At 61.1% G+C, this 327,357-nt stretch carries 253 protein-coding genes, 7 tRNA genes and 5 pseudogenes (1 of these 265 running past the window's edge); 139 read left to right on the forward strand and 126 right to left on the reverse strand.

What is annotated here, in order from left to right; all coding sequences use genetic code 11:
* The 3 genes in view from ACQZAB_RS12590 to pstB are tightly spaced (at most 47 nt apart) and all read left to right on the forward strand, a layout consistent with a single transcriptional unit that may run on beyond the window.
* Positions 1-1,351: the 3' portion of an ABC transporter permease subunit gene (locus tag ACQZAB_RS12590; RefSeq protein WP_428389875.1), read on the forward strand. 1,238 nt of this gene lie to the left of the window's left edge; the window shows 1,351 of its 2,589 coding nt (coding positions 1,239-2,589); its start codon lies off the left edge, out of view; it ends in the stop codon at positions 1,349-1,351.
* A 47-nt stretch (positions 1,352-1,398) separates the two neighbouring features.
* A complete protein-coding gene (gene pstA, locus ACQZAB_RS12595; RefSeq protein ID WP_428389876.1) occupies positions 1,399-3,090 on the forward strand; it encodes a phosphate ABC transporter permease PstA in 1,692 nt (563 codons plus the stop codon).
* Between the two features lie 33 nt (positions 3,091-3,123).
* Positions 3,124-4,020 carry a phosphate ABC transporter ATP-binding protein PstB gene (gene pstB, locus ACQZAB_RS12600; protein WP_428389877.1) on the forward strand — a complete coding sequence of 299 codons (897 nt, stop codon included), beginning with the start codon at positions 3,124-3,126 and terminating at the stop codon, positions 4,018-4,020.
* Between the two features lie 12 nt (positions 4,021-4,032).
* Here the strand turns inward: pstB and ACQZAB_RS12605 are convergent, their stop codons facing one another.
* The gene (locus ACQZAB_RS12605; RefSeq protein ID WP_428389878.1) at positions 4,033-4,278 is read right to left on the reverse strand and encodes a hypothetical protein; all 246 of its coding nucleotides are present in this window, start codon (positions 4,276-4,278) and stop codon (positions 4,033-4,035) included.
* Between the two features lie 247 nt (positions 4,279-4,525).
* Positions 4,526-5,059: a hypothetical protein gene (locus tag ACQZAB_RS12610; RefSeq protein ID WP_428389879.1), complete on the reverse strand. Its 534-nt coding sequence runs from the start codon at positions 5,057-5,059 to the stop codon at positions 4,526-4,528.
* A 482-nt stretch (positions 5,060-5,541) separates the two neighbouring features.
* On the opposite strand from ACQZAB_RS12610, the gene ACQZAB_RS12615 reads away from it, so the two are divergent.
* Entirely contained in the window at positions 5,542-6,663 is a 1,122-nt protein-coding gene (locus ACQZAB_RS12615) for a serine hydrolase domain-containing protein (protein WP_428390162.1), read from the forward strand.
* A gap of 74 nt (positions 6,664-6,737) precedes the next feature.
* Positions 6,738-8,108 carry an SLC13 family permease gene (locus ACQZAB_RS12620; protein WP_428389880.1) on the forward strand — a complete coding sequence of 457 codons (1,371 nt, stop codon included), beginning with the start codon at positions 6,738-6,740 and terminating at the stop codon, positions 8,106-8,108.
* Between the two features lie 8 nt (positions 8,109-8,116).
* On the opposite strand, the gene ACQZAB_RS12625 is transcribed toward ACQZAB_RS12620, so the two are convergent.
* Entirely contained in the window at positions 8,117-8,524 is a 408-nt protein-coding gene (locus tag ACQZAB_RS12625; protein WP_428389881.1) for an NADH-quinone oxidoreductase subunit A, read from the reverse strand.
* A 69-nt stretch (positions 8,525-8,593) separates the two neighbouring features.
* On the opposite strand from ACQZAB_RS12625, the gene ACQZAB_RS12630 reads away from it, so the two are divergent.
* The 3 genes from ACQZAB_RS12630 to ACQZAB_RS12640 all read left to right on the forward strand — a co-directional run bounded on the left by ACQZAB_RS12630 (position 8,594) and on the right by ACQZAB_RS12640 (position 10,714).
* Positions 8,594-9,388, forward strand: coding sequence for a thymidylate synthase (locus tag ACQZAB_RS12630; protein WP_428389882.1), 795 nt, complete (start codon positions 8,594-8,596; stop codon positions 9,386-9,388).
* A gap of 38 nt (positions 9,389-9,426) precedes the next feature.
* On the forward strand, positions 9,427-9,915 hold the full coding sequence (locus tag ACQZAB_RS12635; RefSeq protein WP_428389883.1) for a dihydrofolate reductase: 489 nt from the start codon (positions 9,427-9,429) through the stop codon (positions 9,913-9,915).
* Positions 9,916-10,072: 157 nt separating this feature from the next.
* Complete coding sequence (locus tag ACQZAB_RS12640) at positions 10,073-10,714, forward strand: FkbM family methyltransferase (RefSeq protein WP_428389884.1); 642 nt, start codon at positions 10,073-10,075, stop codon at positions 10,712-10,714.
* Between the two features lie 36 nt (positions 10,715-10,750).
* On the opposite strand, the gene ACQZAB_RS12645 is transcribed toward ACQZAB_RS12640, so the two are convergent.
* The gene (locus ACQZAB_RS12645; RefSeq protein ID WP_428389885.1) at positions 10,751-11,179 is read right to left on the reverse strand and encodes a peptidylprolyl isomerase; all 429 of its coding nucleotides are present in this window, start codon (positions 11,177-11,179) and stop codon (positions 10,751-10,753) included.
* Positions 11,180-11,296: 117 nt separating this feature from the next.
* Between ACQZAB_RS12645 and ACQZAB_RS12650 the strand changes: the two genes are divergently transcribed.
* Together ACQZAB_RS12650 and ACQZAB_RS12655 are read left to right on the forward strand one after the other, a co-directional pair.
* Positions 11,297-11,370, forward strand: a tRNA-Val gene (locus ACQZAB_RS12650).
* Between the two features lie 91 nt (positions 11,371-11,461).
* The gene (locus tag ACQZAB_RS12655; protein WP_428389886.1) at positions 11,462-11,998 is read left to right on the forward strand and encodes a DUF4920 domain-containing protein; all 537 of its coding nucleotides are present in this window, start codon (positions 11,462-11,464) and stop codon (positions 11,996-11,998) included.
* Positions 11,999-12,042: 44 nt separating this feature from the next.
* Here ACQZAB_RS12655 and glpK read toward each other — a convergent pair whose 3' ends face one another.
* Positions 12,043-13,533, reverse strand: coding sequence for a glycerol kinase GlpK (gene glpK, locus ACQZAB_RS12660; RefSeq protein ID WP_428389887.1), 1,491 nt, complete (start codon positions 13,531-13,533; stop codon positions 12,043-12,045).
* Between the two features lie 31 nt (positions 13,534-13,564).
* Positions 13,565-14,998 (reverse strand): MFS transporter, encoded by a 1,434-nt coding sequence (locus ACQZAB_RS12665; protein WP_428389888.1) that lies wholly within the window; start codon positions 14,996-14,998, stop codon positions 13,565-13,567.
* 258 nt (positions 14,999-15,256) lie between these two features.
* Between ACQZAB_RS12665 and ACQZAB_RS12670 the strand changes: the two genes are divergently transcribed.
* Positions 15,257-16,774, forward strand: coding sequence for a serine hydrolase (locus ACQZAB_RS12670; protein ID WP_428389889.1), 1,518 nt, complete (start codon positions 15,257-15,259; stop codon positions 16,772-16,774).
* Here the strand turns inward: ACQZAB_RS12670 and ACQZAB_RS12675 are convergent.
* Genes ACQZAB_RS12675 through ACQZAB_RS12690 form a run of 4 tightly spaced genes read right to left on the reverse strand, consistent with a single transcriptional unit; the run spans position 16,735 to position 20,070 of the window.
* Complete coding sequence (locus tag ACQZAB_RS12675) at positions 16,735-17,532, reverse strand: heme-binding protein (protein ID WP_428389890.1); 798 nt, start codon at positions 17,530-17,532, stop codon at positions 16,735-16,737. The genes ACQZAB_RS12670 and ACQZAB_RS12675 overlap by 40 nt on opposite strands.
* Positions 17,533-17,560: 28 nt before the next feature.
* Positions 17,561-18,031 (reverse strand): ion channel, encoded by a 471-nt coding sequence (locus ACQZAB_RS12680; RefSeq protein ID WP_428389891.1) that lies wholly within the window; start codon positions 18,029-18,031, stop codon positions 17,561-17,563.
* 43 nt (positions 18,032-18,074) lie between these two features.
* Positions 18,075-19,208: a bifunctional methionine sulfoxide reductase B/A protein gene (locus ACQZAB_RS12685; RefSeq protein WP_428389892.1), complete on the reverse strand. Its 1,134-nt coding sequence runs from the start codon at positions 19,206-19,208 to the stop codon at positions 18,075-18,077.
* A gap of 40 nt (positions 19,209-19,248) precedes the next feature.
* Positions 19,249-20,070, reverse strand: coding sequence for a type II secretion system protein (locus ACQZAB_RS12690; protein ID WP_428389893.1), 822 nt, complete (start codon positions 20,068-20,070; stop codon positions 19,249-19,251).
* Here ACQZAB_RS12690 and ACQZAB_RS12695 point away from each other — a divergent pair.
* From ACQZAB_RS12695 to ACQZAB_RS12750, 12 genes are all read left to right on the forward strand, one after another.
* Positions 19,970-20,443, forward strand: coding sequence for a hypothetical protein (locus ACQZAB_RS12695; RefSeq protein WP_428390172.1), 474 nt, complete (start codon positions 19,970-19,972; stop codon positions 20,441-20,443). The two genes, ACQZAB_RS12690 and ACQZAB_RS12695, sit on opposite strands and share 101 nt — an antisense overlap.
* Positions 20,444-20,540: 97 nt before the next feature.
* A complete protein-coding gene (locus ACQZAB_RS12700; RefSeq protein ID WP_428389894.1) occupies positions 20,541-20,858 on the forward strand; it encodes a DUF4212 domain-containing protein in 318 nt (105 codons plus the stop codon).
* Positions 20,855-22,885: a sodium:solute symporter family protein gene (locus tag ACQZAB_RS12705; RefSeq protein WP_428389895.1), complete on the forward strand. Its 2,031-nt coding sequence runs from the start codon at positions 20,855-20,857 to the stop codon at positions 22,883-22,885. Before ACQZAB_RS12700 ends, ACQZAB_RS12705 begins: the two co-directional genes overlap by 4 nt.
* A 264-nt stretch (positions 22,886-23,149) precedes the next feature.
* Positions 23,150-23,338: a 50S ribosomal protein L32 gene (gene rpmF / locus ACQZAB_RS12710; RefSeq protein WP_428389896.1), complete on the forward strand. Its 189-nt coding sequence runs from the start codon at positions 23,150-23,152 to the stop codon at positions 23,336-23,338.
* Positions 23,338-24,366 (forward strand): phosphate acyltransferase PlsX, encoded by a 1,029-nt coding sequence (gene plsX / locus ACQZAB_RS12715; protein ID WP_428389897.1) that lies wholly within the window; start codon positions 23,338-23,340, stop codon positions 24,364-24,366. The genes rpmF and plsX overlap by 1 nt, the downstream gene beginning before the upstream one ends.
* On the forward strand, positions 24,363-25,373 hold the full coding sequence (locus tag ACQZAB_RS12720) for a beta-ketoacyl-ACP synthase III (RefSeq protein ID WP_428389898.1): 1,011 nt from the start codon (positions 24,363-24,365) through the stop codon (positions 25,371-25,373). The genes plsX and ACQZAB_RS12720 overlap by 4 nt, the downstream gene beginning before the upstream one ends.
* A 45-nt stretch (positions 25,374-25,418) precedes the next feature.
* On the forward strand, positions 25,419-26,369 hold the full coding sequence (fabD, locus tag ACQZAB_RS12725) for an ACP S-malonyltransferase (RefSeq protein WP_428389899.1): 951 nt from the start codon (positions 25,419-25,421) through the stop codon (positions 26,367-26,369).
* Between the two features lie 54 nt (positions 26,370-26,423).
* The gene (gene fabG, locus ACQZAB_RS12730) at positions 26,424-27,173 is read left to right on the forward strand and encodes a 3-oxoacyl-[acyl-carrier-protein] reductase (protein WP_428389900.1); all 750 of its coding nucleotides are present in this window, start codon (positions 26,424-26,426) and stop codon (positions 27,171-27,173) included.
* Between the two features lie 186 nt (positions 27,174-27,359).
* The gene (gene acpP / locus ACQZAB_RS12735; RefSeq protein ID WP_428389901.1) at positions 27,360-27,608 is read left to right on the forward strand and encodes an acyl carrier protein; all 249 of its coding nucleotides are present in this window, start codon (positions 27,360-27,362) and stop codon (positions 27,606-27,608) included.
* Positions 27,609-27,734: 126 nt separating this feature from the next.
* On the forward strand, positions 27,735-28,976 hold the full coding sequence (gene fabF, locus ACQZAB_RS12740) for a beta-ketoacyl-ACP synthase II (RefSeq protein WP_428389902.1): 1,242 nt from the start codon (positions 27,735-27,737) through the stop codon (positions 28,974-28,976).
* A 108-nt stretch (positions 28,977-29,084) separates the two neighbouring features.
* Positions 29,085-29,342, forward strand: a complete 258-nt coding sequence (locus ACQZAB_RS12745; RefSeq protein ID WP_428389903.1) for a Sec-independent protein translocase subunit TatA/TatB — start codon at positions 29,085-29,087, stop codon at positions 29,340-29,342.
* A 56-nt stretch (positions 29,343-29,398) separates the two neighbouring features.
* Positions 29,399-29,472 (forward strand) — tRNA-Val (locus tag ACQZAB_RS12750).
* On the opposite strand, the gene ACQZAB_RS12755 is transcribed toward ACQZAB_RS12750, so the two are convergent.
* The 7 genes from ACQZAB_RS12755 to ACQZAB_RS12785 all read right to left on the reverse strand — a co-directional run bounded on the left by ACQZAB_RS12755 (position 29,432) and on the right by ACQZAB_RS12785 (position 36,113).
* Positions 29,432-30,724: a tyrosine-type recombinase/integrase gene (locus tag ACQZAB_RS12755; RefSeq protein ID WP_428390163.1), complete on the reverse strand. Its 1,293-nt coding sequence runs from the start codon at positions 30,722-30,724 to the stop codon at positions 29,432-29,434. The two genes, ACQZAB_RS12750 and ACQZAB_RS12755, sit on opposite strands and share 41 nt — an antisense overlap.
* 3 nt (positions 30,725-30,727) lie before the next feature.
* Positions 30,728-30,949, reverse strand: coding sequence for a hypothetical protein (locus tag ACQZAB_RS12760; RefSeq protein WP_428389904.1), 222 nt, complete (start codon positions 30,947-30,949; stop codon positions 30,728-30,730).
* A gap of 37 nt (positions 30,950-30,986) precedes the next feature.
* A complete protein-coding gene (locus ACQZAB_RS12765; RefSeq protein WP_428389905.1) occupies positions 30,987-31,376 on the reverse strand; it encodes a hypothetical protein in 390 nt (129 codons plus the stop codon).
* Positions 31,366-32,796 (reverse strand): DUF3987 domain-containing protein, encoded by a 1,431-nt coding sequence (locus ACQZAB_RS12770; RefSeq protein WP_428389906.1) that lies wholly within the window; start codon positions 32,794-32,796, stop codon positions 31,366-31,368. Before ACQZAB_RS12770 ends, ACQZAB_RS12765 begins: the two co-directional genes overlap by 11 nt.
* A 146-nt stretch (positions 32,797-32,942) precedes the next feature.
* On the reverse strand, positions 32,943-33,161 hold the full coding sequence (locus ACQZAB_RS12775) for a helix-turn-helix domain-containing protein (RefSeq protein WP_428389907.1): 219 nt from the start codon (positions 33,159-33,161) through the stop codon (positions 32,943-32,945).
* Between the two features lie 1,336 nt (positions 33,162-34,497).
* Positions 34,498-35,787, reverse strand: a complete 1,290-nt coding sequence (locus tag ACQZAB_RS12780; RefSeq protein ID WP_428389908.1) for a Y-family DNA polymerase — start codon at positions 35,785-35,787, stop codon at positions 34,498-34,500.
* Entirely contained in the window at positions 35,787-36,113 is a 327-nt protein-coding gene (locus tag ACQZAB_RS12785; RefSeq protein ID WP_428389909.1) for a LexA family protein, read from the reverse strand. The genes ACQZAB_RS12780 and ACQZAB_RS12785 overlap by 1 nt, the downstream gene beginning before the upstream one ends.
* Before the next feature lie 291 nt (positions 36,114-36,404).
* Between ACQZAB_RS12785 and ACQZAB_RS12790 the strand changes: the two genes are divergently transcribed.
* The 6 genes from ACQZAB_RS12790 to ACQZAB_RS12815 all read left to right on the forward strand — a co-directional run bounded on the left by ACQZAB_RS12790 (position 36,405) and on the right by ACQZAB_RS12815 (position 41,216).
* Entirely contained in the window at positions 36,405-37,097 is a 693-nt protein-coding gene (locus ACQZAB_RS12790) for a PEP-CTERM sorting domain-containing protein (protein ID WP_428389910.1), read from the forward strand.
* Positions 37,098-37,429: 332 nt separating this feature from the next.
* Positions 37,430-37,822 (forward strand): Fur family transcriptional regulator, encoded by a 393-nt coding sequence (locus tag ACQZAB_RS12795; protein ID WP_428389911.1) that lies wholly within the window; start codon positions 37,430-37,432, stop codon positions 37,820-37,822.
* Between the two features lie 288 nt (positions 37,823-38,110).
* Positions 38,111-39,322 carry a zinc metallochaperone GTPase ZigA gene (zigA, locus tag ACQZAB_RS12800; RefSeq protein WP_428390164.1) on the forward strand — a complete coding sequence of 404 codons (1,212 nt, stop codon included), beginning with the start codon at positions 38,111-38,113 and terminating at the stop codon, positions 39,320-39,322.
* 25 nt (positions 39,323-39,347) lie between these two features.
* Positions 39,348-39,653: an FmdB family zinc ribbon protein gene (locus ACQZAB_RS12805; protein WP_428389912.1), complete on the forward strand. Its 306-nt coding sequence runs from the start codon at positions 39,348-39,350 to the stop codon at positions 39,651-39,653.
* A gap of 50 nt (positions 39,654-39,703) precedes the next feature.
* Positions 39,704-40,174 carry a phosphoribosyl-AMP cyclohydrolase gene (gene hisI, locus ACQZAB_RS12810; RefSeq protein WP_428389913.1) on the forward strand — a complete coding sequence of 157 codons (471 nt, stop codon included), beginning with the start codon at positions 39,704-39,706 and terminating at the stop codon, positions 40,172-40,174.
* Positions 40,175-40,193: 19 nt separating this feature from the next.
* Positions 40,194-41,216, forward strand: a complete 1,023-nt coding sequence (locus tag ACQZAB_RS12815) for a CobW family GTP-binding protein (protein WP_428389914.1) — start codon at positions 40,194-40,196, stop codon at positions 41,214-41,216.
* A gap of 505 nt (positions 41,217-41,721) precedes the next feature.
* On the opposite strand, the gene ACQZAB_RS12820 is transcribed toward ACQZAB_RS12815, so the two are convergent.
* Together ACQZAB_RS12820 and ACQZAB_RS12825 are read right to left on the reverse strand one after the other, a co-directional pair.
* Positions 41,722-43,143, reverse strand: coding sequence for a tyrosine-type recombinase/integrase (locus tag ACQZAB_RS12820; RefSeq protein ID WP_428389915.1), 1,422 nt, complete (start codon positions 43,141-43,143; stop codon positions 41,722-41,724).
* Positions 43,143-43,370 (reverse strand): helix-turn-helix domain-containing protein, encoded by a 228-nt coding sequence (locus tag ACQZAB_RS12825; protein ID WP_428389916.1) that lies wholly within the window; start codon positions 43,368-43,370, stop codon positions 43,143-43,145. Before ACQZAB_RS12825 ends, ACQZAB_RS12820 begins: the two co-directional genes overlap by 1 nt.
* A gap of 637 nt (positions 43,371-44,007) precedes the next feature.
* Here ACQZAB_RS12825 and ACQZAB_RS12830 point away from each other — a divergent pair.
* Both ACQZAB_RS12830 and ACQZAB_RS12835 read left to right on the forward strand, forming a co-directional pair.
* Positions 44,008-44,844, forward strand: coding sequence for a PEP-CTERM sorting domain-containing protein (locus tag ACQZAB_RS12830; RefSeq protein ID WP_428389917.1), 837 nt, complete (start codon positions 44,008-44,010; stop codon positions 44,842-44,844).
* 14 nt (positions 44,845-44,858) lie between these two features.
* Entirely contained in the window at positions 44,859-45,647 is a 789-nt protein-coding gene (locus ACQZAB_RS12835) for an SOS response-associated peptidase (RefSeq protein WP_428389918.1), read from the forward strand.
* A gap of 196 nt (positions 45,648-45,843) precedes the next feature.
* Here ACQZAB_RS12835 and ACQZAB_RS12840 read toward each other — a convergent pair whose 3' ends face one another.
* The gene (locus ACQZAB_RS12840) at positions 45,844-45,990 is read right to left on the reverse strand and encodes a hypothetical protein (RefSeq protein ID WP_428389919.1); all 147 of its coding nucleotides are present in this window, start codon (positions 45,988-45,990) and stop codon (positions 45,844-45,846) included.
* A gap of 200 nt (positions 45,991-46,190) precedes the next feature.
* Positions 46,191-49,265, reverse strand: a complete 3,075-nt coding sequence (locus tag ACQZAB_RS12845) for a pentapeptide repeat-containing protein (RefSeq protein WP_428389920.1) — start codon at positions 49,263-49,265, stop codon at positions 46,191-46,193.
* Between the two features lie 457 nt (positions 49,266-49,722).
* Here ACQZAB_RS12845 and ACQZAB_RS12850 point away from each other — a divergent pair.
* A protein-coding gene (locus ACQZAB_RS12850) for an IS3 family transposase (protein WP_428389921.1) occupies positions 49,723-50,882 on the forward strand; the annotation gives its coding sequence in 2 pieces (ribosomal slippage) (positions 49,723-49,987 and positions 49,987-50,882; 1,161 coding nt in all).
* A gap of 60 nt (positions 50,883-50,942) precedes the next feature.
* Positions 50,943-51,305: a hypothetical protein gene (locus ACQZAB_RS12855; protein WP_428389922.1), complete on the forward strand. Its 363-nt coding sequence runs from the start codon at positions 50,943-50,945 to the stop codon at positions 51,303-51,305.
* Positions 51,306-51,549: 244 nt separating this feature from the next.
* Here the strand turns inward: ACQZAB_RS12855 and ACQZAB_RS12860 are convergent, their stop codons facing one another.
* The 3 genes from ACQZAB_RS12860 to ACQZAB_RS12870 all read right to left on the reverse strand — a co-directional run bounded on the left by ACQZAB_RS12860 (position 51,550) and on the right by ACQZAB_RS12870 (position 55,187).
* Positions 51,550-52,860 carry a M20/M25/M40 family metallo-hydrolase gene (locus ACQZAB_RS12860; RefSeq protein ID WP_428389923.1) on the reverse strand — a complete coding sequence of 437 codons (1,311 nt, stop codon included), beginning with the start codon at positions 52,858-52,860 and terminating at the stop codon, positions 51,550-51,552.
* 23 nt (positions 52,861-52,883) lie between these two features.
* Positions 52,884-53,879 carry a prepilin-type N-terminal cleavage/methylation domain-containing protein gene (locus ACQZAB_RS12865; protein ID WP_428389924.1) on the reverse strand — a complete coding sequence of 332 codons (996 nt, stop codon included), beginning with the start codon at positions 53,877-53,879 and terminating at the stop codon, positions 52,884-52,886.
* A 75-nt stretch (positions 53,880-53,954) separates the two neighbouring features.
* Positions 53,955-55,187: a cyanophycinase gene (locus ACQZAB_RS12870; RefSeq protein WP_428389925.1), complete on the reverse strand. Its 1,233-nt coding sequence runs from the start codon at positions 55,185-55,187 to the stop codon at positions 53,955-53,957.
* A 546-nt stretch (positions 55,188-55,733) separates the two neighbouring features.
* Here ACQZAB_RS12870 and ACQZAB_RS12875 point away from each other — a divergent pair.
* The 6 genes from ACQZAB_RS12875 (at position 55,734) to ACQZAB_RS12900 (ending at position 64,051) form a co-directional block, all read left to right on the forward strand.
* Positions 55,734-56,942, forward strand: a complete 1,209-nt coding sequence (locus ACQZAB_RS12875) for a hypothetical protein (protein WP_428389926.1) — start codon at positions 55,734-55,736, stop codon at positions 56,940-56,942.
* A gap of 101 nt (positions 56,943-57,043) precedes the next feature.
* Positions 57,044-58,450, forward strand: coding sequence for a Type 1 glutamine amidotransferase-like domain-containing protein (locus ACQZAB_RS12880; protein WP_428389927.1), 1,407 nt, complete (start codon positions 57,044-57,046; stop codon positions 58,448-58,450).
* A 13-nt stretch (positions 58,451-58,463) separates the two neighbouring features.
* Positions 58,464-59,729 carry a M20/M25/M40 family metallo-hydrolase gene (locus ACQZAB_RS12885; protein ID WP_428389928.1) on the forward strand — a complete coding sequence of 422 codons (1,266 nt, stop codon included), beginning with the start codon at positions 58,464-58,466 and terminating at the stop codon, positions 59,727-59,729.
* Positions 59,726-61,348 carry a YfcC family protein gene (locus ACQZAB_RS12890; protein WP_428389929.1) on the forward strand — a complete coding sequence of 541 codons (1,623 nt, stop codon included), beginning with the start codon at positions 59,726-59,728 and terminating at the stop codon, positions 61,346-61,348. The genes ACQZAB_RS12885 and ACQZAB_RS12890 overlap by 4 nt, the downstream gene beginning before the upstream one ends.
* A gap of 253 nt (positions 61,349-61,601) precedes the next feature.
* Positions 61,602-62,378 carry a hypothetical protein gene (locus ACQZAB_RS12895; RefSeq protein WP_428389930.1) on the forward strand — a complete coding sequence of 259 codons (777 nt, stop codon included), beginning with the start codon at positions 61,602-61,604 and terminating at the stop codon, positions 62,376-62,378.
* A gap of 989 nt (positions 62,379-63,367) precedes the next feature.
* Positions 63,368-64,051, forward strand: a complete 684-nt coding sequence (locus ACQZAB_RS12900; protein WP_428389931.1) for a hypothetical protein — start codon at positions 63,368-63,370, stop codon at positions 64,049-64,051.
* Positions 64,052-64,123: 72 nt separating this feature from the next.
* On the opposite strand, the gene ACQZAB_RS12905 is transcribed toward ACQZAB_RS12900, so the two are convergent.
* Entirely contained in the window at positions 64,124-64,450 is a 327-nt protein-coding gene (locus tag ACQZAB_RS12905; RefSeq protein WP_428389932.1) for a response regulator transcription factor, read from the reverse strand.
* A gap of 312 nt (positions 64,451-64,762) precedes the next feature.
* On the opposite strand from ACQZAB_RS12905, the gene ACQZAB_RS12910 reads away from it, so the two are divergent.
* Positions 64,763-65,527, forward strand: coding sequence for a PEP-CTERM sorting domain-containing protein (locus ACQZAB_RS12910; RefSeq protein WP_428389933.1), 765 nt, complete (start codon positions 64,763-64,765; stop codon positions 65,525-65,527).
* A 257-nt stretch (positions 65,528-65,784) separates the two neighbouring features.
* Entirely contained in the window at positions 65,785-66,639 is an 855-nt protein-coding gene (locus ACQZAB_RS12915) for an alpha/beta hydrolase (protein WP_428389934.1), read from the forward strand.
* 3 nt (positions 66,640-66,642) lie between these two features.
* Here ACQZAB_RS12915 and ACQZAB_RS12920 read toward each other — a convergent pair whose 3' ends face one another.
* Positions 66,643-67,800, reverse strand: coding sequence for a YcjF family protein (locus ACQZAB_RS12920; protein WP_428389935.1), 1,158 nt, complete (start codon positions 67,798-67,800; stop codon positions 66,643-66,645).
* A 99-nt stretch (positions 67,801-67,899) separates the two neighbouring features.
* Between ACQZAB_RS12920 and ACQZAB_RS12925 the strand changes: the two genes are divergently transcribed.
* The 3 genes from ACQZAB_RS12925 (at position 67,900) to ACQZAB_RS12935 (ending at position 72,530) form a co-directional block, all read left to right on the forward strand.
* Positions 67,900-68,448 (forward strand): YSC84-related protein, encoded by a 549-nt coding sequence (locus ACQZAB_RS12925; protein ID WP_428389936.1) that lies wholly within the window; start codon positions 67,900-67,902, stop codon positions 68,446-68,448.
* A 325-nt stretch (positions 68,449-68,773) separates the two neighbouring features.
* Positions 68,774-72,358 (forward strand): pyruvate:ferredoxin (flavodoxin) oxidoreductase, encoded by a 3,585-nt coding sequence (nifJ, locus tag ACQZAB_RS12930; RefSeq protein WP_428390165.1) that lies wholly within the window; start codon positions 68,774-68,776, stop codon positions 72,356-72,358.
* Between the two features lie 98 nt (positions 72,359-72,456).
* A tRNA-Met gene (locus ACQZAB_RS12935) sits at positions 72,457-72,530 on the forward strand.
* Here the strand turns inward: ACQZAB_RS12935 and ACQZAB_RS12940 are convergent.
* The 10 genes from ACQZAB_RS12940 to ACQZAB_RS12985 form a co-directional block, all read right to left on the reverse strand.
* Positions 72,490-74,244: a recombinase family protein gene (locus ACQZAB_RS12940; protein ID WP_428390166.1), complete on the reverse strand. Its 1,755-nt coding sequence runs from the start codon at positions 74,242-74,244 to the stop codon at positions 72,490-72,492. The two genes, ACQZAB_RS12935 and ACQZAB_RS12940, sit on opposite strands and share 41 nt — an antisense overlap.
* Complete coding sequence (locus ACQZAB_RS12945; RefSeq protein ID WP_428389937.1) at positions 74,241-75,437, reverse strand: hypothetical protein; 1,197 nt, start codon at positions 75,435-75,437, stop codon at positions 74,241-74,243. The genes ACQZAB_RS12940 and ACQZAB_RS12945 overlap by 4 nt, the downstream gene beginning before the upstream one ends.
* A gap of 432 nt (positions 75,438-75,869) precedes the next feature.
* The gene (locus tag ACQZAB_RS12950) at positions 75,870-76,715 is read right to left on the reverse strand and encodes a hypothetical protein (protein ID WP_428389938.1); all 846 of its coding nucleotides are present in this window, start codon (positions 76,713-76,715) and stop codon (positions 75,870-75,872) included.
* A gap of 33 nt (positions 76,716-76,748) precedes the next feature.
* On the reverse strand, positions 76,749-80,843 hold the full coding sequence (locus ACQZAB_RS12955) for a beta strand repeat-containing protein (protein ID WP_428389939.1): 4,095 nt from the start codon (positions 80,841-80,843) through the stop codon (positions 76,749-76,751).
* Between the two features lie 341 nt (positions 80,844-81,184).
* Positions 81,185-83,401 carry a catalase/peroxidase HPI gene (katG, locus tag ACQZAB_RS12960; protein WP_428389940.1) on the reverse strand — a complete coding sequence of 739 codons (2,217 nt, stop codon included), beginning with the start codon at positions 83,399-83,401 and terminating at the stop codon, positions 81,185-81,187.
* Between the two features lie 257 nt (positions 83,402-83,658).
* Complete coding sequence (locus ACQZAB_RS12965) at positions 83,659-85,674, reverse strand: aldo/keto reductase (RefSeq protein WP_428389941.1); 2,016 nt, start codon at positions 85,672-85,674, stop codon at positions 83,659-83,661.
* A 79-nt stretch (positions 85,675-85,753) separates the two neighbouring features.
* Complete coding sequence (locus ACQZAB_RS12970) at positions 85,754-87,049, reverse strand: glucuronate isomerase (protein ID WP_428389942.1); 1,296 nt, start codon at positions 87,047-87,049, stop codon at positions 85,754-85,756.
* Between the two features lie 102 nt (positions 87,050-87,151).
* A complete protein-coding gene (locus tag ACQZAB_RS12975; RefSeq protein ID WP_428389943.1) occupies positions 87,152-88,243 on the reverse strand; it encodes a D-alanyl-D-alanine carboxypeptidase family protein in 1,092 nt (363 codons plus the stop codon).
* 103 nt (positions 88,244-88,346) lie between these two features.
* Positions 88,347-90,254 carry a DUF2264 domain-containing protein gene (locus ACQZAB_RS12980; protein ID WP_428389944.1) on the reverse strand — a complete coding sequence of 636 codons (1,908 nt, stop codon included), beginning with the start codon at positions 90,252-90,254 and terminating at the stop codon, positions 88,347-88,349.
* 101 nt (positions 90,255-90,355) lie between these two features.
* Positions 90,356-92,770, reverse strand: a complete 2,415-nt coding sequence (locus ACQZAB_RS12985) for a hypothetical protein (protein WP_428389945.1) — start codon at positions 92,768-92,770, stop codon at positions 90,356-90,358.
* A 329-nt stretch (positions 92,771-93,099) separates the two neighbouring features.
* Between ACQZAB_RS12985 and ACQZAB_RS12990 the strand changes: the two genes are divergently transcribed.
* On the forward strand, positions 93,100-93,981 hold the full coding sequence (locus tag ACQZAB_RS12990) for a hypothetical protein (RefSeq protein WP_428389946.1): 882 nt from the start codon (positions 93,100-93,102) through the stop codon (positions 93,979-93,981).
* Positions 93,982-94,086: 105 nt separating this feature from the next.
* On the opposite strand, the gene ACQZAB_RS12995 is transcribed toward ACQZAB_RS12990, so the two are convergent.
* From ACQZAB_RS12995 to ACQZAB_RS13020, 6 genes are all read right to left on the reverse strand, one after another.
* Entirely contained in the window at positions 94,087-96,420 is a 2,334-nt protein-coding gene (locus ACQZAB_RS12995; RefSeq protein WP_428389947.1) for a chondroitinase-B domain-containing protein, read from the reverse strand.
* 28 nt (positions 96,421-96,448) lie between these two features.
* A complete protein-coding gene (locus ACQZAB_RS13000; RefSeq protein WP_428389948.1) occupies positions 96,449-97,942 on the reverse strand; it encodes a sialate O-acetylesterase in 1,494 nt (497 codons plus the stop codon).
* Positions 97,939-99,765 (reverse strand): sodium:solute symporter family transporter, encoded by a 1,827-nt coding sequence (locus tag ACQZAB_RS13005; protein ID WP_428389949.1) that lies wholly within the window; start codon positions 99,763-99,765, stop codon positions 97,939-97,941. The genes ACQZAB_RS13000 and ACQZAB_RS13005 overlap by 4 nt, the downstream gene beginning before the upstream one ends.
* A gap of 107 nt (positions 99,766-99,872) precedes the next feature.
* A complete protein-coding gene (locus ACQZAB_RS13010) occupies positions 99,873-100,694 on the reverse strand; it encodes a type II secretion system protein (RefSeq protein WP_428389950.1) in 822 nt (273 codons plus the stop codon).
* A 112-nt stretch (positions 100,695-100,806) separates the two neighbouring features.
* The gene (locus ACQZAB_RS13015; protein ID WP_428389951.1) at positions 100,807-102,213 is read right to left on the reverse strand and encodes a hypothetical protein; all 1,407 of its coding nucleotides are present in this window, start codon (positions 102,211-102,213) and stop codon (positions 100,807-100,809) included.
* 89 nt (positions 102,214-102,302) lie between these two features.
* Positions 102,303-103,379: a LacI family DNA-binding transcriptional regulator gene (locus tag ACQZAB_RS13020; protein WP_428389952.1), complete on the reverse strand. Its 1,077-nt coding sequence runs from the start codon at positions 103,377-103,379 to the stop codon at positions 102,303-102,305.
* 247 nt (positions 103,380-103,626) lie between these two features.
* On the opposite strand from ACQZAB_RS13020, the gene ACQZAB_RS13025 reads away from it, so the two are divergent.
* From ACQZAB_RS13025 to ACQZAB_RS13045, 5 genes are all read left to right on the forward strand, one after another.
* Positions 103,627-104,862, forward strand: a complete 1,236-nt coding sequence (locus ACQZAB_RS13025; RefSeq protein WP_428389953.1) for an alginate lyase family protein — start codon at positions 103,627-103,629, stop codon at positions 104,860-104,862.
* A 37-nt stretch (positions 104,863-104,899) separates the two neighbouring features.
* Positions 104,900-105,892: an aldo/keto reductase gene (locus ACQZAB_RS13030; RefSeq protein WP_428389954.1), complete on the forward strand. Its 993-nt coding sequence runs from the start codon at positions 104,900-104,902 to the stop codon at positions 105,890-105,892.
* 19 nt (positions 105,893-105,911) lie between these two features.
* On the forward strand, positions 105,912-106,970 hold the full coding sequence (locus ACQZAB_RS13035) for a Gfo/Idh/MocA family protein (protein ID WP_428389955.1): 1,059 nt from the start codon (positions 105,912-105,914) through the stop codon (positions 106,968-106,970).
* Between the two features lie 75 nt (positions 106,971-107,045).
* A complete protein-coding gene (locus ACQZAB_RS13040) occupies positions 107,046-107,909 on the forward strand; it encodes a sugar phosphate isomerase/epimerase family protein (protein WP_428389956.1) in 864 nt (287 codons plus the stop codon).
* Positions 107,906-109,150, forward strand: a complete 1,245-nt coding sequence (locus ACQZAB_RS13045) for an enolase C-terminal domain-like protein (RefSeq protein WP_428389957.1) — start codon at positions 107,906-107,908, stop codon at positions 109,148-109,150. The genes ACQZAB_RS13040 and ACQZAB_RS13045 overlap by 4 nt, the downstream gene beginning before the upstream one ends.
* 495 nt (positions 109,151-109,645) lie before the next feature.
* Here the strand turns inward: ACQZAB_RS13045 and ACQZAB_RS13050 are convergent, their stop codons facing one another.
* Both ACQZAB_RS13050 and ACQZAB_RS13055 read right to left on the reverse strand, forming a co-directional pair.
* Complete coding sequence (locus ACQZAB_RS13050; RefSeq protein ID WP_428390167.1) at positions 109,646-110,521, reverse strand: DUF4113 domain-containing protein; 876 nt, start codon at positions 110,519-110,521, stop codon at positions 109,646-109,648.
* 42 nt (positions 110,522-110,563) lie between these two features.
* A pseudogene (locus ACQZAB_RS13055) lies at positions 110,564-110,896 on the reverse strand (hypothetical protein); the annotation flags it as partial.
* A 26-nt stretch (positions 110,897-110,922) separates the two neighbouring features.
* Between ACQZAB_RS13055 and ACQZAB_RS13060 the strand changes: the two are divergent.
* Positions 110,923-111,045, forward strand: coding sequence for a hypothetical protein (locus ACQZAB_RS13060; RefSeq protein WP_428389958.1), 123 nt, complete (start codon positions 110,923-110,925; stop codon positions 111,043-111,045).
* Positions 111,036-111,923 (forward strand): annotated as a pseudogene (locus ACQZAB_RS13065) (IS3 family transposase); the annotation flags it as partial. The gene ACQZAB_RS13060 and the pseudogene ACQZAB_RS13065, both read left to right, overlap by 10 nt.
* Positions 111,924-112,158: 235 nt before the next feature.
* On the opposite strand, the gene ACQZAB_RS13070 reads toward ACQZAB_RS13065, so the two are convergent.
* Together ACQZAB_RS13070 and ACQZAB_RS13075 are read right to left on the reverse strand one after the other, a co-directional pair.
* Positions 112,159-112,560 (reverse strand): hypothetical protein, encoded by a 402-nt coding sequence (locus ACQZAB_RS13070; protein ID WP_428389959.1) that lies wholly within the window; start codon positions 112,558-112,560, stop codon positions 112,159-112,161.
* Between the two features lie 316 nt (positions 112,561-112,876).
* Positions 112,877-114,211: an L-lactate MFS transporter gene (locus ACQZAB_RS13075; RefSeq protein ID WP_428390168.1), complete on the reverse strand. Its 1,335-nt coding sequence runs from the start codon at positions 114,209-114,211 to the stop codon at positions 112,877-112,879.
* A gap of 293 nt (positions 114,212-114,504) precedes the next feature.
* Between ACQZAB_RS13075 and pflB the strand changes: the two genes are divergently transcribed.
* From pflB to ACQZAB_RS13105, 6 genes are all read left to right on the forward strand, one after another.
* Complete coding sequence (gene pflB / locus ACQZAB_RS13080) at positions 114,505-116,787, forward strand: formate C-acetyltransferase (RefSeq protein WP_428389960.1); 2,283 nt, start codon at positions 114,505-114,507, stop codon at positions 116,785-116,787.
* Between the two features lie 37 nt (positions 116,788-116,824).
* A complete protein-coding gene (pflA, locus tag ACQZAB_RS13085) occupies positions 116,825-117,682 on the forward strand; it encodes a pyruvate formate-lyase-activating protein (protein ID WP_428389961.1) in 858 nt (285 codons plus the stop codon).
* A gap of 136 nt (positions 117,683-117,818) precedes the next feature.
* Complete coding sequence (locus tag ACQZAB_RS13090) at positions 117,819-119,396, forward strand: hypothetical protein (RefSeq protein WP_428389962.1); 1,578 nt, start codon at positions 117,819-117,821, stop codon at positions 119,394-119,396.
* 410 nt (positions 119,397-119,806) lie between these two features.
* Positions 119,807-120,115, forward strand: coding sequence for an HPF/RaiA family ribosome-associated protein (locus ACQZAB_RS13095; protein WP_428389963.1), 309 nt, complete (start codon positions 119,807-119,809; stop codon positions 120,113-120,115).
* 341 nt (positions 120,116-120,456) lie between these two features.
* Complete coding sequence (locus ACQZAB_RS13100) at positions 120,457-121,263, forward strand: polyphosphate kinase 2 family protein (RefSeq protein ID WP_428389964.1); 807 nt, start codon at positions 120,457-120,459, stop codon at positions 121,261-121,263.
* Positions 121,264-121,286: 23 nt separating this feature from the next.
* A complete protein-coding gene (locus ACQZAB_RS13105; RefSeq protein WP_428389965.1) occupies positions 121,287-121,499 on the forward strand; it encodes a hypothetical protein in 213 nt (70 codons plus the stop codon).
* Between the two features lie 950 nt (positions 121,500-122,449).
* On the opposite strand, the gene ACQZAB_RS13110 is transcribed toward ACQZAB_RS13105, so the two are convergent.
* Complete coding sequence (locus ACQZAB_RS13110) at positions 122,450-125,410, reverse strand: hypothetical protein (RefSeq protein WP_428389966.1); 2,961 nt, start codon at positions 125,408-125,410, stop codon at positions 122,450-122,452.
* A 930-nt stretch (positions 125,411-126,340) separates the two neighbouring features.
* Here ACQZAB_RS13110 and ACQZAB_RS13115 point away from each other — a divergent pair.
* Positions 126,341-132,766 carry a LamG-like jellyroll fold domain-containing protein gene (locus tag ACQZAB_RS13115; protein WP_428389967.1) on the forward strand — a complete coding sequence of 2,142 codons (6,426 nt, stop codon included), beginning with the start codon at positions 126,341-126,343 and terminating at the stop codon, positions 132,764-132,766.
* 343 nt (positions 132,767-133,109) lie between these two features.
* Here the strand turns inward: ACQZAB_RS13115 and ACQZAB_RS13120 are convergent.
* The 6 genes from ACQZAB_RS13120 to cobA all read right to left on the reverse strand — a co-directional run bounded on the left by ACQZAB_RS13120 (position 133,110) and on the right by cobA (position 137,552).
* A tRNA-Asp gene (locus ACQZAB_RS13120) sits at positions 133,110-133,183 on the reverse strand.
* Positions 133,184-133,324: 141 nt separating this feature from the next.
* Positions 133,325-134,551, reverse strand: coding sequence for a Gfo/Idh/MocA family protein (locus ACQZAB_RS13125; protein WP_428389968.1), 1,227 nt, complete (start codon positions 134,549-134,551; stop codon positions 133,325-133,327).
* A 129-nt stretch (positions 134,552-134,680) separates the two neighbouring features.
* Entirely contained in the window at positions 134,681-135,103 is a 423-nt protein-coding gene (locus ACQZAB_RS13130) for a hypothetical protein (protein ID WP_428389969.1), read from the reverse strand.
* Between the two features lie 171 nt (positions 135,104-135,274).
* A complete protein-coding gene (locus tag ACQZAB_RS13135; RefSeq protein ID WP_428389970.1) occupies positions 135,275-135,748 on the reverse strand; it encodes a 3-hydroxyacyl-ACP dehydratase FabZ family protein in 474 nt (157 codons plus the stop codon).
* 12 nt (positions 135,749-135,760) lie between these two features.
* A complete protein-coding gene (locus ACQZAB_RS13140; RefSeq protein WP_428389971.1) occupies positions 135,761-135,940 on the reverse strand; it encodes a histone H1 in 180 nt (59 codons plus the stop codon).
* Positions 135,941-136,025: 85 nt separating this feature from the next.
* Positions 136,026-137,552, reverse strand: coding sequence for a uroporphyrinogen-III C-methyltransferase (gene cobA / locus ACQZAB_RS13145; protein ID WP_428389972.1), 1,527 nt, complete (start codon positions 137,550-137,552; stop codon positions 136,026-136,028).
* A 133-nt stretch (positions 137,553-137,685) separates the two neighbouring features.
* Here cobA and ACQZAB_RS13150 point away from each other — a divergent pair, with 133 nt between their 5' ends.
* The gene (locus ACQZAB_RS13150) at positions 137,686-138,060 is read left to right on the forward strand and encodes a PilZ domain-containing protein (protein WP_428389973.1); all 375 of its coding nucleotides are present in this window, start codon (positions 137,686-137,688) and stop codon (positions 138,058-138,060) included.
* 24 nt (positions 138,061-138,084) lie between these two features.
* Here ACQZAB_RS13150 and ACQZAB_RS13155 read toward each other — a convergent pair whose 3' ends face one another.
* Positions 138,085-138,618: an HIT family protein gene (locus tag ACQZAB_RS13155; protein WP_428389974.1), complete on the reverse strand. Its 534-nt coding sequence runs from the start codon at positions 138,616-138,618 to the stop codon at positions 138,085-138,087.
* 188 nt (positions 138,619-138,806) lie between these two features.
* Between ACQZAB_RS13155 and mbhE the strand changes: the two genes are divergently transcribed.
* Genes mbhE through mnhG form a run of 7 tightly spaced genes read left to right on the forward strand, consistent with a single transcriptional unit; the run spans position 138,807 to position 145,124 of the window.
* Positions 138,807-141,371 carry a hydrogen gas-evolving membrane-bound hydrogenase subunit E gene (mbhE, locus tag ACQZAB_RS13160; RefSeq protein WP_428389975.1) on the forward strand — a complete coding sequence of 855 codons (2,565 nt, stop codon included), beginning with the start codon at positions 138,807-138,809 and terminating at the stop codon, positions 141,369-141,371.
* Positions 141,368-141,790 (forward strand): MnhB domain-containing protein, encoded by a 423-nt coding sequence (locus tag ACQZAB_RS13165; RefSeq protein ID WP_428389976.1) that lies wholly within the window; start codon positions 141,368-141,370, stop codon positions 141,788-141,790. Before mbhE ends, ACQZAB_RS13165 begins: the two co-directional genes overlap by 4 nt.
* The gene (locus tag ACQZAB_RS13170; protein WP_428389977.1) at positions 141,787-142,230 is read left to right on the forward strand and encodes a sodium:proton antiporter; all 444 of its coding nucleotides are present in this window, start codon (positions 141,787-141,789) and stop codon (positions 142,228-142,230) included. Before ACQZAB_RS13165 ends, ACQZAB_RS13170 begins: the two co-directional genes overlap by 4 nt.
* Positions 142,230-143,906, forward strand: coding sequence for a proton-conducting transporter membrane subunit (locus ACQZAB_RS13175; RefSeq protein ID WP_428389978.1), 1,677 nt, complete (start codon positions 142,230-142,232; stop codon positions 143,904-143,906). Before ACQZAB_RS13170 ends, ACQZAB_RS13175 begins: the two co-directional genes overlap by 1 nt.
* The gene (locus tag ACQZAB_RS13180) at positions 143,903-144,382 is read left to right on the forward strand and encodes a Na+/H+ antiporter subunit E (RefSeq protein ID WP_428389979.1); all 480 of its coding nucleotides are present in this window, start codon (positions 143,903-143,905) and stop codon (positions 144,380-144,382) included. The genes ACQZAB_RS13175 and ACQZAB_RS13180 overlap by 4 nt, the downstream gene beginning before the upstream one ends.
* Positions 144,379-144,771 carry a monovalent cation/H+ antiporter complex subunit F gene (locus tag ACQZAB_RS13185; RefSeq protein WP_428389980.1) on the forward strand — a complete coding sequence of 131 codons (393 nt, stop codon included), beginning with the start codon at positions 144,379-144,381 and terminating at the stop codon, positions 144,769-144,771. Before ACQZAB_RS13180 ends, ACQZAB_RS13185 begins: the two co-directional genes overlap by 4 nt.
* The gene (mnhG, locus tag ACQZAB_RS13190; protein WP_428389981.1) at positions 144,768-145,124 is read left to right on the forward strand and encodes a monovalent cation/H(+) antiporter subunit G; all 357 of its coding nucleotides are present in this window, start codon (positions 144,768-144,770) and stop codon (positions 145,122-145,124) included. Before ACQZAB_RS13185 ends, mnhG begins: the two co-directional genes overlap by 4 nt.
* A gap of 1 nt (position 145,125) precedes the next feature.
* Here mnhG and ACQZAB_RS13195 read toward each other — a convergent pair whose 3' ends face one another.
* Together ACQZAB_RS13195 and ACQZAB_RS13200 are read right to left on the reverse strand one after the other, a co-directional pair.
* Positions 145,126-145,692 (reverse strand): NADH-quinone oxidoreductase subunit C, encoded by a 567-nt coding sequence (locus ACQZAB_RS13195; protein ID WP_428389982.1) that lies wholly within the window; start codon positions 145,690-145,692, stop codon positions 145,126-145,128.
* 56 nt (positions 145,693-145,748) lie between these two features.
* Positions 145,749-146,354 (reverse strand): hypothetical protein, encoded by a 606-nt coding sequence (locus ACQZAB_RS13200; protein WP_428389983.1) that lies wholly within the window; start codon positions 146,352-146,354, stop codon positions 145,749-145,751.
* 62 nt (positions 146,355-146,416) lie between these two features.
* On the opposite strand from ACQZAB_RS13200, the gene ACQZAB_RS13205 reads away from it, so the two are divergent.
* Positions 146,417-147,082, forward strand: coding sequence for a hypothetical protein (locus tag ACQZAB_RS13205; protein ID WP_428389984.1), 666 nt, complete (start codon positions 146,417-146,419; stop codon positions 147,080-147,082).
* An 11-nt stretch (positions 147,083-147,093) separates the two neighbouring features.
* Positions 147,094-147,708, forward strand: coding sequence for a nicotinate (nicotinamide) nucleotide adenylyltransferase (nadD, locus tag ACQZAB_RS13210; protein ID WP_428389985.1), 615 nt, complete (start codon positions 147,094-147,096; stop codon positions 147,706-147,708).
* An 8-nt stretch (positions 147,709-147,716) separates the two neighbouring features.
* Here nadD and ACQZAB_RS13215 read toward each other — a convergent pair whose 3' ends face one another.
* On the reverse strand, positions 147,717-149,048 hold the full coding sequence (locus tag ACQZAB_RS13215; RefSeq protein WP_428389986.1) for a Glu/Leu/Phe/Val family dehydrogenase: 1,332 nt from the start codon (positions 149,046-149,048) through the stop codon (positions 147,717-147,719).
* Between the two features lie 86 nt (positions 149,049-149,134).
* On the opposite strand from ACQZAB_RS13215, the gene ACQZAB_RS13220 reads away from it, so the two are divergent.
* Positions 149,135-149,515: a hypothetical protein gene (locus tag ACQZAB_RS13220; protein ID WP_428389987.1), complete on the forward strand. Its 381-nt coding sequence runs from the start codon at positions 149,135-149,137 to the stop codon at positions 149,513-149,515.
* Positions 149,516-149,532: 17 nt separating this feature from the next.
* Here the strand turns inward: ACQZAB_RS13220 and ACQZAB_RS13225 are convergent, their stop codons facing one another.
* Complete coding sequence (locus ACQZAB_RS13225; RefSeq protein WP_428389988.1) at positions 149,533-150,714, reverse strand: homoserine dehydrogenase; 1,182 nt, start codon at positions 150,712-150,714, stop codon at positions 149,533-149,535.
* Positions 150,715-150,797: 83 nt separating this feature from the next.
* Between ACQZAB_RS13225 and ACQZAB_RS13230 the strand changes: the two genes are divergently transcribed.
* Positions 150,798-151,334, forward strand: a complete 537-nt coding sequence (locus ACQZAB_RS13230; RefSeq protein ID WP_428389989.1) for a Fur family transcriptional regulator — start codon at positions 150,798-150,800, stop codon at positions 151,332-151,334.
* A gap of 3 nt (positions 151,335-151,337) precedes the next feature.
* Here the strand turns inward: ACQZAB_RS13230 and yacG are convergent, their stop codons facing one another.
* The 9 genes from yacG to ACQZAB_RS13275 all read right to left on the reverse strand — a co-directional run bounded on the left by yacG (position 151,338) and on the right by ACQZAB_RS13275 (position 161,055).
* Positions 151,338-151,541: a DNA gyrase inhibitor YacG gene (yacG, locus tag ACQZAB_RS13235; RefSeq protein WP_428389990.1), complete on the reverse strand. Its 204-nt coding sequence runs from the start codon at positions 151,539-151,541 to the stop codon at positions 151,338-151,340.
* Complete coding sequence (tsaE, locus tag ACQZAB_RS13240) at positions 151,534-152,055, reverse strand: tRNA (adenosine(37)-N6)-threonylcarbamoyltransferase complex ATPase subunit type 1 TsaE (protein WP_428389991.1); 522 nt, start codon at positions 152,053-152,055, stop codon at positions 151,534-151,536. Before tsaE ends, yacG begins: the two co-directional genes overlap by 8 nt.
* Positions 152,048-152,995 (reverse strand): thiamine-phosphate kinase, encoded by a 948-nt coding sequence (gene thiL, locus ACQZAB_RS13245; protein WP_428389992.1) that lies wholly within the window; start codon positions 152,993-152,995, stop codon positions 152,048-152,050. Before thiL ends, tsaE begins: the two co-directional genes overlap by 8 nt.
* A 10-nt stretch (positions 152,996-153,005) precedes the next feature.
* A complete protein-coding gene (locus ACQZAB_RS13250; RefSeq protein WP_428389993.1) occupies positions 153,006-153,440 on the reverse strand; it encodes a hypothetical protein in 435 nt (144 codons plus the stop codon).
* Between the two features lie 55 nt (positions 153,441-153,495).
* On the reverse strand, positions 153,496-156,138 hold the full coding sequence (glgP, locus tag ACQZAB_RS13255) for an alpha-glucan family phosphorylase (RefSeq protein ID WP_428389994.1): 2,643 nt from the start codon (positions 156,136-156,138) through the stop codon (positions 153,496-153,498).
* A 155-nt stretch (positions 156,139-156,293) separates the two neighbouring features.
* Positions 156,294-156,860: a MotA/TolQ/ExbB proton channel family protein gene (locus ACQZAB_RS13260; RefSeq protein WP_428389995.1), complete on the reverse strand. Its 567-nt coding sequence runs from the start codon at positions 156,858-156,860 to the stop codon at positions 156,294-156,296.
* A 185-nt stretch (positions 156,861-157,045) separates the two neighbouring features.
* Positions 157,046-159,016, reverse strand: coding sequence for a transketolase (locus tag ACQZAB_RS13265; protein WP_428389996.1), 1,971 nt, complete (start codon positions 159,014-159,016; stop codon positions 157,046-157,048).
* A gap of 171 nt (positions 159,017-159,187) precedes the next feature.
* Complete coding sequence (locus ACQZAB_RS13270; protein ID WP_428389997.1) at positions 159,188-160,384, reverse strand: GGDEF domain-containing protein; 1,197 nt, start codon at positions 160,382-160,384, stop codon at positions 159,188-159,190.
* A gap of 113 nt (positions 160,385-160,497) precedes the next feature.
* A complete protein-coding gene (locus ACQZAB_RS13275) occupies positions 160,498-161,055 on the reverse strand; it encodes a hypothetical protein (protein WP_428389998.1) in 558 nt (185 codons plus the stop codon).
* 151 nt (positions 161,056-161,206) lie between these two features.
* On the opposite strand from ACQZAB_RS13275, the gene ACQZAB_RS13280 reads away from it, so the two are divergent.
* On the forward strand, positions 161,207-162,943 hold the full coding sequence (locus ACQZAB_RS13280; RefSeq protein WP_428389999.1) for a cation:proton antiporter: 1,737 nt from the start codon (positions 161,207-161,209) through the stop codon (positions 162,941-162,943).
* Positions 162,940-163,728: a hypothetical protein gene (locus ACQZAB_RS13285; protein ID WP_428390000.1), complete on the forward strand. Its 789-nt coding sequence runs from the start codon at positions 162,940-162,942 to the stop codon at positions 163,726-163,728. Before ACQZAB_RS13280 ends, ACQZAB_RS13285 begins: the two co-directional genes overlap by 4 nt.
* 33 nt (positions 163,729-163,761) lie before the next feature.
* Here the strand turns inward: ACQZAB_RS13285 and ACQZAB_RS13290 are convergent, their stop codons facing one another.
* Positions 163,762-164,028, reverse strand: a complete 267-nt coding sequence (locus ACQZAB_RS13290; RefSeq protein ID WP_428390001.1) for a GNAT family N-acetyltransferase — start codon at positions 164,026-164,028, stop codon at positions 163,762-163,764.
* The gene (locus ACQZAB_RS13295) at positions 163,937-164,386 is read right to left on the reverse strand and encodes a hypothetical protein (RefSeq protein ID WP_428390002.1); all 450 of its coding nucleotides are present in this window, start codon (positions 164,384-164,386) and stop codon (positions 163,937-163,939) included. The genes ACQZAB_RS13290 and ACQZAB_RS13295 overlap by 92 nt, the downstream gene beginning before the upstream one ends.
* 374 nt (positions 164,387-164,760) lie before the next feature.
* On the opposite strand from ACQZAB_RS13295, the gene ACQZAB_RS13300 reads away from it, so the two are divergent.
* Positions 164,761-165,684, forward strand: coding sequence for a YHYH protein (locus tag ACQZAB_RS13300; protein ID WP_428390003.1), 924 nt, complete (start codon positions 164,761-164,763; stop codon positions 165,682-165,684).
* Positions 165,685-165,695: 11 nt separating this feature from the next.
* On the opposite strand, the gene ACQZAB_RS13305 is transcribed toward ACQZAB_RS13300, so the two are convergent.
* Both ACQZAB_RS13305 and recA read right to left on the reverse strand, forming a co-directional pair.
* Positions 165,696-165,944 (reverse strand): hypothetical protein, encoded by a 249-nt coding sequence (locus ACQZAB_RS13305; RefSeq protein WP_428390004.1) that lies wholly within the window; start codon positions 165,942-165,944, stop codon positions 165,696-165,698.
* A 399-nt stretch (positions 165,945-166,343) separates the two neighbouring features.
* Positions 166,344-167,402: a recombinase RecA gene (gene recA / locus ACQZAB_RS13310; RefSeq protein WP_428390169.1), complete on the reverse strand. Its 1,059-nt coding sequence runs from the start codon at positions 167,400-167,402 to the stop codon at positions 166,344-166,346.
* Between the two features lie 396 nt (positions 167,403-167,798).
* Between recA and ACQZAB_RS13315 the strand changes: the two genes are divergently transcribed.
* From ACQZAB_RS13315 to ACQZAB_RS13325, 3 genes are all read left to right on the forward strand, one after another.
* Entirely contained in the window at positions 167,799-168,521 is a 723-nt protein-coding gene (locus tag ACQZAB_RS13315) for a pirin family protein (RefSeq protein ID WP_428390005.1), read from the forward strand.
* Positions 168,522-168,674: 153 nt separating this feature from the next.
* Entirely contained in the window at positions 168,675-171,383 is a 2,709-nt protein-coding gene (locus ACQZAB_RS13320) for a zinc-dependent metalloprotease (protein WP_428390006.1), read from the forward strand.
* A gap of 352 nt (positions 171,384-171,735) precedes the next feature.
* Positions 171,736-172,035, forward strand: coding sequence for a hypothetical protein (locus tag ACQZAB_RS13325; protein ID WP_428390007.1), 300 nt, complete (start codon positions 171,736-171,738; stop codon positions 172,033-172,035).
* 134 nt (positions 172,036-172,169) lie between these two features.
* Here the strand turns inward: ACQZAB_RS13325 and ACQZAB_RS13330 are convergent, their stop codons facing one another.
* The 3 genes from ACQZAB_RS13330 to ACQZAB_RS13340 all read right to left on the reverse strand — a co-directional run bounded on the left by ACQZAB_RS13330 (position 172,170) and on the right by ACQZAB_RS13340 (position 179,705).
* On the reverse strand, positions 172,170-173,177 hold the full coding sequence (locus tag ACQZAB_RS13330; RefSeq protein ID WP_428390008.1) for an NAD-dependent epimerase/dehydratase family protein: 1,008 nt from the start codon (positions 173,175-173,177) through the stop codon (positions 172,170-172,172).
* A 412-nt stretch (positions 173,178-173,589) separates the two neighbouring features.
* The gene (locus ACQZAB_RS13335; RefSeq protein ID WP_428390009.1) at positions 173,590-178,065 is read right to left on the reverse strand and encodes a hypothetical protein; all 4,476 of its coding nucleotides are present in this window, start codon (positions 178,063-178,065) and stop codon (positions 173,590-173,592) included.
* A 287-nt stretch (positions 178,066-178,352) separates the two neighbouring features.
* Positions 178,353-179,705: a dockerin type I domain-containing protein gene (locus tag ACQZAB_RS13340; protein WP_428390010.1), complete on the reverse strand. Its 1,353-nt coding sequence runs from the start codon at positions 179,703-179,705 to the stop codon at positions 178,353-178,355.
* A gap of 465 nt (positions 179,706-180,170) precedes the next feature.
* Here ACQZAB_RS13340 and ACQZAB_RS13345 point away from each other — a divergent pair, with 465 nt between their 5' ends.
* The gene (locus ACQZAB_RS13345) at positions 180,171-181,199 is read left to right on the forward strand and encodes a type II secretion system protein (protein ID WP_428390011.1); all 1,029 of its coding nucleotides are present in this window, start codon (positions 180,171-180,173) and stop codon (positions 181,197-181,199) included.
* Positions 181,200-181,573: 374 nt separating this feature from the next.
* Here the strand turns inward: ACQZAB_RS13345 and ACQZAB_RS13350 are convergent, their stop codons facing one another.
* From ACQZAB_RS13350 to ACQZAB_RS13365, 4 genes are all read right to left on the reverse strand, one after another.
* Entirely contained in the window at positions 181,574-182,494 is a 921-nt protein-coding gene (locus ACQZAB_RS13350; RefSeq protein ID WP_428390012.1) for a carbohydrate ABC transporter permease, read from the reverse strand.
* Positions 182,491-184,902, reverse strand: coding sequence for an extracellular solute-binding protein (locus tag ACQZAB_RS13355; protein WP_428390013.1), 2,412 nt, complete (start codon positions 184,900-184,902; stop codon positions 182,491-182,493). The genes ACQZAB_RS13350 and ACQZAB_RS13355 overlap by 4 nt, the downstream gene beginning before the upstream one ends.
* Positions 184,899-187,745, reverse strand: a complete 2,847-nt coding sequence (locus ACQZAB_RS13360) for an alpha-amylase family glycosyl hydrolase (RefSeq protein ID WP_428390014.1) — start codon at positions 187,743-187,745, stop codon at positions 184,899-184,901. The genes ACQZAB_RS13355 and ACQZAB_RS13360 overlap by 4 nt, the downstream gene beginning before the upstream one ends.
* 175 nt (positions 187,746-187,920) lie before the next feature.
* The gene (locus ACQZAB_RS13365) at positions 187,921-189,018 is read right to left on the reverse strand and encodes a LacI family DNA-binding transcriptional regulator (protein WP_428390015.1); all 1,098 of its coding nucleotides are present in this window, start codon (positions 189,016-189,018) and stop codon (positions 187,921-187,923) included.
* 401 nt (positions 189,019-189,419) lie between these two features.
* On the opposite strand from ACQZAB_RS13365, the gene ACQZAB_RS13370 reads away from it, so the two are divergent.
* The gene (locus ACQZAB_RS13370; RefSeq protein WP_428390016.1) at positions 189,420-190,358 is read left to right on the forward strand and encodes a PEP-CTERM sorting domain-containing protein; all 939 of its coding nucleotides are present in this window, start codon (positions 189,420-189,422) and stop codon (positions 190,356-190,358) included.
* A gap of 123 nt (positions 190,359-190,481) precedes the next feature.
* A complete protein-coding gene (locus ACQZAB_RS13375; protein WP_428390017.1) occupies positions 190,482-193,691 on the forward strand; it encodes an alpha-amylase family glycosyl hydrolase in 3,210 nt (1,069 codons plus the stop codon).
* A gap of 165 nt (positions 193,692-193,856) precedes the next feature.
* Here the strand turns inward: ACQZAB_RS13375 and ACQZAB_RS13380 are convergent.
* From ACQZAB_RS13380 to ACQZAB_RS13395, 4 genes and pseudogenes are all read right to left on the reverse strand, one after another.
* Positions 193,857-194,087: pseudogene (locus ACQZAB_RS13380) on the reverse strand (MafI family immunity protein); the annotation flags it as partial.
* A gap of 231 nt (positions 194,088-194,318) precedes the next feature.
* Positions 194,319-195,071 (reverse strand): anti-sigma factor domain-containing protein, encoded by a 753-nt coding sequence (locus ACQZAB_RS13385; RefSeq protein ID WP_428390018.1) that lies wholly within the window; start codon positions 195,069-195,071, stop codon positions 194,319-194,321.
* A complete protein-coding gene (locus tag ACQZAB_RS13390; protein WP_428390019.1) occupies positions 195,058-195,627 on the reverse strand; it encodes an RNA polymerase sigma factor in 570 nt (189 codons plus the stop codon). Before ACQZAB_RS13390 ends, ACQZAB_RS13385 begins: the two co-directional genes overlap by 14 nt.
* A 152-nt stretch (positions 195,628-195,779) precedes the next feature.
* The gene (locus tag ACQZAB_RS13395; RefSeq protein ID WP_428390020.1) at positions 195,780-196,976 is read right to left on the reverse strand and encodes a fasciclin domain-containing protein; all 1,197 of its coding nucleotides are present in this window, start codon (positions 196,974-196,976) and stop codon (positions 195,780-195,782) included.
* 307 nt (positions 196,977-197,283) lie between these two features.
* Between ACQZAB_RS13395 and ACQZAB_RS13400 the strand changes: the two genes are divergently transcribed.
* The 10 genes from ACQZAB_RS13400 to ACQZAB_RS13445 all read left to right on the forward strand — a co-directional run bounded on the left by ACQZAB_RS13400 (position 197,284) and on the right by ACQZAB_RS13445 (position 205,597).
* Complete coding sequence (locus ACQZAB_RS13400) at positions 197,284-198,615, forward strand: alpha/beta hydrolase-fold protein (RefSeq protein WP_428390021.1); 1,332 nt, start codon at positions 197,284-197,286, stop codon at positions 198,613-198,615.
* 44 nt (positions 198,616-198,659) lie between these two features.
* Positions 198,660-199,076 (forward strand): hypothetical protein, encoded by a 417-nt coding sequence (locus ACQZAB_RS13405; RefSeq protein ID WP_428390022.1) that lies wholly within the window; start codon positions 198,660-198,662, stop codon positions 199,074-199,076.
* Positions 199,073-200,125, forward strand: a complete 1,053-nt coding sequence (locus tag ACQZAB_RS13410) for a hypothetical protein (RefSeq protein WP_428390023.1) — start codon at positions 199,073-199,075, stop codon at positions 200,123-200,125. Before ACQZAB_RS13405 ends, ACQZAB_RS13410 begins: the two co-directional genes overlap by 4 nt.
* Before the next feature lie 172 nt (positions 200,126-200,297).
* Entirely contained in the window at positions 200,298-200,696 is a 399-nt protein-coding gene (locus ACQZAB_RS13415; protein WP_428390024.1) for a hypothetical protein, read from the forward strand.
* The gene (locus tag ACQZAB_RS13420) at positions 200,689-201,207 is read left to right on the forward strand and encodes a hypothetical protein (protein WP_428390025.1); all 519 of its coding nucleotides are present in this window, start codon (positions 200,689-200,691) and stop codon (positions 201,205-201,207) included. The genes ACQZAB_RS13415 and ACQZAB_RS13420 overlap by 8 nt, the downstream gene beginning before the upstream one ends.
* A 211-nt stretch (positions 201,208-201,418) precedes the next feature.
* Positions 201,419-202,348 carry a DNA-directed RNA polymerase subunit alpha C-terminal domain-containing protein gene (locus ACQZAB_RS13425; RefSeq protein WP_428390026.1) on the forward strand — a complete coding sequence of 310 codons (930 nt, stop codon included), beginning with the start codon at positions 201,419-201,421 and terminating at the stop codon, positions 202,346-202,348.
* Positions 202,349-202,380: 32 nt separating this feature from the next.
* On the forward strand, positions 202,381-202,863 hold the full coding sequence (locus tag ACQZAB_RS13430) for an NUDIX hydrolase (protein ID WP_428390027.1): 483 nt from the start codon (positions 202,381-202,383) through the stop codon (positions 202,861-202,863).
* Between the two features lie 66 nt (positions 202,864-202,929).
* Positions 202,930-203,355, forward strand: coding sequence for a universal stress protein (locus ACQZAB_RS13435; RefSeq protein ID WP_428390028.1), 426 nt, complete (start codon positions 202,930-202,932; stop codon positions 203,353-203,355).
* A gap of 45 nt (positions 203,356-203,400) precedes the next feature.
* Positions 203,401-204,579 carry a hypothetical protein gene (locus ACQZAB_RS13440; RefSeq protein ID WP_428390029.1) on the forward strand — a complete coding sequence of 393 codons (1,179 nt, stop codon included), beginning with the start codon at positions 203,401-203,403 and terminating at the stop codon, positions 204,577-204,579.
* A complete protein-coding gene (locus ACQZAB_RS13445) occupies positions 204,572-205,597 on the forward strand; it encodes an SGNH/GDSL hydrolase family protein (protein ID WP_428390030.1) in 1,026 nt (341 codons plus the stop codon). The genes ACQZAB_RS13440 and ACQZAB_RS13445 overlap by 8 nt, the downstream gene beginning before the upstream one ends.
* 6 nt (positions 205,598-205,603) lie before the next feature.
* On the opposite strand, the gene pdxA is transcribed toward ACQZAB_RS13445, so the two are convergent.
* Complete coding sequence (gene pdxA, locus ACQZAB_RS13450; protein ID WP_428390031.1) at positions 205,604-206,668, reverse strand: 4-hydroxythreonine-4-phosphate dehydrogenase PdxA; 1,065 nt, start codon at positions 206,666-206,668, stop codon at positions 205,604-205,606.
* Between the two features lie 86 nt (positions 206,669-206,754).
* Here pdxA and ACQZAB_RS13455 point away from each other — a divergent pair, with 86 nt between their 5' ends.
* From ACQZAB_RS13455 to ACQZAB_RS13470, 4 genes are read left to right on the forward strand one after another with little or no spacing between them, the layout of a single operon-like run.
* A complete protein-coding gene (locus tag ACQZAB_RS13455; protein ID WP_428390032.1) occupies positions 206,755-207,804 on the forward strand; it encodes a Gfo/Idh/MocA family oxidoreductase in 1,050 nt (349 codons plus the stop codon).
* 18 nt (positions 207,805-207,822) lie between these two features.
* The gene (locus tag ACQZAB_RS13460; RefSeq protein ID WP_428390033.1) at positions 207,823-209,142 is read left to right on the forward strand and encodes a hemolysin family protein; all 1,320 of its coding nucleotides are present in this window, start codon (positions 207,823-207,825) and stop codon (positions 209,140-209,142) included.
* Positions 209,139-210,119, forward strand: coding sequence for a CNNM domain-containing protein (locus tag ACQZAB_RS13465; RefSeq protein ID WP_428390034.1), 981 nt, complete (start codon positions 209,139-209,141; stop codon positions 210,117-210,119). Before ACQZAB_RS13460 ends, ACQZAB_RS13465 begins: the two co-directional genes overlap by 4 nt.
* A 13-nt stretch (positions 210,120-210,132) precedes the next feature.
* Entirely contained in the window at positions 210,133-210,774 is a 642-nt protein-coding gene (locus ACQZAB_RS13470) for a hypothetical protein (protein ID WP_428390035.1), read from the forward strand.
* A gap of 39 nt (positions 210,775-210,813) precedes the next feature.
* On the opposite strand, the gene ACQZAB_RS13475 is transcribed toward ACQZAB_RS13470, so the two are convergent.
* From ACQZAB_RS13475 to ACQZAB_RS13490, 4 genes are all read right to left on the reverse strand, one after another.
* A complete protein-coding gene (locus ACQZAB_RS13475; RefSeq protein ID WP_428390036.1) occupies positions 210,814-212,847 on the reverse strand; it encodes a hypothetical protein in 2,034 nt (677 codons plus the stop codon).
* 50 nt (positions 212,848-212,897) lie between these two features.
* Positions 212,898-214,298 carry a hypothetical protein gene (locus ACQZAB_RS13480; protein WP_428390037.1) on the reverse strand — a complete coding sequence of 467 codons (1,401 nt, stop codon included), beginning with the start codon at positions 214,296-214,298 and terminating at the stop codon, positions 212,898-212,900.
* Entirely contained in the window at positions 214,295-216,541 is a 2,247-nt protein-coding gene (pilM, locus tag ACQZAB_RS13485) for a type IV pilus assembly protein PilM (protein WP_428390038.1), read from the reverse strand. The genes ACQZAB_RS13480 and pilM overlap by 4 nt, the downstream gene beginning before the upstream one ends.
* 150 nt (positions 216,542-216,691) lie before the next feature.
* Positions 216,692-217,714 (reverse strand): PEP-CTERM sorting domain-containing protein, encoded by a 1,023-nt coding sequence (locus ACQZAB_RS13490; protein WP_428390039.1) that lies wholly within the window; start codon positions 217,712-217,714, stop codon positions 216,692-216,694.
* Between the two features lie 172 nt (positions 217,715-217,886).
* Between ACQZAB_RS13490 and ACQZAB_RS13495 the strand changes: the two genes are divergently transcribed.
* Positions 217,887-217,959 (forward strand) — tRNA-Ala (locus ACQZAB_RS13495).
* 87 nt (positions 217,960-218,046) lie between these two features.
* Positions 218,047-219,429 carry a radical SAM protein gene (locus ACQZAB_RS13500; protein WP_428390040.1) on the forward strand — a complete coding sequence of 461 codons (1,383 nt, stop codon included), beginning with the start codon at positions 218,047-218,049 and terminating at the stop codon, positions 219,427-219,429.
* 36 nt (positions 219,430-219,465) lie between these two features.
* Here ACQZAB_RS13500 and ACQZAB_RS13505 read toward each other — a convergent pair whose 3' ends face one another.
* From ACQZAB_RS13505 to ACQZAB_RS13515, 3 genes are all read right to left on the reverse strand, one after another.
* On the reverse strand, positions 219,466-220,515 hold the full coding sequence (locus ACQZAB_RS13505) for a nitroreductase family protein (protein WP_428390041.1): 1,050 nt from the start codon (positions 220,513-220,515) through the stop codon (positions 219,466-219,468).
* Positions 220,516-220,641: 126 nt separating this feature from the next.
* A complete protein-coding gene (locus ACQZAB_RS13510; RefSeq protein ID WP_428390042.1) occupies positions 220,642-221,673 on the reverse strand; it encodes an acyltransferase family protein in 1,032 nt (343 codons plus the stop codon).
* A gap of 46 nt (positions 221,674-221,719) precedes the next feature.
* Complete coding sequence (locus ACQZAB_RS13515) at positions 221,720-222,772, reverse strand: polysaccharide pyruvyl transferase family protein (RefSeq protein ID WP_428390043.1); 1,053 nt, start codon at positions 222,770-222,772, stop codon at positions 221,720-221,722.
* Positions 222,773-222,957: 185 nt separating this feature from the next.
* Here ACQZAB_RS13515 and ACQZAB_RS13520 point away from each other — a divergent pair, with 185 nt between their 5' ends.
* The 6 genes from ACQZAB_RS13520 (at position 222,958) to ACQZAB_RS13545 (ending at position 239,804) form a co-directional block, all read left to right on the forward strand.
* Positions 222,958-224,406 carry an oligosaccharide flippase family protein gene (locus ACQZAB_RS13520; protein WP_428390044.1) on the forward strand — a complete coding sequence of 483 codons (1,449 nt, stop codon included), beginning with the start codon at positions 222,958-222,960 and terminating at the stop codon, positions 224,404-224,406.
* 51 nt (positions 224,407-224,457) lie between these two features.
* Positions 224,458-225,396 (forward strand): glycosyltransferase family 2 protein, encoded by a 939-nt coding sequence (locus ACQZAB_RS13525; RefSeq protein WP_428390045.1) that lies wholly within the window; start codon positions 224,458-224,460, stop codon positions 225,394-225,396.
* A gap of 3 nt (positions 225,397-225,399) precedes the next feature.
* On the forward strand, positions 225,400-226,584 hold the full coding sequence (locus ACQZAB_RS13530; RefSeq protein WP_428390046.1) for a glycosyltransferase: 1,185 nt from the start codon (positions 225,400-225,402) through the stop codon (positions 226,582-226,584).
* A 389-nt stretch (positions 226,585-226,973) separates the two neighbouring features.
* Positions 226,974-228,995 (forward strand): hypothetical protein, encoded by a 2,022-nt coding sequence (locus ACQZAB_RS13535; RefSeq protein WP_428390047.1) that lies wholly within the window; start codon positions 226,974-226,976, stop codon positions 228,993-228,995.
* A gap of 105 nt (positions 228,996-229,100) precedes the next feature.
* Positions 229,101-239,213, forward strand: a complete 10,113-nt coding sequence (locus tag ACQZAB_RS13540; RefSeq protein ID WP_428390048.1) for a filamentous hemagglutinin N-terminal domain-containing protein — start codon at positions 229,101-229,103, stop codon at positions 239,211-239,213.
* 291 nt (positions 239,214-239,504) lie between these two features.
* Positions 239,505-239,804 (forward strand): hypothetical protein, encoded by a 300-nt coding sequence (locus ACQZAB_RS13545; RefSeq protein WP_428390049.1) that lies wholly within the window; start codon positions 239,505-239,507, stop codon positions 239,802-239,804.
* 91 nt (positions 239,805-239,895) lie between these two features.
* Here ACQZAB_RS13545 and ACQZAB_RS13550 read toward each other — a convergent pair whose 3' ends face one another.
* From ACQZAB_RS13550 to ACQZAB_RS13570, 5 genes are read right to left on the reverse strand one after another with little or no spacing between them, the layout of a single operon-like run.
* Positions 239,896-241,641 (reverse strand): VWA domain-containing protein, encoded by a 1,746-nt coding sequence (locus ACQZAB_RS13550; RefSeq protein ID WP_428390050.1) that lies wholly within the window; start codon positions 241,639-241,641, stop codon positions 239,896-239,898.
* Between the two features lie 6 nt (positions 241,642-241,647).
* Positions 241,648-243,069, reverse strand: a complete 1,422-nt coding sequence (locus ACQZAB_RS13555; protein WP_428390051.1) for a magnesium chelatase — start codon at positions 243,067-243,069, stop codon at positions 241,648-241,650.
* A 36-nt stretch (positions 243,070-243,105) separates the two neighbouring features.
* On the reverse strand, positions 243,106-244,317 hold the full coding sequence (locus ACQZAB_RS13560; RefSeq protein ID WP_428390052.1) for a type III polyketide synthase: 1,212 nt from the start codon (positions 244,315-244,317) through the stop codon (positions 243,106-243,108).
* Positions 244,310-245,455, reverse strand: coding sequence for an NAD(P)/FAD-dependent oxidoreductase (locus ACQZAB_RS13565; protein WP_428390053.1), 1,146 nt, complete (start codon positions 245,453-245,455; stop codon positions 244,310-244,312). Before ACQZAB_RS13565 ends, ACQZAB_RS13560 begins: the two co-directional genes overlap by 8 nt.
* A complete protein-coding gene (locus tag ACQZAB_RS13570) occupies positions 245,452-246,156 on the reverse strand; it encodes a methyltransferase domain-containing protein (protein ID WP_428390054.1) in 705 nt (234 codons plus the stop codon). Before ACQZAB_RS13570 ends, ACQZAB_RS13565 begins: the two co-directional genes overlap by 4 nt.
* 100 nt (positions 246,157-246,256) lie before the next feature.
* Between ACQZAB_RS13570 and ACQZAB_RS13575 the strand changes: the two genes are divergently transcribed.
* The 7 genes from ACQZAB_RS13575 (at position 246,257) to ACQZAB_RS13605 (ending at position 254,157) form a co-directional block, all read left to right on the forward strand.
* Positions 246,257-247,111 (forward strand): aldo/keto reductase, encoded by an 855-nt coding sequence (locus ACQZAB_RS13575; RefSeq protein WP_428390055.1) that lies wholly within the window; start codon positions 246,257-246,259, stop codon positions 247,109-247,111.
* A gap of 60 nt (positions 247,112-247,171) precedes the next feature.
* The gene (locus tag ACQZAB_RS13580) at positions 247,172-248,362 is read left to right on the forward strand and encodes a PQQ-dependent sugar dehydrogenase (RefSeq protein WP_428390056.1); all 1,191 of its coding nucleotides are present in this window, start codon (positions 247,172-247,174) and stop codon (positions 248,360-248,362) included.
* Positions 248,362-249,060 (forward strand): type II secretion system protein, encoded by a 699-nt coding sequence (locus ACQZAB_RS13585; RefSeq protein ID WP_428390057.1) that lies wholly within the window; start codon positions 248,362-248,364, stop codon positions 249,058-249,060. The genes ACQZAB_RS13580 and ACQZAB_RS13585 overlap by 1 nt, the downstream gene beginning before the upstream one ends.
* A gap of 186 nt (positions 249,061-249,246) precedes the next feature.
* The gene (locus tag ACQZAB_RS13590; RefSeq protein ID WP_428390058.1) at positions 249,247-250,713 is read left to right on the forward strand and encodes an ABC transporter substrate-binding protein; all 1,467 of its coding nucleotides are present in this window, start codon (positions 249,247-249,249) and stop codon (positions 250,711-250,713) included.
* Positions 250,700-251,587 carry a carbohydrate ABC transporter permease gene (locus ACQZAB_RS13595; protein WP_428390059.1) on the forward strand — a complete coding sequence of 296 codons (888 nt, stop codon included), beginning with the start codon at positions 250,700-250,702 and terminating at the stop codon, positions 251,585-251,587. Before ACQZAB_RS13590 ends, ACQZAB_RS13595 begins: the two co-directional genes overlap by 14 nt.
* Positions 251,588-251,593: 6 nt before the next feature.
* Positions 251,594-252,955, forward strand: a complete 1,362-nt coding sequence (locus ACQZAB_RS13600) for a carbohydrate ABC transporter permease (protein ID WP_428390060.1) — start codon at positions 251,594-251,596, stop codon at positions 252,953-252,955.
* A 47-nt stretch (positions 252,956-253,002) separates the two neighbouring features.
* Complete coding sequence (locus tag ACQZAB_RS13605) at positions 253,003-254,157, forward strand: ADP-ribosylglycohydrolase family protein (RefSeq protein WP_428390061.1); 1,155 nt, start codon at positions 253,003-253,005, stop codon at positions 254,155-254,157.
* Between the two features lie 9 nt (positions 254,158-254,166).
* Here ACQZAB_RS13605 and ACQZAB_RS13610 read toward each other — a convergent pair whose 3' ends face one another.
* A complete protein-coding gene (locus tag ACQZAB_RS13610; protein ID WP_428390062.1) occupies positions 254,167-255,369 on the reverse strand; it encodes a M20/M25/M40 family metallo-hydrolase in 1,203 nt (400 codons plus the stop codon).
* Positions 255,370-255,425: 56 nt separating this feature from the next.
* On the opposite strand from ACQZAB_RS13610, the gene ACQZAB_RS13615 reads away from it, so the two are divergent.
* Positions 255,426-256,661, forward strand: coding sequence for an NAD(P)/FAD-dependent oxidoreductase (locus ACQZAB_RS13615; RefSeq protein WP_428390063.1), 1,236 nt, complete (start codon positions 255,426-255,428; stop codon positions 256,659-256,661).
* Between the two features lie 54 nt (positions 256,662-256,715).
* Here ACQZAB_RS13615 and ACQZAB_RS13620 read toward each other — a convergent pair.
* Positions 256,716-256,801, reverse strand: a tRNA-Leu gene (locus ACQZAB_RS13620).
* A 137-nt stretch (positions 256,802-256,938) separates the two neighbouring features.
* Here ACQZAB_RS13620 and ACQZAB_RS13625 point away from each other — a divergent pair.
* The 6 genes from ACQZAB_RS13625 (at position 256,939) to ACQZAB_RS13650 (ending at position 262,601) form a co-directional block, all read left to right on the forward strand.
* Positions 256,939-258,291 carry an aspartate kinase gene (locus tag ACQZAB_RS13625; RefSeq protein ID WP_428390064.1) on the forward strand — a complete coding sequence of 451 codons (1,353 nt, stop codon included), beginning with the start codon at positions 256,939-256,941 and terminating at the stop codon, positions 258,289-258,291.
* Entirely contained in the window at positions 258,291-259,325 is a 1,035-nt protein-coding gene (locus ACQZAB_RS13630; RefSeq protein WP_428390065.1) for an AEC family transporter, read from the forward strand. The genes ACQZAB_RS13625 and ACQZAB_RS13630 overlap by 1 nt, the downstream gene beginning before the upstream one ends.
* A gap of 10 nt (positions 259,326-259,335) precedes the next feature.
* Positions 259,336-260,106 (forward strand): hypothetical protein, encoded by a 771-nt coding sequence (locus ACQZAB_RS13635; protein WP_428390066.1) that lies wholly within the window; start codon positions 259,336-259,338, stop codon positions 260,104-260,106.
* Between the two features lie 29 nt (positions 260,107-260,135).
* On the forward strand, positions 260,136-260,942 hold the full coding sequence (locus ACQZAB_RS13640; protein ID WP_428390067.1) for a hypothetical protein: 807 nt from the start codon (positions 260,136-260,138) through the stop codon (positions 260,940-260,942).
* A gap of 65 nt (positions 260,943-261,007) precedes the next feature.
* Positions 261,008-261,685: a UbiX family flavin prenyltransferase gene (locus ACQZAB_RS13645; RefSeq protein WP_428390068.1), complete on the forward strand. Its 678-nt coding sequence runs from the start codon at positions 261,008-261,010 to the stop codon at positions 261,683-261,685.
* On the forward strand, positions 261,672-262,601 hold the full coding sequence (locus ACQZAB_RS13650) for a UbiA-like polyprenyltransferase (protein WP_428390069.1): 930 nt from the start codon (positions 261,672-261,674) through the stop codon (positions 262,599-262,601). The genes ACQZAB_RS13645 and ACQZAB_RS13650 overlap by 14 nt, the downstream gene beginning before the upstream one ends.
* Positions 262,602-262,922: 321 nt before the next feature.
* Here the strand turns inward: ACQZAB_RS13650 and aroF are convergent, their stop codons facing one another.
* From aroF to ACQZAB_RS13670, 4 genes are all read right to left on the reverse strand, one after another.
* Positions 262,923-263,963, reverse strand: a complete 1,041-nt coding sequence (gene aroF / locus ACQZAB_RS13655) for a 3-deoxy-7-phosphoheptulonate synthase (protein ID WP_428390070.1) — start codon at positions 263,961-263,963, stop codon at positions 262,923-262,925.
* A 268-nt stretch (positions 263,964-264,231) separates the two neighbouring features.
* Entirely contained in the window at positions 264,232-265,119 is an 888-nt protein-coding gene (locus ACQZAB_RS13660; protein ID WP_428390071.1) for a hypothetical protein, read from the reverse strand.
* A gap of 18 nt (positions 265,120-265,137) precedes the next feature.
* The gene (locus ACQZAB_RS13665) at positions 265,138-266,958 is read right to left on the reverse strand and encodes an FG-GAP-like repeat-containing protein (protein WP_428390072.1); all 1,821 of its coding nucleotides are present in this window, start codon (positions 266,956-266,958) and stop codon (positions 265,138-265,140) included.
* 148 nt (positions 266,959-267,106) lie between these two features.
* Positions 267,107-267,190 (reverse strand) — tRNA-Leu (locus ACQZAB_RS13670).
* Between the two features lie 61 nt (positions 267,191-267,251).
* Between ACQZAB_RS13670 and coaD the strand changes: the two genes are divergently transcribed.
* The 5 genes from coaD to ispE all read left to right on the forward strand — a co-directional run bounded on the left by coaD (position 267,252) and on the right by ispE (position 272,084).
* On the forward strand, positions 267,252-267,818 hold the full coding sequence (coaD, locus tag ACQZAB_RS13675; protein ID WP_428390073.1) for a pantetheine-phosphate adenylyltransferase: 567 nt from the start codon (positions 267,252-267,254) through the stop codon (positions 267,816-267,818).
* An 8-nt stretch (positions 267,819-267,826) separates the two neighbouring features.
* Positions 267,827-268,507 carry an MBL fold metallo-hydrolase gene (locus tag ACQZAB_RS13680; RefSeq protein ID WP_428390074.1) on the forward strand — a complete coding sequence of 227 codons (681 nt, stop codon included), beginning with the start codon at positions 267,827-267,829 and terminating at the stop codon, positions 268,505-268,507.
* An 88-nt stretch (positions 268,508-268,595) separates the two neighbouring features.
* Positions 268,596-270,296 (forward strand): dihydroxy-acid dehydratase, encoded by a 1,701-nt coding sequence (gene ilvD, locus ACQZAB_RS13685; protein ID WP_428390075.1) that lies wholly within the window; start codon positions 268,596-268,598, stop codon positions 270,294-270,296.
* Positions 270,297-270,555: 259 nt separating this feature from the next.
* Positions 270,556-271,185, forward strand: coding sequence for a TetR/AcrR family transcriptional regulator (locus ACQZAB_RS13690; protein ID WP_428390076.1), 630 nt, complete (start codon positions 270,556-270,558; stop codon positions 271,183-271,185).
* 5 nt (positions 271,186-271,190) lie between these two features.
* On the forward strand, positions 271,191-272,084 hold the full coding sequence (gene ispE / locus ACQZAB_RS13695) for a 4-(cytidine 5'-diphospho)-2-C-methyl-D-erythritol kinase (RefSeq protein ID WP_428390077.1): 894 nt from the start codon (positions 271,191-271,193) through the stop codon (positions 272,082-272,084).
* A 22-nt stretch (positions 272,085-272,106) separates the two neighbouring features.
* On the opposite strand, the gene glyA is transcribed toward ispE, so the two are convergent.
* Positions 272,107-273,351 (reverse strand): serine hydroxymethyltransferase, encoded by a 1,245-nt coding sequence (gene glyA / locus ACQZAB_RS13700; protein ID WP_428390170.1) that lies wholly within the window; start codon positions 273,349-273,351, stop codon positions 272,107-272,109.
* Positions 273,352-273,411: 60 nt separating this feature from the next.
* Positions 273,412-277,638: a PQQ-binding-like beta-propeller repeat protein gene (locus tag ACQZAB_RS13705; protein WP_428390078.1), complete on the reverse strand. Its 4,227-nt coding sequence runs from the start codon at positions 277,636-277,638 to the stop codon at positions 273,412-273,414.
* Positions 277,639-277,724: 86 nt separating this feature from the next.
* Here ACQZAB_RS13705 and ACQZAB_RS13710 point away from each other — a divergent pair, with 86 nt between their 5' ends.
* Positions 277,725-278,804 carry an aspartate-semialdehyde dehydrogenase gene (locus ACQZAB_RS13710; RefSeq protein ID WP_428390079.1) on the forward strand — a complete coding sequence of 360 codons (1,080 nt, stop codon included), beginning with the start codon at positions 277,725-277,727 and terminating at the stop codon, positions 278,802-278,804.
* Here the strand turns inward: ACQZAB_RS13710 and ACQZAB_RS13715 are convergent, their stop codons facing one another.
* On the reverse strand, positions 278,805-280,295 hold the full coding sequence (locus ACQZAB_RS13715) for a sensor domain-containing diguanylate cyclase (protein WP_428390080.1): 1,491 nt from the start codon (positions 280,293-280,295) through the stop codon (positions 278,805-278,807).
* Positions 280,296-280,491: 196 nt separating this feature from the next.
* Positions 280,492-283,017, reverse strand: a complete 2,526-nt coding sequence (locus ACQZAB_RS13720; protein WP_428390081.1) for an ATP-dependent Clp protease ATP-binding subunit — start codon at positions 283,015-283,017, stop codon at positions 280,492-280,494.
* Positions 283,018-283,284: 267 nt separating this feature from the next.
* On the opposite strand from ACQZAB_RS13720, the gene ACQZAB_RS13725 reads away from it, so the two are divergent.
* The 3 genes from ACQZAB_RS13725 (at position 283,285) to ACQZAB_RS13735 (ending at position 287,383) form a co-directional block, all read left to right on the forward strand.
* Complete coding sequence (locus ACQZAB_RS13725; RefSeq protein WP_428390082.1) at positions 283,285-284,616, forward strand: APC family permease; 1,332 nt, start codon at positions 283,285-283,287, stop codon at positions 284,614-284,616.
* 112 nt (positions 284,617-284,728) lie between these two features.
* A complete protein-coding gene (locus ACQZAB_RS13730; RefSeq protein ID WP_428390083.1) occupies positions 284,729-285,955 on the forward strand; it encodes a glycosyltransferase family 4 protein in 1,227 nt (408 codons plus the stop codon).
* 153 nt (positions 285,956-286,108) lie between these two features.
* The gene (locus tag ACQZAB_RS13735; RefSeq protein WP_428390084.1) at positions 286,109-287,383 is read left to right on the forward strand and encodes a glycosyltransferase family 4 protein; all 1,275 of its coding nucleotides are present in this window, start codon (positions 286,109-286,111) and stop codon (positions 287,381-287,383) included.
* Here ACQZAB_RS13735 and ACQZAB_RS13740 read toward each other — a convergent pair.
* A complete protein-coding gene (locus tag ACQZAB_RS13740; RefSeq protein ID WP_428390085.1) occupies positions 287,380-289,074 on the reverse strand; it encodes a glutamine--tRNA ligase/YqeY domain fusion protein in 1,695 nt (564 codons plus the stop codon). The genes ACQZAB_RS13735 and ACQZAB_RS13740 overlap by 4 nt on opposite strands.
* Positions 289,075-289,169: 95 nt before the next feature.
* On the opposite strand from ACQZAB_RS13740, the gene ACQZAB_RS13745 reads away from it, so the two are divergent.
* The 3 genes from ACQZAB_RS13745 to ACQZAB_RS13755 are packed head-to-tail and all read left to right on the forward strand — an operon-like array spanning position 289,170 to position 292,137.
* Positions 289,170-290,750 (forward strand): glutamate--tRNA ligase, encoded by a 1,581-nt coding sequence (locus tag ACQZAB_RS13745; RefSeq protein WP_428390086.1) that lies wholly within the window; start codon positions 289,170-289,172, stop codon positions 290,748-290,750.
* Between the two features lie 8 nt (positions 290,751-290,758).
* Entirely contained in the window at positions 290,759-291,178 is a 420-nt protein-coding gene (locus ACQZAB_RS13750) for an EVE domain-containing protein (protein WP_428390087.1), read from the forward strand.
* Between the two features lie 56 nt (positions 291,179-291,234).
* Entirely contained in the window at positions 291,235-292,137 is a 903-nt protein-coding gene (locus ACQZAB_RS13755) for a PfkB family carbohydrate kinase (RefSeq protein ID WP_428390088.1), read from the forward strand.
* 81 nt (positions 292,138-292,218) lie between these two features.
* Here ACQZAB_RS13755 and ACQZAB_RS13760 read toward each other — a convergent pair whose 3' ends face one another.
* Positions 292,219-293,586 (reverse strand): UDP-glucose dehydrogenase family protein, encoded by a 1,368-nt coding sequence (locus tag ACQZAB_RS13760; protein ID WP_428390089.1) that lies wholly within the window; start codon positions 293,584-293,586, stop codon positions 292,219-292,221.
* A 186-nt stretch (positions 293,587-293,772) separates the two neighbouring features.
* Here ACQZAB_RS13760 and ACQZAB_RS13765 point away from each other — a divergent pair, with 186 nt between their 5' ends.
* A complete protein-coding gene (locus ACQZAB_RS13765; protein WP_428390090.1) occupies positions 293,773-295,407 on the forward strand; it encodes a nitrite/sulfite reductase in 1,635 nt (544 codons plus the stop codon).
* 87 nt (positions 295,408-295,494) lie between these two features.
* Here ACQZAB_RS13765 and ACQZAB_RS13770 read toward each other — a convergent pair whose 3' ends face one another.
* Positions 295,495-295,908: a DUF5658 family protein gene (locus ACQZAB_RS13770; protein ID WP_428390091.1), complete on the reverse strand. Its 414-nt coding sequence runs from the start codon at positions 295,906-295,908 to the stop codon at positions 295,495-295,497.
* Between the two features lie 15 nt (positions 295,909-295,923).
* Complete coding sequence (locus ACQZAB_RS13775) at positions 295,924-297,165, reverse strand: amidohydrolase family protein (protein WP_428390092.1); 1,242 nt, start codon at positions 297,163-297,165, stop codon at positions 295,924-295,926.
* Positions 297,166-297,279: 114 nt separating this feature from the next.
* Here ACQZAB_RS13775 and ACQZAB_RS13780 point away from each other — a divergent pair, with 114 nt between their 5' ends.
* The 3 genes from ACQZAB_RS13780 (at position 297,280) to ACQZAB_RS13790 (ending at position 301,749) form a co-directional block, all read left to right on the forward strand.
* Positions 297,280-298,158 carry an OmpA/MotB family protein gene (locus ACQZAB_RS13780; RefSeq protein ID WP_428390093.1) on the forward strand — a complete coding sequence of 293 codons (879 nt, stop codon included), beginning with the start codon at positions 297,280-297,282 and terminating at the stop codon, positions 298,156-298,158.
* Positions 298,159-298,533: 375 nt separating this feature from the next.
* Entirely contained in the window at positions 298,534-300,879 is a 2,346-nt protein-coding gene (locus ACQZAB_RS13785; protein WP_428390094.1) for an extracellular solute-binding protein, read from the forward strand.
* A gap of 3 nt (positions 300,880-300,882) precedes the next feature.
* Positions 300,883-301,749 (forward strand): carbohydrate ABC transporter permease, encoded by an 867-nt coding sequence (locus ACQZAB_RS13790; protein ID WP_428390095.1) that lies wholly within the window; start codon positions 300,883-300,885, stop codon positions 301,747-301,749.
* On the opposite strand, the gene ACQZAB_RS13795 is transcribed toward ACQZAB_RS13790, so the two are convergent.
* A complete protein-coding gene (locus ACQZAB_RS13795) occupies positions 301,746-302,579 on the reverse strand; it encodes a hypothetical protein (protein WP_428390096.1) in 834 nt (277 codons plus the stop codon). The two genes, ACQZAB_RS13790 and ACQZAB_RS13795, sit on opposite strands and share 4 nt — an antisense overlap.
* Positions 302,580-304,244, reverse strand: a complete 1,665-nt coding sequence (cimA, locus tag ACQZAB_RS13800; protein ID WP_428390097.1) for a citramalate synthase — start codon at positions 304,242-304,244, stop codon at positions 302,580-302,582.
* Between the two features lie 145 nt (positions 304,245-304,389).
* On the opposite strand from cimA, the gene ACQZAB_RS13805 reads away from it, so the two are divergent.
* From ACQZAB_RS13805 to ACQZAB_RS13815, 3 genes are read left to right on the forward strand one after another with little or no spacing between them, the layout of a single operon-like run.
* Entirely contained in the window at positions 304,390-305,550 is a 1,161-nt protein-coding gene (locus ACQZAB_RS13805) for a COX15/CtaA family protein (protein ID WP_428390098.1), read from the forward strand.
* Entirely contained in the window at positions 305,547-306,473 is a 927-nt protein-coding gene (gene cyoE / locus ACQZAB_RS13810) for a heme o synthase (RefSeq protein WP_428390099.1), read from the forward strand. The genes ACQZAB_RS13805 and cyoE overlap by 4 nt, the downstream gene beginning before the upstream one ends.
* A complete protein-coding gene (locus tag ACQZAB_RS13815) occupies positions 306,470-307,489 on the forward strand; it encodes an ABC transporter ATP-binding protein (protein WP_428390100.1) in 1,020 nt (339 codons plus the stop codon). Before cyoE ends, ACQZAB_RS13815 begins: the two co-directional genes overlap by 4 nt.
* A 458-nt stretch (positions 307,490-307,947) precedes the next feature.
* Here ACQZAB_RS13815 and ACQZAB_RS13820 read toward each other — a convergent pair whose 3' ends face one another.
* The 12 genes from ACQZAB_RS13820 to gmd all read right to left on the reverse strand — a co-directional run bounded on the left by ACQZAB_RS13820 (position 307,948) and on the right by gmd (position 324,166).
* The gene (locus ACQZAB_RS13820; protein WP_428390101.1) at positions 307,948-310,266 is read right to left on the reverse strand and encodes an O-antigen ligase family protein; all 2,319 of its coding nucleotides are present in this window, start codon (positions 310,264-310,266) and stop codon (positions 307,948-307,950) included.
* 150 nt (positions 310,267-310,416) lie between these two features.
* Positions 310,417-314,010 (reverse strand): adenosylcobalamin-dependent ribonucleoside-diphosphate reductase, encoded by a 3,594-nt coding sequence (locus ACQZAB_RS13825; RefSeq protein WP_428390102.1) that lies wholly within the window; start codon positions 314,008-314,010, stop codon positions 310,417-310,419.
* Positions 314,011-314,065: 55 nt separating this feature from the next.
* Positions 314,066-314,383 carry a hypothetical protein gene (locus ACQZAB_RS13830; protein ID WP_428390103.1) on the reverse strand — a complete coding sequence of 106 codons (318 nt, stop codon included), beginning with the start codon at positions 314,381-314,383 and terminating at the stop codon, positions 314,066-314,068.
* Between the two features lie 145 nt (positions 314,384-314,528).
* On the reverse strand, positions 314,529-315,101 hold the full coding sequence (gene dcd / locus ACQZAB_RS13835) for a dCTP deaminase (RefSeq protein ID WP_428390104.1): 573 nt from the start codon (positions 315,099-315,101) through the stop codon (positions 314,529-314,531).
* A gap of 961 nt (positions 315,102-316,062) precedes the next feature.
* Positions 316,063-317,160 (reverse strand): DHH family phosphoesterase, encoded by a 1,098-nt coding sequence (locus tag ACQZAB_RS13840; protein ID WP_428390105.1) that lies wholly within the window; start codon positions 317,158-317,160, stop codon positions 316,063-316,065.
* 12 nt (positions 317,161-317,172) lie between these two features.
* On the reverse strand, positions 317,173-318,162 hold the full coding sequence (ribF, locus tag ACQZAB_RS13845) for a riboflavin biosynthesis protein RibF (RefSeq protein ID WP_428390106.1): 990 nt from the start codon (positions 318,160-318,162) through the stop codon (positions 317,173-317,175).
* A gap of 3 nt (positions 318,163-318,165) precedes the next feature.
* Positions 318,166-319,128 (reverse strand): GDP-L-fucose synthase family protein, encoded by a 963-nt coding sequence (locus tag ACQZAB_RS13850; protein WP_428390107.1) that lies wholly within the window; start codon positions 319,126-319,128, stop codon positions 318,166-318,168.
* A gap of 334 nt (positions 319,129-319,462) precedes the next feature.
* Complete coding sequence (locus ACQZAB_RS13855) at positions 319,463-320,212, reverse strand: 2,3,4,5-tetrahydropyridine-2,6-dicarboxylate N-succinyltransferase (protein WP_428390108.1); 750 nt, start codon at positions 320,210-320,212, stop codon at positions 319,463-319,465.
* On the reverse strand, positions 320,202-321,083 hold the full coding sequence (dapA, locus tag ACQZAB_RS13860) for a 4-hydroxy-tetrahydrodipicolinate synthase (protein WP_428390109.1): 882 nt from the start codon (positions 321,081-321,083) through the stop codon (positions 320,202-320,204). The genes ACQZAB_RS13855 and dapA overlap by 11 nt, the downstream gene beginning before the upstream one ends.
* Before the next feature lie 18 nt (positions 321,084-321,101).
* Positions 321,102-321,809 carry a dihydrodipicolinate reductase C-terminal domain-containing protein gene (locus ACQZAB_RS13865; RefSeq protein ID WP_428390110.1) on the reverse strand — a complete coding sequence of 236 codons (708 nt, stop codon included), beginning with the start codon at positions 321,807-321,809 and terminating at the stop codon, positions 321,102-321,104.
* A gap of 266 nt (positions 321,810-322,075) precedes the next feature.
* Entirely contained in the window at positions 322,076-323,089 is a 1,014-nt protein-coding gene (locus tag ACQZAB_RS13870) for a sulfotransferase (RefSeq protein WP_428390111.1), read from the reverse strand.
* 12 nt (positions 323,090-323,101) lie between these two features.
* Complete coding sequence (gene gmd, locus ACQZAB_RS13875) at positions 323,102-324,166, reverse strand: GDP-mannose 4,6-dehydratase (RefSeq protein ID WP_428390112.1); 1,065 nt, start codon at positions 324,164-324,166, stop codon at positions 323,102-323,104.
* A gap of 238 nt (positions 324,167-324,404) precedes the next feature.
* Here gmd and bcp point away from each other — a divergent pair, with 238 nt between their 5' ends.
* Positions 324,405-324,914, forward strand: a complete 510-nt coding sequence (gene bcp / locus ACQZAB_RS13880) for a thioredoxin-dependent thiol peroxidase (RefSeq protein WP_428390113.1) — start codon at positions 324,405-324,407, stop codon at positions 324,912-324,914.
* A gap of 255 nt (positions 324,915-325,169) precedes the next feature.
* Complete coding sequence (locus ACQZAB_RS13885; protein WP_428390114.1) at positions 325,170-325,445, forward strand: DUF2934 domain-containing protein; 276 nt, start codon at positions 325,170-325,172, stop codon at positions 325,443-325,445.
* 10 nt (positions 325,446-325,455) lie between these two features.
* On the opposite strand, the gene ACQZAB_RS13890 is transcribed toward ACQZAB_RS13885, so the two are convergent.
* From ACQZAB_RS13890 to ACQZAB_RS13900, 3 genes and pseudogenes are all read right to left on the reverse strand, one after another.
* Positions 325,456-325,683, reverse strand: coding sequence for a putative dsRNA-binding protein (locus ACQZAB_RS13890; protein WP_428390171.1), 228 nt, complete (start codon positions 325,681-325,683; stop codon positions 325,456-325,458).
* 163 nt (positions 325,684-325,846) lie between these two features.
* A pseudogene (locus ACQZAB_RS13895) lies at positions 325,847-326,095 on the reverse strand (hypothetical protein); the annotation flags it as partial.
* Positions 326,022-326,213: pseudogene (locus tag ACQZAB_RS13900) on the reverse strand (ribonuclease III); the annotation flags it as partial. The pseudogenes ACQZAB_RS13895 and ACQZAB_RS13900, both read right to left, overlap by 74 nt.
* A gap of 263 nt (positions 326,214-326,476) precedes the next feature.
* Here ACQZAB_RS13900 and ACQZAB_RS13905 point away from each other — a divergent pair.
* A complete protein-coding gene (locus tag ACQZAB_RS13905) occupies positions 326,477-326,881 on the forward strand; it encodes a SpoIVB peptidase S55 domain-containing protein (protein WP_428390115.1) in 405 nt (134 codons plus the stop codon).
* Positions 326,882-327,120: 239 nt separating this feature from the next.
* Positions 327,121-327,354 (forward strand): hypothetical protein, encoded by a 234-nt coding sequence (locus ACQZAB_RS13910; RefSeq protein WP_428390116.1) that lies wholly within the window; start codon positions 327,121-327,123, stop codon positions 327,352-327,354.
* Positions 327,355-327,357: the final 3 nt, after the last annotated feature.

The following is a 327,357-nucleotide window of genomic DNA, read 5'->3' on the forward strand; positions in this document are numbered from 1 at the left end:
CGCGTTTGCGCCGAAGGAAGACGGCATCATCGCCTGGAGCGAGGGCGGTCTGGTTCGGTGGACGTTCGACACGCGGCACCCGGAGGCGACGTTCAAGTCGCTGTTTTTGCCGGTGTGGTACGAGGGGTATCCGGAGGCGCAGCATGTCTGGCAGTCGTCGGGGGCGACGGATGCGCATGAACCCAAGTTCGGGCTGATGCCGCTTATCTTTGGGACGTTGAAGGCGACCTTCTTTGCGATGCTGTTTGCGACGCCTTTGGCGTTGCTGGCGGCGGTTTACAGCAGCGAGTATCTGACGCCGGCCTGGCGGGGTCGGATCAAGCCGACGCTGGAGACGATGGCAAGTCTGCCTTCGGTGGTGCTGGGGTTCATGGGTGGGCTGGTGGTGGCGCCGTTTGTGGAGCAGCATCTGGCGGCGGTGCTGGGAGCGGTTGTGGTGCTGCCTATCGCGTTGGTAACGGGGGCTTACCTGTGGCCGCTGCTGCCCGAGAAGCACGGAGGGGCGGCGAGGCGGTTCCGGATGGTCGGCGTGTGGTCGGCGATTGTGATCGGTTTGGGACTGGGGTGGCTGTCGGGCGGGGTGATCGAGTCGCTGCTGTTCTCGGGTGATGTCCGGCGTTGGCTGGATGGTCAGATCGGCAGTGCCTTTGGTGGTCTGTTCCTGCTGGCGCTGCCGGTTTGCTGTCTGGCGTCGGCTTACTGGATGGGCGGGTTGCTGACCGATCGGATGCGCAGCTCGAAGATCGAGAGCAGCAGCGGCGCGGCCTCGGCGAATCTGCTGAAGTGGGGAGCGATTCTGCTCGTAGGGTTTGGTCTGGCGGCGGTGACGGGCTGGCTGATGACCCTAGCCGGTCTGGACCCTCGGCCGGGGGTGCTCGATACGTATGTGCAACGAAACGCGACGATCGTGGGTTTTGTGATGGGCTTTGCGGTCATCCCGATCATCTACACGATTGCTGATGATGCGTTGACGGCGGTGCCGAACCATCTGCGCTCGGCATCGCTCGGTGCAGGGGCGACGCCCTGGCAGACGGCGACCCGGGTGGTGATTCCGATTGCGGCGAGTGGCTTGTTCAGTGCGCTGATGATCGGTCTCGGGCGTGCGGTTGGGGAGACGATGATCGTGCTGATGGCGGCGGGCAACACGCCGGTGATGGACCTCAATCCGTTCAATGGTTTCCGGACGATGAGTGCGAACATCGCCGTCGAGTTGCCCGAGGCGGTGCGTGACTCGACGCATTACCGAACGCTCTTCCTTGCGGCTTTGTTGCTGTTTCTGATGACCTTCGTGCTCAACACGGTCGCTGAGATCGTGCGGGCGCGTTTCCGGAAGCGAGCGCAGGTGCTGTGAGTAGCCCGAAGGCTAAATCGGCGCGTCGGAAGCGGACACATCATGCGGTGAGCAGTCTGCTGTCGCGTGGCGAGCCGATGATCTGGCTGACGGCGGGTGGGCTGGCACTGTCGCTGGCGATGGTGGCGTGGCTGCTGGGGTTGGTGCTGTATCAGGGAATGATCACGTTCTGGCCGCGGGCGGTGGCTGAGTTTGATCTTCACAACGAGACGGTCGTTCTGGGGCAGGTCTCTCGGAGCGAGTTGCTGGAGGCCGATGAGGCGTTCTTTGCCTCGCTGCCTGAAGATGAGCGCGAGCGGGCTCGGGTGGAGGCCGAGCAGTCCGGTGGCATGCTCAAGCGGTCGCTGGTGCGGACGGGAAATTTCGATCTGACGCGAAGTCATTTCACGTGGGTCTACGATTTTCAGGTGGCGGACCGGGCGACGCCTGAGGCGGCGGTGCTGATCGAGCGGTTGGAGTGGGGGCGTTTCTACGGTTACATCGATCGGCTGGTGGATGGGGAGAGCGAGCTGGCGTCGGGTGCCAGCGGGGATGTGCTGGCTGAGCTTGACCGGGTACTCCCCGATGTGATCGATGCGCGAGAGGCGATCCGAGAGATCGAGCGCGAGCAGATCGCGGACCAGACCCGGCGACAGGAGCGGGCAAGGCTGGACCTTCGGACCGCGACGCGTGAAGCGGGGAGTGATCTGGCGGCGATCGAAGCGGCGCAGGCCGAGCACGACGCGGTACTCAGTGATGTCGCGGATGAGGTCAATCGGCTGCGAGCCGAGGTGGCGAATCTGCGAGCGGCGGTCGATGACTATGCGCTGGTGCTGACGACCTCGGATGGCACGAGCAAGGCGATCCGGCTGCTGGACATCGTGCGCGTGGTCCCGAGCAATGAGCTGACGACCGGCGGGAAGCTAGGCGTTTATCTGTCGCGGTGGTGGGAGTTTCTGGTGGAGGACCCGCGGGAGGCGAACAGCGAGGGCGGGGTGTTTCCAGCGATTTTCGGCACGGTGCTGATGACGCTGATCATGTGTGTGCTGGTGGTGCCGTTCGGGGTGATGGCGGCGTTATATCTGCGGGAGTACGCCAAGGCGGGGCTGGTCGTGAGCGCGGTGCGGATCTCGATCAACAACCTCGCGGGCGTGCCGAGCATTGTGTTTGGCGTGTTTGGTTTGGGGTTCTTCTGCTACATCGTCGGCGCGCAGATAGATGAGCTGTTCTACGCCGAGCGGCTGCCGAATCCGACGTTTGGCAAGGGGGCGCTGATCTGGGCGTCGTTCACGCTGGCGTTGTTGACGCTTCCGGTGGTGATCGTGGCGACCGAGGAGGCGATCGCGGCGGTGCCCAACTCGATGCGGCAGGGGTCGTATGCCTGCGGGGCGAGCAAGTGGCAGACGATTCAGCGGATCGTGCTGCCGCGGGCGATGCCCGGCATCCTGACGGGGACGATCCTGGCGATGGCGCGTGGGGCGGGTGAGGTCGCGCCGCTGATGATCGTCGGTGCGGTGAAGCTGGCGCCGGAGCTGCCGCTGAGTTTTTCGGCGGACGAGCAGTTCGGAATCAACCGGAGCTTCATGCACCTTGGTTTCCATATTTACGACCTCGGGTTCCAGAGCCAGAACTCCGAGGCGGCACGGCCGATGGTGTACACGACGACGCTGCTGCTGATCCTGATTGTGGCGGGTCTGAACCTGGCCGCGATCGCGCTGCGGAGTCGGTTGCGTAAGCGGTTTAAGAATGCCGCCTTCTAATATGGCTGCTTTGGCGGTGCCGGGCGGAAAGGAATGAATCGGATGAACACTGCGACTTCGACATCTACCGTTCGCAACGGCTGGGAAGCTCATCAGGGCAAGGAGTTGTCTCGGCTGGAGTCGATCGCCGCGGGGCAGGACGTTCCGAGCGAGGTGCATGAGAGCCTAGCCAGAGTCGAGGGTGTGCTGCAGATCAAGGATTTCAATCTGTGGTACGGCGACAGCCAGGCGTTGTATGACATTCAGATGCAGGTCCCGCATGGGGAGGTGACGGCTCTGGTCGGGCCGTCGGGGTGCGGGAAGTCGACGCTCCTGCGGTCGGTGAACCGGCTGAATGACCTGATCGACGGGGTTCGGATCGAGGGGGACATGCTGCTTAATGGCGACACGATCTATCACTCGCGGGTGGATGTGATCGAGCTGCGCAAGCGGATGGGCATGGTGTTTCAGAAGTCGAATCCGTTCCCGATGAGCATTTACGAGAACGTGGTGTATCCGCTTCGGATCGATGGTGAGCGGGATCGGGACGTGCTGGATGAGGTCTGCCAGAAATCGCTGGAGGGGGCGGCGCTCTGGGATGAGGTGAAGGACCGGCTCAAGGACAGTGCGCTGAGTCTGTCGGGTGGTCAGCAGCAGCGGCTCTGTATTGCCCGGGCGATCGCGGCCGAGCCGGAGGTGCTGCTGATGGACGAGCCCTGCTCGGCGCTCGACCCGATTGCGACCGGGAAGATCGAGGACCTGATTCAGGAGCTCAAGGGGAACTACACGATTCTGATCGTGACGCACAACATGCAGCAGGCGTCGCGGGCGAGTGACAACACGGCGTTCATGTACCTCGGTCGGCTGGTGGAGTATGGCAAGACCGAGGACATTTTCACGAAACCGCATCTGACGGAGACGGAGTCCTACATCAGCGGTCGGTTTGGTTGAGTGTTGGGATGCTTAGCGGCCGAAGCGGACCTGGCCGCCTAAGCGTTGGGCGGCGGTGTAGAGGCAGTAGCGGATCGACCAGTTTTCGGGTTCGTCGGGGGATTCTGCTTCGAGCGGGCAGAGTTCGGTGAGGAGGATTTCGATCTCGGGGTCGTCGCAGTGCCAGTGGCGGTCTTCATCGAGGTGGGCGGCGAGTCGGCTGCTGCCTTTGGGAAACTCGATGGAGCCGAGAACGGCGGGCGGAGAGGTGAGCTGCATGCTGAGGTGTCCTGGACCCTGTGGGTGGGTGGGTCACGTCCCAAAGCGATGGTTGCGAACGACTCACGCAACGCTCACAGAATAGGGTTTCTGCTGAAGCCGGCCAAGTCACCCGAACCGGGCCTGAACCCGTTTAGGCGCACGGATGTTTAAGGATCTGCGCATTCGGGGTTTACATCCATTCACCATCACCTGGCGTGGTGGATGAGCGGGGGATAACGGGATTGCGATGGTTGGTGAGCGTCGGCTACCAGAGGCGGTTGATGTCTGGCTCGATGGGGGCTGCGACGGAGAGGTCGAGGGCTTCTTCGGTGATGCCTTCGTCGGCGTAGATCCGGGCGACGCAGTGGGCGAAGCCCTGGTTGTCGAGCCAGCGGTGCATGTCGGCGACGGCGTCGAGGAGTTTGGGGGAGTGGGCTTCGCCTAGCGGGGAGACGGCGACGCCTTCGGTGAGGAAGGGGACGACGAGGGCGAGGTCGCACGGGGTCGGGGTGACCATGCGTTCGTGGTACCAGTCGGCGAGGTCGACGGGGATACGGACGGCGACGCGTTGCGGGCGGCGGAGTTCGTCGTTGAGTTCGCAGGCTCGGCGGCGGGCCCAGGCTTCGGCTCGGAGTTGTTCTTGGTGCCGGGCTTCGAGGCTGAGGCTAGCTCGGCGGTGCATGGCGCCGGCGTAGGCTTCCCAGAGGGGGAGCGGCCCGCGAGCGCGCTCGAACGCCTGGGCCAGGAAGACCGACAGGCGGAAGCGGCAGGCTGAAACCGGTCCGGGATGCTCGTTCACGTGGCCTCTCCTTCAGGGAGAGCTATCGGGAGCTGCGCGTGCTGGATCGATGCGAGAGCCTGCCGGAGATGGCCAAAGGGTGGGGGTTGTGCGCGGGGTAGGGAGCGCAGCGGTCGGGGTGGCTGAGGGAATGAGGCAGGCAGGTGGGGTTGTGCGGTTAGTAGAGGTGATAGTGCCCAATAAACATGAATGCTCTGAAGTGTCAATCTTGTAACCTGCAGCAAGGTGACAGTCCTGCTTACTGGAGGCCGATCTCGTGCTAGCTGGTCGGGATGGAGAGATGGAACAGGTTGCATTCTGTATTGAGCATTTGAATCTACTGATTATCGGGTCCTCGCGTTCACCGATGATGCACAATGCAAGTACCATCTCGCTTTCTACTGTGGCTTAGTAGATTGACCATGAATGCAACCCTCATAGCCGCGTCCATGAGTTCGAAGTGCTAGGCAAAAATGTAAGCGATGGTTATGAACTATCTGACCATGGGTCCCCTGATCTTCCTTGTTGGCTGCGCTACCGTGCAATCCGAGCGGCCAAGTCACTCCGACTGTGTCTCGGCGTCCGAGTATGCCGGGCCGGCACTTAGAGCACCCATCGAGGCTTCAGTCGCTGCTTTGAGGCCAGATTCCATAAGTGGGTTATCGCCTGCCGAACAGGCGAGATTACGGGATGCCGTTGAGAGGTCCGTGGCAGAGACCGGTGCTATCAGCATGGATGTTGCCGTTTGGCAGGCGGGTGGTGAGTCTTTCCGCGCGTCGCACGGCACACCCGATGGTCACAGGCATTATTGGGCGAGCGTGGGGAAGATCATCACTGCGGCGGCGGTGCTGCGATTGGAAGCTGACGGCCTGTTGTCGCTGAATGACCCGATTTCCGAGTACGTCGATCAGGTCCCGAATGGTGACATCATCACCATTCGGATGTTGATGAACCATACCTCCGGCTTGTTTAGTGCCAGTGAAGACCCGGGCCTGCAACAGAACCATGGCGTGGTCGATCTCCAGGGCGTGCTTGAGATTGTTCAGCGGCAGCGGCCTTATGCCTGCCCGGGTGCGGCTTGGCGGTACTCGAACACCGGCTACACGCTGCTGGGTGCTGTGATCGAGGGGGTTACCGGGCGGCCGTATCACGAGGCGGCTTACGACCTAATCCTGCGAGAGAGTGCGGCGAGCGAGGTACATCTGCTAGGACCTAAGGAGCCTTTGAGGGACATCGTGTTACCAGCGGCTGAGCCGGGCATGGATGTGCGTGGCCCGCAGGCAGCGGGCGGTGCTCTGTCCGATGCTGGGAGTATGGTTTTGCTTCTGAGGGACCTCATGGCGTGTCGGATCCTGCCGCAGGAAACCTTGGAGTTGATGCTTTCTGAATTATTCCCGATGCATCAGCAGGGGCTTTGGTACGGACTGGGTGTGATGGTCTACGACTTGCCGAGCCCCGGAGGCGAGACCGTATGGATCGGGCACTCGGGTGGTGTGCCGGGTGCACGTGCCATCATCGCCTTTGCTCCGGATCTCGATGCCATCGTTGCAGTCGCCCTGACCGGGGAGGGGTCAGCCGAGGCAGTCGCTAACCTGTTGTTCAGCCAGTTGGAGCCGTTGCCATAAGGTCTCGATGGGCTGCATCGACCCCATAGATGCTGCTAACTGGTGTTGGCTTGTGATGTCATGAGGTTGTCTCCATGAAACAGATCATGTTGTGGGTTGGACCGCTGCTGGCGGTGGTTGTGGGGTTGCTGCTTGCGTGGAACGGTCATGCTGAAGCGGTGGCGTGGACGGCGGCGATTACGACTTTGACAGCGATCTGGTGGATCTTTGAGCCGGTGCCGATTCCGGTGACCTCGTTGATCCCGCTGGCGTTGTTGCCGACGGTGGGTGTGCTGGACTATTCGCAGATCGGAGCGGCCTATGGGGACAAGCTGATTCTGCTTATGCTCGGCGGGTTCATGCTCTCGACGGCGATGGAGCGGAGCGGAGCGCACCGGCGGATCGCGTTGGCGATGGTTCGGCGGTTGGGTGGGGGCAGTCCCAGGCGGCTGGTGCTGGGCTTCATGCTGGCTTCGGCCGGGCTTAGTATGTGGATCTCTAACTCGGCGACGGCTCTGATGCTGCTTCCGATTGCGCTGGCGGTGGTGAAGACCATCGAGAGCGACCGGCTCAAGACGGCCCTGCTGCTGGGGGTGGCTTATGCGGCGAGCATTGGCGGGATTGGCACGCCGATCGGCACGCCTCCCAATCTGGTCTTCATGGACCAGTACAGCGCGATCGATGGGTCTGAGCCGCCAACGTTCCTGGAGTGGATGTCCTGGGCTGCGCCGATCCTGCTGGTCATGCTGCCGATCGCCTGGTGGTGGCTGACGCGTGGGATGCGCTCGGATGTCACGGTAGTTCTGCCCGACCTGGGAGGCTGGCGGACCGAGGAGATTCGTACGCTAGCCGTGTTCGCGGTGACGGCCTTGCTGTGGATCAGTCGGAAAGAACCGTTTGGCGGCTGGAGCGAGTGGACGGGGTTAACGGGCGTCCATGACAGCAGTGTGGCCTTGTTCGCGGTGATCGCGATGTTTCTGATTCCCAATGGCAAGGGCGAGAGGCTGCTGGATTGGGAATCTGCGTCGAAAATTCCGTGGGGGATCCTGCTGCTTTATGCGGCGGGGATCTCGATTGCGCGTGCCTTTACGAGTTCGGGTCTGAGTCAGACGCTCGGCGAAGCGCTGCAGGGTTTCACAGTCATTCACATTGTGTTGATGATGGCCTTGCTTTGCACGGCGGTCACTTTCCTTACGGAGATCACAAGCAACACGGCCACGGCGACCGTGCTGATGCCTGTGCTGGTGGCGATGGCCCTCGCCGGTGCGATTGAGCCAAGACTGCTGATGATCCCCGCAACGATCAGTTGCAGTTTTGCGTTCATGCTCCCGGTCGCAACCCCGCCCAATGCCGTGGTGTTCAGTTCCGGTCACCTGACGATCGCGAAGATGGCCCGGGAAGGTTTAGCACTGAATCTGATTGGCGTCGTGGTGGTGACAACGATCTGCTACGTGATGTTTGGGTAGCGAGTGCGTCAGTCGTACCGGAAGACGCCCTTGCGCCAGGCGTAGATGAAGGCCAGGACGGAGGTGAGCAGGAAGAAGAGGAGGCGGCCGAGGGAGACATCCCGCATGGGGTCGTCGGGCATGAGGGCGGGGAAGGTGACGGCCCAGGGGTAGAGGAACATGATCTCGACGTCGAAGAGCAGGAAGGTCATGGCGACCATGTAGAAGCGGACGTTGAACCGGCGACGGGCGGAGCCGATGGGGTTCATGCCGGACTCGTAGACCGAGCCCTTGACGGCGCCCTCGCGGCTTGGGCCGAGGACGGTCGTGGCGACGACGGCTCCGATACCGAAGGCGATCGCGATCAGCAGGAGGACGCCCAGGGCGGCGTACTGGTTGAAATCCGTGGCCATAGCGAGGGATAGCGTTCCGTGCATGGCCGGAGTATAGCGGGGGTGGCCTTACCGGGGGACGATCTGCCCGGCCGGCTCGGGTAGACTCTGGTCATGCAGCAGTATCACGATCTCATGCAGCGGGTGCTCGATGAGGGGGCGGTCAAGACCGACCGGACCGGGACGGGCACGCGGTCGGTCTTCGGGCACCAGATGCGGTTTGATCTGGGCGAGGGCTTCCCGCTGGTGACGACGAAGAAGCTGCATTTGAGGTCGATCATCCACGAGCTGCTCTGGTTTCTGAAGGGCGACTCGAACATCGGGTATCTCAAGGAGAACGGCGTCTCGATCTGGGACGAGTGGGCCGACGAGCACGGCGAGCTCGGGCCGGTGTATGGCGTGCAGTGGCGGAGCTGGCCGACGCCTGGCGGCGAGACGATCGATCAGATCGGGCAGCTGGTTCATCAGATCCGGCACACGCCCGACTCTCGGCGGATGATCGTGACGGCCTGGAACCCGGGTCAGATCGAGCAGATGGCGCTGCCCCCCTGCCACTGCCTGTTCCAGTTTTATGTGGCGGACGGGAAGCTGAGTTGCCAGCTGTATCAGCGGTCGGCAGATATTTTTCTGGGGGTACCGTTTAACATCGCCAGCTACGCCTTGCTGACGCTGATGCTTGCGCAGGTGACGGACCTGGAGCCGGGTGAGTTCATCCATACGCTCGGGGATGCGCACCTCTACAGCAACCATCTGGAGCAGGCGCGGGAGCAGTTGACGCGGATGCCCCGGCCGTTGCCGACGATGAAGCTCGATCCGGGCATTCGATCGCTGGAGGGTTTCCGGTTCGAGCACTTCACGCTGCTGAATTACGACCCGCATCCGCACATCAGGGCGCCAGTGGCGGTTTGAAACCAACCGCATCGATGGTGCCTGCGTAGGATGCCTGCATGATCCTGTCTCTCATCTATGCGCGTTCGGAGAACCGTGTCATCGGCAAGGATGGCGGGCTGCCCTGGCACCTGCCCGATGACTTCAGGCACTTCAAGCAGACGACACTGGGCTGCCCGATCATCATGGGCCGGCGGACGTTCGAGGATCACGAGTCGGTCCTGCCCGGCCGGGAGAACATCGTGCTGACGCGGAGGCCGGATTTCAGCTTCGAGGGGATCACGGTTCGGCGGTCGCTCGACGAGGCGTTAGAGCCGTATCGGGAGACGGAGCAGGAGGTGTTCGTCATCGGCGGCGCGGGGCTGTTCGCCGAGGCGTTTGCGATCGCCGATCGGCTGTACGAGACCGTGGTTCATGCCGAGGTGGAGGGGGATGTGGTGCTGCCTGACTTTGATTTCAGCGGGTGGGAGCGGGAGGTGCTGATGGAACACGATGTCGATAGGCAGCATTGCTTTCGATTTAGCGTTGCGCGACTCATACGAGTGTAAATACCCCCATATATCTACTTTGTGAGGCTTTATGTCATTTATATCTAGGATACGCTGCCGTTGTGACCTAATTGCTGGCGCATCGCCTCGTCTTCTTCTGGCTCTTGATTCCGTAAGACTTTATAAAGGATGCTATACAGCCACCACGCGTGACGGCATGAAGCTGAACCTGAAGGGTGGACAGGGTGATTGGTATACATTTCTCGAAAACATGCTGAGAAACGACTATCTCGATGGCCACGATTATCTAAGCGAGGGCGATACGGTTTTGGATGTGGGTGCAAATATAGGTGCATTCACGATCGTTGCTTCAAGGCTCGTAGGTGACACAGGAAAGGTCTTCTCTTATGAACCCGACCCCGTGATCTTTAAACGTCTATTGAGAAACTTGGAAATTAATAATATCAACAATGTGAACGCAATCAACGGTGCGGTTGGCGCTGTATCGACTAAAGCTGCTTTCTATTCGAGTAATAAGTCGGCCTACTCATCTCTTGCAAAACAGGTTGATGGCCGAAATACCGAAAAGCCGTCGTTCGAGGTGGATGTTATTGCCATTGATGAAGCATTATCAATGGGTGGTGATAGCATTAAACTCATGAAGATTGACTGCGAGGGTGGCGAGTACGAGATTTTCGATGCCTTAAATAAAAACAAAGCCTCATCGATCAAATATATTGTTAGAGAGAGCCATATCGTTCCCGGTCGAGATGTAGAGGATATGTATCGAAGAATCGAAGATCTTGGGTTTGCCGTTACTCGGGGGTATCCAATGCGAGCAGTTAGGGCAGAACCCTAACTACCTGCTCGCAGAAGAAAACAACGCTGTATGGACCTACGGGCTGACCGTCACCTTCGTCATCACATCGCCCTGCTGGATCTTGTTGACGACGTCCTGTCCGTCGGTGACTTTGCCGAAGACGGAGTGCTTGCCATCGAGCCAGGAGGTTTCGACGTGTGTGATGAAGAACTGCGAGCCGTTGGTGCCTGGGCCGGCGTTGGCCATGGAGAGGACGCCGGGGCCGTCGTGCTTGAGGTCGGGGTGGAACTCGTCCTCAAAGGTATAGCCCGGTCCGCCGGTGCCGTCGCCTTTGGGGCAGCCGCCCTGGATCATGAAGTCCTCGATGACGCGGTGGAACTTCAGGCCGTCGTAATAGCCGTCGGCGGCGAGTTTCTCGAAGTTGGCGACGGTCTTAGGGGTCTTGTCGTCGTAGAGCTCGAGGGTGATGGTGCCCTTGCTGGTCTCGATGGTGGCGGTCTTCATGGGAAACGGGTCCTTCGATCGGATCGGCGATCCGTGGTTCAGGCGATAAAAAGGTCACATATCGGCGTTCTGCCGAAGGGGCGATCTTAAGCGATCTGCGGGTATACTTCAGCCGTCGGGCGATTAGCTCAGCTGGCTAGAGCGCTTCGTTTACACCGAAGATGTCGCGGGTTCGAGTCCTGCATCGCCCATTCCGGGAGCTGATATGCACCGGCATGTGATCCGGGGGCAGCTAAAATGCGTTTGTCTAAACATCATCCAACCACACGAGGGTCCTTCCTTATGACTCAGAGATATCTCAGCCATCGTTGTTCCCAGATACTCGCGCTCGCTCTGGTGCTCGTCTTCAGCGTCGGCTGCGGCATGATGCCCAGCAAGGTCTACACGTCAGACGTCTACATGGATTACGGCACGGCCCTGCCGGCGTCGCCGCCCAAGGCCGTTTCGATCGAGGCCGTCATGGATGATCCCGATGCTTATCTCGGCCGGGAGATCGCGCTTGGCGGGACCGTTCGCGAAGTCTGCCAGAGCAAGGGCTGCTGGATGACCATGGGCTCGGATGAGATGAATGAAGCCGTCATGATCAAGTTCACCTGTCCGATCGATGGGCGTCTGATTCCTATGGCCGCAGAAGGGCATCACGCCATGGCTTATGGCGTGCTCGAACGCCGTGAAGTCGATGAGGAGTACGCTCGGCACCTCGCCGAAGACAACGGCGCGACGGCTGAGGAGTTGGCGGCGATCGTCGGGCCGCAGGAAATCCTGTGGTTCGGTGCTCCCTCGGCGCGAATCTACGATCTGGAACTCCAAACGCCCTAAACGCGGCAACGCGAGGCGAAGCCAATAATCCGGCGGTCCCGGGCCTATTCAGACTCCCAGGACAGCGAACGGCCAAGGGCACGCCGCCACTGCCTGCGCTCGGACGCTCTCCGATCAGAGGGCAGCGATGGCTTGAAGCGATCGGCGGCTCCGGTCAGAGCTGTGAGCTGCTCGCGAGAATCCCAGAGGCCAATGCCCAGACCGGCCAAACAGGCTGTGCCCCAGGCGGTGGTTTCGGTTTGCACTGGGCGAATCAGGTCGGTGCCCAGCAGGTCGGCTTGGAGCTGCATCAGCAGATCGTTCTTGGATGCCCCGCCATCGACGCGGAGGTCTTTGAGCTGGATCCCCGAATCGTCGACCATCAACTCCAGCACGTCGGCGACCTGATGGGCCATGCCTTCTAGCGTGGCGCGGGCGAGGTTGGCGGCGGTGCTGCTGCGGGTGAGGCCCACGATCGCTCCACGGGCGTGCGGGTCCCAGGAGGGGGCGCCGAGGCCGGTGAGAGCCGGGACGAAGTAGACCCCGCCATTGTCTTTGGCCGAGCGTGCGAGCGCTTCGATGTCGGAGGACTTTCGGATCAGGCCGAGCCCGTCGCGGAGCCACTGCACGGCCGCTCCGGCGACAAACACGCTTCCTTCGAGGGCGTAGGTCGTCTCGTCCGCTAGCTGCCAGCCGATCGTGGTGAGCAGGCCGCTTCTTGAAGGGACGGGAGACGCGCCGGTGTTCATCAGCATGAAGCAGCCGGTGCCGTAGGTACATTTGGTCACGCCCGGTTCGAAGCAGGCCTGTCCGAAGAGCGCGGCCTGCTGGTCGCCGGCGATGCCCGTCACCGGTATCGGATGGCCAAGCAGGTCGGGGTCGATGGTCGCGACCACCCCGCTGCTGGGATGGACCTCCGGCAGCATGCCAGCGGGAATCTCGAAGCGGCCGAGTAGGTCGGGGTCCCATCGGCCCTCGTGGATGTTGTAGAGCATCGTGCGGGAGGCGTTGCTGGCATCGGTGGCGTGGGTGCGTCCGGAGGTCAGTTTCCAGAGCAGCCAGGTGTCGACGGTTCCGAAGGCGAGGTTGCCCTTCTCAGCGGCGGCCCTCGCGCCATCGTGGTGATCGAGGAGCCACTGGATCTTGGTCGCCGAGAAGTAGGGGTCGATCACCAGCCCGGTGCGCTGGCGGATGTCGTCGGCCTGACCCGAGGCATGGATGGCCTCGCATTTGTCTGCGGTTCGGCGATCCTGCCAGACGATCGCCCGGCCGAGGGTTTTGCCCGTGCGTCGGTCCCAGAGCAGGCTGGTCTCGCGTTGGTTCGTGATGCCGATGGCCGCCACGTCAGAGGCCGGGATATCGGCCTGCTGCAGGACGGCACGGGCCGTCTGGAGCTGGGTCCGCCAGATCTCATCGGGGTCGTGCTCGACCCAGCCGGGCTGGGGGTAGTGCTGATTGATCTCCTGCTGCGCGGATGCGACCGCGCTCCCGGTCTGGTCAAAGAGAATCGCTCGCGAACTGGTCGTGCCCTGGTCGAGGGCGAGGATGTGAGGCATGGGCGGTCTCGGGCAGATACGGTCGGTGGCGTTATCGCTGCTGGGCTTTACGCTGCTGAATCTGCTCGCGGATCTCGTGGGCCCGCTGCTCGTCGAGGTCGTAGCCGAGCATTACGACGATCGCGATCAGCGTGCCGGTGCAGGGCACGAGGATGTAGGCCAGACGCAAGCCGGTGATGGCTTCCGTCGTTTGCTCGGGCAGCGCCGGGTCGTAGCCGACGAAGCTGAAAATGACGCCTGTCAGCAGACCGGCGAGGGCGAAGCCGAACTTGGTCATCCACCAGTAGACGGCACCGAACAGGCCCTCGCTCCGTGTGCCGGTGTTGAGTTCGTCGAGGTCGCAGATGTCGGCGGTCATGGACATCATGATGGTGAAGAGCCCGCCAATCCCGAAGCAGAAAAGCGGCAGCGGGAGAAACAGCAGCCAGGGATTACTCGGATCGAAACACCACCAGTACGCCACGTAACCGAGCAGCGAGACACTCTGGGAGATCAGAAAAGCGACGCGCTTGCCGAATCTGATCGAGAGCCAGGTCACCACCGGGATAGCCAGGAACGTCGTCACCAGCGCCGTGATCGAGCCGTGCAGGGCTGGCCAGCGCCCGGCCGCACCGGGATCACCGCCAAACATGTGGTGGACGATGATGTAGAAAGCGAAGGCGGCCACGGTGTTGAAGCTGCCGAAGATCAGAAACGTCGCGGCGCAGATGCGGATGAAGGGGCCGTTCTGCAGGGTCGTGAGCATGCCACGCAGCAGGCTGCCGACGCTGTCGAACATGCCCCGAAACGAGAGCTCATCTTGCGTGGAAGGGTCAACCGGCTGGGTCCGACAAAAGATCGCCGGCGTCGCCGCCAGCAGAATACAGGCGATGCCCACCCAGACCGCCAGCTTGCGGGCCCCCTCGGTCCCGTCGCTGGCGAAGCCTTCGTAGTAGATGATGATCCAGAACCAGGGGCCGATCACCCAGGCCCACTGCCCGATCCACTGCGCGATCGCCATGATGCGCGTGCGCTCGTGGTAGTCGTCACTCATTTCGTAGCCCATCGCGACGTAGGGTGTCGCGAAGATCGTCAGCCCGAGATAGAAGACCAGCGACAGCAACAGAAAATACCAGAAGTTGTACATCTCGCTGTTGTTGGCATCGAGCTGCCACATGAGCGCGAAAGAGATGCCGGCGATGATCGCACCGATGAGGATGTAGGGCCGCCGCCGTCCCCATCGGGATTTGGTGTTGTCGGAGATGTAACCCATGATCGGGTCGGTGATCGCATCAAAGATGCGCGGAGCGAAGGCCAGCAGACCGGCCAGCAGCACGTCCATCTTCAGACTCTGCACCAGCACCACCATGAAGACACCCAGGGCCGCAGGGAACATCTGATTGCCCAGCATGCCGATGCCGAAGGCGATTTTCTGGCCGAGTGGGACGCGTGAAACCTGCGGGGACGAAAGGGTTGAGGTCGACAAGGCAGACTCCTGACGGGCGGTGAATCCTGCAAGAAGGCCCGATGCTAGCGACAACCGTGAGAGTCTGTCACAAGCCGTGGCGTAACAGTTACTTGGAGGCGACTAAAAACCGAGGCCCAGCCCCATCGCAAGGCCCGTTGGAGATCCGCTAAACCGATCGTGGGAAACAAACAGCCAAAAGTCGCACGCAATAAGCCAGGCCCGCTGGCGTTGTCTCGCAGACGTGACACCCTCTGATAACGAAAGGCCGGAAGGATCATGCGAAGCATCGGACACTGCCTCTGCCTGGGATGGCTGCTGAGTGCCTCTGCCGGCGGTCTGACGACGCAAGCCGACAGCCTGCCGACACTGACCGCCCTCTCGAACGGCTCGCTTGCTGGCCTGAACGTGGACGTCGAGGTGCCGGGCTTCGAGGTGCGGGTGCTCCGGGCCGGCGAGCCGATCTACCACCGGGCCTTCGGCGACTGGGAGATCGGCCGGGTCGCGGCCACCGACAGCAGCACCAAGACCGTCAGCGGCGCGCTGATGATGAGCGTCGCAGAGACCAGCCTGCTGCCCTTCGATCTCGACAGCCGGCTCGGCGAATTCCTGCCCGAGTACGACACGCCCGAGAAGCAGGCCATGACCATCCGCCAGGCCTTCTCGCACACCTCGGGACTCGATGGCCAGGGAAGCTCCTCGCCGATTCTGGCCAACCCCGACCTCACGCTTCGGCAGGCGGCTTTTCTAATCGGACAGCAACCGCTGGTGAACGGCCCGCCCGGCAGCACGTTTGCCTATGGCGGGCTCTCGATGCACTCGGCCGGGGCGGCCGCTCAGATCGCGACCGGTGTCGACTACGCCAGCCTCTTCGAGCAGCGACTGGCCGGACCCCTCGGCATGACCGACAGCTTCTTCGCTCTGGCCAGCGAGACCCACCCGCGCGTGGCCGGCGGGCTTGCCTCCACCGCCACCGATTACGCCCGTTTCATGGACATGCTGCTCAACGACGGCGTCGATCGCGTGACCGGGACAAGGGTGCTGGAGACCGCTTCCGTTGAAGAGATGCTGACGCTGCAGACCTCACCCGACCAGCCGATCGCCAACTCGCCGGTCGATAACAATCGGTACGGCATCGGCGTCTGGCTCGACCAGCTCCAGACCGGCGGTCCCGGCGTCGATGCACTGGCCGCAGGGGCCAGGGGGTTTCACAGCTGGATCGATGAATCCGAAGAGCTGGTCTTTACCTTCGCGACCGACCGAAGCTTTTTCGGAAACCTGCGCGACCTCAGCTCGCTGATGCACGCCGCGATCCTCCACGACCTCTCAGGCGAGCGTGCCGGCGATCTGGATGGCGACGGGCTGGTCGACGCCATCGATATCAACCTGATCTCCGCCGCCCTGCGCAGCGGGTCCACCGGCCCGGCGTTCGACCTGAATGGATCGGGTCGGGTCGATGAACTGGACCGGGCGTTCCTGGTCACCGGCCTGCTGGCCACGGCCCCCGGCGACAGCAACCTCGATGGCATCGTCGATCTGATCGATCTCTCAAACCTCGCGAGCAACTTCGCCACGATCGGTCGCGGCTGGGAGCAGGGCGACTTCGACGGCAATAGCATCGTCAATCTCGTTGACCTGTCGCTGCTGGCCACGAGTTTCGGGTTCGGAGAGACGATCACCGCCCTGCCGGAACCGAAGAGCATCATGGCGATCCTGGCTGGCTCGGTCCTGCTGATGAGGCGGGTGACAGCAGTCGATCACTCGGTCTCGGCCGGCTCCCAGGTGACCGGGATCTGAACCTCCCACCACTGGAAACGGCGTGGTGTATCAGGACCGTTGTAACCGAGGAGTTGCACCTCGCCGGCGGCAACCCAGCTGCCATGCTCGTCTTCCTGATTCGCCAGCCAGCCTTCGAGTTGCTCGCGGGCTGTGTCGATCTCGCTCCAGGCGCGTCGGCCCATGAATCCGGCAGCAAGGACCGTCATCGGTTCGATGTCTTCGACCATGACGCCTCGCTCGGCGGGACCTGTCGGGCCGAGATCAGGGGATCGGTAAAGAAAAGCCATGGTCGAGGTGGCTTGCTCTTCCCCCGCGACACGCCCTGTCATGACGACGGGGGCCGTCATCGCGATCTCCCGGCTGGAGATGTGCTGGAACAGCGGCCAGAAGCCCGAGTCGGTCCCGGGTGTTTCGATCATCGCCTGCCGATAGCCCTTGTAGTGCTTGATCTCCATCGCACCGGGCACCGTCGGCCGGGCATAACCCTCGGCGAGCGATGCAGAGATGCGAGCTTTGCCGGCGCGGTAGTAGTCGGCTTCGTCACCCTTGTTGGTTCTGCCTTCCATGACGCTGAGTTCGTGCTCGGGCTCACCGGCGACGCGGAGCACCTCCCAGTCCGCGGGTGCTGCGGTTTCGAGGTCATTGATGTGCACGGGCTGAACCACCTCGGGCTCGGCCTCGGCGACCGGTTCGATCTCGGCCTGCACACAACCAACAAGCAAGACGCCGACTGCAAGTAGTGGAGCGAAGGCACTGAGGCACAGTTTAAGTTTCACATCAAGCCATGGCATGTGAGTCGCTCCACTATTTTTTGGATTCAGTTGGGCCTAGGACACTCTTGAAATGCTCCTGCAGTTGATGGTAAGTCAGCGAAGCGGACCAGGCGATCAAAACGAGCCCGCAAAGGGCTTGCACGGCGTAGAGGATGCGTAGCGGTCCTAAGGGTCGGATGTCGCCGAAGCCAAGCGTCGAGAACACGACGGCGGAGAAGTAGTACCGATCAAACATCGAGCCATTCGTATCCCCCGCCAGCTCGCCGATCCGATCCCGGCCAACGAACTCGGCCAGATAATGGCAGGAGGTGAACACGCCGATCTGAAACAGGTGCGCCGTGATCAGCACCAGCACGGTGGTCGACAGGATCGCGACCGGCGACCAGGAGGTGTCGTCGCCCCACATCTTCAGCTTCACCACGACGGCGGCGTGAAGAATCACGCTCAGAACCACCGCAAGGGCAGAAGCCAGCAGCACCGGCCAAAGGGTTGAATCTTCCATGCAGGCAACGTAACCCCGACGATGACGCTGGCCAAGCCCTGTCTTACTTGAGGCTGTCGGCGTAGGTATCGCGAAGCTTCTCCAGCTTGGGCATGGCTTGCTGGCGGATGTAGGGATTCCCGGGATTATGAAGGACGTAATCCTGGTGGTAGGCCTCGGCCTCGTGGAACGCCTCCAGCGGTTCGAGCGTGGTCACAATCGGCTTGTCGAACTTCCCACTGGCCTGCAGCTGATCGATATAGGCTTGGGCCTGCGCTTTCTCTGCTTCGCTGGCATAGAAGATCGCCGAGCGATAATGCCTGCCGACATCGGGTCCCTGCCGGTTGAGTTGTGTCGGATCGTGCGCGATCGTGAAGAAGACTTCCAGCAGCTTGTCGTAGCCGATGACCTCGGGGTCGTAGGTGATCTTGATGACCTCGGCATGATCGGTCAGCCCCGCCGAGACCTGGCTGTACTTCGCGGTCTCGGGTCGGCCGCCGGCGTACCCGGAGACGACCGTGTAGACCCCTTCGAGTTGCTCGAAGACGGCTTCGGTGCACCAGAAGCAGCCACCAGCGAACACGGCCTCGGCCGCGGGGCCGGCTTCCGCAGCCGGATCGGCCAGCGACGCCAGTTCAGCACTCGGGGTGAAGGCCAGCGAGGCCGAGTTCATGCAGTACCGCAGCCCTGTCGGAGCCGGACCGTCCGGGAAGACATGCCCCAGATGCGCATGACACCGAGCGCACTCGTTCTCGGTGCGCACCATGCCGTGCGATTCATCGCGGACGTTGCGGATGTTCTCTTCGGCGATCGGTGCATAGAAACTCGGCCAGCCGGTGCCGCTGTCGAACTTGGTCTTCGACTCGAACAGCGGCAGCCCGCAGCAGACACAGCTGTAGACGCCCTCTTCCTTGTTGTGCAGCAGCTCGCCGGTGCCAGCGCGTTCGGTCCCGTCGGACCGGGTCACGTGGTAGACATGATCCCCCAGTTGCTCACGCCACTCGGCTTCGGTCTTGCTGACTGTCGGCGAAGGGACCGGGCCAACCAACTGGCCTTCGGCGTCGAACACTTTCACAAACACGGTCGATGGCATGGATGAGTCCTTCTCTGCCTGCCGGGCTTTTGCGTCGTTTTCGACGCAACCCTGCAGCGCGAATAAACAGGTCAACAGCACAGCGATGGGGGTGAATAACCTCATGCCGTAACCATAGGTGGCAGCAGGTATTTATTCCGCGGGATCAACCGGGATCTTCCACGGTGCCCTCACGATAGGCACGGATGGTGGCCCACTGATTGACCGGCTCGAGCGCCTCGGGAAAAGGGATAAACCGGGCCGAGCCGTCGCCATAGGCGTAATAAGACCCCCCACGGTTGCGATCCGGGTCGCCATGACGGGTGTGATTCACGACCTGAAAGTCGTTGCCGATCCCCTCGAAGAGGTCCATGTACCAGTCGCCTCGATCACCCGGCTCTCCCTCGAAGGTGATCTTCTCGCCGAAGTGGATCACCGTCCCCGGCGATGGGACCTCGGGTTGGCGAATCGCTATGCCCGGCCGGCGCCAGGCGTCAGCGTCGTTCTCTCGCTCGACGACGATGTCATTGAAGCCATTAATGAGATAGCTCCGGGGCCGGCGGTCCTCGGGGGTGTCGTTGGCATTGCCTTGCTCGGCAGGCTCATCGCTCGGGCAAATAAGAATGTCAGGAACGCCGTAGTACTCCGACATCACTGTCGTCCAGCGGGGAGCGATCCTCGCCGGATAGAAACTGCGGTTGTCCTGCGCATAGAGCTCCAGAGACAGAGCTAGCGTCCGGATCCGTGTGCCGCAGTTGAGTTGCCGGGCGATCTCCCTTGCGCTCGACAGGCTCGGCAGTAAGATGCCTATGAGGATCGCAATGATCGAAATCACCACCAGCAACTCGATCAAGGTAAACCCGTAGCGGGAAGGAGTGGCAGCACCCATGACCACACGCACAGGATGGTTGCTCGGGTTTCTCGTCGTGCTTTTGCTCAGCTGGCTCATCTGGGCGGCTCCCTGGCAATCATCCGAGATCCAGGTCATTGCGAGTCATCGTGACGGACGCGGAGGCCCGCCTGTGGTGATGATTGCCTTTAATCAAGCCTACGACATCAGCGAGCTCGTCGTCCACAGGATGGAGCAAAATGACGAAGGCGAATGGCAGGTCCCCAGGTTCGGCCTCGAATCCGACCCTGTCTGGAAGATCATCCCGCGCGGCGCGGAAACCCGACAGGCCCAGGCCGTGATGTATGGCGACCGGCCGCGTGGTTTCCGACACGAGGTCAGGCCCAGACCCCTCGAACCCGATGGCAGATACCGGGCCACCATCACCACCACGAGGGGCACGGCCAGCGTCGACTTCTCGGGCTCACCCCGCCAGGAAGAACCGCCCGACGACGAAGCCGCTGAGAACTGACAGGCCTCCATCCCCTTGATCGACCCCACCGTCTGCGGTTAGCTTGCTCCCCGACTCACGGACGCAGTTTCACACCACGACAGGCGTTGGGATAGACATGACAACCAAACCGCACGGACTCGCCGCCGCTCGGAGAGCGTACTGGCGCTGGAACCTCCTTCTGATGAGCGTCCTGCTGCTGCTCTGGGCCTTTGTCAGTTTCGGCCTCGGCATCCTCTGGGCCGAACCGCTCAACAACTACGCCCCCTTCGGCGTGCCCCTGGGATTCTGGTTTGCCCAGCAGGGCAGCATCGTGGTCTTTGTCTTCATCGTCCTGACCTACGCCATCGTCATGAACCGTCTCGACCGCTGGCACCACGAGGACATCACCCGCGAGCACCTCAAGCCGCAGGACGAATCTGGGGAGCAGGCATGAGCACCTTCGACCCGGTCAAACTCTGGACCATCTTGCTCGTTGGGATCAGTTTCACGCTCTACCTCGGCATCGCCTGGCTGAGCCGTGTCCGTGATACCAAGGGCTTCTACGTCGCCGGACAAGGCGTGCCCGCCGCCGCCAACGGTATGGCGACAGCCGCCGACTGGATGTCGGCCGCCTCCTTTATTTCGATGGCCGGCATCATCTCGACGCTCGGCTACGCCGGCGGGGTTTACCTCATGGGCTGGACCGGCGGCTACGTGCTGCTCGCCCTGATGCTCGCGCCCTACCTCCGCAAGTTCGGCCGGTACACCGTGCCCGACTTCATCGGCGACCGCTACGTCTCCTCGACCGCCCGGCTGGTCGCCGTCATCTGTGCGCTCTTCGTCTGCTTCACCTACGTCGCCGGCCAGATGCGTGGCGTCGGTGTCGTGTTTTCACGCTTCCTCGAAGTCGATGTCTCCGTTGGTGTCTACATCGGCATGACCATCGTGCTCTTCTACGCGATCCTTGGCGGGATGAAGGGCATCACCTGGACGCAGGTGGCCCAATACTGGGTGCTCATCACCGCCTTCCTGATCCCGGCCATCGCCATCTCGATCCAGCTCACCGGCGAGCCGATCCCGCAGGTCGGCCTCGGCAGCGATCTTGTGGTCGAAGGCGTCGGTGCCGGCGTCACCCTTCTCGATCGCCTCAATCAGCTCCACGCCGACCTCGGCTTCGCCAGCTACACCGAGCCCTTCGTCGAGGGCTCGCCTTGGAACATGCTCAACGTCGCCTGCGTCGCTCTCGCCCTGATGTGCGGGACCGCCGGACTGCCGCACGTGATCGTACGCTTCTACACGGTCAAGAATGTCGCCGCTGCCCGCTGGTCCGGCTTCTGGGCGCTGCTGTTTATCGCGATGCTCTACCTGACGGCGCCCTCCGTGGCGGCCTTTGCCCGCTACTACATGATCGAATCGATCAACGGCCGGGCCGCCGTGGTCCCGCCCGATCAGGTGGTCGGCGATGTCGAGATGCTCCTGAGCGAAGGCTCACGCAACGCCGACACCGTCGATGGCGGGGTGGCCTACCTCTACAAGACGGCGTCGGGACGCGCCATCGCCTCGCAGATCCCGCACTGGTTCCGCAACTGGCAGCAGACCGGGCTCATCCTCTGGCTCGACGACGGCGACGGCCTCGTTCACTACTCCGGCCGCGAGGACAACGAGATCTTCCGACGCGGGGCCATGAGCGAGAACGACCTCACCGAACTCCGCCTCGAACACCAGCAGTGGCTCGACACCAACGGTGCCGAAGGCGCCGACGGCCGCGTTCTCCTCCGCGAGCGCGGCTTCACCGGACCCGACCGTGACATCATCGTCCTGGCCACCCCCGAGATGGCCGAACTGGCCGACTGGATCATCGCCCTCATCGCTGCAGGCGGGCTCGCCGCAGCGCTCTCCACGGCCAGCGGGCTGCTCCTCGTCATCTCGTCCAGCGTCGCACACGACCTCTACTACCGGATGCTCAACCCGCAGGCCTCCGAGAAGCAGCGCCTGCTCGTCGGCCGCATCACCATCGCCGTCGCCGTCGTCATCGCCGGCTACTTCGGCATCTACCCGCCCGGTTTCGTGAGCGAGGTGGTGGCCTTCGCCTTCGGACTGGCCGCGGCGAGCTTCTTCCCGGTGCTCGTTCTTGGCATCTTCAGCCAGCGAGTAGGCGCAATCCCCGCCATCGCCGGCATGATCTGCGGGATCGGCTTCACGGCCTTCTACATCTTCTGCAACAAGGCCAACGTCATCCTCGGACCGGAACTGGCCGACGCGCTGCTCGGTGCCGAATCCGTCCTGCGCACGCCCTGGCTCTGGGGGATCAACCCGCAGGGCATCGGCGTCGTCGGGATGGCCATCAACTTCATCGTGACCCTCGCCCTGACCCCGCTGACCAAGGCCCCGAATGAGGCCACCCAGGAACTCGTCGCCAGCCTCCGCGAACCCGAAGGCGTCGGCCCGGCCGTCGAAATCGAGGCCGCTCAGGACCACTGAACCATGATCCGACCAGCTTCCCAGGCCCGCCCAGACCACCAGGCAGGGTCCTGTGTGACGGGCCAGCCGAGCCGCGCTCCCTATCCAGGCCACCAGACGCAGCAACCCCTTGACGAAACGACAGATAAGCCACCTTGACGCTCAGCGGGCCGGTTTCTAAGGTATGTCGCTTCGCTCGATCCAGTGATCGGGCAGATCGCCCGGCGATCAATCAGCAATTAGCTGCCAAAAACACCGCCAGGCTGGCCAGCGAGGATACCTCTTATGCTCCCCGTCCAACGACAGACCCGAACCCAGGGACGCAAGCGTCGCTCCCATGATGCCCTGCGTGCCTCCCAGTGGGTGAACTGCCCCAACTGTGGCAACGCCAAGACCCCGCACGCCGCCTGTAACAACTGCGGCTACGTGCGACCGGGACTGACCCTCAAGCTCAAGACCAACAGGGACAGCTAGTGCGCATCGCGATCGATGTCATGGGTGGGGATCACGCGCCCGATGCGATCCTCACAGGCTGCCTCGACGCCATCCCGCAGCTGGGTGATACCCACACGATGGTGCTCGTCGGCGATGAATCCGTCATCAACCACGGGCTCGATCAGCGTGGGCTCAAAGGCCACGCCCAGATCGAAGTGGTGCCCACCACCGAGGTCATCGGCATGGGTGACAGCCCCGTCGCTGCCCTCCGCGGCAAGCAGGACAGCTCCATCGTCCGGTTGATGGACCTCGGCGGCCGCAAGGCCGGCGACAGCTTCTGCGATGTCGTCCTCAGCGCCGGCAACACCGGCGCCTGCGTCGCCGCCGCCCAGATGTCCATGCGACGCCTCCCCGGCGTCCACCGCCCCGGCATCGCCGTGACCATGCCCACTTTTGGCGGGCCCGTCACCGTCTGCGACGTCGGCGCCAACCCCGAACCACGCCCCAGCCACCTCTACCAGTACGGACGCATGGCCGGCATCTATGCCGAGCAGGTCCTGGGCATCGAAAACCCCAAGATCGCCCTGCTCTCCATCGGCGGCGAGGAATCCAAGGGCAGCGCCCTGGTTAAGGAAACAGCCCAGCTCTTCAAGGCCGACAAGCAGGCCAACTACGTCGGCTACATCGAAGGACGCGACCTGTTCTTCGGCAAGGCCCACGTCATCGTCACCGAAGGTTTCACGGGGAACGTCGTCCTCAAGCTCTCCGAGGGTCTCGCCGCTGGTCTGTTCAAGACCATCGGAGCCGAGATCGCCGAAACCTCCCCCGAACTCGCCATGAAGTTTGGGCCGCTCGTCAAGAGCATCTACAAGAAACACGACTACCACGAGTTTGGCGGGGCCCCCCTGCTCGGGGCCAATGGCATCTGCATGATCCTCCACGGCTCCAGCGAAGCCCGCACCGTCGTCGCCGCCATCCGAGCCGCCATCAGCCACGTCGAGCACCGCGTCAACGAACGGCTTATCGAAGCGCTCAGCGACCAGCAGATTCCCGAGGGTGCGGCATGATTCAGCGGCCCGGCCACAGCCGGGGCGTGCGCCTGGCCGGCACTGGGCTGGCCGTGCCCGACCGCGTGCTGAACAACAAAGACCTCAGCGAGATCGTCGACACCTCCGACGACTGGATCACCAAGCGCACCGGCATCTCCGAACGCCGGATCGCCAGCGATGACCAGACCGTCATCGACCTCGGCGAGCAGGCCCTTCGCCAGGCCCTTGAAGAGGCCAGCACAGACCCGAGTGATCTCGATCTGGTCATCCTCGCCACCATGACCCCAGAAATGGCCTGCCCCTCGAGTGCCGCACAGATGGCCGCTCAGGTCGGCGCGGTACCAGCCGGAGCCATGGACCTCTCCGCCGCCTGCTCGGGCTTCGTCTACGCCCTCAATGTAGCTGCAGGACTCATCCAGGCCGGCCACTACAAGAACATCGGCGTCGTCGGGGCCGAGACGATGAGCCGCGTGCTCGATTTCACCGACCGCAGGACCTGCGTGCTCTTCGGCGACGGAGCAGGAGCCGCCGTCGTCACCGCCGACGACAACCCCGAAACAGGCTGTCTCTTCCAGACCATGCGGAGCGACGGCAGCCGATGGGGTGAGCTCTATCTGCCCAGGCACGAAGGCCACCTGCCGACAGACGCCCCTGACGACGTCTTCTCCGGCAACTACGGCAAACTCCAGATGAACGGCCGCGAGGTCTTCAAGTTCGCCGTAACGACCACCGAAGCCATCATCGACGAGACCCTGGCCACGACCGGCGTCGATCCCGCCGACCTCGCGATGGTCATCCCCCACCAGTCCAACCGCAGAATCCTCGAGGCCGCCCGGCATCGGCTCGACCTCCCGCCCGAGAAGTTCTGCATCAACATCGACCGCTACGGCAACACCTCCGCCGCCAGCGTCCCCATCGCCCTGCACGAGCAGCGCAGCGAAGGACGCATCAAGTCAGGCGACCTGGTCCTCTTCCTCGCCATCGGAGGCGGGCTCACCTGGACCACCAGCCTCTGGCGCGTGTAAGCCACTATCCACCCAGCTAAACCCGTTCGCTAACGAGACCCGCTTATGGCCCCCGAATCCCAGACAGACGCCAGCCCCAGCCTCATCGCGCTGCTGTGCCCCGGCCAGGGCGCCCAGCACGTCGGCATGGCCAAGGCCTGGTGCGAAAAATCCCAGGCCGCCCGCGACACTTTCGAACGTGCCAACGACCTGCTCGGCTACGACCTGACCACCCTCTGCTTCGACGGGCCTGAAGACCAGCTCGCCAGGACCGACCGGGCCCAGCCGGCCATCTACACCGCTTCAGTCGCCAGCTACCGCGGGCTCCTCGAAGCCGGTGAGATCAACCCGGATCACATCGCCATGACCGCCGGCCTGAGCCTCGGGGAGTTCACCGCCCTGCACCTCGCCGGAGCCCTCTCTTTCGAAGACGGGCTACGCCTGGTCGATCTCCGCGGCAAAGCGATGCAGGACGCCGCCGAAGCCGCCGACTCCAGCATGGTCGCCATCACCGGCGACGCCGACGAAGCAACCATCAACGAGCTCTGTGACAAAGCCCGAGGGGACGGCGTGCTCGTGCCCGCCAACTTCAACTCGCCCATGCAGGTCGTCATCAGCGGCAGCCGCGACGCCTGCGACCGAGCCGTCTCCGTCGCCAGCGAGATGGGCCTCAAGCCGACCCCACTCGTCGTCGCAGGGGCCTTTCACTCGCCGCTCATGGCACCCGCCGCCGAACGGCTCAGCGAAGCCCTGGAGCAGGTCAGCTGGTCCATGCCGACCCGCCCGGTCCTCTCCAACGTCACCGGCAAACCCCACGACGCCGACGCCGCGAGCATCCGCCAGAAACTGGTCGACCAGCTCACCTCACCGGTCCGCTGGTCACAGTCGATGCAACTCGCCGCCGAACGCTACAGCAGCAGTCAGTTCATCGAGCTCGCTCCGGGCAAGGTGCTCTCCGGCCTCATGAAGCGCATCGACCGCTCGATCAAAGTCCAGAACCACGCCCAGCCCGCCTGATCCACCACGACACGCCACCCAGGCCAATCAGGCCCAGACCGAAAGCCAGAAAGCATGAGTCAGGAACAACCCCAACGCGTCGCCATCGTCACCGGTGCCTCTCGCGGCATCGGCGCCGAGGCCGCCAAGGCTCTCGCCAGACAAGGTCGGCATGTCGTCTGTGTCGCCCGCAGCGCCCCCAAGCTCGAGGAGATCAAGGCCGCCATCGAAGCCGAAGGCGGGTCCGCCTCAACCGCCACCTGCGATATCAGTGAAAAAGGTTCACTTGCCGCCGTGGTCGAAGCCACCGTCGAAGCCCATGGCCGCCTGGACATCCTCGTCAACAACGCCGGGATCACCCGCGACAACCTCTTCCTCCGCATGAGCGACGAGGAATTCGACGACGTCATCGCTACCAACCTCCGATCCGTGTTCGAGTCCTGCAAAGCCGCCGCCCGCCCGATGATGCGCGGCAAATGGGGCCGGATCATCAATATCGGCTCGGTCTCGGGCATCGTCGGCAACGCCGGACAAGCCAACTACGCCGCCGCCAAAGCCGGCGTCGTCGGCCTCACCAAGTCCATCGCCAAGGAACTCGCCCCCAAGCAGATCACGGCCAACGTGATCGCCCCGGGCTTCATCCAGACAGACATGACCGACGTTCTGCCCGATGCGATCAAAGACAACGTCAAGCAGGTCACGCCCCTCCGACGCTTCGGCCAGGTCGCCGAGATCGCCCACGCCGTCGCCTTCCTCGCCGCCGAAGATGGCGGTTACGTGACCGGTCAGGTCATCACCGTCGATGGTGGGATGACCATGGTATAAACCCGAAAACTCCGGAGGATCGACCCAAAACGGGTTGTTTCATCCGAAAAAGACGGGCCAGAGAGGCCCGCAGCATCGCCCCAGCGGGTCGGCCGATGCTTGGCAATCCGTATACCCCGCGATATAGTCCCGCGTTACCACGCCGGAGCACGGACAGCAGGGCGTGAGCCCGTTTAGGAGAGCATGATGAACGAATCCGAGATCCAGGAAAAAGTCGTCGCCATCGTCGCCGAACAGATGGGCGTCGATAAAGGCGAGATTAACCGCGACACCAATTTCGTGAACGACCTCAACGCCGACAGCCTCGACACCGTCGAACTGGTTATGGAATTCGAAGACGAATTCGAAACCTCCATCCCGGACGAAGAAGCCGAGAAGATCCAGACCGTGGGTCAGGCCATCGACTTCATCAAGAGCCAGACCGCCGACAAGTGATCCCTACGGACGCCTACCGCTCCGACTCACGCGTCGCCACCCCCGAGAAAGCCAACAGCCTCCCCGCTGCAGCCTTTATCCTGAACGTGGCCGCGCATCACCCCGAAACGGAACCTATTTATCACGATGGCTGACCGTCGCGTCGCGATCACCGGCCTGGGCTGGGTCACCAGCCTTGGGACATCCCTCGATGACGTCTGGCAGAAACTGCTCGACGGCACGAGCTTTATCCATGACATCACCACCTTCGATGCCTCCGAGTACACCACCCGCTTCGCCGGCGAGGTGAACAACTGGCCCGGCATCCCTAGCGTCGATAAACGCGAACTCAAGCGCATGGACCGCTTCGCCCAGTTCGCCCTCGGTGCCAGCATCGACGCCGTCGCCGATTCCGGCATCGACTTCTCCAAGGAAGACCCCTGGCGCTGTGGCGTCAACATCGGCTCGGGTGTCGGCGGCATCGGCGAGTTCGCCGACGGCCACCAGAAGCTCATCGAGAAGGGCCCGGCCCGTGTCAGCCCCTTCATGGTCCCGAAGATGATGTGTAACGCCGGAGCCGGTAACGTCTCCATCCACTTCGGCATCAAGGGCCCCAACTCCGCCATCGCCACCGCCTGCGCCAGCGCCGGCCACTCCATCGGCGAGGCCGCTCAGTCCATCCGACACAACGTCTCCGACGTCATGATCGCCGGCGGCTCCGAAGCCGCCGTCACCGCCATGGGACTCGCCTGCTTCACGGCCATCAAGGCCCTCTCCAAGCGAAACGACGACCCCCAGAAGGCCTCCCGCCCCTTCGATAAGGATCGCGACGGCTTCATCCTCGCCGAGGGAGCCGGCATCCTCATCCTCGAAGAGATGGAACACGCCAAGGCACGCGGGGCGAAGATCTACGCCGAGTTCACCGGCTACGGCCAGTCCGCCGACGGCTACCACATCACCGCTCCCGATGAGAACGGCACCGGTGCCGCGCACGCCATGAAACGAGCCTTGGCCGACGGCAAGCTCAACGCCACCGATGTCGACTACATCAACGCCCACGGCACCAGCACACCCCTTGGCGACCTCGCCGAGACCCGGGCCATCAAGAGCGTCTTCGACAACGGCGAGGTCACAAAGATCCCTGTCAGCTCAACCAAGAGCATGACCGGCCACCTCCTCGGAGCCTCGGGCGGGGTCGAGGCCATCATCGCCTGCAAGGCCCTCCACACAGGCATGGTCCCCCCGACGATCAACCACAACGAGCCCAGCGAAGGCTGCGACCTCGACTACGTGCCCAACACCGCGCGCCAGGTCGATCCCAAAGTTGCCATCAGCAACTCCTTTGGCTTCGGCGGGCACAACGTCTGTCTCGCCTTCAACAAGGTCTAGGCAAAGCCTCACAGGGTTTCTGACGCCAGCCAAGCAATGGGCGTCCCCTGTTCCGCGTTGACCGCTAAACTGTAATATGAGTGCAACCCGCTTTAGAAGGCAGACGCGATGGTCAACCTGATTTCCACCCTCGGCTTCATCGGCCCCCTGGGCTGGACCGAAACCATCGTCATCGCCGTCATCGGCCTCCTCTTCTTCGGCAAACGCCTCCCCGAAGTCGGCCGCAGCCTCGGCAAGGGCATCGTCGAATTCAAGAAGGGCCTCTCAGGCATCGAGTCCGAGGTCTCCAAATCGCCAGACCCGCCCAGAATCGAAAATAACGAGCCCACCTCGACCGACACCCAGAGCCAGAAGGAAACCACCTAACCCCGCCTTGACCCTCCCCTGCCAAGGTTAGAAACTACACAACACGTGTCCCACAAGGGCGGTTAGCTCAGTTGGCTAGAGCGCATCGTTCACACCGATGAGGTCGCTGGTTCGAGTCCAGTACCGCCCACTTGACCGATATTTTCAAGAGTGCACACAACTGCATCACGATGCACAACTACGTTCCTGGGGTCGTCAGCGGTGTTTAGCGATTCGCTGTTCTGAGATGTGCCACGCTGTGCAGAGACCTGCTGCATGGGATTTTGCAGCGCGCTGCATCCGCTCACAGCAGCCTCGTAATGTGCGTCTGTGACTTGAGCGTAGTGTTTCACCGCAACCGCCACCGTGTTACCCAGCCACTGAGCGACTACGTGAACCGGGTGAACTTGCATGAGTTCGGTCTGCCGAGTGCTCCGCAGGTTGTGCCAGAGTTTGGGCCAAGGCGTGAGCCCCGCTCTGCGCACGATCCGCCGAAGGTGCGTGCTGGGATTCTTGTTATCACCGATCTGGGTTGGGATGAGGAACTCAGCACCCTCAGGAGCAGCTTCAAAAGCCTCCCGTAAATGAGTTTCAAGCTGCGGGAAGATCGGCAAGTCACGGGCTCCCTTGCCCTGCTTACGGGTCTTGGGGCTGGTGATCCGTATCCGCTTTCGCTCCCAGTCCACATCACTCCACCGTAGATTCTGGATCTCAGAGGGGATCCTCAGGCCCCCGTAACGCCCGAGGGCGAACAGCAGCCGCCACTCGGGGCCTGGGCAAGCGTCTAGAACCCTCTGGGCATCAGCCTGGGTGATGAACCGCTGACGCTCCGGGTTGCCCTGTACGGTGGCCTTGAGCCCCTCGAAAGGGTTCTCATCGATCAGCTTCCGTTTGCAAGCAGCGCTAAAGAACTGACGAGCACGTCCCACCATCCGACACGCCGTATTCTCGGCGAGCCCCTGCTTCACCTTCAGGGCGATAGAGAAAGCCTCCGCCTCAGCAGGCGTAATGGATCTCAGCGAGCGCTGGGAGCCGAAGAAGGCGAGCAGATGCTTCTCAGCCCGCCTGTAGGTCGCTTGCGTGGCCTCCTCTACGTCCTGACGCTCGGAGCAGTAGGTCTGGATGAACTCGCCAAGCTTAGCGGTGCCTACCGGCTCACACAGCCCCACGGCCGCGATGCGGTTGCGCAGCTGGACCGACAGTTCACTCAACCTACGCAGCGTCAGAGGCTTGGGAGAGCCTCCACTGGCCTTGGCGTTGATCAGATCTTCAACAAGCAGCTTGATGCCGGTCGCCTGCTTGTCGGTGATCTTCCCCAGCGTGATGGTTCTGCGAATCCCTTCGGAATCCGCGAATTGGATACTCCACGAGTCGGTCTTCTTTGAGGCATAAAGTGTTGCCATGCTTTAGTTCCGTTTCTTTCTCAGGGCCGAACGCTTCACCAGCACCAGGCCGAGTTCGTTGATTAGTAGATCGAGGTTTTCGCGGGACAATCCAATTCGGCCCTGCATGAACTTGCTCATACTCGCCTGCGGAATGCCCGTTGCCTTACAAATGGCGTAGCGGGTGCGAGAATCAGCGTCTACGGCTCGTCTTAACTGCTCACTAAACGGTAATCGGTCAGCCATAAACTCGATTATACTTGTTGTCTCTTCGACTACTAGCTCATTGTTCACATAATTTCTCCAGTTCGGCCAAGGCGATCTCTTCCGCCTGCTCTAATGCCATATCTCCGAGCTCCAGACAGATTGCCACTCGCTCTTCGAAGGCGTCTCGCAGCGCAATCCGACGTGATTGACTTTTCTGGCTCTCTATGAGCCGCCATACCTGCTCGACGGCGTCACCAGTGTCAGCGTCGACAGGGGGAGTACATACGTACAGACCCGATTCAATCCTGAGCTGCACTTGGTATTTGAGGCGGCTAAGTCGTCCCAGATCGCGCTTCGATGTGGTCGGTCCGCAGCGGACATGTAGCCTGTCGGCATCCACCCAGATCTTCGCGCCTGAACGAAGTAAAGCATCGAGTAGCCGGCCAACCTTGTCTTCACTCGCCATAATTCACCCCGCGATTACCACCCGCGTCGACGCCGACACCGTCGACGCTATCCTCAATGATCAAGCCCTTAGACATGCGCGGTGATATCCGTAAGACTTCGACCGAACGGCCATTGTCGGCTGTCTCAGATTCAATGACGCCCAAGCCTCGCTCTACGATCTGTGCCATCACCTGTTTGGCCTGCTGAACATCCTCACTGAAGGCCCGCATATGCCGCTGTAGGTCTCGTGCAGAGGTCGTACCCGGCTCACGATCTCCGATCCCCTGAGTCACGCGCTGGACGACTTGCTGCAGGAGTTGCTCCTGCTGGGAGGCAGCAAGGCTGCCGTAGCAGTACCTGGCCTGATCGATCAGCCAAGTGGCTACCTCAATCGCACGCTGCATCACATCACCCCGCAAGACAACTCCGGGCTCTGCGAAGAGTTCGAAGGCCTCTGGACTGATTCCGTTAAGGACCAATGCGATTCTCGCGGTGTAACCGTCCATCTTTGCCAGCGCGCCGCGTATGGCCTCGTCGTCCTCGCCCTCCAGTTCCTCCTGGTGACCGTCATAGAAGCCAGCCCAAAGTTCAGCCGCATCACGATCCAGCCGCACCACAAGCGGTTCTGGCCAGGCGTTATCTCTCTCGTCCATGCCGAGATGGATCAAACCTTCAAAAGTTGACAGCACGGTTTCCTCGATCTGAGCGTCAACCGTGATCTCGTGCCATCTGCGTTTGGGGTTCTGCGTGCGGAAGACAAGGAAGCGAGACGCCAAGCCGTTCTCCAGGTTGGCCCCACTAAAGCACTCGTTGAAGACCTTGGGTTGGATCGTCCCCACAACGGCGACTCGCGCGTGGGGCACGTAAATCGGCTCGTGGCCCTTACGGTGAACACGCAGGGCATTACCGTCGAAGATCTGGAGCCACTGCTCGGTGTCGCTGCCCGGCCGGTAGGCGTTGTGGGACTTGACCCAACCCGCTAACTCGTCGTTATAACTAAGCACGCCACGCGGGTTGTCTCGTAGCAGCGGAGGTAGTGATTCAATCGTTGCATCACCGATGATGAATGTACGGCCCCTTGGTGAGTCCTCCGGAGGACCGTCCGGATTAGCCTGTTGCCAGGCTTGGATCTCTTCCTGATGATCCCTCCATAGTCGCTTCTCAAGACTTATGAGCGGCTTAAGACCTGCGTTAACGGCAGGTGTCTTGACGGTTCCAGTCGGACTGATCAGGGCGACCCAGAGCATGGGATGGACCTGCCAGCCCTTCTTGAGCTCAAGCACGCGTGAACCGCCCATGGCTGCGCCAGCAGCCGCTATGAGAGGCATGGCCACGCTCGCGGGATCGCACTGAATCGCCTCTGCCGACTGCTCGACATAGGCCCTAAAGTGCGGCGGAAAGACATGGATCGGAAAAGGGCCGGGGTGCTGCAGTGTCATGAGATAGAAATCCTCAAATGTCCCCCCGGGATTTGCGCAGGACACCGCGCAGGCCACACGGCCGCTCTTCGGATCCCGGTTAAACCCCGAACTCAGGGGACAAGGGCAGACGCAGCCGGTAAGCCCCATCTGCCTGTGGCAGAGGGCTAGCTGCTGTTAGGGCCGGAGGAGCGTTTGTCTACCCAGGCTTTCAGCTGATCACGCGAGTACAGCCTGCGACGGCCAAGCTTGACTGAAGGGATCTCACCGCTGTTGGCCAACTCCCACAAGTAGCGGGTGCTGATCGAGAGAGACCTGGCGGCTTCGCGGTCGTTGAGGAGGAGGGAAGGATAAGGTCCGTTTGGTTCGGGCATGTGCTTGTTCATGCCCCCATCATTCAGCCAGTGTTGGGCTCAAGCCACTGCATTTACTTTGGTTTTGATGAATTTTGATCTCCGTTGATCATCGTAGATCGCTTTCTATCATTCGAAAGAGTTCGGCCATATCCGTCTCGCGTCATCAACGTTGTACATGAGATCAGAGCCAGTCCCGACACTCCTTACGCGCTTCGTATCCCGTTTGGAGGCCGCGTTTAGAGTCGCGTTCTCGATATCCGTATGTGCTTTGAACCAGGACCATGGCTTGTAATCGTCGCTCGTTTCTGAGCCAGTCATGTCTGGTAGATGTTTTGTCTTTGAGTAATGGGCTGCACAAGCTAGCAGCCGCTGAAAGATGAGATCAGCCTCGTAATCGAACCATGGAGCATGTGGGACCTCCTCCCAGGTCACATTTATTTCACGATGCAGGGCTCTAGCCAGACGGTCTAGTTTTTTATACTCCTCATCGAGACTGTGGCATAGATCAGGACCATAAAGAAGTTTGACTAAGCTGTGCAAACTATCTTCCTCATTGATTGATGATGACAGCTCACCAGCGCAGATCATCAAGGATACCTGTGGACGTATTCTTTGAGATAAATCTGTGCTTTGATTAGGTACTCGCGTTGGATAGCGCCTCCACACGTCTAGCTGCTTGAGGATGGCAACCATTCGGTTCGCAAATAGATCCTCTGACCACTCAATATCCTGCTTGGTGAGCGACGTGCACCGAGGCTCACACACTGGATACGCAGGACTAGCCCACCCTACGGCTGTATTAGGGGCTGAATCTAGGTGGTCAAAATCAGGGTTATCCTGCTCGAAGTAATCCTTCACACAGTTCTCCTATGGCTTCTGATGGAAACACGCCATACCGCCTCGCATCCGGGTACCATTCGCCGTAGGTTCGATGCCGGTGCCACACCCGCCAGCGGACGTAGTGCTCACCTCGCCAGACCCGCTTGTATACCGCACAGGCCATGTTCTCGCCCAAGGGCACCCAGCCCCGCAGTTCCTCAACCGCGCATCTGCCGTCCAATTTATGCGTATCCCCTGCCCGTGGCTGTGGGGGCAGCACTTCCGGAGGGGCGTTCTGCACCCCTGCCTTGATTGGCTCCATTCTTGTCCTGCCCATCTCTCGCTTGGCACGCTCTCTGAGCAAGCGGCAGATGAGCTTGTCGGCGTCTGTTCCCGTGAGTGGGCTGGTATAAGGCATAGTGGTTCCCTTCAGAATAACGCTTAACTGGGAAATGGTGACCCGTAAACAGATGCAAGGGCAGTCCTTCGGCCGGGTCGCAGCCCCCCCCGGCCGGAGGGCTGGAAGATGCATTCTTGGTGAGATTTTCTAAGCAGATACGGTTGCTTCTGGAAGCTCATCCCAGCGCGTGGTATAGCGTGGGCTGCGGTTGTCACTCCGCAGATGCCAAGTACGACATGGCCGAAGCTCAAAGGGTGAAGAAGCCCCGATCCTCAGGGATCCACGCCCATGACGGTCGTTGATCGCATCGAGGGTCTTCATTAACCCACGGGTCTTGGTTCGGTCGACTTGGTCATACAGGCCCAGCTGACGCTCTTCTCGCCTGCCCAGGTTACTCAGTAGCACTCCTGCTTTTTTGTAGTGATGCTGCCCGCGAAACACTCTCGACAGACACCACTTCGCAGCCTTGATTAGCTCGCACGTGTCTTCAGTCGCTGTAGTCAGGCGCATACTTCGACTGTTGGCGTACTGCTCGACATCGGCATGGCGATCGGTCTGAACAAAGACCGACACCGTTGATGCTACTAGGTTCTGCCGACGGAGTTTCACGGCCGCTGCAGAGCAGAAGGTGGCGATGGCCTCGGTGAGATCATCGAAGCGGTTGGTGACCTTGCCGAATGATCTGGAACAGCAGATGTTCTTTCGATCTGGCTTGATCAGCTCAAGTGGCAGGCATGACTTGCCGCGAAGCTCATAGACCTGTCTCTGGCCGACCACGCCCAGTTCCTGGCGGACAAGATTCGGGTCTGCATCTCTAAATTGCCTCGGCGTTTGAACCCCCAGCTTGTTCAGCCGTCGGATGCTGCCCCGGCTAATGCCCCAGAGATCCTTGAGATCCACCCTGCCCAAGGCCTCATCAACACGCTCAGGCGAATCCAACACACAAACGCCCTCACGCATGCCATCCAGAGCAACACGTTTCGCGCAATGATTGGCGAGCTTGGCTAGTAGCTTGGAAGATCCGACACCGATGCCGGTTGTGATGCCTGTCCACTGTCTGGCTGTACCGCGCAGCTCGACAGCCCACTGGCTCAAGCGATCATGCCCCAGATCGGCAATCTTGAGGAACGCTTCATCGATGGAGTAGATCTCGACCGCCTCGCTGTGCTGGCGGTAGATGCTCACGAGGCGCGACTGAAAATCGTGATAGAGCGTGTAGTTGGAGCTGAAGACCCTGGTGTTGTGCTGAGATAAGACATTCTTGATCTGAAAGTAAGGCTTGAACATCTCGCAGCCGAGTTCTTTGGCGTCCTTAGATGCAGCCACGATGCAGCCATCGTTGTTGCTGAGGACCACGGTGGGTCTTCGAGCGGCATCAAGATCGAACACCTGCTCGCAGGACGCATAGAAGCTGTTGCCGTCAACGTGAGCGAACATCAGAACTTGACCACTGAGGCGACGATGACACCAAAGACCGTTGACGGTGCTCTCGTCAATCTCGCGATCTGGAAACCGCCATCCCCCTCGACGACAGCGAGACGGCCCGGCTTGGGCGTGACAGATCGATCCACAACGACCACTGCTCCGTCTGGAATGCCTTCATCCTTCATGCTGTGTCCAGCGGCTCGGAAGAAGTAGGTCGCCTCACGACGAGTGACGAGATAGTCATGAAGGTCCAGCTCGGGGTCTTCGAAGCCCTCCGCAGGTGAGGGGAAACCGGCGCTAACCACCCCGACAACTTTCCATCCCTCAAGTGCATCCATGTCTATATGTTAGGATATTGTTTGGTAAATGCAACGGGAGTGACTCGCCATCCCCTGCAACCGAGTCCAAGGTGAATCTCGGAAGGTTCACTCGATGCCTGTGGCATGACAGGTCAACATCCACCTCGATCCTAAATAGGTCCTGGTGCTGCAGGATGCCTGCTACTTGACAATGATAAATCATTATCGATAGTAGCGATTCAGAGGCTACTGAGCCTTAGAGATGGCAGGCAGCCTGCGTTCATGAGATCTGTAGCTCCGGCCTGCCACATATTCAGAGGAGGAACACCGATGAACACCGTGCGTCAATCAACCATTTGCAGTGCTGCTTTGGCCACCATGCTGGCAGCTGTCCCGGCCGCGTCCGCAGGGATCCTCTTCGACTTTGAAGACCAGGACCAAACCGGCTTTAACGCAGGAGCCCTAAGCAGCCTCATCATGGAGTCTGGCGGCCTGACGGTCACCATCACCCGTCCGGGTTCACCTAATCAGTTCGATATCTACGACCTAAACGATCTGGAGAATGACACGCTCCCCGCCTCTTGGGGCAGCCGATCGATAAGTCCGTGGTTCAGTAATGAGGGCACGGCGCTGGTCGCCAACTTCGATCAGCCCGTGCGATCCGTCTCCATCGATATGGGTGACGTCGGAGGTGACAACGACAACTTGCTGATCCAAGCATTTACTGGCAGCGACGCTTCTGGGAGCCTCATCGATCTGGCAGAGCTTACCCTTCCCGGTGGTGACGACCTGAACGATCCCTTCACCTTCACACACGCCACACTCTCAGTCGAAGCCAGCACCGCGCAGATCCGTTCTGTCCGATTTATTGGTGGCACCGACAGCTTCGAAACACCCTTTGGCACCTTCTCGGTACCCAACTCGGTCTATTACGACAACATAGCCGTGGTGGTGCCTGAGCCCGCATCACTAGCCCTGATGGCTCTCGCAGGACTAGGCCTGCTCCGCCGCAAGACAGCCTGACCATGACGACGACAACACTTACAGCCCGCCGATTTTTGACGGGCTTCTTCATGCCTGCCAACCCCTGCACGGATCCGCGAGGCAGACTCGATCTCATCAGCTCCTCAGCTATAACCGAGTCCAGCCCGAATTTCTGATGGCCTTCACTGACGCTAATTGGCAAGCCTAGGTGTGTGGACAGAAAGCTGCATGGTCCGCAGCAGGCGCTCGTAGAGCTCAAGCAGCAAGCGGTGGATGCCCATTGCTTCCCTAACTAGGCTCGCTCTACATTGATAATGTATTATCATTATGAATCACAGGTAAACGTAACGTTGACCCATGCGGAGTGAGGCATGACCGCTAGGTACACCCATCAGCGAAGTGCGATTGTCGATGCTCTTCACAACGCCGGTGGTCCGCTGCGCCCGTTAGACATTCTGAGAATAGCGTCGAAACAAGTGCCCTCTCTCGGACTGGCGACGGTCTATCGGCACCTAAAGCAGCTACAGGCATCCGGCGAGATTCATGCTGTTGAGTTTTGTGGCAGGGAAGTCCGTTATGAGTCAACAGATCGCGGCCATCACCACCATTTTCTGTGTCGTGCGTGCGGGGAAGCCTTCGATCTGAATGGTTGTCCGGAAGGGATTTCAAAATTAGTGCCCCCGGGCTTTGAAGTCAGTGATCATGAGCTGACGCTCTTGGGGCGATGCCCCGACTGTGTCGCATCCAACCAAGATGAGAGCTGAGTATGCCGACCTATGAATACCGCTGCTCTGAGAATGGTCGCGAGGTTGCGGTCTTCCACGGCATGAGTGATCGCCTGAGCACCTGGGGTGAACTCTGCGACCACGCTTCGATCGACCCCGGCCAGACGCCTCGGGATACACCCGTGCAACGACAGTTTGGTACGGGGATCGTCATGGTGCGAAGACCAGACCAGTTATCTGGCGTCGGGTCTAGTTGCTGTGGTACAGATGGCTGCGGGGATTGATCAAGAGATTGCTTTCATCGGAGACGATATGGCTGCAAATCAAATGAAACGCTTGCCGGTAACGGTTCTCTCCGGATTCCTCGGAGCCGGCAAAACGACGCTGCTTAACCATGTCCTCAGCAATCGAGAGGGCCTGCGGGTAGCCGTGATTGTCAATGACATGTCTGAGATCAACATCGATGCATCACTTGTACGCGATGGTGGTGCCACGCTATCGAGAACCGAAGAGAAGATGGTCGAGATGACCAATGGCTGTATCTGCTGCACGCTGCGTGAAGACCTCATGGTCGAGGTTCGTCAGCTCGCGGAAGAAGGCCGTTTCGACCACTTGTTGATCGAGTCGACCGGGATCGGCGAGCCCATGCCCGTCGCAGCGACCTTCTCGTTCCGGGATGAGAATGACCAGAGTCTCAGTGATGTTGCCGAAGTCGACACCATGGTGACCGTCGTTGACGCCGCCAACTTCATCAAAGATTTCGACAGCAAGCAGCACCTTAAAGACCGCTCAATGGAAATGGGCGATGAAGACGAGCGCACCATTGTCGATCTGCTGACGGACCAGATTGAGTTTGCCAACGTGATCGTCATCAATAAATGTGATCTGGTTGCCAGTGATGAGATCGATCGACTCGAAGGCATCCTTCATCACATGAATCCAGATGCTCAACTTATCCGCACGCATCGCGGTAACATCGACATCAAGACAGTGATCGGAACGGGGATGTACGATGAGCACAAGGCATCAAAGATGCCCGGCTGGTTCAAGGAGCTCAACGGCGAGCACATTCCTGAAACCGAGGAGTACGGGATCGGCAGCTTTGTGTATCGACGCCGCAGGCCGTTCCATCCGAAACGCTTGATTGAGTTGATGCGGTCGAAACTACGAGGGGTTGTGCGATCCAAGGGTTACTCATGGATTGCGACACGCCCGCATTACTGCGTGATGTGGTCGCAGGCCGGCTCCTCAATACAGTTAGAACCCTCTGGGGGCTGGTTCGCGATGGTGCCCAAGGATCAGTGGCCGGATGATCCAGAAACCCGTCGCTGGATTGATTCGATTTGGGATGACGTGGCAGGTGATTGCCGCCAGGAGATTGTCTTCATCGGCATCGAGATGAATCGTGAGCAATTGGTGGCAGATCTGGATGAAGCCCTCATCACGGACGAGGAGTTGAAGGCAGGCCCCGAGGCTTGGAGACAGTTCGAAGACCCGATTCCCAGCTGGGAGCCGCAACAGAATGCACTCGCGAACTAATCGCGTTTCATCCAGGAGCAGATGAATGCCTATCTACGTCTATGAGGTCCTGCTGCCCGATGGCGAAGAGGGACAGGTGTTTGAGGTCATGCAGAGCATGTCAGATGAACCACTCACGGAGCACCCAACGACCGGCCAGCCTGTGCGTCGCGTGCTACAGCCAGCCCATATCGCGGGGAAATGGTCAGAGTCAGGCAGCAAGCAGCAGCTATCCGACAAGAACCTAGAAGCTCACGGCTTTACCAAGTACGTAAAAGCTGGGGGCGGCTACTACGAGAAGCGTGCGGGTCAGGGGCCGGATGTTATCAGTGCTGGTGACGAGCCCGGCTGAAGCCTAAATATGACCTCTTCACAGTTACTCGAGAGCAGGAAAGATCGATAATGGAAGACGTATTGTTTGCAAGCAGAGAGAGTGTGGAGCAGGTGGAGGAGGGAGCCGAGCTCGCTCCAAGGTTCGATGAACATGGATTAATTCCCGTGGTGACCACGGACATCGACTCTGGCGAACTGCTCATGCATGCCTACATGAATGAGGAGGCGCTGAAGAAGACCATCGAGCTGGGTGAAGCTGTTTATTGGAGCCGCAGCCGGAAATGTCTTTGGCACAAGGGAGCAACCAGCGGACTGGTCCAGCGTGTCCGAGAGATCCGGATCGACGATGATCAGGATTGTGTTTGGATCCGTGTAGATGTCCAAGGCGGAGCGAGCTGCCACGTCGGGTATCGCTCTTGTTTCTACCGGGCGGTGCCCCACGGAAGTCAAGCTGGCCAGCCTCTTACCTTCACCGAGACCGAGAAGGTCTTCGATCCCAAGGCCGTCTACGGCGATGCTCCCAACCCAACCCGTCTTTGATAGTTAGTGATACGCCTACATGACCACTGAATCCGCCGTCCCCTGTCATATCGTCGCCGGTCCTTTGGGTGTGGGAAAGACCACCGCGATTCTCAACTATCTGCGCCGTTACGCATCCCATCAACGGGTTGGCGTGTTGGTCAACGATTTTGGTCCGGTTGGACTAGATGGGGCGACGCTTGCCGCAGAAGCACCCAAAACCAAAGTGCTGAATGTGCCTGGTGGTTGCATCTGCTGCACCATGCTGGCTGAGCTTCCTGATTGTGTTAGACGGCTTGTTTCTGATCAGTCTCTGGATCGGTTGATCATCGAACCCAGTGGCATGGCTTCACCTGCACAAGTCATTGATCTGCTACGGAGCAGTCAGCAAGACTTGGACATCCGACTACAACCGTCTGTCGTCATGCTGAATACTGGCGATTTTGATGAGGAGACCTTCGAAACCCGCGCCTACTACCACATGTTTTGCGAGGCGGCGGATATTCTTGTTTTCAACTGGTGCGATCGAGCCAGCGAGTCAAAGATCAACCGGGCACGGCAGTGGGGTAGCAAGCTCAACCCGCCAAAGCTACGGGTGTTGACCACCTCTCAGGGAGAATTGCCCGCTGATGTATTCAAGGACTGGCCAACCAAGCTCGAGGAGGGCCAGCAAGTTTGCCAGCACGAACATCATCACGACCACAGCCATGAGCATAATCACAGCCATGGACACGACCCCAAAGTCCACCCTGGTGGGTTCGTGCTGGAAGCCGGCCGCTGTTTTGATGAGCAACAGCTATTGATCAACCTCATGCGTGTTTGCCACGAAGGCATCGCTGAGAATGAGGTGCTTCGGTTAAAGGGGGTCTTCCACACGAACGGTGGCTGGCAGTCTATCGAGATCGCCAATCGTGAGGTGACCTTCCGGCCTTCGGCTCATCGACGCGATAACCGCATGGAATGGCTGACTCAGCCCGGCATCATTAATCAGGAGCAGATGCTGCTAGAAATGGAAAAGCCGTTGGATTGGCGAGGGCTGGCGGAGTCGTTGAATATTAGTTGATCTAAGAGTCAGATCCTGCGCGGTGTCGCTTACGGTCATGGGGCTTGTGTCAAGACTTCCAAGCTGAAAGTTGAAGGTTCGAGTCCCTTCGCCCGCTTCCCCATTTACAGCCTTGGCCTGCCCCCTCAACCTGATCCACTTAAAGCTCAGGATCAGAATTAGAAGAGGACTATGAATGATCTCCTGTCCGCTGTGAGCATTGGTCGTTCTGTGCAGTCACAGAAGTTCTTAACCCCGGAACTCAAAGGCTAGGCCATACATACAGTCAATACCTGCCCCCTCCCCGGTATGGGGGCTCTGGGTGAATCCTTCATTGAACGTGTGGTGCCTCTTGAGCAGCACGTTAGAACATCGCCTCTAACCCTCCCTCTCCAGCCCAGCCTCAACCATCACTAGGACCGCCTTCCGCACACCCTCAGGCAGCTTCAGCCAAGCGTCCACTACCCGCCTGAGATCCTCCTGCTGCTCTATGCACGGCTGTTCTGCATGGGATTTCGCAACGTCATCACACTGATGCGATGTTAAGCGTATGTCTAAACCATGACTTACAACTACTGGTTCGAGTCCAGTGCCGCCCATCAGCCCCCCTGCATGGGGGGCTTTTCTTTGATTCTGGCTCCTCAGGCGGGGTGCATGCTTGCTGATTACCCTCATGCACCCCCCTCTGCGTCGATGCAGCGCTCCTATTTGCGCTCCGCTTTTTCGGGGCCTCGTTGACGTTGATCTGTGCCGCTTTCCGGATGGCTTCCGTCTCGTCGCAGCTCATCACGTAGTGGCTTGCCATGGTCTTGATGGTGTGCCCCATCCATCTGGCGGCATCGGCCATGGCGTGACCTTCCTGGGTGAGCTCGGTAGCGCGGCTGGCTCGGAGGTTGTGCCAGACGCGCGGCCATGGCGTGAGGCCCGCTCGCTGGATGGTTTCGGCCATGCGCTTCTGGAAGTTCCTGAAGCTCTGTTCGGGCAGAAGCATCACCGCCCCCTCAGGCGCGATCTCTAGCAGGTCCTCGATGTACGGACGGAGCTGGGGATAGATCGGTACGCGGCGGGTGTGAGTCTTGGCGTCTTTCTTCCGCTTCTGATCGTGAACCAGGATGAAGCCCTGATCGAGCTTAACATCCATAATCCGGATAGCCCTTGGCTCGCTGGGCGTCCTTAGCCCCCCGTAGCGGGCCAGTGCAATCAAACCCCGCTCATAGGCGTCCTGGGCCGCACCGATAAGCTGCTCGGTTTCAGCCTCGCTGATGTAGACCTGTCGCTCAGGGTTCTCCTGTGCTCCACCCTTTACGTACTCAAAGGGTGAGCGGTCGATGAGGCCCCATTGCTGAGCCAGCCTGAAACAAGCCTTGGCGTGGGTCATGCGTCGGTTGACGGTGGCTTTCGAGAGTCCGCCAAGGCTGCCTGCCTGCTTGTCTCGGCTCGCTTTGGTCTGTTCCATCGTCGGGATGTTGCCACTCTGGCGTCGGGCATTGGTCGCGAGCCATGACCTGAAGGCTTCGGCATCTTCCGGCGTGATGATTTGGATGAGCCTGTCTCGGCCAAAGTACGTGTCCAGGTTGGCCATGGCTTGCCGGTGGTTGGCCTGGCTGCTTGGCTCATTGCGTTTCTGATACTCCCTAGCCTTGTCGGTGAGGTCGCCTACGGCCAGGCGGCGTTTCCCTGCCTCGGCAACCAGACCGCTCTCGGACAGCCAAGCCAGTAGGTCTGCATCAATCGTGTTGAGCCATGCTTCGGTTTCTGCCGTGTGCCGTCTCCCCGCCTTCTTGTCATCCTCCAGATTGCATACGTGCCGGCGGATGGTCTCTGCCGCCTCTTTCCTCATGCGGCCCAGACGCACCCCTCGCCGTTTGTTCTTCGCATAGGTAACGTCCAGTCTCCATGCGCGTCTGCCGCGTGCATCTGGTTTCCCGATCTGGCTCAGACTGGCCATCAGGCATCCTCCTTGCGTTTGATGGTTTTACGTGTGCGGGTGACCTTGAGGCCGTAGCGGTCGGCTAGGGCATCAGCAACCTTGATGGTGATATTTGACTCCCCCCGTCGAAGCCGGCTCAGTGTGGCATGACCACAGCCAATGTCCCGCGCGATAGACCTAAGGCTATGAGGATCCGTGCTGAGTGCTGCTCTTAGCTGCCGAGTGATCTCACCTTGCTGAGTCATGGTTCATATATGATCCGATATATCATTCATTCTGTCAAGGGGCTTAGAACTAGAGTTGGCACTCATCAACATGTTTCTGATGAGGAATAATGAAGAAGCTGTTACGTACTCTTGGGCATCCCTACTGAAGTCATGATTCCACTTCTCGCCGCAGTAGCTGGTGCTGCCGGGCGTGAGTGACGTACCTGCACGCGGTCGAGCGTGTCGTCGCCAGCAGGCAGGCAGCCGAGCAGGACGAAGCAGGCAGTAGCGATTCATCAAGGAACAGATTGAAGCGGTAACTGTTCAGCTTGGTGAGATCAACGGGCCCCCCACTAAGGCCCCTTGCCATTACGAATCTGCTCCGCGATACTGCGGATCCAAGGTCAAGCTATGTGAGGAGAGAAGCATGCTTAAGACACGGTGGATCGCGTCTACGCTTTGCGCGTTGTTTATACCAACGACCGCTTTGGCAACTAAACCCTTCTTCACAGGCGTGGGTGATCTGCCTGGGGGGTCTCTAAGTAGCGTCATCGCCGGGGTGAGTGGTGACGGCTCAACGGCTGTCGGAGCTAGTCAAACTGCGTCTGGTTGGGCAGCGATTAAGTGGACGATGGAAGGTGGATTAGAAGCGCTCCCTACACCAGAGAATGCGACGATGAGGTTCGCGTGGGACGCCAGCTTTGACGGCTCAGTGATTGTTGGCGAGACAGGCGGCCCCATCGGACAAAGCGCGTTTCGTTACAGCGATGCCGAAGGATTCATGAATCTGGGACGCTTCGAATCTCGCAGCACTGCGACCGCGTTCCGCGTCTCGGGGGATGGAAGCACCGTCGTTGGAAGATCGGGAACCAAAGCGTTCCGATGGACGGCAGAGACGGGCATGGTTGCCCTTACCGACAATGATGGCAACGATCTCGAAGCAATCGCTTTTGCTGTGAATTCAGACGGCAGCGTTGTGGGGGGCGGTGTCACTTCCGGACCGCTGATCGGGCCAACTGTCTGGGATGATAGCCTTGGCCTAATCAGTCTTGACCTGGAACCAGGTGAGGTTCGCGGGCGTGTCATCGACATGACCCCGGATGCATCTATCTTTGTCGGCACAACTGACAGAAACTTCGGCAGTGTGTTCACGTCTTCGATCGGTGAAGGCTTGACCACTCTTCAGCAGGGGCCATTTCTCAATGACATCGTGAGCTCGGTTTCGGCTGATGGCTCAGTCTTGGTTGGCGCAGATGGCTTCGGTCCGAGCATTTGGGAGGATGGAAGGATTCTGCCGTTCGATCTCTGGATGAGGGATCAATACGGCGTCGATTTTGGGCGTTGGCAGATCATTGAGGTCACCGGGGTCTCTGACGATGGTCTCGTGTTTACAGGTCGGGGGAGAGACGGCCCTGGCGGCTACGCTCAAGGCTGGTACTTAGTCATCCCAGAACCTTCCTCAGCAGCGCTCTTCTCGTTTGCCCTAGGTCTCGGTCTAGCAAGGCGAAGCTGATAGCCTAAACTGCCATGTGCGGGAGATACGCTCAAGACCTGACGCCCCGAGAGATTGCTGAGGCTTTCCGCGCGACACTTGCCGAGCTTGATGCCGAGTTCATGGCGACTCATCCTCGCTACAACCGCCCTCAGCCCCCCGTCTACAACATCGCCCCTACTGACCCCATCACCATTGTTGATCGGGACGATCATGGCGAACGAAGGGTGAGGCCTGCTTGGTGGGATTTCGTGCCCTCGACCTCCGGCGGGCCTCGTGATCGCCCCTGGTTCAACGCCCGCGACGACAAAGTGGGCAGCAGCCATGGCGTCGGCAGTATCTACCGATCTGCCCTCAAGCGAAACCGCTGCCTGATCCCGTTTCGGGCCTTCTACGAGTGGCAAGCGATTGAGGGCAGGCCACGTAAGCAGCCCTGGGCGATCCGACCGGTTGCCGGTGAGCCCCCATATGCGTTTGCCGGTATTTCGAGCAGTTGGATCCAGCCCGATGGCAAGGTGCTCGATGGCGTTGCGATCTTCACCACTTCGGCCAACCAGCTGATGGCGTGGATTCACAACTCGAAGGCACGCCAGCCTGTGATCCTCCACCGCGAGCAGCAGGATGCCTGGCTCGATCCCAGCCTGGAGGACCCCACTGAAGCGGCAAAGTTCCTCACCCCCCTACCGGATGGCGAGGTTGAGGCATGGCCTGTAAGGCCTGCTGTTGGGAGGTGGCAGGAGGATTCAGAAGCCCTGCTGGCCGCGACCGGCGAAACGATCCGCGAACCTCGATCGGATGAGGGGCGGACAGGCCTTTTTGGGTAAGAATCCTTGATCTGAACTAGCCCCAAGATTACCGTACATCCGCCAAACTAACGGAGGGCGTATGGAGCTGCAGGACTGGAGGATCAATGGCGCGTGGGTTCTGTTTCGGACACCCCGCGACTACTACGGTATAGCCCGCGCGAGGCTTGTTGCAGACTGGATTCCGTGGGAGACGGAAACCAACCAGGCATGGCGTCTACCCGATCGGGTCCGGCAATGGGGTGGCGTGGTCATAGGCGTAGCTGGAAGCCAGGGCGATGCCGAGCGGCAGCTGAAACACCTGGAGGATGAAGGCCAGGTTGTAATCAGCTGGTATGAGAGGTGATGCAGGGGTTTGCTGCATCCGCAAAGCGTTTTTTTTGAGGGTCGGGAGACACTCAGAGCTGGCAGTTCCATATTGACGACGAATGCGGGTGTCAGGTAAGCCAGACTGATCAGATTTTGAATGGAGTGCTACAGCGAACTTCGGGATCGCATCTCGGTCAGTGCCAGCAACCAAGGGACGTTGTAGCTTTGAGTGCACACTGGAGACTAAGGATCGCCTCAACCACACCTGATGCTTCGTGGTCGAGGCTGCAGCAAGCCGAACACAATCCCCATCATCGTCAGCCCTAACGGTTCGGGAATGAGAGTGGTTTGTGTGTTTCGACCGAAGTTCGTGGCCAGTATGGAGAAGTCCCCCAGATCAACCACACGGTTACCGTTGAAATTGCCTTGTGAATAGCGAGCAGGTGAGACACCCAGATTCGTGGCAAGAATCGAGAGGTCGATGAGATCCACCCATCCATCCCCGTTGGCGTCGCCTGGGATACGGACCTCGTTGTAAGACCGGATGCGCAGAAGGCCGTCGGTATAGAGAGCGCTGGTATCCAGAATCTCGGTCATATCACTAGAGCTTCCAAGTAACTGGACGGCGTCAAACTCGCCTTCGATCGGCCAGTTCACCTCCCAGTCAATCAGATCGATGGACTCGCCAATGAGCGCAAACTCAGGAACGCCTCCATCGAGCAGAATTGTCAAGGTCCCCGCAAGGCTTGTCGGTCCATCGATACGGAACGGTGCCTCCAGCCCGAGCGATGACAACGCAATGATGAGTTCGGATCCCGCCGTCATCGCCAGCCCGGACGCCTGCACCTGACCGTCGATCTCGTTGTAGGTGTTCCGGTCACGAATCGTCAAGGATTCGCCGGGAAACAGGCGGATGCCATCGGGAATCTGACCATTCGGCAAGGTCGTATTCCGTATATCAGTTGTTTCATGGAGTGTGATGGTCGTATGCCCGCGAAGATCGAGACCCCGTAGATTCGTCTCGATGAGCGATGCACCCGTAAAATCAGCAAAGGTGAGTCGAGCACCACGCAGGTCTGCTGCGTGCAAATTAGCGTTTTCCAAGTCAGTTCGATCCAGATTAGCACCGCGCATGTCTGCATGGCTCAGGTTAACGCGACCAAACTCCGCGCGAGATAGATTAGCGTTCCTGAAATCAGAGTTAGCGAGCGACGAGTGGTTGAAAATGCCCTGCGTAAGATTTTTACCCGCAAAGGACCAGCCGTTGAGATCACTAACCGCCATGTTGATCCGCCGTAAATCATCCAACTTGTAGGTGGCGGTGCTGTAGAACTGCTCGGCGGTGATACCCGTTTCGCTCGGAATCCGGAAAAGGACATCCTTGAGGATGGCATCCGTGAAATCTGCTCCTCGCAGGTCGGCTCCGACCAGATGGACTCCGGTCAGATCTGCCCCTCTCAGATCGGCATCCCTGAGATCGGCGTTCCCGAAATCAACACCATAGAGATTCGCGTTCTTGAACCTCGCCCCGCGTAGATCACTTCTTGCGAAAGAAGCTGAGCGTGCCTGAAAGAAGCTCAGTCCCTCAAAGTCCCAGCCCGCAAGATTGTTGTCCGACAGATTGATGTTCGCAAAGCCTGTTTGCAGCTGATAGTTGGCGGTGCTGTAGAAGTGCTCTTCAGTGAATCCATGACCGGTTGTACCACTTAGATTAGCTCGATAGATATCTGCATTCCTCAGGTCAGCCAGAGCCAGCCGCGTGCCAGTGAGGTTAGCTGAGAGTAGGTCCGCTCCCCGAAGATCGGCCCCCTCCAGATCGGCGTTCGCCAGATTTGCTCTTCTCAGGAAGGCACTGGTGAGTCGAGCCCCTTTGAGGTTGGCATCACGAAGATCTGCTGATTCGAGACCCTGAGATTCGAGGTTCCAGCCGGAGAGATTGAGCCCAGACAGACCTATACCGGTAAGATCGCGATCCCGATAGCTTCGGGTCGAGTAGAGTTGATCCGTCGTCAGGCCCTGACCCTGAGTCTGATCAAATCTAACTTCAGCCACGATTGCATCTTCAAGCTTGAGACCCGTGATGTCAGACCCGCTTAGGTCAACGCCGCGCAGGTCTTTGCCCCTGAGATCCCAGCCTCTGAGGTCGTTGTTTGAAAGCACAACTCCATGCATCGTGTCGGCCGCGCTCGAGAGTTGGGTCTCTGTCAGGCCACGCGAGGTTGCCCCGGAGAGGTCCGCGCCTGCCAACAGTGCGTCTTTGAGGACTGTCCCGTCGAGTTTCGCGCCTCTCAGCACGGATCGCTCCAGAACTGCACCGCGGAAATCCGCTCCCGTTAAATCAGTGTTCTCAAAGCTTGAATCCGACAGATTCTGCTCGGCAAAACTCCATCCCGCTGCGTCGTTGTTCACGAACCGGATGCCTTCAAGCTGCCTGCTCTGGTAGCTGCCTGTTGCGTATAGCTGCGCAGCCGTGAACCCCTGGGCCGTGACCCCGGACCACTGCCCTTGTGAGATCAACGCTCCTTCCATCGAAACCCCGTGCAAGTAAGCATTGCCCAGATTGGCCTCACGCAGATCGGCATTGTTCAGATTGGCATCGGTGAGTGTGGCATTTTCAAGGTTCACCCCTTGCATCGCCGCCCCACCAAAATCGGTCCCAACCAAGCTGGTCCATCGAAGGTCTGCCCCCTGAAGATCGGACATGCGAACATCAGCATTATCCAGCGTAGAGCCACGAAACCGCACATCACGAAGATTCAGGCCCTGGAGGTTCCACCCGGTCAAGTCGTTGTTTCTAAACCACAGGCCAGAAAGCGTGCCCTCCTGGTAGCTCCTTGTGCTGTAGAACTGCTCGGGTGTTAATCCGCCGTCCGTTGCCCAATTTAAGACTCCTCCCTCGATGATAGCGCCTGTCAGATCAGCACCCGTGAATGTCGCACGAGACATACCCATGTCAGATAAGGTTGCGCCTGCAAGCGATGCCCCCGTCAGGTTAACCCCGTCAAACGTACTGCCTTCTAATGAGCCATGACTCAAATTGGCTCCGCTCAGATCCGCGGAGCTGACATCCGCGTATCGCCAGACAGCAGAAGTCAGGTCCGTCCCTTGGAGACTCGCACCGCTCAGATCGAAAAAGGTGAGATCTGCGAACTGGAGAGATAGTCCGTCCCAAACCGCCTCCGGCCCTCGTTCAACCAGGTTCTCTGTACCGGGAATCAGCTCTCCGGTGTCCCACCGATAGACCTGCGCTTCCAGAGCCGAGCCAGCTACGCCCAGAGCCAGCAGTATGAGACAACCATATTGACTTTGCCTTGGAATCACATACCCCATCACACTGGACCTCCGGACTTTGGAGCGCAACCGAAATCAATACGACCTTGCTAGCACATAGCATCGCAGCAAAAGACAGCGAAGCTTGAATGTTTGGGACACCCCGGAACCACAATGGCATTGCCCGCGCGAGGCCTCTGGAAGACGAGATTCCGTGGGGAACGGAAACCGACTAAGCATGGCGTCTGCCCGATCGGGTCCGGAAATGTGTCGGTGTAGTCATAGCCGTAGCTGGAAGCCAGGGTGATACCAAGCGCGAGCTGAAACACCTGGAGGATGAGGATCAGGTCGTAATCAGCCGGTATGCAAGGTGATGCAGAGGGTTTGCTGCATCCGCTACGGCTTTTTTTTGAGTGTCGGGAGACACTACTTTTTGGCAAAACTACTTGACCTGCCCCCCTCAAACCGGTCCGTTTCTTAGACTTAGTTCTGAGGCATGGATCAAGGAGGATCAGGCATGGGACGCAAGCGTCATTCGGCGGAGGAGATCGTCAACAAGCTTCGTGAGGCGGAGGTGTTTCTGGGCCAGGGAGCCTCGGTGGCTTCGGTCTGCAAGCAGCTTGGGGTTCACGAACAGACGTACTACAAGTGGCGTCGGGAGTACGGCGGGCTCAAGACGGACCAGGCCAAGCGGTTCAAGGAGCTTGAGCAGGAGAACGCCCGGCTCAAGCGTCTGCTGGCGGATGCGGAGTTGGATAAGGCGATCCTTCGGGAAGCCGCCTCGGGAAACTTCTAAGCCCGCGGAGGACGCGTCAGGCGGTCGTGGCGATTCGTGACCGTCTTGGTGTGTCGGAGAGGCGGGCGTGCAAGACACTGGAACAGCCTCGTTCAACGCAGCGTTACGCGCCGAGCGAGCGTGACGACGAGAAGCCGCTGACCAGACGAATCATCAACCTGGCGGCATCCTTCGGCCGTTACGGTTATCGCAGGATCACGGCGTTGCTCAGACGTGAAGGCTGGTCTGTGAATCACAAGCGTGTGGAGCGAATCTGGCGTCAGCAGGGCCTCAAGGTGCCCAAAAGACAGCCTAAACGTGGTCGGTTGTGGCTCAACGATGGTTCGTGCGTACGGCTGCGGCCGACGCACAAGGACCACATCTGGGCGTATGACTTCGTGCAGGACCGGACAACTGACGGGCGGCTGATCCGTATGCTAGTGATTTTCGACGTGTTCACTCGGGAGTGTTTATGCATCGATGTAGCCAGGAAGCTGCGGCACGACGATGTGCTCGAACGGCTGGCCTGGCTGATGAGCACGCGAGGTGTTCCTGATCACATCCGGTCGGATAACGGCAGCGAATTCACCGCGAAGCGTGTTCGGGAATGGTTAGCGAAGGTGGGCGTCAAGACGCTCTTCATCGAGCCGGGATCGCCTTGGGAAAACGGCTACGTCGAGAGCTTCAACGGGAAGTTGAGAGACGAGCTGCTGGCTCGCGAGCGGTTCGACACGCTCAAGGAGGCCAAGGTGCTGATCGAAAGTTGGCGGGTTCATTACAACAGGGTGCGTCCGCATTCGTCACTAGGCTACCGGCCGCCTGCACCAGAAACCTTCCATCCAGAGCCGTCCTCCGCTACGCTACGGACAGCTCTGGAGCACACAGAGATCAGTCAGAAGTAAGGGTTACAACTGGCACACAACCCGGGGGCAGGTCACCCCCATCGAGAGCCGCTTAGCCCCATGAACGTGCCCTCGCAGCAGAATGCCGCCCTCTATGCGTTGGGCAAACGCCAAGGCCTTTTCAATCGTGAATCCCTCGCTATCCTTCAGCGATATCGCGACTTCCTGCAATCTCTATTTGCCTGTTACTTAGCAGCCTGCGATATCGCTCATGGCACCAACCCAAGCGGCGATCCTATTGCTTCCGAAGCCTACCCCGAACTCAGCCCCACACTGTCTATCGATGATATGCAGCGCATCCATAGCACTTGGATCCTAAGGTCTACCAAGGGCATTATCGAAGGCGAGAATGGCGCAGCTAAGCATGTTGGCATGAAAGCCGGCATGTTACGCTACCGTTTGCGTAACTTGGGGATTAAGTAGGCCGACTATCTCAAGCCTTCGTAGAGCCAGAAGCATCTCAACCGCATAGTCATGGCCGTACTCTGCGCACAACCGCTTCTAGCGCCCCATCCGATGTCTTGCCGAGATATACGGGGCCACCATCCAGCTTGGAATCGTTGGTTGAATCTATCATTCGAGGATCGGACGTCTGTCGTTCGTGTCGCTGATGGGTGCATAATCTCTATCGACCAGAGCATTCATGAACCACGGCATGGATTTGTGCTCACCCGATCGGGCCCGGCTGGTCGGATTGGTTGTACATGGCTCGGTGCTTGTTTTCCCAGTCGATGCACCATTCGCGGAATTCGTCGTCGGTGTCGCCCATCTGTTCGATCTTTTCGGTCATCGCGATCATCAGACGGACAAGGTTGCCCCAGTCGCTGACGTCGACGACCTCCTGCTCCATGCGGTCGGTTTCACGGCTGTAGTTGTGATAGTTGTCGAGGGGGATGCAGACCGCTCCGGCTTTGCCGGTCCAGGCCTGGAAGACGCTGGATTCGCAGGTGCCGCCATCCATCAGCCTGCGTTGATAGCTGAAGTCGTTGTTGGCCTTGGCGAGTTCCTCGGCGCACTGCTGAGCCCATGCGACGATGCCGGGATGGAAGACGCTCGATCGGTCGCCGACGCGCACGATCGGGCCCGATCCTAACGGTGCGAGGGGTAGCGCCTTGCTCGTCTCGACGCTGACCAGCCGGTGGCCGGTGGTTTGTTCTTCTATCCGGTCGTCGAAGTTCTCACGGCAGTAGCGGATCGCGCCGAAGAAGCCGCCTTCCTCGCAGCGCGTGAACAAGCAGGTCACAGGCCGTTGGAGGTTCTCGCGATTGAGGCTGTCCATCAGGCAGACCAGCGCTGCGACGCCTGCGAGATCGTCCACAGCGGTCGCGCTCATGCGGCCGTTGAAGGTGATGGGCTCGCCGAGGTCCCACATGCCGATCGATCCGGGCTCGACGCGTTCATCGGTTTTCAGGTCGACTTCCGCGACGTCGCCGGCTTCGTTGAAGCTGACGACGCGCTCGACGACAGCGGAGACGCGCTTGCCACCAATCCGCAGCTGACCCGAGACGCTGTTCGCCTGGGTCAGCCCGGGTTCGATCTGATCCAGGGGTTTGCCGCCTGTCCAGAAGACAACGCGTGACCCGACAAACAGGTCCTCGGGATACCGGCCCATCCAGTGCGCACGCAGCAGGTTGTGTGAGGTGTGCTGGACGGCCCAGAAACCGATGTGGTCCATGTGCGCCGTGAACATGAGGCGTTTTTGTTCACCGGCCGGCTCGTCGGGGATGAATTCGACGATGACATTGCCTGCATCATCGATGCGAACAGGGAGTCCGCGGTTCTTGGCAAACTGCCAGACCCACAGCATCACGTTCTGCTCGTGAAACGGGGCTGTCGGTAGCCTTAAGAGTTCCTGGGCGAACCGAAGCCATCTGGTTGGCGGGTGAAAACGCTGCCTGAGCCGCTGACTCGGAGACGTAGCGCGCTTATGCGTGCTGAAGTCCTGGGTCCGCAACTGGTTCAGCTTGTGTCGGTCCATGACGCGACATCATATGCGATGGCTTAGTAGTCATACTCCCGTATGGAGACGCCGTTCGAGATGATGTTGGTCGCTGTGATGCCGACGTGGCTGAGGCCCGCGCGTGCCCTGCCGCCGGCCGAGGGGGACAGAAAATCAACCATCGCGTCGAGAAGCACCTCGACCTGCTCGCGATCGCCACTGACAAAAGACACGTGGCCGTCCATGAAGCCGAAGTTCTGACCGCGGCCTGCGTGGTTATCGATCTTCTTGGCATTGCCGCCTAAGGCGATTTGATCCTCATCGGCCATGCCATACCGCCCGGCGGCGTCGTTCTCGGCAATGATGGCTACATTTGAAGTCTGGCGCACCCAGATGTCCGTCTTCAAGCGAGCGCCGGAGACAGAGTCGCCGCTATTCCAGGGCGTGTAGTAGTCGTTATCTGTCATGGCAACCTCGTTCACGGTGCCGGTGCGGTACTTGCCAAACTCTGCCCAGGCATGGATGTCGTAGCTGTGACCGCCGGTTTCGTCGTCAGCACCTTCGTGAGCGTTGGTATAGAGATCACGCAACGGCAGATAGTTCAGGCCGGATCGCCCCACAACCGGGGTAGAAGCTACAAACGGTCCGGTACGGCCATCTGAACGGGTGAAGGGCTGGTTCGGATCGGTGTGGATGATGTTCTGTGTGCTCGGGCAGATGGCGGCATCAAAGGTGTTACCAAAGATGCCGTCGATGAAATCCATCTTGCTCTCGATGTAGAGCGGAAACAGGTGGGAGATATTGTCACCCTGAATGGTGTCCGCATTCGGGAACATGATTCGGTGCTGTTCGTCCTCGGCGATGATCACCGAAGCCTGAATCATCGACCGCACATTACTGGTGCAGATGAGGGTTCGAGCGGTCTCTCTGGCGCTACCGAGGGCCGGCAGCAGGATGCCTATCAGCAGGGCGATGATCGAGATCACAACAAGCAGCTCGATGAGCGTGAAGCCGCGCATGACCGCATAGAGCGTAGTCTGGGTTGTCTGTCGTTTCATCGCGAGAGTCTCCGACTGTGGCTCGCTGGAATCAACGAGCCGGTTAGGTCTGCTGTTGACGCAGGCTCAAGGCCATCACTCAGCGGTATCGCGTTCGATTTCGGCACGCCGCTGAGCGATGCGGTATTCAATATCTGGCATGGGTTCGATATCAAGACGGACGTCCAACGAGGTCAGGGTGTGATCCTCGCCGATACCGGCTTCAAAGAAACGCGTGGTTTCATCGGCGGTCATGCGGTAGGTAAAGTTGTCATCTCTGGCTATGACCACACGCCCACGGTCTTCTGCCAGTGCCTGCACCATGCTGAGCACCGTGTAGCGGTCCCACATGTCCGAGTCCGCAAGGTGCTTGGAAGCAACCACCTGCGCTTGCTGGCGTTCGCTGCGACCCGAGGCAACCTGTCTCTCGCCGGTGTTGAGTTGGATGCTGTCGCCCTGGCTCAGGATGCTCAGGCGTACGTTGGACCAGGCATGCCCCTGCCGCTGGACGGCTCCGAGGTCGAACATGGTCAGGCCGTGTGTGCCGATGATTTCGGCTCGATCATTTTCGAGATCAACGACCATCGCGCTGTTCTCGCTGACACCAAAGCCAAAGCGATAGTCGAGTTGATGCATCGCGTTCAGGAGACGACCGGTGCGTCCGCGCCTGAGAAAATGCTGGTCGATAAGGCCGTAGCCGAAGAGCGCCATCCCCTGGACGTAGCCGACGCCGGGCACGTCATATCCTTCGTTTGCGCCGAGGAGCATGGCCTCGGAACTGCTGCCGCCGGTGATCATCCATCTGCTCATCATCGCAGCGCCAGCGGATGTTCCCCCCACCGTCCCGCCGGCCTCGAGCACCTGCAGAACCGAGCGGTAGCTATCCGTATCGCCCTGCTGCGGGCGCATGGCACGGAGGATCCGGATCTGATCGCCACCCGTGAACCAGAGGGCCGAGCAGCCCGCGAGTTCGCTGGCGACCTCAGGCGTCTGAACCCTTTCGGGTTGGTCATGACGCAAGCCGGTGTCGTAGATCATCTCCGGCTGATCGGCATAGGCCTGGATGTCCTGCACGGTCAGCGGACCCGATCGCTCGGGCACCCCACTGGCCAGGGGGATCACCGCGACACGGGACTCAGGCGGGACCTCTTTAAGGAAGGCTTGGTAGATCGTAGGATGTTCGGGCTTGAGCGCGCCGCCAACGATGACGAGACGGCCGCGATCGGGAAACGCATCGGCATGAGCACCCGCGGCAAGCAAACCAACGGCTATGACCAGCATGGTCAGGTATCCGTGGCTAAGGCTGGCTATGAGAGTCTTCACAAGCATAGGGTCGTGCTCCTCAGAGACGGTTCTGAGATCTTGGAAGCAAACAGACCACGCGGAGCCCATGGCTACCAACGGGCATCCCTCGAATTTCGAATAAGGGTTTGTGGTCGCCAGCCAGCGTGAACCACAGGCCTACCACAGGGCTATCCGGCTCTGGTGAGAGAGCCTTCTTGTTCGGGTCATCGGCTCCGCCGACGTCTTGGTTCGTGCTTCCCAAGCAAAGTCAAATCTACTGCCTGCATGGGTAATGGTCAATGCTTTTTGGGTTTATAGGCGGTGAATCGACCGGTTCTGGCCAATTTCGGCCAGAGAATCATTGACACAAGTGCGTTCTGAGGACAAACTTGCCCTTGTACAAGACCCCGTGTTCTTCGGGCGACCACCCCACTCCATCGCGAATACGTCGTGCCTTCGGGCTGCGTCTCCACGCCTCGACCGAATCTGGCCAGATGCGGTCTTCGTAATGGGCTGTGATCTTGGAATGAACCGCGACCCCGCTTGGCCTGCTCCGATTTGAATGAACCCACTCAAAGGAGGGATTGACCCATGAAGAACCCAACCAGCACCCTGCTCACCGCCGCGCTCTTGGCATCCGGCCTGTCAGCGGCCCAGACGGCCATGGCCGCCAACACCCTGCCGTTCACCGAGACCTTTTCAGATGCCGGCGGCGACGGCTTCGACCTGACCCCGTTCACCGACAGCTCCGATTATCCGTTCTTCGTCAACAACACCGATGGCACCTTCGATGTAGACATGACCACCGGGTTCCGCTCCTACTCCACCGTCGAGGTCGCCGGCCTCAACCCTGTCCTTGGCACGACCGTCACCATGTCCATGGATTTCGACATGCTCGACGACACCGTCTCGACGACACGCATCGGGTTCGTCCTCTTTGGTGGCATCGCTGACACGCAGAACGACCCCGACGCCTTCCTCGCATTTATCTCCGAGCCCTCGGGCTTCAACCTGCCGTCCTTCGGCACCCCGGAGATGGTGCTGGAGAACCGTCCCGCGATCTCGCCGAATCCGCGTCAGATCGTCTCCGACTTCTGGACCGTGTTTAACACCCGGCCCCTGAATTACACGACTTTCACGCTTTCGGTCACCGCAGCCATCACGGATAGCAACCCCGAGAACCTCGGCGTGCCCGTGATGGAACTCGATTATTCATTGTTCGAAACCGACAACCCGGGTTTTGGTACCGAAACCGGCACGCTTGTTTCGGTTCTCGAAGGTGGCGTGATCCCGGCCGGCGACTTCTTCGGTTTCGCCGTGGATAGGAACTCCGCGGGCCCCGAAGCCAGCCTCAAGTTCGACAACTTCTCGATGTCGGTTACCGGCAATGGTGCCACCAGCACGCCCGGCGATTTCAACGCAGATACCGTCGTGGACGCCGCGGACATCGATTTGCTGACCGCTGCGATCCGCGCCGGCTCGTCCGACAGCACCTTCGACCTCGACGGCCTCAACGGTGTTGACGCCGGCGACCTCGCCGAGATCCTCGCCCTGATCGGGACCGTCCCCGGCGACGCCAACCTGGACTTCGAAGTCGACCTCATCGATCTCTCCGCTCTGGCTACCAGCTTCGGTTCGACCGGCGGCTGGGGCGAGGGCAACTTCAACAGCGATGACGTCGTCGATCTGATCGACCTCTCGTTGCTAGCAACCAACTTCGGCACCAGTGCCGCAGCGCCCGAGCCCGGCAGCCTCGCCATCCTTGCGCTCGCTGGGTTGGCCATGATTAAGCGTCGCTAAAGAAAAGTAGGCCATGAGTGCTTCCGCATCAGACGCCGCGCCCCTGATCGGGCGCGACGTCTTTCCCGCCGATCAGAGGTAGCAGCCAGCTAGGTACGCCGATGAGAAGCCTTGCTTTTTCCATCCTGGCTTTCGTTTCCCTCGGTTCACCGGCCCTGGCGATCGAGTACTACCTCACGGGCTCGTCCGGCGACAGCAACGCCATCCCCGAGCCCGGCCTGCTACTGGCAGGCGGCGGTGGCGATGTCGATTCCGCGATGACTTGGTTTCTCAACCGGGCCAACGGTGGCGACGTTGTTGTCATACGCGCTTCGGGGTCAGATGGTTACAACGACTATCTCTATAGCGATCTACCCGGCACCCAACCAGACTCCGTTGAAACGCTCGTTTTTGAATCCCGGAGCGATGCCTTCAACAGCTTCGCGATCGATCGCCTGCAGAAGGCCGATGCGATCTTTATCGCCGGCGGTGATCAGTCGCGCTACGACGATTACTGGCGAGATTCTCCCATCGAAGCCATTCTCAACGCCAAAGCAGCCGACGGCGCCCCGATTGGCGGCACCAGTGCCGGCCTGGCCATCCTGGGATCCACCGCTTACGTCGCTCAGCGAAGGTCGGTGAGCTCGACCGAGGCACTCTCAGACCCGTTCCACCGCAATGTCACCCTCCGGCACGACTTTTTGACCATCCCCTACCTCGACGATCTCGTAACCGATTCGCATTTCAGCCAACGCAATCGCGAGGGCCGGCTCGCAGCCTTTGTGGCGCGCATCCTCTCGGATACCAACGCCGAAACAGCTCACGGCATTGGCGTCGACGAAGGCACGGCCCTTACCATCGACGCCACGGGTTACGCGACTTACCACGGGCCCTCCGCCAGGTCCGCGACGTTGCTCAGCGTCTACGCCCCCGACATCAACCTCCCGCAGGGGCAGGCCCTGAACCTCGGGCCGATCGAGTCCTACACCCTCACGACCAACGGCGCGTTCCGGCTCCCGTCCTGGTCGCCGGTCGGCCCGACCACCGCCACCCGATCCTGGTCCGCCTACCAAAACGGCCAACTCGTCGACCTTGGAAACCTGGGCGATCTCAATCTCGACACCCGTGTCAACATCGCCGACATCGATCTGCTGCTAGACGACCCATCCGACCCCGCGGCCGACATCAATCTCGATGGAACGGTCGATCTGGCCGACCTCGAATTCCTCGTCAAGATCGTTCTCGGCTCCAGCATCGGCGACTCCGATCTGGATGGGAATGTTGATCTCGTCGATCTCTCGGTGCTCGCCAGCAACTTCGGCCAGACCAACGAATCGCCCGAGGTCGACGGCACACTGAGCTGGGGTGATGGCGACTTCGATGGCTCCGGCACCATCGATCTGATCGACCTTTCATTGCTTGCCACAGACTTTGGATTCAGTGCAGGGGTCCCCGAACCCGCCTGCTCCAGCCTGCTGCTGATCACTCTTGCTTCGTTCCGCCGCCAGCACGCCGGCCCATCTACCTGAAGGCTGACCCACGATGACACAGTTAGAAGGCACATCTTTACGAACCCGGGGTAAGCATCCAGCGCCCTTTGAGATCGACTTGCTGAAGGAAATCCTTGCCCAGCCGACCAGCCCTTTTCACGAACAGAACGTCGCGACCATCGCCTGCGATACGGCCTGCGACATCGGATGGGATGCCCGAGCCGACCACGTCGGCAACCTGCTCATCACGCCAACACCCGACACACAACCCGAGCTGATACTGACCGCTCACATGGACCACCCCGGTTTCTGGGCTCTCGAAACCCCGTCGCCCGGACGACTGCTGGCCCAGTGGATGGGGCGGGTGCCAGGCGAAGCCATGATCGATCAGCCCGTGCGTTTCTGGACCTCCGGGCAGGCCATCACCCGTCTACCGGGCGACTGGTCGAACCCCGATACCTCGGCCCGCTTAGGCGGGGTCACCGTGGATGGCTATGTCAGAAACCTTATCGACAGCAATGAACTGGATAACCCCAGCCTGGTCGAGATCGAGATCGAAGGCGAGGTCGCTCCGGGCTCCATCGGCATGTGGCGGCTCGACGAACCCCGGGTTCGCGACGGCATCATCTACGCCCGAGCCATCGACGATCTGGCGGCCGTCGCCGCCTTGTTGATCGTTGCCCAACGCCTAAGCGCGGCCAACGAAAAAACCAATCTCGGAATCCTCCTCACACGCGCCGAAGAAGGGGGATTCTTTGGAGCGATCGACTACTGCCGCAACTTCACCAACCCCAAGGATGCCCCGCTTCACGTCGGCCTGGAGATGTCGATGGCGCGAGGCGACGTCGCTGTCGGCACGGGAGTCGTCCTGCGGGTTGGCGACCGACGCACCACCTTCAATCCCGCTGTGACCGATTGGGAAAACCGAGTCGCCTCGACGCTTGATCAAAGCGATCCAGACTTTGGCTATCAGCGGCAGCTCATGCCCGGTGGTTCTTGCGAATCGACCATCTTCGAGGCCTTCTTCGGTCGTGCAGGCGCCCTCTGCCTGCCCCTTGGCAACTATCACAACGTCACCGAAGACGGCCAGATCGCCCCCGAATACATCGACCTATCCGATTTTCGTGACCTCGTTGAACTCTGCATCGCGTTGGCGCGAACCCCTTTTGGCGGACAGTCGGAATTGCCTGCGTTTGCAGCCAGGTGGTCCGAGTACGCCGATCGCCATCAGCACCTCTACACCGAGTCGCACGCTTTTGCCGACCCGCAGCGTCAGGTCGTCGAGCCATCCAACGCCGACATCAGGGGCACGGCATGACCGAGTCAGCAACGGCCAAGGCATGGGCCATGCCGCCAGCGCTCGTCATCCTCTCCGGCGTCTTGCTCCTTGCCGCTGTCGCCTGCATGGTGGTCCCGCGTGGCAGCTTCGAGCGCGAGCAGCGATTCTTCCCGACCCTCCATACCGTCACGGTCACCTCGGCAGAGGCTTCACCCGCTGACCTAGCCCAAGCCAACGGCCTTCCTAACGATCAAGCTTGGACGGCGATCGACAGCCAGACCCGCGAACCGATTCAGGACCTCTCTGCCTATACCGGCCAACAGGTACTGCTTTCAGGAACCGACGGCTGGAACCGGACCGTCGTCGTTCCCGGGTCCTACGAGCGGCTCTCCAGCGAGGAACAATCCAGCTTGTCGGAACTGCCGACCATCGGGGGGCGAATCCTGCTCGCACCGATTCTCGGCATTCAGGACAAGGCCCAGATCATCGGTTTCGTGCTCTTAATCGGCGGGGGCTTTGGCATCATGCTCGGCACCGGAGCGATCGACCGCGGACTCCGTGACGCCGTCCTCGGCCTGGAAGCCGCAAGGCTGCGCCTGCTGGTCATCCCGGTCAGCTTCGGGCTTTTTAGCCTTGGCGGGTCCGTCTTCGGCCTGGGCGAGTCCACCATCGCTTTCGTGCTCATCACGATCCCTCTCGCCATCCGCCTCGGCTACGACACCGTCACCGGCGTAGCCATGTGCTACTTCGCATCACAGATCGGTTTTGCCTCGGCCTTTATGAACCCCTTCACCCTCGGCATCGGCCAGTCCATCGCCGAACTACCCTACCTCTCGGGCTTTGGACTCCGTGTCACCATCTGGTTCATGATGACCGGCCTGGGTATCGCTTTTGTTCTCTGGCACGCCGAGCGCGTCAGGCGTGACCCCTCCCGCTCGCCCACCCCTCTGCTCGACCAGCAGCGACGCGAGAAAGCCCAGACCGATCAGTCCTACCACGGCGAGCTCACGACCAGAGACGGACTGGTCCTGATGGTGACGCTCGGCTCAATGGTTGGTGCGGCCTGGGGCGTCTCGTCCTGGGGCTGGTACATCAACGAGATGGCCGCCCTGTTTGTCGGCTGCGGGGTGCTCGCCGGGATCTTCGCCGGCCTCAGCCCCAAAGCCATGGCCCAGCGGTTTATCGATGGCAGCGCCATGATGGTGGAAGCCTGCCTGATCATCGCCCTGTCCGCGGGAGTCGTCATCGTGCTCCAGCAGGGCCAGGTACTCGACACCATCCTGCAGGCCCTGGCCAATCCCCTCGAAACCCTCCCCGGATGGCTCGCCCCGGTCGTGGTCATGCTCGTCCAAGCCGTAGTCAACTTCTTCGTGCCCTCGGGTTCGGGCCAGGCGGCCATGACCATGCCCATCGTCGCTCCGCTCTGCGATCTGATCGGCGTTGAGCGCCAAATCGGCGTGCTCTCCTTCCAATTCGGCGATGGCCTTAGCAACACGCTCATCCCCACCTCCGCCGTCCTGATGGGCGTGCTCGGAGCAGCCCGCGTCGATTGGGCCGTCTGGGTCCGCTGGGTCCTGCCCTTCGTGATCGGCCTGCACATCGTCGCCGCCATCATCCTGATCCTCGTCACCCAAGGCCCGACATCCTGGCTGACGTAAGCATGTAAATATAGGCAAGGCCTGAAAATATAATGCTTGCGATTATCACAATTCGAGGTACCTTGTAGTTACTGAAGCTGTTGCTTTGGCAAACAAGAAGGACCCGCTTCGCGGGCTGCCCGACCGCCCATTGATCCATCGCCGCTGCGTCAGCCCGACGCTCGGCGGTCATCGACCTACGAACCCGGGACCCTAGAAACACACCGGCCTGTGTTCCTTAGTCATCTTGTTTATCCAGAAGAGGAGAAGAACGATGCATCAAACTGATCTGACTCGCTTGCTTTGGACCGCTGGCTTTGCCGCCACACTCACCACGGGCACCGCCGCACAGGCGTTGGTCCTCAACGAAGTCCGCCACGACGATCCAGGCGCCGACACCGAGGAGTACGTCGAACTGCTCGGCGCTCCCGGTCAATCGCTCGAGGGGCTCACCTTCGTCGTCATCGGCGACGACGCCAGCGACTCCAAGAGTGGCGTCATCGAATCGGTCGTCTCGCTCGACGGCCTGAGCCTCGGTGCTAACGGCCTGTTCCTCCTGACAAGCGATGTGCTCGGCCAGGAAACCGGCTTCGATCCATACATCGCCAGTGGCCCCACCGACCTCACGACCGATGACCTTGTTCTCGAGAACGGCGACAATGTCACCTACCTGCTCGTCAGCGGTTTCACCGGCGCTCTGGGCGATGACCTCGACGCCGTCGACGAACTGTCCGAGCCGACCCTCGACGTCAAGCCATGGGCCTCCATCATCGATGTGGTCTCGCTTTTCGATGGCGACAACCTCGGCGATTTCGGCAGCTCAGAAATCAACTACGGCCCCGGCGAAGGGTTCATCACCCTCGGCCCGACAGGCACCTTCCCGCCCGCGCATATCTACCGCCTGGCCGGCGGCGGTGCCTGGCAGATCGGTGAGTTCGCCGGCGCCGTGCTCGACACCCCGGGCGCTCAAAACGTGCCCACACCAGCGACAGCCGCCCTGCTCGCACTCGGCGCCGCCAAGCTACTCGGCCGTCGCTCATCGACGCGCTAACAACCTTCTGTAGCTACATCACATGCCATCTAGCTTAAGGCAGACGCCCCCTACGGGCGTCTGCCAAAGGCCGGATGGATCATCAGATCAAAGCTCATCAAGCAGCTGCCAAGAGCGCATCTGCCCTCACCCTCTCTCAGCCGTTGCCTACTCCTGTAAATCAGACAGAAACAGCGTCTGCCTTGTGAGCACCTCGCTCTGATCGTTATGCGCGACCAGGTGGATCTGTGTCAGTTCGTCTCCCGCCTCACCGGGCCGACACGAAAGCGATTCGGATCATCAACCACCGACGGCCGCTGAGTCATCCCCGAAGACGTAGAGTCCCAGATCGGGTTGCGATCGATAGCATCCCTTTGGTAGCGCGTATCCAGCGTGATGATCTGTGGAATACAGCAGCCAGCGTCCTCTCGCAGGCCGAAGTGACCTGCCGCCCTCAACCTGATCCACTTAAAGCTCAGGATCAGAATTGGAAGAGGACTATGAATGATCTCCTGTCCGCTGTGAGCATTGGTCGTTCTGTGCAGTCACAGAAGTTCTTAACCCCGGAACTCAAAGGCTGGGCCATACATACAGTCAATACCTGCCCCCTCCCCGGTATGGGGGCTCTGGGTGAATCCTTCATTGAACGTGTGGTGCCTCTTGAGCAGCACGTTAGAACATCGCCTCTAACCCTCCCTCTCCAGCCCAGCCTCAACCATCACTAGGACCGCCTTCCGCACACCCTCAGGCAGCTTCAGCCAAGCGTCCACTACCCGCCTGAGATCCTCCTGCTGCTCTATGCACGGCTGTTCTGCATGGGATTTCGCAACGTCATCACACTGATGCGATGTTAAGCGTATGTCTAAACCATGACTTACAACTACTGGTTCGAGTCCAGTACCGCCCATTTTCACACCCCGCATCCAATCATCTCATTTTCCTTGACCCTTGAAAGCTGCCCCAGTACGGTCACGCCTATCCCTGCAACCAGCCATCGATGGGCAGAAAGCATGCGCAAGCCATCCGCGATCACCGGGCTCATCCTGTCTCTGGCTGTCTCAATGACAGCCGCCTCCAGCCAGGCCGACATCATCACCGTCTCCGCCGATGCCACCGGCAACTACACCGTCAACGGCAGCGGCTTCGGAGCCGGCGGCCTCGCCACCTTCAACATCGAAAGCACCGACTTCGAAACCGGGCCGTTCGGCCGCAACGCCCTGCTGCTCTTCGATACCGCCAGTATGCTCCCCGCCGACGCCACCATCAACAGCATCGACTTCGCCTACACAATCCTCAGAGTCACCCCTGGCTCGGCAGCCATCGAACTCGAAAGCCTCCTCGGTCCCTTCAGCCTGGGCGGAGCCACGGTGGCTGCCCAATCACACACCCCACAGGGCACCCTGCCTTCTGTTCAGGGCTCAGGTACCGTCTCGCTCGATGTCGCCCTTGCCGCCAGCAACCTGCTCGACCCCAGCGGCAAGTTCGCCCTGCGCCTGACCGCCGCTGAGCCCTCCATCACCAGCGTCGAGTTCGCCGGCTCCGGCAACAGCGTCGGCTCCCAACGCAACCCGGTCCGTCCCCGCCTCATCATCGACTACACGCCGATCCCGGAGCCCTCATCGGGAGTGCTCGCACTCACAACGCTCGTATTACTCGCAAGAAGAACAGAAGCCCGGCAAGTTACAAGCGTCTAGGTCAGTGCGCTGTTAGTCAAGATCTGAGCCGCAGCAGACCCCGGTAAACAGGTCTCATTCTCAGACTAGTGCTCAGTCCCTGACCGGACACCGCCCCTCCGCGTGCCTGGCACACACGGGCTTGAGCGCACTGCCCGGTTCGGCGATGAGCTCGTTCTGACAACGCATCAGCCGCACGGCCAGACCCAGTCGGCTGTCGACGCCCAGCTTCCGGTACAGACGCTCCAGATGCGTGTGCACCGTGTGTGGCGAGATGCCCAGGTCCATCGCGATCGCCAACTCCTTCCGATCCTCCAGCACGGCTTGAGCAATCTGCACCTCCCGCTCGGACAGCTGCAACCTCGCCCGTAGCGCGGCCCAATTCTCTTCCGAAATCAATTCATTGGCTGACCAAGGCAAGCCCGGACCCTCCATGCCTGACGAATCTAACAAACCACACTAACCCGACTACCAACGAGCTTCGATTGGGGGATTCGGCTAAGGCAAACACGCAGGGCCCATCAAGGGTTGAGCCTTAGCCAGAACCCCCGACGGCTCAATAGCCGACTGGTTGATCCCACACACGTATCTAATCTGAAGCATCCAGCCGAGGAAGCACTCCAGACGCCTGGTGGATCAACTTTTCGCAGCCATCACAGGTCTTGGAGAAGAGAGCCGGTCCTCACTGGATCACACAACGATGACGCGCTCAGCGTCACCAAGGAGGCATCCATGAAACGCACCGCACTACTGCTGACCGCCGCCCTGGCTACCTGGTCTGTCACTGACCGCGTCCAGGCCGACTGGATCCCCGAGATGGGCCACAAGATGCACCACGCCCAACTGCCCGATGCTAACGGCTGGGACGTCGACATCACCACCGACACGGTCTACGAAGATTTCGAATGCAGCGCGACCGGACCGATCCACGACGTGCACTTCTGGGCCTCCTGGCAGGGCGATCAGGTCGGCCAGATCACCTGGATCGATGTCAGCCTGCATGCCGACGTGCCCGCAGGTGCCGACCCGAATCCGTTGATCACCTACAGCCACCCCGATTCGGTGATGTACGACGAAGCGAACCGTCTCTGGTACCGACGTTTCCTGCCCGATGAGTTCGTGATCCGAACGGCCGGCCAGGGTAATCAGGGCTGGCTCGCCCCGAGCTTCTCCCAGCCGGTCTGGAATAGATCCGATCACGACCTGTACTACCAGGTCAACATACCGCTCATCACCGAGCCTTATGTCCAGAAGAAGGGCACCATCTACTGGCTCGGTCTCCACGTCGGCGTCGCCGAGACAAACACACAACTGGGCTGGAAGACCACGCTGAATCCCTGGAACGACGACGCAGCCTACTGGTACGCCGGCCAGTGGAACGAGCTGATCGACCCGACCGACGGCTCCTCACTCGACCTGGCCTTCGTTATCACCCCCGAACCCGCCACCCTTTCACTGCTGCTACTAGGCGTTGGCACGATTCTCCGTCGCAGATAGAACCCCGAGCGTTCCTCGCGAACCAGCGCGAGGAACGCTCGCGTCGGATCACACCAAACCACGCCATAGACGCAATACTAGTAGATACCCCATCGCGAGTCTGCTGGCGTGATCCTGTGCACAAATACTGAGAACAGTCACACGCGTACGACGGTACCTTCAACAGGACTCTGGCTGTACCTGCGCGTTAAGGTAACTCTTGATTCATCTGGAATGAGGCTGCCGAATCCTCACAAAACCAAGTCGACAGGGCTTTTATGAAACATTGGCACCTGATGCTCGCCGCATCACTCTCTTTAGCAGCCTTCGGCCTCGTAGCTACCGGACAGTCGAACTCAACACGACTGTCAGAGGTAGCGAGCAAGACCACAAACGCCATCCCCTACCGCACGGGGCCGGAGACAACGGAGTACATGCGCGAGCGCTGCCTCCTGGATATCTACCTGCCCGAGCAGACCGATGAGTTCTTCGCGACCATCGTCTGGTTCCATGGCGGGGGACTCCAGGGCGGCGAGCGATTCATCCCGGGCGAGCTCAAGGGCAAGCAGGTCGCCGTGGTCGCGCCGAGCTACCGGCTGCATCCCAGGGTTCAGGCACCTGCCTATATCGAAGACGCCGCGGCGGCCGTGGCCTGGGTGTTTGAGAACATCGAGGCGTACGGCGGCGACCCGGATCGGATCTACGTCAGCGGGCACTCGGCCGGAGGGTACCTGGCCTCCATGATCGGGCTCGACAAACGCTGGCTCGCCGAACACGGTATCGACGCCGATCGCATCGCTGGACTCATGCCCCTCAGCGGCCACACGATCACGCACTTCACGCCCCGCAAGGAACGCGGCATCCCCGGAACCCAGGCGATCATCGACGACCTCGCCCCGCTCTACCACGTCCGGGCCGACGCCCCGCCCATGCTGCTCATCACCGGCGGCCGTGAGCTCGAACTGCTCGGACGCTACGAGGAAACCGCCTACTTCTGGCGCATGATGCAGCTCGTCGGCCACCCCAACACCCAGCTGCTCGAACTCGACGGCCACAACCATGGCGAGATGGTCCCGCCCTCGTTCCCGATGATGCTCAAGTTCATCCGTGAGCTCGAAGCCGCCGAAGAGTAGCGGCTACCCGCCACGGACCATTGCGAGGATCTGCTGAGTATCGACCTGGGTCGCCTGCTGCTCGACCTGCGGGCGGTACTCCGCATACATCGACTGCCCCTGCCCGACCAGTTCGGCGCACTTGCTCTTGAGGTCGGTCAGGCTCAGCTTCCGGCCCGAAGCGTAGTACAGTTTGGCGGTCTGCCCGATGCCGTAGGTGCTGCCGAAGCTAAAGGCCGCACCGGTCGCAGCGGACGTGGCCTTCTTGGCCATCCCGCCACCGATCTTCTTGGCCCACTTGCCGAGGAATTTTCTCGCGACGTTCTCCAGCATCTGCGAGGTCGCGCCCATGCCCAGGGTCGCGATGAACTCGCCGATCGACCGACGGTCGAGGCTGTGCCCGTACCGCTGACCGATCCGGTAGACCATCTTGGTCTGGAGCGGGAGGATCGCGAGCGTTGCCAGGTTCTGCGGCAGCAGCTCGAGCGCGCCGTTGAGGATGGCGTACTTCAGGATCATCGCATCGACCTCTTTGTCGATCGCCTGCCTGGCCAGCTGGTCATCGGACGGGCCGTCCCCAGCCGGGATCGGCGTGGTGTCGGCCAGCGGGTCGGTCGCCGGATCAAAGGTCCCGGCCAGCCCCCCTGCCGCTGCCGCGCCTGTCAGCGGATCCGCGGGATCGACGCCGGCATCGGGCTCGACTTCGGCCACCTCTTCGGCCTGATAGAGCACTTCGTCGGTTTCGGAGACATCGAGCCCGAGCGCCCGGCGTAGTTCGGCCAGGAAGGTGGCTTCCGCCTCGTTGGTCTTGCCGTCGGCGTCACAGACCACCACGGCCATCTCGTAGGCCAGCGACTTCTCGGCCGGCTCCTGAAGCTGAGCCGCGGTGGTCGCCAGATCGACCTTGCCAAGCAGGACGTCCTGCATGATCTTCGGCAGCTCACCGGCGTCGGCGCTCAGGTTCTCGGCCACGGCCTTGACCTGGGCACGTTCCTCATCGGACTTACGGCCATCGGCAAAGGCGGCGAGCACGGTCAGCGTCAGGATCGCGGTCCGGCGGTCATCGGCGAGGGCCATATCAGCGGTCTCCGGGTATCGGTCTTTGGTGTTGCAGAAAGAACCCGTCGGTTTTTCCAAACGGCGGAACGGGACGATTTCGACCATTTTGAACGTCACCGTCATGCCATCGGGTTACAGTAGCACGCCTTGCGTGTCTCGTTGTGAGCGCGTGGGTTTCATGCGATGGCCGGTGACACGCCACCTATTTCTGGAGAATTGGATATGACACGCCTGCTTGCTTCTCTCATCCTTCTGGCTTCATTGGTTACTTTTACGGGTTGCGCCGCTCCGCCGGCCACGGACGCGAAGATTGATTCGCTGACAGCGCTCGCTGACGAGGCGAAGGACGAGATGATCGCCGAGGACCTCTCGCTGGCTTCCCGTTTTGACGATGCACGCGGCTACGTGATTTTCCCGGGTGTCACCAAGGGCGTCGGCCTGGGATTCGGCGGTGCTCGGGGTGAGGGCGTGGTCTACGACAGCGGTCGGCCCGTCGCGTTGACGACGCTCGGCCAGGGTAACATCGGCTTCGGCATCGGCGGGATGACGTACAAGCTGGTGATTTTCTTCGATACGGACGAGGCGTTGGAGCTCTTTCTCAACGGCAAGTTCGGTCTGAATGCTCAGGCGGCGGCGGTCGCGGGCAACGCCGGGGCGAGCGTGGATGCGGATTTCTACAAGAACTCGGCGGTGATTTCGAACGAAAACGTCGGTCTGGTGCTTGAGGCGATGGTTGGGCTCCAGAATTTCAATGTTCGGCCGATCGACTGATCGCGGTTTTTGCGTCATTTTGAACCCGAAGCGGCCGGATCCGTGCGGATTCGGCCGCTTTTGATGGCTCAAAGAAGGGGTTTTGGGGGTGTTCCGGGGCTCTGCGGGGGCATTTGGCTTACCCAGCTTGCCGGGATGACCAGATTCGCCAGCCGGTTCGGCTCAAATAAGATACCACCTGATCCGATGATCTGCTATAGTCGAAGATAGCAGGGCTCCGACTCTCGTGAGCTCTGCGTCCAGCCCTTCCTTGTGCCTGGGCTGGCCTGCGATCTATCAGGAGACCATCATGATCCAGTCTGCACATCCATCAGCCAGCGTCGATATGCCGGGGACGGCTTTGCCGCGGAAGCGCGAGGTGGTTCGTAAGACGCTCGACGGGAACGAAGCGGTGGCGGCGATTGCTCACAAGCTGACGGAGTTGTCGGTGATCTATCCGATCACGCCTTCGTCGCCGATGGGCGAGTTTGCGGAGGAGTGGTCGAGTCGGGGCCAGACCAATCTGTGGGGGGCGGTGCCTCAGGTGGTTGAGATGCAGTCGGAGGCGGGAGCGGCGGGCGCGTGTCATGGTGCTCTGCAGGCCGGGACGCTGGCGACGACGTATACGGCGTCGCAGGGTCTGCTGCTGATGATCCCGAACATGTACAAGATTGCGGGTGAGCTGCAGCCGTTTGTGATGCATGTCGCAGCGCGGACGGTGGCGACGCATGCGTTGTCGATTTTCGGGGATCACTCGGACGTGATGGCCTGTCGGCAGACGGGCTTCGCGATGCTGGCTTCTTCTTCGGTGCAGGAAGCGCATGACATGGCGGCGATCGCGCATGCTGCGACGCTTGACAGTCGGATTCCCTTTATCCATTTCATGGATGGGTTCCGGACGTCGCATGAGATTGCGAAGATCGAGTTGCTGCCTGACGAGACGCTTCGGGCGTTGGTGAATGAGGCATCGATCCTGAGTTTCCGGCAGCGCCGGCTTGATCCTGACAGCCCGGCGATTCGCGGGACGGCGCAGAATCCGGATGTGTTCTTCCAGTGCCGTGAGGCGGCGAACCTTTATCACGAGGCGGTGTCCGAGATCGTCGAGCGGTTGCTGGTGCGGCTGGGCGACGAGACGGGTCGCGACTATCGGCTGTTTGAGTATGCGGGTGCTGCGGACGCTGAAGAAGTGGTCGTGGTGATGGGGTCGGCGCGTGAGACGCTTGAGGAGACGGCGAAGAAGCTGAATGGGCTTGGGCGGAAGGTTGGCGTGCTCAATGTTCGGCTGTATCGGCCGTGGAGTGGTCAGCACTTCCTGGCGGCGTTGCCGGCGAGCGTGAAGCGGATCGCTGTGCTGGATCGGACCAAGGAGCCGGGTGCTCTTGGGGACCCGCTTTATCTGGACGTGGTGGCGGCCCTGGATCAGGCGGATCGCGAGGGCAAGCTCGAGCGTCGTCCTGAGGTGGTCGGTGGCCGGTACGGGTTGTCGTCAAAGGAGTTCACGCCTGGGATGGCGAAGGCGGTGTTCGATCATCTTCGTGAGCGACGGCCGCGGCATGGTTTCACGGTGGGCATCTTTGATGATGTCACGCGGACTTCGCTGCCCTGGGATGATGGTTTTACGGTTGAGACGGATGATGTGTTCCGGGCGGTGTTCTACGGCCTGGGTGCCGATGGCACGGTGGGGGCGAACAAGAACACGATCAAGATCATCGGTCAGGAGACGGACAACTACGCGCAGGGTTACTTCGTTTATGACTCGAAGAAGTCGGGCGCGATGACGGTGTCACACCTGCGGTTTGGGCCTGATCCGATTCGTAGTCCGTATCTCGTCACGGAGTCGGACTTTGTGGGTTGTCATCAGCAGATCTTCCTAGATCGTGTGGATGTTCTGGCGACTGTTCGGGAGCGGGGCGTGTTCCTGCTGAACTCTCCTTACACGGCGAATGAGGTTTGGGATCACCTGCCGGCTTCGGTTCAGAAGACGATTCGCGAGAAGCATCTGAAGTTCTATGTGATCGATGCTCTATCGGTGGCGCGAGATTCTGGGATGGGTCAGCGGATCAACACGATTATGCAGACGTGTTTCTTTGCGATCTCGGGCGTGCTGCCTCGGGAAGAGGCGATTGAGCGGATCAAGCACGCTATCGAGACGACCTATTCGCGCAAGGGTCGCGAGGTTGTTGAGAAGAACTTTGCTGCGGTGGACGCGGCGGTGGCGAATCTGCACGAGGTGCTGATCCCGGAAGCGGGTTCTGACCATGAGGGTTATGAGCTGCCGCCTGTGGTTTCGGGCAGTGCGCCGGAGTTTGTGCAGCGGATCACGGCGAAGATTCTGGCCGGTGAGGGCGATCAGCTGCCGGTGTCTGCTTTCCCGGTGGACGGCACCTGGCCGACGGGGACGGCGCAGTGGGAGAAACGTGGGATCGCCGCGGAGACACCGACTTGGGACGCGGATCTTTGTATTCAGTGCAACAAGTGTGCGCTGGTGTGCCCGCATGCGGCGATTCGTGCGAAGCTCGTGCACAACGGCGATGCGGATGATGCTCCCGAGGGCTTCCGTGTGGTGGAGGCCAAGGGTGGGAAGGACTTCAAGGGTCTGAAGTACACGCTGTCGGTGGCTCCCGATGATTGCACGGGTTGTGAGTTGTGCGTGGCGGTGTGCCCGGCGACGGACAAAGCGAATCCGGATCACAAGGCTCTGGACATGACGCCTCGGTCGGAGGATCTGGATGGTCAGCGTGAGCGGTTCAGTTACTTCCTGGGTCTGCCGGATACCCCCCGCGAGAAGATTGTGCGTCTTGATGCCAAGGGAACGCAGTTGCTCGAGCCGTTGTTCGAGTTCAGCGGGGCGTGTGCGGGTTGTGGCGAGACGCCTTACATCAAGGTGCTGACGCAGCTGTTTGGTGATCGTCTGATGGTGGCGAATGCGACGGGTTGTTCGTCGATCTTCGGTGGGAACCTGCCGACGACGCCTTACACAACGGATGCGTGTGGCCGTGGTCCTGCGTGGTCGAACTCGCTGTTTGAGGACAACGCGGAGTATGGCTTCGGGCTGCGTCTCGGGCATGAGGTCCATGCGAATGAGGCGAAGGCTCTGGCCAGTCAACTGGCGGAGCAGATGCCGGATGTTGATCTGACTGCGATTCGTGAGGCGGGGGCTTCGATTCCAGATCAACGAGAGGCCTTGGATGCGATGCGGCATCGGCTGCTGGAGCTGGACACGGCTGAGGCTAGGCGGCTGGCGTCGGTGCTGGTGAATCTGGTTGATCGTTCGGTGTGGATCATCGGCGGTGATGGCTGGGCTTATGACATCGGCTTTGGCGGTCTGGATCACGTGCTGGCTCAGGACCGGAATATCAACATTCTGGTTCTGGATACGGAGGTCTACTCGAATACGGGTGGTCAGGCATCGAAGGCGACGCCTTTGGGTGCTTCGGCGAAGTTTGCGACGACGGGCAAGATGCTCGGCAAGAAGGATCTTGGCACGATCGCGATGAGCTATGGGCATGCGTATGTGGGTTCAATCTCGCTGGGTGCGAATGACAACCATGCGGTGAAGGTGCTGCAGGAGGCGGAGTCGTATGACGGGCCGTCGCTGGTGATTGCTTATGCTCACTGCATCGCGCATGGGTATGACCTGAAGGATGGTCTGAATCATCAGAAGCTGGCGGTGAGTTCGGGTGTTTGGCCGCTATACCGGTTCGATCCGAGGCTGGCGGAGCAGGGCAAGTCGCCTTTGCAGCTGGACTCTCCGAAGCTGAAGACGACGGTGGCTGAGTACATGGCGAGCGAGACGCGATTCCGGGTGGTGCAGAAGAGCGATCCGGCTCGTTATGAGGCGATGGTGGCGGCGACGCAGGCTCATGTGGAGCAGCGGCGGCTGACATTACAGAAGCTGGCGGAGGCGGCGACGCCTGTGGCGGCTGAGTAAGTTGGCGGTTGGATGACTCCGAAGGGCCCTGCGATGGCGGGGCCCTTTTGTTAGTGTTTGACGAGCGGGTCAGATCGCTTATAATCCTAGAATCAGGATGCGGGGTAGAGCAGCCTGGTAGCTCGTCGGGCTCATAACCCGGAGGTCACTGGTTCGAATCCAGTCCCCGCTATTAACGGTCTGAACAAGGCCGGGTAAAGGCTGATCATGACACTTTTTGTGTCGGGATCAGCCTTTATCTTTTGGACATAGACAGCGATTAGCTCTCGCTTCTGCTCGATGGTGCCATTGGCTAGAACGTCTCGTAGATTGCTCAAAGCCTTCTGTGCCTTTTCCCGGATGAACCCGGCATCGGGCAGGTTGGGCAGGTACTCGGTCAGTTGAGCCAGCTTCCGCTCGATCTCAGCTCGCTTGGAAGCCAGTGACTCAGCCTGCTCATAGAGACCGAGTGACTTGGCCGCAGCTGGATCCAGAGCCAACAGGTGATCCCGGAGCTTCGCGGCTTGCTGATCGAGTTCGGCGAGTCGCTTCTGGAGTTCACTGCTCGCATCCTGCCGACCGCCTAGTGCCTCATTGATCTGCTCGCGGATGAGTTCGTGCAGGCGGTCATCCTCTGCAAGATGACGTAGGTCATCGACGATAGTGTCCAGGACGTGCCGCTCGATGGGATCGGCAGGGACCTCGTACCGCTTTGGGCAGCGGTCTTTGTGGCCGTTGTGATTCGTGCTACAGACGTACCGGCGATTCTTGACCCCTCCAGCGGCTCGCCGTGAGGCCCCGGTCATGCTTCCGCCGCAGACGCCGCAGCGGAACAGGCCAGTAAGTAAGAAGGTGGAGTGAACCACCTGCCCCATGACCTTCTGATGCTTGTCTTTGGACGCCTTGCGGCGTTGCTGAACCTGCTCGAATAGATCGCGATCGATCAGGGCTTCCCATGCATCCTCAGCGACGATCCAGTCTTCTTCGGGCCGTTTCTCGATGCCTTCTTGCTTACGTTCGACACTTTGACCGTCGGCGTAGGTGTGCCACTTGCTCAGCGTCCGGCGGTTGTAGACACAAGAACCGATATAAGCCTGATTCTCGAACATCGGATTGAGCGTTGGGATCGAGAACATGTTGCCGCGAGAGGTTCGGAACCCGGCATCATTGAGGGCTTCGCGGAGCTGACGAGTCGGGACGCCTGCCGCGTAGTCCTTGAATAGCCGCTGAACCGCTCGAACCCGCTCAGGCTCAGAGGGGATCAAGGTACAGATTTCATGTTCCTGCTTCTTGTACTTACGGTCCTTGGGCAGTCGTTCGATCTCATCTCGTGAGATCGGATCAAGAATCGCTTGCGAGCCGTCGCCGATATCGCGGATGATTCGCAGGGGCTTACCACCCTCCCCAAGAATCAGGCGATCGAAGCCAAAGGGAATCGGTCCACCGGGCCACTGGCCTTTGCGGGCTCGATCGACGGTTCCTCGCATCGTGTCGCGGGAGAGCTTGCGGAGGTAGTCGCCATTCTGGTGGTGCTCAACAAAGCCAATGAGATCGGAGGTAAAGGTCCGCTCAGTAGTCAGCCCGGTTGCGGCGTAGACCACTTTCTTCCCAGCATCGGCCAGCTTCCGTTCCAGCAACATGCCATCCACTGGGTCTTTGGGGCGGGCCAGGCGGTTCCGATCCCAAGCCAGAACGATCTCGACTTCATCATTGGTTTCGGCATCGTGAATCATCCGGCGAAGCCCCGGACGCTTCATATCGCTGCCGCTGATTGCGTCGTCCTGGTACAGCCCAACAATCTGCCAACCATGACGCTCAGCAAAAGCCTCCAGCTGCTGCCGCTGCTGTTCCAGGCTTTCCTCCTGCCGATCGGTCGAACGCCGGACGTAACCGTAAGCCTTAGTCATGCCGATTCCCTGCTTTGGGTCTGGGTTTTCGGCAAGGATAGAGCGGCGGGCGGACGATGGGAAGGAGATTCGGCAAAACCCGTTTCAAAGGTTTCGTAACGTGCGATCTTTTCGTCTACCCGATCGCGGAAGTTATCGATCGGCATCGGGTGTCGATCTAGAAGCCTTTTGAGTTCGAGAATTGCGGTTGAGGGATCGATCTGGCGTTGCCTTTGGGTTTGATCACCCTGCCGGTTCAAGGCAATCGCGGAGGTTACGACTCCCCAAGCCTGTTCGGCCATCTGCTTTTCCGATATCCGATGGGTTTTGGTTCGGAGTATGGGTTGAGGTTTGGATTGACCCATAAACCCGGTTTGAACCGTTTCCCACCACGGCAGAAAGGCTTCGATGTTGTGGTGGACCTTATCCCTAACCATTCGCAACCACTTCTGAGTTAGGTAACCCCAAACCTCTCGCAACCCTTCGATGAAGGTTGGGTAATCGCCGACACCCAACTGCTTAAGGGTTTCGCGTCGCAGCTGAAACTCAATTCGGATGACCCGAAACCCTTTGGTCACCTGTTCCAATTCCCAGATATCGAAGAACCAACCCTTATCCCCCTTGCTCTTAATCTCAAGGGGTTTGTCATAGAAACGGGCTTGCAAGTCACCTGAACCGATGCTCAACCCGCTAAAGGTTGGGCCTTCATGGTAAGCCGCATACTTGCGTGATCGAGTGACTTTATGGTCTGCCAATCGATCGTGCCATTGGTCTTCGGGAAGCAGGATATCGATGCAGAGATCGGCTCGACTGACTTTGGTTTCAAGGATTTCGCCCCCATTGGACTCGATGAGGTTCCGAGCCCGATCGACGATCTCCTGCGGGGTGTGGTGCCAAAGGGCTTCCGACCCTATCTCGATGACGACACTTGGACGGGAGCCTGGCTCGATCCATCCGCCCACCTTCAACACTAGACTTCGGCTTCTGAGCAGGTAGGCGTAGCCGCTGACGCCGTTCTCACTCAGATCGAAGGTGGCCTTGGCCTGATCATCTGCGGGCATCACTACGGGGATCGATCGATGCTCGGCTCTGGCCTGCTTTTTGAGATCGTCCAGGCGTTCGAGGAAGGTCTGATCGATCCAGCGGACCTGTAGTGAGAGGTAGAGCGTATCGAGACCGCTGGCGAGTACGCGGGCGGGCTCGTCAGGGGCCATGATTACGTTAGCGGGGGGGCTGTTAGTCACAAGCCCCCCTTCTGGCCCTGAGACGGCTAGTGAGGCCTTGAACTGACTGGGTTCCCTAGCGTTATCGTCCCCGGTCGAACCCCCTCCCGTCCCCCGGTTCCCGGGGGAGCCCCCACGGAAGGGCTCAGGGGCCAGATCCCCCATGATCTCTTTGACGATGAGCCGTGCCAGCTGCCGACAGGCCAAGTCTCTAGCGGACTCCTCGGCCCAAGCATCACGCGGGTTGATAGCAGGCTGGAGGTTCCAGCGAGTTCGGTCGCCGTGTTGTCCTGCTTGACACTTCACCCTTGCAAGGATGACTGTTCAGCTTGCGAAAGACCGTGACAATTCGGAGACGGATCTTTGTCCTGTGGGACAAATATCCGCCTGGAAAATGTCCCAGTAAATACTGATGGAACTGATCTAGCTCTGCGACTTGGCTTGCCAGGGAGCCGTCAGCATTTCCTGCTGACGCTGTATAGCTTTTCGCCACGCATCGGGCGTATCTTGAAGATCAGTGTCCATAAGGTTGCCGGTCCGATCCTTTTCGAGGGCATCGAACATCTTCTGCAAGCTTGTAGCAGTGAGATCATGTCCCTTTTTAGCAGCGATTAGCTTAAGTATTGCTGCAATCGTCGCCTTCATACGTTTTCGGTCGTACTTGCGTCCTGGCGGACGCTGGATAGCTTGAAGTAGCAGCTCGCGTTGCACCTCAGGTCCGTGAATCATGATCCGATACCAGTGCTGAGAGACAAACCGGTCGCCGACCATTGACGGATCTAGGCTCAACAAGTCTTGCATGGCCTGTAGATCGCCCTTCTGTGCTGATCGCAAGAGAAAGATTGGAAGGCACTCAAAGAAGACCAGACAGGGAACTAATACTCGACTGGTAAACATAAATCGTAGGTAGATGATGTCTGCTAGTGATTTATGAGTTTGCGAGCCTTTCTCCCACTGAGTGATCAAATACTCCTGAAAGAATCTCTCTGCATGAGATGGGTTGAGCTGATCACCATAGCGCTGTTGGAGAAAATCAACAACAGCATCTATGAATACCTCTATCTGCTTCTGGGTCGCTTGGCTGACAATTCGCCAATACTGCTGACGCCAGGCCCAGAAGTAATAATCTCGAGGCGATTCCAAAGGGGCACGAGTACGAACCGATTGAAATGCGTCTGTAAGCTCATCCGCCATTGGAGCAATCCACTGGGCGGCTCTAGCTATTAGTTCGGGTTGTTCTGCTTGCCAGTTGCTGAAATGCTCACCCATAGATAGCTATTGAGTCAGAACTCCTCAGCTTGGTCAAGCCGAGTGCCGGCGTCGGGATTTCAGTCCTAACCCCAGCAAAATGATAAGGCCTGCTGCGGGCTCTGGCACACTCGCTGTAGAGCCGAAGTTCGAGGCCAGCAGCGATAGGTCGATCAGGTCCACCGTCCTGCTTCCGTTGAAGTCGCCACCGGCCCAGCCAGCAGGACCGTCGAAGTTCGAAGCCAGCAGAGACAGGTCGATCAGGTCGACAGCGCCATCGAGGTTGGCGTCGCCGTAGAAGGTGTTGAGGATACCTTCGATGAGCAGATCGCCGTCGGCCGCTGAGACGGCGGAATCCATATCGAGGTCAAAGATTTCCTGATCCGACGCCTCGGAGACTGCCAAGAGCAGCAGATCGATGTCGTCGGCGTCGATGTCGCCGTCGAGATCGATATCGCCTAGCAAAGAGCTGTCACTAACAAGCTTGAGTGTTCCGCCGCCGAATGCAATTTCGTTGACTCCAGCAGGAAAGAGTCCATTGAGATGCGTCATGATGCCTGCAACGCGAGCATAAACTTCAAGACCGTTGAGCAAGAGTGTCGCGTTATCCTCGATGATCAGACCATCAGACCCGCCGAGTCCATCGAGATAGAGCGCTTCTAGGGGTTGCGTACGGTTTCCGCTGTCAAAGATATCAACGAGTTGGATCACTGGGCCGGGACCCGCTGTTGAACCCTCGACCACCAACTGGCCTATACCGAAGTTTCCAGCACCTGAGCCAACTAATTGCAGATCTTCGCTAGCAACCTCAAGTAACCGGCTGTTCTCTCCAGTCAGTGTCAAGCGAGCGTTGTCCAAACCCCAGCGGGCTTCATCTGTTGCTTGAATCTCTACCGATCCTCCCACTGACAGAGTGGTGCCGGGATTGACATCGATCAATGAGGTCGGCTCTAACCTGAGATCACCAAGCACATTCACGTTAGCTGTTGAATCAGTCACTCTCAGTTCAGATCGCGATCCTCTGAAAGTCCCCAAGATCAGAGAGCTCTCTGCTTCGACAATAAACTCAAACTTTGCGTTGCCATTGGTCGACCCCTCGATCAGGTCGAGACTGGAAAGATATATCGCACCGCCACCCTGAGAACGGAATGTCAGTCGGTCATCCTGATTACCGCCTGTGAATCGCAGCAGTGTCAGGCCCGACAGATCGATCACACCACCGCCGGTCGCCGACACCGTCTGGTTACGACCACCGAACTGATAACCGTGCGTGAACAACTCCACACTCGACAGATCAAGCAACGAACCTGGACCGTCAGAAGACAGAATGACATCGTTCACGTTCAGGTCATCGGTGGTATACGACGTGGCTGTGACCTGATCGATCACCGCCCCGTCTTCCACGAAGAAGCGACTGTTATCGATCGAACCCAGACCAGCAGGCGACACCGTCAGCGAAGAGCCGTCATCCACGTAGAAGTCCGTGTGTTGCGTGCCAGCGAGTTGTGGGGCCAAGAGCGTGCCGCCTCCGCGAAGATCCACGATACCAGCGTCACCGGTCATCTGCGTCAGCATCGGGGCATTGATCACGCCATCCGTACCGGCTACCAGCTGCGTGTCACCCGCCGTCGTCAACGCGGGCAGATCCTGCGTGCTGTTGTTGGCGATGAACTGAACCAATGCCCTGCCATTGGTCGACGCCTCGATCGTCGCCAATGAAGACAGATCGATCTGTCCGCCACCCTGGGCCTGGAAGAACAGCCAATCATCATCGTTACCGCCTCTGAATCGCAGCAGCGTCAGGCCCGACAGATCGATCACACCACCGCCGGTCGCCGACACCGTCTGGTTACGACCACCGAACTGATAACCGTGCGTGAACAACTCCACACTCGACAGATCAAGCAACGAACCTGGACCGTCAGAAGACAGAATGACATCGTTCACGTTCAGGTCATCGGTGGTATACGACGTGGCTGTGACCTGATCGATCACCGCCCCGTCTTCCACGAAGAAGCGACTGTTATCGATCGAACCCAGACCAGCAGGCGACACCGTCAGCGAAGAGCCGTCATCCACGTAGAAGTCCGTGTGTTGCGTGCCAGCGAGTTGTGGGGCCAAGAGCGTGCCGCCTCCGCGAAGATCCACGATACCAGCGTCACCGGTCATCTGCGTCAGCATCGGGGCATTGATCACGCCATCCGTACCGGCTACCAGCTGCGTGTCACCCGCCGTCGTCAACGCGGGCAGATCCTGCGTGCTGTTGTTGGCGATGAACTGAACCAATGCCCTGCCATTGGTCGACGCCTCGATCGTCGCCAATGAAGACAGATCGATCTGTCCGCCACCCTGGGCCTGGAAGAACAGCCAATCATCATCGTTACCGCCTCTGAATCGCAGCAGCGTCAGGCCCGACAGATCGATCACACCACCGCCGGTCGCCGACACCGTCTGGTTACGACCACCGAACTGATAACCGTGCGTGAACAACTCCACACTCGACAGATCAAGCAACGAACCTGGACCGTCAGAAGACAGAATGACATCGTTCACGTTCAGGTCATCGGTGGTATACGACGTGGCTGTGACCTGATCGATCACCGCCCCGTCTTCCACGAAGAAGCGACTGTTATCGATCGAACCCAGACCAGCAGGCGACACCGTCAGCGAAGAGCCGTCATCCACGTAGAAGTCCGTGTGTTGCGTGCCAGCGAGTTGTGGGGCCAAGAGCGTGCCGCCTCCGCGAAGATCCACGACACCAGCGTCACCGGTCATCTGCGTCAGCATCGGGGCATTGATCACGCCATCCGTACCGGCTACCAGCTGCGTGTCACCCGCCGTCGTCAACGCGGGCAGATCCTGCGTGCTGTTGTTGGCGATGAACTGAACCAATGCCCTGCCATTGGTCGACGCCTCGATCGTCGCCAATGAAGACAGATCGATCTGTCCGCCACCCTGGGCCTGGAAGAACAGCCAATCATCATCGTTACCGCCTGTGAACCGCAGAAGCGTCAGGCCCGACAGATCGATCACACCGCCACCGGTGGCCGACACCGTCTGGTTACGAGCACCGAACTGATAACCGTGCGTGAACAACTCAACACTTGACAGATCAAGCAGAGAACCTGGACCATCAGATGACAGAATCACATCGTTGCGGTTGTTGCTGCTTGTCAGGATCTCGACGTCTGCGACCTGTACCTCGGCTCCGAGGCTGGCATTGAGGACACCATTACCGATGAACGAATTGCTTAAGACGCTGTAGGAACCTGAGCCAGATGCTGAGAGGCTACCCGAGAGTTCCAGCGAATCGACTTCGAGTGTTTGACCCGTCAGATCCAACGCAACCGATGCAGATGCAGGTATCACGGCCGCGTAACGATCACTTGCTGTGTTGATCGGCACGATGCCGACATCCCAGTTGGTTGCTTCGCTGTAGACATTGCTTCCACCAGACCCGGTCCATGTTGCCGTGATCACCGTTTGGTTGACGACAATCGGATCAATGATGACTAGTGATGCGTCGGGCAGAGCCGAGGTCGTTCCGGGCGTCGATAGTTCGGTAGAGGTGAGGGGGGCGTCGCCGGTGCCAAAGAAGATGTCCGCATAGGTGCCGTCAAAGGCGGGTTCACTTAACAGCGACGGACCTCGGGTAGTCAAGTAGAGATCCAAGGTTCCGGCACTTGTCGGTGTGAACGACCAGTCCGCGATGCGGAAATAGGACTTGCCGCTGTCGGTGTCCGTGTAACGGTTGAACAGCGGGTCAAAAGCGGAGGCGTCGGCCGGGTCCAAGCCGGCACCGAAGGTTTCCGCATGACCGGCGAAGGAGAACTCGATCACGTTCTGGCTGCTGGAGCTCCAGCGGTTGATCGTAACGGGGTCGTCCCACAACTGGGTGCTGACCGTCGCCAACGGGCCAGCGGAGCCGGATTCGGTCAGCTCCAGTGCGAAGTCGGTGAGCAGTTCGCCGACATTCAACTCGGCCCAGAGGAACAGTGTCGTGGTGGTGCCGACTGCCGCGGTGATCGACGCGTTGCCGGAGGGGACGGGGTCGAGATCTTCTGAAAGGTAAAAAGTGAGGCCGTCAGCTGTACCCGCGAACGAAATTGATAGCGAAGCGGCAAGGGCCGTGGCAGTGCGAAGTCTCATGATCTCCCTTTCCCATGTCGAGATAGATTCTTCCTAAGCTTACAGAAACTGGCCTTTACAAGCAATTGATTGCTCTAAGACTAGATCTAGAATTCACTTATGTTCCTGCAAATAGCATTTTGACTAGTAGGATTGATAGTGCCAGACCTCGATTCGAATCTGTTCAGACAGATAAGAATCCTTCCCCGCTATTGCTTGATTGACAGGGACTTGCGACATCGCGGGTCCCTGTTTTTCTGCGCGTTCCGGTATGACGCTATGGGGCTTGTGTTCAAAAGAAAACGGCAGGACTTAGGGTCCTGCCGTTTGTCGATGAGTGTGTCTGCAGCCTTGGTATGGGCTTAGAGGTCGAAGCGGTCGAGGTTCATCACTTTGTGCCAGGCGGCGACGAAGTCCTGGACGAAGGTTTGTTTGGCGTCTTCGCAGCCGTAGACTTCGGCGATGGCTCGCAGTTGGGAGTTGGAGCCGAAGACGAGGTCGACGGCGCTGGCGGTCCACTTGATTTCGCCTGTCTTGATGTCGCGGCCTTCGTAGAAGTGCTCGCAGCGGGGTGACTGCTTCCACTCGATGGTCATGTCGAGGAGGTTGACGAAGAAGTCGTTAGTAAGGGTGCCTGGGGTTTTGGTGAAGACGCCTAGCTGGGACTGGCCGGTGTTGGCGTTGAGGGCACGCATGCCGGCGACGAGGACGGTCATCTCGGGGGCCGTGAGGTTGAGGAGGTGGGCCTTGTCGATGAGCAGTTCGGCGGCGGGACGTTTGTGGTCCTGGTGCATGTAGTTGCGGAAGCCGTCGGCGGTGGTTTCGAGGACGGCCATGGCTTCGGCGTCGGTTGTTTCCTGGGTGGCGTCGGTGCGGCCTGGCGAGAAGGGGACGGTGATGTCGAAGCCGGCTTCCTTAGCGGCTTTCTCGATGGCTGCGCAGCCGCCTAGGACGACGGTGTCGGCGAAGGAGATCTTTTTGTTGCCGGCCTGGGCGTTGTTGAACTCGCTCTGGACCTTCTCGATGGCGGGGATGGTCCTGGAGAGCATCTCGGGGTCGTTGACCTGCCAGTTCTTCTGCGGTTCGAGCCGGAGGCGTCCGCCGTTTGCGCCGCCACGCTTATCGGTGTTGCGGAAGCTGGATGCGGCGGCCCATGCGGTGGCGACGAGCTGCGAGACCGTCAGGCCGGACGCCAGCAGCTCGGCTTTGAGGTGCTTGATGTCGGCGTCGTTGACGAGTTCGTGATCGACCTCGGGGACGGGGTCCTGCCAGAGCTGGGGTTCGGGGACCAGCGGGCCGATGAAGCGGGACTGGGGGCCCATGTCGCGGTGGAGGAGCTTGTACCAGGCTTTGGCGTAGGCGTCGGCGAACTTGTCGGGGTTTTCGTAGAAGCTTCGGGAGATGCCTTCGTAGACGGGGTCGAAGCGGAGGGAGAGGTCGGTGGTGAACATCATCGGTGCGTGCTTGACTTCGGGGTCGTGGGCATCGGGGATGGTGGCAGCGCCGCCGCCGTCTTTGGGCGCCCACTGGGTAGCGCCAGCGGGGCTCTTGACCTGTTCCCATTCGTAGGCGAAGAGGTTCTCGAAGTAGTTGTTGTCCCACTTGGTGGGCTCGGTGGTCCAGGCGCCTTCGAGTTCGCTGGTGATGGTATTTTTACCGTTGCCGGTGCCGAGGGAGTTCTTCCAGCCGAGGCCCTGTTCTTCGAGGCCTGCGGCTTCGGGCTCTGGGCCGATGGTGGTGTGCTCGCCGGCGGCGTGGGCTTTGCCGAAGGTGTGGCCGCCAGCGATGAGAGCGACGGTTTCCTCATCGTTCATGGCCATGCGGCCGAAGGTTTCGCGGATGTCACGGGCGGCGGCGACGGGGTCGGGGTTGCCGTCGGGGCCCTGGGGGTTGACGTAGATGAGGCCCATCTGGACGGCGCCGAGTGGCGTTTCGAGTTCGCGGTCGCCTGAGTAGCGCTCATTGCCGAGCATTTCGGCTTCGGGTCCCCAGTAGATGTCTTCTTCGGGTCCCCATACGTCTTCGCGGCCGAAGGCGAAGCCGAAGGTCTTGAACCCCATGGACTCCATGGCCTGGTTGCCTGCGAAGACGATGAGGTCGGCCCAGGAGAGCTTACGGCCGTATTTTTGTTTGATGGGCCAGAGGAGTCGGCGGGCTTTGTCGAGGTTGGCGTTGTCGGGCCAGCTGTTGAGGGGGGCGAAGCGGGTGGTGCCGGAGGCGGATCCGCCTCGGCCGTCGTGGATGCGGTAGGTGCCGGCGCTGTGCCAGGCGAGGCGGATGAAGAGCGGGCCGTAGTGGCCGTAGTCGGCTGGCCACCAGTCCTGGGAGGTGGTCATCAGCTCGTTCATGTCTTTCTTGAGGGCTTCGACGTCGAGGGTTTTGACTTCCTCCGCGTAGTTGAAGTTGTCGCCCATCGGATCGGCTTTGGGGTTGTTCTGTTCGAGGATGCGGAGGTTGAGCTGGTTGGGCCACCAGTTGTTTTTTGAGGCGTCGGCCAGGTTGGTCAGGCTGGAGCCGGCGTTGAGGATGGGGCAGCGTGAGCCGGTGGACTCGGGGAGCGGGGTTTCGGGGTGTGCCATTTGCTAGCCTTTTTGAATGGGTATGGGGTAAAACAGGATGGATACTGGTTGACGTTACGCAAGCGTGTTAGCGAGTCAACACCTCGCGGGTACAGATTAAGAATGATTCAAGACAAGCACCAGTGGGTGGGGGCGGCCGGTTCAGGTTGATTGTTCAGGCGTCATGTTGCGGTTGCTTGTGTTCTGAAGCGAACGTCATTCATGTGCTTTCACGGCTGAGTTGGTCGGTCCTGTCTGCGGGTCCTGCGCTTCGTTCTTCAGAGCGGAGAGGTGTCTGTGGCGAGGTCGAGCCAGGCTCTCTCTTCGGGGGTCAGATTGATGTTGAGGGCGGGCAGGGTGGTGTCAAGTTCGGTGAGATTACGGGGGCCGACGAGGGCGAAGCTGGGGAAGGGTTGGCTGAGGACGTAGGCGGCGGCGATGTTGACGGCGGTGACGCCGTGGTGCCTGGCGAGTTTGAGAGCGCGTTCTCGTCGCTGCTGGTTCTCGGTGTTGTCGAAGCAATCGTCGGTGGTGTCGATGCCGAGGTCGGTTTTTTCATCGGCGCGGGCGAAGTAGCCGCGGGCCTGGCTGGACCAGGCGAGGAGTGCGGTCTGGGTTTTTTCGAGATAGGCACGGGATTCGGGATCGGAGGCGCTGACGCAGCCTTCCCAGACGGGTTTGAGCATGCGGGCGAGGGAGAGATTGTTGCTGAGGACGGACATTTGCTGGCGGTTGTTGGCGGCGGCGTATTCCTGGGCGGCCTGGAAGCGTTGGATGGACCAGTTGCTGCCGCCGAAGGTTTTGACGCGGCCTTCTTGGCGGAGTTCGTCGAGGACATCGACGAGTTCGCCGACGGGGAGGTCGGGGTTGTCGCGGTGGAGGATGTAGACATCGACCTGATCGAGGCCGAGTCGATCGAGGGATTCGTTGAACTGCTTGCGGATGGCTTCGGGGTGACAGTCGGGCGTGATGCCGCCTTTGCTGATGATGACGCAGTCGTCGCGGACGCCTCGGGAGCGGAGCCAGTGGCCGAGTAGTTTTTCCTGGCGGCCGCCACCATAGATCCATGCGGTGTCGAAGGTGTTGCCGCCGGCCTGGAAGAAGGCGTCGAACATGACGGCGGCGTGGGCGAAGTCCTGCTGGTTGTCGCAGCCCATGATGAGTCGAGAGACGGGTCGGTCGAGGTGTGGGATGTCGCCATAGGTCATGGCGGGTTGGGTGGGTTTGGTCAGCTTTTCGGCATTGAGCGGAAGGGGAAAGCCCTCGGGGGTAGAACTCGGGTAGCTAATGCCGACCTGCTTGAGCCAGCGGTCGAGGGTGTTGGCCTGGCCGATGGAATCGGCCCAGGTCATGGCGGGAGCTGGCGCCTCGGACTGACCGGCACGGATTGCCTGGCAGGCAACCTCGATTTCGTAGGCGAACATGGGCTTGTCGGCCTTGACCTCGATGGTTTGGGTTTGGTCGTTGGCGTGGATGAGGAAGGAGCAGGTTCCGCTTTCGAAGGCGGGGTGCCAGCTCATGCCGGGGATTTCGATCCAGCCGTCCTCGCCATGGACGCGGATCCAGATCTGTTTCACGTCGATGGAGGTTGAGACGGTTGCGAGGACGTTACCTTCGAACCTGAGGATGGCTGAGGCGCCGCGATCGACGCCGGTTGTGGTATCCGGATAGCCGGAGGCCTTGACTTCGAGCGGGTCGGCGAAGGTCTGGCCGTTGGCGAGTCCTGCGATTTTTCGGGCGAAGGCGACGGGGTAGCAGCCGACGTCGAGGATGGCGCCGCCGCCCAGAGCGGGATCGAGGATGCGGGAGGTTGGGTCGTGGTCGCCACCGAAGCCGAATGCGGCGTCGATGAGTCGGACTTTGCCGATGGTGCCATCGGTGATGGTGTCGAAGAGTTTTTTGAAGAGCGGGTGGACGCGGTCCTTGAAGGCTTCCATGAAAAAGACGTTGTGTTGGCGGGCGGCACGGACCATCGCCTGGACCTGCCAGATATTCATCCCGGCGGGTTTTTCACAGAGGACGTGCTTGCCGGCCTGCATGGCGCGGATGGCCCAGGTGGCGTGAGCGGGGTGCGGCGTGGCGATGTAGATGACGTGGACATTGGGGTCTGCGATGAGTTCATCGGCATCGGTGTAGAAGGTATCAATGCCGTATTCGCTGGCGAAGGCCTGGGCTTTCTCGGTGCTTCGGCGGGTGATGGCGACCACGGAAGCGTCTGCGACCTCTGCGATTCCACGTATGAAGGGGTGTGCGATGTTGCCGGCCCCGATGATGCCCCAGTTGATGTGTTTCATGGCGGCGAGTGTAGAGAATCGAGCCGGCTGCTGCCGCCCTGTCTGGGGGGCTTAGGGTGAGTCCTGATGTGGCAGGTATTCAGTGCTGAGCCAGGGTTTGGAGGAAGTTTCCGCTGAGTAGTCGGCGGGCTTCGGCATGGATCATTTCGTCGGTGATCTGGTAGCCGGTGTGCTCGATGGCCTGAAGTTGTTTGGTGAGGGCCTCGGCGATGAGGGTGCGGCTGTGGGACCACTTGTAGATGAGCTGATCGAGTACGCGGGCGTCGCTGTGCTGGGGGATGAAGGTGGTGCCCAGCAGTTCGAGTCGCTGGGTGGTGATCTCGGTGATGATGGAGGGATTATTGAGGAACCACCAGCAGCCGAAGGGAGTGAGTTTGCCGATTTTTCGGGCGGTGACACAGAGTTCGTGCTGGCTTTCACGGCTGAGCAGGGTCGCGAGGAAACGGTTCTGAGGATTGTCTGCACAGAGATTGGCGATGGCGAGGGCGTTGGCTTTGCCGAGGGTGTCGCCAGCGGAGTGGAGAGAGGGATTGATCTGGCGGATGGTTCCGATCATCATAGCAAAGGGCAGGTCGTGTTCGCGGCAGAGGGGCAGGACGGCCTTGTCCAGCATGCGTCTGGTGACGGCGCTGGGGTCGTCGTAGGTAAAGGTGGGCGGGAGGCTGGCGGCGAGGTAGATGGGCCTGATGCGTTGGATCCAGTCACTGAGGAAGCGTCTGGCTTCGTTGAGGCTGGTTTCGGGGAGCGAGGGGTCGAAGTTGTAGCCGAGGGGATTCAGGGTTTCGGCGGCGAGGTCCGGGCGGGTGAGGAGCTCATCGATGCGGAGGACCGGTGAGAATCTCGGATCGTCGGCGACGGATGGGTTGTCCAGCCATCGCTGGCGCTCGTTGGGGTCGAAGGGGTTGTTGGTCATCGTGATGCTTTTGACGTTTGCTTTTTGCATCACGAGGTCAGTGTAGTCGTTGGGTGACTGCTCGGCGAACCACTGGCGGTGCTTGTTGAGGTCTTGCTCGTTGGGATCGAGTCCGAGGCTGGCGAGCGTGGTGAGGACGCCTCGGCAGGCCTCGCTGACGGGTAGTCGGTCGGTGAAGAGGTGTTTCCAGATGTGGTCGGCCTGCTGGGCGATGGTCATGGACCAGAAGGCGTCGTAAGAAAGGATGGTGGCGGGGACAACGCGGAATACCTCGGCGATGAGGTAGTGATAGGTCAGGAGTGCGTCGATGCCCCAGAGCATGAGGCCGTTGGGATCGGGCGTGTCTGCTTTGCCCGTGAAGGGTGTGCCGAAGGCTGGCGGGTAGAGATGGGTGTGCATATCGACGACGGGTTCGTCGGCGATGACCCGGTGGATACGGCTGCGGAGGCTGCTGTCAGTCATGCGGGCATGTTATCTGAGGGTGCTGTGGGAGCGCGGTGATTGCTCAAGGCTGTCGGGTGTGGCGAGCCATGCCGGCGTGGTGTTCTGCGTGTTATCTGTCGGTCAGGGGTTGATGGCCGGTGGGCCGCCCGGGAAGTCGGCGAAGAAGACATCTCGGAAGCCGGGCGGGTTGTATTCCCAGTGCCAGGGCTCGTGCTGGAACGGATACCAGCCGTGGCGGTAGCCGTAGAGGTGAAGCCATTTGTGGACGGGCGAGCGCCGCATGTCGACGACTTCCTTCATGGGGCGTGTCGTCAAGCGGAAGGGTTCTTCGGCATCGGCTCTTGGGAGCACAAAATCGATGGCGAGTCCGAGTGAGTGCGAGGAGAAGCTGGCGACGGCGAAGCTGTTGCCGACTCTGGCGGCGTTCTGGCGTGCTCTTTCGGGGTCGCGGTGGCCGGAGAGGATGGTGAGGTCGACGCCATCGGCGGCTGCGGCATCGCGCATCTGGAGGTAGGCGTTTTTGGCGTATCGGTTGAGTTTCCAATCGCCTTCGCCTGGCACGGGCTCCCACTGATCGAGGATGTATTCCCAGAGTTCCTGGGTCATGGCGTTTCTGACGATCACGGCGGTCCGGGATCGATTGGCCCTGCGTTCGGGGGTGACGATGTCGAAGGCATCGGTGAGGATGTCGGCGAGTTGCTCATCGGGTCCTTCGGGCCCGCCCGGGTAGTCGTTTTCCTGCCAGTCGAATTCCTGGAAATGAGCGCTGAGTTCGGGGTTCAGGAGGTCGAGTGCCGAGGTGTTGGGGTCGTGGATGAAGTCGAGTTCGATGGTCTTGATGAGTTTCTGCCGGGCGTAGGTGGTGTTGCCGAGCAGGAACTGGTCGAAGGCGGCGGCGATATCGGGTTTATCGGCGCGATTGCGCAGCTGCAGGTAGATGTAATCGGGCGCGAGCTTCGTGATGTCGCGGGATTGATCGGCGAGGTAGCGGATGGCGGCGTCTTCGTTGGTGGGGTGGCTCAGCCCCGCTGGGATGGTGGCGCTGGTGACTGGGAGTACTGTGGCTGGCTGGTGATCGTTTGATGTGGTCGGCGCTGTTGAGCAGGCGGCAAGCGAGAGTGTGAGACTGAGAAGGATGCTTCGGCTGGGGAGGCGTATGGGCATGGTGTTCCATTCGGCAAGCAGAAAGGGTCGGAGAGCTGCAGGCATCATCGGTGCTGGGCCTCGGGCGTCAAGCGTGGTGAGAGGCCATGGCAGGAGGTTGTCGATGAGAATTGGTGAAAATGTGCGTGCTAAAGCAAATCTAGAGTACCCGTCAGTTGGCGGATAACCAATCACTGCTTCGTAGCACGCATTGCTGGCCCTTGACCTGAATCTTGATGCCTCTCGAGTCTTTATCCAAAACTTCGAAGGGACAGGGTTGTTCTTTCAGTTCCAGCGACCAGGCGTAGGCGAGGCCGAAACGTCCTTCTACGACATCGGTCTCCAGGTATGGCAGTGCGTGGTCGCTGGCGTAGAGGTGTTGCCGTTGCGTCGGGGTCTGGATGGCGGCTTTTGTGAAACCCGAGACGTTCTGGATGCGAGTGGCCCATCTATCTGTCGCGGCGATTGCGTTGGTGGCCGATGCGTTGGCTTGTTTTGGGTCGGCCAGTGCGAAGGCACCGGCACGCAGAACGGTGGGTTGGTAGGCGACACCGGTGTGCAGGGCGATGAACCAGTCTTCCCGCCACCAGAGGTGGGTACGAACCGTGGTGTTCATGTCGCCATAGGGATCGCCGAGTTGGTACTGGCAGACGATGCGATCGTGTGTGACTTCGATGGGCAGGGTGTTCTGGCGGCCGATGCATCGGTCGCTGGTGATGGCACGGGCCAGGAGTCCAGCGTCGGCTGGATCGCCTTCTGGTCCGGCGCAGATCAGTCCGCCGATGCCGGTGTGGTAGACGAGCTTGCCCCACTTCCAGGTGCCGAGCCGGCTGCCGACGGAGAGTGAGGATGACCCGCCTGCATTGATGAGCATGGTTTCGCCTCGGCGGTGGCGGACCACCCAGCCGGGTGTGTTGACGAGGGTGGTATCACCTTGCTGATCCGAAGGTGTGCTCGATTCAGAAGCGAGTTTTTCAACGGCTCGCAGCTCTTCTTCTGCCTGAAAGAAGGGGTGCTCGGGATCGAGGGTGAGCATCAGCAATCCTTTGGCGGCCCAGTAGGGAGATGCGGCGCAGGAGTAGCTGTCGGCCATGGTCTCGAAGTGGTCGGTCCAGCCGAGCGACAGGCAGCCCTGGGCCTGGCCGATGGGGTGCTTGAGGAAGTAAGCGATGGTCTGTCGGCAGAGCCGTCTCGCAACACCCAAGGGGACTGTATCTATGCCGTTGCATGCGGCAAGCGGGAATACACCGGACCCGTTGAATCGATAGGTGAGGCTGCGACCGATCGGAACGGGTTCGCCGGAGGCGGCATAAAGCTCAAGGTAGTCGGACAGGAACTGTGCGGCGAGGTCGATCCAGCGGCGAGCGCGCTTTGGATCGCGTTTACCGAAGTGGTGCGCCCACCAGAGCCCGTAGATGTGGAAGGCATAGGCGTTGTAATGGTCGTAGGACTCGTTGCCGCCATCGATGAACCAGCCGCCGCCGCGGTGCATGCACTCTAGTTCGTCGAGATGGTGGGTGATCGCGCGGTCGTCGCCGAGCTCTCCGGCACCTTCCTTGATGAGAAATTCGAGTGTGAGTACGTCGAAGAAGAGGTGGTTGTTTCGATGGCCGCCATGCCCTCGAATCTGGGCGAGAAAAGCGAGCACCTGCTGGCGGCTGGGCTCGTCCATCGTGTCCCAGTCACTCTTTCGTGAGATATCGAGGGCCATGGTGAAGATGGCAAACTCGACGGCGTGCTGGTGGTAGTTGGTGAGGGTGCCCCAGTAGGCAGGGCTGTTCGGGTTGCTGCCGAGAGCCATGGCCTGTTGGGTCCAGGTGATGACTTTTTGGTCGGACTCATCGGAGATGCCCAGGACGCTGCGTCCGTGCAGCCAGAGGCTGAGCAGCAGGAATGGACGGGCGAAGGCTTCGAGGCGGTCGGCGTCGTCGCCATGGTTGCTGGGGCTGCCTTCGATCGGTAGGGATGACTGGCCTTCGGCCATGAGCTTGATGAGTGGTTGTACCAATCGATCGGCAAAGTCGAGGAATTGGCGGTAAGCGGCCGGGCCGGTTTCGGTGTGCGAATCGGGATGTTGCATATGGTCTGATACCGAGTATGTCATTCTGAGCGTGACATAGAACCCAAGTCTTGAAGGACGTCGGGTTCAACAACCTGCTGAGCGGCGTAGCAGAGGAACGATCAACGTAAGCGAGCCGTCAAACCAAGAAGCACCAGCAGTGCGGCAGTTGGTTCTGGGACTGAGAAGGACTGGCCGAAGTTAGTGGCGAGCAGGGACAGGTCTACGAGGTTCACGGTGCCATCGAGATTGGCATCGCCCAGGGCCCAGCCGCCCAGGCTCTGGAAATTGGAGGCCAGTAACGAGAGATCGATGAGATCGACGGTGCCGTCGAGGTTGGCGTCGCCCGGTAGGGTACCTGCGAGTTCCAGCATGACGGCGATATCACCGGCATCGAGGCCGAGCGAGCCGTCGAGTTCGTAGACGGGATCGGTGCTGGCCTCACGAATGGCAAGGCCCAATAGATCGATGTCGGTGTCATCGATCAGGGCGTCGTTATTGAAATCTCCCAAAAGACCTGGAACAACGACCAGGTCGAGCCGAGCCCAGTCGACAGCGAGACCGGCACCTACCACGGCGTTTAGGAGACCATCCTGCAGGCCGGCTACGTGAGTCGCTGAGAGCGGGAAGACCAAGATCTCGCTAGCGGTGCTGCTGAGTGACGCGGGCAGCCCCAGGGCGGTCAGAGGTTGGGCGTGCTCGAGTCGTTCGATTGCGAGGAACGGGTTGAGTGTGCTGCTGGAGGCTTCACGCAGAGCCACCGTCAGCGTGGCGGCGGCGACGCGTTCATCCGGCGCCAGGTCGAATGCAAAGCTAAAGGGCACGAGGCCGGTGGCCGCTGTGTCGTCGAAGCTCTGCAGCCCCAGTGACAGGTCCGAGGCAAATGAAGCGACTTCGAGTTCCCAGGTGGCATCGACGTAGGCGGTGTCGCGGCTGCCTGGGCCGTCGATGACATAGCCGTCGTAATCGCCTTCGTGGTATTCGCGGAAGGAGGCATCCTCGAAGCGGTCCCGATCGTCGACCTGGGCTTCGTAGAGACTGCGGGTATCGACGTGCGTGCCGTGCTGATCGACGATCCCTGGCGGCTGGGGGCCGAAGCGGTTGTCTGAGCGAACGGCGCCGACGCTGCCGATGAGCCAGTTCTGCGCGGTTGGCGGGTTCTCGATGATGAAGCCGTTGGCGGTGCTGTTCCAGACAACGCTGTTGCCGGCGGTCCATCCGTGGCCGGTGCCGAAGTAGCCGCGGTTGCGGATGTTGATCTCGTCGCCATCGATGGTGATGTTGTCGTAGAGACCGCCGGTGCTCCATCGCTGGTGGGGGCCGGTGTCGTTGAGTGCGTTCACTGCGACACCATCCAGAAAGACATTGGGTCCGGTGTTGGGTGAGTTGCGGATAAAGTCGTGCCTGCCGTTTTCCGAGTACATGTTGCGGAACAGGGACAGCTGGCTGTTGTTCTGGAAAGCGTAGCGACGGCCACCAGTGACTCGGGAGATGGGATCGAGGTTGGTGGCCCCGTCGACCGTGATGTTCTTGGCTCGGGTATCGGCTTCGATCAGGGAGTACCAGAAGTGTTCTGCGGTGATGTCGCGGATGAAGCCGTGCTCGACGCGGTCCATATAGATCAGGCTGCGTGCATGGTCTTCGTCTTCCGGGTCGTTGGTGTCGTAGTCGGAGATGCCGCGGAGGTTCTCGATGCCGACGTTGCTGAGTCTGCCCGACCAAGTGTACTTGTAGACGGTGCCGCCGCCGTATTGGGCATCGAGTGACTGGGTGAGTGGGGCATCGAAGAAGACGCGATCGCCTTCAACGCGGGTGACGATACGGTCGTGCCGACGATCATAGTTGCCAGCTTCCCATTGCACGATCTCGCCGCCATCCGGACGGGGCGGGATCTGGTCCATTCCAAGGGCTTCGATCCAGTTCTGGGTGCTGGGACGATGGACGATGACCCGATCGCCGGGTGAGAAACTGGCAGCATCAGCAACGCGGAAACTGGTGGCACCGACGGGCACGTATTTGTCGAGGACGACTCGTTCGGAGCCGTTGACGTCGTTCCATGAGCCTCCGCCCTGAACCATGATGATGTCGCGGCTGAGGGTGCCGGTAGCGCGGAGGACTGTTCCGTTGGTAGCTGACTGGCCGGACCCTCGGAGGACGATGCCGCTGCTGGTGATCCAGACAGAGTTGGCGATCTCGAACTCCCCGGCGGCGAGTTGGACGGCTCCGCGATAGCCATCGGGTCCAAGGGGTAGTGCGGCGACCTGATCGATGGCGGCCTGGATTCTTGCGGCATCGTCGCCTGGGCCCGGGCCGACGGTCACGACGGTCACGACGGTCGGGATGGTGGGCAGGGGCTCGCGGCCGTGGCGGTAGCCAACGGCTGAGTAGTCGACGATGCGGTCGCCATTGGGCTGGGTGTGGTAGAGGAGCCGGCCGTCGGGGCCCGGATAGACCCAGGTGCTCTCGGCGGCCTGGAGGCCACTGGGCAGGCTCAGCAGGCCGGCCGTGAGCGCGATTGAGAGGGCTGGCTTGATCAACGAGAGATTCCTAAGGGAAGCTTGAGCATTGACGCTCGGAGACTTTGTAACTGTACCGCGTATCTCTTAGCCGCCAAGCCGCCCGGGAAGTGTTCATTTCAATGTTAATTAATCCGTATGTCTTGACTGCGACCGCTAGCTTGCCTCGTTTTCCTGATTGCGAGTGCGGCGTTGGGAGGAAAGTTTGCCGCGAGCTGCCACATGCTGGCAGCAAGTGAATTAACATTGAAATTAACAGTGGGCGGGGCCTGCTATTGCGGGCATGCTCGTGTTAGACTCAATGCGATTCGTCATTTCGTCTCATTCCCGAAGAAGAGGAGAACTGCATCATGAAGGCTATGACCACAACCCCCCTGCTGGCTGGTGCGGCGGTGGCCCTGTTAGCGGGTCACGCATCTGCGGCGATTATTCCGCTGTATACCGAGGCCGGCATCGGCGACCTCGGTGACGTCTGGAATGCCAACGTTGACACAGGCGACGCGAGTAAATTCTTCGCCGGTGAGTACGGCATCGAGCTACTAAACGCTGGCACATCGCCCGTTTCGCCTTTCGGCAGCGGTAACGCTATCCGCATGTACGACTTCAATACATTGGACAAGCCTGAGCTTCAGCTCGACCTGGCCGAGCCGCTGACCGGTGCTTTCCGTGTTGACTTCACGACGTTTAATGCATCAACGAATGCTTCCAGCAGTGCGATCCGCTTCCGGATGGCCAACACGGGCGACAGCATCAGCTCGGAATCGCGGTCGGCGTTCTCGCTTTCCTGGCAGGCCGATCGCGAATTCACGGCCAAGTCGGAGGGTGGTTTTGGATCGGTGGCGACCAAGAGCACGCAGCCACTCGATGGTGTGCAGATGATGACGATGGTTGGCAACGCCGCCACGGCGGGCACGTACACCTACAACCTGTACGGCGTCGAACGCACGCTTAACCCGCAGAGCTACGACGTGTACATCAATGGCGTGCTGTTCAACGATGATACGGACGCGGACGAGATCAACGGTCTTGAATTCCATCTGACCAAATCGGCTGGCAACTACGATCCCGCGCTCGGGCTGGGTCGGATCGGCCTGATCGGTTCGTCAAACTCGAACGTGGACCCCGATGTTTACTTCGACAACATCATTCTTCGCACGGGTGCCGATGTGGTGCCGGAGCCGGCTTCGGCGCTGCTGCTGAGCCTAGGTGTTCTCGCGCTGCGTCGCCGTTAGGACCTACTGTTTACGTTTAGCTGTGTAGCTATGCGAGCAAGCCCGGCCTCCGGTGAGGCCGGGTTTTTTATGCCCTGAACACGGCCTGTCTGGCGCTGCAGACCATCAACGACGTTGAAGCAGGAGTGTGAGCGTCAGTAGCGAAGACGCCACCGGTTCGGGGATGGTGGCTTGCTGACCGAAGCCTGTTGCGAGGATCGACAAGTCGATGAGGTTGACCGTGCCGTCGAGGTTCAGGTCGCCATCGGTGTAGTCGATGAGGATCGCTTCACCGAAGTGGCTGGCCAGCGTGGAGAGATCGATGAGGTCCACGGTGAGGTCGAGGTTGACGTCGCCTAGGACTGTGCCGAAGAGCTCGGTCAGCCAGAGGTTCAGATCGTCGACATCGACCTGGCCTGAGTCATCCATGTCGTAGTTGGTGTCGGACGAGAACATGGCGTTGGCGAGGAGGATGAGGTCCTGGGCGTCGAGTGCGCCGCTGCCATCGAAATCGCCTGGTGCCAGTTGGAAGAGTGACTGCAACTGACCGGGATCCAGGTCTGAATCGGTGTGGAACACGAGGGCATCGAGTTCGGTCAGGCCTTCACGTCGGCCGATCCTGAGTTCGAGCGGGACACCGACCATGCCGGGCGTGACTGTGAAGGCTTGTCCGGTCTCCCACTGCCAGACCCCTGACGAGGTGGTGCTGGCCGTGAGGTCGGGATCGGTCCCGAAGGTGTCTGGCTGGAAGATGCTGTCGGCCGAGGTGTTGAACCCTCGTGCCCGGTAGTAGGCGGTGTAGGTGCCGGGCTGAGCAAAGACCAGCTCGTATCCCACGATAGCTTCGTGGTTGGAGGCGTCCGAGCGGCTGCCTGCTGGGGCTTTGATGGCTGACCCGCTTAGTGCGTAGGGATCGCTGACTGTCTGCCATGTCTCGCCGTCGTTGTCCGGATCGAGGAGCAGGGTGTAGGCCTCGGCTTCGATCGTAATGAACGAGCCTGAGGGCAGCGGATCGGGGATCGGTTGGCTGAATGTCTGGGCGTCGGGGCCGACGTCTGTTGCGGTCAGGGGCTTGCGGACGATCGCGGCGGGCAGGACTTCATCGGCCCCGATATCGATCAAGCCGATGCGTGCCTGACCGTCCATGTCGTCGGGTACGAGCGATGTGCCGGCGATCGCATCGATCGCGGGGCTGCCCGGGCCGGGCCTGTAGAGGCCATCGCCAGCGAGCACGAGCATCGGATCGGCCTCGGTGACGCCCGGGCGTGGGGAGATGCCAAGGGGTGCGCCGTTGACCAGATTGCTGGCCCAGGTCCAGCCGGTGCCCTCCTGGCCTTCGAAGACGGAATCAGAGATGCCGGTGATGAGGTTGCCGATGATGGAGACATCCTCAGCTAGCAGTGTGCGGTCGCGAGTGCCGAAGCCGGCGTCGAAAGAGATGCCAGGCATGTCTGCACTTACGATCGTGTTGTGAGCGATCAGTGCGTTCTTGACCTGCTGGTAGCCGGATGGCTCGGTGTTTGGAATCCCGGCACTGATGGAGATCACGCCATCGGCTCGATCGTCGAGATCGGCGAAGTAGTTGTTGGTGATGACGTGGTCTTCCCCGATGACACGCACCCCGCCTGAGCCGTTCTTATTGTTGCCCAGGAAGAAGTTGCCATCGACCGTTGCGCGGTGGCCGTGCCGGAGAGTCAGGGTGCCCTTCGAGTCTCGAAAGGTGTTGTAGCGGAAGGTGTTCTCGTTGGATTTGTTAGAGATAATCTCGATCTCGCCGTCGACGCGCTCGAAGAGATTGTTCTCCACGATGATTCTGGCGTTGGTATCGCTGACGCTGGATGTGCCGAGCCGGATCGTCTCGAAGCCATTGTCGTTGCCCTCGGGCCGATCGAGAAAGTGGTTGTTGTCGATGCGGTGCCGGGCTTCGTTGCCGTCCAGCCAGGCGACGAGGGTGACGCCGGAGTGATCCTGCCCCTCGAAGCGGGAATGATCGACCCGGTTGTCCTGGCCGTAGAGTGAGACCCAGAAGTAGCGTTCGTTGATGTCGTCGGGGTTGTAGTCGCGGATGGTGGTGTTGGTGAGTCTGGAATGAGAGGCGTGACCCAGCGGGCCGTTGAAAGCGATCACGTGGTCATCGGCTGGCCTTCCATCTTCGAAGGTCAGCCCATCGACGACAAGGTGCTGTCCGGAGATTTTAAGCTGTGATGATCCGGTCAGAACGACCCCGCCCAGCGACTGGGCTTTTAGTGTGATGGGTGCCTGGGCCGTTCCGAAGCCCGCGAAGGCGATCTGTTGATCCTGCCAGACGCCATCGGTCATGACTAGCGTATCACCCGGTTGCGCGACGGACATGGCGGCACTGATCTCTGCGGCGGAAGAGACGTAGTGTATCTCGGCGAGAGCTGATGCGACCGAAGCAGTCATCGCCAGGAAGGTCATCAACAGGCTTCGGCTCGACATCTTTCACACCTCTGAAAGCCGATGCGTCCTAGCGTGCATCGTCGGTGACGCCGGGCCAGGCATCGGTTCTGAATGGCGAGACCGGCAGGCCGTCGCCTGAGACCAGATTGGCCCAGGACGGGTTCTCGTCCCAGGCGTAACGCACGGCCTTGGGGTCGGCGACCCTTGCTTCTGAAACATACACCACGTCGCCTTCGATGCGAGCTTTTGCCCAGCGAAAACGCATGCTTTCGTCGGCGATCACGAACCCTCTGACCGGCCCGCCATCGGAGGTGGTCAGGCCTGATCCGGCGTTGGCAAACTTGAGTTCGACCTCGTTCGAGCCGGTGTCGAAATTGACTTCCCAGAACACCGGTGCCTGGCCGTTGATCTCTTCTCCGTAGACCTCGTCAAAGGCCCAGAGCGCCAGGCGTTCGCCAACCGTCCACTTGTTGACGGGGTGGATGTCGGTGGGATCGCCGATGTCGATGGTCACGATCAGACCGGTGTTTGGCAGTGATTCAGCGACTCGGAGTTGTGACTCTCTCAGCTCGACCAGGCTCCCCTCCCCGGGGGGCACGCGGGGCGGATCGACGTAATTCGGTAACTGGACGACGCCGAAGGGCAGCTGCATGTCGCCCCACTGTGTACGCCAGTCGATGATCATCTCGGAGAGCAGCGTGTAGTACTGCCGAGCGCGCCAGACGTTTGACTCGCCTTGATACCAGGCGAATCCGCGGATGGTGTAGGGGACGATCGGCGCGACCATCGCGTTCCAGAGACCGCTGACAATCCGGCGTTCCTGAGGTTCTGTTGGCTTGCGGGTCGATGGATCGGCCTGCCATCTGGCGAGGGCATCGTGGTAGGCCGACCAGCTGCGCTCGTGGCGTTCGACCAAGGGCATGAGGATCGGATTGGCTTCGAGCACTTCGCGGCGGGTCCAGACCTCCGCGGTTGTCCCGCCATAGGCCGTGTGGATGAGTCCGACAGGTCTACCCAGGTGTTCGTGGACGTCGTGGCCCATGTAGTAGGCGGCGGCGGAGAAGTCCTCGACGGACTCGGGCGTGCAGATCTCCCATTGCCCCTCGACATCCTCGACGGGCTCGAAGGAGGCGTTGCGTTCGACGCGGAAGAGCCGTATCTGCGGGTGGTCTGCGGCTTCGACCTCGCCTTCGGGCATGCGGTGCATGCGCCAGTCCATGTTGGACTGGCCCGAGCAGAGCCAGACTTCGCCGATGAGGACGTCTTCAAATTCACGGCGATCGCTGCCGGCCTGGATGGTTAGCGTGTGCGGGCCGTGGCGATCGATGACCGGAAGGCGAGCAAACCATCGGCCGTCATCGTCTGTTGCTGCGGCCACGCGCTGACCGGCGATCGAGAGCACCACGGTCTGACCGGGGTCGGCTTTGCCCCAGACCGCGGCTTCCTTCTCGGCCTGCAGGACCATGTGGTCGCCGAAGATCGCGGGCATCCAGAGATCGGCCATCGCCTGTGTGGGTAACGCGAGCAGACAGAGCCATGTCAGCAGGAGTCTGAGTTTCATGTGGTTTCAGCTTTTGCGACAGTAGGCGGCGTATCGGTGGCGGGGGCTCGCCGTGATGACCAGAGCAGGAGCAGGCCGGCCCCGAGCACGAAACCGCCTACGAAGAGGATGCCGAGTCGGCCGCCCAGGTCATTCGGGATCAGGATGAGTGAGCAGATAAAGCTGCCCATGATGGATGCGAACGTGCCTAGCACACGGCGTTGCAGGTCGTCGTTGGCCTCGCCGACCTCTTCGCTGAATCTCACCGGCGTGTGCATCTGCTTGTAGAAGTCCTCAACGCGCTGCTTGTACTCGGCGGTGGCGAAGCGCCAGAAGGGCATGGTCAGGAAGAAGGCCACGCAGCCGACGCTCGTGTTGGTGAAGATCTTCTGGGCGTAGCTCCATTCAGAGGTCATCCATTGAAGATTTGCGGGGAGGTAGGCACCCAGCCAGGCGATCTTGTCCGGCTGGCTGCCGGCGAGGAAGGCGATCAGTGAGGGCACGAAGGCGCAGCAGATCGCGAAGATGGCCGACCACCAGGGCACGTACTTGAAGAAGATGGCCAGCAGCATCGGAATGAACATGGGCAAGGCTAGGAGCCCGCCGATATCGAGCATGGTCTGGAAGATGCCTCGTCCGCCCGAGTTCGCGAAGTAGTAGGCCAGCCCGATAATGGCCAGTCCGAACCCGAGGGAGAAGGCTTGCCCCAGCCGGAGCATGGACTGGCCCTCGACGGGTTTCATATTGAGGAGCTTACAGCAGAACGGGTAGATGTCGCGGGTGAAGATGGCGGCGTTTCGGTTGAGCCCCGAGTCCATGGAACTCATGGTGGCTGAGAACATCGCGACAACCATGACACCGGTCAGGCCGGCGGGAAGGAGGGCCATGGAGATGACGCCATACGATCCTTCGCGGGCGTTGTCGATGGGCAGGGCTGCGACCTCATCGGCCATGATGATCCGAGCGGTCATGGGCGGGATGAACCAGATGAAGACGCCGATGAGCGAGAGGACCGCAGCGAGCAACGCGGCCTTGCGGGCTTCTCTGCCATCCTTGACGGCGAAGTACTTCTGGGAACTCTCCAGGGCCGAATGGTTGATGAGCTTGTAGATGATCGTGGCGATAACCCAGGGCCAGGCGTATTCCGCGAGCGGGAAGCGGTTGGGATCGTTGACCATGGCGTAATCGGAGGCGAGACCGGCGTCCTGAATGCCCTGGATGAGTCCGGAGACGCCGCCGACTTCGTTCAGGCAGAGGACGGCGATCAGAATGGTGATCGGGATCAGGATGAGTGTCTGCAGGAAGTCGGTGGCGAGAACCGCCCATGACCCGCCGATGAGCGAGTAGAGGAGCACGACGCTACCCGTGACAAGAATCACGGTATCGATGTCGTAGCGGAACACGCCGGAGACGAACGTCCCGAGGCCCCAGAGCCAGACGGCTGCGTAGCAGAGCTGGATGGGTACTGTGATCAGGGCGTAGAACTGCTGGGTCAGTGCGCCGAAACGCTTGAGAAGCACTTCGGGGAAGGTGACAGCGCGGAGCTGACGAAACCAGCCGGCGAGGAAGGCGGCCTGGATCAGAAAGCCGGCGACGTTGGTCAGGAAGATGACGGTGATGGAGAGACCGGCGACGTAGGCCGCCCCTGCGGCACCGGTGAAGGTGAAGGCCGAGAAGGCGGTCATGAAGGCGGAGGCCCCGACCATCCACCACTTGGCACGGCATCCCGAGCGGAAGTAATCCGAGCTATCGCTGTTGAGCCGTTGGAGAACGAAGCCGATCGCGACCAGCATGAGGAGGTACACACCGATGATCACATGCTCGATCGTCAAGGCCTGGAACATGAGCGTGGGTACCCCAAGTCAGGGAGAGCTTGATGGGTTCTTTAAGTGGCGGGCGTACCCGGAATCTAGAGGACGCCCGCAACGGTTAGAGTCGCAGTGGTTTTGAATCAGTTGCCGCCAAAGATCACCGAGCCGTCCAGGTAGTCCTTGACGCCAAGCGGATCACGTATGGCGTTGGCAGCGTCGACCATACCGACCGTCGAGGCATGGCCATCGACGAAGACATAGTTGGCCCGTTCGTTGCCCTCGCCCTGAGAGTGACGGTCCGGCTCGCCTGATGTCCATCTCTGTACTTCGTCAGAAGATCGTTCGAAGAAGACATAGCCTGCTGCCAGGCGCGAGCGGAGGTGCTGCTCGAAGCTGTCTCCGTTGAGGATGTAACCCGTGGGGTTAGGCAGATTCTCGTATTTCTGCCAGAAACCGTTCGTGAAGCCACCATCGGTGAGTGTGGGCACGGGCGCATAAGTTGTTCGCAGTGTTCCGGACGGATAATCATCGAGACCGGGTGAAAGGTATGTGTTCATGCCATAGCCGATTTTTGTGGTATTCGAGTCATCCTGCCGCTGGATGTCGAAAGACGGACAGGTAAACGTTTCGGTCATGAACTCATTTCGAGAGCCATCGCTATTACGCTTAGAACTTAGCATCGTATTTGCGAGGACCTCGAACCAGAACAGCGCGAGGTTGTCGTCTTGAGCAAATCCAGCAGCAGAAGCCAACTGCGCATAGGGCACGACATAGCCGTTGTTATCTACACCGTAGATCTGATGAGCCAACCCAACGGAGCGAAGATTCGAGAGGCATCCCATGGAACGGGCTGTGTTGCGTGCAGCTCCTAACGCGGGCAGCAGAATCCCGATGAGTAGGGCGATGATGGAGATGACCACCAGGAGCTCGATGAGCGTGAAGGCTGATTTGGAGCGCGTCATGGTTTGATCCTTGCGCTAGAGGGGAAGACGGCTTGATTCACGAAACGCGGCGGGGCACGCGCCCCAAACCTCCGACTCGCCGTTGAGCGGGTCGGAGGCAGGAGGACGAGGATCAGCGACGGCGGAAGAGCCCCGCGAGGCCGAGGCCGACGAGTGCGGCTCCGGCGGGTTCGGGCACCACGCCGGTCGTACCAAAGTTGGTCGCGAGGAGCGACAGGTCGATGAGGTCGACGACGGTGTCGACGTTGAAGTTGCCCTGGCTCCAGCCGGCCACGGCGTTGAAGTTAGAGGCGAGAGCCGAGAGGTCGATGAGGTCGACGTTGAGGTCGAGGTTGGCGTCGCCCGGCACGGTGCCGAGGATCGCTCCGATGAGTTCATCGAGGTCGCCGGCATCGACGGCCGTGCTGCCGTCGAGATCGAACTGCGAATCGGTCGAGCCGGCGCGGATGGCGGCGGTGAGCAGATCGATATCGGCTGCGTCGACGACGGTGTCGCCGTTGAAGTCACCGGTGACGCCACCACCGGCTGACATAGCCATGACGGAGATGTTGTCGACGACGTAGTCGAAGTTGCCGGAGACGTTCTCGAAGACCATGTAGTGGAAGGTCTCACGCGTGAGCTCGGCGATCGGGTCACGGCCGGTGAGCACCGTCCGCCCCAGGGCATTATCGACCTGCAGCGTGCCCCGATAGGTCTCTTCGGGGCCCGCCTCAACATCTATCGTCTCCATCGTGCGCTCGATCGTGAAGGTGATCGTGTTCGCGCTGCCGTTCTTAAGAAGGTGCCAGTTGTTGGCAAACTCGGTGATGCCATTGCTGCTGGTCGAGAGGACCGGCGGGCTGCCGGGGAACGCGATCGTCGTACCAGAACCCGATAGGATGTCATCATCACCCTCCTGCTCGGTCCGGACACGAGCCTGTATTAGAGCCAGAATATCGCCATCCGGTACATTCAAGTTCAATGAGGTTCGCGCGTGTATACCGAAATCCACCGCAATCGGACCGTCAGTCAGATCGAAGTGCCCATCGTCCGTGCCAAAGACAGCGGGAACCGTGACGAGCTCATCAAACTCGTCGCGGATGGCCTCCCCGTTCTCGTCGAAGGTTGGGCGGACACCAAACGCCTGCCCGAGCGAGTTGTCGTTGTCGTTGAAGATGCCGAAGCGGAAGTCGGTACTCGGTGAGGCGATAGGGTCTGTATCCAGATTGGTCCTGTAATCGAATGAGACCACGATCTTGTCACCCTCGTTCGGGCCGAGGGTGACCGCCGAGTCGAACGGGATGTACCACTCCGAGCCGCCTCCGGCCGAATCAAGGAACAGCGCGTTGCCCGAGCCGAGGACGGCGTCAGGCTCAACAGTCATCCGAGGCTTGAACTCGTCGAGACTCGAGAAGATCTCGGCGGAACGTGCCGGTCCGCGGGTGCCATCCTCGAAATCCAGATTCAGGCCTGCCAGGGCCGGGCTTGCGATGAGTGCCGCGGCGAGAGCGGCCTGAGTGGTGCGTGTCGTCGGTTTCATGGCTTCCTCCTGATGAAACGAAAAGACGGTTTGATGGGACGTGATCCAGAACATGTTGTGAAACGAAACAATAAAGACACTGCGTCGGGTTACACACCGACAGCAGAAACACTCAAAACAGAATCGTGCTCGTAGGCGGTTTCGGCGGGTGGCGTCACCAGCGAGGGCTCGACCAGCACGACGGTACGGGCGTTGGGCGAGGGCTTCTCCATCCGGAGCAGCAGTTGATCCACGGCCAGCCGGCCGATGCGGTCCGGACGGACATCGACGGTGGCGATCATCGGGTTCAGGCCGGCGAGCGTGGGGTCGTTGTCGCAGGCCACGACGGTGACCTGATTGCCGGGCTCGATGCCACGGGCGCGGAGGGCTTCGTAGACGGTGAGCGTCGCCTGCCCGAGAGGCACGAACAGGCCGGAAGGACGATCCTCGAGGCTGGCGAAACGGTCGATCAGGCGATGGATGTGCTGGCGACGGGCCGCGAAGTCGCCATCGGCGCCCTCGGCGGAACCGAGCGTGATCAACTCGACGGACGCCCCGAGGTCTTCGGCGGATTCGCGAAACGCCATGGCTCGCTCGCGGAAACCCAGGTGACCGGCTTCGAGTTCGAGCATGGCGATGCGCTCGTGACCGCGACCGATGAGGTATTCGGCGGCGAGCCGGCCGATGGCGTCGTTGTCCGTGCAGACGCGATCGCCCCAGTATCCGGTTCGGCTTCTGGGTGACATGATCCAGACGGCGGGGAAACGCCGGAGCCGTTGAGCAACCTCGGCACTTGGCGGGTTGCCGTGGAGGATCAGGCCGTCGACTCGGCCACTGGCCACGGCGGAGGGGATCCTTCCGTCAGAGGTGGTCTGCGCGATGGACAGGCTGAGGTCGTGACGGGAGAGCTCTTTTTCGATGGCATGGATGGCCGCAGCGGCGACCGGGCTCGCCATGGGCGTGGGGTCGGTCCCGAACATCAGGAGCCCGATGTTCCGGGTCTTGAGGTTTCTGCGGACACGCGGCTGCGGCCCACGCCGCCGGGTCGGTGGGGTGTAGCCGAGTTGACGCATCGCCTGCTGCACCTTGCGTGCGGTATCTGCCGAGACGCCTGGCTGGTGGTTGATCACCCGAGACACCGTGGTATGTGAGAGACCCGCAAGTTTGGCGACATCCACGATCGACATGCTCGAAGCTTAACCCTTGGCCGTGGTTGTTGCAAGTAAAAATTAACAGTAGTTCACTACAATAAAATATAAGTGTAAGCTCATATTTAGAATGTATTTATGCTAATTAACATCGTTAATTAACAGTTATTTGATGTCAATAATCTTGAATCTATCTGCAATGTGCGGTACTTTTTCACAGCGGAACAACCGGTACAAATCACCCGGCTTCCAGGCTTCCCGAATCATCTCGACACAGGAATCATCGATGACACGCACCCCGCTTCTCTCCCTCCTGGCGTTGCTGCTCGCAACGTTGCTTCATACGCCTGTTGGTCTGGCCGCACCTCATCACGAGCTTTACATCACGGATGGCGAGCAGATTGCCCTGGTGCGGGATCGTGTGCGGGCCGGTGATCCGACTCTGAAACCCGCCGTTGATGCACTGGTGCAACTGGCTGAAGAATCAATGGACGCACCCATGCGGTCGGTTGTGGAGAAGCCCACGATTCCGCCTTCGGGTGATAAGAACGACTACGTCAGTCTCTCGCCTTACTGGTGGCCCAACCCCGATACGCCTGACGGTCTTCCTTACATCCGCCGAGATGGCGAGATCAACCCTGAGCGATTCGAGTACGACGTTGACAAGCTCAGCACCTTCGGCAACTGCGTCCGGTGGCTGGGATTCGCCTACTACTACACCGGCGACGAACGCTACGCCCAAGAGGCCGTCAAAAGGATTCGTCACTTCCTGATCGATCCTGAGACACGGATGAACCCGCGTATGCGTTACGGGCAATTCATCCCGGGCCGCAATGATGGGAGGAAGTTCGGCATCATCGAGACGCTTCGCCTGCGGTGGGTGCCCGAAGCCATCACGCTTCTGTCCGAGTCCGAAGCCATGACCGACGAGGATTACGCCGCTGCGAAGCAGTGGTTTGGTGATTACGCGAGGTGGCTCAACACCAGCGAGTTTGGTGTCGCTGAACGCGACGGTGCCAACAACCACGGTACCTGGGGGGAAGCACAGATCGCATACTTCAGTCTCTTCGCCGGTGATACCGAAACTGTCCGCGAGATGGCGGCCCGTGTGCCCCATCGCATCAGCCACCAGATTGAACCCGATGGCCGGCAGCCGCACGAGCTGGCCCGGACGCGGGCGCTTGATTACTCCGAGTTCAATCTTCGCGGGCACAGCGAGCTTGCGATCCTTGCGGATAAGGTTGGCGTTGATCTGTGGAACTACGAGACCGAGGATGGTCGGTCGATCCGCGCCGCCATCGATTATATCCTGCCCTATCTGACCGAAGAGAAACCTTGGCCGTATCAGCAGATCAGCCCGCCCCGCCATGATTTTTATGCTCAGACACTCCGTCGTATGGCCATCGGACTCAATGATCCGCGCTATGAGGCGGCTCTGGCTAAACTCGATCGCATCACCGGCGAAGGCCTGATCTACAGAGATCTCATCATTCCGCTGCCAGCTGATTTCCCAAGCGAGTAATCCATCACTCTTCACGACCAGCAGGAACCAGGCATCCATGAAATACACACGCTTAGGCCAGACCGACCTTGAAATCTCCTGCATCGCCTTCGGCACGATGTCGACGGTTGCCAACCCGACCTATGCCGGCGTGGCCGAATCGCAGGCGATCGCGGCCGTGCACCAGGCCATCGACCTGGGCATCAACTTCTTCGACACGGCACCGGGCTATGGGAATGGAGCGGCCGAGGTTGTCCTTGGCCGGGCACTTGCCGGTGGCAAACGTGACAAGGTGCTGATCGCCGACAAGATCAACACACCGACTCTCTCAGCTGATGATGTCGCCAACGAGTGCACCAAGGCGCTCGAACGACTCAATACCGACGTCATCGATCTCTATCAGATCCACTGGCCCAAGAACGTCGTGCCTGCTGAGGAAACGCTTCGTGCGATGGAGAGGCTTGTGGAGCAGGGCAAGGTGCGTGTGCTTGGCGTCTGCAACTACGGGCCTGTCGATCTCAGCGAGGCTCTGGGTGTGACCGCGCTGGCATCTAATCAGATTGCATACAGTCTGCTGTCCCGCGCACCAGAGTTCGAGGTGATGGACCTGATGACCAAGCACGGCATGAGCACGCTCTGCTATTCGCCGCTGGCTCAGGGGTTGCTGACTGGCAAGTTCCGCTCGGCCGATGACGTCCCCGATGAGCGAGCCCGGACCCGCTTGTTCTCTTCGGATCGTCCGCAGGCCCGTCACACCGAGCCAGGCTGCGAGGAGCTCGCTTTTCAGGCGATCGAAGACATCAGAAGGATCGCTGAGCGTTCCGGGCACAGCATGTCCGATCTTTCCATTGCCTGGCTGCTCGCACAGCCAACCGTCGCATCCGTGCTGGTCGGTGCCAGCCATCCCGATCAGGTCACCCGCAATGCGGCCGCCGCAGACCTCACGCCATCTCAGGAAGTACTCGATGATCTGTCTCGCGTCACCGAACCGGTGAAGCAGGCGCTCGGCCCCAACATGGACCCGTGGGAGAGCGAGTCACGCATTCACTAAACACCGAATGGAGCTCTAGGTGATCACGCCTTCCAACAACAAGACTCAGCCCATCCGCATCGGCATCGTCGGTCTCGGACGGAGCGGGTTCAACATCCACGCCAAGTGGCTGGCCACGCTGAGGCAGACCTACACGGTCGCGGCGGTGACCGACCCTGATGACCAGCGCTGCCAGGAAGCCGTGGCCCTGCACGATTGCACGGTGTATCCAACCTTCGAGGCGTTGAATGCCGACGACACACTCGATGCGATTGTCATCGCGTCACCGAATCTTCACCACGAGGACCAGACATGTGCGGCACTTGAAGCCGGACACCACGTGATTGTTGAAAAGCCGCTGGCGCTGACTGTCGCTGGCGCCGACAGGATGATGGAGACCGCTGAGCGCACCGGCAGACTGCTTGCGCCTTTCCAGAACCGACGCTTTGAGCCTCATTTCCGGAAGGTTCAGGAGTTGCTTGCATCCGGACGCTTGGGCAGACCGATCCAGATCCGGATCGAATGGAGCCAGTTCACCAGACGCTGGGATTGGCAAACGCTCAAATCCAAGGGTGGCGGTTCCCTGCATAATCACTGCGCTCACCTGCTTGATCATGCGCTTGAGCTGTTTGGTCCCGGGGAGCCTGAGGTGTTCGTCGATATGCAGCGTGCTCTGTCGATCGGTGACGCCGAAGACCATATCAAGATCATCCTCCATGGCGAGGGGCATCCGACCATCGATATCGAGTCCTCGAGTTGCTGCATCTACCCCGAGGACCGCTGGCACATCTGGGCGACGGCTGGCGGGCTGCGTGGTACCACCGAGCAGCTCGAATGGCGGTGGATCGATACGGACAAACTCCCTCATCGGGACCCCGATGAGGGACCCGCTGAAGGCAGGGTCTACCAGCGAGAGGAGTACGAGTGGCACGTGGAACAATGGTCGCAGCCCGTGAATACCCCGCCTCATACCGCCATCCCCTTCTACCGCGACTTCGAGTCGGCTCTCCGCCGGGGGACCCCCCTGACAGTGACACCTGAAAGCGTTCGCAGGCAGATCGCTGTGCTCGACCGCTGCCACGAACTGACTGCTTGCTGATTACTACGAGCCTCATCCAGGGAAAAAGACCCCCCGATGCCCGCTAGCCCATCCGATAAGCCTTTTCCGTCGCTCATGACCGATCTGATCGGTGTCGATGCCGAGCCCGACAACGCCGCGGAGCTGGCCGCACGTCATGGCTTCGAAGGACTCGACCTGAGACTCAATAAATATGACGACTGGCTCTCTGCCTATGGCATCGACCGTTTTGCAAATTTGATGGGTGAACTCGGCTTGCTGTCCGGCTACACATCCATCATGTCAAGGACCCTCTCTGTCGGTGACGAAGAATGGCGGCAAGCCATCGATAACCTTCCCAGGCGTGCTCGCATCGCCGAGTCGCTAGGCTTTACCCGTGCCGGTGTGGTGGTGTTGCCCTTCGATGACGAACGTGACGCCGCGGCTAACCACCGCCGTCACGTCCGGAGACTTCGGGAGGCCGCACCCATCCTCGCCGATCACGGCATCCACCTGGGCCTCGAATACATCGGCCCCAAAACCCGACGTGAGGGGCATACGCATCCTTTCATTCACACGATGAAAGGTATGCTCCACCTGATCGATGATGCCGGGCATGCCAACATCGGTCTCATGCTCGACACGCTCCACTGGCATTGTGCGACTGAGACCAGTGAAGACATCGAAGCTCTGGATCATCAGCAGGTGGTCGTTGTCCATCTCTGTGACGGCCTGCCCGATCGGTCCAACGATGAGCAGACGGTGACCGAACGATTGCTCCCGAGAGAATCTGGTGTCTTTGACAACGATACTTTTGTGGGTGCTATCAGGAAGATTGGTTACTCCGGGCCCATGACCGCAGAGCCCACCAGCCAGCGATGGCAATCGATGGAGGCCGATGAAGCTGTCTCAATGACGGCCGCTGCGGTGCGTAAGACACTCGGCCTCGATCCGATTCCACTGCCCCAGCAACAGACATGATCTCTATCCGTGATATCCAGGTCACGCTCACCGCGCCCATGGGCCGAAATCTCCTCGTTGTTCGTGTGCTTACCACTGAGCCCGAGCTCTCCGGTCTCGGATGCGGGACCTTCACTCAGCGGTACCTGCCGGTCGCTTCCACGATCAACGACCACCTCAAACCCCTGCTCATCGGCCGTGACGCCACTCAGACAGAGGAGCTCTTCCGTCTGATGATGGTCAACGGCTATTGGCGTAACGGCCCTGTTCTCAATAACGCCGTGGCCGCCATCGATATCGCGCTTTGGGATCTCAAGGCCAAACTGGCCGGCCTGCCGCTTTATCAGCTCCTCGGCGGAAAGATGCGCGAGGGTGCGGCGGTGTATCAGCACGCCGACGGTCGGAGCCTTAACGAACTGGCCGATCACACACAGGCGCAGATTGATCGTGGGATGCGGCACGTCCGCATCCGATTTGGTGGTGGTTCAAACGAGACACGTGCTTCCGGTGAAGCCGGCGGGCTGGCCTATGGCGGCGCACTGACAGAAGCACTCAATCAACCAGATGGTGCGCCCGGAGGTGCCTACTTCGATCCAACGCAGTACATGCGTTCAACGCTTGAGGCACTCGAACACATCCGTAGGAGCTTCGGCGACAGCATCGAGCTCCTCCACGACACGCACTGCCGGTTGACGTCCGCTCAGGCGATTGCATTCTCCAGGGATCTCGAGGGCTACCGGCTTTTCTTTCTTGAGGATGTTCTGCCTCCCGAAGATCTGGCCTGGTACCAACACGTCCGAGCCAACACGACGACACCCCAAGCCGTTGGCGAGTTGTTCAACAATCCCAACGAGTGGACACCCCTGATTGCAAACCGATGGATCGATTTCATCCGCATGCACACCAGCCATATGGGTGGACTCACGCCTGCCCGCAAGGTCGCGGCGCTTGCCGAGGCTTTTGGTGTGCGTGTTGCATGGCACGGCCCAGGTGACCTCTCGCCCATCGGCCACGCGGCCAACCTCCACCTCAACCTGACGCTGCCGAACTTCGGCGTACAGGAACTCCAGCCCTTCACGCCCGAAACCGAAGAAGTTTTCCCGGGCTGTCCGGTTTTCAGGAACGGTTATCTCTACCCGAATGAGCGGCCTGGTCATGGCGTCGACCTCGACGAGAAGGTTGCCGCCAGATACCCCTGCGATCCTGCGGTCATTGGCTGGACGCAGGCCCGACTGCCTGATGGCAGCATCACATGGCCATGATGCCGAGCTTGCTTGGAGATGAAGGTACAGGCCAGCCATCACGGTTAAGCCTGCTCTTGAGAAGCAATGGCAACGCTGATGGCCCCCTGGCTCTTGGGAAGACACAAGCGAGGGTGACGGGACTCGAACCCGCAACCTTCGGATCGACAGTCCTGAAGAGATGTATCGCAAGTTATTTGCTAACAGAATTTTACAGGCAGGTACTGACTCGCCTGCAGCGAATCAGTCAGTACCTTCGCTGTCGCAACTGGTCGCGGCGTGGCAACGGCTGACCCAACAGCAGAAGTACATGGTGCACTGGATCATGGAAGCAATGGCCAGCTAAGCGTTCATCGCTTGGACAAACTGCGGCTCTACCCATGTAGATACCTGTGCCGATACTAGCCTCGTCTATCAATCGGCCGGGCTAATCCGGCCGATTGATTCAGCGAACTCCTCGGGGGCCATGTTGCCCAAGACGCTGCTGTAGGATGGTGGCAGGTGGATTAGCAGGAGCTATGAGAGCTCACTAGCGAGACGATTCGTGATCCAAAGACGAGCAGGCTCAGAGTGCCTTTTCTGGCTCGATACAGTCGCCACTGGAAGCTCATCCCACCTCGTGGTGTAGCGCGGGCTCCGGTTGTCACTGCGAAGATGCCACGTTCGACACGGGCGCAGTTCGAAAGGCGACGAAGCCCCGATCCTCACCGCTCCCCGGCCATGACGCTCGTTGATCGCGTCCAGGGTCCTCATCAACCCACGGGTTCTGGTTCGATCGACTTGGTCGTAGAGGCCCAGCTGCCGCTCTTCTCGCCGGCTGAGGTTGCTGAGCAGCACCCCCGCCTTCTTGTAGTGATGCTGCCCACGGAAGACTCTCAACAAACACCACTTCGCGGCCTTGATCAGCTCGCGGGTGTCCTCGGTTGCTGTGATTAGACGTACGCTCCGACTATTCGCGTACTGCTCGACATCGGCATGGCGATCGGTCTGAACAAAGACCGTCACCTTTGATGCCACCAAGTTCTGCCGACGGAGTTTCACCGCCGCGGCAGAGCTGAAGGTGGCGACAGCCTCGGTGAGATCATCGAATCGGTTGGTCACCTTGCCGAACGACCTAGAACAGCAGATGTTCTTTCGATCTGGCTTGATCAGCTCAAGCGGCAGGCGTGACTTGCCCCGCAGCTCGTACACCTGTCTCTGCCCGACCACGCCCAGTTCCTGGCGAACAAGATTGGGATCTGCATCTCTAAACTCTCTCGGTGTCTGGATCCCGAGCTTCTTGAGCCTCCGGATACTGCCCCGGCTGATGCCCCACAGATCCTTCAGGTCCACCCTGCCCAAAGCCTCATCAACACGCTCAGCCGAGTCGAGGACACAAACCCCCTCACGCATCCCCTGCAGCGGCACACGTTTCGCGCAATGATTGGCGAGCTTGGCTAGAAGCTTAGAAGATCCGACGCCGATGCCAGTTGTGATGCCTGTCCACTGTCTGGCTGTACCCCGCAGCTCGACAGCCCACTGGCTCAAGCGGTCATGCCCAAGATCGGCAATCCTGAGGAAAGCCTCGTCGATCGAGTAGATCTCGACCGCCTCGCTGTGTTGGCGGTAGATGCTCACGAGCCGCGACTGAAAATCATGATAGAGCGTGTAGTTGGAGCTGAAGACCCTAGTGTTGTGCTGCGCGAGGACATTCTTGATCTGAAAGTAAGGCTTGAACATCTCGCAGCCGAGTTCTTTGGCGTCCTTAGATGCAGCCACGATGCAGCTGACCTTTCCCCCTGAACCTTGTCCGGATGTTGTGGGAGGCTTCCCACGTTCTGGACGCCATCAGGAAGGAAAGATCGATGAGCAGGAAGCGTCATTCGGCGGAGGAGATCGTGAACAAGCTGCGTGAGGCCGCGGCGCTAAAACGCTGAGCCCGACGCGTCGTCGCCGGGTGGTCAGCGAAGTGATCGATCACCTGAAGGTGTCGGAGCGTCGGGCGTGCAGGGTCTTGAGGCAGCAACGGGCGGTGCAGCGTTACCTGCCCATCGAGCGGGATGACGAGGGTCCGCTGACGCGGCGGATCGTCGCGTTAGCGGCCATGTATGGACGGTACGGCACGCCGAGGATCACGGCGTTACTGAGAGAAGAGGGCTGGCACGTGAACCACAAGAGAGTTGAGCGCATCTGGCGTCAGGAGGGTCTGAAAGTCCCGAAAAGACAACCTAAACGTGGCCGGTTGTGGCTCAATGATGGATCGTGTGTGAGGCTACGACCAACGCACAAGGACCATGTCTGGGCGTACGACTTCGTCCAGACGAGAACGCACGACGGACGCCCATTCCGGGTGCTGGCGATTGTGGATGAATACACCCGCGAATGCCTGGCATTGGACGTGGATCGACAGCTCAAGAGTGACGATGTCCTTGAGCGGTTGGCGTGGCTCATGGCGACGCGGAGCGTCCCTGAGCACATCCGCTCAGATAACGGCCCGGAATTTACTGCGAAGGCCGTGCGGGGCTGGCTTGAGCGTGTGGGTGTCCAAACACTCTTCATCGAACCAGGGTCGCCTTGGGAAAACGGCTACGTGGAGAGCTTCAACGGCAAGCTGCGTGACGAACTGCTCAACGGCGAGCACTTCTACACGCTCAAGGAAGCGAAGGTCCTGATCGAGCAGTGGCGGCGACATTACAACACCCGTAGGCCCCACTCGGCCCTGGGCTATCGCCCGCCAGCACCCCAAACCATCACTGCAGAGCCGGGCTCCGCTACGCTCCGCCCGGCTCTGCAAACAAGCCTCGGTCTACCGTAGACTGTGGGCTGAATCGTGGGGGAAGGTCACCCTGGTCTGAGGCCAAGCAAGCGTGATATCTCATTTAGTAATCAGTAACTTATTCATGCGAACTCTCTTTCGAAAGAAAAATCGAATCTCGCTGAATACGAGCATCGTAAATAGAGCAGAATCCGGAGAGAAGCGCCCTTTACCATCTCCCGTCAAGCTCCAGAGTCGTTCCGCTTCGAGTAGGCGGCGAGGTGAAGCAGCGAGTTTACACGTCGCTACTGAGAATAAAGTCAGCGACGTAATGCAGCAGAAGATTGCGATCCTCATCAGACTGAAGATTTCCAAAGTAGGGAAAGAGTGATCCCGATGCCTTGCCCGTCGTCTTGACCTCTACGAACACGTATGGCGAAGCATTTATCTCCGCAACCTTGATATCAAGAAACACCGGCTCGCCACGGTAATTGCGGAGCACCGTAAAGGCAGCAAACGCGTAATGCTCGGCCTGCTCACAGGCCGCGTAGCTGTACGCAATCCCTGCCCCTGTGAGGGCGGCTTTCAGCCAGGCGGTGTACTCGCTGACCACGTCCACAGCGGTCGGTGAAGAGCTTCGTTTGGCTTCGATGATCAGCCGCAGGTCGTCATTCGGAGGTGGGCTACCGCTTTTCATTGGATCATGCTCAAGTACAGTGACTGTAAGACTCTTCGTGCACCGCTACCTGACTGTAGCGTGTTCGCCCGAGTCAAGCCCCCAACCCGCGTGTCTCCGCGGCTATGTCGTGCTGTTGTTGGTGTGACGCCGGCCAGCGACACGGCTAGATCATTTTTGGAACATACCTTTAGACAAAGCTGAATGCCGCGAGGCGATCTCATCGCCTTGGGCCCACTCAATCCACCGGCCTCGGCTTGATCCTTATCAAGTTTCTAGTTGCGGACATCGTCAGCCGAAGGCGAAACCGACCCCGCCGGTCGCGCCCAGAGGTAGATCACAGGGCATGCGAGGATGACTGCCGCGAGGCGTCCGAACGCCGACGTTTCTCCCGGATGTCTAGCGTCATCAGACCCGTGATCAACAGGGCTAGAGTGAACAAGCCCGCGAAGATGTAAAGGGTTGTGGCGTAGTCGCCTGTGGCCTCCTGGACTCGCGTCACCAGGGTCGGCCCGGCCAAGCCGGCAACCGCCCATGCGGTGAGGGTGTAGCCATGAATGGCACTGAGTTGCTTGGTGCCGAATAGGTCACCCAGGAAGGCCGGCACCGAAGCAAACCCGCCGCCATAACAGGTCAGAATCAGCAGGACCAGAGCCTGAAACTGCCACGGCGCGGGAGAACGGGTCAACAAGAGGAAAGCGACGAGCTGCAAACCAAAGAAAGCGGCATACGTTGCTGGGCGCCCGATGTAATCCGAAAAAGAGGCCCAGCCGATTCGGCCAATGCCATTGAAGAGCCCCATCAGTCCGACCATGGTCGCAGCAGCACCGGCGGACATGCTGGCCATCTCTTGCGCCATCGGAGAAGCCACAGCGATCAACGCGATGCCGCACGTAATGTTGATGAAAAGCATCAGCCACATGAAGTAGAACCGCTTGGTCCGAAGCGCTTCACTGGCGGTGAGCTCGGCGAGATCCCGGCTCGCCTTAGCAACGGACTTCATCGGTGAACCCTCTGTCAATCTTTCGGCTGCCGCGATTCGCAGATGAGCGGGCACCCAGCCCGGTGGCGGCGGGGAGATGTAGAGCGCACTCCCGGCGATAACGAGGAAGTACACCGTTCCAAGAATGTAAAAAGTGGATGCCGGGTCGACCGTCTCGAAGAGCTTCTGCATCACCGGGCCGAAGATCATCGCGGAGAAACCAAAGCCCATGATCGCCATGCCAGTGGCGAGGCCGCGCTTGTCAGGAAACCACTTAACGAGCGTTGAGACGGGCGTGATGTAGCCAACACCAAGCCCGATGCCGCAGAGCACTCCATAGGTCGCGATAAACAGCGGCAGCGAGCCTATGGATACGGCGAGACCGGCACCGAGTGTCCCGAGCCCGTAACAGACCGCCGCCACTAGGCCCGCAACCCGTGGTCCACGACGCTCCACGAACAGCCCCAGAAACGCCGCAGCCAGCCCCAGGCACACAATGGCTACGGAGAACGCCATGGTTATGTCGGATTTCTGCCAGCCAACCGCCTCGTTCAACGGCAGCGTCATCACGCTGTACGCGTAAACCGACCCGATCGAGATGTGGATACCCACGCCCGAAAGCGCCACCAGCCAGCGGTTGCGAGTGGGACGTGGGGCGACTGGGTTTTTGAGATCTGTTTGGGTGGTCATGGCAGATTCACGCTGTGCCGCGGGCTTCGCTCGGGGAAAGCACGTGGCGGTGACTAATAGCAGCACCGCAACTGGCCAATATAGGACATAGAGGTCGACTGATTTGCACGGATCGTCGCCAGCATCCTGCTTGAGGCGATTTCGGGATTTTGCCCAAACAGGCATGGAAAAGCCGCCGAATCGATTATAATGAGACTGGATGATCTGCTGACGAGTCGACGCCGATGAAAACACACAACAGGTTTGGCCAGCAATCAACGGCTCGACCCAGCCAAGACTAGGGACGATCACGTATGACCACGACCCAACTCCCTGATTCCGACCAACTCGAAAGTGTCTCGCCTGCGGTGAAAGACAGTCCGCATCGCGGCTTCTCCGGGAAGACTTGGCGAGAAACGATCGACGTCCGCGACTTCGTACAGGCCAATTACACGCCCTACTCCGGCGACGACGCGTTCCTAGAGGGGCCAACGCCGCGAACGACCGATCTCTGGGACAAGCTCTCCGAATTGTTCAAGGCTGAACGAGAAAAGGGCGTCTTAGATGTCAGCCAGATCCCGTCCTCGATCACGGCCCACGAGCCGGGTTACATCGATCGCGACAACGAGATCATCGTCGGACTGCAGACCGAGGCCCCTCTCAAGCGAGCGATCTTTCCCAACGGCGGCTGGCGCATGGTCGTCGGCTCGCTCAAGGCCTACGGGTACGAGCCCGACCCGGCCGTTGCCGAGGTCTTCACGAAGCACCGTAAGACGCACAACGACGGAGTCTTTGATGTCTACACCCCGGAGATCCGCAAGGCCCGCAGTGCCCACCTCGTAACCGGCCTGCCAGATGCCTACGGACGCGGACGCATCATCGGAGACTACCGCCGAGTCGCGCTCTACGGCATCAATCGCTTGATCGAGGCCAAGCTGGCGGAGAAGGCGAACCTTGACGGACAGTTCAGTTCCGAGGAAGTCATCCGCAACCGCGAAGAACTCGCCGAGCAGATCAAAGCGCTCCGGGAATTGCTCGCCATGGGCAAGGCCTACGGGTACGACCTCAGCAGGCCCGCAGCCAACGCCATCGAAGCGGTCCAATGGACCTACTTCGCGTATCTGGCAGCCGTGAAGGAACAGAACGGCGCTGCGATGTCGCTGGGCCGGACCAGCACCTTCCTCGACATCTACATCCAGCGCGACCTCGAAGAAGGCACGCTGACCGAGCTCGACGCCCAAGAGATCATCGACGACTTCGTGATTAAGCTCCGAATCGTCCGGTTTCTCCGCACCCCTGAGTACGACGCGCTCTTCTCCGGCGATCCGACCTGGGTCACCGAGTCTATCGGCGGGATGGGCAGCGACGACCGACCGCTGGTCACCAAGAACTCGTTCCGCTTCCTGCAGACGCTCTACAACCTCGGACCCGCACCAGAACCCAACATGACCGTGTTCTGGTCTGCAGAGCTTCCCGAAGGGTTTAAGCGTTTCTGCTCAAAGGTCAGCATCGACACCTCGTCGATCCAGTATGAAAATGACACGTCGCTCCGCTGTGTCGGTGGCGACGACAGCGCCATCGCCTGCTGTGTCAGCGCGATGGAAGTCGGCAAGTCGATGCAGTTTTTCGGGGCCCGGGTCAACCTCGCCAAGTGCCTGTTGTATGCCATTAACGGCGGGCGAGACGAGTGCACCGGCGAGCAGATCATGCCCGCTTTCGATCCCATTCAAGGCGACACGCTCGTGTATGACGAGGTGATGAAACGCTATCACCACGCCATGGACTGGCTTGCCGGTGTCTACGTCAACGCGATGAACTGCATCCACTTCATGCACGACAAGTACGCCTACGAGCGGATCGAGATGGCCCTCCACGACCACAACCCGAAGCGAACGATGGCTTTCGGCATCGCCGGGCTGTCGGTGGTGACCGACTCGCTCTCAGCCATCAAGAACGCTGGCGTCAGAGTCATCCGCGACGAAACGGGACTAGTCATCGACTACGAAGTCCTCGGCGACTACCCCGCATACGGGAACAACGACGACGAGGCCGATGGCATCGCCAACTGGCTCGTCGAGACCTTCATGGCCAAACTCCGCCAACACCCGACTTACCGAAACGCCGAACACACTCAGTCAGTCCTGACGATCACATCAAACGTCGTATATGGCAACTCCACCGGCGCTACGCCCGACGGCCGCAAGGCCGGTGAACCGTTTGCGCCAGGCGCCAACCCCATGCACGGGCGCGACCATCAGGGCTACATCGCCTCCGCACTCTCGGTTGCAAAGCTCCCTTACGAATCCGCTCGTGACGGGATTAGCCTCACGAGTACCGTCTTGCCCTCCGCCCTCGGCTCATCCCGAGAAGACCAGGTGGATAACCTCGCCGGCTGCCTCGACGGTTACTTCGGCGCCGGCGGCTTCCACATGAACGTGAATGTCCTGGACCGCGAGACCCTGTTGGACGCCATGGCCAAACCCGAGGATTACCCGCAACTGACTGTGCGTGTATCAGGCTACGCGGTGAACTTCGTCAAGCTAAGCCCCGAACAGCAGCAGGATGTTGTCGATCGAACGTTCCATGCCAAGCTCTAGGACCAGGACATCCGTTGCCTCGGAAAAGCGTGTTTAGATGACCCCGCGGAATCCCCCACCAACGGGCACTGGGTCAGAGGCACTTGGTAGTCATCGTCCGCAATCCCAACGTGTCGCCCTTCCGCAGCTCACGAGCGCCGAAGACCCCAGTCAGGCAGATCGTTCAGGAGGTTGGGTACACAGCCACGAAACCACATCGACCGTCGACGGCCCTGGATTCCGCTACACCGTCTGGCTCGCAGGATGTCACCTACGCTGCCAGTACTGCCATAACCCAGATACCTGGGCGCTCCAGGCCGGTAACCGCCGCACATCAAAGCAGGTCATCGATGACGCCCGCAGGTTTGCGACGTTTCTACGCTCCACAAAAGGCGGCTTCACGGTCTCCGGCGGAGAGCCGCTCGTGCAGAAGTCGTTCGCGATCGAACTCATCCGTCACGCCAAGCAGGACCTCAAACTGCACACGGCTCTGGACACAAACGGTTACCTCGGCGATCAGCTTCTGGATGACGAACTCTCCGAAATCGATCTCGTCATTCTCGATCTGAAGGCGTATGACACCGCGCATCACCGCCGAGTCACCGGCTTCGGGAATGAAAAGATCCTGTCCTTTGCGCGCAGGCTGGCACGGCTGGGCCGGCCGGCATGGGTCCGCTACGTGCTTGTCCCGGGACTTACAGACATCCCGGAAGAGGTCGAAGCGATCGGCAGATTCGTTGGTCACATGTCGAACGTGGAGCGTCTCGAAGTCCTGCCATTCCATCAGCTCGGCAGAGCCAAGTGGATGCAACTCGGCCAGCGATACGCCTTGGCAGACACACCACCAGCATCTCGTGAGCAGGCCGCTGATGCCGTTGCCCAGTTTCATGCTGCGGGCTGCGGCGTCGCCTGTTGAGCATGAGAAGCAGTGCAGCACGACGCGGTCACTGCTGCGCCGCTCCCCATCCCGATACCTATCTTGATGCTCGCCTTGAGCTAATTAAAGACTTTTGGATCCACTATACTGCGGCCAGCTGCCAAGGAACGTTGCCATGATCGGATCGGTCGCGCCCGAACAGTTGATGCAGGAAATCGCCCACCAGCATCTGTTCAACCAGTTCTGGCTGTCGGTGTTCTTTGTCATCCCGATGGTGCTGGTCGCCAGAGCGGTGGTCGCGGGGACCCGCTACTCGGCCATCTTGATCATCGTGGTCTTCGGCCTCGCCATGGGGTACTTGATGGTGGCCACAGGCGTTTCCGAACCGGGTCTGAGCGACTTCCCGATGTTGGGGATGGTGGCCCAGACCACCATCGTCGCCCTGACAGCCACGTTCTTTGTTGGCGGGCAGGAGCTGCGCCGGATCTTCTCAGGCAAAGAGATCCCCAAAGACCAGAGCGTGTCGTACGCGACCGAGCAGGTGTTCCTGGGCACCGGTCGGACGCAGGTGATCCTCATCACTCGGGCGTTCTTCATGCTACTAGGCATCGGCGCTGGAACAGCGGTGGTTCTGGATGCTGTGCCCGCTGGATCGCTGGGTCGCTACTACCCGCTGATCGCCTACATGGGGCTGGTGATCGCGGTGATCCTGATCGACTACAAAGCGACGATCGCGAACACCCGAGCCTATTTGCGCAAGGGTGTGGCGGAGATTATCGCGATCATGGCCGTGCTCGGGGTGGGATACCTGATCGCGGAGTGGGCTAGCCAGTTGATTGCGTTGCCGCAGATCTTCTTCGTCATGCTCATCGCGGCCGGCGTCGGAGCGTTGCTTTACCGCTGGGAGCACGGCCCGGCGGTCCGGTGCCTGCTCTTCGCCGGGATCCCCGTGGTGCTCGCAGCGAACTTCATCATCGGCGGATCACGCATTGGTGAGGCTTTTGCGCTGTCGGGGATGAACGCCGTGATGGCGTATGGATTCTTCGGTCAGGTGTTTTGGATGTTCGGAGGCATCGCCTTGCTGGTCTTTTTCGGCCGGACGGCCGCGACGTGGAACTTGGGCCCCGGCATGGCCGGCGCGCTCTCGCACGCAGGACTCACCGGAGCTTGCACCGCGGGCGACCTGGGCGAGACCGCGTCACGCCGCGCCCCGATCATGATCAACATCCCCTTCTTCGGCCACGTCTTCGTCTTCTCGATCCTCGCAGTGAGCATGGAGCAAGGCCAACTGCTAATGGTGCCCTCCGTGCTCGTGGCGGCCTTTGGCCTCGGTCTAACCGCCTACGCTCTACGGAATCTTGCGCTCGCCAAGGGCGGCGATGCCCGCGAGGTCAAGGCCCTCATGCAGTTCAGCTTCGGGTGGCAGCTCACCGCGGTCTTCGGCGGATTGCTGCTTCTCGCTAGCGCCAACATGTCCGTTGCCAACGCGATGATGGCAACCAGCTCAGCGATGTCACACTTTGGGCTCTTCGCTGCGATCCAGGGCGGCATGGCCGGGCCGGAGTCTCAGGCGCTGATCGCCTTCATCTTCGCCATGCCCTTCCTCGTGCACCCGCTCGTGTTCTTCATGTTTGGCCGCGCGATGGAGAACGACGGGCAGATGCCCCCAGTCCCGGTCTACGTCCTCGCACTAATCGGGGCGGTGGGGGTTGGCGTGTCGATGGTGCTGAGTCTCGGGGCCGCTTCAGCGTGATACGGGAGACGCGACCGGGCGAGGACAACACAGCCCACGATGAGAAGACACATCGATGTCAGGGGTAGCCCGGAAGCCATGCAGTTGTTGGGGGTTGCCCACTGTCGCGAGGAGACACAAGCCAGAGTGGGAGGACTCACAGCCGCTGCCTTCGGATCGACAGCCCGAGAGCGGCTTTCGCCAGTTGCTTGTGACCATGGTTTTCAGGCAGTTGAGGATTCGTCTACAGGATGCGTCCACTTGCGGCAAGATGATGCACGGCACTCAATGCTTGTCTCTCTGATTGAGAACGATGAGGGCAGATCATGGTTTTCATTCTGCGGTGGCGTGTCTGATCGACTGTATTATGGGGACGTGTTTTCTTGAACGAAGATTCGTTGATAAGGACTCAACCCGAAGGCAGATTCTTTATGCAGATCCAACTGAACTACGGTGATGTGGACTCGACCGATGCCCTATCCAACCACGTGACCACCCATGTGGAGAAGGAGCTGGCTCACAGCCAGAGTCGGGTTACGCGGGTCGAAGTACACCTGCGCGACGATAAGCAGAAGCGACAAGGGCCCGATGACAACCGGTGCACGATGGAAGCTCGGATCGCTGGGGATCAGCCCCTGGTCGTGGAAGCGCGCGCCGATGATTTGTACAAGGCAATCTCCGACGCCGCTGGCAAGCTGGGACGGGCCGTCAAGGGGCGGCTAGAGCGGATGGATCGCTAGCTGTCCGATTGAGCAAGCCGAACGGTGATGTTCGAATCCAGACTGGTGTGGAGTCCCACGCACGTCACTACAAGCCTTCGAGCGTTCAAGGCTACTAGCGGTTGCAGCTTCGCCCCAGCACAACCTGCCATGGGTATCCATCACGAGGGGATGGCCGGGTGGCCTTGCGTTGTTTCTCATGGGTATGGATGTGATGCTATTGTCGAGGAGAGCGATGGGAGAGCGAATCGGGTCGTGGCCGTGAAGTCGACGATTAGCGGACTGGCGGATCGAGCGGCTGAGCGTCAACGCCAAGACGGGCATTTGTCATCGACTTGCGATCCATCAGCTAGAGTGCCGTGATGAAGACGGATCGATACCGTGTTACCCCGGGCGACAGGCTCGAGCTCAACGCTCTCCCAACTGCTGACGATGGCGGGCTTGATAAGGATGAGGCCCGTGATCGCTGTGCAGCGCTGCGGCAGCGGCTGATCGAGCAACAGGAGCTGCTCTATGCCGATGGGCGGTTTGGAGTTCTGGTCGTGTTCCAGGCCATGGATGCTGGCGGCAAGGACAGCACGATCCGCAAGGTCATCGGTCCGCTTAATCCGGCGGGCGTCCGAGTGACGAGTTTTAAGGCTCCCAGCGACGAAGAGCTCCGCCACGACTTTCTCTGGCGTATCCATGCCCACGCGCCGAGACGGGGCAACATCGCCGTGTTCAACCGGTCTCACTACGAGGACGTGCTGATTGCGCGGGTCAAGGGTTTGGTTCCTACCGAAGTCTGGGAGCGGCGGTACGCACACATCAATGCCTTTGAGCGCTTGCTTCACGACGAAGGCACACGAGTTATGAAGTTCTATCTTCATATCTCGAAGGCCTACCAGAAGCAGCGGCTTCAGCTAAGGCTCGATGATCCGAACAAGCACTGGAAGTTCGAGCCTGCCGATCTGAAGGAGCGCACGCGGTGGTCTGACTACCGGAAGGCCTTCGAAGACGCGATATCGCGTTGCTCGACTGAGGAAGCACCCTGGTACGTCGTTCCGGCTGAGCGACGATGGTTCCGCAACCTGCTCGTGGCACAAGTCCTGGTCGATACGCTGGATGCCTTGGATCTGAGAACGCCAGAGCCGGCTTTTGACCCCAAGACTATTGATATCCCTGTTTAAGGACGCGTGGATAGGGTCTCGAGTTGAACATCCTCCTCATCCTTCTGGGTCTGGCCCTGCTGACTGCTGGCGGTGAAACACTCATCCGTGGGGCGTCCCAACTGGCTGCGGCGGCCGGTATCCCGACGCTGCTGGTCGGACTCACGATCGCGGCCTTTGGCACCAGTGCCCCTGAAGTCGCCGTGTTCGTAAAGGCCGCACTCACCGCGTACATAATGGCTGCAATCAGTGGATAGACCAGATAGAAGGACGACGACATCGAGGCCAATCATACGCCTCTCACCACCACGATGAGACTCGCGCTCTAAACCCGCGACGCTTGTTCTGTTCTGAATCAGTGCCTTGGGACCTCAGCAGCGAGTGGCACAAGAACTGAGCGAGCAACCTGCGTACGGATACCAGCATATGGGCTCCCGTACTGCGGCATTCGTCCTGCCATGGCCATCATGCTGAGTCACGAAAGGTCCATCAATCACTGGTACGTCAAGACACTCAGGCAAGGCCTTCAGTCGCAAACTGAAAGCAAGGTGGCGTGCCATCAAGAGACTGGCCATCAGCCCACAGTCAGAAATTACGTCCGTACCGGCGCAGACCAAGGTCGTGCTTAACCCAGGTGCCACCCCACAGCATTGCGTTGGTGACGAGCAACGGCGTTAAGATCCGATGGTCGTCCATGCTCCAGGCTCAGCATCGTCCGATACTTAAGCGAGGGTGACGGGACTCGAACCCGCAACCTTCGGATCGACAGTCCTGAGGAGACCTCTTGTAAGGTATTTATCAAAAATAACTTACAGGCAGCCACTGACTCACTTGTAGTGAATCAGTCAGTGCCTTCGCTGTCGCGGCTGGTCGCGGCCTGGCATCGACTGACTCATCAACAGAAACGCATGGTGCAGAGGGTCATGGAAGCAATGGCCAGCTAAGCGTATGTCACTTGGAGAAACACTCAACAGTTTGCTGTCCTCGGCCTGATGTAACGCGATCGCGATCTGCTCTTCTGTGAATCTTCACTTCTTCATCACGATGGCCTTTCCTGACAAAAGCCGAATCATCTCCGAAAACGAGCATTCAGAATGGATCAGGATCTGGGGAGAGGCGCACGATCAGGAGTTTGATGACTGTTACGCGTTGAATCTGGGTGCTAATAAATACCGAATGAGGCCATCGATATGTTGTCCCTGTGATGTCAAGAATTGACGCGGCAGAGACGTTGTCTGAGCGTGCCGAGCGAAAGTAAAAGTAGCAGTAGTAAGGAGGCAGGCTCGGGTACAGCGGTCACGCGAAGTGTCAGGCTCTCGGTGCCGTAGTCAGCTTGGAAGCCGAAGGGTCCAACTGAGAAGACCGCGCCGTCAAGAATGTTGTCGAAACCGCCTGTGAGGTCTCCCTGAGTCTTGATGATCTCAAAGATGTCGCCGACCTCAGGCTCAAAGGGGGTCTGAATGTCGAAGTTGAGCACACCACCCAGACTGACGCCGCCGTTTGCGACGATCCTGTCGATCCAGGCCGTGTCGTTGAGCATGCCGAGGTCGAGCGTCAGTTTCGAGCCCGGCTGCAGGACGATATCACCATCGAGCCAGAGTGCTCCTAGCCCCGGGGTGAGCGAGGTCATCGACAGCTCTTGTGCGCTGTCCCGGTCGCCTGACTCAGCCGGTCCATTTCCTGGCTGAAGGACACCGCCGGGCAGCACCTCGAAGAGATCAATCCCAAGAGGACTCTCGGAGGTCAGGCCGGCCTGGCCTGCCAAGGTCAAACGTCCCGATCCGAGTGCCGAGACCTTGTCGACGGTGAGTACACCGCCTGAGGGGATACGGATAACGTTCGCGGTGAGGATCGAGTCGAGGCCGGTGATCAGCGTGTTGCCTCTTAGTTCGTAGTCGCCGGTGAGCGACATCGAGCCGCTTTCGAGGATCAGGCTGCCGTCGCCGGTCAGCGTCTGATTCAGCTCGAGCAGGCTGCCGTTGAGCACAGAGATCTGACCATCGTTGCGCCTAAGCGCATCGAGGCCCGTGATGCTGCTGCCGCTGCCTGAGAGAACAACCTCCCCTGCGTTGACGCTGATCTCGGGAAACTCGGTGAAGGTGATGAGTGCGCCGTTGGAGACCTCCCACCGGCCCTGGCTTGTCAGCGGCGACGTCAGGTCCTCCAGGCCCAGCGGCCCGGGTTCGACCAGGCCGATGCTGCGGAACTCCATCTCGCCCGAACTGACCCGGACGGTCCCGCGATTGACGAAAGACGGCTGGATGACCGCTTTACCCGATCCGCCTTGTTTGCTGAGCAGGCCCAGGTTCGCGAACTCGGCCTCACCCATGTCGAGATCGCCCTGGGCAAAGCCGTTGTTGCCCTTGAGCAGGATCCTCCCCGACGCCTCGTTGACGAGTCTGGAGGCTCCGTTGAGCTGGAGGGCGGTCCCGGCAAACTCCTCGGCCACGATCAGACCGAGGTTGCGCAGTTCACCTGTGCGGTACGTCTGATTCTCGGTCAGAGAGCTTTCTTCATCGACCGAGCCACCAAGTTCACGGCGGCTGCCACCCGAAAGCCAAACTTCACCTGACGCGTTGTTAAGAAAGCCTGTACGTACTTCCGAGTCATCAACATCGCCCATTCCGTCAACAATCCTACCCTTACGCCAGATGAGATACCCCGCATTACTGCCAGCTCCCGCGATCACATAGCTCTCGCCGATCCCTGGATCTGAAGCGAACACGAAAGGGGCCGGCCTATCGGCGCTCAAGTCGCCATTCAAGTAAAGGGGGCCACCGACATGGACCACCTCGCCAGTCCCATCGCCTAGAGTCGAGACGCTTCCAAGCTCCGTGAGTCCTCCTCGGATTAGTATCCGACCTGATGATCTAAGGTCAATTATCGCGATGCGTGAACCAATGGAGCCAGAATCAAGCCGCAGCTCACCATCTCCATCGATCGTGATAAATCCATCCAAGCTGGAACGCTGAAGCGTGAGTTGACCCCGGTTGACAAGGAGTTCACCGCCTGAGTTCTGAAAGATACGTCCATTCAGCGACAGACCCGAAGACGATTCGGGAGCATACATTAGACACCCAGCATTGGAGAAAACATCAAAGATCGTTGGGGTGGCCTGTGCTGTGATTCTTGACGATGGCGTGAGGACCCAAGTCGCAGTCGAATCGTTATGGACGCTGCCGCCCTCGAGTCGTATCCCACCTAGCTGTGTGATGTGCCCTCGATTCACGAACCTGTCGATCGTCTCGAATGTAGGACCCTGACGCAGCACAAGGTCACCATTGCGTCCGATGACCGTCTGGCCTACAGCGGTGTTCCTGTTGATCAGTTGTCCCTCAGTCATGGCAGCGAATGTCACACCTTCGATCAGCAGCCGGCCCTGGTTGGTGACCTCGGCATCGATCTTCACGTCACCGCCCAGATGCCACTGGCCGTCGCCCTCGGTGGCGAGCGACGCTTTGCCGGTAAGCATGCCCTGGCGGAGCCGCACCGAGGCGGGGAGGTTGCTGAGACCAGTCCCCTTCGCCGTGAGCACCCCGCTGAGGTTCCAGTCCTGAGAGAGCCGCACGCGTTCGGAGCCGACCGTCTCGATGGTGGCGTTGATGAGCTGGCCGCCGCCACGCAGGTCCACCAGACCCAGGCCGGTGGTGACCTCTACGGTGTCGAGCAGTTGAATCGGGCTTGTGACGGTCGTCTGACCGGCCTGCTCACGCAGGGTGCCGTTGAGTGTTACTTCGAGGTCAGGCCCGATGTTGATGCCTGATCCGGTGGACGCGAGCGTGCCGTTGATGAGCAGGCGACCTCCGGCTTCGAGCGGCACCGTTCCAAAGCCAAGAGCTCCTTGAGCTTCGAGCCGGCCGTTGAGACGAAAACTCCCGTTCTCGCCGATCAGGACGTTGGCGCCCGGGCTGGTCAGGTCGCTGTTGAGGGTGACGTCCCAGTTACGCGTCTCGGCAAGCCCCTTGAGCGTCCCGGTGCCGCTGGCCATGAATGCCCCCGTTCTCTGGAGCAGCACGTTCGTCCATTCGAGCTTGTCGCTGACGGTGATCGCGCCGCCGCTACCCTGGACCACGACCCCGCCATTGCTGAAGACGCCGTTGGGGTCGCCGATCTGGAGTTCGGTGAGATTGGGCGAGAGGTCGAGGTTGACGGAGGTCTTCTCGATCACCACCTCTCCAGTGTCCGGAGCGTCAGCGGGGCTCCAGTTGGCATCGGTGGACCAGTTGTTGTCCGGTCCCCCGCCCGTCCAGGTGGTCTGAGCCGAGGACGGGGCGGCCATGCTGCCCAACAAGCAGTACAAGGCCAACTTAGAGGTTCGGTGCTGGAGCCTCATCGTACGTCTCTCCCTCTCACGCACTGGAATTTTCCCTTACATCACTTTCTTAAAGATAATCAGGATCTGAGGGGTTCTCAAGACTTCTTTGTTCTGCGGTATCGGGCGCTCAAGTGAATCTAGGCAACAGCAGCTTGATTGGCTAAGCAAGCAAGACCACGCGCACACCTGGTGCGCTCGCTGTAACCAAGTCCGGAGCGAGTCTCGGAGGATGTCTGGACGCTACAAGAAGGCCCCGTCGATGGCCGGGAAATGGCATCCTTAGGAAGAGATCATCACCAAGCTGTGGCAAATGCCCCCCCCACGCGCGGCAAAAGATGCTATCTCGGATCGAGGTGAGTGTGAACCTTGGCGTCCAGCGTAGGAACTTAGTCCCGAAACCCTGCGCATTCAAGGTCATGGCTTGTCCTGTCCTCTCGCGATCCACCGACGGTGTTGATGTGAAAACACCCCATCACCTCCAACTTCCGTGCTATTGCTGATCCGACCCTCCGAAACGGTAACGATCAGAGAGCTTTGTTGCCTGTAGGTAAGACGTGAGCTAAAAACACATGATCATGTCACCTTTACCCATTTTCGCACGATGGTTTTGTCTGAGCTGCAACGGGCATGAGCTTCGTATATCGAAACCTACTTGCTCATTCGAAGTCCGTTGAAAATTGTTGAACACGAACGGGGAGGTGGATTACGTTGTAAAGGTTAAACGAGGCTCGGGAGCGGTTTGGTGCTGCTCTTAAGGGAAATGTCAGTCATTAGGACGACAAGATGCTGCAGCGAAAGATACCAAAGTCGCCTAGCGTTGCGGGGCTATTCGTTTTTGTAGTTGCATCCAGTGTTACGGACACGTGGGCCAGCGGCGAGATCGCCATCGACGGCGTCGTAGACACCGGATACGGCGCACCGGTCGCGGTGCAAACGACGCAGACGGGCTTCGGCGACGCCAACCCTCCGGGCGTGCTGAACGGCAGCGAGTTGAACGCGGCGTACGTCTCGTTCGACGACACCTACCTCAATCTGATGCTGACCGGCAACCTCGAGCCCAACTTTAACGGGCTGTCGGTCTTCATCGACTCGAAGCCCGGCGGTGAGAACACCCTCTCCGCCACGCCCGACTACGACAGCTTAGACGGCACAACATGGATCAGCTCTTACCTCAATGGCTTGACCTTCGATACCGGCTTCAGTGCCGACTATCACGTCGTGGGGTACTGGGGCAACCCAAACGGACCGTTCATAGTCGACTTCTATGACCGGCAGGGCGGGACCAATTCGATGATCCCGGGGTCGCGGGGTGTCGCGACACCCGTCACGAGTCTCGCGGGTACAGGCACCATCACGGCGGGAAGCCTCAGCAGGAACTCCTCGGGGGCGGCCTTGACGGTCGATATGCCGATTGCCATCAACAACAACAATACGGCCGGAGTGCTGGCCGGCAGCGGTATCGCCGACCAGACCGAAGCGGCAGCGGTTACCACCGGTGTTGAACTCGCCATCCCTCTCGCGGACATCGGGAATCCCCAGCCCGGACAGGATATCCGCGTCTTTGCCGGCATCAGCAACCTGACATACAACTTTTGGTCCAACCAGTTCCTCGGCGGCTTGGGCACCCCAGGCGGCAACCTCGGGGGCGACGGCAACGGAAACAGCATTGGCGACTCTTCCGGGATCGACTTCAGCAGCATCGACGGCGATCAGTTCTTCACCGTCACGGTCCCGCTGACCTACGCCAGCTCCAAGCAGATCAGCCTGGACCCCACGCGGACGTACCTGAGACGGGCCGGGTTCGACCTCAACACGCCCGACGCGATCCCCGTCAGCCTAGCGGGGCTTGGCATTGAGCCCGGCGACCGGATTGAGTTAGGCCAGCTCGGTGATTACGCCCTCGGAGCCAGCTTTGACGACGATCAGACAGCACTCGGGGCCGTCTTCGCCAGCTCGCCGGACCTGGGCCCGCCGGAGAACCAGTTCCGGGTGACCGCGGTGCAGCCGTCGGAGCAGACCTTCCCGCCATTCAACTCGTTCAGATCCTTCTCCGATAACGGCATGACCGACATCGGCCGGGACTTCTTGGTGACCGCCAACCGTGTGGTCGTGCCCGCTGGGGCGACACACCTGTTCTTGACCCCCAACGACTCGGGCTTTGCCGACAACGTCGATCCGGATGGTGACTATGGCGTGTCGATCACGCTGGCGCCCCCGCCTCGCGCGATCGGGGTCTATGCGTTCGAGGGGGACGTATCGGATGCCTCGGGCTCGGAGCCGGACGGCTTCTTGGCAGGCAGCGCCGGCTACAGCGCTAGCGGCTTTGAGGGGCAGGCCCTGCAACTCAACGGCAATAGCGGCCCGAACGATGCCGCCAGGATCTTCAACAACCTCGACCCCAACCTTTACCCGCGCCTGACCATGGGCGCTTGGGTGAAGGCCGCCAGCACCAGTCAGAGAGGTACGATCATCTCACATGACGACGGCTCCTTTGACCGCTCCATCGTCGTGGACCCGGGTTCGGGTGGTGGTCAGTACTCCGCCTTTGGGGGCAACGGAGCCCCACTGGTCGGCAGCCTAACCGCACCTCCCGGAAATGACTGGGTCTTTGTCGCGGCCGTTTATGACAATGTCCTTGGTCAGACCACGTTCTACCTCGATGATCAGTCCGCTTTCGCGAATGGTTCGTTCGTCGGCCCCGGCGATCCGTTTAGCACACTCATTGGCCGCAACCCCAACTTCGGCCAGGTCTTCGACGGCCTCATCGACAATGTTTTCATCTATGACGACGCCCTGACCCCGCAGGAGATCGAGACCATCCGCCTGGGCGGGATCGCTGAGCTGACAAGGCCTGACCCTTTAACGTTCGCTGTGATCAGCACCGATGTCTTCGGGCCTGAAGACAACTTCACGGATATTTCTCAGTGGAACATCGGCCAGATCCCGAACAACACGTCCGCCGAGCAGTTTCGCGTCAAACTGAGTGGGGGTGGGGCGGTCCGTTTCAATACGGGCGAGGTGTTACGGGTCGGTGAACTGGACATGTCCGACACCGGATTCGCCTTCAGTTTCGGCAGCAACCAACCGTTCACGGTGGAGAACGGTTCCAGCCTCACAGTTGAGGGTTCGGTACGAATCGCTCGAGCGGTCACCGTAAGCGGGCCGGGCAGTGAACTGGAAGGCACCAGCATCAACAGTGGGATGACCTCGGGAGCGGTGCTGCGTGCCCTCGATGGCGGTCGGATCGAGTTGGGTATCGAGCGGGTCAACATACGCCCAAGCGGCTTGTTCTTGGAGGCAACAGGTTCGGGCAGCATAGTCTCGCTCCCGAATCTGAAGTCCATGGCCTTCCAGGACTATCGTAATGCAACGGCCCCACGCATCATTGTTGATGACGGGGGACGCCTTGAACTAGGTCAGCTTCTTGACCTCACCGCTTTCCAGACAACCTTCCGTCGCGGTCCACGGGCGAAACTGGATGTCCTCGCAGGCAGTGAGTTCTACGCGCCACAGCTCCAGGCCACCCGCAACTTCGATCTGACCTTTAGCAATGGCAGGTTGACCGACCTACCGGCCCTGGCCCGCATTGAATCTACGAGCACCTCGAACTCCAGCAGTGTGCGTAGTGATCTCCACGTTGCGGGCGTGGGAACCGTCGTCAATCTGCCTGCTCTGACACAGATCGATGCGGACGTGCTCGTCACCGACGGCGCTGTGCTTCAGATGCCGCTAGTGACCGACCTGACCCAGATCGGCAGGTCTTTCACGGTTGACACCGGCGGGCAGTTACTGCTTGACCAGTTGACCACTTTGCCCAGCAGCCTGAGTGTGGTCACCATTGGAACAGATGGTTCACGCCTTCACACGCCCGATCTGGTATCGATCCAAGCCCGTGAGTTGATCGTTCGCAACGGGCTCGTGAACTCTTATCCGCTCGTCACAGACATTGCGAATCTCAAATTCCTGACGCTATCCGGCGAAGGGACGACGTTTGAGCTGCCCGCGGTCACCTCGGCTCCGGAGCTTTACGATGTCGAGTTAGCGGACGGTTCGACGCTCAACCTGTCCAACGTCACATCAATCGGCGCGACGATTTCACCTATTACGTACTCTGCTGTCAACGGATCGACGATTAATCTGAGCAATCTGCCAACGTACTCAACAAACGAGTCGAGTTCACAGCTGGGGATCATCGCCTCGGATAACTCATCGATCGATCTGGGCAGTGTGACGACAGTCAGCTCCACGAACGCACGCCTACCCATCAGTGCTACCCTCAACTCCACGATCGACCTTGGGGCAGCTACCACCATCAGCGGAGCCGACCTGCTGATTGGCACTGGGTCTTCGATCGACCTGTCCGGACTGTCGGGGCTGACGAATACCACGCTGGACTACCACGGCGGCCAGCTCCTCAACCTCAGTAACATCGCCTCGATCACCGGTGATCCTGGTGGCGTCGTCCTGCGGTCCCAAGGGGCGGGTAGTTTCCTCACTCTCAGCGGTATCAGCACGCTGAACCTCAGCAACCTCGCGACGCTGGAGGCGGCGGCGGGGGCAGTGCTGAACCTGCCCTTGGTCACCTCGGCCAACTCGACCTTCACCAACGGCCGGTTGCAGATCCGGTCCACCAATGGCGGTGAGGTCCGCACGCCCAGCCTGTCGGACCTCACGTGGGTGAACCTGATCGCTGAGGACGCGACGCTGGCCTTCCCACAGGTCGGCAGTTGGAACTTCATCGTTGATACATCCCGTAACTCATTTGACCTGCAACGGGAAGACACGGTCCTGCTGGCCGATGGAGCGAGCGCCCTGATCGACCTGTCCAACGTGACAGAGGTACGGCCTCGGGTCGGTGGTGGCAACTTGTCGACCGGCGGGGCGGGTTTTGCCTATATCGAGGCCCGTAATGGTGGCGTGGCCGACCTGTCCGACACAGCGACCATCGCCGTCACGGACGCTTCCCCCGCCTTTGGTCCGGGGGTGGTGCGTTTCACGGCGGCCAGCGGGGGCACCATCCGCTTCGACAGCCTAACCTCGGCGACCGCCAACCGCCAGGCCGAGAACCTGCAGTTCGTGATTGACGGCGGGACCATGACCTTCCCGCAGCTGGACACCGTGCAGCGTGCGACCTTCGATGTCCGTGACGGCTCGGCACTCGACCTGACCAGCCTTAGCGTGTTCGACGAGGCCGGGGCCAAGGTCTCGGGGGGCTCGCAGGTGATGTTGGGTATCGACAGTTACGCCATAGACGGCGCGGACAGCGTCTTCAGCGGGGGTGTTGGCCGGCAGAAGCCTTTCGAATCAAGAGGGGTGGCATCGGTCCTGGAGTTCCCGAACCTGACCAGCTTCTCGGCCTCGCTGGGCTCCGGTGGGGCGTTCGGTGGCCCGTCATACGTCGATGTCGAGGCTCTGGACGGTGGGACGATCGACATGCCCGAACTGCTGACCATCAGCATGTCGGACTTCTCCAGCTTCGAGCCCTCGCAGCTGACGTTCAAGACGACGGCGGGTTCCTCCCTGCTGATGCCCAAGCTGCAGACGATCTCGGTGAACAACGAGGGCGTGTTCCGCAACGTGATCTTCGACATCGGCTCGAGCGGCTTCGACCTGTCCGCGCTGACCCAGGCCAACGGCACCGTGTTCCAGGCCCGCGACGGCGTGCTTTTCGAGGTGCCGTCGCTGACCAGTCTCACCGGCGGCGGCTTCGCAGCTCAGAACGGCTCGACGACCCGGGCCAACAGCCTGACCACCACGCTCAACGTCGATTTCGAAGTATTCGGCACCGGTGTGCTTGAGCTGTCTGCCCTGCAGGACATCTCCGGCGCGTCGTTCTTCGCACGCGACGGCGGCTCGCTTGAGATCCCCAACGGGATCAGTTCCTACTTCGCCGATGCCGAGAGTAGCGCTCCCGACGCCGACCGTAGCCCGCAGTTCATCGCCGAGGGGGTCGGCAGCGTGCTCGACCTCACCAGCCTCCAGTCCATGACCATGATCCTCGGCAGCACCGGCCTCCTGGGCAGCGGGGGCAGTGCGGAGGTCCGGGCCTCAAGTGGGGGGCTGGTAGACCTGTCTGAACTCACGAGTGTCGACATCTCCCTGCGGTCCAGCTTCAACGACCCCGCCCCGCTCAACGTCACCGCCCAGGGCGGCGAGGTCCGGCTCGGTCGAATCGTCACCGAAAGTAACGTGTTCCTGCTTTCGCAGGGAGCGGGGTCCGTGATCACGATCCCGGGGATGTTCCTCAAAGAACGGCTGCTCGACGAGCAGGACGTACCGATCAACAGCACCGGGCAGAAACTAAGCCTGCTTGGTGGTGGACGATTGCGAATCAACGACCAAGCCGATACCAGTCAGTCGGGTTACGCACTCGAGTTTAATCACGTTCTAACCGTCGACGACAGCATCAATCTTCAAGATGGTGTTCTGGAGTTTAGTACGGGCGATGTGTCTTATCTTGAGGTTGCCGGTCAAAGTCTTGGCGTTCAGGTCGTGGACGGACAGACATTTGGCATCGGGAGACTTGAAGTACTTGGTAACAGCGAAGGTCTACCGACCACGCTCCGCCTGCGTGATGCGTTCGACAATGATGCAGACCCCCAGTCCATCGATTCCCTGTATCTGTACGGCCTCAACGGCGGTGAGGGTCTTATGCTTCAGGGTGGCTCAGTTCTGGAATTGAGCGGGATCAGTGCCTACGCCAAGATCAATGGCCTTCTTACAGAACTCGCGTCATTATTCCCTGCGGGAGTACAGCAGATTGCTTTTGGTGGTGGTTTCATCAGGCTCAACAGTACCCCAACGATACTCGGCGACTTCGACGGTTCAGGCACCCTCGACGCGGTCGATCTCGACCTGCTCTACACCGCGATCCGCGACGCTGACACGGGCCTGGACCTCACCAGCGACGGGCTGATCGATAGCGACGATGCACTCGAGTGGGTGACCGGCCTCTTCGGCTCGCAGCCAGGCGACGCCAACCTCGACCGGATCGTCGACCTCGTCGACCTCTCAACGCTGGCCTCGAACTTCGGCCAGTCCGTCCTGACTAACAGCCAGGGCGACTTCAACGCGGACGGAACCGTCGACCTCATCGACCTCTCAGCCCTCGCCTCCAGCTTCGGATTCGACGGGAACGCTGTGCCTGAACCGGCGTCTGCAGCTCTTCTATGTATGAGTGCTTTGCTACTTCAACGGCGACTGGCGTAAGAGCAGCATGAGTAGGTGGCACACGCTCGACAGTACGCTCGGTCCTAGACTTCGCTACGGAGCACTCCCATGCTTATCAAGGTGCCTCATGAAGCGTCAACCCAGCGTTTAGCCGTAGAAGACGCTGGACCAGAGTGATCTGTCACAAGCCGAATCAAACGGACGGGCCCGACCAGTCACTCGACCTCCGGACCGCAGTCAGCATATTAGTCAGTATCAGAGCAGGCCAAACTCCTGCGAAACCGCCCTGCCACCCCCAAGAACACCACAAACAAAGAAGAGCACCGGACTTGTGGTCCGATGCTCTTGCATTGTCTAAGCTCAGTACTTACAGATACTTAAGCGAGGGTGACGGGACTCGAACCCGCAACCTTCGGATCGACAGTCCGATGCTCTAACCAATTGAGCTACACCCCCGAGCACGGCGTGAACCGTGTCGAGAAGGAGGAATGTAGCCGATTCCGCCACGGTGTCAACTCGAATCGATGCACATGCCAACAACCAGGCCAGACCTACCCAAATCACCTGCAAGAGACAGCAGAAGCGACAAAAACGCCCTTACTTAACCTCGCTCAGACGCACCGCCGCCCGGTGTTTGGCTGACAGAACCGCCGCCTCCATCACCCGCTGAGTCTGGTAGGCATCCTTGAAATCCGGAATCGGCGCCGCCACCCTATTACGCCCAGCGACCGACTTGCAGATATCAGCCAACTGATTGACAAAGCCATGCTCATACCCGAGCCCATGCCCCACCGGCCACCAGTTGCCGACATAAGGATGCCCCGCATCCCCATCGGTCACATCGATCGTGCTCCATCCCTGCAGCTTCGACTCAAGGGTGTTGTCGTACCACTCGATCTGATTCATGCGATCAAAACCGAATCGAAACGCCCCATGCTCGCCGTGCACCTCAATACGGTTCCCATTCTTGTCGCCGGTCGAGAGCCTGGTGGCCTCGAAGGTCGCGATGGCCCCCTGCTTGAACCTTGCCGTGAATAGAGCCGCATCATCCACCGTGCTCTTGCCCATCTTGGGACGACGACGGCGCTTCTGCCCGCCCTTCAACGACGCCGCCGAGCCAGCCACTTCATCCACTATCGCACGCTCTTTGATGAAGGTCTCCAGAATCGCCCCCGTCACCTCCGTGATCTCGTCCCCGGTCACAAACCGAGCCGCATCGATGATGTGAGCACCGAGATCACCCAGCGCTCCTGAGCCCGCATCCTTGCCGCGAAAACGCCAGAGCAGAGGTGTCGATGGCCCGCCCCAGTCCTGCTTATAGACACAGCGAACGTGATAAATCTGACCCAAGCGTCCCTGCCGGACCAACTCGTGCGCGAAAGCCAGAGCAGGCACACGACGGTAGTTGAACCACACAAACGTCTGCGACTTCCGATGGGCCTTCGCCGCCTCAACCATCGCCCGCGCATCATCAAGCGTCCCAGCCAGAGGCTTCTCACAGGCCACGTGCTTGCCGGCCTCGAGAGCCTCAATCGCCTGATCGGCATGCAGATGATTGGGCGTGCTCACGTCCACCAGCTCCACCTCAGGGTCGACAATCGCCTCGTGCCAGTCGGTGGTCGCTCGCTCCCAACCCCAACGCTTCGCAAACTTCCGCAGGTCCTTGCCATCACGAGCAGCAGCCACAACCATCCGCGGCGGCCTGGCCAGATCGAAGAACTTCGCCACATTCAGATAAGCATTCGAATGAGCTTTGCCCATGAACTTCGAACCGATCAGTGCCACACCGATCGGACCCGACGGACGCTTCTGAGTCGCTGCCATGATGGTCTCCAAAAAGAATCAACCTGCTTTCGGAAGATATCAAAAAAAGCCCCCGTACAACGAAGCCAATCGGCATCGTCCAGGGGGCTTGCGTACCACTAAGTGTGATCGACATTGATCACTACGGAATCACTTCTTGAACTTGTAGCGAGCGCCTCGCTCGCCATCCTTCTTGACACGCTCCAGACGCTTCTCTTTTACCAGCCGGCTGATGGTATTATCAGCCTTCCCACCGCGACCCTCTTTCTGCCAGTGCTTGTTGATATCAGCCGCGTTGGGCGGACTCGAGGACTTCTGAACAAACAGCAGGATCGATTCCTCACCCGTTACCTTGAAGCTACCACGCTTACGCCGACCCGCAGGACGACCACGCTTGGCACCTGCCTTCTTCGCGGGGCGTCCACGCTTCTTAGGCGCGGAGGGTGCACCGAGACCAAGCGAAGCAAACGTCGCATCGATCTCCTCGATGGCCGCGACATGCTTCCCACGCTCGGCTTCGAGCGTCTTGATCATCCGCTGGATTTCGGCAACTGCGGCAGACGCTTTAGACATAACAAGACTCCTGATTTCGAAACCAACAATGTTAATGGGAAATTACTTTCACCAGCGACGTGATGCTAGGCGATATCAACTGAGTATTCATATCACAAGCCCATGCAAACAGCAAAACAGCATTCACCCTAAGAGCCAACCACACCGAAAGTAGGCAAGGAATCGCGATACCTAAAGCGGCATCCCCGTCACACGCCCCTCAAAAACAATATTGCCACCCACAAGACCCTGAACATCACAAATCGAACGACGCTTACGAAACTCCACCTCAAGCGCCATAATGACGAGCTGGTCACCCGGCACCACCTGACCACGGAAGCGGAAACCGTCTGCCCCCACGAACCCAAGAAATTCAACGCCGGGCGTCCGCATCAGATAAAGCAGACTACACAGCTGTGCCGCAGCCTCGATCATCAGAACGCCGGGGAAGATCGGCTTGCCGGGAATATGTCCCGGAACCCAAAACTCATCGTCACACACCTCTTTAATAGCAACCATGCGATCAAGTTCCGGCGTGTGGTAAACCACACGGTCCAGAAGTCGCATGACACCACGATGCGGATTAATCGACTCGATCTTCTCAGCATCTAATGGCAAAGTCGCCGGCTGGAGATCTGGCACATCGAACAGCAGAGTTGGGGCCATAAAGTAGTGTGCCTAGTCTTCGGAAGTGCGATTCTCGAGAACCTCTTTGCGAAGATCCTGAGCCGTGTTCTTAACGTCCTGGAGACTCTTACGCACACGGGTACCCGCCGCCTTGTTGCCTCCCGCCGCCTTACGAACATCGTCTTCGATCGACTCAATCAATTCCTTCAGACGCTGATAGGTATCAAGCATGACAGTCATTCCTGCAAAGATGAGAAGCTCATAAACAGCTTACAACGTCCCAAAGCCTACCCCTTGCCGATTCAATCAGCAAGCATCAGCCAGCCGAATCCCCCGACAATCGATACCCCGCCATAGCCTCAACCACAGACGAAATCGAAGCTTCCTGGGCCTCAACCGTCGCCGGATATCCCAACTCGTCCAGAGTACGGCTCGTCAAGGGCCCGATCGAGGCCCGCTTGATACCCTCAAGATAATCCGCATCTTCGCCAAGCAACGACACCAGATTCCTGGCTGTTGATGAACTCGTTAGCGTCACCCAGTCGAAAGCGCCCTGCCTGATCCCTGCCACCACGTCTTCATCCAAAGACGACACACTCTCCGTGCGGTAAGCCTCCAGATCGTCAACCTGCCAGCCAGCCGACGACAGCAGCGACGGCAGTTCAGCCCCACCGAGATCGGCACGCCAAAGCACAGCCCGACCCGGCGAAGCACCAGAAGCCGAGACCATGGCTTCAGCCAGGGCCCCGCCATGATGCTCGTCAGGCAGGAGATCGGCCCGAAGCCCAAGCACCTCGCGCAACCGCCCCGCTGTACTCCGGCCGATCACCGCCACCCGCAAACCCGCAAACCATCGAGCATCCAATTCGCAGCGATCAACCGCCTCGGCCAGGCTGTCAACCGCATTGGCACTGGTCAGGCAAAGCCAGTCGTAGGACGGGAGATCCCGTATATGGGCGTCCAACTGCCCCACATCCGCAGCGGGCACAATCCGTATTGTCGATGCCTCCACCACATCAGCCCCCAACGCCGCGAGCCGATTGGCCAGATCGGAAGCCTGAGCCCGCGTCCGCGTCACCAGCACCCGCTGGCCGAACAATGGCCGCATCGACCACGCCTGCAGCCCCACCTCGTCCAGACCGGCAACACCCCCCACCACAATGATCGCAGGCGAAGAAACACCAGCCTCCGCTGCACGCTCCACCAGGGTAGCCAGCGTCCCGCGTGCCACCCGCTGCCTCGGCAGCGTCCCCCACTGCACCACCGCTGCCGGCGTCTCCTCTGCAAGCCCATGCTCGACCAGCGCATCAAAGATCGCCTGCATCCGACCCACCCCCATGTAGAAGCAAAGCGTCCCGCCATCCCGCGCCAATCCCGCCAGCGTCCGGTAATCCAGACGTGATGCCGGCTTGTCCGGCGTCTCATGGCCCGTAATCAGCGTCACGCTGGAGGCCACATCCCGATGCGTGACAGGGATGCCCGCCGCCGCCGGAGCCGCCAGACCGCTCGTCACACCCGGTACGATTTCCGTCACCAAACCATGCCGCTGGGCATACAAAGCCTCTTCCGCACCCCGTCCAAAAAGATAAGGATCCCCCCCCTTCAATCGAACCACAAAAAGACCATTTTTTGCATGTTTGACGATGGTTTCGTTGATCTGATCCTGCGTCAGCTTATGGGCCCTGGCCCGCTTCCCAGCATCGATCAGCACAGCATCCGCCCGTACCTCCTTGAGCAGTGCCGGGTCGGCCAACGCATCAAAAATCACCACATCCGCCTGCCGCAGACGCTCGAGGCCGCGAACGGTGATCAGACCCGGATCTCCGGGACCTGATCCGATCAAACAGACCTGCTGCCAACGACTTTCCGGTCTTTGTGCTTCCACACATCAACCTTAGCAGGACAATCGCCGATCCACCCGATGGAAACAGGGCACAAAAGGCTGGCCTCAGCCGCAAGCCGAAAGGAGAGGCACCATGTCTCAGAATTCACTTCGCCTCACACCCGCAGAAGACACCGAACCCGATTCCTTCCTCTTCGATCGCCGACGCAGCCTGCGCCGGAGAATGCGTGGCCAGGTCACCGCCCTCGTCTTCCAACGCGACGAAAAAACCCATCAGGTTAGCCGCAGAAAAATCTGTGCCATGAACCTTCAGGACATGTCAGACACCGGCCTGGGTGTGACGTCTCAGGAAACCATCAGCCTTGGCGACGAAATCACTGTCTTCTTCCCGCCCCACGGCCCGGAAAAAGGCTTCGACCTCAAGGGCACCATTGTCCGCCGGGGAACCGATGGCGACGGCAAGGCCAGCATCGGCATCCGCTGCGGGCACCAGATCATGGCCGCCTGACCACCGACGCATCCAACGCAAACCTTAAGCGGGACCAATCGGTCCCGCTTTTTCTTGTGCACGCAGCATGTCCGCATAAGCCGCCTCCAACGCCTGCGGCATCACACGTGCACGTCCCACTGTCTCCATGAAGTTCACATCCCCATGCCAACGCGGAACCACGTGCGCATGCAGATGTCCCGGAACCGCAGCACCCGCGCAACGCCCAAGATTAAATCCCACATTCACACCCTGCGCAGCCACCGCTATACGCACCAGCGACTCAGCCCAACCGATGGCCTCCATGAGATCACCCCGACGCTCCGCCGACAGCTCCGATAGCGTGCCCACGTGATCACCAGGCGCAACCAGCAGATGACCATTCGTATAGGGGAAACGATTCATCATCACCACAATCCCGCGCCACCGCGTAATCACCATCGCCTCGGCTAATTCGTCCGCTGACAAAGCCCCGTCACACCCCCGGCACAGGAAACAAACCCCTTCCGAAGGACCGGAAACCTGTTCGCGCAGGTAGTCGATCCGCCACGGAGCCCATAAGACGTGCTGCTTGCTCATGCCTACAGGCTAGCAATGACCCGATAGCCGAGAAATCCCGCCCCAAACCCAGCAGATGAACGATTTCAGTAGTAAGGAACAACCCCCAACCGATGAAAAAGTGGCAGGAGGCCCCACAACAGCCGGGCCTATAGTCGGTCGAGACGTTCTCGCCATAAAGAGCAAACCGTGTTCATCCGGTCTGAGATATGGATGCAGCCTGGATATTCCTGTTCGCCGTCCTCGCGCCGCTTATCACCGGTCTGCTCACGCTCCTGCTGCCCAAGGCACTCGTCACACCACGCGTGCTCATCGCCAGCATCGGCCCCATCCTGGCTTTCACGCTGGTCATCATGGCCAACCAACAGGTCCAACAGAACCTGAGCGAGGCCGCTCCCACCACCGCTCCCACCACCGCGGCCATCGGTCACACCGATCACGCCGACACCCACACAACAGGTCATCCACTCCACGACATCGAACTCCCCACCACCGCGGTCATCGAGTGGATGCCCAGCCTCAACATCAACCTGGCCTTCAACGCCGACGGCCTCTCGATCTTCTTCGCACTGCTCGTCTCCGGCATCGGGTTGATGATCGTTCTCTACGCCCGCGGCTACTTCGGCCCGAACCCCGAAGACCTTGGACGCTTCTACCCCACACTCGGCTTCTTCATGACCGCGATGCTCGGCATCGTCGTCTCCGACTACACCCTCCAGATGCTGCTCTTCTGGGAGATGACATCTATCTCCTCGTTCCTGCTCATCGGCTGGGACCGCTACGACAAGCACGCCGTCAAACTCGCCATGCAGGCCTTCTTCACAACAGGCATGGGAGGCATGGCACTCTTCGGCGGCATCGTCCTCCTCGGAGCCACCACCGATATCTGGCGCTGGTCTGAGCTCACCGCCCAGATCGGCTCGCTCGACCTCTCCGACCCCTGGATCATCGGTGCCTTCCTCCTGATGTTCCTGGGCGCCGCCACCAAATCAGCCCAGTGGCCCTTCCACTACTGGCTCCCCGGTGCCATGGCCGCACCCACACCCGTCTCCGCCTTCCTCCACTCGGCCACCATGGTGAAAGCCGGCGTCTTTCTCGCTGGGCGCTTGCTGCCCACGCTAGGCGGCATCGAGAGCTTCCCCTGGCTGCTGATCATCTTCGGCGGGGTCACCATGCTGCTCGGCGGCTACATCGCCATCCAGCAGCACGACCTCAAACGCATCTTCGCCTACACCACGGTCTCCCAACTCGGTCTGCTCATGGCCATGTACGGCATGGGTGCCCTGATGTTCAAGCACACCGGTAAAGATGGCGTTGAACACCTTCTGCCCGCCATCGACCTCGATATCACCCAGATCGCCAACCACGCCTTCTACAAGGCCCCCCTCTTTATTGCCGCCGGTGCCATCGGCCACCTCCTCTCCCGAGACATCACACGGCTCACAGGCGCTTACTACAAGTACCCCGCCACCTGCCTGGTCATGGTGCTCGCCGGATACGGCCTCGCCGCCGGCCCAGGCACCGTCAGCTTCCAGGCCAAGGAAGCCTTCCTCTACGCCGTCTATCACGCCACCAAAATCTCTCCCTGGTTCTGGCTCCTGTTCGCCATGACCATCCTCACCGCCATCTGCAACGTCGCCATCTTTGTCCGGCTGGTGACGACCCTGTTCAACCTGCCCGGCGGCATGGGCGCTTACGCCAAACCCGATCATGATGAGCACCACCACCACGAACACGAACACAGCCTCTGGGCCGCACTCATCTGGCTGCCAGGCCTCCTGCTCGTCATCCCACAGTACATAGGCGGGCTCTTCCCGGGCCTCTGGAACGCCATCTTCCTGCCCGCAGAACGATTCACTTTCTACACCACCTTCGCCGAAGGCGTCCCATCCCTCAGCTATCTGCTCACCCACCCCGGCGTGCCTCTGTACGGCTCGATCACAGCCATCGTTTTCGGCGTGATCCTCGGCTTCCTGCCGCTCCTCCGCAAGGCCATCGTCGATATCCACGACAACATCTACCCCTTGACCTACAGCACCTGCGTCCAGGGCGGCGGCGTCCTCTTCAACATCGTGCAGACAGGCCGCCTCAGGCAGTACGTCGTCATCGTGCTCGTCACGTTCCTCGGTATGTTCGCCGGAGCCGTCTGGACAGACAGCAACATGATCACCGTCGCCACCACAGCACTGGCCGACCTCGCCAACTGGACCGAATACTGGCCCGGCATGCTCATGGGCCTGCTGGTCTGCGGATCGGCCATCTGCATCCCCCTCACACAGATCCGTGTCGTCCGCATCCTTATTCTCGGAGCCTGCGGGTTCTCCGTCGTCGGCATCTACCTCATCTACAGAGCACCAGACCTCGCGCTGACGCAGTTGATGTTCGAGATCATCTCCGTCCTGCTGTTCGTCGTCGTTCTCAGACTTCTTCCTAACGACAAGCCGAAGCCCAACATCGGCTACTTCAAACGAATCGCCATCAGCATCGCCGTCGGCCTTGCCCTCGGCTGGATGACGCTCCTTGCCGCCACCGCCGATCGGCCAACACCTCAGAGCAACTGGCTAGGCACCGTCTTCGCCCAGAACAGCTACTACGGCGACCCCGAATCACCCCTCGCCAGCGAACGAGGCGGCGGCGGCTCCAACGTCGTCAATGTCATCCTCGTTGACTTCCGCGGATGGGACACCCTCGGTGAAATCGTCGTCCTCGCCATCGCCGTCATCGGTGTCTGGTCATTGCTGCCAAGCCGCAGGAAGGCGGTGGCCCAGACATGAGTTCACTCATCCTCCGCGTCTGCATGCGTCTGATCCTTCCCATCGGACTCGTCTTCGCCCTCTATATGGCCTTCAAAGGCCACAACGAGCCGGGTGGCGGGTTCATCGGCGGGCTCATGGCTGCCGCCACACTCGCCATCTTCCGCATGTCCTGCGGGCCCAACGAACTCGACAAGCTCCTGCCCTGCCACCCGCGCGTCCTAGTCTCAGCAGGACTCGCCATCGCCATCCTCACCGCCGTCGCCCCCCTGCTGGTGGGCGACGCCTTTCTACAGTCCTACCTCACCGATATCTACCTGCCCTTCGGTGACAAGATCCATATCGCCTCAGCCATGTTCTTCGACGTCGGCGTCTTTCTCGTTGTCGTAGGCATCTGCATCGGCATGATCGGCCGCTTTTCCGAGGAGTTGGAGCTATGACACTCATCCTCGCGACCTGCGTGGCCGTCACCGTCGCCGTCAGCATCTACCTCCTGCTCAGCCGCGAGCTCAAAGGCATCGCGATGGGCGTCTTCCTGGCCGGCCACGCCGCCAACCTGTCTATCCTTGCCATGAGCCGATCCCCCGTCATCACCGGCGACGACGGCGAAACCACCCTCAAACTCCCCCCCCTGCTCGGCTACGGCGAAGACCCGGCCGAACCCCTCGCCACCATGGTCGACCCGCTCCCGCAAGCCCTCATTCTAACGGCCATTGTTATCAGCTTCGGCGTCATGGGCTTCCTGCTGGCCCTCATCGTCGTGACCGGCCGCGTCACCCACACGCTCGACCTCGAAGACTTTGACGATAACCCCACCGGCATGAATGCCGACGACACACCCGGTAGCCAGGACGCATCGAGAGAAGGGAGCACCACCTGATGCCCGATCTCTCGAACCTCATCATCCTCTTCTGCCTGATCCCGCTCTTCGCAGGACTCGCCAGCGTACTCCTGCTCAACCAGCCCGTGATGGCCCGCATCCTCGGGATCGTAAGCTTTGCCTCACTGACCACCATCGGCCTGATCAGCCTCATCAACCTCGGCCCCGAGGGCAAGGTCGCTGTCACCCAACTCGGCGGATGGAAGGCCCCCTACGGCATCACTCTGGTCTTTGACAGCCTCTCCGGCTTGCTGATCACCGTCGCCGCCGTAGTCAGCCTCGCCGCCTACATCCACAGCTTCTCATCGCTCGATCCAAAGATCGAACGACGCTACTTCCACCCGCTCATCCAACTCCTGATCTGCGGCGTCAACCTCAGCTTCCTCACCGGCGACCTCTTCAACCTCTTCGTCGCTTTCGAAATCATGCTGATGGCTTCCTACGCCCTGCTCTGCCTCGGGGCATCCGACAACCAGCTCCGCCACGCCTATAAGTACGTCCTCCTCAACATCCTCGCCTCCACCGTCTTCCTCATGGGGGCAGGCATGGCCTACGGACTCCTCGGCACTCTCAACTTCGCCGACATGGCCCGAATCGTCGCCGAAACCCAGGCCGCAGGGGAAGACATGCCCACCGGTTTTACCGCCTTGGGCGTCCTCTTCCTCTTCGTCTTCGGGCTCAAGGGCGCCTTCTTCCCCATGTGGTTCTGGCTCCCCGACACCTATTGGACCGTGCCGATCGCCATCGCCGGTCTCTTCGGCGGCCTGCTCACCAAAGTCGGCGTCTACGCCATCGCTCGAACCTTCCCCCTCGTCTTCGCCCAGGCCCCGCCCATAGGCGTCGAGAGCTCCGATGCCCGCATCCTCCTCATGACACTCCTCGCCGCCTCAGCCGGCGTCACGATGTTCCTCGCCGTGCTGGGCGCCGTCTCACAGCACTACATGAGACGTCTGCTCTCCATCCACGTCATCAGCCAGGTCGGCTACATGGTCTTCGGCCTCGCCGTCATGACCGGCACCGCCCTCGCCGGCGCCGTGTATCACATCATCCACAACATGGTCGTCAAGAGCGCCCTCTTCCTCTGCTGCGGATTGATGGAAAAACACGCCGGCACCGACGACCTCAACAAACTCGGCGGCCTGCTCAAACGCGATATCCCCCTGGCCATCCTGTTTTTCATCGCCGCCATGAGCCTTGTTGGCCTGCCGCCCCTCTCCGGCTTCTTCGGAAAAATGCTCCTCGTCGACGCCGGCTGGAACGCTCACGACGGCCGCTACTGGTGGCTCGCCATCCTTGCCCTACTCACCGGTTGCCTGACGCTCCTCTCCATGCTCAAGATCTGGAGCTACGCCTTCTGGAGCCCAGAAACCGAGACCGAAATCGATACACCCCAGAACGTCAAAACCAAGAACCGCTCCGGCTACGTCGCCACCACCATGCTCGTCGCCATCGCCCTGTTCATGGGCTTCGGCGCAGAGATCGTCTATCAGGCAGCCGAAACAGCCGGTAACCAGCTCTTCGACCCTACCGCTTACGTCGAAGCCGTCCTCGGCGAGGGCAAGCTCAACGCCATCCACTGGCAGCTCCCGCAGGAACTGCAGGACGCCGCCACCGCCGAAGCCACCAACCAGAACAGCTACGTTGACACGATCACCCAGCAAGGGAGCCAGCCATGATCGGCCTCTTCCTGCTCAACCTCTTCCTCGCCACCCTCTACATGGCGCTCATCGGTTCAGTGACCTTCCTGAACCTGCTCTTCGGCCTGGGCATCGGCTTTGCCATCACCGCTCTCGTTTCCAAACTCGCCGGCGACAGGTCCTACCTCCGCTACATCGCCAGGCTCATCAACTTCTCCATCTACTTCATCCGCATCCTCATCATCGCCAACCTCCAGGTCGCCTACGAAGTCCTCACCACGACCCACCACATGAAGCCCCGGATCATCCGCTACCCCGTCAAAGACCTCACCGACGTACAAATCACCACCCTGGCGAATGCCATCACCCTCACACCCGGCACGCTCTCCACCGACATCGATGAGGAAACTCGCTGCCTCTACATCCACGCCATGTACGCCGAAAACCGTGAAGAAGCCATCGCCGACATCGACACCCTCCGAGACCGCCTGCTCAAGGAGGTCTTTAACCAATGATCCTCGACCTCCCCCTGCTCATCGCCGCCAAAACCGCCGACCACACCAACCACGTGGCCCCAGTCGATCACATCACTTTCCTCGACCCCATCATCATGGTCCTGCTCTGGATCGGTCTGGTCGCCATGGTCGCTGGCATCATCCTCTGTTTCTACCGCCTGCTCGCCGGACCACAGCTCGCAGACCGCGTGCTCGCCGCCGACGCCCTCGCCCTCGAAGTCGTGGGCCTGGTCCTCATCCTCGCGATCCTCACCCGCATCGACGCCTTCTTCGACACCGCCCTGGTCGTCGCCATCATCGGCTTCGCCAGCACCGTCGCCTTCGGACAGTACATCGGCGCCCGCGCCCTCCAGCGAACCGAAAACCCCGGCAAGGAGATCTACGAATGAACCTCCTCGCCGACCTGCTCACCATCTTCTTCCTGATTGTCGGCATCGCCTTCATGCTCATCGGGGCCATCGGCATCGTCCGCCTGCCCGATGTCTACCACCGGCTCCACGCCGCCTCGAAATGCGCCACCCTCGGCCTCGCCGGGCTGCTCATCGCCGCCGTGTTCCACATCGGAACCCTCCCTGTCGTCACCAAGGCCTTCGTCACGTTGGTCTTCGCCTGCGTTGCCGTGCCCGTCGGCTCTCATATCCTCGGCAAGGCAGCCCTACGCGATCGCGACCCCCTCTGGACAGGCACCCTGTCCGACGAGTGGTCCGAAGACAACCCCACCCAGGCCGATATCCATCCCTGATTCAGGCGCTGTCCCGGTCCACCACCCGGAACGTCTCACGCTCACCCCGACCACGCACCGGATAATCCTTCCGTAGCGGGTGCGCCGGGTACTTCTCCCAAAGCAGAATCCGCCGCAGGTCCGGATGGTTCCTGAACCGAATCCCGAACATGTCAAACACCTCACGCTCCAGCCACTCCGCGCCCGGCCAGAGATCGGTCACCGAATCGAGATACAACGCCGGGTCCTCCTCAATCCCATCCGTCGCGACGGTCGGCTCCAGGTACGTCTTGATGAACAACCGCAAATCCTTCGCCGGACTCACGAGGTTGTAGATCACCCCGAAACGCCCCTGAACCGGTAGCCCCTTGGGCTTCGGATAATCCAGATAGTCGACCCCCGCGATGTCACTCAGCAGCGCATACCCGCCACCCGCCTCCTCCTTGAGAAAGGCCAGCACCGCGTGCAGATCCTCGGCAGGAACCACCACCGTCGTCTGCCCACGAAACTCCGAAGCAAACAACGACTTCCCGCTGAACCGCTCCTTCATCAGCGCAAGGGTCGGATGGTTGAGATCTGGCTGACTCATGCAAGACGCTCCCTGTTAATCACACACAGCAGACGGCGCATCCGCCTGCCTGACATCTACTCGTCCTCAATCGTACGCTTCAAGCTCGACACAAGCTCGCGCCATCTCTCCACCGCATCAGGCCACTCGTAGGCCAGCGAGTCAGCCAGTGCCACCGTGTCCTGCCCGAGCATCTGCTCCCGCAACTCCCCTAACTGCTTCCGCAGATGCTCCACCTGATCGCTCCCCCGCTCATCCCCAACCGCGATCTCCTCGAGATCCAAAGCCAACAGCAAGCACGACTCCGCCACCGCCTGCTGCGCCTGCAGCCAGATCCCCATCGCCTGCCCAACCTTCTCATAGGCCTCCAACGGCTCATCCTCCTGCAGCAGGTCGGCCGCTTCCGTCTGCAGCACCTCCGCTTCATCCAGGACGCCACCGATCTCATCCAACGCCATCAACGCCAACGCCCGAGCATCCTCAGAAACCAGCGACAAGGCCCCATCCGCCACCTCGTCATCCCTCGCATCCTCCAGCCCATCCCCCACCAACGGGCCACCCGACAGCACCACCTCCGCAATCACCCGCCCCTCCGTGTTCAGACGCTCACTCGCCGCATCCAGCAGCTCACCCACCGTCTGCCCCGCCAATTCCACCACTTCGCCGTCAACGTGTACCTTCATCACCGCATGATAAGCCCCGCAGGAACATCAGACCAAACCACCATCCCAGCCACCACAGCACTATGCAGACCCTCATCCTGATCCCATCTCACGCCGAAGCCGCCCCCACAGTCAGGAAATTACACCTGCAGCGGGACGCGCCTGCCCGCTGGACCGGCCAACACCTAACCCTCTCGGTCGTCGGAATCGGCCCTCAGGCCGCCAACAACCTCCCCGAGACCTCCCCCGACACACGCTGTCTGATCGCCGGCCTCGCCGCCGCCACCAATCCTCGCTTACGAACAAAAACCACCCACTTCCCTACAACGGTCCGCGACGACCAGGGCCTCGAGCCCATCGAACTGGCCACGCCAGCCACCCAGACCGACAACCTTTGCCTGATGTCCACGCAGACCCCCATCGCCTCGGCTCAGGCCAAAGCCACCCTGCACACCGAGCACCACATCGATCTCATCGACATGGAAACCCACGCCATTGCACGAACGCTCCCGCCATCAACAAAACCCACCGCTCTCAGAGTTATCTCCGACGATGCCGCCACCAGCCTGCCGCCCGGCATCGAACACTGGCTGACACCCCAAGGACGCACGCGCCCAACAGCGATACTCAGCAGCCTCCTGCGACATCCCTACCATCTCGCCGAAACCGCCAGATTCATGCGTCACGCCCAGCACGCCACCCACCTGCTCGCACAAGCCATCGAAAACTGGCTGGACGACTCAGACTAAAATCCACCGGCATGTACCACCGCACCATCCTCATCTTTGGCGGGACCTTCGACCCGCCCCATCAGGCCCACATCGACCTGCCCGAACAGGCCAGACAGGCCGTCGATGCCGACCAGATCCTTTACCTCCCCGCCGGAACCCCACCCCACAAACGCCATCAGACCATCTCACCCTCTCACCACCGCCTCGCCATGCTCCGCCTCGCCTTACGCCATCAACCCCACGCCGTCATCGACCCACGCGAAATCGACGCCCCCGAAGACCACCCCAACTACACCGTCACAACCCTCGAAGCCCTCCGCTCCGAGCATCCAAAAACCACCCGGCTGCACCTGCTCATCGGGTCAGACCAGGCCGCCGTCTTCGACACCTGGCGAGACCCCCAGCGAATCCAGCAACTCGCTCCACCGCTCGTGATGATCCGCCCGCCCCTGACCGCAGAGACTTTCCTCAACTCACTCCCGCCCCACGAACGGGGCCAGTGGGCCAACAGCCTCGTACCCGTCCAGACCACCGACACCAGCGCCACCGATATCCGCGAGGCCATCAGCCGAGGACAACCGATCCCAGCCACCGTTCCACCCGATGTCCGCGACTACATCACCATGAACAACCTCTACCGATAGCAATCAACTCAGGGAAAGATGCCCCGGATGTTGTACACCACAGCCAGATGCTCGAAGGCAGCTATGTAAGCCGCCGTGCGCAGGTCGCAGTCAAAACGCTTTGCCGCCTCACGAACACGCCGAGCGGCAAACACCATGTGCTCTCGAAGCTCCAGGTCCACCTGCTCCTCGTCCCACGTCTCAGCCTGACGATTCTGCTTCCACTCGAAATAGCTCACCGTCACACCACCCGCATTGCAGAGAATCGCCGGCAGCACCGTAATCCCTCGATCCAGCAGGATCCGCTCCGCCTCAGGCGTCATCGGCGCATTCGCCCCCTCGACAATCGCATGAGCCCTGATCCACTCCGCCCGCTGCTCATCGATCATCTGCTCCAACGCCGCCGGGATCAGAACATCCACCTCCTCCTGATAGAAAGCCTTCTCATCAATCGCCTCCACCCCTTCGAAGCCCGCCACACCACGCTTCGCATGCACATGATCAGCCAGACCATGCGCATCAAGGCCGTCCGGATCCCGAATCGCTCCCGTGTGATCGATCACAGCCACCAGCTTCGCCCCACGCTCCGCCAGCAACCGCCCCGTCCAGGACCCCACGTTCCCGTAACCGATCAGGCTGAACCTCAGCGTGCTCATCGTCAGCCCGAGCGACTCCACCATCTGCTCGAGCACATAAACCAACCCCTGACCCGTCGCCTTCTCACGACCCGGCGATCCCCCGAACTCTAGCGGCTTGCCCGTGACCACCGCCTGCCCCCCCAGACGGCCATGCGTCGTCGAAAAATTCTCGTAGGTGTCTGCCATCCACGCCATCACCTGCGCGTTCGTCCCCACGTCCGGCGCCGGGATGTCATGGTCCGGACCGATGTTCTCGCCCAGCGCCGACACAAAACGCCGCGTCACCCGCATCAACTCCCCCTGACTCAGCGCATAAGGATCAACCTGAACCCCGCCCTTCGCCCCGCCCAACGGCAGCCGCATCAGCGAGCACTTCATCGTCATCAGCACCGCCAGCGCCTTCACATGGTCCAGACTCACATCCGGGTGATACCGAACCCCACCCTTGTACGGCCCAAGGATGTTGTTGTGCTGCACCCGATAGCCCTTGAACAGCTGCCACGCGCCCGAATCCATCTGAACCGGAAAATGCACGATCAGCTCATTCTTCGGCTGGGCCATGATCAGCCGCAGGTACCGCTGCGCATCCACCAACTCCGCCGCCCGCAACACCGAACCCAGCACCTGCTGGTACAGATTCACCGGGTCATACCGAAAACCCAGCTCATTCAGAATCTTGAACGCATCACTCTCCCGCTCGATCGACGCTGAAACATGAGGCATCTGAAACATCCTGAGATTGAGGTGACCCTATAGCCGCCTTGAACGCTCCTGCGGCAACCGCCCGTAGCAACCCTATAATCATCGACATGATCGTATATGCCTGTGCAGACCTCATCTTCGCCACCAAAATCCGGGGCACCGCCGACGCACTCGGCATCGTCTCCCGACCCACACGAGACATCGATAAACTCCGCGCCCGCCTCGAACGCGTCGACGATGGCAAACCCAACGACGCCGTCACCGCCCTGCTGATCGACCTCGACCTAGGCGAAGACGCCATCGACCTCATCCGCTTCGCCGTCGCACACCCCGCCAGACCAGCCATCCTCGCCTTTGGAGCCCATGTGGCCGTCGACCTGCTCAATCAGGCCGCCGAAGCCGGAGCCAGCCCGGTCATGGCCAGAGGGGCCTTCACCGCCCAGCTACCCATGATCCTCCAGCAGCTCGATCAGCCCTCCACCACCTGACCACTGAACCATGTTTCTCAAACCCCCTCCATCACACGCAGAACCCTTCCGCCGCCGGCCTTGGCAGCCGCTTCGCCCGCCGTCAGATCACGATAAACCATCAGGTCCTGCGAGCCCGACGCCCGCACCGCAAAATCACCCCGCCGTTGCTCCGCCGGCACCACTTGAGCATCCTCATACGCATCAGGCGTTAACCCCATCCCAACCGACGCCCGCACTGCCCAGCCATTCGCCACATTCAGCAAGTCACTCACGACAGCACTTGCCGTCGGACCACGCCCCGCACCCGGCCCATAAAGCATCACCTGCCCCACCGCATCACCCTCCACCAGCAAGGCGTTGAAAGCACCCTTCACCCCCGCTAACACCCCACTGGCCGGCACGTAACAAGGCTCGACCATCAGCGACAGCCCCCCACCATCCACCGGCCGCGCGACCCCCAGCAGCTTGAGATCAAAACCGGCCGATGCCCCCACTCTCACATCATCAGCCTCCAGCCCATCGATGCCGATACTCGACACCTGATCGCTCGACACCCTTTCCCCAAACGCCAGCGAGCTCAGGATCGCCAGCTTGTCCGCAGCATCCCTGCCCGTCACGTCAAGCGTCGGATCAGCCTCCGCATACCCCTCAGCCTGAGCATCCGCCAATGCCTGCTCATAACTCTTACCCGCCTGCTTCATCTCGGTCAGCATGTAGTTGCAGGTGCCGTTGAGAATCCCCATCAACCCCTCGATCCGATTCGCCATCAGCCCGTACTGCAACGCCGTGATGCACGGAATCCCGCCCGCGCAGGACGCCTCAAAACCGATCGCCACCCCCGCCTGTCGAGCCACCCCGAACAACTCCGCCCCCTCCGCCGCCAGCAGCGCCTTGTTCGCCGTCACCACATGCCTGCCCGAGGAGATCGCACGCCGCACATAACCACCCGCCTTATCGATACCCCCGGCCAACTCTGCCACCACATCCACGTCAGACATCCCAAAGAACGCCTCGACGTCATCCGTAATCAGATCAGCAGCCACCAACCCGCTCGCTCGCGCCTTCTCTACGTTCCGAACCAGCACCCCACGCACCTCAATCCGCTTCCCGCAACGCTTCTCATACAGGGCCTCGTTTGCTTTCAGCAGCTGCGCCACACCCCCACCTACCGTTCCCAAACCGATCAAACCCACACCAATCACATCAGATCCAGACACGGTCACCTCCTTCAAGGGAGCGAAAGCCTACCAGCACAACCGCCCGCGGTCAGCCCGCACACACCCTCGGCTATACTCACACCATGGCCGATCAAGTCACCAACCAGCCAGCACCCGCTTCGCCCCCGCCCATCTTCGCGCCCGTCTGTTCCATCTTCCGCCGATTCCTTCACGGCCAAGGCCTCAAGTTCACCGCCGAAAGGGCCCTCATCCTCGACGCCGTCCTCGGCAAGAACGAGGTCTTCGAAGCCGACCAACTCCTCACCGAGATGAAGGAAGCCGACCAGAAGGTCTCCAAAGCCACCATCTACCGAACCCTCAAGCACCTCGTCGAGTGCAACATCATCGAGGAAGTCCTCCTCGACCCCCGACAAACCCACTACCAGACCTCCATCGGCCGCGCCCCCACCGGTCACCTCATGTGCGTCGAAACCGGCCGCATCGTCGAGTTCCCCCTCGACGCCATCACCAACTTCGTCCAGCAGCTCTGCCAGGAAAAAGGCTTCGACTATGTCGGTCACCGCCTCGTGATCCAAGGCGTCTCGCCCGAAGCCAAAGAAAAAGCCCAGGCCGACGAATCCGATGCCGACCCGACCGACGAAACCTCGCCGCAGATCTGAGTCTCAGTCCACGCCCTCTTCCAGATCGCGCTGCTCGATCGGCCTACTGATCGTGTAGCTGCCATCCAACCACTTCCCCAGATCAATCGTCCGACACCGCGGGCTGCAGAACACCCCCTCGCGATCCGGCGGAATAGGCGAATCGCAGATCGCACACCGACGCTCATCGCCCACCCGCTTCTCACGATCACCAGACGCCTCAGCCACCTGCAAACCCTTTCGCAATCAGTGCCAGCCGCTCCTCCCAAAACCCACCCCCCGACAGCACCGCCTCACGACCAGCCTCGGCATGAACCAATCGCACCGTCACCGTCTCATCAACAGGCAGCCCCGCCATGACCCGGTCCGCCCACTCCATCACCACTACCGAACCCATCCGCAGCTCCTCACCAACACCCTCCCAGCCAAGACCAGCCAGTTCCGTTTCATCTTTGAGACGATACGCATCGATATGTACCACCGCCTCGATCCTCTGCCCCAACGCATCCAGTGAATCTGCCTCCGGGCTGTACTCCTGAATCATCACAAACGTCGGGCTCGAGACCGCCTCAGCCGACACCCCCAGCCCCTCGGCCAGACCACGCATGAGCGTCGTCTTGCCCGCCCCCAACTCCCCGATCAAAGCAACCACTTCACCCACACACAACACCTCCCCAAGCAGCCGCCCCAGCCGCTCCGTGGCCGATGCATCCTCCAGCAAAAAGCTCACCGCCTCAGCCACCACGATGCTCCCAACCCAGACCTGCTAACGCAGCCGCCTCAACCGCCCCACCATCACCTCGCCGATACACCAGCCCACAACCCGCCGCCGTCACCTCCCCAATCCGCGTCAGCCGAACCCCCTCTATCTCTTCCGGCAACTCCGCAGCCGAAGCCATCAGCAGCTCGTAATCCTCACCATCACCGATCGCCGCCCGCCACGCCTCGGCCCCATCACGCTCTAGGACCGCCTCCCGAATCGGAAGCCGCCCCAGTTCCACCTCCGCCCCAAGACCGCCAGAAGCCTTCAGCAGCCTTGGCAGATCACGCACCAGGCCATCACTCAAATCCATCATCGCATCAGGCCGCACCGCCGCATCACCCGCTAACCGCCGCCCCAAAGCCACCCGGGGCTCAAAATCCAAATGATGCACATAGCCACCCGCCCCTTCCATCAACGACCCGCCCAGCCGCCCCGACACGTACAACCCATCCCCCAGCCTCGCCCCCGACCGCAGCACCGGCTCCACCCCCGCCGAAGCCGCCGTCACCGTCACCACCACCACCGTCGGCCCGGCCTGCACCGAAACATCACCGCCTACCACCGGACACCCCGCCGCCTCGCCCACATCCGCCATCGCCCCGAGCAGTGCCTCCGCCTCAGCCTCCGCCCAACGATCCGAAAAAGCCACGCAGCACACCGCCGACACCGGCACCGCCCCCATCGCCGCCACATCTGACAGATTCCGATGCACCGCCTTCCGCCCCACCCGCGCAGCCGCCGTACCCTCCGCGAAGTGCACCCCCTCCACCACCGGGTCCGCAGCCACCAGCCAGGACCCCTCCACCCCACGCATCACCGCCATGTCATCACCCGGACCAACCAGCACCCCATCCCGCTGGCCACCAGAAGACCATCGCTCCGACACCCACGCCAGCAATCGCTCTTCCGACAATCCCATCACGCCCCCTCTACTTCGCGAGCTTCGCGATCAGCCGCCAAAGATCACGCCGCTCCAGCGTCAGTCCCGTCCGACCCGCAAACGCCTCCGCCACACGATCAAACCCCGCCGTGTAAGGCAGCCGATCCCTCCCCCCAAGCCCACCATCTAACTCCTCCGCCACCAGCCCAGCCAGAATCCCCTCCTGCTCCGGATCGATCCGTGGCCGCTCCGCCCGAGCACCACCCAGCCGCGGCAGCTTCCCCGCCTTCCTGAGGTTCAGCAGACGATGCAGCACCTCACACCGCTGCCGATCGCTCACCCCCTCAGGGTCCACGCAAACAGCCGCCGCGATCGCCTCCATCGCCTCGGTGTATGGCAGATCATCCAGCGTCCGCCCCTGCGCGACATACACACGCACCAGCAGATCATCATCCATCGAAGCAAAAAGCGCCGGCTCGACCATACCCAAAGGGTACGCCAAGCCGGCGCTGACGATCAATCCAGACCGGGTCTCAGGCTCAGGCCACCTTCTCGGCGACCACCTTCTCAGCGACCTCCTCTTCCTGCTCCACCACAGCCGCGGGCTCCGGTGCATCCCACCGGATCAGACCCGGCTCCCAGAAGCCATCCAGGTACTCGCCGCCCGGAATCACCCGAACCGCAAACCCATACCGGCCGCTGGTCTTCGGCTGAATCGAACCCGAGAACAGGTGCTTGCCACCTCCCAGGCTCTTCTTGTGCGAGATATCAAGGGTGTCCCCACCCACCAGATGACCATCATTGTCAATGGCACCGGAGAACACCTGCACCCTGACTTCCTTCGGATCCAAAGCACCAAGCGTCACCTCGGCCTCAACCGGCAAAGACTCACGAAGAGCCAACGGCTGATCCAGATCAGACTTCACCGAAGTGATCGCCACCTTGTCCCACTGCTCACGCAGGTGCTTCTTCTGGTGCGCCAGCTTGACCGACGCCTCCAGCTTGCCGCTGTTGAGCGCCGCGGCCCGACGAGCAGCCGGCAGGTAGTACTGCCGCGTGTAATCCTGAACCATCCGGTTCGTATTAAACGCAGGCGTCAGCACCGAGATGCTCGACTTCATCTTCGCGATCCACTCACGAGGCAACCCATGGTCATCACGCTGATAGAAAAGCGGGATGATCTGATTCTCAAGCAGGTCGTAAAGCGACCGGCTCTCGATCTCATCGCCCGTCTCAGGATTCGCATACTCCTCACGACGCCCGATGGCCCAGCCAAGCTCGGGGCTGTAGCCCTCATCCCACCAGCCATCGAGAATCGAGCAGTTCAGCACACCGTTCATGGCCGCCTTCATCCCCGACGTACCCGAGGCCTCCATGCCACGCCGCGGCGTGTTCAGCCAGATATCGCAGCCCTGCACCAGGTGCCGCGCGATACCCATGTCGTAGTCCTCGATAAAGACGATCCGGTGCCCGATCTCGCTATCGTTCGAGAACTTCACCAACTCGCGGATCAGCGCCTTGCCGCCGCCGTCCGCCGGGTGGGCCTTACCAGCAATCAGGAACTGAATCGGACGCTTCGCATCCGTCATCAGCTTGCTCAGACGCTCCACATCACGAAGCAGCAGCGTGCCCCGCTTATACGTCGCAAACCGACGAGCAAAACCCACCGTCAACGCCGTATCCGAGAGCGCCTCGCAGTGCTTCCGAATGAGCGTCGGGCTCTTGCCCTGAGCCTCCATCTGAGCCCGCAGCTTCCGCTTGGCCCAGACAATCAGCTTCTGACGCGCATTCTCGTGCACCCGCCAGATGTCCTCATTCGGGATCTCCGAAACACCCTTCCAGACCGCCGAGTCCGCCTGGTCCTCACGCCAGGGCGTGCCCAAGTAACGATCAAAAAGCGTGATCAGATCCGGATTCAGCCAAGTCCGCGCGTGAACACCGTTGGTCACATGCCCGATCGGCACCTCGTTCGCAGGCACCTCCGGCCAAACATCCTTCCACATGCCTCGCGACACATGACCGTGCAGCTTCGACACACCGTTGCACCAGTCCGCCGTCCGGATCGCCAGCGTCGCCATCGAGAAGAACTCTTCCTTATCGGTCACGTCCTCGCGACCAAGAGCCAGAAGGCCTTCCATATCCAGCCGCAGACTCTCGTGGTAGTCCTTGAAATACCGCTTGATCATGTCCGGCGGGAACCGGTCAATCCCCGCAGGCACAGGCGTGTGCGTCGTGAACACATGCGATGAAGCCGCCGCCTGACGGGCCTCATCAAACGACAGATCGTGATCCTCAATCAGCCGCCGGATCCGCTCCAGACCCAGGAACGCCGAGTGCCCCTCGTTCATATGGCACACGTCCGGCCGAATCCCAATAGCCTCCAGCGCCCGAACCCCGCCAATACCCAGGACAATCTCCTGCTTGATACGGGTCTCCATGTCCCCGCCATACAACTGCCCCGTGATGACCCGGTCATCTTCGGTGTTCTCCGGCAGATTCGTGTCCAGCAGGTAAAGCGTCACCTTACCCACCTGAACCTTCGACAAGCCAATCTTCACATCCCGCCCGGGCAGACGCACACTTACCTTCACCTGCTCGCCCGAACTGTCCTTGACCGGATGAACAGGGAGCTGAGCAAAATCGAGATTCGGGTCCGTCTCCTGCTGCCAGCCATCAGGACTCAGGTACTGCTGGAAATAACCATGCCGGTAAAGCAGCCCGATCGCGATCAGCGGGATCCCCAGCTCCGACGCACTCTTGAGGTGATCCCCCGCCAACACACCCAGACCACCCGAATAAATCTGCAGACTCTCCGTCAGCCCGAACTCAGCGCAGAAATAACAAACCCGATACTCCTTCGGGTCCTTTTGCCCCTCAGGCATCCACGGAGCCCGAGCCAGGTGCGCCTTCAGCTGGCCATGCACCTGCTGAAGCTGCCCCAGAAAACCCTCATCCCGCGCCGCCGATTCCAGCTTGTCCTGAGACACCAGCCCAAGCAGCTTGATGGGGTTGTGCTTCGTCTCGGTCCAGAGGTTCTGGTCCAACCGCACAAACAGCTCCACCGCATCATGGTTCCAGCACCACCACAAGTTGTGAGCAATATCGATCAGCGGCCGTAGCGATTCCGGGAGCGAAGGCTCCACCTGGAACTGACGAATCTTCGCGGCATGAGCTTTAAGCATGACTGAGACATCCTAGAGAAGAGATCAATAAGTCTTACGGGTGCCATCGGCCATCGAACCCTCCAGGGCCGACCCGCAAGCGCAGAACGGGTTATAGACCCTCCTGGGCACCCGTTATTGGCAATTTAGACCGTTTAACCGGCTAACGCCACCCCTTAACTCGACTCAATCAGGGCATCCGCAAGCAGCCCAAGACGCCCCTCCACCCGCTTCACCCACCCACCCAGAAGCTGATAAGCCACCACCGCCACCACCGCAATCCCCAGACCCACCGCCGTCGTCACCAGCGCCTGCGCAATCCCGCCTCCGACCTCCCGCGGCTCAAGCGACCGCGCACCCGCACTCAGCACCTCAAAACTCTCAATAATCCCCAAAACCGTCCCCAGAATCCCAAGCATCGGCGCCACCGTAATCACCAGCGAAAGCACCGGCAGAAACCGCCCCAGCCCCACAACTTCCCGCTGCACCGCTGCCCGAACTGCCGCATGTGAACGACGATCACCCAGCCGCCAGAGCAACCGCGCGTACACCGTCGTCCCGTACACCTCGATCGCCTGCCCCTCACCCAGACAGAGCAGATAACGCTCAAACAACCGCCCCGACCCCGGACCGGCCACACGCGTCAGATACCACAACCGCTCCAGCACCACCGCCAACGCCAAAACACTCAGCCCCAGAAGCGGCCACATCACCGGCCCGCCACGCTCGATCAACACCATCATGACCAGAGCATACCCACCAGCCTATCCCAACGACGAATCCCAACCCCATAACCCAAGCCAGCCTCCCAACCGCAAGCGCAAAAAAAAGCAGGCCCGCCGGGGCCTGCTTTCCATGTCACTCAAAAGACCATTAACCGCTCGCACAAACGCATCCAAGAACCGGTGCGTCAGCGATCAAAACGCACTCAGGCCGTCGACAACTCCAGCATGCCCATCGCCGACTTCACGATGTCATCCACGCTAAGACCGCAGTAGTCCATCAGGTCATCCGTCGAACGACCCGACTTCGGCAGGTTCCGCACGTGCATCTGCTTGACCGTGAACCCACCACCATCCGCAGAAGCCGCGTCCGCAATCGCCGAACCCGCACCACCGCCGTAGTTATCCTCAAGGGTCAAGATGTTCCCATTGTTCGCGTTCGCCAGATCCAGAATCGCATCCGAATCGAACGGGATCGAATACAGGTCAACCAGCGTCGCGTCCACGCCCTGCTTGTCCAGCTGCTCCAGCGCCTTGTTGGCCTGATGCACCATGTAACCCGTCGCCACGATCAGCAGATCACGACCCTGCGACAGCACCTCGTGCCCGCCAAGCGTGAACGTATCCGACGCCGAATACAGGAACTCAAGGTCAGGACGAAGCGTCCGCATGTAGCACACGCCGTCGTACTCAGCCATCGCCATCGTCAGCCCATACGCCTGATAGGCACACGAAGGCTGCAGCACATAACAACCCGGCTGACCGTTCGGCCGCGTCATCGTCGCAAACGACCGGAACCAGGCAATATCAGGCAGCGACATCTGACTCGGACCATCCGCCGCCAGCGAAATACCCGCATGCGACCCCACCACCTTGAAGTGAGCACCCGAGTTGATCGCCATCTCGATCTGGTCGTAACCGCGAGCCACAAACTTCGCGAACGTCGAGGTGTAAGCCACCTTGCCCGCCGCCGACAAACCCGCCGCCACCGAATACATGTTCTGCTCAGCGATACGGCACTCTAAATACCGATCCACCAGCGCCTCATCCTTCGAGAACATCTCAGCGAACGTCGAGTTCTTCACGTCCGCATCCAACGCGACGATATCCCCACGAGCATGACCCAGCGCCCGAAGCGCCACGCCATACGCCCGACGCGTCGCCAGCTTGCCCTTGCTCAGCACATCCTCCATGCCGAACTGCTTCAAAGCCTCGTCCATGCTCGCCGGGGTCTCCAGCTTCGCCGGGTCCGGCTTCTTCGGGCTCATCAGCTTAATACCGATCTTCGTATCCGCCGTCGCCCCGAGATCATTCAGCGTCTTCTGAAGCTCTTCAAGGGCCTTGACCATGTCCTCACCATCCGCCGGCTTGCCGTGATGCCCACTGCCCTGCTGCGACGGACTGCCCCAACCCTTGACCGTCTTCGCCACCACGGCGATCGCCGGCGCATCCGGATTGTGCTGGCCCTCAGCGTGCTCATTCAGAACCGCCTGAATCTCAGACGGACGATGGCCATCAATCACCACCGCCTTGTAACCCGCCGCTTCCAGCTTCTTAGCCGTCGTCTCAGCCGTCTGCTGCGGGCTCACGACATCCGACTGCGCGTAAACATTGCAGTTGAAAATCGGCAGCACCGACTTCAGATCGTGATCCCGAATGAAGTCGATCGCCTCCCAGATCTGCCCCTCTCGCGACTCACCATCACCGATGATGCAGAAGATCCGCTTATCTAGGCCATCGATCTTCGCCGCCGCCCCAAGCCCCGCTGCCACCGACAGCCCCTGACCCAGTGAACCCGTCGCCGCATCGAAAAACGGGAAACCCTCCACCGGGTTCGGGTGGCCATCCACCACCGAGTCGATCGCCCGGAGCGTCATCGCATCCTCAACCGTCATCGCCCGCAGGTTGTCACGGTCCCTACCGATATGCACCCCCAGGTCCGCACACGCCGCATACACCACCGGCACCGCATGCCCCTCCGACAACACCAGACGATCCGAACTCGGATGCGCCGGGTTGGCCGGCTCGTAACGCATGTGGTCATACATCAGCACCGTCACCAGCTGCGCCAGACTCGCACAACTCGTCGGATGGCCCGAACCCGCCGCCGCTGTCATCTCATAGCTGAGCTTGATCAGTTCGCCGGCCTTGGCATGAATAGTGGAATCAAAGGACATGCTCAGCGCTCCTCGTTCTAGGGAAGCAAAGGGAACAAGCCGGATCCTGCCGACCTGCAGAAGACCTGATTATTGAGCAGCCAGCCCTTTCGAGCAACGCCCACCCAATGAATCGACCGATCCCTCCCCCAAAAGCCTTTAAAAACCCCGCTTATCAAAAAAGAACCGAACTCAGCCCCGGTCGCACCCATCCAGAGCCCCCGGACCGAACGTCAGCGCGTTCTTCCCCTGACGCTTCGACGCCAGGGCCATCTGATCCGCCCGCTCCAAGAGTTCTGCCGCCGACCGACCATCCCACGGATAACTCGCCAGCCCGCCCGAGATCGTCAACGTCTCCGACGCCTCCTGCATCAGACCCGGGAAACGATGCGTGCACAATGCCTTCTGGAACCGCCGCGCCGCCGCCAGCACATCCTGCGGGTGACGACTGTTCGCCGACCGTGGGCCCGTCGCATCCCAGAAAATCACCGCAAACTCATCCCCACCGATCCGCGCCACCACATCGTGCTCACGAACCACCGACGACATCAAACGCGACGACTCTCGCAGAATGTCATCACCCGCGCCATGCCCATACCGGTCGTTGTACGACTTGAAATCGTCGATATCAAAAACCATCAGCGTCACCTGGCTACGCTCCTCCGCCGCCCGCACCAGCACACGCTCCAGGAACCGGTCGAAGTACCGCCGATTCCAGGCCCCCGTCAGCGGATCGCGAAACGCCATCTCCTGCATCTGCCGGTAACGCTCCGCCAGCATCAGCCACCGAGCCGCCCACGCCGCCCAAGGCCGCAGCGCATCCATCGACGCGCCCGCACCCGCATGCACAAACCCATAAACCTGCCCGCCATGCCCCGCCTCCAGCACCACCCGATCCGGCTCAATCACCCCACGCTCCCCAGCCACCGCCACATCACCCAAACCCGTATGCCCCCGCAGCACCCGCCCCAACATCTCAAACAACCCCTCCCCATCCTCAAGCGCCGCATCGATCAGGTCCACATCCCCAGGCAACGCCTCACCCGCACCCAAAGCCGCCGCTGGCGCCACCGCATCAACAGATACCGGAGTCTCCGAAGAAACGGCCGATGGAACCGACGCTTGAACCTCCGCACCCACCGCATCGGCAAGCGACGCCGCACTCATCCCCACATCCACCCAGCCATCCACCGGCACCCGATCACTCACCGCCTCCGCCGCCGACCGATCCACCAGCAGCCTCGGCCGCCGCGTGATCGCCGACAATGCCTCCCCGACATCCGCATCAAGCACCAGATCACCCTCAGGCTTCACCACCAGACTCGCAGGCCCCATCGACTCCGCCATCACCAGCCCCTCCGCCAGACTACGCGCGAACTCAACACGCACATACCCATTCAGACCGCTCGCCTTCTCAGCCAGCGACGCACGCCAGAGCTCCGGACCGATCAGAATGACCGGCCGTGCACCATGAGACGCAGGTTGTGCCAGTTCCTTAGCGATCAGGCAGACTCCTCATCCGGATACGGTCCAAGCAGCATTCGAAGCTCTTCCTGCGTGATCTCGGGCGGCCGCAGCCGCTCAGCATCCGGCACCTGAACCAGCACCGGCGACAACCGCTCCCGCGCCGGCTGGGCCCGCATCAAAACCACGCCATCATCACGCGCCTCCGAACCCAACCCGGCCCCACCTCCACTTACGCCCTCCGCTGGCCGGCTGTTCGCCGCTGGCCCCTTCGCCTCCGCTTCGAGCACCAGACACCGAACCCCCGCGAACCGCTCCGCCACCAGCCTCTTGAGCACCTCCGCCCGCACCCGCCAACCCCGCTCATCACACGAGCCACCATCCGGCGACACCATCAGCAGCAACCGCGGACGAACCTGAGCCAGACGAACCGCCGCCATCAGATCACTCCCCACCACCTCCACCCGCATCCCCCGACGCTCTATCAGATCCAGTAACCGAGCCCGCCGCCTGGACCCCGCCGACACCCACACCAACACATCCAGACCCTGATCAGGCCGTGCCGGGGATCGCTGCGATAAGAAAATGTCCTCCATCCTTGCAAGTGTAGTCCACCCAACCCCTCCGCCAAAACAACCTCACCCCCAACCCGCCAGCCGCCAAACCCCGCCAACAACCCAAACCGCCAGATCGTTAAACTCACCACGGCCAGTCAATCCCACCCTCAGCCCCTCGGAGTCCCCCTAGATGCCCCTGACCCTCGCCGCAGGCGCCCTCTCCGTCAGTGAGATCACCGTCCTGCTGCTCTCCCTGGCCATCATGCTCGGCCTCGCCCGCATCCTGGGCGAGCTCGCCCGCGCCTTCCGCCAGCCAGCGGTCTTAGGGGAAATCCTCGCCGGGGTCATCCTCGGACCCACCATCCTCGGCAACCTCGCACCCGACGCATTCGCCTACCTCTTCCCCTTCGAAGGCGCCGTCTGGATCGCCCGCGAAGGCGTCATCATCCTCTCCGCCACCCTCCTCCTCCTCGTCGTCGGGCTCGAGGTCGATCTCGAAACCGTCTGGCGACAAGGCAAAGCCACCGCCTGCGTCAGCGCCCTAGGCGTCGCCGTCCCCATGGCCGTCGGCCTCACCCTCGGCCTCAACGCCCCCAGCATCCTCGGCAACGAAGACAGCGAACACGGACTCGCCTTCGCCATCTTTCTCGGTATTGCCCTCTCCATCACCGCCCTCCCTGTGATCGCCAAGATCCTCATGGACCTCAACCTCGCCAAGTCCGACCTCGGCGCGCTCATCATCTCCTCCGCCATGCTCAACGACCTCGTCGGCTGGATCGGCTTCGCCGTCGTCCTCGCTCTCATCGCCGACGCCGACGCCGCCTCCATGCCCGTCTGGATGGTCATCGCCCTCACCCTCACCTTCCTCGTCTCCATGCTCACCATCGGCCGAAGCATCCTCCACCGCGCCTTCCCCTACGTCCAGGCCCACTGGTCCTGGCCAGGCGGGGTTCTCAGCTTCGTCGTCTTCATCGCCATGCTCTGCGCCGCAGCCACCGAATCGCTCGGCGTCCACTCCATCTTTGGAGCCTTCATCGCAGGCGTCGCCATCGGCGACTCACACCACCTCACCGAACGCACCCGCGACACCATCAATCAGTTCATCTCTAACATCGCCGCCCCCCTCTTCTTCGCATCCATCGGCATCGGCATTAATTTCGCCGCCAACTTCAACCCCGGACTCGTCGCCCTCGTTTTCACAGTCGCACTTATCGGGAAAATCGGCGGCTGCGTCGTCGGAGCCAAAATCGCCGGCCTCTCATCCAAGGAATCCTGGGCCGTCGGGTTCGGTATGGCCGCCCAGGGAGCCGTCGGCATCATCCTCGGCCAACTCGCCCGCGAAGCCGGACTCATCTCCGACGAACTCATGGTCGCCATCGTCGTCATGGCCCTCGGAACCTCACTCCTTGCAGGCCCCCTCATCCAATGGGCCCTGGGCGGCAAAACCCAGAAACGCCTCCAGGACTACATCACCGACCGCGGAACCCTCATCGAACCCGAAGCCGCCTCCCGAGACCAGCTCATCGCCACCCTCAGCCAACGCGCCTCCGAGATCACAGGCCTCAACCCCAACACCATCCAGCAACACGTCATCGACCGCGAACACATCATGCCCACCGGCTTGCCCAACGGCCTCGCCGTCCCCCACGCACGCCTCGAAGGACTCACCAAAACCTGCCTCGTCATCGCCACCTCACGCTGGGGCATCGACTTCAACGCCCGCGACGGCAAACCCGCCCAACTCATCTTCCTCATCCTCACCCCACCAGATCAGACCGACGACCAGATCCAACTCCTCAGCCTCATCGCCAAAACCTTCAACAACCCCTCCCTCCGACAACGCGTTGTCGCCGCCACCACCTCCACCGAAATCCTCGCCGCCCTCAACGTCGGGGCCGCTGCAAACGCCGAAGCCGAAGAGTCGTGAGCTCTCTCACCCAGCAGGAAGCCAGAGATCTCTATCTCCAACTGGAAGAAGACTTTGAGCCCGATGGGGCCTTGAGAGATATTTATGCCTTCGAGACTGACTTAGCCCTATGGCAGAAGACCGTCAACGATCTACTAGTCAGTAATTGGCCCACAGAACTTCTGCATGATGGAAAACCCGCGACCACATCACAAGCCGTTCATTCAATTAAGACCGATACCGTAAGTTCTCTCCTGAGGCTTGACGTCGCCAGCCTCAAGATCATCTCGCATTTTTTCTGTGATGATGAGATCGATTTCGATGTTGACGACCGCGAGTTAAATCGAGGCAACCTCATCCATCTCTGCCACTTTACGGCCTTCTTGGGTAAGTCTATCCATCGGAATATCTACCTCACGCACCAACTCAACCCCAAGGATGGCATCTTGGCCTACTCGATCGATGACGATCACTTTCTAGCCCTCAAACGCCCGCCTCGAAGTACCTCAAGCCTCTCCAAACGCATCGCTGTCGGGCTCAAGCCGCTAAGAGATTTAACCGCCCACCTCGAAGAGAACAAGCCTAATCCAAAGCTGTTGATCGAACTGAAAGCACGATGGAAACCTGAGTTGTACCGACCTGACAGCCTCGACATGCACACCGAGCTCACCGCAGCACAGTTCGAATCATTGCGACAAGTCAATGGCTGGATCACCGAAGACCAATGGCCCGAAGAAGTTGTTTGGCGTCGACTTGTCCAGGAGTTGAATCGCTTGGCTCATAGCTTCACCGAATCCTCTGCATGACCTCACCTCATATATTAACTCCACCGGTAACAGTTAATCTCCTGTTCCAGTTATCTCTCGCCGCATCATCACCAACACCCCCGCCTTCATCGCCAGCTCCTTCCCCCCCACAAACCCCTCTCGCTCATAAAACCCCTCCGCCGGCGTCCCCTTCGCCACCTCCAGCGTCACCGCCTCATAACCCCCCGCCTCCGCACGACGGATCACCTCACGCATCACCGCCCGACCAAAACCCCGCTGCTGATGATCCGCCCGCGTCCCCAGAATCAGCAGCTCCAGCTTCCGCCCCTCCCCCCGCATGCTTCTCCGACATCACCCGCATCGCCTCAAACATCCGCGCCACCCCCAGTACCCGAACCACCCGCCACATCATCTTCACCAGATCCCACCCCTTCGGCTCATACCCGTAGTCGTGCACAAACCCCACACAAGCCAGCTCTCCCTCCGCACGCACACCCAGCAGCCCAGCTCCCGGAGCCTTATCAAATACCTCCAGCATCGTCCCCATCATCACCCGCGCGCACCAATACCGCGGCCGCCCGGGGGGATCCGCCGGCACCATCGGATGACCCGAAAACGCCTCCGCCAACACCTCCAACGCCTCAGCCCGATCCGATGCCCCCACGAGTTCCTCGACGGTCACACTAGCTTCACGCATGCCGACAGACTACGCCAGACACAATCAGCCACCAACCCGACAACGCCTTATCAGCAAACCGCCCATCCCCAGCAAATCAAGGCCCATAGCCCCTGGCGCAGGAAGCTCCACCGCCTCCGAAACCGATGAACCCAAAGACGCCGACACCACCAACCCTCCCAAACAAGTCTGACCCGCAACGAACCACGTCCTCAACCAACTAGCAATCTCCATTTGATGCGATCCGACTCCAGTGCGTACTTACAGCAGATGGATCAGTTCTGCCGACACCGCATGCTGGATACCTTAATATAAAGATCAACCTTGCTTTAGTTGTTAGCGACAAAGCGTCAGTCCTCTCGACCACAACAGTGTCACCCCCACAAGGACGCATTATGAAACGCTCACATCTCCTCGGCTTCCTCCTTACGCTGCTCATCGCCGCCGTCCTGCTCACCCCCGCCCTGCTCAGGCCCGCCTACCAGCCCGAGGACAACCACCTCACCATTACCACCACAGCCACGTACCGCATCATCGAATCCAACGGACTACCCGATCACACCACCGGACCTTTCCCCAACCCCAACAACCCCTTCGCCATCCGACGGCAAGCCTATCGCTTCACCATCCCCCTCCAACCCACCACCAGTGACCAGCCAGTTCCAATACTCACCACGCGCTTCGGAGTCGCCATCAACGGCATCCCCTTCGATCCTGCAGGGCCCTTCTTCAAAGGCGACCAGAAATCCGGCTGGGAGTTCGAACCCCTCCATCCCACGATCGGGGCACATCTCGGTGTAGACGAGAACAACGCGCACACCCAGCCCGGCGGTGGCTACCACTACCACGGGCTCCCCCAGCCCCTCTATGACCGACTCACACAGCAGGCCGGCGGAGAGACCGCAAAGATGACACTCCTCGGTTGGGCCGCCGATGGTTTCCCCGTCTACGGACCCTTCGCTCACGCCGACCCTCTCGATGCTGGCAGCCCCCTCCGCGAGTTGAAACCCTCCTACCAACTCCGCTCTGGCCCACGCCCTGCTACCCCAGGCGGGCAACACGACGGTGCCTTCATCCAAGACTATCAATACGTACCGGACCTCGGCGACCTCGACGATTGCAACGGCCGCTTCGGCGTCACGCCCGACTTCCCCGATGGCACCTACTACTACGTCATCACCCGCGACTTCCCCGTCATACCTCGCCACTTCCGCGCAAGCCCCGACCCCTCCTTCAACCAGCCCGGCGGCGGACCCGGCCCCGGCGAAGTTCCGCCCGGCCTCCGCGATTATCCCAACCTCCGACCGCCCCGCACCTGACCCGCCCCACCTCACTCCGCCTCAAAAAACCGCGTCGCCGTTCCCTCCGGCCCGATCACCGCCCGCACCCGCGACCCGCAACGCGGGCACCCACCTTCATACGCCTCCCCCCCCCTATTCAGATAAACCCGCGAATACGTCGAGCAGCACTTCCAGAAAACCGCGATCCACCGCCGACGCGGCTCAGCCTCCCTCGCCGCCTCATCACCCACAGGCCGCAGCCCCTCGATATCCACGATGTAGTCAGGCGTCCCATTCACCCCCTAAACATCGGCCGCCACCCCACCTCGACCACAATCCATCATCTGACCCCCAAAGAACCAACCCTCACCCGCTCCGAAACCAAGACCACCCGATCCCTTACACCGCAAAGACCTCCCCTAAACCCAAGCCAGCTACAGAAAACACCACGCCTCTGGCACACCCCACTCACCAGCAACCTCCAGCAGCCCAGCACCGCATCCAACCACCAAACACGCGTCCCCACACCAGGCAGGTCACGAGCGGAAAGCCGGCAACACCACCCCTGCGCCTCCTCCAGGCACAGACGCAACGCCACCAGCCCTCCACCCACAACCCTTAGCCAGTCCACCATCGACAAGCCCACCGCGGGCCAGCCCAAAGATCAAACCGTCAACGAACGTCCGTTGGCACCGAGCCTAAGCCTCGTCATCCTTCTCGACTTCCGCCTCATCCTCAGCCACCGGCTTCCCCGCGACGCCCTTGGCCTCAAGCACCTTCTGCTTGATCTCCTCAAACAGATCACGGTTCTCACCAATGAACTTCTTCGAGTTCTCCCGGCCCTGCCCCAGCCGAACCTCCCCGAAACTGAACCACGCCCCCGACTTCTGAACCACATCGGTCTCAACACCAAGGTCAATCAGATCACCCGTCGCGCTGATCCCCTCGTTGAACATGATGTCGAACTCCGCCTGCCTGAAAGGCGGGGCCACTTTGTTCTTCACCACCTTCGCACGCACCCGGTTACCCACTGCCTCATCCCCCTCCTTGATCGAGCCCGTCCGCCGAATGTCCACACGCACCGAAGCGTAGAACTTCAGCGCCCGCCCACCAGGCGTCGTCTCCGGACTCCCAAACATCACACCGATCTTCTCACGGATCTGGTTGATGAAAATCACCGTCGTCGAAGAACGATTGATCGCCCCCGTCAGCTTCCGCATCGCCTGACTCATCAGCCGGGCCTGCAAGCCAACGTGCGAATCCCCCATCTCACCCTCGATCTCAGCACGCGGAATCAACGCCGCCACCGAGTCCACCACGATGATGTCCACCGCGTTCGACCGCACCAGCAACTCACAGATCTCCAGCGCCTGCTCACCCGTATCCGGCTGCGAGACCAGCAGGTCCTCGAGCTTCACGCCCAGCTTCCGCGCCCACGTCGGGTCCAACGCGTGCTCCGCATCGATGAACGCAGCCACGCCCCCCTCCTTCTGCCCACTCGCAATCGTGTGCAGCGCCAGCGTCGTCTTACCCGACGACTCCGGACCATAAATCTCAATGATCCGCCCACGCGGGATCCCCCGACCACCCAAAGCCAGGTCCAGGCTGATCGATCCCGTCGAAATCCCCGGCACCAGCTTCGTCGGGTCATCATCCAGGCGCATGATCGAGCCCTTGCCGTAGCTCTTGTCGATCTGCGACAGCGTCCGCTCCAACGCCGCCTTCTTCTCCCGGTCGTCAAACCGACCCTCGGTCATCGTCTTTCCTCCGGTCGTCGCTGCTGAACGCGCCATGGCGGCTCCTCGTCGCTGAGATGTTGGCTGGCTGGCCTCCGTTCCGGAGGTCGCGGCCCGGCCGTTGGTCTTGTCTTTCACTGCTGCAGTCACCATAAGGGAGGCTCCTTTAAGCGTCAATGTTGGGGTTGCGTCAGGTGAACAAGACCCTAACCAACTCCGGTCACGCTTACAACACCCTAACGGCGATTTTTTGACATTTTCTTCCCGCACCACTCCAAAGCCACCCAGACCACCCGACCCAAGCCGCAACGACCACACCCGATGCTGTCTCATCCCCCAACGCGGGCTGCCGGGAATAAATCCCAACCCCATTTATTTGTTATAACAACTATTGTTCCAAACCAGAAAGGACACATCATGATCACCCCACGACCAGCCAACGACCGCGGAGCCACCCATCTCAGCTGGCTCAACTCCCGACACACCTTCTCCTTCGGCCAGTACCAAGACCCCCAGCACATGGGCTTCGGGCCACTCCGCGTCATCAACGACGACATCGTCGCCCCCGCCGGCGGCTTCGGCGAGCATCCCCATAAGGACATGGAAATCATGACCTGGGTCCTCTCCGGTGCCCTCAAACACGGCGATTCCCTCGGCAACCTCCAGACACTCACACCAGGCGAACTCCAGGTCATGACCGCCGGTCGCGGCATCTATCACACCGAGATGAACGCCTCCAACACCGAACCCACCCACTTCCTCCAGATCTGGATCCAGCCCCGAACCCCAGGCGTCGAGCCTCGCTACGACCAGCACGCCTACCCCCGGGAAGGACGAACTAACCAATGGCAACTCCTCGCCGCAGATGACACCGAAACCGATCGCTTCGGCCCCCAAACCCTGCCGATCGCACAGGCCGCCAGACTCTCCGTCGCCGACCTCGACCCCGGACAAACCCTCACCTACGACTTCGAGGAAGGCCGCTCCGGCTGGCTCCACCTCGCCACCGGCAAAGCCACCGCCGACAGCCACCAACTCCAGGCCGGCGACGCCCTCGCCATCCAGGCCGAACCCGGCATCACCATCACCGCCGAAGAAAAATCACAGGTCCTCCTCTTCGACCTCGCCGAAAACGCCTGATGCCCGATAACATGTCTTCAGAGGAGGAAGACCGAACACACCCTCCCTAAGGTCCGTATTGCCTACAGACCCCGCGGCGCAATCGCGTCGCGGGGCCTTTCCGATCGATAACCACACGACACAGTCCCCTCCCGAAGTACCCGGAGTTGTTCGATGATCACCACCCGTCTCTTCCGAACCCCATTCACCTCCCTCACCCTCGCCGCATCACTGCTCATCGCAGCAGCTCCCTTCACCACCACGACCCTGCTCGCACAGAACGGCGAGCAGGCCGAAACCCCCGCCGAGAAGCCCGCTTATCCGCCACTCAGCGAAGTCACCGAAGGCCTCGAAGAAATCCCCGGCCTTATGACCCTCTATCGCCCCCATGGCGACGACCCCAAGCAGGACCACACCAAGCTCCTCTGCCGCATCCCCGCTTCGCTCCTCGGCGAAGACCTCCTCTTCGCCACCAGCATCTCCCGGGGATCCATGGCCGGCTTCATGTGGCGCGACTGGCTCGTCCGCTGGGAACGCGTCGGCAAGCACGTCAAGCTCGTCGTCCCCAACGTCCGCTACGTCCAGACCCCCGGCACACCCGTCAACGACGCCATCGAGCGCACCTACCGACCCAGCTTCATCGCCGCCCTGCCCATCATCACCATGGCCGGCAACGACCCCGTCGTCGACCTCGGCGGCCTCATCTTCAGCAACATCGCCCGGCCCCCGCGTCCCATGGGTGCTTCCGGCAACCCCAACAGAGCCCTCTCCGTCCTCCGCAAGGCCAAGAACTTCCCCGAAAACATCCTCATCGATGTCGACCTCGCCATGTCCTCAGCCTTCGGCGGCGAATCCGTCGGCGTCTCCTACGCCTTCCGCAAACTCCCAGCCCTCGGCTCCTACACCCCACGACCCGCCGATGAACGCGTCGGCTACTTCGTCACCAGCCGACAGGACTGGTCCACCAGCTACAGCGCCCGCGAAACCGCCATCCGCTACGCCAACCGCTGGAAGCTCCAAAAACAGGACCCCTCCCTCGAACTCTCGCCCCCCAAGGAACCCATCGTCTTCATCATCGAGAAGACCGTCCCCATCCGCTGGCGACGCTGGGTCCGCGCCGGTATCGAAGACTGGAACAAGGCCTTCGAACAGATCGGCTACGTCGACGCCATCGTCGTCCAGCAACAGACCGACACCAACGAGTTCGCCAACATCGACCCCGAAGACGCACGCTACAACTTCCTCCGCTGGATCGTCTCTGGCCGCGCCTTCGCCATGGGCCCCTCCGTCGCCGACCCCCGCACCGGACAGATCCTCGACGCCGACATCATCTTCGATGACTCCATGATCCGCTGGTTCACCACCGAGTTCGACCAGCTCGGCCCCCAGTCGCTCAGCAACTGGCGCGGACCCGCCTACGACAAGTACACCCAGATCATGCAGCACGTCACCGAGCAAGGCCACATCGACGAGGAAACCTACGAGCAGATCTCCGCCCTCGCCGCGCCCTGCGACCACAGCCGCGACGGCGCCACCTGCGAACTCGCACACGGACTCCAGCAGCAGATGGCCATGGGCCTCATGCTCTCACGACTCGGAACCCCCTCCGGCAAGGAAGTCCCCGAGCAGTTCATCGGCCAGATCATCCAGATGATCACCGCCCACGAAGTCGGCCACACCCTCGGACTCCGGCACAACTTCCGCGCCTCCGGCTGGCTCTCGCTCGACGAGATCCGCCAGCGCCGCGACCTCACCAACGAGCCCACCTCCGCCTCCGTGATGGACTACAACCCCATCCTCTTCTTCGAAGGCGACGACTTCGACGAGGTCAAAACCTTCACCACCCCCGACCTCGGTCCCTACGACCACTGGGCCATCGAATACGGCTACGGCGAGCCCGCCCCCGGCCAGTCCCTCCAGGACTACCTCGCCGAAGTCGGCTCGCGCTCCACACAGCCCGAGCTCGCCTACGCCACCGATGAAGACACCATGTGGATCTACTCCCCCGATCCCCTCACCAACCGCTGGGACATGAGCAACGACCCCGAAGCCTGGCTCGAAACCCGAGGAGAACTGGCCGACGAACTCCTCGAAAACGTCACCGAGTGGGCCATCGACCCCGATGAGCCCCGCTACTTCCTCCGCAACATGTTCGCAGCCCTCCTCTTCGAGAAGACCCAGCCCGGCATGTTCGTCTCACGCATCGTTGGCGGACAGCACTACAGCCGCTCACGCCTCGGCGACCCCGACGCGCCCCCCGCCCTCGACCCGCTCGATGCCGAAGAGATGCGCTCCGCCATGCAGACGCTGGCCAAAACCATCTTCAACCCCGACTACTACCCCCTCGACGCCGAGCTGCTCAACAACCTCGCCCCCTCACGCTGGCGGGGCGAAGGCGCACTCATGCTCGACTACCCCATCCACACCGTCATCACCCGAGCACAGGCCCGAGCCCTCCAGGACCTCATGGCCTACCCCCTCATCCAGCGAATCTACGACGCCGAAGTCAAAGTAGAAGCCGACGACAAATACACCGCCGCCGAACACCTCAAAACCCTCACCGATATCGTCTGGTCCGACCTCAAGCAGGCCCCCGCAGGACCCTACTCCGACGCCTCACCGATGATCCCCTCCATCACCCGCAACCTCCAGTCGGCCCACGTCGCAACCCTCATGGACTACGTCCGCATCGACCTCGGCCTCAGCCGCTTCATGTCACCCGACGTCCAGCGAATGATGCGCCACAACCTCCGCAACCTCGCCGCCGACATCGAATCCACCCTCGAAGCCAACCCCAATCTCGACTTCGCCACCGAAGCCCACCTCACCGAAACCCACTCCCAAATCACCCGAGCCCTCGAAGCCGAGTTCTCCGCCCGCTAACCGACGAAACCCAAAAACAACCCAGAAACCCCAACGAGCCCCGGGCACAAGCCCGGGGTGCTTTTTGCTCTACCTACGGCCACCCACAAACACGGGTGGCTGTGGTCAGCCCAAAGGGCTGCCCACAGAACCATGTATCTCCGGGTGCTACGGTTTCTTACGCAGCAACTGGAAAAGCCGTGACCAAACCACCCTATCCCTCCGCTCGAATCCGAAGCACCGGCTGCTCATCAAACACCTCCTAAGCCGGCCAGTAGGGCTTCACTTACCCAAGCCACTTCGACTTAGCAATAAAATTATATTAGTTATTATGATATTATGGATAGAATCAGTACGCTTCCAGGAGTCAGCGATGAACGATGAATTGATGATGCAAATTCAAGAAAACTACGGAGTAGAAGTCAAAGTCCAGAGCGAATACACGACGCTGCGAGATCTTGATAGAGAAGAACCAGATTCCTTGTGTGCCGAAGTTAAACTCGATGTAATGATGCGAGTTCCCGAAGGCTTTAGTACTGAAGCTGAAGCACTCGAATGGATAACGGAAGCTGAAAAAAGATTACATCTGGCAATCACAGAACTAACCGTAGATGCAGTTGAGCACATTAGGAATAAGACGATACAAGCGATGAAAGATGTACTTCAAGATTAAGTCAAAATACTCCACCTTTAAGATGCTAGGGCTACTGTGAATAGCTCACTGGCTACTGGTGCAAAACAACATCATGCCAGCGTGACCCTATCCACAATGAACTCTGATAGTGGTGATCATTATTTGAGCTACCCCTAAGCCACCCGCCGCAACCCACCCCCGCTCGCCTCCATCCGCTCCGCCACCCGCTCCCGAACCCACGCATACGTCTTCGCCATCCCCTCCGCCAGACCAATCCCAGGCGACCACCCCAGCCGCTCCTCGATCATCCGATTGTCACTGTTCCGCCCGTTCACACCCTTCGGCGCATCAACGTTGTACCGCCGCTCCAGCCGCACCCCAGCGATCCCCTCAACCAGCGACACCAACCCATCAATCGACACCAACTCGTCCGACCCCAGATTGATCGGCTCCCGACACTCACTCGCCATCAGCCGCTCGATCCCTTCCAGACAATCATCGATGTACGTAAAGCTACGCGTCTGCGTCCCATCCCCCCAAATCTCAATCTCATACCGCCCCGACAGCTCCGCCTCGGCCACCTTCCGGCAGATCGCCGCAGGCGCCTTCTCCCGCCCCCCTTCCCACGTCCCCTCCGGCCCATACACATTGTGGAACCGAGCCACCCGAGCCTCCAGCCCGAAATCCTCCATGAAGTGCCGGCACATCCGCTCCCCAAACAGCTTCTCCCACCCATACCCATCCTCAGGCATCGCCGGATAAGCATCCGACTCCCGCAGCGCCGTCACATCCGCCGACACCTGCTTGTCAGCGTTGTACACACAAGCCGAGGACGCAAAGAAATACCGCTCCACCTCCGCATCACGAGCCGCCATCAGCGCATGCGTGTTGATCAGCACCGACAGCATGCACAACGCCTTGTTGTTCTCGATAAACCCCATCCCACCCATATCTGCCGCCAGGTTGTAAACCGTCCCCGCCTCCCGACAAGCCACCCGACAAGCCTCCGCCTCCCGCAAATCCAGCACCATCTCCTCCACCCCCGCCTCACGCACAAACCACTCCCCCACCGGCTTGATGTCCACCGCCCGCACCCGCTCCCCGCGCTCAACCAGCCGCGAGACCAGGTGACCGCCAATAAACCCACCCCCACCAAGCACCACATGAACCTTCCGACCCATACCAGGCTCCAGATACGACCTCAGTTACCCCGAATATCGGCACCCACCCCGCCACGACCCCAAAAGCCCCAAGACATGGACCACCCACGAAAGATCAGCCACCTCCAGAAGGCACCTGGCCGACTGCCGGGTATGGCCCCCAACCCGGTCGCGACGCGGCCGGGACTTCCCAAAAACCAGCCCACAAGACCATCAATCAGCCCACCCCCAACACGAGCCCCAGGCGCGAGCCTGGGGTGCTTCACGCTTCGACCAACCAAACACCACACAGCCCCAACAACGCCACCCCCTTCACGAGCCCAAGGCGCAAGCCTTGGGACAACGACCTGAGCAACACCAGTACCCACCGATCAAACGAAAAAGCCCCGCCTCCCAAGAGGCAGGGCTTCTTAAAACGCAACTCAAACCAGCCTCATGCCGCCCGACGCCTCCGGAGCCCCGCCAGCCCCAGACCCAGCAACGCACCCATCCCCGGCTCAGGCAACGGCACCACAGCACCGAAATTACTCGCCAGAAGCGACAGGTCCACCAGATCCACCTTGCCACTGCCATCAAAGTCACCCGTCGCCCACGTCCCGAGATCACCAAAACCGGATGCCAGCAACGACAGGTCAATCAGGTCCACCGTACCATCGAGGTTCGCATCACCCGGCAGCGCCGCGATCGCCAGCACCAGCTGCATATTGTCGTAGATCACCGCCATGTACTTGTCAGGCGTCACCACCAGACCCGTAATCACATCGAACGTATCAAACAGGTCACCACCATCCGTCGTGATCAGCTTGAAGGCATCCCCATAATCCGGCTCGTAACCCATCAGCAGCGACAACTCACCGCCAAGGAACCCGTCGAAGGTCACCTCCAGCAAATCATGGCCCACGCCGGCCCCAGCAGGACTGTCAATCTCCATCTCTAACGTTCCGGTGACCGTCTGCGTGAACTCATTCACCCCAGCAATCCCAGGCGAAGAGCCAACCGTCAGCAACCCCTGATTCACCACCTCGATCCCCACATCCGCGCCATTCAGCAAAGCCAGCGAAGAACTCGACGAAACCAGCATCCGACCCGTCCCAGCAAAACCCGCTCCCGATCGAACCGTCGCCCCACCCAGAATCTGCAGATCGGTATCTACGTTGTTGACGCTGCCTGAGAAGAAGGTCGTGTCAGGCGACTGCAGGATCGACGTCGTCGCACTGTTCACGTCGAGATTACCGTCTAGTTCCAGGATGGGAGCGATAAGCCGCCCACCGGTCATAAACAAGTCCGAACCGGGCCTCATCAGGAGCCTGCCATCCGTGATCTGGAAATACCACGGGCCGCCGATCTCCATCTGTGTATCGAAACCAAACAGAGTGTTTGTGTTGACGTACTGAATACTCCCCTGCGTCGCACGCACGATCCCCGTCTCCGGGGTCCCATCGATATCAGCCCGAGGCGTCGTCGCCACGATCAGCAGACCACCCACACCCTCAAGCACGCCGGTGTTGTTAAAGCCCTCCGTGGTGATGGAACCACGCCCCCGCGTGATCCCATCATTGGTGATCTCCGAACCGGTCACCGACCCGCCATTCAGCTCAAGCACGGACGCCACGCCGGTGTTGAAAGGCGTCGTGAACCGCAGAACACCATCCGTATCCGCCGTCCCGATCGTGCCGACACTCGTCACGGCAGCCCCGTCAACATTCAGTGTCCCATCGTCCGCCATCAGGTCCGAGCCAACCAGGAAATTCACCGTCGAAGCAATCGACCCGAACCCATGGAGATCGGCAAAATTATTAGCCGCTAGTGTGCCTCCCGCCCGGATGATCCCACCCTCGATCCGGTTCAAACTGCCGTTGTGCTCCAGCCGGAATTGCGCCGAAGCATCCACAAATGTCATCACAACATCCGAATCAAACGTCGCCCGAGCACGCACCTGCGGGAAGCCATCAACACTGATCGTATTACTGAATCGAACCGCTTGACCCACAATCACATCCCAGCCCGTCGAAATCGAATTGAACGTCACCGGCCCGTCCGCCACCCACGACCCCAGCGTGTTCACCGTAAGACGGCCAAACAGCCCAAAACCCAGCATGCCGTCATAAGCATTGCTGGTTCCCGAACTCTCAATGTAGTCGCTGTCAATCGTCAGCTGCGAGATCAGATTCAAGGAAGCACCTGGCCCCGCAGTCCCGTCCAGGTCGTAACGCGTCACATCTACCGTCGTCGGCGCCGTGACCGAAGCGTCACTCTGCAGGAACGTACCGGCACCCGTGATCGTTCCGCCCGCGAGCTCCATGAAGCCCTGAGCCCGAACGCTCGCATCCGCCTCAACCACAATCGATCCGTCATCCAGATGCACGTCCGCGCCAATCTGCGACTGACCACCCGAACCAGAAACATTAATCACACCGCCAGGAACTATCCTCACCTCAGTACCCGTGAGGAATGGCGTCCCCGACCCGGCGTGCACCATATTGATCGTGCCATCGAGATCCCAGGTGGCAGCCGTATTAACACTGGCACGACCGCCGTTGATGTTCAGCGTGCCACCATACGGATCACTAACGATATCGATCACATCCGAGTTGATCGTAAACACCACCCCATCATTCACCGTCGTCACGCTGTCCCCGCCACTGCTCCCATCCCAGTCAAGCGTGTCCGTCGAAATCACCGTGTCAGCCGCAATCGTCACGTTGGAATTGAACCGAAGCGTACCCGTACCCGTATGCGTCCCCCCTTCAAAGATCGCAGTACCCTCAAGCTCCAGAACACTCGTCGTGTTCGTCACCGACGTGCTCGTAAACGTGACCGGCGCAAAGATTTCGTTCGTACCAGACAGAGCATTCACCGTGCCCGTACCACCATCTCCCACAATCATCCGCGACCCCTCAAGGTCACCGCCATTCATGTTCATCGTCCCGCTAAGCGTCCACGCCACCGGGAAAAGAATCGGGTTGATGATGATCCCCGAACCGCCCACATCTGGGCTATCTCCCTCAGCAAGAGGGTTAATAATCAGAGGCGCCCGCGTATTGACGTTCAAAACCGCCCCACTGCCGATCGTAATCACCCCGTCGTGTGCATCATTGATCCCACGACCAGTGATGTCCATCTGCGAATTACTCTCCAGCGTCGTATCCGAGATCGTCCCGCCATCCCAGTCGAACGTCCACGTCTGAATCGTCACCGTCGAACCCGACGATACCGTCGCGTCACCATTCTGAACAAGCGTCCCCGTACCCGTAAACGTCCCGCCGTTGTAAGTAATCGAATCCCCCGTCGAATTGCCGAGCGTCAACTGGTCATCCGAATCCGGGATGTTCACCGTCGCCGTCGACTCCACAATCACTGGCGTGTCGATCGCCGTAAAGCCATCCACATTCACCACACCCGCCAGGATCGTCGTCCCCGTACCGAGAATCTCAGCATCCTCGGAGATCGTCGCCCCACCGTTCAGGTTCAGCACACCCCCAACGCCCAACTCCCAATCCACATTGAACGTGATGTCCTGACCATCACCCACCGTCATCACACCATCAAACGGATCCGCCACGCCACCTGAGGCAAAGGTGATATCCCCCACACTCGCGTCCACAAGGCCATCGCCACCCGTACCATCCAGGTCCCAGGCGTTCGTCCCGTTGGCCGACACAAACGTCAACCGGCCGCCATCAGGACGAATCCGCCCGTCATTCCGGAACGTACCCGCCACATCCACCGTACCGTTCCCGTTCACCTCCCCGATCAGTCCATCAAAAACCTCGGTGTCGAGATCATCGGCGATATCCGCCAGCCCGCCGGTCATATCAAGCTCACCACCGTTGACGATCACATCCGTCGCCTCAAGCTCACCACCAACCTCAACAAAAATCTGCGTCGATCCATCACCCGCCGCCCGCTGAATCGTCACCGTATTCGCGATGTCGATCTTGTCGTCATTCGTCTGAACATCCGACCCGTCACCCACAAAAAGGCTCGTGGCGAAGAACGTCCCGGGTGTCGTAATCTGCGCCGTCCCGCCATGCCTGATGTAAGCCTCGTCCGCTCCCCCAGGAACCTGACCACCCACCCACTCAAACGCGTTCCGCATATCACCCGCAGAAAGCATGTCCTGACGCGGCAAATCAATATCGTTCCAACCCGAGCCCGTCGCCGCAGCCAGCACATCCGTCGCCGTCGGCAAACGACGAACCCCAGACGCACCACAACCACCGCACATCAACGCCGTCTGAGCCTCCACGTGGAAATCACCCTCGATCCCCGTCGTGATCCCGTTGGTCAGCGACGTCGGCACATCATAATCCCCGTCCGCATACTCCCCGCTCGACACATTCCCCGTCAGCCCCACCGCATGACCCAACTCATGAATCACCGTGCTGAGCAAATCAAAGCCGTTCCTCGCCGCTGCCGGCGCCGTCGAGCGCGCATCACCCCGGTAGCCCACCTCAAACAACTGCGGAGCCCCATTAAACCAGTTGGCCTGCTGCGTTCCCGTCAGATCACGGTAAAGCGTTTGCTCGATGTCAAACTCGCTGTTGTTGCCGGGCGTCTGGTCGTAATACCACAGCCGCGCATTGCCGTTGCTAAGCGTCGTATCCAGTCGAATCCGAGCATCCGTCGGCTTGCCCCCCGACGTCCCCGTATTGAGATGGTCCCCAAGCACATTGTCATCAAGGTCGGTCCAGAAGTACCGAATGTTCAGCGTCCCGCTATCCTCGATGATATCCTCCCAGTAGTTCGCAGCCCACTGCATCATCGAAATCAACTCAGCCGCCGCCGGGTCCGAGGCCGGGTTATCCGAAGCCCCCGCGTCAAACGTCAGATTGATGTTCAGACCCGAAGCCGTCCCCGCACTCGCCAACAACGCCGCAGCCAATAGACAACCTGTACTCGTCTTCATCGCGAGATCCCTTCTCAAAATTGTTGCTACCACTCGCCCAAAAGCGAAAACCCTTCTCTACCTGCCCGGCCAACGGGAAAATGAATCACATCCCACAGCCAAGCCTAACAAGCCATCTGTCCAAATAGAAGCATAACACCTAATCAGAATCAAACACCCCAAAATCCCCTGATAACCTCCAATACGCAGACCCAACCCCAAAACTGCGCGCTCCACCGAACAATCACAAAAAAACCCCGACGCCGAAGCGCCGGGGCTTATCAACTCAGGGTAAATCAGCACTCACATCAGCGACGACGCACAAACGCCAGCGCCGACAGACCCAACAGTGCCGCCGAAGCAGGCTCGGGAACCACGCCCGCAGGAGCAAAGTTCGACGCCAGAATCGACAGGTCGATCAGGTCAACCACGGTATCACCGTTGAAGTCGCCCTCGGCGACCGTGAACCCGCTGCCAGCAGGATCAAAGTTCGTCGCCAGAATCGACAGGTCGATCAGGTCCACAAACCCATCGCCGTTCGCATCGCCCGGGATCAGGCTCGAACCGCCGTTGGCCACCACATCAAACTGATCGCCGGCAAAGGTGTTGAAATCCACGCCCGAAAGCGGGTTGTCACCACCAATGAACCCACCCGAACCATCGCCGCCGATGTTGCCCTGAAGCACACCCTCGCCGTTCACCTGGTTCGACAGATAGGAATACTCACTGCCGTTCACGTGCGCGTGAATCTTGATGTCACCAGCACCCGCCGACGTACCAAGCGTCGAAAGCGGAATCATGAACTCCGCACCCGTCATCACCTGACCGGCCAGAGCCACAAACTCGGGATCAGCGATGTCGCTGCCACCATTGCCGATCACACCACCGGCGGTCGGTACCGGGTTCTCAGGATCGCCATCATCGGCAAACGCATTCTCGTTGTTGATCTGGGCCTTGATGCCGAACGCGCTGTTATCCGCAGCCGCACGACCACCGCTGGGCGTGATGAAGAACTGCTCAATAGGCGTCGTAATCGGGTCAGCCGAGCTGGCATCCACAAAGTTCACCTCAACGCCCTGGGCACCCGGGGCGCTCGTGCCGCCCGCATAACCAGCCGCCGGATTCTGCGACTGCGGAACCAGCTCAGCGAAGTGAGCCGAGAGCAACCAGCCCGAAGGAGCAAACGGATTGCCCGGATCATCAATCGATTCCGTGCCGTGCGTCAGCGCCAGCATGTAGTCCGCCTCGAAGCCAGCATCAAACGTGATGCCGCTCAGCGAACGCAAACCGTTGTTGAAACCACCAATCCCAAAGTCCAGATCGGCGAGCGGGTCCTCAGGATCATTCAGCAACTGGTTCACACCACCATCAACAGAGTCAAACATGATGACCAGCTTGTTGAAGTTGCTCTCAAGGTTCCCAGCGATGAACCCGTAAAGGTTGTCCCCCTCCACCCGTGCGTAAAAAGCATCCAGCTCAGAGCCATTGGCAAATTCAGCTTGGCCCAGGCTGCTGTCGCCAAAACCCGTGTTCGTGTTCTGCACCGACAACGCCGTGCCGTAGAACTCGGTGTCCAGAAAACCATCGATAACCGGCTGGGCACTCGCCACACCGGCAAAAGCAAAAGCAGACGCGAAACCAGCGATGGACAGGGATCTCATGATTCAACCTCCAGGGGTATGAGAAAAAAGAAACTTGCGGACAGGTCAACGACCCACGTGCGAAACAACAAGGCGAGACACAGAAGGCCCTCCGACCTTCTATCGCAAAAGATAACCCCAGTGAACCGCTTAAGCAAGCCGCATAACCCAATCCGGGCAGACTTTTCCCACAAGACCCAGATAAACCGCCGCCCCACCCGCGCAGCACGCTCTTGAGCTCCACCAGAAGGCAAAATAGGTCGACTTTTCTGATTGATTCGCACTTGACGCCCGACCACTCGCGCTTATGCTTATAGGAAATAAGCAGATTTCGATGTCTCAAGGCTGCTCAGCTAAACCGCATCTGCCCGATACCAGTCACAGGAAAAGAGCCTCAAAACGGATTCTTGCACGGTCAAAGGGTGAACCGTTTAAACCAACCACCCGACTCGCGACAACGACTCACAGCTCAAGAAGGAGCAAACCATGATCCCTGGCCTCCAGAAAACACACCCACGCCTCCAAGGCTTCACCCTCATCGAACTCCTCGTGGTGATCTCCATCATCGCCCTCCTCATCGGCATCCTCCTCCCGGCCCTGGGAGCCGCCCGAAACACCGCCCGCTCCGCCGCCTGCCTCTCCAACGGACGCCAGCAAACCGTCGCTGCCAGTGTTTTCGCAGTCGAGTACCAGGACCTGTTCCCCGTCACGGCAGAAACAGACTGGGTAGAAGACGAATTCGGCTTTGACAGAGACAAGTTTGCATTCCGAGCAACCGGCAACGCCAGCGATCCACTAACCCTGAAAGATCATGCATCGGCCTTGATCCCTTACCTCGGTGGCGGGCAGAACGACACCTTCTGGGATCAAGGGCCTGCCTCACAGTTTCAGCAAAATAATCCTGAGGTCTTTCTCTGCCCCGCTGACCCGGGACTGAATACGGATTTCCCAGGCTATATCGTTGACCTCAACGCTGCCGGAGAAAATGGCGACATTACACCGCCGGATAACTTCCTGCCCCTGTCCTATGGTGTCAATGTTGACATCACAGCTCTCAACCGCTCGACTAATAACTTCTCGATGCGAGGCGCTAACACCATCCTCCCATACCAGTCACCTTCTGCCGATGGTTTGCCAGTTGGCGGTAACCAGAACGCGATCAAAGCACCATCCCAAACCATGCTGTACGGCGATCTAGGCACAAGGTCAGAGAACGATGCTCGTGTCCAGACACAGGGCGGCATCCATGTCTGGAATGACACGGTGTTTATTTCCAGTGCAGGACACCGGGCCGTTGGAGTCGATAACCCCGGAACACTTGCTGGGCACTATGCCGATGCAAGATTCCGAGCCAAACTGCCGGTCGACGGCCAAACACTTCCGGGGCTTGAAAGCTTCGGAGGACGCCACGGCAGCAACATGAACATCTTCTACGCTGACGGCCATGGCGGCTCGGTCAACCCCGAAGGAGCCACCAACGTGCTCCTGACACCCCTCAACATCAAGTCACAGTAACCTCGATCATCCGTTCAAAACGACAGGCGTCCGCCCGACAGGCGGACGCTTTTTTCATGCGCGAACACCTTCGGCCATCACATCACCCCCACAAGCCCTGGATAGAACGACCAGCAATCCCCATCACAAACCACAGATAGAAATCTCGGTGCCCCTTCGCAAGCTCCTCGCATAAACCCGCGGTTAAGCCACGCAATAAGCAATGCACATTCGAGCCCTGGTGTGCCACCGCGGCCCTGCTTCAAATCACCCAACAACAATCAACTCACAGCAAGCAAACTCCCCCTCACGGGCCCCAGGCGCAAGCCCGGAGTGCTACCCCTCCAAAGATCCCCGAACGCAAATTCAGGGCACCAGCAAGCCTCCCTTTCAACTCACCCCTTCACCCCAGCCTCCGCCGCATTCCCCACAAAGTACCGCTGAGCCGCAAAGAACAACAACACACAAGGCAGCATCGTCACACAAGACGCCGCCATCAACAGCTCACGATTCTGAACCCCATACTGCCCATTGAAACTGTTCAGCTCCAACGCCAGCGTCCGGTTCTCAGGCGAGTTCAGATAAATCAGCGGGTTCATGAAGTCGTTCCACGCAAACATGAACGTGTAAATCGCCACGATCGCAATCACCGGCCAACTCAAAGGAAGCATGATCCGCCAGTAAATCCCAAAAGGCGAAGCCCCATCAATCCGCGCCGCCTCCAGCAACTCCTCAGGCAGCTGCGAAAAGAACTGACGGAACATGAAAATGAAAAACGGCTGCCCGAAGAACATCGGCACCACCAGAGGCAGCATCGTGTCGATCCAACCCATCTGCCGAAACAGCAAAAACACCGGAATCATCGTCACCTGAGGCGGCAACATCATCGTCGCCAACATCAACATGAACAGCGGGTCCCGTCCCCGAAACCGAAACCGCGCAAACCCAAAACCCACCAGCGACGACGAAAACACCGCCCCCACCACACTCAGCACCGTGATCACCACCGTGTTCGAGAGCGCCGGAAACGCCCACGCCCCCACGTCCATCCCCATCAGTTCCAACGAGTCCGCATAGTTACCCCACTGCGGATCGCTAGGCAGCACCTTCCCGATCTCCGAAATCTCCTGGTCCGTCTTCAGCGAGTTCGAAACCATCCAGAAGAACGGAATCAGCAGCAGCGTCGCCCCCACCAAAAGCAGCAGGTACGTCGCCACATCACCCCCACTCCGAAACCGCTTCGGACGGTAAGCCCGATGAAGTGCCTCAGCCCGCGCCGCATCCCTCTCGCTGACAACCGCCTGCTCACCGCTCATGATCGCAGCCCCTCATAATGCACCAGACCCTTCGATCCGCGGAAAACAAACAGCGTCAACACCAGCACCAGCAAAAACAGCACCCACGCCAACGCCGACGCATAACCCATGTTGTGATTCCGAAACGCGTGGTCATACAGATAAAGCACATAGAACAACAGGTTCTCATCCGTCCCGCCCGTCGACCCACGAATCACATAAGCCTGCGTAAACACCTGGAACGAACCAATGATCCCCATGATCACATTGAAGAAGATCAACGGAGACAACATCGGCAGCGTGATGTTCACGAACTGACGAACCGCCCCCGCACCATCAATCCGCGCCGCCTCATACAACGACTCAGGAATGTTCTTCAAACCCGCCAGATAGATAATCATCCCCCCACCCACACCCCAAACCGTCATCAGCACCAACGCCGGCATCGCAAACACCGCCCCGTCCACACCAAACCAGTCAGGCGGCTCCCAAGCCCAACCCGTCACCGCATTCACCGGCTCCAGAATCTGCCGCAGCACCAGATTCAACAAGCCCTCATCCGTATTGAAAATCGTGATCCAAAGCGTCACCAACGCCACACCCGTCACCACCGATGGCACAAAGTAAGCCGTCCTGAAAAACGCAATCCCCGGCACCTTCGCGTTCATCATCACCGCCACCAAAATCGCCGCCGTCTGAACAATGGGTACCGCCAGGATCGTGTAATAGAACGTCACCCAAAGCGCCTGCCCCACCTGCTCGTCGTACCGGAACATGTGAATGTAATTATCCAGCCCCACAAACCGAGCACTGCTAAGCGGCGCCATCGCCGACCACGACGTCAGACTTAGCAGCAGCGACACCACCATCGGCCCCAGCAAAAACAACACAAATCCCAGCAGCCACGGCCCAATAAACAAAAACCCCGTCCGCTCCTGAGCCCGGTCGATCGCACCCAGCTTCTGCTTCCGAGCAAACCACCACCCCACAAAAATCACCGCACCCACCAGCACCACCGCCGCTCCACCCACCCACGCCCAGGGCATCACCGGATAGTCACGCGTCTGCAAGGGCGAAGCCAACTCAGCCAGCCACTGACGCTCCACCTCCGCCGCCGCCTCCGCTGGCGTCATCTCATCCAACCGAATCGTCTTCGCCAACTCCTGCTCGAGAATCTGGTCAAACCGCCGATTAAGCGGGTTCATCGCCAGCCGCGCCGTCTCCGCCAACTCCAGAAACAGCTCCGCGTTCTCCGGCTTCTCGCCAGGCGTCAGGAACGACTCCGAATAAGCCACGCTCCGCATCACCGGCACCGCCAGCCCCAACTCCGCCAACCGCTCCTGACCCTCACCCGCACACATGAACTTCAGCAGCTCATAAGCCTCATCCGGATAAGCCGACTGCGAAGCAATCGACCACGCCACCGTCGCAATCCCCGTCACCGGCTCCGTTCCCTCCTTATGCGGAACCGGCACCACATCCCAATCAAAATCCTCAATCTTCCGGAACCGAGGCGTATACCACCGCCCCACCGGCCCCATCACCCCGATCCGACCCCGCCGAAACAGATCATCCTCATCCTGACTCAAACCCGTCGCATTGAAAATCGTCCCCTCCTCCATCCGCAACCGACGAATGTACGCCAGCGCCTCCTGCGCCCCCTCACCATCAACCGTCACATCCGTAAACGCATCCCCGTTGTCGCCCCCAAAGAAATCACCCCCGAAGTTCCACACAAGCACCCGCAAAACCGCAGGCCACGTCTTGAAAATCCCACCAAAGATCCGCTCGTTCGGATCATCCGGATCCCCAAGCGCCGTGATCTTCGCCATCGCCTCCGCAAACTCATCCCACGTCCAACCCTCATATGGAATCGACACCCCCGCCCGCCGAAACAGATCCAGATTCGCGTACATCAACAAAGGCGTGAAGTCCTTCGCCACCCCATACAGATCCCCCGACCCCACACGCTCCGCATCCGCGTCCCAACGAAACGCATCCAGCAGAATCGGAAACACATCCTCAATCCAGCCCGCCTCACCCGCCGCACGATCCTCCGCGAGATACGGCTCCAGATTCAGCAGCATCCCCGCCCGCGCAAAATCCGGCATGTCCTCATACCGCAGATAAAACAGATCAGGCGGGGTCCCCGCCGCCAGCATCGTCTTCAGCTTCGAGTCGTAATCACTCGCATGCAGACGCTCCACACGCACATCCGGATTCGCATCCCGATACGCCTGCACCAGCGCCTCAACAATCGCCACCTCATCCGTATCCCCCCAGTGCAACACCGTCAGCACCGGACGCGTATCCGACCACCGCTCCGCCCACATCCCCCATGTCCGCGCCCCCACATCGATCACCGCCCAAACGACAATCAACGCCGCCGCCAACCCCAACAACCATCGCGGGACATCCCAGAGCTTCATCGACGAACACCTTCCGCAACAGCAGCCGGCGGAACCGGAGCCAGAATCGCAGAACCCCACGGCTCCAACGCCACATCAATCGTCCCACGCAACCCGATCCGCGCCACCGCGATCGCCTTCGGCCGCCCACTCGCCTCATCCATCACCACACGCACGTGCGCCGATTCAAACCAGTCCACGTGCGCACGATCCGGATCAAGCTCCACCCGAACCGTCCGCGCCTCCGGACTCCGATTGAGCGCGACCACCACCCGTTCATCCCCCTCAACCCGCTCATACACCAGCACGCCCGCCGCATCATCCGCCGACTGCACCCGAAACACCCCCCGACGCAAAGGCCGAAGCGCCGTCCGCACCGCAATCAACCTCTGATGCGCCTCAAAAACATCCTCACGAATCCGCTGGTCCGGATCCGCATAAGGCATCAGATCCTCCCACCACATCGGCATCCGATTCGACGGATCGTCAGGCGAATACATCCCCACCTCATTCCCGTAGTAAATCATCGGAGCCCCCAGATACGTCATCTGGCACACCACCGCCTGAATCATCCGCTGATACGCCTCTTCACTTGGCGGGCCCTTGTGATAATCCGGCCCCGTGTCCTGCAGCCGATTCGCCCCGTCATAAGGACGATCCGGATTCATCAGCATCGACGCCAGCCGATCCGTGTCGTGCGAATCAAACAGATTCATCTGCACCAACGACACCTCAAACGGATACGCCAGCGACAACGCCAGCAGCCGCTCCCCAAACGCGCTCGCCGTGATCGCCTGCTCCCGATCCACAAAGAAATCGTGCGCCGCATCCGCGAACCGGTAGTTCATCACCGCATCGAACTGATCCCCCTCCAGCCACACCGTCGCGTCACTCCAGATCTCACCCGCAATAAACGCATCCGGGTTGATCGACTTCACCAACCGACGCCAGTCTCGCCAGAAAACCATCGGCACCTCGTTCGCCACGTCCAGGCGCCACCCATCAATCCCCTTGCTCACATCACCATCCGGTGCCATCCACCGACGCGTGATATCCAGCATGTGCTGCCGCGGGCCCGCAGCCAGACCCAGCACCGGATCCTGCTTGAACTTCGGCAGATGACCGCTCGGACCATCCCACGCCACCCACTGAATCCCGCCCGGCTTCCCATGCACCTCATACGGCTCCGGATGCCCCCACAACGACGGATCCCCCCAATCCGTGATCGCAAACCACCCCGCATACTTTGACCGCTTGCCGTTCTCCAGCACATCGATAAACGCATAGTGATTCCGCCCCACGTGATTGAACACCCCGTCAATCACCACCCGAAATCCCTGCGACTTCGCCTCGGCCAGAAAATCCAGGAACACACGATCCGAACCCGTCCACATCCACGTGCTCGGATCATCCGTCTCCGACAACACCGGCCAGTCACCCACCACCCCGAAGTTGTCATCGATATGACGGAAATCGCTCGCGTCATACTTGTGCATCGACGACCCCTCGAAAATCGGGTTGAAGTAGATCGCCGTCACCCCTAGCTCTTTCAGATAGCCGAGCTTCTCCTTCACCCCCTGAAGATCGCCGCCATACCGCCGCCGCCATACATTCCCCGCCCCCTCATAAAAGTTCTCCTCGCCCGCCACCTCGCCCGGCTGCGTCTCCCACCAGTCACTCCGCCAGTCCTCAATCAGCGTCTCGTAGTCCTTCGCCCCCGGATCATTCGACGGATCGCCATTGCGAAACCGCTCCGGAAAGATCTGATACCAAACCACGTCCCTCGCCCAGTCGGGCGTCACCGCCTTCGAAGCCTCCGGTGCTCGATACGCCAGAATCTCCGCCGCCTCACGATCCACCACCGCATCGCCCCGCGCATAAAAAACCCGCGCATCCCCATCAATCAGCTCGAAGTAGTACAACCCCCGATCCGCCTCCAGCGGCGCAAAACCACCCCACCGCTCAAACCCGCCCGCCGCCACCCCACGATCCAACCCCGCCGAAACCCAGTCGCCCGCACCCTCCGGGTCCGTCCACACCAAAGCCTCCTCGATATCGCCCGGCTGCACCCGCACCGCCAGCCGAGCCATCCCCTCACCCGCCAAAGCAGCCTCCCCACGATCACCCCCATCATGCCCCAGCCCTCGGCTCTGAATGTGGTCAGGCATCGGCGCCGGCAGCCGCCGCACATCCGGACCCAGCAAAAACGCCGAGTTCACTCCCCCGTGACCATCCGGCTCCTCCAGTGCGACATCACTCGCCGGGTCATTCATCCACACCGGCTCACCGCCACGATCCAGCACCAGCTTGTAATAGTGCACCCCGGGGTCCAGCCGAACCATCGTCCAGTACCCACCCTCCGCCTGCGCCGTCATCGGATGCACCGAGGACGACCAGTTATTAAACGACCCACCCACCGACACACCCCGCAAACCCTCATCCATCGGACCCGGCTGATAACCGAACGACTTCCACAACCCATCCAGCTGCTCCAGCGCCGGACCGCTAGGCGAAAACGCCACTGCCACCTGATGATGACGCGGACGAACACGCAGCATCGCCAGCACAGCCCCATCCTCACCTACCACCCGCACATCCGTCTCCGAATCCAGGCCCTCCAGAACCGCATACACCTTCCCCGCCTCCAGCAACCCGTCCGACCGAAGCGGCGTCAAAGCCTCCACCCCATCCGCCCCCTCATAACGAAGCTCAAGCCCCGTCACCTCCTCCATCACCTGCGCAACCCCGACCCGAGCATCGCCAAGCGACAGCATCCCCACCACCAGGGCCACCGTCATCACGAAAGGAAAAACCACCAACACCCAGACCGGCACCCGAGCGTCACCCTTAGCTGCATCTTGCAATCGATCGCCCTTTCAAACCGAATCATCAACGCCCGGACGCAAGTCCCTGAGCATAAATCAGCTACGTAATCGATCAAACCAAAACAACGAACACCAGACACACACGAGCCCCAGGCCCAAGCCAAGGTGCCTACGCCACGAGCCCCAGACGGAAGTCTGGGGGCAATCGGAGGAGCTACCGCCCCGCCGCAATCGCCGTTGATTCCCGCAAAATCAGGTGCGTCGGCAACAACTCCGCCACCGGGTCCTGCCGGCCGCGAACACGCTGAATCAACCGCTCGCACGCCACATCACCCAGGTCATACAGAGGCAGATGCACCGTCGTCAGAGGCGGATTCAGAAACTGACTCATATACAGATTGTCGAAACCAACCACCGACACGTCCGTCGGCACCTGACGGCCACTCTGATGCAGATAATGCACCGCACCCATGGCCATCTTGTCATTGCTCGCAAAAATCGCCGTCAGATCCGGATGACGCTCCATCAGCTGACGAGCCGCCTCCGCACCCCCCGTCTCCGAATAGCGACCATCCACCACCAGACTCGGATCGAACGTCCCCTCCTCCTCCATGCTCGCCCGAAACACCGCCAGGATGTCCTGCGTCGTCACCCCATGACTCCCGCCAATCACCATCCCCACCTTCTTGTGCCCCAGCTGCCGCAGGCAGTGCATCACCTGCTCGGCCCCCGCCGAGTAGTCACACACCACCGTATCCACGTCTAGATCATTGAACTGCGTGTTCACAGCCAGCACCGGCTGATCGCGATCCACCAGGTCATGCATGAACTCGTAATTCTCAATGAAGCCCAGGCACAGAATCCCATCCACAAACCGCCGCTCAACCAGCTCGATGTGCTGCCCCGACTCGATGAACTTCGGCTTCGCCTGCTCCAGCAAGATCTTGTGACCCAGCCGCGCAGCCCGGTCATAAATCCCCGAGATGATCTCACCGAAATACGCATCCGCAAACGCATGACTGAGAGGCGGGATCATCACCGCGATCAGACGCGTGTACGTGCTCGACAGGCTCTGCGCAACCCGGTCCGGCCGATACCCCAGATCATCCATCGACCGACGCACCCGCTGCTGCGTCGCCCGCGAAATACGCGGGTTGTTGTTCAGCACCATCGAAACCGTCGCAACCGACACATTCGAGTGCGCCGCCACCTCACGCATGCTCACACGCTTCGCACGCTTCGGAGAAGCGCTCGTCTCCTCCCCGGAGACACCCGAAGTGGGCACGCGAGGCGAACTACTGGAGGTGGCCATAAAAAGCTCTCTAGGCAGGCTGGGCAAGATGGAGAAAATCAGAAAACTAGAGACGACTCATGCCTGAGTTTAACACCATAGTAAAACGGATCAACACTGTCTAGCGGATTCAAGGCATATTCTCGCCTCCCACCCGACCCGCAGACCACCAGAAATCAGCAAACCCACCCCTCTCCCCAACAGCAACCCCAAAACTTTGCCATTTTCGGTTGACGTAAACCAAAAATCGGCGTTTAATAGGAGGAGTAATGACTCAATCAGGCGAGTAACACGCCCGCTTCTGCAAACAACCATCGAACCCCAAGTTAAACGATTCACTGGCCGGAGCGTACGCCGGCCGAAAAACAAGCCTCGAAACGCTGATCTCAGCAATCATTCCCTTAACGGAGTTGGAGAAAACCATGATCCGCACCACCGCATCCCTGATCGCTCTCGGCCTCGCAGCCCCCGCCTTCGCCGCACCCGTCATCGACGGCACCGTCGACGCCATGTACGGCGCCCCCCTCGCCGTTCAGACTGTCGAAACACAGTTCGGCGACAACTTCAGCGAACTCAACGCCGCCTACGCCACCGTCGCCAACGACCGGCTCTACGTCACGCTGACTGGCAACATCGAAACCAACTTCAACAAGATCTCCATTTTCATCGACTCGAAGGCCGGCGGCGAAAACACCCTCGACGGCAGCCTCGCCTACGACTTCGGCGACGTCGCCTCCAACTTCGGCGGACTCACCTTCGACGCCGGCTTCGAAGCCGACTACCACATGTTCGCCCGTACGGGCGGCGGCAACTTCGAGGTCGACATCGTCGACCGCGCAAACTCCGCCCCCGGCGCTGAGCTCGGCAACTTCGGCAGCTCCGCCGGCAACGCCGGACAGCTCGGCACCATCGCCGCCATCGGCGGAACCGCCACCACCGGCGCCGACGCAGGCACCTTCCTCACCCAGGACGTCCTCTTCGCCATGGACAACTCCAACGTCGCCGGCGTCCTCGGTGGCACCGCCGCGGCCGACCCCGTCGCCGCAGCCGCCGTCACCACCGGCCTCGAGTTCTCCATCGCCCTCGCCGACCTCGGCACCTTCACCGCCGGCGACGTCATCAAGATCCACGCCGCTGTCGGCAACGGCGACAACAATTTCCACTCCAACCAGATCCTCGGCGGTCTGCCCGCTCCCCAGGGCAACCTCGGCGGTGACGGTGGCGGTGGCTTTACCGGCAACCTCGCCGGCATCGACTTCAACCAGTACGCCGGCGATCAGTTCTTCACCGTCGTCGTCCCAGAGCCCGCCTCGGCCGCACTCCTCGGCCTCGCCGGTCTCGCACTGACCCGCCGTCGCTAATCAGTACCCCGGGCACAACGCCCGAACGATGCGATAGCCCATTGCTTTTTAAGGGCGCTTGGGTGAAAGCCTGAGCGCCCTTTTTTCTCCCCCAACCAAACCACGACCGACAGGAGCCGCCCCGTGACCAACACGAGACCAATCCCAAGCCGAGCCGTGACCGCCCTGCTCTGCCTCCTGGCTGCCCTCTTCCTCTCCGCCAGAACCGCCCACGCAGAAAACACCTCCGCACAGCCCATCCTCCAGGTCTTCGACCTCGACTGGACCACCATCGACGACCGCATGGCCGACATCTTCTCCGCCGGCTACGGACGACTCTGGCTACCCCCGCCCAACCGCGCCGACTCCGGCGGACTCTCCGTCGGCTACGACGTCTTCGACCGATTCGACCTCGGCACACCCGGCAACCCAACCCTCTACGGCACAGCCGGCGGCCTCAAAACCCTCGTCGACTCCGCCCACCAGGCCGGCATCAAGGTCAACACCGACTTCATCCCGAACCACAACGGCTTCTCCGACCACACCTCACCCGGCTTCGTCGCCGCAGGCGATTACCCCGGCTTCGTCACCCAACTCCCCACCGATCCCTTCGGCGACTTCCGCCCCCCCGCCTTCGACATCGACATCCCCACCCCCGACGAAAAGGTCTACCGACTCGCCGGACTCATCGATATCGCCCACGAAAAGAACTACCAGTTCATCCGCCATCCCGTCGACCCCGCCGACCCCCGCAACATCCCCTCCGGATCTTTCCACGACATCCCCGATCCCAACAACGCCCGCTTCTACACCGACCAGGACCTCGGCGGTACCACAGTCTTCGACCCACGTCTGAACCAGAACGTCACCCTCTACAACTTCAACCAGCAAAACCCCCTCGCCGGCGACCCCGTCACCGAAAACGCTACCGGCCTCCTCATCCGCAACATCCGCTGGATGATCCAGGAAGTCGGCGTCGACGGCTTCCGCTTCGACGCCGTCCGCCACTTCGAGCCCTGGGTCCTCGACTTCCTCGACCAAGGTTCCTTCCTCGCCAAGCCCGAGCCCCTCCTCGACGGCTCTCCCGACCACATCTTCTCCTTCTCCGAAACCGGCGGCGACAACCGCTCCGAGTTCATCAACAGCTACATCCGCAAGGACATCGACAACAACAACCTCAACGAACTCGGCGGCAACCGCGACGCCCTCGACTTCGGCTTCTTCTTCGCCGTCCGCGACAACCTCTCCGGCAACGGCATCGCCAACGACTGGCGCGACGTCAAAAACGCCTCCTTCGACGTCTTCGACGACGGCTTCGCCAACAACGGCTCGCAAGGCGTCGCCTTCGTCCAGTCACACGACGACGGACCCGCCTACCTCAACAACGTCGCACACGCCTACATGCTCATGCGACCCGGCCAGGCCATCGTCTACTTCAACGGCGAAAAACTCGAAGACGGCTTCCGAGACTTCCCCAAGCCCGGCCGTGGCGACGCGCTCGGCGGGGTCTTCGGCAACCAGATCACCACCCTCACCAACATCCGAAACACACACGGACGAGGCAACTACCTCGACCGCACACCCTCAGGCGACGAAAAAGAAATCCTCGTCTTCGAACGCGAAAACTCAGCCATCGTCCTCCTCTCCAACCGACTCGATGCCGGCTTCGACAGCCGAACCGTCCAGACCGCCTTCGCACCCGGCACACCCCTCATCGAACTCACCGGCAACGCCGCCGATCCAAACACCGACCCCACCGACGAACTCCCCTCACTCGTCGTCGTCAAGCCCGACGGTACCATCGACGTCCGCATCCCCCACAACCTCAACGTCAACGGCATCGAGCACGGCAACGGCTACCTCATCTATGGCGTCTCCGGCCCCCAGGGACAGATGAGCTTCCTCGATCCCAACAACCAGCCCATCACCAACATCATCGACGCCGAGCCACCCACCCTCACCGGCGATCCGCTCACCGATGACCGGCTCAACGGCGAAACCCGCCTCACCGACATCACCATCATCGACACCGATACCTTCACCATCAACGTCAACACCAACGCCGTCAACCTCCTCGGATCCTTCCGCGACCAGCCCGCCGATGGCGACTACGCAGCCTTCAAACTCAACGACGGACTAGACGGCAACAACAACGGCAACGTCGACCACGTCACCCCCAACTCCGTCCTCTACGGCTTCGAAGACTTCACCCAGGTCAACAACCCCGGTTTCTTCCAGCCCGATGGCAACGGCCTCTATCAGCAGACCATCGACACCGACCTCCTAGGCGAAGGCCAGCACTACATCACCACCCGCGTCTTCCGCCAACGAGCCGCCAACGAGCCCGCCGTCTTCACCGACTTCCGCCAGGTCATCTACATCGACCGCGAAGACCCCGAAGTCAGCTTCGTCTCCCTCGAAGGCATCGACGCCCCCGACGACCGCGACCGCCAGCTGATCCTCGAATCACTCGACGGCACCGCCAATTCCGTCCACGTCTTCGTCAACCTCGGCGCCAGCATCACCGACCAGCAGCTGCTCGAAGCCATCGAAAACAACGGCGCCGGACGCATCGACCTCCTCGACCGCCGCCTCTGGGGACGCAACATCAACGACCTCACCTCCGGCAACCAGAAGATCACCGTCGTCACCTTCGAACGCTCCGGCCGCCGCAGCATCCAGCACCTCACCGGCCTCAGCATCGCCACCGACTTCGGCTCCGGCATCGGCGACCTCGACGCCGACGACACCTACGAAGTCCGCGACGTCGAACTCTTCGAGCTCTTCCTCAACGCCAACAACGCGCAGTTCCGAGCCCCCGCCGATGCCAATGGCGACGGCCGACTCGACCTGCTCGACCTCACCCCCTTCGGCCAGGCACTCATCGACGCCGAAGCCCCCCTCAACACCCTCGGCGAATACGAGGACCTGCTCGCCCGCATCCTCAACGCCGCCACCCCAGGCGACATCAACCGCGACGGCACCCTCGACGCTGCCGACATCGACCTTCTCTACGCCAACCTCACCGACCCCGCCCTCGACTTCAACATCGACGGCCAGACCGACGACACCGACGTCGTCCACCTCGTCACCCTCCTCGCCAACACCTTCCTCGGCGACACCAACCTCGACGGCTCCGTCGACCTCATCGACCTCTCCAACCTCGCCACCAACTTCGGCAACGAAAACACCGGCTGGGCCCAGGGCGATATCTCAGGCGACACCGTCGTCGACCTCATCGACCTCTCCCTCCTCGCCACCAACTTCGGCCAATCCAACACCATCCCCGAACCCACCACCGCCGCCCTGCTCGCACTCGCCGGCCTCACGATGATCCGCCGTCGCAACAAGTAGTAAACGACACGGGCTCTCTCCTCCGGGTGCCACGCCCCCTCAGGGGCGTGCTCGGCAACCAACAACCATGGATGGCTGTGGGTAGCTTGCTGCCCACAGAACCGAGTATCTAAAGGCTGATCGAGCCGCAGTGCGTCACCGCGGCTGTGCTTAATGCACCCTGCACTAATCTAGTTTCTTCACCAACAAATCACCCCAGTATTGCCTCGAAACTCCATAATCGTCACAAGCCTTACGTATTTTGATGAACAACCGTTCTTCTATCTCGATGTCATCATCAGAGAGATAGTCACAAATGAATTCGATCGCAAGCCCCCACTCCCCTGCCTCATTGAGTTCCCCAATAAAAGCTATCCTTTTCTCGCTTAATAAGCCACTGACTTCTTCGATAATATCACTAACTTTTTTTTAACCATAGCTTTATCTCATGACCGACACCGAACAATACTCTTTTAATGTGTTATTAAGTAGAATCTTTTTTTTGCGTTACTGCGATCTATTTCATTACCCCGCTCTGCTAACCACAGAACCAGTCATCTACCTAGTGTTCGAGCTGCGGCTATACCAAGGGCCTTGATGAAGTATCGTTTCTACAGAAATCAGTCAATGTTCCCTGTTTCAGGGGCACTAACTTCCGGGGGCAACCCCCACCATCAACATCGGCCCATCCGAAACCACCACACCCCCAGGCCGCTCCCGCGTGATCGCGAACGCCGTAGGCGACACCACCGCCAGCTTCGCATCAATCGCAATCACCACCTCCCCCGCCGCCGTCACATCGAACACCCCGCCATCGATCGGCTGATCGTCACGCTCAGGGTCCACGATCCAAAGCTGATACTGCGCCTCCGCCGGATCATTCACCGCCAACCCATCCAGCCGCACAAACCCCGCCTGCGACGCGTTGTCCCACACCACCTCTCCACGCGCCCCCTCCACCGACGCATCCAGCGACCGCAACCCCACCACCATCGCAGCCTCCGCAGCACGCATCGCCGCAAAACGCTCCGCCGCACTCAGCTCCACCGGCACATCAACCACCTCGGGCTCAGCCTCCGCCACCAAATCCGTCCTATCCGTCACATCCTCACGCTCCATCACTAACGGCAGCCACGCGCCCGCCGCCAGCCCCAGACAAGCCGCTGCCGCGAGCCAACCCAGCCGACCGCCCCACGTCGACACCGGCACACGAATCACCTCCACCCGAGGCCGCGCACCTTCCGAAACCATGTCACGCCCGGACGAAACCAGCCGCTCCTTTAGCGACGCCGGAACGTCTTCATCGCTCCGGGTCGCCGCCAACTCGATCGACGCCTCCGCCAGCTCATCCGCCGTGATCGGTCGCCAGTCATCTCGCCGCTCTTGGTCACGATCGGTCATCACGAGCCTCCGATCTCCCCACACCCAGTCTCTGCCGAACCGCATCCAGCCCCCGCCGCACATGCGCCTTCACCGTCCCCAAGGGCATCCCAAGCAGCTCCGCAATCTGCCCGTGACTCCGCCCCTCCATCACCGACAGCAGCAACACCTTCCGCCGATCCTCAGGCAACGTCGCCACCGCCTCCCGCGCCCGCACCACCTCTTCCGCTCGCTCCGTCCGATCCACCTCCGCATGATCCGCCACATCCCACGCCGCCGCATCCAGCGCCGACACAGCCGGCCGCGCCGTCATCCGCCGCAAGCGATCCACGATCCGACGCCGCGTAATCACCGCCACAAACGCCTCACTGCTCGCAATGCTGCGATCGAACCGATCCGCATACCGCCAAAGCTCGACAAACACGTCCTGCACCAGATCCTCCGCTTCCTCCCGATCAGAAAGCCGCCGACGCGCCATCGCCCAAACCAGAGGCGAAAACAAATCCACACACCCGCGCACCGCCTCCGGCTCCCCCGCCGCCACACGCTCCAGCAAGTCCGCACCCTGATCAGCCAAAGCCAACTCCCATAGACACGAAGCCACCGCCGAGCGACACCATAAACCAAAAGCAAAAACGGCTGGCCCGCCTCGACCGTCCGCGGGTCAAGGCAGGACCAACCTCACCGCCGATCGCGATCCCTGTTGCGACCGACAGCGTTTATAGCCGTTCACCCACCCAGCACGATCACCGAGTTCTCGTAGCCCGCGTGATCCATCTCCCGCCGCGAGTTGCCAGGATCAAGCGTCCACTCCCCATCAACAATGAACTTGTACGGATGCTTGCCCGCCCCCAGATCCAGCTCCAGCTGCCAGGCATCACCGACACGCTCCATCACCGGACGATTCTCGTTCCAATCAGCAAACGCACCCGTCACGACCACCCGATTGGCCTCGGCAAACCCACGCAGCACAAACCGCACCCGGCCACCCCCAAGGTCCACCGGGCCCGTGCTCGTCCGCATCATCCGATTCGCCGAACGATTCAGCGTCACCAGCGCCGCATCCAGACCACGACGAAGTGCCCACGCCTTGTCCTCATCGCCCCGACGACGATCCGCCATATCCACCGCACGCACGAGCAGCGACTTCACCTCGACCGGCACCGTCGCATCATCCGCCGTAAGTAGCCCCATCACCGCCACCTCGTAAACCGCCAAACAGGCATCGGCATCGCCACGGTTGAACAACGGCACCCCACGCTCGATCGCCGATTCGATCAGCGCCGCCGCCGCTGCCTGCCCCTTCGGCTTCGCGTCCGAACTAGGCGGCAACAGCACGCTGTCGATCACATGGATCACGCCATTCGATGCGATCACATCCGTCGCCACGATCCGCGAATCATTCACACGCGGGCCACCCGGCGCATCCAGATCAATCCGGATCTCCGCCCCATTCAGCGTCTCGTACCGCGCGTCGTCTTCCAGATCACCGGCCAGCACCCGACCCGCGACACCGTGATACGTCAGCACCGCCACCAGCTTCTCCCGGTTCTCCGGCTGCAGCAGGCTCTCGTAGACCCCCTCGCCGAGCTTGTCGAAGGCCGCATCCGTCGGCGCGAAGATCGTGATCGGCCCATCGCCCTTGAGCGCCCCCACCAGATCCGCCGCGATCACCGCGTTCACAAGCTTATTGAACTGCCCCGCCGTCACCGCCGTGTCCACCAGGTCACGCACCGCGACCGGCTTCTCTTCCTGATGCGCGTGATCGCCTGCGTGATGATCGGCGTGCACCGGCGGGACACCCACCAGCCCGTTGATACCGATCACCGCGGCGCACAAACCGGCAGCCACCCGACCCGGCCGCGGATGCCAGCCAAGCAGGGAACGGGTGAGTGAATTGGAAGTCAGCGTCCTGAGAGTATTCATCGTCGTGCTCCTGTGTCGTCGCCGGATGATCCGAGTGCAAACCGCCAGCGAAGTGATGCGTGCCCCTGCAGCTTGCCCGGGAGTCGCATCCCAGCCGGCAATCTTGCAAGGCGGGCTCCGACCAACGAAGCCGCACGTTTTGTTCACCGTTAACTTCGCGGCCGCTTCCTGACTGGATGCACCAACCGGCTGATTTTGTTCAAAAACGAATCCGAACCAGAAAAAACAATCCGAAACCGACCTCGATTGGGGTATATTTGTGCAAAAGTTAACCGCTTCAACAGCCTGTCTGAGTCTCGGAGAAACCATGATCCGGTCTTCCCGCCTGCCCATCATCGCCTGCCTGGCCGCCCTGTCGATCCTCACCCTCACCGCCACCAACGCCCGGGCCCAGTACCAGCCCGAGAACCCCAGGCAGCCGATCTTCGATAGCTATAACGACTTCACCAGTCAGGTCTTGGCGCTCTCTACCATCGTCGACGACGCCGAACGCACCGCCGCCGTCGACGACTTCTGGAACACCCTCCGAGCCGCCGGCCAGGTCCCCTTCGCCATCGACGACCGCGTCGTCTTCATGTACCGCGGCCCCGCCAGCTCCGTCGCCTGGGCCGGCGACTTCAACGGCTGGAACCCCAGCAACAGCAACGGGATACGCATCGAGAACACCGACCTCTGGGTCCTCCAGCAGACCTTCCACGCCGACTCGCGCCTCGACTACAAGGTCGTCCTCAACGGCGGCTCCTGGATCCTCGACCCCGCCAACCCGCTCCAGATGTGGTCGGGCTTCGGCCCTAACTCCGAACTGAGAATGCCTTTATACGCGTTCCCAACCGAGACCGTCCGGTCCGAAACGGTTCCGCGTGGAACGATCACGGCCAACGCCCGGATCCCCAGCCAGCGACTCGGCCAGGATGTCAACGTAAGGGTCTACACCCCAGCCGGTTACGACGACGAGGCGATGGAGAATCTGCCCGTCGTCTACGTCACCGATGGCCATGAATACCTCGATCAGCGGCTCGGCGCCATGGCCACCGTGCTCGACAACCTGATCGATCAGGGCACCATCCAGCCCGTCATCGCAGTATTCATTGATCCGCGTAACCCCAGCAACGGCCAGAACCTACGCTTCGATCACTACATCAACAACCCGGATTTCGTGGGCTTTCTCGCCGATGAGCTCGTCCCGACCATCGACCGGAGTTTCCGCACCAACCCGACCGCTGAGGCTCGGACGATCATGGGCACGTCGCTGGGCGGGCTCGTCTCGGCGTATACGGGGGCGTTGCGGCCGGAGGTGTTTGGGAATCTCGGGATCCAGTCGCCGGCTTTCTGGACCTACCCGACGATCTACAACTGGTATCAGGACATGGACTTAGCTGATGCGCTGAAGATCGTGATGACGGCGGGGGCCGAGTACGACGGCAACGGCGGGGTGACGATGGACGCGATCCTCGGGGGCCGCGGGTTTGATTACCGCTTCATCGAGACGAACGAGGGGCATTCCTGGGGACAGTGGCGGGGGCTGCTGGATGAGATTCTGATCGATCTGGTGGGGCCGCCGAGCGAGATCCCTGAGCCCGGCGCCGCCCTGCTGATCGGTGTGGGAGCGGGGGTCTTATGGGCTCGGCGGCCGGGCTGATCGATCCTCCAGCGGGCAGGGCCGGGTGGTCGATTAAGGCAAGGATGAAAGCACTTTTTCCCACGGCGCGGTTTGTGTGTCTGATGGCTGTCCTGGTGATGACCGGGTGTTCGTTCGGCCCGAGTCGGAGCGAGCGGCTGGCGGATCATCTGGAGGCGGCGACGCAGGCGATTCAGGCGGCGGACCTCGAGCGTGCGAAGGTTGAGATCGCGGCGGCGGCCGAGGACACGCGGTGGGATCGGGATCGCGAGCGGGTGGGCAGTCTGGCGTTTCTGGTGGCGGGGAGTGAGGCGATGATGCGGGGCGATGCGCGGCTGGCGGGGGCGTACTGGTCGAACATCGAGGATGAGGCGCTGAAGGCTCAGGTGGCGGCGAAGTCACAGCGGCTGGGTGTGACGGTGGCGGATGAGCCGGTGGCGGTGCCACTTCCGGCGCACCATGACGGGCGGGTGTCGCGATGAGGTTGTCGGCTGGTGTGGTTCTGGCGGTGGTGTCGCTGCAGTTTCTGCCGGGGGTGGCTTCGCGGGCTGGCGGGCTGGAAGACATGACATCGAAGCCCTGGCTTTCCACGCTGCGGCTGGCGGTGGCGGAGGGGGATCAGGCGGAGGTGCCGGCGGCGATCCGGGGGTACGGTTTTGCGCGCACGATCGATCGGCTGGGTGAGTCGGTGACGCCGCTAGAGCGCGAGCTTGATCGCTCATTCGCGCGGTTTGTTGAATCGGTGGATCAGGCGGATCGGTTGCTGGCGCGGGGTGAGGTTCGTGAGGCGATGCGGCTTTGTCTGTCGGCTGTGGACGAGGTGGTGGGACGCCGGCGGGCGGTGCTGACCTCGATGTGGCGGGGACAGGCTTACCTGGGTGAGCAGATCGGCTGGGCGCGGGCTCGTTTGGCGCAGTCGCTGGCGATGGAGGAGCCGCCCAATCTGGACGGGTTGACGGAGGCGGACCAGGATCTGCTGGACGGGATCGCGCGGCGGATTATCGATGAGCGTGATCTGGATCGGCGTGCCCGGCTGGTGGCGCATTACCGATCGGTGCGGGAACTGGCGGAGCTACGGCTGCTGAGTCGTCGGATGACGCCTGACCAGCGGCGGGTGTGGGTGAATGTGGTGGGTGTGTTGGAGAGAGCGGCTTTGGTGCACGAGCAACTGGTGATGGCGACGGAGCTGCTGTTTGCGAGGTTCGAGAGCACGCAGCGTAGGTTGCGGGACAATCTCGAACTGATCGAGACGGTGGAGGGTGCGCAGGAGCTGCTGCGTTTGTTTGATGATGGGGATGAGGGGCCGATGCGGGGTCTGCAGGACACGCTGGAGCGCTTGCGGGTGTCGGCGGATCAGTTCACCGAGGCGGCGGAGGTGGCGATCGAGGCGGAGGCGCTGGAGCTTGAAGAGCGGTTGGATGATGCGGGGCTGCCGGAGACGGATGGGCGTGGGCGGCTGGTGGATGAGGCGATCGATCCGGAGTTGCAGACGCGGATGCGGCGGCTGGAATTGAAGGAAGAGGTTGAGTGATATGACTGAGAATGGATTGATCGTTAAGGGGTCCCGCGAGGTGATTGTCCCCGGGCTCGCGCCGAGGGCTCGTGTCAGTGGCCCAAGCGGGCTGGCTGTTCGTTGTTTCCTTTCTTACCTGTGGTCGGTTGCAGCTTTGGTTTTCATGGTTTTTGTTCTTGTAGGGAGCCAGGTGGCTGAGGCGTCGACGGCGGAGGATCGTGCGCTGATGCGGCAGCTGGTGGAGCAGCGCGATCGGCTGAGTCGCGAGTTGGGTTCGCTGGATCGGCTGGCCGCGGAGCGGGTGGTGGCGGGCGAGGAACCGCTTGATTTGTATGCCCGGCAGATCGAGGTGGAGTTGCAGTTGGAGTCGGTGGTCACGCGGCTGGAGGCGTTGTCGGCGCGGAGCGGGGTGGTGATCCCGCCTGTGGGTGAGGGGGATGAGCTTCGGGAGGCGCAGCGGGCCGAGACTTTGGAGCGTGGGCGGGCGCTGCTGGAGCGTGGTCGTGAGCGTGCGGTGGTGGTGGTGGCGGATGAGACGCGGGTGTTTCTGGCGTCGCTGGACTTCGAGGAGTTTCTGGCTGATGACTGATCGAGAGCGGAAGGCTCGTCCGGTGTTGACGGCGGTGGCGCTGAGCGCGATCGCCTTGGGTGTGATCGCGATCGCGGTGGCGGTGACGGATCGGTCGCGGGTGGGTGAGGGGCTGGTCGTTCCGACGGAGGAGGAGCCAGCGGATGTGTCCGGGGAGGCCGACGCTTTAGAACAGGGTGGGGCAGGGATTGAAACGGCTCCGTTGTCTTCGGAGGGGGATGGGTCGGTCGAGGCGATTCTTGAGGCGACGGAGGGAGGGGAGGCCCGGCTGCCGTCGCATCCGGTGACGGGTGAGCGGCTGCTGCGGCTGGCCCCGGCGGGTTTTGAGCCTGCCGAGGCGGAGCGGGAGGTGGAGGAGGCGGCGGGGTCGGTGGCTCCGCGGGTGGTGGAGCGGGCTGCGGCTCAGAGCGGGGAGGCGAGCCGTTACGCCCGGATCGCTCGGAAGATTGAGGGGGTGGTGGCGGCGTTGGATCGGCTGGAGGCTCGGTTGAGCGAGGTGGGGGAGGAGTGAGTTTGTGGATTTCGGGGTCGGTCCTGGTGGCTTAGCACCCGCGTCTGAAGGGGCGGGGCACCCGGCGGTGGTTGGAGGTGTGGCAGATGGTGCGGCGTGTTTGTTGGTGCGTCTGTAAGTGCTTGGGGGAGGTGAGGTTGCCGGGAGGGGCGGGGGTGTCTACGATGTGGGGCTTCACACAGACAGCTTTTTATATGGTCGAGGATGCACGATGAGCGACAGCGTGGCGTATGCGGGTACGGAAGAGGTTCGGGACACCGAGACAGCGAAGAAGTACTACGACCAGGGGTGGGAGGCCGAGATGCGTGGCGATCGTTACGCGGCGATTTCGTCCTACGAGGCGGCTTACACGGCGGACCCGCAGGACGCGAACGTGTGCTTCCGGCTGGCGTACAACCTCGACCTGCTGGGTGAGGAGGAAGAGGCGCTGCATCTTTATGAAGAGGCGGTTCGTCAGGAGCGGCCTTCGCTTCACGCGCTGATCAACCTGGCGATTCTGTATGAAGATCGCGGGAACTTTGCACGTGCCGAGCGGTGCATGCGTCAGGTCCTGAACACGGACCCGAATCATCCGCGGGCTCGTCTGTTCATCAAGGACATCATGGCGTCGAAGGGGATGCTGATCGACGACGAGCAGGAGAAGCGTCTCGAGAAGCACAACGCGATGCTCGACACGCCGGTGACGGATTTTGAGCTTTCGGTGCGTACGCGGAATGCGCTGCGGAAGATGAGCATCCGGACGCTTGGTGATCTGCTTCGTGTGACGGAGCCGGAGCTGCGGTCGTTCAAGAACTTCGGGGATGCGTCGCTTGAGGAGATCAAGACGATGCTGGCCCAGAAGGGTTTGAAGCTGGGTCAGGCGGTGGAGGAGCGTCAGGACGCGGTGAAGGAGCAGGTTTACGAGCAGCTTCGCGAGCAGGGTGGGGATAACGAGTTGCTCGGGAAGTCGGTCAACGAGTTGAACCTGTCGGTGCGTGCCCGGAAGGCGCTGGCGTTGCTGAACGTTCAGACGGTTGGCGACCTGGCGATGAAGACCGAGGCCGAGCTGATGGGTGTCAAGAACTTTGGCATGACGTCGCTGGTTGAGATCAAGGAGAAGCTTCACGAGCATGGGCTTGGCCTGCGTGCTCTTGAGGCCTGATTTCGGTCGTGGGTGAGGCTGATTTACCGGGGATGGCGCGGGTCCGTCGTGAGGCGGGGCGTGTTTTGGTGGTTGATCCTCGGGATCGGCTGCTGCTGGTGTCGTGTCTGAGCCCTGAGACGGGTGAGACGTTCTGGATTACGCCTGGCGGTGGGCGGGATGAGGGGGAATCGTTTGAGGCGGCGGCGCTTCGTGAGCTTGAGGAGGAGGCGGGGTTGAAGGATGTGTCGCTCGGGCCGTGGGTGTGGTCGCGGCGGGCGGTGTTTCCATGGATGGGTCGGATTTACGACCAGACCGAGCGTTTTTTCTGGTGTCGGCTGGATCGGACGCCTGAGGTGGTGGCACATCGCTGGACAGCGGATGAGAAACGGTCGCTTGGGGCTTTCAGGTGGTGGAGCGTGGACGAGCTGGTGTCGGCGAGCGATCTGGTGTTTGCGCCCCGTGATCTTGGTGTGCGGTTTCGTCGGTTGCTGGCGGGCCCGCTGCCTGAGGTGGCGGAAGAGGTCCCGCGTTAGGTTCGGGGTGTTGGTGGGGTTGTGGCTGGGGGCTTAGAATGATGGATTCACCCAGGGAGGCCTGTGTTGGCTGAGAGTCGTATCCTGATTGCGGTTTCGTCGCCCTGGGCGAGTGAGAAGCTGGTGCGTCCGGTGGGTGATTTGGCGAAGCGGTTGGGGGCGAGCGTGGTGGTGGCGCACGTGGCGATGTTGCGGGACGATGAGGAGACGGAGGCGGAGGCAAATCACCGCGGGGAGCAGACGCTGGCCGTGCTGACGGAGGGTTTGAAGCAGGCGGAGGTCGAGGCGGAGGGGGTGATGCTGTTTTCGGATCACGTGGCGAAGGCGATTCTGAACACGGCGACGAAGTATTCGTGCACGCTGATCGTGCTGGGGTTGACGGGTCGGGGTGTGCTTAAGCGGCTGATCTCGGGGGATGTGCCGTCGAACATTCTTCGGCAGGCGGAGATTCCGGTGTTGATGTGTCCGGCGAATTGGGAGGGGCTGGTCTAGAGGGGTTTGCTGGGAGCGGGGTGAGGGCGGGTTATACTGGTTGCCATGCTTAAGGGATTTTTGCTGGCTGTGGTGGCGCTAGTGATCAGTCATGTGGGGGTGATGCGGGCGGATGCGTTGGCGGAAGAGGTGGATGCGGCGATTGAGCGGGGGTTGGGGTATCTGATTGAGCGGCAGGCGGAGGACGGGGCGTGGACGCGGGAGCCGGGTCCGGCGGTGACGGCGATGGTGCTGGAGGTTTTGCTGGCGGAGGAGGGGTATGGGATCGAGCATCCTGCGAGCGAGAAGGCGCTGGCTTATGTGCTCTCGTTTGTGAGAGAGGACGGGGGGATTCACGGAGGGTTTCTGGAGAACTACAACACGGCGATTGTGATTTCTGCGTTAGCCCCCCTTTCGTATCGGGAGGAGATCGGGCGGATCATTGATCGGGCGCACGACTATCTGCGGGGGTTGCAGTGGTCGGATCAGGTGGACCCGCAGGGCGAGGTGGTGACGGAGACGCATCCTTATTTTGGGGGTGCGGGTTATGGGGGCAGTGGGCGTCCGGATCTGTCGAATACGTCGATCATGCTGATGGGGCTGAAGCGTTCGGGTCTCGATTCGGAGGATGTGGCGTATCAGCGGGCGCTGGTGTTTCTGACGCGTTTGCAGGGTGTGGCGGAGAATGATCTTTATGGTGCGGAGGTGCTGCCGCGGGATGGTGGGTTTATCTATGCGACGTCGGTGAATCTGAATCTGATTGGTGTGCCGGAGAGCAAGGCGAGTCAGGATCAGATTGATGAGGCGATCGCGGGGCGGGCGGTGTCGGGGCTGCGGTCTTACGGGACGATGACGTATGCGGGTTTCATGAGTTACCTGTATGCGGAGCTGGATCGGGATGATCCGCGGGTTCGGGCGGCGTGGGGGTGGTTGCGTGAGAACTTTGCGTTGACGCGGAATCCGGGGATGCCTGAGGCGCAGGCGGCGGAAGGTTTGTTTTATTACTACCTAGTGATGGCGCGGGCGTTATCAGCTTGGGGAGAGGCGCGGATCGAGACGCTTGGCGGGGAGCGGGCGTGGGCGCGGGATCTGGCGGCGCAGCTGATTTCGATTCAGGCGGAGGATGGGTCGTGGTCGAACGAGACGCCTCGGTGGATGGAGTCGGATCCGAATCTGGCGACGGCTTATTCGCTGTTGGCGCTGCAGGAGGCGCGGGCGTGGTTGGAGGCGGGCTCGGATGAGTGAGGTGGCGACGAGTGGTGAGGTCGCTGCGGGCGAGTCGGGTGCGAATCGGTCGGGTCGGTGGCGGGTTTGGCTGGCGGTGGTGGGTGCGGTTTTTGTGGTTGTGGTGCTGGGGGTGGAGTTGTTTTTGAGGTTCTGGGTGGGGCTGGGTGACCCGCCTTTGTGGGTGGCGGATGAGGCGGTGGAGTATCGGCTGGTTGAGGATCAGGATCGGAGGCGATGGGGGAACCGGATTCTGATCAATGATCTGGGGATGCGGTCGGGGGCGTTTTCGCGGACACGCGAGTTTGAGGATGAGGTGCGGGTGTTGGTGATCGGTGACAGCGTGGTGAATGGCGGGACGCTGGTGGATCATGGGGCGTTGGCAACGACGGTGTTGGAGGAGCGGCTTTCGGAGCGGCTGGGGCGGCCGGTGTCGGTGGGGAATCTGTCGGCGGGGTCGTGGGGGCCGGTGAACATGGCGGCGGCGTTCGAGCGGTTGGGGCTTGAGGGTCTGGATGTGGTGGTGCTGGTGGTTTCGAGTCATGATCTGACGGACGTGCCGACGTTTGAGGCCTTGAACCCGCGTGTGTTTCCGATGCGGTCCCCCTGGAGTGCGACGACGGAGGCGCTGGGTCGGTATGGGCCTTCGTTGCTGAGGTTTTATCTTGGGATTGGAGCGGAGGAGGAGGAGCTATCGGGTTTGCGGCCGCGGGTGGATCTGGCGGCGGCGGAGCGATCGCGGGCGGCGGTGGAGCAGGTGTTTGACTTAGCGCGACAGGCGGGGGCGGCGCCGGTGTTGATGCTGCATGGGGATATTGATGAGGCTCGGGCGGGTCGGTTGCATGCGCATGGTCGTGCGCTGCGTGCGGTGGCACGGGATCGGGGGGTTCGGGTGGTGGATGGGATGGCGGCTTTTGTTGAGGCGTCGGCGGCGGGTGTGGCGGTGTATCGGGATCCGGTGCATCCATCGGATGATGGGCAGCGGGTTTACGCGGAGGTGTTGGAGGGGGTGGTGGTGGAGATTTTGGGGGAGGAGTGAGTCTGGTCAGCCGGCTTCCCGGTTGGGTTGGGCGTGCTGCTGGATTCTGGCCATGCGGGCGGCGAGTCTGATGGCGTTTTTCATGGAGCCGGCGTCGGCTTTGTTCTGTCCGACGATGTCAAAGGCGGTACCGTGATCGACGGAGGTTCGGATGATGGGGAGTCCGAGGGTGACGTTGACGGCCTCATCGAAGGCGAGCATTTTGACGGGGATGAGGCCCTGGTCGTGGTACATGGCGACGAAGAGGTCGTAGCGTTTGAGGTTGGCTGGTGTAAAAAGGGTGTCGGCGGGGAAGGGTCCTTCGGCACGGACGCCGTGTTGGCGGGCCATCTCGATGGCGGGCGTGATAAGTCGTTGTTCTTCGTCGCCGAAGAGTCCGTTTTCGGAGGCGTGGGGGTTGAGGCCGGCGACGGCGACTCTGGGGTTGTCGATGCCCATGTGTCGGCAGGCCTGGGCGCCGAGGTCGATTGGGTCGTAGACGGCGCCGATGGTGAGGGCGTTGCGGATGTCCATGAGGGGGATATGGACGGTGGCGAGGGCGACGCGGATCTGGGGCGAATCGAACATCATGACCACGCGTTTGGCGCGGGTGCGGTTGGCGAGGAGTTCGGTGTGGCCGGGGAAGCGTTTGAAGCCGGCGAGGGACCAGGACTCCTTGCAGACGGGTGCGGTGACGATGGCGTGGACGCCAGCTTCTTCGATGGGTCTTGCGGCGGCGGCAATGGCGTCGTCGAGGAACTTGAGGGAGGCCTGGCCGCCTATTTTGGTGGGTCCGTGGACGCCTGGGCTGAGGATGGAGTACTGGTCGTAGTCGATGCAGACGACGGGGTGGGTGAGGTTGTATTCGGTGCGGGGCGAGTCGTGCTGGACGCGGTGCCAGAAGGTGTCGATTTCGGCGAGGTCGGCGGCGTAGGTGAGCAGCTCGTTCATGCCGAAGATGACGAATCGGGCGAGTCGTCGGATGTCTGGGTCGGCGAGGGCTTTGATGATGACCTCGGGGCCAACGCCTGCGGGATCGCCCATGGTGATGGCGATGACGGGCTTGCTGTTGGTTTCGGTCGGCGTGGCCATGGGGTCATGGTAGCCCGGCAGATGGGGCGTGGTGTGTTTGGGATGGGGTTGGCGTGGGGTGGGGCTTGATCGGCTAGGATGTGGGCATGACGGACGACGGGATACTGGATGTAGCGGTGATCGGCGTGGGGCGTATGGGGAGCCATCACGCGAGGACGTATAAGAATCTGCCACAGGCCCGGCTGGTGGCGGTGGTTGATGCGGATGAGGATCGCGCGTTTACGGTGGCGGATCAGTATGGGTGTGAGGCTTATACGTCGCCTGAGGAGTTGATCGAGAAGCAGCCGGGTCTTCGGGCGGCGACGGTGGCGGTTCCGACGCAGATGCATATGGCGGCGGCACGGCCGTTGCTGGAGCGGAAGATCGCGTGCCTAGTGGAGAAGCCTTTAGCGCCGAGTCGTGCGGAGGCGCGGGAGTTGGCGACGCTGGCTCAGATGCAGGGAGCGGTGTTGCAGGTGGGGCACACGGAGCGGTTCAATCCGGCGGTGCGTGCGGTGGCGGCGATGGGGATCACGCCTCGGTTCATTGAAGTGGATCGTGTGAGCCCGATGACGTTTCGGTCGCTGGATGTGGGTGTGGTGATGGACATGATGATTCATGATCTGGACATCATCCACATGCTGGTGGACTCGGAGGTTCAGCGGGTGGAGGCGGCGGGGATTTCGGTGGTGAGTGAGTATGAGGATGTGGCGAACGCGCGGTTTGTTTTTGAGTCGGGTTGTGTGGCGAACGTGACGGCGTCGCGGCTGGCGCTGAAGACCGAGCGTAAGATGCGTATCTTCAGCGAGAAGGCGTATGTGAGTCTGGATTACGGCAAACGGAGCGGGGTGGTGATCAAGCTGGCGGAGAATGCGGAGGCGCTGGATGAGATCCGCAGGCTGCTGCAGGACGGGACGGATCTGACGGAGCTGGATTACTCTTCGCTGGTGAATCTGGACGAGCTGACGATGGAACTGCCTGCGGGTGAGGAGGATCCGTTGACGGCGGAGCTGAGCAGTTTTCTCGAAGCGGCTCGGACGGGTGATCGTCCGGCGGTGGATGCGGAGGCGGGGTATACGGCGGTGAACGCGGCTGAGCGCGTGCTGGCGGCGATGCGTGCGCATCGCTGGGAAGGCATCAGCGGATCGAAGATCTAACGTGGGCTGCGTTTCGTTATGGATCTGACACTTCTGGTGATGCTTGCCTCGCTGCCGGTTCTGATTGCGGCGAGTGCTTTTTTCTCGGGTAGCGAGACGTCGCTGTTCAGTCTGACAAAGCATCAGCGTCTGATGATTGAGCGTCGGGGAGGGGCGTCGGCGGTGGCTGTGGCGACGCTGCTCGCTGAGACGCGTGGTCTGCTGATCACGCTGCTGCTGGGGAACATGACTGTCAACGTTCTGTTTTTTGCGATCAGCGCGGCGGCTGCGATTCGGGTGGGTGAGAAGGCGTGGTCGACGGGGTGGTTGCTTACGGCACTGGCTATTTTGCCATTGATCGTGATCGTGCTGCTGGGCGAGGTAGCTCCGAAGCTGGTGGCGGCGCGGGCGCGGATGACCTGGGCGCGGTATGCGTCGGTGCCGCTTCTGGCGGTTCATCGTCTGATCACGCCTATTCGGGTGGTGGCGCAGCATGGGGTGATTACGCCTCTGGCCCGGCTGGTCGCACCGGCTGGCGGGGTGGATGCGTTGTCGGCGGACGAGTTGGAGTCGTTGCTTCGGTTGAGCGAGCATCACGGGGTTCTGGATTCGGAGGAGGAGCGGTTGCTTCAGCAGGTCCTGGAATTGGGGCAGCTGCGTGTGGAGGATCTGATGATCCCGCGGGTGGATGTGAAGTCGTTTGATCTTGCTTCTTCGGCGGAGGAGTTGATGGATCTGATTCGGGAGACGGGTCTTCGTCATATCCCTGTGACGGATGGCAGCCTGGATCAGGTGGTTGGGCTTCTTTACAGTCGGCAGGTTCTGGTGGCGCGGCCGGAGACGGCGGAGGATGTTCGGAAGCTGATTCGTCAGGTGCGTTTTGTGCCTGCCGTGGCGGCGGTGGACCGGCTGCTGGTGGAGCTGCGTAAGAGCGGGACGACGTTCGCGATGGTGGTGGATGAGTATGGGGGGACGGCGGGGCTGATCACATTGGAGGATGTGGCTGAGCACATGGTGGGGGACATTGCGGGTGAGTACGAAGACAGCGGGGCGCCGCTTGTTCAGATGATCGGGCTCGGGCGTTGGCGGATCGGGGGTGATCTATCGGTTCATGACTGGCCGGATATTTTTGGTCACGACATGCTGTTGGGGTCGGATGATGACGGGGTGGAAGTGAGTACGTTGGGCGGGTTGGTGATGGCAATGCTCGGGCGTTTGCCGAGGGTTGGCGATCGGCTGGATGTGGGGAATGTGCGTCTGACGGTGGCATCGATGAAGCGTCGTCGTGTGGAGACGCTGCTGCTGGAGATGACCGATGCTCCGGCGTTGCCGGTTGAGGACGAGGGGGAATCGTCATGAGCGGTTTGGAGATGGCTCTATATGCGGTGGCGATGCTGATCGGCTTTGGCGGGTCGGCGTTGTACTCGGGTTTGGAGACGGGGGTTTACAGTCTGAATCGGGTTCGGCTGCAGGTGCTGGCAGACCAGGGTGTTCGGGCGGCGCGGGTGCTGCGTGAAGAGACGGAGAACGTCACGAGTTTGCTGAGCACGTTGCTGGTGGGCAACAACATCATGAACAATCTGGGGGTGGCGACGCTTGGCATTTTGCTTGAGGCGCAGGGTGTGACGGGGTGGGCGAACGTGGCCGTGAACACAATCATCGTGACGCCGATTCTGTTTGTGTTTGGCGAGACGCTGCCCAAGGATCTGTTTTCGGCTTATGCGGATCGACTGATGTATCGGCTTTCGGGGGTGCTGCGTGGTTCTCGGTGGCTGTATACGGCTTGTGGGCTGGTTCCGCTGACGGTTGGGTTTGGTCGGCTGATTACGGGTGGTCCGGTGACGCCCTCGCATCCTCGTCGTCGTGTGGAAACACTGGTGAAGGAGGGTCTTGGTCACGGGATTCTGAGTGATGAGCAGACGGCGATTGTGGGTCGGGTGCTGACGCTGAGTAATAAAACGGTGGAGGGTGAGATGACGGCGTGGGAGGATGTGCTGACGGTCTCCGCGGATGCGGACGGGGCGGCGATGTGGGAGCTTGCGGACCGTACCGGGCGGTCGCGTTTTCCGGTGGTGGATGATTCGGGAGCGGTGCTGGGCGTTCTGAATCTTCGGGAGGTGTTGCTGCTGGATCGGGCGGACTGTCCGTCGGCCGGGGACCTGATGAAGCCGATTGAGCGGATGGAGGGGTCGCTGCCGATCCGCAAGGCGCTGAGTCGGATGCAGGCACGGCGTCTGCCGGTTGCGTTGGTGGTGGATGGAACGGGTGAGACGATTGGTCTGGTGACGGTGAAGGATCTGCTGGAGCCGATCATGGGTGAGCTGTCGAGTTGGTGATCGGGAGGTTTGGGTGAGCTGGTCGACGGCGGAGATTGCTGATGTCCTGGAGGCAGGTCTGGCGGAACGGGCGGCGGCGGATGATCTGGAGCAGGCGGTTTACGGGTTTGATGCGCTCGACGAACTGGGTCTGCATCCGGTGCTGGCTGATTGTCTGGAGCGGGGAGGCTTTGGGGTTTATCGGGAGCAGCGTTATCCGAGTCGGTGGGTTGAGCGGAAGAGGAGTTCGGGCGAGCGGTGTGATCTGGTGCTGACGCGGGATGGGTTGCCGCTTAAGGAGGAGGCGGTGGTGGGGACGCTGTTTGATGGTCAACCGGGGATGACGGCCGGGGAGGCTTACTGGCTGGAGGTGAAGCTGGTGGCGCAGTACGAGCGCAGCGGTCCTTTCCGTCGGTATACGTCTGAGTTGCTGCGGCCGGTGACGAAGGATCTGATGAAGCTGTGGCAGGAGGCGGGGATACGATTTGCGGGTTTGTGTCTTGTGCTGATGACGGCCTCGCGGGAGGTGGCCGAGCATGACCTAGCGAGGTGGCACGAGCGTTGTCTGGAGCGTGGGTTGCCGGCGGCGGTTCCGAGTGTGCGTGGGGTGAAGATTACGGACCGGATCGGCAACGGCTGGTGCGGGATCGCGGTGGTCGGTGTCCGTGGGTCGTGAGCGTGACGGTCGGTAGCGCGCGTCAGGACGTATGGGTTTTTAGAACCCTCCCATGCCTCCCATGCCGCCACCCATTCCACCCATGCCGGGAGCGCCCATGCCGCCTGGCTGCATGGGTCGTCGGTTGCCGATGGATTGGAGGAAGGCGACGGCGTCCTGTTCGTTCATGACGCGGATCTGTTTGATGTCGTTGCGGTCCTGATCGACGGAGCGGGTGAGGAGGTTGCCGCCTGTTTCGTCCATGTAGAGCAACGCGGCGGATGCGGCGCCGGCTCCGAGGGCTGCGTAGTCGATCATGATGTTGTCGGTGTACATGTTGAGGGATTGGATGCCGAGCGGTCCCTGGATGGTGGCGATGCCGCCGATGTCGTCGCCTGGGCGGAAGCGGTTCCGGAGGGACTGCCACTGGCCGGCGTGTCTGGTCCAGACTTCGATGACGGCTTCCTGCTGCTGTAGTGTGCCATCGACGAGGAAGAAGAAGTTGACGGGATCGGTGGTCACGGGTCGGGACCATGGAGCGTCGTTGAGTTCGGCGGGGTCCGGGCCGAGTGCGATCTTGCGGTAGTTCTGAGCCCGCTGTTCGGCGTCGACGTTGGATCGGCGGAAGAGCGGGTTGAGGACGTTGACGACGACGCGGTAGCGGTAGGTTTTGCCGGGTTCGACGGTGATGTCATGGGCCCAGACGCGGACGGTCTCTTCGGTGATGCTGGTGGTGCTGGTGTTGTTGGCTCGGGCACCGGCCATGCCCCCCATACCGCCCATTCCCCCCATGCCGCCCATTCCCCCCATGCCCATGCCGGGTTGAGCACCCCCCATGCCACCCATGCCGCCCATGCCGCCCATGCCGGGTTGTGGTGCCATGGGTTGGTTCATGTTGTCGATGTCTTCGGGGAGGAGGATGGCCGAGATTTCTGCGATGAGTTCGGCTTCCTGCTGCATGAAGCGTTCGAGGGGTGTCATCTGTTCGCGTTGGGGTCGTGCCTGCGGTCTTGCCTGGGCCATGCCGCCGCCTATGCCGCCTGCTGCACCGCCGCCCATGCCACCACCCATTCCACCCATGCCGCCACCGGCGCCTGGGTTTGGCTGTCGGGTGGGTCGGTTTCGCTCAGGCCGGTTGTTCTGTCGGTTGTTGGCGTTCTGCTCGCGTTCCTGGATGCGTGCGATGCGTTCGCGGACGGTTTCGAGGTCTTCGAAGAGTTCGCGGAGTTCGCGGTGGGTTTCGGCGTCGAGGCTGGCGAGGCCTTCGCCTGGGGGCGTCCATGGGAGGGCGCTGCTGCTGGGTGCGAAGGATGGTTGTTGGACGAGCTGCTGCTGGCTGCTGACGAGGTTGATGGCCTGAGCGACTTCGCCTGGCTGCCAGTCTTTCTCCGGGTCTTCGATGTAGCCGGGCTGTCCGGGGATGGGCTCGACGAGAATGGGGTCGGACCATTCGCCGGTTTCGGGGTTGAGTTCCTGCCGTTGGAGGAGGACGCCGGCGAGGAGGCGTCTTGAGCCCCACCATCGCGTGGGGACTCTGTCGCGTTGGGGGCCGGTGTTGAGTCGCCGGATCCACTCTTCGAAGGGGAAGTCGGCGGCGACGGAGACGTACTGGAAGTCGTGGGGTGCTCGGCTGTTGATGCGTTCGATGAGTTGCTGGGTTACTTCGGCGTCGGTTCGGGAGCCTTCGAGGGCGAGTCGAGCGTGGCCGGTGGCGACCTTGAAGTTGGTGGCGACAGGTGGTGTGGGGAGGTTGTAGGCGGGGGCGTCGCCGGCTTCATCGGGTGGGGGCAGGGGTATCTGGCCGATGGGGCCCTGTATGCGGATGCCTGCGGCTGGGGGTGTTTCGACGGCCTGGACGAAGGCGTTTCGGAAACCATCGACGGTGTAGGTGGGGACCTGTGAGGGTCCGTCGAGGCGTCGCTGGAGGCTTTCGATTTCGTCGAGGACTCTGTCCCTGACTTCGGCGGGTGAGCCTTCTTCGATGCTGTGTGGATCGGCGATGAACTGGGTGTAGAAGATGCCGAGTGTGATCACGACGGCGAGGCCGAGGGTGATCTTTTCGACGTGCTGTTCAAAGAATCCGATGCCTTTCATGGCGCTTCCTTTCGGCGGGCAGCTGGCCCGTCACGAACGATCTGTGGCGGTCAGGAGCCGAGGCCGAGGTAGTCCTGGGTTTCTTCGGGCATGAGGGGTGTGGTCCATGCTCTGAGGAAGACACATTCGATGACGAGGTCGAGTTGGACGACATCGGCGGAGCCGTAGAAGTATCCGCCGGCGAGTCCATCGGGTCCTGCTTCGTCGACGTCAGACATGGTGACGTCGACCACGGTCATGAAGTTGATGCGTGAGAGTGCGTTGAAGATGGCGTCGATCTGCTCGACATCGGCATGGATGGAGAGCAGGGCGTGGCGGACGTCGTACATGCTGTTGCTGACGCGTCCGGTTGGGGCGACGAAGAAGTTTCGGTTGCTGGGGCTGTTGGTGGCGGATCCCTGTCCGCCTCGGCCGGCACCGGCTGCGGAGAACGAGTTGCCGCCTCGGCCGGCTGAGGCGGATCCGGCGAGGCGTTGGCCCATGCCGCCCATGGAGTGGATACCGACGTAGCCGGGGAGGGCGCTCATGGCGATGATTCGTTTAACGGGTGCGTTGATGACGGAGGTGCCTTCGGATGAGGAGGCTGCGTCTTCCCACACACGGTTGGCGAGGGCGATGGCGGCGACGAGGTCCTGCTGGATCCAGAGCTGCATCTGGGCTTCCCAGAGTTCGATCTGCTGGGGCTGGCCGGTTCCGAGCGACCAGGCTCCGATCTGGAACGGGAGGGTTTGTTCGAAGGTGTTGGCGTAGACGTGGATCTGCTGGGCGCGTTCCTTGAGGAGTTGGATCAGGGCGGCGCGCTTGGTTCGCTGTTCGTGCTCGATGGCGGCCTCGTCGAGTTGTCCGCGTTCGCCTTCCTGGAAGAGGTCGGCTTCGACTTCGGCGATGCGTGCGGCGATTTCTTCGGGGCTCGGTGGCATGCTGGCGTTGAGTCGGTAGCCGGGCTGGCCTTCGGCCCAGCGGCCGAGCATGGCGGGGAAGGCGGCGCGGTAGGTGTCGCGGGCGCGGTAGGGGATGGAGTCGTTGGCGGGTTCGGGAAAGAGCCCCTGGAGCATGGGGGTTCTTGCGATGTTGACGGGCGTTTCGCCGTAGGCGAGCGGCTGGCCTTCGAGGAGTCCCTGCTGGTTGAACTGGATAGCTGCGTCGATGACGGCCTGGGACTGCTGGGCCATCTGGCCGTTGATGGCCTGGACGCGTTCGATGGCCTCGGCGTTGACCATGACGTTGCTGGCCTGGACGGCGGTTTCGCCAGGGCCTGAGGGCGGGAGATCGACCTGGACGGGTCGGTAGCCGCGGAGTTTGTTGATGGCCTGGGCTTCGCGTTCGAGGTTGTCGCGGAGTTCGCCTGAGCCGAGCATGAACCAGATCATGACGACGAGTGAGGCGATGGCGACGATGCCTGCGGCGAGGGTCAACGGGTTGTTACGTATCCAGTTGATCAGTGCATTCATGAGGGTTCGCCTGGGGTCGTGTTGCTGGGTCCGTTGCCGGCTTGCTGGCCGTTGTCAGGGGTTTGGTTCTCGACCTCCTCGGGTGACTTGAGTTCGATGAACCACTCAAGTCGGAAGCGTCGGTCGGTGGTGCGGGGCTCATCGGCGAGGGGATGCTGGGGCAGGAGGTCGTCGGCGTTGACGGAAGAGGTGCGGGCACCTCCCATACCTCCCATGCCACCCATTCCCCCCATGCCACCCATGCCACCCATGCCACCCATGCCACCCATCCCGCCAGCCATGCCTCCCATTCCACCCATGCTGGCGGCCCCGCCTCGCGGGCTTCGTGCGGGGTCGGTCGCGACGGGTTCGATGGCGACGAGGACGTTTTCGGGGAAGACAAAGCGGTAGGGCTTGCCGGGTTGTTCGGCGTTGTCTCTGAGGTACTGGATGAAGGTGTTGGTGAGGAAGTCGGCGGCGTTGGCGTGCGGGGTGGTGCCTTCGAGGACGACGTGGAAGCGCGGGCCGACTTCTTCGGTGAAGAAGTCGGAGAGCTCGTAGGTGCGGGAGATGTCGGCTTCGTTGTTGTTGAAGCCCCCCACCCCGCCCATTCCACCCATACCGCCCATGCCCCCCATACCTCCCATGCCGCCGCCCATTCCGCCCATTCCGCCTCCCATGCCACCCATACCACCCATTCCTCCCATCCCGCCCATACCCCCCATTCCGCCGAACATGTTGCCCTGGTTGTTGTCCTGATCGTCCTCGGACTCGGTTTCGGGCTGGGCGATGTAGGTGGGGGTGAAGCGTTCGATGGTGATGAGTCGGCGTTCGGGCCTTGGGATGGCGCGGATCTGCTCGAAGTTAGCGGTCAGGAGTTCGGGTTGGGGGTTGACAGAGCGTGTGGCCCGGCTGAGGTCGGCGAGGATGGTGGGCCAGATCTGGCGGAGTTCGGTGAGTGTCTTGAGACCTTCGATCTGCTGGATGGGTTCGCCGCCTGTTTGTATCTCGCGGAAATCCCGCTGGAAGCTGTCGGCCTGCCTTGTGATGGCCTGGACGCGTGGCGAGAGTTCCTGAGCGACCTGGTTGATCTCGGCTTTGTCGGTGTAGTGCTTGTAGACGGGGATGAGTGCGGCGATGGCGAGACTGGCGGCTGCTCCGAGGAACCAGGGCTGCTTGGCGGCCCAGAGTCGCTGGCGGAGGATGGGGGTGGGCATGAGGTTGGCGTTGACTTTTTCTTCGCCGAGTCCCTGGAGGGCGAGTCCGTAGGCGGTGGCGAGGTTGACGGCTTCGTCGGCGAAGTCGGCTTCGCGTTTGCCGTCGACGGTGATTCGCTGGTAGCCATCGGGCCTGATGACCTCGAGTTGCATCTGCTGCTTGAGGAACTTGGTGAGGCCGGGGAGTCTGAAGGTGGAACCGAGTCCGACGAGCCGGGTGATGTTGGAATCGCGGCGGATGGACTGGTAGTAGCCGAGTGACCGCTGGATTTCCTGGACCATGTCTGCGAAGACTGGGCGCATGGCCTGGAAGATCTGGCGGGCGTATTTGGAGGTGGAGGCTTCGAGCTTGAGTTTTTCGGCTTTGGGGTAGGAGAGCTTGAAGGAGCGGACGAGGGCTTCGGTGAAGTTGTTGCCGCCGAGGGGGAGTGTTCGGAGCCAGATGTTGTCGTCTTCGACGATGATGACGTCGGTGGAGGTGGTACCGATGTCGAGGTAGAGGGTGCCGGCGGCGGGCTGGTCGGCGTTGTCGTAGACGAAGGCGTTGTAGGCGGCGACGGGGGAGAGGTTGATTTCATCGACACGGACGCCGACGGAGCGGTAGTTGGCGAGGAAGGTCATCACCCTTTCTTTGGTGATGGCAAAGATGCCGACTTCAATGTCGGGCGAGTCGTCGTTCTGGAAGACCTGGTGGTCCCACTCGACCTGATCGATGGGGAAAGGGATCTGCTGCTTGGCCTCGAACTCGACGATCTTCTTGACCTGCTTGGGCTCGACGGGTGGGAGCTTGGCGAAGCGGGCGAAGGCCATGTTGCCGGGGACAGAGGCGACGACGACCGATTTGGCGATGTCGTTCTTGGCGAGGAAGGCGTCGAGTTGCAGTCGGATCTGCTCGTCGGCGTCGATGTCGGGTGTTGAGAGGACGTGCTTGTAGGGGAGGACGACGTAGTCTGCTAGACGGACATCGGCGCCGGAGCGAACGAGATGTACGGCTTTGATGGCGTAGGAGCCGATCTCGATGCCCCATGAGTCGTTGCGCTTGGCCATGTACCACTCCGGCTTGCGGGTCTGGGGGATTTTTCGACAGCTAGGTGAACTTTGACCCTTCATTTAACCCGTGGCGGGGCTGGGGGTCAAGAAAACGAGGCCCACAGTTTCCTGTAGGCCTCGCAGAAAGGGCGTTATGTCGTGGCGTTTTTAGCGACGACGGATCAGGGCGAGTCCTGCGAGGCCCATGAGGGCGGCCGAGGCGGGCTCGGGGATGGAGTAGAAGCCGGGGACGCGGCCAGACGAGGAACTGGTCACGGTCCAGGCGATGTCGCCGTTGTACCAAGTGAGGTTGCCGATGAGGTCCGAGTTGCCGGGGCCGGCGAGGAGCTCGGCCTCGGAGATGACGACGGCGAGGGTGGAGGCGGGGACCGCGGCATCGGGATCGAGGGAGAGGATCGCGTCGGTGCGGGTGTCGTAGAAGTAGAGGAGGCCGTCGCCGCCAACGATCATGTCGTTGAAGCCGGGGTTATCTTCGCCGGTGAAGGCGGTGTACTCGGCTTCGGTCATGATTGTTGAGACGGTGGTGCCGTCGTAGCTGTAGAGCTCATCGGAGGTGTTGCTGCCCCAGATGATGTCTGAGCCGTTGGCGGTCATGCCGGAGACGGAATCGTTACCGGTGGCCGAGGTCAGGGCGGCGCTGGAGAGCAGGATCGAGGGCGTCTCGTTAACGATCTGATCGGTGCGTGACTCGTAGCCGATGATGGTGCCGTCGTCAGCGACGGTGTTAGCGGCGGTGAAGTTGGAGCTGTCGACGACGAGCAGGTTGATGTCGGCATTGGTCGTGACGACCGAGGGGGTGCCGGTGCCGAGGTCGACGCTGTAGAACTCGTTGGTGAAGAAGTTGACGAAGCGGAGTTCGCCGGCAACGACGCGGGCGCCGTCGCTGGCTGCGAGGTCGCCGGCACCGAGGGCGTTCCACTGGGCACCGGTCATGGCTGAGCTGTGAGTCGAGCCGTCGAAGACGGTGATGTAGCCGTTGGCGTCGCCGGGGGCTGAGGAGCGGAAGACGGAGTAGACGTTGGTGCCGTCTGAGAAGGCGCCGTCGTAGAAGCGGTCGCCTTCGAGCTGTGCGTCGGCGACGGGGAAGACCTGCAGGTAGGCGGAGGCCTGACCGGCGGTGAGGGTGATGGCTGCGAGGGCAGCGGCGGTGGTGATGGCGGGATGGGACATCGTCTCTTTCTCCTGAATCGAGTGGGGAATTAGGGGGTCTGCGTGACGTCGCAGAAGGCTTTGCCTGATCCTTAGTTATACAACAAATTCCTCTGTAATCCAGCTAAACCTTGTTCCGGGGCTGAGTTCGTTTGGAGGGTTTGGGGCTTGTGGTTAGACTCTGGGCAAATCAGGGGCCGTAGCTCAATTGGGAGAGCGCTGCGTTCGCAATGCAGAGGTTGAGGGTTCGATCCCCTTCGGCTCCATTTCACGGGTTTGATTCTTTTTGGGATTGGTGGGTAGGCAGGGGCTGGGGCTTGAGCTACGCTATCTAAAGATCGATAGGACTTTAGATGTCGTCTGCTCTTTATCCAAGTGGTTTTGCTTCTCCGGGTGTAGATGCACGGGGGGTGTCGCTGATGATCAAGCCGGTGGGTTCGGCCTGTAATCTTCGGTGTCATTACTGCTACTACCTGCCGGTGGAGGGCAGGCTGGGGTCGTCTTCGTGTCGGATGTCGCTGGGGGTGCTTGAGGAGGTTTTGGCGGGGTATCTGCCGTGGGCTGCGGATCGGGTGACGCTTTCGTTTCAGGGGGGCGAGCCGACGCTGGCGGGGCTGGCGTGGTTTGAAAGCGTGGTGGGGTTGGTCGAGCGGTATCGGCGCGAGGGTCAGCAGGTGGCTTTTGCGTTGCAGACCAACGGGACGCTGCTGGACGAGGCATGGTGCGTGTTTCTGAGGAAGCACGGCTTTCTGGTGGGTTTGTCGCTTGACGGGTTGGCTTCGGATCACGATGCGTATCGGGTGATGGCACGGGATGGCGGGGGGAGTTATCACGAGGTGCTACGGGGGCTTCGTCTGCTGAAGCGGCATCGGCTTGAGCACAATCTGATGGTGGTCCTGAACGACCGGAATGTGGTGCATCCAGAGCGGGTTTGGCGTGAGTTGATGCGGCTGGGGATTGACTGGGTGCAGTTCATCCCGGCGGTGGAGTGGTTGTCGCCTGACGAGCAAGTGCGCGTTGGCTGTCATGATTCGTCATGGACTGGGGCGCGTACGGAGGATGCCTGGGAGGGTTGGCGGCTGGCGGATTTCTCGCCTGATGGTGCGGCCTATGGGCGTTTTTTGTGCCGGGTGTTTGATGCGTGGTTTATGGCGGAGCGACAGCGTGTATCGGTGCGGGTGTTTGACCACGTGCTGAGCGTGCTGATTCAGGGTCAGGCGACAGAATGTACGTACGCCAGCAGTTGTCGGGGGCAGGTGACGATCGAGCAGGACGGGTCGGTATTCGGGTGCGATCACTATGTACAGGAAGACTGGCGTCTGGGTCGGGTGGCCGAGGAAGGGGTTACGTTGACGGTTGATGGGGAGCGGCCGGATGCTGAGCTGACGGGAGAGCGTCGGTGGATGGCTGATCTGGATGGCGCGAGGTACCAGCGGTTCTCGGAGCGGAAACTAGAGTTGGAGGGTGAGTGCCGGTCGTGTCGGTGGCGGGCGCTTTGTTATGGGGGGTGCCCGAAGCATCGGCCGGCTCGTGGCGAGTTGGAGGGTCCGACGGTTTTATGTGAGGGGTATCGGGCTTTCTTCGAGCATGCGATGCCTGGTTTTCAGTGGCTGGCGGGGTTTCTGCGTGCGGGGCAGGCGCCGCCTGCTGAGGTTCCGGTGGCGTTGGCTTCGCGGTACGGCGTGCGGGGTGCGTCGGTGAAGCGGGTTAAACGACGGAAGTCGCGGCGGCGGTAGGGGCTGAAGCCACGAACGCCGTTGATGATGGCGACGTCAGGCCGGAGGGTGTTCGTCGCCTAGGACGAGGACTTCTTCCAAGGGTCTTCGAGGAGAGACGGCGACCTTGAGTATCTCGGGGATATGCCCCACTGACATCATCATGATGACCAGCTCGTGATCCGGAATGTTGGCGGCGGTGCGCATGGCCGTGTCTCTTTCCATTTCGGCGGACCAATTGAGACAGCAGGCACCGAGGCCGAGAGAGTGGAGGGCGAGTGTCATCGACATGGAAAACATGCCGCCATCGATCCAGCCCTGGAATCTCTCGCCGCAGTCGTAGAACTTTCTGAGGTCGCTGGTGATGATCAGGAGTGTGGTGATGTCTTCTCTGAAGGTGGCGTTGCCGTTCTGGTAGGCGAGTAACTCGCGGATGCGTGTCTGGTCGAAGTAGGCGTGGACCTTCCATGCCTGACGATTGCAGACTGAGGGTGAGAGTTGCGCTAGGCGGATTGCCTGCTTGATCAACTCGGGGTCCACGGGTTCGTTGGTGTAGTCCCTGATGCTGTGCCTGCTGAGCATGAAGGGCATGAGGTCGAATTTTCCATCGCGATGGATGTCTTCGCGGGTGGTTTTATCCGCCCCACCGGTGAGTGCTTCCAGTTGGGCGCTGCCCATGCGTTGGGCAAGGTCTTCGATGCGTTGATCCAGCTCGGGTTCGTGGTGTCCGAGCGACGCGTTGAGTTCGGACCGTCTCTGGAGGACGATGATTGCGTTACCGACGATGTGGTCGAAGCCGGCTTTAGGCAGGTACTCCTCGATGAGTCTGATCAGAAACCGGGTCTTGTCCTGGCCGAATCCGGCTCTGGGGACGGGGTGGCTGAGGCCCTTTTCGAGTGCATGAGCGGTAGCGGCGATTTTGGCGGCGCGGTTTTCGGCGGGTTGGTCCAGGCTTCCGACGATGCCGGACCAGGCGAGGAATCGGCGTCCGTCGTAGCCGAAGTTTCGCTTGAGTCTTCTTTTCCAGAAGTAGACGCCACCCATCTGCCAGATGCTGCTGGGGACGAGGGCACGGCAACTGATGGCGAATTTTCTGAGGGCTAACATTGTTGTTGTTACTCGCTTGTTCCTACGCAGCAGGTCACCGGATTGGCGGTGCGTCTGTGTAAAATATCGTTTTGGCGGCGATCGGGTATGAGCTTGTTGTCTGCGGTGGAATCGGGCGGTTGTGGGTTACGCGAAATGGCGTTTCATCGCGAGGAATCTGCTCTCGATGAAACGGAAGGAGAGATCCGACACGATGTAGGCGGCGGGGAAAGCGATGGCCGCGTGCACGTACCACTGAGCGTCCGGGAGGAGATGCCTTGCGGCTATCACGATGGGCCAGTGGTAGAGGTAGAGGCCGTAGGAAATCTTTCCGGAGTAGGTCAGCGGCTTGAGGGAGAGGACGCGAGCGATCGGGCCCTGCTGGTGGGTGACAATTTCCCAGATCACGATACATGACATCATGTTGATGACGGCGTAGCCGAAAAGGGGTGTTGGCCAGTGGGTCCAGCCGAGCTTGATCGGGAAGGTCAGAAGGATCAGGCAGGCGGGATAGGCGGCCCATGGGAGCAGCTTGGTGAGGGCTGGGGCTTTGGCTTGAACTGTCAGCAAGAAGTAGGCGAGTGCGGAGCCGAGGAGCAGGCCGTCGCAGTGGGTATCGAGTCCGCGGTAGATGCGCATGTCGTCGTAGCCGGGGATGTTTCTGTAGATGGCGACGAAGAGGGCCAGTGAGGCCAGCACGAGTGCGTTCCTGCCATGGCCTAATTTGCAGCGTGTGAGCAGGAGCAGAGCGAAGGGCCAGATGATGTAGAACTGCTCTTCGATGGCGAGTGACCAGGTGTGTCCGAGGAAGTAGCGGTCTTCGATGCCGAGGGCATGGATCCAGTTTGAGATGTAGGTGACGGCGTATATCGCTTCGCGGATGTACTCGGGGCGTAGGTCATCGACAAAGTAGAGCGTGCCCAGGACTGCGATGACCGTCAGCCAGAGGGCTGGCAGCAGGCGGAGGAAACGTCGGACATAGAACTTGAGGAGGGCGATTCTGCCGGTCTTATCGATTTCGCTGACGAGGATACCGGTGATCAGGAATCCGCTTAGGACGAAGAACATATCGACACCGAAGGCGCCTGATACGTAAAGCGGTGTCATGTGCGCGAGCAGGACGATGAGGCAGGCGACGCCTCGGAAACCGTCGAGTGAAGGGATGTGCTTGAGTGACATGGAGTGTTGCTCCTAGCGGGCTCGCCCTGCCCCGATTCAATCAAGCTCAATCCAGCATCTGCCTGAGGCGGCTGCGTGATTGATCGGTTTTCTCGCTGATCGTCTGCTCGAACTCGGGCGTGTAGTTTGTGGCCGGGAAGTTGATGAGGCGGTCGGCGGATATCTCATTATCGTCCAGCCAGCGGTCTTCGAGCGTGAGGTTCTTCAATAGGCTCATGGTTTTGATCATCTTGTTGGGCCTGCCAAGGAAGACAAAGTCGCGTCGGTTAAGGATTGAAAAGATCCCGCCGTGATAGAAGTTGGTGATGACCATCGATGCGTGACGGATCAGGTTGAACCATTGCTGCGGTCCGGCAAACGGCAGCAGCTTGTCTGCTCCTTTGAAGCGGTAGCCAACGGAGATGATCTTGAGCGACTTGCTTCTGGCGAGCTCGCGAATGGCCTGCTGGGCCTGCGGCATCAATTCGGCGTAGACCAGGAGGTAGTTGTCGTCTCTGACCGTGGCATGGAGGGGAGAGAAGTCGCCCAGAAATGTGGGATCGAGGACGACATCAGCGGGCTGGTGGCTGAGGTTGTGGACGAAGCCGGCGGTGTTCTCATCACGTACCAGGATCGTGTGGAAGGTGCCGAGTGCCTTACGGATCCGTTCCTGCTGCTGGGGGTCTTGAACTGTGGTCATCTCGCCACAGCTGGCAGCGTAGGCGAGTTTGCGTACCTGAGGATTATCGGCGGCGAACTCCAGGAAGAAGTTGGGTTCGAAGCCTCTGATCTTGTTGATGGCCCAGATCTGGTCGCTGCCGGCGATGATGGCATCGAAGCGCTGAGCGATGGCTGGCAGGTCGCTGGACTCGTTGCACCTTTCGGTGGTCCTGAGGTTTTTGACACGAAATTGATGAAATCGCCAGTCTTTAATGAACTTGGCGAGGGCGAGGACGTTATGGGTATTCTGGCGTCTGAAGTAGTTGACGGCTGCGGTTGGTCGATAGTCTATGATCCGGGCCTGGTGTCCCAGTTTGCAGACTGCCTGGGAAAGCGCCCAGGCCTGCAAGACGGCACCGTAATTGGTTGTGTGGTGAATAGTAACAATGCCGACCTGCATGCTAACTCCGGGGCTGACCCGTTTGGTTTGGCTGGGCTTAATGTGATCGATGATCCTACCCGAATGCCTTCAGTATCGAGGGCAGCGTTGGGAGTCGGTCTGATATGACAGTGCGTGGGCGCCGGTCTTCGAAGGTTTCCGAGATTGCTGCGGCGGGGTCTCTGGCCGATACGGCCACTGCCGGTATGGCCTGGCTGACCCTGAACACGCTCGCCGTGAAAGTTGTGACGGTACTGGGCCAGATTGCCCTGGCATGGCTTTTGATGCCAGAGGACTTTGGCCTTATCGGGCTGGCTTACACGGTGACTGCTTTCACGGGGATTGTGCGAGGCAACACGATCACAAACGTTCTGATTGCGCGTTCTGCGAGATTCGATCTGTGGTCGAATCCGGGGTTCTGGATGTCTGTCGCCAGCGGGTTGCTGGCGGCGTGCACGATTGTCTTGTTGTCGCCGGTTGCGGCCTGGGCCTATGACTCGAATCGTCTTCATGGACTTCTTTACGTGCTGGCTGGGGCGGCGTTGTTCGAGGCGTTGCTGTCGGTGCCGGTGGCGAGGCTCCGGGCTTCGCTGCGTTTCAAGCTGATTGCTGTGTGTCAGACGTCGATCGATACGTTCAAGATGGTGCTGACCGTGGCGCTGGCGGCCCTGGGGTTTGGGACTTACAGCTTTGTGATTCCGGCGTTGGCGGGTGCGATTCTGTTGTTTGTGATTTACTGGTCGCTGGCCCGTCCGAAGATCAAGTGGCATCCTGAGTTTCGGCGATGGCGTTGGCTTTTGAGCGATACGCTGGCATTGGTTGGGATGCAGTTCTTCATTGTGATTCTCTGGCAGGGCGGCTACATCATGCTGGGGCTGTTTCACGAAGCGGCGGAGGTCGGGTTGTATTTCTTTGCGTTTCGTCTGTCGCTTCAGACGTTGATGCTGTTTTCTGACAATCTCACCAAGGTGCTTTTTGCCTCACTATCGACGCTACAGGACGATCCTGCCCGTCAGACCAAGGCGTACCTGAACTCGGTGCGGTTGATTGGGCCGCTTGCTGCGGGGGTGTGCATTCTGCAGGCGGTGGTGGCGGACCCACTGATCAGCCTGATCTTCGATGATCGTTGGCAGGGAGCGATTCCTATTCTGCAGATTCTATCTGTGGGCATGGCGATTCGCGTTGTTGCTTTTCCAACGGGGAGCTTTATTCAATCACAGCGGCGCTTCTGGACGGTCATGTGGCTGCAGGGTGGTTCGGCTTTCAACTACCTGGTTTTCTGCGGGCTGGCTGCGTGGTTGTCGGGTCCTTTGGGCGTGGCGGTAGCGGCTATGCTTCACTTCATGATTGTGGCGCCGGTTTACGTGTGTGTGGCGATTTTTCCGAACGGGTACGGCATGATGGATGTGGTGAAGCTCTACTTCCCGGCGGTGACGCTTGGTCTGGTTAGCGCTGCTTGCGGCTTTGGCACCAACGCTTTGCTGATGCAGCTTGGCCTTCATCATCCTCTGTGGCACATACTTTTACCGATTGTGACTTGTGGACTTGGCTGTCTGGCTGTGATGCAGTACGTGATGCCTAACGAGAGGCAGAGGCTTTACGGGATGCTGAGGCGTGCCCCGGGCGCAAGGTACATCCTTCGTGCTCATGCCTGAGCGCCATCGTTTTCTGGAGTAGGTATGTCGGATTTCAGGGTTAGTGTGATCATGCCTTGCCATAACGCGGAGCGTTATGTGGAGCAGGCTCTTCGGAGTGCGGCGGAGCAGACGTTGCCGCCTCATGAGATCATCGCGGTGAACGACAATTCGTCGGATGGTTCTGCCGAGGTGATTCGTCGGAGTGGGGTGGAGGTCACGCTACTGGAGACGTCGTTTCGGAATGCGGCAGCGGCGCGAAACTACGGTCTGAAGCGGGCGACGGGGGACTGGATCGCGTTTCTGGATGCGGATGACTACTGGCTGCCTGAGCACCTGGCGAGGGCGGAGGCGTTGCTGCGGGGCACGGAGGATGTGGGGTATACGGCGCTGGATGACTATCTGTTTGATGATGAGCGGATGGAGAAGGCGAAGAATCTGTGGCCGATTGCGGAGCCGACCAGCGGGCTGAGTCATTTAGATTATGTGCGTTGCTGGGAGAGCTATTTCAAGTTTGCGATGGGTCCGACGCTTGTGCGTCGGGATCGTTTTGAGGCGGTGGGTGGTTTTAATGAATCGCAGAAGCGGCGGCATGACTTTGAGATGTGGCTGAGGGTCATCCACGATCACACGTGGAGTTACGATCCGGTTTCGGTGACGGTGTATCGCGCGGACACGGTGGGGAGTATTTCGCGGGAGAACATTCCTGAGGCGGAGTGGTTTCGGGCGCGTGCGCTGAGTCTGAATGCGGAGCGTTACGACCTGCCGGGTTACCGACACATTCTCGGTAAGGCGGCGCGGAGTGCGGTGGCGACGGCGATCACGGATGGTGATCGCGCGGCGCGTGAGCGGGCGGCTGAGTTGGCGTGGCCGTATCTTTCGTTGCGTAACAAGTGCGCGTTTGCGGTGGGCCTGCGTCTGCCCGGACTGTTTGCGGCGGTGAACCGGTATCGGAGAAAGCGTCTGGTTTCCTCGGCCGGTGCGGGTGGTCGGGCAAGCGGAGGTGCGTGATCGGTGGCTGCTGAGCGTCCACAACCAGTCGTGTGGGTGGTGATCGGGGATGAGCGTTATGGGGTTCGGACGGCGACGCTTGGGATGATGTCGGCGGCGCGGCTGGTGGGCGTTGAGCCGGTGGTGGTGAGTCTTTCTGAGGGGCCGTTTGTCGATGAATTGCGTGAGCGGGGTGACCGGGTGTTTTGTCTGGGGTTGGATCCGTCGCCGAGTTTTGCCGGGGGGGTGCTCTCGAAGGCGCGTGGGGTTATGGCGATGCGTGCGTATCGGAAGCGGGTGACTGAACGTTTGGGGAAGGTTCTGAGGGAGTTGTCGCCCGGGGCTGTTCATCTGGCGTGGCCGCATCTGGTTTTTTCGTCGGGTCCTGCGGTGGCTGATCTAGGGCTGCCGTGCTTCTGGGAGATGCCGAACATCGTTGGCCGGACGCTTCCGTTTGGACTGAATGCGAAGCTGTATCGGCGGGCCTGTCGGAAGTGGGGGATTCGGCCGGTGGCGAACAGTCGTTTTACGGCGGCGACGGTCAGCGGGCCGGGTGTCGAGCCGGCGGTGGTGTACCCCCCTACCGACACGGCGTGGTTTGTGCCGCGGGAGGATCGGCTGGCGCAGCGGCGTGAGCTTGGTTATGGATCAGATGATGTGGTGGTGGGTATCGTTGCGAGGATGTCGGCTTCGAAGGGGCAGCGGGAGGTAGCGCGGGCGGTTGGTCTGCTGAAGGATCGCTGGCCGGGGTTGCGGTTGTTGTTGGTGGGTGGTCCTGTGGATGATGTGTATGCGGAGCAGATACGGAGTGAAGCAGAGGCAGGGGGTTACGCGGACCGGATTCGGATGATCGATCGGGTTTCGGATCCGCGTCGGTTGCTTGGGTCTGTGGATCTGGCGGTGAATGCGCGGGTGGATCCGGAGCCGTTCGGGCTGTCGGTGGTGGAGGCGATGTCGATGGAACTGCCTGTGCTGGCGCATGCCCTGGGGGGTCCGGCCGAGACGGTGGCGGATGGGGAGACGGGCTGGCATGTGTCGGGGGTTACGGGGGAGGTGATGGCTGAGGGGTTGATGCGCGCGATGGGTGATCGGGATCGTTGGTCGGTGATGGGGAAGGCGGCTCGTCGGCGGGCGGTGAAGTTGTTCAGTGTGGAGGCGGCGGCGAGGGAGTTGTCGTCGCTTTGGGGATTGTCAGCGGCTCGGAACTGAGTTTCAGGTACGGCTTTGTTGTTCGGGGGATGCAGGCTTTCAAAGCGCCCAACTGACCCATGTTCCGTAACAGCCTAAGTTACGGATTTTTCTTTAGTTCTCTTGACACCCCCCCTTCACAGGCTTAACTTGCGCAAGCATCATTAGTCAGGATAGGTGCAACCCCTACATCTTGTGGGGGCAAGCCTGAACAGAAGGTGAAGGGCACAGCAGGTCGTGGCATCCTCGTTGGATCTCCAAAATTGTTGGAAAGACTTGGCTGGGCTGCTTACTAGCACATCCCACTGGGGTATCGCTGCATGAAGAAGAAGAGTTACCGGACCGTCCAGGACATCTCACGCCGAATCAGCGCCGACCCACTGGTCGGTTTGTCTCGTTGGAGCGTGGGTATGGCCTTGTCAGCTGTCATCATGACCTCGGGCGTGGCGTTGGCTCAGCCGGCACCTGCGCCGGTGGTCGGGCCGCAAGGGGTGGTGCCGAACACGCCGCCTGGTGGTGAGACGAATCGTCCGGCACCGGAGGCGGAAGAGCCCGCCACGCGTCGCGCGGATCTGAGTGGTCCGCTTTATACGGTTTTGCAGTTCACCGTCTCGTACGCACGGCCTAACCCCGGTCTGCCTGAGTTGGAAGCGCTCGAGACTCGGCGGTTCCCGCTTGGTTTTGTGGAGGGCCGATGGGTGGCTCCTTCGCTCGCTCGGGACTATGGCGGCTCGATCGAGATGGTCAGTCTTGCTGAGCTGAATGAGGGTGATGGTCTGGCGGTGGGTGACTTCGAGAGCACGCGTGCTTTCCACTTCACTGCTGTGGATGCCATCCTTGATGCGGTGCGTGGCGTGGTGAACGACGCGGGCTTCATTGGTATCCGAACGATTCCCGATCCGGGTGACATCACCATCCAGGGTGAAGACCTTCGTTCGTCTGCGGATGAGCCGGTGAACATCCTGGTGCTGACGGCGGAGGTGACAGCCTCGCGGACGATCGCATCGGGCGAGCGGATTGATGAGGAGGAGCGGATCAACAATCCTGCTCATGCTCGGATCGCGGCGGACTCTCCTCTGCAGGCGACGCCTGAGGGTGCGGAGGTCGCCAACCCGGCGAGTCTGCTTCAGAAAGAGAATCTGGACCGGTATCTGTTCCAGCTGAATCGTCATCCCGGGCGTCGGGTGGACGTGGCGGTTTCGGCGCTGGAGGAGCCGGGCGAGGTGCAGCTCGACTACCTGGTGAATGAGAACAAGCCGTGGGTGCTTTATTACCAGCTGACGAATACGGGTACGGAGACGACTGAAGAGTGGCGTCATCGGGTGGGTTACGTTCACAACCAGCTGACTGGCAACGATGACATTCTGAATGTCGATTACATCTTCAGTTCGCTGGACATCGAAGCTGAATCGCAGGCACTGCTTGCTTCCTATGAGGCTCCGCTCTTCACGCCGCGGCTTCGTGGTCGTATTCACGGTTTCTGGACAAGGTTCGACGCGTCTGAGATCGGTGCGGCGACGGAAGACTTCACGGGTGAGACGTTTGGCGTCGATGCGAGGCTGGAATACAACTTTTATCAGCGTGACAATCTATTCCTGGATTTCATGGCCGGGGTTGAGTATCGCGACGTAGAGGTGACGAATGAGGTGGTGGTCCCGACACAGACCGGTGACGCCGACTTCCTAATCCCATACATCGGCGTGGCGGCTGAGATGGTCACGGATACGACGGTGCTGGTTGGTGATTTCCGTGTCATGTACAACCCGAACATCACGGATGTCGAAGTGAGTGAGTTGACGGACCTTGGTCGTATTGATCCGTCCGAGACCTGGGTGATTCTGCGTCTTGATTCGCAGTATTCGTTCTATCTTGAGCCGCTTCTGTTCAATGATGCGTGGTTGGATCCCAGCACGCCTGAGTCATCGACACTTGCTCATGAGATGGTGCTTAAGGCTCGTGGCCAGTATGGCGGCGGCAACCGTATCGTTCCGCAATACGAAGCGGTGCTTGGCGGCCTTTACTCGGTTCGTGGTTATCCGGAGTCGTTGGTGGCGGGCGACAACTCCTTGTTCCTGTCGGCTGAGTATCGGTATCACCTGCCCCGGGCTCTGCCGATCGACCGGACGCCTGACCACACGCTGTTCGGCGAGCCGTTCCGTGTTCAGCCTCAAGAGGTTTATGCCCAGCCGGACTGGGACCTGATTCTGAAGGCATTTGTCGATGGCGGCATCGTCATGCAGCAGGATTCGACCACGGGTGAGATTGACGATGAGTTGCTTGGAGCGGGCATCGGTATTGGTTTCCTGTTCAAGCAGAACCTGAGCATCGATGTGGACTGGGGCTTTGCCCTGACCGAGGCTCAGGAGGGTCGTCCGCAGGAAGTGGAAGTGGGTGACAGTGAGGTGCATGTGAGCCTCACGATTCTTTATTAAGCCGTTGACACGTGAATGAAGATCGCGGTCGTTGACGGTTGGCCCGTCCGCCGCTCGAGCCTTTAGAACAGACCGACCATGACTGCATGTGAAGGAAGACTGAGCATGATGACTGAAAAGAACAGCAATCGCCGGAGCCAGGCCGTTTCGTTTCCGAGTTGGAAGCTTCTGGCGGCGTTGCCGCTGACTGCGTTTGCGGGGATGGGGAATATGGCCCAGGGTGGCATCGAGGGTGCCCAGACGATCGCCGGTAACGTGACGATCCAGCAGCAGGGTGCCGTGACGAACATCACGGCGAGCCATAACTCGATCATCCAGTACCAGAAGTTCGGCATCGCTTCGAATGAGACGGTGAACTTTATCCAGCCGAGTTCGACCTCGCGGGTGCTGAACCGGGTGGAGGCGATCACGGCTACGCACATCAATGGTTCGCTAAACGCGAACGGGATTGTGTACATCGTGAACCCGGCGGGCGTTTACTTCGGTAACGGTGCGCTGGTGGATGTGGGTGGCATCTATGCGGGTGCCGGCAACATTTCGAACGCTGACTTCATCAGCGGCATCAACCGGTTCACCGACCTTCAGGGCGAGGTGGTCAACTACGGTCAGATTCAGGCCGATGGCACGGCCGCGTTCATCGGCAAGCGTGTGGAGAATCATGGGTCGATCTTGTCGACCGATGGTCTGCTGATCATGGCGACGGGTGAGGAGATCATTCTTCAGCCACGAGGCAGCCACATCCACGTCAAGTTCCCGAAGGGTGGCGACGAAGTGGCCGGTGACGGTGAAGCGACACTGGTGAATAACGGCACGCTTGATGCTGGCGAGGGCCGGGTCCTGCTCGGTTCCAGCGACATGTTCGGCCTGGCGATCCATCAGACGGCTACCGGCTCGATCAAGGCCGATGAGGTGATGATCGCTGCGGAGGATGGTCGGGTTGAGGTCAGTGGGTCGATCGACGCGGGCGAGATAGCTCAGGTTACGGGTGAAGAGCTTGTGCTGACTGGCGCGGAGCTTTCGGCCGGTCAAACCCTGAATGTCGGTGGTGAGTACCTGGGTGGTGGAACGCTTGCAACTGCCACAACGACGTTTGTTGATTCGGCCAGTACCCTGGAAGTGGGTGCGGGTGGAACGCTGACCATCTGGTCGGATGATGTGACGGGCTTCTACGGCTCGATCATTGCGCCCCAGAGTTTTGTCGAGGTTTCGGGCAAAAATCTGCTTCTAGCCGATCTGTCGGGTGTTATCGACTCCGGTGCCAGCACGCTGCTTCTGGACCCGACGAATGTTGAGATTGGTGATTTCGGCGGCGCTGCGAACAGCAGTGACGGTAACTTCGTGGGCGGGACGTGGATTCCTGCGGATACGACCGCTCCGGCTTCGTTGCCGATTGTTTCTCAGGTGGATGTCGCAGATGTGGTTGCGTTGCTGAACGCTGGTACGAGCGTCAACATCACAACGAATGTGACGAACACGCCTGATGAGGCGGGCAACATCTCTCTTACCGCGGATCTGCTGCCGAACCTTGGTGGCGGTGCGGCGACCTTCGAGCTAAACGCTCAGGGATCGATCACCATCAGCAACGTCATCACGGCGAATGCTGGCGGTGCTGCGTTGGCGGTTGACTTCAACGCCGGTGCCGGTGTGGCCGTCAACGCGGCTATCACGACAAATGGTGGCACGTTCAATTCTAACGGCACTACCTTTGTCAGTACGGCGCTGATCAATACCGGCGCTGCGACGACGACCATCCAACACACAGATACCGTCAGTCTGGGTGCTATCACGGCTGCGACGCTGAATGCGACCAGTGGCGGGGCTATGACCAACACCGGGGCACTGACCGTATCCGGAACCGGTACGTTTATTGATACTTCCGGTACCAGCATCACGCTGAACAATGCCGGCAACAACTTTGGCACGGTGGTCAGCAATGCGGGCGCGGGTGGCACGATCACCATCGTTGATTCGAATGCGGTCATTCTTGGTTCGACCACGGCGACCACCCTGAATGTCACGGCTGGTGGGGCGATCTCCGACAGCGGGACGCTGGCCGTCTCCGGTGTCTCGACCCTCGATGACACGACTGACACCAGCATCATCCTCGATGATGCGGCCAACAACTTCGGCACCGTCGCCGCAGACTCCGGCATCGTCACCCTGGTTGATGTGGATGGCATCATCCTCGGGGCCACCACGGCCACCACCCTGAATGTCACAGCCGGCGGGGCGATCTCCGACAGCGGGACGCTGGCCGTCTCCGGTGTCTCGACCCTTGATGACACCTCCGACACCAGCATCATCCTCGACGACGCGGCCAACAACTTCGGCACCGTCGCGACGGACTCCGGCACGGTGACCCTTGTGGACACCGACGGCATCATCCTCGGGGCCACCACGGCCACCACCCTGAATGCCACAGCCGGCGGGGCGATCTCCGACAGCGGGACGCTGGCCGTCTCGGGCGTCTCGACCCTCGACGACACCTCCGACACCAGCATCATCCTCGATGATGCGGCCAACAACTTCGGCACCGTCGCGGCCGACTCCGGCATCGTCACCCTGGTTGATGTGGATGGCATCATCCTCGGGGCCACCACGGCCACCACCCTGAATGTCACAGCCGGCGGGGCGATCTCGGACAGCGGGACGCTGGCCGTCTCCGGTGTCTCGACCCTCGATGACACGACTGACACCAGCATCATCCTCGACGATGCGGCCAACAACTTCGGCACCGTCGCGGCCGACTCCGGCATCGTCACCCTGGTTGATGTGGATGGCATCATCCTCGGGGCCACCACGGCGACCACGCTGAACGTCACAGCTGGTGGGGCGATCTCCGACTCCGGCACGCTGGCGATCTCGGGCGTCTCGACCCTCGACGACACCTCCGACACCAGCATCATCCTCGACGACGCGGCCAACAACTTCGGCACCGTCGCTGCCGACTCCGGCATCGTCACCCTGGTGGACACCGACGGCATCATCCTCGGGGCCACCACGGCCACCACCCTGAATGCCACAGCCGGCGGGGCGATCTCCGACAGCGGGACGCTGGCCGTCTCGGGCGTCTCGACCCTCGACGACACCTCCGACACCAGCATCATCCTCGATGATGCGGCCAACAACTTCGGCACCGTCGCCGCAGACTCCGGCATCGTCACCCTGGTTGATGTGGATGGCATCATCCTCGGGGCCACCACGGCCACCACCCTGAATGTCACAGCCGGCGGGGCGATCTCGGACAGCGGGACGCTGGCCGTCTCCGGTGTCTCGACCCTCGATGACACGACTGACACCAGCATCATCCTCGATGATGCGGCCAACAACTTCGGCACCGTCGCCGCAGACTCCGGCATCGTCACCCTGGTTGATGTGGATGGCATCATCCTCGGGGCCACCACGGCCACCACCCTGAATGTCACAGCCGGCGGGGCGATCTCCGACAGCGGGACGCTGGCCGTCTCCGGTGTCTCGACCCTTGATGACACCTCCGACACCAGCATCATCCTCGACGACGCGGCCAACAACTTCGGCACCGTCGCGGCGGACTCCGGCACGGTGACCCTTGTGGACACCGACGGCATCATCCTCGGGGCCACCACGGCCACCACCCTGAATGTCACAGCTGGTGGGGCGATCTCCGACAGCGGGACGCTGGCCGTCTCCGGTGTCTCGACCCTCGATGACACCACCGATACCAGCATCATCCTCGATGATGCGGCCAACAACTTCGGCACCGTCGCGGCCGACTCCGGTACGGTGACCCTGGTCGATGTGGACGGCATCATCCTCGGGGCCACCACGGCGACCACGCTGAACGTCACGGCTGGCGGGGCGATCTCCGACTCCGGCACACTGGCGATCTCGGGCGTCTCGACCCTCGACGACACCTCCGACACCAGCATCATCCTCGACGATGCGGCCAACAACTTCGGCACCGTCGCGGCCGACTCCGGCATCGTCACCCTGGTTGATGTGGATGGCATCATCCTCGGGGCCACCACGGCGACCACGCTGAACGTCACAGCTGGTGGGGCGATCTCCGACTCCGGCACGCTGGCGATCTCGGGCGTCTCGACCCTCGACGACACCTCCGACACCAGCATCATCCTCGACGACGCGGCCAACAACTTCGGCACCGTCGCTGCCGACTCCGGCATCGTCACCCTGGTGGACACCGACGGCATCATCCTCGGGACCACCACGGCCACCACCCTGAATGCCACAGCCGGCGGGGCGATCTCCGACAGCGGGACGCTGGCCGTCTCGGGCGTCTCGACCCTCGACGACACCTCCGACACCAGCATCATCCTCGACGACGCGGCCAACAACTTCGGCACCGTCGCCGCCGATTCCGGCATCGTCACCCTGGTTGATGTGGATGGCATCGTCCTCGGGGCGATCGATGCGACGACGCTGAATGTGACCACCGATGATGCGATCACGCAGGTGGGTGCATCGGCCGTCTCGGTCAGTGGGACGACGACGATTGTCACAACCAATGACAACGTCACGCTTGACGAGGCTGGCAACGACTTCAGCGCCGTCCTGGTGAATGCTGGCACAGGAACTGTGACGCTACGTGATACGAACGCGATCAACCTCAGCACCATCACGGCTGATGACCTGACCGTAACGGCCACGGGTGGTATCAATGACACGGCTGGCCCGATCACCGTTGCGAACATCCTGACGCTGAATGGTGGTGCCATCAACCTTGATGAGGGCAATGGCCTGTTCGGTCAGATCAACCTCACGACCACTGGCGCTGGTAATGCGAACATCAGCGAGGCGAGTGCGACTGAGTTCGTCGGCACGAGCAACATCGGAGGCACCCTGACGGTCACGTCGACCGGTGCGATCACCGATGCGGCCGGTGCTGACATCACGGTGGGCGGCAATGCCACGTTCAACGGTGCGTCCATTGCTCTGAATGAGGCAGCGACGCACGACTTTGGCAGTATCACCTTCGATACGACGCCCGGTGCTGTCGAGATTGTCGAGCAGGGTGACATGCTGATCGTTGGCGCGAGCGACGCGACGACGCTGACGCTGACCTCCGGCGGTGCAATCACCGACGATGCCACGGGTGCGATCACCACGACGGGCCTGGCGACGATTACAGGTACGAGCATCACGCTGGATAGCGGGCTGCACAACTTCAATTCTGTGGTTCTGAACTCGGCGGGTGATGTGGTTCTCACGCAAGCGAGTGACATCATCCTGTCGGGCACTTCTGTTGTTAACAGCCTGACGCTGAACTCGACGGGCGGTTTGATTGCCGACGATGGCACGGCCGACTACACGGTGGCCGGTCTGGCTGATTTGACTGCGAATGGCACCATCACGCTCGATGACACGTACGACTTTGGTCAGCTGCGGTTCAACACGGCTGCTGCCGTGGCGATTGCTGACGGCTCGGCGACTGTGCTGTCGGGTGCGAGCACGGCTGGGTCGCTGGACCTCGATTCCACCGGTTCGATCACGGACCTGGCGGATACGGATCTCGCGATCACCGGCCTGGCTGATTTCAACGGCACGTCGATCCTGATTGGTGACGATGCCGCGGATACGCAGAACTTCGGCAGCCTGACCGTGAACTCGGCCGGCAACGTGACCGTGACCGAAGACAGTGGTCTAAGCTTCGAGGGTGCCAGTGTGGTTGGCGGCGATCTCGTCGTGAGTGCGGAAGGCGTGATCGATGACGATGGCGCCGGAGCGGACCTTGCGGTGACGGGCCTCGGCAGCTTCACGAGTACGGGTGGTGCCCAGGGCATCACGCTGGATGCGACCGATACCCACGACTTCGGCACGCTGGCCTTCAACAGCGCGACGGGTGCCGTGGTGATCGATGAAAACAGTGCGACGGTGCTTTCGGGTACGTCGACGGCTGCTTCGCTGAACCTCGATTCCAACGGCACGATCACAGACGACGGTACGGCAGACGTGGTCATCACGGGGCTGGCTGATATCACCAATACTGGTGCCAATGCCATCACTCTGGATGATGGCAACCTGGACGTGGGTCAGCTGCAGGTGAATTCGGCTGACGCGGTCACCATTGTCGAAGAGAACGGCTTTGAGCTGGCAGGTGCGACCACGGCCACCGACCTGACGCTGACGGCGACGACGGGTGCGATCACGGATGACGATGCCTCCGCGGCGATCACTGCTTCTGGCCTGGTGACGCTTTCGGGTGACTCGATTGCTGTGGATCGTGACAACACGCACCAGTTCGGAACGCTGACCTTCACCTCGAACGTGGGTGATGTGACGATCGAAGAGGCCGGCAACATGGAGCTGGCGGGTGCCAGCAGTTCTGCCGGTGCTGCGACGCTGATTGCGGATGGTGGTTCGCTGACGGATGGTGCGGACGGTGACCTGGCGGTATCAGGGCTGGCGACGCTGACCGGTGATTCCATCACCCTCGGCAACGATGTTGGTAACGACACCAACTTCGGCAGCCTCACCTTCACTTCCACTGGTGCGGTGGCCATCGCAGAGGACAGTGCGACGGAACTAGCTGGAGCCAGCACGGCTGATAGCCTCGATCTGGATTCGACGGGTGCGGTCACCAACGGCGCAGGAGCGACTGTGGTGGTGACCAATCTGGCTGATTTCGATGGCACGTCGATTACGCTGAACAATCCCAATCATGCTTTCGGCAGTGTCACCTTTAACTCGGCTGGCAGCGTGGTGATCTTCGAGACTTCAGGTGGCAGCGTGATTGCCGGTTCGAATACGGCCTCTGATCTGGTGTTCGTGTCAGGTGGTGCGATTATCGACTCGGGGGGTGGTGATATCACGACCACCGGCGTTGCGACCTTTACGGCCTCAACTGGCGGCAACATCGACCTGACCAATGGCACCAACGCCTTCAATCAGTTGACCTTCAGCAGCACTGGCAGCGTCGCCATCACTGAGAATGACGCCACTGATCTGACCGGAACCAGTGTTGCTGGGACGCTTGACCTTAACTCGGGCGGCGCGATCACGGATACAGTGAATGCCAGCCTGACAGTGACCGGCAATGCTGATTTTGCTGACACGGGTGGCGCTGGCATCACTCTTGGTGATACCGGCACAGATACCCTGAGCCTAGGCACACTGACCTTTAATTCGACGGGCGCTGTGGCGATCAGCCAGGACAACGATGTTACGCTTGCCGGCGACAGCACGGCTAACTCACTTGCCCTCACCTCGACTGGACTGATTGGTCACAACGATAATACGACGCTGGATGTGACCGGTCTGGCGGCGTTCACCGCGGGCGGTGTCAACGGCATCACGCTGGGCCGTGAAGCGACGGACACCTTTGACTTCGGCACGCTGACCTTTGCCTCTGGTGGGGCGGTGTCGATCGCTGAAGACAGTGCGACCGAATTGGCTGGCACGAACACGGCGACCAGCCTTGATCTCGACTCGACCGGTGCGATCACCGATTCGGCGGGCGTCAGCCTGACGGTGACTGGCCTTGCGGATATCGCGAATACCGGTGCGAATGCGATCACGCTGGGTGATAACGGTGGCGACACGGTGAACTTCGGCTCGCTGACGGTCAACACCGTCAACAACGCGACCATCACCGAGGATAGCGGCACCGAGTTTGCCGGTGCCAGCAACGTGGGTGGCGTGCTGACGGTGACGGCGAGTGGCAACATCAGTGACGCTACGGACGCTGATATTGTCGTCGGTGGCACGGCGAGCTTCACCACGGTTGGTTTGAATGCGATCACGCTTGGCGAGGAAGCCAACAACGTGCACACGTTCGGTGATCTGACGTTCGTCTCTACCGGTACGGTCAATATCACCGAAGACGACACGATGGACGTGAATGACGGCAGCGATGCCAATGCGTTGATTCTGCTCTCGCGTACGGGCGACATCAACACGGCGGCTGGTGGTCTGGACATCGCAACCAATGCCACGCTGACGGCGGCGGGTGATGTCAACATTCTCGGCGACTTCACCACGCGTAACCCGGTTGGGCTGGTGGTCTTTGCCGACAGTGACACCGACGGCGCCGGTTCGTTTACGGTGGCTGCTGGTGTGACGATTGACACCACGCCGGGCACCGGTGACGGCGTGCTCTTTGTGACCGCTGAGGATGCCGTGATTGACCCGACGGCCACGATCAATGTTGGCACGGCCACGGTCACGCTGACCGAGAACGGTGGTGACGGTATCGGTCTGGGGGCCACGGCTTCGACCAACGGCATGGACATCAGCGGCGCTGAGTTGCAGACCATCACGGCCGCGAATGTGGAACTGGCGTCACAGGGTCTGATCACGGTTGATGGCATCAGTGCGGCGAACAGCGATAACGCCACGCTGGTGACACTGGATACCGGAGCGGACGTTTCCATCGAAGGCGGCGTATCGACGTTCAACGCGATTGATGTTCAGGCTGACGGCGGTATTGATGTGGATGTCAACCTGATCACCGACACCGGCGACATCGTCATGGATGGTGACACCAACAACGCCGACGACACGGCCCCACTGGATGATGCGATTACCTTCGCAGGTGGTGTGATGCTGGATTCGGCGGGCACGATCGTGCTTCGAGCTCAGACCGGTGGTCTGATCGGGCTCGGTACGCTGGATCTGGAAGCGGATGCAGGCCTGACCCTCAACAGCAATCTGACGACCAATGGCGCTACGCTGCTGGATGCTGATGATGATGGCGATGGCACGGGTCTGCTGACGGTGGCCGGACTGACGACGGTCAACTCGACCAACAACGTGATTACGGTTGAAGCGGCGGACATCGAGCTCGATGGCACGCTGAATGCCGGGACGTCGAACGTGGGCATTACTGCGACCAACAACCGCTCGTTGAACATCGTCGATATTGATGCCGATACGGCCGGTGGTGCTGTGATGAACCTGAGCGCCGGCGACAACAGCCGTGCAGGAAACCGTCAGGGTGAACTTGATCGGATTAATGCGGTCAATCTGACGCTGAACACCACGGGTGCCGGTGATGTCCGGCTTAACACGTCGTTCGCTACGCCTGGCAACGATCTGGCGACCGTGTCCTGGCAGAGCTCCAGCATGACGCTGAACGACGGCCTGCTGACGATCAATGCCGGCAACGACTTCATCATGGACCCGCTTGAACGGTTCACGGTCGTCAACACGGGTACGGGCGGCGTGCCGAACGGTGGCTCGATCACCGTCAACAGTGGTAACGACATCACGGTGGCTGACATGACGGCCTTGACGGACGTCACGCTGAATGCCAACGCCGGTGCCGGGAATGTCGTGGTGCTCCGTCGCCCGAATGGTCAGACGCGGTTTGCCGACGGCACGGTGGCTAATGACTTCGGTGGTGACATCGTGGTGGGTCGTGCGATCGAGATCTTCGGTGCCACGCTGACACAGGGCGGCAGCATGACTGACCCCGAGTTCCGTCTTGCTTCGCAGTTGAGTGATACGAGTGTTGAGTTCAATAACGCGGCTCCGCCTCTCGTTGTGGGTCAGCCGCGTGAGGTTATTCTGACCACGGCTGGCGGCTTCACGATTGACGGTGCGGCGAGTGGCTCGTCGGCAAACGTGGCGGCGGCGATCGCTGCGGCTTCGCCTCGGGTTGAGAATGCCGAGACGGTTGAAGAGCTGCCGCTGAGCCAGGCTGCGACGGATCGTCTGGCCGAGCTGAACATCTTTGCTCGTGACCACAGCTTTGATGAGATCGTGAACTGGCTGGTCGGTCAGCGTCTCTACGATGACCTTCCGCTGTCCAGTTCGCTTAGCCCGGCCGCCCGCGAGATCGCGGTGGGTCGTCTGAACCCGAGCCTGGTGTCTGCGGTGCTCGAAGACTACGAGGCTCTGATCTTCGAGCCTGCTGTTGACGAGTTTGGCCAGCCCATCTTTGATGATGAGACCGGCGAAGCTGTTGAGCGGCGTGTCGACGGTGAGATCCGTGCAACCTTCGCAGCGGCCTACAGCTTCTATGACGAGATCAGCAGTGGTCCGTTCGATCCGGTGGCGTTCCGCGAGTACGTCCGTGACAACGAGCCGGAAGCCTGGGCGAACCTGCTGGCCGTTCAGCAGATCATCGAGGGCATCGAGTTGCTGGCGCTGCCGCCGGTGGAATCGCAGACCGCGATCGACTCGCTGATCCGGACGCTGACGCCTGAGAACATGGATGTGGACGATCTTCGTAATGCGGCCAGCCCCCCTGCTGAGCAGGTCGCTTTGCTCGATCAGTAAGTCCTCGTCCGGCTAACCCTATTTACGAAGCCGCGGCCCCCCTCGGGTCGCGGCTTTTTTATGTTTCGGATCGAAGGCTAGCCGTTCTCACGGGGTGGTCACGAGGGTCGTCGGTGCCGGTTGTTCGGTTTGTAGGGGTCTTGCGAGAGGGTGTCCGGTGCGAGGGCGGATGCCCGAGAACTGGTCTGAATAAGCGGGTGTGGGAGGTCGATGTGATGGTTGGTGCCGCCTTGGGGCGGACCCCTGTGCCGGGCGTGCCGGCAAGGACCGCCTCTGTCAAGGAGACCAACCATGTCCTGGAAAGCACCGACTTTTGCGTTGATTGCTTCGTTTGCCGTGTTCTCGACCGGCTGCTCGACCTTCTCGTCATCCGGCAGTGATGACCGGACCGCTTCTGCGTTCGATTTCCCTGCGGCCTCGTATGAAGAAGGCGTCAACCTTTCATCGAGTGACAGCCTTGGCTTCGAGTTGTTTGGTGTGATCGAGTTGCAGCCTGATCGTCTGGCGGCCTTGCAGCAGCCACGCTCGATCTTTGGTGAGTCGTTCGAGTTCCCGAGTGCGACCGAGTTTGCCGAAGTCCCGACGGACTGAGGCCGACCGAGCCTTGGGGGAGGAAACGATCACTCGTCGGCTGGGGAGGCCGACGGGTGTTTCTGCTTGTCTGACGGGGCCATGCGGTGTTCTATCCGACGATGGTTTTTCGCTGCTTGACGTAGTCCCAGATGACGTAGCGATCGAGGTCGTGACCGGCGGTGAAGAAGACCCGGCCGCCTGTGGTCTGGGCGATGCGATTGCAGAACCTGACGTCGTCTTCGTCCTGTGACCAGCTCGGGACGACGAACATGTTGATCGTGATGTTGTCCTGCTTGGCCAGCAGGGCTTCTCGGATGGTGGCAGATTCAGTCCGTGGATCCGGTGGGTAGAGCATGAACAGCTCTTTGTCTTCGTAGTGGGCGGTTGGCAGCCCGTCGGAGATGAGGACGATCTGGCGGTTGGGAGTGTCCTGAGCGGCGAGCAGACGCCTGGCGAGTTGGATGGCGTGCTGCATGTTGGTGAAGTGCTGCGGGATACGGTACTCGCTCATATCGGGGTCTGACATGTCTGCTCGAAGACGAACAACAGGATCTCGGATGGTGGGGACCTTGGGCATCATCTCAGCGATCTGATTCAGTCTGCGGACCCTGGCTACGGTGTACATCTCGATAAAGCCGAGGAAATCGCCTGGATACTCGCTCTGGATGAGCCCCTGCAGGGCCAGGGCCATGCGTTTGGCGTCGATGTACTGCCCGCCATGGCGCATGGAGCCGGACATGTCGACGATCACCACCGTCGCGCACTTCGGGTTGTTGCGGGTGAGGTGGACTTCGATATCGTCGGGTTGGAGGCGGAGAGGTCCCTTGTTCTGTTGTCTGAACATGGCGTTGGTCATGGTGGCGGTGAGGTCCATGTGGGCCACGGCGTCGCCAAACTCGTAGGGTCGGGTGCGCTGGGTTTCGACCGAGCCCTCGCCGGTGACTTCTCCCTGATGCCGGCCTGATTTTGAGGCGGTTAGGTCGGCGAAGATGGTTTCCAGGACACGAGACTGGAAGAGACGGTAGGCCTTGGGCGTGAGCTCGAAGCCCTGCCCGGGCTTGCCGGGTTCGAGGCCCTGCCTGCGGGCTTCTTCCTGGAGCATCTGTTCGATCTGGCGTTGGAGTGATTCGAGTTGCTCCATCTGTCCGGGCTCGGCGTACTCGGAGAGCTGGTCCATATCGATGATGGCGAGTTGGGCCGTTTGCTCGGCCTGCTTGAGTTGTTCGAGCAGTTTGTCGATCTGTTCCAGCTCGGCCTTGATTTCGAGGGCTTTCTCGACCGACATTTTCTCGCGACCGGTGAAGCGATAATCGCTGGCCAGTTTTTCGATCTGGTAGACGCTCGCCAGAGCCTCCATCACGTGGAGGATACCTGTGGCGAAGGGTGTGTTCTGGTCGTCCTGGCGATACCAGAGTTTCTTGAGGTCGGCGAGCTGGAAGTCACCGACGGCCTTCTGATAGGTCTTGCGCTGCTTCTTGGGCGGGTCGAGTGACTGGGCGTCGACCAGGTAGTTCTGCTCGGCTGTGCGCCTGGCGTGAGAGGTCTCGTAGGTTTCGAGGATTTTGCGTTTGCGTTCTTCGAGGAGGGCGATCAGGGCTTCCAGGCTGGGGCCCAGGCCGTCGATCTGGCTCGGATCGAGGTGGATGGCGTTGGCGAGTTCTTCTTCAGTGAAGTGGCGCATGGAGCCGTAGGTGAGCATGTGCTCCATGCCCAGCGAGGCGAGGTCGGCCTGCTGATTCATCTGAGAGATGGGGCCGGGCAGTTCGACGGCGTCATAGCCCTGGTAGGTGTGGATCACACCGCCTGCATTGCGACGATTACCGGGAGACCGGGTTGGCTGATCGGGGTTGGGCATGGGGGCTCAGGTTTCGTAGGTGATGCGGCCGTGGTCCTGATGGCGGCTGATGCGCTCGGTGGCGTAGAGGCCAGCGAGGACAAACTCGACACAGGCCGCGCGCATCTGGGGCTGGCTGGCTGCGTTGACCTCGAAGGCTTTCTCCCAGGCGGGGGGTACGCGCTCCAGGACTTTCTCGTAAGCCGAGGACGGGAGCATGTCGCCAACCTCGATGCGGACGCCTTGGCTGAAGATGGCGGAGATCTCTTCGAGCCCGTGGTCGTCGACGTATTCTTCAAAAAGCGTCTGGATGGCTTCTGCGACAATGGCATCGAACACCTGGTGCTCGGACATCTGGTGGGAGCCCATCATGTCGAGTTCAAGTTTGCCGAGGCTAGAGGCATAGAGGTGAGCCAGGTCGGAGATGCGCGGGACGGCAGGTTCTTCGGCGAGGACGGCGCCTCGCCTGCGTGCACTTGCGACCATCGTGTTGTAATTGGCTATAGAGAAGCGGGCGCTGACACCGGACTGATGATCGACGTATCTCGACGCTCGGGCGGAGATGGTGATCTGTTCGATGAGCTGCTTCATGAAGTAGGGGACGGCGACTGGGGCGGCATCGTCGGGGCCGACGGCTTCCTGCTCGGTGATCTGGATGCCCAGATCACGGTCGCGGGGGTAGTGGGTGTGGATGATCGAGCCGATCCTGTCTTTGAGTTGGGGGATGACCTTGCCGGAGCGGTTGTAGGTGGATGGGTTGGCCGAGAAGAGGATGACCACATCGAGGTCGAAGCTGATGGGGTAGCCGCGGATCTGGACGTCTCTCTCTTCGAGGATGTTGAACAGACCGACCTGAACCAGTTCGTCCAGTTCGGGGAGTTCGTTCATCGCAAAAATGGCGCGGTGCATACGAGGGATGAGGCCGAAATGCAGGGCCGATTCGGCGGACATGCTGGTGCCCGCGACCAGCTTGGCGGGGTCGATCTCGCCGATGATGTCGGCGAACTTTGTGCCGGGCGCGAGACGCTCGGCGTAGCGTTGATCCCGGTGCCACCAGGCGATCGGGACTTCCTCGGGGGGCAGGTTGGCGATGAGTTCCTTGCCGGCCCTTGAGATCGGGGCGAGCGGGTCTTCATGGACCGGCATGTCCGGGTGATCGATGTAGGGCACATATTCGTCGAGAAAATGGACGAGACCACGCATGATCCGGCTCTTGGCCTGCCCTTTTTCGCCGAGGAAGAGCATGTCGTGCTCGGCCAGCAGCCCGAGGATGATCTCGGGGATCACGGTGTCTTCGTAGCCGACGATGCCGGGGAACAGGTGTTCATCGGTACGGAGGGCGGCCATGAGATTCTCGCGGATCTCGGTTTTGACGGACTTGCTCTGCCAGCCAGACGCGGTGAGTTCGGCGAGGTTGGTGGCTTTATGAGGTGTCGTGATCTGTGTCATGCCTAACGATAGCGCTGGAATCGGGTCTGGAAGCGGTCAGCCCAGTTCGAGCAGAGCGGCTTCCATGGTCAGCCCCGGGCCGAATGCCAGCATGACGGCTGGCCCGGGGACGATCGAGGGTGTTCTCCGTGCTTCCTGAAGGACAAACAGCACGGTGCCGGAGCTGACGTTGCCGATCTGGTGCAGGACGGTACGGCTGGGCTTGAGCTGGTCATCGGACAGGGCGAGGTCCTGTTGCAGCGTGTCGAGGATGCGTGGCCCGCCCGGATGGAGGAGCCAGTGTGCGATCTGCTCTCGATGGATGCCGTGGCTCTGGAGCCATGTATCGAGCCAGGGCTTCAGGTGGCTTCGGATGGCTTCGGGGACGCCTGGGTCGAGGGTCATCTGGAAGCCGTGATCGGTGACGGTCCAGGTCATGGCGTCGCTGGTGTTCGGGAGCGTGCATGTCGCTGTATCGACGAGACCGACGGTGCCACTTGCTAGGCTCGAGTGGAGGCTTTCATGTGGTTGATGCGTGCTATGGGCTTGCGGGCAGGTTAGGACGAGCGCGGCGGCTGCGTCGCCAAAGAGGCTGTTGGCGATGATCTGGCTGGGCCTGAACCCGTGCTGAAAATGGAGAGTGCAGATCTCGACACAGACCAGCAGCACGTGGTCGCTTGGATGGGCCAGGGCGATGCTCCGTGCGGCATGGAGGCCGTCGATGGCTCCGTGACAGCCCATGAAACCGATCAGGGTTCTGCTGATATCGGATCGGAGACCAAGCCTCTCGATAAGGGCGAGATCGACGCCGGGTGAGCTCATACCCGTGCAGGAAACGACGACCAGGTGGTCGATCTGTTCGGGTTGAAGGTCCGCATCCGCAAGAGCGAGGCTGGCTGCACGGCCAACGAGTGTCGGGGCCTCGATGGCGTAGCGTTGGAGGCGTTCTGCGGTGCTGGGTGATGCCCGGGGATCGGTCGTTGGCGGGTAGAAATCCGTCAGAAGCTCCGCGGGTTGCTGGCTGTCGTCTGGAAGATCGGCTTCGGTTTTGAAGATGCTGTAGCGTTGACCGATGCCTGTGTGCTGGTATCTGCGTGTGGTCCAGTCCCGCTGCTTCTGGCTTTCGGCGACCCGCGGGAGGGCCATGTTGAGGGCGGCGGGTTGGGTGAGACGGTACGGAGGATGCGCGATGCCCATTCCAGCCAGACACGCAGTCCTCGGCGGTTTGCGGGTTGGTCTCGGGCGTTCTGGGCTTGAAAGATCAGGCATGGGCTGGCCGCCGGTTCATGGCTCGAGTGAGTGGGGATGAGAACGAGGGGCGCAGCCTGAGTACTCTCAGGGCTGTCGCAGCGAGGCGCGGTCTGCGGAGGAGAGCTGTGACGTAGCGGCAAACACGTTGGCGTTGCAGGATGGGCCTGCGTGCATAGGTATACCGATCGAGCACACGGGGCGACCAGTGGTTTATAGCCTCTTCGGCGAGTTGACTTAGTAGGTGGGCTCCCTGAATCCCCCACGCCATACCCTCGCCGGTAAAGGGCTCGATGTAGCCGGCGGCGTCTCCGAGCAGGAGGAGTCGATGTGCCCCCAAAGTCTTTCGGGCGCAGTTGAGCCTGGGGGTGCCCTTCCAGTTGATGTGATGGATGGCGTGGCCCTGTGATAAGCCGACCTCTTCGAAGATGCTGGCCAGAGCACCGGATATGCCCAGTTGTCTGGTTGCCTGTGGGTCCAGAGAGGCGGCGATATCGAGTTGGTGATCTGACAGGTGGGCGATGCCGAGGTAGCCGGCTCGTCCGTTGATCATCTGCAGGTGGTTCGGTGCCGGTGCCGGGCCATCCCAGCTGTCGGATCTGAGGATCGTGCCGACGCCCAGCCGGGCCGGACCAGTGTGCCGCCAGGGTATCGCAGAGAACTTTGACCCGAGGCCAGTGGCGTCGATGACGAGCCGGGCACGGATCGTTCTCTGTTGGTCGTCGGCTTCGAGGCACACCTGGCGGTGCGGGTCTGAAGGGCTTGACGGTAGCAGGGTGGCTTTGGTGGACATGGCGATCTGAACGCCAAGGCTTACTGCTGCGTTCGTCAGTGTGTGGTCGAGTTCTGCGCGTCCGATCGCAAGGCCTGCGGGCAGTGGCAGGGTGGCGGTCTGAGAATGGCTGTGGATCTGAACGGCTGAGTAGGGCTTGCCGGGCAAATCGGTTGGGCATTGGATGAGTCCGGCGTCGATCAGGCCTCGAAGGCTGGATTGATTGAGGCATCCGCCACAGACTTTGAAGCGGGGGAATGACTGGCGCTCGACGAGGGCGACGCTGTGCCCCTTCTGCAGAAGGAGCGTGGCGACGGTCGTGCCAGCGGGGCCGGCGCCGACGACCAGGGCGTCGAGTTTGTCTGGTATCGAGGTGAGGTCTGTCATCGGCCTGGCCTCACCCAGGTGAGTGTCATGCGCTGCGGCCAGGCAGGTCTGATGGTTGTGGCCTCGGGCTCGTAGCTGGCCTCGTATGCGAGTTGCTTGAGTTCTGCGAGTGTCCAGGCTGCTCGGACAGACTGGGGGCCATCGGCGTGGACGATGGGCGATCTGGAAAGCAGGCGGGTGCCGATCTTTGCGGCGAGGTAGCCCGGTATCGTGCGTTGCAGGTCTGAGACAATCACGGCGTGTCTGGCCGACTCGCGCATCCGCTTAAGCAGTCGCACGGCCTGCTCGCGGGTGAGGTGATGCAGGAAGAGGGCGTTAAAGACAATGTCGCTGTCTGGCGGCCAGGGGTCATGGAGGGCATCGGCCAGATGCCAGGCGATATCGAGCTGTTTCTGGTTAGCGCGGTCGGCAGCGATCCGGATCGCTGTCGGGCTGATATCGAGACCACCCAGTTGCCATTCGCAACCGCGGTCTTCAGCCATCCGTGCGAGGGCTATGAGGGTGTCTCCCGAGCCTGTGGCGATGTCCAATATTGAGATACTCGAGTGAGTGTTGGGTAGTCGCTTGATCTGTTGAAAGAGCTGCTGCGCGACGCGGCTGATGTTGTTGATCCTGCGGAGGCCGCGGAGCGCATGGTCGTGATCCATTTGCGGGAGTGATGGGTCATCCATCAACTCCGGCTGGAGGTCGCGATGTGTCATGTCTGGCCATACCATCGATCAGATCGTAGGGGTTTATGGCGTTTTGGTACCAGATGAGCGTTATGATGTCAGGTTATTCGCACGTTTGAAAGGCTGGATCATGCAACGACGGCCGCTGGGTCAGACCGGACTTGAGGTATCGATTCTGGGCTTCCCGGGGATTGCGCTGAAGGGTCAGGAGCAGGCTGACTGCGATCGCCTGGTGAGTGAGGCCTTCGAAGCGGGGATCAGCTACTTCGATATCGCGCCTGGCTATGGCGATGCGCAGGATCGGCTGGGACCGGCTCTGGCGTCCTATCGGGATCGATGCGTGCTCAACTGCAAAACCATGGAGCGTTCGGCGGCTGGCGCAACGGCGGATCTGGAACGATCGCTTCGACTGCTGCAAACCGATCATTTTGATGTTTATCAGTTCCACGCGGTAACCACTGATGAAGAGGTTGACCAGATTCTGGCATCGGGCGGGGCACTGGAAGCCTATGAGGCAGCGAGGAAAGCGGGGAAGATCCGTCACATCGGGCTGAGTGCTCATAACGAAGCCGCGGCGATTCGGCTGATTGAGACCGGGGTGATCGAAACGGCGCTGTTTCCAATCAATTTCCCAGCGTGGACGCGGGGGGATTTCGGACCAACGCTGCACGCCGTTTGTTTGGAGAAGGGGATCGGTATCCTGGCGATCAAGTCGATGGCGCGGCGGCGGTACGGGGAGAACGAGGACAACCCGGATGCGGATCGTGTCTGGTACGTGCCTGAAGATCGCCAGGCCATTGTTCACCTGCAGTTGCGGTTCACGCTCAACCAACCGGGTGTGGCGGCGGCGATTCCGGCTGGTCTTCCGAAGTGGTTGCGGCTGGCCATCTCGCTTGCAGACGAATTCGGCCCATTGAGCGAAGACGAATTGACCGGACTGCGGGAGGCCGTAGCGGCGGATGTTGAACCTGTCTTCCGGTCCTGACCGGTCGCATGCTCGGGTCCTATTGTTGATTGGCAGCTATACCTAGCCACGGGAGTTTCATTGATGCTTCGACTGAACACGCTTTTGACGGCCTTTGTGGTCGGTTTCCTGGGAATGACCGGTGTGGCCTGCGGGCAAGCCCCGCGTGGGCCGGTCCAGCCGACGGGTGCCTCTCCTGAGGCTTCGGGCTGGGCGACCGAGACTGTTGTCGAGGGGCTGAACAGGCCGTGGGGTATGGCGTGGCTGCCCGATGGCCAGACGATGCTGATTACTGAACGGAGCGGGTCGCTGAGGCTGATTCGGGATGGGTCGCTGATCGCAGCTCCTGTCGCTGGGGTTCCTGGGGCTCTGGCACATGGCCAAGGCGGGCTGATGGATGTGGTGTTGCACCCGTCGTTCGAACGGAATCGTTGGGTTTATCTGACGATGTCGACCGGCACGCGCGAAGCGAATCGGACGGCCCTTGTGAGGGGCGTGCTCAGTGAGGATGCCACCCGACTCGTGGGGGCGCGGACACTGTTTGAGGTCTCGCAGGACAAACCGGGTGGACAGCACTTCGGCTCGAGGCTGCTCTGGCTGCCGGATGGCACGCTGCTGATGTCCATTGGTGATGGCGGCAACCCGCCGACGGAGGTAGAGGGTCAGCACGTGCGTCTGTTTGCTCAGGATGTGTCCAGCCATTTCGGGAAGACGCTGCGTCTGACAGAAGATGGTGAGCCGGCTGCGAATAACCCTTTCTCCGGCCATGCCGAAGCGGCTGCGGAAGTGTTTACTTATGGACACCGGAACATCCAGGGCATGGCGATCGATCCAGCGACGGGCACAATTTACGCCACCGAGCATGGCGCGCGTGGCGGGGATGAGTTGAACATCCTGACGCCTGGCACGAACTACGGTTGGCCGGCGGCGACTTACTCGATCGAGTACTGGGGGCCGCGGATTTCCGATATCGCCTCAATGCCCGGTGCTGCGGACCCCGAAGTGGTTTGGACGCCTTGTATCGCTCCGTCCGGGCTGACCTTCTACACGGGCGATCGTTATCCGGCCTGGCGAGGTGACCTCTTCGCGGGTGGTCTTGTGCTGCGTCAGATCCGGCGGATCGATCTGGAGAATGGGCGGGTCGTCGGCCAGGAAACACTGAGCTTCGATGAGCGGGTTCGTGATGTGAGGCAAGGCCCCGATGGCTTTATGTATGTGCTAACCGACGCCGGCAATGGTGAACTGCTTCGGATCGTGACCGCCAGCGAATGATGCGTGAGAAGCGTCCAGATTCATGTCGTTGGGACGGCCGGGCCTTTACGCTGATCGAGCTTCTGGTCGTCATATCGGTGATAGCGGTCTTGGTTGGTCTGCTGCTGCCGGCCCTGTCCTCGGCGAGAGATGTGGCGAGGTCATCTGTGTGTCTGTCGAATCTGCGTCAGGCTTTTCTGGCGATTCGTCTCTATGCGGATGAGCACGACGGGATAGGGCCTGCGATCGGGCAGCCCTACGGTTCACGGCCTAACTGGGGACTCGAGGTGCAGGCGCGCGTAGGACGTTCGGGGTCGACCAGCAGCGAGTTGTATGACGTGGAATCGGTCTTGGTCTGCCCGGCGACCGAAGCTCAGCGTGAGGTACCGATGACGCGCACGTATGCCATGAACGCGACCGGGCATGCCGGTGTGTCTGGCGATGTGGGTGATTACGATGAGGCGGGTTCTTACCTTCATCTCGATCGGATTGTGGCGGCTTCGCGTACCCCGTTGCTTTTAGATTCTTCCGAAGCGGCTGGGGTTACACCCAGCGGGCGTACAACGAGTGTGATCGATTTCAGAAATCCCGAACACGTGCCACAGCGGGTAGGGCTCGTTCACGCAGGTGGCGAGGGGTTTAACCGATTGATGGTGGATGGTTCGGCGGGTTCGGGCCGACTGCCGGTACCTGATCATTGGCTGGAGCCGTTGCCCTAGCGGTCGTTTCTCCGAAACGTGCTATAGGCGCTATTGTTTCAGGCCGTTTCATCGACTTAGGGGTCGCCGAGGGCTCCAGAAGCATTAGCAGAACGCTACACTGCTGGCGTAGCTATCTCATGCCTGCCGGCTGATGCTGGCTCTGGACGGCTTGCCTGTTTCACTGGCGTTTCTCAGGAGTTCGACATGATCCTCGCCCCGGCGTTCTGGCAGAGATGGTCTCTGTTGTGCTTGATCTTATTGGGATGCCCGGTGCTTTTCGGTTGCGGAGAGCGAGAGGCCGAGCGCACGGCTGATGGCCGGATCATTCTTCAATACTGGGAGAAGTGGGGCTCGTTCGAGGCCGAGGCGATGCGTCGGGTGGTGGATGATTACAACGCTTCACAGGATCGCGTGCTGGTCAGGTTCCTCACCGTGAGCCAGATCGATCAGAAGGTGCTCCTGGCCACGGCGGGTGGGAATCCACCTGACATCGCCGGGCTCTGGGGCTACATGGTTCCGAGTTATGCTGAAAAGAATGCACTGACCCCCCTGAATGACTACATCGAGCGGGCGGGTATCAAGGGTGAAGACTATTACCCTGCTCTCTGGGATACGGTCAGCCATCGCGACTATGTCTGGGCCCTTCCGACGACCCCCGCCACGGTCGGGCTGCACTGGAACAAGAAGTTATTTCGTGAGGCGGGGCTCGATCCGGAGCGCCCGCCCCAGTCGATCGCCGAGCTGGACGAGATGGTTGAGAAGCTGACCATCGTGGCCTTCGAGCGGGACGGTGAACCTGTGGAAGTTCGGTACTCGGAGATGACCGACGCCGAGAAGGCGGCGATGGCCGACGATAGGAACGCCTCTGATTTTCAGATTATTCAGTTGGGGCACTCGCCGACCTGGCCGGGCTGGTGGCTGGATATGTGGGGCTACTGGTGGGGTGCCTCCCTAGTCAGCGAGGACGGCACCCGGGTCACACCGACCGACGAGGCCAACGTAGGGGGCATGGCCTGGCTCCGAAGCTACACCGAGAAGTTCGGCACCCGTAATCTGCTGGGTTTTGGCAGCTCGTTTGGTAATTTTGGCTCGCCGCAGAATCCGTTTCTCGAAGGCCGGATCGCGATGGTTCTGCAGGGGGTCTGGCTCTACAACTTCATCGATCAGTTCTCGCCTCAGATGGAATGGGGCGCGGCGCCGTTCCCGTCGGTTGATCCGGAACGGCTCCCGAACGTCACGATTCTGGAATCGGACGTGCTGGTCGTCCCCAAGGGTGCGCTTCACCCTCAGGAAGCCTTTAATTTTATTGCTTATGTCAATCAGCAGGGGCCGATGGAGAAGCTCTGTCTGGGGCACCGGAAGTTCAGCCCGCTGGTGCATACGAGCGAGCGCTTCCTTGAGGATCACCCGAATCCGTATATCGAGGTCTTTATTGAACTGGCATCGAGTCCTAACGCAAGGACGACGCCATTGATCCCGCTCTGGCAGGAATACAAGGCCGAATTGATCGTCAGCGCTAATTCGATCTACCGCCAGACGCTCGACCCGCTGGAGGGTATGGAGCGGGTTGAGAATCGTGTCCAGCGGAAACTCGATCGTTCGGTCAGACGGTGGGAGCTGACCCGAGAGGCACGTCTCGCCGAATGGGAGGGCAACGATGACCAGAGGTGAGCGACAGAAACTGACCGCGGGGCTCGCGTTCATCAGCCCGTGGATCATCGGCCTGTGCGTCTTTGGCATCTACCCGGTGGCGATGGCCGTGTATTACTCCTTCTGCGACTACGACATCCTCCGGAGCCCGATCTGGATCGGGGTCGAGAACTATCAGGAAATGGCCACCGACGAGTTGTTCTGGCTGTCGCTCTGGAACACGATGTACTACGCGGCCTTCGCCGTGCCACTCGGTCTGGTTATGGCCCTGACCTGTGCCGTGCTGCTGAACAAGGAGATTGCAGGTCGGTCGGTGTTCAGGACGCTTTTCTATATACCGGCGATCGTTCCGCTGGTGGGTGTGGCGATGATCTGGCTGTGGCTGTTCAACGGCCAGTTCGGTTTGGTCAATTACGCGCTTCAGGCCTTTTTCGGGATCGAAGGGCCTCTCTGGCTGGATGACCCGGACTGGACCAAGAACACGCTGATCCTGTCGCAGGTCTGGCAGATCGGCGGGACCATGGTGCTGTTTCTCGCGGGCCTGCAGGACGTTCCGAGATCGCTGTATGAATCGGCTGAACTCGATGGTGCCAATAGCTTTCACAAGTTCATGAATATCACCATTCCGATGGTGTCGCCGGTGATCTACTTCAACCTGATCATGGGCATCATCGGGGCCATGCAGGAGTTCGTGAAGCCCTTCGTGATGCTCCCGGACGGCGGATCGGAACGATCGGCGCTGCTGTACGCGGTCTATCTCTATCAGAACGCATTCACCTACAACAACATGGGGTATGCCTGTGCGATGGCGGTGGTGCTGTTTGCTCTCATTCTGCTGCTGACCTGGATCGCCCACGTCGGCATGCGTAGCCGTGTCTACTACGCGGGGGATTGACGGATCATGCCGAAGAAACTCTCACAACTTGTGCGCTTCATCATTCTCTGCATCGGCGGCTTTATCTTCACCGTACCGATGCTCTGGATGATCTCGACGTCTCTCAAGCCGATCGATCAGACCATGTCGCTGCCGCCACAATGGCTGCCGATGGAGGCGAGGGTGGATTTGTTCGGCCGTTCGGTCCAGGTCGGCGATGGCTCGGTGGATGAGGACGCGGCCAATGATGACGTGGTGACCGTTGCCTTTGCCTATCAGTGGCAGATCGAGATCGATAACCAGGCCGTGCCGGTCCGGGCGCTCGACGACCCGATGACGGAAGAGGTCAACGCCGAGATCAGGGTGATTGCCAACTATCACTGGGAGGCCGATATCGAAGACGAGCGTGTCGATGTTCGTCTGCGTGACATGGATACAGAAGCACCCGAAGCGGGTGCCGTTGATGTTCTGGTCCCGCTTGATGACGGGTCCTTCTCGATCCACACGATCACGACCGATCGGCTGCACCGGGTGTACGACCTGACAGACGATGAAGTCGACGCTGCGATTTCTCTCGAACAGCGGTTGGTGGTTCCAGCGGTTGCTGTCTCAAGGTCTGTTATCGACTGGGATGAGCGGGAGTACCTCGCGCACGCCTTGACCGAAGATGTTCAGGTGCGGGCCGGTGATATCGAGAGAAATGTCAACTTCCGTTGGCGAAACTACGGCGAGGCGATCGCGGAGATGGCCTATTTCCCGCAGTATCTCATCAACTCGCTGACGCTCTGCTTCCTCACCGTCTTCGGCACGGTGCTCTCCTGCTCGATCGTGGCCTATGGCTTCTCGCGTATCGACTGGCCGGGACGTGACAAGGTGTTCTTCATCGTGCTGGCGACCATGATGATCCCGTTCCCGGTGACGATGGTTCCTCTCTACGGACTCTTCCGCGAGTTCGGCTGGATCGGAACACTCCAGCCGCTCTGGGTGCCGACCTTCTTTGGCGCTGCGTTCAACATCTTTCTGCTGCGTCAGTTCTTCAAGACGATCCCGAGGGAGCTTTCGGAGGCCGCAACGATCGATGGCTGTGGGCACATCCGTATCTTCCTGCAGGTGATTCTGCCACTGGCCAAGCCGGCCATCGCGGTGGTCGCACTCTTCCAGTTCCTGGCGACCTGGAACGACTTCCTCGGTCCGCTCATCTATCTCACTGAGCAACAGGATTTCACGCTTGCGTTGGGCCTACAGTTCTTCCAGAGTCGCCAGGGCGGCACACAATGGCACTACCTGATGGCCGCGAGCACCATGGTCGTTCTGCCTGTCATCCTGCTGTTCTTCCTGGCCCAGCGAACGTTCATCGAGGGTATCTCGATGACGGGCATGAAGGGATAACCAGCTAAGGGCCCGACGTGCCAACGACGCTTACCGTCGAGCAGTTTATGGATCGTGCACGCGGTATGCTGCTACTGGCTGCGTATGGCGATGCCTTCGGAGCTGTGCGTGAAGCGGATGGCTTGAAGGGAGAGGCCGGGGATCCCGATGACCTCAAGCGGCTACCGAACGCCTCGTTGTTCTATGGCGGCGAGGGAATGGCGTGGAATGTCTGGGCGCCCAGCGAGCTCGTGTCAGGCCGTGTCGGCGTGGTCACGGATGACACCGAATACCGCCACCTGGTGCTCGAGCCCTACCTCAGAGATTGCCTGAGACGCGGCGAAGGCTACAGCACAGCGGGCTGGCTTGGCTGGCTGAAGAGTCTGGCGGTCAGCCCATCAAGCGACGCCTGGCTCGGGCTGCAGCGGTCTCAGCACGCAAGCGACTGGCTGGCCATGCACGCTGGCCATCGTGAAGAGCAATCGGCGGTCTTTTATCAGCCCAACAGACCGACCTGCTTCGGGCTCTTTGAGCACGCTCACCTCGGCGTGCTTGCCAGCCTCAGCGACAACCTGACTGGGCATGAGACTGTGGCGTTTTTCAGCCAGATCAATCCCCTCGATCACGGCCATGCCAAGCTAGTGACCGGTCTCTGGGCGTGCTTTGTGTCTAAAGCGGTCCGGATTCAGTCCGATGATGTGACCGCTTTGATTAATCGTTGTGCAGCAGACATCTCGGGGGCGTATGCCAGACAGCATCCGTCGATCCAGCAAGCCAGCGACCTGGCTCAGACTTGTTACACACGAACGACCGGGAATCGAGATTCTGAGTTTGTTGAAAGCTTCTCAGAAACGGTCTACCAGGCAGAGCTGCCTTACCTGAATCCGAAACCGGCCGACCGCAACTTTGATCCGCTCTACATGTGGATGCAGCTGGTGGCCTGCTCCGCTCGAGCCCGATCGATGTCTCACATGCTCACACTCCTGGCCGCCCTGCCAGGCGATACCGATACGGTCGCATCATTGGCCGGACTGATCGCGGGGGCTGCGACAGGCTACAAGAAGCTTATGGAGGATCAGGACGAAGGGTTTGTCGATGATCTTAGATCGGTTGAGGCTTACTGCAGCGAGGTGTTTGGGATCGACTTCGCAGCCTCGGCCACGCTGCTATACGAGGTAGCGCAAGCCGATGTACTGCGTTTAAGAGATAGGTCGGCGACCTAAACCGGAAGCTCAGGCGTGTCCCGCGGGGTCATCGTAGAGATGGCGGTGTTGATCGGCCCAGGATTCACACCAGTCTAGGAAGGGATCGCTACTGAGATCACTCTTCCTGTAGCCGGCCTGGGCAAGGGAGCTTGTCAGAGTGACAAGGTCGCGGAAGTCGGAGAGATCGATGTACTCGGGCGCTATCCCCTGGCCGTTTTCACCGATGTTGTGATAGTTACCCAGCGGCAGGCAGAGAGCGCCTGCCCGGCCCAGGTAGGTCTGGTAAACGGTGGACTCGCAGGAGCCGCCGGTCATCAACTGCCGCTGATACCTGAAGCCAGCATCACGGCTGGCGATGCGAGTTGACTGGGCTGAGAGCCAACTGGAGACGTCCGGGTCGTAGGTCATCCTCCGATCACCCACGCGCACAATCACGCCAGAGCCCACGGGCACCTCGCGACGTGCCATCGACATCTCGAGGCCGACATGCAGCGGTGCTCGCTCGGGATGCTTCAGGTTTCTGCAATGATCGATCGCTCCGAAAAACCCCCCCTCCTCGGCGCGCGTTAGCAGGAATCCGGTTGGACAAGGTTCTGTTCTGCGGGCGACCCTGCGCAGCGTGCAGAGCAGGGCCGCTACCGCGGCGATGTCATCGACGGCTCTAGCGTGTATCCGTCCCTCATGAATCGCCGGCGGGCCGAGTCTCCACATGCCGATCGCTCCGGGCTCGACCGGTTCGGGTACTTTCAGACGTACCAGCGAGGGCGATCCGCGTTCGGAGGTTTCGAGAATCTCTTCGAAGGTCGCATCAACCACGCGCCCGCCAAGCTTCAAGCCCGTGTTCGACTTCGACCAGGGCCCGCAGCCGTTATCAGCCATGCGCTTGCCGCCAGTCCAGAAACGGACGGGCTGGCCAGCCATCAAACGAGCCGGGACCCCGCCCATCCAGTGGGCCACCAGTTGGTCGGCCGATGCCATCCGAATCGCCCAGAAGCCCGGGTGATCCATGTGGGCAGTGAGCAGCAGGCGCGGCCGGCTGCGCGGGCTGGCGGTCAGCCTGAGATTTCCGAAACGATCCGCGCGGGTGTGCCAGCCGTAGCGTCTGGCGAAGCGGATCACGAAATCGGCGATGTGCTGCTCGTGAAATGGCGAAGTCGGCAGGCCGAGAAGCTGCTTCAGAACAGCAAGTTCCTGCTTGGTCGGGTGCTTTCGCTGATCCTGGCTGGTCATCGTTCAGAATCCATTCATCGGGTGCCTGACGTCGGTCGAGGCCATACCCTAAGGGGATGAACGCAAGCGTGTCTGATGAGCCAGTCATCATCGTCGGTGCCGGCATCTCCGGATTGACGTGTGCCGTCGAGTTGGTTGAGGCTGGCAGGCAGGTCCGTGTCCTTGAGGCCTCGGATGCTGTTGGCGGACGGATGCGGACCGATCGGCACGATGGGTTTCTGTTGGATCGTGGTTTTCAGGTTTTCCTCACCGGTTACCCCTACGCGATGAAGCGGCTGAATCTTCAGGCTTCGGCATGGCACGCCTTTGAGGCAGGGTCTCTGATCCGATGGCAAGGCGGGTTCGCCAGATTCAGCGATCCCTGGCGGCGTCCGGGCAGGCTGTTTGAAACGCTGCTGGGCGGTCCCGGAAATCTGATGGACCGATTCCGAATCGGTCGGCTGCGGACCATGTCCCGCAGGGCTACGCACGAGCAGGTCCAGACAACTCCAGAGACTGAAACCACCGGGCAGCTTTTCGATCGGCTGGGTTTCAGCCATCAGTTTCGCGAGGCTTTTCTGGACCCCTGGTGGCGGGGGGTGCTGCTTGATCGCGAGCTCACGGCTCCTGCGAGTTACCTGCGTTTCATTTTCCGAGCATTCTCCGATGGCGAAGCGGTCCTGCCTGCCCACGGGATCCAGCAACTGCCCGAGCACATGGCCAGTCAGCTGCCAGAAGGGATGATCGAACCCAACACGGCCGTCGCAGAGGTGACGCCCGATCACGTGACCCTGAGCACGGGTGAGCGGATCAGAGGGGCTGCCATCGTTCTGGCCACCGATCTGAGTTCGGCATACCGCTGTCTCGGTGCCGAAACACCTCCCTTGCGGGGAACACGGTGCATCTATTTCGCCGCTGACCGTGCCCCGGTCCCAGAGGCCATGCTGGTGCTCAACAGCGACCCTGAGGGCAGCTTTAACCACCTGTGCGTGCTCTCGAACGTCTGTCCCGGCTACGCACCGGCGGGTCGGGCCCTGGTCAGCGTGACGGCGATCGATCCGCTGGAACAGCCCGATGGCTTGGAGACTGCAGTGGTCCGGGAGCTTCGCGACTGGTTCGGGCCCGAGGTCGAAGGCTGGCAACACCTGAGGACCTATCACGTCCCTGAGGCCCTGCCCGTGATCGGTTCGCGAAAGCCGAAAGTGCCGGAAGGCCTGATCGTCGCAGGCGACTGGACCGCCACCGGGTCGATCGAGGGAGCCATGCTCAGCGGGAAGCGGGCGGCCGAGGCCGTGCTAGCTCGCCAAGTATAAAAAAAGCCGAAGCGGCAGTGCTTCGGCGGTCTCGACAGGCTTTTTTGATTCCAATGCCCGGGAGAGGACTCGAACCTCCAAGGGATTTTACTCCCACCACGACCTCAACGTGGCGCGTCTGCCAGTTTCGCCACCCGGGCAGGGGTGTCGAGCCCGGTAGTATAAACCAACTGGCGAGCTTGGCCAGTCGGCGGTGGGAGATCGGTCGCCAAGCCGGTTAGATCGGCTAAACTCTGCGGTCTGAGAGGTTTGCGGGGATGGCTTGAGGAGTATCAGCTTGGGTGTCCGCGTCAGCAAGTTTGGTGGCAGTTCGCTCGCCGATGCCGGTCAGATCGGCAAGGCGCTGGAGATCGTCCGCGCCGACGACAGACGGCGCTACGTCGTCCCCTCAGCCCCGGGCAAGTGCCACCGCGAGGACAACAAGATCACCGACCTGCTGCTGCGCTGTCACCGGCAGGCAAGTCAGGGCGAGTCGATCGATGACAGCTTTGCGGCGGTATCCAACCGCTTCATCAAGATCGAAGCCGACCTCGGCCTGAACATCGGCATGGCCGGTCTTCTCGAAGAGATCCGGAAGCAACTGCTGGAAGAAGTCTCAGCGAGCAGGGGCCCTGCTTACATCGCCAGTCGTGGCGAGCACCTGAACGGTCGCCTGGTCGCCGCGGCACTGGACATCCCGTTTATCGATCCCATCGACCAGATCCTGTTCAATGACCTGGGCCAGCTTCAGCGAGAGGCTACCTACGAACGCTTAGGAAGCACGCTGAAGAAGCACCAGCGAGCCGTGATACCCGGGTTCTATGGCGGCGGCCCCGATGGCCGGGTCATGGTCTTCTCCCGAGGCGGGTCGGATGTCACGGGATCGATCGTCGCGCGGTCAGTTCAGGCAGAGCTCTATGAAAACTGGACCGATGTCTCGGGTCTGCTGATGGCTGATCCGCGCATCGTGAAGAACCCAAGGCGTATCGAATCCCTGACCTACCGTGAACTTCGCGAGCTCTCCTACATGGGGGCCACGGTGCTCCACGATGAAGCGGTCTTCCCGGTTCGTGAGGCCGCCATCCCCGTCGAGGTACGCAACACCAACGCTCCAGATGAGCCCGGCACCCTGATCGTGCCTACCGAGAACGCCGGCGAGGTCACAACCCCGGTCACAGGTATCGCCGGCCGACGTGACTTCACCATCATCGCTGTCGAAAAGGCCCTGATGAACTCGGAAGTCGGCTTTGGTCGCAAGCTCCTGTCGGTCATCGAGGAGCAGGGCATCTGCTTTGAGCACATGCCCTCGGGCATCGACACCATGTCGATTGTTCTCCGTGACGACCTGGTCTCCGGGAAGATCGTCCAGATCGTCGATGGCATCCGGCAAGCCGTGAATCCGGACAACATCGAGGTGTTTCCAGATATCGCCCTGATCGCCACCGTCGGCCGCGGCATGGCTAAACAAACGGGCACCGCCGCCAGGCTCATGAACGCACTGGCCCAGGCGAACGTCAACATCCGGATGATCGATCAGGGCTCCAGTGAATTGAACATCATCGTCGGCATCGAAGCCGAAGATTTTGAAGTCGCACTCAACGCCATCTACCACGCCTTTGTGCCCAAAGCCGCTGCGGATCAAGCGGGCTGATGGATACACGAACGCTGGATTTTCTCATTTTCGCCGTCTTCAGCGTGTGCTGCCTCGCCGGTGGCTATGCCTCGCGCGAGAAGGGGTGGGTTCAAGAGGAAACCAGCCGGTTTCTGCACCTGATCACGATCTCGGTGCTCTGGGCGTTGATGGCCTTGATGGCGATCTGGCGACTGCCGCCGCTGGCGTCTAGCATCTGGATTCTCATCATCGAACCGACTCTGGTTCTGCTGCCCGCGGTCGTTGTTACCCTGATCTGCCGAAGACTCGGGTACTCGGCCGGCGAATCGGTGCTGCTCGGGATCGGTGCCGGACTGGCCAATCGCGGGTTCACGCTGGGTGCCTACTTTTGTTACGCGATGCTCGGGAATCCCGAGCACGCCCCGCCTGGCATCGACCCCACCGACGCCAACGCCGCCCAGGCCACCGCGGAGGCCGCCTTTGCCTATGCCGTCGCGGGCGTGAACGTCATGGCGGTCTGCGGGATCATCTTTCTCTACCCGCTGGCTCGTCGATTTGGACCCGAAGGCGGCAGGGGTGAACCGATCGGCAAACTGATCTTCCATAGCCTTGTGAGCTTCCGCGCGATGATCTTCTACACCTCGATCATCGCTCTGCTGCTGGCCGTCCTGCAGGTGCCTTACCCGGATGTCCTCGCCGAGGGCTCGCTGATGCGAGTGCTCCTCTACGTGAGCGCGTTCGGGGCCTACTTCGGCGTCGGCCTCCGGCTGCACTTCAACAGGCACGTCTTCCGATTTGGTCCGCACCTGGTGCTCGCGATCGCTCAATTTGTCGTTACCCCTCTGCTCACGTTCGGCCTGCTCTGGACGGCCCATCAGACGCAGACCCCACCAACCAGCCTGCTGGATCGTGTCTTCATCATCGAAGCCTTCATGCCGACGGCGATCCAGATGGTGATGATTGCCAACCTGTTCCGCCTGGATAGCCGTTTGGCTAGCGGCCTTTTTGTGGTGAACACCGCTCTGTTCCTCCTGATCCCCATGCCGATTCTGCTCTGGTGGTCGGCGGGTTAGAATCAATCTTGTGACCGACACCAGCACCATCGCAGTTGATATGGAAAAGGCCAGCGCCGCTCTGCTGGAGCGTGACTACCTCACCTGTGAGCTCTATGCCGAGCGCGCCCTCACAGAAGCCAGACGGCTCGAATCGTGGGACGACTACGCACGCATCCTGATGCCGCTTCAGGAGAGCCGCAGGCAGCGCCGGATGATCGCCGCCGAGGGCTGGATGATCTTCGGCCCCGAGCGCGTCCAGACCGTTCTCGATAGCCTCGCAGCCAGCGGGCCTGCCCCAGGCCCCAAGCCCTATAGCAGCGCGGGCAAGCAACCCGGAGAGATCTACGCCGCACAAATCGTCGTTACAGCGCCACTCGGAGCACCTGAAGCAAGGCAGATCTGGAAGGAAGCCGTCCGTCGGCGTCTGTGGATCGAAGTCCTGCTCGCCGAAGGGTCAGGCCCGTCGCGAACCGTGCGGAGTTGGCGTGACCGCGAGATCGCCGCCTCCATAACCGCTCCGGAAGGATGCCCCATCGGCAGCTGGCTGGAGCCGGAGCAAGCGGTCAGCCAGGGCAAGACCAGCATCTCACCCAGCGCGTGGTTCCAGGATGCCGCCGAGACGCTTGGTGATGCCGCCGTGGCGATGCAGGCCGAAAGGTCTTCCTCCGTTGCCAAGCTTGACCGGCTTGCGCAGGCGATTGATGCCGTCCCCGATCACGAGATCCTCCACCAACGTCTGGCCGATGTCGCGAGGGACCTCCACCGGCTTGGCGACCTGTCCGATAGCTCCCCAAGCTAGACGTCTCTATGCCGGAGTGAGGACACCACATGAGTCATGCATCCAAGCGTTTTCCCTGGGCAACCATCCTGATGGTGACCATCGGCGTCATGACACTGGCTGGCGGAACCCTCGCTTATCTCGCGGCGAGCAAGCCGTCGCACGTCCGTGAGGCCCTCACCTGGCTGGACGATACCCCGACTACCGAGCGCCGTGCGACCGCTGAATCCCTGGAGCAGCGCCTCGCCTCGCTGTTCGCCGACGCCAACAGTTCGATCGACGCCGACACCCGTGCTTTGCTCGAAGGCAAGACCGCCTCGGCCAGTCTCGACGGCACGGGCCGCCGATTCGATTTCGCCTCGGCATCTGCCGCTGAGCGCAACCAACCCCAGCAGGTCAGGATGACTTTCAACGAGGCCAACGCATGGCTCAGCGAACGGCTCGGTGCCTGGATGGCCAACCAGGGTGCCTCCCTGCCAGAGTTCGCGAGCGACTTCCTCATCAATCAGGTCGATGGCCAGCTGGTGCTCGCTTTCAAACTCAAAACCGACGAGGTCACGGGCTGGGTGTCACTCTTTACGGACTTCACCTTCCAAACCACCGGCGAAGCCAGCATCAAGATCGCACGGATCGACGCCGGCACCCTCCGGCTGCCAAGACAGATCATCGCCAGCCAGCTTGAGAACTACGCCGATCAGGCCAAGGACGCGAGCAAAGCGCAGACCATCGCCGCGGCTTTCCATGGCCGCTCCTTCGACCCGGTCTTCCCGGTCGATAAGAAGGCCTCCGTCCGTCTAACCGGCCTCAAGGTCGATGGCGAGGGTGTCACGCTCGAACTGATCCGCGAGTCCCGGTAAGCCGGGCCGGAAACGCGGCCAGTCAAGCGCTAAACTCCCGACAGAACACTCATCGGAGCCTGGGTTTGGCCAGCCACGAACCACATCGCATCGTTGTCGGGATCACAGGAGCCAGCGGGGCCGCCTACGCCACCCGTCTGGTCGAGCTCGCTGTTGATGCAGGTGTCGAGGTTCACCTTGTCGTCTCCCCACTCGGCCGGCGGCTGCTCCACGACGAACTCGGGATGGAGAACGTCGATCTCGAACAACTCGCTGGCGACGGCTCGGTCCTCCTGGACAGCACAAAAGTCGAGCAACCCCGGACCGGCGGGTCCATCAAACTTCAGCCCTACCGCGACGTCGGAGCCCCCATGGCCTCCGGCTCATTCCGCCACGACGGGATGATCATCATCCCCTGCTCCTCCAACTCACTCGGGGCCATCGCCAACGGCGTCAGCCAGAACCTCATCCACCGGGCCGCCCACGTCACGCTCAAGGAACGACGCAAGCTGATCCTCGTGCATCGTGAAACCCCGCTGAATCTGATCGATATCAACAACATGAAGACGGTGACTGAAGCCGGAGCCCTCATGCTCCCCGCCAATCCAGGTTTCTACATGATACCCAAGTCGGTCGATGCCATCATCGATTTCGTCGTCGGCCGCTGCCTCGACCACCTCGAGATCGAGCACGACCTCAACGTGCGCTGGGCCGACCAGATCGCCAAAGAACGAGCCACGGGTCACGACGATGAGCACCACTGAATCGCCCGCTCCGGCTGTCCGCTCTCACGCACTCGCAGCGGCACGTGAGATCGCTGCCGACATCAAACTGGCCCACACCGTCTTCGCGCTGCCCTTCGCGCTGCTGGCCATGTTTCTCGCCGCCGGCAGTCAGCAGAGGCTGCCCAACGTACTTGAATGGGTGCTGATTCTCTTCTGCATGGTCACGGCTCGCACCTACGCCATGGCCCTGAATCGCTGGGCCGACGGGCGGCTGGATGCCGACAACCCGCGCACCGCTCGAAGAGCCATCCCCGCCGGCCGGGTCACCCCGGGCCAGATGCTGGCGGCCACGCTAGTGTCCGCAGGTCTGCTCGTCGCCGGTGCCGCGGGCTTCCTTCTGGCTGAGAATCCCTGGCCGCTGGTCTTCTCGCCCCTCGTCCTGCTGGTGCTGGGCGTCTACAGCTTCATGAAGCGCTTCTCGGCCTTCTGCCACATCGTCCTGGGGATTGCGCTCGGCCTCAGCCCGCTCGCCGCGGGTCTGGCCATCGGCCCCGCCTACCTCGCCGAACCCGAACTCTGGCTGCTCGCCGGCTTCGTCCTCGCCTGGGTCGCCGGCTTCGACATCCTCTACGCCCTCGCCGACCTCAAGCACGACCAGACGCACGGCATCCACTCCATCCCCTCAGCCCTCGGACTTGCGGGTGCCCTCTGGGCCTCCCGCACCCTCCACCTGCTGGCCGCCAGCCTGCTGCTCACACTAGCACTCGCCAGCCCCCTGCTCGGCCCGATCTTCCTGACCGCCGCCTACTTGTGCGTCGGCCTGCTGGTCCTCGAACACGCCCTGGTCGCCTCCCGCGACGACAAGATGCTGGACATCGCCTTTTTCACGGTCAACGGCGTGATCAGCGTGATCCTTGGCACTGCTGGCATCGCAGATCTGCTTCTGAATCGATGATTCAATCGAGACCCAACAACTCTTCGCGAGTTTTAGGAATTTCGATCTCCAACCAAGTCTGAGGCTGTGCCGGAAAATCGGCAGGCAACTCATCCCTTAGGCATGTGTACGTCAACTGATACTGCGGATAACTCAACAGCCCCTCTTTGGTTGAGCAGTAAGACATATGGTGGTGCCGCCAAAAAACACCTTGGTATCGATGGTCCTCGTGAAAATGCCGAGATTGTTCGTAACGTGCAATGAACTCCTCAGCACCAATCTGCTGATAGCGCGGGTCACACACAGAGCAAAAATCAGTGGTAGACGAGTCATTGAGCTACCTCACACTCCCACCCCCTCCACCACACACCGACGATCCACCGCCGAAGCCACCCGCTCCAGACTCACCATCAATGTCGCCAGCGTCTCGGGCGTGATGTTCTGAGCCCCATCCGTCATCGCGTGCTCCGGATCGGGGTGCACCTCGATCGCCAGCCCGTCGCAGCCCGCCGCAACAGCTGCACGTGCCATGTCTGGCACCAGCCGCGCGTGCCCCGTCCCGTGACTCGGATCGATCACGATCGGCAGATGCGTCCGGTGATGCAGTTCCGGCACCACCGAGAGTGACAGCGTGTTCCGCGTGTGATCCTCGAACGTCCGGATCCCACGCTCGCACAGAATCACATTCGGATTGCCCGCCGCCAGGATGTACTCAGCCGCTTGGAGGTACTCCTCCAGCGTCATCGCCATGCCACGCTTGTAGAGCACCGGCTTCGGCTGCTTGCCGCATTCCTGCAGCAGCTTGAAGTTCTGCGCATTGCGCGTGCCGATCTGCAGGCAGTCCGCGTACTCCGACACCAGCCCCACCTCCGAGGGCGTCAGCACCTCGGTCACGATCGGAAGCCCCGTTGCTTCCCGCGCCGCCGCGAGCATTTTCAGCCCTTCCTCGCCGTGCCCCTGGAAGGCGTACGGATTCGTCCTCGGCTTGTAAGCCCCTCCCCGCAGCGCATGAGCTCCGGCCTCTTTCACGGCCTTGGCCGATGCCAGAATATGCTCCGCCGACTCCACCGAACAGGGCCCGGCGATCACCGGCACGTGCTCGCCACCGAAGACGCAGTTCGGCCCGACCTCCACGAGTGATCGCGTACCCGCCTTGGCTTCGAGCGCCGCCATCTTGTACTTGGCCATCACCCGCATGACCCGGTCGACGCCATCCAGCCTTTCGAGCACTTCGCCGTCGACCTTGTTCTCGTCGCCTATCACCGCCACGACCGTCAGATCGGATCCGACAATGGGGTGGTCCTGAAGACCCATCTCTCGCACGAGCTTGCACACGTTGTCTACCTGTTCCTGACGGGCACCGGGTCGCATCACAACGATCATGGCTGATTCCTTCGCATGGGCTATCCGGCATGTGCCGGCGGGGCGTTCGTGGCTGTTAATGGGTATCGGCCCGACCACCGGACCAGATCAAACCCAATAAAAAACCCCGACGCCTAGCCGCGTCGGGGTCCGTCAAATGCTTCATTGAAGAAGGTCTAGGAGGACACCGCCACGGCTCGGAGCCGGGTAAACCAGAAGCCATAAAAATAGGCAAAGACGTTGTCCATGGATGGAAGTATGCCCGCTAATCCGCGCACGTCAAGCCGAATCACTCCGTGGTGACCGGCTCAGGCTCATCCGGCTCCAGAACCGGCGGGTTCCGCCAAGGCGGGGCCTCGCCCAGCGAGCCGGCGTGATCCTCAGGATCAAACGCAACCACTGTCTCACCAGCCAGACGTTGCAGGAAAAGCGCATCTTCCTCACTCAGGTCAACCAGCGTCGGCAAGCCATCTCTTGGATGGACCTTCTCACCCTCCATCCGCCGTGGAAGCCCCTCCGCCGTCTGCCCGAAGATCGTCTCGAAGAACACACAAGCTCCGAGGTACGAGCCCGCTGGCCCGGGATGCGTCTGATCGGGATCAAACAATTCCAACGCCGGCCGCTCCAGCCGAGCCACCCGCCAGGCCTCTCCAACTGGCGCCACCTCGACCTCGTGTTCAACCGCAAACTCCGAATACCCCTGCGTGATCCAGGGCTGCGTCTCGGGCATCCATCGCCGGGCCCAGGTCAGGTACATCACCACCCGTGTCGGACGGTCCTCGGATTCGTGCTCGCGGATGTGATCCACAAATCGCTCGCCGTACGCAAAGAACGACGGCCGCCGCTGCCAGAGGGTCCCCGTGCTGAACTCCTGCAGCACGATCAAGTCCCACGGCCCCTCCTCAGCGATCGCCACCTGAGCATCGCCGGGCGAGCCATCCTCATTCAGCCAGTGACGCTCAAATGAATACCCACCCTTGAGCACACGCTCGATCTCAACATCGATCCCACGCGACTCGGCCATCTGGTCGATCTGCTCAGGCAGGTTATTGAAATAGGTGTAGCTGTTCCCGATGAAAAGAATCCGAACGGGCTCCGGTTGCTGAGCCGCCACAACCGCCACCAACAAGCAGACAACAACCAACGCCCTCAGCCCCTGTGACAGGCCATCCATCATGATTCATCAACCTCTTACTCAGCGACGACGAACAAACCCAAACAAACCCGCAGCCAGCATGATCGCCGCATGGGGTTCCGGTGTCGAGACCGTCGATCCAAAGTTTGCCGCGAGCAGCGACAAGTCAATCAGATCCACCATCTGATCCCGGTTGAAATCCCCCTCCGACCAGCTCTTCTCTACGCCGCCAAAGTGCGTCGCCAGCAACGAAAGGTCGATCAGATCAACCCCGCCATCCAGGTTGCTGTCACCCGGGATCACCGACTCCACCACCGACAACCACTGATTCACCGACACCCCCTCCAGCACCTGCACCCAGCCCGACGGCCAGACGATCTCCACGCGATCGACAAGCCCATCGTGGTTACCCAACCCGAAATGGGCCGTGACCTCGCTCATCGCGAGGTAGTTCGAGGAGGCATTCACCTCGTGGAACAGCACACGGTCCGGCTCCGCGAGATCGGGCGTCACCGTGATCTTCGCACCGAGAGCATCCCGGTTCGACACCACACCTTCCAGATCTATCCGGAGAAAACCTCCAGCCGCCACGGTGTCATTCCGGTAAAGAATCGGCGTATCCCCGTTGCGAACCACAAGCACATCCAGATCACCATCCCGGTCGTGGTCCAGCGTCAGGAGCCCACGCCCCTGCCCGGTATCCGTCAGACCCGACGCTGCCGACTGCTCGCTGAACACCCCCTGCCCATCATTCACGAACAAGCGCATCGGGTCATCGAGATAAGCGTCCCCATCGAAAAAACCATTGGTGTGCACCGCATCGAGGTCGCCGTCGTTATCCAGGTCAGCCAGTTCTGCGCCCCAACCCCAGTAACCCTGCCGCACCCCTGCCGCCGTCGTGATGTCCGTCCACTGCCGCCCGCCATCGTTGCGGAACAATCGATTGCCATTCGGATGAGCATTAGGGGCATCAACAAAATCAATGTCCGTCACAAACCAGTCGAGGTCGCCATCGCCATCGATGTCGCCGAGGTCAAACCCCATGTCGTGCAAACCTGTACCAATGCCGCTCGCCGTCCCGTCAGTAAAGACACCTCCCCCCTCGTTCCAGAACAGCCGGCTGGTCCCGAAATCACTGGCCACCGCGAGGTCCGTCCGCCCGTCGCCATCGATATCCGAAAACCGAGGCGAGAACGACCAGGACCGCCCCGCATTCGGCCCGCTTTCCAGGTCCATCGCCACGCCGTAAGCCTCGGTCACATCCTCAAAGTGCCCGGGATCAGCCGCACCTGCATTCCGATAGAGACGAGCGTCCGCCGGCCCCGTCAGATTCGCAGGCCGCCACTCCGCCGCATAGATATCCAGATACCCATCCCGATCGATATCTCCCATCGCCACCCCGGTCCCGTAGAGCGCCCGGCGACCATCGCCGGGCGTCGCCGTTCTCACTACCGCCGCCTCATCAAACGTCCCATCGCCGCGATTCACATAGAGCAGGTGCTGATCGTGGTTGATGGTGGTGATGTAGAGATCGATGTCCCCATCGTTGTCGATATCACCCGCCGCCACGCCGTTGGTCATTGCCACCGGCGGCGGACTCGCCCATGCCGTGAACGAGACCGAGAACCCGCCCTGCTGATTGTTCAGATAGACCAGCGGCGGGATGTCCTGACCGGTAAACACCAGGTCCACCCAGCCATCCCCATTGAAGTCCGCCACCGCCGCACCGCCACTCATGCCTGTCACCGCCGGGGTCGTCGCCGGATCGCTAGCCGGCCCCTGCCGATGAAAGAGCCCCGCTGCAAGCGTCACATCTGTGAACTGCATCGCAGCCTGACCGGAAGCAGGCATCAGCCCGCCCGCGACAACCGCCCCCAGCAACCATGTACACCTCAGACCAGACAAACGCTTCTCCCACCTCATCCAGAGTGCCCAGACCTTACAACCGGCTCGGCCTCTGGCTGTTCGCAAGCCTACCCCACACAAGCTCTGCGGCCAGTCGAATCCCCCGGACAGGACCATCTTCGAATGCGGGTGACAGGAATCGAACCTGCACGGGTTTTACCCCACGAGAACCTAAATCTCGCGCGTCTGCCAGTTCCGCCACACCCGCGGCGTGCCTTTAGTCTATCGACCAATGCGGCCCTTGGGCACCGCTTGCTACACTCGCCCGCATGGAGCCCGAAAAACCCGCCCCCCAGCCTACACACAAGGTCAAGACCGCCCTCTTCCCGGGCACCTTCGATCCGATCACCAACGGCCACCTCGACATCATCAGACGAGCCTGTCCGTTGTTTGACCGGCTGATCGTCGCCGTCGGCCGCAACCCCGCCAAAGCCGAGATCTTTACCCCCGAAGAGCGGGTCGCCATCATCGAAGAACTGGTCGCCGATCTGCCCAACGTCGAAGTCGACCGCTTCCACGGACTGACCGTCGACTACGCACGCTCGATCAAAGCCACCGCCATCGTCCGCGGCCTCCGCAACGTGACGGACCTCAACTTCGAGTTCCAACTCGCCCTGACCAACCGAGCCCTCACCGAAATCGAAACCGTCTTCATCATGTCAGGCGAGGCCTACGCCTTCACCAGTTCAACCCTCATCAAACAGATCGCCGCCGGCGGAGAGATCGACCAGCTCAACCAACTCCTGCCAGCCAACGTCATCAGCCAGCTCAAGCAGAAGAAAAAAGAACACGGCGGCACCCTCCCCTGGCACCACGTCGACCACTTCAAGGAATAGATCGGCACATGGATTTCGATGTCCGCGTCATCAGCATCGGGGCCCTCTCCGTCCACGACCTCTGGCAGCAGCAGGGAGCCGCCCGAACCCCGCACGCCACCTGCACCCTCATCGTCTCCGACAATCAGCGGATCCTCGTCGACCCCGGCCTGCCGCCCGAGGTCATGACCGCCCGCCTCGCCGAACGCTCCGGCCTCAAGCCAGAAGATATCTCCGCCGTTTTCCTCACCTGCTTCCGTCCGGCCCACCGCTGGGGGCTGCTGGCCTTTCCCTCGGCCCGCTGGCTCATGTCGGAGAACGAGCGGGAATCCGTCGGCCAGCACCTCGTCCAGAAGTTTCAGAAAGCCGAGGAAGAAGCCGAGCAGGAGCTGCTCCGCCAGGAGATCGCCCTGCTCAAGCGTTTCGAGCCCGCCCCCGACAAGTTGGCCCCCAGGGTCGACCTATTCCCCCTTCCCGGGTACACCCCCGGCACCTGCGGGCTCCTGCTACCCCTCACCGGCTCGACCATGCTGATCGCCGGCGACGCCGTCGGCACTGCCGAACACCTCGAGCAAGGCCGTGTCCAGCGAAGCGCTTTCGACATCGAACAAGCCAAGGAAAGCCTCCTCGAAGCCGTCGAGATCGCCGACGCCATCATCCCGGGCCACGACAACCTCCTGCTCAATCCCACCCGTCGCGGCATCGGCTAAAGCACGACCTCTTGCCGCAGTCTCCATTCATCACCGTGAAAACCACACGGAATCGCCTATCATCCGGGTCCCCCATGAGGAGACCAAGATGTCCGAACCGTCCGCGTCACTGAATCGCTACTCCAAAAGAATCACCCAGCCCAAGAGCCAGGGTGCCTCACAGGCCATGCTCTACGCCACCGGCCTGACCGAAGCCGACATGGACAAAGCCCAGATCGGCATCGCCTCGGTCTGGTACGAAGGCAACCCCTGCAACATGCACCTGCTCGACCTCGCCGGCGAGGTCAAAACCGGCGTCCAGAACGCCGGCCTCATCGGCATGCGCTTCAACACCGTCGGCGTCTCCGACGGCATCTCGATGGGCACCGACGGCATGTCCTTCTCGCTCCAATCCCGAGACCTCATCGCCGACTCCATCGAGACCGTCATGGGCGCGCAGTGGTACGACGGCCTCATCGCCCTGCCAGGCTGCGACAAGAACATGCCCGGATGCGTGATCGCCATGGGGCGCCTTAACCGCCCGGCCATCATGGTCTACGGCGGGACCATCAAACCCGGCTGCGCCACCCTTCAAGGCAAAGAAGAAACCCTCGACGTCGTCTCCGCCTTCCAGAGTTACGGCCAGTCAATCGCAGGCACCATCACCGAAGACGAACGCCAGACCATCGTCCGCAACTCATGCCCCGGCGCCGGAGCCTGTGGCGGGATGTACACCGCGAACACCATGGCCGCCGCCATCGAAGCCCTCGGTATGAGCCTGCCTTATTCCTCATCCACTCCCGCTGAAGACGGCGGCAAGACCGATGAATGCCGCAGAGCTGGCGAAGCCATCAAGGTCTGCCTCGAAAAAGACCTCAAGCCCCGCGACGTCATGACCCGCGCCGCCTTCGAGAATGCCATGGTCGTCATCACCGCGATGGGCGGCTCTACCAACGCCGTACTCCACCTGATCGCCATGGCCAAGTCCGTGGGTGTCCCATTGTCAATCGATGACTTTAAGGCCGTCGGCAACCGCGTCCCGCTCCTCGCCGACCTCAAGCCCTCCGGCAAGTACGTTATGGAAGACGTCCACAAGATCGGCGGCGTCCCTGCCGTCATGAAGTACCTCCTCGCCGAAGGCCTCCTCGACGGTTCCTGCATGACCGTCACCGGTAAATCCCTCGCCGACAACCTCGCCGAAGCCAATGAGCTCCCACCCGATCAGGACATCATCTACCCCCTCGAAAAACCCCTCAAGGCCAAGGGTCACATCTCCATCCTAACCGGCAACCTCGCGCCGGGCGGCGCCGTCGGCAAGATCACCGGCAAGCAGGGCCTCCGCTTCACAGGACCGGCACGCGTCTTCGATTCCGAGGAGGACATGATCGCCGGACTCGAAGCCGGCAAGATCAAGTCAGGCGACGTCATCGTCATCCGCTACGAAGGCCCCAAAGGTGGCCCCGGCATGCCCGAAATGCTCACACCCACCTCCGCCCTCGCAGGAGCCGGCTTCCTCGACGACGTCGCCCTGATCACCGATGGCCGCTTCTCAGGCGGCAGCCACGGTTTCATCGTTGGCCACGTCGTGCCCGAAGCCCAGGAAGGCGGACCCATCGCCCTCGTTCAAGATGGCGACAGCATCACCATCGATGACGAGACCCACGCCATCACCTTCGATATCACCGACGAAGAGTTCAGCAAGCGCCAGGCCGCCTGGAAACAGCCGCCCTACAAGGCCAGCCAGGGCACCCTCTGGAAGTTCATCAAGACCGTCCAGAACGCCTCCGAAGGCTGCGTGACCGACGCATGAACAAAGATCATGTATCTGGCTGGGTCAATCGCAAAGGATTTTGGCCGGCACAGGCCTAGCGAACACCGTCCCGCTCCCGTAAGCTGGTGAGTTATCGCTCCCAAGAGTGGCTTGACGAACAAATTGAACTGTATTCACCCCCGTTTTCGGGCAGATCGCGGTTGACACCCGACCGATCCAACCCCAGACTAAACGGGTTCGCATGGAGGTGAACATGATGAGCAGCATCACAAAAACTTGGCCTCTGCCAGCATCCCCCGTGGTTGTCGATTCACACGTAAACACCGACAGCCAAACCAATAACAATCATCAGAATCCCGCTCAGGATGACAACAACCAGCCATCCAAGGGTCGCCAGCGAGCACCCCTGAGCCGCGATCAGATCCTCGACGCAACCCAGATCTGCCTCAACGACCTCGGCTACGACGGCACCACGATCCGCAAGATCGCCTCGCAGCTCGGCTGCGCCGTCGGCTCTATCTACCGCTATTTCAAGGACAAGCGTGACCTCCTCGCTGAAGTCACCCAAAGACGGTTCGTGCCCGTCCTCCAGCTCATCGAAGACGGCGCCCCGCTCGAAAAGAGCCTTGAAGCCTACGCCAGGGTCGCCGCCGAAGAACCCGAGCAGTACCGCCTGATGTTCTGGCTCGCCAGCCTCAGCGACAACAAGGCCGCTCGCGTTCTCCCCGCCATGGTCGAGAAACTCCTCGCCGGATGGACACAGCAGGCCGGTGTCGCCGCAGAGAAGGCCGATGAAGCCTGGTGTGCCATGCATGGCGGGCTCATGATCGGTCAGGATGTCCAGATCCTCGTCGCACGCAGCATCCACCTCATGGGGGCCGAAGAGACCACCGACCGTATCCTCCAGACCATGCCCGCCGGCGGCTGAGCGCCGTGTCCTCCCTAACCCTGCCCTGCCCGGCCAAGCTCAACCTGGCCCTGTCTGTCGGTGAGCCCGATGCCACCGGCTACCACCCCCTCGCCAGTTGGATGGTCGCCATCGACCTCCATGACGAGCTCATCCTGACCTCACCGCCTGGCAACGACAGACCTAATCTCAAGTTCACCAGCGACGCCCTGGGCCAACACGCCATCAATTGGCCCCCTGCGAAGGACCTCGCCTACCGAGCGCTGCATGCCCTCGAAGACCACACCGGTCAATCACTCAGCATAGGTATCGAACTGCACAAACGCATCCCACCAGGCGCCGGCCTGGGTGGGGGCTCCAGCGACGCAGCTGGCGTACTCGTCGGCGTCAACAAGCTACTCGACCTCAAACTTAGCTCCGACGAACTCTGCCAACTCGCCGCCACGCTCGGTGCCGACGTTGCCTTCCTCGTCAAAGCCATACATGGCAGCACCTCAGCCATCGCCACCGGCTACGGCGAGCAACTGACCCCCCTGCTTCATCCCAAGCCCATCCACCTCACACTCATCTGGCCCGGCTTCGGTTGCTCCACCGCCGGCGTCTACCAGGCCTTCGACGCACTGAATCCTCAGAAAACCGTCGAGCTCGAACGCGTCCAGTCACTCGCCAGCCAAACCAGACTCGACCCCAACGCCCCCTTCAACGACCTCGCAGAGCCCGCCAAACGAGTCCAAACCCAACTGGCTACGGTTCAAGCCGAGTTACAACACAAGCTGCGACAGACGGTGCATATCACCGGCTCAGGCAGCGCTCTCTACGTTATCGCCCGAGACGCAGCACAGGCCCGGAACATGACCAGGCTGGCGGAGCAGATAGATCCCTGCAAGGCACGAGCTGTCAGCACACTCAAATCACATTAGGCGACCACAAACCACCGATCGCTCAGTGCGGCATCGGATACTGCGAGCACAGGTCCACGATCTGCTCACGAACCTCAGCAGCCACCTGCTCATCACCCTTCGACTCGAGCACCCGGTCGATCCACCTCGCCACCTGACGCATCTGCTCTTCCCCAAAGCCACGCGTCGTGAGCGCCGGCGCACCCAGCCGCAGACCGGAAGTCACCTTTGGCGGACGAGGATCATTCGGGATCCCGTTCTTGTTCGAGATGATGCCGGCGGCTTCCAGCCACATCTCCGCATCAGCGCCCGTCAGATCCTCCGACTTCGGGCGAAGATCAACCAGCATCAGGTGGTTGTCCGTCCCACCGGACACCAACCGGTAACCAAGCGAAGACAGCTCACTCGCCAGCGCCTGAGCATTGGCGACCACCTGCTTGGCATACGCCTTGAACGAGGGGTCCAGCGCCTCGCCGAACGCCACCGCTTTCGCCGCGATGACGTGCATCAACGGGCCGCCCTGCGAACCCGGGAAAATCCGACGATCCAGCTTCTTCGCCAGGTCTTCATCGTTAGTAAGCAGCAGTCCACCCCGCGGCCCGCGAAGCGTCTTATGCGTCGTCGTGCTCACCATATGAGCGTGCGGGAAAGGCGAGGGATGCACACCCGCAGCCACCAGACCCGAGATGTGCGAGATGTCGGCAAGAAGCGTTGCCCCCACCTCATCCGCGATCTCACGGAACTTCGCGAAATCTATCACCCGCGGATAAGCCGAGTATCCGCAGATCATCAGCTTCGGCTTATGCTCGAGCGCCTGGCTCCGGACATGATCGAAGTCAATCAGCTCCGTCTCCGGGTCCAACCGGTAGTCCACGATGTTGTAGAAGTGACCCGAAAAATTCACCTTCAGACCATGCGACAGGTGCCCGCCGGAATCAATCGGCAGCGACAACACCGTCTCACCCGGCTTGAGCACAGCCATGAACGCCGCCACATTCGCGTTGGCCCCGGAGTGCGGCTGGACGTTTGCAAACTTGCAGCCAAACAATTCCTTCGCACGATCTCGAGCCAGATCCTCCACCTGATCGTGGAACTGACAACCGCCGTAATACCGCGCTCCCGGATAACCCTCCGCATACTTGTTTGTCAATACCGAACCCATCGCCGCCATCACCGCCGGCGAGGCATGGTTCTCCGAAGCGATCAGCTCCAGCGTGTTCTCCTGCCGCTGAACCTCCGCCGCGATGATCCGGTAGGTCTCCGGATCATGCTCCTGCAGCGTCGTCATGGGCTGGTTCAAAACCGGTTCGGTCTGGGTCTGGGTCACGACATACTCCCTGTATTAGCCTTATCGGGGCATCCTAAGCGTCCCCTGAGGCCGCGGCAAAAACAACGGCTCACGATCACCCGCCTCGCCTGCCTGAAGCCTTATATGCAGTACCACTGGCAGGCCCGGTGCCTCCCCCTCATCCCCTGCATCGTGCATGAGAAGGATCGTCCCAGCCCCCCTCAAGGCAACCACAAACCCCCCTTCGATCGGCCCGGACGCCGAAAGATCGGCCTGCCGCCAGTCAGCCGGCAGAGCCCTGCGGTCGAGCAGACGGCCGCTGGCCAGGTCGTATTCCGACCAAATCGGCGACACGGCGGCCTGCCCACGCACCGATATCCCCAGCGACCAGACAAGCACACGATCCTCGCTCAACCAGTGAGCCATGTGACGAAGCCCCTCCGCCGCAACCCCACCAGCACCACTTGGAGCGGCCGCTTCCCAGACCACCCGACCCGCCGAATCCAGCTTCATCAACCGGTCACTCGAACGAACAATCACCTCGTCACCCAAGGCACGAATAGGCGGACTGCTCTCGTTGGTTCGTGTCGCCGAGGACAACGCCACCAATTCACGACCCGACTCGGTCTCGTAAACCCGCAGGCTGTTGACATTGGCACGAACCGAGTGAACCGCCAGAAAACCACCCGCCACCCAAAGCGGGCGCTGAAATGCCGTCTGCTCGATCGTCCGACGCCAGGTCACCTGCCCGTCCGGCAGACCGTACACCACCAACTCACGCCCCTCGATCACCGCCATCTGGTCGAGTTCCGTCAACCGAAGATCAACAATCGGCTGCGCCGGCTGAAGGTTCAACAACACAGGCTCGCCCGACAAGGTGTCAAAAACATCAATCCATGAGCCCGGCCCACCCTGCCCCGGACGCTGGCGGCCGTGTAAAGCCGCAAACCACTCATTGACCTCCAGACCCAGCAACGTGCCTCCACGCGCCTGCTGATGCCAGACCGGCTGGCCATCCCGACGATCCAGTGCACTCACCCGTCCCTGCTGACTGCTCACGATCACCCGAAAATCCGTCAACCCCGGAATCAGCACCGTCGGTAACGCCCTGTCGATAGCCATAGGCGGGACCACCAACTCCCTCACCGCCTCCGGTCGACCGAGCACCGGCCGAGGAATCGTCGTCGCAGACGGTGATTCCGGATCCGCAGTCAGTCGCTGACGGGTCCAACCCGAAGACGGATCATCGTGATTCAGATGAACCACAGAACCGTCTGTCTGCAGCGTCGCCACGAAACCACGACGGTCGCTGATCACCACCAGTGGCCGAGCCTCCAAAACAACACGGCCCGCCAGAAACGGCTGATTCACCACCGAATCTGCGCGCCAGGAAGAAAGCACCTGCTGATGCCTGATCACCGCATGATCAGCCCCATGGGCTCGTTCCAGGGCGAGTCCAGTAAGCCGCCAACCACGCGTCGGAAAACCCGGCCAGACAAGCTCGCGCGACGCAGCCCGAGCCACGCCCGCTCCCTCCTCCCCAAGTCTCAACACGCCATCCCACGCAGGAAAATCCCTGCTGAGCCGCCGCAGCCAGACACCAGTCCGCTCAGGCAGTCCCATCGCCAGATGAGCCATCGACACCTGCTCGACCAAAGCCACCGCCTGATCCGCCGTCTCCACCAACCGGTAAGCGCGCCGCAGGTACATCGTCGCGTCAAGCGGCCGCCCCTGCCGCAACGCCAGCTGCCCCGCCAACTCGAGCGCGGGCCGCGCCCAGCGTGAAGCCGGGTACCGCTCCGCCACCGCCGCCAGCCCTTCAGAGCTCCCTCGATCACGAGCCGCTTCCAACTCCGTCAAGGCCAACGCATCAAACCGGCTGTAAACCTCCGACCCCACCTCACCCACCAGCCTTCGTACTTCCCGCCTCGCAACCCGAGCCGCAAGCGGGGCACCATCCAGGTAACCAAGCTGGACCCCCGTGAACTCAGACCCCTGAAGCAACGCCTGGTAGGCAGCCACGCCGAGATCGGCTCGCCCCAACGCCGACTGGAGCCTCGCTATCAGAATCAGAACGGCCGCCCGATGCTCCGTCGAAACTGTTAACCCTTCCAGCAGAGCCACACAACGAAGCCCGATCGCAGCATCCTCCTCAAGAAGCGAGCCCACAAGCCGCGCCAGTCGCCTGAACACAGCCTCACGCTCGCTCGGCGACACCTGCCCCTGCCACGCGCCCCACACCCTCTCCGCATACACCAGCCCCTCCTGGATAGCCGACCGATCGCCCTGACCCGATGCCACCTCCATCAAACGCAGACCAGGCTCTAAACCTTCGGCTGCAGGTGACGCTAATGCGTCCAACAGCTTCGCCCTGGCCAGCGGCCAGGCCATAAAAACCTGCAAACCTTCGGGACCACTCACCAAAACCTGCTCGCGGTGACCCGCAATCCGCGCCGCTGGATCCAGAACCATACGCCGCGTTGGCTCAGCACCAGCTCGGTCGATTGACCACAGCCAGCCTCCGTGCTCAAACCAGATTGCGCCAGCAGCCAAAGCCTCCCCAGTATCTCCGGGGTCAACCGGCATCAGACGCTCATCAAACCACTCCGCCCCCGTACCAGCCGACAGCAACAACCCGCCTTCCGTCCAGTGGAACCGGGCGGGCATCGAACCCGGCTCCAACTCCGCGAGCAAACGCCCATCCTCGATGGCCAGCAGACGAATCACCGACTGATCCGTCGGTGCAACCAGCACCCCCTCCGGCAGAGCCAGCAAACGGGGCCGGCTGGCCTGCGGGACCCGGCTCGCCACACGGCCAGACACCCCCTCTCCCCGATCATCAAGCTGCGACAAGTCTCGCAACCACGCGATGGATCCGCTTGCAGATGCTAACGCCACCAGCAAGCCGCTCGGATCAACCAGCAGAACCCTATCTGAATCGGCATGAAAACCCAGCGATGGCTGCGACTGACTGGCCATCCCACGAGCAATACCTATCGTCCCGACCCCACGCATCCAGCCGGGTTCGCCCGTCTCCGCATCCCAGCAAGCCACTCGTGTTTCCGCTAGAGAACCCGCCTGAATCCGCTGAAGCACAGCGTAAACCCGACCCTGAGCCAGCATCGGAGTTCCGACCAGAGACCAGTCCTGACCATCTTCAACAAGCTCGTCCTCGTTCTGACGCCAGAGAACCTCACCGGAAACCAGATCCACCGCGACCAGCGACTGGCCGGAAATCCCCTCAGCTTGCTGCCTCATACCAATCCCGGTTGGCCGCTGAAGACCAGACCCGAAGATCGCATAAGCACGACCCTCACCCACCGCCAGTCCCGCACCAATGACAGGCTGAACCAGAGCCCTCAGACGATTCGGTAACTCGCCGTCCGGCAGCGAAGCTTCACTCACGACACGCCAACGCTCAAACCCCGAAAACCGATCAAGCCCAACCAGCGATCGTCCGGTATGCACAAGCACCAGGTCATCCGCGATCACAGGAATCGGATAGCCGCCACGGGGGGAACGACGCTGCCCCGTAAACACACGTACCTCAGGTTGTGACGACGAAAGCCACGCCGCCAACTGCTCATCGATCAGGTCTTCCCAGGCGACCGACCACAACGCCGCCACCTCATCCAGTGCCAGCGCATCCCCAGCCGGACCCGGAAAGACCCCGCCTTCCGGCGTCGATCTCACATCGATCTTGCCCGATGATCCGGCCCAGACCGAAAGCTCACGAACCGCAGATCGCAACGACGCATAACGAGCCAAAAGCTCACCGGGCAGTGCAAGCCGGTCAATCACCCCAAGCAGTGCCTCGGCATCACGCAGCCGTCCCGCTTCCAGGTAAAGCCCCGCCAGATCAAGACCCGCACGCAGCCCCTCCCGAGTCGGCCGGTAGAGATCGAAGTGCTTCGCCAGCGCTTCCAGACCATCCCGCCCAGAGGGCAGCCCCGCCCTCAGATTCGCGCTCTCCCCCTCGTAGAGACGAGCGTAAACCGCTTCCAGCGAAGAAGACACGCGCGTCCCTTCCCAGATCAACGCCCTCACCCGCACGTATCGCCCCGGCTCCACCTCGATCAACGCATCGGGATACATCGAGAGCAGCCGATGAAGCACGCGCGCCGCCGCTTCAAGTCGTCCCCGCTCCTCCAGAGCCCCCATGTCACCGATCAGGTCCTCCGCATCACGATTCTCGGGCACGTAGACAGCCGAAACCTGAGCCGCCGCTGGAAGAGAAAACACCAGAAGGACAAGCCAGAAAGCCAGCCGTGGCAGAGAGATCCGCATCAAAGCATCCTACGCCCTCCCTCTATCGAATGATCGCCAAAACTGCCTACAATGAGTGTTTTCCCAACGCCCGGAGCCCCCCGAAGATGTCCGCCACGCCACAAGCCAACCCGCCCAAAGCCGCCAGCGCAAGTGCACCACTCAACGTGGCGATCGTCGGCTCAACCGGTGCCGTCGGACAGGAATTCCTACGCGTCCTCGAAGCCCGCTCCTTCCCCATCAACAACCTCAAACTCCTCGCCAGCGCCCGCAGCGCCGGGAAAACAGATCACTACCAGGACCGCGAGATCACCGTCGGCAACCTCGACGATGAATCCTTCGAAGGCGTCGATATCGCCCTTTTCAGTGCCGGAGGCTCCATCAGCAAGAAGCACGCCCAACGAGCCGTCGACGCCGGCGCGGTTGTCATCGACAACTCCTCCGCCTTCCGGATGACCGAAGGCGTCCCGCTCATCGTCCCCGAGGTCAACCCCGAAGCCGCCGCCGGCATCGCCATCGGGTCAGCCCCAGGCATCATCGCCAACCCGAACTGCTCCACGATCATCGCCCTCGTCGCCGTGACCCCCCTCCACCGCGCCGCCGGCATCAAACGCATGGTCGTCAGCACCTACCAGGCCGCCAGCGGCGCCGGCGCCGCCGCCATGGCCGAACTCGAACAGCAGACCCGCGAAGTCCTCGAAGGCAAGCCGCCCACCTGCCAAATCTTCGACCGCCAATACGCCTTCAACGTCTTCAGCCACAACTCCGACATCGGCCCCGAAGGCTACAACACCGAGGAAATGAAGCTCGTCCGCGAAACCCACAAGATCTGGAACCAGCCCGTCGACGACCAGACCGCCATCACCGCCACCTGTGTCCGCGTGCCTGTTCTCCGCGCGCACAGCGAGGCCATCAACCTCACCTTCAACCAGCCCCTGACAGAAGCTCAGGCCAGAGACATCCTCAGCAAAGCCCCGGGCGTCTCACTCATCGACGACCGCCAGGCCAACCGCTTCCCAACCCCTCTCGACGCCTCCGGCCAGGACGACGTCTACATCGGCCGTATCCGTCAGGACATCAGCCAGCCAGAAAGCCACGGAATCGACCTCTTTGTCTGCGGCGATCAAATCCGTAAAGGGGCCGCCCTCAACGCCGTCCAGATCGCCGAACTGCTGATCAACCGCTGATCACGCCGCCGATTTCACCCGAGGCGTAAACACCCGTACGCAGTTCCGACCCGACTGCTTGGCCGCGTAGACCGCCATGTCGGCCGCCTTGATGAACTGCTCAACCCGCTGAAACACCGATCCGTCGTGAGTCGCCACTCCGATACTCGAAGTCACCTTAAGCTGCTCGTCTTCGTGAACGACAAGCGGTTCACCGCAAATCTGCTCACGCACCGTCTCAGCCACCCGCGCCGCCGCCTTGCGATCGGTGCCCGGCAGAACCACCGCGAACTCCTCGCCGCCATACCTGGCAACCAGTGCCCCGTCAGGCATGTGCTTCTGCAGCAAAGCCGCTAGCGCAACCAGCACGCGATCGCCCAACTGATGCCCGTAGGTATCGTTGAAGCGTTTGAAGTGATCCGCATCGAAGAACAACAGGCTGCTGGGTTCACCACCCGCTGAGGTCGCATCGAAAGTCTCTGCGACAAACTCGTTGAACTTTCGACGGTTCGCCACTCCCGTCAAAGCATCCGATTCGGCTTCCTTCACCAGCGCCTGATTCTGCTCCGCCAGCCGGGTTGACATCTGCTGCGATTCAATCGACAGATTTAACAACTGCTCCGTCGCACGCGCCAGCGTCTGCTCGAAGTTCTCCAGTTGACCCGCCGGCAAGGAGAACAGCTTCTTGATCTCAGCCGCTCGCTCATGAATCTCTTTCAACAGCGGCTCGATCCGATCCTCCCCAATATCAAACCAAGAAGCCGCCCCCTCCTTCACCAACTCCAGTGCGTTGCCCGATTCTTCGTGCATGAACAGATCGGCCACCCGATTGCCCAACGCCACGCACCGAGCCCCCTCCCGAAAATCCTCAGGAGCCTCATCCGGCTCCTCGTGATACCGAATCGGAATCCCAAGCACCTCTGGCAGATTCCAGGCTCTTGCCAGTTCAGCACCAACAAAAGGATGATCGAGATCGAACGCCTCCCGCTCCATCTCAATCAGGATCGGATGATGGCCACCCGACTCCGTGATCAACGCGTTGTAACGATCACCCAACACCTGATGCATCGCAATGATGCCGATGTCCTGAAGCAACCCCGAAAGAAAAATCTCTTCTCGAAACGGTAGAGACAGCCGCGTACCGATCACCTTCGCACTGGTCGCCGTGTAAAGCGACCGCTTCCAGTAGCCGTCATTGTCAAACCCGTCACCGCCCGCATCATGCAGATTACCCAGCACGCTGAAACCCAGAGCCAGCGTCTTAACCGTGTTCAACCCCAGCAGCACCAACGCCGAACTGATGCTCGAAACCGGCTCATTCAGGCTGTACAGACTCGAGTTCGCGGTCTTGAGGATCTTCCCCGCCAACGCCGCATCCAGTTGAACCTTCGCCGCCAGCTCATCGATGCTCACGTCTTCATGCTGCACCAGGCTGATGACGTCCATGGCCACCGCAGGCAGACTGGGCAGCCTCGGAGATTCAAGCACCGATGCCAACAGATCACTATCCATTCGCCAAGACGCTCCCAGTCCCTCAGACATGATGGCCTGCGGGCTAACCACCTCTAATTTCGGCACGTCACCACCCCCGCTTCATCACGACGACCCAATAAGCAATATTTGTTTCATAACCTTAAATGACCACGAAACAGGGCGACCCCTAAAGGTCGCCCTGCTTAACAACTCAGTAACAGTAAGCGCCTGATAACTAGCCGTTATCACTCCCGGCACCCGCCACCTCTTCCTTGGGTTCTTCCTTCGGCTCTTCACGCAACTCGGAGGAGAAGCTCAGATGATCCTGATCTTCCTGCCGCGTCACCTTGATCAGGTGCCCGGGACCGAAGTCCTCACGCAGAATCGACTCAGACATCGGATCCTCCACGAACTGCTCAATCGCACGACGTAGCGGCCTCGCGCCGAAGTCCGGGTTGTAGCCCTTCTCGATCAGGAAGTCCTTCGCGGCCTGATCAACCTCAAGAATCATCTCGCGCTCCTCAAGCCGCTTGAAGACCTGCTTCAGCTCGTACTCGACGATCGACACCAGGTCCTCCTTGTTCAGCGGACGGAAGATGATCGTGTCATCCAGACGGTTGATGAACTCCGGCCGGAAATACCGCTCGATCTCAGCCTGAAGCGTCTGCTTCATCTTGGTGTAGTCAACATCCTCGCTCCGCTTCGAGAAGCCAAAGCCGGCCTTGTTCTTGATCAGGTCCGCCCCGATGTTTGAGGTCATGATGATGACCACGTTCCGGAACGATACATGCCGCCCGAACGAGTCCGTCAACTCGCCCTCTTCCATGATCTGAAGCAGCATGTTGAACACATCCGGGTGCGCCTTCTCGATCTCATCAAGAAGCACCACCGCGTAAGGCCGCCGACGAATCTGCTCCGTCAGCTGACCGCCTTCTTCATAACCCACATAGCCGGGAGGCGCACCGATCAGGCGGCTGACATTGTGCTTCTCCATGTACTCCGACATGTCGATGCGTATCAGCGCGTCCTGATCACCGAACATGAACTCAGCCAGCGCCTTGCTCAGCAGCGTCTTACCCACGCCCGACGGACCCACAAAGATGAACGAACCCATCGGACGACGCGGATCCTTCAGACCCGAACGCGCCCTGCGGATCGACTTGCTGATCGCCTTGATCGCCTCATCCTGACTGATGACCCGCTTGTGCAGCTCATCCTCGAGCTGAAGCAATCGCTGGCTCTCGGCCTTCTCAAGACGCGTTAACGGCACACCGGTCATCTTGGAGACCACCTCAGCGATGACCTCCTCGTCAACCACGCCGTCCACCTCCTGCGACTTCGCACGCCACTCCTGCTGGATCCGATCCTTCTCGGCCCGCAGACTCTCCGCACGATCGCGAAGCTCCGCCGCATGCTCGTAATCCGCGGCCTTCACGGCCTCGTCCTTCTCGATCTGCAGCCGCTCGATCTGCTCCTCAAGCTCCGCCAGATTTGGGGGCTTGGTCATCGACTTCAGCCGAATCCGAGCACCCGCCTCATCGATCACATCGATCGACTTGTCAGGCTGCACGCGAGCCGTGATATAGCGCTCCGAGAACTCAACCGCCTGCTCAAGCGCCTCATCGGTGATACGCACCCGGTGGTGCGCCTCATACCGGTCACGTAGTCCACGCAGAATCTGCACGGTGTCCGTCTTATTAGGCGGCTCAACCATGATCGTCTGGAAACGCCGTTCCAGCGCCCCATCCTTCTCGATGTACTTACGGTACTCATCCAGCGTCGTCGCACCGATGCACTGGATCTCACCGCGAGACAACGCCGGCTTCAGCACATTGCTCGCATCGATCGCGCCCTCGGCACCACCAGCGCCAACCAGCGTGTGCAGCTCGTCGATGAACAGCAGCACGTTCTTGGCACGACGCACCTCGTTCATCACCGCCTTGATCCGCTCTTCAAACTGACCGCGGTACTTCGTGCCCGCGACCATCATCGCCAGGTCAAGCACCACGATCCGTCGATCAGCAAGGATGTCAGGCACCTCGTTGCCGATGATCCGCTGGGCCAGACCCTCCACGATCGCCGTCTTGCCCACGCCCGCCTCACCCAGCAGCACCGGGTTGTTCTTCGACCGACGGCAGAGAATCTGCACCAGACGCTCGATCTCCTCAGCCCGCCCGATCACAGGATCAAGCGTGCCTTCCTTGGCCAGCTCGGTCAGATCACGACCAAACGAGTCCAGAGCAGGCGTCTTGCTCTTACCACCCTTGCCCGACGGCTCACCCGAGGACTTGCCAGGCGACGCCGTCGCCTCCTCCGGCTCCACACCGGCACCAAGAAGATTCAAAACCTCCTCGCGAACCTCTTCGAGCTTCAACCCAAGATTCATCAGAACCTGAGCCGCCACACCCTCGTGCTCACGAAGTAAACCAAGCAGCACGTGCTCCGTCCCCACATAATTGTGGTTCAGGTTCCGCGCCTCCTCAATCGCATACTCGATCACCTTCTTCGCCCGTGGCGTCTGCGGGAGCTTGCCCATTGTCACCATGTCGGGACCGGACTTCACCAGCTTCTCCACCTCCAGACGAACCTTCCGCAGGTCAACGTCGAGGTTCTTCAGCACATTCGCACCCACACCCGAACCCTCCTTGACCAGGCCAAGAAGAATGTGCTCGGTGCCGATGTACTCGTGATTGAAGCGCTGAGCCTCCTGATTCGCGAGGGCCATCACTTTCCGTGCTCGATCTGTGAAGCGTTCAAACATCATTGCTGCTTCCTGCGCCGCCTGAGGACGCCTCTGGAATGATTACGACCCATTGTAGGTCCGCAAACCCGTGTGCGTATGGGAGCAACCCATGTGCCAGAACGATTCATCCAGCTGCGCACGATTTCTCTACGCAAGGCAAACTATCGGCGATCCGGCCGCACCCTCTACCCTTCAAATCCGCCAACCCCCGTCACCAGACCGATAGGCCCTGCGAAACTGGCAGGAGCGTCCGAGAAAAGCACTTACAGCGATTGACCAAGGTTCATGAACCGCCTCGTTCTAGAAGACCAACCCCTACCTTCGAGTCTCACCAAGACCCTCGGTCTCCCCGGCGCGACCCTCGCAGGACTCGGCTCCATCCTCGGCACCGGCGCCTTCCTCGCACTCGGGCTCGCCGCCGCCACCGCAGCCGACAGCTTCATCTACGCCATCCCTATCGCCGCCCTCCTCGCCACCTGCAACGCCCTCAGCAGCGCCGAACTCGCCGCCGCCCACCCCGTCGCAGGCGGGACCTACGAATACGCCCACCGACTCGTCCACCCCCTCGCCGGCTTCACCGCCGGCTGGCTCTTCCTCGCCGCCAAAAGCTGCTCCGCCGCTGCCGCCGCCCTCACCCTCGCCAGCTACACCCAAACCGCAACCGGCCTGCAAGCCCCCCTGACCAAGCCCGCTCTGGCCCTCGCCATCATCCTCCTCACCACCACCATCGCCTACGCCGGACTCCGACGCTCCACCCAGGCCAACGCCATCCTCGTCACCCTCACTCTCACCGGCCTCATGTCACTCCTTCTAACCGCCTTCTGGCTGAACCCAACAGCCACAACCGCCACGCCAGCAACCGGTGAGCTCACACAAAACACGGCAGGCATCCACCCCTTCCTCGAAGCCACCGCCCTGATCTTCGTTGCCTTCACCGGGTATGGCCGCATGGCCACACTAGGCGAAGAAGTCCGAGACCCCCGCAAGACCATCCCTCGAGCCGTCATCCTCACCCTCATCATCTGTGCCATGCTCTACACAACACTCGCCCGGGCGAGCCTCAACACCCTCAGCACCGCTGGCTTCGCGCAGACCACACGGGAAACCGGAGCCCCACTCCAGGCCGTCGCCGACCAACTCGCAGGCCAACCCCTCGTTCTCATCCTCACCCTCGCCGCCACCACCGCCCTGCTAGGCGTCCTCCTCAACCTCATCCTCGGCCTCTCCCGCGTCCTCCTGGCCATGGCCAGACGACACGAAGCCCCCGCCCTCTTCGCCCGAATCAACACCCAGGCCACCAACCCGCCAGCAGCCGTCATCGCCATAGGCCTGCTCATCGCCAGCATCGCCATCACCACCAACGCCTCCCTCGCCTGGTCGGTCAGTGCCCTGACCGTCCTCATCTACTACGCCCTCACCAACCTCGCCGCCCTACGCCTCAAACCCGAGGACCGCCTCTACCGCCGCTGGATCCCAACCGCAGGCCTTCTCGGCTGTCTCACCCTCCTGCCCTGCATCGAATCCTCCGCCTGGCTCGTAACCGGCCTCCTCTGCATCGCCGGAGGCATCTGGCGACAGACCTGTAAAGCTGGGCAGCACCCACATAATTCGGAATAGCCTGTGGGATTCCCGCTGGCATCGGCTAATATCTAGACGCCTGCCTGCCCACACAGAGACCTGCTGACCGCAAGAGGAACCGAGGGGATACATGGACGCTACGCCACCCACCATGCTGCGCACGGACCGGCTCAAAGGCCTCAAAGCCCTCGTCGTCCACCCCCGCCGCCATCACCTCTATCAGACCGCCCGTGCCTACCAGGAGGCCGGACGCCTCGCGCACTTCCTCACCAACACCTGGGTCGGCCAGCCCAGCCGACTCAAAACCCTCCGAACCATCCTCCCATCCAACATCAACCGCAAAGTCCAGAAGCTCAGCGACTACCACGACGCCACCCTCGCACCCAGCGTCATCCTCCGATCCAGAAACCTCCACCACGTCGCCGCCTCCAAACTCCTGGGCGTCAATCACATCATCCACGACCAGGCCCCGCTGCCCGACCTCGTCACCAAACTCTGCAACCGCAACAACTGGGCACTCCATATGCCCTGCAACCACGCCCTTAATACCTTCAGGCTGTTCAAGGGACGCGGGCTCCCACTCATCCTCGAACAGTACATCTGCGACCGTCGCCAGGCCCTCACCCTCCTACAGCAGGAAACCGAACGCTTCGGCATCGAGATGGACAAGGCCTCCGCCGACACCACCGGCCTCAGAAGCTGCGACATCAACGAAGAGGAATACGAACTCGCCGACATCATCGTCGCCGGCTCGGAATTCGTCGCCGAATCACTCCGAAAAGCACGCGTCCCCGAGCACAAGATCATCCTCGCCCAATACGGCGTCGACACCGCCATCTTCCAACCCAACCACCAGCCCCGCCAGGCCAATACCCCGCTGAATGTCGCGTTCGTCGGCTCAGGAGCCATCCGCAAGGGCCTCCTCTACCTCCTGGAAGCAGCTTCCCAGCTAGGACCCAGCCAGGTCAGGATCCAAACCTTCGGCAACACCGGCCTGCCCGAGCAGTTCGTCGAGAAATACCAGGACATCCTCGTCCAACGAGGCCACCTCTCCCGCTCCGAACTCGTCGCCGAACTCGCCAACTGCCACGCCATGGCACTCCCCAGCCTCGCCGAAGGCTCCGCCCTGTCCGTCTACGAAGGCCTCGCCGCAGGACTCCCCGCCATCGTCACCCCCAACACCAGCTCCATCGTCGAACACGGCGAAACCGGCTTCGTCGTACCCATCCGCAATAGCGAAGCCATCGAACAGGCACTGCTGGAGCTCATCCAGGACGACAATCGACGCCTGCACATGGCAAAAGCTGCTCGCCAGGCAGCCGAAGCCCAGACATGGACCCGCTACCGCGAAAGCCTCAGAAACGGCCTGGGCATCTAAGCAGCAGGACGCCACGCACTCGCCGGCCGCATCCCCAACCGAGCCATTCGGACAACGACCTAGCCGAAAACCCCCGCAGGCTAGATCCGCTTCATTGATAAAATACGTATCCGCTTTTCGGAGGGTAGAGACAGACATTCACGGGGATCTCCTATGGTCACATCGACCAACACCATCCCGACCACATCCACAACAGATCGGCTCGGCGGCCGCTCCGTCCTCATCGCGCACCCGCACCGCCACCACCTTTACCACACCGCCCACGCCTACGAGGAAGTCGATCGCCTCGCCGAATATCTCACCCGCGTCTGGGTCGGCAAGCCCGCACGCCTCCGCCCGCTCGAAGCCCTCCCGCTCAAAGCCATCAGCCAGCGTGCCAACCGCCTCAGGTCCTACCACGACAACAGCTTCGAAAACAAAGCCCACGTCGTCACCGAAAGCCTCAGCCAGTACCTCGCCTTCCGGGCACTCGGCACCAGACGCATTACCCGCGACACCCGCCGCTTCTCAAAAATCATCTCCGACCGCGCCGTCAGACTCAATGCCGCACTACATATGCCCTGCTGCTACGCCAAAGCCACCTTCGAAATCGCCAAAGATCAGGGCATCACCACCATCCTCGATCAGTACACCAGCGACCGAAGAAGCGCCCGCCGGATGGTCGAAGAAGATGCCGAATACTTCGGCATGCCCATCGATAAGAAATCGATGGCAACCATCCTCGACAAGAGCATCGAGCTCAACGAAGCCGAGTACGAACTCGCCGACTTCCTCGTCACCGGTTGTCAGTTCTCCGCCGACACCCTCATCGCAGCCGGCGTACCCGCGGAGAAAATCATCGTCACCGAGTACGGCGCCGACATCGAAACCTTCACCCCCACCCACAACCGCAGAAACACCAACGAAAAACTCCACATCGCTTTCATCGGTTCAGGCGTCATCCGCAAAGGCCTCCTCCACCTGCTCGAAGCAGCCAACGCCATCGGACCCCAAGCCGTCCACATACACATCTTCGGCAACCACGAAATGCCCGAAAGCCGACGCAAGCGGTACACCGAGGTCTGCACCTTCTACGGCCACATCTCACGAGCCCAGCTCAACCACCACATGGCCCGCTGCCACGCCTTCGCCCTGCCCTCCCTCGCCGAAAGAGGCGGCATGTCCACCTACGAAGCCCAAGCCGCAGGCCTGCCCGGCATCGTCACACCCAACATGGGCCAAATCGTCCGCCACAAGGTCAACGGCTTCGTCGTCCCCGCCCAGCAAAGCGCCGGCATCCAGGAAGCCATCCAGTACATGCTCGACAACGAAGACCACCGGCTCGAAATGACGCACGCCGCCGTCCAGGCAGCCAAAGCACAGACCTGGGACCGCTACGGCCACGAACTCCGCCAGGGACTCGGCCTCCCCCAGCCCGCCACGGCCTAACCCTTCTGCTGCACCTTCGCCCAGGTGTCCTTCAGTGTCGCCGTCCGGTTGAACACCAACGCCCCATCAGCCGTATCCGGGTCCAGCGTGAAATACCCCAGCCGCTCAAACTGAACCGCCTCACCCACCACCGCCTCCGCCAAAGCAGGCTCCAGCTTGCAACCCGTCAGCGTCTTCAACGAGTCCGGATTGATGTTGTTCGCCAACTCGCCATCCTCCGGGTTCTCTTTGGTGAACAGGTGGTCGTACACCCGCACCTCAGCCTCCACCGCATGCGCCGCACTCACCCAGTGAAGCGTGCCCCTCACCTTCCGCACCTTCCCCTCCGCATCCGGTGGCGGGTTCTCACCACCCCTTGTCTCCGGGTCGTACGTGCACAACAGCTCCGTCACCCGCCCCGATGCATCCTTCTTGTAATCCTCACACCTCACCCAGTAAGCCCCACGCAAACGCACCTCACGCCCCGGCCCCAGCCGGAAAAACTTCTTAGGCGGAGGCGGGTCTTCCAGAAAATCCTCCCGCTCGATGTACAACTCCCGCGAGAACGGCACCTCCCGCACACCCGCCCCCTCATCCTCCGGATTGTTCACCACCGCCATCATCTCCACCCGATCCTCCGGGTAGTTCGTGATCGTCACCTTGATCGGGTCCAGCACCGCCATCCGCCGAAGCGCCCGCTGGTTTAGATCATCCCGCAGCACCGACTCCAGCTTCGAAAAAGCGATGTTGTTCACACGCTTCGCCACACCCGCCTCATCCCAGAAACGCCGGATCGCCGCCGCCGTATAACCCCGCCGACGCATGCCCCGTAGCGTCGGCATCCGCGGGTCATCCCAACCCGACACATACCCCTCCTCGATCAACCGCAGCAGCTTCCGCTTCGACGTGATCATGTACGTGATGTTCCCCCGCGCAAACTCCATCTGCTGCGGCGCATGAATCCCCAACTGCTCGACAAACCAGTCATACAAAGGTCGGTGCGCCTCGAACTCCAGCGAGCAAAGCGAATGCGTAATCCCCTCGATCGAGTCCGACTGCCCGTGCGCCCAGTCATACATCGGATAAATACACCACGCATCACCCACCCGGGGATGCGTCGCATGCAGAATTCGGTACATCACAGGATCACGCAGGTTCAGATTAGGCGAAGCCATATCGATCTTCGCCCGCAGCACCCGCGCCCCGTTCTCGAACTCGCCCGCCTTCATCCGACGAAAAAGATCCAGATTTTCTTCCACCGGCCGATCCCGAAAGGGACTCGGCCGCCCCGGCTCGGTCAGCGTCCCCCGATGCGCACGAATCTCATCCATGCTGAGGTCATCCACATACGCCTTGCCCGCCTCAATCAGCCGCTCCGCCCACGCATACAGCTGCTCGAAGTAGTCCGACGCGTGGTACTCGTGCTCCCCCCACTCAAAACCCAGCCAACGCACATCCTCCTTGATCGAATCGATGTACGCCTGCTCCTCCTTCACCGGATTCGTATCGTCAAACCGCAGGTGACACCGCCCCCCGTACTTCGCCGCCAACCCGAAATCAATGCAGATCGCCTTCGCGTGACCGATGTGCAGAAACCCGTTCGGCTCAGGCGGGAAACGCGTCACCACCGCCCCACCAAACCGCCCCGACCGGTTGTGCTCCTCGATCGCCTGTTCAATGAAATTCAACGACCGCTCGTCCGTCTGCGACATACATCACTCCATGCTCAAAACCCCGCTCGCCCGCCATGCTACCGACCAGACCCCGCCCCCACCACGAGGCCACCCCCTCCACTAGAATCGACCCCATGACCACCCCCAACCGCCCCGTCCGAACCCGCTTCGCCCCCTCACCGACAGGCGCCCTCCACATAGGCGGCGTCCGAACCGCCCTCTTCGCCTGGGCCTACGCCAGAAAATACAACGGCACCTTCATCCTCCGCATCGAAGACACCGACCGCAAACGCTCCTCCGAAGCCTCACTCAAGGGCATCCTCCGCGACCTCTCCTGGTGCTCCCTCCACTGGGATGAAGGCCCCAACCACGACAACCCCTCCAACGAAACCGGCGACCTCGGCCCCTACAAACAATCCAGCCGCCTCGACATCTACAACGACCACATCCAGAAACTGATCGACGCCGGCCGCGCCTACATCGACGCCAGCCTCCCAGAACACGAACAGGTCGTACGCTTCCGCATGGACCGCGACATCAGCTTCACCGACGCCGTCTACGGCGACATAACCGTCAAAGCCGACGACCTCGAAGACTTCATCATCCGCAAATCCAAAGCCACCGGCGACGCCTACCCCACCTTCCACCTCGCCGTCACCGTCGACGACGCCCTGATGCAGATCTCCCACGTCATCCGCGGCCAGGAACACCTCGCCAACACCCCCAAACATGTCGCCATCATCGACGCCCTAGCCGAAATCACCGGAGACTCCCAAACCTATCAACGCCCCACCTACGTCCACCTTCCCTCCATTTTGAACCCCGACGGCTCCAAGATGTCCAAGCGTGACAAAGCCAAAATCGCCCGCAAGGCCGCACAGGATGCAGGGATGACCGAGCTCCCAGGCGTCCAGCCCGAAGACCTCATCGCCTTCCTGAACAAAGACAACGACAGCCTCCAGATCGCCGCCGACATCGCCCTCCAACTCCGCCTCACACTCCCCGAGATCAACGTCGAAGACTTCGAAGACTCCGGCTACCTGCCCGAACCCCTCCTCAACTACCTCGCCCTCCTGGGCTGGAACCCAGGCGACGACAAAGAACAATTCTCCCGCGAAGAATTCGTCCAACTCTTCTCCCTCGACCGCATCAACAAAGCCAACTCCAAATTCGACCGCGACAAACTACGCGCCTTCAACGCTGACTACCTCCAGAAATCCATCGACACCAACACCCTTAGCGACCACCTCGACCAATACCTCCAATCCCACGACACAAGCCTCCACTCAACCCTCAAAGACCACCTCGATCTCCTAGCCGCCGCCTATCAGGAACGCCTCGTCACCCTCTCCGACATCCTCACCGCCGCCCGCTTCTTCGCCGAAGCCCCCACCGACTACAACCCCAAAGCCGCCAAGAAAAACCTCCTCAAGAACAACGCCGAAGGCCTTAACGTCCTTGCCGCCATCAAAGACAAACTCGCCGCCCTCGACGACTGGACCCCCGAGCACCTCCACCAACTCGTCGAAACCCACGCCTCCGAAGCCGGCCTCAAGAACATGGGAGGCGTCGCCCAACCCCTACGCGTCGCCCTCTCCGGCACCGCCGTCACCCCGCCCATCGACCTCACCCTCGCCATCCTCGGTAAAACCGAAACCCTCAAACGCATCGACACGTGCCTCAAACACTTCGCCGACGCCTCCGCCAACACCTAGGAACACCCATGGCCTACTGGCTCATCAAAACCGAACCCTCCACCTGGTCCTGGAACGACCAGACCTCCGCCAAAGGCAAACGCACCCACTGGGATGGCGTCCGCAACCACGTCGCCAAGCAACACCTCCAGGCCATGAAGAAAGCCGACCGCTGCTTCTTCTACCACTCCGTCAACGAAAAGCAGATCGTCGGCGTCGTCGAAGTCGTCAAGCAAGCCTACCCCGACCCCTCCGACGAAAAAGGCCAGTTCGTCATGGTCGACGTCAAAGCCATCGCCCCCCTCCCCACCCCCGTTACCCTCGCCGACATCAAAGCCGAACCCAAACTCAAAGACATGGTCCTCGTCAACAACTCCCGCCTCTCCGTCCAGCCCGTCACCGCCGCCGAATGGAAACACATCTGCAAGATGGCCGGCTACAAGGACTGACCTCACGCAATCCCCTACACTGCCACCCCTAAATTCATGATCCACAGGAGAAAACGATGTCCCTCATCGTCACTGGCGCCGTCTGCATCGATAAAGTCGAAACCCCCACCAACACCGCCGAAGAGCAGCTAGGCGGCTCAGGCATCTACTTTCCCGCGGCTGCCTCCTTCTTCACCCAGCCCCGCGTCCTCGCCGCCGTCGGCGAAGACTTCCCCGACGACTTCCTCGCCACCTTCGACCACTTCAACATCGACCGCCGAGGACTCGAAGTCCGCAAAGGCTCCAAAACCTTCCGCTGGCACGGCAAGTACCACGAGAACATGAACGACCGCGACACCGTCGGCATCGAACTCAACATCCTCCTCGAAGACCCGCCCAGCCTTCCCGAGGTCTACAGCGACTCCGAATACGTCTTCCTCGCCGTCGACCGACCCTCCAACCAGCTCAACCTCCTCAACAGCGTCCCCAACCGCAAAATCGCCGTGATGGACACCATCGACCTCTACATCAACACCCAGAAAGATGAACTCGTCGAAGTCATCAAAAAGGTCGACGGACTCATCGTCAACGACGCCGAAGCCAAAGACCTCACCGGCCACCGCGACGTCGTCAGCGCCGCCCTCGAACTCGAAAAACTCGGCCCCAAGTTCATCATCATCAAAAAAGGCGAGCATGGCGTCGTCATGAAACACGCCGACGGCTGGGCCGCCCTCCCCGCCTACCCCGCACAGAAAGTCGTCGACCCCACCGGAGCCGGCGACTCCTTCGCAGGAGCCATGATGGGCTACCTCGCCGAAGCCGGCGACAGCTCACTCAGCACCCTCCGCAAGGCCCTCGCCTACGGCACCATCGCCGCCAGCTTCAACATCGAAGACTTCTCCCTCACACGCATGAAAACCCTCACCCGCGCCGACATCGACAACCGCCTCAAAGAGTTCATCCAGATCACTCAGATCTGACCCACCCGGCACATGCACCAAATAAAAAAAGGCCGCTCGCTCAACGAGAGCGGCTCTTTTTATTTCAAAAATGTCGGTGTATTAACCCGTCACCGCCTCCCGCCCCACCGAGTGATACACAAACCCAGCCTCACGCATCGCCGCCGGGCTGTACAGATTACGCCCGTCAAACACCACAGGCGTCCGCATCAGCTCACGCATCCGACCGAAATCCGGATGCTTGAACTCATCCCAGTCCGTGCTGATCACCAGCGCATCCACGCCCTTGATCGCCTCGGTCGCGCTGCTCGCGTACGAAATCCGATCGCCCATCACCTGCTTCGCCGTCTCATGCGCCACTGGATCGTGCGCAACGATCTCCGCACCCCGCTGGAGCATCGCTTCCATCACCGTGATCGAAGGCGCCTCCCGAATATCATCCGTCCCCGGCTTGAAGGCAATCCCCCACACCGCCACCTTCACACCCTTCATGTCAGCCGGACCGTCCCCGCCCCCAAAGTGCCGATCCACCTTGTCCATAAACAGCGTGCGCTGGTGCTGATTAACCCGGTGCACCGCCGACAACAACTGCGTCGGCCGCCCCGCCTCCTCACCCATCGACACACAGGCCAGTACATCCTTTGGGAAACACGAGCCCCCATACCCCAGACCCGGGTAAAGAAACTGGTTCCCGATCCGCTTGTCCGAGCACATCCCCCGACGAACCTCATCCACGTTCGCCCCATACGACTCGCACAACCCCGCGATCTCATTGATGAACGAGATCTTCGTCGCCAGCATCGCGTTCGACGCGTACTTCACCATCTCCGCCGAAGGAATATCCATCACAAAGATGGGATTCCCCTGACGCACAAAAGGCGTATACAAATCCCGCAGCCGCCGACCCGCATCCTCCGAATCCACACCGAGCACCACCCGGTCCGGACGGTTGAAGTCATGGATCGCCGCCCCCTCCTTCAGAAACTCCGGATTAGACGCCATCAGAAACGGCTTCTTCGTCCGCGCCGAAATCTCCGCTCGCACCTTCGCGTTGGTCCCAACCGGCACCGTCGACTTCACGATGACGATCTTCGCCTTCTCCACACCCGAACCCATCCCCGTCGGACCCTCCGCCGCCTCGATCGCATCCCCGATATCCCGGGCCGCCGCCAGCACGTACTTCAGGTCCGCCCGCCCGTTCTCATCCGAAGGCGTCCCCACACAGATAAAGATCGCCTCCGCCGAACCATAAGCAGCCTGCTTGTCCAGCGTAAAGTTCAGCCGCCCCGCCTTGGCATTCCGCTCAATCAGATCGTCCAGGCCAGGCTCGTAAATCGGCGACTCGCCCCGATTCAGACGATCAATCTTCGCCGGATCCACATCCAGACAAACCACGTCATTGCCCGTATTCGAGAGACAGGTGCCGGTCACCAGACCGACATACCCGGTTCCAACCATCGTAATTCGCATCGGAAGCGGTCTCCGCAAAGGTCATTCTCAGAACCGGCCGCAAAGGCCGCCCAAACCCCCAAAAGCCGGACACACGAATCCGGGCAGGCAGTTTAGCCGCCAACCCGCTTCCCGTTGCTACGATGTGGGACGCGGCCACCTCTGAACTCGGCCGAATCCCGCCCCAAATGCAGTGAGACGAAGACCATGGCGACCAAGGTCAACAAAGTAGAAGAACTCAAGAAGGTCAAGGACGGTTATGACGTCCTGCAGGACCTGCTCAGATATTCCGACTCGGGTGATTACGACGCCATCCCCGAAGATGATGCAGCACAACGATTTAAGTGGTTCGGCATCTACCGCCAGAAGCCCAACAACGGCCACTTTATGCTCCGAATCCGCGTGCCCGCCGGACAGCTCACCCCCACCCAGCTCCGCGGCATCGCTCAGATCACCGAAGAACGCGCCCGAGGCTTCGGCGATATCACCACCCGACAGACCATCCAGCTCCACTGGCTCACAACCTCAGACCTCCGACCCGTCTTCGAAGCCCTCTACGACCTCAAGCTCAACTCCGTCTTCGCCTGTGGCGACGCACCCCGAAACGTCGTCGGATGCCCCCTCGCCGGCGTCCTCAAGGACGAGATCATCGACTCCTCCGAACACGCCAGGCAGATCTCCGACATGTTCGTCGAAGCCGGACGCGAGTTCTCCAACCTCCCCCGCAAGTTCAAGCCCTCAATAGGCGGCTGCCGGATCCACTGCCACCAGCCCCAGATCAACTGCTTCGGCTTCTACGGAGCCACCCACGACGGCGAGCCCGGCTACGGCCTCCTCGTCGGCGGCGGACTCTCATCCACACCGCACTTTGGCCAGCCGATGCACGCCTTCATCAAGCCCGACCAGGTCGTCGAGGTCGCCCGCGCCATCGCCGTTGTCTTCCGCGACCACGGCTACCGCGACAAACGCACACGAGCCCGCCTCAAGTTCCTCGTCGCCGATAAGGGCTGGCAGTGGACCCGCGACGCCATCGAGTCCGTCCTCGGCTACAAGCTCATCCGCGACGAAGCGCTCGGCAACCCCCCCGCCGTCCACTCCGACCACATGGGCATCGGCGAACAGAAAGACGGCAACCACTACGTCGGCATCCCCATCGAACGCGGCCGCCTCACCGCCAAAAACATGGCCGACGCCGCCGACCTCGCCGAGAAACACGCCACCGGCGACCAGCGCATCCGCCTCACCGGCAAGCAGAACATGATCCTGCTCGACGTCCCCGAGCAAAACCTCTCCACCCTCACCAACGAACTCGACAACGCAGGCCTCACCCCCACCGCGCACCGACTCCGCGACCTGCTGATCTCCTGCACCGGCTCCGAGTTCTGCAACCTCGCCGTCGTCGAAACCAAACACCGCGCCGGCCGCGTCCTCAAATACCTCGAAGACAACACCGAGCTCGACCAGGACCTCGCCATCAGCTTCACCGGCTGCCCCAACGCCTGCTCCCAGTACCAGGTCGCCGACATCGGCCTCACCGGCATCCCCGTCGTCCTCAAGGACAAGAAGGACGAAAACGGCAAGCCCCTCAAGGTCGACGGCTACAACGTCCTGCTCTCCGCCCGACTCGGCACCGACCCCCGCTTCGGCGAAGTCATCGCCAAAAAAGTCGAAGGCGACAAGGTCCACCTCGCCCTCAAATCACTCATCGACCACTACATGGACGAACGCATCGACGACGGCGAAACCTTCACCATGTGGGTCGACCGCAACGACCCCGAGTACCTCCAGTCACTCATCACCGCCCCCGTCGACGCCGAGGACGCCGTCCCGCTCACCGCCTGATAGTTCTACCTCCCCTCAGGATGGCCGTGGTCACGTGGAACATCCGCCATGGCGGACCAGCCGTGACCTCACCCATGCGCACGCAACCTACGAGTGCTGAATCACAAACTGCACCAGCAGCAGCATCGCCCAGAACGACGGGAACGCGCTGATGACCACCGCCACGCGCGCCAGCGTCCGCGCCGTCGGCTCACGCAGCCGCGCGATCAACTCGCAGATCGCGATCACCAGAATCACCACCCCATACTTCAGCAAGACCAGCCCGTTGAACCCCAACGCCATGTAAATCGAATTCGCAATCGGGTTCGCCTCACGACCCCCAAGGTTCAAGATCAGCCACGTGAACATCAGGTCCATCGAAGAGACCAGCACGAACCACGCATACTCATCGGGAAAACGAACCTGCAAAGAACGTAGTCGTGACAGCCTGGATGATCGCGCTTCTGAAGCTTTCGAGGCCTCATCAGCGGGGGGGCCGGGCTGAATCGATCCACGACTCATAGAACCATCCTAGCCCTAAACAGGCACCATCGATAGTCTTTTTCTACCACTTAAAGCCGATTCGAGAGGATCACCCGACCCGTTAGACCCAATCTCAACCGAGGCCAAACCCGCCAACAGCCCAGCTTCAAACGTAAACAACCCCGGATCCAATGCCAGCGCCCGCGCCCCGTTCACCGTCGCCATCCCCAGCAACAACCCTGCGTCCGCGCCATCCCGCTCCCACAACCGAACCATCTGCGGCCACACGCCAAGCGGATCTGCTTCATCCTCAGGCTGACACAAAAGCCCATCCGTCCCCAGACACACATTCACTCCCCGCTCCAAAAGCTCCCGATACCGATGCCCCTCCCGCCCACCATGCGGGTGCCCGAAGTAATCCGCCGCTACCGGGCAGTAAGCCACCGACGCCCCCGTATCCGCCAGCAGCAACACATCCCGATCATCCAAATAGTGCGCGTGCGCCAGCAACCACGGCGTCCGCCGCATCGCCCCCTCCATCCAGTACGCCGGGCTCCAACCCTGGCAGTAACGCCACTCCCCATCACCCGGCCAACGCCCGATCCGCTCCAGAAACTGCCGGCAAGCCCCGTCACCCCGGGCCACCAGCGCCAACTCCTCAAGCAACTCACAAAAATGCGTCGCCACCGGCCGCCCCGACCTAGCCGCCGCCGCATAAACAGCCTGCCCCGCCGAATACGGCGCATGCGGCTGCCACCCCACACCCTCCGGTGCTCCCCGCGCAATCCGTGCCAACGCAGCGTCGTGATGAGGGGCCCCAATCCCAAAAAGCTCCAGAAACGTCACCCCCAGCACCCCCGCCTCCAGCCGCAGCTCCGCCGCCACCTCGTGACTGGCTATATCCCCAATAGCCCCCACCCCAGCCGCCCAACTCTGCTTCAGCCCCTCCTCGACCGACCTCCGATAAGCACTCCCCGCCGCTTCCGGTTTCTCATGCAGCCCCTCTGCCATCCCCCGCAGCATCTCCACCCACCCGAAAAAGCCTCCTTCCGCCTCATAAGCCCGCCGCCCCAGCGACGTCAGCTCCAGATGCGCATGCGCATTCACCATCGCTGGCAGCAGCAACCGCCCCTCCAGCCGCACAACCTCCCCGCCACCAGCCAGACTCTCAGGCGACCCCACCGCCACCACGCGAAGCGGATCACGCTCAACCAGCACCCCGCCCGGCCGAAAATCCGTCCCGACAGCGTCCCGAACGGCATCAGCCACATACAACGTCCGTTCAGGCTTATTCACGCGGTCTCCCGTAGGCATCCGATGGTTCACCCTATCGGCGCTTTTTCCGCGCCGTTGGTGTATTTTGCACGATATCAGTCAAGCTTGGCAGTATGGGCCGAAAGGGCAATCGTGATGAATCGTTCTCTGTTAGCTCTCGTCCTCCTCAGTTCCCTCTACCTCTCCGGCTGCGCCGCGCAGGAACGCATCGACCAGCTCGAGTCGATGAACCAGCGCGCCGAAGCCCAGATCATCGAACTCACCACCCGCCTGGAAGAAGCCAAAGCCACCATCCAGGCCATGCGTGACGCCCCGCCCCCCCAGGACCCCGTCCTCCTCCTCGAACTCGAAGGCCTCCGCCAGGAACGCGCCCGACTCGCCGCCGCCCTCGAAGAAGCCCAGCAGCTCCTCCGCGAAGCCGGCGCCTCCCGCGTCCTGCCCGAAGACCTCAACCGCCCGCTCAGCCGCCTCGCAGAGGCCAACAGCGACATCATGGAGTACGACGCCGAACGCGCCCTCATCCGCTTCAAGAGCGACCTCACCTTCCCGCCCGGCTCCGCCGAAGTCAGCCCCGCCGCCGCGACCGGCCTCGCCCGACTCGCCCGCGTCCTCAACACCGACGCCGCCGCCGATTACGAAGTCCGCATCCTCGGACACACCGACAACGTCCCCATCTCCAACCCCGGCACCCGCGAGAAGCACCCCACCAACTGGCACCTCTCCGTCCACCGCGCCATCGGCGTCATGGAAGCCCTCAGTGAAAACGGCGTCCCAACCTCACGCATGGGCGTCGCCGGCTACGGCCCCTACCGACCTCTCGAAGCCAACACCGCTTCCGGCAACGCCGTCAACCGACGCGTCGAAATCGTCCTCGTCCCCCTCGACGACGCCCCCGGCACACCCACCGAGCTCGACACCCCCGCCCCCCAGACACAGGCAAACGCAGCACCACCCGCGGCCACCCCGGCGAACCCCGACACCACCCGTGTCAGCCGCCCCCTCATCGCCAAGTAAGCATCCAGACACAAAAACCAACCCACCAAGCCGGCCCACAAGGCCGGCTTTTTTCTTGTCCACACCGCCAACAAAAAGAGGCGCCGGCCACAAGGGCCGACACCTCAGGGGGGGGTGGTGGTCCGTCCACGCTCAGCCGCAGCCGAACGCCATATGTCGAATCTCAATGAGAGCGCACAACTGCCGGTCAGCGTCCTCTCAAATCAAAGCTGTCAGCCAGAAATGCCCGCAAGACATTTCTGATAAGAAAGTAAACAACAGCACCGCCCAACGTCAAGCATCAATCCGCAAATTGGCAACCTGGCAAAGATCAAACAGCCAACAACACCAAAAAAGCGTTCTATAAGACCCCGCCTCTGGTATCCTCCACCACGCATGACGCCTCATCGATACCTCAAATCCCTCACCCTCCTCCTGCTGACACTCCTCAGCCTCAATCACCACGCGCTCGCCGACCAGCAACCCACCGAAGTCCAGGCCATGCTCTTCGCCCGCGGACTCGAACAGATTGCCCGCGAGTACGAAAGACAGAACACAGGCGTCCGCATCCTCTACAGCCAGGACCCCCGCATCGTCGACAAGGTCCGCGTCCGAATCCTCGAAGGCTCCTTCCCCGAAGTCTCCGACGCCCCCGTCAACTACGGCCGCCTCATCGAAGCCGGCAAGATCCAGCCCCTCGACGAGTTCCTCGACGCACCCCGCGGGCCCGGCCAGCCCACCTGGCGCGAAACCTTCCTCCCAGGCAGCTTCGACCGCTTCCGATACAACGGCCAGAACTACGGCATCCCACTCTGGTACTCCACCTACGGCTTCTGGTACAACCGCAAGCTCTTCCGCGAAAAAGGCTGGCAAACCCCAGAAACCTGGGACGAACTCCTCGCCCTCTGCGAGCAGATCCAGGCCGAAGGCGACGGCATCGCCCCCATCGCCTTCCAGGGCCAGTACCCCCAATACCTCCACCAACTCATCAACACCACCCTCTACCAGCTAGGCGGACGTGACTACTTCGAAGCCATGCAGAAGGGCCAGGAAGGCACCTACGACCATCCCGTGATGATCGAGATGCTCCGGCTCGTCCGCAAACTCGCAGATGAACACTTCCAGCCCGGCGCCGAGGGCATGTCCCACACCCAGGCTCAGCTCGAGTTCTTCCGCGGCAACACCGCCATGGTCATGTGCGGGACCTGGCTCCTCACCGAAATGGCCGACCAGATCCCCGACGACTTCGAAGTCGGCTTCTTCAAATACCCCTACGTCCCAGGACCCAACGCAGAACCCACCGCTATCGCCGGCGGAACCGGCTACTACTTCGTCTTCTCCGCCGCGCCCAACCCCGAAGCCGCCGTCGAGTTCATGCGCTTTGCCACCGCCCCCGAGCAGGCCGCCATCATCGCCGGCAACGAGCAACGCCCCGTCGCCATCCGAGGCGTCAACCAGACCGCCCTCAACCCCGACCTCCGCGAAGTCGCTGCCGTCCTCGAAACCGTCACCTCCATCTTCGCCGCCACCCCCGACGACGACTTCGCCGAAATCAACCAGCAGTGGCAGGACGTCCGAACCAGAATTCTCGAAGCCGACAACTTCGACCCCGCCGCCGAAGCACGCTTCCTCGAAGACGCCGCCGCCAAGATCCGCGCCCAGAAAGAAAACCCCGACCACGTCACCGTCCGCCACGTCTTCAAACCCATCCTCCTCCTCACCATCCTCGGAGCAGGCGTCGTCTACGTCCTCGTGATGACCTCCCTCCAGATCCGCCGCGCCTACACCAACCGCGACAAAGTCGAAGCCGGCGGCATGCGCATCCGCTTCTCCGTCGTCGCCGTCTTCCTCCTGCCCGCCCTGCTCTTCTACTCCGTCTTCGTCGTCATCCCCTCACTCTCCAGCTTCGCATGGTCCGTCCAACGCTGGGACGGCCTCACCGACATGGAGCCCATCGGCTTCCTCCACTTCCAAAGACTCCTCTTCGAAGACGACGGCTTCTGGATCGCCCTCCGCAACAACTTCTTCATCATGTTCGTCATCCCCCTGTTCGTGATCCCCCTCGCCCTCTTCCTCGCGACCTGCCTCTCCCGGGGCGTCTGGGGCTCATGGCTCTTCCGCATCGTCTTCTTCTTCCCCAACCTCCTCGGCGTCGCCGCCATCCTCCTCTGGCAACAGATGTACAACCCCGCCGGCGGACCCATCAACGAAGGACTCGTCGCACTTGCCGACCTCCTGAACTATCTGAATCTGGAAACCACCGCGATCGCTATGGGCCTTAACTTCCGGGGGTTCGAAAACTACGCCTGGCTCTCACAGCAGAACCTCTACTGGTCCCTCATCCCGATGATGATCTGGGCCGCCTGCGGCTTCAACATGGTCCTCTACCTCGCCGCCATGCAGTCCATCCCCGAATCCCTCTACGAAGCCGCCGAGATCGACGGAGCCACCCCCTGGCACCAGTTCTGGACCATCACCATACCCCTCATCTGGGAAGCCCTCTCCGTCTCCATCGTCTTCCTCGTCATCGCCGGCATGAAAGCCTTCGAGGTCATCTGGCTCCTCACCAACCAGTCTCCCAACACACAAACCCACGTCATCGGCACCCGCATGGTCTGGGCCATGTTCTCGGAGTTCAGGGTCGGCCAGGCCGCTGCCATCGCCGTCCTCCTCTTCATCATGGTCTTCTTCGGAACCGCAGCCACCCTCCGGCTCATGAAACGCGAAGCGGTGGAGCTCTAAACCATGAGTGAGAAACGCACCACACCCAAAACCGTCCTCACCATGGGAGCCATCTACACCCTCCTCATCTGCTACCTGCTGATCACCCTCTTCCCCATGCTCTGGCTCTTCATGACCTCCCTCAAGCCCTCCGCCGAGGTCTTCGACGCCCCCTTCGCACCCCCGCCCATCGACAACCTCGCCACCGACAACTTCACCCGAGCCTGGACCACCGGCAGCTTCGGCGAATACTTCTTCAACTCCGTCGCCGTCACCTTCATCACCGTCGCAGGCGTCGTCTTCATCGGCGCGATGGCCGCCTACGCCCTCGCCCGATTCGCCTTCCCAGGAGCCAAAGCCACCCTCTTCTACTTCCTCGGCGGGCTCATGATCCCCCTCCAGCTCGCCGTTGTCCCCCTCTTCTTCCAGCTCAAAGCCATGGGCCTGCTCAGCTCCCGCTTCGGCCTCATCCTCGTCTACATCGCCGTCGGACTCCCCTTCGCCATCTTTATCCTCACCGGCTTCTTCCGCTCACTCCCCAAATCCCTCCACGAAGCCGCCCTCCTCGACGGCTGCACCGAGTTCGGAGCCTTCACCCGCGTCATGCTCCCCCTCGCACGACCCGGACTCATCACCGTCGCCATCTTCTCCTTCATCGGAACCTGGAACGAATACTTCCTCGCCTTCATGTTCCTCTCAGGCGAAGGCTCCGAAAACCTCAGAACCCTACCCCTCGGACTCGCCAACATCACCATCGTCAGCCAGTACGAAGTCGACTGGGGCATGGTCTTCGCCGGACTCGTCCTCATCGTCGTCCCCACCCTCATCATCTACCTCATGCTCCAACGCCACCTAACCAAAGGCGTCACCCTCGGAGCCGTCAAAGGCTAAGCCAACGGCAGATCAGACCCTACCTTGCACCACTCGTCATGTAGTTGCACGACTTCATCGATTTTCTGCGCAACACGACTGCCAATAACCTCGATGAGTGACGCAGTGGCATACCGGGAAATCGCCCGTTCGTAACGATCAAGCCAAAGACGCATTTCTGACCGCTCCGTGTCCAGCTCGAACGGAAATCGATGTAGAGGTGATTCGAGACCACACCGCCATGGCTTTGGTGTTAGCCTCGCTCGAAAACACCGCTGGCCCCTGCATAGATGAACGTACCGTTTGTCAGCACCCACGGCATTCATGACAGAATGGGTCTCTTCGGATGTCGGGTCGAACTGTTGGTGAGTCACAAGGTATCGATACCCGGCATACGTTTTGTAGACGCGGAAACACCAATCCTTGTGGTCAGCAGCAAATGACCTGAGCAAGCTTATTTCAGGAGCCCCTCTTAGAACCTTGTTGCCGTCGAAAAGTCCAGAGAAAAAACGACCAAACCAGTGCTTGCTAGAAAATCGATCCACATCGATAAACATCGCACTGGCACAGTTAAGCACTAGCGCACCCTGAGCGTTCCTTGTAATGATTCCCCAAGACCGATCCTCAACAATCTCCTCACGAACAGGCCTATCCATGTAGTCATACCATGAGGCAGGAATCGCATCGCCAGCTAAGCTGCTGGCGATGCGGGTCGCACGTTCTTCCGCAACCCGTTGGGCAGCTGCCTCGCTGTCATCAGACCAGCCCCATGCCTCAGTCCGAACCAACTCTGCATTGTACGAATGCTGAACCTCGCCCCATCCCTTGGCCCAATAGCGCGGAATCCACATTTAACACTCAACCCCAGCCCGCGTCTCTATCAACAAATACTGAAACGCATCCGAGATCGCCTCCCAGCTCGCCTCCACGATGTTCTCATCCACACCCACCGTCGAGAACACCCGCGTCGTCCCATCCTCCGCCGTCGACTGGAACTCAATCACCACACGCACCCGCGCCGCCGTCTCCGCCGTCGGGTTCACCACACGCACCTTGTAGTCCGACAGATGAATCCGCCGAACCTCCGGGTAGTGCTCGCCCAGGCACTTCACCAGCGCCTCATACAACGCGTTCACCGGGCCATCCCCCTCCGCCACCCGATACTCCGTCTGGTCATTCACCGACAGCTTCACCGTGCCCTCGGTGCTCGTCTCACCATCCCCATCCCGCTTGAGAATCACACACCGATAGTGATGCAGATCCCAGAACGCCGGCCGCTTGTCCAGCGCCTCGTAAACCATCAGCTCCATCGACGCCTCCGCCGACTCAAACTGATACCCCTCATGCTCCAGGTCCTGGATCTTCTCCAGCACCTTCCGCTGCGTCGCCTTGTCCTCCTCAATCCCGAACTTCACCCCCACCTGCGCAGCGATGTTGCTCGCCCCAGCCAACTCCGACACCAGCACCCGACGCTGGTTCCCCACCGTCTCAGGCGGGACATGCTCATAACTGTGCGCGATCCGCTGCACCGCATGAACGTGCATCCCGCCCTTGTGCGTGAACGCATTCGCCCCCACATAAGGCTGCCCCGCCACAGGCGTCATCCCCGCCAACTCATACACCAGCATCGCCAGCCCATGCAGACCCGGCACCGCATCCTCAGCCAGACAATCATGCCCCAGCTTCAGCCGCAGGTTCGCAGCGATCGGAATCAGATCCACATTCCCGCACCGCTCACCGATCCCGTTGATGGTCCCCTGCACCTGCACGCAACCCGCCTCCAAAGCAGCCATCGAGTTCGCCACCGCCAGCGCCCCATCGTTATGCACATGGATCGCCAGCAACGGACCCGACGCCCCCTCCAACGAGTCACCCAAGCCAAACTCGCTCCGCACAGCCGTCACGGCTTCCTTGATGAAATCAGGCAGCGACCCCCCATTCGTATCGCAAAGCACCAGCCGCGTCGCCCCACCCTCGAGCGCAGCCTTCAACGTCGCCAGCGCATAATCCGGATTCGCCTTGTACCCATCAAAGAAATGCTCCGCGTCATAAAACACCTGCTCCGTGCTCCCCGCCTGCGCACAGAACCCCACCGAGTCACGGATCATCGCCAGATTCTCCTCGTGACTCACCCGCAGCACCTCGTCAACATGCAGGTCCCACGTCTTCCCCACGATCGCGATAATCGGTGCCTCCGCCGCCACCAGCGCCCGCATCCCCGGATCATCCTTCGCCTCAACCCCCTTCCGACGCGTCATCCCGAAAGCCGTCACCTTCGCATGCTTCAGCCCCAGCGACTTCACCTGCTCGAAATACGCCGAGTCCTTCGGATTCGATAGGGGATACCCCCCTTCGATGTAATCGAACCCAAGCTCATCCAGAGCCCGCGTCAGCTTCAGCTTGTCTGCCAAAGTCAACGCAATCTCAGCACCCTGCGTCCCGTCACGCAGCGTCGTGTCATACATCTCAATCCGCCGCCCGCTCCGGGCGACCGACCCGTTCACAGGCTCGACCATGGGACAACTCCAGACCGTAAAAAACCACGTGCCCAACAAGCACGCTCGACGAGAAAGACCTTTTGCCAAAACACCCGGCGGCAGGCCCTCGGATGAGTATAATCAAGGGTTACATCCACGCACCGATACTTCCAGAAAGCTCGCCATGAACGCGAAGGACGCAGATTCTCCATACCGCGCCCCTTACCGCCGGACCCTCCACGCACTGGCCATCCTCCTGGCCCTCTCCACCTTCACCCTCATCGGCTTTGGCGGCCACGTCACCTCCCTCGACGCCGGCCTCGCCGTCCCCGACTGGCCCGGAACCTTCGGCTACAACATGTTCCTCGCCCCCCTCGAGGTCTGGTTCTACGACGTCGGCACCTTCTGGGAACACGCCCACCGCCTCATCGGCTCCTGGGTCGGTTTCCTGACCCTCCTCCTCGGCACCGGCCTAGCCATCTGGGCCCCCAAACCCTGGCTCCGCTGGCTCGGCATCCCCATGATCATCCTCGTCATCATCCAGGGACTCATGGGCGGCTTCCGCGTCACCGAAGAATCTCAGATCCTCGCCGCCGTCCATGGCGTCGTCGGCCAGGTCTTCTTCGCCATCGTCATCTTCGTGATCGTCGCCACCGGCGGACTCTGGACACGTGCCACCATCCGAGAAAAAGCCAAACGCACCCTGGGCGGCCGCCTCACCACCTACGCCTGCTGGTCCGTCGTCGCCGTCCTCTTCGTCCAACTCGCCCTAGGTGCCTCCATCCGACACTTCGACGCCGAACGAGCCATCCCAGATGCCCCCCTCTCCTACGGTTCACTCGTCCCCCCGATGAACCAGCAGCAACTCGACACCGCCATCCTCAATCTCCCCGAAAACCTCATCGACCGCGTCCCCATCGACACCACCGCCGGCAAGGTCCACCTCCACTTCACCCACCGAGCCTGGGCCATCGTCGTCATCCTCGTCACCGCCCTCGCCGGATGGCTTGTCCTCACCCAAATGGCCGGCCGTGGCGAAGTCCTAGTTCCCCTCATCAACGTCGTCGCCCTCATGGCCGCCCAAGTCATGCTAGGCATCATGACCGTCTGGGCCGAGATCCACCCCACCTTCGCCACCATGCACCAGTCACTCGGCGCACTCCTCCTCGCCGCCACCGTCTGGCTCGCCTGCCGGGCCCACATCGTCTGGGCCAGCGAACCCGCACAGGTCACCATCAAACACATCACCCCCCCCTCCAACACCCCCAAAGGCGGCAGCCCCCAGCCATCTGAAGTCAACGGCCAAACCCAGAGCCAGCCCGTGCCCGTCGGGAGCACGGCATGAGCCAGGCCCTCTCCACCACCGAGTCCGTTCCGGAACAACCCCCACCCGAAACTGCCGCCGCACCCGGCCGGCTCCGCGACTACCTGGAGCTCTCCAAGCCACGCATCACCATCATGGTCGTCCTGACCGCATGGGTCGGCTACGCCATGGCCGTCGCCATGGAGAACTGGAACGCCACCGTCATCGCCGCCATGACCGCAGGCGTCGGCCTCACCTGTATCTCCTCAGGCATCCTCAACCAGGTCTGGGAACGCAACGCCGACGCCCGCATGCAGCGAACCGCCACCCGACCCCTCGCCGCCGGCCGCATCTCCGTCACCGAAGGCATCCTCATCGGCCTCATCACCGCCGCCCTCGGCACCGCCATCCTCTACGCCTTCGCCACGCCCCTCGCCGCCTGGCTCGCCCTCGCCACCCTCCTCACCTACGTCCTCATCTACACCCCCCTCAAAGCCATCACCCCCTGGTCCACCCACCTCGGCGCCATCCCCGGAGCCATGCCCCCCTTCATCGGTTACGCCGCCGGAGCCGGAGTCCTCAGCCTCGACGCCTGGCCCGCCTTCCTCATCATGCTCGTCTGGCAGATCCCTCACTTCATGGCCATCGCCTGGCTCTACCGCAACCAGTACGCCGCCGCCGGCCTCAAGATGCTCCCCGTCGTCGACACCAAGGGCTCACAGGTCTCCGCACACGTCGTCGTCACCAGCCTCCTCCTGATCGCCGCCGCCATCCTCCCACTCGCAGGCTTCGGCACAGCAGGCCTCCTCTACGCCATCATCGCCCTCGGCACCACCATCGCCTTCGCCGCCACAGGCATCTGGTTCGCCTTTAACCCCTGCGATAAGCGAGCCAAGGTCGTCTTCCTCACCTCGCTCCTCTACCTCCCGATCGTACTCTCCGTCCTCGCCTGGGACCGCACGTGACGCTCGCCTCTTCGCCAACCATCACCCAGCCGGGCTCCCCCGCCGACGCAACCCAACCACCGGTCGCCGTCGCGATCGACGCCCTCAGCCATCAATACGCCAAGGCCGACATCTACGCCCTTGAAGACATCCAACTCGACGTCCAGCAAGGCGATTTCGTCGCTCTCCTCGGCCCCAATGGCTCCGGCAAGTCCACCCTGTTCCGCATCCTCACCACCGCCATCACCGCATCCGGCAAACCCAACGTCATCCCCCGCATCAGCCTCCTCGGTCACGACCTCCGCGTCGCCGCCGACACCATCCGCCAAAACCTAGGCGTCGTCTTCCAGAGCCCCAGCCTCGACAAAGAACTCACCGTCGCCGAAAACCTCCGCCTACAGGGCCGCGTCTACGGACTCTCCGCCGCCGACCTCCGCCACCGCGTCCCCGAACGACTCGACGCCGTCGGCCTCACCGACCGCGCCAACGACAAAGTCAAAACCCTCTCAGGCGGCCTCGCCCGCAGAGCCGAACTCGCCAAGGCCCTCCTCCACAACCCCAGCCTCCTCATCCTCGACGAGCCCTCCACAGGCGTCGACCCCTCCGCCCGCCGCCAGTTCTGGCAGAGCCTCCACGACGAACGACAACGCTCCGGCCTCACCGTCCTCATGACCACCCACCTCATCGACGAAGCCGAAGCCGCCGACCGCGTCGTCATCCTCGACCAGGGACGCATCGTCGCCCAGGGCACCCCCGCCAACCTCAAAGCCCAGTCAGGCGGTGCCGTCCTCGCCTTCGCCGCCCACACCTCCGAAGACCTCACCCACCTCATCGACGACCTCACCCAAAACTTCGCCGCCACCCCCCTCCCCGACCGCGTCTTCGCCGAGGCCCGACTCGAAGTCACCGACGGCCCCGCCGCCCTCCGCCACCTCCTCGACCACCACCAACACCGCCTCCGCACCACCACCCTCTCCGAACCCACCCTCGAAGACATCTTCGAACGAACCACCGGCACCCGCTTCCAAACCACCTGACCCAATCCTCAATAATCTCCCTGCTTGCGAGCCACGGTGTGTCACTGCGGCTGTGCTTTAAAACGCCAAAACACCCACTCGAGTCCCAACCAACACCTCCATAACCCGGCCATGACATGGCCGGGCTCTGCAGGAAAAGACACCCAACGATCACTGGTTCTTGACAGCGACGATCATTGCCTAGTCAGCCTCCTAAGAACCTGCCATGACCCTCACGCCCCACCCAACGACCTCTAGCTACCCATGCCTCTGGTGAGCCGGGCCGTGTCGGCCCGGACCTCTCCACACGACAGCCAAAATCTCGGGTGGCTGTGGGCACGCCGCGTGCCCACAGAACCAACACCCCCTAACCCGGCCATGACATGGCCGGGCTCTGTAGCAAAAGTCATCCAACGATCACTGGTTCTTGACAGAAACGATCATTGCCTAGTCAGCCTCCCAAGAACCAGCCGTACCCCTCACCCACCACCCCGCCCCACCGCAATCCGCTCCGCCAACCCCTCAAACCGCTCCGCCGGCAGCTGCTTCAACGGATCCAGATACAACCCCGCATTGATCCGACGTGCCGCTTCAAGATCAGCATAGGCCAGATCGTATTCACCCATCCGAATCTTCAAATCAACCATCAGAAGAATGGTCCTGACGCTGTAAGGGGAAAATGCAACCAGGGGCCCAGCATGTTCATGATGAGCCCGTGTGAGTATTCCCAGATTCCTCTCTACAGAATTATTCCCAAAATATGAAGCGTGATCTACCATGAATAAACCAAGATCCAAAAAACGTCTGTGCACTTTTTTGAGGTCTGCATCATCCCCGAGTGGGATTGATCTTAGAGCTTCACTGTAGCCATCTCTAACTATCGCCTCATCATTAAGGCTTACCCCCGCATGAGCCTTCTCCATCCCCAAGCGAAAAGCCCAGGCCTGCCACTCTTCACACTCTAGATACAAAAACTCATCTTTAGTCATTACACCGATAGCGCGATCAGGTTCTCCTTGGACTAGGAATCTCGCCACCTCAACACTCCCCGCCTCGATACGCGAAATCGGGATCGCAACCAACAAGGCGTAGGCCACTAAAAACCCGGGCCCATAACCAAGCTTCACAATACCCCGGAGTTTCTCAAGCCAAACCGCAATACGCACATTCACCCCCGCCCCCACCCCCCCCGCCAACCCCAACACCATCCACGCCAGCTGCGAAGCCCCCCCATTAAAAAACGTCATCTCCATCTGCCCGTGCACCACCAGCACCAGCGCCCCCGCAGCCAACCCCATCCCCATCACCCGCCCCGACACCCCGCGACCCACCTCCGCCAGCCACGCCACCGCCACCGCGTAACCCCCAAACACCACCAGCTGCAAAAACGCCGTCTCCACCAACAACGTCGGCAGCAACACCCACGTCACCGGCATCAGCAACAACCCCGCCACCACCAACCCACCCAACCAGTTCGGCTCACCCCCCCGCAAGTCTTGCGGCTCCCCCTCGTCTAATGCGGGGGGGCATATAGCCCGCCAGAGCCACCACCCACCCAACACCAGCCAACACAACCCATAAACCCCAAGCATCACCAGCAGATCGATCACCACGTTATGCGTGCTCGCCACCTCCTCAGGCAGCATCGGATCCTTCATCCAACCAAACATGAGCGCAAACCCCTGCGGGCCCACCGCCATCCACCAAACCCCCGGCACCTCCACCAGCATCCGCACCCCCGCCTCCAGATACCAATACCGAAACAACAGACTCAACCACCCCGGCAACGCCTCACCCTCCCCAGGCGGTGGAGGAGCGCCCTGTAGTCCCGCCCAACCGATCGCCAGCCACGGCACCAACACCATCCCAACCCCCAAACCACCCACCACCACGCCCCGCAACCACGCACGCTTGATCCGCCCCCCCAACCACCACACCAAACCAAACCAAACCAGCCCCAACACCATCGCCCCCATCGCCCCTCGCGACGCCGTCAACCAAACCAACACACCCCCCATCAACACCACCCCCACCGCCGTCAGCGTCCCCCGATCCCTTAGCCGCAACCCGACAAAGCCCAACCCCAGACAAGCCAACCCAGCACCCACCGACCCCAGCACATTCGACAACGCATACCCCCCCGTCGCATCCGAAAACATCATCCGCCTCTCAAACAACAAGTGCTCAGGCGACCTCTCCACCCACCCCCGCGCCGCCAGCATCTCATCCATCGTCCGCTCAAAAAACCGCACGTTCTGAGGATGCTCTACCAGCACCTGCCACAGCGCATCCACCGTCAAAGGCACCAGCCCCGCCACCAACGCAGCCACCACCCACCGACGCACCGCCACCCCATGCCCTCGATCCGCCACCAAGCTCGCCATCCCCACCGCCATCACCACCCCCGCCACCCACGACCCCACCATCACCCGATTCCCCGTCGACCCCGCCCCCATCATCACACTCCCCAGCGCCCCCACGCATCCAAACCCCGCCAACAACAACCACCAAGTTCGTAAGCCCCGCGACACCCCCATCCCGATCCCCGCCGCCACCATACCCACCACCTGCAACCCCACCGCCATCGTCCCCGTCATCCCCCCCAACGCCTCCGGCAGCCCCTCCACCCGCGGGTCCGTCTCCAGCCACGGATTCACAAACGTCGGCACCAACCCCGGAATCAACACCACCACCGCGATCACCACCCCACAAGCCACAGCCACCCGCGCCCGCCAGCCGCCCTCCTCAGCAGCAGCCAGCACCTCCGAAACCGACCTGTCCGCCGTCACTGAACTCACACCCCAAGTGTACCACCCCACAAAAAAGCCCCCTCACCACATAACGTGACGAGGGGGCGGAGAGGGAAGAAGCAAGTTAAACGCGATGTAATCTTTCACACCACCAGCAGACCTCTGTAAACCAGAGTCACTGCCTTAGGCGGGGGGGGGTCAAGAGCAACCCATCGAGTTGCCGCAGTTCATGCACTTGTAGCAAGTACCATTTCGCACCGTAATCGTCCCACAGACATCACACGCCGGCGCATCCGCCTGCAGCCCCTTCATCGCCGCATCCAGACTCGAATCATCCACCGTGATCCGGTCCGATTCGATCTCAAAACGCGGCTGTTTCTCAACCTTCTTCTCGGTCAAGACCGCCGTCCCGCCACCCTTAGGCGACGCCACCGGCCTCGCATGACCATGACCGTTGCCGTGGCCATGACCGTTACCGCTAGCCACCGGCTTGATCCCAGGCATCGACCGGTTCGTCACCGGCTTCTCATCGCCATCCGAATCCGTCGATCGAAGCGGCGCGTTCGCCGACCGATACCCAGCCACAAACTCCATCCCCATCCAACGGAAGATGTAGTCCACCAGACTCTTCGCAAACGGAATGTCCGGGTTATGCGTCATGCCAGCCGGCTCAAACCGCTGATGCGTGAACTTCGTCACCAGCGACTCCACCGGCACGCCATACTGAAGCGCCACCGAAATCGCCGTACCCAGCGAATCCATCAGCCCTCCAATCGTCGAGCCTTCCTTCGCCATCGTGATGAACAGCTCGCCAGGCGTCCCGTCCTCATAAAGCCCAACCGTCAGATAGCCCTCGTGACCAGCCACATTGAACTTATGCGTCCGGCTATACCGCGTGTCTGGCAGCCGACGCCGAAGCGGACGCTCCACGATCCGCTCAACAATCCGCTCGCGAATCTCACCCCCACCCGAAGCCACCGCGACAACCTCCTCAGCGACTTCTTCCTTCGCGAGCTCCACCGCTTCCTCATCCTGCTCAGCCTCAAGCACGTCTTCATCCGACGCCTCGCTGCTGCTCGAGTTAAGCGGCTGACTCAGCTTGCAACCATCGCGATACAACGCATTCGCCTTCAGACCAAGCTCCCAACTGAGTCGGTAAGAAGACAGGATGTCCTCCACACCCGCCTCATGCGGCAAATTGATCGTCTTGCTAATCGCACCCGAGATAAACGGCTGCGCCGCCGCCATCATCCGAATATGACCCTGCGGCGCGATGAACCGCTTGCCGAGCTTGCCGCACTTGTTCGCACAATCAAACACCGGCAGATGCTCATCCTTCAGATCAGGCGCACCCTCCACCGTCTGCGTCCCGCAGATCGCCAGATTCAGCACCTCCACCTGCTTCGCCGTCAGACCCAGCGCCTTGAGCAGATCAAAACCAGGCACGTCCACCTTGTCCGCCATACCCAACCGACGCATCGCCTCATCGCCAAGCGTCCAGGCCGTAAACGCCTGACCCACCTCGAACACCGTCGGCAACGCCTTCGTCAACGCATCCAGATCACTCTGCTCCAGACCCGCCTCACGCAGGAAGTCCGCGAACGTGGGACCATCTACCGCCGACTGGCCATTGACCGCCGGCATCGGCACCTCAAGGTCCAGCGTCCCCATCACATACGTGATGATCGAGTCCTGCTCCTGCTCGCTATACCCGAGAGCAGCCAACGCCGGCTTCAGGGACTGATTCGCGATCTTGAAGTAACCACCGCCCGCCAGCTTCTTGAACTTCACCAACGCAAAGTCCGGCTCCACGCCCGTCGTATCGCAATCCATCAGGAGCCCGATCGTCCCCGTCGGTGCGATCACCGTCACCTGGGCATTCCGATACCCGTGAGACTCGCCAAGCGACACCGCATCGTCCCACGCCACCTTCGCACGATCCGCCAGATCATCCGAGTTGCTCAGCACACCCGCCGCCTCACGATCCGAAGTCAGATTCCCCGCATCAATCGGCACCGGCATGATGTCCAGATCCTCATACGACCCAAGCGAATGGTTCGTCGACATCGCCGGATCACGAGGCACCCCGTAAGCAGCCCGCCGGTGATTCCGCATCACCCGCAGCATGTGCTTCTGGTTCTTCTCATAACCCATAAACGCCCCCAGCTCCTTCGCCAGCAGCGCACTCGTCGCATAACTCCGACCCGTCAGGATCGCCGTCAGACAACCCGAGATCGCCCGAGCCCGCTCCGAGTCATAAGGAATCCCCGCCTGCATCAGCATCGCACCGAGGTTCGCATACCCCAGCCCCAGCGTCCGGTACTCGTAAGACAGCCGCGCAATCGACTCACTCGGATACTGAGCCATCAGCACCGAGATCTCCAGCACCGCCGTCCAGATGCCGATCGCGTTCTCATACGCCTCAAGATCCAACGACCGCGCCTCCGCGTCGTAAAACGTCAGCAGGTTCAGCGACGCCAGGTTGCATGCCGTATTGTCCAGGAACATGTACTCCGAACACGGGTTCGACGCATTGATCCGACCGCTCTCCGGGCACGTGTGCCACTCGTTGATCGTCGAATCAAACTGCACGCCCGGGTCCGCACAACGCCACGCCGCATAACCAATCTGGTCCCACAGCTTCGCCGCCTTCAGCGTCTTCGCATCCGAATCCACCGTCCGGTTCCGAAGCACCCAGTCCGAACCCGAATCCACCGCCTCAAAGAAAGCGTTCGGGATCCGCACCGAGTTGTTCGAGTTCTGACCCGACACCGTCTGGTACGACTCACCATTAAAGTCATAGTCCAAAGTCAACCCCAGCCGCGACGCCGTCTCGCCGATCGTCTCCGGATCATTCTCCGAAGCCTTCTCCCCGCCGATCGCCTTGAACCCCTCCACCAACGCCGCCACCTTGATCTCCTCGCGAACCTTCCAGTTCACGAAGTCCTCAATGTCCGGGTGATCCAGATCCAGACACACCATCTTCGCCGCGCGTCGCGTCGTCCCGCCCGACTTGATCGCACCCGCCGCACGGTCACCGATCTTCAAAAAGCTCATCAGCCCCGAGCTCTTGCCCCCGCCCGACAACGGCTCGTTCTCACCACGCACCGACGAGAAGTTCGTCCCCGTGCCCGACCCATACTTAAACAGCCGCGCCTCACGAACCCACAGGTCCATGATCCCGCCCTCGTTCACCAGGTCATCCCCCACCGACTGGATAAAGCACGCGTGCGGCTGCGGATGCCCGTAAGCATCCTCCGACTTCTTCGTCTCACCCGTCACCGGGTCCGTGTAGTAGTGCCCCTGCGCCGGGCCATTGATCCCATAAGCCCAGTTCAACCCCGTGTTGAACCACTGCGGCGAGTTCGGCGCCGCCATCTGATGCAGCAACATGTAGCACAACTCGTCATAAAACGCCTGCGCATCCTCCGCCGTATCGAAGTAGTTGTGCGCCTCGCCCCAAGCCCGCCAGCAACCCGCCAGCCGGTGAATCACCTGCCGCGCCGACTTCTCCGGCCCCACCGGCACCGCCCCATTCACCTTCTTCTCCGCCGACCAGTCCGGGTCAGGCAGACCATGCACCCCGCCATCCGCCGGCACACCCGCCTTACGGAAATACTTCGAAATCATGATGTCCGAAGCCAGCTGCGACCACGACGCCGGAACCTCAGCGTCCGTCATCTCAAACACCACCGACCCGTCCAGATTCCCGATCCGACACGACCGACGCGTCCACGACACACTCTCAAAAACATCCGTGCCCGACTCGGTGAAACGACGATTGATCTTCATGAATGACAGTCCTTGTCTTGTCTAAAAATGACGAAATAACGAACAATAAAAACGGTTACCGGCGTCGCCGGGAAGTCTCGACACTCGCCCTCGATCGTGCACTCGGGATACGGTCGTACCCCATGTCCGACGCAGGGATAAAATACAGGCTCACGCGAAGCTCAAACGTCCGCTGATCCGGCCCGAACGTGCTCGCGATCTCACGCTCCGGCACCTTCGGAAACTGATAGTTCCAGTTCTCCCCCGCCGCCAACGACTTGATCGCAATCACCCGCGACTGATCCCGATCCACGATGTAAGCCGTCCCCGCCACCGGCGCGTCATAGTCCACCTGGTCCACCGCCGTCCCCACCAGATAACGAGCATCCGGCAACCCCGAAGGATTCACACCCGAGATCAGACGACCGCCCGTGGAACGGGGCTGGCAACCTGAAATAAGAATCAGGAATGAAGAAACTATAAAGACAGATGCAATCAATCGAATGTGCAATGAATCAACCTTCACCTGTGTGTATGTCTCAATCCACCCTCGGCAGCACCAACCCGGTCTGGTCCTGATACTTCCCCGCCTTGTCCGCATAGCTCACCGCACACACCCGATCACCCTTCAAGAAGATCATCTGGGCGATCCCCTCATTCGCATAGATCTTCGCCGGCAACGGCGTCGTGTTGCTGATCTCGATCGTCACCTTCCCCCGCCACTCCGGCTCCAGAGGCGTCACGTTCACAATAATCCCGCACCGCGCATACGTGCTCTTGCCCACGCAGATCACCAGCATGTCCCGCGGTATCGAAAACGTCTCCACCGTCTCGCACAACGCAAACGAGTTAGGCGGGATGATCACATGATCCCGCCCCGTCTCCTCCGTATCCACCGTCACAAACGACCGGTCATCAAACCGCTTCGGATCCACGATCGACTGACCGCCATCCGTCGGCGCGTTCGTAAAAATCTTGAATAGCGTCCCCACCCGAACGTCATACCCATACGACGACACGCCATACGAAATCCGCCCGCTCCGCTTCGTCGCCTCCTCAAAAGGCTCGATGCTCACCAGCTCGCGGATCTGTGAATCGCAGAGAACGGCCATGGTCTTCTTTCCTGTCCAACTTCCGGGGGTGCTTCCGGGGGTCTCAGCAACACGCCCGGCGTCCTGCTCACGCCCATCCCCCGGAACTTCCGGGGGCGAGGCTCTTCGGTCTCTCTGCTGCTCGGCCATACCGAACAGATTACAAACAAACGCTCTCGTGTCGAGTCACCCAAATAGGCAACCCTTCAAACTGAGCCGGCGGGCATCCATGCCCCGGCCCCATCCAGGGCCCCGAAATCGCCAAACACCCAGGCCAAAGAGATCGCGCAGTCCACAGCGCTCGCCGCAGCAGGCTGTTCCCTTAAACTCAGTTGTCAGCGGCACGAAGCCTCAAAGACAGGACACACCGGCCCAAAAACGGTCACGATTCGATCATCACGACCGTCGCCTATCCTACCCCTATATCTTGGGTTCGCAATCCAAAACTTTAGCAAATGTAGGGGTCAACCTGACGCAATCGGCGCAAATTGCGCCGTTTCACAAACTTAGAAGCCGCGCTTTTTTTTCCGGCCCGCCCCGCCACCCCAACCCCGTCAGCACCTGCCAGTTTATCCACAGCCGGACAGCCCCCATCCGCCACAATCCCACAAAAACACCCCTCCCAGCCTCTAATCAAAACAAGGCTAGCCTCATTCAGGCCCCCGAAACAGGCCCCCTCGTTCGAGTTATCACCAAAACCCCCTGTCCCAGAGAGCACCGACGCAAAACAACCATATCGTTCACTAAGCCCCGCTGCGACAAGCCTCTAAGAATAAAATCGGACCCATAACACCCTTGACGATCCCGAGTTATCTGCAGCTTCTCCACACGCCTCGGCCAGCACCGCCAATGCTATAAACGACATAAAAACAAACCCTTAAATAAGACAAAGCCAAAGACCCACCACGCCCGCTCCACACCGGCTAGCCTTACGCCATTCAGCCAGAAAATTTAGCCGGATCCGGGCGACCCAATAGCCTGTCTAGGTCATAAACTCGGCCAACCGCTCACGCAGCAACCCCAGCGTCTCCTCCAAGCCCGCCCCCGATTTCGCCCCCGCCGCCCGCGCGTGACCCCCACCCCCGAACAACCCCGCGATCGCCGCCACATTCACCGCCTCCGGCCCGCTCCCATCCGCCGGAGCCGGCTTCGACCGAAAACTCAGCTTGCACCCCTTCCCGTCCAGCCGCTCGCACACCAGCACCACCACCCGCACCGTTGCCACCACCTGCGGGAGATCCACCATCCGCTCCGTCTCCTCCTCCCGCGCCCCCGCCGCCTCAAAATCCGCCCGCCGAAGCGACATCACCGCGACCCGAGCCCCGAAAAGCAGCTCCAGCCGATCGATCGCCGCCCGTAGCAGCTTCAGCTTCTCCGGCCGCTCCGACTGGTTCAGCGTCTCGTAAAGCAGCGTGTGATCCGTCCCCAGCTCGATCAGGTCCGCCGCCGCCCGCAGCGTCCCCGGCCGCGTGTTCGAGAACCGAAACCACCCCGTATCCGACGCCAGCCCCGCATACAGCCCATCCCGAACCGCCTCCGGCATCGCCACCCCGGCCCCATCCAGCAGACGCCGAACGATCGGCCACAACACCTCGCAGCACGCTGCCGCCCCGGTATCGATCAGCCGCTCCCCCGCAGGCACATCCCCCGACAGGTGATGGTCAATCAAAAGCGTCCGCTCCAACCCCCCCGCCACCACCTCCGCCAACGCTCCCAGCTGCGACCACGCCCCCGTATCCACGATCACCGTCGACCCACCCGCCGTCGCCGCCAGCTCAGTAACAGCCGCTTCATCCGCCAGCACCGTCACCATCTCCTGACCCGGCAACTGCTCAATCCCAGGCGGCACCGGCGGCACCACATACCCCCGCGCCGCCACGCCGATCGCCCGCAGCGTCCCCACCACCGCCACGACCGACCCGAACGCATCCCCATCCGGCTTCGCATGCGTCACCACCCGCACCTCACCCCCTCCGCTCGCCGCTTCCTTCAGACCCTCCAGCCAGGCGACCGCGCCATCTTCACCTAGGGTGCTCCGGTAGGGTTCAAGCCTCGGCCAGGTCGTCTCTTGTTCAGCCACGATCCATCCTTCCTAAGCCCCCGCCAGCCGCTTCACCACCGAAGCCATCGCCGGATCACCCACCACCAGCACATCCTCATCCGCCCAGGCCCGCACCTGCTCCACGTCCCGCGAGAGCTGCCTGACCAGCGCCTCCAGCCCATCAAACGCCTGCTGATCCCGCACCCACTTCACAAAACTCAGCGACACCCCGCGGCCATACACCTCGTCATCAAGACCCAGCAGATGCGCCTCGACCGTGACCTCTGAACCCTTGAACGTCGGCTTCACACCGACGCTGATCGCCGCCGGATACGCCTGCGTCTCGCCCTCGATCTCGGCCATCCCCGCGTAGACCCCATCCGCCGGCAGGATGAACGGACGCAGCGCCTCGGCGTCCAGATTGATCGTCGGAAACCCGATCCCGCGTCCACGCTGCTCGCCCTTGACGATGGTCGATTCCAACGCAAAAGCCCGTCCCAGGACGCGCGTCGCATCCTCCACCCGCCCGTGCCCGACCAGCCAGCGCGCCAGCGAACTCCCGGCCCGATGCACCATCCGATCGTGCAGCACCACCTCGACAGGCTCCACCACCCGCACCGCGAAACCGTGCGTTTCGCCAAGCGATCGCAGCAGGTCGAGATCGCCCTTGCGCTGATGACCGAACCGAAAATCCGGCCCCTCCACAAAGCCCGTCGGCCGGTACCGCTCGACCAGCCCCTCGATAAAGGCCTCGGCCTCCTGACCAAGCGTCTGCTCATCCGGCGTCAGAAACACCACCTCATCACACCCCGCGGCCCGGAGCCAGCGCTCCCGCTGCGTCCGCGAGGTCAGCCTCGGCGGGACGCGCTCGGGTGCCAGCCACGTCGCCGGATGCGGATCAAATGGCAGCGCCAGCACGCCGGCATCTGAGGCGTCGGCCATCGCTCTAGCTTCGCGCAGGATCGCCTTGTGCCCGAGGTGGACACCGTCGAAATTCCCGATCGAGATCACGTGGCGGCGAGCGCCTGACTCAGCTGGCATCCCTTAACCGTAAACGACCTCGCGGATCTCGTCCTGCTCCAGGAACCAGTCGATCGTCTGCTGGAGCCCGGTCTCCAGTTCGACGGCGGCCTTCCAGCCCAGCAGCTTCTCGGCCTTGGACGTATCCAGACACCGCCGGGGCTGGCCGTCGGGCTTGGTCGCGTCCCAGCGGATCTCGCCTTCAAAGCCAGTGAGTTTGACGACCAGTTCGACCAGGTCCTTGATCTTGATCTCCGAGCCCGTGCCGAGGTTGATGGGTGTCGGGTCATCCATCTTCTCGGTCGCAACAAGGATGCCCTCGGCGGCGTCATCGACGTACAGGAACTCTCGCGACGCAGAGCCCGTGCCCCAGCAGTCGATATGTGTGGCATTGTTGCGCTTGGCCTCGACACACTTGCGGATGAGCGCCGGGATGACGTGCGAAGTATGCAGGTCGAAGTTGTCGTGCGGGCCGAAAAGGTTGACCGGGACTATGACCGAACTGGCCAGACCGAACTCTCTGCGGTAGCCATCGAGCATGACAAAGAGCGCCTTCTTGGCGACGCCGTAGGGCGCGTTGGTCTCTTCGGGATAGCCGTCCCAGATCGCGTCTTCGTTGAAGGGTACCTCGGCAAACTTGGGATAAGCACAGACGGTACCGGTCTGGACAAACTTCTTGAGCCCGCGCTGCCGGCCCTGCTCGATCAGGTGCAGGCCCATCGCGGCGTTGGCGAAGAAGAAGCGACCGGGGTGGTCGCGGTTGGCCCCGATCCCGCCGACTTCGGCGGCGAGGTGGATGACGACATCGGGCTTGGCCTGCTCGTACATCCGGACGACGTCGGCCTCGACGGTGAGGTCGAAGTCTTTGCGTCGGGGGACGAAGAGCCGGTCGTCGGTGACGCCTCGCTCTTTGAGTTTCTGGCAGACCGCGCGGCCGAGAAAACCGGCCCCGCCGGTGACCACAAAGCGGTCGGTGGTGAAGTTCATGGGGTGCTCCTTGGGCGGGGTAGTTTACGGGATGCGGGCGGCTGGTCGGGGCGCGCACAATCTGACCGATTCTCGGGATTTGGGTGGTTATGCGGGTCTTTAAGGGGAGAATCGGGTCGATTCGCGGCCGGCTTTGGTCGGAAACGGCTCGTTATGGGCGGGATTCGGTTCGTTTGATGCCGGGTTGTGCGCAGGATGGTCGGGTTTGTGCGCGGGGATGGTATCAGACCTTGAAAACTGCGTTTATACGTACTTCTGCGTTCATAGGGACAGCCGCCCTGACACAGGTCGACTCGAACACAAAAGGGTTTAGGGAGGTGAGGTCGTTGTTGTGTTATCGCAGCGCTTCTTCCAGCATCAGCGCGGCGTTGGTGTTTTCGTCGCGGTATTTGATGATGATGGGGCAGTTGAGGGTGAGGCCGTGGGATTTGGCCCAGTCGGATTTGGCGGGGCGGGAGCCGGGGACGACGACGGCGTACTCGGGGACTTCGCCCTGGTGGGTGGTTTCGTGGACGGTGTCGTAGATGGTGACGGCTTTGGAGAGGTGGACGCCTGGGGCGAGGACGGCTCCGCGGCGGACGATGACGCCTTCGACGACGGCGGCCTGGGTGCCGATGAAGGCGTCGTCTTCGATGATGACGGGTCGGTTGCCGATGGGTTCGAGGACGCCGCCTAGCTGGGCTCCGGCGGAGAGGTGAACGCGTTTGCCGACCTGAGCGCAGGAGCCGACGAGGCTGTGGCTGTCGATCATGGTGTTCTGGTCGACGAACGCGCCGATGTTGACCCAGGCGGGCGGACAGACGACGACGCCTTGGGCGAGATGGGCGCCGGCGCGGACGGCGGAGCCGCCCGGGATCAGGCGGACGCCGGCGTCGACGCGGAAGCGTCGGGGGGCGAGGTCGGCCTTGTCGACGGTGCCGGCTTCGAAGGCGGCGAGGTCGGATGTGGCGAAAACCTGCAAGATGCGTTGTTTGACCTGCCCGTTGACGTGCCAGGTCCTGTCGTCGTGACGTTCGGCGACGCGTAGGGTGCCGGCTTCGAGTTGGGCGAGGAAGTCGGCGTTGGTGAGGTCTTCAAGCGGCAAGGGTGGTCTCCTCGATCTGGCTGGCACAGGAGAGTAGCGGCTGGAGGGTGTCCAGGTCGTCGGGGTGGAGGGGTGGGCGGAGGGCGCTGCTGGGGATGTGGCCGAGGGCGTGCATGGCGCGCTTGGCGGGGACGGGGTTGGAGGCGCGGAAGAGCTCGGCGATGGCGGCGGTCCAGAGGTTTTGTTCTTCCTCAGTGAGGGTGCCGTCCATGCAGCTTCGTGCGTAGTCGGCGGTGGCCTGCGGCCAGAGGTTGGCGGCGACGGACACCAAACCCTGGGCTCCGCGTGTGCCCAGGGCTGGCATCATGTCGTCGTTGCCTGAGTAGAGGGCGACGCCTGTGGGGAGGAACTCGTCGAAGCGTTCGAGGGAGCCGGAGGCTTCCTTGATGGACCAGCAGTTGGGGTGGTCGGCGAGTTGGTGGACGGCCTGTGGGGAGAGTGCGACGCCTGAGCGGGAGGGGACGTTGTAGAGCATGCAGGGCCGGCCGGCGGCGTCGAGGAGGCTGCGGAACCAGTGGGTCTGGCCGTGCGTGCCGGGCCTGGTGTAGCAGGGTGTGGGCAGGAGGAGGGCGTCGACCTCGGTGCCGCGGAGCCATTCGACGCAGCTGAGGGTTTCGGCGAACTGGTAGCCGGGAACGCCGACCATGATGGGGACGGTGAGGCCGAGGGTGGTGGACCAGCGGATGATCTGCCGCTTTTCTTCGGAGGTGAGGGACGCGCCTTCGCCGGTGGTGCCGAGGAGGAGGATGCCGTTGCCGGCGGCTTCCTGACGGCGGAGGGTGTGCTCGAAGGCGTCGTAGTCGATGTGGCGGGCGTCATCGGTGAGTGGGGTGATGCAGGCGGTCCAGACGATGGTTTCGTGAACGTTCATGGTTGGTTTCCTTTGTTTTCAGGCGTTTGTGGTTGGTGTGGTTAGTTGTCGGGTGAGCAGGTCTTCGAAACGGTGAAGGCCCGGCGGGGTGTCGGGCAGGAGGTGTTGGGCGGCCCAGACGGCGCCGCGGGCGAAGATGGATCGGTCGGTGACGTTGTGGCTGAGGGTGAGTTGTTCGCCGGGGAGGTCGAGGGTCAGGCGGTGTTGTCCGGCGACGTCGCCTTCGCGGTCGGAGGTGACGGGGAGGTTGGGGTCGGCGAAGGCGTCGCGGAGTTTGAGGGCGGACCCGCTTGGCTTGTCTTTCTTGTGGATGTGGTGGGTTTCGTGGATGGCGGCGGTGGCGGTGGCGAAGGCTTCGGGCTGGGTCCGGGTGATGTGGCCGAGCTGTGCGGCGAGGAGGTAGAGCAGGTTCATGCCGATGCTGAAATTGCTGGCGGTGATCCAGGGGGTGTCGGCGGCGGTGAGTCGGTCGTGGAGATTGTGGGGCCAGCTGACGGCAGTGGTGCCGATGACGGCGGGGCAGCGGCGGTGGATGAGCGGGTCGATGTAGCCGTACATGGCGTCGGGCGGGAGGAAGATGATGGCGGCATCGGCTTGGGCGATGAGGGCGTCGGTCTGCGTGGTCGTGCTGTCGATCGTCGTGAGGTTGATGGGATCGACGAAGGAGGGGACGTGGCGGCCTGTCTTGCCGGGGCCGATGAGCAGGAGGTGGTGGATGGAGCGCACGGGGCTTTCCTTCGGGGTGAGCCGGTGGATGCTGATGGCATCGCGCTGGCGGTGGGTTTTGGATGTGGTTGGGATGAACAGCGGGAGCCGCAGGACGCGGCGTGGATCAGGCGCGTTTGGACGCGGGTTTGGAAACGCGTTTGGATGGGCTGTTCATGGAGATCATGTCGGGCAGAGCCTAGCGGGGGCTTGAGAGATGGCAAGGCGGTTTGCGGCAGTTTTCTGGAAATCCCTTGGTGTTCTAGAAGTCTTCGTTGGTTCCGGATTCAGCGGATCCAGCGGTAGAGGTAGGCGAGGAGGGAGCCGGAGGTGCGGGTGCGGAGTTGGCGGAGGGTGCGGAAGGCCCAGAAGGGGATGCGGAGGATGGAGGCGGTGATGGCGAGCGGGGCAAAGGGGGTGCGGCGGAGGTCGAGGCCGTGTTTGCGGATCTCGCGACCGGCGAGGCGGTTCATCCAGAAGATGTCGGCGGGGTCGAGTTCGGGGGCGGGGTTGCCCTCGAAGCTGGAGTTGTCGGGCGGGACGTTGTTGGTGAGGTCGGTGGGGGTGACGCCGAGTAATTGCTGGATCTGGTTGAGGATGGCGGTTTCGCTGGTTTTGAGTTCGTGGGTCCAGACTTCGAGGGACCGGGCGTTGGGGTTGGCTTTGAGGGAGGCGGCGGAGCGGATGAAGCCGCGCCAGACGAGGGCGCAGGCGATGGGGTGGTAGCCTTTTTTGAAGTCTTCGCGGGCCTTGTCGGAGATCTGGCCGCCCTGGTGTTTGTAGGAGCGCATGAACTCGTAGGGGGTGCGGAGCATGACGATGAATTTGGCGGCTGGGTAGCCGGCGGTGATGCGCTCGTGCCAGTTGATGTGGTGGGGGGTTTTTTCGACGGCGAGGGATTTGCCTTCGGACTGGCAGGCGGCGTCGGCGATGATCTGAAAGAGGTCGTGTGGGGTGATGGGGGTGGGGGCGTCGAGCATGGCGGTGCGGACGGCGTCGATGAGGGGCCCGCCGAAGCCGTCTTCGTTGAGGCCACTGAGTGAGCCGGGCTTGTGGCCGTGGGGTCCCCAGCGGCCGTTGGTGCGGGCGCTGGCGAGGTGTTCGACCTGCTCGCGGTTGTAGCCCTGGGGCGAGGCGGGTTCGAGGTAAGAGCGTCCCCAGTACATGGACTCGCCGAAGGAGCAGATGTCGGGGTGGGTGTTGAGGACGCGGGAGAGCCAGGTGGTCCCGCCTCGGGACGTGCCGACGATGAAGGCGGGTTGTCGTGAGGCGGGCGGGGTGTCGTTGGCTGGCGCGTCCATGCCGCGTATGGCTTACTGGTGCTGGCCGAGGCTGGCGGGCATGGCGTGGCCGGCGTCGAGGAGGGTCTTCTCGCGGGCGGCGAGTTCGAGGTCGTGGTCGACCATCATGTTGACGAGCTCCTCGAAGGAGGTTCGGGGTTCCCAGCCGAGTTGTTTCTTGGCTTTGGTGGGGTCGCCGAGGAGGAGGTCGACTTCGGCGGGTCGGAAGTAGCGGGGGTCGATTTCGACGTAGTCGTTGTAGTCGAGGTCGACGCGGCCGAAGGCTTTTTCGCAGAACTCGCGGACGGTTTGAGTGGTGCCGGTGGCGACGACGTAGTCGTCGGGGGTGTCCTGCTGGAGCATCATCCACATCTGTTCGACGTAGTCGCCGGCGAAGCCCCAGTCGCGTTTGGCGTCGAGGTTGCCGAGGTAGAGTTTTTCCTGGAGGCCCTGCTTGATGCGTCCGACGGCGCGTGTGATTTTTCGGGTGACGAAGGTTTCGCCGCGGCGGGGAGACTCGTGGTTGAAGAGGATCCCGCAGGAGGCGTGGAGGTTGTAGGACTCGCGGTAGTTGATGGTGAGCCAGTGGGCGTAGAGCTTGGCGACGCCGTAGGGCGATCGTGGGTGGAAGGGTGTTTCTTCGGACTGCGGCGCGGTTTCGGGCATCCCGCCAAACATCTCGGAGGTCGAGGCCTGGTAGTAGCGGACGGGGTTGCCGGAGGCTTCCTGGTAGTCGCGGACGGCTTCGAGGAGCTTGGCGGCTCCGAGGCCGGTGGCGTCGCCGGTGTAGATGGGCTGGTCAAAGGAGACCTTGACGTGAGACTGGGCGCCGATGTTGTAGACCTCGGTGGGCTTGACCTGGGCGATGAGGCGAGCGAGGCCGTTGGCGTCGGTGAGGTCGCCATAGTGGAGGTGGAGTTTGACGTTGGAGATGTGGGGGTCTTTGTAGAGGTGGTCGATGCGGTCGGTGTTGAAGGAGCTGGAGCGGCGGATGATGCCGTGGACCTCGTAGCCCTTGTCGAGGAGGAACTCGGTGAGGTACGAGCCATCCTGACCCGTGATGCCGGTGATGAGGGCACGGTTGTTGTTATCAGACACTTTGTAGCTCCAGGCGGTTGCACCACACCCGCATCGTTGCAGGTCTTACTTGGGTTTACATCGAATCACGGGTGGTGTGACTTGATGGCGTCCTGATGAGGGGAGGCAGTATAACCGGGGGGTGGACGGGGATCGCTGGGTTGTACGTTGTTCGGAGCGGCCGGGTTCGGGCAGGGGGCCTAGGATGGGCGGTGTGTTTATTGGGTGTTTTCGGACCTCGATTAGGGAGCTTTGAACGATGGCCACGAAGGTTGAGCGAGTGGGTGCGGATCAGACCAAGCCGTTGACGGATCCGGGGAAGAAGGCTCCGGCGCTGACGCTTAGGGACGAGTCGGGCAAGGCGCATAAGCTGAGTGATTATGCGGGGAAGTGGGTGGTGCTTTACTTCTATCCGAAGGATGACACGTCGGGGTGCACGAAACAGGCTTGTCAGTTCCGGGATGGGCTGCCGGCGTTCAAGAAGAGTAAGGCAGTGATTCTTGGGGTGAGCCCGGATGATGAGACGTCGCACACCAAGTTCATCGCGAAGCATGATCTGAATTTCCCGCTTCTGGCGGATCCGGATGCGTCGATCTGTGCGAAGTATGGCGTGTGGCAGGAAAAGAGCATGTACGGGAAGAAGTACATGGGCGTGGTGCGGACGACGTATCTGATTAACCCGGAGGGGAAGGTCGCGGAGCGGTGGGACAAGGTGAAGGTGCCTGGCCACGCGGATGAGGTGCTGGCCAAACTCAAAGACCTCTCCTAACCCCCCCGCCCCCTTCTCGCCATCCCGCCCCCCCCCCCCCCCGCTGCCTCCGTAGTGGGCTGGCGGTTGCTGGCTGGTGTTGTTTGGCTTGGGTGGCAAGTGGTGGTGTGGTCTGTGGCTATGGCGCAGATCAGACCTGGTCGGTTTTTTGTGTTGGGATTTGGGCTGAAGACCGATAACTGGTTATACGGTTGATGTTGGGTGGGGTTTTGCGGCCGTGTTTTTATGAACCAAGCAGACATGGAGGTCATCACGATGGCACGTAAGCGAACTGGTGTGGCGGCTCGGCGGACGGTTGGAGAGGCGAAGGCGGCGGTGAAGGCGGTGGTCAAGACGGCCAAGGCGGCGAGCAAGGCGGCCTCGAAGCAGCGGACGGCCAAGCAGGCGGCTCCAGCCGAGGTCAAGCTGACGCTGACGCACGATGACATCGCGAACCGGGCTTACTTCATCTGGCTGGCTCAAGGCAAGCCGGCGGGTCGTGAGTTTGAGAACTGGGCGGCGGCGGAGCGTGAGCTGAAGCAGTCGGCCTGAGGCTCGCTGGTTAGATCGCCTTGGCTGGGGGTGTGGTGTCGAAGCGTTCTTCGTGGACTTCGACAGTGCCGTCGTCGTGGGCGGTGGCGATGTCGAGGTCTTCGAGGGCTCGGAGGGCGGCGGCCTGTTCGGCCTGCTTTTTGGTGTTGGCCCAGGCGGATGGGTATCGGCGTCCGCCTAGTTCGACGCAGACTTCGAAGGCTTTGGCGTGATCGGGTCCTTTTTCGTCGAGGAGGATGTAGGCGGGGTTGCCGGGCTGGTGGCGCTGGGCGTAGTTCTGGAGGACGCTTTTGTAGTTTTTCCTGGTGGGCGGACTGGGTGGCGTCTTCGAGAATGCCGGTCATGGTGCGGAGAATAAAGGCGCGGGCGGCATCGAAGCCGGCGTCGAGATAGATGGCGGCGATGACGGCTTCGTACACGGCGGCGGCGATGGAGGCGGGGAGGGTGCGTCCGGCGGACATGCCTTTGCCGAGGGCGAGGCGTTGGGGGAGGCCGAGTTCCTTGCTGACTTTGGCGCAGGCTCTGCGGCTGACGACGGTGCCTCTTGATTTTGGTGAGCTCGCCTTCCTGTTCGGAGGGGAGTTCGTGGAAGAGGTATTCGCAGACGACCTGACCGAGGACGGCGTCGCCAAGGAACTCGAGTCGTTCATTGCTGGTGAGGCGATCGCCCGTGCTGGAGGCGTGGGTCATGGCGCGTTCGAGCAGCGCGGGGTCCTGGAACGTGTGCTGGAGGATCTGCTGGCAGGCTAAGAGGTTGTCTTGATCCATACTGCTGGGAATCTGAGTCCTTGTTTTGGTCTTGCAGGCCTTCTAGCTGAGAGGCTGGGAAACTCGGGTCAGACAGACTCTAGCCTTTGAATGGGTGGTTATGCCTTGTTTGTGTTTACGGCGGGGTTTGCCGGGTCCTGCGCTGAGGGATAGGCTTAACGTGTGATATCCCTTCAGACGCTGCGTTTTCTGGGCTCGGGTTCTGGTCGTGTTGGTGGGTTTGTCGCCGAATTTGGCTAGAGCCAGTGAGGGTCTGGCACCGGATGTGTTCGCTGGTGAAGGTGCCTGCGGAGGCAACGGCGGTGATGCCTTTGGACGAGGTGCGGCCGGGGATGCGTGGGGTTTGTCTGACGGTTTTTTCGGGGACGGCGATCGAGCCATTTGAGGTGGAGGTGGTCAGTGTGGTGCGGCGGAGTGGTCCGCAGAGGGCGGTGATCTGGCTGCGGTCTGAGGACCCTCGGATGTTGGAGTCGGGTCCGGTGCAGGGGATGTCGGGGTCGCCGGTTTATTTATGGAAGGATGCGGAGCCGGATGATCCGGAGGCGCCGCTGGGCGGGGGTCGGTTGATCGGTGCGTTTGCTTACGGGTTTGCGTTTGCGAAGGGTTGTCTGATCGGGGTGCAGCCGATCGAGCAGATGGTGGGAGTGGGCGAGCGGGATCGGGGATGATCCGGTGGACTATGCACGGTCGTCGGCGGCGGGTGCTGCGCGGCTGCGCGATCGGGTGGAGGCGGTGAAGGGTTTTGAGAACGCGGTGGTGTCGGGTTCGGGCTGAGGTTTGGGGCAAGCTGCTTGCGTCTCCGGTGTTTGGGGGTGGTGGGCACGCCGCTGAAGGGTTGTGGCAGTCGGAGCGGAGATCGCCTGCAGGTATTGGGCGTGCTCGTGATGGTGATTGGCAGGCAGAGCGGGTGAGTACCTTGGGTTTGGGGCGGACGCTGGGTGGGGTGTCGTTGCCTGCTGATCTGGTGCCGATGTCAATTCCGGTGGGTGGGGTGCCGGCGGCGTTGCTGGGGTTGGGGTTGCCGTTGGATCTGGGGGGTGGGCTTTCTTTTGTGGCGGGCGGTGGTTCGGTGGGTGAGCCGCCGGCGTGGATTGATCGTCAGGCTCCGATCGAGCCGGGCTCGGTTTTGCGATCCCGCTGACGA

Origin of the sequence: Mucisphaera sp., from assembly GCF_965279675.1 — a bacterium.
Lineage (GTDB): Bacteria > Planctomycetota > Phycisphaerae > Phycisphaerales > Phycisphaeraceae > Mucisphaera.

What these genes read in the sequence shown, in the direction of transcription:
- pstB (WP_428389877.1), top strand. Translation starts at nt 3,124, where the DNA reads ATGAATCGGATGAACACTGCGACTTCGACATCTACCGTTCGCAACGGC.
- ACQZAB_RS12605 (WP_428389878.1), bottom strand. Translation starts at nt 4,278, where the DNA reads ATGCAGCTCACCTCTCCGCCCGCCGTTCTCGGCTCCATCGAGTTTCCC.
- ACQZAB_RS12615 (WP_428390162.1), top strand. Translation starts at nt 5,542, where the DNA reads ATGGGTCCCCTGATCTTCCTTGTTGGCTGCGCTACCGTGCAATCCGAG.
- ACQZAB_RS12620 (WP_428389880.1), top strand. Translation starts at nt 6,738, where the DNA reads ATGAAACAGATCATGTTGTGGGTTGGACCGCTGCTGGCGGTGGTTGTG.
- ACQZAB_RS12625 (WP_428389881.1), bottom strand. Translation starts at nt 8,524, where the DNA reads ATGCACGGAACGCTATCCCTCGCTATGGCCACGGATTTCAACCAGTAC.
- ACQZAB_RS12630 (WP_428389882.1), top strand. Translation starts at nt 8,594, where the DNA reads ATGCAGCAGTATCACGATCTCATGCAGCGGGTGCTCGATGAGGGGGCG.
- ACQZAB_RS12635 (WP_428389883.1), top strand. Translation starts at nt 9,427, where the DNA reads ATGATCCTGTCTCTCATCTATGCGCGTTCGGAGAACCGTGTCATCGGC.
- ACQZAB_RS12640 (WP_428389884.1), top strand. Translation starts at nt 10,073, where the DNA reads ATGAAGCTGAACCTGAAGGGTGGACAGGGTGATTGGTATACATTTCTC.
- ACQZAB_RS12645 (WP_428389885.1), bottom strand. Translation starts at nt 11,179, where the DNA reads ATGAAGACCGCCACCATCGAGACCAGCAAGGGCACCATCACCCTCGAG.
- ACQZAB_RS12655 (WP_428389886.1), top strand. Translation starts at nt 11,462, where the DNA reads ATGACTCAGAGATATCTCAGCCATCGTTGTTCCCAGATACTCGCGCTC.
- glpK (WP_428389887.1), bottom strand. Translation starts at nt 13,533, where the DNA reads ATGCCTCACATCCTCGCCCTCGACCAGGGCACGACCAGTTCGCGAGCG.
- ACQZAB_RS12670 (WP_428389889.1), top strand. Translation starts at nt 15,257, where the DNA reads ATGCGAAGCATCGGACACTGCCTCTGCCTGGGATGGCTGCTGAGTGCC.
- ACQZAB_RS12680 (WP_428389891.1), bottom strand. Translation starts at nt 18,031, where the DNA reads ATGGAAGATTCAACCCTTTGGCCGGTGCTGCTGGCTTCTGCCCTTGCG.
- ACQZAB_RS12685 (WP_428389892.1), bottom strand. Translation starts at nt 19,208, where the DNA reads ATGAGGTTATTCACCCCCATCGCTGTGCTGTTGACCTGTTTATTCGCG.
- ACQZAB_RS12695 (WP_428390172.1), top strand. Translation starts at nt 19,970, where the DNA reads ATGACCACACGCACAGGATGGTTGCTCGGGTTTCTCGTCGTGCTTTTG.
- ACQZAB_RS12690 (WP_428389893.1), bottom strand. Translation starts at nt 20,070, where the DNA reads ATGACCTGGATCTCGGATGATTGCCAGGGAGCCGCCCAGATGAGCCAG.
- ACQZAB_RS12700 (WP_428389894.1), top strand. Translation starts at nt 20,541, where the DNA reads ATGACAACCAAACCGCACGGACTCGCCGCCGCTCGGAGAGCGTACTGG.
- ACQZAB_RS12705 (WP_428389895.1), top strand. Translation starts at nt 20,855, where the DNA reads ATGAGCACCTTCGACCCGGTCAAACTCTGGACCATCTTGCTCGTTGGG.
- rpmF (WP_428389896.1), top strand. Translation starts at nt 23,150, where the DNA reads ATGCTCCCCGTCCAACGACAGACCCGAACCCAGGGACGCAAGCGTCGC.
- ACQZAB_RS12720 (WP_428389898.1), top strand. Translation starts at nt 24,363, where the DNA reads ATGATTCAGCGGCCCGGCCACAGCCGGGGCGTGCGCCTGGCCGGCACT.
- fabD (WP_428389899.1), top strand. Translation starts at nt 25,419, where the DNA reads ATGGCCCCCGAATCCCAGACAGACGCCAGCCCCAGCCTCATCGCGCTG.
- fabG (WP_428389900.1), top strand. Translation starts at nt 26,424, where the DNA reads ATGAGTCAGGAACAACCCCAACGCGTCGCCATCGTCACCGGTGCCTCT.
- acpP (WP_428389901.1), top strand. Translation starts at nt 27,360, where the DNA reads ATGAACGAATCCGAGATCCAGGAAAAAGTCGTCGCCATCGTCGCCGAA.
- fabF (WP_428389902.1), top strand. Translation starts at nt 27,735, where the DNA reads ATGGCTGACCGTCGCGTCGCGATCACCGGCCTGGGCTGGGTCACCAGC.
- ACQZAB_RS12745 (WP_428389903.1), top strand. Translation starts at nt 29,085, where the DNA reads ATGGTCAACCTGATTTCCACCCTCGGCTTCATCGGCCCCCTGGGCTGG.
- ACQZAB_RS12755 (WP_428390163.1), bottom strand. Translation starts at nt 30,724, where the DNA reads ATGGCAACACTTTATGCCTCAAAGAAGACCGACTCGTGGAGTATCCAA.
- ACQZAB_RS12760 (WP_428389904.1), bottom strand. Translation starts at nt 30,949, where the DNA reads ATGGCTGACCGATTACCGTTTAGTGAGCAGTTAAGACGAGCCGTAGAC.
- ACQZAB_RS12765 (WP_428389905.1), bottom strand. Translation starts at nt 31,376, where the DNA reads ATGGCGAGTGAAGACAAGGTTGGCCGGCTACTCGATGCTTTACTTCGT.
- ACQZAB_RS12770 (WP_428389906.1), bottom strand. Translation starts at nt 32,796, where the DNA reads ATGACACTGCAGCACCCCGGCCCTTTTCCGATCCATGTCTTTCCGCCG.
- ACQZAB_RS12775 (WP_428389907.1), bottom strand. Translation starts at nt 33,161, where the DNA reads ATGAACAAGCACATGCCCGAACCAAACGGACCTTATCCTTCCCTCCTC.
- ACQZAB_RS12780 (WP_428389908.1), bottom strand. Translation starts at nt 35,787, where the DNA reads ATGTTCGCTCACGTTGACGGCAACAGCTTCTATGCGTCCTGCGAGCAG.
- ACQZAB_RS12785 (WP_428389909.1), bottom strand. Translation starts at nt 36,113, where the DNA reads ATGGATGCACTTGAGGGATGGAAAGTTGTCGGGGTGGTTAGCGCCGGT.
- ACQZAB_RS12790 (WP_428389910.1), top strand. Translation starts at nt 36,405, where the DNA reads ATGAACACCGTGCGTCAATCAACCATTTGCAGTGCTGCTTTGGCCACC.
- ACQZAB_RS12795 (WP_428389911.1), top strand. Translation starts at nt 37,430, where the DNA reads ATGACCGCTAGGTACACCCATCAGCGAAGTGCGATTGTCGATGCTCTT.
- zigA (WP_428390164.1), top strand. Translation starts at nt 38,111, where the DNA reads ATGAAACGCTTGCCGGTAACGGTTCTCTCCGGATTCCTCGGAGCCGGC.
- ACQZAB_RS12805 (WP_428389912.1), top strand. Translation starts at nt 39,348, where the DNA reads ATGCCTATCTACGTCTATGAGGTCCTGCTGCCCGATGGCGAAGAGGGA.
- hisI (WP_428389913.1), top strand. Translation starts at nt 39,704, where the DNA reads ATGGAAGACGTATTGTTTGCAAGCAGAGAGAGTGTGGAGCAGGTGGAG.
- ACQZAB_RS12815 (WP_428389914.1), top strand. Translation starts at nt 40,194, where the DNA reads ATGACCACTGAATCCGCCGTCCCCTGTCATATCGTCGCCGGTCCTTTG.
- ACQZAB_RS12820 (WP_428389915.1), bottom strand. Translation starts at nt 43,143, where the DNA reads ATGGCCAGTCTGAGCCAGATCGGGAAACCAGATGCACGCGGCAGACGC.
- ACQZAB_RS12825 (WP_428389916.1), bottom strand. Translation starts at nt 43,370, where the DNA reads ATGACTCAGCAAGGTGAGATCACTCGGCAGCTAAGAGCAGCACTCAGC.
- ACQZAB_RS12830 (WP_428389917.1), top strand. Translation starts at nt 44,008, where the DNA reads ATGAGGTTCGCGTGGGACGCCAGCTTTGACGGCTCAGTGATTGTTGGC.
- ACQZAB_RS12835 (WP_428389918.1), top strand. Translation starts at nt 44,859, where the DNA reads ATGTGCGGGAGATACGCTCAAGACCTGACGCCCCGAGAGATTGCTGAG.
- ACQZAB_RS12840 (WP_428389919.1), bottom strand. Translation starts at nt 45,990, where the DNA reads ATGCAGCAAACCCCTGCATCACCTCTCATACCAGCTGATTACAACCTG.
- ACQZAB_RS12845 (WP_428389920.1), bottom strand. Translation starts at nt 49,265, where the DNA reads ATGGGGTATGTGATTCCAAGGCAAAGTCAATATGGTTGTCTCATACTG.
- ACQZAB_RS12855 (WP_428389922.1), top strand. Translation starts at nt 50,943, where the DNA reads ATGAACGTGCCCTCGCAGCAGAATGCCGCCCTCTATGCGTTGGGCAAA.
- ACQZAB_RS12860 (WP_428389923.1), bottom strand. Translation starts at nt 52,860, where the DNA reads ATGGACCGACACAAGCTGAACCAGTTGCGGACCCAGGACTTCAGCACG.
- ACQZAB_RS12865 (WP_428389924.1), bottom strand. Translation starts at nt 53,879, where the DNA reads ATGAAACGACAGACAACCCAGACTACGCTCTATGCGGTCATGCGCGGC.
- ACQZAB_RS12870 (WP_428389925.1), bottom strand. Translation starts at nt 55,187, where the DNA reads ATGCTTGTGAAGACTCTCATAGCCAGCCTTAGCCACGGATACCTGACC.
- ACQZAB_RS12875 (WP_428389926.1), top strand. Translation starts at nt 55,734, where the DNA reads ATGAAGAACCCAACCAGCACCCTGCTCACCGCCGCGCTCTTGGCATCC.
- ACQZAB_RS12880 (WP_428389927.1), top strand. Translation starts at nt 57,044, where the DNA reads ATGAGAAGCCTTGCTTTTTCCATCCTGGCTTTCGTTTCCCTCGGTTCA.
- ACQZAB_RS12885 (WP_428389928.1), top strand. Translation starts at nt 58,464, where the DNA reads ATGACACAGTTAGAAGGCACATCTTTACGAACCCGGGGTAAGCATCCA.
- ACQZAB_RS12890 (WP_428389929.1), top strand. Translation starts at nt 59,726, where the DNA reads ATGACCGAGTCAGCAACGGCCAAGGCATGGGCCATGCCGCCAGCGCTC.
- ACQZAB_RS12895 (WP_428389930.1), top strand. Translation starts at nt 61,602, where the DNA reads ATGCATCAAACTGATCTGACTCGCTTGCTTTGGACCGCTGGCTTTGCC.
- ACQZAB_RS12900 (WP_428389931.1), top strand. Translation starts at nt 63,368, where the DNA reads ATGCGCAAGCCATCCGCGATCACCGGGCTCATCCTGTCTCTGGCTGTC.
- ACQZAB_RS12910 (WP_428389933.1), top strand. Translation starts at nt 64,763, where the DNA reads ATGAAACGCACCGCACTACTGCTGACCGCCGCCCTGGCTACCTGGTCT.
- ACQZAB_RS12915 (WP_428389934.1), top strand. Translation starts at nt 65,785, where the DNA reads ATGAAACATTGGCACCTGATGCTCGCCGCATCACTCTCTTTAGCAGCC.
- ACQZAB_RS12920 (WP_428389935.1), bottom strand. Translation starts at nt 67,800, where the DNA reads ATGACGGTGACGTTCAAAATGGTCGAAATCGTCCCGTTCCGCCGTTTG.
- ACQZAB_RS12925 (WP_428389936.1), top strand. Translation starts at nt 67,900, where the DNA reads ATGACACGCCTGCTTGCTTCTCTCATCCTTCTGGCTTCATTGGTTACT.
- nifJ (WP_428390165.1), top strand. Translation starts at nt 68,774, where the DNA reads ATGCCGGGGACGGCTTTGCCGCGGAAGCGCGAGGTGGTTCGTAAGACG.
- ACQZAB_RS12940 (WP_428390166.1), bottom strand. Translation starts at nt 74,244, where the DNA reads ATGACTAAGGCTTACGGTTACGTCCGGCGTTCGACCGATCGGCAGGAG.
- ACQZAB_RS12945 (WP_428389937.1), bottom strand. Translation starts at nt 75,437, where the DNA reads ATGGCCCCTGACGAGCCCGCCCGCGTACTCGCCAGCGGTCTCGATACG.
- ACQZAB_RS12950 (WP_428389938.1), bottom strand. Translation starts at nt 76,715, where the DNA reads ATGGGTGAGCATTTCAGCAACTGGCAAGCAGAACAACCCGAACTAATA.
- ACQZAB_RS12955 (WP_428389939.1), bottom strand. Translation starts at nt 80,843, where the DNA reads ATGAGACTTCGCACTGCCACGGCCCTTGCCGCTTCGCTATCAATTTCG.
- katG (WP_428389940.1), bottom strand. Translation starts at nt 83,401, where the DNA reads ATGGCACACCCCGAAACCCCGCTCCCCGAGTCCACCGGCTCACGCTGC.
- ACQZAB_RS12965 (WP_428389941.1), bottom strand. Translation starts at nt 85,674, where the DNA reads ATGAAACACATCAACTGGGGCATCATCGGGGCCGGCAACATCGCACAC.
- ACQZAB_RS12970 (WP_428389942.1), bottom strand. Translation starts at nt 87,049, where the DNA reads ATGACTGACAGCAGCCTCCGCAGCCGTATCCACCGGGTCATCGCCGAC.
- ACQZAB_RS12975 (WP_428389943.1), bottom strand. Translation starts at nt 88,243, where the DNA reads ATGATGCCTGCAGCTCTCCGACCCTTTCTGCTTGCCGAATGGAACACC.
- ACQZAB_RS12980 (WP_428389944.1), bottom strand. Translation starts at nt 90,254, where the DNA reads ATGCAACATCCCGATTCGCACACCGAAACCGGCCCGGCCGCTTACCGC.
- ACQZAB_RS12990 (WP_428389946.1), top strand. Translation starts at nt 93,100, where the DNA reads ATGAAGGCTATGACCACAACCCCCCTGCTGGCTGGTGCGGCGGTGGCC.
- ACQZAB_RS12995 (WP_428389947.1), bottom strand. Translation starts at nt 96,420, where the DNA reads ATGTCGAGCCGAAGCCTGTTGATGACCTTCCTGGCGATGACTGCTTCG.
- ACQZAB_RS13000 (WP_428389948.1), bottom strand. Translation starts at nt 97,942, where the DNA reads ATGAAACTCAGACTCCTGCTGACATGGCTCTGTCTGCTCGCGTTACCC.
- ACQZAB_RS13005 (WP_428389949.1), bottom strand. Translation starts at nt 99,765, where the DNA reads ATGTTCCAGGCCTTGACGATCGAGCATGTGATCATCGGTGTGTACCTC.
- ACQZAB_RS13010 (WP_428389950.1), bottom strand. Translation starts at nt 100,694, where the DNA reads ATGACGCGCTCCAAATCAGCCTTCACGCTCATCGAGCTCCTGGTGGTC.
- ACQZAB_RS13015 (WP_428389951.1), bottom strand. Translation starts at nt 102,213, where the DNA reads ATGAAACCGACGACACGCACCACTCAGGCCGCTCTCGCCGCGGCACTC.
- ACQZAB_RS13020 (WP_428389952.1), bottom strand. Translation starts at nt 103,379, where the DNA reads ATGTCGATCGTGGATGTCGCCAAACTTGCGGGTCTCTCACATACCACG.
- ACQZAB_RS13025 (WP_428389953.1), top strand. Translation starts at nt 103,627, where the DNA reads ATGACACGCACCCCGCTTCTCTCCCTCCTGGCGTTGCTGCTCGCAACG.
- ACQZAB_RS13030 (WP_428389954.1), top strand. Translation starts at nt 104,900, where the DNA reads ATGAAATACACACGCTTAGGCCAGACCGACCTTGAAATCTCCTGCATC.
- ACQZAB_RS13040 (WP_428389956.1), top strand. Translation starts at nt 107,046, where the DNA reads ATGACCGATCTGATCGGTGTCGATGCCGAGCCCGACAACGCCGCGGAG.
- ACQZAB_RS13045 (WP_428389957.1), top strand. Translation starts at nt 107,906, where the DNA reads ATGATCTCTATCCGTGATATCCAGGTCACGCTCACCGCGCCCATGGGC.
- ACQZAB_RS13050 (WP_428390167.1), bottom strand. Translation starts at nt 110,521, where the DNA reads ATGCGTGAGGGGGTTTGTGTCCTCGACTCGGCTGAGCGTGTTGATGAG.
- ACQZAB_RS13060 (WP_428389958.1), top strand. Translation starts at nt 110,923, where the DNA reads ATGTTGTGGGAGGCTTCCCACGTTCTGGACGCCATCAGGAAGGAAAGA.
- ACQZAB_RS13070 (WP_428389959.1), bottom strand. Translation starts at nt 112,560, where the DNA reads ATGAAAAGCGGTAGCCCACCTCCGAATGACGACCTGCGGCTGATCATC.
- ACQZAB_RS13075 (WP_428390168.1), bottom strand. Translation starts at nt 114,211, where the DNA reads ATGACCACCCAAACAGATCTCAAAAACCCAGTCGCCCCACGTCCCACT.
- pflB (WP_428389960.1), top strand. Translation starts at nt 114,505, where the DNA reads ATGACCACGACCCAACTCCCTGATTCCGACCAACTCGAAAGTGTCTCG.
- pflA (WP_428389961.1), top strand. Translation starts at nt 116,825, where the DNA reads ATGACCCCGCGGAATCCCCCACCAACGGGCACTGGGTCAGAGGCACTT.
- ACQZAB_RS13090 (WP_428389962.1), top strand. Translation starts at nt 117,819, where the DNA reads ATGATCGGATCGGTCGCGCCCGAACAGTTGATGCAGGAAATCGCCCAC.
- ACQZAB_RS13095 (WP_428389963.1), top strand. Translation starts at nt 119,807, where the DNA reads ATGCAGATCCAACTGAACTACGGTGATGTGGACTCGACCGATGCCCTA.
- ACQZAB_RS13100 (WP_428389964.1), top strand. Translation starts at nt 120,457, where the DNA reads ATGAAGACGGATCGATACCGTGTTACCCCGGGCGACAGGCTCGAGCTC.
- ACQZAB_RS13115 (WP_428389967.1), top strand. Translation starts at nt 126,341, where the DNA reads ATGCTGCAGCGAAAGATACCAAAGTCGCCTAGCGTTGCGGGGCTATTC.
- ACQZAB_RS13125 (WP_428389968.1), bottom strand. Translation starts at nt 134,551, where the DNA reads ATGGCAGCGACTCAGAAGCGTCCGTCGGGTCCGATCGGTGTGGCACTG.
- ACQZAB_RS13130 (WP_428389969.1), bottom strand. Translation starts at nt 135,103, where the DNA reads ATGTCTAAAGCGTCTGCCGCAGTTGCCGAAATCCAGCGGATGATCAAG.
- ACQZAB_RS13135 (WP_428389970.1), bottom strand. Translation starts at nt 135,748, where the DNA reads ATGGCCCCAACTCTGCTGTTCGATGTGCCAGATCTCCAGCCGGCGACT.
- ACQZAB_RS13140 (WP_428389971.1), bottom strand. Translation starts at nt 135,940, where the DNA reads ATGCTTGATACCTATCAGCGTCTGAAGGAATTGATTGAGTCGATCGAA.
- ACQZAB_RS13150 (WP_428389973.1), top strand. Translation starts at nt 137,686, where the DNA reads ATGTCTCAGAATTCACTTCGCCTCACACCCGCAGAAGACACCGAACCC.
- ACQZAB_RS13155 (WP_428389974.1), bottom strand. Translation starts at nt 138,618, where the DNA reads ATGAGCAAGCAGCACGTCTTATGGGCTCCGTGGCGGATCGACTACCTG.
- mbhE (WP_428389975.1), top strand. Translation starts at nt 138,807, where the DNA reads ATGGATGCAGCCTGGATATTCCTGTTCGCCGTCCTCGCGCCGCTTATC.
- ACQZAB_RS13165 (WP_428389976.1), top strand. Translation starts at nt 141,368, where the DNA reads ATGAGTTCACTCATCCTCCGCGTCTGCATGCGTCTGATCCTTCCCATC.
- ACQZAB_RS13170 (WP_428389977.1), top strand. Translation starts at nt 141,787, where the DNA reads ATGACACTCATCCTCGCGACCTGCGTGGCCGTCACCGTCGCCGTCAGC.
- ACQZAB_RS13175 (WP_428389978.1), top strand. Translation starts at nt 142,230, where the DNA reads ATGCCCGATCTCTCGAACCTCATCATCCTCTTCTGCCTGATCCCGCTC.
- ACQZAB_RS13180 (WP_428389979.1), top strand. Translation starts at nt 143,903, where the DNA reads ATGATCGGCCTCTTCCTGCTCAACCTCTTCCTCGCCACCCTCTACATG.
- ACQZAB_RS13185 (WP_428389980.1), top strand. Translation starts at nt 144,379, where the DNA reads ATGATCCTCGACCTCCCCCTGCTCATCGCCGCCAAAACCGCCGACCAC.
- mnhG (WP_428389981.1), top strand. Translation starts at nt 144,768, where the DNA reads ATGAACCTCCTCGCCGACCTGCTCACCATCTTCTTCCTGATTGTCGGC.
- ACQZAB_RS13195 (WP_428389982.1), bottom strand. Translation starts at nt 145,692, where the DNA reads ATGAGTCAGCCAGATCTCAACCATCCGACCCTTGCGCTGATGAAGGAG.
- ACQZAB_RS13200 (WP_428389983.1), bottom strand. Translation starts at nt 146,354, where the DNA reads ATGAAGGTACACGTTGACGGCGAAGTGGTGGAATTGGCGGGGCAGACG.
- ACQZAB_RS13205 (WP_428389984.1), top strand. Translation starts at nt 146,417, where the DNA reads ATGCAGACCCTCATCCTGATCCCATCTCACGCCGAAGCCGCCCCCACA.
- nadD (WP_428389985.1), top strand. Translation starts at nt 147,094, where the DNA reads ATGTACCACCGCACCATCCTCATCTTTGGCGGGACCTTCGACCCGCCC.
- ACQZAB_RS13215 (WP_428389986.1), bottom strand. Translation starts at nt 149,048, where the DNA reads ATGCCTCATGTTTCAGCGTCGATCGAGCGGGAGAGTGATGCGTTCAAG.
- ACQZAB_RS13220 (WP_428389987.1), top strand. Translation starts at nt 149,135, where the DNA reads ATGATCGTATATGCCTGTGCAGACCTCATCTTCGCCACCAAAATCCGG.
- ACQZAB_RS13230 (WP_428389989.1), top strand. Translation starts at nt 150,798, where the DNA reads ATGGCCGATCAAGTCACCAACCAGCCAGCACCCGCTTCGCCCCCGCCC.
- thiL (WP_428389992.1), bottom strand. Translation starts at nt 152,995, where the DNA reads ATGGGATTGTCGGAAGAGCGATTGCTGGCGTGGGTGTCGGAGCGATGG.
- ACQZAB_RS13250 (WP_428389993.1), bottom strand. Translation starts at nt 153,440, where the DNA reads ATGGTCGAGCCGGCGCTTTTTGCTTCGATGGATGATGATCTGCTGGTG.
- glgP (WP_428389994.1), bottom strand. Translation starts at nt 156,138, where the DNA reads ATGCTTAAAGCTCATGCCGCGAAGATTCGTCAGTTCCAGGTGGAGCCT.
- ACQZAB_RS13260 (WP_428389995.1), bottom strand. Translation starts at nt 156,860, where the DNA reads ATGATGGTGTTGATCGAGCGTGGCGGGCCGGTGATGTGGCCGCTTCTG.
- ACQZAB_RS13265 (WP_428389996.1), bottom strand. Translation starts at nt 159,016, where the DNA reads ATGTCCTTTGATTCCACTATTCATGCCAAGGCCGGCGAACTGATCAAG.
- ACQZAB_RS13275 (WP_428389998.1), bottom strand. Translation starts at nt 161,055, where the DNA reads ATGGAGGACATTTTCTTATCGCAGCGATCCCCGGCACGGCCTGATCAG.
- ACQZAB_RS13280 (WP_428389999.1), top strand. Translation starts at nt 161,207, where the DNA reads ATGCCCCTGACCCTCGCCGCAGGCGCCCTCTCCGTCAGTGAGATCACC.
- ACQZAB_RS13290 (WP_428390001.1), bottom strand. Translation starts at nt 164,028, where the DNA reads ATGCGGGGGGAGGGGCGGAAGCTGGAGCTGCTGATTCTGGGGACGCGG.
- ACQZAB_RS13295 (WP_428390002.1), bottom strand. Translation starts at nt 164,386, where the DNA reads ATGCGTGAAGCTAGTGTGACCGTCGAGGAACTCGTGGGGGCATCGGAT.
- ACQZAB_RS13300 (WP_428390003.1), top strand. Translation starts at nt 164,761, where the DNA reads ATGAAACGCTCACATCTCCTCGGCTTCCTCCTTACGCTGCTCATCGCC.
- recA (WP_428390169.1), bottom strand. Translation starts at nt 167,402, where the DNA reads ATGACCGAGGGTCGGTTTGACGACCGGGAGAAGAAGGCGGCGTTGGAG.
- ACQZAB_RS13315 (WP_428390005.1), top strand. Translation starts at nt 167,799, where the DNA reads ATGATCACCCCACGACCAGCCAACGACCGCGGAGCCACCCATCTCAGC.
- ACQZAB_RS13320 (WP_428390006.1), top strand. Translation starts at nt 168,675, where the DNA reads ATGATCACCACCCGTCTCTTCCGAACCCCATTCACCTCCCTCACCCTC.
- ACQZAB_RS13325 (WP_428390007.1), top strand. Translation starts at nt 171,736, where the DNA reads ATGAACGATGAATTGATGATGCAAATTCAAGAAAACTACGGAGTAGAA.
- ACQZAB_RS13330 (WP_428390008.1), bottom strand. Translation starts at nt 173,177, where the DNA reads ATGGGTCGGAAGGTTCATGTGGTGCTTGGTGGGGGTGGGTTTATTGGC.
- ACQZAB_RS13335 (WP_428390009.1), bottom strand. Translation starts at nt 178,065, where the DNA reads ATGAAGACGAGTACAGGTTGTCTATTGGCTGCGGCGTTGTTGGCGAGT.
- ACQZAB_RS13340 (WP_428390010.1), bottom strand. Translation starts at nt 179,705, where the DNA reads ATGAGATCCCTGTCCATCGCTGGTTTCGCGTCTGCTTTTGCTTTTGCC.
- ACQZAB_RS13345 (WP_428390011.1), top strand. Translation starts at nt 180,171, where the DNA reads ATGATCCCTGGCCTCCAGAAAACACACCCACGCCTCCAAGGCTTCACC.
- ACQZAB_RS13350 (WP_428390012.1), bottom strand. Translation starts at nt 182,494, where the DNA reads ATGAGCGGTGAGCAGGCGGTTGTCAGCGAGAGGGATGCGGCGCGGGCT.
- ACQZAB_RS13355 (WP_428390013.1), bottom strand. Translation starts at nt 184,902, where the DNA reads ATGAAGCTCTGGGATGTCCCGCGATGGTTGTTGGGGTTGGCGGCGGCG.
- ACQZAB_RS13365 (WP_428390015.1), bottom strand. Translation starts at nt 189,018, where the DNA reads ATGGCCACCTCCAGTAGTTCGCCTCGCGTGCCCACTTCGGGTGTCTCC.
- ACQZAB_RS13370 (WP_428390016.1), top strand. Translation starts at nt 189,420, where the DNA reads ATGATCCGCACCACCGCATCCCTGATCGCTCTCGGCCTCGCAGCCCCC.
- ACQZAB_RS13385 (WP_428390018.1), bottom strand. Translation starts at nt 195,071, where the DNA reads ATGACCGATCGTGACCAAGAGCGGCGAGATGACTGGCGACCGATCACG.
- ACQZAB_RS13395 (WP_428390020.1), bottom strand. Translation starts at nt 196,976, where the DNA reads ATGAATACTCTCAGGACGCTGACTTCCAATTCACTCACCCGTTCCCTG.
- ACQZAB_RS13400 (WP_428390021.1), top strand. Translation starts at nt 197,284, where the DNA reads ATGATCCGGTCTTCCCGCCTGCCCATCATCGCCTGCCTGGCCGCCCTG.
- ACQZAB_RS13405 (WP_428390022.1), top strand. Translation starts at nt 198,660, where the DNA reads ATGAAAGCACTTTTTCCCACGGCGCGGTTTGTGTGTCTGATGGCTGTC.
- ACQZAB_RS13410 (WP_428390023.1), top strand. Translation starts at nt 199,073, where the DNA reads ATGAGGTTGTCGGCTGGTGTGGTTCTGGCGGTGGTGTCGCTGCAGTTT.
- ACQZAB_RS13420 (WP_428390025.1), top strand. Translation starts at nt 200,689, where the DNA reads ATGACTGATCGAGAGCGGAAGGCTCGTCCGGTGTTGACGGCGGTGGCG.
- ACQZAB_RS13425 (WP_428390026.1), top strand. Translation starts at nt 201,419, where the DNA reads ATGAGCGACAGCGTGGCGTATGCGGGTACGGAAGAGGTTCGGGACACC.
- ACQZAB_RS13430 (WP_428390027.1), top strand. Translation starts at nt 202,381, where the DNA reads ATGGCGCGGGTCCGTCGTGAGGCGGGGCGTGTTTTGGTGGTTGATCCT.
- ACQZAB_RS13440 (WP_428390029.1), top strand. Translation starts at nt 203,401, where the DNA reads ATGCTTAAGGGATTTTTGCTGGCTGTGGTGGCGCTAGTGATCAGTCAT.
- ACQZAB_RS13445 (WP_428390030.1), top strand. Translation starts at nt 204,572, where the DNA reads ATGAGTGAGGTGGCGACGAGTGGTGAGGTCGCTGCGGGCGAGTCGGGT.
- pdxA (WP_428390031.1), bottom strand. Translation starts at nt 206,668, where the DNA reads ATGGCCACGCCGACCGAAACCAACAGCAAGCCCGTCATCGCCATCACC.
- ACQZAB_RS13455 (WP_428390032.1), top strand. Translation starts at nt 206,755, where the DNA reads ATGACGGACGACGGGATACTGGATGTAGCGGTGATCGGCGTGGGGCGT.
- ACQZAB_RS13460 (WP_428390033.1), top strand. Translation starts at nt 207,823, where the DNA reads ATGGATCTGACACTTCTGGTGATGCTTGCCTCGCTGCCGGTTCTGATT.
- ACQZAB_RS13465 (WP_428390034.1), top strand. Translation starts at nt 209,139, where the DNA reads ATGAGCGGTTTGGAGATGGCTCTATATGCGGTGGCGATGCTGATCGGC.
- ACQZAB_RS13475 (WP_428390036.1), bottom strand. Translation starts at nt 212,847, where the DNA reads ATGAAAGGCATCGGATTCTTTGAACAGCACGTCGAAAAGATCACCCTC.
- ACQZAB_RS13480 (WP_428390037.1), bottom strand. Translation starts at nt 214,298, where the DNA reads ATGAATGCACTGATCAACTGGATACGTAACAACCCGTTGACCCTCGCC.
- pilM (WP_428390038.1), bottom strand. Translation starts at nt 216,541, where the DNA reads ATGGCCAAGCGCAACGACTCATGGGGCATCGAGATCGGCTCCTACGCC.
- ACQZAB_RS13490 (WP_428390039.1), bottom strand. Translation starts at nt 217,714, where the DNA reads ATGTCCCATCCCGCCATCACCACCGCCGCTGCCCTCGCAGCCATCACC.
- ACQZAB_RS13500 (WP_428390040.1), top strand. Translation starts at nt 218,047, where the DNA reads ATGTCGTCTGCTCTTTATCCAAGTGGTTTTGCTTCTCCGGGTGTAGAT.
- ACQZAB_RS13505 (WP_428390041.1), bottom strand. Translation starts at nt 220,515, where the DNA reads ATGTTAGCCCTCAGAAAATTCGCCATCAGTTGCCGTGCCCTCGTCCCC.
- ACQZAB_RS13510 (WP_428390042.1), bottom strand. Translation starts at nt 221,673, where the DNA reads ATGTCACTCAAGCACATCCCTTCACTCGACGGTTTCCGAGGCGTCGCC.
- ACQZAB_RS13515 (WP_428390043.1), bottom strand. Translation starts at nt 222,772, where the DNA reads ATGCAGGTCGGCATTGTTACTATTCACCACACAACCAATTACGGTGCC.
- ACQZAB_RS13520 (WP_428390044.1), top strand. Translation starts at nt 222,958, where the DNA reads ATGGCCTGGCTGACCCTGAACACGCTCGCCGTGAAAGTTGTGACGGTA.
- ACQZAB_RS13525 (WP_428390045.1), top strand. Translation starts at nt 224,458, where the DNA reads ATGCCTTGCCATAACGCGGAGCGTTATGTGGAGCAGGCTCTTCGGAGT.
- ACQZAB_RS13535 (WP_428390047.1), top strand. Translation starts at nt 226,974, where the DNA reads ATGGCCTTGTCAGCTGTCATCATGACCTCGGGCGTGGCGTTGGCTCAG.
- ACQZAB_RS13540 (WP_428390048.1), top strand. Translation starts at nt 229,101, where the DNA reads ATGATGACTGAAAAGAACAGCAATCGCCGGAGCCAGGCCGTTTCGTTT.
- ACQZAB_RS13545 (WP_428390049.1), top strand. Translation starts at nt 239,505, where the DNA reads ATGTCCTGGAAAGCACCGACTTTTGCGTTGATTGCTTCGTTTGCCGTG.
- ACQZAB_RS13550 (WP_428390050.1), bottom strand. Translation starts at nt 241,641, where the DNA reads ATGCCCAACCCCGATCAGCCAACCCGGTCTCCCGGTAATCGTCGCAAT.
- ACQZAB_RS13555 (WP_428390051.1), bottom strand. Translation starts at nt 243,069, where the DNA reads ATGACACAGATCACGACACCTCATAAAGCCACCAACCTCGCCGAACTC.
- ACQZAB_RS13560 (WP_428390052.1), bottom strand. Translation starts at nt 244,317, where the DNA reads ATGCCTGATCTTTCAAGCCCAGAACGCCCGAGACCAACCCGCAAACCG.
- ACQZAB_RS13565 (WP_428390053.1), bottom strand. Translation starts at nt 245,455, where the DNA reads ATGACAGACCTCACCTCGATACCAGACAAACTCGACGCCCTGGTCGTC.
- ACQZAB_RS13570 (WP_428390054.1), bottom strand. Translation starts at nt 246,156, where the DNA reads ATGACACATCGCGACCTCCAGCCGGAGTTGATGGATGACCCATCACTC.
- ACQZAB_RS13575 (WP_428390055.1), top strand. Translation starts at nt 246,257, where the DNA reads ATGCAACGACGGCCGCTGGGTCAGACCGGACTTGAGGTATCGATTCTG.
- ACQZAB_RS13585 (WP_428390057.1), top strand. Translation starts at nt 248,362, where the DNA reads ATGCGTGAGAAGCGTCCAGATTCATGTCGTTGGGACGGCCGGGCCTTT.
- ACQZAB_RS13590 (WP_428390058.1), top strand. Translation starts at nt 249,247, where the DNA reads ATGATCCTCGCCCCGGCGTTCTGGCAGAGATGGTCTCTGTTGTGCTTG.
- ACQZAB_RS13595 (WP_428390059.1), top strand. Translation starts at nt 250,700, where the DNA reads ATGACCAGAGGTGAGCGACAGAAACTGACCGCGGGGCTCGCGTTCATC.
- ACQZAB_RS13600 (WP_428390060.1), top strand. Translation starts at nt 251,594, where the DNA reads ATGCCGAAGAAACTCTCACAACTTGTGCGCTTCATCATTCTCTGCATC.
- ACQZAB_RS13605 (WP_428390061.1), top strand. Translation starts at nt 253,003, where the DNA reads ATGGATCGTGCACGCGGTATGCTGCTACTGGCTGCGTATGGCGATGCC.
- ACQZAB_RS13610 (WP_428390062.1), bottom strand. Translation starts at nt 255,369, where the DNA reads ATGACCAGCCAGGATCAGCGAAAGCACCCGACCAAGCAGGAACTTGCT.
- ACQZAB_RS13615 (WP_428390063.1), top strand. Translation starts at nt 255,426, where the DNA reads ATGAACGCAAGCGTGTCTGATGAGCCAGTCATCATCGTCGGTGCCGGC.
- ACQZAB_RS13630 (WP_428390065.1), top strand. Translation starts at nt 258,291, where the DNA reads ATGGATACACGAACGCTGGATTTTCTCATTTTCGCCGTCTTCAGCGTG.
- ACQZAB_RS13640 (WP_428390067.1), top strand. Translation starts at nt 260,136, where the DNA reads ATGAGTCATGCATCCAAGCGTTTTCCCTGGGCAACCATCCTGATGGTG.
- ACQZAB_RS13650 (WP_428390069.1), top strand. Translation starts at nt 261,672, where the DNA reads ATGAGCACCACTGAATCGCCCGCTCCGGCTGTCCGCTCTCACGCACTC.
- aroF (WP_428390070.1), bottom strand. Translation starts at nt 263,963, where the DNA reads ATGATCGTTGTGATGCGACCCGGTGCCCGTCAGGAACAGGTAGACAAC.
- ACQZAB_RS13660 (WP_428390071.1), bottom strand. Translation starts at nt 265,119, where the DNA reads ATGATGGATGGCCTGTCACAGGGGCTGAGGGCGTTGGTTGTTGTCTGC.
- coaD (WP_428390073.1), top strand. Translation starts at nt 267,252, where the DNA reads ATGGAGCCCGAAAAACCCGCCCCCCAGCCTACACACAAGGTCAAGACC.
- ACQZAB_RS13680 (WP_428390074.1), top strand. Translation starts at nt 267,827, where the DNA reads ATGGATTTCGATGTCCGCGTCATCAGCATCGGGGCCCTCTCCGTCCAC.
- ilvD (WP_428390075.1), top strand. Translation starts at nt 268,596, where the DNA reads ATGTCCGAACCGTCCGCGTCACTGAATCGCTACTCCAAAAGAATCACC.
- glyA (WP_428390170.1), bottom strand. Translation starts at nt 273,351, where the DNA reads ATGACGACGCTGCAGGAGCATGATCCGGAGACCTACCGGATCATCGCG.
- ACQZAB_RS13705 (WP_428390078.1), bottom strand. Translation starts at nt 277,638, where the DNA reads ATGCGGATCTCTCTGCCACGGCTGGCTTTCTGGCTTGTCCTTCTGGTG.
- ACQZAB_RS13710 (WP_428390079.1), top strand. Translation starts at nt 277,725, where the DNA reads ATGTCCGCCACGCCACAAGCCAACCCGCCCAAAGCCGCCAGCGCAAGT.
- ACQZAB_RS13715 (WP_428390080.1), bottom strand. Translation starts at nt 280,295, where the DNA reads ATGGATAGTGATCTGTTGGCATCGGTGCTTGAATCTCCGAGGCTGCCC.
- ACQZAB_RS13720 (WP_428390081.1), bottom strand. Translation starts at nt 283,017, where the DNA reads ATGTTTGAACGCTTCACAGATCGAGCACGGAAAGTGATGGCCCTCGCG.
- ACQZAB_RS13725 (WP_428390082.1), top strand. Translation starts at nt 283,285, where the DNA reads ATGAACCGCCTCGTTCTAGAAGACCAACCCCTACCTTCGAGTCTCACC.
- ACQZAB_RS13730 (WP_428390083.1), top strand. Translation starts at nt 284,729, where the DNA reads ATGCTGCGCACGGACCGGCTCAAAGGCCTCAAAGCCCTCGTCGTCCAC.
- ACQZAB_RS13735 (WP_428390084.1), top strand. Translation starts at nt 286,109, where the DNA reads ATGGTCACATCGACCAACACCATCCCGACCACATCCACAACAGATCGG.
- ACQZAB_RS13740 (WP_428390085.1), bottom strand. Translation starts at nt 289,074, where the DNA reads ATGTCGCAGACGGACGAGCGGTCGTTGAATTTCATTGAACAGGCGATC.
- ACQZAB_RS13745 (WP_428390086.1), top strand. Translation starts at nt 289,170, where the DNA reads ATGACCACCCCCAACCGCCCCGTCCGAACCCGCTTCGCCCCCTCACCG.
- ACQZAB_RS13750 (WP_428390087.1), top strand. Translation starts at nt 290,759, where the DNA reads ATGGCCTACTGGCTCATCAAAACCGAACCCTCCACCTGGTCCTGGAAC.
- ACQZAB_RS13755 (WP_428390088.1), top strand. Translation starts at nt 291,235, where the DNA reads ATGTCCCTCATCGTCACTGGCGCCGTCTGCATCGATAAAGTCGAAACC.
- ACQZAB_RS13760 (WP_428390089.1), bottom strand. Translation starts at nt 293,586, where the DNA reads ATGCGAATTACGATGGTTGGAACCGGGTATGTCGGTCTGGTGACCGGC.
- ACQZAB_RS13765 (WP_428390090.1), top strand. Translation starts at nt 293,773, where the DNA reads ATGGCGACCAAGGTCAACAAAGTAGAAGAACTCAAGAAGGTCAAGGAC.
- ACQZAB_RS13770 (WP_428390091.1), bottom strand. Translation starts at nt 295,908, where the DNA reads ATGAGTCGTGGATCGATTCAGCCCGGCCCCCCCGCTGATGAGGCCTCG.
- ACQZAB_RS13780 (WP_428390093.1), top strand. Translation starts at nt 297,280, where the DNA reads ATGAATCGTTCTCTGTTAGCTCTCGTCCTCCTCAGTTCCCTCTACCTC.
- ACQZAB_RS13785 (WP_428390094.1), top strand. Translation starts at nt 298,534, where the DNA reads ATGACGCCTCATCGATACCTCAAATCCCTCACCCTCCTCCTGCTGACA.
- ACQZAB_RS13790 (WP_428390095.1), top strand. Translation starts at nt 300,883, where the DNA reads ATGAGTGAGAAACGCACCACACCCAAAACCGTCCTCACCATGGGAGCC.
- ACQZAB_RS13795 (WP_428390096.1), bottom strand. Translation starts at nt 302,579, where the DNA reads ATGTGGATTCCGCGCTATTGGGCCAAGGGATGGGGCGAGGTTCAGCAT.
- cimA (WP_428390097.1), bottom strand. Translation starts at nt 304,244, where the DNA reads ATGGTCGAGCCTGTGAACGGGTCGGTCGCCCGGAGCGGGCGGCGGATT.
- ACQZAB_RS13805 (WP_428390098.1), top strand. Translation starts at nt 304,390, where the DNA reads ATGAACGCGAAGGACGCAGATTCTCCATACCGCGCCCCTTACCGCCGG.
- cyoE (WP_428390099.1), top strand. Translation starts at nt 305,547, where the DNA reads ATGAGCCAGGCCCTCTCCACCACCGAGTCCGTTCCGGAACAACCCCCA.
- ACQZAB_RS13825 (WP_428390102.1), bottom strand. Translation starts at nt 314,010, where the DNA reads ATGAAGATCAATCGTCGTTTCACCGAGTCGGGCACGGATGTTTTTGAG.
- dcd (WP_428390104.1), bottom strand. Translation starts at nt 315,101, where the DNA reads ATGGCCGTTCTCTGCGATTCACAGATCCGCGAGCTGGTGAGCATCGAG.
- ribF (WP_428390106.1), bottom strand. Translation starts at nt 318,162, where the DNA reads ATGCCAGCTGAGTCAGGCGCTCGCCGCCACGTGATCTCGATCGGGAAT.
- ACQZAB_RS13850 (WP_428390107.1), bottom strand. Translation starts at nt 319,128, where the DNA reads ATGAACTTCACCACCGACCGCTTTGTGGTCACCGGCGGGGCCGGTTTT.
- dapA (WP_428390109.1), bottom strand. Translation starts at nt 321,083, where the DNA reads ATGAACGTTCACGAAACCATCGTCTGGACCGCCTGCATCACCCCACTC.
- ACQZAB_RS13870 (WP_428390111.1), bottom strand. Translation starts at nt 323,089, where the DNA reads ATGGACGCGCCAGCCAACGACACCCCGCCCGCCTCACGACAACCCGCC.
- bcp (WP_428390113.1), top strand. Translation starts at nt 324,405, where the DNA reads ATGGCCACGAAGGTTGAGCGAGTGGGTGCGGATCAGACCAAGCCGTTG.
- ACQZAB_RS13885 (WP_428390114.1), top strand. Translation starts at nt 325,170, where the DNA reads ATGGCACGTAAGCGAACTGGTGTGGCGGCTCGGCGGACGGTTGGAGAG.
- ACQZAB_RS13905 (WP_428390115.1), top strand. Translation starts at nt 326,477, where the DNA reads ATGTGTTCGCTGGTGAAGGTGCCTGCGGAGGCAACGGCGGTGATGCCT.